399 protein-coding genes, 9 tRNA genes, 3 rRNA genes, 1 other RNA gene and 3 pseudogenes (1 of these 415 cut by a window edge) are annotated in these 461,373 nt (G+C 70.4%); 209 read left to right on the top strand and 206 right to left on the bottom strand.

From position 1 onward, the window contains the following. The 6 genes from gyrB to J2S57_RS10605 form a co-directional block, all read left to right on the top strand. Positions 1-1,828, top strand: partial view of a DNA topoisomerase (ATP-hydrolyzing) subunit B gene (gene gyrB, locus J2S57_RS10630; RefSeq protein WP_370882457.1) — the 3' portion only. Its footprint begins 188 nt before the window's first position; 1,828 of the gene's 2,016 nt are visible here — the last part of the coding sequence; the start codon falls outside the window, past its left edge; its stop codon occupies positions 1,826-1,828. A gap of 98 nt (positions 1,829-1,926) precedes the next feature. Continuing rightward, a complete protein-coding gene (gene gyrA / locus J2S57_RS10625; protein ID WP_307241088.1) occupies positions 1,927-4,548 on the top strand; it encodes a DNA gyrase subunit A in 2,622 nt (873 codons plus the stop codon). Positions 4,549-4,824: 276 nt separating this feature from the next. After that, a complete protein-coding gene (locus J2S57_RS10620) occupies positions 4,825-5,892 on the top strand; it encodes a DUF3566 domain-containing protein (protein WP_307241085.1) in 1,068 nt (355 codons plus the stop codon). Positions 5,893-5,979: 87 nt separating this feature from the next. Next, positions 5,980-6,053: transfer RNA gene (locus tag J2S57_RS10615), tRNA-Ile, on the top strand. 730 nt (positions 6,054-6,783) lie between these two features. Beyond that, positions 6,784-7,329 (top strand): Chromate resistance protein ChrB, encoded by a 546-nt coding sequence (locus tag J2S57_RS10610; protein ID WP_307241083.1) that lies wholly within the window; start codon positions 6,784-6,786, stop codon positions 7,327-7,329. An 8-nt stretch (positions 7,330-7,337) separates the two neighbouring features. Further along, a complete protein-coding gene (locus J2S57_RS10605; protein WP_370882617.1) occupies positions 7,338-8,519 on the top strand; it encodes an MFS transporter in 1,182 nt (393 codons plus the stop codon). Here J2S57_RS10605 and J2S57_RS10600 read toward each other — a convergent pair. Then, positions 8,449-9,216 (bottom strand): helix-turn-helix domain-containing protein, encoded by a 768-nt coding sequence (locus tag J2S57_RS10600; RefSeq protein WP_307241079.1) that lies wholly within the window; start codon positions 9,214-9,216, stop codon positions 8,449-8,451. The two genes, J2S57_RS10605 and J2S57_RS10600, sit on opposite strands and share 71 nt — an antisense overlap. A gap of 80 nt (positions 9,217-9,296) precedes the next feature. On the opposite strand from J2S57_RS10600, the gene J2S57_RS10595 reads away from it, so the two are divergent. Continuing rightward, positions 9,297-10,523, top strand: coding sequence for a CynX/NimT family MFS transporter (locus J2S57_RS10595; RefSeq protein ID WP_307241077.1), 1,227 nt, complete (start codon positions 9,297-9,299; stop codon positions 10,521-10,523). On the opposite strand, the gene J2S57_RS10590 is transcribed toward J2S57_RS10595, so the two are convergent. After that, positions 10,504-11,349, bottom strand: coding sequence for a helix-turn-helix transcriptional regulator (locus tag J2S57_RS10590; protein WP_370882616.1), 846 nt, complete (start codon positions 11,347-11,349; stop codon positions 10,504-10,506). The two genes, J2S57_RS10595 and J2S57_RS10590, sit on opposite strands and share 20 nt — an antisense overlap. Before the next feature lie 126 nt (positions 11,350-11,475). Between J2S57_RS10590 and J2S57_RS10585 the strand changes: the two genes are divergently transcribed. From J2S57_RS10585 to J2S57_RS10575, 3 genes are all read left to right on the top strand, one after another. Then, on the top strand, positions 11,476-12,477 hold the full coding sequence (locus tag J2S57_RS10585; RefSeq protein ID WP_307241073.1) for an aldo/keto reductase: 1,002 nt from the start codon (positions 11,476-11,478) through the stop codon (positions 12,475-12,477). Between the two features lie 203 nt (positions 12,478-12,680). Continuing rightward, the gene (locus J2S57_RS10580; RefSeq protein WP_307241071.1) at positions 12,681-14,225 is read left to right on the top strand and encodes a right-handed parallel beta-helix repeat-containing protein; all 1,545 of its coding nucleotides are present in this window, start codon (positions 12,681-12,683) and stop codon (positions 14,223-14,225) included. Positions 14,226-14,308: 83 nt separating this feature from the next. Then, the gene (locus J2S57_RS10575; RefSeq protein ID WP_307241070.1) at positions 14,309-15,142 is read left to right on the top strand and encodes a carbon-nitrogen hydrolase family protein; all 834 of its coding nucleotides are present in this window, start codon (positions 14,309-14,311) and stop codon (positions 15,140-15,142) included. Between the two features lies 1 nt (position 15,143). Here J2S57_RS10575 and J2S57_RS10570 read toward each other — a convergent pair whose 3' ends face one another. Further along, a complete protein-coding gene (locus tag J2S57_RS10570; RefSeq protein WP_307241068.1) occupies positions 15,144-15,425 on the bottom strand; it encodes a DUF7218 family protein in 282 nt (93 codons plus the stop codon). A 48-nt stretch (positions 15,426-15,473) separates the two neighbouring features. Then, positions 15,474-15,836, bottom strand: a complete 363-nt coding sequence (locus tag J2S57_RS10565) for a VOC family protein (RefSeq protein WP_307241066.1) — start codon at positions 15,834-15,836, stop codon at positions 15,474-15,476. A gap of 70 nt (positions 15,837-15,906) precedes the next feature. On the opposite strand from J2S57_RS10565, the gene J2S57_RS10560 reads away from it, so the two are divergent. After that, the gene (locus J2S57_RS10560) at positions 15,907-16,446 is read left to right on the top strand and encodes a dihydrofolate reductase family protein (protein ID WP_307241064.1); all 540 of its coding nucleotides are present in this window, start codon (positions 15,907-15,909) and stop codon (positions 16,444-16,446) included. On the opposite strand, the gene J2S57_RS10555 is transcribed toward J2S57_RS10560, so the two are convergent. Beyond that, entirely contained in the window at positions 16,427-17,635 is a 1,209-nt protein-coding gene (locus tag J2S57_RS10555; protein ID WP_307241062.1) for a M20 metallopeptidase family protein, read from the bottom strand. The genes J2S57_RS10560 and J2S57_RS10555 overlap by 20 nt on opposite strands. A gap of 129 nt (positions 17,636-17,764) precedes the next feature. Between J2S57_RS10555 and J2S57_RS10550 the strand changes: the two genes are divergently transcribed. Next, positions 17,765-19,489: a S8 family peptidase gene (locus J2S57_RS10550; RefSeq protein ID WP_307241060.1), complete on the top strand. Its 1,725-nt coding sequence runs from the start codon at positions 17,765-17,767 to the stop codon at positions 19,487-19,489. A gap of 8 nt (positions 19,490-19,497) precedes the next feature. Here J2S57_RS10550 and J2S57_RS10545 read toward each other — a convergent pair whose 3' ends face one another. Further along, complete coding sequence (locus J2S57_RS10545) at positions 19,498-20,550, bottom strand: spore photoproduct lyase family protein (protein WP_307241058.1); 1,053 nt, start codon at positions 20,548-20,550, stop codon at positions 19,498-19,500. A 129-nt stretch (positions 20,551-20,679) separates the two neighbouring features. On the opposite strand from J2S57_RS10545, the gene glgX reads away from it, so the two are divergent. Together glgX and J2S57_RS10535 are read left to right on the top strand one after the other, a co-directional pair. Further along, positions 20,680-22,884, top strand: coding sequence for a glycogen debranching protein GlgX (glgX, locus tag J2S57_RS10540; RefSeq protein WP_307241056.1), 2,205 nt, complete (start codon positions 20,680-20,682; stop codon positions 22,882-22,884). 354 nt (positions 22,885-23,238) lie between these two features. Beyond that, positions 23,239-23,451: a type II toxin-antitoxin system HicB family antitoxin gene (locus J2S57_RS10535; protein ID WP_307241053.1), complete on the top strand. Its 213-nt coding sequence runs from the start codon at positions 23,239-23,241 to the stop codon at positions 23,449-23,451. A 347-nt stretch (positions 23,452-23,798) separates the two neighbouring features. On the opposite strand, the gene J2S57_RS10530 is transcribed toward J2S57_RS10535, so the two are convergent. The 3 genes from J2S57_RS10530 to J2S57_RS10520 all read right to left on the bottom strand — a co-directional run bounded on the left by J2S57_RS10530 (position 23,799) and on the right by J2S57_RS10520 (position 24,689). Next, positions 23,799-23,871 (bottom strand) — tRNA-Ala (locus J2S57_RS10530). Positions 23,872-23,913: 42 nt separating this feature from the next. After that, complete coding sequence (locus tag J2S57_RS10525) at positions 23,914-24,027, bottom strand: DLW-39 family protein (RefSeq protein ID WP_307241052.1); 114 nt, start codon at positions 24,025-24,027, stop codon at positions 23,914-23,916. 101 nt (positions 24,028-24,128) lie between these two features. Beyond that, positions 24,129-24,689 (bottom strand): TetR/AcrR family transcriptional regulator, encoded by a 561-nt coding sequence (locus tag J2S57_RS10520; RefSeq protein WP_307241050.1) that lies wholly within the window; start codon positions 24,687-24,689, stop codon positions 24,129-24,131. Positions 24,690-24,785: 96 nt separating this feature from the next. Here J2S57_RS10520 and J2S57_RS10515 point away from each other — a divergent pair, with 96 nt between their 5' ends. Together J2S57_RS10515 and J2S57_RS10510 are read left to right on the top strand one after the other, a co-directional pair. Continuing rightward, positions 24,786-25,205: a hypothetical protein gene (locus J2S57_RS10515; RefSeq protein WP_307241048.1), complete on the top strand. Its 420-nt coding sequence runs from the start codon at positions 24,786-24,788 to the stop codon at positions 25,203-25,205. Positions 25,206-25,398: 193 nt separating this feature from the next. Then, the gene (locus tag J2S57_RS10510; RefSeq protein ID WP_307241046.1) at positions 25,399-25,860 is read left to right on the top strand and encodes a response regulator; all 462 of its coding nucleotides are present in this window, start codon (positions 25,399-25,401) and stop codon (positions 25,858-25,860) included. Positions 25,861-25,886: 26 nt separating this feature from the next. On the opposite strand, the gene J2S57_RS10505 is transcribed toward J2S57_RS10510, so the two are convergent. Beyond that, entirely contained in the window at positions 25,887-26,153 is a 267-nt protein-coding gene (locus J2S57_RS10505; RefSeq protein ID WP_307241045.1) for a DUF3817 domain-containing protein, read from the bottom strand. 2 nt (positions 26,154-26,155) lie between these two features. After that, a complete protein-coding gene (locus tag J2S57_RS10500) occupies positions 26,156-26,629 on the bottom strand; it encodes a hypothetical protein (RefSeq protein WP_307241043.1) in 474 nt (157 codons plus the stop codon). A gap of 95 nt (positions 26,630-26,724) precedes the next feature. Between J2S57_RS10500 and J2S57_RS10495 the strand changes: the two genes are divergently transcribed. Then, positions 26,725-27,165, top strand: a complete 441-nt coding sequence (locus J2S57_RS10495) for a MarR family winged helix-turn-helix transcriptional regulator (protein ID WP_307241041.1) — start codon at positions 26,725-26,727, stop codon at positions 27,163-27,165. Between the two features lie 122 nt (positions 27,166-27,287). Further along, positions 27,288-28,064, top strand: a complete 777-nt coding sequence (locus J2S57_RS10490) for a pentapeptide repeat-containing protein (RefSeq protein WP_307241038.1) — start codon at positions 27,288-27,290, stop codon at positions 28,062-28,064. 72 nt (positions 28,065-28,136) lie between these two features. Here the strand turns inward: J2S57_RS10490 and J2S57_RS10485 are convergent, their stop codons facing one another. Then, complete coding sequence (locus J2S57_RS10485; protein WP_307241037.1) at positions 28,137-28,709, bottom strand: TetR/AcrR family transcriptional regulator; 573 nt, start codon at positions 28,707-28,709, stop codon at positions 28,137-28,139. Between the two features lie 5 nt (positions 28,710-28,714). After that, a complete protein-coding gene (locus tag J2S57_RS10480) occupies positions 28,715-29,035 on the bottom strand; it encodes a DMT family transporter (protein WP_307241034.1) in 321 nt (106 codons plus the stop codon). A gap of 254 nt (positions 29,036-29,289) precedes the next feature. Between J2S57_RS10480 and J2S57_RS10475 the strand changes: the two genes are divergently transcribed. Next, complete coding sequence (locus tag J2S57_RS10475; protein WP_307241032.1) at positions 29,290-29,835, top strand: DUF4232 domain-containing protein; 546 nt, start codon at positions 29,290-29,292, stop codon at positions 29,833-29,835. Between the two features lie 41 nt (positions 29,836-29,876). Further along, positions 29,877-30,632 carry a MerR family transcriptional regulator gene (locus tag J2S57_RS10470; RefSeq protein ID WP_307241031.1) on the top strand — a complete coding sequence of 252 codons (756 nt, stop codon included), beginning with the start codon at positions 29,877-29,879 and terminating at the stop codon, positions 30,630-30,632. Between the two features lie 62 nt (positions 30,633-30,694). On the opposite strand, the gene J2S57_RS10465 is transcribed toward J2S57_RS10470, so the two are convergent. The 5 genes from J2S57_RS10465 to J2S57_RS10445 all read right to left on the bottom strand — a co-directional run bounded on the left by J2S57_RS10465 (position 30,695) and on the right by J2S57_RS10445 (position 35,881). Continuing rightward, a complete protein-coding gene (locus tag J2S57_RS10465) occupies positions 30,695-31,528 on the bottom strand; it encodes a CPBP family intramembrane glutamic endopeptidase (protein ID WP_307241029.1) in 834 nt (277 codons plus the stop codon). 122 nt (positions 31,529-31,650) lie between these two features. Continuing rightward, positions 31,651-32,316, bottom strand: a complete 666-nt coding sequence (locus tag J2S57_RS10460) for a response regulator (RefSeq protein ID WP_307241027.1) — start codon at positions 32,314-32,316, stop codon at positions 31,651-31,653. Positions 32,317-32,359: 43 nt separating this feature from the next. Next, positions 32,360-32,506, bottom strand: coding sequence for a hypothetical protein (locus J2S57_RS10455; protein WP_307241025.1), 147 nt, complete (start codon positions 32,504-32,506; stop codon positions 32,360-32,362). Positions 32,507-32,747: 241 nt separating this feature from the next. After that, positions 32,748-34,841: a glycosyltransferase family 39 protein gene (locus J2S57_RS10450; RefSeq protein WP_307241023.1), complete on the bottom strand. Its 2,094-nt coding sequence runs from the start codon at positions 34,839-34,841 to the stop codon at positions 32,748-32,750. A gap of 50 nt (positions 34,842-34,891) precedes the next feature. Further along, positions 34,892-35,881 carry an FAD:protein FMN transferase gene (locus J2S57_RS10445; RefSeq protein ID WP_307241021.1) on the bottom strand — a complete coding sequence of 330 codons (990 nt, stop codon included), beginning with the start codon at positions 35,879-35,881 and terminating at the stop codon, positions 34,892-34,894. Between the two features lie 301 nt (positions 35,882-36,182). On the opposite strand from J2S57_RS10445, the gene J2S57_RS10440 reads away from it, so the two are divergent. The 3 genes from J2S57_RS10440 (at position 36,183) to J2S57_RS10430 (ending at position 38,462) form a co-directional block, all read left to right on the top strand. After that, complete coding sequence (locus tag J2S57_RS10440; RefSeq protein ID WP_307241019.1) at positions 36,183-36,755, top strand: DMT family transporter; 573 nt, start codon at positions 36,183-36,185, stop codon at positions 36,753-36,755. 95 nt (positions 36,756-36,850) lie between these two features. Continuing rightward, positions 36,851-37,918: a COX15/CtaA family protein gene (locus tag J2S57_RS10435; protein ID WP_307241018.1), complete on the top strand. Its 1,068-nt coding sequence runs from the start codon at positions 36,851-36,853 to the stop codon at positions 37,916-37,918. Positions 37,919-37,952: 34 nt separating this feature from the next. Next, the gene (locus J2S57_RS10430) at positions 37,953-38,462 is read left to right on the top strand and encodes a winged helix DNA-binding protein (RefSeq protein ID WP_307241015.1); all 510 of its coding nucleotides are present in this window, start codon (positions 37,953-37,955) and stop codon (positions 38,460-38,462) included. Here J2S57_RS10430 and J2S57_RS10425 read toward each other — a convergent pair. Further along, the gene (locus J2S57_RS10425) at positions 38,459-39,316 is read right to left on the bottom strand and encodes an alpha/beta fold hydrolase (protein WP_307241013.1); all 858 of its coding nucleotides are present in this window, start codon (positions 39,314-39,316) and stop codon (positions 38,459-38,461) included. The genes J2S57_RS10430 and J2S57_RS10425 overlap by 4 nt on opposite strands. Before the next feature lie 873 nt (positions 39,317-40,189). On the opposite strand from J2S57_RS10425, the gene J2S57_RS10420 reads away from it, so the two are divergent. After that, positions 40,190-42,223, top strand: coding sequence for an AfsR/SARP family transcriptional regulator (locus tag J2S57_RS10420; protein ID WP_307241011.1), 2,034 nt, complete (start codon positions 40,190-40,192; stop codon positions 42,221-42,223). A 24-nt stretch (positions 42,224-42,247) separates the two neighbouring features. On the opposite strand, the gene J2S57_RS10415 is transcribed toward J2S57_RS10420, so the two are convergent. Further along, a complete protein-coding gene (locus J2S57_RS10415) occupies positions 42,248-42,934 on the bottom strand; it encodes a hypothetical protein (protein WP_307241009.1) in 687 nt (228 codons plus the stop codon). 326 nt (positions 42,935-43,260) lie between these two features. On the opposite strand from J2S57_RS10415, the gene J2S57_RS10410 reads away from it, so the two are divergent. Both J2S57_RS10410 and J2S57_RS10405 read left to right on the top strand, forming a co-directional pair. Continuing rightward, on the top strand, positions 43,261-43,788 hold the full coding sequence (locus tag J2S57_RS10410; protein WP_370882456.1) for a peptidylprolyl isomerase: 528 nt from the start codon (positions 43,261-43,263) through the stop codon (positions 43,786-43,788). A 155-nt stretch (positions 43,789-43,943) separates the two neighbouring features. Continuing rightward, complete coding sequence (locus J2S57_RS10405) at positions 43,944-44,666, top strand: rhomboid family intramembrane serine protease (protein WP_307241007.1); 723 nt, start codon at positions 43,944-43,946, stop codon at positions 44,664-44,666. Here J2S57_RS10405 and J2S57_RS10400 read toward each other — a convergent pair. From J2S57_RS10400 to J2S57_RS10375, 6 genes are all read right to left on the bottom strand, one after another. After that, positions 44,663-45,271 (bottom strand): HAD family hydrolase, encoded by a 609-nt coding sequence (locus J2S57_RS10400; protein WP_307241005.1) that lies wholly within the window; start codon positions 45,269-45,271, stop codon positions 44,663-44,665. The two genes, J2S57_RS10405 and J2S57_RS10400, sit on opposite strands and share 4 nt — an antisense overlap. Before the next feature lie 175 nt (positions 45,272-45,446). Then, complete coding sequence (locus J2S57_RS10395) at positions 45,447-46,127, bottom strand: response regulator (RefSeq protein ID WP_307241003.1); 681 nt, start codon at positions 46,125-46,127, stop codon at positions 45,447-45,449. Beyond that, positions 46,124-47,503: a sensor histidine kinase gene (locus tag J2S57_RS10390; protein WP_307241001.1), complete on the bottom strand. Its 1,380-nt coding sequence runs from the start codon at positions 47,501-47,503 to the stop codon at positions 46,124-46,126. Before J2S57_RS10390 ends, J2S57_RS10395 begins: the two co-directional genes overlap by 4 nt. Further along, a complete protein-coding gene (locus J2S57_RS10385; RefSeq protein ID WP_307241000.1) occupies positions 47,500-48,462 on the bottom strand; it encodes a D-alanine--D-alanine ligase family protein in 963 nt (320 codons plus the stop codon). Before J2S57_RS10385 ends, J2S57_RS10390 begins: the two co-directional genes overlap by 4 nt. Continuing rightward, positions 48,459-49,580, bottom strand: coding sequence for an alanine racemase (gene alr / locus J2S57_RS10380; RefSeq protein ID WP_307240998.1), 1,122 nt, complete (start codon positions 49,578-49,580; stop codon positions 48,459-48,461). The genes J2S57_RS10385 and alr overlap by 4 nt, the downstream gene beginning before the upstream one ends. After that, positions 49,577-50,191, bottom strand: a complete 615-nt coding sequence (locus tag J2S57_RS10375; protein WP_307240995.1) for a M15 family metallopeptidase — start codon at positions 50,189-50,191, stop codon at positions 49,577-49,579. Before J2S57_RS10375 ends, alr begins: the two co-directional genes overlap by 4 nt. A gap of 130 nt (positions 50,192-50,321) precedes the next feature. Here J2S57_RS10375 and J2S57_RS10370 point away from each other — a divergent pair, with 130 nt between their 5' ends. Beyond that, positions 50,322-51,677 carry a UDP-N-acetylmuramoyl-tripeptide--D-alanyl-D-alanine ligase gene (locus J2S57_RS10370; protein WP_307240993.1) on the top strand — a complete coding sequence of 452 codons (1,356 nt, stop codon included), beginning with the start codon at positions 50,322-50,324 and terminating at the stop codon, positions 51,675-51,677. 234 nt (positions 51,678-51,911) lie between these two features. Here the strand turns inward: J2S57_RS10370 and J2S57_RS10365 are convergent. Further along, positions 51,912-51,995 (bottom strand) — tRNA-Leu (locus J2S57_RS10365). A gap of 340 nt (positions 51,996-52,335) precedes the next feature. Here J2S57_RS10365 and J2S57_RS10360 point away from each other — a divergent pair. Genes J2S57_RS10360 through pknB form a run of 7 tightly spaced genes read left to right on the top strand, consistent with a single transcriptional unit; the run spans position 52,336 to position 61,814 of the window. Beyond that, on the top strand, positions 52,336-53,094 hold the full coding sequence (locus J2S57_RS10360) for an FHA domain-containing protein (protein ID WP_307251019.1): 759 nt from the start codon (positions 52,336-52,338) through the stop codon (positions 53,092-53,094). A gap of 10 nt (positions 53,095-53,104) precedes the next feature. Beyond that, complete coding sequence (locus J2S57_RS10355) at positions 53,105-53,596, top strand: FHA domain-containing protein FhaB/FipA (RefSeq protein WP_307240991.1); 492 nt, start codon at positions 53,105-53,107, stop codon at positions 53,594-53,596. A gap of 3 nt (positions 53,597-53,599) precedes the next feature. Next, entirely contained in the window at positions 53,600-55,213 is a 1,614-nt protein-coding gene (locus tag J2S57_RS10350; protein ID WP_307240989.1) for a PP2C family protein-serine/threonine phosphatase, read from the top strand. Continuing rightward, the gene (locus tag J2S57_RS10345) at positions 55,213-56,694 is read left to right on the top strand and encodes an FtsW/RodA/SpoVE family cell cycle protein (RefSeq protein WP_307240987.1); all 1,482 of its coding nucleotides are present in this window, start codon (positions 55,213-55,215) and stop codon (positions 56,692-56,694) included. The genes J2S57_RS10350 and J2S57_RS10345 overlap by 1 nt, the downstream gene beginning before the upstream one ends. Continuing rightward, on the top strand, positions 56,691-58,145 hold the full coding sequence (locus J2S57_RS10340; RefSeq protein WP_307240985.1) for a peptidoglycan D,D-transpeptidase FtsI family protein: 1,455 nt from the start codon (positions 56,691-56,693) through the stop codon (positions 58,143-58,145). The genes J2S57_RS10345 and J2S57_RS10340 overlap by 4 nt, the downstream gene beginning before the upstream one ends. After that, positions 58,142-59,794, top strand: a complete 1,653-nt coding sequence (locus J2S57_RS10335) for a protein kinase domain-containing protein (protein ID WP_307240983.1) — start codon at positions 58,142-58,144, stop codon at positions 59,792-59,794. The genes J2S57_RS10340 and J2S57_RS10335 overlap by 4 nt, the downstream gene beginning before the upstream one ends. A 25-nt stretch (positions 59,795-59,819) precedes the next feature. Further along, positions 59,820-61,814 carry a Stk1 family PASTA domain-containing Ser/Thr kinase gene (gene pknB, locus J2S57_RS10330; protein WP_370882455.1) on the top strand — a complete coding sequence of 665 codons (1,995 nt, stop codon included), beginning with the start codon at positions 59,820-59,822 and terminating at the stop codon, positions 61,812-61,814. 62 nt (positions 61,815-61,876) lie between these two features. On the opposite strand, the gene J2S57_RS10325 is transcribed toward pknB, so the two are convergent. Then, positions 61,877-62,506 carry an aminodeoxychorismate/anthranilate synthase component II gene (locus J2S57_RS10325; RefSeq protein ID WP_307240979.1) on the bottom strand — a complete coding sequence of 210 codons (630 nt, stop codon included), beginning with the start codon at positions 62,504-62,506 and terminating at the stop codon, positions 61,877-61,879. 1 nt (position 62,507) lies between these two features. After that, positions 62,508-63,380, bottom strand: a complete 873-nt coding sequence (locus J2S57_RS10320) for a DUF881 domain-containing protein (RefSeq protein WP_307240977.1) — start codon at positions 63,378-63,380, stop codon at positions 62,508-62,510. Between the two features lie 89 nt (positions 63,381-63,469). Between J2S57_RS10320 and J2S57_RS10315 the strand changes: the two genes are divergently transcribed. Then, positions 63,470-63,718, top strand: a complete 249-nt coding sequence (locus tag J2S57_RS10315; RefSeq protein ID WP_307240975.1) for a cell division protein CrgA — start codon at positions 63,470-63,472, stop codon at positions 63,716-63,718. A 468-nt stretch (positions 63,719-64,186) separates the two neighbouring features. Here J2S57_RS10315 and J2S57_RS10310 read toward each other — a convergent pair whose 3' ends face one another. Beyond that, positions 64,187-65,794 carry an Eco57I restriction-modification methylase domain-containing protein gene (locus tag J2S57_RS10310; RefSeq protein WP_307240973.1) on the bottom strand — a complete coding sequence of 536 codons (1,608 nt, stop codon included), beginning with the start codon at positions 65,792-65,794 and terminating at the stop codon, positions 64,187-64,189. A gap of 264 nt (positions 65,795-66,058) precedes the next feature. On the opposite strand from J2S57_RS10310, the gene J2S57_RS10305 reads away from it, so the two are divergent. From J2S57_RS10305 to J2S57_RS10290, 4 genes are all read left to right on the top strand, one after another. Continuing rightward, the gene (locus tag J2S57_RS10305; protein ID WP_307240970.1) at positions 66,059-66,286 is read left to right on the top strand and encodes a Flp family type IVb pilin; all 228 of its coding nucleotides are present in this window, start codon (positions 66,059-66,061) and stop codon (positions 66,284-66,286) included. Positions 66,287-66,393: 107 nt separating this feature from the next. Continuing rightward, positions 66,394-67,185 (top strand): hypothetical protein, encoded by a 792-nt coding sequence (locus J2S57_RS10300; protein ID WP_370882454.1) that lies wholly within the window; start codon positions 66,394-66,396, stop codon positions 67,183-67,185. 87 nt (positions 67,186-67,272) lie between these two features. Continuing rightward, entirely contained in the window at positions 67,273-68,223 is a 951-nt protein-coding gene (locus tag J2S57_RS10295; protein ID WP_307240966.1) for an ATP-binding cassette domain-containing protein, read from the top strand. Continuing rightward, a complete protein-coding gene (locus tag J2S57_RS10290) occupies positions 68,220-69,050 on the top strand; it encodes an ABC transporter permease (protein ID WP_307240964.1) in 831 nt (276 codons plus the stop codon). The genes J2S57_RS10295 and J2S57_RS10290 overlap by 4 nt, the downstream gene beginning before the upstream one ends. Before the next feature lie 112 nt (positions 69,051-69,162). On the opposite strand, the gene J2S57_RS10285 is transcribed toward J2S57_RS10290, so the two are convergent. The 6 genes and pseudogenes from J2S57_RS10285 to J2S57_RS10265 all read right to left on the bottom strand — a co-directional run bounded on the left by J2S57_RS10285 (position 69,163) and on the right by J2S57_RS10265 (position 77,852). Beyond that, positions 69,163-72,366, bottom strand: coding sequence for an ATP-binding protein (locus tag J2S57_RS10285; protein WP_307240962.1), 3,204 nt, complete (start codon positions 72,364-72,366; stop codon positions 69,163-69,165). 89 nt (positions 72,367-72,455) lie between these two features. Then, complete coding sequence (locus J2S57_RS10280) at positions 72,456-74,024, bottom strand: ABC transporter permease (RefSeq protein WP_307240960.1); 1,569 nt, start codon at positions 74,022-74,024, stop codon at positions 72,456-72,458. Further along, a complete protein-coding gene (locus J2S57_RS35520) occupies positions 74,024-74,500 on the bottom strand; it encodes an AAA family ATPase (protein ID WP_442358347.1) in 477 nt (158 codons plus the stop codon). Before J2S57_RS35520 ends, J2S57_RS10280 begins: the two co-directional genes overlap by 1 nt. Further along, positions 74,498-74,845, bottom strand: a pseudogene (locus J2S57_RS35515) (ATP-binding cassette domain-containing protein); the annotation flags it as partial. The pseudogene J2S57_RS35515 and the gene J2S57_RS35520, both read right to left, overlap by 3 nt. A 119-nt stretch (positions 74,846-74,964) precedes the next feature. Further along, positions 74,965-77,040: an acyltransferase family protein gene (locus tag J2S57_RS10270; protein ID WP_307240956.1), complete on the bottom strand. Its 2,076-nt coding sequence runs from the start codon at positions 77,038-77,040 to the stop codon at positions 74,965-74,967. Between the two features lie 65 nt (positions 77,041-77,105). Further along, positions 77,106-77,852 (bottom strand): NUDIX hydrolase, encoded by a 747-nt coding sequence (locus J2S57_RS10265; RefSeq protein WP_307240954.1) that lies wholly within the window; start codon positions 77,850-77,852, stop codon positions 77,106-77,108. 120 nt (positions 77,853-77,972) lie between these two features. Here J2S57_RS10265 and J2S57_RS10260 point away from each other — a divergent pair, with 120 nt between their 5' ends. Beyond that, a complete protein-coding gene (locus tag J2S57_RS10260) occupies positions 77,973-79,043 on the top strand; it encodes an SPFH domain-containing protein (RefSeq protein ID WP_307240952.1) in 1,071 nt (356 codons plus the stop codon). Further along, the gene (locus J2S57_RS10255; RefSeq protein ID WP_307240950.1) at positions 79,040-79,975 is read left to right on the top strand and encodes an NAD(+)/NADH kinase; all 936 of its coding nucleotides are present in this window, start codon (positions 79,040-79,042) and stop codon (positions 79,973-79,975) included. The genes J2S57_RS10260 and J2S57_RS10255 overlap by 4 nt, the downstream gene beginning before the upstream one ends. Before the next feature lie 108 nt (positions 79,976-80,083). Here J2S57_RS10255 and J2S57_RS10250 read toward each other — a convergent pair whose 3' ends face one another. Next, complete coding sequence (locus tag J2S57_RS10250; RefSeq protein ID WP_307240948.1) at positions 80,084-80,338, bottom strand: helix-turn-helix domain-containing protein; 255 nt, start codon at positions 80,336-80,338, stop codon at positions 80,084-80,086. Positions 80,339-80,547: 209 nt separating this feature from the next. Between J2S57_RS10250 and J2S57_RS10245 the strand changes: the two genes are divergently transcribed. Next, a complete protein-coding gene (locus tag J2S57_RS10245) occupies positions 80,548-81,795 on the top strand; it encodes a DNA polymerase domain-containing protein (RefSeq protein ID WP_307240946.1) in 1,248 nt (415 codons plus the stop codon). On the opposite strand, the gene J2S57_RS10240 is transcribed toward J2S57_RS10245, so the two are convergent. Continuing rightward, positions 81,792-86,660, bottom strand: a complete 4,869-nt coding sequence (locus J2S57_RS10240) for a PDDEXK-like endonuclease domain-containing protein (protein ID WP_307240944.1) — start codon at positions 86,658-86,660, stop codon at positions 81,792-81,794. The genes J2S57_RS10245 and J2S57_RS10240 overlap by 4 nt on opposite strands. Before the next feature lie 52 nt (positions 86,661-86,712). Then, complete coding sequence (locus tag J2S57_RS10235) at positions 86,713-87,312, bottom strand: TetR/AcrR family transcriptional regulator (RefSeq protein ID WP_307240942.1); 600 nt, start codon at positions 87,310-87,312, stop codon at positions 86,713-86,715. A gap of 112 nt (positions 87,313-87,424) precedes the next feature. Between J2S57_RS10235 and J2S57_RS10230 the strand changes: the two genes are divergently transcribed. Continuing rightward, positions 87,425-87,856 (top strand): organic hydroperoxide resistance protein, encoded by a 432-nt coding sequence (locus tag J2S57_RS10230; protein WP_307240940.1) that lies wholly within the window; start codon positions 87,425-87,427, stop codon positions 87,854-87,856. Positions 87,857-87,887: 31 nt separating this feature from the next. Here J2S57_RS10230 and J2S57_RS10225 read toward each other — a convergent pair whose 3' ends face one another. After that, positions 87,888-89,249, bottom strand: coding sequence for an NAD(P)-dependent alcohol dehydrogenase (locus tag J2S57_RS10225; RefSeq protein ID WP_307240938.1), 1,362 nt, complete (start codon positions 89,247-89,249; stop codon positions 87,888-87,890). A 268-nt stretch (positions 89,250-89,517) separates the two neighbouring features. Here J2S57_RS10225 and J2S57_RS10220 point away from each other — a divergent pair, with 268 nt between their 5' ends. Then, positions 89,518-90,675: a CAP domain-containing protein gene (locus J2S57_RS10220; protein WP_307240936.1), complete on the top strand. Its 1,158-nt coding sequence runs from the start codon at positions 89,518-89,520 to the stop codon at positions 90,673-90,675. A 42-nt stretch (positions 90,676-90,717) separates the two neighbouring features. On the opposite strand, the gene J2S57_RS10215 is transcribed toward J2S57_RS10220, so the two are convergent. The 9 genes from J2S57_RS10215 to J2S57_RS10175 form a co-directional block, all read right to left on the bottom strand. Continuing rightward, positions 90,718-91,941, bottom strand: a complete 1,224-nt coding sequence (locus tag J2S57_RS10215; protein WP_307240934.1) for an EAL and HDOD domain-containing protein — start codon at positions 91,939-91,941, stop codon at positions 90,718-90,720. A gap of 242 nt (positions 91,942-92,183) precedes the next feature. Then, the gene (locus tag J2S57_RS10210) at positions 92,184-93,473 is read right to left on the bottom strand and encodes an SAM-dependent methyltransferase (protein ID WP_307240932.1); all 1,290 of its coding nucleotides are present in this window, start codon (positions 93,471-93,473) and stop codon (positions 92,184-92,186) included. Positions 93,474-93,716: 243 nt separating this feature from the next. Continuing rightward, on the bottom strand, positions 93,717-95,120 hold the full coding sequence (locus J2S57_RS10205; protein ID WP_370882615.1) for an FAD-binding oxidoreductase: 1,404 nt from the start codon (positions 95,118-95,120) through the stop codon (positions 93,717-93,719). Between the two features lie 85 nt (positions 95,121-95,205). Next, the gene (gene pgm, locus J2S57_RS10200; RefSeq protein WP_307240928.1) at positions 95,206-96,843 is read right to left on the bottom strand and encodes a phosphoglucomutase (alpha-D-glucose-1,6-bisphosphate-dependent); all 1,638 of its coding nucleotides are present in this window, start codon (positions 96,841-96,843) and stop codon (positions 95,206-95,208) included. Positions 96,844-97,101: 258 nt separating this feature from the next. Then, the gene (locus J2S57_RS10195; RefSeq protein WP_307240926.1) at positions 97,102-97,569 is read right to left on the bottom strand and encodes a RodZ family helix-turn-helix domain-containing protein; all 468 of its coding nucleotides are present in this window, start codon (positions 97,567-97,569) and stop codon (positions 97,102-97,104) included. Between the two features lie 92 nt (positions 97,570-97,661). Next, positions 97,662-98,867 carry an aminoglycoside phosphotransferase family protein gene (locus J2S57_RS10190; RefSeq protein ID WP_307240924.1) on the bottom strand — a complete coding sequence of 402 codons (1,206 nt, stop codon included), beginning with the start codon at positions 98,865-98,867 and terminating at the stop codon, positions 97,662-97,664. A gap of 2 nt (positions 98,868-98,869) precedes the next feature. Beyond that, positions 98,870-99,538, bottom strand: coding sequence for a response regulator transcription factor (locus J2S57_RS10185; RefSeq protein ID WP_307240922.1), 669 nt, complete (start codon positions 99,536-99,538; stop codon positions 98,870-98,872). Next, positions 99,535-101,064: a sensor histidine kinase gene (locus J2S57_RS10180; RefSeq protein ID WP_307240920.1), complete on the bottom strand. Its 1,530-nt coding sequence runs from the start codon at positions 101,062-101,064 to the stop codon at positions 99,535-99,537. Before J2S57_RS10180 ends, J2S57_RS10185 begins: the two co-directional genes overlap by 4 nt. 2 nt (positions 101,065-101,066) lie before the next feature. Further along, complete coding sequence (locus J2S57_RS10175; RefSeq protein ID WP_307240918.1) at positions 101,067-101,450, bottom strand: hypothetical protein; 384 nt, start codon at positions 101,448-101,450, stop codon at positions 101,067-101,069. Positions 101,451-101,677: 227 nt separating this feature from the next. On the opposite strand from J2S57_RS10175, the gene J2S57_RS10170 reads away from it, so the two are divergent. Then, positions 101,678-102,565 (top strand): Fpg/Nei family DNA glycosylase, encoded by an 888-nt coding sequence (locus tag J2S57_RS10170; RefSeq protein ID WP_307240916.1) that lies wholly within the window; start codon positions 101,678-101,680, stop codon positions 102,563-102,565. 78 nt (positions 102,566-102,643) lie between these two features. Here the strand turns inward: J2S57_RS10170 and J2S57_RS10165 are convergent, their stop codons facing one another. Next, positions 102,644-104,374 carry a hypothetical protein gene (locus J2S57_RS10165; protein ID WP_307240914.1) on the bottom strand — a complete coding sequence of 577 codons (1,731 nt, stop codon included), beginning with the start codon at positions 104,372-104,374 and terminating at the stop codon, positions 102,644-102,646. 144 nt (positions 104,375-104,518) lie between these two features. Then, complete coding sequence (locus tag J2S57_RS10160) at positions 104,519-105,004, bottom strand: SSI family serine proteinase inhibitor (RefSeq protein ID WP_307240912.1); 486 nt, start codon at positions 105,002-105,004, stop codon at positions 104,519-104,521. Positions 105,005-105,260: 256 nt separating this feature from the next. Here J2S57_RS10160 and J2S57_RS10155 point away from each other — a divergent pair, with 256 nt between their 5' ends. From J2S57_RS10155 to J2S57_RS10140, 4 genes are all read left to right on the top strand, one after another. Beyond that, positions 105,261-105,623 carry a rhodanese-like domain-containing protein gene (locus J2S57_RS10155; RefSeq protein WP_307240910.1) on the top strand — a complete coding sequence of 121 codons (363 nt, stop codon included), beginning with the start codon at positions 105,261-105,263 and terminating at the stop codon, positions 105,621-105,623. Next, positions 105,601-107,934, top strand: coding sequence for a transketolase C-terminal domain-containing protein (locus J2S57_RS10150; protein ID WP_307240908.1), 2,334 nt, complete (start codon positions 105,601-105,603; stop codon positions 107,932-107,934). The genes J2S57_RS10155 and J2S57_RS10150 overlap by 23 nt, the downstream gene beginning before the upstream one ends. Continuing rightward, positions 107,934-108,317: a hypothetical protein gene (locus tag J2S57_RS10145; RefSeq protein WP_307240906.1), complete on the top strand. Its 384-nt coding sequence runs from the start codon at positions 107,934-107,936 to the stop codon at positions 108,315-108,317. Before J2S57_RS10150 ends, J2S57_RS10145 begins: the two co-directional genes overlap by 1 nt. A 97-nt stretch (positions 108,318-108,414) precedes the next feature. After that, a complete protein-coding gene (locus tag J2S57_RS10140; RefSeq protein ID WP_307240903.1) occupies positions 108,415-109,632 on the top strand; it encodes an ATP-binding protein in 1,218 nt (405 codons plus the stop codon). A gap of 81 nt (positions 109,633-109,713) precedes the next feature. Here the strand turns inward: J2S57_RS10140 and J2S57_RS10135 are convergent, their stop codons facing one another. Next, positions 109,714-110,997: a DUF445 domain-containing protein gene (locus J2S57_RS10135; RefSeq protein WP_307240901.1), complete on the bottom strand. Its 1,284-nt coding sequence runs from the start codon at positions 110,995-110,997 to the stop codon at positions 109,714-109,716. A gap of 191 nt (positions 110,998-111,188) precedes the next feature. Between J2S57_RS10135 and J2S57_RS10130 the strand changes: the two genes are divergently transcribed. Next, the gene (locus J2S57_RS10130; RefSeq protein WP_307240899.1) at positions 111,189-111,737 is read left to right on the top strand and encodes a YceI family protein; all 549 of its coding nucleotides are present in this window, start codon (positions 111,189-111,191) and stop codon (positions 111,735-111,737) included. 189 nt (positions 111,738-111,926) lie between these two features. Then, positions 111,927-112,757: a glycerophosphodiester phosphodiesterase gene (locus J2S57_RS10125; protein ID WP_307240897.1), complete on the top strand. Its 831-nt coding sequence runs from the start codon at positions 111,927-111,929 to the stop codon at positions 112,755-112,757. Here the strand turns inward: J2S57_RS10125 and J2S57_RS10120 are convergent. Beyond that, on the bottom strand, positions 112,754-113,392 hold the full coding sequence (locus J2S57_RS10120; protein WP_307240895.1) for a 2'-5' RNA ligase family protein: 639 nt from the start codon (positions 113,390-113,392) through the stop codon (positions 112,754-112,756). The two genes, J2S57_RS10125 and J2S57_RS10120, sit on opposite strands and share 4 nt — an antisense overlap. Before the next feature lie 161 nt (positions 113,393-113,553). Here J2S57_RS10120 and J2S57_RS10115 point away from each other — a divergent pair, with 161 nt between their 5' ends. The 4 genes from J2S57_RS10115 to J2S57_RS10100 all read left to right on the top strand — a co-directional run bounded on the left by J2S57_RS10115 (position 113,554) and on the right by J2S57_RS10100 (position 118,582). Continuing rightward, positions 113,554-114,513: a DUF5926 family protein gene (locus J2S57_RS10115; RefSeq protein ID WP_307240893.1), complete on the top strand. Its 960-nt coding sequence runs from the start codon at positions 113,554-113,556 to the stop codon at positions 114,511-114,513. An 87-nt stretch (positions 114,514-114,600) separates the two neighbouring features. Then, entirely contained in the window at positions 114,601-115,371 is a 771-nt protein-coding gene (locus J2S57_RS10110) for a glycosyltransferase family 2 protein (RefSeq protein ID WP_370882614.1), read from the top strand. 6 nt (positions 115,372-115,377) lie between these two features. Further along, complete coding sequence (gene mptB, locus J2S57_RS10105) at positions 115,378-116,883, top strand: polyprenol phosphomannose-dependent alpha 1,6 mannosyltransferase MptB (RefSeq protein WP_307240889.1); 1,506 nt, start codon at positions 115,378-115,380, stop codon at positions 116,881-116,883. Positions 116,884-116,896: 13 nt separating this feature from the next. Continuing rightward, positions 116,897-118,582, top strand: coding sequence for a class I SAM-dependent methyltransferase (locus J2S57_RS10100; RefSeq protein WP_307240887.1), 1,686 nt, complete (start codon positions 116,897-116,899; stop codon positions 118,580-118,582). Here J2S57_RS10100 and J2S57_RS10095 read toward each other — a convergent pair. Then, complete coding sequence (locus tag J2S57_RS10095; RefSeq protein ID WP_307240885.1) at positions 118,579-120,960, bottom strand: hypothetical protein; 2,382 nt, start codon at positions 120,958-120,960, stop codon at positions 118,579-118,581. The two genes, J2S57_RS10100 and J2S57_RS10095, sit on opposite strands and share 4 nt — an antisense overlap. 134 nt (positions 120,961-121,094) lie before the next feature. On the opposite strand from J2S57_RS10095, the gene J2S57_RS10090 reads away from it, so the two are divergent. Continuing rightward, entirely contained in the window at positions 121,095-122,366 is a 1,272-nt protein-coding gene (locus tag J2S57_RS10090; RefSeq protein WP_307240883.1) for a glycosyltransferase 87 family protein, read from the top strand. Between the two features lie 100 nt (positions 122,367-122,466). Here J2S57_RS10090 and J2S57_RS10085 read toward each other — a convergent pair whose 3' ends face one another. The 6 genes from J2S57_RS10085 to J2S57_RS10060 all read right to left on the bottom strand — a co-directional run bounded on the left by J2S57_RS10085 (position 122,467) and on the right by J2S57_RS10060 (position 127,171). After that, a complete protein-coding gene (locus J2S57_RS10085; RefSeq protein WP_307240881.1) occupies positions 122,467-123,435 on the bottom strand; it encodes a hypothetical protein in 969 nt (322 codons plus the stop codon). 3 nt (positions 123,436-123,438) lie between these two features. Beyond that, complete coding sequence (locus tag J2S57_RS10080; protein ID WP_307240879.1) at positions 123,439-124,479, bottom strand: hypothetical protein; 1,041 nt, start codon at positions 124,477-124,479, stop codon at positions 123,439-123,441. 32 nt (positions 124,480-124,511) lie between these two features. Beyond that, positions 124,512-124,946, bottom strand: coding sequence for a PRC-barrel domain-containing protein (locus J2S57_RS10075; protein WP_307240877.1), 435 nt, complete (start codon positions 124,944-124,946; stop codon positions 124,512-124,514). Beyond that, complete coding sequence (locus J2S57_RS10070) at positions 124,943-125,704, bottom strand: PRC-barrel domain-containing protein (RefSeq protein WP_307240875.1); 762 nt, start codon at positions 125,702-125,704, stop codon at positions 124,943-124,945. Before J2S57_RS10070 ends, J2S57_RS10075 begins: the two co-directional genes overlap by 4 nt. Further along, entirely contained in the window at positions 125,701-125,856 is a 156-nt protein-coding gene (locus J2S57_RS10065) for a hypothetical protein (protein WP_307240873.1), read from the bottom strand. The genes J2S57_RS10070 and J2S57_RS10065 overlap by 4 nt, the downstream gene beginning before the upstream one ends. A gap of 463 nt (positions 125,857-126,319) precedes the next feature. Continuing rightward, positions 126,320-127,171, bottom strand: coding sequence for an HAD family hydrolase (locus J2S57_RS10060; RefSeq protein ID WP_307240871.1), 852 nt, complete (start codon positions 127,169-127,171; stop codon positions 126,320-126,322). A 136-nt stretch (positions 127,172-127,307) separates the two neighbouring features. Between J2S57_RS10060 and J2S57_RS10055 the strand changes: the two genes are divergently transcribed. Then, complete coding sequence (locus J2S57_RS10055; RefSeq protein WP_307240869.1) at positions 127,308-128,363, top strand: diacylglycerol/lipid kinase family protein; 1,056 nt, start codon at positions 127,308-127,310, stop codon at positions 128,361-128,363. A gap of 1,089 nt (positions 128,364-129,452) precedes the next feature. On the opposite strand, the gene J2S57_RS10050 is transcribed toward J2S57_RS10055, so the two are convergent. Further along, positions 129,453-129,812, bottom strand: coding sequence for a helix-turn-helix domain-containing protein (locus J2S57_RS10050; protein WP_307240866.1), 360 nt, complete (start codon positions 129,810-129,812; stop codon positions 129,453-129,455). A 173-nt stretch (positions 129,813-129,985) separates the two neighbouring features. On the opposite strand from J2S57_RS10050, the gene J2S57_RS10045 reads away from it, so the two are divergent. From J2S57_RS10045 to J2S57_RS10030, 4 genes are all read left to right on the top strand, one after another. Next, a complete protein-coding gene (locus J2S57_RS10045; protein WP_307240864.1) occupies positions 129,986-130,567 on the top strand; it encodes a ClpP family protease in 582 nt (193 codons plus the stop codon). Positions 130,568-130,653: 86 nt separating this feature from the next. Continuing rightward, a complete protein-coding gene (locus tag J2S57_RS10040) occupies positions 130,654-132,021 on the top strand; it encodes a helix-turn-helix domain-containing protein (protein ID WP_307240862.1) in 1,368 nt (455 codons plus the stop codon). Positions 132,022-132,129: 108 nt separating this feature from the next. Further along, positions 132,130-133,653: an aldehyde dehydrogenase gene (adh, locus tag J2S57_RS10035; protein ID WP_307240860.1), complete on the top strand. Its 1,524-nt coding sequence runs from the start codon at positions 132,130-132,132 to the stop codon at positions 133,651-133,653. A gap of 126 nt (positions 133,654-133,779) precedes the next feature. Continuing rightward, positions 133,780-134,109, top strand: coding sequence for a DUF779 domain-containing protein (locus J2S57_RS10030; protein ID WP_370882613.1), 330 nt, complete (start codon positions 133,780-133,782; stop codon positions 134,107-134,109). Positions 134,110-134,175: 66 nt separating this feature from the next. Here the strand turns inward: J2S57_RS10030 and J2S57_RS10025 are convergent, their stop codons facing one another. Next, positions 134,176-135,645: a methyl-accepting chemotaxis protein gene (locus tag J2S57_RS10025; RefSeq protein ID WP_307240856.1), complete on the bottom strand. Its 1,470-nt coding sequence runs from the start codon at positions 135,643-135,645 to the stop codon at positions 134,176-134,178. Between the two features lie 334 nt (positions 135,646-135,979). On the opposite strand from J2S57_RS10025, the gene J2S57_RS10020 reads away from it, so the two are divergent. Then, entirely contained in the window at positions 135,980-136,699 is a 720-nt protein-coding gene (locus tag J2S57_RS10020) for a response regulator transcription factor (protein ID WP_307240854.1), read from the top strand. A 195-nt stretch (positions 136,700-136,894) separates the two neighbouring features. On the opposite strand, the gene J2S57_RS10015 is transcribed toward J2S57_RS10020, so the two are convergent. Further along, entirely contained in the window at positions 136,895-137,281 is a 387-nt protein-coding gene (locus J2S57_RS10015) for a hypothetical protein (protein WP_307240852.1), read from the bottom strand. A gap of 99 nt (positions 137,282-137,380) precedes the next feature. On the opposite strand from J2S57_RS10015, the gene J2S57_RS10010 reads away from it, so the two are divergent. Further along, a complete protein-coding gene (locus J2S57_RS10010) occupies positions 137,381-138,211 on the top strand; it encodes an HAD family hydrolase (protein WP_307240850.1) in 831 nt (276 codons plus the stop codon). A gap of 10 nt (positions 138,212-138,221) precedes the next feature. Next, on the top strand, positions 138,222-139,535 hold the full coding sequence (locus J2S57_RS10005; protein WP_307240849.1) for a ferredoxin: 1,314 nt from the start codon (positions 138,222-138,224) through the stop codon (positions 139,533-139,535). Between the two features lie 1,040 nt (positions 139,536-140,575). Here J2S57_RS10005 and J2S57_RS10000 read toward each other — a convergent pair. From J2S57_RS10000 to J2S57_RS09990, 3 genes are all read right to left on the bottom strand, one after another. Further along, on the bottom strand, positions 140,576-141,031 hold the full coding sequence (locus J2S57_RS10000) for a hypothetical protein (RefSeq protein WP_307240847.1): 456 nt from the start codon (positions 141,029-141,031) through the stop codon (positions 140,576-140,578). 53 nt (positions 141,032-141,084) lie between these two features. After that, positions 141,085-141,633 (bottom strand): bacterial proteasome activator family protein, encoded by a 549-nt coding sequence (locus J2S57_RS09995; RefSeq protein ID WP_307240845.1) that lies wholly within the window; start codon positions 141,631-141,633, stop codon positions 141,085-141,087. A gap of 287 nt (positions 141,634-141,920) precedes the next feature. After that, positions 141,921-142,898: an NAD(P)H-quinone oxidoreductase gene (locus J2S57_RS09990; RefSeq protein WP_307240843.1), complete on the bottom strand. Its 978-nt coding sequence runs from the start codon at positions 142,896-142,898 to the stop codon at positions 141,921-141,923. Between the two features lie 151 nt (positions 142,899-143,049). Here J2S57_RS09990 and J2S57_RS09985 point away from each other — a divergent pair, with 151 nt between their 5' ends. The 13 genes from J2S57_RS09985 to J2S57_RS09925 all read left to right on the top strand — a co-directional run bounded on the left by J2S57_RS09985 (position 143,050) and on the right by J2S57_RS09925 (position 157,628). Next, positions 143,050-145,527: an ATP-binding protein gene (locus tag J2S57_RS09985; protein WP_307240841.1), complete on the top strand. Its 2,478-nt coding sequence runs from the start codon at positions 143,050-143,052 to the stop codon at positions 145,525-145,527. 99 nt (positions 145,528-145,626) lie between these two features. Then, positions 145,627-146,103, top strand: coding sequence for a PH domain-containing protein (locus J2S57_RS09980; RefSeq protein ID WP_307240839.1), 477 nt, complete (start codon positions 145,627-145,629; stop codon positions 146,101-146,103). A 75-nt stretch (positions 146,104-146,178) separates the two neighbouring features. Continuing rightward, positions 146,179-147,297: a LacI family DNA-binding transcriptional regulator gene (locus J2S57_RS09975; RefSeq protein ID WP_307251017.1), complete on the top strand. Its 1,119-nt coding sequence runs from the start codon at positions 146,179-146,181 to the stop codon at positions 147,295-147,297. A gap of 166 nt (positions 147,298-147,463) precedes the next feature. Then, a complete protein-coding gene (locus J2S57_RS09970; RefSeq protein ID WP_307240837.1) occupies positions 147,464-148,744 on the top strand; it encodes an ABC transporter substrate-binding protein in 1,281 nt (426 codons plus the stop codon). 166 nt (positions 148,745-148,910) lie between these two features. Next, positions 148,911-149,921 (top strand): carbohydrate ABC transporter permease, encoded by a 1,011-nt coding sequence (locus J2S57_RS09965; protein WP_307240835.1) that lies wholly within the window; start codon positions 148,911-148,913, stop codon positions 149,919-149,921. Then, on the top strand, positions 149,918-150,808 hold the full coding sequence (locus J2S57_RS09960) for a carbohydrate ABC transporter permease (RefSeq protein ID WP_307240833.1): 891 nt from the start codon (positions 149,918-149,920) through the stop codon (positions 150,806-150,808). Before J2S57_RS09965 ends, J2S57_RS09960 begins: the two co-directional genes overlap by 4 nt. Positions 150,809-150,904: 96 nt before the next feature. Then, positions 150,905-152,575 carry a glycoside hydrolase family 13 protein gene (locus J2S57_RS09955; protein ID WP_307240831.1) on the top strand — a complete coding sequence of 557 codons (1,671 nt, stop codon included), beginning with the start codon at positions 150,905-150,907 and terminating at the stop codon, positions 152,573-152,575. A 54-nt stretch (positions 152,576-152,629) separates the two neighbouring features. Then, the gene (locus tag J2S57_RS09950) at positions 152,630-153,031 is read left to right on the top strand and encodes a YjbQ family protein (protein WP_307240829.1); all 402 of its coding nucleotides are present in this window, start codon (positions 152,630-152,632) and stop codon (positions 153,029-153,031) included. A gap of 107 nt (positions 153,032-153,138) precedes the next feature. Continuing rightward, a complete protein-coding gene (gene cysK / locus J2S57_RS09945) occupies positions 153,139-154,068 on the top strand; it encodes a cysteine synthase A (RefSeq protein WP_307240827.1) in 930 nt (309 codons plus the stop codon). A gap of 41 nt (positions 154,069-154,109) precedes the next feature. Beyond that, positions 154,110-154,676 (top strand): serine O-acetyltransferase, encoded by a 567-nt coding sequence (gene cysE, locus J2S57_RS09940; protein ID WP_370882453.1) that lies wholly within the window; start codon positions 154,110-154,112, stop codon positions 154,674-154,676. 221 nt (positions 154,677-154,897) lie between these two features. After that, positions 154,898-155,158 (top strand): hypothetical protein, encoded by a 261-nt coding sequence (locus J2S57_RS09935; protein WP_307240824.1) that lies wholly within the window; start codon positions 154,898-154,900, stop codon positions 155,156-155,158. Between the two features lie 87 nt (positions 155,159-155,245). Further along, positions 155,246-157,477: a putative bifunctional diguanylate cyclase/phosphodiesterase gene (locus J2S57_RS09930; protein WP_307240822.1), complete on the top strand. Its 2,232-nt coding sequence runs from the start codon at positions 155,246-155,248 to the stop codon at positions 157,475-157,477. Between the two features lie 64 nt (positions 157,478-157,541). Continuing rightward, positions 157,542-157,628 (top strand) — tRNA-Ser (locus tag J2S57_RS09925). A gap of 131 nt (positions 157,629-157,759) precedes the next feature. On the opposite strand, the gene J2S57_RS09920 is transcribed toward J2S57_RS09925, so the two are convergent. From J2S57_RS09920 to J2S57_RS09910, 3 genes are all read right to left on the bottom strand, one after another. Beyond that, positions 157,760-158,014 (bottom strand): type II toxin-antitoxin system RelE family toxin, encoded by a 255-nt coding sequence (locus J2S57_RS09920; protein WP_307240821.1) that lies wholly within the window; start codon positions 158,012-158,014, stop codon positions 157,760-157,762. Further along, entirely contained in the window at positions 158,011-158,274 is a 264-nt protein-coding gene (locus tag J2S57_RS09915) for a hypothetical protein (RefSeq protein WP_307240819.1), read from the bottom strand. Before J2S57_RS09915 ends, J2S57_RS09920 begins: the two co-directional genes overlap by 4 nt. Positions 158,275-158,559: 285 nt before the next feature. Further along, the gene (locus J2S57_RS09910) at positions 158,560-159,528 is read right to left on the bottom strand and encodes a GlxA family transcriptional regulator (protein WP_307240817.1); all 969 of its coding nucleotides are present in this window, start codon (positions 159,526-159,528) and stop codon (positions 158,560-158,562) included. 70 nt (positions 159,529-159,598) lie between these two features. On the opposite strand from J2S57_RS09910, the gene J2S57_RS09905 reads away from it, so the two are divergent. The 13 genes from J2S57_RS09905 (at position 159,599) to J2S57_RS09845 (ending at position 173,669) form a co-directional block, all read left to right on the top strand. Further along, positions 159,599-160,906 carry an MFS transporter gene (locus J2S57_RS09905; protein WP_307240815.1) on the top strand — a complete coding sequence of 436 codons (1,308 nt, stop codon included), beginning with the start codon at positions 159,599-159,601 and terminating at the stop codon, positions 160,904-160,906. Between the two features lie 124 nt (positions 160,907-161,030). Then, positions 161,031-161,861, top strand: coding sequence for an isocitrate lyase/PEP mutase family protein (locus J2S57_RS09900; protein ID WP_307240812.1), 831 nt, complete (start codon positions 161,031-161,033; stop codon positions 161,859-161,861). Between the two features lie 182 nt (positions 161,862-162,043). Continuing rightward, positions 162,044-163,246 (top strand): acyl-CoA dehydrogenase family protein, encoded by a 1,203-nt coding sequence (locus J2S57_RS09895; protein ID WP_307240810.1) that lies wholly within the window; start codon positions 162,044-162,046, stop codon positions 163,244-163,246. A gap of 240 nt (positions 163,247-163,486) precedes the next feature. Beyond that, positions 163,487-164,770 carry a SidA/IucD/PvdA family monooxygenase gene (locus tag J2S57_RS09890; protein ID WP_307240808.1) on the top strand — a complete coding sequence of 428 codons (1,284 nt, stop codon included), beginning with the start codon at positions 163,487-163,489 and terminating at the stop codon, positions 164,768-164,770. Positions 164,771-164,775: 5 nt separating this feature from the next. Further along, the gene (locus tag J2S57_RS09885) at positions 164,776-165,147 is read left to right on the top strand and encodes a cupin domain-containing protein (protein ID WP_370882612.1); all 372 of its coding nucleotides are present in this window, start codon (positions 164,776-164,778) and stop codon (positions 165,145-165,147) included. Continuing rightward, positions 165,144-166,685, top strand: a complete 1,542-nt coding sequence (locus J2S57_RS09880) for a class I tRNA ligase family protein (RefSeq protein WP_307240804.1) — start codon at positions 165,144-165,146, stop codon at positions 166,683-166,685. The genes J2S57_RS09885 and J2S57_RS09880 overlap by 4 nt, the downstream gene beginning before the upstream one ends. Continuing rightward, positions 166,686-167,825 (top strand): NAD(P)/FAD-dependent oxidoreductase, encoded by a 1,140-nt coding sequence (locus tag J2S57_RS09875; RefSeq protein ID WP_307240802.1) that lies wholly within the window; start codon positions 166,686-166,688, stop codon positions 167,823-167,825. Beyond that, the gene (locus tag J2S57_RS09870) at positions 167,822-169,120 is read left to right on the top strand and encodes an ATP-grasp domain-containing protein (RefSeq protein WP_307240800.1); all 1,299 of its coding nucleotides are present in this window, start codon (positions 167,822-167,824) and stop codon (positions 169,118-169,120) included. Before J2S57_RS09875 ends, J2S57_RS09870 begins: the two co-directional genes overlap by 4 nt. After that, a complete protein-coding gene (locus J2S57_RS09865) occupies positions 169,117-169,464 on the top strand; it encodes an avidin-fold protein (protein ID WP_307240798.1) in 348 nt (115 codons plus the stop codon). The genes J2S57_RS09870 and J2S57_RS09865 overlap by 4 nt, the downstream gene beginning before the upstream one ends. Next, a complete protein-coding gene (locus J2S57_RS09860; RefSeq protein WP_307240796.1) occupies positions 169,461-170,810 on the top strand; it encodes an FAD-binding oxidoreductase in 1,350 nt (449 codons plus the stop codon). Before J2S57_RS09865 ends, J2S57_RS09860 begins: the two co-directional genes overlap by 4 nt. Positions 170,811-170,835: 25 nt before the next feature. Next, on the top strand, positions 170,836-171,336 hold the full coding sequence (locus J2S57_RS09855; RefSeq protein ID WP_307240794.1) for a flavin reductase family protein: 501 nt from the start codon (positions 170,836-170,838) through the stop codon (positions 171,334-171,336). 24 nt (positions 171,337-171,360) lie between these two features. Next, a complete protein-coding gene (locus J2S57_RS09850; RefSeq protein ID WP_307240792.1) occupies positions 171,361-172,887 on the top strand; it encodes a peptide ABC transporter substrate-binding protein in 1,527 nt (508 codons plus the stop codon). Then, complete coding sequence (locus J2S57_RS09845) at positions 172,884-173,669, top strand: dimethylarginine dimethylaminohydrolase family protein (RefSeq protein ID WP_307240790.1); 786 nt, start codon at positions 172,884-172,886, stop codon at positions 173,667-173,669. The genes J2S57_RS09850 and J2S57_RS09845 overlap by 4 nt, the downstream gene beginning before the upstream one ends. A 44-nt stretch (positions 173,670-173,713) precedes the next feature. Here J2S57_RS09845 and J2S57_RS09840 read toward each other — a convergent pair whose 3' ends face one another. Then, a complete protein-coding gene (locus J2S57_RS09840; RefSeq protein ID WP_307240788.1) occupies positions 173,714-175,261 on the bottom strand; it encodes a hypothetical protein in 1,548 nt (515 codons plus the stop codon). A 412-nt stretch (positions 175,262-175,673) separates the two neighbouring features. Between J2S57_RS09840 and J2S57_RS09835 the strand changes: the two genes are divergently transcribed. Then, entirely contained in the window at positions 175,674-177,398 is a 1,725-nt protein-coding gene (locus J2S57_RS09835) for a CopD family protein (protein ID WP_307240786.1), read from the top strand. 25 nt (positions 177,399-177,423) lie between these two features. Beyond that, on the top strand, positions 177,424-178,134 hold the full coding sequence (locus J2S57_RS09830; protein ID WP_307240784.1) for a YcnI family protein: 711 nt from the start codon (positions 177,424-177,426) through the stop codon (positions 178,132-178,134). Here J2S57_RS09830 and J2S57_RS09825 read toward each other — a convergent pair whose 3' ends face one another. Then, the gene (locus J2S57_RS09825; RefSeq protein WP_307240782.1) at positions 178,135-178,734 is read right to left on the bottom strand and encodes a hypothetical protein; all 600 of its coding nucleotides are present in this window, start codon (positions 178,732-178,734) and stop codon (positions 178,135-178,137) included. A 71-nt stretch (positions 178,735-178,805) separates the two neighbouring features. Continuing rightward, positions 178,806-179,513: a DUF5710 domain-containing protein gene (locus tag J2S57_RS09820; protein ID WP_307240780.1), complete on the bottom strand. Its 708-nt coding sequence runs from the start codon at positions 179,511-179,513 to the stop codon at positions 178,806-178,808. A gap of 129 nt (positions 179,514-179,642) precedes the next feature. Between J2S57_RS09820 and J2S57_RS09815 the strand changes: the two genes are divergently transcribed. Beyond that, the gene (locus J2S57_RS09815) at positions 179,643-180,422 is read left to right on the top strand and encodes a VOC family protein (protein WP_307240778.1); all 780 of its coding nucleotides are present in this window, start codon (positions 179,643-179,645) and stop codon (positions 180,420-180,422) included. A 129-nt stretch (positions 180,423-180,551) separates the two neighbouring features. Next, complete coding sequence (locus J2S57_RS09810) at positions 180,552-183,275, top strand: putative bifunctional diguanylate cyclase/phosphodiesterase (RefSeq protein ID WP_307240776.1); 2,724 nt, start codon at positions 180,552-180,554, stop codon at positions 183,273-183,275. Positions 183,276-183,396: 121 nt separating this feature from the next. Here the strand turns inward: J2S57_RS09810 and J2S57_RS09805 are convergent, their stop codons facing one another. After that, the gene (locus J2S57_RS09805) at positions 183,397-184,230 is read right to left on the bottom strand and encodes an SDR family NAD(P)-dependent oxidoreductase (protein WP_307240774.1); all 834 of its coding nucleotides are present in this window, start codon (positions 184,228-184,230) and stop codon (positions 183,397-183,399) included. Positions 184,231-184,281: 51 nt separating this feature from the next. Here J2S57_RS09805 and J2S57_RS09800 point away from each other — a divergent pair, with 51 nt between their 5' ends. After that, on the top strand, positions 184,282-184,884 hold the full coding sequence (locus tag J2S57_RS09800) for a TetR family transcriptional regulator (RefSeq protein WP_307240771.1): 603 nt from the start codon (positions 184,282-184,284) through the stop codon (positions 184,882-184,884). On the opposite strand, the gene J2S57_RS09795 is transcribed toward J2S57_RS09800, so the two are convergent. After that, positions 184,877-187,228: a putative bifunctional diguanylate cyclase/phosphodiesterase gene (locus J2S57_RS09795; protein ID WP_307240769.1), complete on the bottom strand. Its 2,352-nt coding sequence runs from the start codon at positions 187,226-187,228 to the stop codon at positions 184,877-184,879. The two genes, J2S57_RS09800 and J2S57_RS09795, sit on opposite strands and share 8 nt — an antisense overlap. A 116-nt stretch (positions 187,229-187,344) precedes the next feature. Here J2S57_RS09795 and J2S57_RS09790 point away from each other — a divergent pair, with 116 nt between their 5' ends. After that, positions 187,345-188,043 carry a glycerophosphodiester phosphodiesterase gene (locus J2S57_RS09790; RefSeq protein WP_307240768.1) on the top strand — a complete coding sequence of 233 codons (699 nt, stop codon included), beginning with the start codon at positions 187,345-187,347 and terminating at the stop codon, positions 188,041-188,043. Here the strand turns inward: J2S57_RS09790 and J2S57_RS09785 are convergent. The 3 genes from J2S57_RS09785 to J2S57_RS09775 form a co-directional block, all read right to left on the bottom strand. Next, positions 188,040-188,273, bottom strand: coding sequence for a hypothetical protein (locus tag J2S57_RS09785; RefSeq protein WP_307240765.1), 234 nt, complete (start codon positions 188,271-188,273; stop codon positions 188,040-188,042). The genes J2S57_RS09790 and J2S57_RS09785 overlap by 4 nt on opposite strands. Before the next feature lie 47 nt (positions 188,274-188,320). Further along, positions 188,321-188,551, bottom strand: coding sequence for a hypothetical protein (locus tag J2S57_RS09780; protein ID WP_307240763.1), 231 nt, complete (start codon positions 188,549-188,551; stop codon positions 188,321-188,323). A 101-nt stretch (positions 188,552-188,652) separates the two neighbouring features. Beyond that, positions 188,653-189,375, bottom strand: coding sequence for a DUF1275 family protein (locus J2S57_RS09775; RefSeq protein WP_307240761.1), 723 nt, complete (start codon positions 189,373-189,375; stop codon positions 188,653-188,655). 123 nt (positions 189,376-189,498) lie between these two features. On the opposite strand from J2S57_RS09775, the gene J2S57_RS09770 reads away from it, so the two are divergent. Continuing rightward, positions 189,499-190,896: a glucose-6-phosphate dehydrogenase gene (locus J2S57_RS09770; RefSeq protein ID WP_307240759.1), complete on the top strand. Its 1,398-nt coding sequence runs from the start codon at positions 189,499-189,501 to the stop codon at positions 190,894-190,896. On the opposite strand, the gene J2S57_RS09765 is transcribed toward J2S57_RS09770, so the two are convergent. The 3 genes from J2S57_RS09765 to J2S57_RS09755 form a co-directional block, all read right to left on the bottom strand. Continuing rightward, positions 190,880-191,443 carry a hypothetical protein gene (locus J2S57_RS09765; protein ID WP_307240757.1) on the bottom strand — a complete coding sequence of 188 codons (564 nt, stop codon included), beginning with the start codon at positions 191,441-191,443 and terminating at the stop codon, positions 190,880-190,882. The two genes, J2S57_RS09770 and J2S57_RS09765, sit on opposite strands and share 17 nt — an antisense overlap. Positions 191,444-191,568: 125 nt before the next feature. Beyond that, on the bottom strand, positions 191,569-192,384 hold the full coding sequence (locus J2S57_RS09760; RefSeq protein WP_307240755.1) for a GntR family transcriptional regulator: 816 nt from the start codon (positions 192,382-192,384) through the stop codon (positions 191,569-191,571). A gap of 47 nt (positions 192,385-192,431) precedes the next feature. Next, positions 192,432-192,938 carry a DUF6328 family protein gene (locus tag J2S57_RS09755; protein WP_307240753.1) on the bottom strand — a complete coding sequence of 169 codons (507 nt, stop codon included), beginning with the start codon at positions 192,936-192,938 and terminating at the stop codon, positions 192,432-192,434. A 110-nt stretch (positions 192,939-193,048) separates the two neighbouring features. Here J2S57_RS09755 and J2S57_RS09750 point away from each other — a divergent pair, with 110 nt between their 5' ends. The 3 genes from J2S57_RS09750 to J2S57_RS09740 all read left to right on the top strand — a co-directional run bounded on the left by J2S57_RS09750 (position 193,049) and on the right by J2S57_RS09740 (position 196,022). Next, entirely contained in the window at positions 193,049-193,696 is a 648-nt protein-coding gene (locus tag J2S57_RS09750; protein ID WP_307240751.1) for an ACT domain-containing protein, read from the top strand. Positions 193,697-193,706: 10 nt separating this feature from the next. Continuing rightward, the gene (locus J2S57_RS09745) at positions 193,707-194,276 is read left to right on the top strand and encodes a histidine phosphatase family protein (RefSeq protein WP_307240749.1); all 570 of its coding nucleotides are present in this window, start codon (positions 193,707-193,709) and stop codon (positions 194,274-194,276) included. 90 nt (positions 194,277-194,366) lie between these two features. Further along, positions 194,367-196,022, top strand: a complete 1,656-nt coding sequence (locus J2S57_RS09740; RefSeq protein ID WP_307240747.1) for a long-chain fatty acid--CoA ligase — start codon at positions 194,367-194,369, stop codon at positions 196,020-196,022. A gap of 23 nt (positions 196,023-196,045) precedes the next feature. Here the strand turns inward: J2S57_RS09740 and J2S57_RS09735 are convergent, their stop codons facing one another. Continuing rightward, on the bottom strand, positions 196,046-197,659 hold the full coding sequence (locus tag J2S57_RS09735) for an LCP family protein (protein WP_307240745.1): 1,614 nt from the start codon (positions 197,657-197,659) through the stop codon (positions 196,046-196,048). 248 nt (positions 197,660-197,907) lie between these two features. Continuing rightward, positions 197,908-199,992, bottom strand: a complete 2,085-nt coding sequence (locus tag J2S57_RS09730; RefSeq protein ID WP_307240743.1) for an LCP family glycopolymer transferase — start codon at positions 199,990-199,992, stop codon at positions 197,908-197,910. Positions 199,993-200,354: 362 nt separating this feature from the next. On the opposite strand from J2S57_RS09730, the gene J2S57_RS09725 reads away from it, so the two are divergent. Both J2S57_RS09725 and J2S57_RS09720 read left to right on the top strand, forming a co-directional pair. Continuing rightward, a tRNA-Ser gene (locus J2S57_RS09725) sits at positions 200,355-200,445 on the top strand. Between the two features lie 594 nt (positions 200,446-201,039). Then, positions 201,040-202,182 carry a hypothetical protein gene (locus J2S57_RS09720; RefSeq protein ID WP_307240740.1) on the top strand — a complete coding sequence of 381 codons (1,143 nt, stop codon included), beginning with the start codon at positions 201,040-201,042 and terminating at the stop codon, positions 202,180-202,182. A gap of 39 nt (positions 202,183-202,221) precedes the next feature. Here the strand turns inward: J2S57_RS09720 and J2S57_RS09715 are convergent, their stop codons facing one another. The 7 genes from J2S57_RS09715 to J2S57_RS09685 all read right to left on the bottom strand — a co-directional run bounded on the left by J2S57_RS09715 (position 202,222) and on the right by J2S57_RS09685 (position 210,492). Continuing rightward, complete coding sequence (locus tag J2S57_RS09715) at positions 202,222-204,045, bottom strand: phosphoenolpyruvate carboxykinase (GTP) (protein WP_307240738.1); 1,824 nt, start codon at positions 204,043-204,045, stop codon at positions 202,222-202,224. Positions 204,046-204,353: 308 nt separating this feature from the next. Beyond that, positions 204,354-205,625, bottom strand: a complete 1,272-nt coding sequence (locus J2S57_RS09710; RefSeq protein WP_307240736.1) for an ABC transporter permease — start codon at positions 205,623-205,625, stop codon at positions 204,354-204,356. Further along, on the bottom strand, positions 205,622-206,506 hold the full coding sequence (locus J2S57_RS09705; RefSeq protein WP_307240734.1) for an ABC transporter ATP-binding protein: 885 nt from the start codon (positions 206,504-206,506) through the stop codon (positions 205,622-205,624). Before J2S57_RS09705 ends, J2S57_RS09710 begins: the two co-directional genes overlap by 4 nt. A 96-nt stretch (positions 206,507-206,602) precedes the next feature. Next, complete coding sequence (locus J2S57_RS09700) at positions 206,603-207,247, bottom strand: response regulator (RefSeq protein WP_370882611.1); 645 nt, start codon at positions 207,245-207,247, stop codon at positions 206,603-206,605. A gap of 65 nt (positions 207,248-207,312) precedes the next feature. Then, the gene (locus J2S57_RS09695; RefSeq protein ID WP_307240730.1) at positions 207,313-208,599 is read right to left on the bottom strand and encodes a sensor histidine kinase; all 1,287 of its coding nucleotides are present in this window, start codon (positions 208,597-208,599) and stop codon (positions 207,313-207,315) included. A gap of 28 nt (positions 208,600-208,627) precedes the next feature. Beyond that, positions 208,628-209,440, bottom strand: a complete 813-nt coding sequence (locus J2S57_RS09690) for a DUF2510 domain-containing protein (protein ID WP_307240728.1) — start codon at positions 209,438-209,440, stop codon at positions 208,628-208,630. Between the two features lie 155 nt (positions 209,441-209,595). After that, positions 209,596-210,492, bottom strand: a complete 897-nt coding sequence (locus J2S57_RS09685; protein WP_307240726.1) for a LysR substrate-binding domain-containing protein — start codon at positions 210,490-210,492, stop codon at positions 209,596-209,598. A gap of 107 nt (positions 210,493-210,599) precedes the next feature. Between J2S57_RS09685 and J2S57_RS09680 the strand changes: the two genes are divergently transcribed. The 8 genes from J2S57_RS09680 to J2S57_RS09645 all read left to right on the top strand — a co-directional run bounded on the left by J2S57_RS09680 (position 210,600) and on the right by J2S57_RS09645 (position 218,624). Beyond that, positions 210,600-211,433: an EamA family transporter gene (locus J2S57_RS09680; protein WP_370882610.1), complete on the top strand. Its 834-nt coding sequence runs from the start codon at positions 210,600-210,602 to the stop codon at positions 211,431-211,433. Positions 211,434-211,574: 141 nt separating this feature from the next. Continuing rightward, positions 211,575-211,838 (top strand): hypothetical protein, encoded by a 264-nt coding sequence (locus J2S57_RS09675; protein WP_307240722.1) that lies wholly within the window; start codon positions 211,575-211,577, stop codon positions 211,836-211,838. Then, positions 211,835-212,251, top strand: a complete 417-nt coding sequence (locus J2S57_RS09670; RefSeq protein WP_307240720.1) for a PIN domain-containing protein — start codon at positions 211,835-211,837, stop codon at positions 212,249-212,251. The genes J2S57_RS09675 and J2S57_RS09670 overlap by 4 nt, the downstream gene beginning before the upstream one ends. A 56-nt stretch (positions 212,252-212,307) precedes the next feature. Continuing rightward, on the top strand, positions 212,308-213,138 hold the full coding sequence (locus J2S57_RS09665; protein WP_307240718.1) for a patatin-like phospholipase family protein: 831 nt from the start codon (positions 212,308-212,310) through the stop codon (positions 213,136-213,138). Between the two features lie 46 nt (positions 213,139-213,184). Further along, positions 213,185-214,192, top strand: a complete 1,008-nt coding sequence (locus J2S57_RS09660; protein ID WP_370882609.1) for a 1-acyl-sn-glycerol-3-phosphate acyltransferase — start codon at positions 213,185-213,187, stop codon at positions 214,190-214,192. A 261-nt stretch (positions 214,193-214,453) separates the two neighbouring features. Continuing rightward, positions 214,454-216,745 (top strand): HelD family protein, encoded by a 2,292-nt coding sequence (locus J2S57_RS09655; protein WP_307240713.1) that lies wholly within the window; start codon positions 214,454-214,456, stop codon positions 216,743-216,745. 165 nt (positions 216,746-216,910) lie between these two features. Continuing rightward, entirely contained in the window at positions 216,911-217,996 is a 1,086-nt protein-coding gene (locus tag J2S57_RS09650; RefSeq protein ID WP_307240711.1) for an acyltransferase family protein, read from the top strand. A gap of 52 nt (positions 217,997-218,048) precedes the next feature. Then, positions 218,049-218,624, top strand: coding sequence for an NADPH-dependent FMN reductase (locus tag J2S57_RS09645; protein ID WP_307240710.1), 576 nt, complete (start codon positions 218,049-218,051; stop codon positions 218,622-218,624). On the opposite strand, the gene J2S57_RS09640 is transcribed toward J2S57_RS09645, so the two are convergent. The 4 genes from J2S57_RS09640 to J2S57_RS09625 form a co-directional block, all read right to left on the bottom strand. Continuing rightward, entirely contained in the window at positions 218,621-219,268 is a 648-nt protein-coding gene (locus tag J2S57_RS09640; protein ID WP_307240708.1) for a response regulator, read from the bottom strand. The two genes, J2S57_RS09645 and J2S57_RS09640, sit on opposite strands and share 4 nt — an antisense overlap. After that, positions 219,256-220,488, bottom strand: coding sequence for a sensor histidine kinase (locus J2S57_RS09635; RefSeq protein ID WP_307240706.1), 1,233 nt, complete (start codon positions 220,486-220,488; stop codon positions 219,256-219,258). The genes J2S57_RS09640 and J2S57_RS09635 overlap by 13 nt, the downstream gene beginning before the upstream one ends. Before the next feature lie 128 nt (positions 220,489-220,616). Then, positions 220,617-221,933 (bottom strand): ABC transporter permease, encoded by a 1,317-nt coding sequence (locus J2S57_RS09630; protein WP_307240704.1) that lies wholly within the window; start codon positions 221,931-221,933, stop codon positions 220,617-220,619. Next, entirely contained in the window at positions 221,933-222,700 is a 768-nt protein-coding gene (locus J2S57_RS09625; protein ID WP_307240702.1) for an ABC transporter ATP-binding protein, read from the bottom strand. The genes J2S57_RS09630 and J2S57_RS09625 overlap by 1 nt, the downstream gene beginning before the upstream one ends. Positions 222,701-222,842: 142 nt before the next feature. Here J2S57_RS09625 and ilvA (J2S57_RS09620) point away from each other — a divergent pair, with 142 nt between their 5' ends. After that, positions 222,843-224,057 (top strand): threonine ammonia-lyase, encoded by a 1,215-nt coding sequence (ilvA, locus tag J2S57_RS09620; protein WP_307240700.1) that lies wholly within the window; start codon positions 222,843-222,845, stop codon positions 224,055-224,057. Here ilvA (J2S57_RS09620) and J2S57_RS09615 read toward each other — a convergent pair. Continuing rightward, positions 224,023-224,784, bottom strand: a complete 762-nt coding sequence (locus tag J2S57_RS09615) for a phosphatase PAP2 family protein (protein ID WP_307240698.1) — start codon at positions 224,782-224,784, stop codon at positions 224,023-224,025. The genes ilvA (J2S57_RS09620) and J2S57_RS09615 overlap by 35 nt on opposite strands. A gap of 219 nt (positions 224,785-225,003) precedes the next feature. Between J2S57_RS09615 and J2S57_RS09610 the strand changes: the two genes are divergently transcribed. Together J2S57_RS09610 and J2S57_RS09605 are read left to right on the top strand one after the other, a co-directional pair. Beyond that, a complete protein-coding gene (locus tag J2S57_RS09610; RefSeq protein ID WP_307240696.1) occupies positions 225,004-227,448 on the top strand; it encodes a serine/threonine-protein kinase in 2,445 nt (814 codons plus the stop codon). A gap of 95 nt (positions 227,449-227,543) precedes the next feature. Beyond that, complete coding sequence (locus J2S57_RS09605) at positions 227,544-230,363, top strand: serine/threonine protein kinase (protein ID WP_307240694.1); 2,820 nt, start codon at positions 227,544-227,546, stop codon at positions 230,361-230,363. Between the two features lie 28 nt (positions 230,364-230,391). On the opposite strand, the gene J2S57_RS09600 is transcribed toward J2S57_RS09605, so the two are convergent. Both J2S57_RS09600 and J2S57_RS09595 read right to left on the bottom strand, forming a co-directional pair. Then, entirely contained in the window at positions 230,392-231,252 is an 861-nt protein-coding gene (locus tag J2S57_RS09600; protein WP_307240692.1) for a hypothetical protein, read from the bottom strand. Between the two features lie 76 nt (positions 231,253-231,328). After that, entirely contained in the window at positions 231,329-233,119 is a 1,791-nt protein-coding gene (locus J2S57_RS09595) for a serine/threonine-protein kinase (protein WP_307240690.1), read from the bottom strand. A gap of 17 nt (positions 233,120-233,136) precedes the next feature. On the opposite strand from J2S57_RS09595, the gene J2S57_RS09590 reads away from it, so the two are divergent. Then, positions 233,137-233,727, top strand: coding sequence for an RNA polymerase sigma factor (locus J2S57_RS09590; protein WP_307240688.1), 591 nt, complete (start codon positions 233,137-233,139; stop codon positions 233,725-233,727). Between the two features lie 37 nt (positions 233,728-233,764). Here the strand turns inward: J2S57_RS09590 and J2S57_RS09585 are convergent, their stop codons facing one another. Then, positions 233,765-234,148: a hypothetical protein gene (locus J2S57_RS09585; protein WP_307240686.1), complete on the bottom strand. Its 384-nt coding sequence runs from the start codon at positions 234,146-234,148 to the stop codon at positions 233,765-233,767. 208 nt (positions 234,149-234,356) lie between these two features. Between J2S57_RS09585 and trpB the strand changes: the two genes are divergently transcribed. The 3 genes from trpB to J2S57_RS09570 are packed head-to-tail and all read left to right on the top strand — an operon-like array spanning position 234,357 to position 237,145. Continuing rightward, entirely contained in the window at positions 234,357-235,532 is a 1,176-nt protein-coding gene (gene trpB / locus J2S57_RS09580; RefSeq protein ID WP_307240684.1) for a tryptophan synthase subunit beta, read from the top strand. 59 nt (positions 235,533-235,591) lie between these two features. Further along, positions 235,592-236,353 (top strand): tryptophan synthase subunit alpha, encoded by a 762-nt coding sequence (gene trpA / locus J2S57_RS09575; RefSeq protein WP_307240682.1) that lies wholly within the window; start codon positions 235,592-235,594, stop codon positions 236,351-236,353. Between the two features lie 48 nt (positions 236,354-236,401). Continuing rightward, positions 236,402-237,145, top strand: coding sequence for a GntR family transcriptional regulator (locus J2S57_RS09570; protein ID WP_307240680.1), 744 nt, complete (start codon positions 236,402-236,404; stop codon positions 237,143-237,145). A 4-nt stretch (positions 237,146-237,149) separates the two neighbouring features. On the opposite strand, the gene J2S57_RS09565 is transcribed toward J2S57_RS09570, so the two are convergent. The 6 genes from J2S57_RS09565 to J2S57_RS09540 all read right to left on the bottom strand — a co-directional run bounded on the left by J2S57_RS09565 (position 237,150) and on the right by J2S57_RS09540 (position 243,348). Then, positions 237,150-238,799, bottom strand: coding sequence for a monocarboxylic acid transporter (locus J2S57_RS09565; protein ID WP_307240678.1), 1,650 nt, complete (start codon positions 238,797-238,799; stop codon positions 237,150-237,152). After that, on the bottom strand, positions 238,796-239,140 hold the full coding sequence (locus J2S57_RS09560) for a DUF485 domain-containing protein (RefSeq protein ID WP_307240676.1): 345 nt from the start codon (positions 239,138-239,140) through the stop codon (positions 238,796-238,798). The genes J2S57_RS09565 and J2S57_RS09560 overlap by 4 nt, the downstream gene beginning before the upstream one ends. Before the next feature lie 307 nt (positions 239,141-239,447). After that, on the bottom strand, positions 239,448-240,938 hold the full coding sequence (locus tag J2S57_RS09555) for a sodium/solute symporter (protein ID WP_307240674.1): 1,491 nt from the start codon (positions 240,936-240,938) through the stop codon (positions 239,448-239,450). Beyond that, complete coding sequence (locus J2S57_RS09550) at positions 240,935-241,267, bottom strand: hypothetical protein (RefSeq protein ID WP_307240672.1); 333 nt, start codon at positions 241,265-241,267, stop codon at positions 240,935-240,937. The genes J2S57_RS09555 and J2S57_RS09550 overlap by 4 nt, the downstream gene beginning before the upstream one ends. Positions 241,268-241,391: 124 nt before the next feature. Further along, a complete protein-coding gene (locus tag J2S57_RS09545) occupies positions 241,392-242,132 on the bottom strand; it encodes a LytR/AlgR family response regulator transcription factor (protein WP_307240670.1) in 741 nt (246 codons plus the stop codon). 10 nt (positions 242,133-242,142) lie between these two features. Continuing rightward, positions 242,143-243,348, bottom strand: coding sequence for a sensor histidine kinase (locus J2S57_RS09540; protein ID WP_307240667.1), 1,206 nt, complete (start codon positions 243,346-243,348; stop codon positions 242,143-242,145). Positions 243,349-243,513: 165 nt separating this feature from the next. On the opposite strand from J2S57_RS09540, the gene J2S57_RS09535 reads away from it, so the two are divergent. Then, positions 243,514-244,986, top strand: coding sequence for an AlkA N-terminal domain-containing protein (locus J2S57_RS09535; protein WP_370882608.1), 1,473 nt, complete (start codon positions 243,514-243,516; stop codon positions 244,984-244,986). A 269-nt stretch (positions 244,987-245,255) separates the two neighbouring features. On the opposite strand, the gene J2S57_RS09530 is transcribed toward J2S57_RS09535, so the two are convergent. Genes J2S57_RS09530 through thiM form a run of 4 tightly spaced genes read right to left on the bottom strand, consistent with a single transcriptional unit; the run spans position 245,256 to position 248,972 of the window. Beyond that, positions 245,256-245,948, bottom strand: a complete 693-nt coding sequence (locus J2S57_RS09530; protein ID WP_307240663.1) for a GntR family transcriptional regulator — start codon at positions 245,946-245,948, stop codon at positions 245,256-245,258. A gap of 30 nt (positions 245,949-245,978) precedes the next feature. After that, entirely contained in the window at positions 245,979-246,803 is an 825-nt protein-coding gene (locus tag J2S57_RS09525; protein ID WP_307240661.1) for a sulfurtransferase, read from the bottom strand. Then, complete coding sequence (locus J2S57_RS09520) at positions 246,800-248,146, bottom strand: LLM class flavin-dependent oxidoreductase (protein WP_307240659.1); 1,347 nt, start codon at positions 248,144-248,146, stop codon at positions 246,800-246,802. The genes J2S57_RS09525 and J2S57_RS09520 overlap by 4 nt, the downstream gene beginning before the upstream one ends. A gap of 46 nt (positions 248,147-248,192) precedes the next feature. Continuing rightward, positions 248,193-248,972, bottom strand: coding sequence for a hydroxyethylthiazole kinase (gene thiM / locus J2S57_RS09515; RefSeq protein ID WP_307240657.1), 780 nt, complete (start codon positions 248,970-248,972; stop codon positions 248,193-248,195). Between the two features lie 213 nt (positions 248,973-249,185). Here thiM and J2S57_RS09510 point away from each other — a divergent pair, with 213 nt between their 5' ends. Further along, on the top strand, positions 249,186-249,914 hold the full coding sequence (locus J2S57_RS09510; RefSeq protein ID WP_307240655.1) for a hypothetical protein: 729 nt from the start codon (positions 249,186-249,188) through the stop codon (positions 249,912-249,914). 8 nt (positions 249,915-249,922) lie between these two features. Here the strand turns inward: J2S57_RS09510 and J2S57_RS09505 are convergent, their stop codons facing one another. The 4 genes from J2S57_RS09505 to J2S57_RS09490 all read right to left on the bottom strand — a co-directional run bounded on the left by J2S57_RS09505 (position 249,923) and on the right by J2S57_RS09490 (position 255,764). After that, positions 249,923-250,981, bottom strand: a complete 1,059-nt coding sequence (locus J2S57_RS09505) for a phosphotransferase (RefSeq protein ID WP_307240652.1) — start codon at positions 250,979-250,981, stop codon at positions 249,923-249,925. Next, a complete protein-coding gene (locus J2S57_RS09500) occupies positions 250,981-252,261 on the bottom strand; it encodes a glycosyltransferase family 9 protein (RefSeq protein WP_307240650.1) in 1,281 nt (426 codons plus the stop codon). Before J2S57_RS09500 ends, J2S57_RS09505 begins: the two co-directional genes overlap by 1 nt. 256 nt (positions 252,262-252,517) lie before the next feature. Further along, positions 252,518-255,088, bottom strand: coding sequence for a hypothetical protein (locus J2S57_RS09495; protein WP_307240648.1), 2,571 nt, complete (start codon positions 255,086-255,088; stop codon positions 252,518-252,520). Between the two features lie 28 nt (positions 255,089-255,116). Continuing rightward, on the bottom strand, positions 255,117-255,764 hold the full coding sequence (locus J2S57_RS09490; protein WP_307240645.1) for a ribonuclease H family protein: 648 nt from the start codon (positions 255,762-255,764) through the stop codon (positions 255,117-255,119). A 281-nt stretch (positions 255,765-256,045) separates the two neighbouring features. On the opposite strand from J2S57_RS09490, the gene J2S57_RS09485 reads away from it, so the two are divergent. Together J2S57_RS09485 and J2S57_RS09480 are read left to right on the top strand one after the other, a co-directional pair. Continuing rightward, positions 256,046-257,689, top strand: a complete 1,644-nt coding sequence (locus J2S57_RS09485) for a CYTH and CHAD domain-containing protein (RefSeq protein ID WP_307240643.1) — start codon at positions 256,046-256,048, stop codon at positions 257,687-257,689. Between the two features lie 158 nt (positions 257,690-257,847). Continuing rightward, on the top strand, positions 257,848-259,125 hold the full coding sequence (locus J2S57_RS09480; RefSeq protein WP_307240641.1) for an aspartate aminotransferase type Ic: 1,278 nt from the start codon (positions 257,848-257,850) through the stop codon (positions 259,123-259,125). Positions 259,126-259,181: 56 nt separating this feature from the next. Here the strand turns inward: J2S57_RS09480 and J2S57_RS09475 are convergent, their stop codons facing one another. Beyond that, a complete protein-coding gene (locus J2S57_RS09475) occupies positions 259,182-259,670 on the bottom strand; it encodes a hypothetical protein (RefSeq protein WP_307240639.1) in 489 nt (162 codons plus the stop codon). An 88-nt stretch (positions 259,671-259,758) separates the two neighbouring features. Continuing rightward, entirely contained in the window at positions 259,759-260,676 is a 918-nt protein-coding gene (locus J2S57_RS09470; RefSeq protein WP_307240637.1) for a DUF4230 domain-containing protein, read from the bottom strand. A gap of 207 nt (positions 260,677-260,883) precedes the next feature. Here J2S57_RS09470 and J2S57_RS09465 point away from each other — a divergent pair, with 207 nt between their 5' ends. The 7 genes from J2S57_RS09465 (at position 260,884) to J2S57_RS09435 (ending at position 268,816) form a co-directional block, all read left to right on the top strand. Further along, the gene (locus tag J2S57_RS09465; protein WP_307240635.1) at positions 260,884-261,879 is read left to right on the top strand and encodes a metal ABC transporter solute-binding protein, Zn/Mn family; all 996 of its coding nucleotides are present in this window, start codon (positions 260,884-260,886) and stop codon (positions 261,877-261,879) included. Beyond that, entirely contained in the window at positions 261,876-262,721 is an 846-nt protein-coding gene (locus J2S57_RS09460; RefSeq protein ID WP_307240633.1) for a metal ABC transporter ATP-binding protein, read from the top strand. The genes J2S57_RS09465 and J2S57_RS09460 overlap by 4 nt, the downstream gene beginning before the upstream one ends. Further along, positions 262,718-263,560 carry a metal ABC transporter permease gene (locus J2S57_RS09455; protein WP_307240632.1) on the top strand — a complete coding sequence of 281 codons (843 nt, stop codon included), beginning with the start codon at positions 262,718-262,720 and terminating at the stop codon, positions 263,558-263,560. The genes J2S57_RS09460 and J2S57_RS09455 overlap by 4 nt, the downstream gene beginning before the upstream one ends. A 515-nt stretch (positions 263,561-264,075) precedes the next feature. Continuing rightward, a complete protein-coding gene (locus J2S57_RS09450) occupies positions 264,076-266,208 on the top strand; it encodes a putative bifunctional diguanylate cyclase/phosphodiesterase (RefSeq protein ID WP_307240630.1) in 2,133 nt (710 codons plus the stop codon). Next, the gene (locus tag J2S57_RS09445) at positions 266,205-266,732 is read left to right on the top strand and encodes a DUF5317 domain-containing protein (RefSeq protein ID WP_307240628.1); all 528 of its coding nucleotides are present in this window, start codon (positions 266,205-266,207) and stop codon (positions 266,730-266,732) included. Before J2S57_RS09450 ends, J2S57_RS09445 begins: the two co-directional genes overlap by 4 nt. A gap of 82 nt (positions 266,733-266,814) precedes the next feature. Next, entirely contained in the window at positions 266,815-267,804 is a 990-nt protein-coding gene (locus J2S57_RS09440; RefSeq protein WP_307240626.1) for a LacI family DNA-binding transcriptional regulator, read from the top strand. Between the two features lie 178 nt (positions 267,805-267,982). Beyond that, entirely contained in the window at positions 267,983-268,816 is an 834-nt protein-coding gene (locus tag J2S57_RS09435; RefSeq protein WP_307240624.1) for an alpha/beta fold hydrolase, read from the top strand. Here J2S57_RS09435 and J2S57_RS09430 read toward each other — a convergent pair. After that, positions 268,782-271,163, bottom strand: coding sequence for a putative bifunctional diguanylate cyclase/phosphodiesterase (locus J2S57_RS09430; RefSeq protein WP_307240622.1), 2,382 nt, complete (start codon positions 271,161-271,163; stop codon positions 268,782-268,784). The genes J2S57_RS09435 and J2S57_RS09430 overlap by 35 nt on opposite strands. Positions 271,164-271,387: 224 nt before the next feature. Here J2S57_RS09430 and J2S57_RS09425 point away from each other — a divergent pair, with 224 nt between their 5' ends. Both J2S57_RS09425 and J2S57_RS09420 read left to right on the top strand, forming a co-directional pair. Continuing rightward, positions 271,388-272,278: a hypothetical protein gene (locus tag J2S57_RS09425; RefSeq protein WP_307240620.1), complete on the top strand. Its 891-nt coding sequence runs from the start codon at positions 271,388-271,390 to the stop codon at positions 272,276-272,278. Between the two features lie 88 nt (positions 272,279-272,366). Beyond that, positions 272,367-273,488, top strand: a complete 1,122-nt coding sequence (locus tag J2S57_RS09420) for a carboxylate-amine ligase (RefSeq protein WP_307240618.1) — start codon at positions 272,367-272,369, stop codon at positions 273,486-273,488. Here J2S57_RS09420 and J2S57_RS09415 read toward each other — a convergent pair. After that, entirely contained in the window at positions 273,440-274,420 is a 981-nt protein-coding gene (locus J2S57_RS09415) for a TIGR03557 family F420-dependent LLM class oxidoreductase (RefSeq protein ID WP_370882607.1), read from the bottom strand. The two genes, J2S57_RS09420 and J2S57_RS09415, sit on opposite strands and share 49 nt — an antisense overlap. Positions 274,421-274,629: 209 nt before the next feature. On the opposite strand from J2S57_RS09415, the gene J2S57_RS09410 reads away from it, so the two are divergent. From J2S57_RS09410 to rrf, 5 genes are all read left to right on the top strand, one after another. Then, entirely contained in the window at positions 274,630-276,195 is a 1,566-nt protein-coding gene (locus tag J2S57_RS09410) for a methyl-accepting chemotaxis protein (RefSeq protein ID WP_307240613.1), read from the top strand. 687 nt (positions 276,196-276,882) lie between these two features. Continuing rightward, the gene (locus tag J2S57_RS09405) at positions 276,883-277,167 is read left to right on the top strand and encodes a hypothetical protein (protein ID WP_307240611.1); all 285 of its coding nucleotides are present in this window, start codon (positions 276,883-276,885) and stop codon (positions 277,165-277,167) included. Between the two features lie 842 nt (positions 277,168-278,009). Next, a 16S ribosomal RNA gene (locus J2S57_RS09400) occupies positions 278,010-279,526 on the top strand. A 438-nt stretch (positions 279,527-279,964) separates the two neighbouring features. Then, positions 279,965-283,092 (top strand): 23S ribosomal RNA (locus J2S57_RS09395). A 102-nt stretch (positions 283,093-283,194) separates the two neighbouring features. Next, positions 283,195-283,311: ribosomal RNA gene (gene rrf, locus J2S57_RS09390) — 5S ribosomal RNA — on the top strand. The 16S, 23S and 5S rRNA genes sit together here, the layout of an rRNA operon. A 148-nt stretch (positions 283,312-283,459) precedes the next feature. On the opposite strand, the gene J2S57_RS09385 is transcribed toward rrf, so the two are convergent. Together J2S57_RS09385 and J2S57_RS09380 are read right to left on the bottom strand one after the other, a co-directional pair. Beyond that, complete coding sequence (locus J2S57_RS09385) at positions 283,460-285,514, bottom strand: S9 family peptidase (protein ID WP_307240609.1); 2,055 nt, start codon at positions 285,512-285,514, stop codon at positions 283,460-283,462. Between the two features lie 168 nt (positions 285,515-285,682). Next, the gene (locus tag J2S57_RS09380) at positions 285,683-287,149 is read right to left on the bottom strand and encodes a hypothetical protein (protein ID WP_307240607.1); all 1,467 of its coding nucleotides are present in this window, start codon (positions 287,147-287,149) and stop codon (positions 285,683-285,685) included. Positions 287,150-287,326: 177 nt separating this feature from the next. On the opposite strand from J2S57_RS09380, the gene ilvA (J2S57_RS09375) reads away from it, so the two are divergent. Then, a complete protein-coding gene (ilvA, locus tag J2S57_RS09375; RefSeq protein ID WP_307240605.1) occupies positions 287,327-288,604 on the top strand; it encodes a threonine ammonia-lyase IlvA in 1,278 nt (425 codons plus the stop codon). 43 nt (positions 288,605-288,647) lie between these two features. Here the strand turns inward: ilvA (J2S57_RS09375) and gnd are convergent, their stop codons facing one another. The 3 genes from gnd to J2S57_RS09360 all read right to left on the bottom strand — a co-directional run bounded on the left by gnd (position 288,648) and on the right by J2S57_RS09360 (position 292,524). Beyond that, positions 288,648-290,111 (bottom strand): NADP-dependent phosphogluconate dehydrogenase, encoded by a 1,464-nt coding sequence (gene gnd, locus J2S57_RS09370; RefSeq protein ID WP_307240603.1) that lies wholly within the window; start codon positions 290,109-290,111, stop codon positions 288,648-288,650. A 140-nt stretch (positions 290,112-290,251) separates the two neighbouring features. Beyond that, positions 290,252-290,851, bottom strand: coding sequence for a hypothetical protein (locus J2S57_RS09365; RefSeq protein WP_307240601.1), 600 nt, complete (start codon positions 290,849-290,851; stop codon positions 290,252-290,254). 239 nt (positions 290,852-291,090) lie between these two features. Further along, a complete protein-coding gene (locus J2S57_RS09360; RefSeq protein WP_307240599.1) occupies positions 291,091-292,524 on the bottom strand; it encodes a hemolysin family protein in 1,434 nt (477 codons plus the stop codon). 380 nt (positions 292,525-292,904) lie between these two features. On the opposite strand from J2S57_RS09360, the gene ppk2 reads away from it, so the two are divergent. From ppk2 to J2S57_RS09345, 3 genes are all read left to right on the top strand, one after another. After that, positions 292,905-293,909, top strand: a complete 1,005-nt coding sequence (gene ppk2, locus J2S57_RS09355) for a polyphosphate kinase 2 (protein WP_307240597.1) — start codon at positions 292,905-292,907, stop codon at positions 293,907-293,909. A 128-nt stretch (positions 293,910-294,037) separates the two neighbouring features. Then, a complete protein-coding gene (locus J2S57_RS09350; RefSeq protein ID WP_307240595.1) occupies positions 294,038-294,829 on the top strand; it encodes a 4'-phosphopantetheinyl transferase family protein in 792 nt (263 codons plus the stop codon). A gap of 12 nt (positions 294,830-294,841) precedes the next feature. Further along, positions 294,842-298,603 carry a hypothetical protein gene (locus tag J2S57_RS09345; RefSeq protein ID WP_307240593.1) on the top strand — a complete coding sequence of 1,254 codons (3,762 nt, stop codon included), beginning with the start codon at positions 294,842-294,844 and terminating at the stop codon, positions 298,601-298,603. 64 nt (positions 298,604-298,667) lie between these two features. Here J2S57_RS09345 and J2S57_RS09340 read toward each other — a convergent pair whose 3' ends face one another. From J2S57_RS09340 to J2S57_RS09315, 6 genes are all read right to left on the bottom strand, one after another. Continuing rightward, on the bottom strand, positions 298,668-299,699 hold the full coding sequence (locus tag J2S57_RS09340) for a C40 family peptidase (protein ID WP_307240591.1): 1,032 nt from the start codon (positions 299,697-299,699) through the stop codon (positions 298,668-298,670). A gap of 3 nt (positions 299,700-299,702) precedes the next feature. Beyond that, on the bottom strand, positions 299,703-300,203 hold the full coding sequence (locus J2S57_RS09335; protein ID WP_307240589.1) for a hypothetical protein: 501 nt from the start codon (positions 300,201-300,203) through the stop codon (positions 299,703-299,705). 214 nt (positions 300,204-300,417) lie between these two features. Next, positions 300,418-302,640, bottom strand: coding sequence for a DUF1700 domain-containing protein (locus J2S57_RS09330; protein WP_307240587.1), 2,223 nt, complete (start codon positions 302,638-302,640; stop codon positions 300,418-300,420). After that, the gene (locus tag J2S57_RS09325; RefSeq protein ID WP_307240585.1) at positions 302,637-305,558 is read right to left on the bottom strand and encodes an ATP-binding protein; all 2,922 of its coding nucleotides are present in this window, start codon (positions 305,556-305,558) and stop codon (positions 302,637-302,639) included. The genes J2S57_RS09330 and J2S57_RS09325 overlap by 4 nt, the downstream gene beginning before the upstream one ends. Positions 305,559-305,577: 19 nt before the next feature. After that, positions 305,578-305,958, bottom strand: a complete 381-nt coding sequence (locus J2S57_RS09320; protein WP_307240583.1) for a hypothetical protein — start codon at positions 305,956-305,958, stop codon at positions 305,578-305,580. A 3-nt stretch (positions 305,959-305,961) separates the two neighbouring features. Continuing rightward, positions 305,962-306,429, bottom strand: coding sequence for a hypothetical protein (locus tag J2S57_RS09315; protein ID WP_307240581.1), 468 nt, complete (start codon positions 306,427-306,429; stop codon positions 305,962-305,964). 248 nt (positions 306,430-306,677) lie between these two features. Here J2S57_RS09315 and J2S57_RS09310 point away from each other — a divergent pair, with 248 nt between their 5' ends. Next, positions 306,678-307,454: a lysophospholipid acyltransferase family protein gene (locus tag J2S57_RS09310; RefSeq protein WP_307240579.1), complete on the top strand. Its 777-nt coding sequence runs from the start codon at positions 306,678-306,680 to the stop codon at positions 307,452-307,454. Between the two features lie 80 nt (positions 307,455-307,534). On the opposite strand, the gene J2S57_RS09305 is transcribed toward J2S57_RS09310, so the two are convergent. Then, a complete protein-coding gene (locus J2S57_RS09305; protein WP_307240576.1) occupies positions 307,535-307,702 on the bottom strand; it encodes a hypothetical protein in 168 nt (55 codons plus the stop codon). A 132-nt stretch (positions 307,703-307,834) separates the two neighbouring features. Further along, a complete protein-coding gene (gene upp / locus J2S57_RS09300; RefSeq protein ID WP_307240573.1) occupies positions 307,835-308,470 on the bottom strand; it encodes a uracil phosphoribosyltransferase in 636 nt (211 codons plus the stop codon). Between the two features lie 122 nt (positions 308,471-308,592). Here upp and tadA point away from each other — a divergent pair, with 122 nt between their 5' ends. Together tadA and J2S57_RS09290 are read left to right on the top strand one after the other, a co-directional pair. Beyond that, positions 308,593-309,072 (top strand): tRNA adenosine(34) deaminase TadA, encoded by a 480-nt coding sequence (gene tadA / locus J2S57_RS09295; protein ID WP_307240570.1) that lies wholly within the window; start codon positions 308,593-308,595, stop codon positions 309,070-309,072. Between the two features lie 90 nt (positions 309,073-309,162). Beyond that, positions 309,163-309,249: transfer RNA gene (locus J2S57_RS09290), tRNA-Ser, on the top strand. A gap of 371 nt (positions 309,250-309,620) precedes the next feature. Here J2S57_RS09290 and J2S57_RS09285 read toward each other — a convergent pair. Together J2S57_RS09285 and J2S57_RS09280 are read right to left on the bottom strand one after the other, a co-directional pair. Then, complete coding sequence (locus J2S57_RS09285) at positions 309,621-310,553, bottom strand: DUF4388 domain-containing protein (RefSeq protein WP_307240568.1); 933 nt, start codon at positions 310,551-310,553, stop codon at positions 309,621-309,623. Between the two features lie 91 nt (positions 310,554-310,644). Continuing rightward, positions 310,645-311,013, bottom strand: a complete 369-nt coding sequence (locus J2S57_RS09280) for a hypothetical protein (RefSeq protein ID WP_307240566.1) — start codon at positions 311,011-311,013, stop codon at positions 310,645-310,647. A gap of 302 nt (positions 311,014-311,315) precedes the next feature. Between J2S57_RS09280 and J2S57_RS09275 the strand changes: the two genes are divergently transcribed. Both J2S57_RS09275 and J2S57_RS09270 read left to right on the top strand, forming a co-directional pair. Beyond that, complete coding sequence (locus J2S57_RS09275) at positions 311,316-311,807, top strand: hypothetical protein (protein WP_307240564.1); 492 nt, start codon at positions 311,316-311,318, stop codon at positions 311,805-311,807. Beyond that, complete coding sequence (locus tag J2S57_RS09270) at positions 311,797-312,786, top strand: hypothetical protein (protein WP_307240562.1); 990 nt, start codon at positions 311,797-311,799, stop codon at positions 312,784-312,786. The genes J2S57_RS09275 and J2S57_RS09270 overlap by 11 nt, the downstream gene beginning before the upstream one ends. Positions 312,787-312,831: 45 nt before the next feature. Here J2S57_RS09270 and J2S57_RS09265 read toward each other — a convergent pair whose 3' ends face one another. The 4 genes from J2S57_RS09265 to J2S57_RS09250 all read right to left on the bottom strand — a co-directional run bounded on the left by J2S57_RS09265 (position 312,832) and on the right by J2S57_RS09250 (position 314,640). Then, a complete protein-coding gene (locus J2S57_RS09265; RefSeq protein ID WP_307240560.1) occupies positions 312,832-313,308 on the bottom strand; it encodes a DUF4262 domain-containing protein in 477 nt (158 codons plus the stop codon). 115 nt (positions 313,309-313,423) lie between these two features. Further along, positions 313,424-314,005 (bottom strand): LytR C-terminal domain-containing protein, encoded by a 582-nt coding sequence (locus tag J2S57_RS09260; RefSeq protein WP_307240558.1) that lies wholly within the window; start codon positions 314,003-314,005, stop codon positions 313,424-313,426. 30 nt (positions 314,006-314,035) lie between these two features. After that, complete coding sequence (locus tag J2S57_RS09255; RefSeq protein ID WP_307240556.1) at positions 314,036-314,368, bottom strand: type II toxin-antitoxin system VapB family antitoxin; 333 nt, start codon at positions 314,366-314,368, stop codon at positions 314,036-314,038. Between the two features lie 184 nt (positions 314,369-314,552). Continuing rightward, positions 314,553-314,640, bottom strand: a tRNA-Ser gene (locus J2S57_RS09250). A gap of 99 nt (positions 314,641-314,739) precedes the next feature. Here J2S57_RS09250 and ffs point away from each other — a divergent pair. The 7 genes from ffs to J2S57_RS09215 all read left to right on the top strand — a co-directional run bounded on the left by ffs (position 314,740) and on the right by J2S57_RS09215 (position 322,318). After that, positions 314,740-314,836, top strand: an RNA gene (gene ffs / locus J2S57_RS09245) — signal recognition particle sRNA small type. Positions 314,837-314,910: 74 nt separating this feature from the next. Then, entirely contained in the window at positions 314,911-317,631 is a 2,721-nt protein-coding gene (locus J2S57_RS09240) for a DNA polymerase III subunit gamma and tau (RefSeq protein WP_307240554.1), read from the top strand. Positions 317,632-317,637: 6 nt separating this feature from the next. Continuing rightward, positions 317,638-318,465: a serine hydrolase domain-containing protein gene (locus J2S57_RS09235; RefSeq protein WP_307240552.1), complete on the top strand. Its 828-nt coding sequence runs from the start codon at positions 317,638-317,640 to the stop codon at positions 318,463-318,465. Between the two features lie 68 nt (positions 318,466-318,533). After that, positions 318,534-319,133 carry a recombination mediator RecR gene (gene recR / locus J2S57_RS09230; protein ID WP_307240550.1) on the top strand — a complete coding sequence of 200 codons (600 nt, stop codon included), beginning with the start codon at positions 318,534-318,536 and terminating at the stop codon, positions 319,131-319,133. Further along, positions 319,126-319,824 carry a DUF5063 domain-containing protein gene (locus J2S57_RS09225; protein WP_307240548.1) on the top strand — a complete coding sequence of 233 codons (699 nt, stop codon included), beginning with the start codon at positions 319,126-319,128 and terminating at the stop codon, positions 319,822-319,824. Before recR ends, J2S57_RS09225 begins: the two co-directional genes overlap by 8 nt. A gap of 152 nt (positions 319,825-319,976) precedes the next feature. Continuing rightward, positions 319,977-321,260 carry an aspartate kinase gene (locus tag J2S57_RS09220; RefSeq protein ID WP_307240546.1) on the top strand — a complete coding sequence of 428 codons (1,284 nt, stop codon included), beginning with the start codon at positions 319,977-319,979 and terminating at the stop codon, positions 321,258-321,260. Next, positions 321,257-322,318, top strand: a complete 1,062-nt coding sequence (locus J2S57_RS09215) for an aspartate-semialdehyde dehydrogenase (protein WP_307240544.1) — start codon at positions 321,257-321,259, stop codon at positions 322,316-322,318. The genes J2S57_RS09220 and J2S57_RS09215 overlap by 4 nt, the downstream gene beginning before the upstream one ends. Before the next feature lie 89 nt (positions 322,319-322,407). Here J2S57_RS09215 and J2S57_RS09210 read toward each other — a convergent pair whose 3' ends face one another. Beyond that, positions 322,408-324,207, bottom strand: coding sequence for a S9 family peptidase (locus J2S57_RS09210; protein WP_307240542.1), 1,800 nt, complete (start codon positions 324,205-324,207; stop codon positions 322,408-322,410). Between the two features lie 226 nt (positions 324,208-324,433). On the opposite strand from J2S57_RS09210, the gene J2S57_RS09205 reads away from it, so the two are divergent. Beyond that, complete coding sequence (locus tag J2S57_RS09205) at positions 324,434-324,961, top strand: hypothetical protein (RefSeq protein ID WP_307240540.1); 528 nt, start codon at positions 324,434-324,436, stop codon at positions 324,959-324,961. Between the two features lie 183 nt (positions 324,962-325,144). Beyond that, positions 325,145-326,008 carry a hypothetical protein gene (locus tag J2S57_RS09200; protein ID WP_307240537.1) on the top strand — a complete coding sequence of 288 codons (864 nt, stop codon included), beginning with the start codon at positions 325,145-325,147 and terminating at the stop codon, positions 326,006-326,008. A gap of 83 nt (positions 326,009-326,091) precedes the next feature. On the opposite strand, the gene J2S57_RS09195 is transcribed toward J2S57_RS09200, so the two are convergent. Continuing rightward, on the bottom strand, positions 326,092-326,295 hold the full coding sequence (locus J2S57_RS09195; RefSeq protein WP_307240535.1) for a DUF397 domain-containing protein: 204 nt from the start codon (positions 326,293-326,295) through the stop codon (positions 326,092-326,094). Then, on the bottom strand, positions 326,292-327,287 hold the full coding sequence (locus tag J2S57_RS09190; RefSeq protein WP_307240533.1) for a helix-turn-helix domain-containing protein: 996 nt from the start codon (positions 327,285-327,287) through the stop codon (positions 326,292-326,294). The genes J2S57_RS09195 and J2S57_RS09190 overlap by 4 nt, the downstream gene beginning before the upstream one ends. A gap of 19 nt (positions 327,288-327,306) precedes the next feature. On the opposite strand from J2S57_RS09190, the gene J2S57_RS09185 reads away from it, so the two are divergent. The 5 genes from J2S57_RS09185 (at position 327,307) to J2S57_RS09165 (ending at position 331,142) form a co-directional block, all read left to right on the top strand. Beyond that, on the top strand, positions 327,307-327,645 hold the full coding sequence (locus J2S57_RS09185; protein ID WP_307240531.1) for a hypothetical protein: 339 nt from the start codon (positions 327,307-327,309) through the stop codon (positions 327,643-327,645). Positions 327,646-327,657: 12 nt separating this feature from the next. Beyond that, complete coding sequence (locus J2S57_RS09180) at positions 327,658-327,903, top strand: hypothetical protein (RefSeq protein WP_307240529.1); 246 nt, start codon at positions 327,658-327,660, stop codon at positions 327,901-327,903. 327 nt (positions 327,904-328,230) lie between these two features. Continuing rightward, on the top strand, positions 328,231-328,986 hold the full coding sequence (locus J2S57_RS09175) for a hypothetical protein (protein ID WP_307240527.1): 756 nt from the start codon (positions 328,231-328,233) through the stop codon (positions 328,984-328,986). After that, a complete protein-coding gene (locus J2S57_RS09170) occupies positions 328,973-330,760 on the top strand; it encodes a serine/threonine protein kinase (protein ID WP_307240525.1) in 1,788 nt (595 codons plus the stop codon). Before J2S57_RS09175 ends, J2S57_RS09170 begins: the two co-directional genes overlap by 14 nt. Before the next feature lie 43 nt (positions 330,761-330,803). Then, positions 330,804-331,142, top strand: a complete 339-nt coding sequence (locus J2S57_RS09165) for an Imm51 family immunity protein (protein WP_307240523.1) — start codon at positions 330,804-330,806, stop codon at positions 331,140-331,142. 88 nt (positions 331,143-331,230) lie between these two features. On the opposite strand, the gene J2S57_RS09160 is transcribed toward J2S57_RS09165, so the two are convergent. Further along, on the bottom strand, positions 331,231-331,950 hold the full coding sequence (locus J2S57_RS09160; protein WP_307240521.1) for an aminotransferase class IV: 720 nt from the start codon (positions 331,948-331,950) through the stop codon (positions 331,231-331,233). A 171-nt stretch (positions 331,951-332,121) separates the two neighbouring features. On the opposite strand from J2S57_RS09160, the gene pabB reads away from it, so the two are divergent. From pabB to J2S57_RS09145, 3 genes are all read left to right on the top strand, one after another. Further along, positions 332,122-334,194: an aminodeoxychorismate synthase component I gene (gene pabB, locus J2S57_RS09155; RefSeq protein ID WP_307240519.1), complete on the top strand. Its 2,073-nt coding sequence runs from the start codon at positions 332,122-332,124 to the stop codon at positions 334,192-334,194. A 68-nt stretch (positions 334,195-334,262) separates the two neighbouring features. After that, entirely contained in the window at positions 334,263-334,445 is a 183-nt protein-coding gene (locus tag J2S57_RS09150; protein ID WP_307240517.1) for a DUF5302 domain-containing protein, read from the top strand. A gap of 162 nt (positions 334,446-334,607) precedes the next feature. After that, the gene (locus J2S57_RS09145; protein WP_307240515.1) at positions 334,608-334,895 is read left to right on the top strand and encodes a Dabb family protein; all 288 of its coding nucleotides are present in this window, start codon (positions 334,608-334,610) and stop codon (positions 334,893-334,895) included. Between the two features lie 139 nt (positions 334,896-335,034). Here J2S57_RS09145 and J2S57_RS09140 read toward each other — a convergent pair. Together J2S57_RS09140 and J2S57_RS09135 are read right to left on the bottom strand one after the other, a co-directional pair. Beyond that, positions 335,035-335,108: transfer RNA gene (locus tag J2S57_RS09140), tRNA-Pro, on the bottom strand. A gap of 87 nt (positions 335,109-335,195) precedes the next feature. After that, entirely contained in the window at positions 335,196-336,104 is a 909-nt protein-coding gene (locus tag J2S57_RS09135; protein WP_307240513.1) for a metallophosphoesterase, read from the bottom strand. Positions 336,105-336,212: 108 nt separating this feature from the next. On the opposite strand from J2S57_RS09135, the gene J2S57_RS09130 reads away from it, so the two are divergent. Beyond that, on the top strand, positions 336,213-336,689 hold the full coding sequence (locus J2S57_RS09130; RefSeq protein ID WP_307240510.1) for a GatB/YqeY domain-containing protein: 477 nt from the start codon (positions 336,213-336,215) through the stop codon (positions 336,687-336,689). Positions 336,690-336,769: 80 nt separating this feature from the next. On the opposite strand, the gene J2S57_RS09125 is transcribed toward J2S57_RS09130, so the two are convergent. Further along, on the bottom strand, positions 336,770-339,199 hold the full coding sequence (locus J2S57_RS09125; RefSeq protein ID WP_307240509.1) for a penicillin-binding protein: 2,430 nt from the start codon (positions 339,197-339,199) through the stop codon (positions 336,770-336,772). A gap of 696 nt (positions 339,200-339,895) precedes the next feature. Between J2S57_RS09125 and J2S57_RS09120 the strand changes: the two genes are divergently transcribed. Beyond that, positions 339,896-340,219, top strand: coding sequence for a WhiB family transcriptional regulator (locus J2S57_RS09120; protein WP_307240507.1), 324 nt, complete (start codon positions 339,896-339,898; stop codon positions 340,217-340,219). Between the two features lie 74 nt (positions 340,220-340,293). Here J2S57_RS09120 and bagB read toward each other — a convergent pair whose 3' ends face one another. Together bagB and bagA are read right to left on the bottom strand one after the other, a co-directional pair. Further along, entirely contained in the window at positions 340,294-341,451 is a 1,158-nt protein-coding gene (bagB, locus tag J2S57_RS09115) for an ArsA family ATPase (protein ID WP_307240505.1), read from the bottom strand. After that, positions 341,448-342,500 carry an ATPase BagA gene (bagA, locus tag J2S57_RS09110; RefSeq protein ID WP_370882606.1) on the bottom strand — a complete coding sequence of 351 codons (1,053 nt, stop codon included), beginning with the start codon at positions 342,498-342,500 and terminating at the stop codon, positions 341,448-341,450. The genes bagB and bagA overlap by 4 nt, the downstream gene beginning before the upstream one ends. A gap of 206 nt (positions 342,501-342,706) precedes the next feature. On the opposite strand from bagA, the gene sp36 reads away from it, so the two are divergent. Further along, complete coding sequence (sp36, locus tag J2S57_RS09105; RefSeq protein ID WP_307240500.1) at positions 342,707-342,862, top strand: Sp36 family protein; 156 nt, start codon at positions 342,707-342,709, stop codon at positions 342,860-342,862. Between the two features lie 13 nt (positions 342,863-342,875). Continuing rightward, positions 342,876-343,358 (top strand): RidA family protein, encoded by a 483-nt coding sequence (locus tag J2S57_RS09100; protein ID WP_307240498.1) that lies wholly within the window; start codon positions 342,876-342,878, stop codon positions 343,356-343,358. A gap of 110 nt (positions 343,359-343,468) precedes the next feature. Here J2S57_RS09100 and J2S57_RS09095 read toward each other — a convergent pair whose 3' ends face one another. Further along, the gene (locus J2S57_RS09095) at positions 343,469-344,143 is read right to left on the bottom strand and encodes a MerR family transcriptional regulator (RefSeq protein ID WP_307240496.1); all 675 of its coding nucleotides are present in this window, start codon (positions 344,141-344,143) and stop codon (positions 343,469-343,471) included. Positions 344,144-344,447: 304 nt separating this feature from the next. Between J2S57_RS09095 and J2S57_RS09090 the strand changes: the two genes are divergently transcribed. Further along, positions 344,448-345,221: an MBL fold metallo-hydrolase gene (locus J2S57_RS09090; protein ID WP_370882605.1), complete on the top strand. Its 774-nt coding sequence runs from the start codon at positions 344,448-344,450 to the stop codon at positions 345,219-345,221. Positions 345,222-345,330: 109 nt separating this feature from the next. On the opposite strand, the gene J2S57_RS09085 is transcribed toward J2S57_RS09090, so the two are convergent. Together J2S57_RS09085 and J2S57_RS09080 are read right to left on the bottom strand one after the other, a co-directional pair. Continuing rightward, entirely contained in the window at positions 345,331-346,008 is a 678-nt protein-coding gene (locus J2S57_RS09085) for a Crp/Fnr family transcriptional regulator (RefSeq protein WP_231449651.1), read from the bottom strand. 366 nt (positions 346,009-346,374) lie between these two features. Further along, positions 346,375-346,779: a hypothetical protein gene (locus J2S57_RS09080; protein ID WP_307240491.1), complete on the bottom strand. Its 405-nt coding sequence runs from the start codon at positions 346,777-346,779 to the stop codon at positions 346,375-346,377. A 343-nt stretch (positions 346,780-347,122) separates the two neighbouring features. Between J2S57_RS09080 and nth the strand changes: the two genes are divergently transcribed. The 3 genes from nth to J2S57_RS09065 are packed head-to-tail and all read left to right on the top strand — an operon-like array spanning position 347,123 to position 349,823. After that, positions 347,123-347,863 carry an endonuclease III gene (nth, locus tag J2S57_RS09075; protein ID WP_307240489.1) on the top strand — a complete coding sequence of 247 codons (741 nt, stop codon included), beginning with the start codon at positions 347,123-347,125 and terminating at the stop codon, positions 347,861-347,863. Then, complete coding sequence (locus J2S57_RS09070) at positions 347,860-348,645, top strand: NUDIX hydrolase (RefSeq protein WP_307240487.1); 786 nt, start codon at positions 347,860-347,862, stop codon at positions 348,643-348,645. The genes nth and J2S57_RS09070 overlap by 4 nt, the downstream gene beginning before the upstream one ends. Then, positions 348,642-349,823, top strand: coding sequence for a MarP family serine protease (locus J2S57_RS09065; RefSeq protein ID WP_307240485.1), 1,182 nt, complete (start codon positions 348,642-348,644; stop codon positions 349,821-349,823). Before J2S57_RS09070 ends, J2S57_RS09065 begins: the two co-directional genes overlap by 4 nt. A gap of 3 nt (positions 349,824-349,826) precedes the next feature. Here J2S57_RS09065 and J2S57_RS09060 read toward each other — a convergent pair whose 3' ends face one another. From J2S57_RS09060 to J2S57_RS09050, 3 genes are all read right to left on the bottom strand, one after another. After that, positions 349,827-350,810, bottom strand: a complete 984-nt coding sequence (locus J2S57_RS09060; RefSeq protein WP_307240483.1) for an alpha/beta fold hydrolase — start codon at positions 350,808-350,810, stop codon at positions 349,827-349,829. Between the two features lie 13 nt (positions 350,811-350,823). Next, entirely contained in the window at positions 350,824-351,210 is a 387-nt protein-coding gene (locus tag J2S57_RS09055; protein ID WP_307240481.1) for a phage holin family protein, read from the bottom strand. A gap of 173 nt (positions 351,211-351,383) precedes the next feature. Then, a complete protein-coding gene (locus J2S57_RS09050) occupies positions 351,384-352,463 on the bottom strand; it encodes a winged helix DNA-binding domain-containing protein (RefSeq protein WP_307240479.1) in 1,080 nt (359 codons plus the stop codon). Between the two features lie 109 nt (positions 352,464-352,572). On the opposite strand from J2S57_RS09050, the gene J2S57_RS09045 reads away from it, so the two are divergent. The 3 genes from J2S57_RS09045 (at position 352,573) to J2S57_RS09035 (ending at position 355,537) form a co-directional block, all read left to right on the top strand. Then, entirely contained in the window at positions 352,573-353,472 is a 900-nt protein-coding gene (locus J2S57_RS09045) for a peptidoglycan recognition protein family protein (RefSeq protein ID WP_307240476.1), read from the top strand. Positions 353,473-353,575: 103 nt separating this feature from the next. Continuing rightward, on the top strand, positions 353,576-354,592 hold the full coding sequence (locus tag J2S57_RS09040) for an acyl-CoA dehydrogenase family protein (RefSeq protein ID WP_307240474.1): 1,017 nt from the start codon (positions 353,576-353,578) through the stop codon (positions 354,590-354,592). A 51-nt stretch (positions 354,593-354,643) separates the two neighbouring features. Continuing rightward, positions 354,644-355,537: an AraC family transcriptional regulator gene (locus tag J2S57_RS09035; protein WP_307240472.1), complete on the top strand. Its 894-nt coding sequence runs from the start codon at positions 354,644-354,646 to the stop codon at positions 355,535-355,537. Between the two features lie 336 nt (positions 355,538-355,873). Here J2S57_RS09035 and J2S57_RS09030 read toward each other — a convergent pair. From J2S57_RS09030 to topA, 5 genes are all read right to left on the bottom strand, one after another. Then, positions 355,874-355,946, bottom strand: a tRNA-Thr gene (locus tag J2S57_RS09030). A gap of 94 nt (positions 355,947-356,040) precedes the next feature. Beyond that, positions 356,041-357,627, bottom strand: a complete 1,587-nt coding sequence (locus J2S57_RS09025) for an alpha/beta hydrolase (protein WP_307240469.1) — start codon at positions 357,625-357,627, stop codon at positions 356,041-356,043. An 89-nt stretch (positions 357,628-357,716) separates the two neighbouring features. Then, positions 357,717-358,934, bottom strand: a complete 1,218-nt coding sequence (locus J2S57_RS09020) for a DNA polymerase III subunit delta' (RefSeq protein ID WP_307240467.1) — start codon at positions 358,932-358,934, stop codon at positions 357,717-357,719. After that, the gene (tmk, locus tag J2S57_RS09015) at positions 358,931-361,789 is read right to left on the bottom strand and encodes a dTMP kinase (RefSeq protein WP_307240465.1); all 2,859 of its coding nucleotides are present in this window, start codon (positions 361,787-361,789) and stop codon (positions 358,931-358,933) included. Before tmk ends, J2S57_RS09020 begins: the two co-directional genes overlap by 4 nt. A 229-nt stretch (positions 361,790-362,018) precedes the next feature. After that, a complete protein-coding gene (gene topA / locus J2S57_RS09010; RefSeq protein WP_307240463.1) occupies positions 362,019-364,823 on the bottom strand; it encodes a type I DNA topoisomerase in 2,805 nt (934 codons plus the stop codon). A gap of 634 nt (positions 364,824-365,457) precedes the next feature. Between topA and J2S57_RS09005 the strand changes: the two genes are divergently transcribed. The 4 genes from J2S57_RS09005 to J2S57_RS08990 all read left to right on the top strand — a co-directional run bounded on the left by J2S57_RS09005 (position 365,458) and on the right by J2S57_RS08990 (position 370,639). Further along, positions 365,458-369,270, top strand: coding sequence for an ATP-binding protein (locus J2S57_RS09005; RefSeq protein WP_307240461.1), 3,813 nt, complete (start codon positions 365,458-365,460; stop codon positions 369,268-369,270). Next, positions 369,267-369,689, top strand: a complete 423-nt coding sequence (locus J2S57_RS09000; RefSeq protein ID WP_285617011.1) for a roadblock/LC7 domain-containing protein — start codon at positions 369,267-369,269, stop codon at positions 369,687-369,689. The genes J2S57_RS09005 and J2S57_RS09000 overlap by 4 nt, the downstream gene beginning before the upstream one ends. A 100-nt stretch (positions 369,690-369,789) precedes the next feature. Then, complete coding sequence (locus tag J2S57_RS08995; RefSeq protein WP_307240459.1) at positions 369,790-370,083, top strand: DUF742 domain-containing protein; 294 nt, start codon at positions 369,790-369,792, stop codon at positions 370,081-370,083. Beyond that, complete coding sequence (locus J2S57_RS08990) at positions 370,064-370,639, top strand: GTP-binding protein (RefSeq protein WP_231483925.1); 576 nt, start codon at positions 370,064-370,066, stop codon at positions 370,637-370,639. Before J2S57_RS08995 ends, J2S57_RS08990 begins: the two co-directional genes overlap by 20 nt. A 26-nt stretch (positions 370,640-370,665) precedes the next feature. Here the strand turns inward: J2S57_RS08990 and J2S57_RS08985 are convergent, their stop codons facing one another. From J2S57_RS08985 to J2S57_RS08965, 6 genes and pseudogenes are all read right to left on the bottom strand, one after another. Next, on the bottom strand, positions 370,666-372,201 hold the full coding sequence (locus J2S57_RS08985; protein ID WP_307240456.1) for a DUF7059 domain-containing protein: 1,536 nt from the start codon (positions 372,199-372,201) through the stop codon (positions 370,666-370,668). A 126-nt stretch (positions 372,202-372,327) separates the two neighbouring features. Continuing rightward, positions 372,328-374,751 (bottom strand): sodium-translocating pyrophosphatase, encoded by a 2,424-nt coding sequence (locus tag J2S57_RS08980; RefSeq protein WP_307240453.1) that lies wholly within the window; start codon positions 374,749-374,751, stop codon positions 372,328-372,330. 452 nt (positions 374,752-375,203) lie between these two features. After that, positions 375,204-375,620, bottom strand: coding sequence for an ATP-binding protein (locus J2S57_RS08975; RefSeq protein ID WP_307240451.1), 417 nt, complete (start codon positions 375,618-375,620; stop codon positions 375,204-375,206). A 470-nt stretch (positions 375,621-376,090) separates the two neighbouring features. Beyond that, a pseudogene (locus J2S57_RS08970) lies at positions 376,091-376,420 on the bottom strand (STAS domain-containing protein); the annotation flags it as partial. 162 nt (positions 376,421-376,582) lie between these two features. Then, on the bottom strand, positions 376,583-377,014 hold the full coding sequence (locus J2S57_RS35325; RefSeq protein ID WP_370882452.1) for an Rv3654c family TadE-like protein: 432 nt from the start codon (positions 377,012-377,014) through the stop codon (positions 376,583-376,585). Positions 377,015-377,397: 383 nt separating this feature from the next. After that, positions 377,398-377,802: a TadE family type IV pilus minor pilin gene (locus tag J2S57_RS08965; RefSeq protein ID WP_307240449.1), complete on the bottom strand. Its 405-nt coding sequence runs from the start codon at positions 377,800-377,802 to the stop codon at positions 377,398-377,400. A 19-nt stretch (positions 377,803-377,821) separates the two neighbouring features. Here J2S57_RS08965 and J2S57_RS08960 point away from each other — a divergent pair, with 19 nt between their 5' ends. Beyond that, positions 377,822-378,160 carry a hypothetical protein gene (locus tag J2S57_RS08960; RefSeq protein WP_307240446.1) on the top strand — a complete coding sequence of 113 codons (339 nt, stop codon included), beginning with the start codon at positions 377,822-377,824 and terminating at the stop codon, positions 378,158-378,160. Between the two features lie 106 nt (positions 378,161-378,266). Here J2S57_RS08960 and J2S57_RS08955 read toward each other — a convergent pair whose 3' ends face one another. The 5 genes from J2S57_RS08955 to ssd all read right to left on the bottom strand — a co-directional run bounded on the left by J2S57_RS08955 (position 378,267) and on the right by ssd (position 381,776). Beyond that, positions 378,267-378,434, bottom strand: coding sequence for a DUF4244 domain-containing protein (locus J2S57_RS08955; RefSeq protein ID WP_307240444.1), 168 nt, complete (start codon positions 378,432-378,434; stop codon positions 378,267-378,269). A gap of 234 nt (positions 378,435-378,668) precedes the next feature. After that, positions 378,669-379,166 carry a type II secretion system F family protein gene (locus tag J2S57_RS08950; protein WP_307240441.1) on the bottom strand — a complete coding sequence of 166 codons (498 nt, stop codon included), beginning with the start codon at positions 379,164-379,166 and terminating at the stop codon, positions 378,669-378,671. After that, the gene (locus J2S57_RS08945; protein ID WP_307240439.1) at positions 379,163-379,765 is read right to left on the bottom strand and encodes a hypothetical protein; all 603 of its coding nucleotides are present in this window, start codon (positions 379,763-379,765) and stop codon (positions 379,163-379,165) included. The genes J2S57_RS08950 and J2S57_RS08945 overlap by 4 nt, the downstream gene beginning before the upstream one ends. Further along, entirely contained in the window at positions 379,762-380,958 is a 1,197-nt protein-coding gene (locus tag J2S57_RS08940) for a TadA family conjugal transfer-associated ATPase (protein WP_307240438.1), read from the bottom strand. The genes J2S57_RS08945 and J2S57_RS08940 overlap by 4 nt, the downstream gene beginning before the upstream one ends. After that, a complete protein-coding gene (ssd, locus tag J2S57_RS08935; protein ID WP_307240435.1) occupies positions 380,955-381,776 on the bottom strand; it encodes a septum site-determining protein Ssd in 822 nt (273 codons plus the stop codon). The genes J2S57_RS08940 and ssd overlap by 4 nt, the downstream gene beginning before the upstream one ends. A 985-nt stretch (positions 381,777-382,761) precedes the next feature. Here ssd and J2S57_RS08930 point away from each other — a divergent pair. Continuing rightward, positions 382,762-383,598, top strand: coding sequence for an HAD family hydrolase (locus J2S57_RS08930; RefSeq protein WP_307240433.1), 837 nt, complete (start codon positions 382,762-382,764; stop codon positions 383,596-383,598). A gap of 441 nt (positions 383,599-384,039) precedes the next feature. Here J2S57_RS08930 and J2S57_RS08925 read toward each other — a convergent pair whose 3' ends face one another. Both J2S57_RS08925 and J2S57_RS08920 read right to left on the bottom strand, forming a co-directional pair. Beyond that, positions 384,040-384,885, bottom strand: a complete 846-nt coding sequence (locus tag J2S57_RS08925) for a Fic family protein (RefSeq protein WP_307240431.1) — start codon at positions 384,883-384,885, stop codon at positions 384,040-384,042. 98 nt (positions 384,886-384,983) lie between these two features. After that, positions 384,984-385,460 carry a GtrA family protein gene (locus tag J2S57_RS08920; protein WP_307240428.1) on the bottom strand — a complete coding sequence of 159 codons (477 nt, stop codon included), beginning with the start codon at positions 385,458-385,460 and terminating at the stop codon, positions 384,984-384,986. 119 nt (positions 385,461-385,579) lie between these two features. On the opposite strand from J2S57_RS08920, the gene J2S57_RS08915 reads away from it, so the two are divergent. From J2S57_RS08915 to J2S57_RS08905, 3 genes are all read left to right on the top strand, one after another. Further along, positions 385,580-386,392 carry a LytR/AlgR family response regulator transcription factor gene (locus J2S57_RS08915; RefSeq protein ID WP_370882604.1) on the top strand — a complete coding sequence of 271 codons (813 nt, stop codon included), beginning with the start codon at positions 385,580-385,582 and terminating at the stop codon, positions 386,390-386,392. Positions 386,393-386,711: 319 nt separating this feature from the next. Further along, positions 386,712-388,670 carry an acetate--CoA ligase gene (gene acs / locus J2S57_RS08910; protein WP_307240423.1) on the top strand — a complete coding sequence of 653 codons (1,959 nt, stop codon included), beginning with the start codon at positions 386,712-386,714 and terminating at the stop codon, positions 388,668-388,670. A 68-nt stretch (positions 388,671-388,738) separates the two neighbouring features. Next, a complete protein-coding gene (locus J2S57_RS08905; RefSeq protein ID WP_307240421.1) occupies positions 388,739-389,149 on the top strand; it encodes a VOC family protein in 411 nt (136 codons plus the stop codon). Here the strand turns inward: J2S57_RS08905 and J2S57_RS08900 are convergent. The 3 genes from J2S57_RS08900 to sohB form a co-directional block, all read right to left on the bottom strand. Further along, positions 389,114-389,887, bottom strand: a complete 774-nt coding sequence (locus tag J2S57_RS08900) for a hypothetical protein (RefSeq protein WP_307240419.1) — start codon at positions 389,885-389,887, stop codon at positions 389,114-389,116. The two genes, J2S57_RS08905 and J2S57_RS08900, sit on opposite strands and share 36 nt — an antisense overlap. Beyond that, complete coding sequence (locus J2S57_RS08895; protein WP_307240417.1) at positions 389,887-390,402, bottom strand: SigE family RNA polymerase sigma factor; 516 nt, start codon at positions 390,400-390,402, stop codon at positions 389,887-389,889. Before J2S57_RS08895 ends, J2S57_RS08900 begins: the two co-directional genes overlap by 1 nt. 119 nt (positions 390,403-390,521) lie before the next feature. Then, positions 390,522-391,481: a protease SohB gene (gene sohB / locus J2S57_RS08890; protein ID WP_307240415.1), complete on the bottom strand. Its 960-nt coding sequence runs from the start codon at positions 391,479-391,481 to the stop codon at positions 390,522-390,524. A 430-nt stretch (positions 391,482-391,911) separates the two neighbouring features. Here sohB and J2S57_RS08885 point away from each other — a divergent pair, with 430 nt between their 5' ends. Both J2S57_RS08885 and J2S57_RS08880 read left to right on the top strand, forming a co-directional pair. Next, positions 391,912-392,553, top strand: coding sequence for a TetR/AcrR family transcriptional regulator (locus J2S57_RS08885; RefSeq protein ID WP_370882603.1), 642 nt, complete (start codon positions 391,912-391,914; stop codon positions 392,551-392,553). Between the two features lie 26 nt (positions 392,554-392,579). Then, complete coding sequence (locus tag J2S57_RS08880; RefSeq protein WP_307240411.1) at positions 392,580-393,569, top strand: aldo/keto reductase; 990 nt, start codon at positions 392,580-392,582, stop codon at positions 393,567-393,569. Positions 393,570-393,580: 11 nt separating this feature from the next. Here J2S57_RS08880 and J2S57_RS08875 read toward each other — a convergent pair whose 3' ends face one another. Together J2S57_RS08875 and J2S57_RS08870 are read right to left on the bottom strand one after the other, a co-directional pair. Beyond that, entirely contained in the window at positions 393,581-394,498 is a 918-nt protein-coding gene (locus tag J2S57_RS08875) for an aldo/keto reductase (protein WP_307240409.1), read from the bottom strand. 72 nt (positions 394,499-394,570) lie between these two features. Continuing rightward, a complete protein-coding gene (locus tag J2S57_RS08870; protein ID WP_307240407.1) occupies positions 394,571-395,365 on the bottom strand; it encodes a helix-turn-helix transcriptional regulator in 795 nt (264 codons plus the stop codon). 90 nt (positions 395,366-395,455) lie between these two features. Between J2S57_RS08870 and J2S57_RS08865 the strand changes: the two genes are divergently transcribed. Then, a complete protein-coding gene (locus J2S57_RS08865) occupies positions 395,456-395,887 on the top strand; it encodes a DUF2000 domain-containing protein (protein ID WP_307240405.1) in 432 nt (143 codons plus the stop codon). An 8-nt stretch (positions 395,888-395,895) separates the two neighbouring features. Here J2S57_RS08865 and J2S57_RS08860 read toward each other — a convergent pair whose 3' ends face one another. The 5 genes from J2S57_RS08860 to betA form a co-directional block, all read right to left on the bottom strand. Continuing rightward, a complete protein-coding gene (locus tag J2S57_RS08860; protein ID WP_307240402.1) occupies positions 395,896-398,328 on the bottom strand; it encodes a GcvT family protein in 2,433 nt (810 codons plus the stop codon). Positions 398,329-398,518: 190 nt separating this feature from the next. Beyond that, complete coding sequence (locus J2S57_RS08855; RefSeq protein WP_307240400.1) at positions 398,519-399,475, bottom strand: ABC transporter substrate-binding protein; 957 nt, start codon at positions 399,473-399,475, stop codon at positions 398,519-398,521. A gap of 41 nt (positions 399,476-399,516) precedes the next feature. Then, positions 399,517-401,481, bottom strand: coding sequence for an ABC transporter permease (locus J2S57_RS08850; RefSeq protein WP_307240398.1), 1,965 nt, complete (start codon positions 401,479-401,481; stop codon positions 399,517-399,519). Next, entirely contained in the window at positions 401,478-402,566 is a 1,089-nt protein-coding gene (locus tag J2S57_RS08845; RefSeq protein WP_307240396.1) for a quaternary amine ABC transporter ATP-binding protein, read from the bottom strand. Before J2S57_RS08845 ends, J2S57_RS08850 begins: the two co-directional genes overlap by 4 nt. 333 nt (positions 402,567-402,899) lie before the next feature. After that, a complete protein-coding gene (gene betA / locus J2S57_RS08840) occupies positions 402,900-404,600 on the bottom strand; it encodes a choline dehydrogenase (RefSeq protein ID WP_307240394.1) in 1,701 nt (566 codons plus the stop codon). Positions 404,601-404,730: 130 nt separating this feature from the next. Here betA and J2S57_RS08835 point away from each other — a divergent pair, with 130 nt between their 5' ends. The 4 genes and pseudogenes from J2S57_RS08835 to J2S57_RS08820 all read left to right on the top strand — a co-directional run bounded on the left by J2S57_RS08835 (position 404,731) and on the right by J2S57_RS08820 (position 408,324). Next, positions 404,731-406,254: an aldehyde dehydrogenase family protein gene (locus J2S57_RS08835; RefSeq protein WP_307240392.1), complete on the top strand. Its 1,524-nt coding sequence runs from the start codon at positions 404,731-404,733 to the stop codon at positions 406,252-406,254. Between the two features lie 57 nt (positions 406,255-406,311). Continuing rightward, on the top strand, positions 406,312-406,734 hold the full coding sequence (locus tag J2S57_RS08830; RefSeq protein ID WP_307240390.1) for a DUF805 domain-containing protein: 423 nt from the start codon (positions 406,312-406,314) through the stop codon (positions 406,732-406,734). Between the two features lie 241 nt (positions 406,735-406,975). After that, positions 406,976-407,368, top strand: a pseudogene (locus J2S57_RS35320) (DUF805 domain-containing protein); the annotation flags it as partial. 530 nt (positions 407,369-407,898) lie between these two features. Continuing rightward, a complete protein-coding gene (locus tag J2S57_RS08820; RefSeq protein WP_307240386.1) occupies positions 407,899-408,324 on the top strand; it encodes a DUF805 domain-containing protein in 426 nt (141 codons plus the stop codon). A 45-nt stretch (positions 408,325-408,369) separates the two neighbouring features. On the opposite strand, the gene J2S57_RS08815 is transcribed toward J2S57_RS08820, so the two are convergent. Further along, the gene (locus J2S57_RS08815; RefSeq protein WP_307240384.1) at positions 408,370-409,155 is read right to left on the bottom strand and encodes an IclR family transcriptional regulator; all 786 of its coding nucleotides are present in this window, start codon (positions 409,153-409,155) and stop codon (positions 408,370-408,372) included. A 157-nt stretch (positions 409,156-409,312) separates the two neighbouring features. Here J2S57_RS08815 and J2S57_RS08810 point away from each other — a divergent pair, with 157 nt between their 5' ends. The 4 genes from J2S57_RS08810 (at position 409,313) to J2S57_RS08795 (ending at position 412,387) form a co-directional block, all read left to right on the top strand. Then, positions 409,313-409,657 carry a bifunctional 3-phenylpropionate/cinnamic acid dioxygenase ferredoxin subunit gene (locus J2S57_RS08810; protein WP_370882451.1) on the top strand — a complete coding sequence of 115 codons (345 nt, stop codon included), beginning with the start codon at positions 409,313-409,315 and terminating at the stop codon, positions 409,655-409,657. Between the two features lie 10 nt (positions 409,658-409,667). Continuing rightward, complete coding sequence (locus J2S57_RS08805) at positions 409,668-410,915, top strand: NAD(P)/FAD-dependent oxidoreductase (protein ID WP_307240380.1); 1,248 nt, start codon at positions 409,668-409,670, stop codon at positions 410,913-410,915. A 69-nt stretch (positions 410,916-410,984) separates the two neighbouring features. Beyond that, complete coding sequence (locus J2S57_RS08800; RefSeq protein ID WP_307240378.1) at positions 410,985-412,106, top strand: aromatic ring-hydroxylating oxygenase subunit alpha; 1,122 nt, start codon at positions 410,985-410,987, stop codon at positions 412,104-412,106. Positions 412,107-412,117: 11 nt separating this feature from the next. Then, positions 412,118-412,387, top strand: a complete 270-nt coding sequence (locus tag J2S57_RS08795) for a hypothetical protein (RefSeq protein ID WP_307240376.1) — start codon at positions 412,118-412,120, stop codon at positions 412,385-412,387. Positions 412,388-412,450: 63 nt separating this feature from the next. Here the strand turns inward: J2S57_RS08795 and J2S57_RS08790 are convergent, their stop codons facing one another. Further along, the gene (locus J2S57_RS08790) at positions 412,451-414,742 is read right to left on the bottom strand and encodes an ABC transporter ATP-binding protein (protein ID WP_307240374.1); all 2,292 of its coding nucleotides are present in this window, start codon (positions 414,740-414,742) and stop codon (positions 412,451-412,453) included. Between the two features lie 498 nt (positions 414,743-415,240). Between J2S57_RS08790 and J2S57_RS08785 the strand changes: the two genes are divergently transcribed. Both J2S57_RS08785 and J2S57_RS08780 read left to right on the top strand, forming a co-directional pair. Next, positions 415,241-416,254, top strand: coding sequence for a Gfo/Idh/MocA family oxidoreductase (locus J2S57_RS08785; protein WP_307240371.1), 1,014 nt, complete (start codon positions 415,241-415,243; stop codon positions 416,252-416,254). Between the two features lie 22 nt (positions 416,255-416,276). Beyond that, complete coding sequence (locus tag J2S57_RS08780; RefSeq protein ID WP_307240369.1) at positions 416,277-416,822, top strand: GNAT family N-acetyltransferase; 546 nt, start codon at positions 416,277-416,279, stop codon at positions 416,820-416,822. An 11-nt stretch (positions 416,823-416,833) separates the two neighbouring features. Here J2S57_RS08780 and hutI read toward each other — a convergent pair whose 3' ends face one another. Genes hutI through hutU form a run of 4 tightly spaced genes read right to left on the bottom strand, consistent with a single transcriptional unit; the run spans position 416,834 to position 422,206 of the window. Beyond that, positions 416,834-418,036: an imidazolonepropionase gene (gene hutI / locus J2S57_RS08775; protein WP_307240367.1), complete on the bottom strand. Its 1,203-nt coding sequence runs from the start codon at positions 418,034-418,036 to the stop codon at positions 416,834-416,836. 14 nt (positions 418,037-418,050) lie between these two features. Beyond that, entirely contained in the window at positions 418,051-419,364 is a 1,314-nt protein-coding gene (locus J2S57_RS08770) for a formimidoylglutamate deiminase (protein WP_307240365.1), read from the bottom strand. Then, positions 419,361-420,548: an allantoate amidohydrolase gene (locus tag J2S57_RS08765; protein ID WP_307240363.1), complete on the bottom strand. Its 1,188-nt coding sequence runs from the start codon at positions 420,546-420,548 to the stop codon at positions 419,361-419,363. Before J2S57_RS08765 ends, J2S57_RS08770 begins: the two co-directional genes overlap by 4 nt. Next, a complete protein-coding gene (gene hutU, locus J2S57_RS08760; protein ID WP_370882602.1) occupies positions 420,545-422,206 on the bottom strand; it encodes a urocanate hydratase in 1,662 nt (553 codons plus the stop codon). The genes J2S57_RS08765 and hutU overlap by 4 nt, the downstream gene beginning before the upstream one ends. A 91-nt stretch (positions 422,207-422,297) precedes the next feature. Here hutU and J2S57_RS08755 point away from each other — a divergent pair, with 91 nt between their 5' ends. Beyond that, a complete protein-coding gene (locus J2S57_RS08755) occupies positions 422,298-423,053 on the top strand; it encodes an IclR family transcriptional regulator (RefSeq protein WP_307240358.1) in 756 nt (251 codons plus the stop codon). Between the two features lie 5 nt (positions 423,054-423,058). Here the strand turns inward: J2S57_RS08755 and J2S57_RS08750 are convergent, their stop codons facing one another. Beyond that, a complete protein-coding gene (locus J2S57_RS08750) occupies positions 423,059-423,565 on the bottom strand; it encodes a hypothetical protein (RefSeq protein ID WP_307240355.1) in 507 nt (168 codons plus the stop codon). A 159-nt stretch (positions 423,566-423,724) separates the two neighbouring features. Here J2S57_RS08750 and J2S57_RS08745 point away from each other — a divergent pair, with 159 nt between their 5' ends. Then, positions 423,725-423,901 carry a hypothetical protein gene (locus tag J2S57_RS08745; protein ID WP_307240351.1) on the top strand — a complete coding sequence of 59 codons (177 nt, stop codon included), beginning with the start codon at positions 423,725-423,727 and terminating at the stop codon, positions 423,899-423,901. A gap of 66 nt (positions 423,902-423,967) precedes the next feature. On the opposite strand, the gene J2S57_RS08740 is transcribed toward J2S57_RS08745, so the two are convergent. The 5 genes from J2S57_RS08740 to J2S57_RS08720 all read right to left on the bottom strand — a co-directional run bounded on the left by J2S57_RS08740 (position 423,968) and on the right by J2S57_RS08720 (position 428,301). Beyond that, the gene (locus J2S57_RS08740) at positions 423,968-424,897 is read right to left on the bottom strand and encodes an ABC transporter substrate-binding protein (protein ID WP_307240349.1); all 930 of its coding nucleotides are present in this window, start codon (positions 424,895-424,897) and stop codon (positions 423,968-423,970) included. A gap of 144 nt (positions 424,898-425,041) precedes the next feature. Next, positions 425,042-425,779, bottom strand: a complete 738-nt coding sequence (locus J2S57_RS08735) for an ABC transporter permease (protein WP_307240346.1) — start codon at positions 425,777-425,779, stop codon at positions 425,042-425,044. Next, positions 425,776-426,420 (bottom strand): ABC transporter permease, encoded by a 645-nt coding sequence (locus J2S57_RS08730; RefSeq protein WP_370882601.1) that lies wholly within the window; start codon positions 426,418-426,420, stop codon positions 425,776-425,778. The genes J2S57_RS08735 and J2S57_RS08730 overlap by 4 nt, the downstream gene beginning before the upstream one ends. Continuing rightward, entirely contained in the window at positions 426,420-427,538 is a 1,119-nt protein-coding gene (locus tag J2S57_RS08725) for an ABC transporter ATP-binding protein (RefSeq protein ID WP_307240342.1), read from the bottom strand. The genes J2S57_RS08730 and J2S57_RS08725 overlap by 1 nt, the downstream gene beginning before the upstream one ends. 4 nt (positions 427,539-427,542) lie before the next feature. Further along, positions 427,543-428,301, bottom strand: a complete 759-nt coding sequence (locus tag J2S57_RS08720) for an IclR family transcriptional regulator (protein ID WP_307240341.1) — start codon at positions 428,299-428,301, stop codon at positions 427,543-427,545. Positions 428,302-428,491: 190 nt separating this feature from the next. Between J2S57_RS08720 and J2S57_RS08715 the strand changes: the two genes are divergently transcribed. After that, positions 428,492-430,063: an aromatic amino acid lyase gene (locus J2S57_RS08715; protein WP_307251010.1), complete on the top strand. Its 1,572-nt coding sequence runs from the start codon at positions 428,492-428,494 to the stop codon at positions 430,061-430,063. Positions 430,064-430,115: 52 nt separating this feature from the next. On the opposite strand, the gene J2S57_RS08710 is transcribed toward J2S57_RS08715, so the two are convergent. Next, positions 430,116-430,691 (bottom strand): cysteine dioxygenase, encoded by a 576-nt coding sequence (locus J2S57_RS08710; protein ID WP_307240339.1) that lies wholly within the window; start codon positions 430,689-430,691, stop codon positions 430,116-430,118. Further along, positions 430,688-431,593 carry an amidohydrolase family protein gene (locus J2S57_RS08705; RefSeq protein ID WP_307240337.1) on the bottom strand — a complete coding sequence of 302 codons (906 nt, stop codon included), beginning with the start codon at positions 431,591-431,593 and terminating at the stop codon, positions 430,688-430,690. The genes J2S57_RS08710 and J2S57_RS08705 overlap by 4 nt, the downstream gene beginning before the upstream one ends. A 272-nt stretch (positions 431,594-431,865) precedes the next feature. On the opposite strand from J2S57_RS08705, the gene J2S57_RS08700 reads away from it, so the two are divergent. Then, a complete protein-coding gene (locus J2S57_RS08700) occupies positions 431,866-432,879 on the top strand; it encodes a LacI family DNA-binding transcriptional regulator (RefSeq protein WP_307240335.1) in 1,014 nt (337 codons plus the stop codon). A 4-nt stretch (positions 432,880-432,883) separates the two neighbouring features. On the opposite strand, the gene J2S57_RS08695 is transcribed toward J2S57_RS08700, so the two are convergent. Both J2S57_RS08695 and J2S57_RS08690 read right to left on the bottom strand, forming a co-directional pair. After that, positions 432,884-433,660, bottom strand: a complete 777-nt coding sequence (locus J2S57_RS08695) for a hypothetical protein (protein ID WP_307240333.1) — start codon at positions 433,658-433,660, stop codon at positions 432,884-432,886. A gap of 23 nt (positions 433,661-433,683) precedes the next feature. Then, positions 433,684-434,037, bottom strand: a complete 354-nt coding sequence (locus J2S57_RS08690) for a hypothetical protein (RefSeq protein WP_307240330.1) — start codon at positions 434,035-434,037, stop codon at positions 433,684-433,686. A gap of 331 nt (positions 434,038-434,368) precedes the next feature. Here J2S57_RS08690 and J2S57_RS08685 point away from each other — a divergent pair, with 331 nt between their 5' ends. Genes J2S57_RS08685 through J2S57_RS08675 form a run of 3 tightly spaced genes read left to right on the top strand, consistent with a single transcriptional unit; the run spans position 434,369 to position 437,337 of the window. Further along, positions 434,369-435,763, top strand: coding sequence for an ABC1 kinase family protein (locus J2S57_RS08685; RefSeq protein WP_307240328.1), 1,395 nt, complete (start codon positions 434,369-434,371; stop codon positions 435,761-435,763). After that, positions 435,760-436,839, top strand: coding sequence for a cytochrome P450 (locus J2S57_RS08680; protein ID WP_307240326.1), 1,080 nt, complete (start codon positions 435,760-435,762; stop codon positions 436,837-436,839). Before J2S57_RS08685 ends, J2S57_RS08680 begins: the two co-directional genes overlap by 4 nt. 12 nt (positions 436,840-436,851) lie before the next feature. Beyond that, positions 436,852-437,337: a glutathione peroxidase gene (locus J2S57_RS08675; RefSeq protein ID WP_307240324.1), complete on the top strand. Its 486-nt coding sequence runs from the start codon at positions 436,852-436,854 to the stop codon at positions 437,335-437,337. Between the two features lie 18 nt (positions 437,338-437,355). On the opposite strand, the gene J2S57_RS08670 is transcribed toward J2S57_RS08675, so the two are convergent. The 4 genes from J2S57_RS08670 to J2S57_RS08655 all read right to left on the bottom strand — a co-directional run bounded on the left by J2S57_RS08670 (position 437,356) and on the right by J2S57_RS08655 (position 440,999). Further along, positions 437,356-439,809, bottom strand: a complete 2,454-nt coding sequence (locus J2S57_RS08670; protein WP_307240322.1) for an FtsX-like permease family protein — start codon at positions 439,807-439,809, stop codon at positions 437,356-437,358. Between the two features lies 1 nt (position 439,810). Further along, positions 439,811-440,545: an ABC transporter ATP-binding protein gene (locus J2S57_RS08665; protein ID WP_307240320.1), complete on the bottom strand. Its 735-nt coding sequence runs from the start codon at positions 440,543-440,545 to the stop codon at positions 439,811-439,813. After that, positions 440,542-440,718 (bottom strand): hypothetical protein, encoded by a 177-nt coding sequence (locus tag J2S57_RS08660; protein WP_307240319.1) that lies wholly within the window; start codon positions 440,716-440,718, stop codon positions 440,542-440,544. The genes J2S57_RS08665 and J2S57_RS08660 overlap by 4 nt, the downstream gene beginning before the upstream one ends. 104 nt (positions 440,719-440,822) lie before the next feature. Continuing rightward, complete coding sequence (locus J2S57_RS08655; protein ID WP_307240317.1) at positions 440,823-440,999, bottom strand: hypothetical protein; 177 nt, start codon at positions 440,997-440,999, stop codon at positions 440,823-440,825. A 27-nt stretch (positions 441,000-441,026) separates the two neighbouring features. Here J2S57_RS08655 and J2S57_RS08650 point away from each other — a divergent pair, with 27 nt between their 5' ends. Together J2S57_RS08650 and J2S57_RS08645 are read left to right on the top strand one after the other, a co-directional pair. Then, positions 441,027-441,686, top strand: coding sequence for a hypothetical protein (locus J2S57_RS08650; protein WP_370882600.1), 660 nt, complete (start codon positions 441,027-441,029; stop codon positions 441,684-441,686). A 129-nt stretch (positions 441,687-441,815) separates the two neighbouring features. Beyond that, entirely contained in the window at positions 441,816-442,070 is a 255-nt protein-coding gene (locus tag J2S57_RS08645) for a PspC domain-containing protein (protein ID WP_307240313.1), read from the top strand. Here J2S57_RS08645 and J2S57_RS08640 read toward each other — a convergent pair. From J2S57_RS08640 to J2S57_RS08630, 3 genes are all read right to left on the bottom strand, one after another. Next, complete coding sequence (locus J2S57_RS08640; protein ID WP_307240311.1) at positions 442,067-442,537, bottom strand: DUF3037 domain-containing protein; 471 nt, start codon at positions 442,535-442,537, stop codon at positions 442,067-442,069. The genes J2S57_RS08645 and J2S57_RS08640 overlap by 4 nt on opposite strands. After that, positions 442,534-443,328 (bottom strand): HipA family kinase, encoded by a 795-nt coding sequence (locus J2S57_RS08635; protein ID WP_307240309.1) that lies wholly within the window; start codon positions 443,326-443,328, stop codon positions 442,534-442,536. Before J2S57_RS08635 ends, J2S57_RS08640 begins: the two co-directional genes overlap by 4 nt. A 147-nt stretch (positions 443,329-443,475) precedes the next feature. Next, complete coding sequence (locus tag J2S57_RS08630; RefSeq protein WP_307240308.1) at positions 443,476-444,879, bottom strand: NAD(P)/FAD-dependent oxidoreductase; 1,404 nt, start codon at positions 444,877-444,879, stop codon at positions 443,476-443,478. A gap of 722 nt (positions 444,880-445,601) precedes the next feature. Here J2S57_RS08630 and J2S57_RS08625 point away from each other — a divergent pair. Together J2S57_RS08625 and J2S57_RS08620 are read left to right on the top strand one after the other, a co-directional pair. Continuing rightward, entirely contained in the window at positions 445,602-446,447 is an 846-nt protein-coding gene (locus J2S57_RS08625; protein ID WP_307240306.1) for a helix-turn-helix domain-containing protein, read from the top strand. A gap of 16 nt (positions 446,448-446,463) precedes the next feature. Continuing rightward, complete coding sequence (locus J2S57_RS08620; RefSeq protein WP_307240304.1) at positions 446,464-446,673, top strand: DUF397 domain-containing protein; 210 nt, start codon at positions 446,464-446,466, stop codon at positions 446,671-446,673. A 52-nt stretch (positions 446,674-446,725) separates the two neighbouring features. On the opposite strand, the gene J2S57_RS08615 is transcribed toward J2S57_RS08620, so the two are convergent. Together J2S57_RS08615 and J2S57_RS08610 are read right to left on the bottom strand one after the other, a co-directional pair. Beyond that, positions 446,726-448,351, bottom strand: a complete 1,626-nt coding sequence (locus J2S57_RS08615) for an FAD-dependent oxidoreductase (protein WP_307240301.1) — start codon at positions 448,349-448,351, stop codon at positions 446,726-446,728. Next, positions 448,348-449,319, bottom strand: coding sequence for a glycosyltransferase family 2 protein (locus tag J2S57_RS08610; RefSeq protein ID WP_307240299.1), 972 nt, complete (start codon positions 449,317-449,319; stop codon positions 448,348-448,350). The genes J2S57_RS08615 and J2S57_RS08610 overlap by 4 nt, the downstream gene beginning before the upstream one ends. Before the next feature lie 276 nt (positions 449,320-449,595). Here J2S57_RS08610 and J2S57_RS08605 point away from each other — a divergent pair, with 276 nt between their 5' ends. Then, positions 449,596-450,774, top strand: a complete 1,179-nt coding sequence (locus J2S57_RS08605) for a glycosyltransferase (protein WP_307240297.1) — start codon at positions 449,596-449,598, stop codon at positions 450,772-450,774. Between the two features lie 78 nt (positions 450,775-450,852). Here the strand turns inward: J2S57_RS08605 and J2S57_RS08600 are convergent, their stop codons facing one another. Further along, entirely contained in the window at positions 450,853-451,803 is a 951-nt protein-coding gene (locus J2S57_RS08600) for a glycosyltransferase family 2 protein (RefSeq protein ID WP_307240295.1), read from the bottom strand. 607 nt (positions 451,804-452,410) lie between these two features. On the opposite strand from J2S57_RS08600, the gene J2S57_RS08595 reads away from it, so the two are divergent. Continuing rightward, entirely contained in the window at positions 452,411-453,718 is a 1,308-nt protein-coding gene (locus J2S57_RS08595) for an MATE family efflux transporter (RefSeq protein ID WP_307240292.1), read from the top strand. Positions 453,719-453,861: 143 nt separating this feature from the next. Here the strand turns inward: J2S57_RS08595 and J2S57_RS08590 are convergent, their stop codons facing one another. Then, entirely contained in the window at positions 453,862-454,863 is a 1,002-nt protein-coding gene (locus tag J2S57_RS08590; RefSeq protein ID WP_307240290.1) for a WcbI family polysaccharide biosynthesis putative acetyltransferase, read from the bottom strand. Between the two features lie 198 nt (positions 454,864-455,061). On the opposite strand from J2S57_RS08590, the gene J2S57_RS08585 reads away from it, so the two are divergent. Together J2S57_RS08585 and J2S57_RS08580 are read left to right on the top strand one after the other, a co-directional pair. Then, entirely contained in the window at positions 455,062-456,159 is a 1,098-nt protein-coding gene (locus tag J2S57_RS08585; protein ID WP_307240287.1) for a glycoside hydrolase family 26 protein, read from the top strand. Between the two features lie 214 nt (positions 456,160-456,373). Continuing rightward, the gene (locus tag J2S57_RS08580) at positions 456,374-458,761 is read left to right on the top strand and encodes an MATE family efflux transporter (protein WP_307240285.1); all 2,388 of its coding nucleotides are present in this window, start codon (positions 456,374-456,376) and stop codon (positions 458,759-458,761) included. Between the two features lie 37 nt (positions 458,762-458,798). Here J2S57_RS08580 and J2S57_RS08575 read toward each other — a convergent pair whose 3' ends face one another. Then, positions 458,799-460,244, bottom strand: a complete 1,446-nt coding sequence (locus J2S57_RS08575) for a hypothetical protein (protein WP_307240283.1) — start codon at positions 460,242-460,244, stop codon at positions 458,799-458,801. Beyond that, the gene (locus J2S57_RS08570; protein ID WP_307240281.1) at positions 460,241-461,173 is read right to left on the bottom strand and encodes a glycosyltransferase; all 933 of its coding nucleotides are present in this window, start codon (positions 461,171-461,173) and stop codon (positions 460,241-460,243) included. The genes J2S57_RS08575 and J2S57_RS08570 overlap by 4 nt, the downstream gene beginning before the upstream one ends. Between the last annotated feature and the right edge of the window lie 200 nt (positions 461,174-461,373).

Genomic DNA, 461,373 nt, shown 5'->3' with positions numbered 1-461,373 from the left:
GGTCGACGAGGCGATGGCGGGCTACTGCGACACCATCGACGTCACGATCCTGGCCGACGGTGGTGTCCGGGTCATCGACAACGGCCGCGGTATCCCGGTCGACATCGTCGCCTCCGAGGGCAAGCCGGCCGTCGAGGTCGTGCTCACCGTTCTGCACGCGGGCGGCAAGTTCGGCGGTGGCGGTTACTCCGTCTCCGGTGGTCTGCACGGTGTGGGTGTCTCCGTCGTCAACGCGCTCTCGCGCAACCTCGACGTCGAGGTGCACCGCGACAGTGCGGTCTACCGCCAGTCCTACGAGATCGGCGTGCCGAAGGCCCCGCTGGCCAAGGGCGAGGACATCCCCGAGGAAGACACCGGCACCACGGTCACGTTCTGGCCGAGCGCCGAGATCTTCGAGACGACCGACTTCGACTACGAGACGCTGCGCACCCGCTTCCAGCAGATGGCCTTCCTCAACAAGGGCCTGCAGCTGAAGCTGACCGACGAGCGTCCCGAGCACGTCGACGAGGACGGCAAGCAGTTCAGCGCCACGTACAAGTACGACGACGGCCTGATCGACTACGTCAAGCACCTGAACTCGTCGAAGAAGAACGAGAACATCAACCCCGAGGTGATCTACCTCGAAGCGGAGGACACCAGCAAGGGCATGGCGCTCGAGCTGGCCATGCAGTGGACGACCGCGTACTCGGAGAGCGTGCACACGTACGCCAACGCGATCAACACGCACGAGGGTGGTACCCACGAAGAGGGTTTCCGCGCCGCGATGACCAACCTCATCAACGAGTACGCGCGGGCCAAGGGCCTGATCAAGGAGAAGGACCCGAACCTCGCCGGTGAGGACATCCGCGAGGGGCTGACGGCCGTCATCTCGGTGAAGCTGACCGAGCCGCAGTTCGAGGGCCAGACCAAGACCAAGCTGGGCAACACCGAGGCGAAGACCTTCGTGCAGCGGGTGGTGCGCAACGAGCTGACCGACTGGCTCGACTCGCACCCCAACGACGCCCGTGACGTCATCCGGAAGTCCATCCAGGCGTCCGCGGCGCGGCTCGCCGCCCGTAAGGCCCGGGAGGCCACGCGTCGCAAGGGCCTGCTCGGCGGTGGCGGTCTGCCCGGCAAGCTGTCCGACTGCCAGAGCACCAACCCCGAAGAGTGCGAGATCTTCATCGTCGAGGGTGACTCCGCCGGTGGCTCGGCCAAGAGCGGTCGCGACCCGCGCACCCAGGCCATCCTGCCGATCCGCGGCAAGATCCTGAACGTCGAGAAGGCCCGCATCGACAAGGTTCTCGCCAACCAGGAGGTGCAGGCGCTGATCAGTGCGTTCGGCACCGGGGTGAGCGAGGACTTCGACCTGTCGAAGCTGCGCTATCACAAGATCGTGCTGATGGCCGACGCCGACGTCGACGGCCAGCACATCCGCACGCTGCTGCTCACGCTGCTGTTCCGCTTCATGCGCCCGCTGGTCGAGCACGGTCACGTGTACCTGGCCCAGCCCCCGCTGTACAAGATCAAGTGGTCGGGCAAGGGCGCCGATCCCGGTTACGCCTACTCCGACCGCGAGCGGGACGCGGTGATCCTGGCCGGCCAGCAGGCCGGCAAGAAGCTGCCGAAAGACGATGGCGTGCAGCGCTACAAGGGTCTGGGCGAGATGAACGCCAACGAGCTCTCCGAGACCACGATGGACATCAACCAGCGTGTCCTGCTGCAGGTCACGATGGAAGACGCGGCGGCCGCCGACGAGATGTTCGCGATCCTGATGGGTGAAGACGTCGAGTCCCGGCGCTCGTTCATCCAGCGGAACGCCAAAGACGTCCGTTTCCTCGACATCTGAGTTCGAACGAAAGACGACGTGGGCCCCGAAGGTGCCCACGTCGTCCTCAATCGAAAAATGGCGCTGCACAAGGGCGCTGATGAAAACAAAGGATCGATGTGACCGAGCAGCCGCCCACCGTCCCGCAACTGCCCGAACCCGGCCGGGTCGAGCCGATCGACCTGCAGCTGGAGATGCAGCGCTCGTACCTCGACTACGCCATGAGCGTCATCGTCGGGCGTGCCCTGCCCGACGTGCGTGACGGCCTGAAACCCGTTCACCGGCGCGTGCTCTACGCGATGTACGACGGTGGTTTCCGGCCTGAGCGGAGCTACAACAAGTGCGCCCGCGTCGTCGGTGACGTGATGGGCCAGTACCACCCGCACGGTGACTCGGCGATCTACGACACCCTGGTGCGCCTGGCCCAGCCGTGGTCGCTGCGCTATCCGCTGGTCGACGGCCAGGGCAACTTCGGTTCGCCGGGTAACGACCCCGCGGCCGCGATGCGTTACACCGAGTGCCGCATGGCCCCGCTGGCCATGGAGATGGTCCGGGACATCGACAAGGACACCGTCGATTTCTCCCCGAACTACGACGGCAAGACGCAGGAACCCGACATCCTGCCCGCGCGGTTCCCGAACCTGCTGGTCAACGGCTCCGCCGGGATCGCGGTCGGTATGGCCACCAACATCCCGCCGCACAACCTGCGCGAGGTGGCCGACGGTGTGCAGTGGCTGCTCGCGAACCCGGACGCCACCGACGAAGAGCTCCTGGGTCAGCTGCTGCTGAAGATCAAGGGCCCCGACTTCCCCACCCACGGCTTGATCATGGGCACGCGGGGCATCGAAGACGCCTACCGCACCGGCCGCGGCTCGATCACGATGCGCGCCATCGTGACGGTCGAGGAGATCCAGAACCGCACCTGCCTGGTCATCACCGAGCTGCCCTACATGGTCAACTGGGACAACCTCAAGGTGAAGATCGCGGAGCTGGTCGACAGCGGCCGCATCCAGGGCATCGCCGACATGCGCGACGACACGTCGGGCAAGACCGGCCTGCGCATCGTGATCGTGCTCAAGCGCGACGCGGTGGCCAAGGTCGTGCTGAACAACCTGTACAAGCACACGCAGCTGCAGGACAACTTCGGCGCGAACATGCTGGCCCTGGTCGACGGTGTGCCGCGCACGCTCAGCCTCGACAAGTTCGTGCGGCACTGGCTCGACCACCAGGTCGAGGTCATCGTGCGGCGCACCCGGTACCTGCTGGCCGACGCCGAGCGTCAGGCACACATCTACCGCGGTTACGTGAAGGCGCTCGACGCGCTCGACGAGGTCATCGCGCTGATCCGGGCGTCGGCGACGGTCGAGGACGCGCGGGGCGGCCTGATCGCGCTGCTCGACATCGACGAGGTCCAGGCCGACGCGATCCTGGCGATGCAGCTGCGCCGGCTCGCCGCCCTGGAACGTCAGAAGATCCTGGAAGAACTGGCCAAGCTCGAGCTGCAGATCGCCGAGCTCGAGGCCATCCTCGCCTCGCCGGAGCGTCAGCGTCAGATCATCTCCGAGGAGCTCCAGGAGATCGTCGACAAGTACGGCGACGTGCGGCGCACGCAGATCCTGCCCTTCGAGGGCGACATGAACGTCGAAGACCTCATCCCCGAGGAAGAGGTCGTCGTCACCATCACCCGTGGTGGTTACGCCAAGCGCACCCGTTCCGACCAGTACCGCGCGCAGCGTCGTGGCGGTAAGGGCTCGAAGGGCGCCACGCTGCGTGGTGACGACGTGGTGGAGCACTTCTTCGTCACGTCCACGCACAACTGGCTGCTGTTCTTCACCAACTTGGGACGCGTCTACCGGGCGAAGGCGTACGAGTTGCCGGAGGGGTCGCGAGACGCCAAGGGCCAGCACGTGGCCAACCTGCTGGCGTTCCAGCCCGGTGAGCAGATCGCCCAGGTCATGTACCTGCGCACCTACGAGGACGCGGACTTCCTGATCGTCGCCACGCGCGACGGCCTGGTGAAGAAGACGCGCCTGGCCGAGTACGACTCGAACCGGGCCGGCGGCGTGATCGCGGTCAACCTGCGCGAGGGCGACGAGCTGGTCTCCACCCGCCTGGTCGGCCAGAGCGACGACCTGCTGCTGGTGTCGCGCAAGGGCATGTCGGTGCGGTTCACGGCCGACGACACCGCCCTGCGGCCGATGGGCCGCGCCACCTCCGGCGTCACCGGTATGAAGTTCCGCGACGGCGACCAGTTGCTGTCGATGGACGTGGTGAAGGACGGGGCTGACGAGTTCGTCTTCATCGTCACCGAAAACGGTTACGCCAAGCGCACTCCGGTGGACCAGTACCGGGTGCAGGGCCGCGGCGGCCTGGGCATCAAGGTGGCCAAGCTGACCGAGGAGCGCGGTGACCTGGTCGGCGCGATGATCGTCAGCGAGACCGACGAGGCACTGATCGTGATGGAGCGCGGCAAGGTCGTGCGCTCCTCGGTCTCCGGTGTGCCGGCCAAGGGCCGCGACACGATGGGTGTGGTGTTCGCCAAGCCCGACAAGAACGACCGCATCATCGCGGTGGCCAAGAACACCGAGACCGCCGAGCTCGAAGACGACGAGGAAGACGGCGACACTCCGGTCGCCGTTGACGACTCCGTTGCCGTCGAGCAGGTGGAATCGGCCGAAACCGCCAGCGACGACGACGAAACCGTCGCTGCTGAGGGTGACGGCGACGTTTCGGAGAACTGATCGGTTGCCACGTCCGGCCGTCACGTGGGTAACAGATGACTCACGAGACGGCCGGAGTGACATGCCGTAGGGTCGGGACACCGGGTGTGGAGCGCTAGGATCGGCCGAAACGGGTGTGGTTCGTGCCCACGTTCGGCATAGCCGATCATTCATCTGACCGAATTTCTGACGGCGTGTACCGCCGGCTGCTGAGCGTGGAGGTGAGACGTGAGTCCGGAGAAGGAAGACCGACCGGCGAGCACGTCAGCACCGAAACCGGGTGGGGGAGCATCTCCGATGACGACCGATGCATCGCCAAGCGTCTCCGGCGGGGGCAAGCCCTCGTCCTCCGGAGGTCCGGCGAAGGGACGGCCCGCCGCAGGTGGCGGTCCCGCGCGTCCGGCGAACAACGGTGGTGCCTCGTCCGGTTCGTCCAACGCTGCTCCCCGCGCGGTGAGCGGCACCCCCTCCCGCCCCGGCCAGTCCGGCTCGGCGCCGGCGCGGCCGCAGAACAACCAGCCCGGCAGCACGCCGTCGCGGCCGGGGACGAGCAGCGCGCAGGGTCGTCCCAGCGCCGCGCCCGCTCCCGGTGCGAAGCGTCCGGCCGGTGGGCCGTCGTCGGGGCAGCCGGGCAGCCGCCCGTCGACCTCGGGTGACGCGACCCGCCCGGTGGCCCCGCCGCCCGGCAAGTCGGGCAGCTCCTCCCCCGCCGAGTCGGCTGCCGCTCGTGCCGTGGCCAGCGGCGGCGCAGCCCGCTCGAGCGCCCCGGCCCGTCCGGCGTCGAACAACCCGGGTTCGGCCTCGGGGCAGGCCGGTCAGCCGGGCCTGCGCCCGTCGGCCGGTGCGTCCGCCCCGTCCGCCGCTCGCCCGGTGGGCAACACCCCGCGTCCCTCCTCCTCCGGCCAGCGTCCGATGACGCAGCCCCGCCCGGGCGGCACGGAGAACTGGAACGAGGGCAGCTCGTCCGACGTGGCCCCTGCCGCCGCCGACGGTGAGGCGCCCCGCGTCGCCCGTCTGACGGTCGCGAGCATCGACGTCTGGTCGGCGCTGAAGGTGTCGTTCCTGCTGTCCGTCGCCGCCGCGATCGCCCTGGTGATCGCCGTGTCGGTGCTGTGGATGGTGCTGAGCGCGATGGGCGTGTTCGACTCGCTCAACGAGCTGCTCAACACGCTGGGTCTCGACCAGTCCAGCGAGAAGTTCGACCTGTACGACTACATCGGCTTCGGCAAGGTGCTGTCGATCAGCATCGTGCTCGGCGCGGTGAACGCGTTCATCCTGACCGCGCTCTCCACCGTGTCGGTGCTGCTGTACAACCTCAGCTCCGGTCTTGTCGGTGGCGTGCGCGTCACGCTGTCCGACGACTGATACCGACCGGGGCCCGGTTTGGGAAGACCGGGCCCCGTACGGTAATCTCTACGAGCGGTCGTCGCCACGGCGAAGGACTCGCGGTTCGGGCCTATAGCTCAGTTGGTTAGAGCGCTTCCCTGATAAGGAAGAGGTCAGTGGTTCAAGTCCACTTAGGCCCACCGAACGAAACCCCAGCTCAGACACCAGTCTGGCTGGGGTTTCGACGTTTTGACATACAGCGTCCCTGCGGGTGTCCTACAAACCGTAGGGACACCCGCAGTTTCCAGTTGCCGTCCCTACCCGGCGATCTCGCCTGGCCCCTGGGCCGACAGATGCCCTGGCGATGGGTTCAGCATCTCGGCGACGGTCCAGCCCGCCCGTTGGCAGTCCATCCCTCGCGGTGGCAGTCCTGCTCCCCCGCGGCAGTCCTGCTCCCCCGCGGCAGGCCGGCCCTCCCGGTGGCAACCAGCCCTCCCGCTGGCAAACCAGCCCCCGTGGCAGTCCGGCCCCGGTGCCGCAAGAGTTTGAGGTGCGGTGCTTTCGATTATCGATAATCGAAAGCACCGCACTTGCGATCGACCGGAGGCCGGGCGCCGGGGCGGGAAGTACCGAGGCCGGGGAGCATCGGGGCGGGGAGTGCCGGGGTGGGGAGTGCCGGGGTGGGGAGTGCCGGGGTGGGGAGTGCCGGGGTGGGGAGTGCCGGGGTGGGGAGTGCCAAGGCGGAGAGTGCCAAGGCGGAGAGTGCCAAGGCGGAGAGTGCCAAGGCGGAGAGTGCCCGAGGCGGGGAGCACCGGGGCGGAGAGCGCGGCAACCGGTGAGGATCCGCGGATGTCACCTCCACGCCACCGCAGACCAGCCTGCGTCGTGAGTGTCACGATCGATGAAGTAACGCCTGCTACATTCGATTAAGTGACGTGGTTGATACTCCTGATCAAGGTCCCCGCCGAGCCGTCACGTCACCGCGTGGCGGTGTGGCGTGAGCTCCGCAAGGCCGGCGTGCTCTCGCTGGGGCAGGGAGTCTGGGCCGCACCCGACGTCCCTGCGTTCATGAGGGGCGTCGGCCAGGCCGTGGAGCTGGCCGAGGCCGCCGGCGGGCAGGCCGTCACGCTGCAGGCCAGCGGGCGCACCGCGGGCGACACCGAGCACCTGGAGAAGCTTTTCACCGAGGCCCGCTCCGCCGAGTGGTTCGAGTTCCTCGCCGACTGCCACAAGTTCGAGGCGGAGATCGCCAAGGAGATCCGCATCGCCAAGTTCACCCTGGCCGAGCTGGAAGAAGAGGAACAGAGCCTGGAACGGCTCCGCCGCTGGCACCGCGACATCACCGCCCGCGACGTGTTCGGCGCCCCCGAGGCACCCGAAGCCGCGGAACGGCTCAAGCAGTGTGCCACCGACTGCGAGCGCTACGCCGAACGCGTGTTCAAGGCCCTGCACAGCAACGACGGAGATGCTCTGTGAGCCGGTCGATGTGGCCTCTGTACGCCGCGGGATTCACCACCGCCTTCGGCGCCCACGGCATCGCCGCCAACCTCGGTGGCTTCTCCGACGACGCCGTCAGCTCACTGCTCGTGCTCGGGGCCCTGCTCGCGCTGTACGACGGGGCCGAGGTCATCCTCAAACCGGTCTTCGGCACCCTCTCCGACCGGATCGGAGCCAAACCCGTTCTGCTGGGCGGCCTCGTCGCGTTCGCCGCCGCCTCCGCCCTGTACGTCGTGGCCGACAGCTCGGGCTGGCTCTGGGCCGCGCGCCTCGGCCAGGGCGCCGCCGCCTCGGCCTTCTCCCCCTCCGCCTCGGCCCTGGTCGCACGGCTCAACCCGGCGGCCAGGCGCGGCCGGGCGTTCGGCAGCTACGGCTTCTACAAGTCCATCGGCTACACCCTCGGCCCCCTGCTCGGCGGTGTGCTCGTCTGGGCCGGCGGCCTGCGCCTGCTGTTCACCGTGATGATGCTCTGCGGCGCCGTCGTCGCGGTCTGGGCCTGGGCCGCCGTCCCCGAGGTCCCACCCCTGCCCCGCCAGCGCCAAACCGTCGCTGACCTGGCTCGTCGTCTCTCCGACCGCTCATTCCTGGGCCCGACCGCCGCACTCGCCGCAGCCACCGCCGCCCTCTCCGTCGGCGTTGGCTTCCTGCCCGTCTCCGGCGCCGCGGCCGGCCTCGGCACGATCGCCACCGGTGCGGCCGTCTCCGTGCTCGCCGCCGCGGCCGCCTTCGTGCAGCCGAGAACCGGCCGGGCTCTCGACCAGGGGCGTCTCACCATCAGAACCGGCCTTCTGACAGGCCTTTTCGCCACCGCCATCGGTATGGCCGCCGCGACGCTGCCGGGCCTGACCGGCGTGCTCCTCGCCGGTGTGCTCATCGGCATCGGCACCGGAATCATCACGCCGCTGGGCTTTTCGGCCCTCGCCGCCTCCACCTCCGAGGAGCGCATGGGGCAGACCATGGGCTCCGCCGAACTGGGGCGCGAAATGGGGGACGCGGGTGGTCCCCTCTTCGTGGCCGCCGTCGCCGCGGCGACCACCCTCACGTTCGGCTACGCGGCTCTCGCCGTGGTGCTGGCGATCGGGGCGGTGCTGGCCTCGCTCAGCCGTCCGAAGGCGAAAGACGCGACGAGCGCTGATACCGCCCCGGACTCTGCCCGACCAACAGCGTGAACGCCTCGATGAACGCACTCGGGTTCGCCCAGCCGCAGGCCGCCGCCACGTCGATCACCGGCATCCCGTCGGAGAGCAGCAACAGCGCCCGGTGAACGCGCAGCTGGGTGCGCCACTGCCGGAAACCCATACCGGTCTCGGCATGGAAGAGCCGGCTCAGAGTGCGTTCGGCCGCTCCCACCTCACGGCCCAGCTCCGCCAGGGTGGCCGATCCGGTCAGGTCGTCGGCCACCCGCCGGGCCACCGCGCGGAGCCGGTCGTCGCGGGGTTCGGGCAGGTGCAGCGGCTGCTCCGGGGCCACCGACAGGTCGTCGACCACAACGTGGCGCAGTCGGTCCACCGCCGCCGGGCTGCGCTGATCGCTGCTGGTCAGGGCCAGAAGAGCCGCCCGGGCCAGAGGCGTGACCACGAGCACGGCGGGGCGTGTGGGCAGGGGCTCGGCCAGCTCCGACGACAGGAAGACCACCCGCATGTCGGTGACGCCGTGGGCCCGGTGCTGATGTCCGGCCCCGCCCGGGATCCAGACGACCCGGTTGGGTGGGGCGATCCAGCTGCCGGTGGCGGTCACCAGCGAGAGGACGCCCGTGGCCGGGTACACGAGATGACCTCGCGTATGGGCGTGCTCGGCGGTGCGCTCGGCGTGGCCGAGCAGAAGCGTCTGCTCCGGCTGAGCACAATGATGGCGGGTTTCGGGCATCACGCGTCAGTTTATCGGTTGCCTGCGGCAATGACGGGCGGTGAACTGGGGGCATCCCCGCAACAGCAAGGACGAATCTGATGGCCACCGCGCCGGAACGACCGAAAACCGACCAGCGACGGACGAAGTCCGCTCTCCTGGCGCTCGGGTTGCTGCTGATCGGGCTCAACCTCCGCATCGGCGTCGCCTCGATCGGGCCGGTGCTCGGCGACATCCGGAACGACCTGGGCATCACCGACACCGCCGCGAGCCTGCTGACCACCATCCCGGTCGTGGCGTTCGGTGCCTTCGCCTTTCTCACCCCCGGCCTGACCAGGCGGTTCGGCCTGCACCGGCTGCTCGGCGCGGCCATGGTCGCGCTCGTGGCCGGGCTGCTGCTCCGGCTCTACCCGGACCTGGCCGCGCTCTTCGCCGGCACCGTGGTGGTGGGCGCGGCCATCGCGATCGCCAACGTCGCCATGCCCGCCGCCATCAAACGCGACTTCTCGCACCGCGCCGGGCTGATGATGGGCCTCTACTCCACCACGCTGTTCATCGGCGCGGCCCTGGCCTCCGGCCTGACCTCGCCCCTGCTTCCCGTCGTCGGCGGCGAATGGCGCGTGGCCCTGGGACTCTGGGCGATCCCCGCGGTGCTGGCCGTGCTGCTGTGGACCCCGCAGTTCCGCAACCACCGACCCGAGGCGAGCCCCGACGCGTCCAAAAGCACGAACGCACCCCGCTTCTCAGCCATCCTGACCGACCCCGTCGCCCTGGCCGTGACCGTGCTGATGGGCACCCAGAGCATGAGCTACTACGCCACGCTGACCTGGATCCCCACCCTGCTCACCGATAACGGCATGGACGCCCACACGGCCGGCTGGCTGCTGTCGTTCTCGGCCTTCCCGGGCATCGCCGCGTCGCTGTTCACCCCCACCCTGGCCCGCACGATGCGCCCGGCCGGACTCCCGATCGTCATCGCCGTCGTCCTGACCGGCGCGGGCTACGCCGGCCTGGCTCTCGCCCCCACCGCCGGCGCCTACCTGTGGATGAGTCTGCTCGGCCTCGGCCAGGGCGCCTCGATCAGCCTGGCCCTCACCTACATCGTCTGGCGCTCGCCCGACGCCGCTCACACCGGGCACGTCTCCACCATGGCGCAGGGCATCGGCTACCTCTTCGCCGGCCTCGGACCGCTCGGAATCGGCTACCTGCACTCGGTTTCCGGTGAGTGGGCCCTGCCGATCGCAGCCCTCGGCGTCCTGCTCGTGGTGCAGCTGGTGGCCGGTCTGCTGGCCAGCCGCGACCGACACGTCAGCGTACGCCGGGCGTGAACTCCTGGGTGCCGAGAACCCGCAGCAGATCGAGCTTCTCGCGGGTCTGCGCATCGGCCGGGGTGAGCACGAGCAACTGCTGACGCAGGTCGGGCGTGACCAGGGTCTCGCAGTCCATCAGCAGCCGGCCGACCCGTGCGTGCACCAGCGTCTTCCGGTCGGCACGCCGCACCTTCACCTCGTGATCGGCCCACAGACCCCGGAACTCGGCGCTGTCCTCCTGGAGCCGCGCCACCAGACCGATCACCTCCGGATCGTCGGATCGCCGCCCGTAGACCGCCCGCAGGTCGGCCACCAGCTGCCGGGCCTGGTGCTCACGTTCTTCCGGCAGCTGTTCACCCCAGTCGTTGGCCTCGGTGAAGAAGCGGTGAATGAGGTAGCGGCGGTCACCGCCCGCCCGGGTCAGCTCCCCGGCCACCAGCACGGACAGGCGGTTCTGGGCCAGCACCACGCCGAGGTCGGAGATGACCATCGCGGAGGCCCCCTCCAGCAGGTCGAGCATTCGCACCAGACCGGCCCGGGCCAGCTGGGAGTGCCCCTCCGAGGCCGGCGGCTGGTGCCCGGCCAGGTGAAAGAGGTGGTCGCGTTCGTCGTCGGTCAGGCGCAGGGCCCGGGCCAGCGAGGCGAGCAGCTGCGTCGACGGCTGACTGCTGCGCCCCTGCTCGAGGCGCACCACGTAGTCGACCGACATCCCGGCGAGCATGGCCACCTCCTCCCGGCGCAGCCCGTTGGTGCGGCGGCGCGGGCCGTCGGCGATGCCCACCTCGGCCGGGCGGATCGCCTCGCGTCGGCGGCGCAGGAAGTCGGCGAGCTCGTCACGCTGCATGTCGTCCATCCTGCGCCTCCCGAACCGGCCCAGCCAGGGAGCGGCGCTCCCACGATGAACGCTCCTCTCCCGCTCAGCTCGTCAAAAGCCCAGCCTGGAGGCACGACGAACGAAAGGGAGCACGCCATGCAGACCCGTACCCTCGGCCAGAACGGCCCCACCGTCTCGGCGATCGGCCTGGGCGGGATGAGCATGTCCGGCGCCTACGGCACCGCCGACCGGGACGAGAGCATCGCCACCGTGCAGGCAGCGCTCGACGCCGGGATCACGCTCATCGACACGGCCGACTTCTACGCGGCGGGCCACAACGAGCTGCTGCTGGCCGAAGCGCTGAAGGGCCGGCCACGCGACAGCTACGTGCTGAGCGTGAAGACCGGCATGCTGCTGAACCCGAACGGTCTGCCCGGTGGCCACGACGGCCGGCCCGAGGCGATCAGGAACAGCGTGGCGCACTCGCTGACCCGCCTGGGCACCGATCACATCGACATCTACCGCCCCGCCCGTCGTGACCCGGACGTGCCGATCGAGGAAACGGTCGGCGCGATCAAGGAGCTCGTCGAGGCCGGGTACGTGCGCTACGCCGGGCTCTCGGAGATGAACGCCGAGACGATCCGCCGGGCCCACGCCGTGCACCCGATCACCGACCTGCAGATCGAGTACTCGCTGATCTCCCGGGCGATCGAGGCCGAGGTGCTGCCCACGCTGCGCGAACTCGGCATCGGGCTGACCGCCTACGGCGTGCTCAGCCGGGGCCTGATCTCCGGGCACTGGACGACCGACCGGTCCACCCGGCCCGCACCGGGCGACCACCGCGCCGGCAGCCCCCGGTTCGCGGCCGACAACGTGGAGCACAACCTGGCCCTGGTCGAGGCGCTGCGCGCGATCGCCGAGGTCAAGGGCTGCACCGTGGCCCAGCTCGCCATCGCCTGGGTGGCGGCGCAGGGTCCGGAGATCGTGCCGCTGATCGGTGCGCGCACCCGCACCCGGCTCGACGAGGCCCGGATCGCGGCCGATCTGGAACTGACGCCGGACGACCTGGCCGAGATCGAGAAGGCGGTTCCCCTGGGGGCGGCCCGGGGCGACCGGTACCCGTCGTTCTTCATGGAGAATCTGGGCGCGGGCAACTGAACCCCCGATGGGGGACGCGTCGGCACCCGACCGGTGCCGACGCGTCCCCCGTCGGTTGTGGTCGGCATCACTGAACCACCCGGCCGTGCCGTACGTTCGGGATCAATGAAAAAGCTTTCTTAGCAAGGGTTTTGCTGGCCCTTTGGGTGTGGGTACCTAGCTTGCGAGGCGTAGGAAGACGTCTCAGCTAAGGAAATCTCCCAGTGATCAAGCGACGCTCGCTCGTAGCAGCCGCGATCGGTACGGCCGGGCTGCTCGCGGTGGTCGGCACCTCGGTGGCCACCGCGGCCAACCCGGCCGGCTGCCTCGAATCCGGTACGGACAAGGACATTCAGAACGCCCTGAGCGGCGACGGGGCGGTGGCGACGCTCTGCGCGGGGGCCACGTTCGACCTGTCGCAACCGGTGAGGTTCTCGGCGGCGAACCAGTCGATCGAGACCGAGGGCCTGCCCTCCGGTGACACCCGTGCCACGCTCAGGGTGACAGGGGCGAACCAGGCGACCGCGATCGAGGGCGGCGGCAAGAGCGGCATCAAGCTGCGCAGCATCCAGGTCGACGGGCAGCGGCCCACGCTCGGCCGGATCGAGGGCGGCAGCGGGCTGGTCGAGATCGGCGGCGACGTCACCGGTCTCGTGGTCGAGAACAGCCGGTTCCTGGAGCCGCGCGGCTGGTCGGCCCTGCACCTGGCCGAGGGGGTCGTGCGCAGTGGTGTGCCCGGTTGTCAGGGGGCGAGCGTGACCGGCAACCAGATCGGTCCTTCGGGCACCCCCGACGGCTGGGCCGACGGCATCTCACTGGCCTGTGGCACCACGACGGTCAAGAACAACACCATCACCGACGCGACCGACGGCGCCATCGTCGTCTTCGGGGCACCTGGCTCGACGGTCAGCGACAACACGATCATCGCCAAGAACCGCACGCTGCTGGGCGGTATCAACATGGTCGACTACGGGCCGATGGACGGGAACTACGCCGAGACCGTGGTCTCGAACAACACCATCCGGGCCGACGGTGCACTGATCAAGATCGGCCTGGCGATGGGCCCGGGCGTCTGGTCGTGCACTGACACCCTGGTCACCGGCGGCACCGTCACCGGCAACACGCTCGAGGGCTCGACCATGGGCTACGGCTACGCGGTGAATGGTGTGAAGGACTTCACCATCACCGGAAACAAGGACAACTCCACGCACATCGGTATCCCCAACGGCAGCTGTGACGGCGTCAACCCGAAGCCGGCCGGTTTCCAGTCGGACGTCGCCCAGGGCGGTTCGCTGCAGAGCGATTTCACCGCCACCCCGCTGAACTTCCTGCTCGGCATCAGCTACCAGAGTGCGTCGTCGCCGCTGCCCGCCGAGGGCGACGCGATCTCGCTGCGCTCGCGCACCACGGGCAAGTGGGTGCAGGCCGACCCGAACGGCACGTCGCCGCTCAACGCCAGCATCGCCTCCGCCGGCGTCTGGGAGAAGTTCGACATCGAGGACGCGTCGGACGGTCTGGTCGCTCTGCGCGCCCGGGCGAACTCCCAGTTGGTCACGGCGGAGAACTCCGGCGCCGAGCCGCTGATCGCCAACCGCACGGCTCTCGGGCCGTGGGAGAAGTTCACCGTGGTCCGCAACGACGACGGTTCGGTGTCGCTGCAGGCGGACGTGGACAAGGAGTACGTACGGGTGCAGGACAACGGCAGCAAGCTGGTCTCGGACACCACGTCACGCGCCGAGGCGGAGAAGTTCGACCTGCTGGTGAGTTAGAGCAGGCTGGTTCCAGGACCTTGCGGCCCGGGGGCCGTCTTGTCAGGCTTGATGATCGGACGGTGAACAGACGGGGGTTCGCCATGAGCAGGCTTCGTGTCGCTGTCGCACAGAGCAGGGTCAGCCGAGACGTCTCGGCGAACGGCCGGACGGTGCGCTCAGTTGTTCGGCAGGCGGCGCGGGAGGGCGCCCGGCTGGTGCTCTTGCCCGAGGGCATGCTGTCGGGATACGCGAAGGCGCAGGTACCGGACTGGTCGGTGATGGACTGGGCGGCCCTGGAGCGGGAGCTCGATCTGATCAGACGGCTGGCGCGTGACCTCGACATCTGGCTGGTGCTGGGCAGTGCGCACCGGCTCACCGCGCCGAACCGGCCGCACAACAGCCTTTACGTGATCTCCGACCGGGGAGAGATCGTGGAGCGCTACGACAAGCGGCTCTGTTCGCACACAGAGATCACCAGGTTCTACTCCCCTGGGTTCCGGGCGGTGACGTTCGCGGTCGACGGTTTCCGTTTCGGTCTGCTCACCTGCATCGAGGTGAACTTTCCGGAGCTGTTCGCGGAGTACGAACAGCTTGGCGTCGACGGGGTGCTGCTACCGGCCTACCCTGGCGAATCGATCTTTCCGGTCCTGGCCCAGGCACACGCGGCCATCAACAGCTACTGGGTGGCGGTGTCGATCCCGGCCGGACTGGGACTTGGTTTCGGCTCGTGCGTGTTCGGTCCGGACGGAACGCCGGTGGCCCGAGCCGGTGACCGGAGTGCAGTTCTCGTGGCCGACATTGATGCGAGCGACCCACGATGGGAGATCGCGCAGATGGCGGCTCGTCCGTGGCGGGCACGCGCCCGGGAGGGCAGCATCTACGCCGAGCGCCGGGTGTCCGACGATCCTCGGAGCACGGATCCGACCTGCTGGTGAGTTAGCTGTTGCGCAGGGCGTCGATCAGTTCGGCCTTGCGCATGCTCGAGCGCCCGCTGACGCCGATCTCGGCGGCGCGCTTGCGCAGGTCGTCGACCGACCAGTCGTCGTAGTCGCCCGCCTTGCCACCTTTGCGCCCCACGCTGCTGCGGCCCCGGGCCGCAGCAGCGTTGGCGATGCGGGCGGACTTCTGCTTGCTGTTGCCGTGGTCGCGGAGCTCCTCGTAGAGCTCCTTGTCCTTGACGCTGGGGCCGGGATCGCGCTTCTTGGTCGAAGTAGCCATACGGGCATGGTGTTCCGGTGCGCGGGGCGTCGCATCCGGAGAGGGCGCTCAGAGCACCTCGTAGAACCGGATCGCGTTGCCGTCGTGGTCGAGCACGCTGAACTCGCGCGTGCCCCATGCGGTCCGGTGCAGCGGGGCGTTCGGATGCACGATGCCCTCGCAGGTCCGGTGCAGAGCGGTCGCGTCGTCGACGCGGAAGCTGCACGACGCGCTGCCGGCCAGGTGGGGTTCGCCGCCGGGGATGTCGGGGCGGTTCGCGGCCCACAGGCTGAGCTCGACCGCGTCGCTCACCAGGATGGCCAGGCCGGCCTCCTGGTACCGGCACCGGAAGGGCAGTTTCGAGGTGTAGAACTCCACGGCCGCGGCGATGTCGAAGACGGGAAGGGAGGGGACCGCGCCGAGCAGGGTCATGGCGCACACCGTAGACCGATGAGTTCCGCGGGCGGGGGACGTCTTCGTTGGAGTCGATCAGGGAGATGTCATGCGCAGGGTGGTGCTGTACGAGCTGCTGTCGCTCGACGGGGTGGCGGAGAGTCCGGACCGGTGGATGCCCATGCAGGAAGACACGGTGTATCTGGACAACCTGCGGGAGGTGATCCGGCGGCAGGACACGGTGTTGCTGGGGCGGGCGATGTACGACGAGTGGGCTCCGATCTGGCCGGACATGGACATGGAGCCGTTCTCCGACTTCATCAACGGCACCCCCAAGTACGTGGCCACGAGTGCGCCGCTGAACCATCCCTGGGCGAACACCGAGCGCATCGAGCAGCCCCTGACCAGCTTCGTCACCCAGCTCAAGGCTCAAGAAGGCGGGGACATCGGCGTGCACGGCAGCATCCGGCTGGCCCAGACGCTGCTCTTCGCCGGTCTGGTCGACGAACTGCGCCTGGTGGTAGCGCCGACGCTGGCCGGCACCGGGCGCAAGCTGTTCGACAACCAGGACATGCTGCGCCGCCTCACCCTGAACGACGGGCGCCGCACGCCCACCGGCCTGGTGCTGCTCAGCTACTCGGTGACGTGACCGATGCCGCTCCCAGCCAGCCCGCCAGCAGGGCCACGGCCACCTGACGCACCACCTCGTCGCCGGGCAGGAACGACGGGTCGTGCAGCATCGGGCCGCTCGCATGGTCGTAGCCGGTGCCGACGAACTGCATGAGGATCGGCACCTGGGAGCCGTAGGTGGCGAAGTCGTCGGAGCCGCACGAGGCGAAAGAGGCGGTCGGAACCCGGAACTCGTCGAGCCAGCCGCGGGTCAGGCCGGCCAGCGTCGCGTCGTTGACCAGGGCCGGCTCACCGCGTCGCACCTCGTACTTGCCCGTGCAGCCGTGGGCCTCGGCGATGCTGGTGACCGTCCGGGCCAGGCGTTCGTGCAGCAGGGGGCGGTCGGTCTCGTGCATCAGGCGGATCGTCCCGGCAGCTGCGGCGGTTCCCGGGATGACGTTCGGGGCTGCCGAGCCGCTGATCTGGGTGATCGAAACCACGGAGGCATGAAGGGGATTGACGGTCGATCGGGCCGTCTCCGACAGGGCCAGCACGATCCGGCAGAGAGCGGGCACGGGGTCGACGGCCAGGTGCGGATAGGCGCCGTGGCCACCCCGGCCGGAGACGACGATCTCGATCTCGTCGACCGCGGCGTTCACCGGCCCGGCATCCGAGGCGACGCGTCCGGCGGGCACCTGCGGTTGCACGTGGGCGGCCACCAGAGCCCTGACCTGATGGTGGACGAGGTGGTCGCCGGCCACGACATCGGCGGCTCCGGTGGGGCCCACCTCCTCACGCGGCTGGAGCAGGCCGATGAGTCCCAGCGGCAGTTTCAGTCGCCGGGCGGCCTGGAGGACGGCGAAGAGACCGGCCAGGTGCACGTCGTGACCACAGGCGTGCATCGCGGGAGGCGTGCGCACCGTCGAGGCGAACGGTGAACCGGTCAGCTCGGCGACCGGGAGGGCGTCGAGCTCGGCCCTCAGCCCGATCGACGGGCCGGGCGGGCCGAGCCGCACCAGACGGCCGGTGCCGGCGACGGTCTCCGCGTCCAGGCCGCCGAGCGCTGCCATCACCCGGCGGGCCGTGGGCTCCTCCTGCCCGGAAACGTCCGGATTGGCGTGCAGTTCGTGGCGCAGGGCCACGGCCGCCGGCAGCGCCGCGTCGATCCCCTCCGTCCAGCGTTCCGCGAGTTCACCCAGAGCCATTGCCTCTTCACCGCTGACCGACATCCCTCCGTCCTACAAGGACCGGCCGGGATGCTCAAACGCACAGGGCAAACCCGTTCGGCCCCTGAATCGTCAACTAGACGCTCCGTTATTTCAGGATGACGGAACGTCAACCAGGGACGGGGTTCTAACGTGGGCGAACGCCACATCACGCTCGATCTGCCCACCAAACTTCTCGTCGCCGCCGTCGGCACCGCAGCCGTGCTCACGGCGCTGCCGGGCAGTGCGGAGGAGAGTTCCGCCGACGCCTCGTCGTACGCCGCGCAGGTGCTGGGGACCGGCGAGGCCGACGTCATCCCCGGCCAGTACATCGTGGTGCTCAAGGCTCCGGCCACCGGCGAGGACAACGCCGCGCTGGACGCCGCCGTGGACCGGGCCGAGGACCGCGGGGCCGAGGTCACGCACGAGTACGGCGACGCGATCAACGGGTACGCGGCCGAGATGAGCGCGGCCGAGCTGGCCAAGGCCCGCCAGGACCCGGCCGTCGCCTACATCGTGGCCGACCGGACGATGAGCATCTCCGGGTCGCGCTCGGTGAGCTCGTGGGGCCAGGACCGCGTCGACCAGCGTTCGGGCCTCAACGGCAAGCTCGTGACCAGCGGTGACGGCAGCGGCGTGACCGCTTACGTGATCGACACCGGCGTCCGTTCCACCCACAGCGACCTGGCCGGGCGGGTGCTGTCCGGCTACAGCACGGTCTCCGACGGCAACGGCACCGAGGACTGCGCCGGGCACGGGACCCACGTCGCGGGCACGATCGGCGGGGCCACCTACGGGGTGGCGCCGGGCGTGAACATCGTTCCGGTGCGGGTGCTCGGCTGTGACGGCAGTGGCACCTCGTCGGATGTCATCGCCGGCGTCAACTGGGTCACCGCGAACGCCTCCGGACCGTCGGTGGTGAACATGAGCCTGGGCGGCGAGAGCAACGCGGCGCTGGACAACGCGGTGAACGCGTCGATCGCCTCGGGCATCACCTACGCCGTGGCGGCGGGTAACGATGCCAAGGACGCCTGCACCAACTCCCCCGCCGACGTGCCGAACGCGATCACGGTGGCGGCGTCGACGAACACGGACATGAACGCCAGTTTCAGCAACTTCGGCTCGTGCGTGGACCTCTACGGGCCGGGCCAGTCGATCGTCTCGGACTGGTACACCTCCAACACCGCCACCAAGACGCTCAGCGGTACCTCGATGGCCACGCCGCACGTGGCCGGGGCGATCGCGCTCTACCTGCAGGGCGACCCTGCGGCCGCGCCCGCGACCGTGGCATCGGCCCTGGTCAGCAGCGCGACCAGCGACGCGCTGAGCGGAGTTCCGAGCGGGACGCCGAACCTGCTGCTGTACGTCGGTTCCACGGCCAGCACGTCCACCCCGGCGCCCACCACCCCAACTGCCACCCCCACCACCGCGGTGCCGGTGACGTCACCCACCACCTCACCCAGCGCCTCCCCCACCACGGCGCCCACCACCGGACCCACCCCGGCACCCACGGCGACGAGCACACCGACGCCGACCACCACGTCCACCATCACCCCCACACCCACCAAGCCCGCACCCACCTGCACGACCACCACCACCGGCAAGGTGACCCTGAAGACCCGGGCGATCACCGCGTCCACCTACACCAGCAAGAAGGCGGGCCTGCACCGCGGCTGCCTGAGCGGGCCGAAGGGCACGAACTTCGACCTGACGCTGTCGAAGTGGAACGGGAAGCGCTGGGTCGTGGTGAAGACCGGCGAGAAGTCCGGCTCCAGCGAAACCGTCAGCTACACCGGCACTTCGGGCAAGTACCGGTGGACGGTGGAGCGGGAGAAGGGCAAGGGCAGCTACACGCTGAAGATCTCGCACCCGGCCTAGGTCTCGTCCTAGAACGCGTACCGGACGGTCAGCCAGGGCGCCTGCTCGGCGATCAGGTCGAGCAGGCGCTGTTTCCAGACGCCCTTCCAGCCCGCGCGGTAACGCACGTTGCGCATGCCGTTCTGGGAGACCTTGAACTCCTGGATGTCGGGGCGCCACAACAGGTTCTCGGCCTGAGGATGCCAGCCCAGGTTGACGTCGTGCAGGCCCTGGTTGTGGGTCAGGAAGATGACCTCGGCCTGCGCCTGGGCCTTGGCGGCGGGTGAGAGCACATCGTTCAGCTGCTGGAGCAGCTCGGCCCAGTCGCTGAGCCACTCCTCGTGCACCACCACCGGTGACATGTTCAGGTGCACCTCGTAGCCGGCGGCCAGGAAATCGTCCACCGCGGCGATGCGCTCCCCCACCGAAGAGGTGCGGATGTCCAGCAGCTTCGCGGTGCGCTCGGGCATCACCGAGAAGCGGATGCGGGTGCGGCCCTGTGGGTCGTAGGTGAGCAGGTCGCGGTTGACGAACTTGGTCGCGAACGAGGCCTTGGCGTGCTCGAGGTCGCGGAAGGCCGCGACCAGGTCGGCGACGTTGTCGCTGACCAGCGCGTCGACGCTGGCGTCGCTGTTCTCCCCCAGGTCGTAGACCCAGGCCCGCGGGTCGCACTGGTTCGGCTCGGTCTTGGGGCCCTGCCTCACGACGTGCCGGCGCAGGTAGCCGATCATCTGCTCGATGTTGGCGTAGACCGTGATCGGGTTCGCGTAGCCCTTGTGCCGCGGGACGTAACAGTAGGCGCAGGCCATGGCGCAGCCGTTCGCGGCGCTGGGGGCGATCCAGTCCGCGGAACGGCCGTTCACCCGGGCCGTCATGGTCTTGCGCACCCCCAGCGCGAGCACCTCGGTCTTCACCCGGACCCAGCGCTGCACGTTCTGCTCGTCACCGTGCACCGCGTCGACGCGGTTGGCCGAGGCCACCTCGATCACCTCGGCCCGAGGCCAGCGCTCGACGATCTGCCGCCCGCGCTCGAGCTCGAGCGCGGCGGGTTCGGCGTAGATGGTGCGGACGTCGAGGAGCACCCGGCGATCGTCTCGCGTCCCGGGCCGGACGGCACTTCATCGACGTGCGGAAACCGGCATTCCGGGCGATGATCATGGTTCAGCTGTTCTCGGCTGAGTCCCTCTCGCTGTGAACCTCAGGGAGTCAACGTGACGGATCCGGCGACCACCCCGTCCGCACTCGGTGTCTGGCCCGGCAAGGCCTACCCGCTCGGTGCGAGCTATGACGGGTACGGCACGAACTTCGCCATCTTCAGCGAAGTCGCCGAAAAGGTCGAGCTCTGCCTGTTCGACGAGGCCGGCAACGAGACCCGGGTGACGTTGCCCGAGGTCGACGCGTTCATCTGGCACGTGTTCCTGCCCGGCATCCAGCCCGGTCAGCGCTACGGCTACCGGGTGCACGGCCCGTGGAACCCCTCGCAAGGCCATCGCTGCAACCCGAACAAGCTGCTGCTCGACACCTACGCCAAGGCGATCGACGGGGTTTTCGACTGGAACGAGGCGGTTTTCGGCTACCCGTTCGGTGAGCCCGACGCCCGTAACGACGCCGACTCGGCCGAGTACATGCCCAAGTCGGTGGTGATCAACCCGTACTTCGATTGGGGCGTCGACAGGCCGCCGAAGCATGAGTACGCAGACAGCGTTGTCTACGAGGCGCATGTGAAGGGTCTGACGCAGACCCATCCGGACGTGCCCGAGGCCATGCGGGGCACCTACTCAGGCATCGCGCACCCGGCGATCGTGCAGCACCTGGTCTCGCTGGGCGTCACCGCGCTCGAGCTGATGCCGGTGCACCACTTCGCGAACGACTCCACGCTGATCAGCAAGGGCCTGTCGAACTACTGGGGCTACAACACGATCGGGTTCTTCGCGCCCGACCCGAAGTACGCGTCCACCATCGCGCCCGGTGGTCAGGTGCAGGAGTTCAAGGCCATGGTGCGGGCGCTGCACGAGGCCGGCATCGAGGTCATTCTCGACGTGGTCTACAACCACACGGCCGAGGGCAATCACCTGGGCCCGACGCTGTCGATGCGGGGTGTGGACAACCTGGCCTACTACCGCACGGTCGAAGAAGACCGGCGGTACTACATGGATTACACCGGCACCGGCAACACGCTGAACGTGCGGCATCCGCACTCGCTGCAGCTGATCATGGACTCGCTGCGTTACTGGGTCACCGAGATGCACGTCGACGGTTTCCGTTTCGACCTGGCGTCCACCCTGGCGCGGGAGTTCTACGACGTCGACCGGCTCTCGAGCTTCTTCGAGCTGGTGCAGCAGGATCCGACCGTGTCGCAGGTGAAACTGATTGCCGAGCCCTGGGACGTGGGGCCGGGTGGGTATCAGGTCGGCAACTTCCCGCCTCAGTGGACGGAGTGGAACGGCAAGTACCGCGACACCGTTCGTGACTTCTGGCGCGGGGAGCCGGCGACCCTCGGTGAATTTGCCTCGCGGATAACGGGTTCCGCCGATCTGTACGAGCACTCGGCGCGGCGGCCGGTGGCGTCGGTCAACTTCGTCACCGCGCACGACGGGTTCACGCTGCACGACCTGGTTGCTTACAACGAGAAGCACAACGAGGCGAACGGCGAGGACAACCGGGACGGGGAGAGCCACAACCGGTCGTGGAACTGCGGGGTCGAGGGGCCGACCGACGACCCGGTGGTGCTCGAGATCCGCGCTCGCCAGCAGCGCAACTTCTTCACCACTCTGTTGCTGTCGCAGGGTGTTCCGATGATCTCGCACGGTGACGAGCTGGGCCGCACGCAGCGGGGCAATAATAATGCCTACTGCCAGGACAGTGAGATCGCGTGGGTGGACTGGAGCTCGGTCGACGAAGACCTGCTCGATTTCGTCCGGGCCGCGGCGTCGCTACGGGCTCAGCACCCGGTGTTCCGCCGGCGCCGGTTCTTCAACGGCCTGCCGGTGCGTGAGCAGGGTTCGGAGGCTCAGCCCGACATTGCCTGGTTCACGCCCGACGGCTCCGAGATGACCGACCAGGACTGGGGTTCCGGATTCGGCCGGGCGATCTCGGTGTACCTGAACGGCCAGGGCATCACCGACCTCAGTACGCGGGGTGAGCCGGTGGTCGACGACTCCTTCGTGGTCTGTTACAACGCCCACGACGAGCCGATCGACTTCCACATGCCGCCAACCGGTTTCGGCGCGGAGTGGGAGCTGGTGCTGAGCACCGAGGCCGGCCGCCGCCCCGTGATCGCACCGGTGGTCGCGGTGCAGGGCGTGCCGATCTCGGTGCCCGTGGTGCAGGCCGAACCGGGCCCGCTGGTAGAGGCCGAGAAGTCGATTACCGTGGCGGGTCGTGCTCTGGCGGTGCTTCAGTTGCGAATCGGCTGATCTCCGCGTGCCGGGCCTCGGCCGTGCGCTTCCGCGACCAAGCCTCGTGGAAGCCGCCGGCCGAGGCCGCCAGGCACATCAGCCCGACGACGATGTCCGATGTTCCTGATGTCGTGTCGAACAGGCCTCCCCCGAGCATCGGGAGGCCGATGCAGAAGAAGACCAGCCCGACAGCCTGCCATGATCGATAACCAGCCATATCCGTGTCCCTCCGACCAGATACGCACTTATGTGGCTTTGAGTATCCAAGCAGACACAGGCTGGTGTCGTTAGAGGGGAAATGCCTGGTTGGCGGCTTGCGAACGTGGGGCGGCCGGAGGTCGACCCGGACGTGCCCGAGTTATGGTTTGAGCCATGTCCGAGCCCCGGATCGTGACCATCCCGATCGTCATCGAGCAAGGTGACGACGGCGTCTGGTCGGCCGACGTGCAGCTGCGGCGTGGTCTCGAGGCGCACGGCGAGGGTGACACCGAGGAAGACGCCCTCGAGGATCTGCGTGAGGCGCTGACCGGGTTGTTCGAGGAGTTCAGCGTGTCGCGGGAGCTGTCGATCACGGTTGCGGCCTGAGTTCCGGTTCGCTTCGCTGGGGTGGCGATTCGCTCCGCTCCGCTTTGCCTCGCGGAGGTGGCGATTCGTGGTGCTTAGCTTCGGTGGGGGCGGCGATTCGTGGTGCCTTGCTTCGGTGGGGGCGGCGATTCGCGGTGCCTCGCTTCGCTGGGGGCGGCGAGCAGATCGATGCTTTCGATTATCGATAATCGAAAGCAGGGGTAGTTGCCGCTAGAGCCCCGGGCGGAAACGAACGGACGCGGCGGCCTGATCGCGTGGTCACTCACACGTGGGTGGGGCCCCTGTGCGCGCCGGAACGAGAAACGGCCAGGTCGAGCAGATGCCCTCTGACCTGGCCGTTCATGAAGTGGAGACGATGGGACTCGAACCCACAACCCCCTGCTTGCAAAGCAGGTGCGCTACCAATTGCGCCACGTCCCCGGATCTCGCGAGTGATTCATTATCACCCGCGGGACGGGAGGATCAGACCTTGTCGGTCGCCGATGCCCACGGCTGGCTGGGCTTGTTGGAACCGACCTTGCGCCAGAGCGCGACGCCGGCCGCGGACGCGACGGCGACCACCAGCAGCTTCTTCATCAGGGTTCCTCCCCGTCCGTTGAGGGCGACATCTCAGTCGTCCTCTTGAGCACGTCCGAGATTATCACCGACCAACCACCGCCAGGCTCCGACCGGGCTGGTCACAGCGACCGCTGCGTCAGCCAGCGGGTGACCAGCCGGGTCAGGTCGTCTTCGGTCTGCCCTTCGTCGAGCGTCATGGCGCCGCTCAGCAGCAACGTTGCCAGCCCGTGCACCAGCGACCACGCGGCCAGGGCCGAGACGCGTTCGTCGGTGCGTGAAAAAGCTTTCACCGCACCGCCTCGCAGCAGGTCCTGGGCTCGGCCGGCGGCGGTGGTGAAGTCAGGGTCGTCCTGGTGGATCGCGTCGGCGCGGAACATCACCGCGAAGTGGCCCGGATGGTCGAGTGCGAAACGCACGTAGCGCAGGCCCATGTCGGCGAAGTCGGGGGCCTGCGCGAGCGACTCGCAGAGCAGCTCGAAGCCCTGGGCGGCCACGGCTGTCATCAGGCCGGCCCGGTCGCCGAAGTGATGGCCGGGTGCGGCGTGGGACACGCCGGCGCGGCGGGCCAGGTCGCGCAGGCTCAGCGCGTCGGTGCCGGACTCCGCGATCACCTCGGCCGCGGCGGCGAGCAGGGCCCGGCGCAGGTCGCCGTGGTGGTACGGCTTCGTCCCGGAGGTCACGGACCGACCTTAGGCATCGCAACTTGCCATTGACAAGTTAGTCGAGTCTTGTCACTGTCTAGATATCTGGTCAGTGACAAGATGAGGAGTGCGACGGTGCCGACCGTTCCCTGGCAGCAGCTCGACCACGAGATGGCCGACGACGCCGAAGTCGTGGTCATGGCTTCACGTTTCCGCCTGCACCGGCTCAGCCAGGTGCCCCGGTTCTTCCTCGACGCCCTGCGCGTGCAGCGTCAGGCCGCCCGCAGCGAGGGAGTCGTCGGGCTCTCACTGCGTGCCCATCCTCTGCGCCGGGAGTTCCTCACTCTCAGCGCCTGGCGTGACCAGGGCTCCCTGAACGCGATGTACCGGGCTCAGCCGCACGGTGCCGTGATGTCCCGTCACCGCCCGGCGATGGCCTCGTCGGAGTTCGTGTTCTATCGGTTGCGGGCCGGTGAACTGCCCGCCGGGTGGGACGACGCGTATCGCCGACTCGCCGAGAACGAGGCGGCGAAAAAGACCGGCGACCCATCCTGAGACCGGTCAACGCTGCTGGTCACTGGGCCTTCCGAGGGTGACGTACAGTTCGGTGCACGGGCATCCGCCCACATCTGTCCGGTGAAGTCACTCGCCGGTTAGGATCATCGCCTGAACGCCACTGCCCCCGAGGTGCGAGCTTTTCACGGCGAAGTAGTTCCTCGGCCGCTCCAAGCAACTTCGAGGGGTTCTCATGCTCGCATCCGCTACCCGTGCCATGGCCGTCCTGCTGGTCGACGACGACCCGGGCGACGTTCTGATGATCGAAGAGGCTCTCGAGTCGATCGGCGCCCCGCGCAACGTCTACGTGGCCAACGACGGCGAAGAGGCGGTGGCCTTCCTGCGCCGCACCGGTGAGCACGAAGACGCTCCCCGCCCCGACGTCATCCTGCTCGACCTGAACATGCCCCGCATGGACGGACGTCAGGTGCTGGCCGAGATCAAGAACGACCCGGAGCTGCGCAGCATCCCGATCGTGGTGCTCACCACCTCGCAGGCTCCGTCCGACATCCTGAGCAGCTACTCGCTGCACGCGAACGCCTATGTCACCAAGCCCATGAACCTCGACGGGCTGACCGAGGTGGTGCGCCGAATTGACCACTTCTATGCCAAGATCGCCGCTCTTCCGGGTCGTCGCCCGAGCAGCGAGCAGTAGTCAGCCGCAGTTGTCCACAAGGCTTTTCACAGCCTGGGGATACTGCTGACCGAATCTCGCAGGCGGCGCAGCACAAGCAGTGCGCCGACTGCGGGAATCAGCGACAAGACCCGGATTCCGGCCGATCTCGTCAGTGCGAAGGTCAGCACGATGCCGATCAGGTAGGCGCAGCCGTGCACCGGCCCGAGTGCCGAGGCCAGCGCCGCGACGTGCACGGTGGCCAGGTTCAGCAGGAGCAGCGCCAGCGAGCAGGCCTCGACCGCCGCCGCGACGCGCAGAGAACGCAGGGACACGGTCACACCCCCGTGGACGAGCCGGGGCGCACGATCATGATGACCACCACGATCGCCCAGACCAGGGCGAAGCTGCCGGTGACCATGCCCAGACGCGGCAGTAGGGGTGAAACCGCCGCCAGGTCGCCGGGCGGTTGCAGCAGCTCCATGATCCGCTTCTGTGCGGGCACCACCGCCCAGCCCAGCAGGGCGGCGGCGAGCAGGGTCAGGGCCATCGAGACCCAGATCCACCAGTCCCCGAGCACCCCCATGGCCGACGCGGTGGCGATGCCGAACACCGGTACGGCGATTCCGGCGACCGCGTAGCCGGTGCTGATCCGGTGCAGGGCGCTGAGCACGGACAGCGGGCCGGTGCGGTTCTCGCCGGCGGCCACCGCCTCACGGGCGTAGCGCGGAAAAAGACTGGCAGCGGCGGTGAGTGGGCCGATCAGCACGATCGCGAGAACGACGTGGACGACGAGCAGGACGGCCTTCATGCCCGGCCCGCCGGGGTAACGGGAGCGTTCATGGAGGCAGGTTACAGTCAGACTTAAACCACTCCGCAAGGGGGCGCGGGTGTCAGGATGAGCCGGTGACGCCAGTGCCCAGAACTCCGCAGCCCAGCCCGGGTTTTCTGCTGATGACCATCGGCCGCACGATCCGGGTCGAGGTCGAGGCGGGGCTGCGGGAGCACGGCACGTCGCTGCGGCACCTGTCCGCGCTGGGGCATCTCTCGCGCGAGCCCGGCCTCTCGTACAGCGAACTCGGCCGCCGCGCCGGGGTGACGGCCCAGAGCATGCAGGCCACGCTCCGGCAGCTCGAGGAACTGGGCGGGGTCGAGCGCCGCACCCTGCCCGGGCGGGGCCGCACTGCCGAGCTGGTGGTCACGCCGGCCGGGCAGGAATTGATCGCCACCGGTTTCCGGGTGATGCGCGAGGTCGAGCAGAAGGTCCTCGCACCACTGGACGACGAGCAGCGCCAGGCCCTCACCGCGCTCCTGTTCCCGGTCCTGACCGGCGGGGGCTCGCTCTGACTACAGGTAGTGGCGACTGAGGCTTAGAGTGATCCTCCCAGCTCAAGGCGCCGGGACCGACGGGGAGGCGGTGCGTGATGAACGCATCCAAGCGGCTCGCATGGGCCGTTGACATCGTTGCCGTGGCTGCGATCGGCCTGGCTCTCGCCGCTTCCCTCTGGCTCTTCCCGCAGTACGTCACCGGCCGGGGCGCCGGGCTCAGCGAGGTGCAGCGACTCACCCTGGCCAACGATGCGCGGATGCCCGCCCTGGTCGCGGTCGCCGTCGGCGCGGGGGTGGCCGGGCTCTGGTTCTCGGTGCGCCAGCAGCAGCGCGCTCGCACCGTCGACCGGGGCGAGCGATTCAACCGCGCCGTCACCCAGCTCACCGATCCGGCGGCCAGCACCCGGGTCGGCGCCGTCTACGCACTGGAACGTCTCTCGCACGAACGCGGTCAGGACACCCAGCCCGTCGCCGAGGTGCTGGCGGCCTTCGTGCAGGAGGCCCGCCCGCTCGAGGTGACGGGGCACTTCACCGCGATCTCGTCGGACGTCGCCGCGGCCTTGCAGGTGCTGGCCCGGGTGGCCGGGCACCGTCGCCGTCCGGTCGACCTGACCGCGGCCCGGTTGCCCGGCGGGCAGTTCAAGGGCATCGACCTGTCCGGCGCCAATCTCGCCCTGGTCGACCTCAGTGGCGCCGACCTGTCGCTCGCGAACCTGGCCAACTGCAACCTGTCCCACGCCGATCTGCGCGGCGCCGACCTGAGCTGGGCCAACCTGCTGGGCGCCGATCTCACCGGCGCCGACACCCGCGACTGCGACATGCGTCAGGTGTCCCTGACCAGCCGGCAGCGTGCCCAGCTGCTCGAGGTCCCGGCCGAAACTGTCCGCCCACCCGGGCGACGTCAGGCAGCCCGCTAGCCCGACGCGTCCTCAAGCCCCGAAAACCCGGTGAAGGGCGCGAGGGGAAGGCCGACAGGTGCCAGAGGGGGATCAAACGGCCGGCGAAGCCCAGATCTTCGCGATCGCCGACTGCAGCTGATCGGCCGCAGGCGCCTCACCCGTGACCGTGGCCTGCAGAAACACCCCGTCGACGAGAGTCGCGAGCGCATAGCCGGTGCTCGGACCGGCCAGCCGGGCCGTGACCTCACGCAGCCCCAGCAGCCAGCGCGTCGCCAGCGGCCGCAGCTCGGGCGTGTGCCCCGCCGCCAGGTAGAGCTCGCACTCCAGCCGGGCCCGCGGCTGATCGGCCAGGTACTCCAGGATCAGCCGGGTGAGCAGACCGGCCGGGCCGTCGTCATCGGGGCCCAGTTCGTGCTGGGCCCGGCGCAGTTCGGTCTCCCAGCGCACGAGATCCGCGTCCCACGCGTCACCGGCTTGCTCGAGCGCGGTGGCGATGAGGTCGTTCAGCGTCGGGAAGTAATAGGTGGTCGCCCCCAGTGGGACGTCGGCCCGGGCCGCGATGAGCCGGTGTGTCGTGCGGGCCACCCCGACCTCGGCCACCACCTCGACGGTGGCGGCGAGCAGGGCGCGGCGCCGGCCTTCGGGATCCCGGGAAGTCGTCACCCCAGCTAGTGAACACCGGCCACGTTGAGGATCACCACACCGCCGATGATCATCGCCGCCCCGGTGATCTTGGCCGGGCTGAGCGGTTCACCCAGGAATGTGGCCCCGACCAGCATGATCGCCGCGACGCCCATACCCGACCAGGTGGCGTAGACGACGCCGACCGGCAGATCCTGCACGATGCGCGCGAGCAGGATGAACACCACCGCATACGTGCCCAGGCACAGCGCACTCGGCCCCAGCCGCGAGAAGCCGTGGGTCGAGGGGAGCAGGCTGGTGGCCACGACCTCGAGGGCGATCGCCACGACCAGCATCAGATAAGCCATCGGAACTCCTGTACGCCTGTACTAGTACATCTGTACAAGTGCGGCCCGGAGACGTTTGTTCCCGACCGGTAACCAGTGCGGCCGAAGGGTGGACGACGTGGTCACCCGAACGTTCCCAGGTGTTCCAGTCGATGGTGTTCCGGCAGGTCAGAAGGGGTGGAACGTCCCTGTCACGACGAGCTCTGGCGAGTGGGACGAGACCGGGCGGAAGGTGTGGGCAACGCCAGATCCGACCACTCGACAGGAGCAAGACCATGAACCGCGTCTTCACCCGTGCCCACCTCATCGCCTCCGGCGCCGTGGCTGTCGCCACCGCGGGGGCCGTGGCCTTCGCGCCGGGGGCATCGGCCCAGCCCGTCAAGGCTGCCCCGAAGACGGTTACCTGCACCGCCGCGAACACCGACATCAAGATCACCAAGGTGGCGCAGCCGTACAACCACCTGCTGGTGCGGGCCAGGAACACGAGCAAGAACAACTGCAACGCCTTCTCCGCGCCCTACCTCTGCATGGGCAAGGAGGCCCAGGCGCCGGCCTTCGTGATCAAGGAGAGCCAGCCGCAGGCCGTGGTCACGCTGTTCCCCGGCGAGACCGCGTACGCCAGCATCATCGTCGCCGGCTACAGCCAGCGCGAAGAGGACTACGCCACCAACCAGGTCGGCGTGCTCTTCGCCAACCGCAACAACAATGGCTCGGTCGGCAGTGAGGCCACGGTGAAGGTCAGCGGCAAGGGCGTCATCAACGCGGGCCAGGCGATGGTCACCTACTGGCAGTACAGCCGCAAGGACGCCCTCGCCTGGTAAGGCGTTGACATTGACGCAACGTCAACTCCTACCGTGGATGTGTGACGGCGGAATGGTCCATCCAGGAGGTCGCCCGGCTCACCGGAACCACCAGTCGCACCCTTCGTCACTACGGTGACAAGGGGCTGCTGACTCCAACGAGCACGGGCGGCAACGGGCAGCGCTACTACGACCAGCAGGCGCTGGTCCGGCTCCAGCAGATCCTGTTGCTGCGAGGCCTTGGCCTGGGCCTTTCCGCCATCGCGGAGACGCTCGACGGTCAGCACGACACCGTCACCGCCCTCAACCGTCACCTGCGGCTTCTTCGGCGCGAGCAGGAGCGGCTGAGCCGGCAGGTCGCGTCGATCCGCACCACCATCCGCAAGCTCGAGGGAGGGGAACCGCTCATGGCCGAGGAAGTGCTCGACGGGTTCGACCACACGCGATACGAAGAAGAGGTCTCGCAGCGCTGGGGGCGCGAGGCCTACGAGAAGGGTGACCGCTGGTGGCGGTCGCTCAGTGCCGAGGAGAAGGCCGGGTTCAGGCAGCAGGGTCTCGACATCGCCCGGGATTTCGTGGCGGCCCGGGAGAACGGCGAGATGGCGGACGGGGTGGTCGCCCAGGACGTCGCCCGTCGCCACGTCGAGTGGCTGGGGATCACGACCGAGCCGAGCCGGGACTACGTGATCGGTCTCGGCGAGATGTACGTGGCCGACCCGCGTTTCGGCGAGAACTACGCACCGGAGGGGATGGACCCGACGCCGTACGCGGAGTACGTGCGCGACGTGCTGAAGGTCTACGCGGAACGCAACCTGTAGGCAAAACGCGGCGGTGGCATCTCCGGCCCGAAGGTCGGAATGCCACCGTAAGGCGTTGTCGATCAGGCCATTTCCCGAGTCCGAGTCGTGATGCGCCGGGTGTAGACGACCGTGAGCACGCTGCAGACCAGCACCGCGAAGATCGTGGCCTCGGGGCCGAAATCGCCGCCGGAGATCAGGGTCGGGCCGTCGAGCACGCTGCTGAAGATGCCGCCGCCGCTGTTGTCCGACCCGGAGACCGTGGTGCCGAAGATGCCCGACTCGGCGAAGTTCCAGCCGAAGTGCAGGCCGATCGGCAGCCACAGCGAGCGGGTCGCGGCGTAGACGGCCGCCAGCATCAGACCGCCCTGGATCGCGATGGCCAGCGCACCCCACAGGTTCGGGCTGTTCAGCAGGTGCAGACCGCCGAAGACCAGGGCCGAGACGACCATCGCGCCGACCGTGCCGGTCATCTGCTCGACCAGGCGGAACAGCACACCGCGGAACAGGATCTCCTCGATCACCGCGACCGACGCCATCATCCCGGCCGTGGCCAGCGCCGAGGTGAACGAGCCCCAGCTCAGCGACTCGTACCCGCCGAAGATCGTGATCAGCAGCATGACCGCGGTGAACATGCCCATACCGAGCAGGGCGCCACGGCGCAGGGCGGGCCCGACGTTCACCGGGGCGAGCTCGGTGGCCTCGCGGTGTTCGACCTTGCCGATCACCCAGCGGTACAGCCACACCATGCCGGCGGCCGCGGCCACCCCGAGCACCAGCGTCACCAGCGCCACGAACGGGTTCGAGCTGTGCACCATCTGCGACAGCGGCCCGACGACCACCGCGTTCACGGCGAAGAACACGACGGCCAGGAAGACCAGCCGGACCGGGGTCTTGCTCATCTGCTCGGTGAACATCTCGAAGCCTCCTGCTAGGTGTGGTGCGGCCTCCTGGCCACAACCGAAAACCTAGAAAAGGAGGGCACTCCCCCGCGTCACGCACGTGAGCGGACCTTGCGTAGCTCTCGTGGGGGATGCGGTCAGAGCGTGGCGCTGACCAGGCCGTTCCGGTGCGCGAACACCACGGCCTGCACCCGGTCGCGCAGATCGAGCTTGGTCAGGATCCGCGAGACGTGGGTCTTCACGGTCTCCCGGCTGACCACCATGGCCTCGGCGATCTCCACGTTCGACATGCCCTCGGCGATCAGCTTGAGCACCTCGACCTCCCGCGGGGTCAGCGCGTCGACCGCGCTGCCGGCCGAGGTCGTCGGCCGCACACGCTCGCCGAACCGCCCCACCAGCTTGCGCGTGATCGCCGGGGCCAGCAGGGCCTCCCCCGACGCGATCACCCGGATGCCGTTCAGCAGTTCGCTCGGCGGTGAGTCCTTCAGCAGGAATCCGCTGGCGCCCGCGCGCAACGCCTCGTAGACGTACTCGTCGAGCTGGAAAGTGGTCACCACCAGCACTTTCGCCGGGTTCTCGACACCCGGGCCGGCGAGTTCCCGGGTGGCCGTGATGCCGTCGAGCACCGGCATCCGCACGTCCATCACCACGACGTCGGGCTTGAGCCGCAACGCCAGGTCGACAGCGTCGCGGCCGTTGCCGGCCTCCCCGACGACCTCCATGTCGGACTGCGCCGACAGAATCGTCACGTAGCCCGTCCGCACCAGTTCCTGGTCGTCGGCCACCAGCACGCGCAAGGTCACGAGCGGCGAGATTATCGGTCGAACGGGGGACGTGGTGGTCGGGTCAGCTCTCGCTGCGGAGTTTGTTCTCGAGCCAGGTGCGGGGTTCGGTTCCGATCATGCCGATCAGCTTGTCCATACCGAGCCAGGCGAATTGCCCGGCAGCGACGGCACCGCTGATGAAGACGCCGGTCCAGACGATCTCGGACATGCTGCTCCCTGGCTTCTCGACATGCATGATCCACCGCGCTGGGGTAGCGGGTGGGGGCGCGAGCGAGGCTACGTCATGAACAACGCGCGTTTCGAGCTCCGCCGGTGAGTCCTCCTTATCTGAATGCTTGCTGTGCGCGGAGATTGGTCGGGAACGGTTCGAGAGCGTTTCGGAACCGCAAAATGATGGACGGGCCTGTCTCACCAGATCTGGTGAGACAGGCCCGTCCATCATTGGGGGTCTAGCTGGTTGACGACGTGGTGCCCGAGGCCGACGTGAGGTCGTAGACCGTCGTGTCACCGATCGTGGTGGACGTGTAGGTCGACTCCACCCACTCGGTGATCTGCTCGGCGGCGTCGCTGCCCCCGGAGTCGCTGCCGCTGCTCATCGTGCCGCCGGCGATGAAGTAGTGGATCTGGCCGGCCGCCACGTAGGCCTTGAACTGCTCCAGCGTGGGGGAGGGGTCGGTGCCGTTGAAGCCGCCGATGGCCATGACGGGCTCTTCGGAGGCCAGCTGGTAGCCGGAGGCGTTGTTCGAGCCGACGGTCGCGGCGACCCAGGTGTAGCTGTCCGCGTTCGCGGTGAGGGCCGAGACCAGCTCGTCGCTGGGGGTGGTGGCGTTGAGCAGACCGCCCATGCCACCTCCGCCGCCGCCCATGCCGCCGCCACCGAAACCGCCGGTCGTGCCCTGAGACTGACCCGTGCCGGTGCCGCCCTGGGTCTGGCCGGTGCCGTTCTGGGTCTGGCCACCCGGGCCGCCGCCCATACCGCCACCGCCGCCCATACCGCCGCCACCGCGTCCACCGCCCATACCGCCGCCGACACTCGGACCGGCCGAGGGGAGCGAACCGGTGTGCGCCGTGGCCGCCGTGTTCATCGAGTAGCCGACCGGCCCGAGCAGGGCCGAGACCACCGCGAGAGCGCCGATGCCGAGCATGACCCGCTGCCGGGTGCGGCCGTTCAGACGGCCGGCGAGCCAGCCCGACGCGGCCAGGCCGAAGGTGGCGAGCAGACCGGTGATCAGCACGACCACGCGGATCCAGGGGTGCCAGTCGGAGCTGTTGGCCAGCAGGGTGTACGACCAGAGCGCGGTGACCAGCACGGTGCCGGCCAGCACGAACGTGCCGATGACGGAACGGCTCTTCCAGAGCGCGGCCACGCCGATGCCGACGAGGGCGGCGATGGCCGGGGCCAGGGCCACGGTGTAGTACGAGTGGAAGATGCCCTGCATCATGCTGAAGGTCAGGAAGGTGACGACCAGCCAGCCGCCCCAGATGATGAACTGGGCGCGAACCGGGCTGGTGCGCGGCAGTTTCCGGGTGATCACGAGACCGGCGACGAGCAGGATGCCGGCGGCCGGGAGCAGCCAGCCGATCTGGCTGGAGAACTCGGAGCCGAAGAGCCGGGTGATGCCGGTCTCGCCCCAGTTGCCGTTGCTGCCGACGCTTCCGGTCTCGTTACCGGTGAGCCGGCCCAGGCCGTTGTAGCCGAGGGTGAGTTCGAGGATCGAGTTGTTCTGCGAGCCGCCGATGTACGGACGCGAATCGGCGGGCCAGAACTCGACGATCGCGATCCACCAGCCGGCCGACACGATCATCGCGACGAAAGCGGCCAGCAGGTGGCCGATCCGCTTCGCGAACGTGGTCGGCGCGGCCCACAGGTAGGTCAGGCCGAACGCCGGCACCACCAGCAGGGCCTGCAGCTGCTTGGTGAGGAAGCCCAGGCCGATCATCACGCCGGCCAGCAGGAGCCAGCGCATCGTGGCGTGCTCGACGGCGCGCATCACGAAGTAGACGCCCGCGATCATGAGCAGCACGAGCAGCGCGTCCGGGTTGTTGAACCGGAACATCAGCGTGGCCACCGGCGTGGTGGCCAGGGCCGCACCGGCCAGCAGACCGGCTCCGGCGCCGAAGTGACGGCGCACGATGGTGAAGAGCAGGCCGACCGAGGCGACGCCCATGATGGCCTGCGGCATCAGGATCGACCAGGAGCTCAGGCCGAAGATGCGCACCGACAGCGCCATCGGCCAGAGGGCGAGCGGGGGTTTGTCGACCGTGATGGCGTTGGCGGCGTCGGAGGAGCCGAAGAAGAACGCCTTCCAGCTCTCCGAACCGGCCTGCACCGCGGCCGAGTAGAACGAGTTGGCCCAGCCGGACTCGCCCAGTGACCACATGTAGAGCAGGGCGGTGGCGCCGAGCAGGCCGAGCAGGGCGGGGCGCACCCAGGCCGCGTCGTCGGCGCGGCCCCGCACCAGCCGCCGGGCGAGACCGGGCCGTTGTGGGGGAGGCACGGCTTCGGGGTGGTGCCCGGTGGGGCTGTCCAGGGTCGCGGTCATGGGTTTCCCTTGGTTTCGGGGGGTGCTTGAGGACGTGGTGGTCGGGGTGGTCAGGCGGCGTACGGGGTGGTGTGGTTGGCCCAGTTGCCGGACAGGAGCTCGTCGTCGGCGGTGGTGATCAGCCGGGCGGGGATCCACATCTGGCTGAGCCAGGAGCGGGCGCGGGTGCCGCGCACGAGGGCGGCGGTGGAGTAGGTCGTGGCCTCGAGGCAGGTGAAGCCGATCGCGCTGACCATCCGCCAGACCGGCAGGGGCATCTCGCCGGTGTGCGGGTCGATCATCAGGGTGATGTGCTGCGACCGGGCCGGCTGGGGGCCGATCTGGGTGGTGCTGATCGCGGCGCCCGGGGTCAGGAAGACCTCGGCGCCCAGGTCACCGGCACGGTCTTCGATGCGCACGCGCCAGCCCTGGTCCGGAGCGGGTCCGGCCGTCGCGGCGTTGCCGCCGAGTCGCACCATGACGCCGGTGTCGAGCCGCTCGCGCACCCGGGCGGCGGCCAGGTCGCAGATCGCGGCCTTGGCGGTGGCGCTCAGGTCGAGGGTCGTGCCCGCCGGGACCTGTAGCTTGCGGCCCTCGAGGCGCACGTGCTCCCAGCCGGGGGCGGGGCGGGTGCCGGTCGGGCGGGAGCCGCAGGCCGGGAACACGCCCCGGGGCCGGTCGGCGCCGATCGTGCCGTGGGCGGTCAGGGCCGCGGCCACGGTGGGGTCGATGTCGCCGTCGGTGCGCTCGGCCACGGCCAGGGCGGATGCCACCAGCTGGGCCAGGAGCGGGCTGATCGTCACCGGGCGGCCGCCGGCGCGGTAGAGCTTGTGCAGCTCGGCGTCGGAGCGGAAGCGGGCGGCGGCCTTCTCGGCGGCGGCGAACTGGCGGGAGACGATGCGGCGGGCCACGTTGAGGGCGGCCGGGTCGTCGACGGTGACGGACGCGGTGGTTCCCCAGGCCTGCCAGGCGGCGGTGCGGGAGCGGTCGCCGCTGACGGGGTTCTCGGAGACGGGCTCGTTCCGGCGCAGGCCCGGCCGGACGATGTCGGTGATGGCCATGGCTCCTCCTGGAGTCCCTCGGGTGATCCGGTCGTGATCAACTCTCGGGCCGGGAGCTGGACCCATCGACAGAGAAGTCTGAAAGCCCGCTGTGGGATTCGACTGTGAAAATCCTGTGGTTGCTGTGACCGAGCTGTGGAGCGGTCCATCCGCTCAACGGATGAAGAACGGCCTGGTCCGGCGTCGGAATATGGCTCGGTAAGCCGAAATTAGGCGCATTGAAACCGGGTTCGCCTACTCCGCAGTCAATTTCGCTGTAGGTTCAAGCTGTTGATCAAGCGGGCGGATCTGGGGGCTTTTCGTGGTGGCGTGGCTGGCTCTGGCTGGAGCTATTGCGTTGGAGATCGTGGCGACGGTGAGTCTGAAGACGGCCGACGGGTTCACCCGGTTCTGGCCCAGCCTGATCGTGGTGGTGGGTTACGTGGGGTGCTTCAGCCTTCTCGGCTTCGCCCTGAAAACCTTTGACGTGGGGCTGGTTTACGCGATGTGGTCGGCGGTCGGCACCGCGGCGATCACGATCATCGGGGTGATGGCGTTCGGTGAGAGCGTCACTCTGGCGCGGATCTGCGGAGTGGGGTTGATCATCCTGGGGGTGGTCGTGCTGAACATGAGCGGTGGGGAGGCCCATGCCTCCGGCGGCTCCGGCGGGGGAGTGGCGGCCCAGGCGACCGAACGCTCAGCGAGCGTACAGACGTCCCCCATTGAAAACCTGCCCAGCCCGCGGGCGAAGGAGTCGGAATCCGGGGAGATCCCCATGCTCACCCCACACACCGGCCTGATTCCCAGGCAGATGCGACCCCGGCACGACATGAACACCGACCCGGATTCCGACCTGGAACCGATCTTTCCCGATCTGCGGCGACCGGGGATCTGACGTTCGTCCCGAAGGCTCCGCCGTTCGTCCTGACCTGCTGCGTGCCTGGTGGACCAGTGGTCGTGGGACCGTGGCGACGTGACAGACTCGGATCCATGCGTACGCCGTTCGGCCTGATCGAGCCCTACGTCCGGTTGAGCCCCCGGGCGGTGCGCTGGGCCACCACGCTTGCCCTGGTCTGCAGCATCGGCATCATCCTGACCGGTGGCATCGTGCGGTTGACGGGCTCCGGCCTGGGCTGCACGACCTGGCCCAAATGCACCGACGACTCGCTCGTGGTGCCGGCCGAGATGGGCATCCACGGGGCGATCGAGTTCACCAACCGGATGCTGACCTTCGTGATCTCGATCGCGGTGGGTCTGGCGATCATCACCGCGCGGTTCCAGAAGGTGCCCAACCGCTGGCTGGTGCGCACGACCTGGTCGCAGTTCTTCATCATCGTGCTCAACGCGGTGCTCGGCGGGATCACGGTGTGGACGGGGCTCAACCCGTACATGGTGGCCGTGCACTTCTGTGCGGCGACGCTGCTGCTCACCACCACGACGCTGAGCTACGACTTCGCGCACAGTCCGGCGTTCGAGGAGTGGAACAAGCGCACGTACTCGGGCACCGGGCCTCGGTACGGGCGGCGTGCCGCTGCTTCCGCTCCTAGCTCGGCCAAGGCGGTCGACGGGTCGGTCGTGCTGCCGGAGCCGGTGGCCGACCCGACGCGTCCGGGGCGCACCAAGCTGGCCTGGATCCTGGTGGTCGTGGCCGGGTTCCTCGTGGTGGCGGGCACGGTGACGACCGGTGCGGGGCCGCACCCGGGTGACTCCAGCGAGGTGCACCGGATTCAGGTCGACTGGGCCGGGATGGCCTGGACGCACGGCCTGATCGGGGTGCTGGTGCTGGTGCTCGCGGCAGTCTGTGCCTGGGCCGCGCACCAGGCCGGTGACCGGAAGACGTTCCGGCGCGGGCTGATCCTGCTCGGTGTGCTGATCGGGCAGATGACGCTGGGGCTCTACCAGAGCCTCGACGGGCTGCCCTGGGTGGCGGTCGCGATCCACATGGTGGGTGCGGCGCTGACCTGGATCGGGGTGTTGCGGGTGCTGCTGGCCACGATCCATCCGGACCCGGTGGTGGCGGTCGCGACGGACTCGCCGGCGCCGGTCGCGGCCGGTTGACCTGAAGTCCGGTTCACTTCGTACGGTGGCCGGTATGGCTTCTGACGCGCTTCCGGGTCTTGCAGGTCTTTCGGGGCTCTCGGGCCTTTCGGGTCTCTCGGGTCTCTCGGGTACGGACGAGCAGGTGGCGGCCCAGCCCATCGGGTACTGGAGCCGGGCCGCCCACCAGGCGGTGGTCGGGCGGCTGCGGGCCGAGCTGGTGTTCGAGCAGCTCACGCAGCCGCACTGGTGGACGCTGAACCATGTGTCCTCCGGTACCTGGACCCGTTCGGTGCTGGCCGACCGGCTGCAGCCCTACGACGACCTGGGCATCGAGATGGAGGACGTGTTCGACGACCTCCTCGAGCGCGGCTGGCTGACCGATGCCTCCGGCGTTCTGGGGCTGACGCCGGACGGGGAACAGGGACTGGCCCGCGCCCGGGAGCGGATGACGGGTGCACAGGCTGATACCTGTGAGGGCATCAGCACCGAGGACTACGTGACCACGATCAACACGCTGCGGCGGATGATCGCGAATCTCGGCGGCTCGGCGGAACTGCCCTAACGCTTGAGCAGGTCGCGCAGGGCCTGGCTGATCGTGGCCGGGTCCTCCTCGGCCATGAAGTGCCCGCTGGTGACGGTACGGTGCTCGAGGTCGGGGGCCCAGGACTGCCAGCGCTGCACGGCGTGCCCGGTCATGGCCGGGCCCCAGTCCTGCTGCAGCACGGTGACGGGCATGCGCAGACGGCGCCCGGCGTCGCGGTCGGCCTCGTCGTGGTCGACGTCGATGCCCGCCGAGGCCCGGTAGTCGGCGACGATCGAGGTCACGGCGGCGCGGGACTTCTCGACGTAGAGATCGCGCAGGGCCAGCGGGGTCTTGGCCCAGATGTCGAGGAAATGGCCGAAGAAGGCCTCGGGAACGGCGTTGATCATGGCCTCGGGCAGGCCGGGCGGCTGCGCCATGAGGTACAGGTGCCAGCCCACGGAGGCGGCCCGGCCGGCCATGACGTCCCAGGTGTCGAGCGTGGTGAAGACGTCGAGCGAGGCCAGGTGCGTGACGGTGTCCGGGTGGTCGAGCCCGGCGCGGATCGCGACCAGGGCGCCGCGGTCGTGCCCCGCGAGGGCGAACCGCTCGAAGCCGAGCCGTTTCGTCACGGCGACCACGTCGTTGGCCATCGTGCGCTTGGAATAGGTCTCACCGGTGTCCGCGGGCTTGTCGCTGTCACCGTATCCGCGCAGGTCAGGACAGATGACGGTGTGATCGACGGCAAGTTCGACGGCGACGTCGCGCCAGCACAGGTGAGTCTGCGGAAAGCCGTGGAGCAGCACCAGGGCCGGCCCCTCACCTCCGACCGCGACGTTCAGGTGCACGCCGTCGGTGCCTTCGATGCGCTGCTGGGTGAATCCGGGGATGTTCATGCGAACCAGCCTGTGGGTCGTGAATCAGCAACCGATCAGTGCCGGGTGCGGACGCGGTGGACCGAACAGGGGATCGATCTTTGAGCCGGCGGGGGAAGTGTGAGGTCGGCTGCGTGGGCGGTGCGGGGGTTCAGTCGGGTCTGTCCGGTTCGGCTGTGTCGGGGCCGGGCTCTGTGCGCGGTCGCAGGTGGACCTTTGGCTCGGCGCAAAGTGTGGTGCTTTCGATTATCGATAATCGAAAGCACCATGGATCGCCCGCCCGGCTAGGTCCCGTCCCCGTCCCCGTCCCCGTCCCCGTCCCCGTCCCCGTCCCCGTCCCCGTCCCCGTCCCCGTCCAGGTGCCAGGTGTCAGGTGCGGTGTGCGGTGTGCGGTGTGCCGTGTGCCGTGTAGACGCTGTGCCGATCGGCCCCCAGACCTGCTCCGGCGAGTGCCCTTTCAGACCTCACCTCGCCAACCGCGGGTCTTGCCTTTCCCCAGACCGCCTCCGCGACTGCCCCGGCCTCGCCCCTTCCCGTGTCCGCCCCGGCCTCGCCCCTTCCCGCGTCTGCCTGCCCCATCCGCCTCCGCCTCCGCGACCGCCCACAGCCCAGCCCGCACCCGCACTTCGGCCCGCACTTCGGCCCGCACTTCGGCCCGCACTTCGGCCCGCACTTCGGCCCGCACCTCGGCCCGCACTTCGGCCCGCACCTCGGCCCACGCCCCGGTCCGCACTCGGACCCCGGCCCACGCCCCTCCCTGGTCGCCTTCCCCATCCCATTCCCGCGTCTGCCCGCACTCCCTACGCCTCGGGCTGCCTCCACGACGCGGGCCTAGTTGATGGGGAGCGGAGACTTGGCCGGTGGGCTGTGGGGCGGGCGTTCTAGGCTTGTGACGTGCTGCGTTTCGGAGTTCTGGGGCCCCTGGAGGTCATGCGCGAGGGGGAAGTGGTCAGCCTCGGCGGTCCGCGGCACCGGGCTGTGCTGGGGCGGCTGCTGATCTCCGCGCCTCGGGTCGTGCCGGTGCAGTGGCTCATCGACGACCTCTGGGACGAGCCGCCCGCCAACGCTCTCGGTTCGCTGCAGACGTTCGTCGGTGCGCTGCGCAAGGCACTGGAACCCGGCCGGCCGCCCCGTACGGCGTCTGGTCTGCTCGTCACGCAGGCGCCTGGGTACGCACTGCGGCCCGTCGAGGTGGATGCCTGGCAGTTCACCGCTGCCCTGGACGAAGGCCGGCGCCGGCTCTCCGCCGGGCAGCCGCTGCAGGCCCATGACCAGCTGGAACGGGCTCTGCGGCAGTGGCGGGGCCCGGCCTGGGCCGAGTTCGGGCGGTGGGCGCGGGCCGAGGCCCATCGCCTGGACGAGCTGCGGTCGCTCGCCGTGGAGTCGAAGGCTGAGGCGGCGCTGGCCCTCGGCCGGGCTGCCGTCACCGTGCCGGACCTGGAGCTGCACGTCGAGCAGTACCCGCTGCGCGAAGACGGGTGGCGTCTGCTGGCTCTCGCGCTGTACCGCACCGGACGTCAGGGGGACGCGCTCGCAGCCCTGCGCCGGGCCCGCGCCACGCTCGTCGAGCAACTCGGAGTGGAGCCGGGGGAGTCGCTGCGGCGTCTGGAGTCCGACGTCCTCGCGCACGCCGAGCACCTCGAAATCCCCTCGCCGGAAAAGTCTTCCGGTAGCAGCCTGTGGCGCGCGGCGATCCGGGGACAGGATCCGACCATGTCCGGCGCCGGCGGTCGGGAGCGTCTCGAGGCCCTGATGGGACTGGTGCGGGCGCTCGCCGTGACCGGGGAGCTCGCTCAGGCCCGGCAGTATCGCGCGCAAGCCGTGCGAGCCGCCGCCGAGCTGGCCGACCCGCTCCTTTTCGCCCAGGTGGTAGGGGCTTTCGACGTCCCCGCGATCTGGACGGCGAACGACGACGAGGAGCTCTCGGCGTTCCTGGTGGAATCGGCGGAACGAGCGCTGGCCGGGCTCGAGGCGCTGGAGGGGGAGCACCGGTACGAGCGGGCCCGGCTGCTGGTCACCATCGCCCTGGAACGCCGCGCCGACGCCGGGGACCGAGGGCAGGAGGCGGCCCGTGAGGCCGAGCGCCTAGCCCGTGAGCTGGGCGACCCGGACCTGCTCGCCCTCGCGCTGAACGGCCGGTTCCTGCAGACGTTCGACCGGGCCGGGCTCGCTCCCCAGCGCGCGCTGATCGGCCACGAACTGCTCGAACTCGCAGGTCAGGGGCTTCCGACGGTGGCCGTGCTGGGACATCTGATCCTGATCCAGTCATACGCCGCGCTCGCCGACCTGGCCGCCGCCGACCGGCACGCGGCCGCCGCCGACGCTCTGGCCGAGCAGCACGGCATTCCGCTGATCGGGGTGTTCACGACCTGGTACGCAGCGTTGCGCCGGGCGATCACCGGACCGCCCGAGGAGGCGCGGGAAGCCTGTCTCGCAGCGGCGGTGACCCTGCCCGGATCAGGCATGCCGGGCGTCGAGCACGGCATCCTGCCACTGGCCCTGCTGTGCCTCGACCTGACCGCCGGCGGTGACGGGAATCACGGCGCCGAAATGGATTTCGGTCCCTATCAACCGTGGGCCTCCGCACTCCAGGGAAAGACCGAGGTGCCCGCGTCGTCCCCCCGTGATCTGCTCTTCGAGGCCCGCACCGCACTGGCGGCGATCGTGGCTCTGCGCGATCACGACGAACCGTCGATGAAAAGGCTCTACGCGCAACTGCTCCCGGCCGAGAACGAGCTGGCCGGAGCCGGTAGCGGGATGGTCACGCTGGGGCCGGTGGCGGAATTCCTGGGGCGGCTCGCGTCGGCTCTGGGGGAGAGCGACGCCGCACAGCGGCATTTCGCGGTCGCGAGCCGGGTGAGAGCGCGGGCCGGGGCGGTGGTTACCGGCGACCACCACGACGGACGTGCCGGTCACCTCGAAAGGTGACCGGCACGTCCGCCATTGGTCAGCTCAGCGGTCGGACTTCGGGTCGCCGAGAATCGGGTCACCCGTGACCTTGCCCGCCTCGGCCTCCTCGACCGGCACCGAAGGGGTGCCCGGGGTGGCCAGCGGAGTGCCGTTCGACGCGCCGTTCACCGTGGTGACGCCCGGGTCAGGGGTCCACGGGTCTTGCTGGGCGTTGCGCTTCTGCCAGGCCACGGCCGCACCACCGGCGGCGGCCGCGATCAGCGAGAAGAGCACGAAGCGACGGCGACGCTGCTTGCGGCGGGCCTTCTTCAGCGCCTTCTTGTTGGCCGGCAGGTGCTGCACCGCGACGGCGGCGCGCTCCTGGGCGTGGACGGAGGCGTTGTCCCGGGCCGCGATCGCCGCGGCGGACGCGGCGGCGATCGCCTCGGCCAGCTTCGGCAGCAGATCGTCCACCACCTTGTCGCGACCGTGGGCGACGACCGGAGCGGCCTTCTCCCGAGCCTGGGCGTAGCCCTTCTCCAGCGCCGGGCCGGCGTGCTCAGCCGCGTTGCGCACCGCGGGGACGACGTGGTCCTTCGTGGCGACACTCACGCGGTCCCTGGTCGCGACGGCGGCCGGGTAGGCGCGCTCGGCCACCACGGCACCACCGGTGCGGGCGCTCTCCAGCGCCGACCGGAACTGCGCCTGGGCTTCCTTCTTCGCCTTGGCCCTCTTCCTTCGCGTGCTCACGGCATCGTCCTCCTGTTCGTGCGGCTCACTCGGGAAGCAACTGGGTGGGGCCGCTTCGGGCTCCATCGTTCCGCGATCTGAGCAGAATGCCACCCGAGGTCTATCGTCAGATCAACTATGTGATCTTTACCGTCGGGTACCAACTCGAAGTGCCACCTGGGGGATACATCCCGGCCGGTCAGACGTTGGACAATCTGGGCGTGTCCGCGCACGGCGTATCCGTTCGTGCCGATCCAAGGCCAATCCCAGCCGGTCCGTCCCGACGGTCCGTGACAGACTTCGTGAGCATCGAGCGACATCCGCACATCCTGAAGGGGAATCACCCGTTGACCGAGCAGCTTCCCTCAAACCTGAACGCCGACATCCTCACGAACCACGGGGTCATCCGCGTCCAGCTGTTCCCGAACCACGCCCCGAAGACGGTGCGTAACTTCGTCGAGCTGGCGGAGGGCACCCAGGAGCAGAACCAGGGCAAGAACTTCTACGACGGTGTCATCTTCCACCGCGTCATCGCCGGGTTCATGATCCAGGGCGGCGACCCGACGGGCACCGGCACCGGCGGCCCGGGCTACAACTTCGACGACGAGATCCACCCGGAGCTCACCTTCACCCAGCCGTACCTGCTGGCGATGGCGAACGCGGGCGTCCGCGGCGGCCGGGGCACCAACGGTTCGCAGTTCTTCATCACCACCAGCACGCCCACGCACCTCCAGGGCAAGCACACGATCTTCGGCCAGGTCGCCGACCAGGCCAGCCGGGACGTGGTGGACTCCATCAGCAACACCCCGGTCGACCGTCGCGACCGTCCCGAGAAGGACGTCGTGATCGAGCGGGTCACCATCACGCGCGGGTGACCACTCAGCCCTCCACGGGTGGTGCGGGCACCGGGGAACCGGTCTGCCCGCGCCACCCGGACCGCGTGTCCTACGTCCGGTGCCAGCGCTGTGAACGGCCCGTCTGCCCGGAGTGCCAACGAGCCGCGGCCGTCGGCGTGCAGTGCGTCGACTGCGTGCGGCAGCAGAACAAGGGCATGCGGGTCGCCCGCTCGCCCTTCGGTGGCACCCTCAACCCGGGTGGCCGGCCGGTGGTCACGATGTCGATCATCGGCATCTGTGTCGTCGCCTGGCTGCTGCAGCTGTCCAACTCGCAGGTCACCAGCGACTTCGCGTTCTTCCCGCCGCTGGCCGAGTCCGAGCCCTGGCGTCTGATCACCTCGGCGTTCCTGCACTCCACCAGCCCGCTGCACATCATGTTCAACATGTACGCGCTGTGGATCACCGGGCCGTACCTGGAGCAGATGTTCGGTCGGGTCCGCTTCGCCGCGCTCTACCTGACCAGCGCGCTCGGCGGCTCGATCGCGTCGCTGGTGCTCGCCACCCCCGGTGTCGAGGGTTCCTGGGTCACCACCACGGTGGGTGCCTCAGGTGCGGTGTTCGGCCTGTTCGGGGCGTTCTTCGTGGTGCAGCGCAGGCTGAACCGCGATGCCACCCAGATCCTGGTGATGATCGCGATCAACTTCGTGATCGGCTTCCTGCTGCCCAACATCGCCTGGCAGGCCCACCTGGGCGGCCTGGTGACGGGTGTCGTGGTGGCGGCGGCCCTGGCCTACGCGCCGCGCGCCAACCGCACAGCCGTCCAGACCGCCGGCATCGTCGGTGTGCTGGTGCTGCTGGCGGCCGCGTACGCGATCAAGATCAGCATGGTGCCCGAAGGGCTGCTGATCTCGCTCTAGGGGGTAGGCAGGCCCAGACCGTCGAGCACCTCCCGGCAGGCTTCCGGGGTGGTCCACAGATGGGCCTGCCAGCCTCGTGCCCGCGCCGCCTCGATATTCGGCGGCCGGTCGTCGAAGAACACCAGCTGTGCGCCGAGCCGCTCCTCGACCACCTCGTAGATCTTCGCCTCGGGCTTGATCAGGCCCAGGTCGCACGAGAAGAAGCGCTCGTCGAAACCGGCCGACCAGTCTGCGGCCTTCACGATGCGGGCCATCGACGCCGGAGCGTTCGACAGCAGTGCGGTGGTGACCCCGCCCCGCTGCAGCGCGGTGAGGATCTCGAGCCGGCCGGGCGCGATCTGCGACCAGCGCCGGGCGTCGAAGAGGTCGATGCGGGCGAGCTCCTCGTCCGACCACTCCAGGCCGAGGTCACGCGCGACCTTCGGCCAGTACTCGGTGGGCAGCGAGCCGCGGTCGTAGTCGAGGCGGTGTTCCCAGTACGGCCCGCTGAACCGCTCGGGCTCGACACCGATCATCCGGGACAGCTCGGGCACTCCGCCCTCAGAGGTCGTGAGCACCCCACCGATGTCGAAAACCACGGCGGGCCAGGTCTGCGAACGTTCCACATCATTCACACTACCCGCGCCCCGCAGCGATTACCCTTCCGCCGCAGGCGAGCTCGGGTACGTGCCCCACGGGATGGCCCAGGGCACGGTCGCCCGTCGCACTCACACCGTGGGCGTGTGCGTGCAGGCGCCCGACGGCCTGTTTCGCCGTGGTGTGCTCAGCTCTGTCCGGGACTCAGAACTTGACCAGGCCGTGCTGGTGCGCGAACACCACGATCTGCACCCGGTCGCGCAGGGCGAGCTTGCGCAGGATCGCCCCCACGTGCGTCTTCACGGTCGACTCGCTGGCGAACACCAGGCTCGCGATCTCGGTGTTGGACAGCCCCCGGGCCACCGCGTCGAACACCTCGCGCTCCTTCTCGGTGAGCGCGCGGTAGGGGCCCGGCACCGGCGCGGACTCGCGGAACTGGGTCTCCAGCAACGTGCTCAGGTCGCGCGGGGCGAGAACGGCGTTGCCCCCGTGCACGGTGCGGATCGCGTCGCCGAGCATCAGCGGCGTGGTGTCCTTGAGCAGGAAACCGCTGGCGCCGTGACGGATGGCCCGCGCCGCCCGGTCGTCGAGGTTGAACGTGGTGAGCACGACCACCCGCACCGGCCGGCCGCGGCGGGCCACCCGGTCGGGGTGGAAGATCTGCCGGGTGGCCTCGACGCCGTCCATCTCGGGCATCCGGATGTCCATCAGCACCACGTCGGGCTCGAGCTCGTCGACCAGGCGCACGCCCTCCAGGCCGTCACCGGCCGCCCCGACGACCGTCATGCCGGCCTGGGCGTTGATGATCACCTGGACACCGGCACGGAACAGTTCCTGGTCGTCGACCAGCAGGACGCGGATGTCGGGGGTGGCCGGTGCGTTCATCGCCCGCTCACGGGCAGCCAGGCGGTCACGGTGAAGGTGGGTCCTTCCGGTTCGTCGCGGGTGCGTACGTCGAGCTTGCCACCCACCGCCTCGAGCCGGCGCCGCATGCCGCCGAGGCCTTGCCCACCCGTGTCGCGGGGGGAGACCAGGTCGAGCGGCTGGGTGTCGGCCAGACGCGTCGCCGCCACGTTACGCACCTCGATGCGCAGGTCGTGGGCGTAGGGACCCTCCGGCCAGTGCCGCTCGACGGACAGCGGCTGCTCGCGGCGGCCGTGCTTGATCGCGTTGGTGAGCATCTCCTGCACCACGCGGTGGGCCACCACCTCCAGCTCGGGCGGCATCGGGCGGGGCTGCCCCACCTCGGTGACCATCACCTGGTGCCCGCTGGCCCGCACCCCGTCGACCAGCTCGCGGAACGACCCGGCCGTCGCCATCGCCGACGCCTGCTGAGCCCCGGCCAGCACCTGGCGGATGTCCTGCAGCGAGGTGCGGGCCGAGGCCGCGATCGTGGTCATGGTCTGCTTCAGCACCACCGGGTCGTCGTCGAGGAACTGCGCCGACTCGGCCTGGGCCAGGATCACCGCCAGCGAGTGCCCCACCACGTCGTGCACGTCGGCGGCCAGCCGGGCCTGCTCCTCGCGCAGCGCCGCGATCTCCCGGGCCTGCTCGCTCTCCAGCTGGGCCCGGGCCGCATCGGCCTCGGCCATCTCCCGGGACGCGTCGGACGCGCTGGCCCGGGCGTCGGAGGCGCTGGCCCGGACCCCGAGCCGCACCGCCAGGCCGATCAGCCAGGGCAGCAGCAGGATCACGGCGATGACGAGCATGGCCATCAGCCGGTAGCCGAACTGCCCGGCCCAGGTTCCGACGAAGCCCGGGAACCGGCCGCCGAGCTGGAACACCACCCCGTCGCCGAAGACCTCGATGTAGGCCAGGCCACCGAGCGCGGCCAGCGGCACCGAGATCAGGCTCAGCCAGACCGTGACCGGTCGGCCCCAGCGCGCCACCCCGAACGCGACGTACATGATCGACAGCTGGACCAGCATGATCTGGTTGCCGTAGGTGAACTGGAACAGGCCCAGCGCCCAGAGCACGCCCAGGGCCCAGGCCGGCCGCTGGCGGGTGAGCACCACGGCCAGGGCCATCGCGAGTGCGGGCGCGGCCAGCACCGACGGGGGCAGGTAGTACCCGTAGACGGAGTTCCACTCGACGAACGCGGCGAACAGCACCAGCAGCCCGGCCAGCAGGTCGGGCCACCAGACCTCGAGCCAGCGCCGGAGCTGCTCGATCTCCGGCGAGGACGAGGACGAGGACTGGGACGGGGACGAGGACGGGGACGAGGCCGGACGCGGCGTCCGGGACCCGGGTGTTCCGGTCATGCCGGGATCCGCTTCCCGACGGCCAGCGCGTCGCGCACCAGCAGGTCGAGCAGCTCCGGGTAGGCCGTGCCCCCGGCCGCGAACATCTTCGGGGCCTGGGACTGCTCGGTGAAGCCCGGCGCGGTGTTGACCTCGTTGAGCACGGGCCCGTCGACGGTGAGGAAGAAGTCGACCCGGGCCACGCCGGAGCAGCCGAGCGCGTCGTACATCGCCAACGCCGCGCTCTCGAGCGCCTTCTGCGCGACCGGGTCGACCACGGCCGGGAGCCGGAACCGGGCACTCCCGTCATACTTCGTCTCGTGGTCGAAAATGGCCTCGGACAGCAGGATCTCAATCAGAGGCGCCACCATCCGGCTGCCGTCGGGGCGACCCAGCACGGCCACGTCGATCTCCCGGCCGGTGATCAGCTCCTCCACCAGCACCCGCTCGTCGAGCGCGAACGCCGCATCGAGCGCCGCGGACAGGCCGGCCCGGTCGCGCACCAGCGACACCCCGTGACTCGACCCCGCGGCGACCGGTTTGACCACCACCGGGTGAGTCCAGACGTACGACGCGGCAGTGCTTCTCGTGAGCAACCGCCCCGACGCCACCGGGATGCCGACGGCCTGGGCGACCAGCTTGGTGATCCACTTGTCCATCCCCACGGCCCCGGCTCCCACTCCCGACCCGACGTAGGGCACCTGGGCCAGGTCGCACAGCGCGGCGAGCGTGCCGTCCTCGCCGTGCGGGCCGTGGAGCATCGGCACCACCACCGCGCAGGTGCCGATGACCTGCACCGCGCCGGCCAGCCCGATCGGTCGCAGCTCTTCGTCGCGCCAGGTGCCGGCCTCGTCGAGGGTCAGCCCGACCACCTCGTAACCGGCATGCGACAGAGCCCTTTTCACCGCTGCGGCCGAGGCCAGCGACACCTCGTGCTCACAGTTCTGCCCGCCGCCGATCACGACCACCCGCAGGCTCACGACATCCTCCGCGCCAGACGCGGCCCCAGGCCGGTCATCACCTCGTGCTCGATAGTGCCTGCCCAGGAGGCCCATTCGGCCACCGTGGGCTCCCCTGCGGTGCCCGGCCCGAACACCGTCACGACGTCGCCCATCTGCGCACCCTCCGTTCCGAGATCGATCACGCTCATGTCCATCGAGATCCGCCCGACCAGCGGACGCCGCCGGCCCCGCACGAGCACCTGCGCCCGGTTGGAGGCGCTGCGCGGCAGGCCGTCCGCGTAGCCCACGCCGACGAGGCCCAAAGTGGTTGTCCGGGGCGCGACCCAGGTGTGGCCGTAGCCGACCCCGGTGCCCGCAGACACGGTTCGCACCCCGAGCAGCGGCGCGGTGAGCGTCAGCGTCGGGGTCAGTCGGCCCGGCCCGGACGGGTCGATGCCGAACAGCCCGGCGCCGATCCGGCTCATCGTGTGGTGGCTGAGCGGATCGTTCAGCGTGGCGGCGGTGGCGGCCAGGTGCTGGTGCACCGGGTCCAGCCCAGCGGCCCGGGCCACCCGCACACCCCACCCGAAGATCTCCCGGCCCGACGCGTCCCCTCGTTCGGAAGGTGCATCGGCGCAGCTCAGGTGCCCCATGACGCCCACCACGGAAACATCCGGCCGCCGCGCCGCCGCCGCGCACAGACCCGGCCAGGCCGCCGGCTCGGCGCCGTCGCGGCCTGTGCCGCAGTCCAGGTGGAGGTGCACGCGAGCGCCGGGAGCGAGCGCGGCCAGGTGCTCCGCACTCGGCACCGCCACCTCGATGCCCTCGCGCACGGCCGCTCCCCAGTTCGCGTCGACCGGGTTCAGCCAGCTCAGCACCGGGGCGTCGATGTGCCGAAACCGCAGTGCCAGCGCCTCGTCCAGGCTGGTGACCCCGAGCCGGGAGGCGCCGTGGGCGAGCGCGGTGCGAGCCACCCCGGCGGCGCCGTGCCCGAAGGCGTCGGCCTTCACCACCGCCATCACCTCACCGGGCGTGATCCGGGCGAAGTGACGCACGTTGGCGCCGACCGCGCCCAGATCGACGGCAAGGGTCGGCCGGTTGCCCCTTTCCCCCTCTCCGGAAGGGGTGGATCGGGCAACATCGGCGAGCGCGGTCACGCCGCCACCCCGGAGCCGTAGATCGCGGCCGGGGCCCCGGTGGTCAGCGCCCAGTAACGGTCGCCGTACGACCAGTGCCACCACTCGGTCGGGTAGTTCACCATCCCGTTCGCCGTCAGGGCGGCGCCCATCAGCCTCCGGTTGGCCCGGGCCTCCGCCGAGATCCGGGGCGAGTCGAAGAAGCAGGCGCCGCGCGACTCCTCGGGGGTCGCGTCGACCGGGGTGCCGAGATCGAGAAGGTGCCCCGACGCGTCCACCATCTCCAGATCCACCGCCGCCCCGGCCACGTGCGGGGCGACCGCGACCGGCGACACGAACCGGGCCACCAGGTCGGGCAGTTCGGCCTCGCCGGCCTGCGGATGCGCCGCCCGCACCTGCGCGGTGTAGCGGTCGATGATCGCCTGCTGCTGCTCGAGCGGCCGGTGCCCCTCGACGACGCGCAGGTGCACGCCCCGGGGCAGCAGCGACTGGGCGCCCCGCAGCCGCTGTGCCAGACCGGCGCGCACCGCGGCCCGGGCCGGGCCGAACGTTTCCGGCAGCCGCACCAGCGGTTCGCCGTTCTCGTGCAGGGGCACCGCGGCGACCCGGGGGTCGGAGAGAAGGATCGTCACAGTCACCAACGTTGTCCCCTCGGGCCCGGTTGTCGCGTCCACCTGAGGTACCGGACGAATGTCCCGGCGGACGAGATGTCAGACCCCGGGCTGACGCCCCGGGCACCTCCGGCGGACGAGCATCGACGGCATGATCCCGATGACGCTGGGCGAGATCGCCCGGATCTGCGACGGTTCCGTGCACGGCGATCCGGACCGGGTGGTCGAGGGGGAGGCCTACCTCGACAACCGCCGGCCGGTGCCGCGGGGCCTGTTCGTGGCGCTCCGGGGCACGCACAGTGACGGGCACGACCACACGCCCGGCGCTCACGCCGTGCTCGGTTCCCGGCCCACCGAGGCCCCGACCGTGGTGGTGGCCGACCCGGTCGTGGCCCTGGGGGCGCTGGCCCGGCACGTGGTGCGGGAGGTCCGGCCCCGGGTGATCGCGCTGACCGGCTCGCACGGCGAGACCGGCACCAAGGACTACCTGGCGGCGCTGCTGCCCGGCGCCCTGGCCACCGCGGGCAACCTGAACAACGAGCTCGGGGTGCCGCTGACCTGCCTGCGGCTGCGCCCGGACACGAGCCGTCTGGTGCTGGAGATGGGTGCCCGGGGCGTGGGGCAGCTGTCCTGGCTGACGAGCATCGCCCGGCCGGACATCGCGGCGGTGCTGAACGTGGGCAGCGCGCACATCGGCCGGTTCGGCTCGGCGCAGCTGATCGGGCAGGCCAAGGGCGAGCTGGTGGAGGCCCTGCCGGCCGACGGTCTGGCGGTGCTCAACGCCGACGACCCGCGGGTGATGGGGATGGCCTGGCGCACGCTCGCGCCGGTGCGCACCTTCGGCCGGCGCGGTGAGGTGAGCTGGCGCCGGGTGAGCCTCGACGACCTCGACCGGCCCTCGTTCGAGCTGGGGTTCCGTGACGAGTGGCACCCGGTCACGCTGCGGCGCAGCGGTGAGCACCAGATCCGCAACGCGGCCGCCGCCGCGGCGATGGCGCTGGCGGCCGGGGAGAGCCTGCCGGACGTGGCCTCCCGGCTGAGCGAGGTCGGGCCGACGCCGCACCGGCTGCAGCCCCGGGAGGGGGCCGACGGGCTGCTCGTGCTCGACGACACCTACAACTCCAACCCGGACGCCGCCCTGGCCGCGCTGGCCTGTCTCGACGCGATCGGCCGCCGCCGGTCGGGGCGCACCGTGGCCGTGCTGGGCGAGATGCGGGAACTGGGGCCGCACTCGGTCTCGTCGCACCGGCACGTGGGGGCGCTGGCCCGGGTGTTCGGGGTGGACGTGGTGGTCGCGGTCGGGGCGGGCGCGGCCGAGGTGGCGGCCGAGTCGGGCGGGGTGCACCTGGCCGACCGGGACGCCGCCCTCGGGTGGTTGCGCGGTGAGCTGCGGCCCGACGATGTGGTGCTGGTCAAGGGGTCGCGGGCGGCATCCCTGGATCTTCTGGTCGAGGGGCTTCTGGACGGGGTGGTCCCGTCGGCGCGCCGGGTCATCGCGCGCGGGTGACCCGTTTCGGACGGGTTCGGGCGGGCGACACGCCCGTGTTCCCGAGGCGGTCCGGCGGCTTGGTGACGTTCCTCTCGCCGCCGGGCCACGCGTCCATGGCCGGCTCGTGCGAACCGGCTGACGACCGATGAGGGACGCGTCGGCCCACCGGCGCTCGAGCGCGGACACACGCAGTGACGCGCGAAGAGCAAAAGCAGAAGGCCCCAGGTTGGAAACCTGGGGCCTTCTCAGCGGTGCGCGAGGGGGGAGTTGAACCCCCACGCCCTTTCGGGCACACGGACCTGAACCGTGCGCGTCTGCCTATTCCGCCACTCGCGCTTGTTGCCCTTGCTGCGTGCAGAACGTTAGCACGATTGAGAGGGCGTCCCTGACCGCCCCGGTGCCCCGCGCCCCCGCTGTCGGGGAGGAGCCGGGCATCCGGGGATAATCGATGACGTTTCCCGGCACCCGTCACATCCGCGGGTTGGACCGGCTCGCGGATACGCTGGAGGTGACCGGACCCGTGCCACGGATCGCGGCGTGCCCCTCAGTCGTTGCCCACGACAGGAGGCGCGCGAGGCGCCTCGTGTACCGGGCTGGTCGTGCTGTGACCGTGACTGCGGCAGGATCTGTGAGGATCAGCAGTCAGCCACATGACCGGGAGGAGGTAGCCGTGGGAATGTTCGACCGGATGGAGAAGGGCATCGAGCGCGCCGTGAACGGCGCTTTCGCCAAGGCCTTCCGAAGCGAGGTGCAGCCGGTCGAGATCGCCAGCGCCCTCCGCCGCGAGATCGACGACCGGGCCACCGTGGTCGCCCGGGGTCGCACCCTGGCGCCGAACACCTTCGTGGTGGAACTCGGCGCCGGTGACCATCAGCGCCTCGGCGAATGGGAAGACACGCTCGGCGACGAGCTGCGCGACGTGGTCGCGGAGCACGCCGGCAACCAGGAGTACTCGTTCGTGGGGCCGATCACGGTCCGCTTCGAAGAGGCTCCCGACCTGGACACCGGCCTGTTCCGGGTGCGCAGCACCACCACGCGCGGCACCCGGCCCGCCCAGCCGCACCCGCAGCAGCAGGCGCTCTCCCGCCCGCAGCAGCAACCGCAGAGCCAGGGGTACGACAACTACGGTCAGCCCCCGGCCCCCCAGCAGCCCGACCACCCGTCCCTGGTGGTCGACGGCCGGGTCTACCCGATCACCGCAGCGGTCACGGTGATCGGTCGCGGTACCGAGGCCGACGTGATCGTCGACGACATCGGGGTGTCTCGCCGACACGCCGAGGTCCGCGTCGAGCACGGCCGGCTGGTCGCAGCCGACCTCGGTTCCACGAACGGCACGTACGTCGACGGCGAACGCATCAACACCGCCGAGGTCGTCGACGGCAGCCAGATCAAGATCGGCCGCAGCACCCTCGTCGTCCGCTTCGGATCATGGTGATGAAACCGCGATGAGCGAGCTCACGCTGACCCTGCTGAGGCTGGGTTTCCTTGCACTGCTCTGGCTGCTGGTGCTGTCGGTCGTGGCGGTCCTGCGCCGCGACCTGTTCAACAGCACCCGCACCGCCCGGCGCCCGGTGGCGGCCGGGGGTCCGGCCTTCCCCGACAACGGCGGCGGCCGACCCCAGCAGCGGCAGCAGGAAGCGCCGCCGATGCCGACCACGCTCGTCGTGACGGCGGGGTCACTGAAAGGCACCACGATTCCCCTGGGCCAGGCCCCGATCCTGCTCGGCCGCGCACCGGAGAGCACTCTCGTACTGGACGACGACTACGCGTCGGGCCGGCATGCGAGGCTGTCGTTGCGGCACGGCACGTGGATGGTCGAAGATCTCGGGTCAACCAACGGGACCTTCTTGGGACGCAACCGCGTTCAGGACCCGGTACCGATCGCCCCCGGAGCACAGGTCCGGATCGGGCGTACCGTCCTCGAGCTGCGGAGGTAAGACATGGCGATCGCGTTGCGGTATGCGGCGCGCTCCGATGTCGGCCTGGTCCGGTCCAACAACCAGGACTCCGGCTTCGCCGGGCCCAGCCTGCTGGTCATCGCGGACGGTATGGGCGGGCACGCGGGCGGAGACATCGCGTCGTCGATGGCCATCGGTGAGATGGCCCCGCTGAACGACATGGAGCACGGCTTCGACGCCGCGCTGGACGAGCTGCAGGGATCCCTGCGGCACGTGCAGCACGAGCTCGAGGCCCGCGTGGTGGACGAACCGGCACTGTCCGGCATGGGCACGACCGTCACCGCGATCCTGCGGGTGGGGCCCGGGCGTCTGGCCCTGGCCCACATCGGTGACTCCCGGGCCTACTGCCTGCACAACGGGCGGCTGGAACAGATCACGCGCGACCACACCTTCGTCCAGCGGCTGGTGGACGACGGGCGCATCACCCTCGCGGAGGCCGAGCAGCATCCGCAGCGGTCGGTGCTGATGCGCGTGCTGAGTGACGTGATGGACGACGTCGACCCCGACCTGTCGATGATCGACGCGCGGGTCGGCGACCGGTACCTGCTGTGCTCCGACGGGCTCTCCGGCGTGGTCAGTTTCGAGACCATCGAAGAGACCCTGGCGTTCGGCAAAGACCCGGCGAGCACCTGCGACCAGCTCGTGCAGCTGGCCCTGCGCAGCGGCGCTCCCGACAACGTCACCTGCATCGTGGCCGACGTGGTCGACTCCGTCAGCTCTCCCGTGAGCATCGAGCCGGTGATCGTCGGAGCCGCCTCTCTTCATCCCCAGCCGCGGATCGGATTCGGCGGGTCCGCGGCTGAACGAGCGGCCGAACTGACCTCCACCGCGCCGATTCCGGTCGTGCGCGACTACGACGAGCGCGACCACCCGGACGAGCACTACGCGGGCGGGTACGACGACCGTTACCAGGACGACTACCAGCAGCGGTATGGCAGTGACTACCGCGGCGGGTACGGCGACCAGTACGACCAGTACGAAGACGGCTCGCGGCCCGACTCCGACCCGGACGAGCCCCCGGCGGAGCGTCGCCGGGGTGGCCGGGGCCGCTCCGGCTCGCCCCGGCGCGGTCTGCGTATCGGGCTGCTCTCGGTGCTGGTCGTGGTGCTGCTGGTGGGTGGCGGTTTCGGCGCCTACCGATGGAGCCAGGGGCAGTACTTCGTCGGTGACGAGGCCGGCACGGTGGCCGTGTTCAAGGGCCTGCCGCAGACCCTCGGCCCGATCGACCTGAGCAGCGTCTCGTCGCTGGCCACCGACGTCCCGCTCGACAGCCTGTCGGACAAGAGCCGGCAGCGCGTGGAGAACGGGATCCCGGCCGACGACAAGGCCGCCGCGGAGAGCACCGTGAGCGACCTGCGGGCCGAGGCACAGTGCCTGCGAGCCGCCGAGGAGGCCGCGCAGAACCCGCAGCCGTCCCTCTCGCCGTCGGCCCCGGGCGCGACGCCGACGAAGGCCGGCCGCACCACGAACAACACGACCAATACGGCGAACAACGAACCCACGGGTGCCGCCACCGGCACGCCGACTCCCACCCCGACGGTGACGGGCGGCGCCACGGGTGGTGGAACCACGGCCGACTGCGGGGAGAGCAACTGATGGCGGCCGCACGATCGACCGCTCCGCGCACCGGGCGCAATGTCGAGGCCCTGCTGATCGTCGTCGCGATCGGTATGGCCGTCGGCGCCTATGCCCAGGTGGGATTGGCAATCAACGGCACCCTGCCACCGGGCATGCTCGGGTACGGTGCCGGCCTGGGCGCTCTGGCCCTGGTGCTGCACCTGGCCGTGCGCCGGTTCGCGCCCTACGCCGACCCGATCCTGCTGCCGCTGGCCATGCTGCTGAACGGCCTGGGCCTGGTCATGATCCACCGCATCGACCTGGGCAAGGGCAACGCCTTCATGGAGTCCCAGGCCTTCCGGCAGTTGCTGTGGACGTCCCTCGGGGTCACCGCCGCGATCGTGATCGTCATCTGGCTGCACGACCACCGGGTGCTGAGCCGCTTCACCTACATCGCGATGGCCGCCGGTCTGGTGCTGCTGCTCCTGCCGCTGCTGCCGATCATCGGCAAGAACATCAACGGCGCGCGGATCTGGATCGGCCTGGGCGGGTTCTCGTTCCAGCCCGGTGAGATCGCCAAGATCGCGCTCACCATCTTCTTCGCCGGTTACCTGGTGACCGCCCGGGACTCGCTCTCGTTGGCCGGCCGCAAGGTGCTGTGGATGCAGCTGCCGCGCGCGAAAGACCTGGGCCCGTTGCTCACGGCCTGGGGCGTCACGCTGGCCGTGCTGGTGTTCGAGCGCGACCTCGGCACCTCGCTGCTGTTCTTCGGCATGTTCGTGGGGCTGCTCTACGTCGCCACCGAGCGGGTCAGCTGGGTCGTGCTCGGTCTGCTGCTGTTCTCCGGCGGTGCCTTCATGGCGCTGCAGATCTTCGCGCATGTGCAGGGGCGGGTGAACTTCTGGTTGCACCCGTTCCGCGCCGACATCGTCGAGAACGCCACCCAGATCATTCAGGGCCTGTTCGGCATGGCCAGCGGCGGTCTGATCGGCACCGGGCTGGGCGAAGGGCGGCCCTACGGCCGTACGATGTTCTACGCCGAGAGTGACATGATCTTCGCCTCGTTCGGCGAAGAGCTCGGCCTGGCCGGCCTTTTCGCGCTGCTCCTGATCTACGCCCTGATCGTCGAGCGGGGTCTGCGCACAGCGATCGCCGCGCGCGACGGCTTCGGCAAGCTGCTGGCCACAGGTCTGGCCTTCACACTGGCCATGCAGGTCTTCATCGTCGTCGGCGGCGTCACCCGGGTGATCCCGCTGACCGGTCTGACCCTGCCGTTCATGGCCGCGGGTGGTTCCTCGCTGCTGGCGAACTGGATGATCATCGCCATCCTGCTGCGCATCTCAGACTCTGGTCGGCGCCCGGCAGCCGAGAACGACGGCCCGATGTTCGACGTCCCGCTCGACGAACTGCCCGAAGACCTACGAGACGACCTGGACGACCCCGACGGCCCGGGCTTCCGCGACGACCAGCGGGAGCGCCCCGGGCCGGGCAACGATCAAGAGACGGTGGTGGTCCGGTGAACGGCCCGATCCGCAGGCTGGCCGCAGTGATCACCCTGCTCTTCACCTCGCTGTTCGTCAGCGTGACGTATATCCAGGTGATCAATGCTCAGGCCCTGAACGACAATCCTCGCAACTCGCGCACGCTGATCAAGGAGCGCAGCCGCGAACGGGGCGAGATCAAGGTCGGCAACAAGGCTGTAGCCACGTCGGAGCCGGTCGACGACGAGTTCAAGTTCCTGCGCAAGTACTCGAACGGTGCCCTCTACGCTCCGGTGACCGGCTTCTACTCGCTGGTGAACGGCAACCCGTACGGCATCGAGAGCGCCGAGAGCGAGTACCTGTCCGGCACCTCGGACGAGCTGTTCATCCGGAACCTCAGCAGCCTGCTGACCGGTGAGCAGGCGCAGGGCGCGACGGTCGAGACCACGATCAACGCGAAGGCGCAGAAGGCCGCGTACGACGCCCTCGGCGACCAGGACGGCGCCGTGATCGCGCTCGACCCGGAGACCGGCGACATCCTGACGATGGTCAGCAAGCCCTCGTACAACCCGAACAAGCTCGCCTCGCACGACACCACGGAGGCCAACCAGCTGTACCTGAAGCTGGCCGCCGACGACCTCGACCCCCTGATCAACCGCACGATCGGCCAGCTCTACGCCCCGGGTTCGACGTTCAAGATCGTCACCTCGGCGGCGGCGCTGACCGACGGGCGCTACGGCGCCGACTCCGAGTCCGGCCTGACCGGTGTGGCCCGCCTCGATCTGCCGGAGACCACCGCGACGCTGCCGAACGACACCGGCACGGTGTGCGCCGACGGCACCCCGACGCTGCGTGAGGCGCTCGAGGAGTCGTGCAACACCACCTACGGTCAGCTGGGCATGGACCTGGGCCAGGAGGCGATGTCCGAGCAGGCCGCCAAGTTCGGCTTCGGGCAGTCGCTGACCGTTCCGCAGAACGTGGTCAAGAGCTCGTTCCCGACCGGCCTGAACCAGCCGCAGCTGGCCCAGTCGTCGATCGGGCAGTTCGACGTGCGGGCCACGCCGCTGCAGGTCGCGATGCTCTCGGCCGGCGTCGAGAACGGCGGCGTGGTGATGCGGCCGAACCTGGTCTCCAAGATCACCAGTGCCGACGGCAAGACCATCTCCGAGCCCACCCCGGAGAAGTTCTCCGAGGCGGTCACCTCGGACGTGGCGGACCAGCTCAAGTCCATGATGGTCTCCGTGGTGCAGAACGGCACCGGTAAGCCCGCCCAGATCAGTGGGGTCACGGTGGGCGGCAAGACCGGTACCGCACAGCAGCAGACGGGCCAGAACCCGGACGTCTGGTTCACGTGCTTCGGCGAGAAGGACGGCAAGAAGATCGCCGTCGCGGTCGTCGTCGAAGACGGTGGAAGGGCCGGAAGTGAAGCCTTCGGTAGTACGGTCGCCGCACCGATCGCCAAGGCTGTGATGGAGGCGGTGCTGACGTGATCACCAGTGTGGGTCAGAGACTTGGTGAGCGCTACGTGCTGCGTGAGCGCATCGCCGTGGGTGGCATGGGCGAGGTCTGGGCCGCCGTCGACGAGGTGCTGAACCGGCCCGTCGCGGTGAAGGTGCTGCGTACCGACCTGGCGCCGGACGCGAACTTCCAGGCGCGGTTCCGGGCCGAGGCCCGCACTGCGGCGGCACTGAGCCACGGCGGGATCGCCGCGGTGTACGACTACGGCGAGGCGCTCGGCTCGGCCTACCTGGTGATGGAGCTCGTCCCGGGTGACCCGCTGTCGGCGTTGATCGCCGACGAGGGCGCCCTGGGCACCGAGCGCACCCTGTCGATCGTGTCCCAGGCTGCACGCGCGCTGCACGCGGCCCACCGGCACGGCGTGATCCACCGTGACATCAAGCCGGCCAACCTGATGGTGACGCCGGAGATGCGGGTCAAGGTCACCGACTTCGGCATCGCCCGGCCGCGCGACCACGAGCCGCTCACGGCGACCGGCCAGGTCATGGGCACCGCCCACTACCTGGCGCCGGAACTGGCGCGGGGCGAGACCGCCTCGCCGCTGTCCGACGTCTACGCGCTGGGTGTGGTGGCCTACGAATGCCTCACCGGCTGGCGCCCGTTCGAGGGTGACAACCAGGTGGCCGTGGCCACCGCCCACCTGCAGGACGAGCCACCGCCGCTGCCGGAGACCATCCCGGCCCCGGTGCGCCAGATCGTCATGTCGGCGATGGCCAAGAACCCGGCCAAGCGCCCGCAGGGCGCGAACGCCCTCGCCTCGCTGATGGAAGACGCCCGCCTGCGCGGGCTGGCGGGCGGCCGCCCTTCTGGTGAACTCCCGGTCCCGCCGCGTGACCCGGAGTCCTGGCCGACCAGCGCCGACACCCAGGCGCACGGTCAGTCGGGTCGGCGCAACGCGGCGATCGACCGGGCCGACGGGCGGCCCTCGGGTCCGTCCGGTTCGCAGGCCCGGCCCTCGGCCTGGGAGTCGCGCAGCCAGCGCCGGGAGCAGGAGAGTCAGCCCCCCGCCGACCCGGGTTCCGACTACGGCTACCGCCGCGACGTGTCCCGTGAGCAGCCGCAGCAGGGTGGATACCGGCAGCCGGAGCAGTATTTCGAGTCCGGCGGTTACGACGACGGCCGTGGCGGCCACGACGACCGTTACGACGACCCGCGCCGTCCCGGTACCGGCCCGCGAGCGGCCTTCGCCGGCGGTGAGCCTGGATACGACCAGGGTTATGACCAGGGCTACGAACCGGGTTACGACCGGCAGGGCCAGCCGGACCGGCAGGAACGGTACGACCGGCGCGACGACGACCCGTTCTCGTCGCTGGGTTCGGGCGGCGACTACCCGTCGCGCAGCTCGATGCGCGGCACGGCCCGCTCCCGGGCCGGTCACAACCGGGGTGGGCAGCCCGCGACCGGCGGCTCCTCCTCAGGACGGGGCAACCGGCGGCTCTCGATGCCGCTGATCGCCCTTATCGCCCTGGTGGTGCTCGTCGCGATCGTGTTCGCGGCCACCCGGGGCCACGCCGCGACCCGCTCACAGGGCACTTCAGGGTTGCGATCCGATCACGTGTCCTCGTCCATGTTCGCGGGGAGCAACGCGAGCATGGTCACGGGCGTCGGGATCAGGGGATGATGAACGCGGCCAGGACGACGCGAGGATGGAACCGGTGAACGACAACGTGCGGGTGCTCGGCAACCGCTACGAGATCGGCGATCTGCTGGGCCGCGGAGGCATGGCGGAGGTGCACGCCGGCCGTGACGCACGTCTGGGCCGGGCCGTGGCCATCAAGCTGCTGCGCACCGATCTGGCGCGCGACGCGACGTTCCAGGCCCGCTTCCGGCGTGAGGCGCAGTCCGCTGCCGCTCTGAACCACCCCTCCATCGTCGCGGTCTACGACACCGGCGAGGAGTCGATGGTCGAGGCGAGCGGCGCGGTGGTGAACCTGCCGTACATCGTCATGGAGATCGTCGAGGGCCGCACGCTGCGCGAGGTGCTCGGCGAGGGCCACCACCTCGACGTCGACGCCGCCCTGGAGATCACCACCGGTGTGCTCGCGGCTCTGGAGTACAGCCACCGCATCGGCATCGTGCACCGCGACATCAAGCCGGCCAACGTCATGCTGACCCCGGTCGGCGACGTCAAGGTGATGGACTTCGGCATCGCCCGGGCCATGGCCGACTCGTCGTCGCAGATGACGCAGACGCAGGCCGTCATCGGCACCGCGCAGTACCTCTCCCCCGAGCAGGCGCGCGGCGAGCAGGTCGACACCCGCAGCGACCTCTACTCCGCGGGTTGCCTGCTCTACGAACTCCTCACCGGGCGTCCGCCGTTCACCGGCGACTCCCCGGTCTCGGTGGCCTACCAGCACGTCCGCGAGCAGCCGATCCCGCCGAGCCACGTGGTGGCCGGCATCCCGGAGTCGGTCGACCGGATCGTGCTGCACTCGCTGGCCAAGGGCCGCGACGAGCGCTACCAGACGGCTCAGGACTTCCGCGCCGACGTCGAGGCGGCGCGCGGTGGCCGGCAGATCTACGCGCCGATGCCCGCGATGACCGGTTCGAACGCCACCACCCAGTTCATGCCGGCGGCCGACGGCACCCGGGCGATGCCCCCGGTGCCGGGGGCCGCGGCCCAGGGCGCCGCCATGTACGGCGACCAGGCCACCACGGTCGGCGGCAACCCCTACGACCCGTTCCAGCAGCAGCCCGACGAATACAGCCGGCGCTCCCGCGAACCCGAGCCGAGCAACCGGCGTCCGCTCATCATCGGCGCCGCGGTGCTCGTCGTCATCGTGGTGCTCGGCCTGATCCTGAACACGCTGGGCGTGTTCGGCGGCGGTGACGACGGCAACGGCGGGACCGGTGACCCGTCGGCCACCTCGTTCGAGGTGCCCGAGCTCGTCGGTGAACTCCAGGGGGTCGCGATCCAGAAGCTGACCGCGGCGGGCCTGCCCGAAGAGAACATCGACATCAAGAAGCAGAACACCGAGAACGAAGACGAAGTCGGCAAGGTCATCAAGAGCGACCCCGAGGCCGGGGCGACCATGGAGAACACCGACAAGATCGCCATCACCGTGGGCAAGAACCCGAACACCGCCACGGTGCCCGAGGTCAACGGTAAGTCGCTCTCCGCGGCCAAGGCCGCGCTGGAGGAGGCGGGCCTGGAGTTCGCCGGCACCCAGGAGTCGAGCGGTACCAGCAAGGCCACCTCGACCAACGTGGTGGTCGCCAGTGACCCGAAGGCCGACGAGAGTGTCGCGCCGAACACGCCGGTCACGCTCTACACCCCCTCGGCCATGGTCAAAGTGCCCTCGGGTATCGAGGACATGACCTACAGCAACGCCAAGAGCGCTCTGCAGGCCGTCGGGCTGCGGGTGCAGCGCGTCGCTGTCGAAGACGGCACCGCAGCCGAGGGCTCCATTCTGGAGACGTCGGCCGGGTCCGGGGCTTCTCTCCCCCGCGGCACCACGGTGAGTCTGCAGGTGGCGGTGACCCCCAAGGCACCGGAAACTCCCGAGACCTCCGAGGCCCCCTCGCCGACCCCCGAGGCCTCCAACCCGGTCTCGCCCACTCCCTCGCAAGCCAGCCCGAGCCCGGAGGACACGGGTGACGGTGGCGACGAGGACGAGGACGGCGGCATCCTCAACCCGTAGGGCACAACCGAAGGGGCCCCGAGCTTGATCAAGCTCGGGGCCCCTTCGGTTCTGCCGGAAACTCAGCGACGTACGAGCGGTGCCATCCCCGCCGACCGTTCCACCGCGTCCTCGTCTCCGCAGACCGCCAGCCAGTTCGCGAACAGCCGGTGCCCACCCTGCGTCAGCACACTCTCCGGATGGAACTGCACGCCGAACAACGGCAGCGTGCGGTGCTGCAGGGCCATCACCACGCCCCCGGCCGTGCGCCCGGTGACCTCGAGCTCGGCCGGCACGGTGTCGGCGACCACGGCCAGCGAGTGGTAGCGCGTAGCTGTGAACGGCGTGGGCAGCCCTTCGAGGACTCCCTCGCCCTCGTGCACCACGTCGCTGGTCTTGCCGTGCATCAGCTCGCTGGCGTGCGTCACGGTGGCCCCGAAGGCCTCACCGAGTGCCTGGTGGCCCAGACACACCCCGATCATCGGCTGCTCCCGCTCGGCGCAGTGCAGCACCATCTCGGGGCACACCCCGGCGTCCTTGGGCGCACCCGGACCCGGTGAGAGCAGGATGCCGTCGTAGTCGTCGGCGTCGGCGAGCTCCACCTCGTCGTTGCGTCGCACCACGCACTCGGCGCCGAGCTGGGTCAGGTAACCGGCGATCGTGTAGACGAAGCTGTCGTAGTTGTCGACGACGAGCACTCTGACGGGCTTCAACTCATGACTCCTGGTCTGTCTCGGTCTGATCGGTCGTGGTGGCTCTGGACGGTGTGGTGGGAGTGGCAGAGCCCGCCACCCGGGCGTGACTGAGGCTGAGTGATCCCGCGTAGGCCGGGAAGTTCACGCCGGTGGAGCTCTCGACCTTCCAGCCGAGCCGCAGCGAGGCCACGTACTGCAGGTAGATGTCGATCTGCGGGGAGAGGTCGACGGCCGCGCGCATCTTGTCGATGTCGCCGATGGCGGAGATCTTGTACGGCGGGGAGTAGACCCGGCCCTGCAGGATCAGGGTGTTGCCCACACACCGCACGGCGCTGGTCGAGATCACCCGCTGGTCCATCAGCATCATCGCCTCGGCCCCACCGGCCCACAGCGCGTTGACCACGGCCTGCACGTCTTGCTGGTGCACGACGAGGTCGTTCGGACCGGCCTGGGCGGGCACCGAGGAGTCGCGCGGGGCGTCGTCGAGCGTGATGGTCAGCGCCGGCCCGGTCACCGCGACCAGCCCGGCCGCGGCCTCCACGTCGGCCGAGCCGTCTTCCAGGTCGCGGATCGTGCGGTCGGCCGTGGCGGCCTGCGCGCTGTCGGCCCGGACCTCCTCGTTCAGCTCGGCGACCCGCTGCGAGCTCTCCTGCACCCGCTCGTTCTCGGCCTCCACCAACCCGGCCAGGTCGGCGCGCTGCGAGCGCAGCTGGGTGCCGTGCGAGGTGTGGGCGCTGGTGGTGAACAGCAGACCGGCCGCGACCAGCACCGCGGCGACGCCGAACGTGCCCGAGCGGGTGTGGCGGGGCGCCCGGGCGACGGGCGTGGCGGTACCGCCCAGAGGAATCCGGACGTGGCCGTTCTCAACTGGATCGTCCGATGCGGTGGCCACGGCACTACGCTAGAGGACGTCGCCATGCGCCCGGAGGCGTGTGGTACCCCGCAGACTGCAGACGTACGTGTACCGGAGGAGTCCCGACCATGCCCGAGTCCAAGGCCAGGAACAAGGGTGGGTACGAAGCCCCCCGCGCCAAGGCAGCCGCCCAGAAGCCGAACGGCCGCTTCTTCGCCCCCACCATGGTCACGTTCCTGCTGATCGGCCTGGCCTGGATCGTGACGTACTACCTCACCCAGGGTAAATACCCGGTGCCGAACATCGACGACTGGAACCTGGTGATCGGCATCGGTATCGCGCTGATCGGTTTCGGCATGCTCACCCGCTGGCGCTGACGCACCCATTCGCACAGCACCACCCGCCGGCCCGCACCACCCGCTGAAATCGCACCACCCGCTGACACCGCACCACCCGCCGGCACCGAAAACCCACGGCGGAATTACAGCCGTGGAAGTTGTCCCCAGACTTTTCCACATGTGTGCACAAACTCGAAGGGCCCGCCGCGTCCCGTGGTGAAAACCGGGACACGGCGGTCCTCATCGGGCACCGGAGTCCTGAAACCTCCTGATTTGGTCCCGCCAGGACGGGGAACGCTCAGGTGAGGCCGTGGCGTCGAGATCTGATCTGCAGTCCGTTCGCGGCTTTGTCCACAGCCCCGGCCAGGTCGAGGAACGCCCCGTCGGGCGCGGGCACCGACGCCCTGCTGGAAGTCAACGACTGGGCAATGCCGGTTGAGGGAGCTGGACGTTCAGCTCTCATCCGGGCACCAAGGGGGCGTGTCCAAGGACCGGCAAGATCGGTGGTCACAAGCGCGTCCGGGCCCGATCCCGCCGTCGCGACTGCAGGTGGGCGTGGGCGGCGCGCAACTGTTCCACCTCGTCCGGGGCGAGCCCGAGTGTGCCGTTGAGCAGCACGTCGTCCACCAGTCGCACCGCCTCGGCCAGCCGGTAGCGGCTCAGTGCGGTGGCCACGGCCGGGCGGATCTCGTCCAGGGCCGGCGCCGCGGCCCACAGCACGGCCGGTGAGGGCAGGGGCAGCTGCTTGGCCTCGCTCGGCTCCAGCTTGAGAAGGCCTCCACCGTAAGATCTTCCGACCGTCTCGGCGCCGAGCAGGGTGACCGACCCGAGGGCCGCCAGCGACAGCAGCGGCGCCGCCGACGGGTCGGAAAGATGCACCCCGTGAACCGAATTCAGATGGTGAGCCCGGGCCGAGTTGGTGACCAGGCGGGGCGCGTCGGCGTTCATGTAGGTGAGCAGCAGGTCGGGTGGCGGCACCAGGCGCACCTGCCACCAGGGCGTGCGGATGCGGCACTTGTACGCCTCGTCCACTCCCATGTCCTCGCCGTCCCGCACGTAGGCGACGGCGGCCGGGCTGCGTCGCAGACCGGGCCGAAACAGCCAGACCGCGGCCCCGTCGTCGCCCAGGGCCTCCCGGTCGGGCAGCGAGAAGTCGAGTCCGCGCAGGTGTGAACTGCCCGGCGGGGAGAGCGGCAGCAGGTCGGCCGGGCCCAGACCGCGCGCGGCAGCCTGGTCGGTGCTCAGCGCGAAGTAGCCGTTGTTGCCGGTCACGATGCCGAGGGAGACGCGTCCCCACGCGTCGAGGGTGGTGAACAGGCCCTGGAGCAGCCGGTCGAAGAGGCGCAGGGGCTCGGCCGGGATCAGCGCGGGAGTCCACTTGTCGCCGGGGGAGGACACGGTGAACGGCTGGAACGGGGCCTCCAGGTCGTCGAGGTCGGCGGTGTTCCGCACCTGCAGCGTCTCCAGATGCCCGCCCGGCTCCCGGAATCCGTCAGCCAGCACCAACAGGATCTCGGCCGCCACCCCCGGGAACACCCGCTCGGTGAAGGCCACCAGCCGCACCCGCGCGAAGTTCTCGAGCAGGTACTGCCGCACCGGCGCCGCGTAGTTCACACTCAGCAGCTCGGCCGGCAGCACCAGCCCGAGCCGTCCGCCGGGCCTCAGGAAGCGCGCCGCGTGCACGGTGAACGCCGCCCACGACGACGAGAGTCCGCTCAGCCGCACCCCGGCCTGCCGGGCGGCGGCCTGCGCGCGGTCCCGGTCGGCCCCGGTGAAGTCGTGATAGCGCACGTAGGGCGGGTTCCCGATCACCGCGTCGTAGTCGCCGGTCGGCGGCAGGGTGAAGAAGTCGGCCGTGGTGACGCTCGCGCGCACACCCGTCGCCTCCAGCGTCTCCCGAGCGGACCGGGCCGATGCGGGATGAAGCTCCACCCCGTCCAGAAGCCATTCGTCTCCGCCCAGCTCGGCGGCCGCGAGCAGGAAGGCGGCCTCCCCGGAACTGGGCTCGAGCACGCGGCCACCGGGACCGCGCAGCGCCCACCGGGTGACGTACCGGGCGATCGGGGCGGGCGTGAAGAAGGCGCCGCGGGCCTTCCGGCCGCCCAGGGTCGTCATCCGTGCGGTCCCTCAGTCGTCCGTGCTGTCACCGTCATCCGCACCGTCACCCAGTCAGCAGCGCCGGGCAGCGCGCCGGGCCAGCCACCAGGCGAGCCCACCAGGCGAGCCCACCAGGCCAGCCCACCAGGCCAGCCCACCAGGCGAGCCCACCAGGCCAGCCGGTCCCTTTGAAGGCGATGCCGGGCGACCATCTTCCCTCACCCGGACCGAACGGACGGGGTGTCACCCCGGGTGCGCGGATGACCACGTAAAGTCTGAGACGTGACCCGCCGAGCGCACCCCGACCGTGGAGCCTCCGCGGTCGAGTACGGCCTCCTGGCCGGCGGGGTGGTGTTCGCCTTCCTGATCGCCTTCATCGGGATGCAGACGCTGGTCGGCGAGGTCTTCGGCCGCGCGGTCACCTCGGTCGAGCAGACCCCGCAGAGTGGTCCGGCGGGCGGTGCGGGCAGCTCGGTCCTGCGCGGCACCCCCGCGCCCCGGAGCACCTGAAACCCTCGCGAGAAGCACCGGCGAGGAGCACCCCGAGGAACCCGTTCGCAGCAGCGCTCGTTGATGGCGTTCAGGGACGGACCACAATCGAGGGAGTGTGACCTGTCGTGGGGTTCTTGGACAGGCTGCTAGGTCGTGACAAGGACCAGCAGCACCAGGGTTATCAGCAGCACTCGGGCCAGAATTCGGGCCAGCACTCGGGCCAGCAATGGGGCGGGCAGCAGCAGCCGACCTGGGGCTCACCGGGCCAGAACCAGAGCAGTCCCGGCTATCAGAACCAGGGTTACCAGCCGCCGAGCGGTTTCCCGCCGGCCGTGGGCCGTCCGGGAGCCGAGCCGGGCAGCGACGCGAAGGCCGACGAGCAGGCCATCGCCCGCTACCGCTACATGCTGAAGACCGCTCCGCCCGAACGGATCGAGGAGGCCCACGCCGAGGCCTTCGCCAAGCTCTCGCCCGACCAGCGCCGCATGGTGCTCGCCGGCCTGTCCGAAGAGGTGCCGCCGCACGAGCGCGCCACCTCCGACAGCCCGCGCGATCTGGCCCGCATGGCCACCCGTGCCGAGATGCGCAACCCGGGCACGCTGGAGCGCAGCTTCAACCGGCCGGGTATGGGCGGCGGCATGGGCGGGGGTGGCATCGGCATGGGCGGCATGATCGCCGGCGGCCTGCTCGCCGGTGTGGCCGGCGCGTTCGTGGGCACCGCCATCGCCGACGCCATGTTCGACGGCTTCGACGGCAGCGAGTTCGCCGAGGGCTACGAGGCCGCGGCCGACGACTTCACCCAACAGGCCGACCAGCAGGTCGACCAGGGCCAGGCCGAGCTCGAGGAGGCCGGGGGCGACTTCGGCGGTGACTTCGGCGGCGGTGACTTCAGCGACTTCGGCGGGATGGAGATGTAACAGCTCCTGACAGCGCCGTGTGCGTGCGCTGACAGCGACCCCGGCCACCTTGGAAGAGTCACAGACTCGAATACCAAGGAGCCCCCCATGGCATACGCCTTCGAGGCCGAGGGCCTGGTCAAGCGCTTCGGCGCCACGACCGCCCTGGCCGGGGTCGACCTGGCGGCCGCCGAGGGCACCGTTCTCGGTGTCCTCGGGCCCAACGGTGCCGGCAAGACCACCGCGGTCCGCGTTCTCGCCACGCTGCTGCGCCCCGACGAGGGGCGCGCGACCGTGTCCGGACTCGACGTGGTGCGCCAGGCGGCGCAGGTCCGTCGCCAGATCGGCCTCACCGGCCAGTACGCGTCCGTCGACGAAGACCTCACCGGCACCGAGAACCTGGTCCTCATCGGCCGGCTGCTCGACCTCAGCAAGAATGACGCCCGCACCCGAGCCCGCCAGCTGCTCGAGCAGTTCGACCTGAGCGAGGCCGCCGGCCGCGTCACCAAGACCTACTCCGGCGGCATGCGCCGCCGCCTCGACCTGGCCGCCAGCCTGGTCGGCCGTCCGGCCGTGATCTACCTCGACGAGCCCACCACCGGCCTCGACCCGGCCAAGCGCGACGACGTCTGGCGCCTGGTGCGCGGTCTCGTCGACGACGGCACCACCGTGCTGCTCACCACGCAGTACCTGGAAGAGGCCGACGCGCTCGCCGACGACATCTCGGTCATCGACCACGGCCGGGTCATCGCGCACGGCACCCCGGGTGAGCTCAAGCAGGTCGTGGGCGGTCAGACCCTGGTCGTGCGCCCCACCGACGCTGCCCATCTCGACACCGTGCGCGGTCTGCTCGCCCAGGTGTCCACCAAGCCCGTCGACTCCCCGGCCCGCGGCGTGCTCAGCGTGCCTGTCGACGACGACAGCGCGCTCACCGGTCTGGTGCGCCGCCTCGACGAGGCCGGTATCGCCGTCACCGAGCTCGCCCTGCGGCTGCCCAGCCTCGACGAGGTCTTCTACAGCCTGACCGGCAAGCGTGAAGAGAAGGAGGTCGCGGCATGACCGCCACCGTCACCGAAACCGAAACCCCGCACGTACCCGCGCTTCCCACCTCCGACAGCCCGGCGCGTCCGTTCGCCCTGATCCGGCACTCCTGGGTGCTGGCCGGCCGCACGGTCACGAAGATCAAGCGCTCGCCCGAGCAACTGCTCGACGTGACCCTGCAGCCGATCATCTTCACGGTGCTGTTCGTGTACCTGTTCGGCGGCGCGATCTCCGGCTCTCAGCACGCTTACCTGCAGTTCGTTCTGCCCGCGATCCTGGTGCAGACCGTGCTTTTCGCGACGCTGGCGATCGGCGTGAACCTCAATACCGACATCGGCAAGGGCGTCTTCGACCGCTTCCGCAGCCTGCCCATCCCGAGGGCGGCGCCGCTGGTCGGAGCCGTTCTGGGGGATGTGGTCCGGTTCATCACCTCGATCGTCGTGCTCTTCGCCTTCGGCTACGCGATCGGTTTCCGGGTCGAGACCGACGTGTTCCGGGCCCTCGGGGCGGTCGCGCTGGTGCTCTTCTTCGCCTTCTCGCTCACCTGGATCGCCGTCTTCATCGGTACCGCGGTGCGCAACTCGGGCACGGTGCAGGGCATCGGCTTCCTGCTGATGTTCCCGCTGACCTTCGGCTCGAACATGTTCGTGCCGGTCGACACCATGCCCGGCTGGCTGCAGGCGTGGGTCAAGATCAACCCGATCACGCACCTCACCGAGGCCTGCCGCGGTCTGCTGCTCGGCGGCGAGGTCGCCACGCCGGTGCTGCAGTCGATCCTCTCGGCCACGGTCATCATGGCGATCTTCGCGCCGCTCGCGGTGCGCACCTACCGCTCGCGTACCTGAGTTCCCCTTCAGATGATGGACGCCGCGGGGCCTTTCGGGTTCCCGCGGCGTTTTCGGGCGTCAATGATGGACGTCGCGGTACCTCCCGGAGGTCCCGCGGCTCACGTCGTGGTCAGGTCAGCCGGCCGGCGACCGTCTCGGCCAGCTCGACGGCCTCGGGGCGGGGCAGGGCGGCGGCATCGTCGAAAACCTTGGTGAACCGGACCGGTTCGATGCCGTCGCGCACCAGCTGGGTGACCCGGGCGATGTCCGGCTCGAGGAGGCTGTTGTGCCCCCGCACCACGCTGGCCGCGCCCAGGATCTCCGCCGCCCCGGTGAAGTCACCGACGACCGCGAGGTACTGCGCCTGCCACAGCATCACCCGGGCCAGCACCGGCATGTCACCGCTGCGCACCGCCTCCGCCACCGACTCCACCAGGTGCCGGCGGGCCGGTTCGCGCAGGTCGTCGGCCAGTTCGTAGACAGCCAGCTCACCGAGCAACGTGGAACGCAGCTGTGGGATGACCTGCGGCGAGGTGAACATGCGCGCCATGGCCCGCTCGGTGAGCTGCCGGGCCTCGGCGTAGTTGCCGGTCGCCGCCGCCAGCGCGGCCTGCCCCGAGAGCACCATCGCGATCGACATGGGGGAACCGGTCAGGTCGGCGATCGCCAGCGCCTCGGTCAGGTCGTTCCAGGCGCCCTCGAGGTCGCCGTTCTCGCGGCGCATCCGGGCGATCCGCACCAGGGCGTGCGCCTCGTCGTCGGTCACCACCAGCTCGGACATCATCTTGCGGGCCAGGGCGAGCAACTCGATCGCCCCGTCGAGATCACCGTGCACCCGCCGGACCTCGGCCAGCTGGCTGCCCGCGGTGGCGATGCCCCAGCGATCGCCGATCGCCTCGAACTCGGCCAGCGCCGCCGGCGCCATCTCCTCGGTGATGCTGAAATCGCCCGCGTTCTCGGCGAACACCGCGTTCATCAGCCGCAGCATGGCCCGGGCCCAGGGATCGGGATGGTCGCGCATGACCTGCACCGCGATCTCCCGCCCGGCCGTCATATTTTCGCGGAACGCGGCCAGGGCGGGCCGGATGAAGCTGATCATGGGATGTGACCGGTGCACGTCGAGCCGGTTCGCGATCTCCTCGATCTCGACCAGCTGCTCCGGGGTCGGCAGCCGTTCCTGGCCCATCGACGTGCTCAGCATGTTCAGGACCAGGGCGAAGAGCCGTGCCTGGGGCGGGCTCTCACCCGGGACCCGCAGAGCCTGCGCGGCCCAGCTGCCCCCTTCCTCGTGCCGGGTGGTCATGGTCCAGAACCAGCCCAGGGCCGCCACCAGCCGGTGGGCGTGCGCCGCGTCTTCCGTGTCCACCGCGAAACGCAGGGAGGCGAGGAGGTTGTCGCGCTCGCTGATCAGTTGCTGCAGCCAGCCGAGCTGCTCGGCGCTGCGCAGGTGCGGCTCGGCGGTCTCGGCCAGACGCAGGAAGAACTCTGCGTGCGCGCGGCGCATCGAGGCCATCTCGCCGCGTTCGGACAGCCGTTCCAGGGCGTACTCGCGGATCGTCTCCAGCAGCCGGTAGCGCGGCTGTGCCCCGTCGACGCTGACCAGCAGCGACTTGTCGGCGAGGGAGAGCAGCAGATCGGCGACCGTGTCCTCGTCGAAGTCGTCGGGCCTGTCCACCACCTCCCGGCAGACCGCCGACGCGGTGCGGGCGGTGGCCCCACCGGGGAACACGGCCAGCCGCTCGACGAGGTCGCGCTCTTCGTCGGTCAGCAGCTCCCAGCTCCAGGCCACCACCGCGCGCAGGGTCTGGTGCCGGGGCATGGCCGTGCGGTTGCCGCCGGTGAGCAGGCGGAACCGGTTGTCGAGCCGCCCGGCCAGGGCCTCCGGGGCCAGCGTGCGCAGCCGGGCCGCGGCCAGTTCGATGGCCAGGGGCAGGCCGTCGAGACGGCGGCAGATCTCGTGCACCGCCTCGGCGTTCTCCGGCGTCACCCGGAAACCCGGGCGCACCAGGGCGGCGCGGTCGGCGAACAGCCGCACGGCTGGGGCGTCTTCGGTCTGCGTGGCCAGCGGGCGCACCGACCAGATCGACTCGCCGACGATGCTGAGCGGCTCCCGGCTGGTGGCCAGCACGGTCAGCCGGGGGCAGCGGGCGAGCAGGAACTCGGCGATCTCGGCACAGGCCTCGATCAGGTGCTCGCAGTTGTCGAGCACGATCACGGCGTCGCTGGCGGACAGTGTCTCCACCAGCCGGGTGCGCACGTCGCGGGGAGCGGACTGCTTGGCCTGCTGCACGGCGGCGGTCTCCAGCTGCGACCGGTCCACCGAACCGATGGCGCCGAGCACGGTGGAGGGCACGTCGTCGGGGTCCATGACCGGGGCGAGCTCGACCATCCACACCCCGTCGCGCCCGTCGAGACGGCTCGCGACCTCGGTGACCAGGCGCGTCTTGCCGGCGCCGCCGGTGCCGACGAGGGTCACCAGCCGGGCCTGGCGCAGCTGGGCGGTGATGCCGTCGAGCTCGGCCTCGCGGCCGACAAACGTGGTCAGGGCCACGCGCAGGTTGGTGCGGCGGGTGCCGGTCTTCAGCGGGTCGGCGGCGGACGAGCGCAGCACCAGGTCGTCGCGCAGTACCTGCCCCTGCAGTTCCTGCAGCGCGGCGGGCGGGTCGAGCCCGAGCTCGTCGGCCATGGCCCGGCGCAGCCGCTCGTACACGGCGAGGGCCTCGCCCTGCCGGCCCGCGGCGGCCAGCGCCCGGATCAGCAGCTCGTGGGTGCGCTCGCGCAGCGGGTGCGCGGTGGCGATCTCCTCGAGCTCGGCCACCGGATCGCCTGCCCGCCCCAGCGTGAGCAGCGCGGCGGCGCGCTCGTCGATGGCGGTGAGCCGGAGCCGCTCCAGCCGCTCGGTCCAGGCCTGGGCGTAGGGGGCGTCGGCGACCTCGGTCAGCGGGGCGCCGCGCCACAGCACGAGCGCCCGCCCCAGCACCTCGACCGTCGCCTCGGGTGACGCCGCGCGCCGGCCCTGCCCGACCAGGTTCTCGAAGGCCAGCGCGTCGACGTCGTCCTTGGTGATCACCAGCCGGTACCCGGCCGGCCCGGACTCCACCAGGTCGGGCCGCGGCAGCGCGCGCCGCAGCCGCGACACCAGCGACTGCAGCGCGTTGACCTCGTCGGCCGGCGGATCCTCGAGCCACAGCGACTGCACCAGCCGGCTCACCGGGACCCAGGCCCCGGCGTCGGCGGACAACCTGACCAGCAGCGATCGCAACCGGGCCCCGCCGATGTCGACGGGCCCACCCTCGGCCCCGATCGTCAGCGGCCCCAGAACGCATACCTGCACCGCCCCAGTCTCGCAGGACGAGCCCGAACCATCGTCGGCGAATGCCCAAGCGGGACAGAACGTGCCTGATCGAGAAGGTGGGAAGGGTCTTACCCGAGGTCGCGCCGCCGCAGCCCGGCCAGCCCGGCCCCGGTCAGCAGGGCCGTCACCAGCACCAGCCAGCCCCACGGCACCACGCTCACCGAACCCCCGGGCAGCGTGGGCAGATGGGCGAACGGGCTCAGGTCCAGCACCGCCTGCGGCAGGTCGAGCACCGGCCCCAGCATCTGGAGCGCCGCCGCCAGGCCGAGCAGGGCCCACGCCCCGGCCGCCGCCGAGGGCCGCACCCCGAACAGCAGCAGCCCCAGCCCGGCGAACACCCAGGCGGCGAACACCTGACTCACCGCCGCCAGCACGCTCCCGCCGAACGCCGACCAGGAACCGCTGACCAGGCCGTACGTGGCGCCGGTGAAGATCCCGGCCACCACCATCAGCGCCGCCGGGCCGGCCAGCGCCACCGTCAGGTGCCCGAGGGCCCAGGGCAGCCGGCCGACCGGTGTGGCCAGCAACATCTCGGCCCGCCCGCTGCCCTCCTCGGTGCCGAGCCGCAGCAGCGCCGACACCGCGTAGGCCCCGGCCACCAGCCCGCAGATGCCGAACACGGTGCCCAGGTACGAGTCCACCACCGACTGCTCACCACCCAGCGCGGTGAGCACGTCGGCGAGCTGGGGTGAGTCGTCGACCAGGCTGCCGACGCTGTTCGCCAGCGCGCCCACCGCGGCCCCGAGCACGGCGAAACCGGCCGCCCAGCCGAGCAGGGCACCGCGCTGCAGTCTCCAGGCCAGGGCGAACGACGAGCCCAGGCCCTGCGCACGGGGCGGTCCGGGGCGGGCCGCCACGATTCCCGAGCCGAAGTCCCGGCGGGACTGGAGCCGGTGGGCGAGAAGAACGAGGGCCGCGGAGGCACCCAAGGAGGCCAGGAGCGTCCACCATCGGACCTCACCGAACGGACGCAGGCGCTGGGCCCACCCGAGCGGCGACAGCCACGACAGCCAGGTGGCCCCGGTGGAGTCACCGGCCGCCCGCAGCAGGTAGGCCGCCGCCAGCGTGGCACTGGCGATTCCGGTGGCCGGGCGGGTGATCTCGGTGAGCTGGGCGGTGACCGCCGCGACGCCCGCGAACACCAGACCGCACCCGGCCACGGCCGCGCCGAATCCCAGGGAACCACCCACGGGCAGGCCCGAGGTCGCCAGGGTCACCGAGATGAGCAGTCCCAGAACAATATTCGCCAGCAGGGCGGTGAGCAGCGCGGCATCGAGCGGGGCCGCGCGGCTGACGGGTGCCGAGCGCAGCAGTTCCAGCCGCCCCGACTCCTCGTCGGCGCGGGTGTGCCGCAGCACCAGCAGGATGTTCATGATCGCGGTGAAGATGCCGGTGGTGCCCATGGCGCGCCAGCTGGTCAGACCGCCGAGGGTGGTCAGGTCGACGGCCGGGCCGGTGAGCGCCCGCAGCCCGCTGTTGGCCTCGATGTCCGCGGCGAACGGCACCCGGCTGGCCACGTCGGGGTAGAGACCGGCGAACGAGGACGCCACCGCGACCGGCAGGCAGCTGATCGCCAGGATCCAGACGGTCAGCCTCACCCGGTCCTTGCGCAGCGCGAACCGGGTCAGCGTCCACATCAGTGACTCGCCGCCCGGTAGTGCCGCAGGAAGAGCTCTTCCAGCGTGGGTTGACGGCTCACCAGCGAATGGACGCCCGCGGCGGCGATGCGTCTCATCGCCTCCGGGAGGGCGTCGGGTTCGACCTCGCAGTGCAGCTTTCCGTGCTCGAAGGTCACTCCGTGCACTCCCTCGAGCTCGGGCAGACCGGTCGGTTCAGCGTCGAGTTCGGCCTCGACCGTGGTGTGGGTGAGCCGGCTCAGGTCGTCGAGCGTGCCGCTGTCGACCGTGCGCCCGGCCCGCACGATGCTCACCCGGTCGCACAGCTGCTCGACCTCGCTGAGGATGTGGCTCGACAGCAGCACGGTGCGGCCCTCGCGCCGTACCTCCTGCACGCACTCGCGGAACACGTTCTCCATCAACGGGTCGAGCCCCGACGTGGGCTCGTCGAGCAGCAGCAGTTCGGCCTCCGAGGCGAATGCCGCGACCAGGGCCACCTTCTGCCGGTTGCCCTTGCTGTAGGCCCGGCCCTTCTTGGTCGGGTCGAGCTCGAACCGCTCCAGCAGCTCGGCCCGGCGCTTCTCGTGCAGCCCGGTTCCGCGCAGCGAGCCGAGCAGGTCGATCACCTCGCCGCCGGACAGGTTGGGCCAGAGCGTGACATCGCCGGGAACGTAGGCCAGGCGGCGGTGCAGAGCGGCGGAATCGGCCCGGGGGTCGCCGTCGAGCAGGCGGACCGTGCCGTCGTCGTAGCTGAGCAGACCGAGCAGGACGCGCAGGGTGGTGGACTTGCCTGCGCCGTTGGGCCCGAGGAAACCGTGCACCTCACCGGTGCGGACGGTCAGATCGAGCCCGTCCAGGGCCCGGGTGCTGCCGAAGTTCTTGATCAGGCCACTGATCGAGATGGCATCACTCATGCCTTCGAGCGTAGGCACGAAGGGCGGGCCCGACCAGACTCGGCGGCTCAGCCGAAGAGCTCGGCCCGCACCTCGTCGTCGACCACGCGCTTCAGTTCCTGCCCGACGAACGGGGCCGTGCTGCGGGCGAACGTCGCGGTCAGGTGGTGCTCGTCGCGGTAGACCACCACGTCCCCGACCACCGCGGGACAGGTGGTCGCCGTGCACAACTGTTCCGACGCGTCCACCATCGGCACCCGGACCGCCCGCGACGCCGCCTCGACGACCCCCGCGTTCGCGAACGCCTTGGCCACCGGCACTGAGCACCGCAACAGGTTCTGCAGGTTGCCGCTGACGCAGTCAGGCACGTCCTGGTCCATGCGCGGGGTCTCGGCGATGGTGACGACCGGGATGCCCGCGTCCTTCATCTGACGCAGCCGGGTGGTCAGGCCGCGCACCAGTTCCCGCTCGTTGGCGGCCCCGCTGAGGGCCCGGTTCTTCTGCATGGTCCGGTAGAAGTCGAGCTGCGAGGTGACCAGCAGGTCGGGGCGGATGCTCTCGATACGCCGGAGAGCGTCCTGCTGCCAGGTCACGCAGGCCTCGTAGTAGCCGCCCTTCATGGCCCGGCGGATGTCCGAGAAGGCGCAGCCGGCCTTGGTCATGCTGATCAGGTTCCAGTGCTGCTCGCGGGCGACGACCTCGAGCGCGGGCACCCACTGGGCGGCCTTGGAGTCGCCGACGATCACGACGGTCGGCCCGGACGCGCCGTCCGATCGATAATCGAAAACACACGGCTTGACCGTGGTCTCGTCGTAGCTCGCCTGGCAGCCCCGGGCGTAGACGTCGCCGGTGTCCTTCGAGGCCAGCTCGGGCGTGGGCGCCAGCGACGTCGCGCTCGACTGCAGCGCGCCCAGGATGGCCCGGGCGCCGGGGGCGTGAGGGGCCTCGTCGACCAGCCGCGACTGGGCCAGGGCGGTGCCCGCACCGCTCCCCATCAGCACGAACGCCAGGCCTCCGGCCAGGCCGACCCGGGCCGCCGCCCAGAACGGGGCGGTGCGCATCGGCTGCTCGAGGCCGTAGTAGGTGCCGGCCGCGAGGGCGAAGCTGAGCGCGACGATCGTGAGACCTTCGACGAGCGTGAGATTTCCGTCGACCTGAGCCAGCACCACCAGCGGCCAGTGCCACAGGTACAGCGAGTACGAGATGTCGCCGGTCCAGGTGAGAGGCCGCAGGCTGAGCAGCTTTTCGGTGCCGTCGCGGCCCCGTCCGAACGCCAGCACGAGCAGGGTCGCGGCCACCACCAGCACGGTGAGCGGGCCGGGCCACACGGTGTCCGGGGTGACCACGAAGAGCAGGCCGACCAGGGTGACCAGACCGGCCCAGCTCAGCCAGCCGTGCCGCGGGGCCCGGGGGCGGCGCATCGGCAGCAGGTTCACGCCGCGCACGATCAGCTCGGGGGCGAAGGCCCGCTCGTGCATCAGCGCGGCCAGCAGGGCCCCGGCCGCCATCTCCCAGATCCGGGTGTGGGTGGTGAAATAGGTCTGCGGGCCGTAGGTCACGACCGCCACGGCGAACGAGCCGGCCACCACCGCGCCGATCACGCCCAGCGCCACCCGGCGCCGGCGGATCCTGAACAGCGCCAGGATCAGCAGCGGCCACAGAAGGTAGAACTGCTCCTCCACGGCCAGCGACCAGAAGTGCTGCAGCGGGCCGGCGGCCGTGCCCTCGGCCAGGTAGTCGACCGACTCGGCGGCCAGGCGCCAGTTCAGGAAGTAGGTGCTGGCGGCGATCGCGTCGTGCCCGATGTCCTCCCAGCGCGAGGCCGGCAGCCAGAACCGGGCCGCGGCGCAGGTGGCCAGCACGACCAGCACGGCCGCGGGCAGCAGGCGCCGGGCGCGCCGGGCCCAGAACGACATCAGGGCGATGCGGCCGGTCTTCTCGTGCTCGCGGATCAGCAGCCCGGTGATCAGGAAGCCGGAGAGCACGAAGAAGACGTCCACGCCGAGGAATCCACCCGAGGGGCCGAGACCGGTGTGGTAGAGCAGCACGACCAGAACGGCCACGGCCCGCAGGCCCTGGATGTCCGCGCGGTGCTTGAGTCCGTCGGGGCGGGTCTCACCCGTTCGGGTGCTGCTCGAGGTCACAGCGAACTGTCGGCACCTGCGGGCGGATCTTCAGTTCCAGAGTTACCTTCGAGTTGTGAAGCGCGTCACAGCACGGTCGGCGAGGGCCTCAGGATGGGCGGATTCAGGGTCTGGGTGGCCCCGCGCTTGAACAGCTGGGCCGGCCGCCCGCCGCCGCGCGTGGTCATCTCGCCGGTCGCCTCCAGGAAGCCGAGCGTGCCGGTGACCTTGCGGTGGAAGTTGCGGGCGTCGAGCTCCACGCCCCAGACGATCTCGTAGACCCGGCGCAGCTCGCCGACGGTGAACTCGTCCGAGCAGAAGGCGGTGGCCAGGCCCGAGTACTCGAGCTTGCCGCGGGCGCGCTCCACCCCGTCGCGCAGGATCCGGCGGTGGTCGAAGGCCAGCAGGGACGGGTCTTCGGGCAGGGTCGCGTCGAGGAACGAGGCCACCGGTGACCATTCGGCCACCTCGGCGTCGCTGCCTCCGGTCACCTCGGGCGGGTTCGGGATCAGCGCCAGGTAGACCACGCTCACCACCCGCATGCGGGGGTCGCGGCCCGGGTCGCCGTAGGTGCCGAGCTGCTCGAGGTGCATGCCGGTCGCGCCGGTCTCTTCCTCCAGCTCCCGGGCGGCCGCCGCGGCCAGTGTCTCGTCCGGCTGCACGAATCCGCCGGGCAGGGCGTAGCTGCCCTTGAACGGCTCCTGGCCGCGCCGCACCAGCAGGACCGAGAGGCTGTCGTCCTGGATGGTCAGCAGCACCACGTCGACCGTCACGGCGATCGGCGGGTACTTGGACGGGTCGTACGGGCTGTCGGTGTTCTCGGTGCCGGACACGGCGCTGGGTCCCTTCCTGGCTCTATCGGATTTCGTCTACTTGACGATAACAAAGGGCAGGGCTACCGTCATCCCCATCACCAAATCGTCGCAGTGACGATAAGTCGATGGAGGACGACCATGGCCGAGATCCGCCGCTACCCCTTCGTGTGGCACGTGCGCAGCGGCACCACTGATCATCTCGTGCATGTCCGCCGCGGCAAGACGGTGCACTCGGGGCCGGGGCAGGCTTTCTGGTTCCGGCCGCTGAGCGCCGCGCTCAGTGAGGTCCCGATCGACGACCGCGAGCTGAGCCTGCTCTTCCACGCCCGCACCTCGGACTTCCAGGACGTCTCGGTGCAGGCCACCGTCGCCTACCGGATGGCCGACCCGGACCGGGCCTCCCGCCGCCTCGACTTCGGGCTGGAGCTGAAGAACGGCAAGTGGCGCGGGCGTCCGCTCGAGCAGATCGCCCAGATGCTCACCGAGGCCGCGCAGCAGCACGCCCTCGACCTGCTGGTGGGCCTCACGCTCAACCAGGCGCTCGTCTCCGGCCTCGGTGCGGTCCGCGCCCGGATCAGCCAGGGGCTGGCCGCGGACGACCGGCTGGCCCAGACCGGCGTGGAGGTCGTCGACGTGCGCGTCGTGGCGGTGCGGCCGGAGGCCGACGTCGAGCGGGCGCTCCAGACCCCGGCCCGTGAGCAGGTGCAGCAGGATGCCGACAAGGCGACCTACGAGCGCCGGGCACTGGCTGTGGAGCGGGAGCGGACGATCAGCGAGAACGAGCTGCAGTCGCAGATCGAGCTGGCCACCCGGGAGGAGCAGCTGGTGACCCAGCGGGGTGCGAACGAACGGCGGCGGGCCACCGAGGCGGCGGCCGCCGGCCGGATCGAGACCCAGGCCAAGGCCGAGCAGACGCAGGTGCTGGCCCAGGCCCGGGCCGAGACCACCCGTCTGGTCGGTGCCGCCGAGGCCGAGACCGAGGCCGCCCGGATGGCCGTGTACTCCGAGATCGACCGGGGTGTGCTCTTCGCCCTGGCCGCCCGCGAGGCCGCTGCGCACCTGCCGCAGATCGGAAGCCTGACGCTGACGCCGGATGCCATCACGAGTGCGCTCACCGCGCTGGCTTCTTCAACGGCCCAAGGGGCTCAGGGTGCTCAGGGCTCGCCGGGTGCTCAGGGCTCTCAGGGTTCTCGGGGCGGCGCCCGGTGATCGCTCCCCGCGCGGTTCTGGTGCATCGCCGCAGTGAGCTCGACCTGCTCCTGATGCGGCACGGCACCCGCGGTCAGGCCGAGTTCTTCCTGCGCTCGCGGGGGCGTGACCTGGAGTCGGTGCAGGCCCGGCACGATGCCCTGCACGAGGCGTTGCAGCAGGTCTCGAGCGGAGTGCCGGGAGGGTGGCGGCGGGCGTCGGTCGAGCGGGCCGACCTGCCCCGACTGCGTTTCGAGCCTGAGGACGTGGTGGTCGCCGTCGGTCAGGACGGTCTCGTCGCGAACGTGGCCAAGTACGTGGACGGGCAGGCGGTGATCGGCGTGGACCCGGAACCCGGCGTGAATCCGGGCGTGCTGGTGCGGCACTCGCCGCCCGCGGTGGCGCGGTTGCTGGGGGACGTGGTGGCCGGCCGGGCGGCCGTCGAACGACGCACGATGGTGGAAGCGGTGCTGGACGACGGGCAGACGCTGCGGGCCCTGAACGAGCTGTACCTCGGGGACTCCGGGCACCAGTCGGCGCGGTACCGGTTGTGGGACGAGCGCCAGTCGTCGTCGGGGATCCTGGTCGGCACCGGGACGGGGTCGACGGGGTGGTGCGCGTCGGTGGCCCGGGAGCGAGCTGGTTCCGCCGGGGCCGGTCGGGGTGGCGGGGTGCCGCGGGGGTCGGCACCCGGGGCCCGGGACGCCGATGACCTGGGTCTGCCCGGGCCGGCCGATGCGGAGCTGGCCTGGTTCGTGCGCGAGGCCTGGCCCTCACCGTTCACCGGAACCAGCCTCACGCGGGGACTGCTGCGGCCGGGCGAGGTGCTGCCGGTGGTCGCGGAGGGGGATCTGGTGGTGTTCGGCGACGGGCTGGAGGCCGACCGACTGCAGGTGGGCTGGGGTCAGCAGGTCGAGATCCGGGCGTCCGCGCAGCACCTGTCGCTGGTCTGAGTCGGCGGGAATCGGGCTCGGCTCTGAGTCAGCGGGAATCGGGCTCGGCGATTGCTGGGTTCAGTGGGTACTGGGCTCGGTGGGGACTGGGCTCGGTGGGGACTGGGCTCAGCGCGGTGGGGTTAGTCCCAGTGCCTCTAGCTCTTCGAGGTCGGTGCCCTCGGCGAGCTTCCACAGCGGAACTCCCAGCGCCTTGCACAGCGGCCCGAGCTCGTCGACCTGCACACGGCGGGCGCCGGTCTCGAGCTCGGACACCTTGGTGCCGCCCCAGCCGAGACGTTGCGCGAGGTCTTTCTGGAGCCACCCGCGGCGGGCGCGCTCGGCCGCGACGTTGCGCGGCAGCACATCCAGAAGAGTGGGCATGTTCCGGACGGTAGGAGCTTTCGCCGGTCAGATGCATCCGCCGCCGGAGTGAATAGGGATTATCGCTTCCTGGTTCGTCAAAATCATGACCTGTTCGGAGAATCCGTCTCGGTAACACCTCATATCCACAGATAGAGGACGGGTCTGAGCTGCAGGAATTCGCTCTCCGTTCCCCTTGTCTGACGCTGTGCTCGCCCTAGCCTGAGTGGATGGCTGAGAAGGGCACGGTTCTCGAGGTCGGTGGACACGAGGTCACCGTGACGCATCCCGACAAGATGGTGTTCCCGCTCGCCGAACGTCCGGGCGGGGGTGTGGGAATCACCAAACTCGACCTGGTGCAGTACTACCTGGCCGTGGCCGACGGCGCTCTGCGCGGCGTGGCCGGGCGGCCGATGGTGCTCAAGCGCTTCGTGAAGGGCATCGACGAGGAGGCGTTCTTCCAGAAGCGGGCTCCGGCGAAGCGCCCGTCGTTCGTCGAGGTGGCCGAGCTGAAGTATGCGAGCGGCCGTTCCGCCGAGGAGGCCGTGATCCGCGACGCCGCCGGCCTGGCCTGGGTGGTCAACCTCGGCTGCATCGACCTGAACCCGCACCCGGTGCTGGCCGAAGACCTCGACCGGCCCGACGAACTGCGCATCGACCTCGACCCGATGCCCGGCGTGGAATGGCCGCAGGTCGTCGAGGTGGCGTTCGTGGTGAAGCAGGTGCTGGCCGACCACGGACTGAGCAGCTGGCCCAAAACCTCCGGCTCCCGGGGCTTTCACATCTACTCCCGGGTGGAGCCGACGCGTCCGTTCAAGGATCTGCGCCTGGCCGCCGAGACGGTGGCCCGCGAGGTCGAGAATCGTGTGCCCGACCTGGCGACCTCGAAGTGGTGGAAGGAGGAGCGCGGGTCGGTGGTCTTCGTCGACTTCAACCAGATGGCGAAAGACCGCACCACGGCTTCGGTCTGGTCGGTGCGAGCGGTGCCCGACGCGAGGGTCTCCACCCCACTGCTCTGGGACGACGTGGAGCACTGCCGCATGGAGCAGCTCACCGTCGCCACGGTGCTCCCTCGGTACGAGGAACAGGGTGATCCCTGGAAAGGTATCGAAAATGCCACCGGCACGGTCGATTCCCTGCTCGCGCGGGCCAAGGAGCTGGGGCCGGCCGAGAAGCCGCCGAAGGGAACGGGGCGTCGTCAGTCCACGATGCCGCTGATCGAGGTGGCCCGCACCAAGACCAAGCCCGAGGCCCTGGAGTGGCTGGAGGTCTGGAAGCAGAAGTACCCGTCCGTCGCCGCCCACCTCGAACCGGCCGACGTGCTGGTCGACGGCATGCGCGGCCGCAGCTCGCTCTGGTACCGGATCCGCATCAACCTGCAGCACGTTCCCGAGGCCGAACGCCCGCCCCAGGAAGACCTTCTCGCCGACTACAACCCGTGGGCGGGCATGACCTGGGACAAGGGCGACCAGGCCTAACGCTCGGGCAGGTCGAAGAGGGTGTCGCCGGCCCGGTCCAGATCCACCGGGGCACCCTGGTCGGCCGGGCCGTCCAGATCCACCGGGCCACCTGCGTCCACCGGGCCACCTGCGTCCGCCGGACCGCTCAAGGCCGCCGGGCCACCCGCGTCCGCCGGACCACCCGCGTCCGCCGGACCACCCGAGGTCACCGGGCCGCCCGGGTCTCCCGACGCGTCTTCAATCTCCGCATCGACCGTGACCGGCCACTGATCACGCGGCCGGATGCCCAGCTTGTCGAGCCGCTCGATCAGCGTCGCGACCGTCTCGGAGCGCTCGCGGTAGAACTCGGAGGCCCGGATGCGCCAGAACGTCCAGCCCAGCCGCTCGAGCTGACGCTGACGCCGGATGCCGGCCTCCCAGCCGTCGACGAGATCGGCGCGGTCACCGTCGCACTCGATCGCGAGCCGGCCGTGCTGCCCGACCACGACCAGGTCGACGCGGTAGCGCCCGACCTGGTGCTGCACCTGCACCTCGTACCCGGCAGGCAACAACTCGCGCAGCAGGTCGAGCTCGAAATCGCTCTCGCAGCGCGCTTCGAGACCCTCCGGCTGGAACGGGCGACGACCCGCGTCGCGCACGTACTCCAGCAAGGCACGCCGCTGGTCGTCGGCGTGCAGACGACCGGGCTCGACCGTGTGGAACACCCACAGCTGGTCTTGCGCACGGGACGCCGCGACGTTGATGCGCTGCTTGTCCGCGTTCTTGGTGGCGGCCCAGGTCGCGTCGTCGGCGACCACGCTCACGAAGACCACGTTGCGCTCGTCACCCTGGAAGGCCGGCGGGCTGCCCACCCGCAGACGCCGTTCGGCGAAGGCCTCGGGGCCCAGCCGGTCACGCAGCAGGTTCTCGATCAGCGGGGCCTGGGCCGAGCCCTGCAACGTGACGACGCCGAACGTCATGCCGTCGTAGGCCCGGTCGTGGTGGCAGGCCACGACCTGCTCCACCAGAGCCGCAGCCTCGATCCGGTTGATCTTGTCGCCCGACGCCGAGCCGCTCGTGGCGCCGGTCTCGGTGCGCACCAGGCGCAACGGCGCACCGATGGCGGCGGTGGACGGCTCGCGCAACGGCAGGATGTCGCCGTCGTAGTAGCGGTTGGAGAACTCGATGATCTCCGGCACGCAACGGAAGTGCTCACGCAGCAGGATCGTGCTCGGGAAGATCAGCTCGGACAGCGCGTACAGGCTCTGGTCGACCGTGAGCAGGCTCTTCACGCCGACATCGGGCAGGTGCGAGTTCTGCAGGCCGATGATGCGTTCCTGGTTCACACCCACCGCGGCCGGGCTGGTCTGCTGGTCGTCGCCGACCACCACCGCCTTCGCGCCCAGCGCCAGCACCCCCACCGAGAGCAGGTCGCACTGGCTCGACTCGTCGACGATCACCACGTCGAACGGCTCGGTGACCAGCGGATCGAAGTTCTCGATCACCCGGTGCACGGGCATGATCCACACCGGCACCGCACCCATCGCGCTCGGCATGAACCGGCGCGCCTCGCTCTCCCAGTGCGGTGCGTACTTGCCGGTGCCCTTGCCGCGTTTGCCCAGCGCCCGCAGCCACGAAGCCAGCGCGCGGCGGTTCAGGTCACGCAGGTTGCGCTTGAGGCCGAGCCCGGCTCCGCGACGCGCACGTTGCAGCACCAGGGCCTGCTCACGCTGCTGCAACGTGATCACCTGGGCCTGCAGATGCGCCAGGTCACCGGCGCGCAGCAGCTCGTCGAGCCAGGTCGCGGTGATGCGCCAGTGCCAGATCTGGGCGGTTCTCGTGCTCAGCCCCACCACGTCGGGATCGGCGCTGGTGGCCACGATCGCGGCCGACCAGCCCGGGGCCACGGTGGCCAGCCGGGCGGCCAGTTCCTTCTGCTCCGAGGCGATCGGTTCCAGGCCCGAAAGCCGGGCCACCTCGTCGAGAGTGACGCCCCAGGTGCCCCAGTCGCGATGGTCGAGTGCGTTGCGCAGGGTGTTCCAGATGGGGGACGCGTCGGTCGCCTCCGCGCCCGCGCGCAGCTCAGCGGCCAGGGACTCGAGTTCGGCCGTGACCGTGCGCTCTTCCTGCCGGGCACCCGAGGCCGCCAGCAGCCGGCCCCCGTGGTGCAGCTCCTCGGCACTCAGACCGGCCTGCAGGTGGGGCATCACCGGGCGCAGCCGCTCGAGCAGGGCCGGCTGATCGACCGTCTCCCAGGTCAGGGCCTGGGCCAGCTGCTCGGCGAGAACCGTTGTCCCGTGCACGAAGTCGGGCCCGTCGGGCGGGACCTCGAGCGGGGCCAGCTGGGCGAGCATGCGCAGGATCGAACCGCGGGCCTCGGTGAGCTCGAGCTGGGTCGTGGCCAGCTGCACGTCTTCGGGGGTGCGCAGTGCCCGGCCGTCGACGAGGGCCTGGGCGTGCAGCTGCTTGAGATCGCCCCCACCGAAGCGCGGAAGTCCCTTGCCTGCGGCGAATCTCTGCCCGAGATCGGCCAGCAGACGCTTCTGCTCGTGGACATCGCCCACCGGCAGCTGGATCTCGTGCCCGAACAGGGCCCGCTGCAGGTCGGCGGCCCGGTCGGTGAGCTGCTTCAGCTGCCCGGAACGGTTCTCCCAGGTCTGCCGGGCCTGTCCGGACGCGCGCACCTCGGAACGGATCCGGTCGAGCCCGGGGTTCTCGAGGCGCGCGAGCCGGCTCGCCGACGCGTCTACCAGTGACCGCAACTCGACCAGTGCCTCCGGTTCGACGCGGTCGAGAGCCTCCACGTCGACACCCGAGTGCTCCAGATCGGCCACGTCCTGCCGCAGCTGGTCGAGCTTGCCGGTCAGGGCGACGAGCTGGGTCGGCGTGGGCAGATCACCGCGCGGCCGCTTCGTGCGCAGGGCGTGCGCATCGGTCGGCATCAGCCGTTCGCTCAGGTCGAAAAGCCGCGCCAGCTGCGACGGATCGAGCGGCGGAACCGCATCGACCGCGAGCTCGTCGGGGATCAGGCCGAGGTCGTGCTCGTGCGCCGTGAGCCAGCGCGCCACCTCCGGAGCCCGCTGTGGCCCCGACGGCAGGGGCCACTGGGCGTCTTCGGTGCGCAGCGCCTCGAGAACGGCCTGCTCGACGTCACGCAGCTGCGCGCGCACCTGGTCGAGCTCGGTGTCGAGTTTCTCGACGAGGGCGGTCTCGAAGTCCACGTCGATCTGCGAGGCGATGTCCTGCACCGCCTGCGCCGAGCCCCGCAGCTGCTCCATCGACTCGTTCGACGAACCCAGCACCGCGATCGACAGATCCCGCAGCTCCTCGGGGATCTTGTCGCGCAGGACGGTGAGCGCCTGCTCGTTCTGCGCCGTCACCAGCACCCGTTTGCCGTGTGCGAGAAGGTGACTCACCAGGTTGGCGATGGTGTGGCTCTTGCCCGTGCCGGGTGGGCCCTGCACCGTGACACCGCGCTCTCGGGACAGCTGCCGGGCGATGCGCTCCTGCTCGGCATTGGCCGCCAGAGGCATGAGCAGGCGCTCGCCGACGGGCAGCCAGGAGTTGTCGTCGGGGGCCGCGCCCAGTGCGGCCTGCAGTTCGTCGTCGTCGGCCACCACCGCGGCCAGCGACTGGGGGAGCACCGAGTCGTCGCGCAGCCGTTCGGCCAGCTGCAGGTAGAAGCGCTCGTGACGGGTGGGGCGCCGACGCAGGAACAGCACCCAGGTGTCGGTGATCACCGGAACGTCGTGCGGCGGGACGATGTTCGGGCCGTCGTCGGTGCGGGCGTCGAGATGCAGCGGCGCGAGCAGGCTTTCGTGCAGTTCGTGGCGGTCCTGGGGGTTCCAGGCGTCGAACGGCTCGGCGGCGACGCGTTCGGTGAGCTTGTTGAGCTCGCCGAGGACCGGCAGGTCGAGGCCCTCGAGCGGGGCCAGCTGGAGTTCGGGCGGGCCGTCGGGGGTGACGCGCAGGGCGCCGGTGGCGGCGTCGAGCTCGATCAGGGCGCCGGTGAGCAGGAGAGGGTGACGGATCGCGGCGTCGGGATCGTGGGGCTGTTCGGAGCTGTGGGGCTGTTCGGAGCTGTGGGACTGCTCGGAGCCGTGGGACTGCTCGGAGCCGTGGGGCTGCCCGGAGCTGCGGGGCTGCCCGGAGCTGCGGGGCTGCCAGGACAGGATCGAGTGACCCCACACCAGCTCGTGCGTGCTCTGCGTGCGCTCGGCCTCGAGGTGCAGGCTGAAGAGGCGTTCGTAGAGGTCACGGGCCTGACGGGTGTGCTTCGTGGCCTCGGCCCAGGGCTGCCAGGTCTGCTCGAGCCAGTCGCGCGCCTCGTCGGCCGGGAGCCTCTCGGGACGCTCGTCGGAGTCGCTGCTGCGGAGGGTCTCGCCGGCCGCGGTGGTTGAGCGCGCCTCCGGCGCCCTGCCGGCCGCGCTGGTCGGGAGCGACTCGGTCGTGTCGTCGGTGGCGCTGGTCGGGAGCGTTCCGGGTGTCTTGTTCGGCTCGCTGAGCGGGAGTGCCTCACCCACCGCGCGGGTGCGGAGCATCTCGGGTGTCTCGTGCGGGGCGCCCGAGCGTCGACGGGGGACGCGCGGTGCGGCGGCCGCTTCCACCTCGCCCGCGGTTTCGCCCGCGGTGGGCGACTCGAGGTAGGGCGCCAGGTGCGGAGGTGGCACCGGCGGCTCGCCGACCTGCGCCACCTTGCCCACGCGCAGCCAGGCGCCGCCGTCGGCCGTGGGGCCGAGGTGCACCTGAGGGTGGGCCGGGATGTCGGAGGGGGTCAGGGGGGCCGGCCCGTCGTGCCGGAACACGTCGCGCACCGGCCGGACGGTCAGCTCCCGGGCCGTGGCCGCCAGGAACGTGAGCAGCCGACGGGTGCGGTCGAGGACCACCTCGTTCCGCTCGCCCACCTTGCTCCCTACCTCTGACCCGTGGCCAGCATTGTGGCAAAACCGAGGGACATCAGGAACTCGACCGGCCGTCGAACAGCAGATCGTCTATGCCCTCGCGCAGAGTTTTGCGAGCGGCTTCCGGATCGTGCAGATAGCCCGAGATCATCGCGCCGTCGCGCAGCAGCATGAAGCGGCGCCCGGCCCGGTCGGGCGAATCGTGACCGGCCCGGCGGAACGCCTCGGTGGCCACGCCCAGCATCCAGGCCCGGTGCTCGTCGATGGCCAGGCGCACGGGACTGGCGTGGTCGGGGTACTCGGCGGCGGCGTTGATGAACGCGCAGCCCCGGAAGCCCGGCCGGCAGATCTGCTCGGCGTGCTCGTCGATCAGCGCCTCGATCAGCGACTTCGGGTGCTCGCTGCCTTCGCCCTCGCCGGTCTCTTCGACGTGCTCGCGCACGGACTGGTCGACCCCGTGGATGTAGTTGAGCACCAGATCCTCCTTGCCGGGGAAATGCCGGTAGAAGGTGGAGCGTGTGACCTCAGCCTCGCTGAGGATGCGGTCGACACCTACCTCATGGATGCCTTCGGTGTAGAAGAGCGCCGAGGCGGTTCTCAGCAGGCGCTCGCGTGCCTTCGAGGGTCTGACGGATACCGGCTCGGTCGTTGCCATGCGCCCATTCTAGCGTCATCGGACCGATCGTTCCGTCTTGACAGGGCAATGACCCGCGCGAGAGAGTTCAGAACGACAGAACGATCGGTCCGATTACTTGGAGGCATCTGTCATGGCTGCTGTGTACACCGCTGTTGCTACCGCTACGGGTGACGGGCGAGGCGGGCACACCACGTCGAGCGACGGCGTCATCGACCTCGACCTGGCCGTCCCCAAGGAGATGGGCGGCCCGGGCGGCGAGAAGACCAACCCCGAGCAGCTGTTCGCGGCCGGTTACGCGGCCTGCTTCCACGGCGCCGCGCGCCTGGTGGCCGGTAAGCAGAAGGCCGACACCACCGGTTCCTCGGTGACGGCCGAGGTCGGCATCGGCTCGAACGGCCAGGGCGGCTTCGCGCTCGAGGTCACCCTGAAGGTGAACTTCCCCGCGCTCGACCAGGCCACCGCCGAGTCGATCGTCGAGACCGCGCACCAGGTCTGCCCCTACTCCAACGCGACGCGCAACAACATCCCGGTCGAGCTGGTCGTCACGACCAACCCGGCCTGACGTTCCCGAAGCTCCGGGCGACCCCGCTTCGTCACGACACGGGCGGGGCGCCCGGCTCCACGGTGCGCACCACGATCACCACGTTGCCGACCTTGCGGCCGCTGCTCACGTACCGGTGGGCAGCGACGATGTCGCCCAGGGGATAGCTGCGGTCGATCAGTGGCCGAAATGTGCCGTGCTGCATGAGTTCGCGAAAGTGCTCGGCCATGTCCGGGGTTCTTCTGGGGATGGGGAACACCACTCGTCGGCCCTGCAGCAGAAGCCGGGTCAACGGCGCGGCCAGGGGGAGCACGATGTTCTGCGAGCCCTTGCCCAGGTCCGCCGAGACGTAGACGCCGCCTGGTCGCAGCAGGCGGCGGCACTGTCCGAACGAGCTCTTGCCCACGGCGTCGAGTACGGCGTGATAGCCGTCCGGTGACTGGCCCTGTACGGCAACGGGTGTGGCGTCGGCTTCGGGTGCGGTGCTGGCGATGGATGGGGCGCTGGCCTTGGGTGCAGTGCTGGCAACGGATGGGGCGCTGGCCTTGGGTGCAGTGCTGGCAACGGATGGGGCGCTGGCTTCGGGGGCCATGCTGGCCTCGGGTGCAGTGCTGGCAACGGGTGCGGTGCTGGCCTTGGGGGTGGTGCTGGCGATGGATGGGGCGCTGGCTTCGGGGGCCATGCTGGCCTTGGGTTTGGTGCGGGCAACGGGCGCGGCGCTGGCTTCGGGTGCAGTGCTGGCTTCGGGGGCAGTGCTGAGCTCGGTGTGGCGGCGGCCTTTTCGTCGGTGCTGCTGGATCTCTTGGTCGAACGCCGTGCGGTCCATCACCTGGTCGGCGCCGAGTTTCCGTACCAGGTCCAGGTTTTCGGCATCACACACGGCGGTGACGTGCGCGCCGATCCCATGCAGCAGCTGCACTGCCGCCGAACCGATGGCTCCGGTGGCGCCGTAGACGAGAACCTCGTGCCCGGGCTCGATGCGGGCGCCGCGGATCATGGTGTCGGCGTAGTGCGATCCCTCGGTGGCCGGAACCGCCTGCTCGAAGCTCAGGCCGGTGGGCAGGAGGGCGATCGGTCCCGACGCCGTCACCGCCAGCAGCTCGGCGTGAGCCCCGAAACCCGTGTCGTGGTAGCCGAACACCTGGTCTCCGACGCTGAACCGGGTCACGTCCGGGGCCGCCTCCTCGACCACCCCGGCGTACTCGCAGCCCAGGATCTTCAAGCGGGGGCGCCGCGGGCCGACGAGCAGCCGCCACAGGAAGGGCTTGCCCTCGCGCAGGGCGCAGTCCGTCCGGTTGACCGTGGTGGCGTAAACCCTGACCATCAATTGGCCTGGGCCCAAGACCGGGGGAGGCACCTCGGCAAGCGTGACCACCTCGGGTGGTCCGTAAAGGTGGCGCACGGCGGCCTTCATGCCTCGAGTGAACCGTCGGAGGCTGCACTGCGGGAGGTATCGCCCACTCTCCGCGACCGAAGGCGCACTTGCCGGCGTGGGTGCGCACGTCGTCCGCCATTTATTTTGGCGTGATTGCCCGCATCAGTTAACGAGATCTCCGCCCCGATTTGAGCAATCGGCAGCATGTGATCACGGTCTTTGCGGGCTCGGGCCACGATCCCGGGCGAAGCTGGTAGATAACGATATGACAACGCCTTAACCGGCGATCGTGCTAAACCTCCTGGTCATGTCCCTGACACGTCTCAAGGTCCGGCCGATCTGGATCGCCGGCGTCACCGCCGTGGTGGTCGGCGGCAGCGGCGCCGCCTGGGCCTGCAACGGGCTCCTCAGCGGTCAGACCGACACACCCCGCTCCGCACTCAGCACCAGCCTGACCTCCCTCGGCCGGCCCACCACCGGCACCCGCACCGACGCCGAGGTCGACGCAGCGCGGGCCGAGTCTCAGGACGACGCGAAGACCAGGCGCCAACGGCTCCCCGGGACCCCGACGACCAGCCCGGGCGGGACCACCACGACCGGGACCACCACGACCGGGACCACCACGACCGGGACCACCACGACCGGTGGCGGCGCCCCGGCCACCGCGTCCCCCGGCAACATCCCGAACGACCCGGCCACCACCTCGCCGGACGACACGTCATCGGACGGCACATCGTCGGACGACACGTCACCGGACAACACGTCACCGGATGACACCGCCAAAACGTCGCCCGACGACACGAGCACGACGTCACCGGACGACACCGGCGCCACCGCACCCGCCGACAAGCCGACCAAGCCCTCCTCGACGACGCCCCCCTCGGAGCCGGATGAGACCGCGACCAGTGAGCCGACCGACCCCAGCGACACCAGCGACCCCACCGACCCGACCACCGGCCCGGACGACCAGGCCACCTCGTCCCCGGACGACGCGTCCTCCGAATCGACACAACCGGACGACACCGCGACCGCCCCGACGGACGTGACCACCAAGTCCACCGTCGACACCACCCTCGCCGCCCAGGTGATCACCCTGGTCAACCAGGAGCGTGAGGCTGCCGGCTGCGACGTCGCGGTGAAGGCGAACGCCGCCCTGACACGGGCCGCGCTCGACCACACCGAGCTGATGAGGAGCAAGAACACGCTGGACCACCAGCTGTCCGGCGAGCCGGGCGTGGGCGAGCGCATCGGCGCCGCCGGATACACCTGGCGCACCTTCGGCGAGAACATCGCCTACAACTACGGTTCCGACAGTGCCTCGAGCGTCATGGACATGTGGATGAAGAGCTCCGGCCACCAGGCCAACATCCTCAACTGCTCGTTCGAGGACATCGGTGTGGCCGCGGTCGAGGCCTCCGACGGCCGGATCTGGTGGACGCAGGACTTCGGTCTGGCGGCGTCCTGAGGTCTACCCGGTGAGGCGGCCCGGCCGGCCCGGACCCTGATCTCAGACGGGCCGGGGCGTCCGCTCCCGCACGGTCGTGAAGCGCGTGGTCTCCGTGGTCCAGGCCAGCGCCTGCAGGTAGGCCTCGGCCATGGTCTGCAACGGCACCGGACCGCGACAGGCCTCCACCAGGTCTTCGTGCTCGTAGGCCCGCACCGACGTGAGCACCCGGCGCAGGGGATGCGTGGCGTCACCGGTGAGCGCGGCCGACAGTTCGGGGGTGAGCGTCGGCATCCGGTCGAGCAGGTCGGACGAGGGCAGACCGAGACCCTCGGCGATACCGTCGAGCAGACCGGCGGTGAAAGCGGTGTCCGGGGCGATGATCCGGCCCATCTCGGCCACCCGCTCGCAGGTGCGGGCCCGGGTGAGAGCGCCCACCATCGCGGTCTGGCTGGCGCTGTCAGGAGCCAGCGCGATCAGGATCAGCCAGGCGCGCAGGCGGCTCAGACCCACCATGACCAGTGCGTCCCGGATCGACGACACCTGCCGGGTCGACCCGGCGGCGGCCGAGTTCGCGATCCGCAGGAGGCGGTAGACCAGCGCCGGGTCACGGCGCACGGCCCGCTCGATCTCCGCGGTGGACGCGTTCGGATCACCCAGCCGGCCGATCAGCTGCAGCGCGAGTTGCTGGCCGGGGGAGAGCGTCTCGATCGACATGGTCTCCGGCCGGCCCAGGAAGTATCCCTGGAACAGCTCGAAGCCGAGCTCGATGCACTTGGCGTACATCTCGGCGTTCTCCACCTTCTCGGCGAGCAGGCGCACGTCGTGACGACGGCACTTCTCGACCGTGAAGAGCACCTCCTCCCAGGTCATCGAGAGCACATCGATCTTCACGATGTCGGCCACCGCCAGCAGCGGCTCGGCCTCCTCGCTCCAGACGAAGTCGTCGAGGGCCAGGCGGTAGCCCTCGCTCGCGAGCCGGAGCGCGCCGATCACGACCTCACGGTCGATATGGATGTTCTCCAGCACCTCGAGTACCGCGGCCTCGGGGGCGAAGGGCAGCGGCAGGTCACCGACCAGGAAGCTGCGGGTGAGGTTGATGAACCCCGGCTTGCCGCCGAGCAGTTCCTCGGCGCCGAACTCGGCGAAGGCGGCGAGGATGGTCTGCGTGGTGGCCCGGTCGGTGTCCAGGTCGGCCACAGTCGCTCCGGCGGCGCTGCGGAAAAGCAGCTCGTAGCCAAAGAGGTGGCCGGTGGCGTCGTTGATCGCCTGGCGGGCCACGTGCACGTTAGCTCCGTTTCCGGGCCGTACCTGCGGCCATCCGGTCTGTTGCGCCACCGCCGGGCTTGAGCGGTTCCGTCGCTTCTTATCGGCCGGGCCCGGTGATCAGTTGAGGGCCGGTTACCCCGAACGGGCTACGGCCCCGGTCACGTACTGTCGGGTGGCCACCCGGTCGGTCGTACGTGAACGGGGCAAGACCCTTCGTCCGACCACGCAGAGCCCCCGGAGCGAGGGCTCTGCGTGGCTGGTCAGACGCCCCAGTCGGGGCGCAGAGGCATACCGGAACGGCCGCGTTCGTCGGGCTTCACGGCCAGCACCTGGTGCAGCTCGATCTGGCGCTTGTCGAAGCCCAGGCTCGACCCGGCCAGGTACAGGCCCCAGATCTTGGCCGTGGCCTCGCCGACCTCGGCGACCGCCGCGTCCCAGTTCGCGACCAGGTTCTCGCACCAGGCATAGCAGGTACGGGCGTAGTGCTCGCGCAGGCTCTCCTCGTGGCGCATCTCCAGCCCCGAGTTCTGCAGCGCGACGATCAGGCCGCCGGCGCCGGTGAGCTCACCGTCGGGGAAGATGTAGCGGTCGATGAACCCACCCTTGACCCGCGGCTGGTGGATGTTGTCCGGCCGGGTGATCGAGTGGTTCAGCAGCCGGGCGCCCGGGCGCAGCTTGCTCCCGATGAACTCGAAGTACGACGGGTAGTTGCCCACGCCGATGTGCTCGGTCAGGCCGATCGAGCTGACGGCGTCGAAGTCGCCCTCGACGACGTCGCGGTAATCGCTGAACCGGACCTCGGCCAGGTCTTCGAGCCCCTGCCGCTTGATCTCCTGCTGGGCCCACTCGGCCTGCTCGGCCGAGAGCGTCACGCCCAGCGCCTTCACGCCGTAGTGCTTGGCGGCGTGCCGCACCATGCCGCCCCAGCCGCAGCCCACGTCGAGCAGGCGCATGCCCGGCTTCAGCCCGAGCTTGCGGGCGACCAGGTCGTACTTGTTGTCCTGCGCCTCTTCGAGCGTGGCGTCTTCGTGCGGATAGCAGGCGCAGGTGTAGGTCATCGAGTCGCCGAGCAGGAGCTCGTAGAAGGCGTTCGAGACGTCGTAGTGGTGGTGGATGGCCTCGGCGTCACGGTGCTTGGAGTGACGCAGTCCCTCCAGGGCCCGGCGCCAGTCGGGAAGCGCCTCCTGCGGCGGGGGCGGCGGCGGCACGAGCCGCTTCATGCCCAGGCTGCGGGCGATGCGCAGAGCGGTGCGGACGTCCGGACGGCGCCATTTGAGCTGATCCATGGCGGCTAACAGAGCGTAAGGATTGCCCGGATGAACGCCGGTGACCTGAACGTCACCGGTGACGTAGGCCCGGGCCATTCCGAGCGAACCGGGAGCTGTTGCCATGTAGGCGGCGGCTCGCGGCGTGTTCAGTGCGATGGTGATCGCGGCGTCGGCCGGACCGGTCGCACTCCCGTCGTACGCGGTGAAGCGCACTGGTGAGGGCTCCGCGAGGAGCACGTCGAAGATGTCCGCCAGCAGAAGGGGCTGGGCGTCGTCGTCCATTCGGCCCAGGATTGGTAAGAGGCTCAACTGGATCTCCTCGTGACTGTTCTCCCGCGACGATCGCATCGTAAGTCGTCCTAACGATCATCGCGAGACCGAGCCCGTATCACTTTCAGTGACATCGAGCTCTCTAAGATTGAGGTATTAGTTGCCTCAAGCACAAGTAGTAATGATCCCGCATGCAACTACTTTGACCGGTTTGTGCACGGGCTGTGATGTGAACGTGCTGTGGGACCGACGCCTCTAACGGCGTCCGACTGCCTTGGCGTAGAGGTCCAGCAACCGTCCGTCGCCGTCGTAGCGCCGTTTGAGGGCCGGGTAGTTCTCGCCGCCGTAGGCCGCCCAGAACGTGGCCTCGTCGTAGTACGCGTCCGAGTAGAGCGACTTGTGGCCGCCGAATTGCGCCACCGCGTCCTCGATCTCGCGGTTCTTGTCACCGTCGGCCCGGCCCGGCTCGATTGCGACCGTGCCCCAGAAGCCGGCGTTGACGTAGGTCTCGCCGGCCCGCAGCGGATACAGCGTCCAGGGCTTCGACCCGGCGGTGGGCGTGCCGGCCGGGCCGGATTCGCGCAGCCGGAGCGGACACAGCCAGACCGGGGTCATCGGAACGTGATCGAGGTACCAGCGCAGGAACTCCGCGGTGCGCGTCACGGGGAGTTCCACGTCCTGGATCACGCGCTCGCGGGCAGGCTTACCGCGCCAGGCATCAACTTTGGCGACAAATCCGTACTTCGCGTCCAGTCCGACCAGCCGGTGGTAGACGTCGCTGCGGCGGTACTTGGCCGGCCAGTACTTACGGACCGCCGGGTTCTGGGCACCGAAGGCCGACGAGCACCAGAACCAGTCGCTGTCCCAGCGCCACAGGTAGTCGTGGATCGTGAGCTTGTCGGTGGAGCGGTACTGGATCGACCGGTAGTAGGTGTGCTGACCGGTGTAGTCGCTCAGGTCGGAGAGGTCGTCGGTCCAGGTGCCGAGGGTGAGGTAGGCCTCGGTGGCGGAGAAGACCACGCCGTCGAGGAAGTCGACCTCGGTGCCCTCCCACTCACGGGCCGTGCTGATGGTGCCGATCGCGGCGGCCAGCTCGTCGAGGTCACCGAAGCGCACGTGGCGCAGGGCCACCGCGGCCTGCACCGGCACCAGCTCGATGCGCAGACGGGTGGCGTAGCCGAGGGTGCCGTAGGAGTTGGGGAAACCGCGGTAGAGGTCGGCGTGCTCACCCTCGGGCCGGGCGGTGACGAGGTTGCCGTCGCCGGTGAGGATGTCGAGCTCCAGCACCGCCTCGTGCGGCAGGCCGTCGCGGAACGAGCTGGACTCGATGCCCAGCCCGGTCACCGCCCCGCCCAGGGTGATCGTCTTCAGCTGGGGCACGACCGTGGGCATCAGCCCGTACGGCAGCGTGGCCGCGACCAGCGTCTCGTAGGTGCACATCGCCTGGACGTCGGCGGTGCGCGCCTGGGTGTCGATGGAGATGACGCCGTCCAGACCGGACACGTCCAGACCTGCCACACCGGATCCCCTGCCCTCGGCGCGGGACCGGAACAGGTTGGACGTGCGCTTGGCCAGTCGTACCCGCTGCCCGGCGGGGATCGCGCGGTACGACGCGAGCAGTCGATCGACTGCGACCCGGTGCGCCTGCGCGCCTCGCACCAGTGAGATCACCGGCGGGACGGCAGAGGTGGACAGAACGGGAGTGACCGCGGTCTGGGTCGACGTCATCTTCATCCTCGAGCTCTTACAGGACGGCGGACACCAAATCCTTCGCGGCCTGCTGCACCTGGGCGAGGTGCTCAGGGCCCCGGTAGGACTCGGCGTAGATCTTGTACACGTCCTCCGTACCGGACGGGCGCGCGGCGAACCACGCACTCTCCGTGCTGACCTTGAGCCCGCCGATCGCCGCGCCGTTGCCGGGCGCCGCGGTGAGCGTGGCCGTGATCGGTTCGCCGGCCAGCTCGGTGGCGGTGACCTGCTCGGGCGACAACTTCGCTAGAACGGCTTTCTGTTCCCGGCTCGCCGGGGCGTCGATGCGCGCGTACACCGGGTCACCGTGCTTCTCGACCAGGTCGGCGTACAGGCGGCTCGGTGTCCGGCCCGTCTTCACGGTGATCTCGCTGCCCAGCAGGGCCAGCAGGATGCCGTCCTTGTCGGTGCTCCAGACCGAGCCGTCGTGGCGCAGGAACGACGCGCCGGCCGACTCCTCGCCCCCGAACCCGACCGAGCCGTCGAGCAGGCCGGGCACGAACCACTTGAAGCCCACCGGGACCTCGACCAGCCTGCGGCCCAGGTCGGCGGCGACCCGGTCGATCATCGACGACGACACCAGGGTCTTGCCGATACCCGCCTGGGGCGACCACCCCGTCCGTGACTGGAAGAGGTAGTTGATCGCGACGGCCAGATAGTGGTTCGGGTTCATCAGCCCGCCGTCGGGCGTGACGATGCCGTGGCGGTCGGAGTCCGCGTCGTTGCCGGTCGCGATGTCGTAGCGGTCTTTCGCGCCGATCAGCGAGGCCATCGCGGAAGGGGACGAGCAGTCCATGCGGATCTTGCCGTCCCAGTCGAGCGTCATGAACCGGAACGTGGCGTCGACCAGCGGGTTGACGACCTCGAGGTTGAGCCGGTGGCGCTGCGCGATCTCGCCCCAGTAGGCCACCGCGGCACCACCGAGCGGGTCGGCGCCGATGTGCAGGCCGTGCTCGCGGATCGCGTCGAGGTCGAGGATGCTCGGCAGGTCGTCGACGTAGGTGCCGAGGAAGTCGTAGCGGCCCGTGGTCTCGGCCTTCAGGGCCTTCTCGAACGGAATTCGCTTCACCCCGGCCAGTTTCGCGGCCAGCAGCTCGTTGGCGCGGTTCGCGATCCAGCCGGTGGCGTCGGTGTCGGCGGGGCCGCCGTGCGGCGGGTTGTACTTGAAACCGCCGTCCTGCGGAGGGTTGTGGGACGGGGTGACGACGATGCCGTCGGCCCTCGTGTCGTCGGTGCGGCCCCTGTTGTAGGTCAGGATCGCGTGTGACACCGCCGGGGTCGGCGTGTAGCCGTCGCGGTCGTCGATCAGCGTCTGCACGCCGTTGGCGGCGAGCACCTCGAGCGCGCTGGCCCAGGCCGGCTCGGACAGGGCGTGCGTGTCGCGGCCGATGAACAGCGGGCCGGTGATGCCCTGGCCGGTGCGGTAGTCGACGATCGCCTGCGTGGTGGCGACGATGTGCGCCTCGTTGAACGAGCCGTTGAGGCTGGTGCCGCGGTGTCCGCTGGTACCGAAGGAGACTCGCTGGCTGACCTCGGACGGGTCGGGCTGCACGGTGTAGTAGCTGGTCACGACGTGGGCGACGTCGATGAGATCTTCCGGTTTCGCCGGCTGGCCGGCCCGGTCGTGTGACATGAGTCCTCCTGACGGCGCGTTTCCCCGTCTGGAGGCTAGTCGATGGCCTGTCCCGGGCGGCCCCCGCCCACCGCTGTCTTCGCCACGTGTTCATCGGGCGTGGGGCGTGGGGCTGGGAGCGAGGGGGGCGTCGGGTTCGGGGTCGTCGGCCCCCGTGACAACCGTTTCGCGCGGACGGGCGTGCCCCGGGTGAGCGGGCTCTGTCCGGGGCGCGGAGCCGGGGCGACTGGTCGTCACGGGGCCGATGGACGCCTGACCTCAGTCGTTCGGGGTGTTCGCCGTGTTGGTGTCGTCAGCGGTGTTGGTGTCGTTCGGCGTGTTCACGTCGTTCGCGGTGTTCACGTCGTCTGCGGTGTTCACGTCGTCAGCGGTGTCGGTGTCGTTCGGCGTGTTGTCCTGGTCGTTCGGGGTGTCGGCGGTGTTGCTGGTGTTCGAGGTGTCCACGTCGTTCGTGTCGTTCGGCGTGTTGTCCTGGTCGTTCGGGGTGTCCGCCGTGTTGCTGGTGTTCGCGGTGTCGACGCCCTGGGTCGCCGAGTCCTGGGTCGCCGGGCTTGAGGACGTGGTGGTCGCCCCGGTCGCGCCCGGTTCCGTCGTGCTGGTGGCGGCTACCGGGGCGCGGTCTTTCAGGTCGGGGGAGCCGTCGGCCATCGCGGCTCCGGCGGTCGCGGCGCTGACACCCAGCACCGCGGCGGTTCCGACGATGACCCAGTTCTTCCGGACCTTCATAATCTTGCCTCCGCTGCTCTCGGGACTTCCTTGATGGGAAGTACTTTTCCGAGCGCGGGTGAGGCCACCAGGAGAATCTGATTAAGCGGTTCTCATGCGCTCGGGCGGCCCTCGAGCACGTCTTCGATGCGGTCGAGCAGGCGGCTCGTGGCGGCCTCCCAGTTCGGCCGCTGCACCCGGTGCGGGCCGGTGGCCAGGCTCATCAGCACCCCGGCGGTGCGCAGGCGCAGCTGCGCCGGATCGGTGCGGGTGGCGAAGACCGGGTGCCAGAGCCGGGACATGGCCTGCGAACGGGCGGCGTGCCGGGTCGAGCTCAGGGCCAGTGCCTCGCAGTGCGCCAGGGCGGTGGCCAGGTCGTCGGCGCGGGAACCGGGACCCACCGTGTCGACGTCGAGAAGCCCGACGACGACGCCCTTCTCGTCGACCATCATCTGCGCCTCGTAGAAGTCGCCGTGGGTCGGGTCGCTGCCCGGATCGGCGTCTTTCAGCCCGCCGGCCACCACCCGTGAGAGCTGCCGCGCCCGCTCGGCCTCGGCGGGCAGCGAGCGGCCGATCAGCTCGGCGTACTGCGGGGCGCGCCGGCTCCAGGGGCGCCGCCGGTTCAGGCCGAGCACCCCGACCGGGAAACGGTCGAGCACCGAGAGCACGTCGTGCGGATCGGGCAGCCCGGCAGTCAGGTCGGGCCCCTCGGTCATCAGGCGGCGGCGCAGCGGGGTGCCCGGCAGGTTCTCCAGCACGAGCAGCCCGTCGTCGGTCCAGCCCAGGCTGTGCGGCACGGGAACACCTGCGTTGTAGAGCATCTCGTGACGCCGGTGCAGCGCCTCGACCTCGCCGGGCGGCAGCACCTTGGCGTAGAGCACACCCCCGGCCGCGCTCACCCGGATCACCGCGCGGCGTTTCGGCCGGTACGACACCACCTCGGTGCGCAGGCCGGAGGCGTCGATGCCGAACGAGCGCAGCAGAGCGGTGAGGGCGCGGGGACGCATGGCGGTGGTCAGGCCGGGCAGGCCCGGGTCGTCGGGCAGACGCCAGACACAGACCCGGTTCTGGCCGTCGGACAGGGTGAGAGTGCCTGGTACGGAGGGCGGGTCGTCGTCCGGGGCGAGAGAGGAGGCGCCGAGCACGTCGTCGGTGCGCCCTGACGGCCACTGGACCGTGGCCTGGTAGGCGACCGTGGTGACCTCGCCCCGGTGATCGACCTGGGTGACGCGCCAGTGCTCGAGATGACCGCCCGCGGTGGAGAGCGCCGCCTCGAGCAGTTCGCCCGCATCGGGCCCGGTGAGCATGTCCAGCGCCATCGTCAAACCACCTCGACGAGTCGGTAACCCATCCCTCGAACGGTCTCGAACCATTGCGCACCAAGCTTTTTGCGCAGGTAACGGACATAGACGTCGACCACGTTGGAGCCCGGGTCGAAATCGTAACCCCACACGTGGCTGAGCAACTGCTCGCGGCTCAGCACCTGTCCAGGATGTCGGATGAACGTCTCCGCGAGCGCGAACTCCCGTGCGGACAATTCAACTGTCCTACCCTCGACGGCGGCCCGGCGGCTGCGCAGATCGAGGGCGAGACCGCCGTGGGTCAGCACCGTGAGCTCCGGTTCGCGCGGGTCCTCGCGCAGCCGCAGCCGGATGCGGGCGAGCAGCTCCTCGAAACGGAAGGGCTTGGACATGTAGTCGTCGGCCCCTCCCTCCAGTCCCGCCACCGTGTCGGTGATCGACTGCCGGGCGGTCAGGATGATCACCGGCATCGTGCTGCGTTCGGCCCGCAGGCGCTTCAGCACCTCGAACCCGTCCAGGCCGGGCAGCCCGATGTCGAGCACCAGCAGGTCGAACTCGCCGGTGCAGGCGTAGTCCAGGGCGCTGACGCCGTCCGCGACCACCGTCGGGGTGAAACCGGCGGCGCGCAGGCCCTTCGAGACGAACGAGGCGATGCGGTCCTCGTCCTCGGCCACCAGGATCCGGTTCACGGCACCTCCTGTGCGATGGGGATCGTTGTCGCGGACGCGGGAACGGGCGTCCGGGGGAGAGTCAGGGTGAAGACGGCACCCGGTTGCCCGGGCGGTGAGGTGAGGGCGACGCTGCCCTCGTGAGCGGCGGCGATCGCGCCGACGATGGCCAGGCCCAGCCCGGATCCCTCGATCCGGCGGGAGTCGCCCCCTCGACCGAACCGCTCGAAGATGCGCTGCGCGTCCTCCTCGGACACCCCCGAACCGGTGTCACGCACCCACAGGTCCACCACGTCCCCCGTCGACCGGCTCCCGAAGGCGATGACCTGGTCCTCGGTCGTGTACTTGACCGCGTTGTGTGCGAGCTGGAGCAGGCCCTGCGTGATGCGCTGAGGATCGGCGTCGATCCAGGCACTGGTCTGCTCGTCGAGCCGCCAGTCCCGCACGGCCAGGCCGACCGCCTTGTCGAGTGCGTCCGTCATCAGTTCGTCGACGGCCACCGGCTCGCGGCGCACGAAGTCGGGACGCCTCGACTGGGCCAGCAGGATCAGGTCCTGCACCAGGCGGGCCATCCGGTCGAGCTCGTCCAGCACCAGGGCGCGGGTCTCCTCGACGTCGGCCGGGTCGTGTGCGGCCATCAGTTCCAGGTGCCCGCGAATGATGGTGATCGGGGTCTTCAGCTCGTGGCCGGCGTCGTCCAGGAACTCCTGCTGGGCGCGGAACGCGTGCTCCAGCCGGTCGAGCATGTGGTTGAACGTGGCCGCGATCTCGCTGACGTCGTCTTTGCCGGTGACCTCGAGGCGCTCGGTGAGGTCGGTGTGCGAGATGCGGTCGGCGGTGGTGCGCAGCTGGCGCAGGGGACGCAGCAGCCGGCCCGCGACCACCCAGCCGACCAGTCCGACGACCACCAGCGAGGCCAGGGACACCACGGCGAAGCGCTGCGCGATCTGGGTGATCTCCTGGTGGTTGCGCTCGAGGCTCTGGGCCACCACGTAGATGCCGACGGTGTTGCTGCCCTCGACCGAGACCGGCACGGCGGCGTAGCGGATGCGCCCGGCGCGGGTCTCGATCTCGCGTAGCTCGACCGGGGCGTCGGACCGGAGGGCCGCCACGGCGGCCACGAGCGCGGGCTCCTCCTCGAGGTTCACGAACCGCTCACTGCTGGGGACGAACTGAGGACGCCCGTCCACCATGGTCAGGAACGTCTCGTCGCGGTCGGGGGCCTGTTTCTGGATGGCCGAGCGCAGCAGGGACGCCACCGACGTGAACGCCTTGCCGGTGCTCGGGTCGGTGGGCGTGCCGGAGGCGGGCTGGGCGATGTCGCGGAACTCCTGGACCTCGGTGGACAGGGCCGAGTTCACCCGGTCGTCGAGGGCGTTGCGCTGCATGATGACGATGCTCGTGCCGGCCCCCAGCATGCCCAGTGCGGTGAGCACGAGCACGGTGGCGAGGATGCGGGTGCGCACGCCGATGGTGGGACGTCGGAACGTCCGGCGCGCCGGACGCGCTCGGACGCCGGACGGCAGTGGCGAGGTCGGGACGGTCATCGTCAGTCATCATCGCTGTCGTCGGAGTCGTCGTCACCGTCCTCGTCGGGCTCGTCCTCGTCCGGCTCGTCTTCGTCGGGCTCGTTCTCGTCGTCATCGTCGCCCGCGTTCTGCGGGGCGGGGACGGCGACCCGGTCGGCCCGGTCGTCACCGTCGTCGGCCTCGTCCTTCTCCGCGTCGGGCGTGGCCACCGGGGTGCTGGACGCGGTGACGTCCTTCGGGGTGGGGACGACGCCCGGCGCCTCGGCGTCGAGGCTCGCCACCACGGCGGGACCCAGCTGCTCACCCGGACCCGCGGCGCTCGTGGAAGCGGCCGCGACCACGGGCACGGCCAGCCCGGCGGCGCCCAGCAGCACGGCGGTGATCAGCAGATGACGTCGTCCCATGCTGCCAGCGTGATGGGAGAAGAATGAGAGGACATGAGAGCCGGATGAGAGGGCTCTCATGTTGAGCGCGCGGACAGAGCCCGCCCACCCCCGACCTTCGGCCGGGAGGCGTCCCCACCGGTGAGAACACCGAGGCGAACCCGAAAGGTTGAGGCACCACCACGTCCGCCATCGGCACCTTCACGAAACTGTGGCCGCGCGGCCCGACCCGAGGCAGACTGGAACGCGTGCCTGAGCTGCCGGAAGTCGAGGCCCTCGCCGGATTCCTGCGAGAGCGCCTGGTGGGCCGCGCCGTCGACGGCGTCGAGATCGGCGCGATCAGCGCCCTGAAGACCTACGACCCGCAACCCTCGGCGCTGCAGGGGCTGACGGTCACGAAGGTCGATCGGCACGGCAAGTTCCTGGACGTGGACGCCGACGGTCTGCACCTGATCTTCCACCTGGCCCGGGGCGGCTGGCTGCGCTGGAACGACACCGCCCCCAAGACCACCCTCAAGCCCGGCAAGAGCCCGCTCGCCCTGCGCATGCGCTTCTCGCCGAACCTCGACACACCCGACGACGACTCCACCCCGAGCTTCGACCTGACCGAGGCGGGCACCAAGAAACGCCTGGCGATCTACGTGGTGCGCGAACCCGGTGAGGTGCCCGGCATCAAGACGCTGGGGCCCGATCCGCTGTCCGCGGACTTCACCCTCGACACCTTCAAGGGCATCGTCGGGGGCAAGAACCAGCAGATCAAGGGCCTGCTGCGCGACCAGGGCACGATTGCCGGCGTGGGTAACGCGTACAGCGACGAGGTGCTGCACGCAGCCCGCACGTCGCCGTTCGCGATCGCCTCCAAACTCACCGACGAGCAGGTCGCCACCCTGTACGAGGCCCTGCAGGGCACGCTGCGCTCGGCCATCGCGGCGGCCGCGGGCAAGCCCGCCAAGGAGCTGAAAGACGCCAAGCGCCAGGGGCTCGCCGTGCACGCCCGCACCGGCGAGAAGTGCCCCGTCTGCGGTGACGTGGTGCGCGAGGTGTCGTTCGCCGACTCGTCGCTGCAGTACTGCGCCACCTGCCAGACCGGCGGCAAGATCCTCGCCGACCGGCGGATGTCCCGACTGCTGAAGTGATCGGCCACCGGCCGAAACCGGCCAGGTTGACGAAAAGGGCCCCGTCCCGACCGGGACGGGGCCCTCTCGAGGTGGGTGCTACTTGACGGCCAGCGACACCAGCTGCGTGTAGGTGGTCACGCTGCCGGGCAGGCGCGTGGCCCGGGTGCTGCTGACCGAGCCGCCGGTGGGGGTGTCGAGGTCGATGCGGCTGACCACCGAGTCGTTCTGGGGAGTGGCCCGCAGCTGCTTGAAAAGACTGTCGAGAGAGGTTGGTTCGCTCTCGGCAGTGCTGTTGGACAGGCCGTCGGACAGGGTGAGCGTGCCGACGTAGCCGCTCGTCTTCTTCGGCACGGCCACGGTGACCGGCACGGTGACGGTCTTGCTGCTGCGGTAGGCCGTGAGCGTGGCCCGCAGCGGCACCACCCCGCCGGCGCTGACGCGCTGCTCGCCCCGCAGGGCCACCCACTTGCCCTGCTTCTTCACCTCGACCTTGCTGACCCGGTACTGCTTCACGTCGCTCGAGACCGTGCCGGTGACCGAGATGCCGGTGATGTTCACGTCTTCGAAGCTCTGGCTCACCAGCGGCAGCAGCAGGAAGTAGAGGCTGTCGGCGGTGGTGTAACCGATGTCGGACGCGTCGGCGAAGTGGTCGCTGCGGGTCAGGGTGAAGGGCTTGCCGCCGGCCCGGGTGCCCTTGACGGTGATCGTGACGGCGGTGGAGCCGCCGCCCTGGCTGCCGAGGGCCTTCGAGACCGCGCTCTGCAGGTGCAGCGCCGCGATGTCGGCGGCGTAGGGCTGGTAGACGCCGACCGTGGTGCCGGTGACGGTCGCACCCCCGGCGTTCTTGAACGAGGTGGTGATCGGGTATTCGTGCGGCGGGGTCTCGCCCAGGGTGCTGCGCAGGCCGAGCGTGCTGTCGCGGGTGACCGTGCCGACCACACCGCCCGCGTTGCCGACCTTGAACGGCCCGTTCGTGGCGTCGGGCTGCACCAGCACGGCGGTGGCCGGGTGCACGCTGAACTCGACCTTGCCGGTGCCCAGGAACGGGTGGCCGAACGCCACCGCGGTGCCGTCGCAGACGTAGGTGGTGGTGCCCAGGCCGGTGAGTGAGACGTCGCCGTACGACAGGGCCGCCGCGTAGTTGGACCCGGCGAAGATCTCACTGGCGGACGCGGTGGCCCGGGGAGCGATGCGGGCTCCACCCGAGCGGACGGCGGTGCCGCTGCCGGCGGCGATGCTCTTCAGGAACCGGCCGGTGTTGCGCGTGGCCAGGCCGGAGGCGCTGACCGGCACCGGGAGCCGTTCGAAACCCTTGGCGGCCAGGGCTTTCGACACCTCGCCGGTTCTCGCCAGGCGGGCGGCCCGGGCGTCGGAGACCCGGATGCGGGAGGCGCCGGAGACGGTGCGCAGCGACAGCAGGTCGGCGGCCGGGGTGATGCCGGCGATCTTCGTCGACGCGGCCAGGCCGTAGGAGATCGAGCCGATCAGCCGGCCGTCGGCGGCGTAGACCGGGGAGCCGGACATGCCCGCCCAGACCCCACCCGCCCGCTGCAGCGCCGGTGAGTCGACCTCGGCCATGATCATGTCGATGCCCGGGGCGATGCCGTCGTTCACCCGGCCCAGCACCGTGGCGGTGAAGCTGTCGGGGGTGGTGCCCCGCTCGACGGTGTAGCCGGTGCCGCTCACCCCGTCGACCGCGTCGGCGGTGGGGAACGCCGTCGGGCAGTCGGTGGCCGCGGCCGACGACGATGCCGCGGGCAGTGCGACGAGCAGGCCGGAAACTGCTGCGGCCACGGCGAGCCCGCTCGCCGCCCGGGACTTGGACATGGTGCCCCCACTGATCCGGAGCAAGGACGGCCCCCACTCGGTGTGAGCAACCATATGCCCTCAGTAGCGGCGTGAAAACACCTCTTTCAGGCCGTTCACGCTCGATATCGGCTACTGGTGAGGCTTTTCAGGTACGAATGGGGCCTAAGCGCCGGAAGTTCTCGGGAGCAGTGGGGCCAGTGCTTCCCAGCGGGAGATCTGGCAGCCATCGGTGCGGCTGAACGAGGCGTCGACCTTCTCGCCCTTCCAGGTGCCGGTGATCGTGGCGGTCTGCTCGCCGCCGAAGATCTGGGTGCACATCTGGTCGGCCGCGACCGGGGGCAGCGACTGCTCGCCGTTCTTCTCCAGGGCGGCGCAGGCGGCTGCGGCGTCGGGGTGGGTGCCGCCCACCGGGTCGCAGGTGAGGGTCCAGGTGGTTTTCTCGCCGTCGACGACGGTGACGGTGAGGTCGGTGCTCGGGCTCGGTGCGTCCTGGGGGGTCACGGTGTCCTCCGGGGAGTCGGAGCCGCACCCGCTCAGACCGGCGAGCGCGACCGTCAGCAGGGCGGCGGCCGGCAGGGCGCGTCGCGTCGGGGCCGGGCGCCGGAAGCGTTCAGGCTGGGCCCGGTGGGCGAATCGGTGAAGGTCCACGGTCGCATCCTTTCGTGCGTGAGGCCTCGGTCTCGGCTTGTCTGCGTACGGGTCTTGGACGCGTGCGGTGGCGGCACGGTTCCGTGTCGGGTTTTGCCCGGTTGTCTCCGCCGTTCTGCCCGACGCGCGGCGCCGTTCTGCCCTGGTGCGTCCCGTCGTTCGACCCGGGGTGTCCGCCGATCACCCCAGGGGCCGCTCCGACACTCCGCCGACAGGCCACCCTCGACGTGCCGGATACCGCTACCGGCCTGAGAGGATGAACGAACCCGACAGCCCCCAGGAGGTACTGATGTTCCCGCCGCAGGTTCCCTCGGTGGATCCCACGCAGGTGCCCGCCGAGGCCTCGATCCTCGACGTGCGCGAGATCGACGAGTGGGAGGCCGGGCACATCGCCGGCGCGCTCCACATCCCCCTCGCCGAGCTTCCCGCCCGCACCGGCGACCTCCCGGAGGGCGACCTCTACGTGATCTGCCGGTCCGGGGGCCGCTCCGCGCGGGCCGTCGGCTGGCTCGAGCAGAACGGTTTCGACGCCGTCAACGTCAGCGGCGGCATGGGCGCCTGGCAGGCGACCGGCCGCGACATGGTGAGCGAGACCGGTGAAGCACCCACGGTTCGCTGACGAGGGGCCGCTCCGGACGATCACCGACCTGGGCGAGCCCGGACCGGGCGCGGAGCTGGTCGACCACCTGGGCCCGGTGCTGGCCGGGCTGGCCGACATCGAGCAGACCGCACCGGCTCCGCTGCAGACCCCCGACGACGTCCTCGTCCCGGTCGACGGCACCGACGACGAGGCCCCGCTCGAGGCCCTGCGCGCCGACCTCGCCGATCTCTTCGAGGCCCAGGCCGCCAGCCGCTGGCTCGACGTGGCCGCGCGCCGGATGGCCGCGGCCGGGCTGGGCTCGTTCACCGTGGCCAGTGCCGGTCACGAGGGCAACGCCGCCGTGGCGATGGCGCTGCGCAGCAACGACCCGGCCCTGCTGCACACCCGTTCCACCGCGTTCTACCTTGCCCGCCTGGCCTCGGCCGGGCTCGACGACGGCATCGCCGCGGTCGCCCACGGCCTGGCGGGCAACGTCGAGCAGCCCGCCGGTGGCGGCCGCCGCCCCACCCCGGCCCATCCCGACGTCGCCGTGCTGCCCTCGCCGGGCACCCCGGCCGGTCACCTCCCCCGTGCTCTCGGCCTGGCCTGGACCATCGGCCGCGCCAAGGGCTCCAAAGGTCGCTCCATCCGGCTGAACTGGCCCACCGACGCGGTCGCGGTGGCCAGCTTCGGCGACGGCACCGCCGGTCACGGCACCGCGCTGGGCGCGGTCAACACCGCCTGCTGGGCCTCGAAACAGGGCGTGCCACTGCCCCTGCTGCTGGTCTGCGAAGACAACTCGCTGGGCTACTCCACCTCCAGCCCGCCCGGCTGGATCCACTCGATGCTGGGCACCCGCGAGGGTCTGCGTTACTTCCACGCCGACACCGCGGGCGACGCGTCCACCCTCTTCGCCACCGCCCGCCGGGCGGTCGAGACGGCCCGCGCCCACCGGCGTCCCGTATTGCTGCACCTGACCTGCGTGCGCATCGGGGGCCACAGCGGGGCCGACGACGAGCGCCGCTACCGCCGTGACGACCGCATCCGCGCCGACCTGCAGCGCGACCCGCTCGTCGCCACCATGAAAGCCCTGGTCCGGCACGGTGTGATGACCGGTGACGAGGTCGCCGACCGGCTGCTGGTTCTCCGTGACCGGGTCGCCTCCGCGCTGGAGGACGCCACCCACCGGGCCCGTCCCATGAGTTCGGCCGAGGTCATGGCCCCGCTGTCGAAGCGCCGCCCGGCCGTGGTCGGGATGGCCGCGGCCCGCGACGCCGTGGGCGGCCGCCGCGAGGAGGCCTTCGGCGGCAAGCTCCCCGAGAAAGACGGCCCGCTCACCCTGGCCGAGTCGATCAACCGGGCCCTGCTCGACGCCGCGATCGCGCACCCGGGCGTGGTGGTGATGGGCCGCGACGTGGCCCGGGCCGGCGGTCTGCACGGCGTGACCCGGGGCCTGCTCCAGAAGCTCGGCCCGGGGCAGGTCACCGACACCGCCCCGCACGCGCATTCGATCCTGGGCCTGGCGATGGGGGCGGCGGTGAGCGGGCAGCTGCCGATCGTCGAGCTCGGCCTCGACGACCTGCACGCCGCCGAAGAGCTGCTGCGCTCCGAAATCGCCACGTTGGCCTTCAGTTCCAACGGCGCCTACCGCAACCCGATGGTGCTGCGCGTGCCCGGCCTGGGTTACCACGACGGTTTCGGCGGGGCGATCGGCGTCGACAACGCGCTCGGCGGGCTGCGCGACATCCCCGGCCTGGTCATCGCCGCACCTTCGCACCCCTCGCAGGCCCCGCCGCTGCTGCGCACCTGCCTGGCGGCGGCCGAGGCCGACGGCACGGTCAGCCTGATGCTCGAGCCGGTGGCGCTCTACCACGAGAACGACGTGGTCTCCGAGGGCGACGGCGGCTGGCTCGCGCCCTACGCGCCGCCCGCCGAGTGGGGTCCGCTGCACGCCTCGATCGGGCGGGCCGTGGTGCACGGTGCCGGCAACGACCTCACGATCGCGGCCTACGGCAACGGTTTACGCATGGCCATGCGCGCGGCGGCCGAGCTGGAAGGTGAGGGCATCGGCTGCCGGGTGGTCGATCTGCGGTGGCTGGCTCCCCTGCCGGTGGACGACGTGGTCGCCGCCGCATCGATCACCCGTCACCTGCTGATCGTCGACGAGACCCGTTCCGGCGGAGGGGTTTCCGAGGCCCTGGTGACCGGCGTGCTGGAGGCCGGGTTCGACGGCCGGCTGGCCCGGGTGACGGCGAAGGACAGTCCCCTCCCGCCCGGTCCGGCCGCGCAGTACCTGCAGCTCACGCAGCAGCGCATCCTGACCACGGCCCGGGCCCTCTGCGATGACTGATGACTGAGGTCGTCCTGGTGGTCGACGTCGCCAACGTGATGGGCAGCCGGCCGGACGGCTGGTGGCGCGACCGGCTGGGTGCGGCCACCCGGCTGATGGGGGAGCTCGCGGCGCTCACCGAGCTCGAAGGCCGGCACCTGACCAGGATTCTCGCCGTCGTGGAGGGTAAGGCCAAGGGGGCCGGTGCACCCGAACCGGTCGAGGTCGTCCGGGCCACCGCCGACGGTGACAGCACGATCGTGGCGCTGGCCGAGGAGATCGTCGCCGCCGGCCGGGTGCCTCTGGTGGCCACGGCCGACCGGGGGCTGCGGGCGCGCCTGCCCGAGGAGGCCAGGGTGATGGGTCCGGGCACCCTCCGCGCGGCCCTGGACCGAGTGGCCTGAGGCCGGGCGGTTCAGGGCGGGGCGCCGGGGTAAAACGTACATAAAACGCTATTGCTGGTTCTAGGCCAGAGCGTAGACACCCGGATACGCTCTGATGATGGATCCGGTGCGCAATCCCTACGCCCCCGGTGCCGGGCAGCGGCCGCCCGAGCTGGCGGGGCGCGACACCGAGCTCGACAGTTTCGACGTGGTGCTGGAACGCATCAGCCGGGGCCGGCCCGAACGCAGCCTGGTGCTGATCGGCCTGCGCGGCGTCGGAAAGACCGTGCTGCTCAATGCTTTGCGCTCGGCCGCGGTGCGCAAGCAGTGGGGGACGGGCAAGCTCGAGGCCCGGCCCGACACCCCTCTGCGCCGTCCGCTGGCCGCCGCCCTGCATCAGGCCGTGCGGGAGCTGGCCCCGGCCAACCGCGAAGACACCAGCCATGTGCTGGGGATCCTGAAATCCTTTGCGCTGAAAGAGGTTCCGGCCAAGACCAAGACCACCCTGCGCGACCGCTGGCAGCCCGGCATCGACGTGCCCGCGGTGCCCGGCCGCGCCGACTCCGGTGACATCGAGATCGACCTGGTCGAGCTGTTCACCGACATCGCCGGGGTGGCGGCCGGCGCCGGGCGGGGCATCGCGGTGTTCATCGACGAGATGCAAGACCTGCTGCCCGACGACGTCTCGGCGCTCTGCGCGGCCTGTCACGAGCTGGGTCAGCAGGGTCTGCCCCTGGTGGTGGTCGGTGCCGGTCTGCCGCACCTGCCCGCGGTGCTCTCGGCCAGCAAGTCCTACTCCGAGCGGCTCTTTCGTTACGCCCGCATCGACCGGCTCGATCCGGAGGCCGCCGCCCGGGCCCTGCGCTCGCCCGCACAGGAAGAGGGTGCGGACTTCACCGAAGAGGCCCTGGCCGCGATGTACGAGGTCACGGCCGGGTACCCGTACTTCATCCAGGCCTACGGCAAGGGCGCGTGGGATGTCGCGCCGCGCACGCCGATCACCGCCGACGACGTGAAAGTGGCCGCCCCGGAGGCCGAGGCCGAGCTCGCGGTGGGCTTCTTCGGCTCCCGCTACGAGCGGGCCACCCCGGCCGAGCGGGAGTACCTGCGGGCCATGGCCGACGTCTCGGCCGATCTGCCGCCCGGTCTGTCGATGGGCGACGCGGGCGTGTCCACCTCCGAGATCGCGCTGGTGCTGGGCCGCAAGCCGCAGTCGCTGTCGCCGGCCCGCGACTCGCTGATCAAGAAGGGCCTGATCTACTCCGGTGAGCGCGGCCGGATCGCTTTCACCGTGCCGCATTTCGGGCGTTACCTCCGGCGTCAGGCTACTGATTGAAGACGCGTCGGCTGCCTGGTCGATCTATCTAGAGTTTTCGTTAGAGAGACATAGAAAGCCCCATCCTCAAGCTCTCGGGGGTCAGCTGATCAGCAGGGTGAAGGTGTGGATCACCAGGCCCGCCAGGGCCCCGACCACGGTGCCGTTGATGCGGATGAACTGCAGGTCACGGCCCACGTGCAGCTCGATGCGCTTCGAGGCGTCCACGGCGTCCCAGCGCTTCACCGTCTCGCTGATCACCGTGGCCAGCTCACCGGCGTAGTTGCGCACCACGTAGCCCACGACGTCCTGGGCGTAGGTGTCGAGACGGGCCTGCAGCGCGTGGTCGGTGGACAGGCGCTTGCCCAGGTCGGTGAGGGCGTCGACGATGCGGCGGCGCAGCTCACCCTGCGGGTCGGCGAGGGCCTCGAGCAGCATCCGGCGCACCGTCGACCACAGGGCGATCGTGGCCCTGCGCAGCTCCGGGTGCTCGAGGAGGCGCATCTTGATCGCCTCGACCTTGGCCTGGGTGTCCGGGTCGGAGCGCATGTCACGGGCCAGGCGGCGCAGCAGGTCGTCGAGCGCCTGGCGGGCCGGGTGCTGCTGGTCGGCCGCGACCTCCGAGAGCCAGCGGTGCAGCTCGTCGTAGACGCGCCGGGCGATGCGGTTGTCCACCCACTGCGGGGTCCAGCCCGGGGCCTGCTCGGTGACCAGCAGCATGATCCGGTCGGAGTTGGCCTCCAGCCAGGACCGGCCCTCGTCGAGCAGGAGGTCGACCAGGCGGCGGTGGGCACCGTCGTCGAGAATCCCGTCGAGCAGACCACCGGCCAGTGGGCTGAGCGGGATGTCGGCCGCCCGCGGCACCACGACCTGCTCGAGCATCGCGGCCACGTCGTCGTCGCGCAGCACGCTCAGCACGCCGTGTCCGGCGGTGGACAGCTCGGCCCCGACCCGCTCGGCGTGCTCCGGCTCGGCCAGCCAGCTGCCGATGCGCCGGGTCACCTCGGCCTGCCCGACCTTCTCCCGCACGATGTCCTCGGACAGGAAGTTGTCGGCGACGAACTCCTGCAGGCTCTCGCCGATCTGGTCCTTCCGCGTCGGGATGAGCGCGGTGTGCGGGATCGGGATGCCCAGCGGGTGACGGAACAGGGCGGTCACCGCGAACCAGTCGGCCAGGGCGCCGACCATCGCCGCCTCGGCCGCCGCGTTCACGAAACCGAGCACGCCGTCCTGCTTGAGGGTGGCCACGTAGATCACCGCCGCCACGGCGAGCAGCGTGGTCGCGACGGTCTTCATCCGCCGCAGCGCGACCCGGCGGCGCTCGTCGGCCTCGGTGCTGCCGGCCAACCGGGGTGACGAAGGAGGACGGACGGGAGCGACGGTCATGGATAGATCCTGACGCTTAACCCGGGCTCATGGGCATCCGAGACGACCGGAGAGGTGGCCGTTCGGCCAAGAGCGGGAATTAATCCGCGCCGGACTGGTTAGGTGAACGTTGAATCATCTAGGGTTCAACCAGCAACGCCGCTCCACCCCCGCCGGGCCGCGAGGCCCACCGACGTCCTGTGAGGTTCTTGATGAGCAACTTCCCCGCTGAGCTGACCGGCACCTGGGAGATCGACCCGGGCCACAGCACCGTTGGCTTCGCCGTGAAGCACGCCATGGTCTCCACGACCCGTGGCCACTTCGCCTCCTTCTCGGGCACCGCCGTCATCGACGCCGCCAACCCGGAGGCCTCGAGCGCCGAGCTCGAGATCGACGCCACCAGCATCCAGACCGGCAACGACCAGCGTGACGGTCACCTGCGCTCGGCCGACTTCTGGGACGCCGACAACAACCCGAAGATCACCTTCAAGAGCACCTCGGCCAAGCTCGACGGTGACGACCTGATCCTGGTCGGCGACCTCACCATCAAGGGTGTCGCCAAGCCGGTCGAGATCAAGTGGGAGTTCAACGGTCTCGCCGCCGACCCGTGGGGCGTGCAGAAGGCCGGCTTCGACGGCTCCGCGACCATCAACCGGAGCGACTGGGGCATCTCCTGGAACACCGCCCTCGAGACCGGTGGCTTCCTGATCTCGGACAAGGTCAAGCTCGTCCTCGAGATCGAGGCCAACAAGAAGGCCTGAGCTCCACCCCGTAAGACCTCGTAAGACCGTGTGACGTCGGTGGTTCCCGGTCGGTCAGGTGACCGGCCGGGAACGCCGGTGTGACAGATTCCGACGCTCCGGCAAACGTCCGGCGAGCATCCGTGGCTCTTCCCACAACTCGCCCGATTCTGCCCCTCCGAGCGCCCGTTCGTGTGGCAACCTTTTCGCGTGACTTCGCTGAGGCCCCAGGTCGTCGCGCATCGTGGGGCGAGTGACACAGAGCCCGAGCACACACTGGCGGCCTATCTGCGCGCCCTCGATCTCGGCGCCCAGGCTCTCGAATGTGACGTCCGGCTGACCGCCGACGGTCACCTCGTGTGCGTCCACGACCGCACCGTGAACCGCACCTCCAACGGCACCGGGATCGTCTCCACGCTCGAGCTCGCGCAGCTCGAGGGCCTGGACTGGGGATCCTGGAAGAAGCTGTCGCGCGAGAGCGGCGATCCGGGCGACGAGGTGCCCGACGTGGTCGAGGACTCCGACCGCTCGCACCTCCTGACGCTGCGCAAGCTGCTCACCGTGATCGCCGACCTCGATCGCCCGGTGCAGATCGCGATCGAGACCAAGCACCCCACCCGTTACGGCAGCTTGGTCGAGCGCAAGCTGGCCCGGCTGTTGCAGGAGTTCGGCTGGGACCGGCACACCCCGGAGAAACCCTCTCCGGTGCGGATGATGAGCTTCTCGGCGCTCGCGGTGCGGCGCATGCGGGCCCTCACGCCCACGCTGCCCCTGGTCTACCTGGTGGAGCGGCGCATGCCCATGACGGTGATCGACGGCCAGGTGCCCGCCGGGGTGGCGATCGCGCCGGACGTGGAGATGCTGGCCCGCGACCCGCGTCTGGGCGAGCGCATCCGCGCCCGCGGCCGGGAGCTGCACGTGTGGACGGTCGACACGCCGGAGCACGTGCGTGTGTGCCTGGACTCCGGCGCGTCGGTGATCATCACCAACAAGCCCGCCGAGACGATGAAGACGCTCGACTCGATGCTCGTGTCCGTCTAGACGGTGGTGGCCTGGGCGAACGGCAGCCGGACCTCGCGCTGCCACGACCAGGCCCTGTTGGCGCGCCGCAGGGCCACCAGCGACAGGTGGCGCACGTCGATCTCCGTGGTCTCCGGGCTGGTGTGCTCCAGCCCGGCGGCCAGCTCCTCGCCGCTGATCTCGGCACTGGAGTAGGCGATGCTGACGTGCGGCACGAAACCGCTCTCGGACTCGGGCAACTGGTAGATCCGCTCCGGCCCGATCAGGTCGTAGGCGGTCAGGCGCACCAGGTCGCGCAGCGCCACGATCTCGGCCGCGGGCTGCACCGGCAGGCTCACGGCGTCGTAGTCGTTCGCGGCCGGCCCCGCCAGCAACCGCGGCAGGGGACGCCGCGAGACCGCCTCGCGCACCACGTCCGCAAGCCGCTCGATCTCCGCGTCGTGCACCAGGTCGCGGAACGCGATCCCCTGCACGCTCAGGTGCAGCCGCGGGCGCGGGATCGGGTCGAGATGATGGACGCGGGTCAGGGCGGCCTGGTCGCGGGCGACCCGCGCGTGCAGCGCGTGAGCATCGGCGAAGGTCAGGTAGAACGCCCAGAGTTCTCGGCCCGGCTGCCATTCCGGCATCTCGACCCAGTGGTCGTGCAGACCCTTCACGATGGTTCCCCCGTGGTCGTACGGTCGTGGTGCGGCATCCTTGCGTGCGGAGGGGCCATCGGTCGAGTGGAATCTAAACGTGTCTAGCATCAGAGCTAGCAAGCCCTAGACGACGTGATCGAGCCTTCCGATCACTGGGGCATGTCCTAGGCTCGCCGGTCATGGGAAAGAAGCAGCGCCGAACCGGATCCGCCCCCGCCGCCGTCGTGGACGGTGAGATCCCGGTCGTCGGTGGTCGTGAGGACTGCCCGTGCGGTTCGGGCAAGCGGTACAAGGCGTGTCACGGGCGGGCCGCCCGGATCGAGGCGATGAAGGTCGTCATCCGGCCCTTCGAGGGCCTGGCCGGTGAGCGCGACTGGGTCGCGATGCGCGAGATCGTGCCGGCGGCGACCGCGGTCGTGCCGGTGAAGGACGAGTTCGGGGGCGGCACCGTCACCATCGCCACCATCCTGCCGATGGCCTGGCCGGCCCTGCACCGCGCCGACGGTGAGGTGCTGCTCGGCCTGCAGACCGGTGGCGGCTCCGGCGACGCCAGCCGCGACCTGGCCGCCGCGCTGCTCAAGGCCCGTGAGCTGGAGCCCGGCAACCCGGTCGACGACAGCGACCTGCCCGGTCCCGGCCCGCGTCTGCAGGACGTGCTCGACCTGTCCGGCGGCTTCGACGTCACCGTGCACGAGGGCTTCGACTTCTGGTTCGCCGCGGACAACGAGCTCACCCCCGAGGTGCGTGAGTCGCTCGAGCAGGCGAACGGTGCGGCCGTGCCCACCAAGCGCCTGAAGTCCGTCGACGCCGCGTACTGGGTGCAGATGGGCGCCCGCCGCCACCTGCGCTGGGTCCTGACCGACGACGAGACCGAGGTGCTCGACGGCATCGCCCGGCTGCACGCCGCGGGTGAGTCCGCGCTGGTGGACGGGTCCCGGTACGTGGGCTCGTTCCGGGCCTGCGGCCTGATCGTGCCGGTCTGGGACCTCGCCGACGACACCGAGCCGGAGGAGCTGGAGAAGCCGATCGTGGCCTTCGGCGAGCGGCTGCGCGAGGCGATGGCCCGCACCGAGCCGCTGACGGCCGAGGAGCGCCGGGTGCGCGCCGGTGTGGTGTCGCGTCAGGTGACCCTGCGCTGACCCCGCTGGAATCCGGGCGGTGAACAGCCGGCCGCCCGGATTCCCAGCGGTACCGGTCACCGCCTAGCCTCTACCGGTGTGGCAGACCTGAACCCCGGCCGACCCGGCGGCCTGGCCGTGATCATCCCGGCCAAGGACGAGGCCGAGCGCATCGCCGCGACCGTGCGGGCCGCGCTGGCCCTGCCCGGCGCCGACCTGGTGGTCGTGGTCGACGACGGCTCCGGCGACGAGACCGCGGCGATCGCGGCGGAGGCCGGGGCCCAGGTGGTCAGTCACCAGGTCAACCGGGGCAAGGCCGCCGCGATGGAGACGGGCGCGGCCCGGGCCGCGGTGCTCGACGCCGGTTCGCCCCGAGCCCTCCTGTTCATCGACGGTGACCTGGGAGCGAGTGCCGCCGCCACGTCCACCATCGTCGAGCCCGTGCTGGCCGGCGAGGCCGACATGACCATCTCGCTGATCCCGCCGCAGGCCACGGCCGGAGGCGGCAGCGGCAAGGTGGTGCGTCTGGCCCGCAAGGGCATCCGCCAGGCCACCGGCTGGACGGCCACGCAGCCGCTGTCGGGCACCCGCTGCATCAGCCGCCCCGCCTTCGACGCCGCTCAGCCGCTGGCGATCGGCTGGGGCGTCGAGACCGGCCTGACCATCGACGTGCTGAACGCCGGCTACCGGGTGATCGAGGTGCCGTGCGAGCTGCACCACCGGGTCACCGGTTCCGACCTGCGTGGTCAGCTGCACCGCGCCGGGCAGTACCGCGACGTGTGGCTGGCCCTGGCCGAACGCCGCACCCGCCGGGTGCCCGCGGTGAACAAGGTGTTCCGGCCGGCCTCGAAGGTGGTCCGCCAGGCTCTCGGAGGGTAGGCACCCGTGCTCTACCGCTGGGCCGGTGCGCTCTGTGTGCTGCTGCTGGCCGGGGTCGCCGTCGCGGGAGACTCCGCCGCCGTGCCCGGGCTCGGCCCGGCGACCTGGTACCCGTCCTGGGACCTGGGCCTGGGCCCGAGCTCCGGGCTGGTCACGGTGCTGCTCGCGCTCGCGGCGGTGCTCGGGGCGGTCACCGTCTGGCGCGGGTTGCGGGGTGTCGACCTGCGGCCCCGCACCGTCGCCCTGGCGGCGGTCTCGGTGGTGCTCCTGTTCACCGTGCTGCCCCCGCTGGGCTCCGCCGACCACCTCTCCTACCTGGCCTACGGCCGCATCGCCGCCGCCGGTGACGATCCCTACGTGGTCGACCCGGGCACCTGGCGCGGTGGTACCGACCCGGTCGCGGGCGCGATCCAGCCGCCCTGGCAGCACACCCCCAGCGTCTACGGCCCGGTCTCGACCGCCGCCCAGGTGCTGGCCGTGTGGGTCGGTGGCGACTCGCTGCGGCTCACGGTCTGGGCCTGGCAGATCATCTGCGGCCTGGCCTTCCTGGCCGTCGCGCTGGTGCTCGACCGGCTCACCCGCCACGACCCCTCGGCCCGGGCCCGCACCTGGGTGGTCTGGACGCTGAACCCGCTGCTGCTCGGCCAGGTCGTGCTCGGGGGACACCTCGACGTGATCGCGGTGGCCTTCGCGGTGGGGGCGCTCGCGGCGGCGTCCCACCGGCCGCTGCTCGCCGGGCTGCTGATGGGCGCCGCGGTCAGCAGCAAGATCACCATCGGTCTGTTCGCCCTGGCCATCGTCTGGGGACTGCGACACCGCCCCTGGGGCCCGCTGGCCCGGCACCTGGGACTGATGGCGGTCGGCGGGCTGGTCGTGGTGGTGCCCGCCCACCTGTGGAGCGGTGTGCACACCTACGACCGGCTGCAGCAGGCCAGCCGCCAGGTCTCGTTCGCCACGCCCTGGCACCTGGTCACCGGCCTGCTCGACCCGGTCTTCGGCTCGGGCCTGCGCGGTGTGCTGGGTCCGCTGGCCCTGGTGCTCGCCGGGGTGCTCGGGCTGCTCCTGCTGCGCCGGCTCGGGCCGGTGGCCGCCGCGACGGCCGGCGCCGAGACCTCCTCGATGGCCCGCGCCGCACTCGCACTGGGCGTGGGCTGGTTGTTGACGACGACTTATTCGTTGCCGTGGTACGACTGCATGGTGTGGGCACCGCTGGCGCTGCTCGCTCCGACCCTGCTCGACGGCGCGCTCCTGGCCCGCCTGTTCGTGCTGGTCCTGGCCTATGTCCCGGGCCGGGTGGTCGGGATGTCCGAACCGGTACGAGAGATCACCCTGGGTTTCCGCGGGGCCGTGGCGCCCTGGCTGGAGCTTGCCGTCGTTCTGGCGGTGTTCGTCTGGACCTGCTTGCGCTGGAAGGATTTCCGGTGGTCAGGTGAGATCGGGACAGTGGATGAGGCAGAGCAGCGTGGCCCCTCGTCGTCGGTGAGCAGATTCGACTCCGGCTCGGCCGGATGATGAGATTGCAGGAATGACCGTGTGGCAATGGGATCCGTCGCTCTACTCCGGCAGCGCCGACTACTACGACCGGGGCCGGATGCCGTACCCGCCGGGCGTCGTGCGGGCGATCCGGCAGGCGCTCGCGCTCGACGGCACGGGCCGTCTTCTCGACATCGGCTGCGGTCCGGGCTCACTGACCATCCCGCTGGCCGGTTCGTTCGCCGAGGCAATCGGTATCGACGCCGATCCGGGCATGATCGAGGTCGCGGCGAAAAACACTGGCTCGCAGTCGGTCTCGTGGCGCACGATGCGTGCCGAAGAGCTTCCCGGTGATCTCGGCCCGTTCCGGGTGATCACGTTCGCGCTGTCGTTCCACTGGCTCGACCAGGCGACGGTGGCCCGCGCGGTGGCCGGCATGCTCGAGCCGGGCGGTGCCGTGGTGCATCTGGGCGCGATCACCGACAAGGGCACGGGCTCGACGCCGCGCACCGCGCTGCGTTTCCCGCAGCCGCCCTGGGGTGAGGTGCGCGAGCTGGTGAGCCGTTACCTGGGGGAGGAGCTGCGGGCCGGTTCGGGGCTGCGGCCGGTCGAGGCGTTCGGCACCGAGCGTGACGTGTTCGCGGCCGCCGGTTTCGCCGAGCCCGAGGTGATCGAGGTGCCCTACGCCACCACCCGCGTGCGCACGGTGGACGAGATCGTCGCCTCGGTGTACTCGCTCTCGTACTCGGCGCCGCACCTCTTCGGCGACCGGCTGGACGACTTCGAGGCCGAGCTGCGCGACCTGCTGTCGTCGTACGCCGCCAACGGCGGGCTGTTCGTGGAGGAGGCCGGCGGGGCGACGCTGACGTTCTGGCGCGGTGTCGGCTCGGGTGCGGGCGAGGTGCCCGCGGTCGAGGTGCCTGAGGACGCGGTGCCTGAGGACGCGGGGTTGGTGGACGCGGGGTCGGTGGACGCGGGGTCGGTGGACGACGCTCCGGTCGCCTCTGAACCCGAACCCACCCGCAAGCCCGCTCGCCGGCCCGCTCGCAAGACGGTGAAGAAGGCTGCCAAGGCTCCGGCGGCGCGCAAGGCCTCGGCCACCAAGACGGCCACCAAGACGGCCACTGAGGCGGCCACTGAGACGGCCACCAAGACGGCCACCAAGGCGGCCACTGAGGCGGCCACTAAGGCGGCCCCGGCGAAGAAGGTCCCCGCCGCGAAGACGGCTCCGGTGAAGAAGGCCTCCGCCGCGAAGGTGGCTCCGGCGAAGAAGGTCCCCGCCGCGAAGAAGGTCCCCGCCGCGAAGACGGCTTCGGCGAAGAAGGCCTCCGCCGCCAAGAAAGCCCCGGCGAAGAAGGCCCCGGCCCAGAAGAACCCCAAGCCCTCGGCGCCCCGTGAGGCCACCTCTACCGAGCCGGCCGCGCCCCGCAAGGCCGCGCCGCGAAAGACGGCGCCCGCCAGGGCCACATCGGCCGCGACGACACCTGCCAAGGCCACAGCCCGCGAGGCCACGGCGCGCAAGACCACGCCTCGTCAGGCGGCCCCGCGCAAGACGGTATCGGCCGAGACCGCATCGGCCGCGCCCTCGCCCTCCAAGGCCGCGCCCCGTAAGGCCGCGCCCCGTAAGGCGACCGTGGCCGCCCGGGGGACCGGCGCGTCCTCAAGCACCGAGACCGCTGTGCCCGCACCCCGCCCGAAAACGCGCAAGGCCGCCCCCGCCGCGCCGAAGAAGGCCTAGCTCCGGGCCGTGGCGGCCGCCACCTCGGCGGCCGGTGGATCGGTCTCGGCCAGCTCCATCGCCCGTACGCTGGCGGCGATGAGCAGGGGCAGCGACACGGTGGCCGAGACCGCCACGATCGAGGCGCCGGAGTCGTTCATCGCGAAACCGATGATCACCAGCACCGCGAACGCGATCAGGCCCGAGCGCAGCACCGGCGAGCGGTCGTAGGCCATCTGCAGCGGCCGCACGCCCCAGGCCACCGGACGGGCCAGCACCAGCACCACGAAGGCCACGGCGAACGGCAGCATCCAGCTCAGGTACGAGGTGAACAGGATGCGCAGGTTCTGCTCGGCCTTGCGCCGCAGCACCGGCCAGGCGCCGCCGTCGACCACGGTCTGCACGAAGCGGCCCAGGTGGGTGCGGTCTTCCGGGCCGCGCAGCCAGTCCAGCACGCTGAGCAGCACGATCACGGTGATGGTGCCGGCCGCGATGGCCAGGGCGCGGCGCCAGCTGATCTTCACGCCGTAGGCCAGCAGGGCCAGCACGGCGAAGGCCGGGATGATCGCCGGCGGGCCACCGAAGTCGCTGCCCCAGCCCGGCATGCCGTCGATGATCGTGGCGGCGGCGCCGATCACCGCGATCGCGAGCACGGCCAGGCCCTTACGCCCTCGGCGCACCAGGGTGTCGGCGAGCGCGACGGCCAGCAGCAGGGCGCCGGTCGAGAACACCGAGAACGCCGGGTTGCCGAAGCCGTAGAACCGCCCGGCCACCACCGGTTGCAGCCCCATCATGCTCGAGAGCATCAGGTGCGAGCCGGTGAGCACGTCCGTGCCCAGCACCGCCATGGTCATGCCGCCGACGGCGCCGATCGGGCCGAGCAGGGCGTGTTTCCAGGGGCCGAGGTTGGCGATCAGGGCCATCGGGATCACGAACAGCAGCACCACGCCGGTCACCGTCAGGCCCGGGTGGTCGTTGCGCCACCAGGGCACCAGGTTGGCCAGGAAGGTCGCGGCCGGAACACAGGCGAACACCACCGCGACCCGGCGCAGCCAGGTCAGCAGCTGGATCCGGCGGGTGCGGTCGTCGGGCTGCTTGCGCAGGATCAGCGTGGCCGCCGCGTAGAGCAGCATCTGGCCCACGACCAGGCCGATGAAGAACTTCGGCACGATCGGGTTCACCGCGATCGCGGCCTGGTCGAGGTCGAGCAGCTTGCGGTCGCGGTCGGTGTCGCTCATACCCGCCCGCACCGGCTTGACCACCGAGCCGACGGCCGCGTCGGGCGTCTTCACGCCGAGTGCCGAGAGCAGGGTGGGGAAGAGATCGGTGGTCTGGGCCAGGCCGTCCTGACGGGTGGAGGAGCTGCCCAGCAGTGAGTCGCCGTAGCTGCCACCGCCCGGGGCCGGGCCGGAGGCCGCGAGCAGGCGCAGCATCGAGCGGTCGCCGGAGTCGGCCAGCGAGGCCACGATCACCGTGGCGTTCGCGGGCAGCGCGGTCATCACCGCCTCGAGGCTCTTCTCGACGTCCGTGACCTGCTCGGCGCGGGGACGGTCGTAGCCGCCGGTCGGGTCCGGCCGGTTCTCGTAGGGCTCGTCCGGGTCGACGATGTCGCCGAGATCGACGGCCAGCAGGTCGGGATCCTCGGCGAGGGCCGAGGTGACGTCGGCGGCCAGCACCGTCGGGTCGCCGATGCCGGACGCGTCGCTGTGGCTGCCCGGGTACACGTGCGGGGCGGTGCCCTCGGTGGTGCTCAGCGCGACCGTCGCTCCCGGGCCGACCGCCGCGCTGCTCCGGCCGGCGGCGGCCAGGGTGTCGCCGAGCAGGCCGGGACGGGCGTCGAAGGCGTCGCGCTCGGCCTGGTCGGCGTAGCGGGTCCACTCCTCGACGCTGCCGACGCTGCCCGGGGTGGTGACGGTCAGCTGCGGGTCGCGGCAGACCGCGTCACCCGGCGAGGCGGGTGCGTCGCCGGCCCGGGCACCGGCCGAGATCGCCAGCCAGCCGTCGACGCCACACGTGGTGCTGCGGGTGCTGCGCACGGCGAGCCAGCCGTTCGAGCCGGTCGCGAGCAGGTCCTGCAGGGCCGGGTGGTCGTCGCCCACGTCGGTCCAGCGCAGGCCGCCGGTGCCGAGGAGCACGACGGGGCCCTCGACCGCGGTGTCGGTGCTCTCGACCTTCGGGGTGCTTGAGGACGGTGTGGTCGCGCCGGGCGCGACGGTTTCCGTGGGGTCGGTGGATCGGACGGGTGGCGTGGCAGCGGTGGACGTGGTGGTGTCGGTCTGCGCGGCCCGATGGGCTCCCGTGGCGGCGACTGCCGTCGTGGTGCCGGCCGAGGCCGTCGCGGTGATCACCGCTCCGAGTACGCCGAGGGCCGCCCATCGTCTCCGCAGTCCGAATCTCACCCGGTCACTGTATTGGCCATCGGCTGTCCGCCTGGTTCGCGAGGGCGTCACGCAGAGCTGCCAGTTGATCTTGGAGAGGGCCTCTGAACAGGGAGGTAAGGAGTTTGTCGGAGGGGCACGCAACAATCTGTTCCGTGAACAAGGCTGAATCACCGCGCCGCGCGGGGCCCTGGCTGCTGCTGGGGGTCCTCGTTCTGGCCGCTTCGGCCTTCCCTCTGGCCTGGCACTACCTGGTCACCTACCCCCGTGAGAACTGGCAGGTCGATCTCGAGGTCTACCGCGAGGGTGCCCGGGCCGTGGTCACCGGTTTCCCGCTCTACGACCTGCGCACGATCCAGCCCCAGTTCCTGCCCTTCACCTACCCTCCCTTCGCCGCGTTCACCGCACTCCCGTTGCTCTTCGCGCCCTTCCACGTGATCGGCTGGGTGTGGACGGGAGTGCAGTGCGCCCTGCTGTGGTGGACGGTCGGGATCGCGTTCCGTCCCTTCCTCAACCGGTTCGCCCACCGGGCCGGCCTGGTCAGGGGGGTGCTGGCGGCCGGGGGCGTGTGGCTGTTGCCGGTCGCCGACGGGGTGCGCTTCGGCCAGGTCAACGCGGTCATCGTGGCCCTGTGCCTGTGGGACGTCACGCGGCGCTCGCGGGTCGACGGGTCGTGGGCCGGGGGCAGTGGCGTGGGGGTGGCGCTGGCGACGGCGGTGAAGCTCACGCCGGGAGTGTTCTGGCTGCACTGGGCCGTGGCCCGGCGCTGGAAGGTGCTGGCCACCTCGGTCGGCACGGCCGCGCTGGTCACGATCGTGTCGTGGTTCCTGCTGCCCCCGGCCTCGGCCACCTACTGGACCGACGCGCTGCTCGACCCGGAGCGCCTGGGGCCCAACGGCGGCACGTCCAACCAGTCGCTGCGCGGCGTGCTGCTGCGGCTCGGCCCGCCCGACGACAGCCTGGCCTTCACGGTGATCAACGTGCTGCTGGTGGTCGCGGTGCTGGCGGCGGCCCTGCCCCTGGCCCGGCTGCTCGACCGGCTCGGTGAGCCGGTGGCCGTGGTCGCCGTGGTCGGCATGACGGCCTACCTGATCTCGCCGGTGTCGTGGGTGCACCACATGCACTGGGGGGTGGTGGTCATCGGCGCGGTGCTGGGAGACGGGCGAGACCGGCGCCGGGTCGCGGTGGCGGTGGCCGGGGCGGTGCTGCTCTGGATCCGGATGCCCTGGTGGGGGGCCAACCTGCTGGCGGGCAACGACGTGCCGAACTTCGTGGCCCGCGTGGTGCAGAACTCGTACAGCTGGTGGGCGGTGCTGAGCCTGCTGGCGCTGTGGCTGCTGGTGGCGCGAAAACCGGTGGCCGGCGCGGAGGCAGAAGATGCCACCGAGCCGGAAGAAGCACCCGCCGGGCTCGGACGCCGGGGGTAGGAGCGCTCGATCCGGGGCTGGGGAGCAGCCGCTCGGATGGCCACTCCGGTGGCCGGGGTGCGGCGTCCTGCTGCCGCGGTCGGTTGGTGGTTGGTGGTGGTCAGGTGGTGGCGGCGCGGTCCAGGTCGCCGAACTGGCGGCGCAGCTGGTGGTACCAGGCCCGGCGGCGGGGGTTCTCGCCGTCCACCGGGGGCACGCCGAGGGCCATGATCGGGTCGGTGACCGAGTAGGTGGCGCGGTAGGCGAGCAGGCTGGTGGCCACGTCCATCCAGGCCCGGGTGTCCTGGGCCGCGGGCATCGGCCCCAGCACCGACGTGAACCAGCTCGGCAGGAGCGCTCCGCCGCCCACCGCGTCCGCAATTCGTGATCGCAAGCGGTTCTGCAGGGCGGCCCAGGCCCGCTCCCCGTCACTCACCACGTCGGCCACGGCCACCTGGTTCTCCTCGTCGGCGGCGAGCAGTTCGGCGGCCTCCAGCGCGGGGGCGGCCAGGTCGCGCATGCGCATGCGGGCGTCGGTCATACCGGTGACGGCGGTCTCGAACTCCTCCGCCGCCTCGGAGTGCCGGGGGTCGTCGCGGTGGGTCTCGGCCAGCGTCTCGCACGCCCCGAGCACCACCTCACGATGGTGCGAGTGCTGCTGCACCGCCGCGGCGTGCGAGCTCACCGCGGCCTCCAGCGACGAGCGGCCCGCGGCCTGCAGCAACCCGGCCTTGGCCAGATGCCCCTCCTCGGCGGTCTGGGCCAGCTCGAGCTCACGCCGGTCGAGAGCGTCGAGCTCGACCTCGGGCACGTCGGCCTGCAGCCGGATGTTGCGCTCCAGCCACTCCACCCGGGCGTTCAGGCGCTTGACCATCGCGGCCAGGTCCTGTGTGGTGAGTTCGGCCTCCAGTGAGCGTCTTTCGACCTGGTGCAGGGTGCCGCGCACCTCCTCGAACGACGAGCTCAGAGAGCCGAGACGGTCGGGCAGGTCCAAGATCGCGGCGCCGAGATCCTCGACGTCGTTGCGCAGCTGCGTGACGGCGTGATGGAGCTCGGTGTCGGGCGCCGAACGCGGTTTGATCACGGCCATGACTCAGCGAAACCTCCTGGGCAGGGCCCCGATCCGGACCGGTGTCTGCTGGACGTGCCAGATGCCCGCGGCCATCGCGACGATCCCGAGCAGCAGCATGACGGCCGGCATGCCCGAGGCGGCGCAGATCGCGGTGAGCAGTGCGCCGGCGGCCGCCACCACGGCACCGGGACGCAGGGTCTCGTGCCGGTCGCCCGGCGGGTGCACCGGTAGACGCAGCAGCAGCCAGGCCGCGCCGCCGCAGATCAGGCCGGGCAGGGCCCACCACCGGGGCAGCCAGCCGACCAGGGCGGCGACCATCAGCGACGCCGCGACGGCCGCCGACACCACGCCCGACCAGCGCACGATGAGCAGGCTCAGACGCCGGGGCTCGGCGTCGAGCAGCACAGGCAGGCGGCGCTCGTAGGTGAGCAGCTCGCGGGTGGCGGCGACCACGGCGTCGGTCGCGTCCTGCAGGGTGGTGCGGGGTGGCCGGTTGTCGCCGAGCAGGCGCGGGCCGGCGTCGGGGGTGCCGTTCGCCGGATCGTGGCCGGGCCCCGGCCGGGCCCGGTGACGCTGCTGACGGCCCCGGGGGGATTCGTCGTCGAGCAGGTCACCGCCCTCGCGCAGATCGGTGAAGTCGCTGTCGTGCGACTCGTCCGGGGTGTCCACGTCGTCGGGGTTCTCGGGCTCGTCGTCCCAGCGGGAGTCGTCGTCCCACTGGGCCTCGGGGTCTCGCCCGGTCTCGTGGTCCCACCCGGTCTCGTGCCGCTCGGTCTCGTCGTGCCGCTCGGGCTCGTCCCACCGGGCGCGGGCGAGCCGGGTGTCGGTCAGGTCGATGCCGTCGGTCAGGTCGATCTCGCGGACGCGTTCGGGCCGGTCGGACGCGTCGTACCCGTCGACGTCCGGATCGGCCTGCGGCGCAGAGCTTTCACGCCTCTGGCCCAGGCCTTCACGCAGCCCGGAGCCGACCCGCACACCCTGGCTGATCGCGCGCAGCTCGGCGAGCCGATCCTGGATGCGCGCCTGCAGGACCTCGACCTGTTCCTCCGGGTCAACCCCCATAGCACTGACGGTAACGACACCGGGGGGCAAAGTCAGCCAGCGACCACCACGGCGTACCGGCCGATTCCGAGAAGCCGGGCGCCGTCGACGAAGCTGTCTTTCAGCAGCAGGCTCGTGATCCGCCCGTCGGACGGGTCGAACTCGACGTCGCGGACCTTGCCCAGCGGATGCCCGTGCTCGGTCAGCACCTGGCGCTTGAGCAGGTCGAGTTTCTTGCCCGAGCGGTCTTTCAGCTCGGCCGGGGGGTCGGCCACGGCCTCGGCCGAGCCCACCGTGAGGGCGTCGGGGCCCAGTCCGGCCAGTGCCGACCAGAGCACCACGTTGCCCGGGCCCTGGCTCTTCTTCACCCGGAACCCCACCACGTGACGGGTGGCCGGGTCGACGACCGGGGCCTCGATCCGGCCGATGGTGGTGGCGGTCGACGTGTCCATCACCGGATTGCCCGCGATGTCGCTGAACCTGATCACAGCGGCGGCTCCTGGGAAGACGGTGCGGACGGGGTGGCCGGGGTCGGTGGCTCCGAGGCCGGGGTTGTGGTGGGGGTTGTGGTGGGGGCCGTGGCCGGCGGTGCGGTCGTGGCCGGCGGTGCGGTCGTGGCCGGCGGTGCGGTCGAGGTCGGCGCCGGTGGCGCGTCGCCGGAAGCCGGCTCCGCGGGAGTCGCCTCGTGCTTCCCCAGCCGGGCCCGGAACTCCTCGACGGCCGCGCCGAACCCGGCGAGATCGTCGCGGATGAAGTCGAGTGCGGTGTCGGGCAGGATCAGCGCCTCGCCGGATACCGAGAGGGCGTCGGGCAGAGGCACGAACTGCCGCCGCGGGGCTGACTTGTCGCTCGGCTCGATCTCGTAACCGACGGCGTCGGTGCGCTTCTCGTCGACGGAGAGGATCACGTCGGTGACCGCGCCGAGATTGCGCCCGCTCTGCGTGATCACGGTCGAGCCGATCACCACGCCGCCCGCGCCTTCCATCTCGCCGTCGAAGGCGCGCTGGTCGGCCAGGCTGGTCTCGTCGGTGATCATGACCGCCGCCGGGCCGAGGCCGTGCACGCTCGCCCAGGGCAGGGTCTTCTTCAGCGGGCCGGCGAAGATGCCACGCCCGTTCAGGGTGAACCCGGCGAGCTCACCGGAGAGCGATGAATACACCACGTCTTTGATCTGGGCCACGTCGTCGCCGGCCAGCGTCACCACGGGACGCTTCACCAGGTCCGCCGCCCTCAGCAGCACACTCACGACCGGCCTCCGAAACGTCGGCCGGGCCGCGCGCCGCGTGAGCGCTGCGCCATCACACTGCCCCGGCGACGTCGGGCCTGGATGCCGTAGACCACCGCGGTCAACAGCACGAGCACCCCCAACACCAGGACGACCCATTGCCACAGGTCCATGGCGAAACTCCCCTCTGGCGGGCGCGAATACGCCTCGCGTCTCCCATGCTTGCGCGAACCGATCTTCACGGCATCCCGAAGAGTTCGGCGGTCGGCCCGACGCGAGGGGTCCCCACCCCGTTACGTCCGCGTTCGTCACCGGGCTGCGTCTTGCGTGAAGCCCTCAACCCACCCGGGTCCCCAACCTCGCCCCGGTCCCTCGAACCCGGCTCGGCCCGTCCAAGAGCACTCCGGCCCTGAAGAGCACCCCGGCCCCTTAAGAACACCCCCGGCGCTCAGGCGCCCCCAACCCCCTCACCCCCACGAAGCCGCGCCGTCCACCCCAGACGACCGCGGCGTCCTCAAGCATGATCTCCCCGGCCCGGTGACCAGGGCAACCGGCCGCTGTCAGCGGATGCCGGCCCCTGCGTCCCCGGGCAGTTGCTCGTTGTTGATCATGCAGACTTGCCCGGCAGCGCTGTCTTCACCGCACGAGCAGCTTCTCCAGCACCTCGGCCAGACCGTCGTCGGCGACGGTTCCGGTGACGACGTCGGCGTGCACCTTCACGTCGTCGGTGGCGTTGCCCATGGCGACCGCCTGACCCGCCCAGCCGAACATCTCGATGTCGTTGCGGCCGTCACCGACCGCCAGCGTGGAGTCGGCGTCCACCCCGAGACGGTCGCGGATCGCGTCGAGGGCACTGGCCTTGCTGACGCCGCTGGGAGCCAGGTCGAGCCAGGCCGTCCAGCCCACCGAGTAGTTCACGCCGTGCAGCCCGACCGACCGGGTGAGCTCGAGGAACTCGTCGCTGGTGTGGTCGGGACTGCGCACCACGACGCGGCAGGCCTGTTCGACGCAGAGGTCTTCCCAGCCGGCCACCCGGGTGTGCGGCCCCTCCAGCTCACCGGGCGGGAACGGCGCCGTGAGCAGGAACTCGCCGGCCCGGGTCTCGAGGGCGAACAGCGCCGTGGGCAGGTGCTCGCGCAGCAGGTTGAGCACCTCGGCGGGGTCGAACGTGATGGTGTCGGCCACCTCGTAGCCCTCGGGCAGCGTGGGGTCGAGCCGCAGGGTGACGGAACCGTTGCTGCACACCGCCCAGCCGTTGACCAGGCCGAGCCGGTCGAGCACGGGCAGGGTCTCGTGCAGGGAGCGGCCGGTGGCGATCACCACATGGGTGCCCAGTTCGGCCACGGCCCGTACGGACGTGCGAACCCGGTCGGTGAGGCGCTGGTCGTGGTCGAGGATGGTGCCGTCGATGTCCAGGGCCACCAGCTTGGGCGCCCAGGAGTCGGCTGGATCGGTGCGAGGACGGTTCTCGATAACGTGGTCTGTCATCCGCAGAGTTTACGCGTCCCCAGGTTACGGACCGGGGTCGATTGATGACCACGGAAGACGAGCGCGACGTAAACAGCGGGCCTCCGTCTCCGCGTCCGGGCGGGCGCACGGCTGATCCCCGGATAACGTGCACACCATGTCGATCAGCAGCGATGGCCTCAGGGACGTCGTTCTGGTCGTCGTACTCCTCATCGCCCTGGTCGTGCTGGTCACCCTGGTCGTCACCCGGCGGCGCCTGCTCTTCCGCAACCGTTCGGCCGACGGCTCGGACGGTGCGGCGGAGGCTCCGCAGGCCGCGGTCGTGGTGCACGGCAAGAAGATCGACGACCGGGACGCCCGGCGGCGCCAGATCGAGGTGCTCTCGGGGCGTCTGGGCTGGCGGGCGCCGGTCTGGCTGGAGACGACGGCCCAGGATCCGGGACGCGGCCAGACCGAGAAGGCCGTGGCCGACGGCGCTTCGGTGGTCATCGCGTTCGGAGGAGACGGCACCACCCGGGTGGTCGCCGGGGCGCTCGCGGGCACCGGGGTGCCGATGGGGCTGCTGCCCGCCGGCACCGGCAACCTGCTGGCGCGCAATCTCGGCATCCCCCCGAACCGGCTCGAGTCGTCGCTGCACATCGCCCTGACCGGCCGGAACCGCACGATCGACGTCGGCCACGTCGAGCTCGCCGAGGCCCAGGGCACCCCGCCGCGTCTGGAGAGCTTCCTGGTGATGTCCGGCCTGGGCTTCGACGCCGAGGTGATGGCCACCACCGCGCCGGAGCTGAAGAAGAAGATCGGCTGGGCCGCCTACGTCGTCGCGGGGTTCAGCCGGCTGCGAGGCCGCCGCACCCCCGTGACCATGCGCGTCGACGACGGACCGGTCCAGCAACGCAAGATCCGCGCCGTCGTCGTCGGCAACGTCGGCATGCTGCAGGGCGGCATCCAGCTGATGCCCGGGGCCCTCCCCGACGACGGCTGGCTCGACGTCGTCGTGGTCTCCCCCCGTGGCATGACCGGGTGGCTCCCAGTGCTCGGAGCGGTGCTGACCCGGCGCAACCACGCCACGGTCGAGCACTTCCGCTGCCGCACCATCGAGATCCACGCCGACAAACCCATGTTCGCCCAGCTCGACGGCGACCCCGCCGGCAAGGCCCAGTCGCTGCGCGCCCGCGTGGCGCCCTTGGCGCTGATCGTGCGGGTGCCGGGCTAGCAGGCGTAGTCAACCCCCAATGATGGACGCGCCGGTCCCCCAACCCCCCACCTCACCAGACACCGTGGTCGGCTTCGGGAAGTGCCCAACCGGCGGAGCACCCGACGCGCGATCGATGGCTTCGGGGCGCGCTGATAACCCGCGGTGTCAGGGCCGCCTTGCCCGCCTGGGTCACCTGCTCGCGCCCCACCTGCTCGCGCCTGACCAGTCTTGGCCTGGCCTGTTCTCGCCTGACGAGTCTTGGCTTGGCCTGCTCTCGCCCAACCTGCCTTCGCCCTAGCCTGCTCTCGCCTGACCTGCTCTCGCCTGACCTGCTCTCGCCTGACCTGCTCTCGCCTGACCTGCTCTCGCCTGACCTGCTCTCGCCTGACCTGCTCTCGCCTGACCTGCTCTCGCCTGACCTGCTCTCGCCTGACCTGCTCTCGCCTGACCTGCCCTCGCCTGACCTGCCCTCGCCTGACCTGCTCTCGCCTGACCTGCCCTCGCCCGGCCTGCTCCCGCCCTGGCCTGCTCCCGCCCAGACCGCCCGGAGCAGAAAAGACCGCTGCTTTCGATTATCGATAATCGAAAGCAGCACCCTGTTCGCTCAGCCCAACCCGCCGTACCCGTCATAGCGGGAGTGCGGGGGCGTGGCTATGGCTTCAAAGTGCCCGTGTCCAGAGGTGCGTAATGCGCGGACGGGTCAACCATCCAAGCGCGCAATAGCGCGCTGGTGCGAGCCGTGCTGAGCCGTGCTGAGCCGGTCCGGTCCGGTCCGAGTCGAGTCGAGTCGAGCCGAGTCGAGCCGAGTTGAGTCGAGCCTGGTCGAGTCGAGCCGAGTTGAGTCGAGCCTGGTCCGAGTCGAGCCTGGTCCGAGTCGAGCCTGGTCCGAGTCGAGCCTGGTCCGAGTCGAGTCGAGTCGAGTCGAGTCGAGTCGAGACCGGTCCGAGCCCGAGTCGCGCCCGGTCTGAGCTGCGCCGGGTCTGAGCTGCGTCGCATCAAGGCGAGCAACATCCCGGCGCGGCCACTTAGGCGTGAAGCCGCCTGGCTGCCCAACTGCCGTGTGGCTGGGCGGGATCGGGGCTCAGAGGGTGGGGGAGTGGGAGCGGGTCAGGCGGCGGCCATGGAGACTGCGTGCAGGGCGACGCCTCCGCCGGACATCGACGGGCGGGGTGCCAGCTCGGTCTGCGACGAGACGGTGAAACCGATCGTGCGCGGCTGCGACGCCAGTTCGGCCAGGCGCTCGGTCTCGAGCTCGAAGCGCACCTCGGCCAAGAGGTCCATCAGGTCGAGGCCCAGCGACTCGCAGATCGACGCCAGCAATTCGGACGAGGCCTCTTTGCGCCCACGCTCCACCTCGGACAGGTAGGGCACAGACACCCGGGCGGTCTCGGCGACGTCGCGCAGGGTGCGGCCCTGGCCGAGCCGGATCCGGCGCAGAACGGTCCCGATCAGGCCTCGCAGCAGCATGGCACCCTCCCTCAGGCGAATACCCCAACACTACGGCGCCCCACCGACAGGATTGAGCCCCGACAGCGCACCAACCCGCCAGTCTGCTCACAGCAGATCCCTCTGCCGCCGGCAGATCTCCTGCCAGCCGAATCGCTGGATCCCCGCCACCACCCGGGCCGATCGTGAATGCCATGACCGAAACCGTTCCCGGCGCCGACCGAGTGCTCGCCCGGCTCCTCGACGCACGCATCGTCCTGCTCGGCTCCGAGGTGCGCGACGACAACGCCAACCAGATCTGCTCCGCGCTGCTCCTGCTCGCGGCGCAAGACCCCGACCGCGACATCTCGCTCTACATCAACTCACCCGGCGGATCCGTCGACGCTGGGTTCGCCATCTACGACACGATGCAGTTCATCAGCTGCGACGTGTCCACCGTGGCGATGGGCATGGCCGCCTCGATGGGCCAGTTCCTGCTCACCGCCGGCGCCCCCGGCAAGCGCTACGTCCTGCCCCACGCCCGGGTGATGATGCACCAGCCGCTGGGCGGCGTGGGCGGCTCGGCCACCGACATCCGCATCCAGGCCGAGCAGATGCTCGCCATGAAGAAGACCATGGCCCGGCTCACCGCCGAGCACAGCGGCCAGACCGTCGAGAAGATCGAGGAAGACGCCGATCGCGACCGCTGGTTCACCGCCTCCGAGGCCGTCGACTACGGGCTCGCCGACCGGGTGCTCCCACGCGCCGCCGTGCCCCTTTCGGTGGTTTCGTCATAGCGAGAGGCGAAACCGGTCGGCGCGCTCGCAGAAAATCTCCCAGGCGGGCGGTGCGCTGGTGAGATGGCTCACTTACCATCACGACTATGTCCTCGACGAAGCGGATCGGAGCGCTGGCGGCCGTTCACGAGAGCTTCCTGGCCGCTCCCGGCTCCCCGCTGCCGGACCTGATCCGGCCGGTGGTCGCCGAGAGCTGGCGGCGTTCGCTCGCCCTCGGCGTCGATCCGGAGACCGAGGCCGCACCGCTCGACCTGTCCGAGTCCGAGCTCGCCGACTACCGCGCCAATCATCCGCTCGCCGCGATGATGCCCCTGATCCGGCGGCTTCTCACCGAAGACGCCGACGAGGCCGGGCACATCGTGGCGGTGGGCGACGCGGCTGGCCGGCTCCTGTGGGTCGAGGGCCACCATCACCTGCGCAGCCGGGCCGAGAACATGCAGTTCGTCGAGGGCTCACTGTGGAGCGAGGGGGCCGCGGGGACCAACGCTCCCGGCACCGCGCTGGCCCTGGGCCGGGCCGTCGAGATCCGGGCGGGCGAGCACTTCGGCCTGGGCGCCCGCTCGTGGAGCTGCGTCGCCGCCCCCGTCAACCACCCGCTCACCGGCGAACTGCTCGGCGTCATCGACCTGACCGGCGGGCCCGACGTGACCGGGCCCCGCACCCTCGCCCTGGTCCGCGCCTGCGCGGCCGCCGTGGAAGCCGGCCTCCAGCTCCGGGCCGGTCAGCCGCAGGCCGACCTTCGACTCCGGGCCGGTCAGCCGCAGGCCGACCTTCGACTCCGGGCCGGCCGCCGGCAAACCGCACCACACCTCGACCCGGACCTCCAAAACCGTTCCGCCACCGACGCGTCCACCATTCCCCAGCGCCGCCGGCAACCTGACGAGACCCACGCCCGGCTGTGCCTGCTCGGCCCGGAAGCCGGCACCTTCGAGTACCAGGGCCGTCGCGTCAGCCTCTCGCGCCGCCACACCGAACTGGTCTGGCTCCTGGCCAGCGCCCCCAACGGCCTCTCGGCCCAGGCCCTCGACATCGCCCTGCACGACGAGGGCGAGCACCTCATCACCGTGCGGGCCGAGATCAACCGGCTGCGAAGGGTTCTCGGCCCGAGCCTGCTCTCGTCGCGACCCTACCGGCTCAACCTGACGGTGCGCACCGACGTCTCCCAGGTGCGGCACGCGCTCGCCGAAGGACGCGTCGCGCAGGCCCTCGAGCACTTCACGGGGAGTCCTCTTCCCGGCTCCGAGGCCCCCGGAATCCGTTCCCTGACCGATGAATTCGTCTGTGAGGTACGCGAAGCGGCCCTGGCCTCGCGCGATCCCGACGCCCTCGAGCGCTGGGTACAGCTGACCGAGGGCAGCGACGACGCCGCCGCCTGGCAGGCCCTGCTCGCTGCCCTGCCCACCGGATCGCCCCGCCAGGCCCGCGCCCGAGCCCGGTTGAGCCGTCTGGCGTAAAAAGCCCCTGACAACGTGCGGTCGCAACGTTGCTGCAACCTCCCGCGACCTAGCGTCGGCCACAGCTCCGCAGCCAACGACGGCCCGGAGGAGTGACGGAGGTTATCCATGGCTGTCATCGCAGCGCCCGGCCAGCCGGGCAGCCCCACCACTTTCGCCTCTCGCTACGACAACTGGATCGGTGGCCGACGCGTCGCCCCGGTCAAGGGGCAGTACTTCGAGAACCCGAGCCCCGTCAACGGAAAGACCTTCTGTGAGGTGGCCCGCGGCACCGCCGAGGACATCGAGCTCGCCCTCGACGCCGCGCACGCCGCGGCCCCGGCCTGGGGCAGGACCTCGGTCGCCGAGCGCGCCAACATCCTGAACAAGATCGCCGACCGGATGGAACAGAACCTCGAGGCGCTCGCCGTCGCCGAGTCCTGGGACAACGGCAAGCCGATCCGTGAGTCCCTGGCCGCCGACCTGCCGCTGGCCATCGACCACTTCCGGTACTTCGCCGGTGCGATCCGGGCCCAGGAGGGCTCGATCAGCCAGCTCGACGAAGACACCGTGGCCTACCACTTCCTCGAGCCGCTGGGTGTGGTCGGCCAGATCATCCCCTGGAACTTCCCACTGCTCATGGCGGTCTGGAAGCTGGCCCCGGCCCTCGCCGCGGGCAACGCCGTGGTGCTCAAGCCGGCCGAGCAGACCCCGGCCTCGATCATGCACTGGATCGACCTGGTCGGTGACCTGCTGCCCGACGGTGTGCTCAACATCGTCAACGGTTTCGGCGTCGAGGCGGGCAAGCCCCTGGCCTCCAGCTCCCGCATCAGCAAGATCGCCTTCACCGGCGAGACCACCACCGGCCGGTTGATCATGCAGTACGCCAGCCAGAACATCATCCCGGTCACCCTGGAGCTGGGCGGCAAGAGCCCGAACATCTTCTTCGAGGACGTGGCCGCGGAGAAGGACGCCTTCTACGACAAGGCGCTCGAGGGCTTCACCATGTTCGCCCTGAACTCGGGCGAGGTGTGCACCTGCCCCTCGCGCGGCCTGATCCAGTCGAGCATCTACGACTCGTTCCTCGCCGACGCCACCGAGCGCACCAGGGCGATCGTGGCCGGCAACCCGCTCGACACCGACACCATGATCGGCGCCCAGGCCAGCAACGACCAGCTCGAGAAGATCCTGTCCTACTTCGAGATCGGCAAGGCCGAGGGCGCCACGCTGGTCACCGGGGGCACCCGCGCCGACCTGGGCGGTGACCTCTCCGAGGGCTACTACGTGACCCCGACGATCTTCACCGGCGACAACTCGATGCGGATCTTCCAGGAGGAGATCTTCGGCCCGGTGGTCTCGGTGACGAAGTTCGACAGCCAGGACGAGGCGCTGAAGATCGCCAACGACACGCTGTACGGGCTCGGCGCCGGTGTCTGGTCGCGAGACATCAACACCGCATACCGTTTCGGGCGAGGCATCCAGGCCGGACGGGTGTGGACGAACAACTACCACGCCTACCCGGCGGCTGCGGCGTTCGGCGGTTACAAGGGCTCGGGCATCGGCCGCGAGAACCACAAGATGATGCTCGACCACTACCAGCAGACCAAGAACATGCTGGTCAGCTACTCGCCGAACAAGCTCGGGTTCTTCTGATCGGCAGACCCCCGGCGGCCCGGAGATGATGAGATGACGGAAAGTGGAGCGCTGGAGGCGGAACTCGCCGACGTGGTGAAGGACGACCCTTACACCCGGGTCGCTTTCACGCCGGCGGCGGTGGACATGCTGCGCACGTTGCGTGAGCAGCACGGTCCGCTGATGTTCCACCAGTCCGGTGGTTGTTGCGACGGAAGCTCGCCGATGTGTTACCCGCTCGGTGATTTCATGACCGGCGACGCCGACGTGCTGCTCGCCGAGCTGCCGCTCGACGCCGACAAGATCCCGGTCTGGATGTCGCGCAACCAGTTCGAGTACTGGAAGCACACGCATCTCACCATCGACGTGGTTCCCGGTCGGGGAGCGGGCTTCTCGCTCGAGGCGCCCCACGGTGTGCGGTTCCTGATCCGGTCCCGGTTGCTCACCGACGACGAGCTCGGGGCCCTGAATTCCTGAACCACCAATGAGGGACGCGCCGGGAGACCCGAGTCTCCCGGCGCGTCCCTCATTTTCGGTTGCCTGTCAGTGCTGGGCCAGGATCGCCAGACCGTCAGACTTGTTGGTGGCGTAGCCGATCGGGGCCCCGGTGGCGTCGGACGAGCGCTGCATCTGCATCGCGACCAGCGGGTTGTCGAGCAGGATGACCGCGTAGCCGATGCCGAGCTCGGCGGCCCGGGCCATCGTGCCCTCGATCTGCGCCTGCACCTCGGGCGTGGTGGCGCCCAGCTGGCTCATGTCGCAGAGCACCTTCCAGCCCGGCTTGTTCTCCAGGAAGGCCGCCTTCAGCTCGTTGGCGTAGGTCGTGGCCAGCGGGAGGTCCCAGTTGCCGCGCAGGGCGATGTCGAGACGGTTCGCGGGCCGGTCCCAGCCGATCGAGTAGCTGGGGGCCACGATCTCGACCTCGGGCAGGGTGAGGGCCGAGACGACGGCCTTCAGCTCACCGGCGAGGCGCGCCACCTCACTGACCGCCTTGTGGTTGCGCACGGCGGCGGTGGTGGTGGAGGTGGACCGGTCGGCGACCACGGCCACCGAGCCGGCGATCGACTCGGCCTGGCCCGCGACCTCGGCGGTGGTCTGGGTGAGCTGCTGCGTGGTGAGGGTCTGCTCCTCCACCGCGGTGGCGATGCTCTGCTGGAACTCGCTGATCCGGTCGATGATCGTGCGGATCTCGTGAATCGCCTGGATGGCGTGCGAGGAGTCGCCCTGGATCTGCTGGACGGTGTTGCCGATCTCCTCGGTGGCGCGGGCGGTCTCCTGTGCGAGCTGCTTGACCTCCTCGGCCACCACGGCGAAGCCCTTGCCCGCGTCACCGGCGCGAGCGGCCTCGATGGTGGCGTTCAGGGCCAGGAGGTTGGTCTGCTCGGCGATCGTGGTGATGGTCTTGACGATGTCGCCGACCCGGGCGCTGGACTGCTCGAGCGCACCCATCGTGGTGACCGCGGAGCCCACCGCGTTCACGCCGGAGGCGGCGGTCTCGGCGGCCATCGCCGCGCTGCGTGAGATCTCGGCGATGGCGGCCTGCATCTGCTCACCGGCGGCGGCCATCGCGGCCACGTTGCGGGACACGTCGGCGGCCGACTCGGCGATCTGGTTGGCGTTGCCGCTGGTGTCCTGGGCGCCGTCGCTGATCGTGGCGCCGGCCGCGGACATCTCCTGACCGGCGATGACGAGCAGGTCGACGGCCGGGCCGAGCGGGCGCAGGGTGCTGCCGAGCACGGCGACCGACGAGCTGACCGGGTGCTCGGCGTCGGCCTTGAGGTTCAGGGAACCGGAGGTCAGGGCGCGGGTGGCGGCGCCGGCGTCCGCGTCCAGGCGGGAGACCGACCGGTTCAGGTTCCGGCCGAGAACGACCGCGCCGGCGGCCACCAGCACACCGGCGGCGATCGGGGCGAAGCTCGGGGCCCCGAGAACCGGGAGGACGCCGGTGAAGAGGGCGCCGACAGCACTGACGGCGATCAGAGGGTGGGAAGACGGTGCTGTGGGTGCTGCCACGGGTGCTCTCCATCGGGGAAGGTCGGGGAGTCCATGTATCGCCGGTTGACCAATTTCTCTTGACCGGTCGGTAGTCGGCGTCAGCCGTCTGGCCCCATCTGTCCGGCCGGTACCGATCCGGGACCGCCACTCAGCGTGGAACCCGCAGGTCCTGCGCAGACTCTCCCGATCTGACCCGCTGGAACCGTGCGTCCCACCGGGCAGGATGGCGGCATCACCACCGGTCAGCTCACATCGCGGGGGCCGGACGGAAATTCGATCGGGAGGATGTGAGGGCGGGGTGGACGAGCGCGACCAGGTGGGTCAGGTGAGAGACGGGCGACCTGAGCTGCATGTGAAGCACAAGGATCGGCTCGAGCTCGCCGGGCCACCGATCCCTCGGCAGCATCCGGTGCGGCGCACGCGGGTCGCCATCGTGGACGACCACCGGCTCATGCTGGACGGCCTGACCACCTGGCTGACCACCCGGGCCGACGACCTCGACGTGGTCATCGCGGTCACCGAGTTCCGCGAGCTGGTGCGGCATCCCCGGTTCCCGGTCGACGTGGTGCTGCTCGACATCGACCTCGGTGACGACGTCCCGGCCAGCGCCAAGATCGTGGAGCTGTCGGCGGCGGGCGTGGCCGTGGTGGTGGTGAGCACCTTCTCCGACCCTCGGCGGGTGCGGGAGTGTGTGTCGGCGGGGGCTCTCGGCTACGTGCCGAAGAGCGAGAACGCGGACGAGATGGCGCACGCCGTGCGGGCCGCGTCGCGGGGTGAGGGACACGTGACGCCGGCGCTGGCGGCGATGCTGGTGGCCGACGAGCACGGTGAGCCCGGACCCGCGCTGAGCCCGCAGGAACGCCGGGCGCTGGTGCTGTACGCGTCCGGTCTGCCGCTGAAAACGGTTGCGCGGCAGCTGGACATCTCGGTGGAGACGGCGAAGACCTACCTCACCCGGGTGCGGGAGAAGTACGCCCACGCGGGCCGGGAGGCGCGGACCAAGATCGCGCTGCACCGCCGGGCGGTCGAAGACGGCCTGCTGCACGACGCCGAGGGATTTCACGCCGAGTAGCCCCCGGTTTTGGGGGCGTGCCGACCGTGGCGTACCTGCCTAGCGTGAGCGATGGCCGGGACGCCGCGGGGGGTGTCCGGTGAGGCGAGTGGGAACCGGACCCTGCGGATCCGGTCCGGCTCCTCGAGCCTCGGCGCCGGGCGGCGCTGCGAAGGATGTCGCGCCCGCCCGGCGCTTCACCTCCACCTTCTTCTGTCAGCTGATGCGGGACCAGAACTCGGCCTGCACGCCGATGCTCTCGAGCCAGCCCGCCTCGCCGATGCGCACCAGGTCGGAGCCGCGCAGCACCAGGGCGTCGAGCACGTCGAGGTCCTGGGCCACGTCGAGTGCGTCCAGCACGCGGGGCACGTCGCCGGGGGCCACGGTGATCGAGTACTCGTACTCCGAGACGTCCTCGCCGAAGAGTGAGGACGCGTCGGTGTCGGTCCCGCTGATCACCAGGGAGCCTTCTTCGAGGGTGGCGAGGACGGTGAGACCGCCTTCGGAGTGGATGGTCACCTCACGTCCGCCGGGACCGAGGAGGGCATCGATGTCCTCGAGGCTCTCGATGTCGTAGGTTTCCGGTTCCTCGTCGCCTGCCACGAGCACGAAGGTAAGCCATGGGTCACGGAAACCGGCCATCGGACGCCCGTCGTGCCCCACGCGTCCTCCGGCCGGGCATCGGCAGGGCAGGATGTGTGCATGCGAATGGTTGCGTGCGATCTGGACGGCACGATCGTCGGCCGGGACGGGCGCATCTCGCAGCGCACCCTGGACGCACTCACGGCCTGCGAACGTCTCGGCGTGCACGTGGTCTTCGTGACCGGCCGGCCGACGCGCTGGATGGAACCGATCGTCGAGATGACCGGTCACCAGGGCCTGGCGCTGTGCGGCAACGGCGCGGTGGTGCTGAACCTGGCCACGGGTGACGTGGTGAGCAGCCGGGCGCTGGCCCTGCCCACGGTCGTCGCGGTGACGCAGCGGCTGCGGGAACGTATCCCGGGGGCGGCGTTCGCGCTGGAGACCCTGGCCGGGTACCGGCGTGAGCCGGCGTACAGGGCGATGCATCCGGCGGCCCAGGACACCGACCCGGCGCCGCTCGACGTGCTGCTCGGTGACGACCCGACGGTGGTGAAGGTGCTGTGCAAGCAGTCCGCGGAGCACTACGGGGAGATGGACTCCGACGAGATGCTGGTGCTGGCCCGCGCCGTGCTGGGCGATCTGGCCGAGGTGGTGCACTCGGATCCGCAGGCTCACATGCTCGAGATCTCGGCGCCCGGGGTGACGAAGGCGAGCGCCCTGGCCTGGCTCGCCGGTGAGCTCGGGGTGGAGGCCGGTGAGGTGGTGGCGTTCGGTGACATGCCCAACGACATCCCGATGCTGACCTGGGCCGGCACCGGCTACGCGATGAGCGGTGGGCACCCCGACGCGATTGCAGCGGCGAGTCGTCAGGCTCCGCCCTGTGACGAGGACGGGGTCGCTCAGGTGATCGAGGAGCTCCTGGCCGGACGTGACCACAAGGTCGGGAGGTAGATTCCGGCCCATGGCAGCGGAACGACGGCTCAGCGTGGACTGGCCGGCCTGCAAGGGCCACGGCCTGTGTGCCGAGCTCGTTCCGGAGCTGGTGACGCTGGACGAGTGGGGGTATCCGATCCTGGCCGACCGGGCGGTGACCCGCGGGGTGCAGGCCAACGCGAAGCGCGCCGTCGCGGCCTGCCCCACGCTCGCCCTGATCCTGGAGGAGAAGGAGATCGCCGCCCCGCCCCGGGCCGCCGATCCGATCGCTGAAGCGATCCGCGAGGCCACCGGCTCGCACCCGGTGCAGCGCCGCGGCCGCTCCGACGCCGGGGCTCCGGCCACCGGCGCCCATCCCGTCACCGCCTCGCACCAGACGCCCCCCTCCGGCCCGCTGCGCCGGGCCGACCCGGGCCCCACCCCAGTCGCGAACTGGGGCCCACCCGACAGCGCTCCCACCGCGCACACACCCGTGCACACGCCCCCGGCCACCCGCTGGAACCCCACCGGCGACCCCGAACTGCGCCCAGGACAAGGCCCGGCCCCGATCCACCCGACCCCGATCCACCCGGCCGCCCAACCGCAACCCGTCCCAACCTGGTCGCCCACCCCCGGCCAGCCTCCGGTAACAGGCCAGTTCCCCACGATCGGCCACCCCCCGGCGGCGGGCGGAACCCCAGCTGCGAGCCAGTACCCCAGCACGGGGCAGTTCCCCCTGCCCGCGCCAGGTCCCGCAACCGGGCAGCAGCCCTTGACGGGCCAAAACCCGAAGGCGAGCCAGTACCCAGGAGCGAACCAGCCCCCCGGGACCGGCCAATTCCCGGCCACGGGGCAGCAGTCCGCGACGGGCCAATACCCGGCGACGGGCCAATACCCGACGACCGGCCAATACCCGACGACCGGCCAGTACCCAGAGACCGGGCAGCACCCGATGGTGGGCCAGTACCCGGGCACGGGCCAGTTCCCGACGACTGGGCAGCTCCCCGCCGCAGGACGAGCTCCAGCGACGAACTGGGCACCCGGCACCGGGCAGGAACCGGGCGCCGGCCAGCCGTCACCCACCGGACAGACCCCCACACGTCGTCATGAGCCCGCCGACGACCCGATCACGGGGGCCATCCAGGCGGTCACCGGTCCGAACGCGACGCGGCGGCAGACCCCGTCGGGCGGCATGCCGCGCCACGCGACTCCCGCCTACGGACACCCCTCCCTCGTGCCCGAACCGGACCAGGACGAGCCGTACCACCCGTTCTTCGACGGCTACGAGGCCGAGAAGGCAGCCCCACCCCCGGACGACCGCCCCCGCACCCGCCGAGAAGCACGCAAGAAGAGCCGTCGCTGACCCCGGCCCCGTCATCTGAGCGCGCAGACAGAAGCACCACCGGTCATCCCGGCCCGGGAGTCCGAGAGTCCGGGAGCCGGGAGTCCGGGAGCCGGGAGTCCGGGAGTCCGGGAGTCCGGGAGCCGGGAGTCCGGGAGCCGGGAGTCCGGGAGTCCGGGAGCCGGGAGTCCGGGAGTCCGGGAGCCGGGAGTCCGGGAGTCCGGGAGCCGGGAGTCCGGGAGCCGGGAGTCCGGGAGCCGGGAGCCCGGAGCTGGGAGCCCGACTGGCCGCCGGACCGCCCTGACCGCACGCGGGCGGCGAGTTCGGCCAATTCGGCTGCGTCCGCCGCGCATGTCGAGTGGGCTCAACGCGTTTGGCTGGTCATGCGGGGTGGGGTCAATGCGTTCGGCTGGTCACGCGAGCGAGTTCAACACGATCTGCTCGTCACACGATCAAGTACGGCCGGTTCTGCCATCCCGCTGGTCTCAGAGGTGACGTGGAGACTCAGGTGCCACCGCGTCCTCAATGCTGATCGGGCGGCCGGTGGAAGATTCGATGCTTTCGATTATCGATAATCGAAAGCATCGCCATCTCGCGCCCGGAGCATGCGGGCTACGCGGGCGCACAGTGGCGGGGCCGGGTCAGGTGGCGGGCCGGGTTGGGGTGGCGGGGCTGGGCCAGGTGGCGGGCCGGGTTGGGTGACGGGTCCGGGTCAGGTGACGGGCCGGGGTCAGGTGGCGGGCCGGGGGCAGGTGGCGGGCCGGGGGCAGGTGGCGAGCCGGGTTGGGTGGCGAGCCGGGTTGGGTGGCGCGCCGGGTTGGGTGGCGCGCCGGGGTCAGGTGGCGGGCCGGGGTTGGGTGGCGCGCCGGGTTGGGTGGCGCGCCGGGGTCAGGTGGCGGGCCGGGGTTGGGTGGCGGGCCGGGGTTGGGTGGCGCGCCGGGTCAGGTGACGGGCCGGGGTTGGGTGGCGCGCCGGGTCAGGTGGCGGACCGGGTCAGGTGGCGGACCGGGTCAGGTGGCGGGGCCGAGTCAGTGACGGGCCGGGTTAGATGGGGCGCCGGGTCAGATGACTGCGCCCTCGACCATTTCGCGTACCTGCTTGACCGTGCGGCGGGCGGCGTCGATGTGGTCGCGCACGCCGTCGGCGTCTTTCATGCGGACGGCGACGCGGGCCATCATCGCGGACTCGGAGGCGCGGGAGCAGAGCGTGGCCGCACGGGCCAGGCGGCGGTGGACATCCAGGTAGATGTCTCCGGGGCCGACCGGGACGTCCGGGCCCTCGCTCGGGGCCTGGGCCTGAGCGTGTTCACAGGCTTCGCGCACCAGCTCGAGGATCTCGTCGAGGTCCTCGCCGATGTCGGCGAGCTCGGCGCGGACCGGGCGTGAGGGGACGACATCGATGACCGCCCGGTAACGCCGTACAGCTCGCGCGAACCGATCGTGCACGCGGCGCCAGACGCCGTTACCGAGGGGGCCCGCGCCGATGACCGGCGTCCGGATCCAGTCGAGCATCCCCACGGCTAGTCCTCGGTCTCCTGTTCTCAGCCTCGTGATCAACGGTGATGCGGCGATCAGAGGTACTGGCCCGTGCCACCCGGCCGGGCCTGCTGACCGCCGCCCAGCCCCTCGGGCGCCATCGCCCCGGCACCCCCGGGCAGAGCCCGGCGCATCTGCTCGAGCTGCGTGCGCGCCGCCATCTGCTGGGCGAACAGCACCGTCTGGATGCCGTGGAACAGCCCCTCCAGCCACCCGACCAGCTGAGCCTGCGCGATCCGCAGCTCGGCGTCGGTCGGGGTGGAGTCGCCGCTGAACGGCAGCACGATCGAGTGCAGCTCCTCGACCAGTTCCGGGGCCAGCCCGTCTTCGAGCTCCTTCAGCGACCGCTCGTGGATCGCCGCGAGCCGGGCGCGGCCCGCCTCGTCGAGAGGAGCGCTCCGGACCTCTTCGAGCAACTGCTTGATCATGCTGCCGATCCGCATGACCTTGGCCGGCTGCTCGATCTGGTTCGCCGGGTTCGTCTCGCTGTTGCTGGGACCCGTGACCGCCATGCCTTCGGGCGTGACCACCACGACGCGCTCGTCGTGAGGGCCGGAATCCTGCTCGTTCGCCGAATCGGACATGTCGGTTACGTCCCCGTCAACGGCAGACGGGTGCGGCTGGCTGGTCATGGCTCCATCGTGCCCTGCCCGGGGGTCCGGCGCGAGGTGTTCGCCCCTGAGGGAGGCGTATCTCCGCCGCTCGGATCCGCCCCGGATCGTCCGCTCGGCCGATGAAGAGTCATGACTGGGAGTGAAGTGATGTCGATCATAGACGCGTATGTCGACCGTTCAATCTTCAACTTGAGCTACGGAGCGTCATTCCAGTGACTCGTTCTGTTGCGGTTGTTCGTCGGGGAAACCATCGTGACTCAGGTGGTCAGCAGGATCTTCCCGACGTGCTGCGAACCGGCCATGATCCGATGTGCCTCGGCGGCCCGCTCCAGCGGCAGCCGGGTGTGGATCACCGGCTTCACCGCGCCTCCGCTGAGCAACGGCCAGACGTGCTGACCGACGCTCGACATGATCGTCTCCTTCTCGGCCGCGGGCCGGGCCCGTAGCGTCGTGGCGATCAGGGCGGCCCGGCGCGACATCAGGTGGTTCAGGTTCAGCTCGGTCTTGGCGCCGCCCTGCATCCCGATCACCACGATGCGACCGCCGTAGGCCAGCGACTGCAGGTTGCGGGACAGATAGGACGCACCCATGTTGTCGAGCACCACGTCGGCCCCGTGGCCGCCGGTGGCCTCCTTCAGGGCCTCGACGAAGTCCTGGTCGCGGTAGTTGATCAGGATCTGCGCGCCCAGTTCGCGGCAGCGCTCGAGCTTCTCCTGCGTTCCGCAGGTCACCGCCACCCGCGCCCCGATCTGGGTGGCCAGCTGGATCGCCATCGTGCCGATCCCGCTCGAGCCGCCGTGCACCAGCAGTACCTCACGCGGGCGCAGGCCGGCCGCCATGAAGACGTTGCTCCAGACCGTGGCCGTGACCTCGGGCAGCGCGGCGGCGTCGATCAGGTCGACGGTCTTCGGGATCGGCAGCACCTGCCCCTGGGGCACCGCCACCCGCTCGGCGTAACCGCCGCCGGTGAGCAGCGCGCACACCTGGTCGCCCGGCGTCCAGTGATCGACGTCGGCCCCGACCGCGCTGATCGTGCCGCTCACCTCCATGCCGGGCCACTCCGGGGAGCCGGCCGGCGGTGGGTAGTGCCCAGCCCGTTGCAGCAGGTCGGCCCGGTTCACCCCGGCCGCGGCGACGTCGATGAGGACTTCGCCGGTGCGCACGGTCGGATCCGGCACGTCTCGGACCTGGAGCACGTCGGGCTCGCCGAACTCGGTGATGACCACGGCTTTCATGAAGTAGGACGATACGGCCGAGAAGGCCCCGGAACGTGGAGCCGCGCGCCGTGTCAACCCGCGTGGCGGTGACCGGGCCGGTACGGCAGGTGATCGAACCGTGCGTGATCTGCGGCTAAATACCGGGCCGGGTGCCGCCGACACCCTCACGGTGTCCCAGACAGGTGAACGCCGGCTGCTCGGTCTACTGACCCTGCCGGTCCTCGTGCTCGACGTGGTCTGCGCCGCGGGTGTGGCCATGGCGAACGAGGGCCCGGCGCGCTCCGTGCTGCTCGTGGTCCTCGGGCTCTGCCTGCTGCTGACGCTCGCCACCCTCACGCTCGGCCCGGGCCTGACCCGCCGGGCCGCGACGGAGCAGGCCCCCGCCCCGGCGCCGATCATGCCGCCGGCCGGATCGCCGGTGGGACCTCCGGCCGGGCCCCAGTTCGCCGACCCGGTCGGCACCCTCGCCGCCGTTCCCGGCCAGCGCACCCCGCCGGACGCCGTCCGCCCGTTCGGGGCCGGCCCGCCCGTGGCCCTCGTGCTCACTGTCGCCCAGCGCAACAACGCCCTGGTCACGCGCCAGCAGGCCTGCCTCGACCAGCTCGTGGCCAACGGTGAGGCGGGTGACGGGGGAGGCCTGGACACGCTCTCCGCCCTCTCGCGCCTGGAGCACCTGGTGGCCCAGACCCGTCGCAACGGCGAGTCGCTGATGATCGTCGCCAACGGCCGCCCCGACTACGAGGTGCCGGTGTCGGCCATGTTCTCCGAGGTGCTGGCCTCGGCCGTCGCCGAGATCGAGAACGGCTCCCGGGTCCGGACGATGATGGACGTGGACCACGCCGTGCGTCCGCCCCTCGCCTTCGCGCTCGTGCACCTGTTCTCGGAACTGCTCGACAACGCCACCGGCTACGCCTTCCCGGGCGGCGGCGTCGACCTGCGCGTCCGTCCCGCGGTCGAGGGTGTGCACGTGCAGATCGAGGACTCCGGGCCCGGATTCTCGGCCGCCGACCTGGAAACCGCCAACGAACTGCTGCAGGACCCGGACAGTGCGGGCGAGGGCATCGGGTCGCTCGGCCTGGGGCTCTTCGTCACCGGCCGGATCGCCCGAGAGCTGCCGTGCACCGTGCGGATGACCCAGGCCTCCGCCGGTGGCGTGCTGGTCACGGTCGACCTGCCGGGGAGCGTCTTCGTCCCGGACTCCCGCGTCGACCACCGCATCGTGGACATGAGGATCGTCGGCGCCCAGGACGAGCAGGACGAGCAGGACGAGCAGGACGAACGCGAAGAGCTCGAAGAACACGACGACCCGGACGCCTGGGCGTACTACGACGACGTCACCGGCCTGCCCGAGTACGTGGAGCGTCAGGGCTATGTCGGCCCGTCCGCCCCGGAGACGGGAGCGCCGCACGAGGCTCCGGTGGCCGTGGCGGTCGAAGGGCCGGTCGATGGGCCGGTCGAAGGGCGGGCTGAAGGGGCGGCCGAACGGTCGGCGGCCGGGGATCTCGCGGAAACAGCCGTCGCAGCAACGGAAACCGCGTCCACGACCGCGCTGTCGGCCGACGAGCTGCCCGACCCGGTGAGTGTGTCCGGCCCGCTCTCGCTCGACGAGCCGTTCGGCGCGGTGGCTCCCGTGGAGGAGTTCGCCAATCCGGCGGTGGCCGAGGAGTCTTCGCCTCCGTCCCGGCCGCAGACCTTCTTCAGCCCGATCCAGACCCCGGCCGAAGGCGTTGCCACCGAGGCGATCACGCTTGAGGACGCGGTGGTCGCCCCGGCCGTCCCCGAACCGGTTCACGAGTCCCGGGCTTCCGAACCGGTCCTCGCCCCTGGGGCCGCCGAATCCGTCCCGTCGGGCGCCCGGACCTACCCGACGCGCGGCGAACTGCGCCGCCGCAGGCAGGAGGAGGAAGCCCGCGCGGCCCGTGCGGCGCAGCTGGCCGCCCTCGCCGGCAGCAGCACCGACCAGGACCCGACGGCTCCGCTCTTCCCTGTCCCGCCGCAGGTCTCGCCGCTCGACGACCCCGACTTCCAGGTGCCGGCCGAGGCCGAGCTCCCGCCGGCCGTGATGCCGGCAGCGGGTCGCGTGCCCGTGCGTCCTTCGTCGTATCCCGCACCCACTGCCGAGGCCGCCGAGGTCGCGACCCAGGCGCTGCCCCGTCCGCAGGGGCAACGGGGCGCCGCCGAGGCCGCGCGAGCAGCCGCCGGAACCGGACCGTCGGCCGCGCGGGGCTCGTTCCCCGCGCCCACCCCCGCTCCGGTGAGCGGCCGCCCCGACGCGAGCGGCCCGCACCCGCAGCCGTCTCCCACCCCGCCCGCCCCCCGTCACTCGGCCACCGGGCCGATCCCGATGGTGAGCGCCCGGCGCGCGAGTCTGGCCGGTCGGCCCGGCATTCCGCCGGTGCCCGCAGCCCGGGGCAACGCCTCGGACAGCCAGGACCGGGGTGAACCGGCGCCGCCGGTGCCGGCCGAGGCCACCCGTCAGCGGGCCACGCAGGTGCGGTCCATGCTGGCCGGACTGCGCAGCGGAGCCGACCGCGGCCCCGGTGCCGACCGGAGCCCGGGTGCGCAGACCGACCGGGTCTCCCCGTCGTCCACCATTGAACCCACCGACGTGCCCCAGCCCCGCCACTCGAAGAAGCCCGAGGAATAGGCCGTTTCACCAAGGTGCACGAGGCTGCGACGACCTGGTCGCAGCCCCGTGCACCTTCTGCCTTGATCTGGCCCGCCGGGGAGGACGTAGGGTGGTGCCGTGGTCGACGCCGCCGATGACCGTCCGACGCCGGAGCCGCTGGTGCGGCACATTCCGGTGCAGCTTCCGGCGCTCGCCCTGCTCGGCGTGTGTGTCTGTGCCTTCGTCGCCATCTACCTCGACGTGCCCCCGACCGCCCGGGGTATTCTCGGTGCCTTCGCGGTCGGCCTGTTCGCCGTGGCCGTCGGCTGCTGGCGGATGTACCTCGAGGTCGACGACGAGGGGGTGGCCGTGCGCTACCTGCTGCGCGAGAAGTGGGCCCCCTGGCCGGAGATCGAGCGGATCGAAATCGCTTCCGGCATCCGGGGTTCGGAGTCGATCCGGGTGGTCAGGGCCGACGGCTCGCTGATCGACGTGCCGCCCGCCCTGCTGCAGCCGACCGCCCCGACCACCCGGCCGCGCGCCCTGGCCCGGCTGCGCGGCGTGCTCTCCGAGATCGAGGCCCGGCGCCCCGACGCCTTCCGGTCTCCCGGGTAGCGGCCTAACATCGCGGGACGGAGAAGGTGCAGTCAGTGTCGACGCCTTTCACGGATGAGGTGCGCTGTGGCAACGATGGCGGATGTCGCCCGTCTGGCCGGGGTGTCGGTGAGCACCGTGTCCTACGCGCTGTCCGGCACCCGGCCGATCTCGCTCTCCACGCGCCGGCGCATCGAGCAGGCGATGACCGACCTCGGCTACACGCCCAACGCCTTCGCCCGCGGCCTGAAGAGCAAGCGCAGCCGCATCATCGCCCTGCTCTTCCCCGCCCGGCCGGAGACCTCGCAGCGCAGCGCCCTGGAGTACGTTCTCGGCGCCTCCGACCAGGCCCGCCGTCGCGGCTACCACCTGATGCTCTGGACCCACGACGTCGAGGCCGTCGACGACCTCGCCCAGTTCGCCGGGCAGGGCCTGGTCGACGGTGCCCTGCTGATGGAGGTGCAGCCGCACGACCCCCGGATCCAGGTGCTGGTGGACGCGGGGGTCCCGTTCGCGATGATCGGCCACAACGCCGACCCCGAGGGGCTCGACTTCATCGATTCGGACTTCGGCCAGATCGCCGGTCTCGCCGTGCATCACCTGGTGGGAATGGGACACCGGCGAATGGCTTTTGTGGGCGGGCCGGAAACCGGTGGGCCAGATGGCGGCAGGCCGGAAATCCGTGAGGAGGAAACGGGTGCTCCGGAAACCATTGGGGCGGTGAGCGGTTGGGTGGGAACGGATGGGGCGGCTGACGGGAGCCGGGTGGAGAACGCGATCCAGCGGGCCGCCACTTCGACCGGATCGGAATTTGTTTCTGTTCCGGCCGAAAGATCGGCCGACGGCGGGCGCGAGGCCTTCACCCGCCTGATGGCGAAAGCTCCGGAAACCACGGTGATCATTGTTTTCAATGAGCATGCCGTTCCGGGAATCATGCGCGCGGCAAAGGATCTGGGGAGGCGGATTCCCGAGGATCTGTCCATGATGTCGATCGACATGCCGGGGCACGTCGCCGAGCTCACCACGCCGCCCCTGACGACGGTCGGGGCGTCCGCGGTGGAGATCGGGCGCGGTGCGGTGGACCTGCTGCTGCGCCGCCTTGACGGGGACATGGCTCCGGCGAGGCAACTGCTCTTCAGGGGGGAACTGAATCTTCGGGGCTCATGTGCACCCGTACTGAATGCCGATCACACTCCCGGTGAAACTCTCACCTGAATCGTCGGCACCGGCGTCGATCACTCGAAGTTACCTGAGTGTTCATGCAGATCAGGTGCACCGAAGAGGGTTGATCGGCGTTGACAGGTGATCGGGGAGGTCTTAACTTCCCTGAAATAGTCGAAACGAATCGACAGGTCTGGTCCCAACGGAAAGGACACAGGTCATGCGAGGCAAAGGCGCCGCGGCCGTAGCAAGTATTCTGGGCACGGTCCTGGCACTGTCGGCGTGTGGGGGCGGCAGTAGCGAGGGCTCCGGGGGCGGTACGAACGAGGGCCGAGGCCCGTTCACGTTCGTCACCGGAAAAGATCTGAGCGGCATCATGCCGTACATCGCCGAGGAGTGGAACAAGGCCCACCCCGACGAGAAGGTCACCATCAGGCAGCAGTCGGACGCCGCTGACCAGCAGCTCTCCGACCTGCAGCAGCACTTCCAGGCCAAGGACCCGGACTACGACGTGGTCACGGTCGACGTGGTCTGGACGGCCGAGTTCGCGGCCAAGGGCTGGATCGTCCCGCTCAAGGGCGATCTCGCGCTCGACCAGGGCGAACTGCTGCCCGCGACGGTCACCGCCGCGACCTACAACGGCACTCAGTTCGCCGCGCCCTACGACTCCGACGGTGGTCTGCTCTACTACCGCACGGACCTCGTGAAAGAAGCGCCCACGACGTGGGAGGAGCTCATCTCCGACTGCGACGGCAAGACCACCAGCGGCACCATCACCGGCTCGAAGCCGGGCTGCTACGCCGGTCAGCTCGCCTCCTACGAGGGGCTAACGGTGAATGCGTCGGAGGCCATCAACGCCGCCGGTGGCACCATCGTCAGCGACGACGGCAAGAGCGCGACCGTCGACAGTGCCCAGGCCACAGCCGGTCTCGACTTCCTGGTCAACGGTTTCAAGGAGGGGTACATCCCCAAGGAGGCCCTCGGCTTCAAGGAGACCGAGAGCCTGAACGCCTTCGCCGCCGGCGATCTGATGTTCCTGCGCAACTGGCCCTACGCCTACGCGCAGCTCAACGGGGACTCGAAGGTCAAGGGCAAGTTCGGCGTGGCCCCGCTGCCCGGCCCGAACGGCAGTGGCGCCTCCAGCCTGGGCGGTCACAGCGCCGCCATCAGCACCTACTCCAAGAACCAGGCCAGCGCCCTGGACTTCCTGAAGTTCCTGCAGTCCGAGGACATTCAGAAGAACCAGCTGGTCAAGGGATCCAAGGCCCCGGTCATCGCCTCGCTCTACGACGATGCCGACCTGAACAAGGAGTTCGCCTACCTGGCCACCCTGAAGAAGAGCATCGAGACCGCGGTCCCCCGCCCGGTCACGCCCTTCTACCCGGCGGTGACGCAGGCGATCCAGACCAACGCCTACGCCGCCCTGCAGGGTAAGTCGAGCACGGCGGACGCGCTGAAGGACATGGCTGCTTCGATCAACTCGGCGGCTGCGGGCGGCTGAGCCCCCGGTCGCAGAGCGGATCAGTACCGCTCCTGCGTCGACGGGCAGGCGCCACGAATCGGGGCTCGTGGCGCCTGCCTGCAGTTGCGGTCGACGCCGGCCGTCGCCGTCCTCCGGGCGCGGCCGGTGCGCGTAAGCCCTTGGAACAAGCAGCCAGGAGCAGCTAATGAGCATTGTCTCCGAACCGATCGCGGAGAACGCGGCCCGAGGAAGTGGCCGGAAACGCAGGCGCGGCAGCCGGGGCGGTCTCCACTCGGGTGACGGGCGTCTGGCCCTGATCCTGCTCGGCCCCACGATGGTGATGCTGGCGCTGATCGTCGGCTACCCCATCCTCAACGCGGTCTACCAGTCGTTCCTCACCGACCCCGGACTCGACGACGCCACCGGCCTCTTCAACGAGGGCAACGAGTGGAACGGGGTCAAGAACTACTCGCACTGGATCCTGCAGCAGTGCAACGCGGTGGGCGGCGGCACCGAGAGCTGCCCGTCCGGCAACCTGGGTTCGCAGTTCTGGGACTCGGTCTGGGTCACCCTCGGGTTCACCGTGGTGACGGTGATCATCGAGGTCGTCATCGGCATGTGGTTCGCGCTGATGATGCACCGGGCGTTCCGCGGCCGGGCGCTGGTGCGGGTGGCGGTGCTCATCCCGTGGGCCGTGCCGACCGCCGTCATCGCCAAGCTGTGGGTGGTCATCTTCGACCCCCAGGGTGTGCTGAACAACGTGCTGGGAACGAGTTTCGCGTGGACGTCGGAGTCGGGCCCGGCCCGGATGGCCATCGTCATCGCCGACGTCTGGAAGACCACCCCGTTCATCGCGCTGCTGATCCTGGCCGGGCTGCAGGGCATCAGCAACGAGATCTACGAGTCGGCCAAGGTCGACGGGGCGAACGGGTGGCAGCGGTTCTGGCGCATCACCCTGCCGCTGGTGAAACCCGCTCTGGCCGTGGCGGTCATCTTCCGGGCGCTCGACGTGCTGCGGATGTACGACCTGCCGTGGGTGCTGACCCAGGGGTCGAACGGTACCCAGACCATCTCCATCCTGGTGGTCAAAGAGCTCGCCAGTAAACTCAATTCGGCGGCGGCCCTGTCAACGATCACGTTCGTGCTGATCTTCGCGATAGCCCTGCTGCTGGTACGCCTCTTCAACGCCAACATCGTCGAGAGGGGCTCACGATGACCGCCGCGACCGTCGACACCGCCGACGCACCCCGTCAGATTGCCGCCTACAAGCCCGGGTTCGACTGGGGCCGGGTCGGGAACTACGCGGCGATCACCGTCATCGTGTTCTGGTGCCTGGCGCCGTTCTACTGGATGGCCGTGCTGGCCTTCCGTGACAACGCCAACACCTTCGACAACACGCCCTGGTTCACGCACGTGACCCTGGAGAACTTCCGCTACGCCTTCGACACCCAGTTCAACGCCTTCGGCCGGTCGCTGCTGAACAGCCTGATCATCAGCGTCTCGGTCACGGTGCTCTCGATGCTGATCGCGGTGTTCGCCGGATACGCCCTGTCCCGCCTGGTGTTCCGGGGCAAGTCGATCGTGCTGGCGCTGATCCTGGGGGCCTCGATGTTCCCCGGTGTCGCCATCCTGACGCCGATCTTCCAGCTGTTCAGCGACTTCGGCTGGCTCGGCACCTTCCACGGCCTGATCCTGCCCCAGGTCTCGTTCGCCCTGCCGCTGGCGGTGTACACGCTGACCAGCTTCTTCGCGGACATGCCGTGGGAGCTCGAGGAGGCCGCCAAGGTCGACGGCTGCACCCCGTTGCAGGCCTTCCGCAAGGTGATCATCCCGCTCGCCGCGCCGGCCATGTTCACCGTGGCGATCCTGGTGTTCCTGGCCTCGTGGAACGAGTACCTGCTGTCCAGCGTGCTCTCGAAGGGCGACTCCGCGGTGGCACCGTCCACCGTGGCGATCGTGAACTTCACCGCCGGGCCGCACATCGTGCCCTACACGCAGACGATGGCGGCCGGTGTCATCGTCACCGTCCCGCTGGTCATCGTGGTGCTGATCTTCCAGCGCCGCATCGTCAGCGGTCTCACGGCCGGTGGCGTGAAGGGCTGAGGGCCGAGATCACCCTCGTGTGCCCCTGCGTTCCCGGCAGGGGCGTGCGAGGGTGATCCTGTTCGGAAACCGTACGGCGAGAATGGATCAACCCTCTTGGCTGACACCGCGCGCACCCCCCACCCCGACGCCGACTGGTGGCGTCAGGCCGTCGTCTACCAGATCTATCCGCGCAGCTTCGCCGACAACGACGGTGACGGCATCGGCAACATCGCCGGCGTCACCGCGAAGATCCCCTACCTGCAGGCCCTCGGCGTCGACGCGGTGTGGCTGAGCCCGTTCTACCCCTCGGCGCTGGCCGACGGGGGGTACGACGTCGACGACTACCGCGACGTCGACCCGAAACTCGGCACGCTGGCCGACTTCGACGAGATGAGCGAGAAGCTCCACGCGGCCGGCATCCGCCTGATCGTCGACATCGTGCCCAACCACTCCTCCGACCGGCACGTCTGGTTCCAGGAGGCGCTGGCCTCCGAGAAGGGCTCGAAGGCGCGGGCGCGTTACGTCTTCCGCGACGGGCTCGGCCCGGACGGCGCCGAGCCGCCGTCCGACTGGGTGTCACATTTCGGGGGCAGCGCCTGGACGCGGGTGCCCGACGGTCAGTGGTACCTGCACCTGTTCGCGCCCGAGCAGCCCGACTTCGACTGGAGCAACCCGGAGGTGCGCGAGGACTTCCGCACCACGCTGCGCTTCTGGAGCGACCGCGGGGTCGACGGCTTCCGGGTCGACGTGGCTCACGGGCTGGCGAAAGACCTGTCCGAGCCGCTGCGCAGCATGCCGTCCATCCCCCAGCTCGAACTGCCGATCGACGGCAGCTCGCCGCTGTTCGACCGCGACGAGGTGCACACGATCTTCGCGGAGTGGCGCGAGGTCTTCAACGAGTACGACCCGCCCCGCGCCGCGGTGGCCGAGGCCTGGGTGCCCGCTCCGCGGCGCGCCCTCTACGCCCGCCCGACCGAGCTCGGCCAGGCGTTCAACTTCGACCTGCTGCGGCAGGACTGGGACGCGGCCGGCTTCCGCAAGACCATCGCCGAGAACCTGGCGCTGTCCGAGGGCAGCGGGGCGTCGTCCACCTGGGTGCTCTCCAACCACGACGTGGTGCGTCACCGCAGCCGTTACGGGCTCCCCCAGGGCATCGGCACCGAAGGGCTGGACCGGTGGCTGCTCGCCGACGGCGCCGAGCCCGTGGTCGACGACGAGGCCGGTCTGCGGCGGGCCACCGCGTCCACCCTTCTGCTCCTGGCCCTTCCCGGCTCGATGTACCTCTACCAGGGCGAGGAGCTGGGCCTGCGCGAGGTGCCCGACATCCCTCGTGACCAGCTGGCCGACCCGATCTGGCTGCGCACCGGGCACACGCTCAAGGGGCGCGACGGCTGCCGGGTGCCGCTGCCGTGGAGTCGAACGAGGGACGCGTCGGGAGGCTCGTCGTTCGGGTTCGGCCGGGGCGGTGCTCACCTTCCCCAGCCGGACTGGTTCGGCGAGTTCTCGGTCGAGGCAGAAGATGCCGACCCGGACTCGGTGCTCAACCTCTACCGCACGGCCCTGCGGCTGCGCCGCGAACACCAGGGAGCCGAGACCCTCGAATGGGTGGACGCCCCCGGAGGCGACCACGACGTCCTTCATCTGAGGCGGCCCGGCGGCTGGGAGGTCGTGACCAACTTCGGCACCGCCCCGGTGCCTCTTCCCGCAGGTCAGGTGCTGGTCGCGAGTCAGCCGCTGGACGGTGAGACACTCCCCGGCGAGACCACGGTCTGGCTTCACGTGTAGATCACATGAAGGCCCCACTTGGGGGGCATGCAAGTCAGGCTTAGGGTTCACCTTATGGAGAGCACCGAGATCACGGTCCGCTCCGGCGATCGGCTGGTGACCGATCTGACCGGAGAGCTGGCGCGATTCTGCGCCGGACGGGGAGACGGGCTGGTCAACGTGTTCGTCCCGCACGCGACCGCGGGTGTGGCGCTGATGGAGACCGGGGCCGGCAGTGAGCCGGACCTGGCCGCCTCCATCGACCGGCTGCTGCCCGAGGAAGACATCTACCGGCACCGGCACGGGAGTCTCGGTCACGGCCGCGACCACGTGCTGCCGGCCTGGATCTCTCCCTCGGTCAGCATCCCGGTGCTGTCCGGTGAGCTCACGCTCGGCACCTGGCAGAGCGTCGTGCTCATCGACAGCAACGGCGACAACCCGGTGCGCAAGGTTCGCTTCTCGTTCCTCGCGGGCTGACCACCAGTCAGCTGACACCAAGGGTTGTCGAACCCGTACCCGTACGTGAACAATCTGTTTCTCGACCGTATCGCCAAGGAATGCTCTCAGAGGGGTGACCTGCAGCAATGCCGATCTATGACGACGCGACCCAGCTCGTCGGGCGGACTCCGCTCGTCCGCATCAACCGCCTCACCGAAGGCGCCGGGGCCACCGTGGCCGCCAAGCTCGAGTTCTACAACCCGGCCAACAGCGTCAAGGACCGCATCGGCGTGGCGATGATCGACGCCGCCGAGGCCTCCGGCCAGCTCAAGCCGGGCGGCACCATCGTCGAGGCGACCAGCGGCAACACCGGTATCGCCCTGGCGTTCGTGGGTGCGGCCCGCGGCTACAAGGTGATCCTGACCATGCCCGAGACGATGAGCAAGGAGCGCCGCGCGCTGCTGCGCGCCTACGGCGCCGAGCTCGTGCTCACGCCGGGCAGTGAGGGCATGAAGGGTGCCGTCGCCAAGGCCGAGGAGATCGGCGAGCAGCAGGGCGCCGTGCAGGTCAAGCAGTTCGCCAACGAGGCGAACCCGGCCATCCACCGCACCACCACGGCCGAGGAGATCTGGGCCGACACCGACGGCCAGGTCGCCGCGGTCGTCGCGGGCATCGGCACGGGCGGCACCATCACCGGTGTCGGCCAGGTGCTGAAGGAGAAGAACCCGGACATCAAGATCTTCGCGGTCGAGCCGAAGGCGTCGCCGATCCTCAACGGTGGCGCGCCCGGCCCGCACCCGATCCAGGGCATCGGCGCCAACTTCGTCCCGGAGATCCTCGACACCGACGTCTACGACGAGGTGTTCGACGCCGAGGTCGACGACGCCGTGGAGTGGGCGCGCCGCGCCGCCAAGGAAGAGGGCCTGCTCGTCGGCATCTCGTCGGGGGCCGCCCTCTGGGCCGCCAACGAGGTCGCCCAGCGCCCCGAGTTCGCCGGGAAGATCGTCGTCGTGATCATCCCGTCGTTCGGTGAGCGGTACCTCTCCACCATCCTCTTCAAGGACCTCCTGGACTGAGTGCGTTGCCTGACATCCTGAAAACCGTTACCGGTGAACGAATGACCTGGCTGGCCGTGCTGCGCGAGGATCTCGCCGCCGCGAAGCTCCGCGACCCCGCGGTGAACAGCAGTGCCGAGCTGATCCTGGGATACCCCGGGCTGCAGGCGATCTGGGCCCACCGGCTGACGCACAGGATGTGGCGACGCGGATGGCGGGTGCCGGCGAGACTGATCTCGCTGTGGACCCGGATGGTCACCGGGGTGGAGATCCACCCCGGTGCCACCATCGGGCGGCGCTTCTTCATCGACCACGCCACCGGTGTGGTGATCGGGGAGACCGCCGAGATCGGTGACGACGTGATGCTCTACCAGGACGTCACCCTGGGCGGGCGCAGTCTGGAGCCGGTGAAGCGGCATCCCACCCTGCTCGACGGCGTGGTCGTGGGAGCCGGGGCGCGGGTGCTCGGGCCGATCACGATCGGCCGTAACGCGCAGGTCGGGGCGAACGCGGTGGTCGTGCGCGACGTGCCCGACAACGCCGTGGTCGTGGGGGTGCCGGGCGTGATCAAGATGCCCCAGACCGACATGCACGACCATTGGGCCGAAGACCCCGCGATCTGGATCTAGAACGTCCTTCGGGACCAAGTCCACCGAACAACCCACCTCGGCGAGCCGGTTGATCTAGAGGGTCAAGCCGTTCGGGCGGTCTGCCGATACAGCACACACTCCGGTGCGTGAGGTATCGGCATCGCATATCGTAGCGATACGATTACTGAGCGCATTGGTTCGTTGACCCGCGCCACCCTCCGGCACGGGTACTCAGGGGACGGGTGACGGAGACGACTGTCATGACTCAGATGTTCGCGAGCGACAACCCGCAAACGGTCATGCCCGGGGCGGCGCCCACGCCCGGCACCGCCCTGCACCCCGGCAAGGGGGTGCGCCCGATCCGCTGCGTCGGCTGTTCACGCGACACCCTGCCCCGTCACGACGACGGGGCACCTCTTTGCCCGCGGTGCTCCGACGTGCTGGCCTCGGCCGCGCTGGGCCGGGTGCCGGTGGAGCTGCCCCGCCCGGGGCGCTGGTTCTGGCGACGCGACGAGGACTGAACGTCCGCACCCGGGGTGACCGGCGCGTCCTCGAGCAATCGAGTGAGACCACCTCAGCCCCGGTGGCTACGCGCCGACGACACTGAGATGCCAGGACTTCTCGCCCGGGGCGCGCGGCGTATCGGTGCGGTCCTGCCGGCCGGCACCGGCCTGCGCCACGAAGACTGGCAGAACCGGCACCGCCTGCTCACCTGGCTCACGGTGGGGTGTGGCCTGGGGTTGGCGCTGGTGGCCGTGCTGCGGCACCGGCTGGATCCGGAGTGGGCGGTGTCCACCCTGCTCATCGCCGCGATGAGCTGGGCCGCCCTGGAGATCCGGTCCCAGCGCATGGCCTCCTCCGCCGTTGCCGTCGGCCTGACCACGGCCTGTGCCGAACTGGTGATGCTCTACGACGGCCGGACCGAGGCCCACTTCTCGTTCTTCGTCGCGGTCGGTGCACTCGCGCTGTACCGGGACTGGGTGCCGTTCCTGACCTTCCTGGTGGCCACCTTCCTGCATCACGCCGTGATGGGGACGTGGATGCCGCACATGGTGTTCCAGCACGACGTGCGCCACGCCTGGGTCTGGGCGGCGGTGCACAGCGTGGCGGTGTTGTTGGCGGCGGCGACCCAGATCGCGGCCTGGCGGCTGACCGAGGTCGAGGAGCGCCGGGCTCTCGAGGACCTGACGCAGGCCGAGGCGCAGTTCACGGCGGCCTTCGAGGAGGCGCCGATCGCGATGACGATGCTCGGGGCCGACGGTTTCGTGCTGCGGGTCAACCCGGCGTTCGTGTCCTGGTCGGGCATGCCCGGACCGCTGCCGCCGCGCTCGCAGCTGTCCGACCTGCCGATCCAGCCGGTGGACGGGTGGGAGAGCCAGGTGCACCGGCGGATTCTCGAGGGGGAGACCGACGCGCTGCGCGAGGAGCGCACCTTCCGGAACTCGGACGGCGCTCTGATGCGGGTGGAGATGCACGCCAGTGCCCTGCGGGACACCGCGGGCAAGCTGCAGGTGATCGTCTCGCACTACCTCGACGTCACCGAGAAGCACCAGCACCAGGAGGTCCTGCGGCGGCAGGCGCGGGAGGACGCGCTCACCGGGCTGCTCGGGCGGGGAGCCTTCGAGTCGGACCTGGGGACGCTGGTGGCCGAGTACGGCGGTGCCGTCTCGGTGATCTACATCGACGTCGACAAGTTCAAGCACGTCAACGACTCCTACGGGCACAGTGCCGGTGACGAGGTCCTGACGACGATCGGGGCGAGGTTGCGCGCGGTCGTCCCGGACACGGCGGTACTGGCGAGGCTGGGTGGTGACGAGTTCGCCGCGGCCGTGGTCGGGCCGCCCGGGACGGTCGAGGACCTGGCGATGACGGTGGCGGGCTGCTTCTCGGAGCCCTTCGTCATTCCGGGAGGCCGCCGCATCACGGTGACGGCGAGTATCGGGCTGAGTCTGGCCGCGGCGTCGTCGACGGGGGCGCTGGAGAACGCGGACATGGCGATGTACGCGGCCAAGCAGTCGGGGCGGGCGCGGGTGCAGTTGTTCGACGACACGATGCGGGAGGCCACGTCCGCGCGGGCGGTGGCCGAGCGAGCGCTGAGAGCGGCGCTGGACGACGACCTGGAGGCCTGGCTGCCGGTCTGGTTCCAGCCCATCGTGTCGCTGCACGACCGGCGGCTGGCCGGGGCCGAGGCCCTGGCCCGGCTGAAGACCGCGGACGGGAACCTGGTGCCGCCCGGGGAGTTCATCCCGCTGGCCGAGGAGACCGGCCTGATCGTGCCGCTGGGGGAGCACGTTCTGCGCACGTCGCTGAACCAGCTGGTGGCCTGGGGCGACGCGGTGCCCTACATCTCGGTCAACGTCAGTCCCCGGCAGCTGGCCGAGCCCGGGTTCGTGCCGATGCTCACCGCCGAGCTGACCCGCGCGGGCCTGGCCGACCCGTCGCGGCTGGTCCTCGAGATCACCGAGACCACCATGCTGGAACGGGGAATCGACCTGCGGGACCGGCTGGACGCGATCAAGACGCTGGGTGTGCGCCTGGCCCTCGACGACTTCGGCACCGGCTACTCCTCGCTCACCTGGCTGCAGAGTGTGCCCGCCGACATCGTGAAGCTGGACCGCTCGTTCGTGGCCGGCCTGGCGCACGACCAGGACAAGGCCGCGATCATCGCGGCGGTGCTGTGGCTGGCCCGGGCGCTCGGCATGACGGTGGTCGCCGAGGGCGTGGAGGACCAGGCGGACGCGGCGGCGCTCGCGTCGGCGGGGTGCCCGGCGGCCCAGGGCTGGTTCTTCGGCCGGCCGGTGGAGGCTTCCGCGTTCGGGGTGGTGTCGGCCGTGACCTGAGTCCCGGTTTGTGTGGCCGGGCGGGCGGTTGTGCCAGACTGGTCCAGGCACCTTCGGGTGCCGAGGAGGGCTGGCCGAGTGGCCGATGGCGGTGGTCTTGAAAACCACTGAGGTGTCAAAGCCTCCGGGGGTTCGAATCCCTCGCCCTCCGCAGGTAGATGGCCTCTGACCAGGTATGACGCCGGTCAGAGGCCGTTCTGCTTTGCTACTGCGGGGACTCGTTCGGTCTCACGTGGACCGGCCGGATCTCGTTCGTCGTGTCGTATGCGTGTCGCCGTTTGGCTACGGCTTGGCCGGGGTCCGGGCGATGTGGCCGACGGAGATCGTCTCGCCCTTGATCTCGTGGACGACGCGGTAGCGGCCGATGCGGATGCGGCGGAGATCGGGCGAGCCGAAGGGGAACGAGTCGGCCGGCCGCGGACCGTCGATGAGCGCGTCGATGGCGTCCATGACCTGGCTCAGGCCCTCTTGGTCGTCGGCCAGGAAGGCGGAGGCCTGGTCGAGGGCTCGTGCGTCGTAGGTGACCTCGAAGGTCACCGGTCGAGGCCCAGGCGGCGGCGGGCTTCGGCGGCGGACACGGATGACGACGCGCCGGCTGCTTCGCGGGCCCTCCAATCCTGGACGGCGGCAAGGTCTTCGGCGTCTTCCAGGGCTTCCTGGGTGGCGGCCTGCTCGAGGGCGCGAAGGCGGAGGAAGTCGGCCATCGGGACGACCACGGCGCTCTGGCCGCCGAGGTGGATCACCTCGTACGGAACCTCGCTCGACGCCGCGTCTGGCGTGGCGTCGGGGTCGCTCATGACCAGAGGCTACGACAACCTGCTAGCAACTAGTTACCGATCACCTGGTCATTGGCAAGCCAGAACCCCGACGTAGGAGGGTAAGCCGATCTCTAGGGGGGCGGGGTTTGGTTGCGAGCCTCCCAGGGCGGGGTCTCTCGTGCCCGTCGGTATCCACCGACGGGAGGACCAGGCCGATGACCCGACGCCGCGTTCCGCACTTCTGGTTCCCGATCCTCTCGCGAGAGGCCCTGCCTGCTCCGAACCAGGTTCCACGCCAACGATTGTCGGGTCGGACTGCCCGGTTCAGGCCGAGCGGAACATGGTGCGGTAGGCCGACGGGGCGATGCCCAGAGCCGCGCTCATCTGCTGCCGCAGCGCGGCGCCGGTGCCGAATCCGGCGTGCCGGGCGACCTGGCCGATCGGGAGATCGGTGGTCTCCAGAAGCTGCCGGGCCCGGTCGATCCGCTGCTGGGTGATCCATTTGGCCGGGCTGAGGCCGGTCTCCTCGCGGAACCGGCGGGTGAAGGTGCGCACGCTCATCCGCGCCTCCGCCGCCAGCTGGCGCAGGTCGAGGGACTGGTCGAGATGTTCCAGGGCCCAGGCCCGGGAGGCGGCCGTGGAGGTGTCGGTCTCGTCCGGCACCGGGCGGATGATGAACTGCGACTGGCCACCCGGGCGCCAGGGCGGCACCACACAGCGCCGGGCGGCCATGTTCGCTATCTCGCTGCCGTGGTCGTCGCGGATGACCTGGAGACACAGGTCGACGCCGGCCCCGACGCCGGCCGACGTGAGCACCGGCTCGTCGTCGACGAAGAGCACGTCGGGGTCGAGTTCGACGTGCGGGAAGAGCTGGCGGAAGCTGCCTTCGTGCGCCCAGTGGGTGGTGGCCCGCAGGCCGTTCAGCAGCCCGGCCGCGGCCAGCACGAACGCGCCGGTGCAGATCGACATGATGCGCGCGCCCCGCGCGGACGCCGTGAGCAGGGCCTGGGTCACGGACTCGTCCAGCGTGCCGTCGATCATGACCTGCGAGCTGTAGTGAACGCCCGAGACCAGCACCGTGTCGACCTCGCCGAGCAGACTCAGATCGCGTTCCGGCACCACCGTGAAACCGGCCGAGCTGCGCACCGGGCGCCCGCCGGGGGTGCAGACCTCGACCCGGTAGAAGCGGCGGTCCGGGTGCACGAATGCCGCGTGAAAGACCTGCGTGGGCATGCCAAGATCGAATGCCGTCACGTCGTCGAGGGCCAGGACTGCGACGCGATGAACGGGCATGGCCCGATTTTTTCATAGGTTGGCTGGCCTTCGGCTACCCGCACAGTGACGGATCCACCACGCTGATGCCATGACTCTGGACAAGCGCGCCTGGCCTTGGGCGATTGCGGGCATCAGCTTCGTGGCTCTGCTCGGGGCGGCCGCCTTCAGATCTACTCCGGGGGCGCTGGTCGACCCGCTCAAGCAGGAGTTCGGCTGGTCGAACGGCACCATGGGCCTGGCCATGTCGGTGAACATGGCGCTGTACGGGATCACGGCACCGTTCGCCTCGGCGTTGACCGAGAGGTTCGGGGTGCGCCGGATCACGGCCGGGGCGATGACCCTGATCGCCCTCGGCAGTGGCCTGACCCTGTTCATGACGGCGGCCTGGCAGCTCGTGCTGCTCTGGGGCGTGATGGTCGGGCTCGGGGCCGGGGCGATCTCGCTCGGTTTCGTCGCCACCATCACCACCCGCTGGTTCCGCACGCGTCAGGGCCTGGTCGACGGGATCCTGTCGGCCAGCAGTGCCACCGGGTCGTTGCTCTTCCTGCCGCTGGTGGCGGCGCTGGCCCAGTCGACCGGCGGCTGGCGGTCGGCGGCCGCCGTGGTCTCGCTGGTCGCACTGTCCACGGTGCCCCTCATCCTGTTCTTCTTCCGCGAGTACCCGGCCGACCTGGGGATCCCGCCGTACGGGGCGGACGAGATCGAGCCCCGGCCCGAGCCGACCCGCAGCGCGGCCCGTCTCGCGGTGCGCACCCTGTACGACGCGGCCCACAAGCCCGCCTTCTGGCTGATGGCCCTGGCCTTCGCGATCTGTGGGGCCAGCACCAACGGCCTGATCCAGACCCACTTCATCCCCTCGGCGATGGATGCCGGGATGCCCAGTGTGGCCGCGGCCGGTCTGCTCTCCCTGATCGGGGTGTTCGACCTGCTCGGCACCGTGTTCTCGGGCTGGCTCACCGACCGCATCGACCCGCGTCTGCTGCTGGCCACGTTCTACGTGCTGCGGGGCGTCTCGCTGCTGGTGCTGCCCAGCCTGTTCGGGCAGTCGATCAGCGGGCCGATGCTGGTCTTCGTCGTCTTCTACGGCATGGACTTCCTGGCCACCGTGCCGCCGACCGTGGCCCTGTGCCGCGAGCACTTCGGTATGTCGGCCGGCATCGTCTTCGGCTGGGTTTTCGCCTCCCACCAGCTGGGGGCCGGGATCGCCGCCGCCGCGGCCGGGCTGGCCCGCGACAGCCTGGGGCACTACGCGCCGGTCTGGCACGTGGCCGGCTTCCTGAGCATCGGCGCTGCACTCCTCTCGCTGAGTGTCCGCCACCTGCGCCCGACCGAGCCGGTGGCCGTGACCGGCGGGGATCCGCTCGACGAGCGGCCCGCCGAGAAGGTGCACGACTGAGCCGTCGACTCGAGATCCGCACTTAGAAGCAACTTTTCGATCGGCTTCAAAGGCCGGCCGGTAGCATCCGGTGGTCCCTCGGAGCCGAGTTTCACCGAGCCGCAACACAAAAGGAGCACACGTGGTGACCAGCACGCAGCAGGCCAAGGCGAAGACCCTGCGGTCCCTTCACGAGAGCGGGACCTTCGTCCTGCCCAACGCCTGGGACGCCGGCAGCGCGGCCGTGGTCGCGGCGGCCGGGGCCAAGGCGATCGCCACCACCAGCGGTGGCGTGGCCTGGTCGCTCGGTCGTACCGACGGGCACGGCCTGTCCCGTGACGAGAGCGTCGACGCGATCCGCCGGGTCGCGTCGAGCGTCGACCTGCCGGTGACCGCCGATGTCGAGGGCGGCTACGGCGAGTCTCCCGAAGACGTGGCCAAGACCGTCACAGGGGCGATCGAGGCGGGTGCCGTCGGCGTCAACCTCGAAGACTCGAAGGCCCCGGGAGGCCCGCTGTTCGAGCCGGCGCAGCAGGCTGCCCGGCTGTCCGCCGCCCGCGCCGCGGCGGTTGCCGCCGGCCTGCCGGAGCTCGTGATCAACGTCCGCACCGACGTTTTCCTGTTCGGCATCGGTGCGCCGGAAGGGCGTCTGGACGATGTGGTCGCCAGGTCCGCGGTGTACGCCGAGGCGGGTGCGGACAGCCTCTTCGTGCCGGGCCTGGTCGACCTGGACGTGCTGAGCGCTCTCGTCAAGGCGGTGTCGCTGCCGGTCAACGTGATGGCCGGGCCGGGGGCGCCCACGGTCTCCGAGTTCGGGGCGGTCGGCGTGCGCCGGGTCAGTCTCGGCACCGCGCTGGCCCAGGCGGCCTACGCCGTGGCTCAGCGCTCGGCGATCGAGCTGCTCAGCAAGGGCAGCTACGACGAGCTGGCCGAGGGTATCGACTTCGGCACCCTGAACGGCTATTTCGCCCGTTGAGGCAGATCTGAAGCGATACTGAATCGCCTCCGGCGACTGAGGCTCATGAGGTGCCCCGGGTTTTCCCGGGGCACCTCTCGCGTTTGTGCAGAACATTGATTGTCTTGGCCGGACAGGGCTTTTGGACAATCCGATCGTGGGTTCCAATCGGAGTAAACATCCGGCCGAAGGGAACCTTCCTCATGTCACAGATCCAGTCCGGCCCGGTGGAGCCGACATCACCGTTCGCCGAGATTCTCGAACGGGCCCGGGCGCTGGCCCCGATCGTGCGTGAACGCGCGACGGAGATCGAGGCGAATCGCCGGCTTCCGGGCGATGTGGTTGAAATGCTGCGCTCCACGGGTGTTTTCAGAATGGGATTCAGTAGGGGCTGGGGTGGTCCGGAGCTGAACTCGCTGCAGCAGACCGAGGTGATCGAGGCGCTGTCGTACGGTGATGCTGCCGTCGGCTGGTGCGCGATGATCGGTTCGGACTCCGGTCTCTACGCCCAGTTCCTCGATGAGTCGGTCGCCAAGGCCATGTTCACGAGCATCGACATGGTCACGGCGGGGCTGCTTTTCCCGACCGGCCGGGCCGAGCTGGAGCCTGACGGCTACCGGCTGAGTGGGCGCTGGCAGTTCGGCAGCGGGATCACGCATGCCGACTGGGTGGTCTCGGGTGCGTTCCTGTTCCAGGACGGTGAACCGCTGCTCGACGAGAACGGGGCGCACGACTCCAAGCTGTTCTTCGTCCCCCGCTCGGACGTCGAGGTCGTCGACACCTGGCACACCACCGGGCTGGCCGGCAGCGGCAGCTGCGACTACGTGATCAGCGACGTCTTCGTGCCGGAGGGGCGCGTCGTCACCTTCGACACCGTGCGCAACGGCGAGGGGCCGCTGGCGCAGCCCGAGGTGCACATGCGCAACATGCCCGGCATCCCGCTCGGAGTCGCCCGGGCCGCGCTCGACTTCGCCCGTGAGAGCATCGTCGCCAAGGGGCGAATGGTCGGCGACTACCGCACGCAGGTCACGATCGCCGAGTGCGAGGCGGACTTCGCGGCGACCCGGCACGCGGTCTACGCCGCGCTCCGCCTCCAGCACCAGGTTCTCTCCGGCGGAGGGACTCTCGACGATCTCGACCCCGTCGACCGGGCTGCCCTGCCGCTCTCTCGCCGGCACGCCTTCCGGACCGCCCGGTCGATCGTGACCCGGCTGTACGACCTGATGCAGACGTCGTCCATCTATCAGCCGTCGCCGATGGACCGCTGGCTGCGCGACACCAGCACGATGTGCCAGCACGTGGTCGCCCAGGATCGCATCCTGCAGTCGGCCGGTGCGTATCTCCTCGGTGGCAAGCCATCTTTCGCGCTCTCGCTGGGTCTCGTCGGAGACCCCCGGAAAGGTTGATTGGTAGCGAATCTCGCGTCGCTCACAGCGTTCCGGTCAACCCGGGCTTCTGTTGAACTGGATTCACGAAGCGGGACCGAGCCTGAACACTCCGGCACCGGAGCGGCTTTGGATCTTGACTCATCGTCTGCCGAAAGGCCGGTCGATGAGATGCCCGGTGGCCGGCGTGGCCCGGCCCGGGCGAGACATTCATGAGATCGGTTCTCTCGCAGAGGGATCGAACGACAAACGAGGTGGAAAGTGACTGTTCACGAAGTTGACGTGCTGCTGATCGGGGCCGGCCCGGCCAACCTTGCGCTCGCCGTCGCGCTCGAGGAGTCCGACGCGGTTCGACTGGCCGAGAACACGCTGATCATCGAGCAGCACCCGGATGTGAAGTGGCAGCGGAACCTGATGCTGCCCTGGGCCCGGAGCCAGGTCTCCTTCCTCAAGGACCTGGTGACCCTGCGCAACCCGCGCAGCCGGTTCTCCTTCCTCAGCTTCCTGCACCAGCAGGGTGAGCTCGACGCCTTCGTCAACCTGGCCACCTTCAACCCCTACCGCTGGCAGCTGTCGGCCTACCAGCAGTGGGTCGCGGACGGCCTGGAGCACGTCCAGATCCGCTACAACGCCCGGACCGAGGCGATCGCGCCGCGCTACGCCGACAACGGTGTGATCGACGGCTGGATCGTCACCCTGTCCGGCGGGGACACCATCACCTGCCGCGACCTCGTGGTCGGCACCGGCCGTGACGCGTACGTGCCCGAGGTGTTCCGCGACCTGCCGGCCGAGCGACTGGTCCACAGCTCGCAGTACAGCACCCGCATCGCCCAGATGTCCGCGGAGGAGCTGCCGTTGCGGCCCGTCGTGGTCGGTGGGGCGCAGAGCGCGGCCGAGATGTTCATGGCCCTGCACCAGGACAGCCCGAACAGCCGGCCGACCATGCTGGTGCGCTCGATCGCGCTGCAGAACTACCAGACCAGCAAGTTCGTCAACGAGCTGTTCTACCCCTCGTTCGTCGACGACTTCCACGAGATGCCGGCGGACACCCGCAAGCGTGTGCTCGAGGAGATGCACGTGACCAACTACGCCGGGCTGGCCGAGCCGTTCCTCGACGAGATGTACATGATGCTCTACCAGCAGAAGCGCCTGGGCCGGGAGCGTTCCAGCGTGCGGGCGCTGACCGAGGTGGTGGCTGCCCGCACCGAGGGTGTCGACATCGTGCTCGACCTGCGTGACCGCAAGACCGACAAGGTCGAGTCGATGCGCTGCGACATGGTCTTCCTGGGAACCGGTTACGACTCCCGGATGCCGGGTCTGGTGCGCGGGCTCGGCGAGCGCCTGGGACTGGGGGACATCACCGTCAGCCGCCGATATCGGGTGGACCTGGGCGAGTCGGCCTGGGGCGCGATCTACCTGCAGGGCGTGAACGAGGCCACGCACGGTATCGCCGACTCGCTGATCAGCGTGCTGGCCCACCGGTCGCAGGACATCACCGACGACCTGCTCGACCGCCGGGCCGCCGACGCGGTCGTGGAGGTGTGAGCGCCGTGTTCGAGATCCGGAAACTGGACCGTGACAACCTGGTTCAGGCCTACGGGCTGGACTCCCAGCGGCTGCTGCCCTGGCCGGTGCTGAACGCGCCGTTCGAGGGGGCCTGGTGTGTGCTCCGACCGGGTGACGAGTCCACCGCGCACGCCCATCACGAGTACGAGATCTTCATCGCGATGAAGGGTTCCGCGACTCTCGTCGTCGACGGCCAGGAGAGTCCCTTCGCGGCCGGGGACATCGTGCACCTGCTGCCGGGCAGCCTCCACAAGGTGGTCAACCGCGGCGGTGACGACTTCGAGTACTACGGGATCTGGTGGGACGCCGACATGTCCGGTGAGTTCCTGGCCCGGCATCAGGAGTCGACACGATGAGCAGGCGCACGCTGATCATCTCCCCGGCCCCGACCGCCAACGGTGACCTGCACCTCGGTCACCTGGCGGGGCCGTTCCTGGGCGCCGACGTGTACGCCCGCTGGCTTCGCGCCACCGGCCGGGAAGTATTACTGGCCAGCGGGTTCCAGGACACCTCGAGCTACGTGGTGACCACCGCGCGGCGGCTCGGCACCACCCCGCAGGACCTGGTGACGAGTTCGGGCGAGCAGATCGAGGGCACGCTGGCCGCGGCGGGGATCGCTGTCGACGGTTTCACCGGCGACGAGGACGCCTTCGTCAAGACGGTTCGCCGGTTCCTGGAGGACCTGCACGCCGGCGGGGCCCTGGAGCTGCGCACGCTGCTCTTCCCGTACTCCCCGGCCACCGGGGAGTACCTGGTGGACGGGTTCGTGCGGGGCGGCTGCCCGGTCTGCCTGGCCGACGGGTGTGCCGGGTTGTGCGAGAGCTGCGGCAACCCGGTCGCACCGGGGGACCTGCTCGAGCCGCGGTCGACCCTCGACGAGAACGATCCGGTCGAACTGCGCCCGGCCCAGGTGTTCGTCCTGCCGCTCGAGCGCTACCGGGAGGGCATCCGGGCGCACTTCGCCGAGCACGGCCGGGCGATGCGCCCGCACATGGCCCAGGCTCTGCAGGAGATGCTGTCCCGGCCACTGCCCGACTATCCCGTCACCTATCCGGTCTCCTGGGGCATCCCGGCGCCGTTCCCCGAGGTGGCCGGGCAGGTGGTGAACCCGAACGCCGAGCCGGCGGCGTGGAGCATCTACTGCGCCCAGCTGTCGGCCCGGAACCGGGGGCTCGACGTGACGGAGGACGAGCTCTGGCTCACCGGGGCGGGTACCCGGGTGGTCTACTTCCTCGGCTTCGACAACATCTACCCCTTCGCCGTCGCGATGGTCGGGATGCTCCTGGCCGCCAAGGGCCGCTACCTGCTGCCCGAGGAGTTCGTCACCAACGAGTTCTACGAGCTGGAGAACGCCAAGTTCTCCACCAGCCGGCGGCACCTGATCTGGGGCCGGGACCTGGTGGCGGAGGTGCCGCGGGACGTGGCCCGGTTCCATCTGGCCGCGACCAGCCCGGAGAGCCAGCGCACCGACTTCACCCGGGCCGCGCTCGAGCGGGTCACCTCGGCGCGCCTGATCGGGCCGTGGAACCGGGTGGCGGAGAAGGTGGACGCCTTCACCGGCCGGGGCGCGCTGCCGGTCTCGGCGCGTTCGCGGGAGGCCGCTGCCCGGATCGTCAAACGGTTCGCCGCCGGGTACGAGCTGGAGTACTTCAGCCTCACCCGGATCGCGGAGACTCTGGGCGAGCAGCTGGGCCGGCTGGAGGACTGGGACGTGGCTCCCGGTCAGGAGGGCGACTTCTGCCACCAGGTGGACGTGATCGCCCGCTGCGGGGCGCCGCTGCTGATCGACCTGGCGGCCGGGGCCCTGGCCGACCTGAGCATCCCCACGGGCGAGGGTCCGGCCGAGATCACGCCGGTACCGCTGCCGCGGCTGAGCGGAACGGTGGCCGGGTAGATGCCCACGCGGACTCCGACCCGGGCCCCGGCGACGTCCCTCTCGCGCCGGGTGGTGATCGTCGGCGCGGGCGTCACCGGGCTGATCACCGCGGTCCGGTGCGTGCTCGAGGGGTACCAGGTGACGCTGCTGGACCGCGGGCCGATCCCGCACCCCGCGTCCAGTTCCTTCGACCAGCACCGGGCGGTGAGGGCACTCGACCTGCGTGACCCGCGGGGCAGCCGGGAGGCCTCGTCACTGCACGAGCAATGGACGCGTCTGGAGACGCTGCTGTGCGGCACGGCTCCGGGGGCGGGCTTCTACCGTCGGGTCGGCGTGGTGAGCGCCTGGCCGGCCCAGGAGGCCGAACGGGCTCCGATCATCGCGGCGGCGGCCGGGATCGGGGTGGAAGTGGTTGAACCGCAACGCTATCCGCACATTCGATTTCCCCGGGGCAGTCGTGGCGTGCTGGAACCGTACGCCGGGGTGCTCCTGGCCGACCGCGTGCTCTCGTCGGCGGCCCGCTGGCTGGCGGGGCGGCCCGAGGTGCGGCTGCGGCCGTGGTCGTCGGTGGACGCGGTGGACACCGACGAGGCGGCGGTCGTGCTGGCCGACGGCAGCGTCGAACGCGGGGACCTGGTGCTCGTCGCCGGTGGCCCGTGGTCGGGGGCGCTGGTCGATCCACCCACCGTCCTCTACCGCCAGACCGTGGTCTTCCTCCGTCCTCCACCCGACCTGCGGCGGTGGTGGGACTGTGCGCCCAGCGCCGGGCGGATCGGGGCGGACGGGCGCGCCTGGCTGATGCCCTCCGGCGACGGCACGTTGCTGAAGGTCAGCACCGATGTCGCCTGCCGCGAGGTGCCCAGTCCCGATCATGTCGAGGAGAACGACGAAATATACTGGAGTCAGCGGATTCTGGACTCCGGAATGGTCACGGACGGGCACCGCTACCGGGTGACCGCCGTGAAGCACTGTCACTACGCGGTCGACGCGCTCAGCGGTGGCGCCCACCTCGCGCGGGTCGGTCCCGCGGTCTGGGCCCGTTCCGCCAGCGGTGGGGACGGGTTCCGCACCGCCCCCGCGATCGCCGACCAGATCGTCGCCGCGCTGCGCCCGCCCCGGCGGGGATCCCACTGTTCAACCGGAAGGACGGCGTCATGAGCACCCCCCGTACCGCGCTGCTGGTCATCGGCAGCGGTCTGAAGCTCTACCGCGACTACCTGCTCAGCTCGGCCGCCGCCCGGGCCCGCAAGGCCGGGCACGAGCTGATCCTGATCAACAACCTGCAGCCGACCTGGCAGCACGAGTACTTCGCCGAGATCACCGTGATCAACGTGTTCGACCACGAGCTGCTGGCCTCCACCGCCCGGGAGTTCGCCCAGCGCTACCGCATCGTCGGCGTGATGTGCTGGGACGAGCCGCTGGTGCAGCCGGCCGCTCATCTGGCCGCCGAGTTCGGGGTCCCGGGGCTGAGCCTGCCCGGGGTCGAGGGCTGTCGCGACAAGTTCAGCGCCCGCACCCGGCTGACCGCGGCCGGGCTGCTGCAGCCGGGTTTCGCGTTCACGGCCGACCCGGCCGAGGCCGTGGCCGAGGCGACCCGCATCGGCTACCCGGTGGTGGTGAAGCCCCGGGCGCTGGGCGCCAGCATGGGAGTGGTCCTGGCCCGCGACGAGGAGGAACTGCGCGAGGCCTTCCGGGTCGCCGACGGCGCCAGCCAGATCGGTGACGAGCCCTTCCGAGGCGGCGCCCTGGTCGAGGAGTACGCCACCGGGCCGGAGATCAGCATCGACGGTGCGGTGCACAAGGGTGAGTACCTGCCCCTGTTCATCGCGCGCAAGACCACCGGCCTGCCCCCGTACTTCGAGGAGACCGGCCACGTCGTCGACAGCGCCGACCCGCTGCTGGAAGACCAGGACCTGCTGAACACCCTGTCGCGGGCCCACCAGGTGCTCGGGATCGAGAGCGGCATCACCCATTCCGAGGTTCGCCTGACCGAGCGCGGCCCGCTGATCATCGAGATCAATGGCCGGGTCGGCGGTGACCTGATCCCGTTCCTGGGTCGTCTGGCCACCGGTATCGACTCCGGGGAGGTCCTGGTCGACGTCTCCCTGGGCGAGCGCCCGGAGTTCACCCGGAACCGGTTGGGCGCGGTCGGGATCCGTTTCGGTTACCCCGATCGCGACTGCCTGGTGCGCTCGGTCGAGGTGCCCACCGACACCCCCGGGCTCGTGCAGGCGTCCCCCATGGTCGAGCCCGGGACCACTCTGCGGCTGCCGCCGGGCGGCTACATCGCCCGGCACTCCTTCGTGATCGTGCGGGGGGACGACCCGGAGGCGGTCGAGCAGAGGCTCACCGAGGCCGCGGCCGCGGTGGTGGTGATCGCCGAGGACGTGGAGCCCAAGGACCGCAATGCGCTCCTGGAGATGCCGGCCGGGGTGCTGGACGTGGACGAGTGAGCACGGCGGAGATCGGCGAGATCAGCTACGAGGGAAGACGTTTCCGGGTCGCAGGGGGAGGTGACGGCGTCGTGTCCCGGTACCGGCAGTCCGGCGACCTGGTCTGGGCCGAGTTCACCGGTGGCCCGGTGCGCCGGGGCACGATCACCGGGACCTGCGGCCCGGACGGCACGCTGCGCCTGGCCTACACGCTGGTGCTCGAGACCGGTGAGGTCATCTCCGGTGCGACCGTCAACGTGCCGCAGCGGCGGCCCGACGGGAGCCTGCTGCTGCGCGAGGAGTGGGAACGCTTCGGGGAACACGCCGCCACCGGCGTCTCGTACCTGGAGGAGGTCCCGGCATGACCCACCCGCTGGAGGGGCTCGTCGCGGGGCGGGTACGCCGCCCCGGTGACGACGGCTTCGAGGAGCGGACGGTCTCGGTCAACGAGCGATTCCGCGACGTCCGGCCCGAGGCGGTGCTCTCCGTCACCGGGCCGGACGACGTGAGCGCCGCCATCGGCTGGGCCCGGGAGCACGGCGTGCCGTTCGTGGCCCGGGGCGGAGGTCACAGCTACGCGGGCCGCTCGGTCAACCGCGGTCTGGTGCTGGACCTCGGCGGCCTCGACCAGATCCGGGTCGATGTGAGGACGAACCGGGTCACGGTCGGTGGGGGCACTCGCCAGGGTGCTCTGTACGCGGCCATGGTCGAGCACGATCTGCTGCTCCCGCTGGGCAACTCCGACGACGTCGGGATCGGCGGGCTGACGCTCGGGGGCGGCGTCTCGGTGGTGTCCCGGGCCATCGGCCTGACCTGCGACAACCTGGTGTCGACCGACCTGGTGCTGGCCGACGGCAGCACCGTGACCTGCAGTGAGGACGAGAACGAGGACCTCTTCTGGGCCTGCCGGGGAGGAGGCGGAGGCAACTTCGGCGTCAACACGTCCTTCACCTTCCAGGCCCGGCCGGCTCCGCCGATGTCGACGTGCCTGCTGCTGTGGGACTGGGACCGGGCCGTCGACGTCCTGGCCGTGATGCAGGAGGTGATGCGGGTCGCGCCGCGGGAGTTCTCGGCCCGCATCGGGATCAGCCGCGCCTCCGGCCGGGACGGTGTGGTCTCGGTGATCGGTCAGCACCTCGGCCCGGCCGCCGAGCTGCGCCGGCTGCTGGCCCCGGCGATGACCGCGGCCCGCCCGCGGCACGTGGACATCGCCGACCAGGAGTACGCCGACGCGGTGGAGTACCTCCGGCACGAGAGCGCGGGTGGTGCCTTCGCGGTGCGCACCCGGGCGACACCGGAGCCGCTGTCCGAGGAGGGCCTGCGAACACTCGTCCGTGCTCTCGAGAAGTGGCCCGGGGGCACGAATCCGGACGGGGCCGGGGCCGCCCTGTTCGCCTGGGGCGGCGCGATCGGCGACGTCCCGGTGCGGGACAGTGCCTTCCCGCACCGCGAGGTTCAGTTCCTGCTCTCGCTCGACACCTCCTGGCTGCCGGGCGAGTCACCGGAAGCGGTGCGGGCGAACCTGGACTGGCTGAAGGAGCTGCACGAGGAGACCGGCCAGTTCGCCCCGGACGCGTCGTACCTCAACTTCGCCGACCCCGACCTCGACGACTGGCGCACGGCGTACTACGGCCCGAATGCCGCACGCCTGTCCGAGATCAAACGCCGCTGGGACCCCGACCGGGTGTTCGCCGGCGACCAGGTGCCCTGACCCGGTGCCGGAAGGGGCGATCGGAATGCAACCCGACCTACGAGTGCTCATGCGCAATTTCGCCACCGGCGTGTGCGTGGCCACCACCTTCAGCGACGAGACCGACGGCCGCCGGCACGATGCGGTCACGGTCAACTCGCTCACCTCGGCGTCGCTGGACCCGCCGCTGGTGTCGCTGTACCTGCGGATCGGCTCGGTGTTCCTGGCCGACCTGCTGGCCGCCAAGAAGTGGGCCGTCTCGATCCTCGACCACCGGGACAAGGAGGTCGCCGGCCTGCTGGCCAAGGACCGCCAGACCCGGGCGGGCACCCTGGCCGCGCTGGCGGCCAGCCCGGGAAGAGCCACCGGGGCCCTGGTGTTCGACGCCGCCAGCTGGATCGAGTGCGAGCTGTGGGACAGCTTCGACGTGGGTGACCACACCCTGGTCGTGGGCCGGGTGGTGGCCATGGGTGAGGGGCCGAGGGCGCCCGCGCTGGTCTTCCTGCACGGCCGCTTCCACGCCATCTCCCCGAGCATCGCCGGCTGAAATCCGAACTTCGACGGAGGAAACGTGTCACCCAGCTCAGTCATCAGTTACCACGGCACCGAACCGGAGAACGCCCTGATCCCCGGGCACACCACGGAGTCCGGCGGGGTCAAGGTGATCGGCGCGCTGTTCCGGGGCCTGGTCTCCTACGACCCCCTGGACGCACACCCGAGAAACGCCGTGGCCCAGTCGATCACGACCGAGGACTCCCGCGTCTTCACGATCACCCTGAAGCCGGGCTGGACCTTCCACGACGGCACCCCGGTGACCGCCGGCAGCTTCGTGGACGCCTGGAACTACACCGCATTCGGTCCGAACCGCATGCAGGCGTCCACCTTTCTGGCCCACATCGACGGTTTCGCCGAGGTCAGCGCGCCCGACGCGACGCAGGCGGAGCTGACTGGGCTCCGGGTGGTCGACGACCTCACCTTCGTGGTCACCCTGGCCGAGCCGTTCGCCGAGTTCCCGGTCACGCTCGGCTGCGGGGCGTTCTTCCCCCTGCCGCGGGTCTTCTTCGACGACCGGGAGGCCTTCGAGGCCCACCCGGTCGGCAACGGTGCCTTCCAGTTCGTCAGCCGGGAGACCGAGAAGTACATCCGCCTGGAACGTTACGAGGGCTACGCCGGGGACGACCGGCCGGAGATCGACGGGGTCGAGTTCCGGATCTACGCCGACCTGGGCACCGCTTACCACGACGTGGTGGCCGGGGATCTGGATTATCTGGACGTCACCCCGTTCTGGGCCCTCGACGGTGACCGGTACCAGCGGGAGCTGCCCGGGCGCACGCACGACCGCACCTATCTCGGCATCCAGACGGTCTCCTTCCCGCTCTACGACAGTCGGTACGCGGATCGTCGTGTGCGGCAGGCGATCTCGATGTCCATCGACCGGGTCCGGCTGATCGACCGGATCTTCTCCGGTCACCAGGTGCCGGCCGACGGCCTGGTGCCGCCCGCGGTCTCCGGACGCGCGGACGACCAGGGGGGCGAGCTTTGCCGGTACTCGCCCGAGCGGGCGCGGGAGCTGTTCCGGGACAGTGGGTTCACCGGTGAGATCGTGCTCACCTCGAACGTCGACTCGCCCAACGGCCCGTGGATGGAGGAGGTCTGCGCCTCCATCTCGGAGACCCTGGGCGTGCCGTGCCGGTTCGAGCCGATCCCGACCCTCGGCGAGTTCCGGCGCAAGCTGAACGCCCAGGAGGTGACCGCGGTGTTCCGCTCCGGCTGGATCGCCGACTACCCCTCGATCGAGAATTTCCTCAGCCCGATGTTCCGCACCGGGGCCACGGACAACGTCGGCCGGTACAGCAGCGCCGCCGTCGACCGGCTGCTGACAGCGGCCGACACCGCACCCAGCCAGGAGCAGGCCTGGGACTTCTACCAGCAGGCCGAGCGGGCCATTCTGGACGACATGCCGGTGGTCCCGGTCTGGTACCAGAGCACTCTCTCGGCCTGGTCACCGCGCTTGCGCGACGTGCAGCCCAACCCGTTCCGGGAACTCGATCTCTACAGCGTGCGGGTCGCCCCGGCCGGTGGGGAGGGCGAGCGGTGAACACCGAACTCCTGATGTGTGACACGGCCCACTTCCGGGTCGACTACGAGATCAACCCGTACATGCACCGCGAGGTCCAGCCCGACCCGCAGGCCGTGCTGACGGAACACGCGGCCATCGTGGCGGCGCACCTCGGGGCGGGCCGCAAGGTGGAGCACCTGCCGTCCGCCCCCGAGTGCCCGGACATGACGTTCACCGCGAACGTGGCCGTGGTGCGAGGCCGCCGGGCGGTGCTCGGCCGGCCCCCGCGTGAGCGGGCGGCCGAGATCCCCTACGCCGAGGAGTGGTTACGCGCGAGCGGCTACGACATCGTCCCGGCGCCCTACGCCTTCAGCGGGCAGGGTGACGCGCTGGCGGTGGGTGACCTGCTGCTGGCCGGCCACGGGCAGCGCACCGACCGGCGGATGCTGCCGGTGCTGGAGGCCGAGCTGGGATGCGCGGTGGTACCCCTGCAGACCTCCGGGCCCCGCTGGTACGACCTCGATCTGGCCATCGGTGTGGTGGACGCGCAGACCGTGGCCTACTGCCCGGAGGCGCTGGACACCCCCAGCGCCGACCGGCTACGGGGCCTCGGGCTGGACCTGATCGAGGTGTCGCTCGAGGAGGCGGACCGGTTCGCGCTGAACCTCGTGAGCGACGGCCGCACGGTGACCATGGCGCAGGGGGCGCCTCGTCTGGCCGGGATCCTGCGTGAGCGGGGTCTGCGGGTGGTGGAGCTCGCCACCACCGAACTGGCCAAGGGCGGCGGGGGCGTGCGCTGTACGGCGCTGACCCTGGCCTAGGAACCGGAAGTCCCCACCTCGGTGGGGACTTCCGGCAACCCGGGTCAGCAGACGTTTGTTCCGCCGATCCCCTCCCGGACGGTCAGGGTCGGACCGTCGAGGAGGCCCCCCGAGGTGATCCGGATCGGCATCGCACCGGAGGTCGTCGAGAACTGGTACTGCTGAACGAATTTCTGGGTCAGCAGATCGAGGTGGTAACCGTGGCCCCAGCGCAGCAGACCGGCCCTGCTCAGCTCCTCGAGCAGTTCGTCGGCGGCCTGGGCGTCGAGGTGCGGCAACTGGGCCGGCCCGATCGAGTCGTCGGCGGTCACCTCACAACCCGCCAGGCAGTGCAGCGCCTGCCGGGCCGGTGCCCCCAGGCTCTCGTACGCGGCGGCCAGTCGCTGTCGCACGCTGACATCGCCGATCCGCAGCCAGTTCAGAAGCCGGGCGCCGTCACCGATCTGACTCGGGATCGCGGCGATCGACCCGCGCGGCCGGGCCAGCAGACGGCGAGCGGCCACGTCCAGGGCCAGCGGAAGATCACCGCAGGCCGCGGCCAGGCGCTCGCAGGCCTGGGGGTTGGCCAGAGCTCGTTCTCCCAGCAGATCGGCCAGCAGTTCGAGCGACTCGCGGCGGTGAAGTGGTGCGAGCCCGAGCCGTCGCACGTCGCTCAGACCCAGCAACGGGTTGCAGCTGACCACGATCAGCACACAGCCCGGGCTGTCGGTGAGGAAGGGACGGACCTGCTGTTCCTGCCGCACGTTGTCAAGCAGTACCAGGATGCGGCGCCGGGCCAGCAGCGACCGGTACAGCGCCACCTGGTGACCCGGATCTTCGGGCACGTTCTGGGCGCCGATCAGGGTGGCCAGGAATCCGGCCATCACGCTCTCGGGCGTCACCGCCGGCTCCCTCGGCCCGCCGAAGTCGGCGTACAGCTGCCCGTCGGGCGTGGCGTCCCGCAGGTCATGTGCCAGACGGAGCGACAGCGAGGTCTTGCCGATCCCGATCGGGCCGTTGATCAGCATCGGGAGGGCTTCGCTGGCCGCCTGCCGTCCGGCCAGCAGGGCCTCGTGGTGCAGGTCGGCCACCCCGCGTGGGCGACGCGGCAGCTGGGCCGGGGCGGTCAGGGCCAGGTCCGGACCGGGCACCGGCTCGGGCGGCAACAAGCCCGGCACCAACCCCGGCACCAACCCCGGCACCAACCCCGACAGCGAACCCGACAGCGAACCCGACAGCGAGCCCGGCACGACGCCTGGCAGCGAGCCCGGCACGACGCCCGGCACGACGCCCGGCACGACGCCCGGCACGACGCCCGGCACGACGCCCGGCACGACGCCCGGCAAAGAGCCCGGCAGCAGTCCGCCCAGACCGCTGGCCGGGGTCCAGGGCGATGTGGGAACGGTGGGAACGGTGCGAACGGTGTCTGCGGCGATGACGGGTGGAGCCGGCTGCCGCTCCGGCTCAGCCAGACGCCGCCACCGTTCTTCCCACTCGGCGGTGTCTCCGTGACAGGCGCTGACGAAGGCCAGAGTCACCTGAAGCGTCGGCAGACGATAGCCGCTGGCGGCACTGGAGAGTACCGACGACGAGAACAGCGCGGTAGCCGCCATCTGCCGATAGGTAGGACTCCCGGCCGACGCACGTAGCGTCCGAAGATCCCGGGCAAACTCCGAGATCTCCTTCCGAGAGCTTTCGACGGGTCTCTCCGGTCGTCCCAAAAGGCCCCCTCCGCCAAAGGATTGGCCGCTTCTGTCGGGAGCGGCTTCGGGTCCGCGCTAGTTGTGGGTAGTGGGACTCCGCCCCCCTTGGCCTACGGAAGAGTAACAATTAGACCCAAAACCGGCAATCACCAGATTTGTTATGATTCGGGCTATCCGGACCCGGCAAGGAGATCTTGAAATTGCTCAGACCGGAATCGTCTCCCGTCGCGGTTCCCCAGAAGTGAAGCGCCTGACCCTCCCCCTGATACGGCAACGTAGCGCGGAAGTGAGTTCCGTCCTGCGTTCGCGAGAGGGTGGCTGGATGATCGCCGCTCTGTTGATCATGCTGGCGGCCAGCTGGTTCGGGGCCGGGCCGACGATGATCCCCACGGGTGAGGCCATCCACGTCTCGTCCGGCACCGTCATGGATCTGCGGGCAGAGCCGGGGGCCGATGCCCCCGATGTCGGCCGCCGGGTTCTGCCGTCCGTGTTCCGGGTGTCCGTCGCGAAGGCTCCTGCCGGTGATGCCCTCGTCGATTCCGTCCCGGCCGAAGACGCCTCTGCCCAGGGGATCCCCGGCGGCGGGGTTTTCAGGGAGGCCGCCTCTGCCGCCGACGCTCGGGCCGAGGCCGCCACGACGGGGGCGGCTACCGATGTAGCCGATGAGGCAGGTGCATCAGGTGCATCAGGTGCATCAGGTGCATCAGGTGCGGCAGGTGCGGCCGATTCGGTCGATGCGCGTGACCCGGCCGTCGGCGTTGCCCTTGTCCTGGCCCGCTGGGCCGGGTTCGTGGGTTTCGGCCTGCTGGGCGGTCTCTGGGTTCCGTTGATGCTGTGGCCGGTCGCCGACCGGTCGCGGGCTCGGCACATCTTCTGGACGGGGTGGGCGCTGTGTGCGGCCGGTGCGGTCGGGCAGCTGTTGCTGCAGGGGCCGTACGTGGCGGGGGCGAACCTGCTCGCGGTGGGCCGGGGCAACCTGCTGGCCGATGTCCTGGCGTCCGGGTTCGGGCAGGTGGTGCTCGCCCGGCTGGGCCTCCTGGTGGTGCTCGCCTTCGTGCTCGACCTGTTCGTCGACCCTCCCGTTCACCCGCTCCCGGTCACCTCCGCGGTCACGTCCTCGGGCCCGCCCCCAGTCGCAACCGCAACTGCCGCCCCGGCGGGCAGAGCTGTGGCCAGGGCCCGGTTGATCACGTTCGTGGCGCTGGGAGCCTCACTGGCCTGGACCTTCTCGGCTCTCGGGAGTCCTCGCGTCACGTCCCCGGCCTGGTTGTCCGTCTCCGCCGACATGCTGCACCTGCTGGCCATGGCGGTCTGGGTCGGTGGCCTCGTCGTCCTGCTGGCCGTCGTGCTGCCCCGCCTCGCTCCGGACGAGCTGGGCTCGGTCCTGCCGCGCTTCTCCCGAGTGGCGCTGATCGCCGTGGCAACGCTCGCGATCACTGGTTTCTACGCCGGGGCACGCGCACTCGCTTCTCCGGCAGCCTTCGGAACCAGCTACGGACTGCTGGTTCTGGCCAAGGCCGGGCTCGTCGTCGCCGCCCTGCTGGTGGCGAACTCCGGCCGTCGTGTCATCGGCGGGCGAGTTCGCCGCCCGCCGCCCGGCCGGGCAACCGTCCGTCGCGGCGTGCTGGCGGAACTCGGCATCGGCGTGGTGGTGATCGGGCTCGCCTCGGTGCTCGTCGCCCAGCCGCACAGCCAGGAGGCCCGGGCCCAGCAGGTTCACGGTCAGGGCACCCATGGCCAGGGCACCGTCGCGCCGCTCGGGTCGGGGCGAACCGTGCGGCTCGACGTGGATCCCGCCCGGCCCGGCATCGTGCGGCTGGAGGCCGTTCTCAGCGAGGGCCCCCGGCCGACAGACGTCCACGTCACCGCCACACTGCCCTCGGCCCAGCTCGCTCCGGTCCCGATCGAGCTGCGCGAGGCCGGCGAGAATCGCTACGTCGCCGCCGACGTCACGCTGCCCGCCGCCGGGGACTGGGTCTTCACGGTGGTCGTCCGCACATCCGAGTTCGACTCCCCGACCGCCGCCGTCACCGTGCGCATCGCATGAGAAACCTCCCGACGAAGGGTGTTTCATGATCGTCAAAGGTCTCCGGAGGGTCTGCCTCACCGCCGGTGCCGGACTTCTGGCCGTCGTCGCCACCGCGGCGTCGGCCTCGGCCGATGTCACCGTCGTTGCCCCGGGAGCCGTGCCGGGCGGCACCGACCAGGAGATCACGTTCCGGGTGCCGGTGGAGCAAGACGGCGCCACGGTCGGCCTGCGGGTGGCCCTGCCCGCCGACGCGCCGATCGGTGAGATCGCGGTTCGGCCGGTTCCGGGCTGGACCCACGAGGAGACCAGATCGGATCCAGGGCCGGAGGGCGAGGTGGTCACCGAGATCTCCTGGGCCGCCGAGCCCGGGAAGGGTCTGCGCCCCGGTGAATACGGCGCTTTCACCGTGATCGCCGGCCGGCTGCCCGACACCACCGAACTGACGTTCCGGGCCGTGCAGATCTACGACGACGGGTCGACCGTCGAGTGGACCCAGACCCAGGCGCCGGGGGACACAGCCGAACTTGATCGCCCGGCGCCCGTTCTGGTGCTCGGCACCCCGTCGACGACCGCCGCCGCTTCTGGTTCGCACCACGACAACGCGGCCACGGCGGGTGCGGTGCGGGTCGCGGCCGAGAACGCGGACGCGAGCCGCTGGACCCTCTGGTTCAGTGGCGCCGCGTTTCTCATGGCGTGGCTGAGTCTGGGGCTGACCCTTCTGCGGCGGGCCCGTGACGTGCGAGGTGGCGACTGATCACATGTGATGCATGTTCGGCATCCCCGGATCCTCGGGCACGATCGGGATCTGGGCCGTCTCCGGCCCGAGGTGCACGGTCAGCAGGAGATAGGCCATGGCCACGCTGAGCGCCGCCGGCCCGAGACTGAGTGAGAGACCGCTCAGTGCCCGGTCTTTCGTTGAGAAGAGCCGGGGGGCGACACCGGGCAGCCAGACCAGGGCCTGCACGATGAAGCAGCCCCCGAGCACGTCCAGCACGAAACCGTCGCTGGAGGGCACCGTGAACAGGTAGATCATCACCAGCAGGTTGACGAGAAGTATCTGCCAGCGCCGGATCTCACCGTTCGTGGGTTCGATCCGCATCATTCGGGCCAGTGTCACCGCCGCCACGAAGGCCGCCCCGGTGAACACCAGCTCGGCGGTCAGGGCCGACACCGGGATCGGTGGGTAGGGCCAGAAGATGTCGATCAGGCCCAGGGCGATGAGCACCTGGGCTCCGTGCCAGAGCTGGTCACGTCCGGTCGTGCTGATCAGGGCCCGCAGATGCAGGCCCAGCACCGGCAGGAACGTCATGATGCCGAACGCACAGACCCACAGCGGCGTCCAGTCGCTGGCCACGGGTGCCTCCTCGTCCGCCGTCGAAAGCCTCGAAACAGGCTATATCGTCGCGCCGTGATCGGGAGCGCGCGTCACCACCGTTTGTGTGAGGCCCGGTACAGACCCTCTCGGGCAGCGGACGGACGTTCCTGCGCACTGGGCGGTGGGGTCACCTCGACACCGGTGTCGGTGAGGATCGAGAGGTCCAGTTCCCACGCGTGGCTGGAGCGGCGGTAGTAGTCCTCCGTGGCCACCTCGATCAGGATGCCCACGTCGGCCGCGCTCAGGCCGGTCACCTTCTGCAGATGCGCGCGGACCTCGCCGGCGCGACCGCGGATGCCGGCCAGGCCGTAGTGCGTGGTGGCGTGGCAGTCGGTGCACAGGCAGATCAGGCGGCCGAGTTTCTGGACGCGGGACTTGTCGTCGTAGGCCCAGCGCTCGTGCACCTCGAGCCAGCGGCGGCGGGCTCGGTCCTCCGGGGCGCCGCAGGTCTCGCACCGCTGGCCGGCGCGGGCCGTCACCATGCGCCGGATCCGCTCCCAGTCCCGCGGGGCCACGCACGAGCGCACGTTCGTGAACCAGCAGGTGCTCGGCACCATGTCGATGAAGAGACCGCGGCCGAGGGTGCGGTCCTCGCCGGGGAGCAGCTCGGGAAGGGGCGGCTTCGACGTCCATCGTCGGAGATCTTCGTTGTCGGCGCGGGGTGCGTACCAGCGCTTGGCGGTGGCGTCCCAGCGAGCGCCTGCCTTCTTCGCCTGGTCTTTCTCCTCGAAGGGCACGTCCAGCCAGATCCGCTCCACCGCCCCAACCATTCACGGCCGGTGCACCGGCGTCAAACGTCCGGCAACACCTGAGGTCAAAGCCGCAGCGTGAGGGCGTGATCACACTACGCTGTGGCCGCCTTGCCCGAGAGCCCGAGGAGAACCGTCATGCCCATCCGTGAGATCGCCCCGTCCGGCGCCCCGATCTGGTTCGACCTGAGCAGCTCCGACCCGGACCGGATGAGCGAGTTCTACGCCTCGGTCTTCGGCTGGACCTACGAGGTCACCGGCAAGGAGTTCGAGCACTACGTGATGTTCCGGCACCAGGGGCAGGACGTGGCCGGGCTGATGCGCAAGCCCGACGAGGCCATGCCCGACGCCTGGAACATCTACCTGCAGAGCGACGACGCCGAGGCCACGGTCAACAAGGTCCGGGCGGCGGGTGGCACCGTGATCATGCCGTCGATGGACGTCAACGGCATCGGCAACATGGCCTTCGTGCAGGACCCGGCCGGTGCGTTCGTCGGTGTCTGGGAGCCCAAGCTGCACAAGGGCACGCAGATCTGGAACGAGGCCGGGGCCCCGTTCTGGGTCGAGCTGCACGCCACCGAGTTCAACCGGGCCGTGGCCTTCTACGTCGAGGTCTTCGGCTGGGACACCCAGGTCACCGGTGACAGCGACGAGTTCCGCTACACGATGCAGATCGCCGACGGCCAGCAGGTCGCCGGGGTCATGGACGCCACCTTCCTGCCTCCGGGCGTCCCCTCCAACTGGCACTTCTACGTGGGCTGCGACGACGTCGACGCGACGGTCGAGCTGATCCGCAAGCACGGCGGCAGCATCAACATGGAGCCCGAGGACACGCCCTTCGGGCGACTGGCCGGCGTCGCCGACCCGGGAGGTGCCGGATTCATGCTGACGTCGATCTCCGACTGGCGGAACCAGTAACCCAAGGGTTTCACCCCTATCGGCACTCGACCGGGCCAACCCCACGAGAGCCGCACCACGCGTCCAAACACCCAGGGCTACTCCAACGGACCATCAATACCCCATAGTGATGAGTCGACTACGTTGGGTATGAGCATGATCCGACCCGGCCTGCGCACCTTCCTGGTGGTCTCTGCCGTGCTCGGTTGCCTCGCCGTGACCGTGGCCTTCATCGTTCGCCCGGGATCGCCGTCGGCCCAGGCCTGGCTGTCGGGTGTCGCCCTGAGCGGCACCGCGACACTGGCCGGGCTGGCCTGCGGCGTCCGGGCGATCCGGGTCAAGGACGACACCCGCAGCCGCATCACCTGGCTCTGTTTCGGCGGCACCGCCCTGGCCTGGGGCTTCGCTGAGTTCTCGGCTGCGGCGTACGACGTGCTGCTGCGCCGGGAGCCGCCCCCGTTCTCGCTGGCCGACGTCGGCTTCCTGGTCGCCGGGGCGCTTCTCGTGGCCGGGCTGCTGCGGATGACCATGCCCGAGCGGAACAATGCGGCGCGGGCGCGGGCGGTCGTCGACGGGTTGCTGATCAGCGCGGCGGTGCTGCTCGTGGGATGGGTGAGCGTGCTCGGGCCGACGGTGCGGCTGAACGAGACCGGGTTCGGCGACAAGATGATGCTGCTCGTCTACCCCTCCGGTGACATCGCCCTGATCACCCTGGCCACGTACCTGGTGCTGCGGACCCGGGGGGACGGGCTGAAAGCGGTGCTGCCGGTCGAGCCGATCGCCGCCGCCGTGGTGGTTTTCGGGGTGGCCGATTGTGCCTTCGCCTATCTCGAGCTGATCGGCGAGTACCGGTCGGGGCACGTCGTCGATGCCGGCTGGCTCTCCGCCTACACCCTGCTGCTGATAGCAGCGGTGATGCCGCAGCATCGCCGAGGGCCCGAGAGCGAGGTGGTTCCCCGCCAGATCGGGCTGCTGCTGCCCTACTTCTTCATCGTGGTCGCGATCACCGTGTCGCTGGTCGTTCCCGAGATCACCGGTATCCGCGACGAGACCACCCGCTGGATCCAGGCCGGCCTGATCCTGCTCATGGTGGTGCGCCAGCTCTTCAGCATGCAGGAGAACCAGACTCTGGCAACGGGTCTGGAGCACCGCGTCACCGAGCGCACGCAGGAGCTCGAGGTCAGCCACAAGCGGTTCCAGGCCCTGATCGAGAACAGCTCCGACGTGGTGATGATGGTGGACCGCGAGGGGCGCATCCTGTATGTGAGTGATTCCGTGGCGCGAGTGTTCGGGGTACGCCCGGACATCTGGCTGGACAGCAACATTCGTGAGTGGCTCGATGACGCGTCGACCCAGAAGATGAACGAGGCCCTGGCCACGACCGCCGCACAGCCGCTGGGCACGGCCACCCTCGAGGCCCTGGCCGTGTTCCCCGACGGCCGCCGGGTCACCATCGAGAACACCGTGACCAACCTCCTCGACGATCCCGCGGTGCGGGCCATCGTGGTCAACTCACGCGATATCAGTGAGCGTCGCCAGCTTGAGGACGAGTTGGTGCACCAGGCGTTTCACGATTCCCTGACCGGGTTGGCGAACCGGGCGCTGTTCATGGACCGGGTCCGCCACGCCATGCGGCGCCGGGTCCTGGGACCGGAGACCGTGGGCGTGCTGTTCCTCGACCTGGACGGGTTCAAGGAGGTCAACGACAGCCTGGGCCACGCGACCGGTGACGCCCTGCTGGTGGACGTGGCCCGCCGGCTGACCAGCTGCCTGCGGCCCGGTGACACCATCGCCCGGCTCGGCGGCGACGAGTTCGCCATCCTCGTCGAAGGTGCGCTGACCAGCAGCGAGTTCCTGTCGGTGGCCTCGCGGATCAGCGACTGCCTGGAGGCCGCGATCGTCATCGACGGCCGGGACCTGTTCATCCGCGCCAGCATCGGCATCGCCAGCGCCGAGGTCGGCTCGGTGACGGCCGACCAGCTCATCCGCAACGCCGACCTGGCGATGTACCGGGCCAAGGAACGGCAGGACGGCGAGCCCGCCCTGTACGACCCAAGCATGCACAGCAGCCTGGTGGAGCGCCTGGCGCTGGAGGCCGAGCTGCGCAAGGCCATCGCCGACCATCATCTTCAGGTGCACTACCAGCCGACCTACGTGCTGGAGACCGGCGACCTGGTCGGGGTCGAGGCCCTGGTGCGCTGGCCCCACGCCGAACGCGGCATGGTGCGGCCCGACCTGTTCATCCCGATCGCCGAGCAGACCGGCCTGATCCACGAGATCGGCCGGTTCGTGTTGCGGGAAGCCTGTTTCCAGGGCAACGAGTGGGCCCGACTGGCCCCGTCGGTGCCGCTCAGCATCGGCGTGAACGTGTCGGGCAAGCAGCTCCAGCGCCGTGACTTCGCCGACGAGGTGAGCGAGGCCCTGGCCGAAAGTGGCCTGCCCGCCGATCAGCTCGTGCTCGAGATGACCGAGAGCGTGCTGATGAACGACACCGACAGCACGATGGCGACGCTGAAGTCGCTCAAGGCGATGGGGGTGCGGGTCGCGATCGACGACTTCGGCACCGGCTACTCGTCACTGTCCTACCTGCACCGATTCCCGGTGGACATCCTGAAGATCGACCGGTCGTTCGTGGACCGGCTCTCCGGGGTGGACGCCGAGGACAGCCTGGTGCAGAGCATCGTGCAGCTCGGCCACACACTGCAGCTGGAGACGATCGCGGAGGGTATCGAGGAGCACAGTCAGCTCCAGGCCCTGCGCCGCCTGGGGTGCACCATGGCCCAGGGCTACCACTTCGGGCGCCCGGGGCCGGCTGACACGGTGTCGAAGCTGGTGGTCGAGGCATCGGCGGCGGTGAGTCCGCTGCCGGCCTGAGGTTTCGGGTGGCGGTGAATGACGGACGCCTGGGGCGCCTGTCAGTTGTGCCTCGCGAACTGGTTCTGGTCGGCACTGGTCTCGCTCACCGGGCACCATCCGTTCAGCCGCCTCGAACCGGTCAGCCCGCAGCCGGCGTCACCAGCTGTTCCGATCGCTCCCAGAGTCGCCGGCACAGCTCGGCGTCGTAGGCCTGCTTGTTGGTCCGCGTCACCTTTCGTTTCACGAAGTACTCGCCGCTGGGGAACTCCGAGGCCCCGGCGGCGAGGAAGACCAGCGTGTCGGCGCCCTGCTCCGGGGTTTTCAGCAGGAACCGGCGGATCAGCCGGTTCTGCGCGACCCAGGCCAGGGCGGAGCCCGGCTGCTGGGCGAAGTTGGAGCGGATGTTGCCCGGGTTCAGGCCGGCCGCGCGTAGACCGGCCGCGCCGTAGCGGCGGTCGAGTTCGCGGGCGTGCAGGATCTGCATCAGCTTGGCGTTCGAGTAGGCCGCCGTCCCGCTGAAACGCTTTTCCCCGGAGAGGTTCTCGAGGTCGACCCGGCCCAGGCGGTTGCCCGAGCTGGAGGTGTTCACGACGGTGGCCCGCGAGGAGACCAGCCGGTCGAGCAACAGGTGGGTCAGCAGGAACGGGGCCAGGTAGTTCACCTGGAACGTGAGCTCGTGGCCGTCGCGGGTCATCACCCGGTCGTTGCCGAAGACGCCTCCGGCGTTGTTCGCCAGCACATCGATGCGGTCGTGCCGGTCCAGGAGAGTGGCCGCGAGGTCGCGCACCGCGCCGAGGTCGCTGAAGTCGGCCACGTGACGTTCGGCGCCGAGTTCGTCGGCCACCCGGTCCGTTTTCTCCGGCGACCTTCCGACCAGGACCAACTGGTGTCCTTGCCGGCTGAGCTCGCGGGCCGCCGCGGCGCCCACCCCGTCGCTGGCTCCGGTGATGACGATCGTCCTGGCGAGTTTCATGAGACTTGGTTCCGTTCGTGAGACTCAGTGTCAGATGTGGATACTAGTATCATGAACGGCGTGGTGGAGAAACGTCCCGGTGCCCGGGAGCTGGCCCGCAGGGCGATGAAGGCGCAGGTCTCGCAGATGGCGTTCGACCTGTTCGTCGATCGCGGCTACGAGGAGACCACCGTCGACGACATCTGCGAGGTCGCCGGGATCTCGCGCAGCACGTTCTTTCGCTACTTCCCCACCAAAGAAGACGTGCTGCTCTCCCAGGGCACCAACACGGTGGATCGGGTGCTGGTGGCGCTGAAGGAGCGACCCGACGACGAATCGGCCTGGAACGCCCTGCGCCAGGCCATGAAACCGGCGATCGAGCAGTACGACGACGGGTCGGAACGCCGCCTGAGTCTGCACCGGCTCCTCACGGCCACCCCGGTGCTGGCGGCGCATCAGCAGCAGAACAAGCTGTCCGAGTGGCACGCCGTGCTCGGCCCGGAGCTGGCCCGCCGGCTGGGAGGTGAGCCGGACGACCCGTCCGACCCCGCGTCCCTCGCCCTGGTTGCCGCCGCCCTGGGGTGTCTGGACGCCGCTCTGCGAGCCTGGGCCGCCTCGGCCGATCCCCGGCCGCTGGCCGAGATTCTCGACCAGGCCCTGAGCGCGATCAGGTAGACGCCGTCACCGCGGCCAGGCCCCGCCATTGCGCCCGCCAGCGGTCGAACTCCGTCGCCGGCATCGGCTTGGCCAGCACGTAACCCTGCGCCGTGTCGCACCCGAACGAGGCGAGTTTGACCAGGGCCTCGGGGGTCTCGACGCCCTCGGCCACCGTCGTCAGGCCCAGGTTGCGGCCCAGTTCGATCACGCTGCGCACGATCAGTTCCTCGCCCGGGTCCTGCTCCATCGCCTGCACGAACGACCGGTCCACCTTCAGCTCGTGGATCGGCAGCGACCGCAGCTGCTTGATGCTCGTGTAGCCCGCCCCGAAGTCGTCGATCGAGATCGAGATACCCTGCGCGGCCAGGCGTTGCAGCAGCTGACGGGCCCGCACGGGGTCGGCCATCAGTGCGCTCTCGGTGACCTCCAGGATCAGCATCGAGGGCTCGACGCCGTGCTTGACCAGCAAAGAGCGCACCGTGCGGTCGAACTCGTCGTCGTGCAGGTTGCGCGCCGAGGTGTTCACCGCGATGCGCAACGGCACCCCGGCGTCCAGCCAGGCCCGGCCCTGGGCCAGGGCGGTGTCCAGCACGTGCCGGGTGAGAGCCCCGATCAGGCCGGTGTTCTCGGCCAGCGGGATGAAGGCGTCCGGGGGCACCAGGCCCCGTTCGGGGTGCTGCCAGCGCAGCAGGGCCTCGACCGAGCCGAGATGCCCGTCCACGAGCGAGATCTTGGGCTGATAGACCAGGTACAGCTCGTCGTTGCTGAGCGCCCGGCGCAGATCGCCGAGCAGGGCCAGGCGCTCGATCGTGTTCACGTCGTCGCGCGGGTCGTAACCGACCACCCCGACGCTGCGTCCCTTGGCCACGTACATCGCCACGTCGGCCCGCTGCAGCAGGCCGGCCGCCGAGTCGTCCTCGGTCAGCGACGACACCGCCACCCCGATGCTGGCCTCCACGTCGAGCTCGACGCCCTCGACCACGAACGAGTCCTCCAGCGCGTCATGCAGTTTCCAGGCCACCGCGCAGGCCCCGTTCAGGTCGCTGACCTGCGGCAGCAGCACGGCGAACTCGTCGCCGCCGAGCCGGGCCACGGTGTCCACGCCGCGCAGCGCCCGCTGCAGCGCCTGCCCGACCAGCACCAGCAGCTCGTCGCCGTAGTGATGGCCGAGGGTGTCGTTGATCTCCTTGAACCGGTCCAGGTCGATGATCAGCAGCCCGATCGGCATGCCGTGCCGGCTGCCGTCCCTCAGCGCCTGCTGGATCCGGTCCGTGAGCAGCGCGCGGTTGGGCAGCCCGGTCAGGTCGTCGTGCAGCGTGCGCCGCTGGATCTCGTTCTGCAGTTCCCGCTGGCGGGTGATGTCGTGGCCGGTCAGCAGGATCCCGTCGACGCCGGTCCGGCCGGTGTGGTCGCGGAACGACACCTCGTAGGTGCGCCAGAGCCCTTCCTCGTCCTCCTCGCCGGTCTCGTCCGTCCCGGCCCGCAGGCGCAGGTCGGTCTGCAGCGCCCCGGAGTCCGGGCGCACACTGGCCAGGCTCGTCATCAGCAGGTTCCGGTCGGCCGGGTGCACCCGGGTGAGCAGCACGTCGCTGCCCTCGGGCAGTTCGCCGTCGGAGGGCGGCAGCTGCAGCATCCGCTCCGCCGCGGGGCTCAGGAAGGTGGCCAGGCCGTCGCGCCGCATCACCACGACCATCACCGACGACTCCCCGGCGAGCGTCCGGTACCGCTCGATCGCCCGGTTCCGGGCCTCCTCGAGCACCCGGCCCAGCCGGCGTCCACCCGCCAGCAGCATGATCATCAGCGCCGCCGTCCCGAAGGTCGCGATCAGCGCCACGTACGCCGCGACCCGCATCCGGTACGCGTCCCGGTCCACCTCGCCGGCGATCGTCCGCACCGTCCGGGTGACCGTCTCGAAGGCCGGCTCGACCGTGTTCCGGCTGTACGCGTCGGCCGACAGCCCCTCGTTGCTGTTGCGCATCTGGAGCTCGCGATCCACTGCGCGGGCGTAGGCCTCGTAGTCCCGCAGCAGGCCGGCCCGTTCGTCCCCGGACAACCCGGGCGCACTCGTCCCCGTGATCCGGCTCAGGGTGCCGCCCCGGCTCTCGTTGAGCCAGACCAGTGCCGTGACGTCGTCCATCCGGCTGCTGACCGCCCGCCAGACCACCGCGTCCTGTGCGTTCAGGTCGCTGTTGACCGCCGCCAGGTCACGCTGCGCCCGCGCCCCGCGCTCGGCGGCCCGCTTGAGCATCACGCTCGCCGTCATCAGGACGATCAGGACCAGCAGGGCACAGACCGCCGCGCGGGTGTACCTGCGCACCTGTTCCGGCCGCGCGGGCCGGTCGCGGCGCAGGGGAAGGAGCATGTCGAGGGTTTCGGCGCCCGGGGTGCGGCAGTCAAGCTCTCATACCGACAACCTTTGGGTACTGGTAACCCGCATGCGCCCTGACCCTTCGGTAGGAAGTCGCTGATAATCGAGATGTGCCGAATCACCTGATGATCGCCCACCGCACACCGGCCGACCGGGGCAGTTGCGAGGCCCTGGTGTCATCCGGTGCGAACGTGTTCGAGGTCGACGTCATGCTGGCCGCCGACGACGAGATCGTGATCTCGCACGACATCCCGTTCCTCGTCACCCTGCCCTGGTTCCGCCACGACGGCCTGCGCCTGTCGCTCTCCCGGCACCCGCTGGGCCCGCCCGTGGAAGCCGTCGTCGACCTGCTCCCGAAGCAGGTCGAGATCATGCTCGACCTGAAGTGCGACCGGGGGACCGAGGCCTTCCGGCTGGTGCGCAAGGTGCTCACGCTGGGCCTCGACCCGTCGCGCTGCTACGTCAGCAGCAAGAACTGGCGTTCACTGGAAGAGCTGGAGCGCGAGGGTTTCCGCACCTGGCGCAGCGTGGCCCACCCCTGGGCCCTGCGCGGTCTGCTCGACGACGGCAAGTCCACCTACGCCACCACGGTTCGGCACCCGCTGCTCACCCCGGGCACGCTCGAGCGCCTGCAGCAGCTCGGCCGGGTGATGGCCTGGACCGTGAACGACCCGCAACGCGCGGTCGAGCTGGTCGAGATGGGCGTCGACGGCGTCACGTCCGACCTGCCCGAGGTGTTCTCGGCGATCAGGGCACCGATGGGGGACGTGGTGGTCGACCTGCGCGAGCAGGTCGCCCGGGAGGGTTAACGGCTCTTGCGGGGACGGTCGGGCTGCTTGCGCTGCGGGCCGCCGGCCAGGGCCTGCTCGTCGATGAGCTTGGCGATCTGCCAGGCCTTGTAGGCCCCGAACGCGCACCACAGCACGCCGAGCAGGATGCCGAACTCGTAGCCGGTCGTGACGGCGTACACCGCCCGCACCAGGCCGAGGAACCCGAAGACGGACCAGGCGATGAGCTGGAACCGCTGTGCCTTGGTCATGCCGCACAATCTAACGGCCGGGCCGGGGCCCCGCCGTTACGATCGGATTACCTCTTGCCGTAGCGCTCGCGCGCCAGCTTGGTCGGCGGCTGCTTCTTGGCCCGCTCACGCTGCACCATCACCGCGGCGATCGCGATGCCGCACCAGGCGCCCAGGGCCCCGCTGATCACGGTGTCGTTCACCTCGGCGAGCACTGCCACGAGCACGAGCACGAGCAGGCCGGTGAGCCAGACCGCGATCCAGACGCGCGCCCGTGGGGTCAGCTTGAAGTCGGCCATGGTCACCAGGCTATCGGGGGCCCGACCGAGGTCAGCGGGGTGTCTGACCGCGCGTCATCGGGTGCTCGCCCGTGCTGGCATCGGGGTTCTTGACCGTGCCGTCATCGGGGCGCCTGACCGTGCCGTCGCGTGCTCCACATACCCAGCCCGAGCGCGAACCCGACGCCGAGCAGCTGTATCGCGGGCACCAGGCCCTCGGCCCAGCGCAACGCCGCCGCGGCCGCCGCGGCCCCGACCACCAGCGAGATCAGCAGCGTGCCGCTGTGCGCGACGTCGCGCAGCGGCTTGCCCGAGGCCAGCCGGATCACCAGTGTGGTCAATGTGCCGGTCATGTAGGTCGTCGACAGCCCGGACACCCCGAACCGCTGGATCGCGCTGCTCTGCATGCCCAGGGCGAAGGCGTTCAGGGCCAGCAGCACCGCCATCAGGGTGCCCACCGGGTGGTTGCCCGTGCCCCAGTAGAACCCGGCATAGACCGCGAAGACCACGAACTCGACCAGCAGCGCCCGGTTCACGGCCACCGGCCAGACCGGATCGGTGGACGTGGAGGTGCCCGCCACCCGGGTGCCGACGGCCGCGCCGATCACGAACGCCGCGATGGCCGCCGCGGCGTGCAGGTAGAGGTCGCGGTCGGACTGCGCCAGCCCCGACCCGAACAGCACCAGGTTGCCGGTCATGACGCTGGTGAAGGTGCCGCCGAGGGCGAGAAGACCGGTCGCGTCGGTCGCCCCGCTGACGAAGGCCAGGGCCACCGCCGCCCGGTCCCGGGCCCGGCCCGCGTTCACCCGTCCGTCGGCCGCGGTCTCGATCTGTTCTGTTGCCATGGAGCGTTCGTACCTGTCTGCTGAAACTGGTCGGAGCGGGGTGACGCTATCCGGCCCGGTCGCCCGGCAGGGGTCAGGCAGGTTAAGAATGCGGCCCGGGCGGTTCGGGGTGAAGATCGGTCCGTGCCCGATACCCCGCAGCCCCCGACGATCTTCGTGCTGTTCGGCGCCACCGGCGATCTCGCCGCCCGGATGGTGCTGCCGGCCTTCTACCAGCTGGCCCGCAAGCAACTGCTGCCGCCGGTCTGGAGGCTCATCGGCAACGGGCGCGGCGACGTGGCCCACGAAGACTTCCGCAAAGACGTGCGGGCCGCCCTGGGCGACGACGTGGACGACGCCGAGTGGGACGCGTTCGCGAAGAACCTGTTGTTCGCGGGCGGGGGTTTCGACGAGAACGGCCCCGGCAGCCTGCTCGACGTGATCCGCGACGTCGAGGACGAGCTCGACGACGAGACCGATCCGAACTTCGTTCACTACCTGGCCATTCCGCCGGTCGCCTTCGAGCAGACCGCGAAAGCCCTGAAGCAGCACGGCCTCACCGACCGTGCCCGCGTGGTGTTCGAGAAGCCCTACGGCACCTCCCCCGAGGGTTTCCACCGGCTCGACGCCGTGGTGCACGAAACCCTCGACGAGGAGCAGGTCTTCCGCATCGACCACTTCCTCGGCAAGGAGGCCACGCAGAACCTGCACGTGATGCGGTTCGCCAACCAGACGTTCGCCGGCATCTGGAACCGGGAGCACGTCGCGGCCGTGCAGATCGATGTGCCGGAAACGCTCGACGTGGCCAACCGGGCCGGGTTCTACGATGCCACCGGCGCGATGATGGACATGGTGGTGACGCACCTGATGCAGGTCGCGGCCGAGGTCGCGATGGAGCCGCCGGTCAGCCTGGGTGCCGAAGACCTGCAGTTCGCAAGGGAATCCGTGATCGCGGCGTTCCGCCCTCTCGCCGCCCAGGACGTGGTGCTCGGCCAGTTCGACGGCTACCGCGACATCGAGGGCATCGCCGACGACTCGCGGACCGACACGTTCTGCGCCGTGCGCCTGTGGATCGACACCGACCGCTGGCGGGACGTGCCGTTCCTGCTGCGCACCGGCAAGAAGCTGGGGGTCAGCGAGCAGCGGGTCAGTCTCATCCTGAAGCCCGTCGAAGGCCCACTGCCGGCCCAGAACAGCGCGATCAGCCTGTCGCTGGCCGGATCCGGTGAACTGGAGGCCGATTTCGTGCTGAAGAAGCCGGGGGAGGGGATCGAGCTGGCGAAGGTGCGCCAGACCCTCGAGCTCGACAGCGTGGACGACGCAGACCCGCTGCCGCCCTACGTGGCCCTGCTCTACGACGTGCTCACCGGCGACCGTTCGCTCTTCACCGGTAGCGCCGGTCTGGAAAACGCCTGGCGCGTGGTGAACCCGGTGCTCGGCGACAAGCCCGAGCCGCTGCCCTACGAGCCGGGCAGCATGGGGCCGGAGGCCGCCGACGAGCTGGCCGCCCCCTACGGCTGGCTGGTCACGAAGCCGGAGTGACGACGGTGGCGAACGTCAGGTCCAGGCCCGGCACCATGACCGGCTCGGGCCCCTCGAGCCGGAACTCCGGTGCCGGGCCCAGCACCAGCTGACGCTGCCAGACCGCCCGCAGCGAGCCGGTCTCCACCCGGGAGGCCAGGTCGGAGAACAGTTCCGCGTAGCTCACGCCCGGTCGCTTGGTGCCCCAGCCCACCCACGCCCCCTCGAGCGCCGGGGCCGTGCCGAACCTCAGGCCGTAGACCCCACCGGTGCCGTCGAGCACCGCTCCGGCCAGTGCGTCGTGCCGTTCCAGCCGCGAGGTGTCGACGGCGGCCTCGGCCAGCACCCCGAGCGCCGACCAGTCGTCGACGAGGTACCAGTCTTCGTAACCGTCGCCGCTGCGCCAGGGCACGGACGGCACCCGCAGCGTGTACGAGCCCAGGTAGCCGGGGATCTGGCCGGTGCCGAGCATGGCCAGGCGCTCGTGGAAGAGCGCGAGGTCACGCTCGTAGCCCTCGGGCGAGATCCCGGCCTGCGGCCGGTGCCAGAACGTGTAGGCGAGGGGCATCGAAAACCTCCACAGAACAAAAGGGGACGCATGACGCGAGGACGCCCGGAGCGTCCACCATCGCGCACCACGACCCGAGAACAGGACGCAGAGCCGTTGCCCGCCACGACCCGGAGGTGACGGTCTCAGGCCTCGGAGGACGCCTTCGGCGGCCCGTCGAGCGGCTCGGCGGCAACCGTGTACCCCTGCGGCGACCACTCGGCCAGCACCGAGTAACGGTCGGCCCGCACCACGGTGTGGCGGTATTCCATGCGGCGCTGCTGCACCGTGCTGACCCGCTCGATCTGGAAGCAGGCCACGTCGGGCGGCACCGCGAGCAGATCGCGGTCGCGCTGGGTGGGCATGATCGCCCCGATGCGCTCGCGCCCGCCGGCCATGGAGACCCCGCAGCGCGCGGCCAGTTCGTCGTACAGACCGGACACGGTGAAGTCGACCTCGAGCAGCGGGCTGGCGATCTCGGCCGGGATCCAGACCCGGTCGTGAGCCATCGGCAGCTCGTCGGCCAGACGCATGCGCTCGAGGTGGAAGAGCGGCGTGCCGGGTTCGAGACCGAGCTCCTCGGCGGCGGCCGCCCAGGTCACGATCTCCTGGGCGATCACGATGCTGCGCTGCAGGATGCCCTGCGCGTCGACCTCGCGGAACAGCGAGTACAGGCTGCCCAGCGGCGGATTGGTGTCGCCACCGCGCCGCACCCACGAACCCCGGCCCTTGGCCGAGTCGATCAGGCGGGACTCACGCAGACGCCGCAACGCCTCGCGCACGGTGTAGCGGGAGACCGCATAGGCCTCGACCAGCTCGAGCTCGCCCGGGAACTCCTGGTCGAACGCTCCGGCCTGAAGCCTTCTGGTCAGCTCCTGCTGGAGCTGCGCCCAGAGCGGCATCGGGCTCGAGCGATCGAGGGCATGGACCTCGTCCGGCCCCGTCACGGTGACCTCCTCCATGCCGACCTCAAGCCGACTGCACGCGCATTTGTATCTTCAGCAGTAGCTTAGTGGTCCCGGGCGACAGTCTTCTCATCGCCGTCACCCCAGGGCTCACCGGTGCGCTGCGCGAGCGGGAAGATCGCCCACGCGACGAGCAGCACCAGGGCCAGTCCGCACGACGCCGCCAGGGCGATACCGCGGCCCAGCACCAGGTCGAGCACCAGGTCCACCGCGCAGCAGATGGCCAGGGCCAGGAAGAACAGCCCGCCCACCGCGAAACGCGACGCGACCGCCACGACCTGCGGCTTCTTGCGGCGGGCGAACATCGCCCGGTGGTAGGCGACCGGGGCGATCAGGCACACCGTGGCCAGCGCCGACAGCATCAGCGCGCAGACATAGACCCCCCGGTCCCAGGTGTCCAGCGTCTCGAACCGGCTCTGCAGCGGCAGCGTGAGCAGGAAGGCGAACAGGATCTGCACCCCGGTCTGGGTCACCCGGAGTTCCTGCAGAAGATCACCGAAGTTCCGGTCCGCGCGTTCGTCGACGGTCTCGTCGGATCGGTGCGCGTCCATTGCCACATTCTGGGATGCCTGGGGCTTCTGCGCTCACCGTGACGTACACGTCGTGTGCGCGTGACAACGGTGTGGAATCCTGTTCGTCCCATCGCCCCCGGAGGTCCGGCTTGCTCGCTCGCGTTCGCTTCAGCATCCCGGACCGCCCCGGCACCCTGGGCCGCGTCACCTCGGCCATCGGCTCGGTGGGCGCCGACATCGCCGAGATCGACGTGCTGGAGAGCGAGTCCGGCCGCGCCCTCGACGACGTGTTCGTGCGCGTGCGGGACGTGCCCCACCTCGACCGGGTCGCCGCCGCGATCGGCGCGCTGGCCGGGGTCACCGTCACCGGCCTGCAGCACCACGCCCCGCCGGTCACCGGCCACGCCGACCTCGAGCTGATCGACCAGGTGCTCTCCCGTCCCGAGCGCGGTCTGCAGACCCTGGTCGACGGGGCCCCGCACGCGTTCGGCGCCGACTGGGCCGCCCTCGTCGAGTACGCCGCCGACACCGCCACCCTCTCCGGCGTGCTCACCGTCAGCGCCGCCAGCCCGGGCCCCGAGCACGTCGTCCTGACCTCGCCGCTGCGCCTGGCCACGGTGCGGATGACCGCCCCGGGCGCCCCCGGCCCGTTCAGCGGCACCGCGCTGGTGCCGATCGGCTCCGGCGCTCTCGGCCTGGTGCTGGTGCGCTCGGCCGATCTCGACTTCCACCGCTCCGAGCTGTGGCGGCTGGGCCAGGTGGGCCAGATCGTGGGAACGGTTCTCGCCCCCGTGTGAAGATCAGCCGGTGACCTCGTACGAACCTGAGCTCTGGCTGATCCGTCACGGCCTCACCGAGTGGGCCCGCGACCGACGCCACACCGGCCGTTCCGACATCCCCCTGCTGCCCGAGGGTGAGGAGGGGGCCTCGGCCCTCGCCCCGCGCCTGGCCGGGGTGCACTTCGACCTCCAGCTGGCCAGTCCGCTGCAGCGCGCCTGGCGCACCGCCGAGCTGGCCGGCCTCGACCCCAAGGCCGAGCCCGACGCCCTGGAGTGGGACTACGGCGACTACGAGGGCATCACCACCGCCCAGATCCAGGAGAAGGTGCCGGGCTGGTCGATCTGGACCTCGCCGGTGCCGGGCGGGGAGACGGTCGAGCAGGTGGCGGCCCGGGCCGACGCGGTGATCGCACGGGTGCGGGCGCAGGCCCCCGACCGGGCGGTCGTGGTGGCCCACGCCCACTTCCTGCGGGTGCTGGCCTCGCGCTGGATCGGGCAGGAACCGCATCTCGCGGCGCACCTGGCCCTGCACACGTCCACCCTGAGCGTGCTCGGCTGGGACCGCGGGACCCCGGTGATCGACCGCTGGAACGGTTGATCCACCCGTTCGGCCCCACGGCGGAAACCAGCCGCTTAACGTAGGCGTTCTACGGGCGATGTGTTCGGCGTCACGACGAGGTGATTTCGCATGCGCAGCACCATGCAGAACGTTCCACTCCTGACTTCCCGCATCATCGAGTACGCGGGAAGGGTCTATCCGGGGTCCGAGGTGGTGACGTGGGGTGCCGACGGCCCCCGTCGCACCTCGTTCGCCGACATCGCGAACGACTGCCGCCGGCTGGCCAACGCGCTCCGCGTCCTCGGGGTGGAGGGCGACCAGCGCGTCGGCACGTTCATGTGGAACAACGCGGAACACCTGGAGCTGTATCTTGGGGTGCCGGCCAGCGGCGCGGTGCTGCACACCATCAACATCCGGCTGTTCCCGCAGCAGATGGTCTACGTGGTGAACCACGCCGAGGACCGGGTGATCTTCGTCGACAACTCGCTGGCCCAGCCGTTCTCGGCGCTGCTGGCCCACACCCCGCTGGTGAAGCACGTGGTGGTCAACGGGCCGGTCCCGCCCGAGGTCCGGCAGGCCCTGGCCGGCGACGGCGAACGCGAGGTGCACGACTACCGCGAGCTTCTCGACGCCCAGAGCGACACCTTCGACTGGCCGGTGCTCGACGAGAACGACGGCGCCCTCATGTGTTACACCTCCGGCACCACGGGCAACCCGAAAGGTGTTGTCTACTCGCACCGTTCCAACCTGCTGCACGCCACCTTCTGTGCCGGGGCCGGGGCGCTGAGCCTCAGTCAGTCGGCCCGGGCACTGGCGATCGTGCCTCTCTTCCACGCCAATTCGTGGGGTCTGGCCTACGCCTCGATGATGTCGGGCGCCAGCGTGATCATGCCCGACCGCTTCCTGCAGCCCGAGCCGCTGGTGAAGATGATCTCCTCGGAGAAGGTCACCTGCGGCGGTGCGGTGCCCACGATCATGACCGGCGTGCTGGAGTACCTCGACGCCCATCCCGAGGCCGACGTCAGCAGCATGAAAGACGTGATCGTGGGCGGCTCGGCCTGTCCTCCCGCCCTGATGCACGCTTTTCACGAGCGCCACGGCGTCACCCTGCTGCACGGCTGGGGCATGACCGAGACCTCGCCGCTGGGCACGGTCGCCATTCCGCCGGTGGGGCTCGACGAGGAGGAGCACTGGCGTTACCGCCACACCCAGGGCCGCCTGGCGCTCCACGTGGAGGCCCGGCTGGTCGGTGCCGACGGTTCCGAGCAGCCCTGGGACGGCACCTCGGTGGGCGAGGTCGAGGTCCGCGGCCCCTGGATCACCGCCTCGTACTACCGCGACGACGACGCCGCGTCGCTGGAGAAGTTCGACGACGGCTGGCTGCGCACCGGCGACATCGGCAGCCTCACCCCCGACGGCTACCTGACGATCAGCGACCGGGCGAAAGACGTGATCAAGTCCGGCGGTGAGTGGATCAGCTCGATCGACCTGGAGAACGCCCTGATGGGGCACCCGAAGGTGCACGAGGCCAGCGTGGTCGGGGTGCCCGACGACAAGTGGGGCGAACGTCCGCTGGCTGTGGTGGTCGGGGTTCCCGACGACGTCCCCGGGGTCGAGGAGTTGCGGGAGTTCCTGCTGACGAAGGTGGCGCGCTGGCAGGTGCCCGAACGCTGGGCCTTCGTCACCGAGGTGCCCAAGACCAGTGTGGGCAAGTTCGACAAGAAGGTGCTGCGCGCTCAGTACGCCGAGGGTGCACTGCCGGTGGAGTCACCGAAGGCCTCGTAGGCGTTCCGGGGCCTCCTGGGGAGTCAGCAGACCGCGTTCACGTCCTGGGCCTTGTTCGGGTTGGCCGGCTTGGCGCTCGGCTCCGTCTTCGGTGTCGAGCCGGCCTTCGGGGTGCTCTTCGGGCCGTTCGGGCTTGAGGACGCGTCGGGGCGCGGGGAGGCGGTCGCCTCACCGGCCGGGGTGGTGCGCTCGGAAGCGGCCAGGGCCCGCTCGACCAGCTCGTGCACCTTGTCGAAGTCGGGGCGGGCGACGTCGACGACCTCCCGGGTGAAGGGCAGGCTCGTCACCTTGCCACCCTGCACGCGCTTGCTCAGCTCCACCCAGGCGTCCAGGTCGCCGATCGGGATGCCGGTGGTGATGTTGCGCTTGGCCGCCTTGGCCAGGGCCGGGAACTGCAGGGCCACCGTCACCGGGTCGACCTGGTCGACGAACGCGGCGATCACGCACCGCTGGCGCTGCATGCGGTGGTAGTCGTCGCTGGCCCAGCGGGAACGGGCGAACCAGAGCGCGTGATAGCCGTCGAGGTGCTGGTTCTCGCCGATCTCGATCCAGCCGCCGGTGGCCACGTGGTAGATCGGCGAGAGCGGGTTGCTGTCGCCGCCGATCGGCAGGCGCTCGCGCACGTTGACCGTGAGACCGCCGATCGCGTTGACGAACTCGGCGAAGCCCTTGAGGTTGAGCATGGCGTAGGTGTCGATCTTCAGGCCGATCGCACCCTCGATCGCGTCCTCGGTGGCGGCCAGGCCCGGGTTCCGGAACTTGTCGTAGCCCGAGCCCTCCTGCTCGGCCCAGGTCCAGATGGCGTTGAGCAGGCACTCGTCACCGCAGTTGAACCCGTCGGGCCACTTGTTGCGGCCGGGGGTGCCGGAGGGGAAGGGCACGTTCTCGAGGTTGCGCGGCAGGCTGAACAGCACGGTGTTGCCGGTGGTGGTGTCCACGCTGGCGACGATCATCGTGTCCGGCCGGATGCCGATCCGGTCCTCACCCGCGTCCGAGCCGATCAGCAGGACGTTCACCCGCGACACCCCGGCCCACGGGTCGGCCTTCTCGCTGCTGGCGAGGGCCGTGCTGGTCTCCGCGTCCACGTTCTCCTGGAACACGGTGTCCACCAGGTCACGGCCGATCAGCGCGTACCGCCCGGCCTGGTAGGCGGGCATCGCCACGGCGACCACGAGGGCGAGCACGACCAGGGTGGAGAACAGCCGCTGCCCGGTGCCGAGCTCGGCGTAGCGGCGCAGCTGGGCGTGGGTGACCACGATCGAGAGCACCCACAGCACGGCCACCGCACCGATCGCGACCGTCACGGTGACCAGGCGCTCCGGCTGGATCACCAGGGCCTGCAGCCGTTCGGCCAGGCTGCCGTCGAGGGCCAGCCGGCCGACCGCGAGCACACCCGCACCGACCAGGCCGAGCAGGAAGCCACCCGCGCGACGGCGTCCGGCCGCGAGCAGCCCGGCCCCGGGCAGGAGTGATCCGAGGAGAGTCCAGCCGATCACCCAGGAGAAGCCCTGACCGCGACGCGTCGCGTGGCTGCCGCGCCGTCCGGTGGAGACGACGGGGGCTCCCGGGGCGTCGGTGTGCGATCGCGCCGGACTGCCGGAATCGTGCCGGGCCGTCGGCTGGCGCAGGTCGGACATTCCACCCCTCGGCGCGGGTGGCACGGACGGCCGCGCTTCGCGCACTGAGCGGTGAGTATGCCTGCACGCCAGCGTGTCTCGAGCCCATTCACGGGACGGAAACGGACAAGCGGGCTACTTGTGTGCGAGTGGGGGACCAATGACGCACCGGCCGGCCGATGACGGGATCGGCCGACCGGTGGATGTCGCCTGGTGCTGCCCGAGTGCGGTGCCGAGACCGCCCGGACGTCTTTCGAGAAGCTGACGAATCAGCAGATCTCGGTGACGTCCTGGGCGTTCTCCGGGTCGTCGGCCTTGGCGGCCTTCTCCTCGGCGGTCTCGGTCTTCGTCTTGTCGGTGGTCTTGTCGGTCGTCGTGCCGGTGCCCGCGTCGGCCGAGGCGCTCGGGCTGGCCGCGGCGGTGGCCGTCGACTTCTTCTTCTTGGCCTTCTCCGACTTCTTGATCGCCGTCTGCACCTTGGTGTGCATCAGGTCGAAGTCGGGGTCGACGGTGGTGCCACCGACGGCCTCGTTGGTGAAGGAGAGGCTGGTGACCTTGCCGCCCTTGACCCGGGTGGCGAGCTCGACCCAGGCCTGGATGTCGGACTGCGGGATGCCCGTGGCCATGTTGTTCTTCAGGGCCTTGGCGATCTTGGTCCAGTTCGAGGCGATGGTCACGGGGTCGGCCTGCTCGGTCACCGCCGCGATCACACAGCGCTGACGGCGCATGCGGTCGTAGTCGTTGGTGCTCCAGCGGGACCGGGCGTACCAGAGTGAGTAGTACCCGTTCATGTTCTGGTTCTGCCCGACCTCGATCCACTCCTTGGCGACGGGGTTCGAGGAGTTGCCGCCGATCGGGAGGCGCTCGGTGACGTTCAGCGTCAGGCCGCCGATGGCGTCGATGAAGTCGGCGAAACCCTTGAGGTTGAGCATCGCGTAGGTGTCGATCTCGAGGCCGGTGGCGCCGGTGACGGCGTCTTCGGTGGCCTTCAGACCGGGGTTCTTGTACTTGCTCTTGGGGTAGTACGACGCCCCGTCACCCTCGGCCCAGCGCCAGATCGCGTTGATCATGCACTCGTTGCCGGGGCCGGCCTCGGGGCAGTAGTAGCCGTTGGGCCAGGCCTCCGCGCCCGGGGTGCCCTCCTTGAAGGGCACTCGCTGCAGGCTGCGGGGGATGCTGAAGAGCACGGTGTTGCCGGTGCTGGGCTGGATGCTGGCCAGGATCATCGTGTCGGGGCGGATGCCCTCACGGGTGGCGCCCGCGTCGGAACCGATGAGCAGCACGTTGATGCGCTCGGTGCCGGCCCACGGGTCGGCGGCCTCGCTGTCGGGCTTCTTGTCGCCGTCCTCGGAGTCGCTGCCGTCGCCGAACAGCGACTTCACCAGGTCGCGCTGCACCAGGGCGTAGTCGCCGACGGTGTAGGTGGGCACGCCCACGCCCACGATCAGGGCGGCCACGACGATGCCGCTGAACACCTTCTGGCTGGTGTCGAGGGTGGCGTAACGGCGCAGCTGGCTGTTGGTGAGCAGGATGACGAGGGCCCAGAGCATCCCGACCAGCACCGCGACGATCGCCAGGATCAGCAGCTTCTGCGGGTCGAAGGCGAAGGAGACACCCTTCTTCATCACGTTGCCGGTGAGCGCCCAGACGGCCACGCCGGCTCCGGTCAGCGCGATACCGGCCAGGATGCCGGCGCCGAGACGGCGCCAGCCGGCGGCGATCAGACCCAGACCAGGGATCAGCGCGCCGAGGATGGTCCAGGCCATGACCCAGGAGAAGCCCTGGCCGTAGGTGGTGGCGTGGCTGCCGCGGCGGTCGTTGTCGTCACCGGGGGGCGGCAGCGGCGAGGACTGGCGGCGGGGACCCTCGGGGCCGGAGCCGCCCGGGCCGTCGAGACCGCCGTCGAATCCGCCTGGACCCTCGAAGCCGGCCGGGCCGGCGCCGGATCGGGCCTCGGGGCGGCCCTGGGAACGGGCGGCGGAACGGCTCGAGGTGCGTTCGGAGCGCGGCTCAGTGGTCTCGCGCGGGTCGCGGCGACCGTGCGGGTCGCTGCGCTCGTCCGGCCGGGCCCTGTCGTAACGGCCTTCGCCGTAGCGGGCCTCGTCGTAACGGCCCGCCGGAGGGCGGTTCTGGTCGGGGGCGCGGCGGGTCTCGTCGTAGCGCGACGGCGGACGACGGGTCTCGTCGTACCGGTTGTCGTAACCGTTCTGGTCGTCGAACCTGGCCCTGGACCCGCGATCGGCTCGTGACGCTTGGTCAGAGCGCGGCGGAGCGTCGTTGCGCGACTGCTCCCCGTAACGCGTGTCGGCATCGGATCGACGAGGGCGCCGCGAGAAGGGCTCGACCTGCGTCACCCACGTCTCCTGCCGTATCGGTGGTGCCTGATGAACGTGTGACCGGTACAGGATGCACTACCGGTTCCAACCCACTGCCTCGCTGCAGATAGGTAATTCGTTACAGCATCACTGCCGTGTCCCGGGTCACAAGAGCAAATTGTTACCGAGGAGACAGGGGCTGATTCGTACCGTGATGACTCGATATGCACGCATCTGCCCTGGGGCTAACAATAGGGGTCCTGGCTGTGTTGGCTACCTGTACGGCCGGTTCTGCACCTGTTCTCTGCCTGTGTGGCCCCTTCGGATCGATCCGTCCGCGGCTCGCCGGGACATCTGCTTTGCCGCGAGGGCTACTCGACCGGTAGCCTTCTGAATCACGGGGAGGCGTCGCCTAGTCCGGTCTATGGCGCCCGCCTGCTAAGCGGGTTTGGGGGTTATTCCCCATCGCGAGTTCAAATCTCGCCGCCTCCGCGCCTGAGAGGGTCTGCAGTCAGCTGACTGCAGACCCTCTCGCTTTTGCGGCCCGCGGGCTCAACCTGGGCCGGCGCGATCCGCCTACCGCGCCGCTGCTCCGGCCACCTCGGCTCAGTCCACCTGGCCTGCCCCGCCTCGGCCTGCCCCGCCTCGGCCCGTTCGTGCCTCGGTTCCCTACCTCCGGTCTGCCTACCTCCGGTCTGCCTACCTCCGGTCTGCCCGCCTCGGCCTGCCCATCCCGGTCTGCCATCCCGGCCTGTCTGCGCCTCGGTTCCCTGCCTCCGGCCTACCCGCCTCCGGCCTGCCCGCCTCGGCCTGCCCATCCCGGTCTGCCATCCCGGCCTGTCTGCGCCTCGGTTCCCTGCCTCCGGCCTACCCGCCTCCGGCCTGTCCGCCCCGGCCTGCCCGCGCCCCGGTTCCCTACCTCGGTTCGCTGGCTCCGGTCCCGCCCTCGGACCCCGCCTCGGCCCGGCCTGCCCCACCCTTGACCCGGTCTTACGGATGGCGGGATGCGGGCTTCGTCCCGATCGTGGTCGGATAGGCCTCAAGGCACGGAAGTCACATCAGACCCACAGCACCGGAGGTGCTTCTATGCGTCCCGTTCGGCCCCTGTTGCGCAGGAACGTTGCCGTCGGGGCAGGACTGGTGTCGCTGGCCTCGCTGGTGGTCGCCGGATGTGGCTCGGGCTCCGCCGAGGCCGATTCCCCGGCCGCGGCGGCATCGTTCCCCACCGCCTCCGCCTCTTCCTCGGTCAGCCCCTCCGTCGCCCCGTCGGGCTCGGCCGACCCGTCGCTCACGGCCACCGTTCCGGAGAGCCCGCAGGCGCCGGGAGGTGCCGAAACGTCCTCAAGCAGTGCCGGTGACCCGGCGGCCACCACCGCCCCCGACGGATCGACGACCACACCCGCACCTTCGGGCAGCGCTGATGCCCCGGCTGTCAAGGAGCTGCCGCGTGGCGGCACCGAGCTGTTCCCGCGCTATCGCCTGGTGGGCTACTCGGGCGGCGCCGCGAAGTCGTTCGGCCGGCTCGGCATCGGTGACCTGCAGGCCCGAGTCGACGAGATCGAGAGACTGGGCAAGAAGTACGACGGTGACGGACGCGAGCCGCTGCCGGTGATGGAGCTCATCGCGACCGTGGTGCAGGCTTCTCCGGGCCAGGACAAGATGCACCGGGCCCGCACCGGCGACGCCCAGATCGAGCGCTACCTGAAGGTGGCGCGCCGGAACAAGGCGTTGCTGCTGCTCAACATCCAGCCCGGCCGGGCCGACTTCCTCACCGAGGTCAAGGCGATGAGCCGGTGGCTCGAGGAGCCGGACGTGGGTCTGGCCCTCGACCCGGAATGGGCGGTCGGCCCGAAACAGACGCCGGGCCGGGTCTACGGTCACACCACGGCCGCCGAGCTCAACGAGGTCTCACTCTGGCTCTCGAGATTCACGACCGAGCGTGGACTGCCCGAGAAGGCACTCGTGGTGCACCAACTCGCGCCGCGCATCATCAGCGACGTCGACGAGATGCGGGAGCGCACCGGCGTTCAGGTGATCCTCAGCGTCGACGGCATCGGGGCCCGCTCGGACAAGGAGAAGACCTGGCGCACGCTGGTGAAGCCGCTTCCGGACTCCGTGCACACCGGGTTCAAGCTGTTCTTCGAGGAAGACCGGGAGCACGGCGATCTGATGACGCCCGCGCAGGTGCTGAAACTGAAACCGCGTCCCGAGTACGTGCTCTACGAATGATCTTTCGAGGGGCGGACCCGTCGGGTCCGCCCCCCCGCACTACAGGCCCAGTCGCGCCTTGAGGCCGTCCAGCTCGGTGAGCAGCGTGATCGGCGTCTTGTCACCGATCTTGTCGAACCACTCCTGGATGAGCGGGATCTCGGCCTTCCACTCGTCGACGTCGACCCGCACGGCCTGGGCCAGTTGGTCGTCGGTCAGCGAAAGCCCGCTCACGTCGAGCGAACCCGGCGCCGGTACGTGCCCGATCGGCGTCTCCACGGCAGCGACCCGGCCCTCGAGCCGGTCGACGACCCACTTGAGCACCCGGCCGTTCTCGCCGTAGCCGGGCCAGAGGAAGCCGCCCTCGTCGTCGCGGCGGAACCAGTTGACGTAGAAGATCTTCGGCAGCTTGTCGGCGTCGGCGCCCTTGGCCACGTCGATCCAGTGCTGGAAGTAGTCACCGGCGTGGTAGCCGATGAACGGGAGCATGGCCATCGGGTCGCGGCGCACCACACCCACGGCACCCGTGGCCGCGGCGGTGGTCTCGGAGCTGAGCGTGGCGCCCATGAAGGTGCCGTGCGTCCAGTCGCGGGACTCGGTGACGAGCGGGATCGTGGTCTTGCGGCGGCCCCCGAACAGGATGGCCGAGATCGGCACTCCCCGCGGGTCGTCGTACTCGTCGGCCAGGATCGGGCAGTTGCGGATCGGCGTGCAGAACCGCGAGTTCGGGTGCGACGAGAGCGTTCCCGACTCCGGCGTCCAGTCGTTGCCGTGCCAGTCGGTCAGATGAGCCGGCGGTGAAGGCGTCATGCCCTCCCACCAGATGTCACCGTCGTCGGTCAGCGCCACGTTGGTGAACACCGAGCCGCCCGCGTCGATCGCCCGCATGGCGTTGGGGTTGGTGTCCCAGCCGGTACCGGGAGCAACGCCGAACAGGCCGTTCTCGGGGTTGGTGGCCCACAGCCGGCCGTCGTCGCCGAAGCGCATCCAGGCGATGTCGTCGCCCAGGGTCTCGACCTTCCAGCCCGGGATCGTCGGTTCGAGCATGGCCAGGTTGGTCTTGCCGCAGGCGCTCGGGAACGCCGCCGCGATGTACTTCACCGTTCCTTCCGGCGACGTGAGCTTGAGGATCAGCATGTGCTCGGCCAGCCAGCCCTCGTCGCGCGCCATCACCGAGGCGATGCGCAGCGAGTAGCACTTCTTGCCGAGCAGGGCGTTTCCGCCGTAACCGGATCCGAACGACTGGATCTCGCGGCTCTCCGGGAACTGCACGATGTACTTGGTGTCGTTGCAGGGCCAGGCCACGTCGACCTGACCGGGCTTGAGCGGGGCGCCGATCGAGTGCATGGCCGGCACGTAGTCGGCTGTCTCGCCCATCTTCTCGAGCACTCTGGTGCCCGTCTTGGCCATCACGTTCATCGAGACCACGACGTAGGGCGAGTCGGTGATCTCCACGCCGAACATCGGCTTCTCGGCCTCGAGATGCCCCATCACGAAGGGGATCACGTACATCGTGCGGCCCTTCATGCAACCGCGGTACAGATCCTTCATGACGGCCCGCATCTCGCCCGGGTCCATCCAGTTGTTGGTCGGGCCGCAGTCGGCCTCGTCGACCGAGCAGATGAAGGTGCGGTCCTCCACCCGGGCCACGTCGGTCGGGTCGGACGCGCACCAGTACGAGTCCTTCTTTTTCGCCAGTTTGACGAAAGTACCTGCGGCGACGAGGTCGTCGATCAGCGACTGGTGCTGCTGCGCGGAACCGTCGATCCACACCACGCGGTCGGGGGTGGTCAGGGCCGCCGTCTCGGCCACCCAGGCCAGCATGCGCGGGTGGGTGGTGGGAGCGTCGATCAGGGTCGGTGCATCGTTCTCGAGCGTCGTCACGGGGCTGCCCTTTCCTCGTGGGGGTGATTTCAGACAGCGTCCGGTCCGCCCCGGCAGCACGGGAGAGATGCTACGGGCGGTAATCGGAACGTCGTTGTCCGCGGGTTTTTCTTCACGTTACCTGTCCGGACAGGTGTTGTGAACCTGTCCGGACATAGGAATCGGTGACGCTCTTCACATGCCCCTGACGTGCGCAAACCCTTGTGCAAGGCCTTTCGTGGATGCTGCAGGAACTTGCAGGACCGGTGACAGCAGTGAACCCCGCCACCGAGTGCTGAAAGCATTCAGTGACGGGGTTCGCGAACGGATCAGCCCTCCAGGGCGGGCTGCTTCTCCCTCTTCCAGGCCGTCGCGATCGAGGTCTTCGTGCTGGTGCGCAGCAGCGAGCCCTCGTAGAGGCGGGCGGCGAACGCGATCAGCAGCACCCCGGTGGCCGCGATGATCCCCAGCGAGATCAGCGCCTCCCACCACGCCGCGTCTTCGATGAGCAGCCGGCGGGGCATGCTGAGCGGTGACGTGAAGGGCACGTAGGAAAGGATTTTCAGGCCCAGGCCGGGCTGGTTCACGTAGAAGGCGCACAGGAACGGGGCGAACAGCAGGATCTGCATCGGCACCGTGGTGGACTGCAGGTCTTCCTGCCGGGCGGACAGGGCCCCGGCGGCGGCCCAGAGGCAGCTCAGCATGATGAACCCGAAGGCGAAGAAGAGCAGGAACCAGCCGCCGGAGTGGAGCAGCAGGCTCACCGCCGCGCTCTGGCCGGTCGCGCTGGCCGCGGCCAGGCCGATCGCCAGCAGCAGGGCCACCTGCCCCAGGGCCAGCGTCGCGTTGCCCAGGATCTTGCCGGCCAGCAGCAGCCGCACCGGCGTGGCCGCGACCAGGATCTCGATCACCCGGCTCTGCTTCTCCTCCACCACGCTCTGGGCGATCGTCATGCCGAAGGTGATCGCGGTGAAGTAGAACAGGAAGGCGAACGCGAAACCGAGCACCAGCGCCACGCTCTCGTTCGGGATCCCGCTCTCCAGCAGGCGCTCCGACGGCGGCTGCATGGTCTGCAGTTGCGTGATGGTGGCCTCGTCCACCCCGGCCTGCGCGAGCAGTGCCCGGGTCTGCTCGGCCGTGGCGGCCAGCGAGATCAGCGTGCTGAGGTCGCCGTCCACGTCCTCGGCACCGACGATCTCCAGGGTGCCGTCGGTCTTCTCGACCAGGGCGGCGTCCACGTCCTCGGTGCGCACCAGCTCGGTGGCCGCCTCGGCGGAATCGCCCGGTACGAGGGTGATCTCGGCGGCCGGGACGCCGGTGTCGGCGAATCCGGTCACGTCGTCGTCGTTGTCGTTCGCCTCGTCGCTCTTCACCGCGGCGGCACCGGTCGTGCGGGCCACCTCGCCGACGGAGACCGCGGTCTGGCCACTCACGGCCAGGCGGTACTCGTCGTGGTCGTCGCCGGACAGCAGAGCCGGGATCAGGATGCCCAGTGCCACCAGCACCAGCATCACGATGCTGGAGATGACGAACGCCTTGTCGCGCAGCTTCGTCGACATCTCCCGGCCCGCGATCAGCCGGATCGTCTCGGACGTCTTCACTTGGACACCTCCCGGTAGATGTCGGCCAGGGCCGGGATCACCCGGCTGAACTCGTGCACCGGCCCGCGGCCCATCGCCACGGACAGCAGCTGCTGGTCGTGCGACACGTCGGGCAGCTCCACCAGCGCCTTCGGGCCGTCGACGTCGAGCACCTGGATGCCGTCGACGTCCCGCAGCCACCCCGCGTCCTCACCCAGAACCAGACGGAAACGCGCACCCGCGCGCTCGTGCCGCAGCTCCGCGACCGTGCCACGGGCCACCACGCCACCGCCGGAGATGATGACCAGGTCGTCACAGATCCGCTCGACCAGGTCGAGCTGGTGGCTGGAGAACAGCACCGGCACGCCGCTCGCCGCGCTGGTGCGCAGGATGGACGTCATGGTGTCGACGGTGATCGGGTCGAGGCCGCTGAACGGCTCGTCGAGCACCAGCAGCACCGGGTCGTGGATCAGCGCGGCGGCGACCTGCACCCGCTGCTGGTTGCCGAGCGAGAGGGTCTCCAGCTTGTCGGTCATGCGCTCGCCCAGGCCGAGCTCCTCGAGCAGGCCGGCGGCCTTGCGGCGAGCCGCAGCCGCGTCGACGCCGTGCAGCCGGGCCAGGAAGATCAGCTGGTCGATCAGGTTCATCTTGGGGTAGAGGCCGCGCTCCTCCGGCATGTAGCCGAACTGGCGGCGGGCCTCTCGGTCGATGAGCTGCCCCTTCCAGCTCACCCGGCCGCCGTCCGGGGCCAGGATGCCCAGGATGATCCGCATCGTGGTGGTCTTGCCGGCGCCGTTCGAGCCGACGAAACCGGTGAGCCGGCCCGGCTCGACGTTGAACGAGATGCCGTCCAGAACCCGGCGGCCGTCGAACGAACGACTGATGCCGTCCAGCTCAAGCATGATCCGCTCCCTGCGTGGTCGTCTGCTTACACCACCGAAGCTATGGCTTGAGCACCCTTTGCGTCGTCCGGCGCGAGACGGACCGGCGCGTCCCCCTCAGGAATGATCCCCGGGCGTGACCACTCCGCTCTCGTACGCGTAGACGACCGCCTGCACCCGGTCGCGCAGCCCGAGCTTGGCCAGCACCCGGGAGACGTGCGTCTTCACCGTCGCCTCGCCCACGAACAGCTTCGCGGCGATCTCGGCGTTGCTCGACCCGGCCGCCAGCAGCCGCAGGATGTCCCACTCCCGTTCGGTGAGCTGGTCGAGTTGTTCGGGACGCCGGACGGTGCCGGTGCGCGTGGTGAACCGGTCGAGCACCCGCCGGGTCAGTTCGGGGGCGAGCATCGCGTCGCCCCGGGCCACGATGCGCACGGCGCTGATCAGGTCTTCCGGCGAGGAGTTCTTCAGGAGGAACCCGGCCGCCCCCGCCTGCAGCGCCTCGAACAGGTAGTCGTCACGGTCGAAGGTGGTGAGGATGACGACCTTCGACCCCGAACCCGCCGTGATCTCCCGGGTGGCGGTGATGCCGTCGGTGCCGGGCATCTGCACGTCCATCAGGATCACGTCGGGCGTGTGCCGCCGGGCCCGGGTGATCGCCTCGGCGCCGTTCGAGGCCTCCGCCACCACCTCCAGACCCGGCTCGGTGGACAGGATCATCCGGAATCCTGCCCGCATCAGCTGCTGGTCGTCGGCCAGCATGACCCGGATCGGCGCCGAGCTCTCGTCTGCTGCGGCGTCACCGTTCGTCGCCGGGCCTTCGTTCGTCACTGCGTCACCGTTCTCACCAGGGGCAGCCGGGCTCGCACCCGGTACCCGCCTTCCGGACGACGGCCGAGGTCCAGCGTGCCGCCGTGCAGATCCACCCGTTCCCGCATACCCACCTGACCCAGACCCGAACCCCGGCTGCCCGTGTGCCCGTTGCCGCGCCCGTCGTCCACCATCTCGAGCTCCACCGCCTCGTCGAGATACCGCAGCCGGGCGTCGATCCGGCTCGCCCCGGCGTGCTTGAGCGAGTTCGTCAGTGCCTCCTGGGCGATGCGGTAGACCGAGACCGACAACGCCACGGTCAGCGGCACGGGCTCACCCACGACCGTGAAATGCGTTGCCGTGCCCGGGGTCGAGGCCTGCTCCAGGAGCTGGGGAAGGGCGTCGACACCGGGGGAGGGCTGGTCGGGACTGCGGTCGTCGCTGTCCCGCAGCACCACCAGCAGGCGCCGCATCTCCTCGACCGCCGAACGTCCGGCCTCCTCGATCACGCCCAGCGTCTGCCGGGTGAGCTCCGGATCGCGGTCGAGCACCCGGCGCGCGGCTCCCGCCTGCACACCCATCAGGCTCACGTTGTGGGCCACCACGTCGTGCAGTTCCCTGGCGATGCGCACTCTTTCGGCCAGCACCGCCCGGCGCGCGCTCTCGTCGCGCTCGCGCGCCAGCTCCAGGGTGCGTTCGCGAAGCTGCTCCTGCTGCCGGGCCTGCCGCCACGAGGCATCGCCGAAATACCAGGCGGCGGCGAAGAAGAGGACGTTGAAGAGGGTCAGGTAGAGGATGTTGGCCAGGTGCGCGGGGATCGGCCCGTCACCCTGCAGGTCGTCGCCCACCTCGGCCCAGGCGGTGGCGCTGATCGCGTAGGCCAGCCAGCAGAACATCACCACCACCACGATCACCCGGGCGGCGTTGGTGATACGCCGGTCGCGGCCCCAGGCCCCGGCCGTGTACAGCGCGCAGAACAGCGAGATCGAGCTCATCGTGCCCTCGATGACGACCCGCGACTGCATGCCGATGAACATGGCCGAGACCGTCAGCAGCACCACGATCGGGTAGCGGCGGCGCAGGCACAGGGGCAGGGCGACGGCCAGCGACCAGAGCACGGACTCGGTGATCGGCATGCGCAGCAGCGCGTCGTTGTCGACCGTGGCCACGCTGCGGTAGAGGAAGACGCTGAGCAGCATGCCGACCGTCACCAGCGCGCCGGTGGCCACGTCCCACTTCTGCTGGCGTGCGGTCGGCGCCGCTCGCGCGAAGTCCGCCTCGTCGTGTTCTGTCCCGCCCCTCATACGGGCAGCGTACGGGGCGGAACCGGGCTCAGTTCTCGACGGGTTGGCCGGCTCCCTCGGGGGCCGGGGGCAGGTCATAGAGGTGATTGGTCCAGGTGTCGCCGTCCCACCAGCGCAGGCGGCTCTCCACCCGGTCGTCGCGGTACCAGCCGGGCTGGTCGGGCGGCGCGGGCTCCGGGTCTTCGCGCAGGGCGATGCGGATCTCGCGGCGGGCCGGCCGGCGCGGGGCCGGGACCTCGGCCACCGGCTCGGGCGTGCGGACGAGCCGGGGCAGGTGCGTCGTCGGCGCGTCGTCGGTGGCCTCGAAGAGCAGCGCCCCCGACCGCGGGTGCTCGAGGTAGTGGATGAGCTCGCCGAGAAGCCATACGGCGGAACGGTCTTCGGTGTCCTCCCGCTCGACCACGGCCTCGGCCACGATCTTGCTCCACGGGAAGTGCAGCATCGGCACCGTGCCGAGCTTCTCCTTCGCGACCGGGGTGGGGTGCTGCCCGACCACCGGCGGGATCTCGTTGCTGATCGTCAGCAGGGCGTCGATGTCGTGCTCGGTGGCCAGGTCGAGATAGGCCTCCAGCCGGGAACGGCGCAGCGGACGGGGACCCGTGCTCACCTCGACCAGTGCCGTCCACTCCTCGCCCACGCGGATCACCCCGTGCGGCAGGCATTCATGGTCGCCCCGGGCGAACGGGACCTCGGTGAAGGTCTCGATCGGCCCTTCCGGTGCCCCCAGCGGTTCGGTCAGCGCGCGGCCGAACCGGGCCACCGCGGTCATGGTGGCCAGCAGCGCGGCGGTCGCCCGGCGCTCCTGTTCCACCTGTGAGGTGATGCCCGTGGTAGGGATCAACCTCGTCTCGTGCCACCCGTTTTTCGTCATTCCCGCCCCCTCCATGACGGATCAGGCTACCCGGCGTCAACCGGTCAGGTCCGGCAGTCTGCACGATCTGTCGGTTACTGGCGAGAGACCGTCACTTCAGAAACATTGGCAACAGCCGGGTGTCGTCATTGTGGCTTTTGCCCGGAAAGCAGGAGATCGAGAATCGCGGCCAGGGGTGGCCATTCGGCCCGGCCGGCCCGGGTGACGGCGTGGGCGCGCAGACGCACGCCGGGATCGTGCAGAGGCAGCAGCACGATACCCGGGCGCACCGGCCGGCCCGCGGGCAGCAGGCCCACGCCCGGTCCGGCGAGAATCAGGTCCTCGACCAGGTCGAGGCTGTCGGCCCGGTGGTCGACGCGGGGCTCGAAGCCCGCCGTCGCGGCCAGGGTTCGCACCACGTCCTCGTCGGCGGTGTTGCGGGAGTTCACGATCCACGACTCGCCGGCCAGGGCGGCCAGGGTCTGCGCGGAACGCCCTCGCCGGGCGTCGGCCCGGTGCGCGGGCGCGCCGATCGCCCACGGCGTGGTCCACAACGGAACCCAGTGCAGTGAGGGGTCTTTCGCGCGGGGAGCCAGGTCGTAGTCGTAGACCAGGGCCAGGTCGATGTCGTCGGCGCCGAGCGCGGCCAGCGCCTCGGCCGGCTCGAGCTCGTGCACCAGCAGGCGCACGCCCGGGTGGGAATCGGCGGGCCGGGCCAGGATCGGCAGCAGGGCGCGCCGGATCGCGGTGGCGAAAGCGCCGGCCCGCAGGGTGCCCGTGGGTTCGGCGGACGGGTCGAGGTCGGCGCGGGCGGCCTCGACCGCGGCCAGGACGGTGACGGCGTGGGTGGCCAGGCGTTTCCCGGCCGGGGTGAGCCGCACCCGGCGCCCGTGCGGCTCGAGCAACGGGGTGCCGACCTCGCGGGCCAGGACGGCGATCTGCTGCGAGACGGTGGACGTGGTGGTGCCGAGAGCGCCGGCGACCTCACGCATCGAGCCGAGCCGGGAGAGCTCGAGCAGCAGTTCGAGGCGCCGGGTCTCCATGACGCCCATTGTCCAGGATTCACGGACGGTTCGTTCGGGATCCTCACGTGGACGTGGACGGTACCGGTGAGTTCACATGAGGCGTGAGCACTCGTTCCGGAACCCTGATGGCGGTCGGCGCCATCGTCAGCGTGCAGCTCGGCCTGGCCGTCGCTGTCCCCCTGCTCGACGACGTCGGCGCGGTGACCACCGCCTGGCTGCGCCTGGTCTGGGCCGGTCTGCTCTTCGCGGTGCTGGTGCGGCCGTCCGGGATGACCCGCCCGGCACTGCTCGGGGCCGTGCTGCTCGGGGTCGTGACCGCGGGGATGACGATGCTGTTCATGGCCTCGCTGCAGTACCTGCCGCTGGGAACGGCCAGTTCGCTGGAGTTCCTCGGGCCGCTCGGGGTGGCGGTGTTCCGCGGCCGGGGCCGGGCCCGTCTGCTGCCGGTGCCCGCACTGGCCGGGGTGCTGCTGCTGACCGAGCCGTGGACCGGGCAGGTGCATCCGGGCGGGGTCGCGCTCGCCCTCTGCGCGGCGGTGTGCTGGGCGGGTTACATCCTTCTCACCCAGAGAATCGGGGACGAGGTGGCCGGGCTGGGTGGGCTGGCGGTCTCGATGCCCGTGGCCGGGCTGGTGGCCACGGCGGTCGCGCTGCCCGGGCTGACCGGGCTGACCGGGGGTGGGGCTCACCACCTCGACGCGGGTCTGCTCGTGCACGGCCTGTTCCTGGCGTTGCTCGTGCCGGTGCTGCCGTTCACGCTGGAGCTGCTGGCGCTGCGGCGGCTGACCACGGCGGCCTTCGGCACGCTGATGAGCCTGGAGCCGGCCGTGGCCACGGTGATCGGGCTGCTGGTGCTGGGGCAGGTGCCGGGGGTGTTCGCGGTGCTCGGGGTGGCGTGCGTGGTGGTGGCCGGGATCGGGGCGGAACGCACCGGGGCGCGGGAGGTCTCGCCGGTCTGACGTCCGGAACCGTTGCTGGGTGCGCGATTCGGTCGATGGCTTCGATCAGTGGCAGAAAGCGGGGTGGCTGGACGGTTCTCGGGCGGCGATGGTCCAGACGTCAGTGTCCAAATTGTCGGTGGTGCCCGGCATAGTGGTGACATGAGCAGAGAGAGGGAGGGGGGTCAGCCGTCAGTCCCCGAGGGGGCCCGGCTGGCAACGGCAATCACGGTTGAGGGTGTCGACCTGGCTCTGCTGCGGCAGGCCGCTCGGCTCCTCGGGGCGGAAGAGGCGGCGGTGGTCGATCAGGCCCTCGCCGAGCTCGTCCGCGATCGCAACCGGCGGCGCGCGGTCGCCGCCGAGATCCAGCGGTACGAGTCCGGTCAGTTCGCGGGGCTGGCCGGGCAGAACGGGGGAATCCGATGAACGTGGGCTGGCTGCTCGACAGCAGTGCGATCGGGCTGGCGCACCGCAAGGAGGTGGCGGCCCGGCTGCGGCCGATGCTGCGGGCCGGGGTGCTCTACACCTGTCCGGTGCTCGACTTGGAGGCGCTGGCCACGGCCGGCACCCCTGCGGCCTACCGGTCGATGCGGGCCGACCGGCAGCAGGTCTACCGCTCGGTGCCGTTCGGCCCGGCGGTGGGTGAGCGGGCGCTGGGGCTGCAGTCCCGGCTGGGGCGGGCAGAAGGGGGCGGCGTGCGTCCGCGCGACCTGCTCGTGGCCGCGACCGCTCTCGAACACGATCTGGTGGTCCTGCACCACCATCCGGCCTTCGGGGTGATCGCCGGGGTCAGCGAGCTCGACCATCGTCCGGTGGCCGACCTGAACACGCTGGAATGAGGCAAATGGCGTACGGTTCCGGGGTCCTGGCAGGCCGAGGGAAGTAGCAGGCAGGTATGGGCAGGACCGCATTCGTGTTCGGCGGCGGGGGCATGCTGGGGGCCAGCGAGGTGGGCATGCTCCGCGCCGTGATGGAGGCCGGGCACCGGCCCGACCTCGTCCTCGGCACCAGCGTCGGCGCGATCAACGGCGCCGTGCTGGCCGCCGAGCCGACCCTCGACTGCGTCGGCGAACTGGTCACCACCTGGGAGTCGCTGGGCGGGCGGGAACTGTTCTCCGGCCCGCTCCAGCGGCTGCGGGTGGCCGCCAGCACCGGCACCCACCTGCACTCCATCGAGCCGCTGCGGGCACTGATCGAGCGCCGGCTCGGCCCGGTCGACATCGAAGACCTGGCCGTGCCCTTCCAGTGCTGCGCGGCCAGCATCGAGCGCGCCGCCGAGACCTGGTTCACCCGGGGGCCGGTGGCCTCCGCGGTGGCGGCGTCCTGCGCGGTGCCGGGCATGTTCGGCCCGGTCCAGATCAACGGCGAGCACTATCTCGACGGGGGCCTGGTCAACAGCCTTCCGGTGGGCCGGGCCGTCGAGCTCGGCGCCACCGAGATCTTCGTGCTCCACGTGGGCCGCATCGAGCAGCCGCTGAGAGTTCCGACCCGGCCCTGGGAGGTCGCGACCGTGGCGTTCGAGATCGCCCGGCGGCACCGGTTCGCCGCCGACATGGCCGCCGTGCCCGAAGGGGTCACGGTGCGTGTGATGCCGGCCGGTGCGGTGGTGAGCCCGAGTGCCAACCTGCGCTACCGCAACACCCAGCGGGTCCGCATGCGCATCGAGGAGGCGTACGAGGCCTCGTGCGCCTACCTGCGGTCGCTACCGGGCGAGGGGCAGGCCTGACGTGCTTCCTCCGTACTGGGTCCGGCGGGTGTTCCTGATCCCGCTGATGCTCGCCGTGAGCCTGTTCGCGGTCGTCACCTCACCGGTCACCCTGCTGCTGGCCGCGGTCGCCGGGCTGGTGATCCCCGGGCAGGGCAGCCGTCCGGTGCGGGTCACGGTGCTGGTGATCGGCTACCTGGCGGCCGAGGGAGTGGCGCTGTTCGCGCTGGCCGGGCTGTGGGTGGCGGCCGGGTTCGGCCGCCGGGTGCGCGAGCCGAAGCACGAGCGGCGGCACTACGTCTGCGTCCAGACGATGCTTCGGTGGATCTTCTGGATGGTCAACCACGTGCTGCACGTGCGGGTTCGCGTCGAGGGGCCGGTGCCGGAGGCCTACCGCGACCGGCCACTGATCGTGTTCAGCCGCCACGCCGGTCCGGGTGACTCGTTCCTGCTCGTGCACGCCCTGATGGACTGGTACGACCGTGAACCCCGCATCGTTCTCAAAGACACCCTTCAGTGGGATCCGGCGATCGACATCGTGCTGAACCGCCTGCCCACGCGCTTCATCCGGTCCGGAGCCCCGGGCCGGGCCACGGTCGACGAGGCGGGCCGGCCCGACGCCGAGACCCAGATCGGCGAACTGGCCCGGCGGCTCGACCACAACGACGCGCTCGTCCTCTTCCCGGAGGGCGGCAACTTCACCGCCCGGCGGCGCGCCCGGGCGATCGCCCGGCTGCGGCGGCGCGGGCTGATGGCCGAGGCGGCGAAGGCCGAGGCGATGCGGCACGTGCTCCCGCCGCGCCCGGGCGGGGTGCTCTCGGTGCTGGAGAACGCGCCCGAGGCCGACGTGGTCTGGGTGGCCCACACCGGCACCGACCACCTGCTCACGGTGGCCGACGTGTGGGGTGCCCTGCCCACGAATCTCGATGTCAGGATGCGGTGGTGGCAGGTCCCGGCGGGCAGCGTGCCGGAGGGGCGCGACGAGCGCATCGCCTGGCTGTTCGAGTGGTGGCGCGAGATCGACGACTGGATCACGGTGAACCGGGTGGCGGAGGGCCAGCGCGAGGTCGCCTGAGACGACATACTGGTAAGTCCTTTGTTGCCCGGCCGGGGTGGCGGAGGTGGTTGCCGGAGCTCGTGACGTGGGGGTGCGCGCGCATTCCGGTGGCTTGCGGTGATGTGCCGACGTTCCTCGCCGTGGCGGGGATCGACCCGGAACACGGCCCGCAGCGGCACGACCAGCAACAGAAGTCATCAGCAGTCATCAGACGACGGAATCGTCACGCCGCCGGGCAGATCCGGCACCCGCGTGGCGAGCAGTGACGAGCAGGGTGGAATGACCAGCATGGGAGGCGACGGCGTGGGCGAGGCCGCCGGTGGAACGCAGAACGCCACCGATCGTGAGGTGTCACTGGAGCAGGACTACGTGGACGTGCTCTACGGGCGCCTCGACGACATCCGCTCCCGGGCCGAGAAGACCCTCGACGACCTGCGCCGCACGTCATCGTCGAACACCCCGGCCGGCCGGGCCGAGAGAGACGCCTTCGACGCGCTGCACACCGAACGGGTGGCCCAGCTCGGCGCGGTCGAAGACCGGCTGGTGTTCGGGCGGCTCGACATGTCCGGCGGCGAGCGGCGTTACGTGGGCCGCATCGGCCTGTCCGACGAGGGCCAGCAGCAGATGCTGGTCGACTGGCGGGCTCCCGCCGCGGCCGCGTTCTACCAGGCCACGGCCGCTTCCCCGGGTGGCGTGGCGCGACGGCGTCACCTGGCCACCCGGGGCCGCACGGTCACCGGCATCGACGACGAGCTGCTCGACGCCTCCGGTCTCGACGCCGACGACCTCACCACCGTCACCGGTGACGGCGCCCTGATGACGGCCCTGACCGAGCACCGCACCGGCAAGATGCGCGACATCGTGGCCACGCTGCAGTCCGAGCAGGACCAGATCGTGCGCGCCCCGCTCACCGGTGTGCTGGTCGTGCAGGGCGGGCCGGGCACCGGCAAGACCGCGGTGGCCCTGCACCGCGCCGCCTACCTGCTCTACACCCACCGCGAGCGCATCGCGAAGAGCGGCGTGCTGGTGGTCGGGCCCTCGCCGGTCTTCCTGCGCTACATCGAGCGGGTGCTGCCGTCGCTCGGTGAGACCGGTGTGGTGCTGTCCACGCCGGGCCAGATCTTCCCCGGCGTCGAGGCCCGAGCCACCGAGCCGGGCGAGGTGGCCGTGCTCAAGGGCGACGTCCGGATGGCCCGGGTGATCCGGGAGGCGGTGCGCCAGCGTCAGCTGCTGCTGCCCAAGCCGGTGCCGATCAGCATCGACGGCGAGCAGATCGTGCTGCGCCCAGCTGCGGTGGCCGAGGCGCGCTCGCGGGCCCGGCAGACCGGCCGGCCGCACAACGAGGCCCGCACGACCTTCGTCAAGCACCTCCTCGACGACCTGGCCGGGCAGCTGGCCCGGTCGCGGCGCCTGGAGAACGACGCCGAGAACCGTCTCGACCTGGCCGCCGAGCTGCGCGACAGCGTCGACGTGCGCCGCGAGATCAACCTGCGCTGGATGCCGCTGTCGGCCGAGGCCTTCCTCGACAAGCTGTTCTCCACCCCGGCCCGGCTGCGCGCGGCCACCGAGCACAAGCTGTCCCGGGCCGAGTCGCGGCTGCTGCTGCGTGAGGCCGGCAGCCCGTGGACCCAGGCCGACGTGCCGCTGCTCGACGAGGTGGCCGAGCTGATCGGCGCCGACGTGACGGCCAGCGCGGCCGCCGCCCGGGAGAAGGCGCGGGTCGCGGCCGAGCGCGCCGAGGCCGTTCGCTACGCCCAGGGTGTGCTGCAGATGTCCGGCGAGGCGTCGGCCATGATGACGGCCGACATGCTGGCCGACCGGTTCGAGGGGCCGAACGGCAGCCTGACCGTGGCCGAGCGCGCCCGCGACGACCGCACCTGGACCTACGGGCACATCGTGGTCGACGAGGCCCAGGAGGTCTCGCCGATGATGTGGCGCACGCTGGGCCGGCGGGTGCCGTCGCGCTCGATGACGGTGGTCGGTGACCTGGCCCAGACCAGCTCCGCGGCCGGGGCCACCACCTGGGCCGGGGCGCTCGACACGATCGCGAAAGACCGCTGGCGGGTGGCCGAGCTGACCGTCAACTACCGCACCCCGGCCAAGATCATGCGCCCGGCCGCGGCGATGCTGACGGCCCAGGGCATCAGCGTGCGGCTGCCCGAGTCGGCCCGGGAGGGCGACTTCGAACCGGCTGTCACCCAGGTGCCGAACAAGCCCGAGAACGTGATCCAGGCCGTGCTCGAGGCCGTCACGAACGACGACAAGGCCCTCGGCGGTGGGCAGTTCGCGGTGATCCTGTCGCGGGCCGGAGCCGTCGGTGAGGTCTCCGAGCGCATCCGCAAAGAGCTCCTGACCTACCCGTCCCTCGCGGAGCGGGTGTCGGTGCTCAGCGTCGACGACGTGAAGGGCCTGGAGTACGACGCGGTCACCGTGGTCGACCCGGTCGGCATCATCGCGGCATCCCCGCGCGGGGCCAGTGACCTGTACGTCGCCCTGACCCGGCCCACGCAGCGGCTCACCGTCATCCACCACGGCGAGCTGCCCCCGGGCCTGAAGATGCACGAACGGTGACGAAGTCGGCCACGGACCGAAACTTCCTGAGGAGACGCTGAGCCGAATATGTGAGCTCGGCCGAAACAACCTCGAATTTGCTTCTGATTCCGATCACCGGGAGGTACACAGATCTTCGGGGTTCCGAATGGTTCCCGCACATCGAGTGATCTCGAGGACAAACCGATGACGCGTCGCCCCGCGCTCGACGGCCTCCGGGCTTTCGCCGTCCTGGCCGTGATGGCTTTCCACACCTCACCGGCGGCCCACGGCGGTTTTCTCGGCGTGGACGTCTTCTTCGTGGTCAGCGGTTTCCTCATCACCGCGCTGCTGTTGCGGGAGCACGAGCGCACCGGCCGCGTCGACCTGCGGCAGTTCTACGTGCGCCGGGCCCTGCGGCTGCTGCCGCCGCTGCTGTTCATGCTGGCGGTCACGCTGCCCGTGGTGCTCACGATCATGCACGGTGACATGCGCATCAATCCGGTGGTGTCGCTGCTGAGTGTGGTCTTCTACGTGGCGAACTGGGCCAACGTCTTCGTGAACGTGGGCACCGGGATCTGGACGCACACCTGGTCGCTGTCGATCGAGGAGCAGTTCTACCTGATCTGGCCGCTGGTGCTGATCTGGGTGCTGGCCCGGCGCCGGCGGTCCCCGGCGGTGGGCCTGGCCGTTGTGATCGCGGTGGTCGTGGTGACCCGGTGGGTGAGCGCCGGTTCGGGTGAGAGCCCGCTGTGGGTCTACTACGCCACCACCTCGCACTGCGACGGTCTGCTGCTCGGCGCCCTGCTGGCCGTGCTGCTCGAGAAGCGCGAGAGCCTGGTGCGCAGCCCGCGGATCTCCGAGGCGGTGGCCTGGGTGGGAGCCCTGGGCCTGGCCGGGCTGTTCGCCACCTCGTACATCGAGGCCTCCGGCACCTATCACTGGCGCCTGCCGCTGGCTGCGCTGTTCAGCGCGATGGTCGTGCACCACCTGGCCACCTGCGCGCAGGGCCCGATGGTTCGGCTGCTGTCGCTGAAGCCGTTCGTGGTGGTGGGCACCGTCTCGTACGGCCTGTACCTGTACCACTTCCCGGTCTTCATGACCGTGCAGAGCCGGGGCTACTCGCACCTGGTGCAGCACGTCCTCGAGATCACCCTGAGCGTGGCGCTGACCGTCTTCTCCTGGTTCCTGGTGGAGCGGCCCGCACTGCGCCTGAAAGACCGGTTGCCGAAGATCACCGCCCCGGTGGTGCTGCCTGCGCCAGCCGGGGGAGTGGGGGAGCAGCCCGTCTGAGAGCGGGTTTACGGTGGCGGCGGAACCCGCCCGGCCGAGGAAAGGATCCACCGTGACCAAACCCCTGCTCCAGATCGTCGTCGCCAGCACCCGTCCCGGCCGCGTCGGGCTCCCGGTCGCGCAGTGGTTCCAGAAGGTGGCCGACAAGCACGCGGGTTTCGCGGTCGAGTTGGTCGACCTGGCCGCGGTCGACCTGCCGCTGATGAACGAGCCGAACCACCCGCGCCTGCGTCAGTACGTGCACGAGCACACCCGGCGCTGGAGCGCCCAGGTGGATCGGGCCGACGCGTTCGTGTTCGTGATGCCGGAGTACAACCACGGTTACACCGCCCCGCTGAAGAACGCGATCGACTATCTGTCGCAGGAGTGGGCGAACAAGCCGGTCGGTCTCGTCAGCTACGGCGGCGTCTCGGCCGGCACCCGGGCGGTCACCACGCTCGACCCGGTGCTGAACGCGGTGAAACTGCGCCCGGCCGGCGCCAATGTGCACATCCCGCTGGTGACGCAGTTCCTCACCGAGGAACGCACGATCGCGCCCAACGACGTGATGAGCGCCGCCGCCCAGGCCCTGATGGTCGAGCTCGAAGTGCTCGCCCACACTCTCAAACCGCTTCGGAAGAAGTCCTAGTCCGAGTGCAGGTAGGCCAGAACCGCCAGCACCCGGCGGTTGTCGTCGGCCGCCAGCGGCAGGTCGAGCTTGGTGAAGATGCTGTTGGTGTGCTTGCCCACGGCCTTCTCGGAGACGTAGAGCCGGGCCGCGATCGCCGCGTTCGACCGGCCCTGGGCCATCAGCGCCAGCACCTCGCGCTCGCGTTCGGTCAGGCGCTCCATCGGGGCCTCGCGCTGCGCCCGGGTGAGGATGCTTGAGACCACCTGCGGGTCGAGCACGGTGCCCCCGCCCGCCACCTGCTGCACCGCCTCGACGAACGCACGGACGTCGGTGATGCGGTCTTTCAGCAGGTAGCCGATCGCCCCCTGCCCGGACGCCAGGAGCTCCTTGGCGTAGAGCTGCTCCACGTACTGGCTGAGCACGAGCACCGGGAACGACGGCCGCCGGCGCCGGATCTCGACCGCCGCCATGAGCCCCTCGTTGGTGAAGCTGGGCGGCAGTCGCACGTCGAGCACGGCGATGTCCGCACCCTGCGCGTCGAGCTCGTGCAGCAGTGACGTGGCGTTGTCGACGGCGGCCACGACCTCGAAGTCGTGCGCCTCGAACAGTCGCACCAGCCCGTCCCGCAGCAGGGCCAGATCCTCGGCGATCACGACGCGCACGGCACCTCCACGACGATCCGGGTCGGCCCTCCGACGGGGCTGTCGATGATCAGTGTGCCGTCGAACGCGCGCAGCCGGCGCGCCACCCCCGCCAGACCGGAACCGGAACCCAGCGACGCTCCGCCGGTCCCGTCGTCCCCGATCTCGGCTCGCAACAACCCGCCGGAGAGCTGCAGCACCACCCAGGCGCGCGACGCCGACGAATGTTTCACCACGTTCGCCAGGGCCTCGGCCACGGCGAAGTACACCGCGGTCTCGATCGGCGCCGGGATCCGCCCACCCAGCGCCGAGGACGTGGTGACCGGCAGCGAGATCTGCACCGCCAGCGCCTCGACCGCCCCTGCCAGCCCCCGGTCGGCCAGCACCGGCGGATGGATGCTGCGCACCACCCCGCGAATGTCCTCGAGCGCGTCGGTGGTGGCCTGCCGGGCCTCGGCCAGCAACGCGGCCGCGGCCTCCGGATCGCGCCGCAGAAGCTGTTCCGCCAGGCCGATGTTCATGCCCAGCGACACGATCCGGGCCTGTGCCCCGTCGTGCAGGTCGCGCTCGATCCGGCGGATCTCGGCGGCCGAGTGATCGATGCTCTCGGCCCTCGACTCCGACACCGCCGCCACCCGGCGCTCCAGCTGGGCGGTGAGCGAACTGCCGTACATGGCCAGCGTGGTGATCGCCCGCACCTTCGACAGCAACGGCGCGAGGATCCAGAAGAGCACCAGGTCGAGCGGGATCGGCAGCAGCCACCACCCGCTGTGGAACACCAGTGTGAGCACGAGATGGGTGATCGCGAGACCCGGAAGGGCCACCGCGACCACCGACATCACGAACCCGCCGGTGGTCGCGAACGCGATGAAGGCCAGGTCGAGCCAGCGCCGCGGGTCTTGCAGCCAGAGGAACGGATGCGCCCACACCGCGGCCAGACCCGTGACGTCCGAGCGCTTGTAGTCACGGATCTCGACCGGCTGCTTCAGCGCGCTCCCGGCCAGATGGCGGTGCAGGCGGCCGAGCTGGCCGGTCACCGGCACGGCCGCCCACAGCAGCAGGAACCCCACGCCCACGGTCGCGGTGGGCCAGCCGACGAGGAGCAGGATCAGGAAGCACAGACCGGGCGCCCAGAGCAGCACGTGCATGAGCTCGAGCAGCCAGACCCGGGCTCGGTCGATCAGCCCGGCCTCGTCGAACCGCAGCAGCGGTATCCGGCGCAGGCCGCGGTCGCCCCACATAATCACCCAGTCTGTCAGTCCCGAGGGTGGACGGGGTGGCACCGTCCCGGTCCCGCTCACCTCGGTCACGTCCCGGCGTCCAGAGCATGGAGGACGCACCGGGACCGTCCCGATCCTGCTCACGTCGCTCACGCCACGGCTTCCAGGGCCGAACCACGCAGCGCCCGCCGGGTGAGCACCGAGGTCGCTCCCAGCGTCACCAGCAGAGCCAGAGCGGCGACCGCCAGGAAATACCCGGGGCCCACGCCGGGCCACACCCGGTCGAGCCGGGCCCAGCTGAAGGCCGGGACCGTCGCCAGCGCCCCCGCGGTGCCGATCACGATGCCGGTCACCGCCAGGAACAGGGCCTCCAGCGTCATGGTCTGCCGGATCTGCCGCCGGGTGGCCCCGGCCAGCCGCTGCTGGCCGAACTCGCGCCGCCGGTCGGCGATCGCCGCGGCCAGCGTGTTCACCACCATGATCGCGGCGAACAGCGCGATCATCCCGACCACCACGTAGTTGAGCAGCTCGACGTCCTCGGCCTCCCGGGTGGCCACCAGCCCGGCGCTCGCCCGGTTCTCGATCGCCACCAGATAGACCGTGCCGGTGCTGATCCCGGCGAACACGGTGATCGGGGCCAGAGCCGCACCGAGCACGTGCGCCCGGGCCCGCAGGTCGTGCCGGGCCAGGTGACCGGCCACCCCGAAAGGCCGCAGCACCCAGCCGAAACCGGCCGTGGCCAGCCGCAGCAGCACCGGTGAGAGCACCGCCAGGCCGAGGCAGGCGAGCACCCCGCCCGGTCCGGCCGTGCTCATCGGGGCCAGCGGGTCGGGGTCGTCGGCCATCACCGTCACCGTGACCACCGACGCCTGGATCCCGGCCAGCACCAGCAGGATTCCGGCCGCGACGCGCAGACGGCCGACCCTGCGAGGGCTCGTTCCCGGCGAACGGCGGGTGGCCAGACGCCCGGCCAGGTAGCCGACCACCACGATCACGGCCGACCCGGCCAGCAGCGCGGGAAGCTGCCCGTGCCCGGTGACGCCGGCGGAGAGCATGCCGACGTCACGCATCAGCGCCAGGATGCGGTCGCCGACCAGTCCGGCCGGGACGAGGGCCAGCAGCACGGCGGTGACCGTGACCAGCGAGGCCTCGATCAGCACCAGCCGCCGGATCTGCTGCCCGGTGGCGCCGACCGACCGCAGAAGCGCGCTCTCGTGCGTCCTCTGGCCGATGACCAAGGTGAGCGTGGACGCCACACTGAACAGCACGATCAGGGTGCCCCACCCGCCCATCACGGCACCCATCGTGATCAGCCGCTGGGAGTCGGCGTCCGGGATGTCGCCGCCGGCGGCGCTCACCAGGGTGGCGAACGCGCCGATCAGCACGGCGCCGCAGAAGACCGAGAGGAAGTGGGCGGTGAAGGCCGGGATCCGGGTGCGGAGGGACGCGACGGCGAGAGTCCGCATCAGGCACCGGCCTTCGTGGTGGTCGGGACGGCGGACGCGGGGACGAGCTGGTCGAGGTGCGTCATCTGGGCCGCCACCGCCTCGGGGGTCGGGTTGCTCATCTGCCCGGCGATCCGGCCGTCGGCCAGGAACACCACCTGGTCGGCATAGGCGGCGGCGACCGGGTCATGGGTGACCATCACGATCGTCTGACCCAGCCGGTCGGCCGAGCCCCGCAGGATTCCCAGCACGTTGCGGGCGCTACGGCTGTCGAGCGCGCCGGTCGGCTCGTCGGCGAACAGCACGTCGGGCCGGGTGACCAGGCCCCGGGCGATCGCCACGCGCTGCCGCTGACCGCCGGACAGCTCGCTCGGCAGCGAGTGCAGGCGGTCGCCGAGCCCGACCTCCTCGAGCAGGTCCCGGGCCAGGTCGCGCGGCACCCGGCCCCCGGCCAGGCGCAGCGGCAGCTCCACGTTCTGCCCGGCCGTCAGGTAGGGCAGCAGGTTGAGGCCCTGGAAGACGATGCCGATCCGCTCCCGCCGGAACACCGTGGCCTCCGCCTCGTCGGTGGGCAGTGGGCGTCCGCCGATCGTGATCGTTCCCGCCCGCGGTCGCTCCAGCCCGGCGACGCAGTTCAGGAAGGTGCTCTTGCCCGAGCCGGACGGGCCCATCAGTGCGGTGAAACTGCCCCGGGCCAGGCGCAGGCCGACCTCGCTGAGCGCCTCGACCGCCCCCGGCCCACTGCCGTAGGTCATGCTCAGGCCGCTGACATCCAGTGCGTGTTCCATGGTGGATCCCCCTCGCGTCGTCGGTTGACCCTTCGATCCTGCGAGGGACGCGCGGACCGCTCGAGGGGTCTGGGGAGCCGGTGAGGGTAGGGCTAAGCCCACCTCGTGCGGGTCGTTTCAACGGCGTGGAAAGATTCGGGTCATGTCCGCACTGCCCGTGACCGAGGCCGATGTCGAGGCCGCCGCCCAGCTGCTCGAGCCGGTGATCCGGCGCACGCCGGTGGTGCGCAGCCGCGCGCTGTCCGACCTGCTCGGTGGCCCGGTGTACCTGAAGTGCGAGAACCAGCAGCGCGCCGGGTCGTTCAAGATCCGCGGCGCCTACACGCGAATGGCCCGGCTCTCCGACGAGGAGAAGGCCCGCGGGGTGGTCGCGGCCAGCGCCGGCAACCACGCGCAGGGGGTGGCCCTGGCCGCCCGGCTGCTCGGCATCGAGGCCCGGGTCTACATGCCGGTCGGGGCGCCGCTGCCCAAGCTCGACGCCACCCGCGGTTACGGCGCCGAGGTGGTGCTCACGGGCAGCACGGTGGACCAGTGTCTCGCCAGTGCGCTCGAGCACGCCGAGACCAGTGGCTCGGTGATGATCCACCCGTTCGACCATCCCGACGTGGTGGCCGGGCAGGGCACGATCGCGCTGGAGTTCCTCGAGCAGTGCCCCGAGGTGAAGACGGTTCTGGTCAGCACCGGGGGCGGAGGGCTGCTGGCCGGGGTGGCGACGGTGCTCAAGGCACGCCGTCCCGACATCCGGGTGATCGGCGTGCAGGCCCAGACCGCCGCCGCCTACCCTCCCTCGCTGGCCGCGGGCCGGCCCGAGTCGCTGCCCTCGATGAGCACGATGGCCGACGGCATCGCGGTCGGCCGGCCCGGGGACGTGCCCTTCGCGATCGTCGAGAACCTGGTCGACCAGGTGGTCACGGTCGACGAGGAGACCATCTCGCGGGCCCTGATCCTGATGCTCGAACGGCAGAAGCTGCTGATCGAGCCGGCCGGGGCGGTCGCCGTCGCGGCCCTGCTCGGCGGTGGGCTCGAGATCGAGACCCCGGCGCTGGCCGTGCTTTCCGGCGGCAACGTCGACCCGCTGCTGCTCATGCGGCTGATCCGGCACGGCCTGGCCTCGGCCGGGCGCTACCTGCGGCTGCAGGTGCGGGTGCCCGACAGCCCGGGCTCGCTCGCCGCGCTGCTCATGTGCCTGGCCGACACCGACGCCAACGTGATGGAGGTCGAGCACGTGCGCACCGGCCCGCACACCCCGGTGAACGAGGTGGAGGTCGCGCTCTGGCTCGAGACCCGGGGCCCGGCGCACTGCGAGCAGGTCGTGAACGACCTCAGGGCCGCCGGTTACCAGCCTCAGCTCGACTGACGGGACCGTCGCCCGGGGCCGGGCTGCCGGCCGCGCTCCGGGCGCCGACCGTTCTGACCACGTACCCGACCACCACCCAGGCCGCCGCGACCACGAGCCACCCGGCCGCCACGTCCGCCAACCAGTGGTTCGCCGTGCCGACCACGACCGCGGCGGTCAGCACCGCGTGCAGCCAGCCCAGCCCGCGCAGCAGGCGGTTGGTGGTGACCAGGTGCAGCGCCAGTGCCACCCACAACGCCCAGCCGGCGTGCATCGAGGGCATGGCGGCGAGCTCGTTGGTCATCCGGCCCAGGCCCCCGGGCAGTGAGTCGCCGTGGCTCCACCAGCCCAGACGGGCGCTCGAGGCGAGGACGTCGGTGTAGCCGGGCAGGAAGCGCGGCGGAGCCGTGGGCAGCGTCAGGTAGACGGACAGGGCGATCACCGTCGCCAGCACCAGAGCGTTGCGGGCCCTCCGGTAGGCCGGGCGCCCGGCGGCCCAGAGCGCCACCAGCACCGCCGCCGTGACCAGGTAGTGCGCGGCCGCGTAGTAGAAACTCGCCGCCACACCGAGCCATTCGTGCTGCACGACGAACCGGTTGAGGCCCCGCTCCAGGTCGAGGCCGGTGTTCTGCTCGAACGACAGCAGGGCCCGGGCCCGGGCGAGAGCGGGTTGGGGCTCGGCCGACGCGATCAGCCGGGACAGCGAGTAGACGCCCCAGAGTGCGCCCAGCAGAACGAGTTCCCGCACTCCGCGCATCATGCAACTGCCCCCTCGGCCCGGACCGGCATCCACGGGTCCCCACCCGCCCCGGCCTCCGTCACGAGTCAACCACGGGTAATCGCGCGTGAGCATCAGGGTTCTCCCTGACCCGGCTCGGTCAGGTCCCGTACTGACCCATCGTGATTCACGGATCACAATGTGGCGATTTCTGGGGGTTGGTCAGTGCGGACTGGCACTATGGCCGCCATGCCTGACGCGACCGAGCTTCGCACCGGCGACCCCGCAGAGGTCGCGGGCTACCGCATCGTGCGACGCCTCGGGCAGGGCGGGCAGGGCGTCGTGTTCCTCGCGGTCGGCGACGACGGCGGGAAGGTCGCCATCAAGCAGCTGCGCCAGGTCGAGGACAAGCAGGCCCGGCGGCGGTTCGCCAAGGAGGTCAGCGCCGCGCGGAGGGTCGCGCCGTTCTGCACCGCGCGCATCATCTCGTTCGAGCTCGAGGGCGAAATTCCGCACGTGGTGAGCGAGTTCATCGAAGGCCCGTCGCTGCAACGGCTCGTGCGCGACGACGGCCCGGTCTCCGGCACCAAGCTCGAGCGGCTCGCGATCGGCACGGTCACCGCACTCGCCGCCATCCATCAGGCCGGCGTGGTGCACCGTGACTTCAAGCCCGCCAACGTGATGGTCTCGCCCGACGGCCCACGGGTGATCGACTTCGGCATCGCCCGCGACATGTCCAGCGAGACCACGGTCACCAGCCGGATTTTCGGCACGCCCGCGTACATGGCGCCCGAGCAGATCCGCAACGAACGGGTGAGCCCGCAGACCGACATGTTCGCCTGGGCCTCGGTGATCGCGTTCGCCGCCACCGGCCGGGCCCCGTTCGACTCCGGGCACATGATGGCCGTGGTGCACCGGATCACCACGATGGAGCCGAACCTCGACGCGGTGCCCGACTCGCTCGTCGACGTGCTGCGCCAATGCCTGACCAAGGACGCGAAACAGCGCCCGACCGCCCAGCAGACCCTGGCGATGCTGCTCGGCCGCCCGACCCCCTCACGTGACGTGGCCAACCCGACCGCCGTGCTCGCGGAGGGCAGTCGGATTGCCCGGACGAGCGCGGTTGGCGGGGGAGCATCGGCCGGGGCGTCCGCGGGAGGTGGACTGACGGCCGGGACGTCGGCCGGGGTGAAGGGCGACGACGGGCCCGGTGGTCTCGGTGGTGGCTCGCGGCCGAAGGCGGCCGGAGGCGCGGCGGAGGGCACGGGGGGAAGTGACGCCGGGGAGGTGGGCGAGGGTTCCGCCGTAAGGCCCGCCGAAGACGCCGAGGGCGCTGCCGGTTCGGTGAGGGATGCGGCCGGCGCTTCTGCCGAGGACGCGGCCGGGGGCACCGGGCGACCTGCGGCCCCGGGGGCGGCGGACGGCGAGAACGCGCCCGGAGCTCCGGCGAGGACATCGGCGGGCAGCGCGGTCGAGGTGGGGCGCGCGGCCAATCTCGACGACGACACCGTGCCGACCCCGGTGATGCGAAGGGCGGACGCGTCGGGGGCCAAGCCGTCGTCAACCGGCGCGGGGTCGTCCGGTGCTGCGTCAACCGGCGCTGCATCGGCCGCTGCACCGCCGACCGAGGCCTCGGCCGCGCGCGCGACTCCGGCCCCGGACTCCGGCCCCGAGACCGCCCCCACCGTCGAGACCGGAATGGGCTACTCGCGTCCCCTGCCGCTGACGGACACCGCGTCCCGAACCAGCCCGCCCAAGACGGCCTCGCCCAAGACGACCTCGCCCAAGGGCACCCCTTCCCAAACCGTCCAGCCCAAGGCCACCCCGCCCGCCCGCGCCTCCGCCCAACCCGCCCAACCCGCCCAACCCAAGGGCGCCCACCCCGAAGGCACCCAGCCCAAGGGCACCCGGCCCAAGCCCGCCGCACTCGCTCGACCCGAGGCCTCCTCAAGGGGAGGTGAGGGGACCAAGGGGCCGGAACGTCCGCAATCGACGCAGGCAACGGTGAGCACCAAGCCCTCGGGCACCCCGCAGGCCACCCCGCGAACTCCGCGCACCAAGCCCGGCGGGCTCGACGCACCGATCTACGGCACCCCCGAGACCGGCCGCCTCTCGGCCAAACCCGAGCTGCCGACCCAGCAGCAGATCACCCGGGATCCTGGTCCGGCGACGGCGTTCGGCAGCTCGCTGCGTCTGGTGCCGGCCGTGATCCTGATCGCCATCCTGCTGGTGACGGGCGGGGGCCTGGCCCTGCGGGGCCTTCTCGACGGCGACCAGACCGGCGACCAGACCGGCGATGTCCCGGCCGGGCAGGGGGAATCGGGCGCCGGGCAGGACCCCGGACCGGGCGCGAGCGCCCTCCTGCCCGACTGGAGCACGGGCAGCTGGATCGGCACCGCCACCCAGCCGAACGGACGCGTCAAGACCTGGACCGTGACCCTCACCCTGACCGCGGGGCAGAACTCGGGCCGGATGTCGATCGCCGAGCTGGGCTGCGAGGCGAGCCTCGGCGACGTCTCCGGCCTCGGCGACTCGCTGCGGATGACCGCCACCACGCAGCAGGACGACTGGGGGCAGTGCGCGGGCTCCGGTGACGTCGCCCTGGTGCGCGTCGACGACGACACCGTGCAGTTCGCCTGGCAGGACGAGACCCAGCCGGCGAACCAGGCCACCGCCGAGCTCACCCGACAGTGACATTCGTTCAGCGCAGAGTGATATCAACCGGCCCAAGCATGCCTGTTCACCCTGAGTGCTACTGAATCGCGCGCTTCGGGTGGCAGACTGCAACGGTGCCTGACGTCGCTCCCCTGCTTGCCGCAGACCCCGAGCAGGTGGCCGGGTACCGGCTCACCGGCCGCCTCGGGGCCGGCGGCCAGGGCGTGGTCTACCTGGGTGTTTCCCCTGACGGTGAGCTCGCCGCGGTGAAGATGCTGCGCGTCGAAGACGACCGCTCGCGCGAGCAGTTCGCCAAGGAGGTCGTCGCCGCCCGCCGGGTGGCGCCCTTCTGCACCGCGCAGATCCTCGCCTACGAGATGGACGGCCCGTCGCCGTACGTCATCAGCGAGTTCATCGAGGGCCCGTCGCTGCAGCAGTACATCGCCGAGCGCGGCCCTCTCACCGGCACTCGTCTGCAGCGCCTGGCCATCGGTACCTCCACCGCCCTCGCGGCGATCCACCAGGCCGGTGTGGTGCACCGTGACCTGAAGCCGGCCAACGTGATGATGTCGCCGGAGGGCCCGCGGGTCATCGACTTCGGCATCGCGCGCGACCTTTCGCAAGACACCACCAAGGTCAGCAAGCTCTTCGGCACCCCGGCCTACATGTCCCCGGAACAGCTGCGCGCCGAGCGTGTCGGCCCGGCGACGGACATGTTCGCCTGGGGTTCCGTGATGGTCTTCGCCGCCACCGGCCGGGCGCCGTTCGAGGCGCCGCACATGATGGCCGCCATCAACAAGATCGCCAACGAGGAGCCGGATCTCACCGGGGTCCCGCCGGAGCTGCTGTCGGTGCTGCGCCGGTGCTTCAGCAAGGACCCGGCCTTCCGGCCCTCGGCGCAGCAGTCGCTGTCGATGCTGCTGGGCCGGCCCGCCGACCCGGCCAACGCCGAGAACTCCACGGTCGTGCTGGCCGAGGCCACCCAGCTGGTCGAGGCGTCGTCGACCGGCCCGACCGTGAATCATCCCGACGGGCGCACGGTTTCGGCTCCGGACGCGCGGCTCACGATGGTGCACCGGTCGTCGCTCGGTGAGACCCGGGTCGAGTCGTCGCTGGAGGACGCGTCGGCCCACCCCGGTCTCCCGTCCCACCCCGGGTTCTCGGGTGGAAACGCGTCGGCCGGGTTCGCGGGGGCAGGTGCGGGTTCGGGAGCGGGTTCCGGGTCAGGTTCAGGGACGGGTTCCGGGTCGGTTCGAGGGTCCGTTCGAGGGTCGGTTCCGGGGGTGGCTTCGGGGGCGGCTTCGGGAGTTTCGGGTGGTGTGCGCGGTGCGGCCCGCACCGGGACGACCGGGCCGGTGAGCCCGGGGATGCCGCCGGGTTCGTCGGGGCCGGTGCCGGGGTCCGGCTCGGCGGACGCGCCGGTCTGGGGCACCTACACGCCGAGCGCTTCGTCGTCAGCGGGGTCGGGTCAGCCTGCGGGGCGGGGGAACTCGTCGCAGTCCGGGCGGCCCGGGCAGGCGGGGCAGCCCGGGCAGGCGGGGCAGGCGGGGCAGCCGGGGCAGCCGGGGCAGACGGGGCAGCCGGGGCAGCCGGGGCAGCCGGGGCAGCCGGGGCAGCCGGGGCAGCCGGGGCAGCCGGGGCAGCCGGGGAGGTCCGGCCCGGCGTCGCAGCCGGGATCGGGTCAGTCATCGGGCTGGAACCCCCGGCCCGCTGCCTATCCTCCGCCGCAGAGCGCTCGGCCGAACCCGTCGCAGTCGTCCTGGCAACCGGCTCAGAACCCTTCCGCCGGGCCGGGACACAGCCAGGTCTCCGGCGGCCAGGTCTCCGGCGGCCAGGTCTCCGGCGGCCAGGTCTCCGGCGGCCAGGTCTCCGGCGGTCAGGTCTCCGGCAGCCAGCCCTCCGCCGGCCAGCTTCACAACGGCTCGTTTCACAACGGCCAGCCCCGCAACGGCCAGGCTCTCGGTGGTCGGCCGAACGGCGGGCAGGGGCACAGCGGCCAGATGCGCAACAGTCAGGCGCACAGCGGGGGCCAGGTGCACAACGCACCGGTGCCGACGCGTCCGCAAGCCCCTCAGAATCACCAGGGCTGGGGCACCTGGGCCCCGCAGCCTCCATCGGCCTCGAACGGGCAAGCACCCCACACCCCGCAGCCGGGCGGCCAGGGCTGGAACCCCCACGGCCCGCAGGCGACCTCGGGCTGGGGCTCAGGCCCGAGTGGCCTCAGCGGCTCGAGGAGCCCAGGCGGTCCGGCAGGCTCGAACGGTGCCCGCAACGGGGGCCCTGGGCGCTCCGCCCTGCTCCTGGCCGCGGTCGCCGTGGTCGCGCTGGTGGCCGCGGGCGTGGTCTGGAACGCCCTCCTCGACGACTCCTCGACCGGCGGCCGACGCTCGTCCACCAGCTCGGACGACAGCGACACCACCCCGAACGGCTCGAAGAACCCCGTCGACCCGGACCAGTGCGGCGGTCGCCTCAACGCCGGGGCCGACCAGGGCGACGACTCGGCCTGCGTCTCGGGCGGAAGCACCCGTCCGAGCGGCGCGGCGTCGTCCAGCTCGTCGGAGTCCGGCAGCGATGACGAGGACGACGCCGAGCTCGCCCCCATCGGCACGTTGCCCTACCCGCTCGAGGGCACCTGGGAGGGCAAGGTCCAGCAGCCGAACGGCAGCACCCCCACCTTCACCGTGCGGCTGGAACTGACCGGCGGCGAGAAGCGGCCCGGCACCATGACGATGATCGACATGGGCTGCGTCTCGAACCTGACGGTGATCTCGGCCGGCGCCACCACGGCCAAGCTCAACGCCCCGGTGAAGAAGGCGGACGACCCGCAGGACACCTGCGCCCGGCGCGGTGAGCTGATCCTGCTGGAGTCCGGCACCGACACCCTGAGCTACACCTGGACCGATCGGGACCACAGCACCAACACGGCGCTGGGCACGCTGAAACGGGTCGACTGATCAGGAAGCGACCGGCCGACCCCCGGCGTCAGCTCTCCGGCTCGGCCGCCTTCGGCATGTCGCCGCACGAGACCCCGGTGGCGATCTCGTAGGTGGCCGAGCCCTGCGCATGGTCACCGAGCTCGCTGCGGGTGCCGTTGGCGGCGCTCGCCCCACCGTCGGCGAGGTCGATGCGGGTGCGGGTGACGGTGTACTCGCCCGAGCTCGCCTCGTCGGTGTCGTAGCCGGCCAGGTAGAGCGCGCCCTTCACCGCCGGGCAGGCGACGCCGGTGCCGTAGCCGCCGAACCCGAGGTCGAACGAGTACTGGTTGCCGTCCTTGTTCTTGGTCGGCACGATCTTGCAGTCGATCACGGCGTAGAGCGGGGCGCTGCGCCCGGTGCTGAGCAGGATGATCGCGGAGCCGTCGCCGAGCCGGTTCCCCACCGCGGTCGCGGCCTGCGGGCTCGCGCTGCTGAACGTGGTGTGGAACACGGCCCCGGACGCGGTCTTCACGCCGAGCAGACGGTCGTCCCCGTCGTCCGCGAGCCAGATCTGGTCGTTCTTGCCGTCGCCGTCCAGGTCGCCGGCCTTCGCCATCCCGGCGTCCGAGGGCACCTTCGAGCCGTCGCTCTCGCAGGCCGGGCCGGAACCGCCCGACGAACTGCCGGTGGTGCTCGCGGACGACCTGGTCGTGTCCGGGGCGCTGGTGGCCGGGTCGTCGGAACCGCTGTCCCCGGCGGCCCCGGACGCGGTGGCCGAGGCGACCCCGGCCGGGCCGGCCGTGGCGTCGGTCACGGCGGTCGGTTCGGCGGAGCCGCAGGCCGCCAGGGCGAGAAGGGTCGCGGGAACGAGGGCCAGCGCCGGGAGAGCCCGGCGGCGCCCGGGGCGGGCGGCGCGCGTGGAAAGCATGGTCGGTCCTTCCGGATCACGTACGCCCGTGGTGGGCGCCAGGAGCTTGGATGCGGCGGACCGCGGAAAAGTTCGCCTACTGGTCGCGCGTCACACCCAGCGTGCTGACCAGCTCATCGACGCTGCGGTCGTTGTCGGCGGTCTGGCGCACCTGCATGTAGACGTAGTCGGAGCCACCGTCGGCCGGCTTCAGGTACACCTCCTTGACCCAGCTGCCGTCCGCGCAGTCGCCCCAGGTGTGCACCTCGCCGGACCAGACGGTCGAGCCGCTGACCGGGGCGGTGGCCACGTCCTCGCAGTTGTCGTGCGTGATCGCCTTCACCTTGGCGGGCAGGCTCCTCGACGGGCTGACCCCGATGAACACCCCGTTCACGTCGGCGTTCAGGTCGTACCAGCCGGGCACGTTGTCGGACAGCAGCAGACCGGGCTGGTCGTCCTCACCGTCGAGCCCGATCGCGGCCGGGTTCCAGCCGGTGCCGACCTGGTTGGTGCCGTAGACCCGGGGAGCGGTCAGGGACACCGTGCTCGTGTCGTCGGCGGCGTAGGTCTCCCGGTCGCGGTACTGCTGCCAGAGCTTGACGCCGCCGACGCCGGTGCCGGCCGCCAGCACCACGACGGCCAGCATCGTCGCGATCCAGCGGCCCCGTCCGGAAGCGGACACCGGGCCCGTCTCCGACGACTGGAAGCCCGGAGAACGCTCGGGTGCGCCCTGGGGCTGCCCGTAGTGCTGCGGGCCCTGCTGATGGCCCTGAGGGGCCTGCTGATAGCTGTCCGCCGGGTGCACGGCCGACGCCGGGGTGTCCTGGTAGCCCTGCGGCGCCCATGGCTGCTGGTGGAACTGGGCCGGGGGCGCCGGGACGGACGCGTCGTAGCTGTTCTGCGGCTGGTTGCTCGTGTGGCTGTTCCGGGCCCACGACGACGCGGGCTGCGGCGTCTCGGGGCCCTGGTACTGCCAGCCGGGCGTGGGACTGACCGGGCTCACCGGCGGTACCGGATACGCCGAGGCACCTGCAGCGGGCAGGCTGCCGGACGCCAGGTCGGCCCGGGGGGCGCTCGCGGCCACGGTCACGTCGTCGTCGATCTGTGAGGCCAGCTCGTCGAAGCGCTCGGCCAGGCTCGCCGCGTCGGGCCAGCGGTTCTCCCGCTCACCCTGCAGCGTCGAGAGCAGCGTGTCGCGCACGGCCGGGGGCAGGTTCGCGGGCAGCCGCTCGCGCAGCACCAGCGAGATCGCCGGCTTCTCGGCCGTCATCAGGTGGTAGGCGAACGCGCCCAGGCTGTAGACGTCGGCGCGCACGTCCACCCCGATCTGGGGCTCCATCTGCTCCGGCGCCATGTAGCCGGCCGAGCCGACCGACATCGTCACCCCGGAGCCGTGGGCCAGGCTCTTGGCCACCCCCAGATCGGCCACCAGCAGCCGCTCGCCGCCGCCGCGCACCGAGGTGATCAGCACGTTCGACGGCTTCAGGTCGCGGTGCACGACGCCGGCGGAATGCAGCTCGGCCACGCCGCGGGCCACCTCGGCGGTCAGCCGGAGGGCCGTGGCCAGGGGATAGGCGCCGTTGTCCTTGACCCGCTCGGCGAGGGTTCCGCGGTCGGCGTACTCCATCACCAGATAGGGGCGGCCGTCGGTCAGCTCGCCGATGTCGAAGACCTGGACGATCCGGTACGACGACGCCTGACGCAGCATGCGCGCCTCCCGCAGGAAGCGTTCACGCAGGTCGAGGCGGTCGGCCCAGTTGTCGGCCATGACCTTGACGGCAACTTCGGCATCCAGTGACTCGTCGTGGGCGAGCCACACGACGGCGAAGCCACCGGCACCGAGGCGGCGGACAGGCCGGTAGCGACCGATCAGCTCGGGCAGAGGCATGGCAGCATCATGCCGCTATGACCGACGTACCCGAAGAGCCCGCTGCCCCTCAGGGCGCCCGTCAGGCCGGTAGTGACCGGATCGATATGTTGGCGCGGGCCGCCGCCACCGGTGATGACGCCGCTCTGAACGAGTTGCTCGCCCTGATCCAGCCCGAAGTACTGCGCCGGACCGGAAAGATGCTGCCCCATCGGGAAGACGCCGAGGAGGCCGCGCAGGACGCCCTGCTCCAGGTGGCCCGGCGCATCAGCAGCTTCGAGGGCCGCAGCTCGTTCCGCACCTGGTTGTACGTGGTGGTGACGAACGCCGCCCGGCAGACCTACCGCGAGCTGAAACGCAGAGCGTCTGAGCAGCCACTCACCGTGCAGGAGCAGATCCGCCCCGACCCCCGGCGCACCAGTGTGATCGCCGGGTCACGCATCGACCTGCTCGAAGCCCTGGAGTCGCTGGAGAGTTCGCACCCCCAGCTGGTGCTGCCCTTCGTCTACCGCGATCTCGCCGATCTGGAGTACGAGGAGATCGCCCGGCGTCTGAACCTGCCGCTGGGAACCGTGAAGTCCCGGCTGAACCAGGCCCGGCAGGAAGTGCGCCGCCGGCTGGTGCGGTGACGTCCCGCGGGACGGCCCTACAGGCCGGGACGGCCTTCTAGAGGTAGACGTCCAGCACGGCCCCGAGCTGGGGCAGGTCCGCGCGGGCCTGCTCCGGCGCGGTGCTCGCCCCGGCGTCGGGCTCCAGGGTGCTCGAGCCGCGGGCACCCTTGGCGTTGCCCGAGGCGGTCGAGTTGCCCGTGGTCGAGCGCTCCTCGAAACGCCGCATGTTGTTCTCGGTGGCGGTCGCGGGCACCGAGAACGCGGCCTCGGCGCCGGTGCGGGCCATCGCGGCCCCGGCGATCTGGCGGGCGGTGTCGGGCGTTCCGTCGGACCTCACCAGAGCACGGAGATCGGTTCGGGAGTTGTGCTGCAGAACGGGTGCGTATCCGCTCGCGGTCAGGTGCTGGTTCGCGACCGGGGAGATGGTCATCGTGCTCATGGTGCTCACCGCCATTCGCTGGGCCTTGGAGACTTCCTTGCTATCGGGTACGGCTCTGCTGACCTCAACTTGAGCCAGGGCAGAGAAGTTTCCGTCGTTTACCTCGAACGGCCCAAGCGGGCAGGGCTTTTGCCTCACCCGGCCGCCAGGTGGATCCAGCAGTTCTAGAACTCTTGACTCACAGTTCTAGAACTCATACGGTGTGCCCATGACCGCACCCACCATGGCGGAACCCGCCGCCGACGGCCGGTTCGGCGCTTTCGGCGGCCGTTACGTGCCCGAGGCCCTGATCCCGGCCTGTCGCACCCTCGAGCGCGAGTTCCGGGAAGCCTGGGCGGATCCCGGTTTCCGGGCCGAACTCGACCGCACCCTCCGTCTCTACGCCGGCCGTCCGACCCCGGTCACGCCCGCCACCCGGTTGTCCGCCGAGCTCGGCGTCACCGTTCTGCTGAAGCGCGAAGACCTGGCCCACACCGGCTCGCACAAGATCAACAATGTTCTGGGGCAGGCACTTCTGGCCCGGCGCATGGGGCGCACCACGCTGCTCGCCGAGACCGGCGCGGGGCAGCACGGCGTGGCCACGGCCACCGTCGGTGCGCTGCTCGGCATGGACGTCACCGTGTTCATGGGTGCCAAGGACGTGGAGCGTCAGGAGCTGAACGTGTTCCGGATGGAGCTCCTCGGCGCGAAGGTGGTGCCCGTCACCACCGGCAGCCAGACGCTCGCCGACGCCACCGGCGAGGCCTTCCGGCACTGGGTCGGGCTGTCCGAGACCGCCCATTACTGCCTGGGTTCCGTGATGGGGCCGCATCCGTACCCGTGGATGGTGCGCGAGTTCCAGCGGGTCATCGGCGAGGAGGCGCGCGGTCAGTGCGCGGGGCTGCTGCCGTCGGGAATTCCGGACGTGGTGGTCGCCTGTGTGGGCGGCGGTTCCAATGCGGCGGGAACCTTCGCCGGCTTCGTCGGCACCTCCGCGCGGCTGGTCGGCGTGGAGGCGGCCGGGGGTGCCGCGATCGGCCACGGAAGCCCGGGCATCCTGCACGGTTTCGAGTCCTACCTGCTGCAGGACGACGACGGCCAGGTGCTCGAGGCGCACTCGGTCTCGGCCGGGCTGGACTACCCGGGCGTCGGCCCGGAGCACGCCCATCTGGCCGAGTCGGGCCGGGCCACCTACGTCTCCGCCACCGACGCGGAGGTGCTCGCGGCGCTGGTGAAACTGGCCCGCACCGAGGGCATTCTGGGGGCGCTGGAGAGCTGTCACGCCCTGGCCTGGGTGCTGCGGGCCGCCGGCACCGACGAGCTGCCCGCCGGTTCAACGGTTCTGGTGACGCTGTCCGGCCGCGGCGACAAGGACGCCGCCCAGGTGAGGGAGCTGCTGAAATGACCGTCGCGACGTCCACGCCGGGGTCGCCTCCCCAGGCCGAAGGTCCAGGGGGACCCTCGTTGGAGACCCGGCTGCGCGAGCGGCGTTCCCAGGGCCGCAAACTCGTGGTGCCCTACGTCACCGCCGGGATCACGCCCGACTGGGCCCGTCTGGTCGAGGGTTTCGCCGCGGCCGGCGCCGACGCGATCGAGATCGGCCTGCCGTTCTCCGACCCGATGCTCGAGGGCGTCACCATCCAGCAGGCCTCGCGGCGGGCGCTGGAACGGGGCACGACCAGCGCGAGCGCGCTCGAGACGGTGGCGGGACTCGACGTCGACGTGCCGCTCGTGGTGATGACCTACAGCAACCTGATCCGGCGGCGGGGCGCGAACGCGTTCTGCGCCGCGCTGGCCGAGGCCGGCGTCGGCGGGCTGATCCCGGTGGACACGCCGCTCGACGAGGCCCCGCCCCTGGTCGAGGCCGCCCGGGCGCACGCGGTCGAGACGGTGCTTCTGGTCGCGCCGTCCACCCCGGACCGGCGCATCGCCCGGATCGCGGCTCTGGGCAGCGGGTTCGTCTACGCGACCACGGTGATGGGCACGACCGGGGAGCGGGCCGGGCTGGGCGGGCGGGCCGCGGACCTGGCCGCCCGCGTCCGGGGCGTCACCGATCGCCCGGTGCTGCTGGGATTCGGGATCTCCGGGCCGGACGCCGCGGCCGAGGCGGCGCAGCACGCCGACGGGGTGGTGATGGGGGCCGCCCTGATGCGGCGGGTGCTGGAGGGCGAAAGTGTGGACGCGGTGGCCGGGCTGGTCGCGCGGGTGCGGCTCGCGCTGGGGTGACCTCCGGCCCCTCGCCTGCGACCTCGGGACAGGCTCTAGGGTGAGGACGTGGCCGCCGAACCCAAGTACCGCCGTATCGCCGCCGAGATCGCCGGGCGGGTCCGGGCCGGGGACTTCGGGGCGGACGGGGCTCTGCCCTCGCAGCGGGTGCTGAGCGAGGAGTACGACGTCACGCTGATGACGCTCCGGGCGGCCCTGCAGCTCGTGGAGAGCGAGGGGCTGATCGAACAGAGGCCCGGTCGCGGCACGTTCGTGGTTCCGCCCGTGGTCACGCACGACCAGGCCAACCTGCGCAGCCTGGCCGACGAGCTGAACGCCCAGGGCGTGCCGCTGCGCACCGAGGTGCTCGGCCGCGACCGGCAGAAGCTGCCCCGCGAGGTGGCGGTGGAGCTGGGGGTGGACGCGGGGTCACCCGGTCTGCGGCTCGAGCGACTCCGGTCGGTGCGCGGAGTCGCTCTGCTGCACCAGGTCTCGTGGGTGCCGCAGCCCTGGGCCGATGCGGTGGCGGAGATCGACTTCCGGGGCTCCCCGTTGTACGCGGCGATCGCCGAGGCCACCGGCACCACCCCCGAGCGAGCCGAAGAGGCGCTCACCGCCGAGGCTCTCGACGCCGGCCTGGCCACCCTGGGGCAGACGGCGCAAGGTCGCCCGGCGCTGGTGATGCGCCGGACGACCTTCGACGGAACCGGCCGGGCCTACGTGGTGGACACCGCCACGATCCTCGACGAACGACTGCGCATCGTCACCGACCGCCGCCGCTCCGAGGTCACGCACACCTGGCGTTTCGGATGAGTTCCTAGTGATCCACGGCCTTCTCGGCCCCGGCCCCGGTGAGTGAGCGCACCTCCATCTCGGCGTACTTGGCCGGCGAGCCCACCTCCCGGCTGGTGATCGTGCCCAGGTAGCCGAGCAGGAAGCCGATCGGGATCGAGATGATGCCCGGGTTGTCGAGCGGGAACCAGTGGAAGTCGATACCCGTGTCGGTGATCATCGACAGTGAGGCGCCGGTCTTCGCGTCGATCTTGCCGGACACCACCGGCGAGAAGATGATCAGCACGATCGCCGAGGTCAGGCCGCCGTAGATGCTCCACAGCGCGCCCCGGGTGTTGAACCGCTTCCAGAACAGCGAGTACAGGATCGTGGGCAGGTTCGCCGAGGCCGCCACCGCGAAGGCCAGGGCCACCAGGAAGGCCACGTTCTGGTCCTTGGCGAAGATACCGCCGACGATCGCGACCAGGCCGATGACCACCGCCGTGATCCGGGCGACCCGGACCTCGTCGTCGGCCCGCACCGCACCCTTCTTGATCACGTTCGCGTAGATGTCGTGCGCGAACGAGGCGCTGGCGGTGATGGTCAGACCGGCCACCACGGCCAGGATCGTGGCGAAGGCGACCGCCGCGATCACGCCCAGCAGCAAGGTCCCGCCGAGCTCGAAGGCCAGCAGGGGAGCGGCCGAGTTGGCCTTGCCGGGGGCCGCCATGATCTTCTCCGGCCCGACCAGCCAGGCCGCGCCGAACCCGAGCACCAGGGTGAACAGGTAGAAGACGCCGATCAGCCAGATCGCCCAGACCACGCTGCGCCGGGCCTCTTTCGCGCTGGGTACGGTGTAGAAGCGCATCAGCACGTGCGGCAGGCCGGCGGTGCCCAGCACCAGGGCCAGGGCGAGCGAGATGAAGTCCAGCTTGCTGGTGCCCGAGAGGCCGTAGCGCAGACCCGGTTCCAGGATCGCCGTGCCCTGCGGGGAGGCCGCGGCGGCGTCACCGAGCAGCTCGGAGAAGTTCAGCCCGGCCTTGCTCAGCACCCAGACCGTCATCAGGGCCGCGCCGATGATGAGCAGCACCGCCTTGATGATCTGCACCCAGGTGGTGCCCTTCATGCCGCCGACGAGCACGTAGACGATCATCAGGATGCCGACGACCGCGATCACCAGGTTCTGCGCGCCCGAACCCTCGACGCCCAGCAGCAGGTTGACCAGGCCACCGGCACCGGCCATCTGGGCGAGCAGGTAGAAGAACGAGACCACGAGCGTCGAGATCGCCGCCGCGGTGCGCACCGGGCCCTGGCGCAGCCGGAAGCTGAGCACGTCGGCCATGGTGAAACGACCGGTGTTGCGCAGGAGTTCGGCCACCAGCAGCAGGGCGACGAGCCAGGCCACGAGGAAGCCGATGGAGTACATGAAGCCGTCGTAACCGACCGTCGCGATCGCCCCGGCGATGCCGAGGAAGCTCGCGGCGGACAGGTAGTCACCGGCGATCGCGATGCCGTTCTGCCGCCCGGTGAAGGCGCGGCCACCGGCGTAGTAGTCGGCCGCCGTGCGGTTGTTGCGGGAGGCCCGCAGCACGATGGCCAGGGTGATGACGACGAACACGATGAAGATCGTGATGTTCAGCGCCGGGCTGCCGATGTCTCCGGAGTCGGTCGCGGAGGCGAAGGTGGGCCACTTCATTTCACGTCACCACTCTCGACGTGCGCGCGCAAGCGGTCGGCGGTCGGGTCGAACTCGCGGTCGGCCCAGCGGGCGTAGGCCATGGTGATCGCGAAGGTCGAGACGAACTGCAGCAGGCCGATGATCAGGCCGATGTTGACCCGGCCGATGACCTCGGTGCTCATGAAGTCGGGCGCGTAGGCGGACAGCGCCACGTAGAGGAAGTACCAGACCAGGAAGAGGCCGGTGAGCGGGAAGACGAACCGGCGGAAGCGCGCACGCAGCGCCTGGAACTCCTCGCTCGCCTGCACCTCCTCGTAGCTGGTGCCGCCGAGGGGGCGGCCGGGCTGGTCGTCGGACATCACAGCTCCTCACTGACTCGGTGTGCGCGTCCTTGCGCACAGGTGCGCGGTCACTGTGAGCCGGGTCACTCGAGGTTCGAAAGGGGTGACGGCCGTCACGTCGGCAGGTGGTGCGCGGGCGGCGATGTGCGGTGTTCGGGCCGCGGACGAGCGGTGGGACGGGCACGACGAGCGGCGCTCGGTTCGGCCTCGATCGCGGCGCCCGGTCAGAGCCCACCCACCCGGGGAGACGGAGCTGGCCGGGCGAACGGTTGATGACCGCGCACCGCACCAGGCTGCTGGCGCGCACCGGACCGGCCGGGCCGGTTCAGCGCAGGTCGATGTCCCCGCGGTCCAGTTCCAGCGACTCCGGCGCGTGCAGCCGCACCATGATCGTGCTCACCCCGGCGGTCCGGGCCGAGACCAGCGACACCACCACCATCACCAGAAACGCCGTCGGCACCGTCCAGGCCGCCGGCTGCCCGAGCAGTGCGGACGGCCACCCGCTCTCCACCGCCCCCGAAACCGTCAGCAGGACAGCCGCACTCGCCAGGGTTCCGCCCGTCACCAGACCGGCCAGCGCACCGGTGCGGGTCAGCCCCCGCCACCAGATGCCGAGCACCAGCAGCGGGCAGAAGGTGGACGCGGCCAGGGCGAAGGCCAGCGTCACGGTGTCGGCCAGCCCGGTGCGCACCCCGAGCAGCGAGAGGGTCGCGGGCACCAGTACCGCCAGCCCCGCGCCGACCCGGAAACCGCTGACGCTGGCCCGGAACCGGCCGCGCAGCAGGTCCTGGCTGAGAACCCCGGCGACCGAGATGGTGAGCCCGCTCGAGGTGGACAGGAATGCGGCGAACGCACCCGCGGTGAGCAGCGCCGTGGCCAGCTCGCCCCAGGGTTCGCCGAGCAGCCGGCCGGGCAGCAGCAGCATCATCGCGTCGGGGGAGTGCAGCAGGTCGCCCGCGTAGATCCGGCCCAGCGCCCCGTAGACCGGCGGGAACAGGTAGAAGGCACCGAGCAGGGCGATCACCGCGAGCACGGTGCGCCGGGCGGCGCGGCCGTCGGGGTTGGTGTAGAGCCGCACCAGCACGTGCGGCAGGCCCATCGTGCCGAAGAGCAGCGCCAGCAGCAGTGAGTAGGTGCGGTAGACCGGGTGCTCGCCGCCGCTGAGCGGGGCCGACCACTCCGCCCCGGCCAGGGCGGAGGGGTTCGGCGAACCGTCGGCGTGCCAGGCGAGGAGCAGGAACACCACCGGCACGGCGATCGCCGTCAGCTTCAGCCAGTACTGGAACGCCTGCACGAAGGTCACCGACCGCATGCCGCCCGCGGTCACGTTGGCCACCACCACGAGCACCGCGATCGCCGTGCCGACCCAGCCCGGCGCCCCGGTGGCCGTGCGCAGCGCCAACCCGGCGCCGAGAAACTGCGGCAGCAGGTAGAGCCAGCCGATCCCGACCACGAGAACCGCCGTGGTGCGCCGCACCCCGGCCGAGCGCAGCCGGATCTCGGCGAAGTCAGGCAGCGTGTAGGCCCCGCTGCGCCGCAACGGCGCGGCCACCAGCATCAGCAGCACCAGGTAACCGGCGGTGTACCCGATCGAGTACCAGAGCATGTCGCTGCCGGTCGCGAAGATCAGCCCGGCGACCCCGAGAAAGCTCGCCCCGGAGATGTACTCGCCGCCGATGGCCGACGCGTTCCAGCCCGGCCCCACCATCCGCGAGGCCACGTAGAAGTCGCTCGTGGTGCGCGAGAGCCGCAGTCCCAGGGCCCCCACCAGCAGGGTCGTCGCGCAGACCAGCGCAACCGCGATCCAGGCGCTCACCGCCGCCGCAGGATCTCCGTGAAGTCCCGCTCGGCCCGCTCCACCGCGTGCACGTACCAGCGGGCGGCCACGAACAGCAGCGGGAACACCATCACCCCGAGCACCAGCCAGGCCACCGTCACGGGCCCGACCGGGTATCCGGCCACCTCGGGCAGCAGCAGGAAGAGCACCGGCAGCCCTCCGAGCCCGAGCAGCACCGGCCCCAATGCCGTCAGCGCCGGCCGCAACTGCGACCGCATCAGGGCCTTCAGATAGACCTCGCCGACCTCGGTCTGCTCGTCGATCTCCCGCGTGGCCGTCCGCACCTCACGCCGGGGACTGGCGGACATCCGCGGACTCGTCACCCTCACCCGCGTACTCACAGAAGAGCCCACCCGAGCGGACCCCGAGACCCGGGCGATCCCGAAAACCCAAGGGAACCAGGCGCCCCCGGCGACCGTTCGATGACCGCTCTCACCGCGCGTCCCTACGGATCAGCAGGTCTTTCACCTGACGCGTGTGCCGCCGGCTCACGGTCAGCGTGTGCCCGCCCAGGCGCACGTGGAACCGCCCGCCGTCCATCAGCAGCTCGCTCACGTGCCGCACGCCGATCAGCGTGCTCCGGTGGATCCGCACGAAACCCGCCGTCGACCAGCGCTCTTCGAGCGTGCTCAACGGCACCCGGATCAGATGGCTCCCCTGAGCCGTGTGCAGCCGCGCGTAGTCACCCGCCGCCTCCACGTAGAGCACGGTCGAGCGCCGCACGAACCGCGTGACCCCGGCCAGCTCCACCGGAATGTCTTCGTCCGGCTCGGGCACCGGCAGTGGCGCCGAGCTGCGCGCCTCCACGGCCCGGCGCACCGCCTCGGCCAGCCGCTGGGCGCGCACCGGCTTGAGCACGTAGTCGACCGCCCGCACGTCGAAGGCCTGCACCGCGTGCTGCTCGTAGGCGGTGACGAAGACCAGGTGCGGCCGGGTGGCGAAACGGGCCAGCACCCGGGCCAGGTCGAGCCCGTCCAGCCCGGGCATGTTGATGTCGCAGAACAGCACGTCGACCGGCTCGGTCTCGAGAACGCGCAGGGCCTGGGCGCCGCTGTCGGCGGTGAGCACACGGCCGATCCGGTCGTCCGCGCCGAGCAGCCAGGCCAGCTCGGAGAGGGCCGGGGGCTCGTCGTCCACCACCAGGGCGCGTAGGGGGCTCGGCGTCGTCGCCATGTCCACCAACCTAGGGGGCCGCAGGCCCCACGTGAACTCCCGGCGCGAATTTCGGCACCCGGAAACTCACCTTTGTCCCCGCACCCTCGGCCGTCTCCACCACCAGCCCGTAACGATCACCGAACACCTGGCGCAACCGGGAGTCCACGTTGCCCAGCCCGACCGACTCTCCTCCCTCCCCGGCCAGGATCCGCTCGATCACCGCCGGATCGGCCCCGACCCCGTCGTCCTCCACCCAGATCAGCGCCTCCGAACCGGAATCGGCCGCACCCAGCGTGATCAGCCCACCGCCCTCCTTGGCCTGCAGCCCGTGCTGCACCGCGTTCTCGACCAGCGGCTGCACCGACAGATAGGGCACCGCCACCGGCAGCACCTCGGGGGCGATCCGCAGCCGCACCCGCAGCCGGTCGCCGAACCGGGCCTGCTCCAGCACCAGGTAGCGCTCGATGTTGCCCAGCTCGTCGGCCAGCGTGGTGAAGTCCCCGCCCCGGCGGAACGAGTAGCGGGTGAAGTCGGCGAACTCCAGCAGCAGCTCCCGCGCCCGCTCCGGGTCGGTGCGCACGAACGAGGCGATCGCGGCCAGCGAGTTGTAGACGAAGTGCGGGCTGATCTGCGCCCGCAGCGCCCGCACCTCGGCCTCGATCGCCTTGGTGCGCGAGCGGTCCAGCTCGGCCAGCTCGATCTGGGTGGAGACCCAGATCGCCACCTCACCGGTCGCCCGCACCAGCGCCGCACTGACCGAACCGCCGTACGCGATCAGCGTCCCCACCACGGTCTCGCCAGTGGTCAGCGGGGCCACCACGGCACTGCGCAGCGGGCAGTCGAGCACCTCGCAGGCCACCTCGCCGTCGATGGCAGCGGCGTCGAGCACCCGCACATGGCCCCCGTGCAGCACTCCCGCTGCGTGCCGGAGGGCCTGGTCGCGGTGGTGCACCCCGTCGCCGTCCCACGCGAGCAGCCGCGAGCCGTCGGTGAGGGCGACCGCCGGGGTGCCCAGAAGCGTCCGTAGATGACGCACCGCCCGCTGCGCGCCCTCGGGAGTCAGCCCGTCCCGCAGGGGCGGGGCCGCCAGCGACGCGGTGTGCAGGGTGTCGAAGGTGGCGCGCTCGGCCGGGGTACCGAGCTCGGGGCGCCGCCGACGGCGGCCGAAGACGAACACGACGAGCATCAGTACCACCACGAGCGCGGCCACCCGGATCCAGCTGTCGTGCGCCATTCCCGTGAAAGTAGTGCCTTTCGGGCGAACAGGCACCCATGGCGGACGACGTGAGCGGCGACCGCACCCGGGCCGCCTTCCGTCGGGGCTGGCAGAAAAACGACCTCAGCGTGCTCACCCCCGTCCGGCCCGCTTCTCCGGTGTCATGCTCGAAACATGACCGCCCTGCACGACGACCCCGAACGCTGCACCCGCATCGTCGCGGCCAAGGACGAGCGCTTCGACGGCTTCTTCTTCACCGCCGTGCTCACCACCAAGATCTACTGCCGGCCGAGCTGCCCGGCCGTCACCCCCAAACCCCGGAACATGCGCTTCTACCCCAGCGCCGCGGCCGCCGCCGGAGCCGGGTTCCGCGCCTGCAAGCGCTGCCGCCCCCACGCGGCCCCCGGCTCTCCCGACTGGAACGTGCGCGCCGACCTGGTCAGCCGAGCCGTGCGCCTGATCGCCGACGGCGTCGTCGACCGCGACGGCGTCCCCGGCCTGGCCTCCCGCCTCGGCTACAGCGTGCGCCAGGTCGAACGCCACCTGATGGCCGAACTCGGCGCCGGCCCGCTCGCCCTCGCCCGCATGCAGCGCGCCCAGTCCGCCCGGGTGCTCATCGAGAGCACGCCGATGCCGTTCACCGAGATCGCGCTCGCGGCCGGGTTCAGCAGCGTGCGCTCGTTCAACGAGACCGTGCGCGAGGTGTTCGCGATGACCCCGGGTGAGCTGCGTGCCGCCCGCCGCCCGTCCGGCGGCAGCCCGCAGCCCGGCCTGATCTCGCTGAAACTTCCCTTCCGGCAGCCGTTCTGCCCCGACAATCTGTTCGGTCACCTGGTGGCCACGGCCGTGCCCGGTGTGGAGGAGTGGCGGGACGGCGCCTACCGCTGCGCCTTCCGGCTGCCCCACGGTCACGCCATCGCCGAGCTGAGCCCCCGGCCCGATCACATCGTCGGCCGTCTGCGGCTCACCGATCCCCGCGACCTGACCGCCGCGATCAGCCGCTGCCGCTGGCTGCTCGACCTCGACGCCGATCCGGTCGCGATCGACGACCAGCTCGCGACCGATCCGGTGCTGGCCCCACTGGTGCGCAAGACGCCCGGCCGCCGAGTTCCGCGCACCACCGAGCCCGAGCAGTTCGCGGTGCGAGCCGTTCTGGGACAGCAGGTGTCGACCGCCGCGGCCCGCACCCACGCGTCGCGGCTGGTGCAGGCCTACGGTGATCCGATCGACGACCCGGCCGGTGGCCTCACCCACCTGTTCCCGACCAGCCGGGCCCTGGCCGACCTCGACCCGGAGGCCCTGGCCATGCCCCGCACCCGCCGGCTCACCCTGATGCGGCTGATCGAGGCGCTGAATTCCGGGGATCTCACCCTGGACATCGGCGGTGACTGGAACAAAGCTCGAGAACAGCTCTACGCGCTTCCCGGATTCGGCCCGTGGACGGTCGAGTCGATTGCGATGCGGGCCCTCGGTGATCCGGACGCGTTCATTCCCGGTGACCTCGGCGTGCGGCAGGCGGCCCTGCGCATCGGGCTGCCTGAGAAACCCGGGCCGCTGACCGCCCGGGCGCAGGTCTGGCAACCCTGGCGCGCCTATGCGGTGCAGCATCTTTGGGGGACGAGCGATCATGCCGTGAACCGAATGCCGCCGTTCTAGAATGCAAGCTCTGAGTAGTCGTTCAATTACGCAGAGCGTGAAATTACCGAACGCCGATTTATCCAGGTGACCGGAAATCATTCAACCGCTTGACCAAATTCGTGGCAGTGCCCGTTGCCGGGCCTATTACGGTCTCAGGTGAACGCCTGATTCGGTGAATTTCCTTCGTCCTCCACCGGAGAAGGGGAGAAACTATGGGCATGGACCTGGCCGCAGAGGTGTGCAAGGAGGGACGCCGGTTCGCCCGTGCCGGTGGAGCGCCTTTGCGGTCAGGTCTCCTTCTCGACGTGATCCGGTTCAGCTGAACCGGAGGCACCGGGCGCCGTCGCCGCCATCTGCGAAACCAGTTGCAGGATGCGGGTGTCCCGATCGTGAGCCTGGTGCTCGAGCATCAGTGTGCGGGCCCGCTCGGCGTCCTGTGCGCGGATCGCCTCGGTCATCTGCTCGTGTTCGGCGATGCTCGCGTCGAACGTGCCCTCGGCCAGCGGGGTTTTCCACGGCGCGCTGAGCTTGGCCTGGGCGTCGAGCGTGTGCAGCAGCTCGCCGATGGTCTGGTTGTGCGCGGCCTGCCGCACCGCCTCGTGCCAGAGGTTGAAACAGCGCCGGATCGCGGCCGGTTCGCGCTCGGCCCGGGTGCGCTCGATCAGGTCGTCGAGCCGGGCCAGGTCGATCGGGCTGCGCCGCCGGGCCGCCGCGTAGGCCGCCGACGACTCCAGGATCGCCCGGGCCTCGAAGATCTCGAGCATCTCCTCGTCGCTGCGCCGGCGCAGCGTGAAGCCGCGTTGCGTGGACACCAGCAGGCCGTCGCGCTCCAGCAGGCCGAGCGCCTCCCGCACCGGGGTGCGCGAGACCTCGAACTCCTCGCTCAGCACCTGCGGGATGAGCGACGCGTCGTCCGGGTAGTGGCCGGAGGTCAGCCGGGACCGCAGGGTCTCGTAGATCGTGTCACGGGCACTGGCCATCCCGGCCTCCCTCCAGTGGTCTCGGCGTGCTCAATCTACCGGGATTGTCCGGATGAGAGGACGGGCCGGGTCAGCCTTCCACTCGCTCAGCGACCCGTCGTAGAGGGTCACCCTCTCGATCGGCAGACCGCCCTCGGTGAGGGCCAGCGCCAGCCCGGCCGCGTTGATCGCCCCGCCGCAGTAGAGCACCACCCGGCCTTCGAGGCCTTCGAGCCCGGCTGCCGCGGCCCGCGCCCTGGCCAGGTCGACGGTGCCGTCGTCGGCGAGCAGCGAGGGGTAGGGAAGGCTGGAGGAATGCGGGATGTGGCCCTTGTCGTACTCACTCCCACGCAGGGCGCAGATCACCGCGGACTCCGGAGAAGGATGCTGCGACAGCGCTTCCACCTCGTCCAGCCCGACGAAGAATCCCTCTCGTGCCTTCACCGTCACGTCACCGACGTCCCACGACGGCGCCCCGGAGGCCACCGGCCGGCCCGCCGCCTCCCAGGCCGCCAGGCCCCCGTCGAGCACGAACACCCGGTCGATGCCGAAGGCCGTGAACAGCCACCACAACCGCGCCGCCCAGGCCCCGGAGAGCCGGTCGTACACGACCACCGTGCTGTCCTGAAAGACCCCGACCCGCCGGGCCGCGGCCTGGAACTGCTCGGCCCCGGGCGCCGCGAAGGCGAAAGAACCCGAGGCGTCCGAGAACTCGGTGAACAGGTCGGCGAACCGCGCCCCCGGGACGTGCTTCTCGGTGTACTCGGCCAGCCCGCTCTCGTAACCGGTGTCGGAGCGCCGGATGCTGGCGTCGAGCACCACCAGATCGCCCGTCTCGAGCGCGGCCAGCTGCGAGACGCTGATCAGCGACGTCACGGCTTCTTCACCACCGATGCGGCCCGGTTGCGCCACTCGCCCCGCTCGGGCCGGTTCAGCCCGAGCCGGTCGCGCAGCGTCTCTCCCTCGGTGTACGAGGTGCGGAACAGCCCGCGCCTCTGGAGTTCGGGCACGACCTCGCGGGCCACGTCCTCGAAAGCGCCCGGAACGTGCGTGGCCTGGATCATGAATCCGTCGGCGGCGCCCTCGCGCATCCACTGCTCCATGGTGTCGGCGATGTCGCGGGCCGAGCCGATCATGTTGCCCTCGGTGCGCGCGCCGTACCAGCGGCCGATCTCGGCCACCGTCAGCTTCTCGCGCTCGGCGAACTCCACCACCTCGCGGTAATGCCCCTCGACGCCCACGACCTCCAGCGACGGAAGGGGTCCGTCCAGATCGTATTTCGTCAGGTCGACGTTGACGTGGTAGGCCAGCCGCGACAGTCCGGCCTCGACCGAGACCAGATCGGCGAAGGCCTCGTGCTTCGCCATCGCGTCGCGCACGTCGGTGCCGACCACCACGGTGGCGGCGGGCAGGATCCTCACCTGCGACGGATCACGCCCGAAAGAGGCCGCCCGCTGCTTGATGTCGGCGTAGAAGTCGATCGCCGAGGCCAGCGACTCGTGTGAGCAGAAGATCACGTCGGCCCAGCGCGACGCGAAATCCCTTCCGGCGGGTGACGCCCCGGCCTGGATGATGACCGGGTAGCCCTGCGGCGGCCGGGGCACGCTCAACGGCCCCTGCACCCGGAAGAAATCGCCCTCGTGGTCGATCGCCTCGACCTCCTCGGGGCGGCCGAACACCCCCGTGGCCTTGTCGCGAATCAGCACGTCGTCCGACCAGCTGTCCCACAACCGGGTGCTGACCTCGAGGAACTCCTCGGCCCGGCGGTACCGTTCGGCCCGCTCGGGCAGCTTGTCCTGGCCGAAGTTCTGCGCCTCGGCGTCCTGAAAACTGGTGACGACATTCCAGCCGGCGCGGCCCGCGGTCAGGTGGTCGAGCGTGGCCAGGTTGCGCGCCACGTTGTACGGCTCCTGGTAGCCGGTCGACATGGTCGCCGCCACCCCGAGATTCGTGGTCACGGCGGCCATGGTGGTGATCACCGGCATCGGGTCGAGCCGGGGTGTGCCGGAACCCCACTTCACCGCGGGCTCGAACGAGTTGCCCAGACTGCGCGGCACCGCCATCGCGTCGGGGATGAACACCATGTCGAAGCAGGCGTCCTCGAGAACTCGTGCGATCCGGGCGTAGTGGGCGCCGCTCAGGAAACCGTCGCCGGCCTCCGGGTGTCGCCAGCCCACGGTTCCCTGCGGGCCTGCGTTCATGAAGGCGGCGAGGTGCATGCTGTTCCTTTCGGTGCTTTCCGGGCTCGGGGACGACGTGGTCGGTTCAGGCGCTCAGCAGCGACAGCTCGTCCACCAGGGCGACGGCGAACTCGCCCGTGCCCTTCGTGCGGGCTCCGGCCCGCTCGGCCGCGGCCGCGTAGGCGGCGTGCGCGACCTGGGCGGCCAGGAGGGGCTCGTTGCCGGCGGCGAGGGCGGCGGCCGCGAACGCACCCAGACTGCAACCCGCGCCCGTCACCCGGGTGAGCCGCGCGTCCCCACCCGGAACCGCCACCGTGGTGGTGCCGTCGGTGATGTAGTCGACCGGCCCGCTGACCGCGACCACCGCGCCGGTGGCCTTCGCGATCTCGACGATGGCCCCGACCGCGTCCGACGAGCTGGCCGTGGTCTCCACGCCCTTGCCCAGCGCCGCGCCGCCACCGAGGGCGATCAGCTCACTGGCGTTGCCGCGGATGATCGAGGGCCGGTATTGCAGCAGCGATTTCACGAACGCGTCGTACTCCGCCGCCCCGGCGCCGACCGCGACCGGGTCGAGCACCCACGGGGTGCCGGCGGCCTGAGCCGTGCGAGCCACCTCCGTGAAGCTCTCCTCGCTGCTGCTCATCAGGCCGGCGGTGTTGATCCAGACGCCCCCGGCTCCGGCCGGGAAGGTACGGGTCCAGTCCGAGGCGGCCCCGATGGCCGGGCCCGCGCCCACGGCCAGCAGCACGTTCGCGCTCAGGTTGGCGGCGATGTAGTTGGTCAGGCCGTAGACGAAGGGCGAGGTCTGCCCGATGGCCGCGAAACCCTTGCGGATGTGCTCGTCCTGCCAGCTGATCTCCTGCACGGTGACCTCTCCTCGACTTGCCCGGCGACTGTGCATGCCACTGTATGCAGCAATATGCAGGGACGCTACGGGTGGGCCCCGTCTTTCACCGTCCGGTTACGTGGTGACTCAGGTCACACCCGCTGACTGCGACCGTTTTCCATGGTCACCGCATCTCACTTCATGTACCGAGGTCGCGGGAGCGGCCAAAATCGCTACCGGGAGGCAAGAATCGTGCGCAAGAACCTGAAGACCACCACGCTGGCGGCCCTGCTGGGCGCGGGTGCCCTGACCGCGAGCACGTTGGGGCTGGCCGCCACGGCCTCGGCCACCACAGCCTCGGCCGACACGGCCTCGGCCGACACCGCCGCTTCGAGCCGGGGGTGCGCCGTGACCGGCAAGCACGTGCCCAAGGGCGCCGTGAGGGCGGGGGCCGGTGACATCGACGGTGACGGCCGCAACGACCAGGTCTGGGTCAGTGCCGATCGCAAGGGTTTCGTCACGGCCGGCGGTGCCGTGTTCTCGCAGAAGATCGCCAACGCGGGCGGTCCGGAGGTCGGCGTGTTCGCACTGCACCTCGACAACGACGTCGTGGCGCTGGTCGAGCAGGGCCGCACCACCTACGTCTCGGCCCTGGCCGACTGCACCCTGAAGAAGACCGTGACCAGGAACGGTGAGCAGGTGCAGTACAACCGCGGGTTCTCCAGCCCCTACCGCGACCTGGGCTGCCTGGCCGACGACGACTACAGCGAGCTCAACGCCCTGCGGCTGGGCCACGACGAGGCCGCGAAGAAGCCGTGGTCGGTGAAGCAGACCGTGCTGAACGTGAGCACCGACGGGGCCCGGGCCACCAACGGCGACAGCACCCTCAAGCGCTACGCGACCCGGGCGGCCGCGATGAAGGCCCTCGGCAACCTGTCGTCGGCCCGGACCTGCTCCACCCCCGTGGCCTCGCTGGTCTGACGCTGGTCTCAGGCCGTTGCCGCCTCCGGCCCGTGCGTGGGCACGATGCCGGGGGCGAAGATGGCCGGGTTGTGCAGCATGCGCCAGCGCCGGGTCGGGGCGTCGGGGTCACGCAGGATCGGGAGCTGGTTCAGCGCCTCGCGTCGGTGGGCCGGACTGAGATCGGCCTTGATCAGTGAGAATCCGAGACAGAGCAGCTCGCGTACCTGCCCGGCGGCGCGAATCTGGGCCTCCGTGGGGCAGATTCCGCCGGTGGCCCGGCGGTAGGCGTGGCGGGCCTCGTCGAGCAGGTGCGGGTGCCCGCCGAACCGGCTGACGGTGAGGTGCAGCCAGGCGAAGTCGTCGGACCGGCTGCCCCAGCCCGCCTCCTGCCAGTCCAGCACCACCGCTCCGTCGCGACTGCTGACGCAGTTCAGGGCGTGGAAGTCGCGGTGGGTCAGCAGCGGTTCCGGATCCAGCTCGAGGGCGCGCAGCACGCGTTCGCGCAGCACCCGGCGCAAGCGCCGTGCCAGGTCGGTGCGGCCGTGGAACGGGTGCCCGGGCTGACGGAACGCCCTGGCCAGGGCGTGTGCGTCGAGTCCGGCCAGGGTGTGGCTCTCGGGCAGGCCGCGGAGAAGGCCGATGGCGGACGGGGTGCTCCCGATCCGGTGCAACAGCCCCAGGGTGCGCCCCCAGGTGGTGGCATCGAGCGGACCCGAGGCCCGCACGAAACGGGTCACCGCCACCAGGGATCCGGGCAGCCGCACCGGCTCGGGGTGCAGCACCTGCACGATCGGGTTGTGCGGGATCTCGCCGCGGTGGACCAGGCCGTCGGCGACCGGGCGCAGCCGGCGGGGCAGGAAGTGTTCCTGGGCAAAGGCTCTGGCGGCCTCGGCGTCGGGGTCGAGCACCACCTTGACGGCCACCTCGGCCGGGTGACCGGAGCCCGCCCGCAGGTGCACGACCTGCCGCCGGGGCCGGTCCCAGGGGGTGGGCAGACGACGCATCGGGCCGGCCGGGCTCAGGCCCAGCCGGTCGAGGGCCGTCAGGGCGTCGCGGCGTACCCGGTGTTCCATGTCTTCGGTCATCACGTGCTCCTGCCCGGACGGGAGACGAGCTTGTGCAGATTGGAGTCCTCGACGAGGAAACGGGCCGTGGCCTGCGCCCGGGGGTCTTCGAGAGCGTTGAGCACGGCCTCCAGGCCGCGGCCGGGAATGCCGTGCCGGAAACCGAGATAGGCGGCCTCGTCGGTGAAGTCGCCGTAGTGCCGGGCGGCGTGCGACGGATCGGGCTCGTGGCCGTGCACGTGCGCATGGTCGACGACGAAGGCCCGGGCGGCCCCCAGCAGGTCGCGGCGCGCCCAGCTCATCGTGTGAATGCCGGTGTGTGCTGAAGGGTTACGCCACCGGAACGAGCCCATCTGAAAGCCGTTGCCGGACCAGTTGTTCAGCATGGCCTCGTCGCACCCCCGTTCGAACGACAGGGCGTGCCGGTCGAGCAGTGCGGCCAGGTGCGTGTTGGTGCCCGTGCCCGAACCGACGGTACCGCAGATGCGCGGGGCCGCCAGCAGGCGTGCGAAGTCACACAGACTCGTGGCTCCGAGATCGACGGTGGAACAAACGCTTTCGCCGGCCACCGCCTCGGCGACCGTGGTGACGACCGACTCGTTCACCGCGTCCCCCCTCTTGACCGCAGCCCCGATCACGAAGTGATGGTCGGGCAGGAGGGTGAGGAGATGCCGGAGGATGCCGATGTGGTCGGCCGGGGTGAGTGAGTTGTCGACCTCCTTGTGCACCCCGGTCTCGCGGGTGAAGGCGTTCGAGGCCGAGGGGTTGTAGACCACCACCGGTCCTTCGCCCGGAAAGACAGCCTCCAGAGCCTTGTTCAGGGGTTCCAGCTCGCTGGACCCGAATGACAGCGATGTCGGGGTGGTGGAGCGGTCACCCGTGACGGCGCCCGGGTGGGCGGCGCGGAAATAGTTGAGCTCGTGCTTGCGCCCCTGCATCACCGCGCGGCCGCCCACCTGCACCGACCAGGCCGCGTCCCAGGAGGCCAGCCGCAGCGGAGCCGGTGAGGGCCCGGGCTCGAACGAGCCGGGTTCGATCACCAGGTCGTAGGCCTGCTCGCCGCGGAACGAGCGGGAGTCGTGCAGCTGGCCGAACCGGCCGTCGGCGTACAACGGCAGGTAGGCCGGGTGCGAGGCAAGATCGATCTCGGCCTGCGGAAAGGCTTCTCGGGCCCAGTGCAGCCAGGACGCGTGCCGCAGGAAATCGCCGAGATACCAGCGGTCGGTGCGGTGGAGCCAGAGGATGCGGTTGATTCTTCCCCGTGGTGCGAGTGAGGTCAGAGCTTCTGCCGGGACATTCATCGCCCGCCCCTTTGTGTGAGTGACCACCCCTGGGTGCGAGTGGGGAGAGGAATCCGGACCCCCACGCGCTGGTCACATCCAGCAAATCGGCCCGATCGGCCCGAAATCAGATTGCCCACCGGCGGGCCGAAGAATCAAGTCCACGGCGTGGCGAATTCATCGAAAGGTTCGATCGGGCAATTCCGGTTGCGAATGGGAAGTTTCAGCGTGGGCGTCACAAGTTCCGGACGTCACGATTCGGAACGGTAAAAAGCTTTCAGCGGTCGGTCAGTTCCCGGGCGTGAAGGATCACGACCGGGTCCTGCCAGAACGAGGAATGCAGATGCGTCGGGGCCAGGGTGGTGCCGTGGTCGGGCTCCAGCGACGGCGGGTCCAGGCTGATCACGTCGACCTGCTGGCAGTCCGAGGGCTGCTCCAGGGGCTTCGGGAGGCCGAACACCCAGCCGCCGATGTAGTCGGTGCGCCGCACCACGTTGCGCCAGCGCGGTTTCGGCGGCTCGGGGGCCCGCACGTTGGGCGGCGCCGGGTCCACCTCCGACGGCCCGGCGGGGTCGTTGCGGGAGGCGTCCGGTTCCGGCCCGCTCAGCAGCTCCCGCAGGGCGAGCGCGGCCGGGTGGCCGAAGTAGGCCGGGAACGCCCGTCCGTAGAGCCTTCTCAGCGGGGCGGCCAGTGTCATCAGGGAGACCCGGCCGAGCACGTCGCGGGGCAGCTGGGCGATCACCGCCACGCTGATCGCGGTGCCCTGGCTGTATCCGGTGAGCAGCACGTGGCGGGGGATGACCTCGATCGCCCCGGAGCGCTCACCCGGCACCGGGGTGCCGTGGCTGCCGGACCGGCGCGCCCCCGTGAGCACCCAGATCCGGTCGACCACCTCGGGCACGGCCTGCTCGGCGTAGCAGGGCGGGGCGAGCGGGTGCACGGCCCGCGGCCAGAAGGTGCCGACGTCCCAGATGATCCCGACGGTCTTGCGGGCGTGCGGGGAGCGGATCTGCGCCCGCAACACCCACACCCCGGTCGTCGCGAGCAGGGCGCCGATGAACACGCCGATGGTGGGCACGATCCCGGCGACCGCGGTGAACGCCTGCGAGGTGTGGGTGACGGCCAGGCCCTCGAAGCCCCAGAACAGTGCGCCCCAGCAGATCGTGACGGTGCCCATCACGGTGGCCACGTCGTCGGTGAGCGAGGCCAGGGCCCAGGTCCGCGCCACCTGGCGGACGGTACGGCGAGGGGCGTCCCGTTCTCTCTCCGGGTACCAGTCGACGACCGGGTCGGGACCACCGTCGAGGGTCGCGCCGGTGCCCCCGTCGCCCTCGAAACGCCGCACCCGCCGCCGGTAGCGCAGCGCCAGGAGCCCGGCCACCAGCAGGATCGGCACCAGGTTGAACGCCGCGGCGGCCGAGTAGGCGAACATCGCGTCGGGCAGCTGGATGGTGTTCGCCGGGTCGAAGCCCTCCTTGTGCAGCGCCCGCCCGCCCGGCTCGCCGAAGATTCGCGCCACCGAGAGGTTCAGGGCCGCCGTCAGCACCCCGCCCAGCAGCACGGCCAGCAGCGTGATCACCGGGGCGGCGTACCCGCGCAGGAAGGGCTCCCAGCCGTGCGGCTGCTTCTGGCAGCCGCGCAGCAGCCAGGCCACCAGCACGAGCAGCACGGCCAGCAGGCCGAACTGCAGCAGGGTGAGCGTGGTGGTGGCGCCGACCAGGCCGTGCGGTGCGTAGAGCGGGTCTTCGGGGGCGTCGTCCACCACCCACGGCGAGGCGATCACCCCGGCCAGGAGCACCAGGAACGAGACCCAGGCCAGGGCCCGGAACGCGGTGGCGAAGCGGGCCACGTCGTCGTTGCCGCCCACCGTGTCGCGGTCGGCGACGAACCCGGCGAGCACCACGGCGGCCACGAGAATGGTGGCTGAGACGGCGATCTGGATCTGCTGCCAGAGGCCGAAGGTGTTGGTGCAGCCGGCCAGGGCGAGCGAGATGGTGGCGAACGCGGTGGCGATGTGGGTGTTACGCAGCCGGGCGGCGGCCGCGGCCCCGCGCCAGAACCCGCGGTCGCGCAGCGTCAGGCGGCCCGAGGGCAACCGGTCGGGCCGGTCCTCACCGTCGACCTGCACGCCCGGCGCGTAGCTGCCACGCCCGGTGCTGAACGCCTCGTAGTGCCCGGCGGTCGCCGCCCCGGCGTACCAGAGAGCGCCGATCACCGCGGCCACGGCGACCGTGGCCAGCGACATCCGGGTCGCCGTGGTCGCCTCGGTGTACCAGCTCAGCCACCACCACGACGTACCCAGCCGGTGCGCCCCGTTCTGCCAGGCGATGGTGGAGTGGAAGAGCGTGACCAGGGCGCTGACGAACTGCACGGTCGAGGCCAGGGCCAGCAGCCGCACCACCACCCGGGCCAGGGCGTGCGCGCTGCGCAGACGCCGGCCCCGGGTCGCGGTGTCGCCCGCCGGGAGCATGTAGTAGGCGACGTTGTAGAGCATGAAGGGCAGGAGCAGCAGCCACGACGCCGAGGCCAGGGCCCGGGTGGTGAGCCCGCCCCAGACGTAGGCCTCCAGCGGCCAGGGCACCGAGGGACGGCCCACCCCGTCGGGGCTCCAGCGCCGGTAGAACGCCGTCGGTCCGGAGCCGCCGACCTGCACCACGTGCGGATGCTCGAGCACCACCGGCCCGGTGCTGCCCTGCACCCCGTGGATACGCAGCTCCAGGGGCAGGCCGGGCTCGTCCTCCCACTGCTGGTCGACCAGGGCCCCGGCCCGGGCGGCCTGGGCCGGGCTGGTCAGGTCGTCGCCGTGGTACCCGTAAGGGCTCTGCAGTCCGAGCGAAATTCCTGGCACCTGGCGACGCCTCCCCGTTGTCGGCCGATCAGACCTGCGCCTTGCCCGCCTCCACGGCCAGCTGGTCGACCAGGTCGTTCATCTCGTCGCCGGAGTGCCCCTTGACCCAGCGGAACGAGATGTTGCCGCGTTCGCGGAACGCCTCGATCAGCGGCTCCCAGAGGTCTTTGTTGGCCACCGGCTTCTTCTGGCTGTTGACCCAGCCGCGCGACAGCCAGCCCTTCCACCACTCGTCGCGGAAACAGTTCACGACGTAGGTCGAGTCGCTCACCACCACCAGCGGGCCCTCCAGCGCCAGGATGGCCTGGAGCGCGGCGCTGACCTCCATGCGCTGGTTGGTCGTCTTCGGCTCGCCGCCGCTGCCCTTGCGACCGTCTTTCGTGGCCCAGGCCCAGCCGCCCGGGCCCGGGTTGCCGGAGCAGGCGCCGTCGGTCCAGACCTCGAGAGCACCCTCCGGCTCGGCCATGTCGGCCTTGCGCACCTTGGTACCGACGTTGCGGCCGAAGGTCTTGGGCGGGCCCGCGTCGAGACCCGGCAGCTGGGCCGCGTTCTCGCTCGCCGCCACCGCGCAGGTGGAGTGCACCCACTTGCCGGCGGCCTTGGAGATCTCCTCCCCGGGCATGACTCGGCCCGAACAGTGGGCGCAGGTGGTGGGGAAGCGGGCGGTCATCGGCATCGCGCCAGTCTAGGTGGGGGCGAACCAGTCGAACGGGGGACGCCGGGCGCACCCGTTCGTCTCGAGTCGCCTTCCGTCACACGGACAACTACAGATGACAACGGGCACATTCGCGACTCCACCGGCGTTGTCTCGGTGAACGGCATCTGAACACCGGTCGTCCGGTCGGTGACGGTGGCTTGTTCACCTTGGTTGTTTATGGTGACCGCCACGGGAACCGATCATCCGGAGTGCGGAGCTGCCTCGGCGGCTCGGCGTGCCTTCGGCAGAAAGGAAGATCAGTGACGGCAGGAACTCACCACGAGATCGAGATCAAACTGGACGCCGATCCGGAGTTCGCCCTGCCCGACCTGACCGCCCTGCCCGGCGTCGGCTCGGTCGGCGAGGCCGGGGAGCACCAGCTCGAAGCCACCTACCTGGACACCGAGGACTTCCGGCTGATCCGCGGCGGCACGACGCTGCGTCGCCGTACCGGTGGTGGCGACGCGGGCTGGCACCTCAAGCTCAAGCAGCCGATCAAGGGCGACGCCGCCGACAGCCGGCTCGAGATCCACAAGCCGCTCGGCCGGAGCGTGCGCACGGTCCCGCCGGCGCTGATCGGCCTGGTCCGGGTGCAGACCCGGGGTGCGGCGGTGTCCCCGGTCGCGTTGATCTCCACCCGGCGCACCGTGCGGGAGCTGCGCGACGCCGAGGGCACCGTGCTCGCCGAGGTGGCCGACGACCTGGTCTCCGCCCAGTCGCTGGGCGAGGAGACGGTGGTGCAGTCGTGGCGCGAGATCGAGGTCGAGCTCGTCAACGGCGACCTCGAGCTGCTCGCCGCCGCGCGGGAGCTGCTGCTCGGGGCCGGGGCCCGGCCCTCCGACGTCCGTTCCAAGGTGAGTCGCGCGATCGGTGAGCGGATGGGCAGGCCCACCGCGACCGACTCCGAGGTTGTCGACGACGTCGAAGACCTGCTGGTCGAGCCGCTCCCGCCGAAGAAGGCGAAGAAGAGGGCCGGCAAGGCCCTCAAGCGGATGCGCGAGACCGTGGTGGTGGCGCCGCCGGCCGCGGGCGACGTGGCCCAGGAGTACCTGGCCGCGCAGTTCGCCCAGCTGGTCGCGATGGACCCGCGGGTGCGCCTGAACGCCGACGACGCCGTGCACCAGATGCGCGTCGCCACCCGGCGGCTGCGCACCGGCCTGGCCACCTGCAGGCCGCTGTTCGACGAAGAGGCCGTCACGCCGCTGCGCGAGGAGCTGAAGTGGCTGGGCTCGGACGTGCTCGGCCCGGTGCGCGACGCCGAGGTGATCCGCGACAAGCTCCTGGCCGAGGTCGAGGGCCTGCCCGGCGAGCTGGTGCTGGGCCCGGTGGCGCGGCGCATCCGGCTGGAGATGAACGCCGAGTACAAGACCGCCCACAAGTCGGCCGTGACCGAGCTGGACGGCGACCGGTACGTGCGGCTGGTGAACGCCCTCGAGGCGTTCATCGACAACCCGCCGTTCACCGAGCGGGCCAGCAACCCGGCCGAGAGCGAACTGCGCAAGGCCGTGCGCAAGGCCGCCCGCCGGGTGCGCGATCACGTCGACGTGCTGGCGGGGGAGACCGTCGGCAGCCCGGAACACGACTTCCACCTGCACGAGGTGCGGATCAAGGCCAAGCGCGCGCGGTACGCCACCGAGGCCGCGAAGCCGGTGATCGGCAAGGACGCGAAGAACGTGGCCAAGGTGATGGAGGGCATCACCGAGACCCTGGGCAACCACCAGGACGGGGTGGTGCAGCGGCAGTGGCTGCGTGACCTCGGGGTGCGGGCGCACGGCGCGGGCGAGAACGGATTCACGTTCGGTCTGCTGCACGGCCGGATCGCCGGAGAGGCGGAGCACGACGAGAAGTTGTTCTCCGCCGCGTGGGAAGAGGCCCAGGCTGCTCTCGCGGTCTGGCCGGGCTGACGTAAATCTTGCGAAAGCGTCGGTCGGTGGCCGCAAATCACCGGCCGGCGCTTTTCCGTTTCCGATGGGTCCGGTGGGAATCCACTGGCGTGTTCGACAGCGAACGCTTGTAAAGTCCTTTCTCGGCAGATGCCACACAGCTCCCCGGGAGAGAGACGATGACCACCGACTTGGGCGCGCAGGACCTCACCGCGCTCCTCGACAGCGCTCGGCAGGACTACTCGGAACTGGCCGGCCGCGGCCTGAAGCTCGACCTCACCCGGGGTAAGCCGGCGCCGGACCAGCTGGATCTCTCCAACGAGCTGCTGACGCTGCCCGGCGAGGGCGTGCTGAAGGCGGCCGACGGCACCGACACGCGCAACTACGGTGGGCTGAACGGCCTGCCCGAGCTGCGCGCGATCTTCGCCGAGCTGCTCCAGGTGCCGGTGGCGCAGCTGCTGGCCTCGGGCAACTCCAGCCTCGAGCTGATGCACGACGCGTTCGTGCAGGCGCTGCTCAGCCCGCTGCCGGGGGCGCAGAGCCGCTGGGTCGACCAGGGGCCGATCAAGTTCCTCGCCCCGGTTCCCGGTTACGACCGGCACTTCTCGATCTGTGAGCGCTTCGGCATCGAGATGATCCCGGTCCCGATGACCGAGACCGGCCCGGACATGGAGGTCGTGACCCGCCTGGTGGCGGCCGACGCCTCGATCAAGGGCATCTGGGCGATCCCGAAGTACAGCAACCCCACCGGGGTCACGTACTCCGACGACACCGTGCGTCAGCTGGCCGAGATGCCCACCGCTGCGCCGGATTTCCGGATCTTCTGGGACAACGCGTACTCGGTGCACCACCTCACCGACGAGCGGGTCGAGGTCGCCGACGTGCTGGCCCTGGCCACCGCCGCCGGTCACGCCGACCGGGTGTTCGTGTTCGGCTCGACCTCGAAGATCACCTTCGCCGGGGCCGGCGTCGGCTTCTTCGGGGCGTCCGAGGCCAATGTCAAGTGGTGGCTGGGCAACCTGTCCAAGCGCTCCATCGGCCCGGACAAGGTCAACCACCTGCGGCACGCGGCGTTCCTGGGCAGCGCCGAGGGCGTTCTCGCGCACATGGACAAGCACCGCGCCCTGATCGCGCCGAAGTTCCAGGCCACGCTGCGCATCCTGAGTGAGCAGCTGGACGGCACCGGCCTCGGCACCTGGACCGAGCCCAAGGGTGGCTACTTCATCACCCTCGAGGTGCCGGAGGGCACGGCCTCGGACATCGTGGCCCGCGCCGCCGAGATCGGCGTCGCCCTGACCCCGGCCGGGGCCGCGCACCCGCTCGGGCAGGACCCGAAGGACTCGATCATCCGCATCGCCCCGACGTTCCCGACCCTGGAGAACCTCGAGGCGGCCGTGCTCGCGCTGACCACCTGCGTGAAGCTCGTGGGCTACGAGCAGAGGCTCAAGCAGCAGTAAGAGCTTTCACGGACGCGGGGGGTGACGATTTGTCGCTCCCCGCTTCGGGTTTGGTGTCAGTTGAGGGAGTCGAGGTCTTCCTGGCTGAGGGTGTGCACCTCGCCGAGGCCGCTCAGGTCGACCGGGTCGGACGTGGCCCAGGCCAGTGTCGCCGTGTCGGCCGCGGCCCGCACGGGGAACAGTAGGTAGCCCCCGTCGCCGCCGTCTCCCTCACCCCGGACCTGAGCCACGTAGAGCACGCCCTCGGGATCGGGGATCTGCTCCTTCACCTCGTCGCTCCAGGTGCTGTTGCTGCTCACGGTCACCCACGTGCCCGGGGCCGCGAGGTGGTCGGCCGAGGCGGCGCTCGCGAGCTCTCTCCGGACCTCGGCGGGCAGGCCCTTCACAGCCTTCGTCGGCCCGCGCGACTGCACCACGGCGAACACGATCAGCACGGCGGCCAGCGCGACCAGCCCGATCAGCGGGGTGGTCAGCCGGCGTTTAGGCCGGGCGAGAGGCCTGGCCTCGGGCCGATCCGGTGAGCTGGGGGATTCGTTCGCGTCCATCGCGGTTCACCATAGACGCCCCCACCGACAACGAGACGGGGGACGCCGACCGTGAGGTCGGCGTCCCCCGTTCGGCGGGATCTGCGGATCAGGTGAAGTTGACCGTGACCTGGGTGAACCCGAGCGGCTTGAGCAGCCCCTCGAGCGTCGAGCGGGTGTTCTTCTCGGCGCGGTCGCGCAGGTCCTCGGTCTCGTTGGCGGCCTCGGAAAGGCGCTGCGAGGCAATCGAATACAGCTGCTCGGTCTCTTTCGAGTCGTCGGTGAAGGCACCCTTCACCCGGTCGAAGACGCCCCGGTCACGGCTGTAGACGTAGCTGCGGTCGTAGTCGAGCGTGGGGCTGCTCATCGTGGGGTGGGGCAGGTTGATGGTGGCGTGGGTGCGGTCGTCGTTCACCGTCACCGCGCCGTCACCGAGGTTGCTGAGGTTGACCCCCGCGTCCACCGACCCGGCCGCGATGAACAGCGTGCGCTGCCCGGCCAGGAACGACGGCACCGGCTTCACGTCTTTCTCGACGTCGACGACCAGTTCGTAGTAGCCGCTGGCGGCCTCGAACTGACCCAGGTCTTGGATGGACTGGAGCACGGCCGGCCCGGACCGGTCGATGGTCTGGTTGGTGACCAGGCCCTTGAACGGGTTCAGCCGGTCGAGCGCGCCAGTGGTCAGGTTGAGCGCCAGGGCGCCCGCCACCAGCAGCACGGCCACCACCAACGCGGCCGTGAGGAAGCCGGAACGCTTCCGCTCGGGCGCGGGGCGGTAGACGATCGTGTCGCCCGAGCGACCGCCGCCACCCTTGCCGCCCCGGTCGGCCTTGTCCGCCGTGTCGGTGCGGTCGACCTTGCTGCCGGGCTGGTCGACCGGGAGCGGCTCGGTCTCGCCCTTGCGGCGGCCGGTGAGGCTGTTGCGAGCTCGCTCCAGGCCACCCGCCAGGCTCCTGCTGACAGGCTGTTCCTGCTGGTCGGAGCCGGTCGCGGACACCTTGGACCGGCTGTGTGTCTTCTGCGCCATGACGCCCTCCACCCTTGGGGTGCCGCTCAGTCCGTTTCGTGACGAATGTTCCGTAGAACGACCTTCAAGATCGTCTCATCTCAGACGCCGGTTCGCCCGTTCAGGTTGCACCTGGGGCTCGTGGTAGCGTGAAAACGCTTATGAGGATCATTCTCATTAGGTCCACCAGCACGTGGATGCAGACTCATGTGGAAGGACGGCGTCGCGATGGCGTGGAATTCAGGGCAGCGGGGCCGGGTACTCGCCCTCGGCACGGCCACGGTGTGCGTGCTCGGGCTGACGGCCTGCGGCAGCGGCTCGTCCGGATCCTCGGGTGAGTCCGGCGCCTCGGCCGGTGCGCTGAACGTCGTGGCCGTCACCAACGTCTACGGCGACATCGCGGCCCAGGTCGGCGGCGACGCGGTCGAGGTCACCTCGGTCATCTCGAGCGCCACCCAGGACCCGCACTCGTTCGAGGCGGACACCCGCACCCAGCTCGCCGTGTCCAAGGCCGACCTGGTGATCGAGAACGGTGGTCACTACGACGACTTCATGGACCAACTGCTCGAGACGGCCGGCAGCAAGGCGACCGTGATCAACGCGGTCGAGGTGTCCGGGCTGGACGGCGACGCCGAGAGCGCCGGGAGCACCGAGTCCGCAGACGACCACGCGGACGAGGAGGAGCACGCCCACGAGCACGGCGAGTTCAACGAGCACGTCTGGTACGACCTGGAGAGCATGCAGAAGGTCGCCGACCGGATCGCGGCCGACCTCGGCCAGGCGCTGCCCGACCAGGCCGCCACGTTCACCGCCAACGCCAAGGCCTTCAACGCCGAGCTCGACGCGGTGATCCAGCTGGAGGACGACGCCAAGGCCGAGTACGAGGGCCAGGGCGTGGCGATCACCGAGCCGGTGCCGCTGTACCTGCTCGAGCACCTGGGCCTGGAGAACAAGACCCCCGAAGCGTTCAGTGAGGCGGTCGAGGAGGGCAACGACATCCCGATCAAGGTCCTCGACCAGACGCTGAAGATCTTCTCCGGTGGTGAGGTCAAGGTGTTCGTCTACAACGAGCAGACCAGCAGCACCGAGACCGAGAAGCTGCTGGCCCGGGCCAAGGCCGACGGGGTGCCCACGGTGGGCGTCACCGAGACCCTGCCCGAGGGCCAGGACTACGTGGGCTGGATGAAGGCCAACGTCGAGGCGGTAACCTCGGCGCTCGGATGATGAGCGAAAAGGTGGACGGCGCCGACCTCGTGCGCCTGAGCGGCGCGGCACTCGGTTTCGACGCGGGTGAGCCGCTCTGGAAAGACCTGGACCTGGCGGTCAGGCCGGGGGAGTTCGTGGCCGTGCTCGGCGCGAACGGCTCCGGCAAGACCACCCTGCTGCGCTGCCTGCTCGGGCTGCAGCCGCTGTCGGCCGGCACCGTCTCGGTGCTCGGCCGGACGCCGGCTGCGGCCCGGCGCGAGGTCGGCTACGTGCCGCAGCAGCGGCGTTTCGACCCGCTGACCCCGGTGCGCGCCCGTGACCTGGTCGGTTACGGGTACGACGGGCACCGGTGGGGACTGCCGTTGCTCTCGCGCAAGCAGCGCCGGGCCCGCATCGACGCCGCGCTCGCCGAGGTCGGGGCCACCCGGTTCGCCGACGCCCCGGCCTCCCGCCTGTCCGGCGGCCAGCAGCAGCTGCTGCGCATCGCCCAGGCCCTGGCCTGCGACCCGGCGCTGCTGCTGTGCGACGAGCCGCTGCTCTCGCTCGACCTGCACCACCAGCGCGAGGTCTGCGCCGTGGTCGACCGGCGGCGCCGCGACCACAACACCGGCGTGCTCTTCGTGACCCACGAGATCAACCCGGTCCTGCCCTACGCCGACCGGGTGCTCTACCTGGCCGGCGGCCGGTTCACGATCGGCCCGGTGAACGAGGTCATGACGTCGCAGACCCTGACCCGGTTGTACGGCTCGCCGGTCGACGTCATCGAGGTGCGCGGCCAGCTGGTGGTGGTCGGGATACCCGACCACCCCGTCCACCATCCCGAGGACCACGACGAGACCCAGGAGACGGCGCAGTCGTGAGCTGGGACAAGATCTTCAACTTCACCGACTACAGCGAACTGCTGCCGCTGGTGCACAACTCGCTGCTGGCCGGGCTCATCCTCGGCATCGTGGGCGGCCTGATCAGCACCTTCGTGGTGATGCGGGACCTGCCGTTCGCGGTGCACGGCATCAGCGAGCTCTCGTTCGCCGGGGCCTCCGGCTTCCTGCTGCTGGGCCTGAACGTGGTCGCCGGCTCGCTGGTCGGCTCACTCGCGGCCGCGATCCTGATCGGCCTGCTCGGCGTGCGCGCCCGCGACCGCAACTCCTGGATCGGGGTGCTGATGCCGTTCGGGCTCGGCCTCGGCGTGCTCTTCCTGGCGCTCTACGAAGGCCGCGCGGCGAACAAGTTCGGCCTGCTCACCGGCCAGATCGTGGCCATCGACACGCCGGCCCTGAGCTGGCTGGCGGTGATCTCGGTGATCGTCGCCGTGGGAATGCTGCTGATGTGGCGCCCGCTCTCGTTCGCCAGCACCGACCCGGAGGTCGCCCTGGCCCGGGGCATCCCGCTCGGCCCGCTGTCGCTCGGCTTCATGGTGCTGCTGGGCCTGGTCGTGGCGATGTCGGTGCAGGTGGTCGGGGCCCTGCTGGTGCTGAGCATCGTGGTCACCCCGGGCGCCGCGGCGGTGCGGCTGGCGTCCACCACCGCCGGGGCCACCGTGCTGAGCATCCTCTTCGCCACCACCTCGATGATCGGCGGCATCCTGCTGGCCCTCGGGAGCAGCGTGCCAATCAGCCCCTACGTCACCACCATCTCGTTCGCCATCTACCTGGCCTGCCGGTTGCTGGCGACACTGCGGGAACGCGCCCCCGCACTCTGACCGTCCCGCGAAGGGCCCCGCACTCACGGTGTGGGGCCCTTCGCCGTCTGTGACTCAGGTCGCACCGCAGTCGCCTGTGTGCACGGCGTGATGTCCGATAAGAAAGAAGTGACCGGATTTCCGGCCCCGAGGGCCTCTGGCGGGCGGATGTGAACCCGTGAGTACCCAAAGCCGGATGATCCGGACATAATCGCCGTGTCGAGGTGGATCGTGCCCTCACGGGGTGCGGTTGCTGGAACAGCCGACGGGACGGTTCGAAGCCGACCTCCCGCGACTTCGACCCGCGGGCCAGCGCGGACGGACGTCTGGCCGGGTACGAGGAGGGTCGGGATGAACGAGTTCAAGGCAATGGCGTATGTGAAGGCCGCCGGCGTCGTGACCGCCGTCGTCACGCTTGCCGTTCTGGTGGGCGCCTCAGACAAGTGGGGATGAGCACGGTGAGCTGATCCCATCCGCACGGTCCGCGTCTCCCCGGCGCGCCAGTACCGGGGAGACGCCACGGAGAGTAGGACGGTATGACCATCGGTGGATCCAGTGTGGCCGGCCCGCTCCGGATCCCCCGGATCACGCCGCTGGGCGTCTACATCGCCGCCGTCGTCACGGTGGCCGCGCCCGTCCTCGTCCTGAGCCTGACGGCGCTGCTGCTGCACCCGACCGAGTTCGGCGTCGACCGTCTGGTGATCATCTTCCTGGTGCTCGGGATCATCGTCGGTGAGCTGATCTCGATCGAGGTGGTGCTCGAGGACAGCCGCTCGTACCTGATGACGCTCTCGACCACGTTCATCGTCGCGCTGATCTTCGCCGCCCCGCCCGGCCTGGTGATCCTCGCCCAGAGCATCCCGCTGGTGATCGACGACCTGAAGCAGGGCCGGCACTGGTCGCGGCCCGTGTTCAACCTGGCCCAGTACGTGCTGGCCGTCGCCGCCGGGCGCTGGATCTTCTGCCTGCTGGCCGGTCAGGCGTTCTTCGTGCCGGAGAGCTTCGACCGGGACGACGTGGCCCCCGCCATCGTCGCCTCGGGCGTGTACTTCCTCGTCAACAACGGCCTGGTGGTGCTCGTGGTGGCGCTCGCCAGCCGGCGGTTCGACCCGGCCGGCCTGTGGGGCGACGTGCGGCAGAACGTCACCACCTGGGGCCCGATGGTGGCCATGGCCCCGATCTGCCTGGCCGTCACCAACTTCTCGCTCTGGCTCGTGCCGCTGGTGCTGATGCCGGTGATCGCCGTGCACCAGATCTCGAAACTGGCCCTGGAGCACCGCCGCAGCGCCGAGCACGACGCGCTCACCGGCCTGCCCAACCGCGCGTTCTTCCTGCAGAAACTCGACCACGAGCTGGCGGAGGAGCCGCCCGACCGGGCCGTGATCGGGGTGATGTTCATCGACCTCGACCACTTCAAGGAGATCAACGACACCCTGGGGCACGAGGCCGGGGACGCGCTGATCTGCGACATCGGCCGGCGCCTGCGCTCGGCCGTGGACGATGACGTGACGGTCGCCCGGCTCGGCGGCGACGAGTTCGCCGTGCTCACCCGGCTGAGCCCGCTCGAGCCGCTGCCGCAGGCCGTGGCCCTGGCCGAGCGGCTCAGCGGCACGCTCGACGAGCCGGTGAGCGTGGCCGGCATCCGGCTGGAGGTGCGGGCCAGCGTCGGCATCGCCCTGGCCCCGCAGCACGCCCACGGCAGCGCCGACCTGCTGGCCAAGGCCGACATCGCGATGTACCTGGCCAAGGGCAACGGCGGCGGAGTGGCCGTCTACGACCCGACGAAGGACGAGAACACCACCGAGCGGCTGCTCCTGCTCACCCAGCTGCACGACGCCCTGGCTCGCGACCAGCTCACGGTCTACTACCAGCCGAAGTGCGACGTGCGTTCCGGCCGGGTGGTGGGGGCCGAGGCCCTGGTGCGCTGGCGGCACCCCTCGCGGGGCCTGCTCGGGGCCGACCAGTTCATCCCGCTGGCCGAGAGCACCGAACTGATCACCCAGCTCACCCTGGTGGTGCTGGAGCAGGCCGTGGCGCAGGCCCGGGTCTGGCTCGACCAGGGGCGTCGCCTCGGGGTCGCGGTGAACCTGTCGGTGCGGCACCTGGCCGACGTGCGGCTGCCCGAGCAGGTCGACGCGCTGCTGCGGCGCCACCGGGTGCCCCCGGCCCTGCTCACCCTCGAGGTCACCGAGAACACCGTGATGACCGACCCGCACCGGGCCGTCGCGGTGCTGGCCATGCTCCGGGCCGCGGGGGTGCGGATCGCGATCGACGACTACGGCACCGGGTACTCCTCGCTGGCCTACCTCAAGCGCCTCTCGGTGGACGAGCTGAAGATCGACCGCAGCTTCATCATCGGCATGACCAGCGACGACAACGACCAGATCATCGTGCGCTCGACCATCGACCTGGGCCACAACCTGGGCCTGCAGGTGGTGGCGGAAGGTGTGGAGGACGCCGCGAGCTGGCGCCATCTGCAGGTGCTGGGTTGCGACGTGATCCAGGGCTTCACCGTGCAGGCACCGCTGGCCGCGGACGAGTTCGACACCTGGATCACGGCCTGGGAGGCGAACGGGCGGCTGGACGCGATCGGTGACCTGGCCACGGTGCGCCCGGTGGAGCTGGAGGTCCTGCGCCCGATCGTGGCCCGCCAGGAGAAGCCCGCGTGATCATCGGGGTCGCCGCCCTGCTCCTGCTGCTCGCCGTGCCGCTGACCGGCGGCAGCTTGCGGCAGCTGGGGGAGATCCCGGTCCGGGCCTGGTGGCTGCTGCCGGCAGCCCTTCTGCTGCAGGTACTGCTCTTCTCCGTACTTACGAAAGTGCCTGACTGGCTGGGCTTTTCACTGCATCTGCTGAGCTATATGCTGGCCGGGGCGTTCATCTGGGCCAATCGCGCGCTGCGGGGTTTGCCGTTGATCGCGCTGGGGGCAGGGCTGAACGCGGTCACGATCGCGCTGAACGGCGGCACGCTCCCGGCCTCGGAGTCGGCGGTGCGCACGGCCGGGCTGGCCGACTCGGAGCACTTCTCGAACTCGGGGGTGCTGTCCGACCCGCGCCTGCCCTGGCTGGGCGATGTGTTCGCGGTGCCCTCCGGGGTGCCGTTCGCCAATGTCTTCAGCATCGGCGACGTGGTGATCCTGACCGGCGTGGCGGTTCTGGTGTTCGGGCACAGCCGAGTGCACCGACCGGTCTAGAGCCCCTCTTTTTCGGGGGCTGGGACGCCGGTTCTTGCAGTGCACGTGCAACCGGCTTGCGTGAACCCGTACTCTTCTTGCCGTGACGCGACGACGGCTGGCCGAGGTGGCCAGGAAGGTCGGCGTCAGTGAGGCCACGGTCAGCCGGGTGCTCAACGGCCGGCCCGGGGTCTCCGACGCCACCCGGAACTCGGTGCTCGCCGCGCTCGACGTGCTCGGCTACGAGCGGCCCACCCGACTGCGGGGCGACCGCACCCGGCTGGTCGGCCTGGTGCTGCCCGAACTGCAGACCCCGGTGCACGCCGCGTTCACCGAAGTGCTGGCGGCCGGTGTCGCCCGGCTCGGGCACACGCCGGTGCTGTGCATCAGTTCGCTGGGTGGTGTCAGCGAGGCCGCCCACGTCCAGACCCTGCTGGAGCAAGAGGTTTCCGGCATCTTCTTCGTCGGTGGGGCGAGCGGTGACGCCCATGTCCCGCACGACTTCCTCGTTCAGCTCGGGAATCGAGGAATTCCGGTGGTTCTCGTCGGGGCGGCGGCGCAAGAGCTTCCGTTCGAACGAGTCTCGATCGACGACGAGGCGGCGACCCGGGCGGCTCATGCCCATCTGCGCTCGCTCGGTCACGAGCGCATCGGGCTGGTGGTCGGGCCACCCGGGCACGTGGCGTCACGACGGCGGAAAAGGGTTTTCGCGGATCTCGGCCCGGCCGAGCTGGTCGAGCACGCCATGTTCACGATCGAGGGAGGGCAGCTCGCGGCCTCCCTGCTGATCGAACGCAAGGCCACCGCGGTCATTTTCGCGAGCGACACCCTGGCCCTGGGCGGGCTGCGGGCGGCGCGCCGGGCCGGGCTGGACGTACCGGGCGACTTCTCGGTGGTGGGTTCCGACGACTCGTTCCTGATGACCTGCGCCGACCCGCCGCTCAGCACGGTGCGCCAGCCGGTCGAGGCGATGGGGGCCGCCGCCCTGACCCTGATGGCCGGTCAGATCGAGGGTGGCCCGGCCTCGAACCGGGAGCTGCTGTTCGAGCCGGAGCTGGTGATCAGGGCCTCTTCGGGGCGTTTGTCGCGCTGATTTCTTGCGCGATTCGCGCAAAATCTTGCAACCGGCCCGAGGGTGACTTGACCGCCTTGCCGACCACAACGTCCATTTGCCCGAAATCTCTTGTGGCCTGGACGATCTGAGTGGCGCGAGCCCGGCCGGACCCTAGGCTCGCCGGTGACACCGTCCCGCCGATCGCCGGAGGATTCACGTGCCCAAGCTCACCGTCAACAGCCCGGTCGAGAGCGTCGAACTGCACTTCACCGACCAGGGGTCGGGCGATCCGGTCGTGCTCATCCACGGCTGGCCACTGTCCGGCCGCTCCTGGGAGAACCAGGTGCCCGCCCTGGTCGCCGCCGGGTACCGGGTGATCACCTACGACCGCCGCGGGTTCGGCGAGTCGTCGCAGCCCTGGAACAGCTACAACTACGACACCCTGGCCGCCGACCTCGACACCCTGATGACCGCCCTCGAGCTCAATGACGCCACGCTGGTGGGGTTCTCGATGGGTGGAGGGGAAGTCGCCCGGTACATCGGCACCTACGGCACCGACCGGGTGGCCCGGGCCGTCTTCGCCGCCGCCGTGCCGCCGTACCTCTACAAGACGGGTGACAACCCGGACGGTGGGCTCGACGACGAGACGATCAAGTCGTTCCAGGAGGGGGTGGCCACCGACCGGCTGGCCTTCCTGGAGGGGTTCATCGAGAACTTCTTCGCCGCCGGCGGCAAGAGCGACCTGGTCAGCCAGGCCCAGAAGGACTACGCCCGGCAGATCGCCGCCTTCGCCTCGCCGAAGGCCACTCTGGAGTGCATCGCCTCGTTCGGCACCACCGACTTCCGCCCCGACGTGGCCAAGATCGACGTGCCCACGCTGGTCATCCACGGCGACAGCGACTCCATCGTCCCGTTCGAGGTGAGTGGCAAGCGGGTGGCCGAAACCGTGCCCGGCGCGCGGGCTCACGTGATCAAGGGCGGCCCGCACGGCATCAACGCCACGCACGCCACCGAGTTCAACGAGGCGCTGCTGGAGTTCTTAGGGGCGTGACGGTGGACGTGGTGGTCGGGCCGGGCCGCGGTGTCACCATCGTGGGTGCGGGCACCGGGTACCGGTCCAGCCAGGTCATGAACGCGTCGGTGGGCAGCGGCGCGGCGAACAGGTAGCCCTGCGCCTCGTCGCAGCCCAGCCCGCCGAGGGCGGCGAGGGTCGCCTCGTCCTCCACGCCCTCGACGAGCAGGCGCATGTCCAGGCGATGGGCGATCTGGGCGGTCCCGGCGACGATGGCGGCCGTGCGCTCGTCGCCCAGGATGCGGTGGGTGAAGGTGCGGTCGATCTTGAGTTCGGCCGCCGGGATGTCGTTGAGGTAGCTCAGCGACGAGTAGCCGGTGCCGTAGTCGTCGATGCTGATGCCGAACCCACGGTCGGCCATGTCCCGGATCGTGCGGGCGGCCAGCACCGGGTCGACCATGAAGCCGGTCTCGGTGATCTCCATGACGAACTGGGCCGGGTCGATGTCGCGGGCCAGCACGTCGTCGAGGATCTCGAGCAGGCGGGGCTCGGCGAGGAACCCGGCCGAGAGATTGACCGACACCCGCAGCGACCGGCCCGCCGCCCGCCAGCGCTGCCACTGGGTGACCGACTCGTGCAGCACCCGCTCGGTGAGAATGCCCATCAGGCCCTGGTTCTCGACCAGGTCGACGAACCGGACCGGACCCAGCAGACCGTGCCGGGGGTGCTCCCAGCGGGCCAGGGCCTCGGCGCCGACCACCTCCAGGTCGCAGATGCGCACCTGCGGTTGGAAGAACACCCGGATCTGCTCGGCGACCGCGGCCGGGTCGGCGAACACCCACTGCAGGTCCTCGGAGAGCTCGAGCTCCTCCTGGGCGGCCGCGTCCAGGTCGGAGTCGTACCGGCTGAACCCGAGGCCGGCGCTCTTGGCCCGGTACATCGCCACGTCGGCGCGGCGCATCAGCTCCACCCCGGGCATGTCCGCGTGGTCGTTGTGGGCGACGCCGACGCTGGCGTAGACCCGCAGCGGCCGCCCGTCCAGGCTGCGGTAGGTGGCCCCGGCCTCGACCAGGCGCTGCGCGGTGAAGTCCGCGTGCTCGGCCCCGGCCCCGGTGAGCAGCACGGCGAACTCGTCGCCCCCCAACCGGGCCAGCAGCCCACCGGCCGGGACGTGCCGGTCGAAGCTGGCACTGACGTCCTGCAGCAGCCGGTCGCCGACCGAGTGCCCGTAGCGGTCGTTGATCAGCTTGAACCGGTCGAGATCGATGAGGAGCAGGGCCACCTCGGTGTTCGCGGCCAGGCTGCGGTCGATGGCCATCACCATGGCGCGACGGTTGGCGGCACCGGTGAGCTCGTCGGTGAGGGCCTCGTGCTTGGCCCGGGCCAGCACGGCGAGGTCGCGCACCACGGTGACGAAGCGGTAGCAGGCCCCGGCCACGGCGGTCGCGGCCAGCCCGGTGACGAGGACGTCGTGGCGGCTGGTGAGTGCCTGCTGGACGAGCACGAGCACCCCGGCGATCAGCACGGTCAGGGCGCTGGCGGTGGTGGTCTCGGTCATCGCGGGCAGCAGTTCGGAGCGTTCGGCCGGGCGCTGGAAGGCCAGGCCGATCAGGGCGGCGGCGACCAGGATCAGGCCCTGGGTGGCCGCGGCGCCGTGGGCGTGCGGGCCGCTGCCCAGGGCCAGCGGGGCCAGGGCCACGGCCAGGGGAGTGGCCATCGCCCCGGTGAGCAGCCAGGCCCGGGCGTCGGAGGCCAGCCCGTTGAGGTTGGCGATGGTCACCGCGGAGCCGAACAGCACCACGCCCGCGCCGATCAGGGCGTACCCGGCCTCGGTGCGCCAGAAGACGAACGCGTCGTCGTGCAGGCCGGGCTCGTGCACCGCGTTGGCGATGGCGACCACGACCATCCAGGCGCCGATGCCGTTGAGGATGTCGTTGGGGTCGGCCAGCGCGGTGCGCACCCGTTTCCAGCGCACCAGCCCCTGGTAGAAGAACGGGCCCGCGGCGATGCAGCCGACCGTGAAGACGACCCAGCCCAGATCGGTGCCGGAAGGGTACGGGCCGTGCGCGAGCAGGGCGGCGGCCTGCCCGGCGAGCACGGCCACGGTGAGGATCAGCGCCCCCAGCAGCAGGTAGCGCCAGACCTGGGTCTCGTGCTCCTCGGTGCGGTCGCGCCGGGCGTTGCGCCGCAGCAGCACCAGGGTGACCGCCGCCAGATAGGTGGCGAGGAGGCAGTTCACCGCCTCGGCCACGGCGAAGGGGGCGTCGGCCGTCACGGCCACCGCCCCGAGGGCACCCAGCAGGGTGATGGCCGACAGCACGAGTCCGGTCACCGTGGCGCGGCTGATCCAGCGCCCGGCTCCGGCGGCGTACCGGGGCTGCGTCACGACTCTCCATCGGTCACGGGAATGAGCGGTTGGACGGTTCCGCTTCCGCTCACCCGTCCGGCCCGGCGTCCCGTCCTCCACAGTGTGCAACCACGTGCCACGGTATGTGGCCGGGATGGCGGTGAATCATGAGATGGGAGGATGTGGGCGTGAACACGCCGCACCCCCGCGGCCATGGTGTTCCATGGGTGAGCGGACAGTGTTCCCGGACGCGTGAGGACCACGTGCACACAGAAGACTCCCTGGTCGGCGCGGACGCGGCGGTCGGAACGGACGGTGCTGCGCCCGGTGGCCGGCGTCAGCGGCGCTGGCCGGCGGTCACGGCCGCGGTCGTGGTGCTGCTCCTGGTGCTCGGGGTGGGCGCGAACGTGTGGGCCACGCGCTACACGAAGGACGCGGTGGTCCGGGTCCTGCGGTGCGTCACCGGTGACGAGTCGCTGAGTCCCACGGTGTCGCTGGGCGAGACCCCGCTGCTGATGGGGCTCGTCTCCCGCACGGTGGACCGGATCACCATCAGCGGCCTGTCGACGACGTCGATCGCGGCCGTGGCCGCCCCGGCCACCGCGGCCGGTGACACCGACGCGTCCTCAGGCATCCCCCTCGGATCGCTGACGGTGACCCTGACCGGCGTGGGCCTGGGCGACCCGCCCACGATGGATTCGGCTCACGCCGCCCTGACGCTGCCCTTCGACGGGCTCAGCGGGAAGCTGACGTCGTCGGCGGACCCCGAGGACGCCGGTGAGCTGAACGGGGCGAGCCTGACCGCGCAGGACGGGTTGCTCGCGGTCACCCTGGCCGAGAAGGTCGGTGGACGCCCGGTGAAGGTCCTGGTGCGGCTGGAGCCCGGCGGCGACACCCTGACCGCGACGCCGGAGTCGGTGGTGGTGGGCGGCCGTACGGTCGGCGTCGGCCTGGTCTCCCTGCTCACGGGAGACCTGCTGCAGGACGAGAACGGTGAGAGCCGGCTCAAGCCGCGCACGGTCGACCTGGGCCTGCCTGCGGGCACAACCCTCGAGACGGTGGGGGTGCGGCCCGAGGGCCTGGCCCTGGGCCTCGCCGTCGACCCGGCCCAGGTCAGCCGGGCCGGGACCGCGGGCCGGGACTGCCTCGCCTGAGGCTTGCCCGATTCTTGCCCGATCACGAAGCTGCCCCGCGCATGTAGCTCCCGAGGCGCAACCAGCAGTTCGTTGTCACACTGACGCCATGAGCGTGAGCCGACGGCGCACGGTTGGGGTGGAGGAAGAATTCCTCCTGGTCGACGAGCACGGCGTCCCGCGTCCCGCCGCGCCGCGGGTCACTGCCGGGTCGCACGAGGGCATCGAGCACGAACTGCAGCAGGAACAGGCCGAGACCGGATCGCGGCCCCGCCGCGACCTCGACGAGCTGGCCTCCGACCTGGAGCTGCGCCGACAGGGGCTGAGCCGGCTGGCGGCCGGGCACGGAGTACGGGTGGCCGGGCTGGCGACCAGCCCGGTGATGGCCGAACCCACGCTCTACCCCGAGGAGCGCTACCGGCGCATGGTCAGCGATTACCGCACGACCGCGGCCGAGGTGCTCACCTGCGGCTGCCACGTGCACGTCGGCATCGAGTCGGAGGCTGAGGGGATCCGGGCCATCAACGGCATCCAGCCCTGGCTCTCGGTACTGCTGGCCCTCAGCGCGAACTCGCCGTTCTGGCACGGCACCGACACCGGCTACGCCAGCTACCGGCGCCAGGTGCAGGACCGCTGGCCCAGCTCCGGCCCCACCGGCCCGTTCCGCGACCCCGACGAGTACCACTCCCTCGTCGACACCCTGATCGAGACCGGCGTGCTCCTCGACCTCGGCATGGTCTACTTCGACGCCCGGCTCTCCGCGCGCTACCCGACCGTCGAGATCCGGGTGGCCGACGTCGGCGCCGAACCCGACAGCGCTGTGCCCCTGGCCGCCCTGTGCCGGGCGCTGGTCGAGTCGGCCGTCGACGACGGGCCCTGGCCGGCCGCCCGCCCGGAGCTGCTGCGCGGCGCCGCCTGGCGGGCGTCCCGCTACGGACTCGCCGGGCAGCTCATGGATCCCCTCACCGGGCAACGGGTTCCGGCCCCGGTACGGGTGCAGCAGCTCGTCGACCGGGTGAGACCGGCCCTGGTGCGCAACGGAGACCTGGAACGGGTGGAGCACGCGCTCGAGCAGGTACTCCGGCACGGCACCGGCGCGGAACGGCAACGGGCCGTGTACGCCCGACGCGGTGACCTCGCCGACGTGGTGCTCGACGCCGTCGAACGAGGCCACCCGGAGCCCTATCTCGTTCCGAACACCTCACGGACGGCGGGCAGGATCTCGCTCTGAGCCGCCTCCAGGAACGACTTCTGCCGGTCTCCACCGATCTGCACCAGCGCCACGTCGGTGAAGCCCGCCTCCGCGAACGGCCCGAGCGCCTTGACCACCGCGTCCACGTCCGCGCCGCACGGGATCTGGGCCGCCACGTCCTCCGGCCGCACGAACTGGCTCGCCGCGTCGAAACCGGCCGTCGACGGAATCTCCGCGTTCACCTTCCAGCCACCCGCGAACCAGCGGAACTGCTCGTGCGCTCGCTGCACCGCCGCGTCCCGGTCGGAGTCCCAGGAGATCGGCAGCTGCCCCACCTTGCGCGCCGGGGAACCGGACGCGCTCGCGGCGTCCCAGCCCCGGCCCAGCTCCGGATCCGGCTCGGTCGAGATCATCACCTCGGCCTTCGGGGCGAACGCCTCCACCGACTGCCTGCCGCTCACGGCCACACCGATCGGCACCCGCACGTCGGGCAGGTCCCAGAGCTTGGCCGAGTCGACGTGGAAGTGCTTACCGCCGTAGGTGACGTAACCGCCGTCGAAGAGCGCTCCGATGATGTCGACGGCCTCCTCGAGCATCTCGTGCCGGGTGTTCACGCCCGGCCACCCCCGGCCGACGACGTGCTCGTTCAGGTTCTCGCCGGAGCCCAGGCCGAGCGTGAACCGGCCCTCGCTCAGGATGCCCACCGTCGCGGCCTGCTGAGCCACCACCGCCGGGTGGTAGCGCACGGTCGGGCAGGTCACGTAGGTCATCAGCTCGAGCGTGGAGGTGACCTGACTGACCGCGCCCAGGGTGGCCCAGGCGTTCGGGCTGTGCCCCTGGGCGTCGAGCCAGGGGAAGAAGTGATCACTCGTCACGGCCAGGGTGAACCCGGCCTGCTCGGCGTCGGCCGCGTCGCGGACCAGGCTGCGGGGATCGGTCTGCTCGCACATCAGGGTGTATCCGAGGTTCACCATGGTCCGACCCTGACACCGACCGCCGGGGCCCGCATGCCCAACTGCCCCCGTGCTTTTCGACTCATCCTGCGGCATTTGTGGGGCCGGGAGCGGCGAAATGCCGAGAATCCCTCACCGCTGCCCGGTTCAGTGATCGATTCCGGGTGCCGAAAGAGTCACGGGCCTCTCCACGGTGGCGAGGCGAACTGGCGTCGAAGGCGGCTGCGGTGCGCGGAATCAGATTCACGATAGGTCGGAGACTGGCTCTGCTGGGAGGCATCGGCCTGGCCGTCGCCGTCCTCAGCAACGTCGCGGCACTCATGCTCGCCGCGCAGGTGAAAGACCTTCAGGGGCAGGAGCGTACGCATCTGAAGGCGCTCGCGGTGATCCGGCAGCTCGATACCCGGGCCAGTGAGCTCAAGGTGGACGGGTACAAGGCCCTGCTCTCACCGAGCCCGGCGGACCTCAAGCAGGACCTGACCGACGACACCGCCACCGTGGACGAGCTGTTCGGCAAGCTCGACGCGCTGCCGCTGCACGACGACGACAAGCAGATGGTCGACGGGATGCGCTCCGCGTTCGGCGACTACACGAAGGCCATCGGCGTGGTCATCGACGCCGCGGTGAGCAACCAGGTCGCGGCCCGCCGGGACTACGAGGCGATCCAGACCGCCAACGACGCCACCGACGAGGCCGTGGGCAACGCCTCGGACGTGCTCGAGCAGGCCTCGACCGAGCTCGAGGGGCAGGCGAACGCCAAGTTCCGCACGATGAACATCGTGATCCTGGCCGTGCTGGTGGCCGGTGTGGCGATCGTGGTGGCGTCCACGGTGACGCTCTCGCGGGCCATCACGCGGCGCGTGCGCCGGGCCGTCGAGGTGACGAAGAGCGTTGCCGCGGGCGACCTCTCGCAGAAGATCGACGACCACGGCAACGACGAGATCGCGGACATCTCGGCCGCGCTGGACGACGCGACCGGCCGGATCCGGACCGTCTTCACCGCCATCGGGGCCACCTCGGAGCGGCTGCGTGGCGCCTCCGGCGGTCTGACCCAGGTGGCCGGCGAGGTGAGCCGTTCGGCCACCCAGACCTCCGAGCAGGCCGGTGTGGTCTCCCGGACCGCCGACGAGGTGTCCACCAACGTGCAGTCCGTGGCGGCCGGTGGTGAGGAGATGACGGTCTCGATCGCCGAGATCGCCCGCAACGCGCAGGAGGCGGCCCGGGTCGCGACCGGTGCGGTGGCAGCCGTGGAGTCGACCACCGGCACGATGAACAAGCTGGGCGACAGCTCACGGGAGATCGGTGACGTGGTCAAGCTGATCACGTCGATCGCGGAGCAGACCAACCTGCTGGCCCTGAACGCCACTATCGAGGCGGCGCGGGCGGGGGACGCGGGCAAGGGCTTCGCCGTGGTCGCGGACGAGGTCAAGCAGCTGGCCCAGGAGACGGCCCGGGCGACCGAGGACATCTCCAAGCGGGTGGAGACCATCCAGGAGGACGCGGACAGCGCCACCTCGGCCATCACCGAGATCGCGAACGTGATCGCGCAGATCAACGAGTTCCAGACCACCATCGCCTCGGCGGTGGAGGAGCAGACCGCCACCACGCAGAGCATCAACGCCGGGGTCGCCACCGCGGCCGACGGTTCCAGCGAGATCGCGCGCAACATCTCCGGGGTGGCCGCCGCCGCGGACACCACCACGGCGACCATCGGCCAGGCCGAGGAGAGCGCCCGGGAACTGGCCGGGATGAGTGACGAACTCTCGCGTCTGGTGGCGGGCTTCAGGTACTGAGCTCCTGAGTCTGAGCTCCCGGGAGCGAGGTGCGGCTTCCGGGGGCTGAGGCGACGCGGTGCGTACCGTTTCGGCACGGCTTCCGGTCAGGCCGAAACGGCCGCACCTCGCGCCTTCGGGCCCTGGCCCGCACCCGGGCGTTCCGGCGCCGAGCCACCTGCTGGCGAAAAGACGGGACGCCACACCTATTCTCACCTTCGCAGTGGTGCCGGCGATGATCTGAGGGAGCCTGACGCTGCACTCGATCGGCGCCCGGCCCGCGGAGATCACCGCCGGTGCCCTGCTGGTGCTGCGGTCGGCCGGAACCGGGCTTGCCGTCGAACGTCTCAGCAACCGGCCGGGTCTCCACGGCCGCACTCTGGGCCGGAATCGGATTCGCCCTGGTGAAAGCCGGGATCGCCGGTGTCAAAGTCATTTTCACGCACCGATGACCGATTTCGCCCGCAGCCATCTACACCCGAGCGGGTTTCCGCGCCACCCTTTGCGCGAAATTACGCAGAATCCCTTAGGTGTGGCTGTGCCGATCGGGTGGGCCTATGCTGTTCCTCGTTGCGGCACAAGGCGATATGACACTATTGAAATGAACAACGCGGAGCGTGACGACATGGCCCGGTGTAGCCGTGAGGGTTGTTACACAACGGTTTTCGTTCCTGCCCAAGGGGTGCGCGAGAGGACTATGGTGGCCTGATGCGTTCCAAGGATCTCGCTGTTCACAGCGACTCGGAGAAGAAACCGGTGCTGGTCACCGGTCCGGTCGGTGCAGGGTCGCGCCGTCCGCTGGGGGATCGCGCCCGTTCGTTCGCACAGCGCGTCCTGAAGAAGGGCAGCGCACGCACGGTCATGGTGTGCTCACAGTGCGAGCTCACAGGAGGCCCGTTCAGCCGCGAAGAGGCGGCGCATCTGCTGCGCATCCATGAGCAGCTGCACCACGGCATTGCCATGCACCGCCCGCCGCTCCCGCCGGCCACCTGAGTTCTTCCGTTCCACGTCATCAGAGCTCCCCGTCGGTGTTGACGGGGAGCTCTTCTGCTGTCCGGATGCACGGGCTTCCTCAGCGCGGACGGCAATGAGGGACGTGGTGGTCGGGTCCGCTGGTGCGTGAACGTCAGGGGCGGGTTGGGGGCTGACCTCACCGGAGGAGCTGCGGCTACGGAGAGTGGTTGGCCGGCAGCTGCCGGCAGGCATTCGCCGGGCCGCTGCAGGTGATCCGACCAGGGCGGATGTCGCGTGACCGCGCGCACAGCGGGGGCCGAAAAGTGGCTTCCGGCGAGCAGGACACGCCTGCACGCTGGTGAAACCGCAGGTGAACGGGGTTTGAGCGGTGGACGGCGCGGCGATTTGACTCAGCCCGGCTGCGGTCCGTAACGTTCTGGCTCGTTGAGAACGCGAGAAACGGACACCACGGTGGCCGGTCGCGAAGTCCCAACATCTCCTTCAAGGCCTGTGAACGTCAGTGACATGCCTCCGCTGGTCGGAATGTGTGGCACGGACTGAACATGTCGAAAAGGAAAAGCTCGAACGCCGGTCATAACCGCGAAACACGGATTTGACCCGGTGGCAACACGGCAGTAATGTTCTACAACGTCGCCAGGACGGAACGCCGAAAGGCAGGAAGTTCTGAGCGTCCGCTCCTTGAGAACTCAACAGTGCATCTGAACAACCGATGCCAAATGATTGTCCCGATTGGGATGGTCTCTGGCTAATGGTCTTCGGTTCTGCAGGTCATCGACCCCCGTCGGTGGTCTGGGTAACGGGATCGGAGTTGTTGGTCAGGATTCTTGCAACACTTCGCTAAAAGTCTTCCTAGAAGATTATTTACGGAGAGTTTGATCCTGGCTCAGGACGAACGCTGGCGGCGTGCTTAACACATGCAAGTCGAACGGTGAACCTCTTCGGAGGGGATCAGTGGCGAACGGGTGAGTAACACGTGAGTAATCTGCCTCTGACTCTGGGATAACCACGGGAAACGGTGGCTAATACCGGATATGACACATGGCTGCATGGTCTGTGTGTGGAAAGTTTTTCGGTCAGGGATGAGCTCGCGGCCTATCAGCTTGTTGGTGGGGTAATGGCCTACCAAGGCGACGACGGGTAGCCGGCCTGAGAGGGCGACCGGCCACACTGGGACTGAGACACGGCCCAGACTCCTACGGGAGGCAGCAGTGGGGAATATTGCGCAATGGGCGAAAGCCTGACGCAGCGACGCCGCGTGAGGGATGAAGGCCTTCGGGTCGTAAACCTCTTTCAGCAGGGAAGAAGCGCAAGTGACGGTACCTGCAGAAGAAGCACCGGCTAACTACGTGCCAGCAGCCGCGGTAATACGTAGGGTGCAAGCGTTGTCCGGAATTATTGGGCGTAAAGAGCTCGTAGGCGGTCTGTCGCGTCTGCTGTGAAAACCTAGGGCTTAACTCTGGGCGTGCAGTGGGTACGGGCAGGCTAGAGTGTGGTAGGGGAGACTGGAATTCCTGGTGTAGCGGTGAAATGCGCAGATATCAGGAGGAACACCGGTGGCGAAGGCGGGTCTCTGGGCCACTACTGACGCTGAGGAGCGAAAGCATGGGGAGCGAACAGGATTAGATACCCTGGTAGTCCATGCCGTAAACGTTGGGCGCTAGGTGTGGGGCACATTCCACGTGTTCTGCGCCGCAGCTAACGCATTAAGCGCCCCGCCTGGGGAGTACGGCCGCAAGGCTAAAACTCAAAGGAATTGACGGGGGCCCGCACAAGCGGCGGAGCATGCGGATTAATTCGATGCAACGCGAAGAACCTTACCAAGGCTTGACATGGGGTGAAAACTCGTAGAGATACGGGGTCCGCAAGGGCGCCTCACAGGTGGTGCATGGTTGTCGTCAGCTCGTGTCGTGAGATGTTGGGTTAAGTCCCGCAACGAGCGCAACCCTCGTTCCATGTTGCCAGCACGTTATGGTGGGGACTCATGGGAGACTGCCGGGGTCAACTCGGAGGAAGGTGGGGATGACGTCAAATCATCATGCCCCTTATGTCTTGGGCTTCACGCATGCTACAATGGCCAGTACAAAGGGCTGCGAGACCGTGAGGTGGAGCGAATCCCAAAAAGCTGGTCTCAGTTCGGATCGGGGTCTGCAACTCGACCCCGTGAAGTCGGAGTCGCTAGTAATCGCAGATCAGCAACGCTGCGGTGAATACGTTCCCGGGCCTTGTACACACCGCCCGTCACGTCATGAAAGTCGGTAACACCCGAAGCCGATGGCCTAACCCGTAAGGGAGGGAGTCGTCGAAGGTGGGACTGGCGATTAGGACGAAGTCGTAACAAGGTAGCCGTACCGGAAGGTGCGGCTGGATCACCTCCTTTCTAAGGAGCACTCGAAAACCTCACCGGCTCAGGCTGGTTGATGGTTCAGAGGTATGCCATTGCCTGCGCGATGACGGTCATCCATTCCGGTGACCGCTAGTTGCGGGGTGGCTGCTCAAGGGTGGAACATCGGTTGGCTCTCATCTCCGGGGCGGAGATGGGGATGCACTGTTGGGTCCTGAGGGAGCGGACCACGAGGCTGGAAACAGTCTGGTGGGCCGTGAACTTGGGTCTGAGGCTTGGAAGAGCTTCTTTCCGAAGGCATGACAGTCCTTCATCACAGTGCCTCGCAGCGGGTCTCGTGCCGGCGGTGGGGTAATTGGTGAGCTTGAGGGTTGTGTGTGTTCGTTGCTTGTGAACTGCATAGTGGACGTGAGCATCTTTAATTCTGTGCTTAATTTTTCCGAGTGCATCCTGCCCTTTGTGGGTGGGGTGTGTTGGTAAGTTTTTAAGGGCACACGGTGGATGTCTTGGCACCAGGAGCCGATGAAGGACGTAGGAGCCTGCGATAAGCCTCGAGGAGCTGGCAACCGAGCTGTGATTCGAGGATTTCCGAATGGGGTAACCCGGCTGGAGGCAAGTCCAGTCACCTGCACCTGAATATATAGGGTGTTGGGAGGGCACGACGGGAAGTGAAACATCTCAGTACCGTCAGGAAGAGAAAACAACAGTGATTCCGTGAGTAGTGGCGAGCGAAAGCGGATGAGGCCAAACCGGGCGTGTGTGATAGCTGACAGGCGTTGCATGTCCGGGGTTGTGGGAGCTGTTTTCGGCGCGCTGTCGAGTGTCGGGTGAGTCAGAAAATCATGTCATAGTCGAACGTCATTGAATGGGCGACCGTAGAGGGTGTTAGTCCCGTAGACGAAATGTCATGGTCTCACTTAATGGTTTCCCAAGTAGCACGGGGCTCGTGGAATCTCGTGTGAATCTGGCAGGACCACCTGCTAAGCCTAAATACTCCCTGGTGACCGATAGCGGACTAGTACCGTGAGGGAAAGATGAAAAGTACCCCGGGAGGGGAGTGAAATAGTACCTGAAACCGTGTGCCTACAATCCGTCGGAGCCTTGCGGGGTGACGGCGTGCCTTTTGAAGAATGAGCCTGCGAGTTAGTGGTGTGTGGCGAGGTTAACCCGTGTGGGGTAGCCGTAGCGAAAGCGAGTCCGAATAGGGCGATTCAGTCGCATGCTCTAGACCCGAAGCGGAGTGATCTACCCATGGCCAGGTTGAAGCGCGGGTAAGACCGCGTGGAGGACCGAACCCACCAGGGTTGAAAACCTGGGGGATGAGCTGTGGGTAGGGGTGAAAGGCCAATCAAACTCCGTGATAGCTGGTTCTCCCCGAAATGCATTTAGGTGCAGCGTTGCGTGTTTCTTGCCGGAGGTAGAGCTACTGGATGGCTAATGGGCCCTACAAGGTTACTGACGTCAGCCAAACTCCGAATGCCGGTAAGTGAGAGCGTGGCAGTGAGACTGCGGGGGATAAGCTTCGTAGTCGAGAGGGAAACAGCCCAGATCACCAGCTAAGGCCCCTAAGCGTGTGCTAAGTGGGAAAGGATGTGGAGTTGCTGTGACAACCAGGAGGTTGGCTTAGAAGCAGCCACCCTTTAAAGAGTGCGTAATAGCTCACTGGTCAAGTGATTCCGCGCCGACAATGTAGCGGGGCTCAAGTACACCGCCGAAGCTGTGGCATTCCAGCAATGACCTAGATTCTCCTTGATGAGTTTTTCAGGTGTTGGGATGGGTAGGGGAGCGTCGTGTGGCGAGTGAAGCGTCGGGGTGACCCAGGCGTGGACGCCACACGAGTGAGAATGCAGGCATGAGTAGCGAAAGACGGGTGAGAAACCCGTCCGCCGAATGACCAAGGGTTCCAGGGCCAGGCTAATCCGCCCTGGGTAAGTCGGGACCTAAGGCGAGGCCGACAGGCGTAGTCGATGGACAACGGGTTGATATTCCCGTACCGGCGTAGAACCGCCCATAGCGAACCCAGCGATACTAAACTCGTGATGCTCTGCCGGCTTTCGGGCCGAAGGAGTTGAGCCTGTGACCTGGACTGGTAGTAGTTAAGCGATGGTGTGACACAGGAAGGTAGCCTCCGCGTGGCGATGGTTGTCCACGTTTAAGCATGTAGGGCGAGCTGTAGGCAAATCCGCAGTTCTTTCTTTGATGATGAGCCTGAGATGTGATGATGACCGCATTGGCGGGAAGTGGGTGATCCTATGCTGTCGAGAAAAGCATCTAGCGAGGTTCGAGCCGCCCGTACCCTAAACCGACTCAGGTGGTCAGGTAGAGAATACTAAGGCGATCGAGTGAATCGTGGTTAAGGAACTCGGCAAAATGCCCCCGTAACTTCGGGAGAAGGGGGGCCTGAGGCGTGACCTGGACTTGCTCCGGTGAGCGTTTGAGGGCCGCAGAGACCAGGGAGAAGCGACTGTTTACTAAAAACACAGGTCCGTGCGAAGTCGCAAGACGATGTATACGGACTGACGCCTGCCCGGTGCTGGAACGTTAAGGGGACCGGTTAGCTCGTAAGGGCGAAGCTGAGAACTTAAGCGCCAGTAAACGGCGGTGGTAACTATAACCATCCTAAGGTAGCGAAATTCCTTGTCGGGTAAGTTCCGACCTGCACGAATGGCGTAACGACTTCTCCGCTGTCTCAACCGCGAACTCGGCGAAATTGCACTACGAGTAAAGATGCTCGTTACGCGCAGCAGGACGGAAAGACCCCGGGACCTTTACTATAGCTTGGTATTGGTGTTCGGTACGGCTTGTGTAGGATAGGTGGGAGACTGTGAAGCCGGCACGCTAGTGTTGGTGGAGTCGACGTTGAAATACCACTCTGGTCGTTCTGGATGTCTAACTTTGGTCCGTGATCCGGATCAGGGACAGTGCCTGGTGGGTAGTTTAACTGGGGCGGTTGCCTCCTAAAGAGTAACGGAGGCGCCCAAAGGTTCCCTCAGCCTGGTTGGCAATCAGGTGTCGAGTGTAAGTGCACAAGGGAGCTTGACTGTGAGACCGACAGGTCGAGCAGGGACGAAAGTCGGGACTAGTGATCCGGCAGTGGCTTGTGGAAGCGCTGTCGCTCAACGGATAAAAGGTACCCCGGGGATAACAGGCTGATCTTGCCCAAGAGTCCATATCGACGGCATGGTTTGGCACCTCGATGTCGGCTCGTCGCATCCTGGGGCTGGAGTAGGTCCCAAGGGTTGGGCTGTTCGCCCATTAAAGCGGTACGCGAGCTGGGTTTAGAACGTCGTGAGACAGTTCGGTCCCTATCCGCTGCGCGCGTTGGAAACTTGAGAAGGGCTGTCCCTAGTACGAGAGGACCGGGACGGACGAACCTCTGGTGTGCCAGTTGTCCTGCCAAGGGCACCGCTGGTTAGCTACGTTCGGAAGGGATAACCGCTGAAGGCATCTAAGCGGGAAGCTCGCTTCAAGATGAGGTTTCCATGCACCCTCGAGGTGTGAGAGGCTCCCAGCCAGACTACTGGGTTGATAGGCCGGATGTGGAAGCAAGGACTGAAGACTTGTGAAGCTGACCGGTACTAATATGCCGATGACTTACTCACTCACTCGTTGAGTTGAGCGCGTAAAGATTGTTCACGTCCACTATGCGGTTCACGGGAAACGACCACGCCCACCCTGAGGGTGGCTGGTTGTGCCGGTAGAGTTACGGCGATCATAGCGGCAGGGAAACGCCCGGTCTCATTCCGAACCCGGAAGCTAAGCCTGCCTGCGCCGATGGTACTGCACTGGTTACGGTGTGGGAGAGTAGGACATCGCCGGACAATCATTGAAAGACAGAAGTGGCGGCCCCCGCCCAGCCTGAAAAAGGCTGGAGCGGCGCGGGCCGCCACTTCTGCGTTTGCCGTGACCACCACGTCCCCCGTTGGTGTCGTGCGACCGGAATCAGCCGCACGACACCAACGACCGTCGCTACCGCGTGCGCCTGAGGCTCTCGCCGAACCGGATACGCACCGGATCAGCGATACCGGCCGGATCGAAACCGAAGACCTGCCCGTAGAACGAGAGCTCCGACTCGATCGCCCGAACGATGTTCTCGGCCCGGCGGAACCCGTGCTGCTCGCCCGCGAAGAGCAGATAGCTGTGCGGCACCTGCTTGGAGGCCAGCGCGGCCACGATCATCTCGGCCTGGGCCGGCGGGACGACCTCGTCCTCCTCACCCTGCAGCACGATGAGCGGGCGATCGAAGCCGTCGATGTGTGTCAGAGGGGAGCGTTCGGTGTAGATCTTCTCGGCCTGCGGCCAGGGCCCGACCAGCCCGTCGAGATACCGGGACTCGAACTTGTGCGTGTCCCGGGCCAGGGCACTGAGATCGGCGACGCCGTAGAGACTCGCGCCCGCGGTGAACACGTCACGCGTGGCCAGCGAGGCGAGAACCGTGTACCCGCCGGCACTTCCACCTCGGATGGCGAGTCGCGACGCGTCCGCCAGCCCCTGACCCGCCACCCAGAGAGCGGCGGCGCAGGCGTCTTCGACATCGACGACGCCCCAGTTGCCGTCGAGGAGCTTGCGGTAGGCCCGCCCGTAGCCGGTGCTGCCGCCGTAGTTGACGTCGATGACGGCGAAGCCGCGGCTGGTCCAGTACTGCGTCTGCAGGCGGAAACCCGATCCGGCGGCCGAGGTCGGGCCGCCGTGCACGGTCACGATGAGTGGCGGGCGGGCGTCTTCGGGACCGCGCGCGACGGCGGAGGCCGGGAGGTAGAGGTGGGCGTGGGCGTCACGTCCGCCGACGCTCGGGAAGGTGACGTGCCGGGGCACCGAGATGCCGAGCGGATCGAGGTCGTTGTCGGTCACCTCGCTCAGAACGGTCCAGGCCGGGCGGCCCTTCGTGTCGACGCGGAGCTCGATGACGACTGCCTCGGCGGTAGCCTGCGTGGCGATCGCGGTGAGCCGGGAACCGTCGGGCGAGAGGCGCAGGCTGTCGAGCGACCCGAACGGCAGGGGGTGCGTCTCGGGTGAATCCCCGTCCACCCGGACCAGATTGGCGCCCTCCGCGTCCGTGTAAGTGAGCCAGACGCGTCCATCGGTATCGATCGTGTAGTCACTGTCGCCGAAACGCCAGGCCGGAGAACCGACTTCGGAGCGCAGCGGGAGCACCGGGGTGAACTCGCCGCTGTTCTCGTCGACCTGGTAGACGTTCCACCACTCCGACACGTCGGAGATGACGTACAGCCGGCCGTCCGCACCGAAAGCGGGCTGCATGAGCGCCTGCCCGTCGCGGCTCGCGGGTCGGCCGTGCCCGGTGCGAGGTGCACCGGCGAGAAGGCGAACGTCCGCGAGCGTGAGCGAGCCCGCCTCGGGCACGATCTCCGCGATCCACAGGGAAGTGCTGTCCCACGGCATGTTCGGGTGCTGCCACTCGATCCAGACCAGGTGCCGGCCGTCGGGGCTGATCCGGGGTGCGGCGACGAAGTCGGTGCCGCCGACCAGCACGCGGGGAGCTGTGTCCGTGGTGTCACCGGGGGCGGAGGGGAGGGCGACGATCTCGTTGCGGACGTCATCGCCCTCGTGCGTCTCCCGCACACAGATGACGGTGCGACCGTCGGGGGTCAGTCGTCCGTCCGCGTACCTCCACGCGCCCTTCGACGGCGGGGTGGGAGTGATGGGCACCGGACGCCGGCCCGGTTCGGCCCGGTAGAGGCGCTGGTCGTCGTAGCTGACCGCGAACACCACGTCGTCCGCGACCCACCAGGCGGCGCCACCGTACTCGTGCACGCGGCTGCGGGCGTTCCAGTCGGGGCCGAGGAGGTCGACGATGCTGGTCGCGTCGCCTCCGTCGGCCGGCCGGAACACCAGCTGCTCGCGCCCTCCCTGGTCGGGGCGCGACTGCGACCACCAGGTGCCGGTGCGACCGGGCCACACGTCGATGGGCCGGGTGACCCCGGAGACCAGGTCGGCCGCACTGATCGGTGAGGGCCAGGCGCCGTAGGGGACGACGGGGAGCTGGGAACCCGGGGAGTCGCTCATGCCGGAAACGCTACTGCGGATGGGTGGTGCCCGACCTCCGGAGATGCAGGGACCGCGCCGACCTGGTGACCCGAGCGAGGGACGCCGGCCCGTGCCTCTCGGCCCGGGAGCGCCGGGGATGGGAGCCGGCGCCCTCCGGCCGTGGCCGGCGTCCCTCGTCGGTGGTCTCTAGCCCTTCCTCCGGACGGTGAAGGTGGTGGCCACCTCCTGGTCGGCCGTGCCCTTGCCCACCGGGTCGAGGACGACGCGGGCGCTGGCGGAACCGCCCCTCTTCACCTTGCCGCCGTCGAGCCAGGCGCAGTCCCCGTCGTTCAGCGACGTGCGTTCCACGGTGGCGAACTTACGGTTCTTGCCGGCGACCTGGAGCAGGGCGGTGACGGTGCCGTCGCCGGTGTTGCAGATCCGGGCGCGCACCAGGCCCTTCGAGGTGACGGAGGGCTTGGTGACGGTGAGCTCGTAGTCGGGCTCGGGGCAGGCGACCTTCTGGCGCAGCAGGGCGCCGTCGGTGAGGGCCGAGTTCAGTGCCACGTTCCACGGGCCGGTGCCGGAAAGCTTCAGGGTGCTGGGCAGTTCGGTCTCGTCGCCGGTCCCGGTGGCCAGCGTGCCCGGGTAGGTGCCGGTCAGGCGCACGGTCGCACCCTTGGCCGAGCAGACCGGGGCGGCCGCCTTCAGAGTGCCGAGGGCGAGCGGGGCGGACTCGTAGCGGCTGCTGATCTCCTGGGAGGAGTCCAGGCAGTCGACGGTGATGCCGTAGTCGCCGAGCGGGGCGTCGTCGGGGAGCGGGAGCCTGGTCGAGCCCCAGGTGCCGTTGGAGACGTCGACCTCGGTGGTGGCCACGGCGCTGGGGTCGGCCCCGGCGCCCAGGCCGTCGATGTCGTCGCTGTCGTCGCCGGTGTCTCCGTCGCCGGATCCGTCGTCGTCGGAGTCGCCCGGGTCGTCGTCGGCCAGGGCGACCGGGCTGACCTGGATGCGGGCGGTGGTGGCGGGAGCGCCGCAGACGTCGACCGGGGCCACGGTGAGGGAGTCACCGGGCTGTGCGAGAGCGGGTTTCGCGCTGATCCTCGCCGCGCGGCCGGCGGAGGTGAGGGCGGCCGGGGCGTAGGTCAGGGTGGTGCCGTCGTCCGCATCGTCACCGTCGTCACTGTCCCCGTCGTCGTCGGGGGCGGTCCGGACCAGCCGGGTAGGGGAGCTCGAGGCGCCGGAGAGCGAGGAGAACGTGGCCGGGGCGGCCGCGGTCACGTACTCCGAGCTCAGGCAGAGCACGTCGACGGTGCCCGTGCCCGCGGTCACGGAGGACGGGTCCCAGCCCCCGGCCCCGTCCGGCCCGGTGACCGGCAGCCGCACCGTGGCCGGGCCCCAGTTGCCGTTGTCGTCGGTCATCAGCAGGCCGAGCTGGTAGGTGGTGTCCTCGGCGTCCGAGTAGGTGATGAGGACGCCCTGCTGGCCGTAGGCGGAGGGACAGCTCTGCGGCGGGGTGACGGTGAACGAGGTGCCCGCGCGCACGGACGTCGCACTCAGCGTGGGCGCCGGCGCGGTGTCGTCATCGGCGGCGTGGGCGAGCGCGGCCCCCGGGCCGAGCAGCATCGCGAGGGCGACGGTTCCGATGGCTCCAGTGGCCAGGACACGACGGACCATTCGGGGGCATCTCCATCTCTCCGGGGCGCACGACCCCAACGCCGTCGACCGCCGGGCCGGAAAGCTGAACTCGCCGGTCACCCGGCCGGGCCATCCAGATCGCATTCATCCCCCGGGAGGGCCACACCCTGAGACGGGCGGGCACGGACAGCGAAGGGAGGCCTAACCTTGCGCCTCATGGCGACGAGTTCGGATCAGGCCGGGGTGACCGCGCACGACGTGGACCAGGCGCGGCAACGGCTCTCGACCGTTCTGTCCCCCACTGCGCTGCAGTCGCTCGACCGACTCGGCGCGCGCACGGGCGGCCGGGTCTGGGTGAAGCGGGAAGACCTGCAGCCGGTGCGGTCGTACAAGGTGCGCGGCGCCTACAACCTGATCGCGCAGCTGGAGCCGTCGGCGCGTGCGGCCGGGGTGGTCTGCGCGAGCGCCGGCAATCACGCCCAGGGGCTGGCGTACGCCTGCGGCAAGCTCGGGGTGCACGGCCGGGTGTACCTGCCTCGCACCACGCCGCGGCAGAAGCGCGACCGGATCGCGGTGCTGGGGGGCGACCTGGTGGACGTGCGGGTGCTGGGCAACACCTACGACGACGCGGCGGCCGAGGCGGTTGCGGACGCGGCGCGTACCGGGGCCACGCTGGTGCCGGCCTTCGATCACGGGTGGACGGTGGCGGGGCAGGGCACGGCCGTCGCCGAGGCGTTCGAGCAGCTCGAGGAGCTGGGCGAGGCCCGGCCCGACGTCGTGGTGGTGCCGGTCGGAGGTGGCGGTCTGCTCGCCGGTACCGCGGTCTGGCTGGCCGAACGGCACCCGGGTGTGCGGCTCGTCGGGGTCGAGCCGGCCGGGGCGGCCTGCATGGCGGCCGCGCTGCGGGCGGGGGAGCCGGTGACGCTGCCGGAGGTGGACGCGTTCGTGGACGGGGCGGCCGTGCGCCGGGCCGGGGACGTCACCTTCCCGATCGTGCGGGACACCAAGGTCGAGGTGGTCAGCGTGGCCGAGGGCCGGGTCTGCACCGAGATGCTGGATCTCTACCAGTCGGACGGCATCATCGCCGAGCCGGCCGGGGCGCTGGCCGCGGCGGCGCTGGGTGACGTGGTGCGCCCGCAGCCCGGCGCGAGTGTGCTGGTGATGCTGAGCGGCGGCAACAACGACGTCAGCCGGTACGCCGAGGTGGTCGAGCGGGCCCTGATCCACGAGGGCCGAAAGCACTACTTCCTGGTCGACTTTCCGCAGGAACCGGGTGCCCTGCGTCGTTTTCTCGACGACGTGCTGGGCGCGGACGACGACATCACGTTGTTCGAGTACGTGAAGCGCAGCAACCGCGAGGTCGGCCCGGCGCTGGTCGGGATCGAGCTGGGCCGCCCCGACGACCTGGGGGCGTTGCTGGCCCGGATGGAGGCCTCACCGCCGAACATCGAGAAGATCCCGGCGGACAGCCCGCTGTTTCGATACCTGCTGTGAAGGGCGGTCCCCCCAGCCCGAAGGGGCTAGGGGGACACTCGTTTCAGCTCTCGATCTCGGACTTGTCGCCCGCCCACAGCGTGTGGAACGAGCCCTCGCCGTCGACCCGCTTGTAGGTGTGGGCGCCGAACAGATCACGCAGGCCCTGGATCAGCGCGGCCGGGAGCCGGTCGCGGCGCAGGCCGTCGTAGTACGCCAGGGACGACGAGAACGCCGGGGTGGCGACGCCGTTCGTGGCGGCGGCGACCACGACCCGGCGCCAGGCGCCGGCGCCGTTCTTCACCGCGTCGGCGAAGTACGGGGCCACCAGCAGGCTCTCGAGCTCGGCGTTGCTGTCGTAGGCCTCGCGGATGCGGTCGAGGAAGCGGGCCCGGATGATGCACCCGCCGCGCCAGATGGTGGCGGTCCGGCCCCGGTCGATGTCCCAGCCGAACTCTTCGCTCCCGGCCTGGATGTGGTCGAAACCCTGGGCGTAGGCGACCACTTTGGAGGCGTAGAGCGCGGCGCGGACGTCTTCGACGAACGCGTCCCGGTCTTCGGCGCTCACCCAGCCGTCGGTCACGCCCGAGCCGAAGGCCTGCTGAGCGGCCTCGCGCTGGGCCGCGTGCCCCGACAGCGAGCGCGCGAACGTGGCCTCGGCGATGCCGGTGATCGGAACGCCCAGCTCGAGGGCGTTCTGGACGGTCCAGCGGCCGGTGCCCTTCTGCTCGGCCTGGTCGAGAACCACGTCCACGAAGGGGTTTCCGGTGCGGGCGTCGGTGTGGCTGAGCACGTCGACGGCGATCTCGATGAGGAACGACTCCAGGTCGCCCTCGTTCCAGGTGCGGAAGATGTCGGCGATCTCGCCGGGCGTGGCGCCCAGTCCCTGACGCAGCAGGTCGTAGGCCTCGGCGATGAGCTGCATGTCGGCGTACTCGATGCCGTTGTGCACCATCTTCACGAAGTGGCCGGCGCCGTCGGGGCCGATGTGGGTGCAGCAGGGGGTGCCGTCGACCTGGGCGGCGATCGACTCGAACATCGGGCCGAGCCGGTCGTAGGCCCACGTCGAGCCGCCGGGCATGATGCTCGGCCCGAGCAGAGCCCCCTCCTCACCGCCGCTGACCCCGCAGCCGACGAAATGCAGGCCCCGGGCCTTGAGCGCTTCCTCGCGGCGGCGGGTGTCGGCGAAGTGCGCGTTGCCGGTGTCGACGACGATGTCGCCCTCTTCGAGCAGCGGCACCAGTTCGTCGATGACGGCGTCGGTGCCCGGGCCGGCCTTCACCATCACGATGACGACGCGGGGTTTCTGCAGCGAGCCGACGAAGTCTTCGAGCGACTCGGAGGGGACGAACGTGCCCTCGTCGCCGTGGTCTTTCACCAGGCTCTCGGTGCGCGCGTAGGTGCGGTTGTGCACGGCCACGGTATGGCCGTGGCGGGCCAGGTTCCGGGCCAGGTTGCGGCCCATGACGGCGAGGCCCGTCACCCCGATGTTGGCCGTGCCGGTCGTCTTCTCGTTCTCGGCGCTCACCGTTCTCCTCAGTCTCCGCGGCGGTCGGGCAGAGCGGGGTTGGATCAGAACCTCGCTCTGCCAGGCTACCTACGCAGAGTTATTGTGAAAGAGGAGAAGGGTGGCCCTGTCAGTCCCTGGGACCGCGCGCCGTTCTTCGCTCAGCAGCGTTCCTCGTAGGGAACGACCAGGGCGCTGACCGGCACGCCGTCGAACTCCTCGCCCGCCTTGGGCTCCTGGGAGCAGACCCGCCAGTCGCCGAGGTTGCCGTCGACGTCGTCGCCGTCTTCCTTGTCGATGAAGCGCACGCTGGCCTTCTCGCCGAGGATCTGACCCGCCATGTAGGCGGTGCGGTTCTTCAGATCGGGCATCTCGGTGGTGGCGACCTTGTAGAGCGCCTGGTCGGACGACGGGCACTTCTCGTCGATCTTCACCGCGCCCAGCTCGACCTTGGCGTCTTTGTCGGCGGAACCGGCGGCGGGGGTCTGGAAGCAGACCACCCAGTCTTTGTCGTCGCTCCAGCGGCGGTCGCGGCCCAGCGCGTCATGGGTCTCGACGTCGCCGAAACCGGAGGTGTCGGCCTTGTCCTTGGCCCACTCCAGTCCCTTGCCCACGAGGTTGGGCAGGTCGGCCTTGGCGGCGGCGGTGTCGCTCCCGCCGCTGCCGATCATCCAGAAGATCAGGATCAGCACCACGGGCGTCGCCAGTACCGCGATCAGCACGATCGTGGGCGTGCTCGGACCGGTCCGCTCGCCTGCCATCAGCGCAACCACCCTTTCGGCCGTGATACCCCGGTTGGCCGTTTTCGTCAGCCGGAAGAATTATCCCGGACCCGGCGGTTGCATATCAATCCGCCGCGCTGCCCGGGTCCGGCACCGGTCGTGCATCTGGGCCCTGACCGGCGGCGATCAGTTCTGCCCACCGGCCCTTTTCGAGGGCGGCCGGGGTTTTCCGGCTGTCGACGGCGGGGAGCCTGGACCTGGCCGGTGGACGCCTCGGGCTACTGGGCCGGGTCGGTGCGGGTGTCCGTGTGGGCGGGCGGGTCGGACGGGGTGAGATCCAGCCGGGCGAGTTCCTCGGGCGTCTCGGCCGGCGTCCCGGGGGCGGGGCCGTCCGGCTCGACGTTCATGCCGCGGTTCTCGCGGGCCCGGTGCGCGGCCTCCTTGGCCTGCTCGATCTGGGCCAGTTCCTCGGTGTCGAGCGGATGCACCTGAACCCGCAGGATCGCCCGCGGGGTGACCTCGAGGGCGGTCAGCCGCCACTGGCCGACGACCGCCTCGGTGCCCGCGGGCGGGAACTCGCCGAGCGCCTCGAGCATGATCCCGGCGATCGTGGCGCTGCGGCCCGGGTCCAGGTCGATGCCCAGGTCGGGCAGGTCGTGGGCGGGGAACGAGCCGTTCAGCTCGATGTCGCCGTCGGGACGGTGCACGACCTGCGCGGTGTCCAGGTCGAACTCGTCGTAGATCTCGCCGACGATCTCCTCCAGCAGGTCCTCCAGGGTGACGATGCCGGCGACCGCGCCGAACTCGTCCATCACCAGGGCGAGCTGGTTGCGCTGCTGCTGCATACGGCCCAGGGCCTGGAGAACACCGGCCGAGTCGGGCAGCACCAGCGCGGGGCGCACGTAGTCGGAGACCTCGCCGACGCCGGCGACCAGCTGCCGCAGGTGCACGAAACCGATCACGTCGTCCTCGGTCTCGCCGATCACCGGGGCCCGCGAGAGGCCGGCCTCGATGAGCAGGTCGCGGGCGGTCGCGGCGCTCTGGGCGGCGGTCACGAACACCACGTCGGTGCGGGGGACGAGCACCTGGTAGAGCTTGCGCTCGTCGAGCTCGAGCGCGCCCTCGATGATCGAGCGCTGCTGCTCGGGGATCGACTCCTGGGACGCGATCATGTCCTTGATCTCCTCCTCGGAGACCTCCTCGCGCGCCGCCTTCGGGTCGAGACCGACGAGCCGCACGACCGCCTCGGTGGAGCGGGCCAGGATCCAGACCAGAGGACGCGCCAGCGTCGCGATCAGGTTGATCGGCCCGGCGGCCCGCAGGGCCCAGCCCTGCGCGGTCTGCATCGCGATCCGCTTCGGCGCGAGTTCGCCCACCACCAGCGTGAAGTAGGTGAGGACCACCGTCACCAGGAAGACCGCGACCGGGTCGGCCAGGCTGCCCAGGAAGCCCAGCGGCCCGATCAGCGGCTCGGCCAGCGACACCGCCGCGGTGGCCGAGGCGAGCGCCCCGGCCAGCGTGATGCCGATCTGGATGGTGGACAGGAACTGCGTCGGATCACTCGTGAGACGGGCCAGCCGGCGGCCCTTCTCGCTCTCCGCCGCCAGCCGGTTGACCTGGCTCTCGCGCAACGAGACGAGTGCCATCTCCGAACCCGACAGGGCGGCGTTGATCAGGATCAGCACGGCGACCAGGGTGATCTCGACCCACATGGTGTGCTCGGCTCCTTCGGGTGCCCGTGACGGCTGGTGATCACGTGACGGCTGGTGGACATCAGCGTGGGGCTGCCCATCATCCGGCAGTGATCAACACGGCGCCTCCCGAGAACCGGGTGCGCCGCCCCGTGCGGACCCAGCCTTCCAGGTCGGGGCGACCACCACGTCCCTCATCGCCGTTCGTGGCCCGCCGCGCCCGGACGTTCCCGATACCCGCGACCCGGGCGACCTTTGAACGGCCGGTGAATTCCTGCCCGCACCGCCGTGAAACTCCCCTCCGTGACCTGTTCGCAGCTCGGCCCCGGTGCGAATGTCGGAGGCTGAGCCGGGCCGGAGGCCCTGACGATCGTGAAGATCATCCGGAACGGAGAACGACGATGGAGAACTCCCCTGCGGCCGATCGGCCCGAGAGCGGTCCGGCCGGCCTGCTGCACGGCCTGGACTCCGGGCGGCTGGCGGAACTGCGCGAGCGCCTGAACAGCGGTGACACCACGCCGCTGGAGGGGCTGAAGGTCGACGACACCGATGACGACGACCCGGTGCTGATCACACCCTCCGGTGACCCGGTGGACACCTGGCGCGAGGGCTACCCGTACCCCGAGCGTCTGCACCGCGACGTCTACGAGGCCGAGAAGCGCCTGCTGCAGATCGAGCTGCTGAAGCTGCAGAACTGGGTGAAGAGTTCCGGTGAGAAGGTCGTCATCCTGTTCGAGGGACGCGACGCGGCGGGCAAGGGCGGCACGATCAAGCGGTTCATGGAGCACCTGAACCCGCGCGGGGCCCGGGTGGTGGCCCTGACCAGGCCCAGCGAGCGCGAGTCCGGCGAGTGGTACTTCCAGCGTTACGTGCGGGAACTGCCCACCAGCGGTGAGATCGTGCTGTTCGACCGGTCCTGGTACAACCGGGCCGGCGTCGAGCGGGTCATGGGATTCTGCAGCGCCCCGGAGTACCTGGAGTTCATGCGGCAGGCGCCCGAACTGGAGCGGATGCTGGTGCGCTCGGGGATCCGGCTGGTCAAGTTCTGGTTCTCGGTGTCGCAGCACGAGCAGCGCACCCGCTTCCTGATCCGCCAGGTCGACCCGGTGCGGCAGTGGAAACTCTCGCCGATGGACCTGGCCTCGCTGGACAAGTGGCAGGACTACACCGAGGCCAAGGAGGCGATGTTCTTCTACACGGACACCGCCGACGCCCCCTGGACCGTGGTCAAGAGCAACGACAAGAAGCGGGCCCGGCTCAACGCGATGCGGCACGTGCTGCACCGCTTCCCCTACGAGGGCAAGGACGCCGAGGTCGTCGGCACACCGGACCCGCAGATCGTGGGCCCGTCCGCGGACGTGTTCGAGCACGGTGAGCACACCTCGAGGTACTTCCCGCGTCTTTGACGTTCTCTTGCGGGTGCCGGGCTGTTCGGGCGTGGGGGGAACGGGCATGATCAGGCGATGAACGCGGGGACGAACGGTAATTGTGCGGTTTCGTGGCGGTGTCACGCCGATCAGGGCATCCTGTCCGGATGTCCTACCCCGCGTGGCCGGAGCCGGTCGTGAACGTCGTCCCGGCGCCCGGCGCCCACGCCGCGCCGCAGGGGGACGCGCTGGAGATCTGGTGGTCCCGGGTGGACGTCGGCAACCTGGCCGACGAGGTGCGCGTGAAGCTGGCCGCCGACCTGGACGAGACCCGCACCGCCAAGATCGAGCGCTACCGCCGCGCCCAGGACCGCGACCGCGGGCTGGCGGCGCACTCGCTGCTGCGCCGCCTGCTCTCCGCGGTCACCGGCACCCCGCCGGCCCGGCTCGAGCTCGGCGCGTTCTGCATCTCCTGCGGCGAGACGGGACACGGCAAGCCCTATCTGGAGACCGCCGACGGGGTCCGGCCGGTCGAGGTCAACCTCTCGCACTCCGGCGAGGTGGTGATCGTGGCACTCGCCGCCCCCGGTACCCAGCTCGGCGTGGACGTCGAGCAGGGGCGCACGGTCGACTGGAACGCGCTGCGCAGCTCGATCTTCGCCGACCAGGAGTGGGCGGCCACCCAGGGGCACGCCGACCGGGAGCACCGGCGCCTGCTGACCTGGGCGCGCAAGGAGTCGTCGGTCAAGGCCAGCGGGCACGGCCTGTCGCTGCCGCTGCGCCATGTGGTCACGGCCGACGCCGAGGGCGTGAACTGGTCGGCCTCGATGCCCTCGGGCGTGGGGCGGGCGGCGGGGGCCGACCTGGACCTGGCCCCGGACGTCGCCGCCGCGGTGGCGGTGCTGCGCCCCGACGGATGGCCGGACGTCCCGGTGGTGCGACAGGTCCCGATCGGCTGAGGTCTTCCTGGTATGCCGGAGACGACGACCAGTACGCAGGACCAGCAGCGGGCGGTCATCTCCCGCACCGAGCGGCTGCGGTCCGCCCTGGGGCAGGTGACGCTCGAGGAGTACCGCAGCGAGGACGTCCGGTTCGAACGGGACTCCCGGCTCGGGCGGGAACTGCTCTACCTGGTGGCGAACAACTCGTGGTGCCGGCGCACCACCGAGGTGCTGCGTCTCGACCTCGCCCAGGCCGTGGACACCGACGTGATCGTCGACGTCGACCTCTCCTACGCCGATCACGAGGCGTTCGAGCTGGACGCCGGGCTGACCTGGCTGCCGCTGCTGGCCCTGCCGCCGATGCGGCCGCGGGACACCTCCCGGGGGCGGGACCCGCGGTTCCTGGCCGAGTTCCGGGCGAACCGGCTCGACGTGCCGATCGACCGGTGGAGCGACGAGGAGGCCGACCCGATCTCGTCGCTGGAGGTCAGTGACGCCGGTGGGCAGCGGATCCACCGGCTGACCCAGGGCGAGGTGCGGCAGCGGCTGGCGGCAGCGCTGGCCGAGATGATCATCAACGTGATGACGCGGCGGCCGCAGCAGCTCGGGCCGGAGCCCGGGGCGGTGGTGCAGCGGACGCAGAAACTGTTGCTGTCGGCGGCGATCCGGCGGATGCTGCCCGGGGCCTCACCGGTCGCCGAGAGCGGTCAGCTGCCGGCCGGCGGCACGGTGCCGGAGGGAATCCGGGACGCGCGGGACCTGCTGGACGGGATCCTGGCGGCGGATGTCGATCTGGCGCTGGGGGTTTCGGAGGACGATCCGGGCTCTTCCGGTTCCGGTTCGGGCTCTTCCGGTTCCGGGGTGGTCGCGCCGGAAGGTGCGGGTCCGCCGGGAGGTGCCGCCACGTCCACCATTGATCTGCGGGGAACCGTGCCGATCAAGGTGACCGACGCGCCGGGGCTGAACACCGAGGTCATGAATGTCCTGACGGGGCCGGGTGTTCCGGGAGGTCCGGGGACCGGGCCGATCTCCGTCGACCCCTGGGTGGAAGACGGTGGGCGACTGCGGCCGGTGCTCGGGTCGCACGTCGGTGAGATCCTCGAGGCGCTGATCGGGACCACCCTGGTGGTCGTCGCCGTCCGCGACGAGGGCCGCCCGGTGTCGTACACCGTGCACGTGCCCTCGCGGCGGCTGGTGCGTCGGGGGCGCGCCTGGTTCCAGCCGAGGGCCCTGCTGAGCATCGACCTGCTGGCCCCGACCGCGCACGCCGACCGGCAGATCCGGCTGGAGCTGCCCGACGGGGTGGTCTGTCGCGGCGACCGGGTGCAGGGGCGGATCGATGTCGAGCTGCCGGCCCCGTTCGAGCGGCTCGACTCGCTGATGCGCCGCCTCTTCCCGCAGCAGATGCCGCCCGACCGGCCGGCTTCCTGGGTGGACGTGCAGATCGCCGAAATGGCCCTGCACAAGGTCGATTCGGCACTCGACAGCCTGCGGCACTACCTGGTCGAGGCGACCCACGACGAGCATGCGGACGACGGTGAGCCGCAGCGCCTGCGCGACCGGCTGGCCGGGACCCCGCGCCGGCCGACCCGCGAGCACCTGACCCAGCAGCTCGACGCCCGGCTGCGGGAGCTGCGCGGCCATCTCGACCGGGTGCGCGTCGACGGTGTGCTCGGCGGGGGCATGGGTGGGCTGTGGGAGGCCTGGGACTCCGGGGCCTGGTTCCCCCGGTGGATGCGCCGCCGGGTCGACGTGAACACCGCCAGCGTGAACATCGTGATGCTGCGGGCCAGCTCGGTGGACGACCTAGCGATCCGGGCCCGGCCGATCCGGGCGCGGATCGAGGCCGACCTGGCGCTGTCGGAGGTCTCCGACGTGGCGCGGTACACGGGTGGGCTGAACCTGGCGGTGCTCGGGGTGCTGTGCGTGCTGCTCCGGTTCGCTCCCTGGGACAAGTCCGACCCAGGGGACGCCATCCAGGTCCTCGCCACGATTCTCACCCTGTTCTCGGCGGTACTGGCGGGGCGGGTGGAACTGGGGCAGGCATTCACGCTGCGGGGGCTGCTGACCCGGGCGACGTACTGGCTGATGTTCGGGTCGGTGTTGCCCACGGTGCTGCTCGCCATGTGTCTGGCACTGTTGCCGGCTTCGTCGGCACTGACCGCGGCCTGCCTGGCTTTCGTGGTGCAGGGGTTGCTGATGCTGCGGTTCCGGCGCAGTGAGCCGCAGCGCTCCCGGCCCGGGCAGCGCTCGCACTCGGCCCGGATGCGGATCATGAGTGCTTACGAGCCCGAGCACGCACGGGTCGACATGCTGCGCGGCCGGCGGAGTCGGGCCCTGATCACCGAAGCCCTGCTGCTCGGGCGGGACGCGTTCGCCTACGTGGTCACCCGCCCGGCAGGGGAGGGGCAGCTACTGAGTCTGCTCGAGCGCAGCCAAACCGGTGGCAACCCGATCACCGGGCTGACCCGCACCGCGCGGAAGTCGCTGGGGCGGTTCCTGAACACGCCCGGCGACACGGTTGCGGCCGAGCCGGTCAACCTGCTCGGTGCCGTGCAGGCCGCGACCGCCGGACGGACCCTGACCTACCTGGTGTTCCGGGACCAGCCGGTGGAGGACTGGCGCTCGCTCGACGGGGACAAGGACGACGTGGTCGCGCCGGTCCCGCTCGACCCGGACCGGGTGGCGCCGCAGGAACCGCCGGAGTGGTTGCTGCAGATCATGATCGGCATGCCGATGACGCCGGTCGCGGTGACGCTGGCCCGGCACCCGGTGATGGCGGTGGTGTCCGCCGCGGCCCGGTACAACTTCCAGGTCGGGAGCGTGCAGTTGCCGGCGCCGCCTCCACCGGGGTACTCGGGTCTGCGGTGGATGCAGCTCAGTGTGGGAGTGACGTACCGGCGCGGTGATTCGCTGCGGGGACTGGGGTCGTTCCTGTACCGGGTGCACCGGATGGACGGCATGGCGTTCGCCGGAGGGCGGTTGTCGGTGCTGGTGCAGATCAATGCCGAGCGGCCGCCGTTGCCGGCGTTGCCGTCGTCGAAGCCGCTGAGCGACAAGGACTTCGACGTGGTGCCGGACGAAGAGGCGGCGGCCGGGCCGGAGCGGAACTGGCGGACCCTGGCGCTGACCGCGCACTCGCGGGTCGGGTTGCTGCGGGACGTGCTGACCGGGCTGGCCACGCAGGCGCCGAATTTCGAGCTGGCCGGGCTGACGGTGGAGGGGGTGTACGGGCAGACGGTGCTGTTCCTGGTGGGGCGGGACCGGCTGGTCTCGTCCCCCTCCGGTGAGGACTCGCTGCGACCGGCTCTGCAGCGGTGGATGCGGCCCTCGGACCGGTTGATCGTGGCGGTGGACCGGCGGCTCAGTGCACGTTCGCTCGACGGGGCCGCCTCGTTGCGGGAACGGTTGCTGCTGCAGGTGTTTCTGCGGACGCCGGACCGGCCCGGGGTGCTGCGGGAGACGTTGCGGAACCTGGCCCGGGCGCTGGAGGTGTACGGGCCGGTGGGGTACTCGTACGGCGAGACGATGGAGAAGATCGACGTCTGGTTCGTGACCATGGAGGTGGCGAACGGGCGGACGTTCCGGGGGCGGCTGACGGTGCGGTTGCCGGGTGGGCCGGCGGCGTGGGCGGACTGGGCGGGGGTGGACTGGTCGGCGGTGGAGCGGTCGTTGAGTCAGGCGTCGGCGCATGCGGCCCGGGGGGAGGGGAACGATGCGGCCATGGGTGGGGCCGTGGCGATCATGGATGACACGGTGATCACGGTGGAATTGATGCGGACGGCGGGATGATCGACCTTGATTCTGAGCCTTGGGTTTTCGGGGTTTGAGTTGCTGGTTCTCGGGGCAGCAGGGCTTAGGCCGCGGGCTGTCGGCTGTCCGCGAAAGCCGAGGCGTTCAGGCGTCCCAGCTTGTTGTTGACGTTGTCGATCGTGTACTCGGAGAGCTTCACGTCCTGACCGGTGCGCGGGGCCTGCACGGCCAGACCCGGCTCCACGACGATCATCACGTGCCCGGCCGACCCGCGCTCGCCGAGTGCGCTGAAGATGAGGTCGCCCGGGCGTTCCTCGCCCGGCTGGATGATGGTGGAGTTGTCCATCATCTGTGCGGCGGTGCGAATCTTCAGCGGGTGCCCCACTTTTCGGTAGGAGTACACGATCAGGCCGGAGCAGTCGAACGCGTCCGGGCCGACCGCACCCCAGACGTACGGATCGCCCTGCTGCTCGAGCGCCACCTGCAGCATGTCTCCGATCGTGCCGTCGGGAAGGTTCGCGCCGACCGCGTTACGCTCGCACCCGAGGGGCTCGTCGCCGACCACCGACGTCACCAGCGAGGCGGCCAGTGATTCCCAGCGGGCGTAGGCGAACGGGAAGGCCGAACGCTGCACGGCCTGGGCGGCACCGGTGACCGACATCGACTGCCAGCCGTTGATGTCCATCAGGCCGGGCTGGCCCTGCCGGCCGCCGGTGTAGAACATCGTGGCGGACGCGACCGGGTCGGTGCGGACCCGTTCCGACCCCCAGCCCGCCCGCTGCTGGAACAGGCCGAGGCTGTCCCGGTCACCGTGGTTCAGGTTCTGCAGGGTCGACTCCTGCATCGCCGTGGCCACGGCGACGACCAGGCCCCGGGACGGGACGTCGAGTGACACCCCGGTCTCGATCACCGTCTGGGCGTTGGCCAGCTGGGTGTCGGTCAGCACCACGTCGGTGTTGCCGGTCTGGGCGATCGGGCTGCAGGAGAGGGTCGACACCCCGCCGGTGTCGTCGTCCTGGGAGACCCCGGCGATACCCATCATCATCATCGCGGGCACCACCACCAGGCCGCCGCCGAGAAAGGCGACGACCACCACGAGCACGACGACCAGCCGGATCGGAACCCCACGCGTCACGGCTCAGTCCCCGGTGTTGGGTTGCACGTCGGACACCATCGGTTCGGACGTCCCCTCTCCGGCGACCACGGTCACCAGCACCGACGAACCGTCCGAGAGCGGGACGGCGATCATGGCCGACTCCTGGGCCAGGAACCGGACGACCGGCTCCCCGTCCGGCGCGGCGCCCGGGAGGGCCGACGGGTCGGTGGTCTCCAGAGCCGAGGCGTAGTCCGGGGTGGCCAGCGGGGTGAGCCGGGCCAGCCAGTCGCTCTTCGTCTCGTTCGGCTCGGTCTTCGCCCACAGGGTCACGAAGTCGACGGCGGCGGTGACGTACCCGTCCGAGGCCGGGACCACGGCCGAGGTCGAGCCGGTGGCGGCCCGGGGGGCGTCACCGCCGTCGCTCGGGGCGTCGTTGCCGAGCAGGGCGCTGCCGAGCACGAAGACCAGGATGATCGTGCTCAGCGTGACCACCACCAGCCGACGTGGGCTCCGGCAGAGCCAGGTGATGAAGTCACTGATCATCGGGACCTGCCGACCGGATCGGGGCCGTCGTTCTCATGCGGTGCGCGTCCTTGGTCGTGTTCTGAAATCCCGTGTCTTCCGCCGGGCCCCCGGGACGCCGTCTGAGCACGTCCGGTGGGGCCCCACGGAGAACCATCACGAGGTGCCCCACCGGCCACGCCCGGCCGACGGCCCGGGCACTTTCTCGCTACGGCAGCGGATCTCAAAGCACGCCCTAGCGTTGCCGGGCGTGGTCGTCGGCGTCCGAGCCGGTGGCGGAGCGATGCGGGCGGAACACCTCGTCCAGCTCGGTCTCGAAGCTGTCCGCGGGCTCGCTCTCGAGGCGCTGGAACCCCCGGTCGCCGGGCCGGACGACGGGGGCGCCGTCGTCCTGAGGGCGCCAGCCGTCGCTGCCGACCCGGGCGGCCGGCTCGGCGGCGAACTCCCGGCGGGAGGAGGACCGCGTCGCGGCTTCCTCCCGTTCGGCCGGTGCCGCCGGACCCTGCGCGTCCGGCCCACCACCGAACCCGGACAGGGCGGCGCGGGCCGCGGCCCGTCCGGCGCCACCACCCGGGCTGACCGTCGCGGACTCGACGCGGCTGCCGGGAGCACTGGCCGGCGCATAGATCTCGCCACCCTCGACGGGGGCCACGGGCGCGGACGCCCCGGCCTCCCCCCGGGCCGCGGCCGGGGTCTGCCCACGCACCACGGTGACCTCGGCGGCGTTGACCGTGACGGCGTTGGTGAGTGCGGCCGGTTGCGGTGCGGACTGACCCTCCACCGGGACCACGCCCTCGGCCGCGTCGGCCGGCACCGGGTAGTTGCTGATGCTCTCGATCCGCTGCGGCGCCCGGCCCTCCGCGGCCTGGGCCTGGGCGATCGCCTGGGCCGGGTTCTCGCGCTGGGCGGCCGAGACACCGAGGAAGGTGCTGAGCGCGCCGGTGAGGATCCGGGTGCTGGTGCGGGCCGCGCCCTTGGCCGAGCCGGAGACGCCCCCGGCCGCGACGGCGAAGTGGTTCTCCCGGGCCGAGACCATCTGGGTCAGCCGGCGGAACGGCCGCAGGGCCACCCACATGACGATGGTCAGCAGGAGCATGAGGATCACGCTCAGCCAACCCGGCGTGCCACTGGCCGGGGACAGCAGGACCCCCATGCCCAGGACGGTGACCGAGGCCCCGATGCCGAAGACCACGGCGTTGATCAGCGCGGCGGCGACGGTGCTGCCGATGCCGGTGACCAGGGTGCGCATGGTCGGGAAGAGGCCCAGGGTGGCGAAGGCGGGGAAGAGCATGACGCCGAAGCGCACGATGATCAGGGCACCCAGGACGAGCAACCCGGCGACGAACAGGAACGGCACCGTGCAGAGCGTGGCGATCAGGGCGAGCATGGCGTAGCCGACGCGGCTGTCCGACCGCTTCCCGGTGAGGTACTCATAGGCGTCCGGGTCGGCGGACTTGATCTCGCTCGCGGCTTCCTCGAACTTCTTCTGCTTGGCCTGGACGATGTCCCTGCCCTGCTTCGGGTCGGACTGCATGATCGCGGCCTCGCGCCAGGTGAGCGCGGTCGCGTCGAAGATGACCGGTCCGTACTTCTCGGCGACGTCGGAGTCGGTGCTGCCGAACGTGCCCCCGAGCCAGGATTCGTACAGGAGCGACTGGTGCATGCCTGCCGTCGCCTCGGTGCCGGCGTCCGAGGTGCCGTCGGCGGCCTTGCCGTTGAGACCACCGGAGACCACCGACAGGGTGCTGGAGACGGTCTCGTCCGCGGCGTGCCCGGCCACCAGTGGCCATCGGAACACCATGGTCACGAGCACCATCACCAGAAGGGCCCAGCCGATGGCACTGGCGGAGGAGGCCAGCGCCGCGTGCCGGGACCGCCAGATGATGAACACGCCGAGCGCGGCCAGCACCACGAACGCCCAGCGCTCGAAGACGGTGCGCTGCAGGGTGTCGACGACGTTGGTGATCAGCGGGTCGAACACCCCGAGGAAGTCGGGGGAGAAGGCCGCGTCCAGCACCGCGCCGGTCGCCGCGACCATCGTCGTCGGGATCTCGAGGATCCAGTTGCCGATCGCGGTGCCGATCGAGGCGTCCGGGTTCCGGACGATGTCCGAGCCGCAGCCCAGGTCGTACGTGTTCCAGCGCACGCCGGCGTAGCCGTAGACCTCGTAGACCGAGACCTTGGCATTCTCCGCGAACGGGTCCTCGTCGGCCGGCAGGGTCGAGGGCGGGGACTCGAAGAAACCCACCACACCTCGCCCGGGTACCTCCGGGACCGGGGCGTCCAGGCAGTCCACCACCGGATCGGCGGGCAGGCTCAGCATCCCGGCGGACGCCTGAACCGATCCGGTCGACGGGGCTCCAGTTCCGGCCGCCAGGGCCGCCGGAGCGGCCACGGCGCCGGCCAGGGCCAGAAGAACGGCCGCCGCGGCGACGAGGACGACGCGCCGCCGCCTCATCGGGAACTGCCGGACTCGTCGGAACGGTGGCCGCGCTCGCCCGTGGTGTCGGTGGGGCCGGTCGGCCAGCCGTTGCCGTTGGTGCCCGAAGGGTCGATGGGCGCGCCGATGACGCGGTGCGACCCAGTGCCCAGCGTCGCGTGCTCACCGGTGCCGGAGCCGTTCCTCCCCCGCACCCCGTGCCGGGCCCGGGACGCCCCGACCGGCAGCGCGTGCCGGGAACCCCCCGGTGGGGTCTGCGGATCGGGGCCGTTCCTCAGCCCGCCCCGCGGCGTCCAGGAACTCCCGACCCCGCTGGCGACCGGACGGCCGGAGCCCACCGGTGCTCCCGAGGGATCGAGCTCCACCGCGGTCAGGTCGATCTGGTCGGTGCGGGGTTCCCGGACCGTCAGCGACTCCGGGGGACGCGGGGGGGCGACGGGTGCGGCGGTGGTGTCCAGAGCGGCCAGCACCTGCGGAAGATGATCGAGATCGACCCGCATCCGATCGACGTTGCCGTCCACGTCCCGCATCACGAACTCCCTCAGGCCGGAACGGGTTCCGGTCAGTGACCGGGGGGAGAGCCGGGCCAGCACGCCCTCGTAGCCGACACCGGGAGGGACCCGGAGCATGCGCAGGGCGTCCGCGGCCACCTGATCGTCCTCGATCCGGCCCACGAAGGCGGCCGAGATGAAGTTGGAGACCTCCATGCCGAGCACGTCGGCCGGGTTCTGGGAGGCGGCCAGGACACAGGTGTTCCACTTCCGGCTGTCACGGCCGAGGCGGGTGAAGAGCGCCCGGCCGGCACCCCACTCACCGAGGAAGTGGGTCTCGTCCAGAGCCACCAGCTTGCGCTCGTTCCGGGGACGGCCGTAGATCGTGCGCGTCGCGTACCAGGAGGCCAGGTGCAGGAGGGGCACCGCCATCTGCTCGCTCGTGGACCAGTGCTCGCGGGGCACGGAGCCGGGCGGGAGCACCAGCCCGGGCATCGTCAGCACGGTCAGCACGGCGTCGTCGTGGATCGGCTCGGTGCTCGGCCCGATCGGGAAGAACAGCCGGGCGAGCGGCATCTCGGCCATGTCGCGGAGATAGGCGGCGATGTCCGCGGCGTGGTCGTCCTGCCGGGACTCCAGGTGCTCGACCACCGTCCAGAGGCTGGTCTGCGGCGCGCCCTTGGTCGCCCGGATCGCCTCGGTCAGCAACAGCCGGGTCCGCGGTGCCGAGGCCAGGCCGGCCGGGAGCAGCATCGTGGCGACGTCCAGCGCCAGGAGCTTGCGGTCCTGGGCGGCCAGGGTCCTGGCCTCCTCCAGCGCGTCCAGCGTCGGGTAGTCCTCCGGACGGGGCTGGACCACGACCGCGTACGGGTTCAGCGTGCCGGACGGTGCCGACGTCAGGTCGATGTGCCGGGCCCGGTCGCGCAGCTCCGGCAGGTCGGTGAGCCGGGCGAGCGGACCGGACGGGTCGAGCATCACCGAGGTGATGCCCCGGCGCACCGCCTCATAGGTGATCAGCCCGGCCAGGACCGACTTGCCCGAGCCCAGCGCACCGACGATCGGCACCAGCCCGGAGGTCTCGCGGACCTCGGTGGCGAAGTGCGTGTCGAACATGACCGCGCGACGGCTCGAGGCCGCGGTGTGGCCGATGTAAGGGCCTCGGCGGTCGCCCAGGGAGGACGAGGCGGCCGGCACTCCGGCCGCGAAGTACAGGCTGGGCAGCCGGCGCCGGTAGGCCGTGGACGAGAGCGGTTCCCCGGGGATGAACTCTCGCAACAACCCGTGCTGCCCCTTCGGGTGGGCGATCGTGACCTGGCGCTTGCGGTAGGTGTCGACGACCTGCCGGGCCCGTTCCAGGGCCTCCTCCTGAGTGGCGCCGGAGACGGCGATCCGGAACCAGCCGTGCACCCGGGAGGCGGCCGTGTCGCCGCCGGTGGTCATCTCGTCCTCGATCGCCCGGGCCTGCCGGGCCTGTCGTTCCAGGGCCAGCGGCTCGTCCAGGTCGTGGTCGCGGTAGTGCCGCTGCATGTCGCGGACCACCAGCAACTTGCGCTGCACCGCGTCGAGGGCCTGGTCACCGTCCAGCACGTCGAGCCGGATCGACCACTCCACGGCGAACGGGAGCCGGTCGGCGTGGACCAGCCAGGGCTCGTGCGCCGGGTCCGGGATCTCGATCTCGTCGACCCGGCCGACCGTGAGCACGCTGACGTGCCGCTGGGCCTCGGCCCCGCCCGGGTCCCGCCGGCTGACCCTGACGCTCGGCGCGAACGGCTCGGCCTCGTGCACCACGCCCTCGGTGAGCTCGTAGAGGTCCTCGGTCTCCCAGCGCCCGTCCTGCACCGGGGACAGCGCCCCGGGAGCGGGCAGCCCGAGACCGAGCGACCGGCGCATCAGCCATTCCAGCTCGCGTGGGGTGACCGGGCGGCCCTCCAGGCCGGGGCCGGCGATCGCCTCGGCCACCAGCGCGGCGTCCTTGTCGACCTTCTGCAGTTCCCCGAGCGTCGGCCGGCGCAGCACCCGCTGGGTGAAGCTCGCCATCTGTGAGCGCTCGCTGACCTGGACGCCGAGGTAGACCTCCTTCTCGGCCATGGTCGAGGCCCGCACGTGCTGCTGGGCACTGACGAGGTGATCGGCCCAGGTACTGCCCTCGACACCCGGCAGCGGGTCGGGCGTGCGCGCGTCCAGCGCCCGTGCCCAGGAGGCAGCCGGGTACGGCCGGGACGTCACCCGCAGGTGCAGCCTCCGGCCGGACAGGGCGGCCATCCGCGTCGCCACGTCGATGATCAGGTTCAGCCGTTCGCCGTCCGCCCGGAACGCCCAGCGTTGGGTGGGCAGGGCGAACCAGGCCCAGGCCGCCTGATCGGTGAACGCCAGGTTGCCCTCGATCGTCCGCAACGCCAGTGCCATGTTCGCGGCCCGGGTCTGGCCGCTGCTGAAGATCCCCATGAGGTGGCCGCGTCTCTCCCTAGCTGCTGGCCCTGCGTGCCCGGGCGGAGGTGCGTTTGTCACGTACCCGGACCCGGGGCTGCAGCCGGTACTTGCGGGCGCGGCCCGCCCGGGGTGCGGTGAGGTCCGAGACGAAGGTCTGCCAGACGGCACGGGCCGGGCGCTCGTGGTCGATGAACCCCATGAGCCCGTAGGTGCCGAGCGTGGCGATGCAGATCTCCCACACCGGTGGGATGTTCACCTTGAGCGGGGTCACCGCCTCGACCAGCAGGATGAGGAGGAAGGCCACCAGCCAGGTCGCATACGCGATGTACCTGGCGGTCCAGGGAAAGGTCAGCCCACTCGGACCGAGCCAAACGGTGTTGACCCGGTACACCTCGTCATCGGGCGTTACCCGCATACGTCAGCCGTCCCCGAACACCAGACTCGTCAACTGACCGGCGAAGCCGTAGAGCACCGCCGCACCTGCAATGACACCCATCCCCAGAACCACGTTGGTCAGGGTGTTGGCGTTGTCGCTGATCCTGCCTTTACGGGCGGAGGCGATGATGCCTATCCCGATCACCAGCAGAACCAGCGGGATGATGTTCTTGACGCCCCACTCGACCACCCCGTTGGAGTTGAGTGAGGGCCCGTCGTTGGTGGTGGTAGCAAGCATCACTACCGACGAGATGACGGCCATTCGTACCTCCAGGGCACCGGTGAACCCCTCCGTAACCTCGGCGCGCCACGCTTCCTCGGGCTCCGCTGAATCCGCACGATCTGTTACGACCTTGCCACGCCAGGTCAGGTCGATGGTAGGGGTTCTGTCACGTTTTGCCGATAAATCCGTGCTGACAGAGTAGCGCCGTCCGCCCATCCTGCTGTCCATGTCGCTCGTGTCAGCTTAAAGCTATGCATAACCAGACGTCAGCGGCGGCTGCCACACCGCTGGTGTACCGATGTGGCACCTGATTCACAGGTTTGCCGCTGTCGCTGGTGTTCGTGCTGGTAAGCCCCGGGTTCTCCGTCGGCCCGCCCGGGCTAGCGGGCGGCAGCGGGATGCAGTGCGCGGTGGGTGGGAGGCGCTCCGGAGTGCTCCCTACCGGGTCACGCGCCGGACCGCCTACAGTTCGGTCCGTGGCAGAGCTCGTGTATCCCCCGGTCATCCTCGCGGCCCGCTCCGTGTTCCGTGCCCTCGGCATCCGGTTCACGGTCGAAGGGGCCGAGCACGTACCGGCCCAGGGTGGTGCGGTGCTCGCCAGTAACCACATCAGCTACCTGGACTTCACCTTCTGCGGCCTGGTCGCCCGCCCACAGAAGCGTCTGGTGCGGTTCATGTGCAAGGAATCGGTCTTCCGGAACCCGGTGGCCGGTCCGCTGATGCGGGGGATGCACCACATCCCGGTCGACCGGGCCGCGGGCACCGGCGCCTTCGACGAGGCGGTGCGCGCCCTCAAGGAGGGGGAGATCGTCGGTGTCTTCCCGGAGGCCACGATCAGCCGCTCGTTCACGCTGAAGGACTTCAAGACCGGCACCGCCCGGATGGCCGTGGCGGCGGACGTGCCGATCGTGCCGATGGCCATCTGGGGCGGACAGCGGATCTACACCAAGGCCCGCAAGCCCGACCTCGGGCGCGGCAAGGCGGTCATGCTCAAGGCGGGTGAGCCCTTCCGGCCCGAGCCCGGCATGGAGGCGTTCCAGGTCACCGCGGAGATCCACAGCCGGGTCGACGCCCTGCTGCAGGACCTGCAGGACCGCTATCCGCAGCAGCCGGCCGACGATGCCGACCGCTGGTGGCTCCCGGCGGCCCGGGGCGGGTCTGCGCCCACCCCAGAGGAGGCCCGCAAGCAGGACACCGCCGACGCGGTGGGCAAGCGCCTCCGGGCGCAGGCCAAGCGGGCCCGCAAGAAGTAGCGGGTCGCCGGAGGCCGCGGACCGGGGCCAAAGAAAAGGCGCCGGCTGACAGGTGCCAGCCGGCGCTCACCAGGTGAACGTCAGCTCGACAGCACGCTGTCGAAGAACGTTCCGATCGCGTCCGCGGCGTCCCGCACCCAGTCCCAGATGTCGCCCACGAAGTTTCCGGACTGACGCGGGTCGTTCACGACCGCGTAGATCAAGAAGACAACCAGGATGACCACGAGCGCTCGTCGGGTCCTCGTCACTGCGGCCTCCCCAGAGTGGTGTACTCAGGACAAATGTAGCGCTACGAGTATGTTCTATCCGTGTCGAGCTTGTCACGCATGGCTACCGGCGCAGTGTCAACCTCAACTTGAGGCTCATGGTAGCGGCCGCGATCACACTACGCCGTACAAGCGGTCGCCCGCGTCCCCAAGACCAGGGACGATGTAGCCCAGGTCGTTCAGCCCCGGGTCCATTCCGGCCAGGACGATCTGTACCGGGGCGTCCTCACCGACCGCCTTGCGTACGTGCTCGACGCCTTCCGGTGCACCAAGGAGGCAGATGGCGGTGACGTCGTCGGCGCCGCGCTCCATCAGGTACCGGATCGCCACGGCGAGCGTGCCGCCGGTGGCCAGCATCGGGTCCAGCACGTAGACCTGGCGGCCCGTCAGGTCGTCGGGCAGGCGGTTGGCGTAGGTGCTGGCCTCGAGCGTCTCCTCGTTCCGGATCATCCCGAGGAAGCCGACCTCGGCCGTCGGGACGAGCCGGGTCATGCCCTCGAGCATCCCCAGGCCGGCCCGCAGGATCGGCACGACCAGAGGTTTGGGCTGGGCGAGCTTGACGCCCCGGGCCGGGGCGACGGGTGTGGAGATCTCGTGCTCCTCGACCCGGACCCCGCGGGTGGCCTCGTAGGCCAGGAGTGTGACCAGTTCGTCAGCCAGCCGCCGGAACGTCGGCGAGTCGGTCTCACGGTTGCGGAGGGTGGTGAGCTTGTGGGCGACGAGAGGATGGTCGACGACGTGCAGGCGCATGCGGGCAACCTATCGGTGTCCGGGCCGGGCGTCTGTGCGACCTCGGCGGTGAGGTGGCACCGCGAGAGGCGGGGTGACGCGGGAGCGGCCCTGTTCTCATGTGTCAGAAACGGAGGACGGGAGTGGATGACGATCCGGTCGGCGCCGGGCGGGCGGACCTGGAGCGGTGGATGGGGTTGGCCCTTGAGGAGGCGGCGCTCGCCGTAGGTACCGGAGATGTGCCCGTCGGGGCCGTGCTCGTGGACCGGGAGGGCACCGTGACCGGCCGGGGCCGCAACGAGCGGGAGGCGGCTCAGGATCCGACCGCGCACGCCGAGCTCCTCGCGCTGCGGGAGGCGGCGCGCGCGGCCGGCAGCTGGCGGCTGGACGGTGCCACCCTGGTGGTGACGCTCGAGCCCTGCGCCATGTGTGCCGGGGCGATCGTGCTGGCGAGGGTGGCCCGGGTGGTGCTGGGGGCCTGGGACCCCAAGGCGGGCGCGACCGGATCGAGCCGGGACATCGTTCGTGACGCGCGGCTCAACCATCGGGTCGAGGTGGTCGGAGGGGTGCTCGAGGCGCAGGCCGCCGGGCTGCTCACGGACTTCTTCGCGGAACGAAGATGAGCCTGTGGCGTAACGGGTTTCGGTGTCGGCGCGGGGCTGGGCCGGGATCGGATTCGGTGATCCGGCCTCGCGTTCGGTAAGGTGTTTCACGGTGGCGTGTCCGAGCGGCCGAAGGAGCACGCCTCGAAAGCGTGTGAGGGTTCACGCCCTCCGTGGGTTCAAATCCCACCGCCACCGCCGTCGAAAGGTGCGGCACCCCGGTTGGGGTGCCGCACCTTTCGGGTTTTGCGGCCTGAGTTCTGCCCGGGCCGGCGTAAAGGTTCGGCAAGCCCGGCGTGAAGGCTCTGCGGGCGGCGAAAGGATTCCTGCGCAGAGAATGCCGACCGCCAGTGTCAACCGTCCGGACCAATGAATGCAGCGCCGCTGCCGGTCAGGTCGCCCGGCGTTGGAATCAGATCACTGGTGATCGTGCAATAGGGAGAAGAGCGGAAATTCCGTGAGCCCCAGTAAATAGAGGTACGCCAGGGATTGATGTGACACCTGTGAATTGTTCACGCAGCCGGTGCGATTAGCCCCCGGATTCCGGGGACTCGAGAAAGCGGAACGCGCTACAGGCGTTTCAGGCCCTCGAGCACGCGTAGGGCGATCGCCACCCGGCTGTCCGGGTCGAGTTCTCCCGGTGAGGCCACGGGCCGGGGTGGCGCTGACGCCTCGGGGGCCGGGGGAGGTGGCGGTGTCGTGGTGCTGCCGGCCGGATCGGCGCCCAGGCCCGGTGTGGCGTCCGGCGTGCGCGGGCGGCGCCGAGGCAGTTGTTCGGGTGGGGGGCCGATCGGCTTCGAGGCGGTGAGGATGGTGGACGCGGACACGGCCCGGTCGGTCTCCAGAGGGCCGGTGTCGGGTGCCTGGGGGCGCGTCTGCGGGGCCGGGGGTGCCGTCGGCGTCGTGGGGTTGGGGTCGGCCTGCACGAGCTTGGCCACGCCCGACGCGATCATCGCCGCGATGCTGGTCAGGGTCGCGGTGAGGGGTATGCCGGAACGCCGGGCCAGGGTGCGCGGGCTCTGGGCGCTGGTGAGCCGGGAGGTCAGGGCCCACTGCTGGGAGTCGATCACGACGGTGCGACCGCGAGGCAGCCAGGACAGCCGGACCTCGTCGTCGGGGGTGACCCCGAGCCGGGTGAAATGGGCGAGCAGGTCGGTGATCTCGGCCAGCAGCTGCTCGACGGCGAAGCGGTGACGCAGGCCGGTCCAGTGCCGCCGTCCGGGCCGGAAGAGCGGCCGGTCGTTCTCCACCCGTGGGGCGGAGAGCATCTCGACCCCGGCCTCGACGATCGTCGAGCGGATCATCGACGGGAGCGCGGGGTCGGTCTCGACGGTCTCCGGCACCGGTGGCACACCGGCGGTCTCGGCGTAGGTGACCTCGCCCTCGTGCAGGAAGAAGGCCCCGCCCGGGACACCACGCACTTCCAGTGCACCCGAACTGCGGCTGATGGCAAGCACCCTCAGCACGTCGGCGGCCGGATGCTCGGTCTCCTGAACCGTCATTCCGGGGGCCCGACTCTCTTCCCGAGGGGGTGGTGGAACGGCCGGTTCGCGACGGCCCGGTCAGGCCGGCGCGAACCGGGGCGGGGGCGGCTCAAATCGCGAGCTCGCCCTCGATGCGCTTGAGGTGGTGACGGGCCAGGGCCAGGTTGGCCTTGGCCTTGTCCAGGGCCAGGTAGATGAAGAGACCGCTCGCCGCCTGCCCCCGGACCAGTCGGATCAGGTGGTACTGACGGCCCAGGGTGATCAGGATGTCGTCGATGGTCTCCTGCATCCCGAGGGACTCCAGGGTGCGCATCTTGGCCCGGACGACCTCCGTGTTGCCCGCCGACGCGATCTCCAGGTCGAGGTACTTGCCGCCGCCCAGGCTTCCGAGCGACATTCCGCTGCCGTAGTCGACCAGGCTCACGCCCAGTGCTCCGTCGATCTCCATCGCTTCTTTGAGCGCGGTGTCGATGTCCACAGGAAGAACTCCAGTCTCATTTCGACGTTGACACAAGCATGTGTCGGGTAAGGTCAGAGTGCCCGTTTCGGCGTATCTCGCGAGTTCACCAGACATGCCCTGACGGGTAGTGGATCGAACCAGATCTAACGGGGCGCTTGTAACAATTCGTGAGCGGCAGAATACTGCACTCAGGCGGGGGCAGCGTCAAGAAGTCGGGTAGAAGACGAAAGAGAATCGAGTTCGATATCTGTGCCTCGTGATAGCTATGTGATAGTGATTTGCCGGTTCTCACAGCAGTCGCTGAGCAGGGGCAGATGCCGGTGAATGCACCATCCGCCCCCTCGGGTCTCCCGCTGGGCGGCTCCGACGCGGTTCACGCCGTCCTGGCCCGGTTGCAGGGTCTCGACGGGCTGGTCGCCGCCTGTCTGGTCGAACCAGATTCGGCGTTCGTGCTGGACACCGTCGTGGGCAAGCCCGCCACCGACGCCGACAGCCCGGCCGAGGCCGGTGACGACAGCCTCGTCGCCGCCACCGTTTCCGCCGCCGCGAGCGACGTGGTGCAGGTGATCGGCCTGATGACGTCCAGCCTCGGCGACCCGGACGAACTGGAGGACGTCACGATCACCTTCGGACGGCGCCACCACCTGATCACCCCCCTGCCCGAGGCCGGCGTGGACGGTTTGCTCGTGGTGGTGACCCTGGACCGGGCCCGCACAAACCTGGCCCTGGCCCGGCAGCAGCTTCGCGCACTGGGGCCGCTGCTGAGGCACGCGACCCAGCCGCCGGCGATCGAACCCGGCCATGGCTCCTAGCGTCTGGGGGCGCTGGACCGGGCGCGGCCGGGCCGGCGACAGCGCCGCGCCGCCTCCGTCGCAGCCGCCCGAACCGGAGGAGACCGCCTACGACCGGCTCTTCGACCTGGCCGACGACCAGGCCACCGGGGCGCTGTACCTGAACGGCCGCTGGGGCGGCACCGTCTACCTGGTCAACGGTCGCATCGGGTACGTGGAGTCGGTGCTCACGCCGGGCATCGAGGCACTCCTGCTGCGCCCGACCTACAGCGACGAGCGCAGCTGGGCCCGGCTCGTCTCCTCGCTGCGGCGGGGGCGGATCGACGCCGCCGTGTCGGCCGCGTCGCAACTGCTGGGTGGGGACGCCGCCACGGCCTTCGACTCCGAGGTGCTGCGGCGCACCGCCCTGGCCGACGCCGCCCTGGTCACGCTGGGCGCGGTGGTGCCCGACGCGACCGGCGCGGTGGCCCGGTTCCGACCGGGAGCCTGGCACTGGTGCGACCCGGTGCGCACGTTCACCGTGGCGGAGATCCTCACCGAGGTCGAGCGCCGCAAGGCCGTGCTGGCCCGGATGACCCGGGGAGTGCGCATGGACGCGCCGATCCAGCGGGCGCCGCAGCTGCCGGTGGAACGGATTCGCCTGACCGCCACCCAGTGGAACATCGCGGCCCTGGCCAACGGCACGACGACCCCGCTCGACATCGCCTGGATGCTCGGGCACGGGGTCTTCTCCACGACCGTCGCGATCCACCAGCTCGCCCGGCTCGGGGTGATCAAGGCCGGCCCGGCCCCCACCTCCACCGTCACAGTGCCCCCGAGTGCCGTGCCGCCGACATCCATCTCCGTTCCCGCCACCGTGGTGACCTCGCCGAACGGCATCCGGACCGGGGTCGGGGCGCCGCAGCCGGCCCGGCACGTGCCGTCGTTCCTGCCGTCGCGCCCGGCGCGGATCGACCTCGACGAGCTGGAGGCCCAGCGGCGCGGGCGGGCCCAGGTCTGACCAAGGTCTGACCGGCCCGCCCGGTTCCGCCCGGGAGGCGGCCGGTCACAGCCTCAGCGGGCGGCCCAGCAGAGGCTGCCCCCAGGTGCCGCCGTCCCAGTCGTGTTCCCAGGGCCACCGGCCCCGGTCGTCGGTCCAGACCACCTGCAGGCCGGGCACCAGACCGGCCCGGCTGGCGTAGATCTCCTGGGCCTGCGCCAGGTGGCGGGGGTCGCCCACCTCGACGAGCTGGAGCAGGTGGGTCTCGCAGCACGGTTCGGCCAGAAGGTCGCCGGGGGCCAGCCGAACGCCGTGCCGGACCTCGTGGGCCAGGCCGTCGAGCAGAGGGGTGGCCTGGTCGGCGTCCAGCCCGGTCACCGCCAGCTCGGGATGCCCGTGGAAGCGGGTGAGACCCACCGTGTAGGTCAGGGACGGACGCCCACCGCCCTCAACATGGACGTAACCCCAGCCGTGCTGCTCGATGTCGCGCCGGCTCTTCTCCCGGATGTCCTCATCGCTCCACCCCTGGCACTTCAGACACATGGCGACCCCCGCCCGTCCGTCAACCCCGTTCGACGATGTCGTTCCACACCGCCTGATGACGTTTGACGACCTTAGGCGCCACCACCGACAGTCTTGTCCGTCCCCGTCCACCGGCTCAGCCCGGCGTCGCGGCCCCGTCGGCGGAGGCAGTCTCGGTGACGCAGTTGCGGGGGGTGGGCACCGGGGCGATCACCGAGGCGGACTCGGCGCGGCCGCGCATGGCCTGGTAGCGGGAGCCCACCACCACGTCCACCGAGTGGTCCCGCCGGGTGCCGGGGTCGCGCAGGAGTTCCGCCCGGCCCGGGAACTGCCGGGCCACGGTGCGGGCCTCGATCTCGTCGCCCACGCCGTAGCGAACGGTCACGGCGGCCTTCTGGGCACCGCCCGGGGCATTGGCGACCTGGACCACCCGGAACCCGCGCTGCTTCAGCTCCTGCGAGACCGCCCGGGCCAGGCCGCGGCGCTCGGTGCCGTTGTAGACGTTGACGGCGGTCTGGCCGGGCAGGCTGACGGTCTGGGCCGGGCAGGGCACCCGGGCGCCGGGGGAGCCGAGGGTGTACCAGCCCAGGGAGTTCCCGAGCGCGCCCACCCCGGTGAGCAGGACCAGCAGGAACAGGCCGGCGAAGGTCAGCGCCTGCCGGCGGCGTCGTCTCCGGACCCGGTCCGGACCGGTCGGGACAGTCGTGCTGGACTCCATCGGCCACGCCCCCCTCGGGCACCGGACGGGTCAGCCCCTGGGCGCGGACCCCACCTCACCGTCCTGGGCATCGATCACCAGCACCCGGGCGTGCAGCACCGGCCGCTGGTGCAGCGCGGCACGGACCGCGCGGTGCAGGCCATCTTCCAGGTAAAGCTCGCCCTGGTACTGAACGACATGGGCGAAGAGGTCACCGAAAAAGGTGGAGTCCTCGGACAGGAGTGCTTCCAGGTCGAGGGTGCGCTTGGTGGTGACCAGATCGTCCAGGCGGACCTGACTGGGGGGCACGTCGGACCACTGCTTGGACGTGCTGTACCCGTGGTCGGGATACGGGCGGCCCTCGCCGACTGCCTTGAAAATCACCCTCGGGATTGTGTCGCGACTGTCGCGTCCCGCGCCAGTTTCATGACCTTGTGCAACCGAATCGCGACGATCGGTGCGGAGTGGACGTCCGGACCGGATCTGGGGGCAGGTCGGCCAAGGACCGCCGAACGAGGAACGGCGGCCCGCTCGCACCCCGGTGAGGGTGAGTGCAGGCCGCCGTTTCTGGCGGAGGATAGGGGATTTGAACCCCTGAGGGCGTTAACCCAACCCGCTTTCCAAGCGAGCGCCATAGGCCACTAGGCGAATCCTCCGTGGGAGAGTCTATCCGGCTCCGGGGAGTGCTCGTGACACCGGGCGTCGCCGGGCGGGTCTGTGGTCGGGGGCGGCGTCGGGATTGGGTACAGTGGTGCGCAGACCCCTCGTGCGGCGTCATCCAGCTGAACCCCCCCAGGGCCGGAAGGCAGCAAGGGTAGGCGGGCTCTGGCGGGTGTGCGGGGGGTCCTTTCATGTCCCCGTGAGCATTCCGGGTGACTTCCTCACAACTTCTCTCCCGGTGCTGCGGCTGGCCTAGGCTGGCGGCCGTGACGACTGCTCTCTACCGCCGCTACCGGCCCGAGTCCTTCGCCGAGGTGATCGGTCAGGAGCAGGTCACCGGCCCGCTCTCGGTGGCGCTGAACAAGAACCGCGTCAATCACGCCTATCTGTTCTCCGGTCCGCGCGGCTGCGGCAAGACCACCAGCGCCCGCATCCTGGCGCGCTGCCTGAACTGTGAGCAGGGTCCCACCTCCACGCCGTGCGGCACCTGCCCGTCCTGCGTCGACCTGGCCCGTGGCGGCCCGGGCAGCCTGGACGTGGTGGAGATCGACGCCGCCAGCCACGGTGGTGTCGACGACGCCCGTGACCTGCGTGAGCGGGCGGCCTTCGCACCGGTCCGCGACCGCTACAAGGTCTTCATCATCGACGAGGCGCACATGGTGTCGCCGCAGGGCTTCAACGCCCTGCTGAAGATCGTCGAGGAGCCGCCGGAGCACATCCGCTTCATCTTCGCGACCACCGAGCCGGAGAAGGTCATCGGCACGATCCGGTCGCGCACGCACCACTACCCGTTCCGTCTGGTGCCGCCGGAGCGGCTGACGCAGTACCTGGCCGAGCTCTGCGAGCGGGAGGGTGTCGAGGCGGGCAAGGGAGTGCTGCCGCTCGTGGTCCGGGCCGGCACCGGTTCGGTCCGCGACACGCTGTCGGTGCTCGACCAGCTGATCGGCGGCTCGGGTGAGGAGGGTCTCACCTACGCCACCGCGATCGGCCTGCTCGGCTTCACCGACTCGGCACTGCTCGACGACGTGGCCGACGCCCTGGCTGCCGGTGACGGCGCCACCGTCTTCCGGGTGATCGACCGGGTGATCGAGTCCGGCCACGACCCCCGGCGCTTCGTCGAGGACCTGCTCGAGCGGCTGCGTGACCTGCTCGTCGTGGCGGCGGTGAAAGACGGCGGGCACGCGGTGTTCCGCGGCATGCCCGACGACCAGCTGGAACGGATGCGCAGTCAGGCCGGGCGCTTCGGCGCGGCCGAGCTGTCCCGGGCCGCCGACGTGACGAACGCCGCCCTCACCGACATGACCGGCGCCACCTCGCCCCGCCTGCAGCTGGAACTGCTGTGCGCCCGGCTGCTGCTGCCCGCGGCCGACGACGAGCAGCGGGGCCTCGGGGCCCGGATGGACCGGCTGGAGAAGCGGGTCGGGTCCGGCGCCCTGGTGGCCGCCCCGGGAATCGCCGTCCCGGAGATCCCGGTCGCCCCGGTGGTCGACATGCCGGCGGCCGGCCCGCAGGCGAGGTCCTCGGGCCTGGCGGCCGTGCGAGCCGCGATCGGCAAGAACACTGGAACCGGCACTGCATCCGCGGACACGCCGGACGCGGCACCCGTGGCCGCCGAGTCCGGTGACGCGTTTCCCGGTGGCGCTTCCGAATCAGGGACGCGGGTCACCCCGGAGCCTTCCGCGGCACCAGAGGCTCCGGTCGCGGAACCGCCCGCGCCCGAGTCCCGGCCCACCCCGCCCCCGACCGCCCCGACCGCCCCGACCCCACAACCCGAACCGGCCCGGCCCGCGGTCCAGCCACCCCCGGCCCCGACGGCGCCGGTCGAGCAGCCCCCGGTCCGGCCCCCGGGCGCGCAGCCCCCCGCGGGCGGCGGCGCCGGGGACCTCGAGGCGGTGCGCCGCAACTGGACCGACGTGCTGAACGCCGTGGCCTCGATCAAACGCACCACCTGGAGCCTGGTCTCGCAGTACGCCCAGGTGCTCGACTTCGACGGCAGACGGCTGCTGCTCGGCTTCGACTCGGCCGGCCGGGCCCAGTCGTTCGGCCGGGGCCCGCACCCCAACTTCATGCGTCAGGCCCTGATCGAGGTGCTCGGCCTGGACTGCGTGGTCGAGGCGGCGGTGACCTCCGAGTTCCAGGCCGGCGGCGGCAGCCTGCCCGCCCCGCAGACCCCCGCGCCCCAGAACCCGGGCCCCCAGAGCTCCGGCCCGGCCACCTCGGCCCGTTCGGCGCCTCCGGAGCAGACACCCCCGCACTCCGCGCCCCAGCCCCGCCCCGCGCCCATCCCCGAGCGCCCGGCCCCGGGCTCCGGACCCCAGGCCTGGGCCGAGGTCCCGCAGAACGCCCCGGCCACCTGGCCCACCCCCACAGCGGCCACGAGTCCCGGTGGTGGCGTCGGCGTGGCCACCCGTGAGGCCCCGCCGGTCACGGCCGTCCCCGCCGCCCCGGCACCGGCGACCCCGCCCGCTCCACCGGCCACCACGTCCGAACGCCCTCGCTCGGTCGGTGCCGCCGCCGCCCGGGCCGCCGCCGCAGCCGCCGCCGCGCGCACCGCCCAGCAGAACCAGAACCAGAACGAGAACACCCGGCCGAACGAGAACAGCCAGCCTCAGAACACCCGGCCCGCCCCGTCCGGTCGTCGTCCCGCCACGGACGACGACCGCGGCATGCCCACCCCCCAGGCCACCCCGTACGACGACATCCCCCCGGACCTGAACGAACCGGTGCGTGAGGACGAGGCCCCGCCGGACGGTGGCGGCCGCCCCGGCCGCCCGTCCCCCCGGACGCAACCGGCCGGCCGCTCCGCTCCGGCCAGCTCCCCGGCCCCCGGCCCCCCGGTCTCCGTCGACGTCTCCTCCAAGAAGATCGACCTGGCCGACGACACCGTCAGCAACGACGACGCGGACTTCGACGCCTCCCCCCTGGTCGGCGTCCAGGCCGTCGAGCAACTGCTCGGCGGCCGTGTGATCGACGAACGGGAGATCTAGACCCCTGTGAGCGCACTCACCGGCACCGACGACTGGGAACACCTCTGGGGCGTGCCGAACACGTCCGCCGTGGTGATCACGGCGGACGGCACCACCACGCAGACCCGCGGCGACGCGGACCGCGAGTACGGCCTGGCCTCGGTCACCAAGCTGCTGACGGCCTACGCCGTGCTGGTGGCGCTCGAGGAGGAGGCCCTCGCGCTCACCGACCCGGCCGGTCCGCCCGGTTCCACGGTCGAGCACCTGCTGGCGCACACCGCGGGCTACGGGTTCGAGTCCGGCTCGCCCGCGGTCACCCGGCCCGGGTCCAAGCGGGTCTACTCGAACCAGGGCATCGAGGTCCTGGCCCGGCACCTGGCCGAGGTCACCGGGATCGACTTCGGCACCTACCTGTCCGAGGCCGTGCTCGCCCCGCTCGGCATGACCGCCACCACGCTGCCCGGCTCACCCGCCGCCGGTGGCCGCAGCACCGCCGACGACCTGGCCCGGTTCGCCGCCGAACTGCTCGACCCGAAGCTGATCGACCGGGCCACGCTGGACGAGGCCACCCGGGTGCACTTCCCCGGCCTGCCCGGCATCCTGCCCGGCCTGGGCCGCTTCGACCCGCTCGACTGGGGCCTGGGCTTCGAGCGTAACTTCGCCCGGCCGGGGCACTGGGCCGGAACCCGGATCTCCCCGAACGCCTTCGGCCACTTCGGCGCCGGCGGCACGTTCCTGTGGGTCGACCCGGATCGGGGCCTGGCCTGCGTCTGCCTGTCCGACCTGGCCTTCGGCGACTGGTCCAAGCAGGCCTGGCCCGCCCTCACCGACGACCTGATCCGCGCCCACGGTTAGGACCCACCGGTAAGACGACACCCACGACATGGGCGACGCCGCCCGGCACAGCACGTAGGCTCGTACCTGTGTATGAGGGCGTGGTGCAGGACCTGATCGACGAACTCGGGCATCTTCCCGGCGTCGGTCCCAAGAGCGCGCAACGGATCGCGTTCCACATCCTGCAGTCCGACCCGGTCGACGTGCGTCGCCTGGTCCTCGCCCTGTCCGAGGTGATCGAGAAGGTCAGGTTCTGCGTGACCTGCGGCAACGTCTCGGCCGAGGAACTGTGCAAGATCTGCTCCGACGCCCGCCGCGACGGCACGGTGCTGTGCGTCGTGGAGGAGTCGAAAGACGTCGTCGCGATCGAGAAGACGCGTGAGTTCCGCGGCCGCTACCACGTGCTGGGCGGCGCGATCAGCCCGATCGAGGGGGTCGGGCCCGACGACCTGCGGGTCAAGGAACTCGTCACCCGGCTGGCCTCCGGTGAGGTCACCGAGATCATCCTCGCCACCGATCCGAACCTGGAGGGCGAGGCCACCGCGACCTATCTGGCCCGGCTGCTGAAGCCGATGGGGCTGAGGGTCACCCGGCTGGCGTCCGGTCTGCCCGTCGGAGGCGATCTGGAGTACGCCGACGAGCTCACGCTGGGCCGGGCGTTCGAGGGGAGGAGACTGCTCGATGTCTGAGGAGAAGAACCAGAAGGACGCCTTCGGCCGGCCGCTGGGAACGCGTGGCCGCCACGAGGCGCGGGGTTCGTCGATCCCGCAGGCCCGCACCCGGGGCAGCGCGTCGATCGACCTCACCGACGAACGTGCCGACGAGGCGCGTGAGCTGCACCAGCTGGCCGACGAGACGGCCACCGACGCGCAGACCTACCTGAACGCGCTGACCGAGGTGGCCTCCGGATCTTCGCCCGACACCGCGATCCCGGTGCTGCTGCTGGCGGTGTCACAGATCCTGCTGGGCGGCGCCCGGCTGGGCGCGATCACCGACGTGGTGCCGAGCGAGCGGTTCGAGCCGGACGCCGGCCCCGACCCCGACATCGACCCGCTGCGCACCGGCCTGGCCAACCTGCTCGAGGGCCTGGACGAGTACGCCGACATCGTCGACCCGCTGACCTCGGGCGAGCTGATCCGCGGCATCCTGTCCGACGACCTCGCCGACGTCGCCGCCGACCTGGCGCACGGCCTGCGTCACTTCCGCGACGGCCGGGTCGACGAGGCACTGTGGTGGTGGCAGTTCTCCTACCTGTCCACCTGGGGGGTGCGGGCCACCAGCGCGCTGCGTGTGTTGCAGAGCATGCTCGGGCACCTGCGCCTCGACGTGGACACCGACACCGTGGCCGATGCGGAGTTCGAGGCCCTCAACGTCGATTGATCCCGCGAATCGTGCTGATCTCCGCACGATTTGGGGAGCAACCCGGCATCCGCCGGGCATCTCACCTGCCGAAATACCTTACCCGCAGGCAAACCCGACGCAGCTAGAATGACCGCGTCCGAAAACCCAGCGAGCAGCAAGGAGCGACCCCGGTGAGCTTGGTCGTGCAGAAGTACGGCGGATCCTCCGTCGCGGATGCCGAGAGCGTCAAGCGGGTCGCCCGCCGGATCGTGGACACGCGAAAGCAGGGGCACGACGTCTGCGTCGTGGTCTCCGCCATGGGTGACACCACCGACGACCTGATCGACCTCGCCGAGAAGGTCTCGCCGCTGCCGCCGGCCCGTGAGCTCGACATGCTCCTCACCGCCGGCGAGCGCATCTCGATGGCCGTGCTGGCCATGGCGATCGCCGCGCTCGGGCAGGAGGCCCGGTCGTTCACGGGCAGCCAGGCCGGGGTGATCACCGACGGCGTGCACGGCAAGGCCCGCATCATCGACGTCACTCCCGGCCGGATCCGGGCCGCGCTCGACGAGGGCCACATCGCCATCGTCGCCGGCTTCCAGGGCGTCAGCCAGGACACGAAAGACATCACGACCCTCGGCCGCGGTGGTTCCGACACCACGGCGGTGGCCCTGGCCGCCGCGCTCGAGGCCGATGTCTGCGAGATCTACACCGATGTCGACGGCATCTTCAGCGCCGACCCGCGCATCGTCCCCTCGGCCCGCCAGATCGGGCGCATCACCAGCGAGGAGATGCTCGAGATGGCGGCGTCCGGCGCCAAGGTGCTGCACCTGCGCTGCGTCGAGTACGCCCGCCGGTTCAACGTCCCGGTGCACGTGCGCTCGTCGTTCAGTCACCGCGAGGGCACCTGGGTCACCGACAAGCCCGTAGAGACAACAGCGCAAGGAGCAGTGGTGGAGCAGCCGATCATCTCCGGGGTCGCACACGACCGGAGCGAAGCGAAGATCACCGTGGTCGGCGTGCCGGACAAGCCCGGCAAGGCCGCCGAGATCTTCCAGGTGGTCGCCGCCGCCGAGATCAACCTCGACATGATCGTGCAGAACATCTCGCAGGCCTCCAGCGGCCGCACCGACATCTCCTTCACGCTGCCGAAGACCGACGGGCAGACCGGGATCAACGCGCTCAACCGCGCCCAGGAGCAGATCGGCTTCGAGAGCCTGCGCTACGACGACCAGATCGGCAAGGTCTCGCTGATCGGCGCCGGAATGCGCAGCCACCCGGGGGTTTCCGCGAAGACCTTCGCGGCCCTGGCCGAGGCCGGCATCAACATCGAGATGATCAGCACCTCGGAGATCCGCCTCTCCGTGGTCACCCGCGCCGACCGTCTCGACGACGCCGTCCGCGCGATTCACACCGCTTTCGGCCTCGACAGCAGCGACGGAGAGGCCGTGGTCTACGGAGGTACCGGACGATGAGCAAGCCCACCCTCGCGGTCGTCGGCGCGACCGGCGCCGTCGGCACCGTCATGCTCGGCATCCTGTCCGAGCGCGAAGACATCTGGGGCGAGATCCGCCTGATCGCCTCCGCCCGTTCGGCCGGCAAGAAGCTGGTCGTGCGCGGCGAGGAGGTCGAGGTCCAGGCGATCAGCCCGGAGGCGTTCGACGGCGTCGACATCGCGATGTTCGACGTGCCCGACGAGATCTCGGCGCAGTGGGCCCCGATCGCGGTCGAGCGTGGCGCCATCGCGGTCGACAACTCGGGTGCCTTCCGGATGGACCCGGACGTGCCGCTGGTGGTTCCCGAGGTCAACCCCGATGCGGCGCGCAACCGCCCGCGGGGCATCATCTCGAACCCCAACTGCACCACGCTGACCATGATCGACGCACTCGGTGCCCTCCACCGCAAGTGGACGCTGACCGAGCTCGTGGTGGCCTCCTACCAGGCCGCCTCCGGCGCCGGTCAGCCCGGCATCGACCGGCTGCACGACGAGCTCGCCGTCGTCGCCGCCGACCGTTCGCTCGGTTCGGTCGCGGGTGACGTGCGCAGTGCGATCGCCGCGAAGCTGGGCGACGGCCCCTCGCCGTTCCCCGCGCCCCTGGCCCTGAACGTGGTGCCGTGGGCCGGTTCGGCCAAGGGCGACGGCTGGAGCAGCGAAGAGCTGAAGGTCCGCAACGAGTCCCGCAAGATCCTCGGGATCCCCGATCTCAAGGTGTCGGCGACCTGCGTCCGCGTGCCGGTCGTCACGACGCACTCGCTGGCTGTGCACGCCACCTTCGCCGAGAACATCACGGTGGCCGAAGCCCGTCAGGCCCTCGACGAGGCGCCGAGCGTGCTCGTCGTCGACGACCCCGACGGCAAGCAGTTCCCGACCCCGGCCGATACCGTCGGGGGCGACCCGACCATCGTCGGGCGGCTGCGTCAGGCGCTCGACTTCCCGAACACGCTCGACCTGTTCGTGACGGGCGACAACCTGCGCAAGGGGGCCGCGCTCAACACGGCCCAGATCGCCGAGCTGGTCGCGTCCGACCTCTGAGTCAGGCCAATCCTGCGGGCCGGTGCCGAAAAACACCGGCCCGCAGGTGGTTTAATGGCGGACGACGCGGTCGGCGCCGGGGGCGGGTGTCACTCGGGCAGATGGCCGAGAACGAAAGCGATCTCGGCCCGCACCTGCCGCACCCGCTCGTCGTCCACCAGTGATCCGTGCCCCGCGTCGTACCGGTACACCTCGTGTTCCGCGCCGCGCTCGGCGAGCACCCCGACGTAGTTCTCGATCTGCCGGATCGGGCAGCGCGGGTCGTTCTCCCCGGCGAGCACCAGCACCGGCGCGATCACCCGGTCGACGTAGGTGATCGGGCTGGAGTCCCGGTACTTCTCCGGCACCTCGTCCGGGGAACCGCCGAAGAGTGAGCGGTCGAAGGCCTTCAGTGCCTCCATCTCGTCGTCGTACGCGGCCACGTAGTCGGCCACCGGCACCCCGGCGACACCCACGTCCCACCGGTCCGGGTACAGGCCGAGCCCGAGCAGCGTGAGGTATCCGCCCCACGACGCCCCGCCGAGCACGATCTTCCCGGCGTCCGCGACGCCCGAGGCGACCAGGTGGTCGCGAGCCGCCACCACGTCCTCGAGCTCGATGTGCCCGACCCGCTGCTCGAGAGCGTCGCGCCACTGCGAGCCGTACCCGGTGGAACCGCGGTAATTGACCTGCAGAACGGCGAATCCGTGGTCCACCCAGGCACTCGGGTAGGCGCGGAACCAGTCGGCGTCGTGGGCGGTCGGACCGCCGTGCACGTCGATGAACAGCGGCAACGGCCCCTCGGCCCCCGCCGGGCGGCGTAGCAGGGTGTGCACCCGGCCGCCCGGCCCGTCCACCCACACGTCCTCGATCTCGACCGATCGCGGCGCCGGCTCACCCGGGGGCGCCAGCACCTCCTCGCCGTCGAGGTCGCGCACGGCCGCGGGCAGTGCGGCCGACGACCACAAGGCCCAGGCCCCACCGTCCGGGCGGGTCGTCGCACTCATCACCGTGCCGTCGGGCCGGCCGACCGCAGTGGTGGTCAGATCGATGAGACTGAAGGTGTAGAGCCGGGTCCGGGCCTCGTGGTCCACGCTGATCAGCAGGGCGGACGCGTCGCGGAACCAGTCGGCGTCCGAAATCTCGCCCGGGACGTCGAGTTTCACCGCCACCTCGACACCGGTCACGGCGTCCCAGATCAGCAGCTCGCCCCGGCCCTCACGTTCGTGCAGCACCAGGAGCCGGGGATCGCCGACGACGGGCGCGAAACCCAGTGGCTCCAGGCTCTTTCCCGGTCCGTCCCAGAGGTCGCCGACGGTGGACCCGTCGTCGACCCGCATCACGCGCAGGGCCGTGTGCCGGGAGTCGCCGTGCTCGCTGTGGGCCAGCGCGAGCAGCGTCCCGTCTTCGCTCAGCCCGCCCACCCCGGCGTCTTCGAGGTGCTCGTAGATCAGCCGCAGCGGCCGCCCGGCCTCGGACACGTGCACCCGGGTGCCGTACCCGTCGTCGTTCTGGCCGATCACCGCCAGACCGTCACGGCCAAGGGCCAGGCCGGCCGAATACGAGGGCTCCAGGCCGGGAACCGCGATCTGGTCGGCGCCCGGGGCCGAGCCGAACGGCTGCTTGCGCCAGAGCCCGTGCTCGTTGCCGGCCGCGTCGTCGAACCACCAGATCCATTCGCCGGACGGGTCGATCTCACCGTGCGCCGTGCCCTCGCTGCGGGAGGTCAGCCGGACCGGCTGCTCGCCGTACTGCCAGCTGTGCATCTCCAGCACGCCGTCGTGGGTGGCGACGACCGAGCAGCGTTCGGGGGCGTCGGTGGCCCAGACCGGCATGGCGATCCGGCCGGCCCGGAAACGCTGTTCCCAGGCGGGGAGTGGATTGTCCTGCGGAGGAATCGGCGCCGTCATGGCGAAATCCTTGCACGTGCGCCGGTCCCGGCCGGACTCCGCGCGCGGATGTCCCGCACGAGCTTGGGTGGCACTCCGCCGCAGTGGATCGAGCCGACCACGGCGGAGCACCGTGATGGACACATCGGCAGCGCCCGCGACTTCTTGAGGAGCCCGGCCCGGTCCGCGATGCTGGGACGGTCCGGTGAACCGGGCGAGCGGGCGGCACGAGCGAGAGGTGGGGCACGTGAGCAAGAGCGACGAGCCGATGGACGACGCGGTGGCAGCCGGTGAAGGGGTGGCCGGGAGTGCAGGGGCGCGCCGTTCGGCCGGCGTCGCCGGGAGCGCGGGGGTCACCTCCAGCGCCGGGGTGGCGGGGAGCTCGGGAGTCTCCTCCAGCACCGGGGTGGCGGGGAGCGCGGGTGTCGAGGGCAGCGCGGGGGTGTCTGGCAGTGCCGGGGTGGCAGGTGGTGCCGCGGTCGCCGGGAGCGCGGCGGTCGCCGGAAGTGCCGGGGTGGCGGGCAGCCTCGCGGTCAGCGGCAGCGCGGGCGTGGCGGGCAGCATCGGGGTCACCGGCAGCATCGGTGTGCTGATGAGCCTGGCCACCCTCTTCGGCATCGGTCTCAGCCGCTGCGTCGGGATGGTGGCCTGCATCGGCTGCCGCGACTGTGTGGGCTGTGCGTTCTGCATCGGCTGCCGGGACTGTGTCGGCTGCGCGTTCTGCATCGGGCGGGTCGGACTGCGGGGCGTGAACGGGCTGCGGGTCGCTGCCTAGATCCGCTACGAACGGTAAATCTTTCGGGTGCAGTAAAAGTGCAGTGTTATGGGTTTCGGAGGGCCCGATCCCGGGTAGCCGGCAGGTACTAGGACTATCGACGAATGTCGGCTAGTACGGCGGACGCGGGAGAACTGAGGTGGCGGCGACACGGGAGCCGCCCCTATCCCCGGAGGAGTTCTCATGAGCGTCCGCAAAGCCCTGACCGCCGCCGCGCTGGCTGCCGGTGTCACCGCCCTCGCGCTGGTGCCTGCCGGTGCCGCGCAGGCCAAGGACAGCCCCAAGGGCGACTTCGCGGTCACGGTCAACGGCACCACGTACAACCCGGCCGTGAACAAGGAGACGAAGCTCAAGGACCTGGCCGTCTCCGGTGTGATCAAGGTGCGCGGCAAGCACGTCACCTTCGACATCGACCCGGCCACGCTCGGCGTCTACAACTACACGCTGACCGGTGCGGCCGACCCGGAGCGGATGGTCACCGAGCCCACGGTGGTGTTCGCCTCGAAGGTGCCGGTGCTGACGGCGGCCCAGATCGGCACGCCGCGCATCGAACGGATGGACCTCAAGGACGACGACGCCACGATCATCCTGCGGGCCGGGGGCGGCAAGATGAAGTTCCAGGCCAAGGACTTCGCGCAGGGCGGGATCTTCCAGCAGGAGCCGGAGTTCGCCACGAACGTGGAGATCGTGCACACGCTCGGCCCGAAGCTCTTCTACTTCACCAACGAGTTCACCGGCAAGATCAACTTCGGTGACGGGCTCGACCCGGTGACATCGGCCCAGAGCAGCACCGGCTATCACGAGATGCTGCTCGGCAAGGACAGCCCGCAGGTGGCCACCAAGCTCTACCAGGACGGTGCGGTGACGCGCTGGTCGGTGGCGTCGGGCGGCCGGATGGGCGGCGTGCTCGGCGAGGACGCCATCGAGCTCTCCCAGGGCGCCACGAACTGCACCAGCAAGTGCCAGGCCCAGAACCAGATCCGCGGCTCGATCCCGGTGCCGCCGCTGCCCACCGACCCGACGCCGCTCCCGGTGCCGGCGAACTGACCCAACCCGTACGGAGAACCACAGGAGTGCGAGCCAAGGGCCCGGAGGATGCAGCATCCTCCGGGCTCTCGGTCATGGTCGGGTCAGGAACTCAGGGCGTCGAGTTCGCCGCCCTTGGCGGCGTCGATCCAGGCCGAGAACTCGCCCGGGCTGAATCGGAGAATGGGGCCGTTTCCGTGGGCCTTGGTGTCGCGGACGTCGACGCTCTGTCCGTTTCGCCGCATTTCCACGCACTGGCCGCCGCCGCCGCTGGCCTGAGCCTTGATCCAAGGGGTCTGTGTACTCATGTCGTGTACTCCTCGAGTCGGACGGACTTCTGCATGAGTGTTGCCCAGACGTCCCGGTACGTGCGTAGCTTGGTTTCTTTTTCCAGGTACCGGGCGTCTGCCTGTGACTCCAGATAAACCACGTCGGTGTCCGGTTCGGAGAATTCCAGCAGGGTGAATGCCCCGCCGCGCAATCCCGGATGTGCACCGGCGGACCAGGGCAGTACCCGGACCTCGATGTTGGGTTTTTCCCGAGTCAGTTCACGAAGATAGCGCAATTGTTCGCGCATGATGTCGGCCGAACCGATGATGCGGTGCAGCGCCGATTCGCCGATGATCGCGCTGATCGCCGGAGGGTCACCGGCGTCGAAGGCGGTTCCCATCCGGGTGACGCGCAGGTCGGCGTCACGCCGCCGGGCGTGCTCGGGCATGCCTTCGCCGATGGTGAGATGCTCGTGGTAGAGCGGTGTTTGGAGCAGCCCGTGAATGAGCTCGGCGTCATAGGTGCGGATCGCCGAGGCCGACTGCTCGAGATCCAGGTACAGCCCGAAACCCGGGATCAGCACATCGGTGAAATCTTCCCAGATGTTTTCCTCGTCGGCTTTGGCCGCGAGATCGGTGAGCCGTTCGGTGGTTGTCTCGTCGGCGCCGTACATGAAGCAGAGGGTGCGGATGTCGGCGTACTTGTAGGGGCCTTTACCGGCCTCCATTCGCCAGATCTTCTGGCGCGACCCGACCGACCGCACGTCTTCCGGCTTCTTGCCGGCCTTTTCCCGTAGTCTCCGGAGCTGGCGTCCCAAGGAACGCCGCCCCATGCCCGACCCGCTGCTCATGACCACGAGTTTGGCATTTTCCGGAACGACGGGCGAGTAACAATTGCCGGCATTGAATCCCGTCACGCTCGGCCCGTCACAAAACGTTACGTTGATCTGGATCGGGAAACAGCCGAAGCTAATGGACGGCGGGGGGAAGCCGATGTGCGAACGGCGTTTCGCGGCATCGGTCAATGCCATACAACGGGGGTTTACACCCATGCGAGAGCAAGCAGCTCTGAAAGGTGAAAGACCGGGAACCGGGGAGTGGGTCGGCCGGGTCGACGTCGATCTGCGGAATGCCCGGGACTGGTCCATCGGCTCGCTGCAGCTGCACGTCGAGCCGGGCACCGTCACGGCCTGGTTCGGAACCCGGGCCCTGGCCGTGATGGAGCGTGACCTGCTGCGGGAGTGGATCATTCATCCGCGGGGCACCCGCCTGGCCGTCGACGAGCTGGTCTGGTCGGCCCAGTACGGCTCGACCTACGTCGCGCTGGGCCGGGTCGCCGAGTACCGGGTGAGTGACTCCTCGGTCCGCGAGCTGACGGCGGTGATCTGAGCCGTGATCGTCATGACCTCAACCGGTTCCGGCCGGTCGGAGCCGGAAACGGTGAGGCCTCGGCCCGAGGCCGGGGCGCCCGACGGCGCGCAGGTCGATCACCTGCCGGTCGGTGGATTCTGTGCGTGCTGCGGCGCGGTGTACCCGTGCTCGGCGGCCCGTCGGCAGGGGCGCGACCAGCCGCGTCCTCGCGAGATCCGCGCCCCGCTGAGCCGGCTCGCCCGGCTCTGCGACGAAATGGTCGTGCCGGCCGGGTGATCCGGGGCCCGGGAGCGGCCGGCGGTACGCACGGTCACGCGAAACGCACGCGTCGGCGAGCTTTTCCGGGAATGCGCGAGTAGTGTCACGGATGTCGGGGGCTGATCGGGCCAGCGGGGGCTGATCAGCCCCTGACGTCTGCCTGAACCGAAAAGAGTTCCGGTTCAGGGGTTTCACCCTGTCCGGCGGTGGCTGAAGGTCCCGTTCGGCGAACTCCTGGTGGGCAACCCGATAGTTGTTCTGACAAGCAGTCTGGCCGTACGGAAAACTGACAGGCGTGCGTCAAGCCTGTGCCGGTCTGCCCGGCGAGCTCTTGCGGAGGTGGCCGTGACCGAGTCCTGGGTGCCCCGGCAACGTGTCCCCGCGCTCGCCCCGTCGCCCTACGCGATCGTCACCCACGCCACCGACCGCCGCGTCCTCGCGGTCGGCGAGGAGATCACCGTCGGCCGGGGTGCCGACGTGACGCTCCGGATCGCGCACGGTCCCGCCGACGAGCACGTCTCCCGGCTGGCCGCCAGCCTCCGGGTTCTGCCCGACTGTGTCCTGGTGCGAAACCGGTCCCGCAGCAAGCAACTCGTGCTCCGCCCGCTCGTCGGCGCGCAACGTCCGCTGGAACCGGGAGCCGCCACCACGTCCATGCCCTTCACCGAGTTCCTCGTGGTGGTCACCGGGCGGTTCGGGCGGGAGTACACCGTGCACGTCGACGTCCGCGACCTCACTCCCGAGATGCCGCGGCCGGTGGCCGATCCGCTCGAGACGGTCGACGGCACGGCGGCCGACCTGACCGTTCCGCAACGCCGGCTGCTGGCGGCGCTCTGTGAGCCGCTGCTGACCCGCACCGGCACGCACGCCGCACCCGCCACCTACCGGCAGGTGGGCGAACGGGTCGGCCGGAGCCCGGGTTACGCGCGGTCGGTGCTGCGCCGGCTCCGCGAGCAGCTCGCCGCGCAGGGGGTGGCCGCGCTGGTCGCGTTCAACCTGGAGAAGGTCTACGCGGACTTCCGCCCGGCCCTGGCCCGGTGGGCGATCGACAGCGGCACGATCACGGTCGCCGACGTGCGGGCGCTCGATGCCCGGGCCTGAAACGCCGGGCTTCCCGGAAAGGTCGCCCGAGGGGGCCGGGTCCGGCGATGCGGTCACGATCGAGGACGCGCCGGAGCCCGTCGGTTCGTCGGGTCCGGTCGGCGGGGGCACGGGGGACGCGGGGACGACCGGTCCGATCGACGTGTCGGGTCTGCCGGCCACCGACGAGCGCGCCCGGATGGCCGGTGCGGCCCGGCCCAACGGCTGGTTCAGCGGGCCGCCGGACGAGCCGGACCGCTACGAGCTGCTCGGACCCGGGCTGTCCGGCGGCGAGGGAGACATCTGGCGGGCCCGTTACCGCGGTGACCTCACCTCGCCGCTGCCGGTCGCGGTGAAGCGGCTGCGGCGCCCGGCGACCGCGGGTGACGACTGGCCCACCCCGGCCGACCGGCGTCGCTGGGAAGACCTGCGCGCCCTGCTGCTGATCATGCGGATCGACCATCTGGTGAGCGTTCTCGACGTCTTCGTCGGCCCGCCGCCGCACCTGCCGGGCCAGGCCGGTTCCGGGCCGGTGACGCCCTACGTGGTGATGGAGTGGGTGCCGGGGCCCACGCTGGCGGACGAGTTCGGTGGGCTCCCGGCCGCGGCCTCCACCCTGGACGGGCGGCTGGACCTCGTCGAGCAGGCGGCCTCGGCCCTGGACGCGCTGCACTCGCGCACGGTCTCGGCGGGCAATCCCAGCCTGCACCGCGACGTGAAGCCGGCGAACTGCATCCTGGCCCCGGAGCGGGGTGTGGTTCTGGTCGACGTGGGCACGATGCGGCGGGTGGACGACGGGCGGGACCTGTCCGGGCGGCACACCCCGGCCTACACCGCGCCGGAGGTGCTGGCCGATCCGATGGCCGCCCGGGACCCGGCCTCCGACCTGTACTCGCTGGGGGCGCTGGCCTGGTTCTGCCTGGTCGGGGAGAACCCGCCGCACGCCCGCGACCCACTGGCCCCGGAGCACGCGCGGCGCCGGGCGCAGGAGGTGGCCCGGGCCGCCGGGGTGCCCGACCCGGCCGCCTTCGCGTCCCACCTGACCCGCCTGCTGGCCCACGACCCGGCGTCCCGTCCCACCGATGCCCGGGTCTGGGCGCGGGAGCTGCGGGCGCTCGGCCCGGTGCGCCGGCCGGTCCCGCTCCCGCTGGTCGCGGCGGCGGCCGTGATCCCTCTGGTGGCGATCGCGCTGATCCTGCTGCCCCTGTGGCTGACGCCGGACCGATCCGGAACCGGGGACCGCGCGGATGGAGCCACGACCCGGGCGGCGACCACGTCGTCCGCCATCGACCGCGCCGGGCCGCCCGAGCCCGCCGGCAGCGCACCCGCGACCCGGGGCGGGCAACCCGGACCGCCGGTGCCGGGCCCGGGCGGCCACGCTCCGCCCCCACCTTCCGGCCCCTGGCCGGAAGGCAACGTGACCACCGACGTCGCCGCTTTCGAGACCCCGGGCAACGGGGCCTCGATCGGCCGCTGCCCGCCGGTGAGCGGTACCGCCCGGCTGCCTCCGGGGCACACGCTGGTGTTCTCGGTGGAGAACCTCAGCGTGGGGGACCAGGTGCGGCACGTGACGCCGATCCGGGGCTGGCAGCGTCCGGAATCGCTGCGCCGGTGGCGTCTGCGGCCGCCGGTGGGCCTGCCGGAAGACCGGGTGGGGGAGCGCTACCGCCTGGAGCTGATCGTGGTGCCGCTGGACGAGTTGAGAGCTCGCGACCCGCATCGGATTCCCGATGACAGTTACGTGGGGGCAAGCCTTTTCGTGGAGCGGGGCAGCAGGTCACGGGTGGGTTGCTGAGCCCCGGGGCGATTCTGTCGGTGGTGTCTGTCACGATTTCGGCATGGATCCTCTCAAACTGTTCGAGACCACGCCGGGCAAGTTCTCGCTGATCATGAACGCGGGTGGCCTGCCGGCCGACGAGGTGGTCACCGCGGCGGGCCACGAGCCGCACGGGTACTTCTGGGATGCCGTGGCCAAGTGGGTCATTCGCACGCGGGTGCCCGAGGTCGAGGGGCGGGTGAAGTTCGATCCCGAGGGCGGGATGTTCTGCGCCTACGGCACCGACCGCGAGGCTCTCACCGTGCTCGGCGAGGCGATGGCCTGGGTGGTCAACGCGGTCGACGAGCTGCCGGCGCTGATCGCCGCGGGTGAGCGGGCGGGCGTCGACTTCGACGACTGAGCGGGTTTCTCGGGCGAAGAGCCCGACGGCGCACGCGTCGGTCGTCGGGGAGGTGGGTGGTTGCGCACCGGGCGGGACGGTTCGGCGTTCAGGGCAGGGGCACGGCCAGGTCTTCGAGCGCGGCCTGCCATCGTGGGGCACGCCGGGCCGGGCCGGGTCTCGGGGTGAGGGCCTCGTCCCCGGTCCAGGCGGTCACCGCGCGGATGCCGTGCAGGGCGCTGACCGACCAGACCTCCAGCCCGTCGAGTTCCGTCACCGGCACCCGCTCGAAGCACACCCGCACGCCCTGCCGTGCCGCGTTGTCCAGCAGCAGCCGGCGGGTGACGCTGGGCAGCAGGTCCGGTCCCTCGGGTGGGCAGCAGAGCACGTCGCCGCGCCACCAGAGCAGAGCGCTCAGGGCTCCCTCGCGCACGCAGCCGTCGTCGTCCCGCAGCAGCGCCTCACCGGCGCCCGTGGCCGCGGCGCGGTCGCGGAGGGCCTGCATCCGGGGCAGGTCCGGTCCCTTGATCCACGGATCCTCGCGCGGGTCCGGGCCGTCGGTCACCCAGACGGCCACCTCGTGCCGGAGCTCCGGGGCCGGGCGCACCCACAGCGTGAACTCGCCCTCGTCCCAGCTGATCCGGGGAAACCAGCGTCCGGTGCGGGGCAGCGCGTGCAGCACGTCGTCCACGAACCGGTCCGCTGTCTCCCACCGAACCGCATCGTCCGCCGTCGGGGCGCTCACCCGCCGCACGCTGCGCACGAACCGGGCCCGATGCTCACCCACCCCGCGGCAGCGGCCCTCGTCGACCAGCCAGGAGTCGGCCACCCGGGGCCCTCCGGCTGGCGGGCGGGCGCTGGGCACGAACCCGCCCGGTCCCGCCCAGAGCATCGGCCCGGGGGGAACCACTCCGAACGGCTTCATCATGCGGCTCCCCGGACCCGGTGAAGTGACTGGCCCGTAAGATATCCGCCCCGACCTGCCTGAGGAGTCTCCGCGATGACGCACCGCCGGGTCCGGACGCTGCTCGTGGACAACTACGACTCCTACACCTACAACCTGTTCCAGCAGCTGGCCGTGGTGAACGGCACCGAGCCGACGGTGGTGCGCAACGACGAGTCCGACTGGACCACCCTGCTCGAGCGCCTCGGCGGGACCTTCGACAACATCGTGATCTCACCCGGTCCGGGGCGGCCCGAGCACGGGTCCGACTTCGGGCTGTCGGCGGCCGCGATCGGCTGGGCCCGGTCCTCCGGCACGCCCCTGCTCGGCATCTGCCTGGGACACCAGGGCATCGCCGTCGCCTACGGGGCGCACACGGCCCCGGCCGTCCGCATCATGCACGGGCAGCTCAGCCGGGTGCGGCACCACGGGGCGCTGCTGGCCGGCATTCCGCAAGACTTCGAGGTCGTCCGCTACCACTCGCTGGCGGTGCCCGAGCCGCTGCCGGCCGGCCTGACCGCCACCGCCCGGGCCGAAGACGGCACGGTCATGGCGCTCGCCGCTTCCGACGCACCGCTTTTCGGCGTCCAGTTCCACCCGGAGTCGATCCTCACCCGGCACGGCACCCGCATCATCGAGAACTTCCGCGAACTGACCGGCGTCACCCGCGTGGTTCCCGAGCCCGTCGCCGTGCCCCTGCAGCCCGTCTCGAGCCGCACCCGCCTGCGCCTCACCCTGCGCACGGTCGAGGGGCCGGTCGACGCCGAGGCCCTGTTCGCGGCCCTGAACCGGGGCGCGGGTGCGGTCTGGCTCGACGGCGAGCACACCGGGCGCTTCTCGTACCTGGCCTGTGCACCGGGTGGGCCGCTGAGCGAGAGTCTCTCCTACCGGGCCGGTTCGGGCCCCAGCCTCTTCGATCGGCTGAACGAGCGCCTGGCCTCGTTCGACCTGCCCGAGCCGCCGGACATCCCGTTCGACTTCACCGGCGGCTACGTGGGCTACTTCGGCTACGAGTGCGACGCCGATCCGGCCACGGCCGGCCCGCACCGCTCGCCCCACCCCGATGCCGCCCTGCTGTTCGCCGACCGCCTCGTCGTGATCGACCACGAGCAGACGTGTGTGTACCTGGTCGCGCTCGATCCGGAAGCCGCGGCGCCGGGCGAAGACTGGCTGCGTGACACGGCCGAGCTCATCGAGACACTGCCTGCGCTCGCCGACGTGCCTGCGCCGGCCGGCCTGACCGTCGTTGCGGGGCCCGTTCACGGCCGGTCCCGGTACCTCGACGACATCGCCCGCGTCCAGGGGTATCTCGAGCAGGGCGACACCTATGAGGTGTGCCTCACCACGAGCTTCGAGAGCCGCAGCTCCGAAGCCCCTTTCACTACCTACCGGCGGCTGCGGCGGCTCAACCCGGCGCCCTACGCGGCCTTCCTCGAGCTGGGCGGGATCAGCGTGTCCTCGTCCTCGCCCGAGCGGTTCCTGCGCATCGACCGCACCGGCCGGGTGAGCGCCAAACCGATCAAGGGCACCCGTCCGCGGGGCTCCGAACCCGGCGAAGACCTCTCCCTGGCCAAGGAACTCGAGAACGACGTGAAGGAGCGCGCCGAGAACCTAATGATCGTCGACCTGCTGCGCAACGACCTCGGGCGGGTGTGTGCGCCGGGTTCGGTCGTGGTGCCGCACCTGATGCGGGTGGAGTCGTTCAGCACGGTGCACCAGCTGGTCTCGACGATCGAGGGTGATCTGGCGCCGGGCCGCACCGCGGTCGACTGCGTGCGGGCGGCGTTTCCGGGCGGCTCGATGACGGGCGCCCCGAAGGTGCGCACGATGCACATCCTGCAGCAGCTGGAGGGGCGGGCACGGGGCGTCTACTCGGGCGCGGTCGGGTATCTCGGCGTGAACGGCACGGCCGACCTGAGCATCGTCATCCGTACCCTGGTGCACGACGGCGACCGGGTGAGCGTGGGGGCAGGCGGTGCGATCACCGTGCTGTCCGATCCGGAGCAGGAGTGGCGCGAGGTCCGGTTGAAGGCCGACGCGGTGCTCCGCGCGATCGGCGCGACGAGCACCGACGAATCGCCTCCGACCAGCAACGATGACGCATCCAGACACCCGGACGGCGCAAATTGAGTGGCGCCCGGTGATCAGGCCTGACAGGCTGACTGCGGAAATGGCTGCCCACCGAGAGGAGAGCGCTCATGGCGTCCGGCAACCAGGTCAGTGACGATACGAAGCGCAAGTTCCGTGAGGCCCTGGAGCGCAAGAACTCCAGCGGCACGGATCACAAGGGCGAGAACTCCGGGCACGGCAAGGTGGAAGGCGCCCACGGCGCCGAGACCTCCGGCGCGCAGCAGATGTTCCGGCGCAAGGCCGGTTCGTAGCTCTTTCAGCGAGAGGCGTCATCCGGTTCCGGGTGGCGCCTTTCGTCATGTCCTGGCCTTTCCCGGGCTCGTCCGGTGCTCGTGCGGTGCTTCGTCCGGTGCCCGGTTCCGCCCGGCTAGCCTGAGGCCCGGTTCGTTCGTCGCCCCGAGGAGAGTTCTCGCATGATCCGCAACGTCGTGATGGGCCGGCTCCGGCCGGATGCTGACACCGCCCGGCTCGACGAGGGCCTGGCCGGCATCGTCGCCCTCGGCATTCCCGGGATGAGCGGCGTGAAGGTCGGCCGCGACGCCGGGCTGCGCGACGGCAACTGGGATTACACGATCACCGCCGACTTCGCCGACGTGGCCGCGTACCGGGCCTACGACGAGGACGAGGAGCACAACCGGCTGCGCCGCGAGTTCTTCGGGCCTCTGTCGGAGGAGATCGCGCGGATCCAGATCGAGGTCTGAGCGCCCGGGCGCCGGGGTGAGCCTGTTCGTCCGCCCGCTCCGGCGCCCCTCGCGGTGTCTCGCCGAAAGCCGCAGTCGGCATCCTGCCAAAAGCAGAACCGCAGGCCAGTCCTTGCGGACTGACCTGCGGTCTTGTGGGTCGGGGTGACAGGATTTGAACCTGCGGCCTCTTCGTCCCGAACGAAGCGCGCTACCAAGCTGCGCCACACCCCGGTGGAGCGGTTGTAACCTTACCCGACGAGATGCCGAAGTCTGAAATGGGTATGCCGTCCCATCCGAGGGGCGAGACGGCAACCGCCCTCAGACCGCCGGCACCAGGGTCAGCAACGTGGCCTCCGGGCGGCACGCGAAACGCACCGGCGTATACGGAGACGTGCCCAGACCAGCACTGACGTGCATCCACGCGTCCGTCGGGTCGGTGCCGTCACCCGGATAACGGGAGACGCCCTTGGCGCGCTTGCGATCGAGGTCACAGTTCGTGGTGAGGGCGCCGTAGCCGGGGACGCAGAGCTGACCGCCGTGGGTGTGGCCGGCCAGGATCAGGCCCGCCCCGTCGGCCGTCATTGCGTCGAGCACCCGCAGATAGGGCGCGTGGGCCACCCCGATCGTGAGCGAGGCCGAGGGATCGGCCTGGCCCGCCACCTCGGAGTAGCGGTCTTTCTTGATGTGCGGGTCGTCGACCCCGACGAACTCCAGCGTCAGGTCGTTGACCTTCAGGTGCTCGCGGCGGTTGTTGAGGTTGAGCCAGCCGCCCTCGCTGAAGCCCTCGACCAGGTCCTGGGTGGGCAGCCGGGTGCCGTGGATGCGCTTCTTGCCGCCGTAGGGCAGCAGGTAGCGCGCCGGGTTCTTGGGCTTGGGGGCGTAGTAGTCGTTCGACCCGAGCACGAACACCCCGGGCAGCTTCAGCAGGTGCTCGTGGGCCTTCAACACGGCCGGCACGGCCTCGAGGTGGGCCAGGTTGTCGCCGGTGCTGACGACCAGGTCGGGCTCGAGCGCCGCCAGGCCCCGTACCCACTCCAGCTTCTTGGTCTGGCTGGGCACCAGGTGCAGGTCGGACAGGCAGAGAACACGCAGCGGCGAGCTTCCCGCGGGCAGGACCGGCACGGTGAACCGGCGCAGGGTGTAGGCCCGGGCCTCGGCGAGGGACCAGCCCAGACCGGCGGCACCGGCGGCCATCACGGCGAGAGGAAGCTTCACGGATGTGCGCATTCGGACATCTTCGCAGGTCTCGCTATGGGCTTCGCCGGGTACGGGAAAGTAGACCGGCCCGGCGTAAACCGTTATTGCCTCAGGGGGCCAGGTGCGAGGATGAGCCTCATGTCCGACTCCCCGACCGGCCTCAAGGCCCAGCTGCGCTCCGACCTCACCACCGCGATGAAGGCCCGTGACGCCCTCCGTTCCAGCACCATCCGGATGGTCATGACCGCCATCAAGAGCGAGGAGGTGGCCGGCAACGTCGCCCGTGAGCTCTCCGACGACGAGGTCGTCACCGTCGTCACCCGGGAGGCCAAGAAGCGCCGCGAGGCGGCCACCGCCTACGCCGATGCCGGTCGTCCCGAACTCGCCGAGAAGGAGAGCGCCGAGCTCGCCGTGCTGGCCGGCTACCTGCCCCAGCAGCTCTCCGACGAGGAGCTGACCGCCCTGGTGGCCGAGGAGATCGCCGCGGCCACCGCCGCCGGCAAGACCGGCAAGGCCGCGATGGGCCTGGTGATGAAGGGCGTCCGCGGCCGGACGGCCGGGAAGGCCGAGGGCGGCCGGGTGGCCGCCGAGGTGAAGGCCCAGCTCGAGGCCTGAACCCGCACTGAGGGCCGCAACCACGTCAGGTACGCAGAAGGCCGGGCACCCCCGAAGGGGCGCCCGGCCTTCTGTGCGACCTAGCCGTTGTCGGCGTTGCCGTTCGGGTCGGCGGCCCCGGTATCCGGAGCCTGCACCGTCCCGTCGTCGTCGCCCTCGTCGTCGCCCCCGGTGTTCGGGCCGGCGCTGATGTAGATCGTGATCGTGCTGCCGGTGCTGGCGCGGCCCGACGGGTCGACCCGGGCCACCGTGCCGGCGGGCTGGTCGGAAGTCTCCAGCTCACCGCTCTGGCTGACCGAGAAGCCGGCGTCCTCGAGAGCGCTGCGGGCGTCGTCCGGGCTCTGGCCCACCACGTTCGGCACGTCGGTCATCGGGGTCTGGGTCAGGCTGGAGTCGGCCTCCGGGAACTCCTTGACCTTCTTGCCCGCCAGCGCCGACTCCATGATCTTCTTCCAGGTCGGCGCGGCGATCGTGCCACCGTAGACGTTCGAGTAGTACTGGCCGTTGATGGTGACGCCCCGCATCACCTTGCGCTTGCCGTTCACCGTCTCCGGACCGACCCAGACCGCGGTGGACAGCTGCGGCGTGTACCCGACGAACCAGGTGTCCTGCGAGTCGTTGGTGGTACCGGTCTTGCCCGAGGCCGGCTGACCGTTCGAGAGCGGGCCGGTGCGGGCCGCGGTGCCGTTGGTGAGCGCGCGGCTCAGGCCCAGCGTGGTGGTGTTGGCGACCTTGGCGTCGACCGTCTGCTTGCAGTCGGCCTCGGGGATCTTGACCGCCTTGCCGTTCCGGTCGGTGATCGAGGTGACCGCCGTCGGCTTGCAGTACTTACCGCCGGAGGCGAACGTCGCGTAGGCGTTGGCCATGGTCAGCGGCGACTGGTTGGCGATGCCGAGCACCACCGAGGGGTAGCAGTTGGGGATCTTCGTGGTCGCCTTCTCGTTGCCGCACTGCACCTGCGGCGCGGCCAGGTGCATGCCCACGGCCTCGGCCATGTCGGCCACGTCGCACAGGTCGAGCTGCTGCTCCATGCGGATGTACGCGCCGTTGATGGAGTTGGCCGTCGCGTCCCAGACGCTCATCGACCCGCGGGCCCCACCGTCGCCGGAGTTCACGAAGTTCCAGGTGGCGCTGGACTGCAGGCTGCTGCCGCACCGCTTGAAGGAGCTCTCGGCGATGGAACCGGGCGAGCCGTCGATCGTGGCGTTGAGCGACTTGCCCGCCTTCAGCCAGGTGGCGAGCACGACCGGCTTGAAGGTCGACCCGGTGAGGAAGCCGGACGAGCCACCGTAGTTGTAGTCGGCGGAGTAGTTGATCGTGGTGTTCTTCCGCCCCTCCTTCACGCTGTAGTACTTGTTCTGCGTCATCGAGATGATCTTGCCCGTACCGGGTTCCACGGTGACCGCGGCCGTCGCGACGTTGCTGCTGTCGTTCGGCGGGATGGCCTCCTTCACCGCTTTGAAGCTGGCGTTGAGAACCTTCGGGTCGAGCGTGGTCTTGATCGTGTAGCCGCCCTGCTTGAGGGCTGCGGCGCGAGCCTTCTTGGTCTTGCCCAGGGCCTTGAAGTCGCTGCTCTTGGTGATCAGGTTGTAGACGTAGTCGCAGAAATAGGCGCTCTTGCCGGCGTTCGCGCACCCCTGGTAGGTCGGCGTGATCTTGGCTCGCAGCTTGGTGGCGATCGCCTTGTCGCGCGTCTCCTCGTCGATCATCCCCTGCGCGAACATCTTGTTCAGCACGGTGTTGCGGCGGTTGGTGGCCGCCTGCACCTTGTCCTTGTCCGCGAAGTTGTACTGCGTGGGGGACTGCACCATGCCGGCCAGCATCGCGGCCTGGGGGAGGGTGAGCTTGGCCGCCGTGGTGTTGAAGTAGTAGCGGGCCGCCGCCTCCACCCCGTTGACCTGGCCGCCGAACCAGGCGATGTTCAGGTACGAGTTGAGGATCTCGTCCTTCGTCATCTTCTTCTCGAGCGCCGCGGCGAGCCGGATCTCCTTGATCTTGCGGGAGTTCGTCTGCTCCTCGGCCGCCTCGTAGGCCTCTTTGTCACCCGCCAGGTAGGCCTGTTCCTTCAGCAGGTTCTTGACCAGCTGCTGGGTCAGCGTCGAGGCACCCTGCGAGACACCGCCGGAGAGCTGGTTGACCACCAGGGCGCGCAGCGTGCCCGTCGGGTCGAAACCGCCGTGCTCCCGGAAGCGCTCGTCCTCGATGGCGACGATGGCGTTCTGCAGGAACGGGGAGATCTCGTCCAGGTCGACGGGAACCCGGTTCTCGTCGTAGAACGTCGCGATCACCGACCCGTCCGACGCCAGCACCCTGGTGTTCGCGGCCATCTTGGTACTGGCCAGCTCACTCGGGAGGGCGTCGAACGCCTTGACGGCGCTGTTGGACGCCATGCCTGTCGCGCCGATCGCGGGGACCGCCAGACCGGCCGCGAGAACGCCCGCCACCAGACTGGTCACCACGAAGGCGCCGAGCAGGCCCATGACATTTCTGGGGGCGGGTGCCGGCGACATGGCGCCAAGGTTAATACGGCTCTCTGTGCGCTCTTTGCTACAGCGACCCGGCCTTTCCGGTCCGATCGCTGGACCGGACGGTCTGCCCGGCGTCGGTCGTCAGGGCCCGGTCAGGCCCGGTCGGCGGTGGTTCGGCCCGCGCGCCAGGAGGTTTCGCCCCGGCCGGGGTCAGGCCCAGCCCCGGCCCGGTCCGGCAGTCGCACCGCAGCGGCCGGACCGGGCACTGCACCGGTCACCGCGAACATGTATCGATCATCGCTCTGTGTGACTCGCTCTTGACACAGCGACAGATTGCCCACTGGGCCAGCAGACCGCGTCATATGACTTCCTTAAGAGCCCAAAAGGGTGGCGTAACGAAACCATGCGCTCGAACGATCGTCAGTGCAGAGATGTCCGGGAAGGGCAAGTTGAACTGCGCGTGTTGAGTGTTCGCAGGTCAGTGCGTCGTGACGGATCGGCCGCGTCAACGGTGACGTGGTCACTCAGAAGCACCGCCAGACAGGCAAGATGATCTCTCAATCCGGCACTATCTGTAGCGAATAGGTTGCGCAGAGTAACTCATCGTCACTTCGGCCGATACCGATTCATCCATCCGGCCCTTATTGACGTTGCAGACGCTCACCTACCGTCATCGCTAGAGGGGTTCGGCTCGGGGGTGAGCGTGGATCCACGGGGGTCCAGGGAGGGCCGAGGGAAATGGGTGTGACGGTGAACCAGTGGGCAACTCAGGGTGCTTGCCGCAAGAGCGACCCTGATGCACTGTTCGTTCAGGGGGCGGCACAGAACCGGGCCAAGTTGGTCTGTATGTCATGTCCGGTGCGAACCGAATGTCTTTCGGACGCGTTGGATCACAAGATTGAGTTCGGGGTGTGGGGCGGGATGACCGAGCGGGAGCGCCGTGCGCTTCTCCGCCGTCGCCCGAACGTGCAGTCGTGGCGTCGTCTCCTCGAGACCGCTCGCGCACAGCAGGTCCGCATCGTCGACCTTCTCGACGAGGAAGCCCTCGTCAAGGTCGGCTAGCACCAACAGCATCGAAAGGCCGCCGGGCCGGATCCTCAAAGGGATCCGGCCCGGCGGCCGTTTGCCGGCCGCAGTCAGGAGGACAGGGCCCGTTCGCTGTCGCCGGCCAGGTCGGCGCCCACAGCCCTCAGCCCGGCCAGGTCGTGCACGTCCTGCGGACGGGCCGGCACCCGTACCACCGCGACGTCCGGGTGCGCCTGCACGAACCGGCTGGACACCGCCTTCTCCCGCTCGCTCAGCCGCATCCGGTCGGCGTGGATGCGCAGCAGCCCAGCCGTCAGCGCGTGCTCGCCGGCGTCGTCCAGCTCCTCGGCCGCCGCCTGCGCCCGCTCCGCCGAAAGGCCCTCCGCCGGGCCGGTGTGCACCCGGTTCAGCACCAGCCCGGCCAGCGGCATGCCGTCGCCCTCCAGGCGCTCGACGAAGTACGAGGCCTCGCGCAGCGCGTCCCGTTCCGGCGCCGCGACCACCAGGAACGCGGTGCCCGGCGTCTGCAGCAGCCGGTAGGTGGCGTCGGCGCGCTCGCGGAACCCGCCGAACATGGTGTCGAGCGCGGCGACGAAGGTCTGCACGTCCTTCAGCACCTGGGCGCCCAGCAGTTTGGTCATCAGGCCGGTGGCGGTGCCGATCGCCGCCGACATGACCTTGAAGTACGCGCGTCCGCCGGCCTTCGCCGGGGCGCTGAGCACCCGGATGAAACGGCCGTCGAGGAACGAGCCGAGGCGCTGCGGGGCGTCCAGGAAGTCGAGCGCGGAGCGGCTGGGCGGGGTGTCCACGACGATCAGGTCCCAGTCGTGCTCACCGGCGTCGGCCTGGGCCCGCAACTGGCCCAGCTTCTCCATCGCCATGTACTCCTGAGTGCCCGCGAACGAGCTCGAAAGCGCCTGGTAGAAGGGGTTCTCGAGGATCTGAGCGGCCTTGCCGGGCGGCGCGTGCCCCTCGATCACCTCGTCGAAGGTGCGCTTCATGTCGAGCATCATGGCGTCCAGCCCGCCGCCCGCCGAGGTGTCCACCCCGGCCACCGGGCGGGGCGTGTTGTCGAGCTCGGCCAGACCCAGCGACTGCGCCAGACGCCGGGCCGGGTCGATGGTGAGCACCACGACCCGCCGCCCCCGTTCGGCGGCCCGCACGCCGAGCGCCGCCGCCGTGGTCGTCTTGCCCACACCGCCGGAGCCGCAGCACACCAGGATGCGGGTGCCCGGGTCGTCGAGCAGCGCGTCGATGTCGAGGGTCATGCCGCGCCCTGCTCCCCGAGACGCCCGGCGAGCTGATAGAGCGCGCCCAGGTCGATGCCACCGGCCAGGGCGGGCAGCTCGTAGGTGGGGCGCCCGAGGGAGAGCAGCTCACCGCGCTCGGTGTGCTCCATCACGACGCGCTCGCCGTGCCCGGCGGCCTCCTCGAGCAGCGCGGCCGCCAGCGCCGCGTGCGAGGTGTCGTTGCCGGTGGCCCGGGAGCGCCGCCCCAGCCCGGCCGAAGCCAGCCCGGCCAGCACCTCGGCGCGGTCGAGCGTGCCGAGGGTGGCTGCCTCCAGCGCGTCGGGCGGCAGGAACGGCTCGCGCACCATGTTGACGAAGACCCCGCCCACCGGCAGGCCGATCGCCTCGAGTTCGGCGACCGCGTCGGCCGTCTCCTGCACCGGCATCTCCTCCAGCACGCTGACCAGGTGCACGGCCGTCAGACCGGAACGCATCAGGGTCATGATCGAGTTGGCCTGGTTGCGGATCGGGCCGACCTTGGCCAGCCCGACCACCTCCTCGTTGACGTTGAGGAAGCGGGTGATCCGGCCGGTCGGGGGTGCGTCCATCACCACCGCGTCGTAGACCGGACGCTCGACCTCCACCCCGCCGTCGCGCACGGTCTCGCGCCGCCGCACGGCCTCGTAGACCTTGCCGGTGAGCAGCACGTCGCGCACGCCGGGGGCGATCGTGGTGGCGAAGTCGACGGCGCCGATCTTCTCCAGCATCCGCCCCGCCCGGCCGAGCCGGTAGAACATCTCGAGGTAGTCCAGGAGTGCGGCCTTCGGGTCGACGGCGAGCCCGTAGAGCTCGCCCCCGCCCGGCGCCACGGCGACCTTGGTCTCCTCGTAGGGCAGCGGCGGCACGTCGAACAGCCGGGCGATGCTCTGCCGGCCCTCGACCTCGGCCAGCAGCGTGCGTCGCCCGCCGGAGGCCAGCGCCAGGGCGAGCGCGGCCGCAGCCGTCGTCTTGCCGGTGCCGCCCTTGCCGGTCACGACGTGGAGACGGACGCCGGGCCAGTCGCTCTCCCGGTCCGGTGAACCGAGCACGGGGAGCGAACGCGCCGGGCGCCGCCGGGAGGAGCTCGTGCGGGAACCCTGCGATGCCACGCCACCAGGTTAAACAGCGCTGGTCCCGGGCGCAGGGCGACATGGGTGGTTCCGCCCTGCGATGCGTGTCTCCCCGGTGACAATCCTGCATCGCCTACCAGAGCCAGGGCTGCGTTGCCACTCACCTCATGGATAGGCTCACCGCCATGGTCAAGTGGGAATACGCGACGGTGCCCCTGCTCATTCATGCCACCAAGCAGATCTTGGATCAGTGGGGCGAAGACGGCTGGGAACTGGTGCAGGTGGTACCGGGGCCGAACGACTCAAACCTTGTCGCCTACCTGAAGCGCCCCCGAGACTGAACGGGTGACGGCGATGACTGGACGGATCGAGGCGAGGCTCATCGAGCTGGGGTACACGCTGCCCCAGGTCGCTGCGCCCGTGGCGACCTATGTGCCCGCGGTGCTCGACGGCGATCGGGTGTACGTGTCGGGGCAGCTGCCGATGGTCGATGGCGCGCTGCCGCTCACCGGCCGGGTCGGCAGTGGTGGGGGAGAGGGGCTGATCAGCCCGGCCGAGGCCAACGGCCTGGCCCGGGTCTGCGCACTGAACGCGCTGGCCGCGGTCCGGTCGGTGATCGGTGACCTGGACCGGATCCGGCGGATCGTCAAGGTTGTCGGATTCGTCGCCAGTGAGCCCGGTTTCACCGGTCAGCCGCTGGTGATCAACGGCGCCAGCGAGTTCCTGGGTGAGGTGTTCGGCCCGGTCGGCCAGCACGCGCGCAGTGCCGTCGGCGTCGTCGCTCTGCCGCTGGGGGCCCCGGTCGAGGTCGAGATGGTGCTCGCGGTGAACCCGTGAGCTCGTGAAGGTCCGCGGCCTGCTTCAGACGGGCAGGCCGCACCAGTTCGGCGAACGACGGCAGACGGCGCCGGTGACCGGCGCCGTCCCCGTGCGGTTCGTTCCTCCGGTCAGTCGGCCAGCCGGCTGCTGCCCAGGACACCCCGGGTGATGGCGGTGGCCAGGTCGATGACGTCGGCCGCCGGCGCCTCGCCGTCCAGGACGACGAGGTCCGGAACCGGGCCGGGAGCCTGCTCGGCCACGGCCCTCTGAGGCGTGCCCGCGAACCCGTTGCCGGCGGCCGGTGCCTTCGCCGAATCCCCCTCGGCCAGCACGTCACTCAGCTCCTGGGCCAGCAGCCGCCCGGCGGCCGCGGCCCGCAGGGCCACCCGCAGCACCGTCGAGGCCGGGACCCCGGACTCGCGCAGGGTGCGCATCAGCCCGTACGCCTCGGGATCGACGAGCACCGAGGTGCCGGTGGATGCGGAACCGTCGCCCCCGCCGTCCATCCGGCGTCTCCCTCGTTCGACCGCGGTCGGCCCGGCGGCCTGCCAGAGTGCCCCCGTGGGCCCCAGGTCCTCTCCCCGCGCCGCGGCGTCGATGATCATCTTCAGAGGAAGCCCGGCGTCCCGGAGCTGCCGGATGTCACGCAACCGGCGTAGGTGGGACTCCTGGTAGCGGGACGTGCGGCCCACCCGTGTCGGTGGAGCGAGCAGTCCCTTGGTCCGGTAGGCCCGCACATTGCGCGGTGTCATCCCGGCCGCCGTGGCCAACTCCTCGATCGTGAAAGTGTCCTGAGCCCCCATCGTCATCCCCGTGTCGGCGGGCAGAGCGCCGTCTACCCGCGATTCAGTCAAACGCTCCTTGACACCCCGTCATAGAGTCGATCGCTAACAGTGACCACCGTACTGCCTTTGGCCGAATGGGCATTCACCCAAGGTGCGGCGAACATCAGCCACCCGTGCAATTACGCACCTAGTGCTTCCGCCGGGGCGAGGGGGCCGCACGTAGCATTCCGGTGTGCCGAATACCCCGGACGACACGACCGTCCCGAATCCATCGTCGGGCCCGAAACCGGCTCCTGGCAACGTTCCGTGGCTCGGCGGTGCGGTGGGCGAGGACGCATTCTGCGTTCTCGCCGGTAATCCCGGGCCGATGACACTGGACGGCACGAACACCTGGATTCTCTGTGCGCCGGGTTCGACCGAGGCCGTCGTTATCGATCCGGGCCCCGACGAGAATTCGCACCTTCAGGCAGTCCTGCAGGTGGTGGCCGACAAAGGCGCGCGGGTGGTGCAGACGCTGCTCACTCACGGTCATGCCGATCATTCCGAGGCGGGCCGGCATTTCGCCGATCTGACCGGGGCTCCGGTGCGGGCGCTCGACCCGGCCCACCGTCACGGCGGGGAAGGACTGACCGACGGGGACGTGATCGAGGTCGACGGCCTCCGGCTGGAGGTGGTGGGCACGCCCGGCCACACCGCCGACTCGCTGTCGTTCCTGCTGCCCGGCTCGCGGGCGCTGCTCACCGGGGACACGGTGCTGGGCCGCGGCACCACGGTGGTCGCGTATCCGGACGGGCGGCTCGACGCCTACCTGAACTCCCTCGAGCGGCTGGGGGAGCTGACCGGATCGGCGGGCCTGCACCGGCTGCTGCCCGGGCACGGCCCGGTGCTCGAGCAGCCGGGGCTCGTGGTCGACGGGTACCTGGCCCATCGGCGACAGCGTCTTGACCAGGTGCGATCCGCGGTGCGGGCCGGTGCCCGCACGCCACACGACGTGGTCGAGGTGGTCTATGCCGACGTCGACCGTGCGCTCTGGCCGGCCGCGGAACTCAGTGTGCGGGCGCAGCTCACCTATCTGGACACCCACGAAACTGCTTGATGACGCGCGAACTGGCGAACGTCGTCCTCACGCCTCTTGTGGGTGGGTGAGGACAAACCAGAAGTCCCGGCCGCCGAGGGCGGCCGGGACTTCGTCGGTTCGAAAAGCGTCAGCGCGCGCGACGGCGCATGCGCTCCACGTCGATGAGCACCACGGCCCGGGCCTCGAGCCGAAGCCAGCCTCGCGAGGCGAAGTCGGCGAGCGCCTTGTTGACCGTCTCCCGGGAGGCGCCGACCAGCTGGGCCAGCTCTTCCTGGGTGAGGTCGTGGGCGACCCGCAGACCGTCGTCGGTGGGCCGGCCGAAGCGCTCGGACAGGTCGAGCAGAGCCTTCGCCACTCGTCCGGGGACGTCGGAGAAGACCAGGTCGGCGAGGTTCTCGTTGGTCCGGCGCAGGCGCCGGGCGAGGGCCCGCAACAGTTGCCGGGCGACATCCGGACGGCCTGTCAGCCAGGTGACCAGGTCGTCGTTGCCGAGCCCGATCAACGACGTGTCGGCCACGGCGGTCGCCGTCGCGTTGCGCGGCCCCGGGTCGAACAGGGACAGCTCACCGAACATCTCGCCGGGGCCGAGGACGGCCAGCAGGTTCTCCCGGCCGTCACCGGAGGCGCGCCCGAGCTTCACCTTGCCCTCCACGATGACGTACAACCGGTCGCCCGGGTCGCCCTCGTGGAACAGCACCTGGCCGCGGGCGACGTCGGTGGGCGCCATCGTGGCCCGCAGCGCCGCGGCGGCTTCGTCGTCCAGCGCTGCGAACAGTGGCGCCTGACGAACGACGTCGTCGTCCACCTGTTCCTCCTCACACGCCGTCGAGTTCCGACGGCCTCCATCAGTGAGGCATCATGCCCCACCCGCACGCAGTTTGCCGCACCTCCGGGTCACGGTGACACCAGGGGCCGATGAACGGTCACCCGCAGTGCGCCGGTGATGCACTCCGTGGCCGGGTGGCCATCGGTGCGCACCTGTTGGCGCCGTGTCCCGAATGCTTGCACCCCATCATGGCGGAAAGGGCCCTGAGCTGTGGAATCGGGGCCCGTCGCCGAGCTGGTGGGGAGCCTTCGGCAGCTCTTCGGCCGCCGGATGGGTCCAGGTCCGCCCGGAAAAGTGGACCCGCCGGGACCGGATGCGGATCGGCCGGTCCCGGCAGGTCAGGGGTCAGGCCACCGCCCCGGCCCCGGCGCGGAAGGCGAGGATGCTCGCGGCCTCACCGGTCACCGCCCCGAGGGTCTTCTCGTAGCGGGTCAGTTCCTCGAGGGCACCGCGCAGGCGGATCAGCAGGGCACCCTCCCCGGCGCGGACGTCGGTGGGGGCGATGCCGATCAGCCGGCGCAGCCCGGCGGGCGGGTTGCACACGGTCCCGTAGAGACCGGGCGGGGTGAGCGGCTCGTCCAGATCGGCGACGGAGGCGACGGCCAGGTCGATCCGGGCGAGGATCAGCCGCCGCCAGTGATCGACGTCCCGCTGGGCTGCCACCAGAGCCCGGTGGTAGTCGGCGAGCTGGTCGGCCGGCATCGCCGAGAACGACAGGGCGGTGAGTGGATCGGTCAGGCCCAGGGCCACCTCTTCTCCTCTCCCGGGCGGCTGCGGAACAACGCAGTGGCGCGGCGGTACGAGTTGCGGACCGGCCCCGGGACGGTGGGGCCGGCGTTACGCATGAGTGTTCGTCGGAGGCGCCGGGACGCTTGAGGTGGGCACAGGCCGCTCACACTCCCGGAGGACGCTGGTGGTGGTGTCGTTCGGCGGATCGGGTTATGCGGGGCGACCTGCGGCGATGCCTTGAGCCACCAACCGGGTGGAGCTGACCGACCCGTCAGTAGCTTTCACAGCGGTCACAGCGGGGCCGGGTTTTGCACAGCTGCCCGCGGAGATCGGGATTGTCGGTGGTGACGCGTACGCTGAGCGCGTGACTCCGCGAAACGGGCAGAAGGCCGAGGTAGTCGAGAGCCCGGTCGCGCTGACGCGCCGGGCCCGCAAGATCCACCGGCTGCTGACCGAGCGCTATCCCGACGCGCACTGCGAGCTCGACTTCACCGACCCGCTCGAGCTGCTGGTCGCCACGATCCTGTCCGCCCAGAGCACCGACAAGCGGGTCAACCTCACCACCCCGGCGCTGTTCGCGAAATACCGCACGGCCGCCGACTACGCCGCCGCCGACCGCGCCGAGATGGAAGAGATCATCCGCCCCACCGGCTTCTTCCGGGCCAAGACCGACTCGCTGATCAAGCTCGGTGCCCGCCTGGTCGAGGAGCACGACGGCGAGGTTCCGAAGAAGCTCGAGCAGCTGGTCAAGCTGCCCGGCGTGGGCCGCAAGACGGCGAACGTCGTGCTCGGCAACGCCTTCGGGGTCCCCGGCATCACCGTCGACACGCACTTCGGCCGGCTGTCGCGGCGCTTCGGCTGGACCGCCTCCGAAGACCCGGTGCAGGTCGAGGCCGAGATCGCCGCGCTCTTCCCGAAGAAAGACTGGACGATGCTGTCCCACCGGCTGATCTTCCACGGCCGCCGCACCTGCCACGCCCGCAAGCCCGCCTGCGGCGCCTGCCCGGTGTCCGCCCTGTGCCCCTCGTTCGGCGCCGGGGAGACCGACCCGGCCAAGGCCGCCAAGCTGCTGCGCGACTCGGCCTTCGCCCCGGTCCCCGCGTGAGCCCCCGCACCGACGCGGCCGGTCCCGCCGGTCCGGCCCCGGTCGCGGCCGGGCCCTGCCCGCCCTGGCTCGACCGGCTCGCCGCGGCGGTCGCCGACCCGCGGCACAACCGGGCCTTCGAGGGCATGATCGAGCCCGGCGCCGACGCCCGGCACTCCGCGGTGCTGGCGCTGTTCGGCGAGGGGCCCCAGGGCCCCGACGTGCTGCTCACCCAGCGCGCCGCCACACTGCGCGCGCACGCCGGGCAGGTCGCCTTCCCGGGCGGCCGCATCGACCCGGGTGACGCCGGGCCGGCCGCCGCCGCGCTGCGCGAGGCGCACGAGGAGGCCGGCGTCGACCCGGCCGGGGTGCTGGTGCGGGCCGAGTGCGCCGAGCTCTTCCTGCACGTCACGAACTTCCGGGTCACCCCGGTGATCGGCTGGTGGCACACCCCGTCCGCCCTGGTGCCGGGCGATCCGGCCGAGGTCGAGCGGGTCGTGCGGGTGCCGCTGGCCGAGCTGGCCGACCCGGCCAACCGGTTCGTGGTCAGCCTCCGCGACCGGCGCAGCGGCCCCGGCTTCGAGGCGTCCGGGCTCTTCGTCTGGGGCTTCACCGCCGGGGTGCTGAGCTGGATGCTGAACCTGGCCGGGCTCGAGCAACCCTGGGACACCACACGTGTACTCCCGGTTCCGGAGCAACAGATGCACCGGCCGGCGCGTCAGGAACTGCGCAGGGATCTTTCCGAACAACAAGGGCTGGACGTGCAGGACGTGTCCGGGCCGGACGAGGTGGACGTGTCGTGATCGACATCATCCTGGTGCTGATCATGCTCGGCTACGCGATCTCCGGCTTCCGGCAGGGGCTGGTCGTGGGAGTGCTGTCGCTCGGCGGGTTCGTCGGCGGCGCGGTGCTGGCCATGTTCGTCGTGCCGCAGCTGGTCTCCGGCCTCGAGCCGGGCACCCAGCGCTCGATCATCACGCTGCTCGCCGTCATCTTCACCGCCTGGGCCGGGCAGTTCCTCGGCTCCATGCTGGGCGGCCGCATCCGCCAGGCCGTGCCCGAGGGCCCGGTCGCGCTCGCCGACCACGTGATCGGCGCGGCCGCCGGGGTGCTGGCCGTGGCCCTGGTGCTCTGGTTCGTCGCCGGGGCGGTGCGCGGCGGCCCGTCCGAGTCGCTGTCCCGCACGGTCGCCGGATCCAAGGTCATCCGCACCATCGACGGGCTCGTCCCCACCCAGATGATCGGCGTGGCCGACCGGTTCCGCGAGGCCGTCGGCTCGAGCAGCTTCCCCCGGGTGTTCGCCGGGGTGGAGCCCGAGGACATCTCCCCGGTCGACGCGCCCGACGAGGCGCTCGCGAACAGCCAGGCGGTGGCCAAGGCCCGCAAGGCGGTCGTGAAGATCACCGGCGAGGCCAACAGCTGCGGCCGCGGCCAGGAGGGCAGCGGGGCGGTGATCGCGCCGCACCGGGTCGTCACCAACGCCCACGTGGTGGCCGGGGTCACCGAGCCGCGGGTGCAGGTCGGGGGCAAGGGCACGGTCTACGCCGCCCGCGTGGTGATGTTCGACCCCACACGCGACCTGGCCGTGCTGTCGGTGCCGAAGCTGAACGTGGCGCCGCTGCAGATGACCGGCGACCTCGAGCGTGGTGACGACGCGGTCGTCGTCGGCTTCCCCAACGACGGGCCGTTCAAGGTCTCCCCGGCGCGGATCCGCTCGATCGTGAAGGCCAGCGGTGAAGACATCTACGGCAACGAGGGTGCGGTGCGCGAGGTCTACTCGCTCTACGTCAACGTGCGCCCGGGCAACTCCGGCGGCCCGGTGCTCGACCCGTCCGGCAACGTCGTTGGCGTGGTCTTCGCCAAGTCGCTCGACGACGCCGACACCGGCTATGCCCTGACGATGGACGAGGCGCGCGACGCGATCGAGGCCGGCGCCGCCTCCTCACAGCGGGTCGACACCGGCACCTGCGCCAGCGGCTGAGGGCTACAGGCCCTTCAGCCAGTTCAGCAGTGCGTCGGTGACCCGGTCCGGAGCCTCTTCGGGCAGGAAGTGACCGGCCCCGCGCAGTAGTTCGAAGGTGAGCGGGCCGGTCACCTGCCGGTGAGAGGCCAGCACACTCGGCAGCAGCACGAACGGGTCGTCCTCACCGTGCAGGCTCAGCGTCGGCACCGTGATCGGCTCGTCCACCGAGGTGGTGAAGCGGCGGCCGTCGCGGCGGGGCAGTGAACGCAGGGCCCAGCGGAAGTACTCCATCGCGCTGTGGGCCACGAACGGCACCCGGATGGCCCGGCGGTAGACGTCGAGGCACTCCTCGTCGGGAAAGTCGCCTCCGGCCGCCGACCAGTCGTTCAGGACGTCGCCGACCAGGTCGTCACGGGTGAGACGGCGCTCCGGGCGCATCGGCAGCTGGAACTCCAGCACCCGGCGCCAGGCCCGGCGCTGACGGGCGTCGCGGGTGAGCGCGCGCCGCATGACCAGGGGGTGCCCCATCGCCAGGGAGGCCACGGCGCGGGTCTGCTCGGGGGCCAGCCCCGGCATCGACCAGGCCAGCCACCCGCCCCAGTCCTGCCCGACGATCACGGCCTGGGTCTCGCCCAGGGCCTTGATGACCCCGGCGATGTCGGTGGCCGAGGTCATCGTGTCGTAGCCACGCGGGGGCTTGTCCGAGGCGCCGTAGCCGCGCAGGTCGAGCGCCACGGCGCGGTACCCGGCCTCGGCCAGGGCCGGGATCTGGTGCCGCCAGCTCCACCAGAACTGCGGAAAGCCGTGCAGCAGCAGGACCAACGGGCCCTCACCGGCCTCGGCCACGTGGAAGCGCGCGCCGTTGGCGGCGACGAACCGGTGGGTCCAGGGGCCGCGGATCAGCGTGTCGGCGGAGTCCACGTAGAGGGCACCCGCCGGTTCCAGCGAGTGGGTGGGGGCGGGGGAGGGCTCAGCTGATTCGTCTCTTGCCCGGCGAAGCCTCACCGGACCGATGGTGTCACGGACGGACGCTGCCCTTGACGGCCGCGATGGTCAGCTTGGTCGAGGCGATCGCCCGCTCCGGCGGTTTGATCTTCTTGACCTGGAGGAACCCGAGGAAGCCGAGGAGACCGGCGACGAGCAGGAGCGCCAGGGTGACGATCAGGAAGGCCAGCCAGGCCGACAGGCCGAGGGCCACGAGGGCGAAACCGATCGTGACGATCGTGGTGACGGAGGCCAGGAAGAGCAGGTACCCGGCTGCGCCGAACATGCCCCCGGCCACGGCGCCGCGCTTCACGTCGTCCTTGATCTCGGCCTTGGCCAGAGCGATCTCGTAACGGACGAGTGCGGACAGGTCCTCACTCGCCTGGGCCACGAGCTGACCTATCGTCCGTTCCTCGGCCATCAGCAACTCCCGCGTCAATGATCGTGACGGCTGACCGCCGCAACCTGATGAGCCTATTCGACCGGTGGGGTTCCGCGCCGGTCAGGACGGCAATGAGCATGTCCGGACCGGTCCGGACCGAGGTGGGCGGACCGCCCGGGCGACCGCGGCGTCCTCAAGCCCCGCGGCCCGGCTCAAGCTCCGGTGACCCGGGCGACCTCACCCGCGAGGGCCTTCGCCGACGGGCTCTTCCCGCCGGGGAAGAAGTCGGTGACGACCGTGCCCGCCTCGAGCTCCCAGGTGCCCACGACCCGGCCGCCGGACAGGACGACCGGGGCGATCCAGCCCGCGGTGCGGCTGACCCGGCCCCGGTGCTCGGCCGGCAGCATCCAGGTGTCGCGCGTGGTGGCGCCCAGGACGTAGGCGTCGAACGGGCCGAGCAGATGGACGTCGTGGCTGGGATGCGTGGCGGCCAGCTCGTCGGCGTGCTCGGTCAGGACGAACGCCTTCTGCCCGTCTACCGAGACCTCGGTGATCCGCTCGCCCAGGTCGGAGAACCACCCGGCCACAACGCTTTTGCGGAACGCGCCGCGCAGCAGCCACTGGCTGAAGGTGTCTGGCGTGGCGGGTCCGTAGGCGCCCAGGTAGGTCGCGATCACCTCGGGGGCGGCCTCGTCGGGCGCGGGGAGCCCGGCCCAGCCGGGCACCAGCGACGAGGGCGTGGTGAAGGTGACGCTCGTGTCGCGGAGCGGGCCGTGGCACAGAACCCCCTGCCAGGCCAGGGGTTTCAGGAGCGTGCCCCATCCGGACCGCAGCTCGCCGGCCATCCCGCGGAACTCCGGCCGGGCGAGCAGCCCGGCGACCAGTTCCTCACGGGTGAGCGCGGTGCCGTCGAGCATCTCGGCCACGGCCTCGGCGAGCCGGTCGATCTCGTCGGGAGTGGCGCCGAACGTCTTCTGCCAGCTGGGTTTTGTCCAGGTGCGCGCCGAGGCGACGAGCGAGAGGATCTCGGCGGCCGACCCGGGGGTGCACAGGTGCAGGGTGCCGCGCATGGCCCAGGTCTTGATCAGCGTGCCGTTCGCGAGGCCCGTGGCGATCTCACCGGGAGCGGGCTCTTGCTGACGGGTGGTGACGGCGGTCTGGGCGGCCGAGGCCAGCTGCATCTGGACGCCGCCGAGTCGTTGCACGATGTCGGTGACCGGTGCCGCCGTGCGCGGGCTGAGGAACTGGCGGTGCAATCGCCAGGCCAGAGCTTGATCAGCGGTGATCCTCATGCGCCGGATTCTCCCGGGCGGCGAGGCATCTGCACAAACGGGAAGCTGTGCCGGATGTTTCGCGCACCGCCGGTTTTACAGGTCGTGGAACAGCCAGAAGGATGACGTGATGGCTGATGTTTCGTCCCTTTCGTCGTCCCGCAGGGCGTTCCTCGGACTCGGTGGTGCGCTCGGTCTCGGTGTGGCCGGGGCTGTCACCGCCACCGCCGTGGGCAGATCCGCCGACCCGGTCGTCTCCTCCCCGGGGTCGGCGCTCGGGTGCGCCGGGGGCAAGGACTCCGGTGAACTGGCGGCCTTCCGCACGCAGACCGCGGAGGGCACGGTGGAGCAGCGCATCGCCGCCACCCGCCTGACTGCTTCGAGCGCCCCGGAACCGACCGGCGCGTCCCGCATTTTTGGTTGCCACTACGTCTCCCGCGCCGACTGGGGAGCCGACGAGTCGCTGCGCTTCCTGCCGGACGGTTCGGAGAACTGGCCTCAGACCTACTGGCCCACACAGACTTTCACGGTGCACCACACGGCCGACGCGAATGCCGACCCGGACCCGCAGATCCGGATCCAGAACATCTATCGCTACCACGCGATCGACCAGGACTGGGGCGACATCGGGTACCACTTCCTGATCGACGACGCCGGGTTGATCTACGAGGGTCGTTACTCCGGTGAGGATTCCGTTCCCGGGTTCGACACCGATGGGCAGATGGTGAACGCCGCCCACGTCACCGGTTACAACGCCGGAAACGTGGGAATCGCTCTGCTGGGCGACTTCACGGCGGTCGAGCCGAGTGCGAAGCAGTACCGGAGCCTGGTGCGGCTGCTACGGGGTCTCACTCGCTGGCAGGGTGTCGACCCGCAGAGCACGGTCGATTACGTGAACCCGATCAGCGCGGTGGCGGCGAGCGTCGCGGCGATCTCGAGTCACCGTGACTGGCCGGGTACGGCCACCGAATGCCCTGGTGACACCTTCCATCCGATGCTCGAGCAGTTGCGGGTGGACGTGGCGGGCTGAGTTCGCCCTCTCACGGTGCGTTTCCGGCGGGCCGGGTGAAATGCGTATGGACGCGGTTGTCCTGCGTATTCACCCGGCCCGCCTTCGCTGGTTGGCTGGTGGGGTGACTGATCTGAAAACCCTTGCCGCACACGCCGCCGAGACCGAGGCCTCCGGGCGTCCCGCCGCGGAGAGCATTGCCGCCGTACGGGCGGCGGGCGACTTCGCGCTGCGCGCCCCGGCCGAGCAGGGAGGTGCGTGGGCCACGGCGTCCACCACCGCGTCCCGGCTTGCCGATCTGGGTCGGGCCTGCCCGTCGACGAGCTGGAACGTGGGAACCTGTGCGGTCGCGAAAACGCTTCTGTACCGTGCTTTCGGAGTGCTGGAAGAGATCGGGCCGGATGTTCCGGTGTGCGGCACGGGAGCTCCGACGGGCCGGGTCGAAGACGGCCGCGTCCGGGGCTCGTGGGTCAGTGTCTCCGGGTGTGAGGACGCCGAGTGGGCCCTGCTCGGGGTGATGGACGGTTCGGTCTTCTCGGTCGCCCTGATCCCGATGAGTGACCTGGAGATCCGGCGGACCTGGGACGTCGCGGGGATGCGGGGCACGGGCAGTCACTCCGTGGTCGCGGACGGTGTGCTGGTTCCCGCCGGGCGCATCGCCGCGGCACCGCTGCCCGGTCTGCTCAGTGACCGGCTGTTCTTCGCGCTGACCGTGCTGGCGCCGGTCGTCGGTGCGGCGCGGGGTGCGCTCGACGAGGTGCGCGAGATGTTCGCGTCCGACCGCAAGCCGTACATGACGGCGTACACCCGGATGGGCGAGTCGGCGGGGGCGCGGGAGTGGCTGGGCCGGGCGACGTACCTGGTCGACCGAGCCTCGCGGGCTCTGGCGGCGGTGGCGTCGGAGGCGGACTCGGCTGGCCTGGCGGCGGAGGACGGGACGCGTCTCGGTTTCGAGATGGCCGAGGCCTCGCGCGACTGCCGTTCCGCCCTGGAGCTTCTGCTGGACCTGGGCGGGACCCGAGGATTCTCGAACTCCTCAGCGCTGCAGCGTTTCTGGCGGGACGTCGCGGTGGGCGGACGGCACCCGCACCTGAACGCCTACCTGGCCGCCGAACGGTACGGGGAGGCCGTGGTGGCCTGAGGGTGGGGCCGTGGCGATCGGGGATCGGGCCGAGTCGGTAAAATCCGGCGTATGGATCTGGTCAGCACGGCCCTGGCCGGCGCTCGGGTCGGTGAGGCCGGGGCCCGGTGGTTCGGCGGATCCGGGCGGTGGGGGGCCCGCTTCGACGCCTTCGCGGGCATCGGGTTCCATGCCGTGACCTCCGGTTCGGCCTGGCTGATCGGTGCCGCGGGTGATCCGGTGCCCGTGACCGCCGGTGACGTGGTGCTGATTCCCAGCGGGGCCGAACACGCGCTGACCCTGCAACCGCGTCCGCTGCCCGAGGTGCCCCTGCTCGCGCTCGGCCCGCAGGCGCCCCCGCGTGACGCCGACACGTACGACCTCGCCGTGCTGTGCGGTGCCTACCGGCTGAAAAGTGGCCAGGTGCACACGTTTCTGCGAGGTCTGCCCGAGCTCATCGTGGTCCGGCCCGATGCCTCGCACGAGCTGTCCGCGTTGATCACGGTGCTGGGCGGTGACGTGGCGAACGACGAGCAGGCCGGCGCCAGCATCACGCGCACGGCGTTGATCGACCTGATTCTGGTCAATGCGCTGAGGGTTTGGCGGGGTGCGTCGTTCGAGGTGGACGACGTGCAGGTGGCGGCGGTGCTGGACGCGATGCACGCGAGCCCGCAGGAGCCGTGGACGGTGGAGCGGCTCGGGGCGCTGGCCGGGCTCTCACGCACGGCGTTCAGCCGGCGGTTCGTGGCGCAGACGGGGCGGTCGCCGATGTCGTACCTGATCAGCCAGCGTCTGACCCGGGCGGCGCAGTTGCTGTGCGACACCGACGCGCCGCTGGCCTCGGTCGCGGTGCAGGTGGGATACGGGTCGGAGTTCGCCTTCGCCAACGCTTTCCGGCGGGAGTTCGGGGTGTCGCCGGGGCGGTATCGGCGTGACCACGAACGGGTGCTCGGGCTGGCGCTCTGAGGCCGGTGCCGGCTTTTGTTGCTGTGTTCGTCAGCTGTCTCAAGGGTGCCGCGTGGTGCCGCGTGCCCGGCGGCGGCCTGAAGGAGCTCCCACTCCGCTGTGCAGGACCGATCAGCCCGTCCTGCTCCTCCAGGCACTTACCCGGCTGCCCGGCCGCCGGGGCAAGGTCAGGGCTGCGCGGCCGGTGACCTCGGCTGTAGTGCAGCGGGTGTGCGCAGCGGCGTGACTCGCGGTCAGCGGGGTGGTTCTTGAGTCGCGAATCCGGCGCTGTGGCGGTGGTGACGAGGGCGCAAACGACGATCGGTGGCACGCGACTCGCGTGCCACCGATCTTCTGAGCCACCTGTCGGACTCGAACCGACGACCTGCTCATTACGAATGAGCTGCTCTACCAACTGAGCTAAGGTGGCGAACCCCGTCGACCCAGCAAGGCTCTGCCGGACCAACGATGAACGAGTATACGGGGTCCGAAGGGGTGCTGAGTGCCAGCCCCGCCGGAGAGTCCTACTCGCAGGTCGTGCCCTCGGCCGGCAGCGCCCCGGTGAGCATGTAGTCCTCGACCTTCTCGTCGATGCAGTTGCTGCCCTGGCGGTAGGCCGTGTGCACCGTGCCCTTCCAGGTCAGCAGCCGCCCGGCGTCGAGCTGGGAGGACAGGGCCTGCGCCCACTCGTACGGCGTGGCCGGGTCATCGACCGTGCCGAGCACCAGGATCGGCGCCGAGCCCGCCGCGTGCAGCTCCTTGCGCTCCATCACGGCCTTGTACGGCCACTGCGAGCAGCCCAGCCCGCCCCAGCCGATCGAGCCACCCAGCGGCGGGAACTGCTCGTTCAGCTTCTCCGCACCCTCGGCGATCTCGTCGGGCGTACGGGTCTCGGGCACGTCCAGGCAGAAGATCGCCGGGTTCGCCGCCAGGGTCTGGCCGTACTGTCCGTTGTCGGTGCGCTCCAGGTAGGCGTCCGCCAGCGTGAGCAGACCCGTGCCGTCACCGTTCGTGGCCTGCGTCAGCCCGGTCGAGAGCAGCGGCCACAGCTGCTGCGCGTACAGCGCCTGGGCGATGCCCGTCAGCATCAGGGCCTGGGTCAGGGGACGCGCGGGGTCACCGGTGTCGAGCGGGTCGGAATCCGCTCGGTCCACCAGGGTGGCCAGCTGGTTCAGGCCCTCGTCCACGGTTCCCCGCAGCGGGCAGTCGCCCCCGCTCTGGCAGTCGGTCACGAAGGCCCGCAACGCGCGGGAGAAGCCCTCGGCCTGACCCGCCGTGTACTCCTGCGCGGTGGTGGACGGGTCGATGGCGCCGTCGAGCGTCATCCGGCCGACCCGCCACGGGAACGTCTCCGCGTACCAGGCGCCGATGTACGTGCCGTACGAGGCGCCGTGGTACGAGAGCACAGCGTCACCGAGCAGGGCCCGGAGCACGTCCATGTCCTTGATCGTGCTCAGCGTGTCGACGTGCTCGAGCAGGTCGTTGTCGGTGTTCGCCTGGCAGGCCTGGGCGAACTCCTTCGACCCGGCCACGGCCTCGTCGATCTCGGCCTGGTCGTCGGGCGTGCCGTCGGCCGAGGTGTACGCGTCGTACTGCTTGTTGTCGTAGCACTTGACCGGGGCGGACTCACCGATGCCCCGGGGGTCGAAACCGACCACGCTGTAGTTGCGCAGGATGCTCTCGCCGAACGCCTGCTTGGCGACCTTGGCGTAGTCGAGGCCCGAGACGCCCGGGCCGCCGGGGTTCAGGACCATCGAGCCGATCGGGTCGTCGCCCTGGGCGGGCAGCCGGTTCACCGAGATCTGGATGGTCTCGCCGGTGGGGTCCGACCAGTCCGTGGGGACCGTGAACTTCATGCACTGCATGTCGCTGTCGCAGTCCGACCAGGTCACCTTCTGGTCGTAGAACTTCGCGAACTTCGCGTCGGTGGCCGGGTCGGTGACGCCGGAGGGCACGCTGCCCGCGCTCGGCAGCGCGGTCGGGTCGGCCGTGGAGCCACCGCTCGAACTCGAACTCGGGAACGAGCAGGATGCGGTGCCCAGCAGGGTTACTGCGAGGAGGGTCAGGGACCGGACGGCGGGTCGGTGCTCCCGCCGGTCGCTGCGGAACATCGTTCTCCTCGGCATGCCTGGTGTTCGACCGGACTCAGAACGCTATCGGAGATGACTGTGCGGCGGGGGCGCCAGGGGCCCGGGAGAAATCAGGCAGCCGGACGCAACTGCACCATCAGTGACTCCAGGGCCAGAAGTGGCGACACGTTGGCCTCGATCCGCTCCCGGGCGACACCGATCGCCTCCATGCGCCGCAGTGTCGAGGTGGCGGTGCTCTGCCGGGCCTCGGCGTTGATCAGATCGGCCATCTCGGCGTTCACGAGCTCGATGCTGTCTTCGCGCCCGGTCGCGCCGAGCTGCAGCACGAGCACGTCGCGGTACAGCGAGAGCAGATCGATCAGCGAGCGGTCGAGCACGTCGCGCTGGGCCCGGGTGGCCCGCCGTTTCTGGTTCTCCTCAAGCTGTTTCACCTGGCTGCGCACGGCCGGGGGCAGCGTGGACAGCCCCTCGGCCCCCAGCGAGCGCAGCAGCGTGGCCTTCTCCTCGGCGTCGCGCTCGGTGGTGCGGGCCTTCGACTCCTCGGCGCACACCTCGACCAGCTGCCCGGCGGCGAGCACCGCCGCACCCACGCTGCGCAGGGTCAGCGGCAGCTTCAGCACCTCGCGGCGCCGGATGCGCGCAGCCTCGTCGAGCGCGAGCCGGCGGGCCAGCCCGATGTGGCTCTGCGCGGAGCGCGCGGCGAACGCGGCGATGGCCGGGTCGGCGCCGTCGCGGCGCACCAGCAGGTCGGCCACCGCGGCCACCGGCGGGATCCGCAGCCCGATGCGTCGGCAGCGCGACCGGATCGTGGTGAGGACGTCGTCGGCCCCCGGTGCGCACAGCAGCCACACCGTGCGGGGCGGAGGCTCTTCCACGGCCTTGAGCAGCACGTTGCCGGAGGAGTCGTTGAGCCGGTCGGCGTCTTCGATCACGATGACCCGCCAGCGCCCCGCCGACGGGCTGCGCTGCGCGAGCTGGATCAGCGGGCGGACGTCATCGACGCGCAGCTGAACGTGTTCGGTGGCGACCAGGCTGACGTCGGCGTGGGCTCCCGTCAGGGCGGTCGTGCAGGCATGACACACGCCGCACCCACCCTCGAGGCACTGCAGCGCGGCGGCGAACGCCCGGGCCGCGGTGGACCGGCCCGATCCGGGGGGACCGGTGATCAGCCAGGCGTGGGTCATACCGCCGGAGACCGCGGGCCCGTCGTCGTCAGAGTTCAGCCCCAGCCCGCTGCCGGCCTCCACGATCTCGTTGGCCGCGCGGACCGCCTGGCGGAAGATCCCGATAGCGGCCTCCTGGCCGACCACGTCGTCCCAGACGCTCATGCCTGACGCCGTCCGCGTCGCCGCATCGGGCCGTTCTCGTCGTCGGTGAGGTTGATCGTGCGGTCGCCGGTCTGCTCGTCGTCGTCATCGCCCTCGGGCAGCTCGATCTCGGGCAGGCTGATCGTGCGGGGCGGAGCCGCTGACTCCCTCTCCGGGCGCGCGGGGCGGGCGGGGCGGTCTTGTGGCACCGGGTTGGTGTCGCCCGCGTAGGGCTCACGGGCTTGCGGACGCGTCGGTCGGGTCGGCGGGGGAGCCCAGGCATCGGGGTGCTGGGGTCCGGCGGACTGGGGACGCGCGGGCGGCTGGGCACCGGGCGGCTGCGTCGGCTGTGGTCCCGTGGACGACGGACCCGGCTGACCGGACGGACCCGGCTGACCCGACTGAGCGGGGTAGCCCGGCTGACCCGGTTGACCCGGCTGATGGGGCGCCGCCGGGGGCGAAGGTTGAACCGGCTGAACCGGCTGGACCGAACGCGTCGGCTCGTCGGGACGCACCGGGGGCACGATCTGCGTCGGCTCGTCAGGCCGGACCGGCGGCACGACCTGCGTCGGTGCGTCGGGACGGGCCGGGTAGCGGCCCGGCATCCGAACCGGCTCGGTGACCGGCCCCAGCGCCGCGGCGGCCGCCGCCTCGCTGGCCCGCCGGTCGACCTCCTCGCGGTTACGCCGTGACTCCTCGGACCGCAGCTCGCGCTCGGCCTCGTGCTGCAGCTGGCGCTCGGCCTCGTCGCGCGCCCGGCGCCGTGACTCCTCGCGCTCGCGGGCCTCGAGCACCCGGCGGCGGCGGAGATCCGCGTCCATCCGCAGGACCTCGGCCTCGGCGGCGGCCCGGCGCTCGCGGGCCTGTTCTTCGTCGGCGAGCCGCTCGTTCAGCTCGGCGCGGCGGCGCGCCGAGACCGGCAGCACCTGCCGCACCCGCTCGCGGATGAGGTGCTGCAGCTCGTCGGGGCCCATCCCGGCGTCGACCACCAGGTAGCGGTGCGGTGCCCGGCGGGCCAGGGCCAGGAACTCGGCCCGCACCCGGTCGTGGAACTCGTCGGCCAGGGACTCGAGCCGGTCTTCACCCGTGCGCGAGGCGTCGCGCGCCCGGCGAGCCTTGCTGATCACCGGGTCGACGTCGAGCAGAACGGTGAGGGCGGGCACCAGATCACCGGTGGCCCAGGCGGAAAGGCGCTGCACCTCGTCGCCGTCGAGCTCACGCCCGGCGCCCTGGTAGGCGACCGAGGAGTCGATGTAGCGATCGGTGACGACGACCGCCCCGCGCTCGAGCGCCGGCCGCACGACCGCCTCGACGTGGTGCGACCGGTCGGCCGCGAACAGCAGGGCCTCGGCCCGGCTGCCCAGCTCGGAGGCGTTGCCCAGCAGCACCTCACGCAGCCGCACGCCGAGCGGGGTGGCGCCGGGCTCCCGGGTGAGCACGACGTCGTGACCCTGGTCGGTGCGTAGCCAGTCGGCCAGCAGACGGGCCTGGGTGGACTTGCCGCTGCCGTCGCCACCCTCGAGTGCCACGAACACGCCGGGGTACTCGGCCGGCGCCGGGGGCGTGACCGGCTGGGCCCGGCGGGCCGCGAGCAGCGCCTGCAGGTCGTGCCGCAGCCCGGAACCGGTGCCGTCGTCGGTGCGGCGGTAGGTGGCCACCCCGATGGCCACGGCCAGCACGGCGGCGATCAGGAACACGAACGCGGCACCGTTGTAGGTGAGCGAGTGCGAGTCGGTGAAGTTGAAGGTGTGGCGGCCGATTCCGGCGGCCAGGGCGGGCCCGATCGCCAGCACCGCGACCAGCGCGATCTGGGCCGCGGCGCCGAGGTAGGAGAAGGCCCGGCCACGCACGGTGTCGTCGACGGCCAGACCGAGCAGCGCGCCGCCGGTGCCCCACACGACGCCGCCGCAGATGCTCAGGCCCACGGTGAGCAGGACCGCCATCACCATGTTGGGGATCAGGGCGATCGCCGCGAGGAACAGGCCGGTCGCGATCAGGGCGAGGGCGAAGAGCCGGGCCCGGGCGAAGCCCCCGAGCAGCCCGGGAGCCACCCTCAGCCCGAGGGCCAGGCCGGCGACGACAGCGGCGAACAGCATCCCGAAACCGGGCTGCCCGGCACCCAGGTCACGCACGTAGGTCTGGGCCAGACCGGCGACCAGACCGGCCGCCGCGAAGGCCGCGAGCATGCCGGTGACCAGGCCTTTCGCGGCCGGGACGGAGCTGACGAGTGGACGCCCGGCGGCGAACGCGGGCAGCGCCGGCTCACCGGCGGCACCGGCGCCGGCCGGGATGAGCGGGCCCCGGGCGTTCAGCCCGGCCGAGACCAGGAGCACCAGCGCGGTGAGGGTGAGCGTGAGGTCGAGCGGATGGTCGGCGAACCGCCCGGCCAGCCCGGCCAGCAGGCCGTTCGCCAGGGCGAGGACGGAGAACGCGAGGCCCGCGAACGGCGCCGGGCCGAAGACCACGGCCGGGTGCGTCGTGGCGGCGGCACGCCGCGCCACCTGGCTGAGCGCACCGAGCAGGACGGCGGCGATCAGGACCCAGCTCAACGAGCCGAGCACCGGGATGCTGACGAACAGCACCGCGCGCAGCACATCGGCCCCGGCCAGCAGGCCCTTGCGCCCGGCCAGGGCGGCCGCGGCCGGTTCGGCCAGCAGCCAGCCGGCGAGCCACAGGGCCAGGACACCGGCGACGGCCAGGTTGGCCCGGGCGTAGGAGACGTCGGCGAGGGTGGCCGCCGTGGCGGTGACGGCGAGCAGCCCCAGCCAGCCCCCGAACGAGGACACGGCCAGCGCCCGGGAGAACGGCCCGCGCGATGCCGCCGCGGTCTCGGGGTCAGGGCCGGGCCCGGTCTCGTGGTGTCCGCTGGCTGTCACTCGGTCAGGGTAACGGCCACCCCGGACAGTCCTGGGAAACCTTCACCCGCGCCGCCCAGCGAGGGCCCGTGAGTTCCGCACGGTACGGGCCGGTGACCACGGAACGGTGTCCCCCGAAGAGTGCTCAGCCAAGGGTGGGCGCGGTACCCGGGAGCCCGGGGACGGAACCGGGACTTCCGTCCCGAACCCGACCGCCGCGTCCACCCTTGGCCAGCTGCGAGAACCAGGTCTAGTCGGAGCTCGCGGCGGCCTTCTTGGTAGCCGCCGAGGCCGCCTTCTTGGTGGTCGTCTTCTTCGCCGTCGTCTTCTTGGCGGTGGTCTTCTTGGCCGCCGACGTGGTCTTCTTCGCGGTCGTCTTCTTGGCCGTGGTCTTCTTCGTGACCTTCTTCTTCGGCCCGGCCGCCCGCTTCTCGGCGAGCAGTTCGGCCGCCCGCTCCAGCGTGATCGACTCGACCTCGTCGTCCTTGCGCAGGGTCGCGTTGGTCGTGCCGTCGGTGACGTACGCGCCGAACCGGCCGTCCTTGATCACGATCGGCGCGCTGGTCTCCGGGTCGGCCCCGAGCTCACGCAGCGGCGGCGCCGCGGCCCGGCGACCCCGCTGCTTCGGCTGGGCGTAGATCGCCTTCGCCTCGTCCATCGTGATCGTGAAGAGCTGGTCCTCGGTCTCCAGCGACCGCGAGTCGGTGCCGCGCTTCAGGTACGGGCCGTAACGGCCGTTCTGCGCGGTGACCTCCTCGTTGGTCTCCGGGTCGACCCCGACCAGACGCGGCAGCGAGAGCAGCTTGAGGGCCTCGTCCAGACCGATGGACTGCAGGTCCATGCTCTTGAAAAGGCTTCCGGTGCGCGGCTTGGCCGACTTCGGCGCGTCCTCGGGCAGCACCTCGGTGACGTACGGACCGAACCGGCCGTTGCGCGCCACGATCTGGTGCCCGGTGTCCGGGTCGGTGCCCAGCTCCTTGTCCCCGTCGGCCTGCGTCTCGAGCAGTTCGCGGGCCTTCTCCACGGTCAGCTCGTCGGGCGCGACGTCGTCGGGCACGCTGGCCCGCTTGGCCTCGCCGTCCTCGCCCGGGACCTCGAGGTAGGGGCCGTAGCGACCGACCCGCAGCACGATGCCCTCACCCAGCGGCACCGAGTTGATGTCGCGGGCGTCGATGTCACCCAGGTCGTCCACGAGCGGCTTCAGCCCGTGCATCACGTCCGGGCCGGCCGAGGGGGCCGCGCCCGGGGTGCCGTTCGCCGAGCCGTCGCCGAAGTAGAACCGCGCCAGCCACTCCTTGCGGTCCTGCTCACCGGCCGCGATCTGGTCGAGGTCGGCCTCCATCGAGGCGGTGAAGTCGTAGTCCACCAGGCCACCGAAATGCTCTTCCAGCAGCCGGGTCACGGCGAACGCGAGCCACGTCGGCACCAGGGCGTTGCCCTTGTGGCCGACGTAACCGCGGTCGACGATCACGCTGATCGTGGCGGCGTAGGTGGACGGCCGGCCGATGCCCCGCTCCTCCAGCGCCTTCACCAGACTCGCCTCGGTGTAGCGGGGAGGCGGGGACGTGGTGTGGCCGTCGGCGGTCAGGTCACGGGCGTCGAGCTGGTCACCGACGGTGAGTTCGGGCAGGCGGCGCTCGTCGTCGTCACCGGTGTGCCGCTCCTCGTCGCGGCCCTCCTCGTAGGCCGCCAGGAAGCCGCGGAAGGTGATCACGGTGCCGGAGGCACCGAAGACCGCGTCCCGTCCGTCGTTCGTGCGCGCACCCAGCCGGATCGTCGCGGTGGAGCCGCGCGCGTCTTCCATCTGGGAGGCCACGGTGCGCTTCCAGATCAGCTCGTAGAGCCGGAAGTCGTCACCCCGCAGCTCGTTCGAGACCTGGGCGGGGGTGCGGAAGTGATCGCCGGCCGGGCGGATCGCCTCGTGCGCCTCCTGCGCGTTCTTCGACTTGCTGGCGTACACACGCGGCTTGGCCGGCACGTACTCCGGGCCGTACAGGTCGGACGCCTGGGTGCGGGCGGCGTTCACCGCCTGGTCCGACAGCGTGGTGCTGTCGGTACGCATGTAGGTGATGTAGCCGTTCTCGTACAGCGACTGCGCGGTGCGCATGGCCTGCTTCGCCGACAGCCGCAGCTTGCGCCCGGCCTCCTGCTGCAGGGTCGAGGTGGTGAAGGGGGCTGCCGGACGACGCCGGTAGGGCTTCTCCTCCACGCTGCGCACGTCGGGGTTGGCCCCGTCGAGCGCCCGCACCAGGACGTTCGCGGCCTCTTCGTCGAGGTGCACCACGTCGGCCGAGGTCAGCTGCCCGACGTCGTTGAAGTCGCGGCCGGTGGCCACACGTCGCGCGTCCAGGCTGACCAGGCGGGCCTCGAACCAGCGGCCGGCCTGGGCGTGGCCCTCGGAGGCCGCGAACTCACCGGTGATGTCCCAGTACGACGCCGAGCGGAAGGCCATCCGCTCGCGCTCGCGCTCCACCACCAGGCGGGTGGCGACGGACTGGACCCGTCCGGCGGACAGGCCGGCCCGCACCTTGCGCCAGAGCACGGGGGAGACCTCGTACCCGTACAGCCGGTCCAGGATCCTCCGCGTCTCCTGGGCGTCGACCAGTCGCTCGTCGAGGTCGCGGGTCTGTTCCAGGGCGCGCCGGATCGCCTCGCGGGTGATCTCGTGGAAGACCATCCGGTGCACCGGGATCTTCGGCTCGAGCACCTGGAGCAGGTGCCACGCGATGGCCTCGCCCTCGCGGTCCTCATCGGTGGCGAGGTAGAGCTCGTCAGCGTCCTTCATCGCCCGCTTGAGCTCGCTGACCTTCTTCTTCTTGTCCGCGTCGACGACGTAGTAGGCCTCGAAGCCGTTCTCCACGTCGACGGCGAACTTGCCGAAGGGCCCCTTCTTCATCTCCGGCGGCAGCTCGCTCGGCTGCGGCAGGTCGCGGATGTGGCCGACACTCGCCTCGACGTCGAACTCCGGGCCGAGGTACTCGGCGATCTTCCGGGCCTTGGTCGGCGACTCGACGATCACGAGCCGCCTACCGGTCGCGGTCTTGCTGGCGGCCACAGGCTCACCTTTCCTGACGCAGTTCTTCCTGACGCGTACCCGACGGTTCCCGCCCGGGTACCTGGCTCCGCATCAGCCGGACTCCTTCACCGGCCGGGTACAGGTGTACTCCCGGTAACGCGGCTGCGGCGGGACGCTACACAACGCGCACCGGTGAAGCACCGTAACCCGTGAGCGGGGCCCGTGGCTGCCCACGGTCCTCGACGGTGATCACGTCGCCGTTGCGAGAGTGACACGCAAAGTGACGACTGGCCACCCCCGGCCCAAACCGGGCAAGGCCATCCGAGTGTGTTACGCGTCACACTCTTTGCCGCTTAATGGCGCTTGCCCAGGCCGCGGGCTTCGGCGTCGGCCGAGTTTGCCGTGCGGTTGCGTCGAGGCGCTAGGGTGATTTGAGCACGAGTGCGAAGAATAGGGCCCTCATGTTGGCCGCGTGGGTCGAGGCCGGGTTCGTCGAAGGCCGGTATCGGGACGTAGCCTCTGGGCGAGACCTTCTGCCACGATCAGCACACGCTGGACAACGAGGTGGGCCGAAATGCCTGGGATCAACCGTGTCGACGACGACACGAAAAGGTCACTGAGCGGACGGCCAGATTACCGGATGCCACTTGAAAGTGGCCGCAGGGAGGATCGCGTGCCGCGACACGGTTCGGCCGAACCGGGGGCCGACGTCGAGAGCGTCCCGGACGCCCCCCGTCGCTCGTCGCTTGCCGGGTGGTCAATCCGCCGCAAGCTGACGCTTCTGGTCACCATTCCGCTCGTCGTGCTGCTCATCGGCGGCGGCGTGCTGGTCGCGTCATTGGCCAGCACCTACCAGAAGGCGCACACGGCCCGGCTCGACGCCGAGCTGATGGAGCCTGCGCTGCGCCTGAGCCGCGTGCTCTTCAACGAGCTCGGCATGCCGGCTGCGCACACCGAGGCCAAGCAGCTGAAGCAGTTCCGCGACCAGACCGACAGCGAGATCGCGGCGATCCGCCCGAAGCTGGAAGACCTGGCCGCGCGGGACAGCTCGGGCTCCACGCTGCCGCGTACCGCGCGCAACCTGCTCGGCGAGCTGGACAACATCTCCAACACCCGCGCCACGATCGACTCGCGCATCGCCGACGACACGCTGAACACCAGCTCGAGCCTGAACGAACTCAGCTCGCGCAACAACAACCTGTTCACGTACGTGCAGAACCTGCCCGACGGCCTGGCCACCGACATGGCGGTCACGGCTAACAGCCGGTCCACGATCTCCTCCGCGACCGTCTTCACCAACGTCACGAAGATGGGCTTCGCGTCGGCCAACGAGATCGTCGTGTTCTCGAAGACCTTCAGCGGTCAGGCGAAGGTCAACCCGGCCAGCATCCGTGAGCTCGAGGGCCTCATCGCCCAGCAGGAGCTCGGCCTGGTGCAGGCCCAGCGGGTCGCCACCACCGAGCAGAACAAGCAGCTCACCGCACTGTCCGACACCACGGTCAAGATGGAGAGCTGGCGCTCGGCGCTGGAGGGCTCGCTCGGTACCGGCAAGACCAACTTCGCCGACCCCGACGACTTCGGTGACCTGGCCTCCAAGCGGCTGGCGAACATCGAGTCGGTCGCCACCGACACGGCCCGCTTCACCCTCAAGTCCGCCCAGGACTCCGAGACCGGCGCCCTCTTCCGGGTCGCCCTGGTGGCCGGCGCCGTGCTCCTCACGATCATCGTCGTGAGCGCCCTGCTCACCACGATCGCCCGCACTGTCACCGCCCCCCTGCGCCGTCTGCGCGCCGGTGCCGTCGAGGTCGCCAGCGTGCAGCTGCCGGCCGCGGTGGCCCGGATCGAGCAGGACGGCGTGGGCGCCGACATCTCGCTGCCGCCCGTGCTCCCGGCCGACTTCAACCCCGGTCCGGAGACCCTCGCGGTGGCCCACGCGGTCGACGACCTGGGCGCCGAGGCGGTCCGGCTGGCCACCGCGCAGGTGCGCCTGCGGCGTGCGCTCGACGAGGCCTTCGTGTCGATGTCCCGCCGCAGCCAGTCGATGGTGGAGAAGCAGCTCGCCATCATCGACAACCTGGAGAGCCAGGAGCAGGACCCCGACCAGCTGCGCAACCTCTTCCGGCTCGACCACCTGGCCGCCCGGATGCGCCGCTACAACGACAACCTGCTGGTGCTCGCCGGCTCGGCCGTGCGCACCCGCGCCACCGCGCCGGTCAAGATCGCCGAGCTGTTCCGCGCCGCCACCTCCGAGATGGAGCAGTACGAGCGGGTGCGTCTGCAGCCGGTCAGTGGTGCCTCCATCGCCGGTACGGTCGCGGGCGAGCTCGTCCACCTGCTGGCCGAGCTGCTCGACAACGCGGCGATGTACTCGCCGCCCTCCAGCGCGATCGTGCTCTCGGCGGCCTTCACCGCCGACGGTGGCCTGCAGATCGAGGTGCTCGACGCCGGTGTCGGTATCAGCCCCGGCGAGCTCGACCGGCTGAACTCCCGCCTCACGCAGCCCGAGGCGATCGACACGCAGGTCCCGTCCCGCATGGGTCTGTTCGTGGTCGCCCGCCTGGCCCGCCGCGGCACCTTCGGGGTGCAGCTGCAGGCCCGGCCCGACGCGTCCGGCACCATCGCCCTCGTGCGGGTCCCGGCCTCGCTGGTCATCGGCGCCCCGGGCAGCACCGGCGAGAACCCCACCGGAGCCAACCCGCAGCTGCGGCCGCTCACCCCGGCCGCCGGGATGCCGCGTCCGCAGATCACCCCGCAGCAGCCGCAGGGCAACAACTACGACACGTTCGGCCAGATCGGTCAGACCGACCAGCTGCCCCAGGGCTACCCGTCGCCGGCCGCCGCCGCGGCGGGAGTCGCGGCCCAGGCCGCGGCCGGTGTCCGCTCGGTCGCCGAGACCGACGACTCCGAGCTGCCCCGTCGCCGTCGGGTGCCGGGCGGCAACGCCGGTATGCCGCCGGAGGCCAGTCAGGTCGCCGAGTCCGGCTCGACCGGCCTGTTCACCCCGAACGTGCCGACCGTGCCCGGTGAGAACGCCGAGCGCGGCGCGGCCGCCCTCAGCCGCAACCCGGGTCAGAACTCGGGTCCGCAGCAGCCGGCCTTCGGGTTCACCCAGGACCAGCCGCCCGCCTTCGGCTTCGGCGCCGACCAGTCCGACCAGCCCGCCGCCTTCGGTCGGCAGGAACCCATGTCGGGCCGCACCGCCGCGCAGTTCAACGTCCCGCCGGAGACCACTCCGGGTGGCATCCCGAGTCTGCCCACCCGTACCCCGGGTGAGCGGGCGCCGCGAGGCAGCTTCGGGAGCCCGGGCCAGAACGGCCCCGGCCAGAACAGCCCCGGCCAGAACAGCCCGGGGCAGGGCGGCCAGAACCGAGGTCTGCCGGGTTTCGGTCAGAACCAGAACCAGCCGGGCCCGTTCGAACAGCCCCTCCAGAGCCAGAACCCGGGGTCGAACGAGCAGGGCTTCGGCCGGAGTGACCTGGGCTTCGCCCCGCGACCGGGCCAGCCGCTCGGTCAGCAGCAGAGCCAGGGTCCCGACAGCCGCCAGCTGCCCGCCCGCCCCACCGGCTACGGCCAGGGTCAGCCCGAGAGTGGTTTCGGCCAGGCCGAGAACACCCCGGCCGCCGGCATCTCCGGTCTGCCCGGCCTGGCCCGCCGCCCCTCCGGGTCCGGTCCGGCCGCGTACTCCGGATCCGGCCCGAGCGGTTACAGCTCGCCGAGCACCGGCCCGGTCCGCACCACGGGCCCGGCCACCGGCAGCCTGCCGGTCAGCGACCCGCTGTCCACCCCGACCGGCTCGTTCCGGGCAGCCCCCAACCAGGGTCTGCCCACCGGCGAGGTCACCCAGGGGTGGCAGGATCCGGAGCTGCCCAGCGAGCTGGCGGCCCGGGCCTCGGCGGCCGCGGCCTACCGCCCGTCCGAGCCGGGGGCGCCGATGATCGGCGAGGCCCCGGGATCAGACTTCAACGATCCGACGCCGATCTTCGACCAGATCTCGGTCTGGTTCAGTTCGGAGCCGGCACCGGCCGCCCCCTCGATCTCGGTCGAGAACGGCGACCAGCGGATCATTGATCTGCGCGACCACGAGCGGGAGCGCAACAAGCAGTCCAGCCGCTGGGCGGCGCTCGGAGACCAGCGATGGCTGGCCACGAACGCCCGCGCAGCGTCGGCCCCGGACACCGACGGTCGTTCCGAGGCGGGTCTGCCGACTCGCCGGCCCGGTGCCAACCTGCTGCCCTCCACGGCGGCAGCGGTCACCGACGGGTCTCCGGTGCGTGCTCGTCCGGCGGCGAAGGCCCAGCCGGCCGACGCCTCGGTTGTTCGTGGCAAGCTGGGCAGCTACCAGCGTGGTCTTGCCAATGCACGTAAGGCACGGGCGAAGTCAGACCCGGCGCCGGCCTTCAATCCGGTCGGGGCAAGCCTTTTCACCACCAACAGCGACGGCGGTGCCGATAGTGGCTCCTCCGCAGAGCAGGGAGGGGACCAGTGAGCACGGGCACCGGCACCGACGTCACCTGGCTGGTCGACGGGTTCGCACAGCGGGTACCAGGAGTGGCGCACGCAGCCGTGGTCTCGGCCGACGGTCTTCTGGTGGCGAGTTCCGCAGGACTCCCACGCGACCGCGCCGACCAGTTGTCCGCAGTGGCCTCCGGCCTGGGCAGCCTCACGAACGGCGCGGCCATGTGCTTCGCCGCGGGTGCGGTCGTCCAGACGGTTGTCGAGATGCAGGGCGGTTTCCTGCTTCTCATGGCCATCTCGGACGGATCCTGGCTGGCGGTTCTGGCTGCGCCGACCTCCGACATCGGACTGGTCGGCTACGAGATGACACTGCTGGTCGACCGCGTCGGTCAGCACCTGTCGCCGGAGATCCGCCACAACGGCCACGGCGGCTCGCTGCCACCGATGTGAGCAGATTGCCGCGATGACCGACTATTCAGCTCATGAGGGCGGGGACCCGCCACCGTCGATGGTGCGTCCTTACGCCCGTACCGGTGGCCGGACCCGTCCGGTGCACGACCTCGACCTCGAGGCCCTGGTGGTGACTACGGTCACCGGTCAGGACCCGGGAATGAACGACTTGCTCTCGCCGGAACACAGCACGGTGATCGAGTTGTGTGAGGGAACGATCTCCGTCGCCGAGATCGCCGCCCGACTGCACACCCCGCTCGGCGTGGCCCGCGTGATTATCGCGGACATGGTCGAGCTGGGTCTGGTCGAGGTGCTGAGCACGGCGAACGCTTCTGGTGACGAACGTGATCCAGCTTTCTTGAGGAGGGTGCTCAGTGGCCTTCAGCGGCTCTGAGACCAGGGCCACCCGGTCGACGAAGATCGTCATCTCGGGTGGATTCGGTGCGGGCAAGACCACGTTCGTGGGTGCGGTCTCCGAAATCATGCCGTTGCGAACCGAGGCCGTCATGACCTCGGCCAGCGTCGGCGTCGATGATCTGACGGCCACGCCCAACAAGACCACCACCACGGTCGCGATGGACTTCGGCCGCATCAGCATCGACCAGGAGCTCGTGCTCTACCTGTTCGGCTCCCCGGGGCAGAACCGGTTCTGGTTCATGTGGGACGACCTGGTCCGTGGTGCAATCGGTGCGGTGGTCCTGGTGGACACCCGCAGACTCGAAGACTGTTTCGGCCCGATCGACTTCTTCGAGGCCCGCAACCTGCCCTTCGTGGTCGCCATCAACGCCTTCGACGGTCTGCTCCGGCACCGCCCCGAAGACGTCCGCGAGGCGCTGCAGCTCAGTCAGGACGTTCCTGTCCTGGTCTGTGACGCACGAGAGCGGGAATCGGCCAAGCAGACGCTGATCTCGGTGGTCGAGCACGCGCTCGCCACCTGGAGCCGGGCCTAACCAGGCCCGGCCCCACGGGGTCGTCGTCAGTCGGTGGGCTCCAGCAGTCCGTCGCGCACCAGATTGCGCACATCGCTCAGCAGTTCGGCCCGCAACGCCTGAACGTCGACCTCCAGCAGAGATGCGAGGGCGGCGATCAGGCGGCCCACCGGGATGTCGCCGGAGCTCGCTCCGACGAATCCGGTGAGTGCGGTGCCGGCCTGCACCACGCGTCCGGCCCCGCCGCCCTGCCTGAGCAGGATCGCGGTCGGGTCTTCGGCGCCGGGCAGATGGTGGCGTTCTTCGGTGACGTCCGCCGCGACCTTCAGCATGGCCGCGAGCAGGGCGTCGTCGTCGTGCCCGGCCAGCCAGTCCTGACGCTCCAGCGTGGCGATCACCTCGTCGCCCCACGGCAGCCCAGGACCGCTTCGGCGTTCCTCCACCACGCGTAGCCGCGGTTCACCGGAAACCGGCCGCCGCAGCGTGATCAGGCCGAACCCCACACCCTCGACACCCCGCGACGCGAAGTCGTCGAGCCACGACGCGTAGAGCTCGTCGGCGTCCTTGCCCAGGTGCTGACCGGAGTCGCGGATCCAGGTCTCGGCGTACTCGGCCGGGTCCTGCCACTCTCGCTGCACCACCCAGCCGTCCAGCCCGGACGCCTCGAGCCACGACGTCACCCGGTCCGTCCAGCCCTCGCCGCGTCGTCCCTCCCAGTTGCCCAGGAACTGGGCGACACCGCCGGGAGCCAGCACCGAGCCGATCGACTCGACCAGCCGGCGCACCAGGTCGTCACCGACCAGACCGCCGTCGCGGTACTCGAACGCGGCCGCGGGGGTGGACCGCGGCGTGATCACGAACGGCGGGTTGCTCACCACCTGGTCGAAGAACTCGCCGGTGACCGGCTCGAGAAGGCTGCCACGGCGTCCCTCAATGGTGCCCGAGGCCTGGTTGAGTTCCCAGTTGAGCTGGGCGAGGTGAAGTGCGCGAGCGGAAATGTCAGTCGCCACCACGTGTTTCGCGTGCCGGGCGGCGTGCAGGGCCTGGATGCCGCAGCCGGTGCCGAGGTCCAGCACGCGCCCGGTCGGGCGCCGGATCGTGCTGCGCGCCAACGTGAGTGACGCGCCGCCGACGCCGAGCACGTGGTCTTCCGAGAGTGGTTGCCCGGTGGACACTTCGGAGAGGTCGGAGGCGAGCCACCAGTCGGCCGGGCCTAGGGAGTCCACGGTGGCGTAGGGGCGCAGGTCGACGAGAGCGCGCACCGGGTCACCGGAGTCGTGGCCGGCCCGGGTGACCAGACCGAGTTCGGCGAGTGCGTCCAGGCCGGTGGAGGGCACGGCGGCCGCCAGTTGCCGGGCCGGAACCTCAAGCCCCAGAACGAAAACCGCGATCAGGGCGGCGAGGGGCTCGTCGAGGCGGCGGGCGACGGCGAGTCGGGCGGGCAACGACTGCTCACGGCCCAGGGCCGCCTGCGCAACCGGCCCGAGCAGCTCGTTGACCGCGTCCACGGTGAAACCGGTGAGGTCGGTGCGCAGCCGCTCGACCAGCTCGCCCCTACGGGGATCAGTGACGTCAGCTGTCATGCCTGTGTTTCTACACCGCAGGGCGGCGCTGACAGGAAACCGGCCACGCGGGTCGGGTGCCCACGTGGCCGGTTCGCTGGTTTTGATTGAGGACGCGTCGGGCTGGTGTTGCCGGTCGAGGTCGCCTTACGGGGTGGTGCGTCCCGTGGACGCCGACGGGGCCGTCTCCCCGACGTCCACCGTCTTACCGGTCGCCGGCTGGTCCACCGCTGCGCTCGGGGCGGACACCGACGTGGCCGGATGACCGGCCGTGACCGGGGCGGCAGGGCCCGTGGAGGCGCTGTCGCCGTAGTCGACGGTGCGACGCTTGGTGACGACGAGCGCGGCCACGATGATCGCGACCGCCACGCCGGCGATCGTGTACCGCAGGACGTCGGACTTGTCGTCGCCCACGCTGAGCTGCACCACGGCGGGCGCGATCAGGACGGCGACCAGGTTCATCACCTTGATCAGCGGGTTGATCGACGGACCGGCGGTGTCCTTGAACGGGTCACCGACCGTGTCGCCGATGACCGCCGCGGCGTGGGCCGGAGAGCCCTTGCCGCCGTGGTGGCCGTCTTCCACGATCTTCTTCGCGTTGTCCCAGGCGCCACCGGAGTTGGCCAGGAACACCGCCATCAGCGCACCGGCACCGATGGCGCCGGCCAGGTACCCGGCGAGCGGGCCGATGCCGAGGCCGAACCCGACGGCGACCGGGGCCAGGGCCGCCAGCAGGCCGGGCGTGGCCAGCTCGCGCAGCGAGTCCCGGGTGCAGATGTCCACCACGCGGCCGTACTCCGGCTTGACGGTGCGGTCCATGATGCCGGGGTTCTCGCGGAACTGACGCCGCACCTCGACCACGATCGCCCCGGCGGCCCGGGTGACGGCGTTGATCGCGAGCCCGGAGAACAGGAAGACCACCGAGGCGCCCAGCATCAGGCCGACCAGGGTGTTGGGTTGCACGATCTCGAGGCTGAAGCTGCGGCCCAGTTCGGTGACGGCGGCGCCGCTGTCGGCCAGGGCGGTCTGCCAGGCGTCGGTGTACGAGCCGAACAGAGCGGTCGCCGCGAGCACGGCGGTGGCGATCGCGATGCCCTTGGTGATGGCCTTGGTGGTGTTGCCCACCGCGTCCAGCTCGGTGAGGATCTGCGCGCCCTCGCCGTCGACGTCACCGGACATCTCGGCGATGCCCTGGGCGTTGTCGCTGACCGGGCCGAACGTGTCCATCGCGACGATGACGCCGACCGTGGTCAGCAGGCCACAGCCGGCCAGCGCGATGAGGAACAGCGACAGCCAGATCGAGACGCCGCCCAGCGTGAAGGCCAGGAAAACGGCGCCGGCGATGATCGCGGTGGTGTAGACGGCCGACTCCAGGCCGAGCCCGATGCCCGAGAGAACGACGGTGGCGGCACCGGTGGTGGTGGTGTCGGCGACGTCCTTGGTCGGGCGCTTGTCGGTGCCGGTGTAGTAGCCGGTGAGCCAGAGGATGACGCCGGCCAGCACGATGCCGATCATGACGGCCGCGAAGGCGATCAGCCGGGGGTCGCCGTCCAGACCGGCGACGATGTCGTCGGCCCCGCTGAAGTCGCTGAACGACGACGGCAGGTAGGTGAAGGCGGCGATCCCGCAGAGCACGGCCGAGACGACGGCCGAGATGCCGAAGCCCCGGTTGATCGCGGCCAGGCCGCTCTCGCCGGGGCGGGTGCGGGTGATGATGACGCCGAGGACGGCGGTGAGGGCGCCCAGGGCGGGGACGATCAGGGGGAAGACCAGGCCCTCGACGCCGAAGGCGGCCTTGCCCAGGATCAGCGCGGCCACCAGGGTGACGGCGTAGGACTCGAACAGGTCGGCGGCCATACCGGCGCAGTCACCGACGTTGTCTCCCACGTTGTCGGCGATCGTCGCGGCGTTGCGGGGATCGTCTTCGGGGATGTTCTGCTCGACCTTGCCGACCAGGTCGGCGCCGACGTCGGCGGCCTTGGTGAAGATGCCGCCGCCGACCCGCATGAACATGGCCAGCAGGGCGGCGCCGAAGCCGAAGCCCTCGAGCACCGACGGGGCGTCGCCGCCGTAGAGCAGCACCACGGCCGAGGCGCCGAGCAGGCCGAGGCCGACGGTGCACATGCCGACGAATCCGCCGGTGCGGAAGGCCAGCTGCATGCCGCCGTCGCGGTCGCCCTTGCGGGCGGCCTCGGCGACGCGGACGTTGGCCCGGACCGCCAGGGACATGCCGAGGTAGCCGATGGCGGCCGAGAAGGCCGCACCGACGATGAAGAAGATGCCCCGGCCGATGCGTACCTCGGTGTCTCCGGGGAGCAGGAAGAGGACGAGCAGGACGAGGACGACGAAGGCGGCGAGGGTGCGGAACTGGCGGCGCAGGTAGGCGGCGGCGCCTTCCTGAACCGCGGTGCCGATCTCCACCATGCTCTGCGTGCCGTCGGGCGCGGCCAGGACGAGTCTGCGGAACGCGGCCGCCACCCCGAGCGCGGCGATCGAGATCACCAGGACCGCGACCACCAGGGTCAGATTTCGTCCTTCGAGATTTACCTCTGCCGTAGTGGTGGCAGCCATAGAGCCGTGCATCCGTCCTCCTCGACGCGTGCGTGGGCGACCCCCTCACCCGTCGCGGGTGGGTGGTCTCCAGAGCAGGCGACAGGGCGGAACGGGGCCTTGGCTTGCGTGGGACGCCGGAAGCCCGACGAGAGTTCCCACCTCGCGGAGTCTATGTACTGTGATGCGCACCACCAAACGTCTGGCGCGTGGCTCTTTTCACTTTGTGGGTATTCGTACCGGTTTGCTGTCACCGAAGTGGCCGTCCGGACGGCGTCGAGCGGTTCGAGATGGCTCAGCGGTGGTCTGGGGCGGGCTCGGTGGTGGCTCGGTGGGTCGGCTCGGCTCGGTGGGTCGGCTTAGTGGGTCGGCTTGGCGGCGGGCCGGTGGCTCGGCTGATGACGGGCTGGCGGTTCGACCTGGTGGGTCGACCTGTTGGCCCGGATGCCGGCTCGACTGATGGTGGACGCGTGTCAGTCTGCTGAGTTTCGCGGCAGGGCGACCGGGGTGGACCCGAAAGACGGTGGGGGCCACCACTCCAGGCGCACGAGGCCACCCGGGACACCCTGATGGGCAAGGACCTCGACGCGGTCGGCCAGGCCCTCGAGCAGCGACAGCGCCACAGGTTCCGGGCCGGGATCGGTCTTGGCCACGTCAGTCACCTCGACCACGAGTCCGGGGCCGGTGTCGTCGACGAACATCGTCACCTGGTCGCCGCAGCTGGCGGCCTCGCAGCGACGGACCGCCCGGGCACACGCCTCACCCACCGCCAGACGCAGCTCTTCCAGGTCGTGGGTGAGACCGGCGCGACGAGCCACCGCCACGGCGACGAGCCGGGCCGTACGGACGTATTCGGCGGCCGGCGGAAACCGCAGCTCGACCCCGACCACCTCGGCCGGGTCGTCGTGTCCGGTCGTCTCGTCGTGTTCGGCTGCTCTGTCGTGCTCGGTCGTCTCGTCGTGTTCGGCTGCTCTGTCGTGCTCGGTCGTCTCGTCGTGTTCGGTCGCTCTGTCGTGCTCCGTCGTCTCGCCACGCTCGGCCGTCCCGTGGCCGCCCGGCGTTCCGTCGCCGCCCGTCGTCCGGTGCCCACCGGGTGTCTCGTGCCCACCGGGTGACCCGTGGCCATCCGGTGTCCCGTGGCCACCGGGTATCCCGTGGTGGCCGGTTGCACCGTGGTGGCCTGCACCGGACTCGGGCGGTTCCGGCCCGGTCCCGGTTATGGGGTGCCTCTGAAGGACTCCCCGTTCGCGGTGCCGTCGAGCGTCTTCTCCTGGGTGCTGTCGAGCGAGATCGTGACGTGCTCGTCCGGACGTGGCTGCTCGGGCGAAGATTCGGTGGTCGCCCCGGCGTTCGGCGGACCCGCCAGAGCCTCGCCGAGCGAGGAGTGGATCGGGAAAACCTTGGTCAGCCCGGTGATCCGGAAGACCTTGAGAATCTTCTCCTGGTCGCACACCAGCTGCAGTGAGCCCTCGTGCGAGCGCGCTCGCTTCAGCCCGCCGACCAGGACCCCGAGCCCCGTCGAGTCGAGGAAGTCGACCCCGCCCATGTCCACCACCAGGTGGTACTCGCCCTCCGAGACCAGCTCGTTGAGACGTTCCCTCAGAGTGGGAGCCGTATATACGTCGATCTCTCCGGACACGCTGATGACCGTCTGGACACCTTCGCGCCGTGTCGCCACCGTGAGCTCCACATCGCCTCCCCGGGAAGTCCTGTGCCCGTATCGCGGTGCTCGAATCTTCTGTTCAGCCCTCGCCATGGGGGCGCGCCTCCGGCATTCAATCATCTGACGGTCACTCCAATGGCCTACACGGCGCACTGCGTGTCACCAATTTGGCTGACATGTTTCCTCCTCTCACTGAGAAGTGCCCGTCCCCCTTGTGGTTCTTACGCTCGTCCAACTGGTTGTGGTGGGTATCGGTGCAGGTCCGGGGCCTGCTCGGGCCCGGCCGCGGACATCTGCGGCCAGTCCCGGCACCTCGACCATCACGGTCACCAGCACCGTGCCATTTCCCTGGGGTGTGCACTCCTCGAGCCGGGCCCCGTTGATCTCCGCGACGGATCCGGCCGCCGAACACCCCTGCGGCGAGTCGACAGCTGCGAGGGCCGCGAGGTCGGCGGCAGCCGCGGCCCGGTGCCGGGCTGCGACCGCGACGCCGAGAGTGACCACCGCCGACATCAGGAGACACGTCGCGACGATCAGGCCGAGCGCCATCACGGTGCTGGCGCCTCGATCGCGCGAAGAGCCGTCACCGGCAGGCGACTCCTCGCCCCGGAAGAGACCCACGTCTCCGGCAGAACGGCTGCGGGCGACGCCGGAAGGACCGGTCCGGACGCTGCCGGCTGCGCCGGTGTTCCTGGCCGGGTGGTTTCCTGCCGGGTGGACGCTCCCGGTCGGGTGGACGCTCCCGGTCGGGTGGACGCCCCGGGTCGGGTGGACGCCCCGGGTCGGGTGGACGCCCCGGGTCGGGTGGACGCCCCGGGTCGGGTGGACGCCCCGGGTCGGGTGGACGCCCCGGGTCGGGTGGACGCCCCGGGTCGGGTGGACGCTCGCGGTCGGGCGGACGCCCCCGGTCGGGTGCGGGCTCCCGGGGCGAGGATCCGCTGCGGACGAGTGGATTCTGACCGAGACAGGCGTACCGCTCAACGTTCTCGACAACCAGTTCGTGATCACGGTGCCACCTCCGGCTCCACCTGGGCGGTGCTCTCGGACGCCACCTCGGTCTTTGGACGCCCCGGCAGCATCAGACGTATCCCGGCCGAGACCCTCACCGTGACCCGATCACCCCTCTCGGACGCCTCCACCACGGCCCCTCTCGGCCCGACCGCCTGGGCCGCCCCACGCGGATCGTCGTGCCGGGCCGCTGCCCGGGCTCCGGCGCGCGCCGCGTCGATGCACTGCAGTTGGGCCACGCCGGCCAGCAGGATGCTGAGGACCGCGGCCATGAGCAGGATGAACGCCGGTATCAGGAGCGCGAACTCGGCCGTGACCGAACCGCGCTCGCCGCGCCCGGCCTGTTCGCGCCGAGACTGAGGAAGCGATATCTGGCCGCGCGCCGACTCGGCGAGAACCACCCGACCGCACCGGGACGTGGTGAGCGTCGACGGGTCTCGCCACGACGCGGGGAGCGCTGCCGGACCGGGCCGAGACCCGAAAGGTGCCACCCGGCGCCTGGTCACGCCCGACCATGCCAACCCCGTCGACCATGCCAACCCCGTCGACCATGCCAACCCCATCGACCGTGCCAACGTCGCCGACCATGCCAACGTCGCCGACCATGCCAACGTCGCCGACCATGCCAACGTCGCCGACCATGCCAACGTCGCCGACCATGCCAACGTCGCCGACCATGCCAACGTCGCCGACCATGCCAACCCCGCCAACCCCGCCAACCCCGCCGAGCGTCCCGACCCAGCCGCGTGGCATGAGTAAGCCCACCCCGACGAGCCTTCCGACCACGTCGAGCGTCCCGGCCAGGCCAGGCTCGCCGGGCGGACCGGGGCGGTCGGCGCCGTGCCGCCCCGGCCGTCCGGCCGGATCATGCGAGGCTCAGCGCCTTCTGGATGATCCCGAGCAGCATGCTCTTCACCGGGCTGCTGCGCAGGATCACCAGCAGCACCCCGGCGAAGCCGCAGGCCGCGAGTGTGGTCATGGCGTACTCCGCCGTGCTCGCACCCGCCTCGCCCGCCGAGCGCGCCGTGGCCACCACCTGCCTCCACTGACGGTGAAGACCCGAGATCCCGCGTCGGACCGGCAGAACTGCTGAGACTCCGTGACGAATGCGCATCGTGTTCCTCTCCCCGTGGCCGGTGCCCCCGGCCGGGTCGGCCGCCCTCTTCCCGGCCACATCCAGACTCGCCCGTGAACACCTGGCACCACCCCGCAAAAGCCCGGCCTGTGGACGGAATCGGATTCCTACCGGCTGTGGACAGCACGAAAGTCATCCCGCCACCATCCTGATCACCAGCGGCATGATGCCGAGCAGGACGAAGGCGGGCAGCAGGCAGACGGCTCCGGGGATCACGATCAGCACCTCGAGCCGGTGCACGGCCACGGCCCGGGTGGCGGCCAGGCGGCGTCGCTCCTCCACCGCCGCCCGGCGGATCAGGGCCGACGGCGGCAGGCCGGAACGGGCCGCCAGGGTGAGTGCCTCGGCCAGCGCCGCCGTGGTGCTGTCGGCTGCGGCGCCGTCCGGCCCGGGGAGCGGATCGTTGATGAGATCGCCCAGCCGCAGCAGCTTCTCACCGCGGGGGTCGCCCAGCTCGGCCAGCACTTCTCCGGCACCGTGCAGGGCGCTCGTGGGTGGGGCTCCGCTCTCCATCAGGGCTGCGATCAGATCGAGCACGAGTGGGCCCGGCATGACCGTGGTGGCCGGTCGCGGGATCGGTGCGGCCGAGCGCCGGTACGGCACCAGGGCCCGGGACAGGCGGGTGCTCATGGGTTCTCCCGGGAGGCCGACCGCACGAGCTGGGCGGTCCAGCGCCGGCCCGCCCACCAGAACAGGGCCCCGCCCACCAGACAGGCCAGTCCGGGCGCACTGCCGAGCAGCACCCCGAGCGTGTTCACCCCGAGCGCGGCACCCAGCAGGAGACCGATGACCGGAAGCGTCGCCAGTACTTTCGCGGTGGTACGAGGGCCGGACAGAGCGACGTCGCGCTCGTCGGACTCCGCGATCTGGGCCAGCAGGCCGGACCCGACACCGTCGAAGATCGCTGCCGCCGGGGCTCCCGATCTCCGGACCACCTCGGCCGTCGCGGCGAGCCACTCCAGCGCCTCCACCCCGGGCCCGTCGCACCCGGACGCGGCCAGCCGCAACCCTTCGGCCGTGGTGCCGCCGACGGCCATCATCCCGGCCACGGTGGTCGCCACCCGGGCGTCCGGCCCTCGGCCCGCGGCCAGCACCTCCCAGGTCCGGCCGGGCGGGACCCCGGCCCGGGACAGAGCCGAGACCCGCCCGCAGAGCTGGGCGGCGTCATCCCGTGCCAGCCGGAAACGAGGGCCGGACAATGGTTCCGGTGACAGCCTGCGCGCGCTCATGCTCGTCCTTCGCAGTCCAGACGGGCGGCCAGGTCGGGCCAGCCGGCGCCCAGCGATCCGTCGGACGACGGATCGCGAGGATCGGCAGTCAGCGCCGGCAGCATCGTCAGTTCACCGCGCTCGCCGCGTCGGGCGACCGCGATCTGGGTGACCTGGCGCCGGTTTCCGCGCCGCTCCACGTGCACCACGGCGTCGAGCGCGGCGGCCGCCTGGGCCCGCACCGCGTCGACCGTGAGCCCGGCCAGGGCCCCCAGAGCCTCCAGCCGGGCCGGGACGTCGGCCGGGGCGTTGGCGTGCACCGTGCCGCATCCGCCCGCGTGCCCGGTGTTCAGGGCGGCCAGCAGATCGCGGACCTCGGCACCCCGGCACTCTCCGACCACCACCCGGTCGGGGCGCATCCGCAGGGCCTGGCGCACCAGGACCTCGAGCGGAACCGCGCCTGCTCCCTCGACATTCGCGTGCCGGGCCTCGAGCCGCACCAGATGGGGGTGAGCGGGGCGGAGCTCGCCGACGTCTTCGACCAGCACGATCCGCTCACGGGCGGGGACGAGCGACAGCAACGAGGCCAGGAGGGTGGTCTTGCCCGCGCCCGTGCCCCCGCTGACCAGGAACGCCGCCCGGGCCGCGATCATCGCCCGCAGCACCTCGGCCCAGCGGGCGGGCATCGAGCCGGTCGACACCAGCGTCTCGAGCGTGAGGGGTTCTTGCTGCAGCACCCGCAGCGAGATCAGCGTGCCGCCCGGTGAGACCGGGGGAATGACCGCGTGGAGCCGGATTCCGCCGTCGAGCCGGGCGTCGGCGTAGGGAGCGGCGTCGTCGAGTCGTCGCCCGGCGGTGGACGCGAGCCGGGTCGCGAGGGCCCGCACCTGCGTCTCGGCGGACAGCGCGGCCGGACAGGCCACCCGGGTGAGGCCCGAGCCCCGGTCGACCCAGATCTCGCCCGGCCCGTTGACCAGTACGTCGGTGACGCCCGGCAGTTCGAGGAAGGGCTGCAGCGGGCCGAGGCCCCAGAGTTCCGCGCTGACCCGTTCGGTGGCGGCCAGCACGTCGTCCTGCCCGAGCACCTGCCCGAGGCCGGCCGAGGTGGCGGCGACCAATGCCGCCAGCTCGCGCCGGTCGGGGCGCCCGGAACCGGCGAGGCCGCCCCGTAACCGGGAGACCAGGGCGGTCTCACCGTCGCCGGGGCGGTTCACCGGAGTTCCTCGAGCAGCTCCCGGCAGAACGCGGCCAGCGGCCCCCGGGGCCGTAACCCCGGTGGCTCACCCCGGTCGAGGGCCAGACGGAGCCGGGGCTCGGTCGGCAGCAGCCCGGCCAGGGGCAGGTCGAGAGCGGCGCAGATGCCGTCCGCCGCGATCCCGGCCGGCCCTGGCTCCCGCACCACGACCCGGACGTCGTCCACCTCCGGCCGCAGAGACGCCACCACACGCCGCGCTGCCGCCGTCGCCCGTACATCGGCGGGAACGACCACCAGACACACGTGCGCGGCCCGCACAGCGGCTCTGGCGGCCTCGTCCAGATGGCGCGGCAGGTCGAGCACGACGAGGCCGTACTCGGAGCGGGCGGCGTCGAGCACGGCCTGCACGGCGGCTGCGGAGAGCCCGGTGACCGGTCCGGAGCGGACAGCGGCCAGCACGTGCACCCCGTCGATCACGGGCAGTGTGCCGGAGAGACTGCCGGGCAGCAGGCGCCCGCGGGCCGAGGCGAGATCGGGCCAGCGCAGGCCGGGTTCGTCTTCGGCGCCGAGCAGCAGGTCGAGCCCACCGCCGAGCTGGTCGATCTCGGCGAGCAGGGTGACACCGGCCCGGGACTGCGGCGATGCGGCCGTTCGGGCCAGTGCGGCCGCGAGAACGCTGGCCCCGGCCCCGCCGCAACCACCGACCACACCCACGACCAGGCCCTGCCACCGCCCGGTGGGGACCACCAGTGGCCGGTGCCCGGCCTGAGGTAGCCGCACCACGTGGGCCGCACCGGCCGCGGCGACGGACTTGCGCAGCTGGGCAGATTCGGGCACCGAACCTGCCCCGGCCCGGCCACCGGGACGCTGCCCGACGGAGGCCAGCGGGCCAGAGGTGGGAAGACCGGAGGCACGAGGACCGGAAGCCCGTAGACCTGGAGCCGGGAGACCTGGAGCCGGGAGACCTGGAGCCGGGAGAGGCAGACAGCCGCGAGGCCCCCGGACCCGAGGCAGAACCGGTGAACGCGCAGCAGAGACCGCCGAAGGCGCAGCGGAGACCATCGGACGCGCAGCAGGGACCGTCGAACGCGCAGCAGAGACCATGCCGCCACGCTCCGCCAGCAACCCCCGACCCCGCGCTCACCCGACCGGCGCTGTGGACAAACCCACCGTCGTGCCTGCCTGTGGAAAGCCGGTCCGGAAAAGGTGGCTCGGCGTAAAGGCCCGGCCTGGCGGAACCCTCCGGTGTCAGGCTCCCCGGTCGCAGGCCCTACCCGTCAGAAAGCGCGCCCTGGGGAAAGAACCGGTCGAAGGAATCCGAATGCCCACAAGTCCGCCCCCATGAGCCTTTTCGTGATCACGAATGGCACCGGGCCAGGGAACCAGCCGGAAGGGAGAGGTGAGGCTGCCGCCCGAGCCTCCCGAAGCGTCCTCAAGCCGTCGATCGACGAGGGCAAAAGGCGACGGCCCCCGCTGGGGGGGAGCGGGGGCCGTCTGGCCGGTCCGGCTCGGGGGGGAGGAGTCGGACCGGGCGGGCACGGCAATTAAGCCGGCAACGTCAGTCTGTACCCCCTGTGGCGTCGAGTGCAACACCTACGCCACCGGACGGCGGCAACTCGACAGGAAAGAGACAGGTAAAGGGCCGTTCCGGTCACGGCCAAGTACTTTGTGTCACACTCGAAAGGAGTTCTGCTACGAGTGATCACACTGTGTCGACGGCATTCCGGATCATCCCGTCCAGGTCGGGCGCGATGAAAGTCCTTGCACAAAGCGGTCAAGCCTGTACGTCGGGTGATTTCCGGGTGCGCCTATCCTGAGCGGCATGGCTGAGGCGGCGTTCTTCGACCTGGACAAGACGGTGATCGCGCGGTCCAGCACGGTGGCCTTCTCCCGGCCCCTGCAGGCGGGTGGGTTGCTGACGCGCTCCGCGATGCTCCGCAGTGCCTACGCCCACTTCTTCTACCACGCGAGTGGCGCTGATCACACCCAGATGGAACGCCTCCGCGAGCAGGTCTCGCGCATGGTCGTCGGCTGGGAGGTGCAGCAGGTGCGCGACATCGTCGCCACCACGATCGGCGAGCTGATCGTGCCCATCGTCTACGAGGAGGCCACCGCGCTCATCGCCGAGCACCGGGCGGCCGGGCGTGACGTGGTGATCGTGTCGGCCTCGGGGGTCGAGCTGGTCGAGCCGATCGGTGCCCTGCTCGGTGTCGACCACGTCGTGGCCACCCGCATGGTGATCGCGGAGGGGCGATACACCGGCGACATCGAGTACTACGCCTACGGTGCGAACAAGGCCGAGGCGATCCGTGAGCTGGCTGCCGAGCGGGGCTACCGGCTCGAGGACTGCTACGCCTACAGCGACTCGATCACCGACCTGCCGATGCTCGAGACGGTCGGCCATCCGGTCGTGGTCAACCCGGACAAGGGGCTGCGGCGCGAGGCGTTGCTGCGGGACTGGCCGGTTCAGGACTTCGTGCGGCCGATCAGCCTGCGCCCGAAGTTCCCGGCCCAGAGCACCGCGGCACTCGGCACCGCCGCCGCGGGAGTCGCGGCCGGCCTGGTCTGGTACGGCAATCGCCGCCGGGAGACGGCCCGACGGCCGTCCGGCCGGGAGGAAGCCCGCGTGCGTCGGGCGCCCTCCCGGCCGGAGCAGTAGAACTGTTCTCGGTCAGGCTCTTTCACGCATCACCTCGAATCCTCTGACGGGGGTCACGATGTGACGGGTGGCGGCGCCCCGCAGCCGGGCGCCGCCACCCAGGAGCACGGTGTTCGGCTACCAGGCGCGCAAGGTCAATTCGCCGGGTGGGCAAGCCCACCCTGACGGGTCCTCACGAGGACTGCTCGCGCGTGGGTACCGAACTGCCGTGCTGTCCGTGTGGATCCGGAAACCTCGGGTGTGGAGCCGGTTCCCGGTTCGTGGTGACAGGTCTACTCCCCGAAGCCGGGCCGCAACAGGCTTACCCATGAGTAGCCGCCGTTCGTGCGACGAGCGGTTGGTCGAGTAGTCCACGCCGGTGACCATTTTCGTCGAACATTCAAGCAATGGACGACGAACGCACCTCGGCGTCAAGCACTTTCGTTCCGGAATGGGAAGGTTTCAGGACCGGGTGACGCGTCCCGCGGTGACCGCGTCGCAGACGACGCGACCTTCCCCGGCCCCCTTGACCACGGCGTCGGCGCAGTGGATCAGCCAGTCCGCCACCGCGTCCACACGCCCGCTCGTGTACGCCTGGAGCCGGCGATGGTAATCCGGACCGGCGTCGAGATGTGCTGCCTCCCAGACCACCACGCCCATCGGGTCGAGGCCGCGCCCGATCATCACGGCGTGCGCCAGTCCCCGGGCGACCAGGCCGTTGCCCGCCACGAACGGCCGGGCGGTGAGGATCTCGGCGTGCACCAGCGCGGCCACCACGAGCGCCGGGGCCGAGGCGGGGGCGGACAGCAGGCCGGTGATGCCGGTGAGGCGCCCCGACAGCTCGGCGCCGATCGGGGCGCCCGCGGGGTCGCCGATCCCGTCCGACGGCAGTTCGGTGCCCTGCCGGGGCCGGCCCACCTGGTCGCCGGGCAGCAGTCCTCCGGCGGCCGCGAGGTGCAGCCGGGCCAGGGCCTGGGCGGGAGCCTGGGACAGCGACTTCTCGAGCAGGGCGGCCTCGGAGTAGACGCGCACGGCGGCCTGGGCCAGTCGCCCGGAGCCGTCGGAGGGCAACTCGGCCGCACCCCGGGCCACGTCGCGCACGAGGTCGACCGGGTAGCGGGCTCCCTCCAGTGCGGCGGAGCTGCGGGCCGAGCGCACCGTGGCCTCCGCGCGGGCCTCGGCCGAGCGCCGGCGCAGGGCGTTGTGCCAGCGGATCTCCGTGCAGGCCGTGCGGGCCGACTGCACCGCCCCGGCCACTCCCGGCAGGTTCTCCAGTGCGGCCAGGCTCTCGGCGAGGGAAGACGTCACAGCCGGAGCCTACGGAAGTCCGTCCGGGACCCCGCGCCGGTGTGCTCCACGGCATCGACGCGCTCCACGGCAGTGCCTGCCCCACGGCAGCGCGTGCTCTACGGCAGCGCGTGGGACCCGGCCGTGCGGGGGAGACGTAGTCGCAGGGCGATGAACCGCAGCACCGTCGACACGGCGTTGGCCACCGTCAGCACCACCACCTCGACCCAGTGCGCCTCGACGCCGGCCCAGTGCACGAGGAAGAGCGAGCCGTTGGTCAGGCCGAGCCCGACGGCGAAGGCCAGCAGCCCGACGGCGTGGTCGCCGGCCAGGCCCTGGTTGCCCCTGACCCCGAACGTGACCCTCCGGTTGGCTGCGGTGTTGGCCACGGCGGTGATCAGGAGGGCCAGGGTGTTCGCGGCGAAGGAGTTCAGGAAAGTTCGCAGGATCAGGTAGAGCAGCGAGTAGGCCAGGGTGCTGACCACTCCGACTCCGGCGAAACGGATCAGCTGCCCCAGGGTGCGACGCCTCTGACCTGCCCGTTCGTAGGATCCACCGGTGCCCGTGGGGAAGTCCGTGCTCATCGGTGCGGTCATGACAACGAGGGTGCGCCGCGAAACTCAAAGTCGTCTGTGTGTGACTTATGGAAATTCATAGGTTCACAGAGGCACTGTGCGTCCTTACTCTTGGACACATGGCAACGGCGCCTGGGAACGTGACGGCAATTGGTCGGGGTAGAACTAGTGGTCCGCGATGGACCCATCCCCCGGACCCGACTCCGCTGCGGGCACTCATCGTGGACCCGGACGGAGCGGCACTCGCCCGGATGACCCAGTTCCTCCGGGCTGATCCGCGGATCAGTGCTGTGCGCACCACGCGAAACCGCGCGGGCGCACTGCAGATACTCCGCGACGACCCGGTGGACCTGCTGGTCTGCGACGTGTCCACCCCCGGGCTGGACGGGCCGCACCTGGCCCGTGCTCTCGCCCGCATCGACCGGCATCCGCACCTGGTGTTCACGGTGCCGGCCCGGCAGCATCCACCGCGTTCGTTCGAGCTGGACTCGGTCGAGTACGTGGACAAGCCGGTGACGGCCGAGCGGCTGGCCGATGCGGTGCGGCGCACGGTGGCGGCCTCCACCGACGAGACCATCGCGGTCGAGCTGGCGGGTGTCACGCGGTTCATCCGGCGCTCGCAGATCCTGTTCGTGCAGGCCCAGGGCGACTATGCCCGGCTTCACACGGCCAGTGGCAGTCACCTGATCCGGGTGCCCCTCAGCACTCTCGAAGAGCGGTGGGAGCCCTACGGCTTCCTGCGCATCCACCGCAGCACGATGGTCGCGCTGCCGCATGTGGACGAGGTGCGCACCGTGGGCGGTCGGATGCGGGTACGTCTGCGGGGACGAACGCTGCAGGTGAGCCGGCGTCAGGGCCGGCACGTGCGTGAGGTCCTGCTGGCCGGTGCCGGTGAGGCGCCGCCGCGGGTCGAGGCTCGCCCCCAGCAGCATCGTGTGGCCGACGTCGGCTGAATCCCGCATCGCTGAGCGGAGACACACCCCCTATACCCATTGGGTATAGGGGGTGTGTCTGTGCCGGGGCGGGAGGAGAACGGGCACTGCTTGAGGACGCGGTGGCGAACCGGATGCGGACACGCAGGCACCGAGGTGGGGACACGGCCACGAACCAAGGCGGGGAACCAGGGCGGGGAACCACGGCGGGGAACGATCGCCGGAGAGGGGATCACCACACCCATGTCGCCACCGGGCGGGGACGATTAGGGTCAGGGTGAGCACGGCCACACCAGAAGACCCACGAACACACGCGAAGACGCTTGGAGAAGGGGATCCGATGACGGACGAGACCCTGTCGAACCTGCTGCACGAGGACCGGCGCTTCCCGCCGGATCCCGCGTTCGCCGAGGCCGCTCTCGCCCAGCCCGCCCTGTACGAGCAGGCGAAGGCCGACCGGCTGGCGTTCTGGGACGAGCAGGCCCGGGCGCTGAGCTGGGCCACCGAGTGGACCCAGACCCTGGACTGGTCGGGCGCCCCATTCGCGAAGTGGTTCGTCGGCGGCACGCTGAACGTGGCCTACAACTGCGTGGACCGGCACGTCGAGGCCGGCAACGGCGACCGGGTGGCCATCCACTTCGAGGGCGAGCCCGGCGACACCCGCAGCATCACCTACGCCGAGCTCCAGAAAGAGGTCTCGAAGGCCGCCAACGCCCTGCTCGGGCTGGGCGTCGAGGCCGGTGACCGGGTGGCGATCTACCTGCCGATGATCCCCGAGGCGGTGATCTCGATGCTGGCCTGCGCCCGCATCGGCGCCGCGCACTCGGTGGTCTTCGGCGGGTTCAGCGCCGAGGCCCTGCGCAGCCGCATCGACGACGCCGACGCCAAGGTGGTCATCACCTCCGACGGCGGCTACCGCCGGGGTGCCCCGAGCGCGCTGAAGCCGGCTGTGGACGAGGCCGTGGCCAAGGCCCCCTCGGTGAAGAAGGTGCTGGTCGTCCAGCGCACCCAGCAGGACGTGGCCTGGAACGACGAGAAAGACGTCTGGTGGCACGACGTCGTCGACAGCGCGTCGGAGACCCACGAGCCGCAGGCCTTCGACGCCGAGAACCCGCTGTTCATCCTCTACACCAGCGGCACCACGGGTAAGCCGAAGGGCATCCTGCACACCTCCGGCGGCTACCTGACCCAGGCCGCCTACACCCACCGCAACGTCTTCGACCTGCGGCCCGACAAAGACATCTACTGGTGCACCGCCGACATCGGCTGGGTCACCGGGCACAGCTACATCGTCTACGGCCCGCTGGCCAACGGCGCCACCCAGGTCATCTACGAGGGCACGCCCGACACCCCGCACAAGGGCCGCTTCTGGGAGATCATCCAGAAGTACAAGATCACGCAGCTCTACACCGCCCCCACGGCGATCCGAACGTTCATGAAGTGGGGCGACGACATCCCGGCCCAGTACGACCTGTCGTCGCTGCGGGTGCTCGGCTCGGTCGGTGAGCCCATCAACCCCGAGGCCTGGGTCTGGTACCGCAAGAACATCGGCGGCGACCGCACCCCGATCGTCGACACCTGGTGGCAGACCGAGACCGGCGCGATCATGATCAGCCCGCTGCCCGGCGTCACCACCGCCAAGCCCGGCTCGGCCCAGGTGGCGCTGCCCGGCATCGGCATCGACGTGGTCAACGACACCGCCGAGTCGGTGCCGAACGGCTCGGGCGGATACCTGGTGCTCACCGAGCCCTGGCCCTCGATGCTCCGCGGGATCTGGGGCGACCCGGAGCGTTTCAAGGAGACGTACTGGTCGCGTTTCGACGGCCTGTACTTCGCCGGCGACGGTGCGAAGAAGGACGAGGACGGCGACATCTGGCTGCTCGGCCGGGTCGACGACGTGATGAACGTGTCGGGTCACCGCCTCTCCACCACCGAGATCGAGTCGGCGCTGGTCTCGCACCCCAAGGTGGCCGAGGCCGCCGTGGTCGGGGCGGCCGACGAGACCACCGGCCAGGCGGTCTGCGCGTTCGTGATCCTGCGCGGCGACGCGGGTTACGACGAGTCGCAGTCCGAGGCCGTGATCGCCGAGCTGCGCAACCACGTGGCCAAGGAGATCGGCCCGATCGCCAAGCCCCGCCAGGTGATGGTGGTCAACGAGCTGCCGAAGACCCGTTCCGGCAAGATCATGCGGCGCCTGCTGCAGGACGTGGCCGAGAACCGCACCGTCGGCGACGTCACCACGCTGGCCGACTCCACCGTGATGGACCTGATCAAGAAGGGCCTGAGCACGGCCGACTGACAGCGTCTGCCGGGATCGTGCAGACTCTCCGCGCGAGAGTCTGCACGATCCTGACCGAGGAGATGCGCATGCGCGGGGCCCTGCACCACGTCGAACTCTGGGTGCCCGACCTGGCCCGGGGAGTGGCCGAATGGGGTTGGCTGCTCGGTGAACTCGGCTACGAGCAGTTCCAGGACTGGCCCGCCGGGCGCAGCTGGAGCCGTAACGGCACCTACCTGGTGATCGAGCAGAGCCCGGCCCTGTCGGCCGACCGGCACGAGCGCCTGCGACCCGGGCTGAATCACCTGGCCTTTCAGAGTGGTACCCCCGAGCAGGTCGATGCCCTGATGGAGAACGCGCCCGGGCACGGCTGGAGGCCGCTCTTCGCGGAGAAGTATCCCCACGCGGGCGGCCCCCAGGTCTATGCCGGGTACCTCGAGAACAGTGACGGTTTCGAGGCCGAACTAGTCGCCGGCGGCCTCGAAGATCCAGGCCGTTGAGTCGTTCTCGGTGCCCGACCAGGTGAGGCTGTCGCCGTCGGCGGTGACGTACATCGACCCGGATCGCTCCCTCGAGACGGAGGAGAGCGAGTAGGTCGCGCCGTCGTCGGATCGCACCACCCGGAACTGCTGCTTGACGTCGGAGTCGTCGCAGATCTCCGTGCGGAAGTCGGCCTCGCCGACCGTCACGCACATCAGGTCGGCGTCGCTGGACGGGTCGGCCATCTCCCAGACGTCGTCGGTGCCGGGAATTGGGATCAGCAGCATCTGCCCGGAGTAGCCGTGCCAGGTCTCCTCGCGGTCGGCCTTCGTGAGGTCCAGCAACCCGCTCTCCGGCCCGTACGTCAGCATGCGGGAGCCGTCGCCCGCTGCCCAGATCCAGAACTGCTCGTTGCCGTCGCGGGTGAGCGCGTCGGTCTTCGACGGCACCTTCACCGCCGAGCCCGAGGTGGAGCTCGTGGGGGTGGGGGTGCCGTCGCCCGTCGGCCGGGGGGCGGCGGTGGACGTGGTGGCCGGCCCGGCGGGGACGGCCCGGCCGAGGTCGTCGTCGGGTCCGATCCAGGCGGTCACACCCCCGGCGATCACCGCCACCACCGCGAAGGTGCCCACGGCCAGCCGGGCCCGCTGCGCCGTGCGCCGGCGATCCCCCCGGCGTCTCAGCTCGGCCGCCGACGGCAAGCGGCCCGACTGCTCGGCGGCACCCTGCAGTTCCCGGAGCCGGTACTCCGTCTCGTCCATCAGTACTCACCCCTTCCACGGTGCATCGAGGAGGCGGACTCCCCGAGTTCGGTCTTCAGCGCGGCACGGCCGCGGGACAGCCACGACTTCACCGTGCCCTCCGAGGCCTGCATCTCCGCGGCCACCTCCCGCACGGGCAGATCGGCGATGAAGTGCAGCACCAGCGCCTGCCTCTGCCGGGCGGGCACCTTCTGCAGGGCCCGCACGAGCATCACGCGGTCGGCGTCGGGCGAGGGCGCCATCGGGTCGGTGTACTGCTCCCGGCGGTGAGCCAGCAGACGGTTGCGGGCCTTGCGCCAGCTGCTCACGGCTGTCCGCATGGCCACCGTGCGCACCCAGGCCTCGGGCGAGCCGTACTTCTGCAGGCTTCCCCAGTTCTGCCAGGCCCGGGCGTACGCCTCCGCGACGGCATCCTCGGCGGCGCCCAGATCACCCGTCATCACGTAGACCTGGCTCAGGAGCCGACGGGAGCCGGCGGCGTAGAAGTCGTCGAAGTCGAGACCCTTGTCGTCCATCCTGCCCACCTCCCTCCCGGCGTCGGCCGGTGCTGTCGTATCCACACCTGGAAACACGCGTGGCCGGTGGGCGCGGTTGCAGTCCGGGCCGAGTTTTCTCAGAAGCCCCTGGGACGTGGTCAGCGTAACCGGGCCACCGCGGCCTGCCCGGCCTCGGTGAGCTGCCGCACCCGTGACCGCGGCACGGTGTACGAGACCTCGAACAGGTCGGCGCGCTCGCGGGCCCGCAGCAGGTAGTCGTCGCTGGTGCTCAGCTCGTCCACCAGATTCAGCTCGAGAGCGTCGGTGCCGTACCAGTACTCCCCGGTGGCCACCCGCTCCAGGTCGATGCCGGGCCGCTGCTCGTGCACGAAATCCTTGAACAGGTCGTGGATCTCGTTGACCTGCTCGGTGACCTTGGCCCGGTCGGCGTCGGTGTTGCGGCCGAACATGGTCACGGTGCGCTTGTACTGCCCGCCGGTGAACTGCTCCACGTCGATGCCCAGCCGGTCGAGCAGGCGGTGGAAGTTCGGCACCGACGAGACCACGCCGATCGAGCCGACGACCGCGAACGGCGCCGCGACGATGCGCCCCGCCACACAGGCCATCATGTAGCCGCCCGAGGCCGCGACGGTGTCGACGCAGACGGTCAGGGGGACGCCGCGGTGACGCACCCGCTGCAACTGCGACGCGGCCAGCCCCTGGTCGCTGACGGCACCACCCGGATTGGTCAGGCGCACCACCACCTCGTCGTCCGGGGTGGCCAGGCCGAGCACGGCCGTGATCTCCTCGCGCAGCCCCTTCACCCGGGAGGCGCGCAGGTCACCGTGGAAGTCGAGCACGAACACCCGGGGCCGCTCGCCGGTGGGCCTGCGCCGGGCCCGTCGCCGTTCCTTGCGCGCCGCCTTCGGCAGCACCGCCTCGGCCAGCCGGTCGTGCAGGTGGTCGTAGTGCTCGCTGACGTTCTTCACCCGCAGCCGCGATCGTGGCTTGCGGGGGCGGCCGAGGGTGACCAGGGCCACCCCGAGAGTCGCCAGCAGAGCGACCACGGTGACCCCCTCGGCCAGGAACAGGAAATACGAGGTCAGCGCGTCGGGCATGTCCGGATTTTAGGCGGGTCGCCCGCGACGGCCGCAGAAGGGCGGAGGGCAGCACGGTAAAAAGACATCGTGATCCGGGTCACACGGCCAATTGGTTTGACCAACTGCCCAGAATTCTCCTGGACATCCGTCCAGAAAGCGACCACCACGTCCATTCGCAGGTGCCTTTTCCGCTCTCGGGAAGGCGCTTTCACACATGCCCGGAGAATGAGTGAACCGGTGCTCGGCGGGAATGCCGGGACGGCCGGGGAGTGAGGTAACGGTAAAACCCGCACTGTTTGCCGGTTCTTGAGTGCGGCGAGCGGTGTTCGGCGAGAAGGCGCGGGTGTTGCGGCGCCGATATCGTGCGGTGCGACGGGCGCATTGGTGTGGACACGAGCGACGAGATCCCACGGGGGAGACTGTGGCTGAGCCAGCGGAACGACCCGGGGTGGCCGGAATCGGAAGACCGGAACGCCGCGCGGGACGGGGTCGGGGCAGCGGCAAATTCGAGCAACGCCGCACCGAACTCGCCGACGCGGCCCTGAAAACGTTGTCAGAACTGGGATATGCCCGCACCAGTCTGCGGGAGATCGCGCAGAATTCCGAGTTCTCGCACGGGGTGCTGCATTACTACTTCGCCGACAAGGTCGACCTGATCACCTACTGCGTGCGGCAGTACAAGAATCACTGCATGCGCCGTTACGACGGCATCATCGCGACTGCGGTCACCGCATCACAGTTGCGCCACGAATTCGCCCTGGCCATGGCCGAGACCCTGGTGCGTGACGGCGACCTGCACCGGCTCTGGTACGACCTGCGCTCGCAGTCGATGTTCGACCCGGCCTTCCGGGCCGACGTGGAGGCGATCGATACCGGATTGCAAGACATGACGTGGCGTGTCGCCACGCGCATCGGCGAACTGGCCCACGTCGCGCCGCCGTTCGGCCCGGACGTGACCTACGGCATTCTCGACGGCCTCTTTCAGCAGGCGCTGCTGCGGCACTGCGCCGGTGATGCAACCGCGGCCGAGTCCCTGATCGCGGCGATCGACGAGGTGATGGCGAGGTTCATGCCCCTGGCTCCGGTTTGATCCATCAGGCCCTATCGTTGCGGGCTATGGAGAAACGGACGCTGGGCCGGACCGGCAGGAGCGTTGGTGTCGTCGGTCTGGGTGCCTGGCAGCTCGGGGCCGACTGGGGCTCGGTGAGTACACACGACGCGCTCGCGACCCTGCACGCCGCAGTCGAGGCCGGGGTGACGTTCATCGACACGGCCGACGTCTACGGCGACGGGCGCAGCGAGAAGGTCATCGGCAAGCTGCTGAAGGAACTGCCCGACGCCGGGCTGACGGTCGCGACGAAGCTGGGCCGCCGGGCCGAGCCGTTCGAGCCGGCCACCTTCACGAAAGACAACATGAAGGCCTGGGTCGACCGCAGCCGGTCGAACCTGGGCGTGGACACGCTCGACCTGGTCCAGCTGCACTGCCCGCCCACTCCGGTCTACTCGACCGACAAGGTCTTCGACGCCCTCGACTCGATGGTGTCGAAGGGCCGGATCGCGGCGTACGGCGTGAGCGTGGAGACCTGTGCCGAGGCGATCACCGCGATCGCCCGGCCGAACGTGGCCACCGTGCAGATCATCCTCAACCCGTTGCGCCAGAAGCCGCTGGAGCAGGTGCTCCCCGCGGCCGAGGCGGCCGGCGTCGGCATCATCGCACGCGTCCCTCTCGCCAGCGGCCTGCTGTCCGGCCGCTACACCGAAGACACCACGTTCGCCGACGACGACCACCGCACGTTCAACCGCTCGGGCGAGGCGTTCGACGTCGGCGAGACCTTCGCCGGCGTCCCGTTCCGGGCCGGGGTGCGTGCGGTTCGCCGCCTGCAGCAAGAGCTTTCCGACGACGAGGGCACCCTCGCCCAGACCGCCCTGCGCTGGATCCTCGACCAGCCGGGCGTCAGCACCGTCATCCCGGGCGCCCGCAACCCCGACCAGGCCCGGGCCAACGCGGCCGCCGCCGAGCTCCCCGAGCTCAGCGACGACGTGCGCGGCGTGATCCGGCTGATCTACGACGAGGACATCCGTCCCCTGGTGCACAACCGCTGGTAGAACCTCAGGTCCTAGGCCGAGGCCGTGGTCAGCTCCGCGACCTCGGCCTCGGTCAGTTCCACCTCGCCCGCCGCCAGCAGCGCCGGAAGCTGGTCCACCGTGCGGGCACTCGCGATCGGCGCCACCACGTCCGGCCGGCTCAGCAGCCAGGCCAGCGAGATCGTGGTCACCGGCACCTCGTGCGCCGCGGCCACCCTGTCCAGCGCGTCGAGCACCCGGAAACCGCGCTCGTCGAGGTACTTTCCGGCCCGGTCCCCCCGCTCGCGGCCCTCTACGTCGTCGGCCGTGCGGTACTTGCCGGTGAGGAACCCGCTCGCCAGCGAGTAGTACGGGAACAGCGCCAGATTCTCCTGGGCGGCCACCGAAGCCAGCGGCCCCTCGACGGTGTCCCGCTCCACCAGGTTGTAGTGCGGCTGCAGCCCCACGTACCGCGGCACCCCCAGCTCGTCGGCGGCCCGCAGCGCACCGGCCAGCCGGTCGGCGGTGAAGTTCGACGCCGCCGGGTAGCGCACCTTGCCCTCGGCCACCAGCTCGCCGAACGCCGCCGCGGTCTCTTCCTGCGGCGTGTCGGGGGCGTCGTAGTGCGCGTAGTACAGATCGATGTAGTCGGTCTGCAGACGCCGCAGAGAGCCCTCCACGCCCTTGCGGATACCCTCGCGGGACAGGTCCTTCAGCTTGGTCGCGATGATCACGTCGTCGCGGCGCCCGCGCCGGGCCAGCCAGTTGCCGATGATCGTCTCCGACTCGCCGCCCTGGTTGCCCGGCACCCAGTGCGAGTAGCCCTCGGCGGTGTCGATGAAGTTGCCACCCGCCTCGGTGTAGGCGTCGAGCACGGCCATCGACTGCTGCTCGTCCGCGGTCCAGCCGAACACGTTGCCGCCCAGGCACAGCGGCGACACATCGAGGTCGGTGCGGGGGATCAGGGACACGAGGAACCTCCTACGGGCGAGCGATGACGTCGTGAGGCGACAACACCTCACGGCCGACGATATGCCCCGTCCCTACGCCGGCCGGCGCGCGAACCGGCCCGGCGTGGTGCCCAGCATGCGCCGGAAGTGCCGGGCCAGGTGCGACTGGTCGTAGAACCCGGCCCCCACCGCGGCCTGGGCCGGGGTCTCGCCCGACAGCAGCAGCCGCCGGGCCTTCTCCACCCTCCGCCCGGTCAGGTACAGATGCGGCGGCATGCCGAACTCCCGCGTGAACGCCCGCACCAGGTGGGTCGGATGGCTGTGCAGGGTCTGGGCCGCGTCTTCCAGGGCGACGCCCTCGACCACGTTCGCGTCGAGCAGGTCACGCAGGTCGTGGGCCAGGCCGGCGCGCGACGGGCCCGGACCGGCCGAGGATCCCAGCGAGGTGTGCAGGCGCTCGCGGATCAGGGCCAGCCGGCTCGCCGCCTCCAGCGACTCGGTGCGGCGCGACAGAGCCACGTTGAGCTGGTGCACCCGCCGCCGCAGCAGCGGGTCTTCGAGGGAGGGGTTGCGCAGCGCGGCGTCGAGCAGCCCCGGGGCGAACAGCGAGTCGTCGAGGTAGACCACGCGCTTGGTGAAGCCCTCCGGCCCGGTCGCCCGCCCGTTGTGAGGGACATTCGGGGGCAGCAGGGTGACCAGGGACGTCGACGATCCGTGCTCCTCGCGGCCCAGGTTGTACCGCACGGTGCCGAGGTCGAGCAGCATGAGCGTCCACGAGTCGTGCGCGTGCATCGGGTACGCGTGCCGCCCGAACCGGGCGTGCAGCACCTCCCGGACGCCGTGCACGTCCGGCTGCCAAGCCGTCAGCTGCGGCGCCTCGTCCGCCATACCGAAGAACGTACAGCCGTACCGAAGGACGTACAGCCATGCCAAGAACGTACAAGAGCCCGATGGTGGACGCGCGGCACCATCTCCTTCGTGAGTGAGACAGAGACCGAGATCCGCTTCGACACCAAGATCGCCGTGCTCCTGCGCGACGACCTCGCCGCCTGGCAGCGCCTCAACGTGTGCGCGTTCCTGGTCAGCGGCATCACCGGCGGGCAGCCGGACCTCATCGGCGAGCCCTATGCCGACGCCGACGGCACCGGCTACCTGGGCATGATCCGGCAGCCGATCCTGGTGTTCCAGGGCTCCCGCGAGGTGCTGACCTCGGCGCACACCAGGGCCCTGGGACGCGGGCTGCCCATGTCCATCTTCACCTCCGAGCTCTTCACCAGCGGCAACGACCGCGACAACCGGGCCGCCGTGGCCGCCGTGCCCCGCGACAAGCTCGACCTGGTGGGACTGGCCGTGCACGGCCCGAAGAACGGCGTGGACAAGGTGCTGAAGGGCGCGGTCATGCACCCCTGAGCACCTGATCAGCCGCGCAGCCGCTTCATCTCCGGGTCGAACAACGGCTCCGCCGCCACCGTGGCCGGCAGCCGCCGGTCGAAGTAGCCGATCTCCACCCGCTGCCCGGGCACCGACAGCTCAGAAGGCAACCAGGCGTAGGCGATGGGCGCGTTCACCGTGTACCCGTAGGCAGCGCTCGTCACGTAGCCCACGCAGGCGTCGCCGTCGAAAACCGGTTCCTTGCCCAAGGGCTGGTGATAAGAGGCGGAATCGTCGAGCAGCAGACAGGTCAGCCGGCGCTTCACGGCCTCGCGCCGGGAGACCACCGCGGAACGACCGAGGAACGACTCCTTCTGCAGCCGCACCGCGAAATCCAGCCCGGCCTCCCAGGGATCGTGCTCGAACGTCATGTCCGTGCCGAACGACCGGTAGCCCTTCTCCAGACGCAGACTGTTGAAGGCGCCCCGCCCGGCGGCGATCAGGCCGTGCTCCTGCCCGGCGGCCCAGATCGTGTCCCACAGTTTCTGCCCCTGGTCGGCGGTGGTGTAGAGCTCCCAGCCCAGTTCCCCGACGTACGACAGGCGCATCGCCGTGACCGGCACGTGGCCGACACGGATCTGTCCGGCGCGGAAGTACTTCAGGCCCTCGGCGGAGACGTCGTCCGGCGTCAGCGGGGCCAGCACCGAACGGGCCAGCGGCCCCCACAGGCCGATGCAGCACGTGCCGGGGGTGATGTCGCGGACCTGGGTGAGACCGTCGGCGGGCAGGTGCCGCGCGAACCAGGCCTCGTCGAGCGCCCCGTTCGCGCCGACCTGGTAGCGGTCTGGGCCGAGCCGGGCGATCGTGACATCGCTGCGGATGCCCCCGTCGGTGTCGAGCAGCAGGCCGTAGGTGACCGAGCCGACCGACTTGTCCACGTTGCCGGTGAACATCGACTGCAGGAAATCCGTTGCGCCGCGCCCGGTCACCTCGAGTCGCTTGAGCGCGGTCATGTCGAACATCGAGACGTGCTCGCGGGTGTGCTGCGCCTCGGCCGCCACGATCGGCGACCAGTACCGCGCGGCCCAGGCGTCGGGCACCTTCGACGGGTACTGCGCCACCAGCGGGGCATTCGCCTGGTACCAGTGCGGCCGCTCCCACCCCGACGCCTCCAGGAACACGGCCCCGAGTTCTTGCTGCCGGTGGTAGAAGGGTGTCGTGCGCAGCGGCCGGGGTTCTTCCATCGGCTGCAGCGGGTGCTTGATGTCGTAGACCTCGACGAAGTTCTGGCAGTCCCGCGCCAGCACGTAATCGGGTGTCAGCTGGTGCTTCTCGAACCGATTGACGTCGCACTCGTGCAGGTCGAACGAGGAGCAGTGCCCGTCGACGAGCCACTCGGCCATCGCCGCCCCGACCCCGGCCGAGTGCGTGACCCAGACCGCCTCGGCCACCCAGAAACCCTCCACGTCCGGCGAGGGGCCGAGCAGGGGGTAGTCGTCGGTGGTGAACGAGAAGATGCCGTTGATCCCCTCCGAAACCGAGGAGGAAGCGAGATCAGGCAGCAGGCGGGCACTCTCGGCCCAGGCCGGCTCGAAGTCAGCCGGGGTGAAGGGCAGAACCGAGGGCATCTCCCCGGTGCCGAGCTCGGAGAGCGAGACCGGCATCGGCCGGTGCCCGTAGTACCCGATGCCCAGCCCCTCGAAGTTCTCCCGGTAGTACAGGTCGGCGTCCTGGTGGCGAAGGATCGGACGCGCAGCCTCCATCGAAGACCCGGCCAGCGAGGGCACCGGCGCCGTCCAGGCCAGCTGGTGCCCCAGCGGCGTGAGCGGCAGCGTCATCCCCACCATGGCCGCGATCCTCGGGCCCCAGAACCCTGCGCAGCAGACCACGATGTCGGCCTCGATGTCACCCTGGTCGGTGCGCACCCCGGTGACCCGGCCTTCCGAGACCAGAACGTCCAGCACCTCGTGCCGGTCCAGCACCGTGACCCCACGCGACCGGGCCCGCCGCAACTGCGCCTCCACCGCCCGCACCGCCTTGGCCAGTCCGTCGGTGGGCAGGTGGAGACCACCCAGAACCAGTGACGGGTCAAGCATCGGCCACAGGGCCGAGCACTCGGCCGGAGTGATCACCGACGCCGGGATGCCCCACGCCGTCGCCCACCCGGCCCGGCGGTGCAGCTCGGCCAGTCGCTCCGGGGTGGTCGCGATCTCCAGCCCGCCCACCTGCAGAAAGCACGGCTCCCCGTCGAGGTCGAGCGAGACCAGCTTCTCCATGGTGTATTTCGCCAGCTGGGCCATGGTCTTCGACGGGTTGGTCTGGAACACCAGCCCGGGTGCGTGAGAGGTCGAGCCGCCGGGCCGGGGCAGCACCCCCTGCTCGAGGACCGTGACGTCTCTCCAGCCGCGCTCGGAGAGTTCGTCGGCGAGGGCTGCGCCGACGACTCCGGCTCCGATGATGACGACGCGCGGACCGCTCACGACAGCCTCCTGTGGGTGCGTAATACGCAACTCGGATCATCAAGCGCAACAGCAGGGTGCAACGCCGCTTCCCGGCCCGTCAAGAGGCAGGGGCCACGCGGACAGTCCAAGGCCCAGAAACGTCCAAAAGCAGTTCGACACAACAAAACGGGGGCGGGCAGCCGCAGCCGCCCGCCCCCTCGTCAGCGACCTACTTGATCCAGGCGTCGACCTTCGCCTGGTTCGCGTCGACCCACTTCTTGGCGGCGTCGTCGTAGTCGAGCTTGTCCTCGGCGATGTACTTGGCCACGAGGTTCTGGTCGTCGTTGGTCCAGCTGAAGTTCTTGACCAGCTTGGCCGCCGGGCTGTCCGAGGTGATGAACTCGGTGCGGGCGAACTTCAGCAGAGGCGTCTCCGGGTAGTCGCAGTCGACCTTCTCCGGGTCGGCGTCGCAGCCCTCCTCGTAGGCGGGCAGGTCGACCTTCACCAGCGGCACCTCGGACAGGAACCACTGCGGCGTGTAGAAGTAGCCCAGCAGCGGGGTCTTCTTCTCTTCCGCCTGGCGGAACGCGGTGATCAGCGCCGCCTCACTGCCCGCGTAGACCACCTTGTAGTCGAGGTCCAGGTTCTTCACCAGGGCCTCGTCGTTGGTGACGTACGAGGGGTCGCCGTCGAGCACCTGCCCCTTGCCGCCCGACTCCGACGTCTTGAACTGCGAGGCGTACTTGTTCAGGTTCTTCCAGTCGGTGATGTCCGGGTACTTCTCGGCCATCCACGGCGGCACGAACCAGCCGATCTGGCCCACGTTGCCGGTCTCGCCGACCTTCGTGGCCACCTTCTGCTCGTCCACGTACTGCTTCTCGAGGTCCGGGTGACCCCAGTCCTCCATGATCACGTCGATCTCACCGGAGGCGAATCCCTGCCAGGAGACCTCTTCCGTGAGGTCCTTGGTGTTGACCGTGCACCCGAGTTCCTTCTCGGCCACGTACTTCACCACGGCCACGTCGGCCTCGAACCCGACCCACGGGTTCACCGCCATGTTGACCGTGCCGCAGTCGCCGCCGGAACCCGAGCCGCCCGAGCTGCCGGACTCCACGGTCGCGCCACCACATCCGGCCAGAACCAGCGCGAGCGCGGCCACGCCCGTCCCGACCCGCCTGGCCTTCATCGTATGAAGCACTGTGTTTTCATCCTCCTGATGAGACGATCTCAGGCGCCGCGCCGGCGTTCTGCTGCGGCCTGAGTGATCCGGTTGAGCAGAATGCCCAGGATGACGATGGCGAACCCGGCGGTGAGCCCCTTGCCGAACAGCTCACCCTGCGAGAAGCCCGCCACCACGTCGTACCCCAGCGCGCCGGCGCCGACCAGGCCGCCGACCACGATCATCGCGAGCACATAACAGATGCCCTGGTTCGCCGCGAGCACCAGCGCCTGGCGGGCCATCGGGAGCTGAACCTTCCAGATGATCTGGCCGGCACTGGATCCCGAGGCGGTCGCCGCCTCGACGGTGGTGGCGGAGACCGCGGTGATGCCGTCGGCCACCACCTTGATCGCCACCGGCGCCGCGTAGAGCACGGCGGCCAGGATGGCGGTGAAGCGGCTCGCGGCGAACAGCGCCAGGAACGGCACCAGGTAGACGAACGGCGGCATCACCTGCAGCGCGTCGAGCACCGGCCGGATGGCCAGGTCGGCACGGCGGCTGCGGGCCATCCAGACGCCGAACACGACGCCGAGCAGCATGGTGGCGGCGGTCGCGATCAGGGTGGCGGCCAGGGTGGTCATGCTGTCCTGCCAGAGTCCGCTGCCGATCAACCCGGCCACGCAGAACGCGCTGATCACGGTGGTGCGCAGGTCGCCGAGCAGGAAGGCCAGCGACAGCACCAGGGCCGCCACGAGCCACCAGGGCGACTCGACCAGCAGCGTCTGCACCGGGTCGATGAGCAGCGTGGTGGTGCTGTCTTTCAGCTGCCCGGTGAGGTCGGAGAAGTGCAGCGTGACCCACTCGGCCGCGTTTCCGCTGATGCGGGCGATGTCGTTTCCGATGTTGATGTCGGTGGCACCCAGCGTGGTCGGGAACTCGGCGGCCCACAGGTAGGTGCGTGAGAGGTATACGGCGAACACCGTGAGGACGCCCGACACGGCGAGGACGGGGAGCCGGAGTCTCGAGGGGCGGCGGGTTTTCGAGCGGCTGATCGCGGTGGTCAGCCGGTCGAGCAGGATCGCCATCACGACGATCGCGAGCCCGGCGTTGAACGAGACCCCGACGTCGAGCGTCTGCAGCGACTTCAGGATGGTCTTGCCCAGCCCGGGCGCGTCGATCAGCGCGGCGACCGTGGCCATCGAGAGCGCGGCCATGATGGTCTGGTTCAGCCCGAGCACGATCGTGCGCCGGGACATCGGCAGCAGCACCCCGGTGAGGCGCTGGAAACTGGTGGAGCCCAGCGACTCCGAGGCCTCGACGCTGCTGCGCGGCACCGAGCGGATGCCGTGCGCGGTGTAGCGCACGGCCGGCGGCAGCGCGTAGACCAGGGTGACCAGCGTGGCCGAGGCCGGGCCGATCAGGAAGAGCAGGGTGAACGGCGCCAGGTAGACGAACGTGGGCATGGTCTGCAGGAAGTCGAGCACCGGGGTGACCACGGCACTGGCCCGGTCGTTCAGCCCGGCCCAGATGCCCAGCGGGATGCCGATGACCAGGGCCAGCAGCACCGCGCTCAGGGTCAGGGCGAGCGTGTCCATGCTCTCTTCCCACAGGCCCTGCATGCCGATGAACACGAAACCCACGGCCAGCAGCAGGGCTACGCGCACTCCGGCGAAGGCCAGGGCGACGAGCGCGAAGATCGCGACCACGCCGAGCCAGCCGATCACCGGCACCGGACGGCCGAAACCGGGCTGGGAGATGAGGTTCTGGAAGAGCGTGGTCAGCGCGTCGACGAACGCCCGGATCTCGTTGAAGAAGTAGAGGAAGATCGGGCTCTCGTTGCGGTTGCTCGAGACCCAGTGGTTGAGGTCGTTGAGCCGGCGGTGCAGGGCTGTGGTGTCGGACGGCACCAGGCCGAGGGTGTCGCGGCCGCGGAACACGGCGGCCAGCACCACGAACGCCACCAGCACGGCGGCGATGATGCGCCCCCGGCCGGGTTTCGTGACGGCGGCCCGGGAAAGGGGGAGAACGGTCACCGGACGCCCGCCACGATCGCGAGAATCTCCTCGTGGCCGACGATCCCGACCACTGCGCCGTTCTCGACCACGCGCACCGGCTGGTGGTTGCTCAGCACCAGGCGGGTCGCGTCGCGGATCACCGTGTCGGGGCTGACCTCCGGGCCGTCGGCCGGATCGGCGTCGGTGACCGGGCGCATGATCCAGCGCAGGGTGAGCACGTCGCCCTTGGGCACGTCGGAGACGAAGTCGCGCACGTAGTCGTCGGCCGGCGCCCCGACGAGTTCGTCGCCGGTGCCGATCTGCACGGGCTTGCCGTCGCGCATGATCAGGATGCGGTCGCCGAGCTTCAGCGCCTCGGACAGGTCGTGGGTGATGAACACCATCGTCTTGCCCAGTTCGCGGTGCAGCCGGATGACCTCGTTCTGCATGTCGCGCCGGATCAGCGGGTCGAGCGCCGAGAACGGCTCGTCGAACAGCATCAGGTCGGGCTCCACGGCCAGGGCCCGGGCCAGGCCGACGCGCTGCTGCATGCCGCCGGAGAGCTCGTCGGGGTAGGAGTTCTCGTAGCCGGCCAGGCCGACCAGCTCGATCACCTCGGCCGCTCGCTCACGCCGCTCGGCCCGCCCGGCGCCGCGCACCTCGAGGCCGTAGGCCACGTTGTCGACGACGCGCCGGTGGGGCAGCAGGCCGAAGTTCTGGAACACCATGGAGAACTTGTGACGCCTGAGCTCACGGAGGCGCTTCGCATCGGCCTCGAGCAGGTTCTCGCCCTCGAACACGACCGAACCGGCGGTGGGTTCGATGAGACGCGTGAGACACCGCACCAGCGTGGACTTACCGGACCCGGACAGGCCCATCACCACGAAGACCTCGCCGGGCGCCACGTCGAACGAGATGTCGCGCACGGCAATGGTGTTACCCGTGCGCTCCATGAGCTCGCGACGGGAAAGGGCGCACAGCTCCTCGTTGTTCGGTACGGTGGCGGCCTTGGGGCCGAACACCATCCACAGGTCGCGCACCGAGATCAGCGGTTTCCCGGCCGTGGTGGTGCTTTCGCCGGGCGTCACGGTCAGGTCCTGGCTGTTCTCGGTGACGGCGGCCATCGCTCACCCTTTCTGGTTTATGACAGTAGGGGCGAGGGGCCCGCGAGCTCTGCATGAGGTCTTGCGTCTCACCGGGGGACACACTGTGCCCGCCGCGAGGTCATGGTCAAGGTATGCCCCCGTTTCGGTGTGGTTAATCTAGCCAAAGCCGTATGTGAGGCTTAATTCCGCGGCCCAATCGTGACATGACCGAGAGTGGGTCATTCGGCGACGCAGAGTAGTGCGTGCGGATGTCCATCAGTCCTTTTCTGCATCCTGCGGTGCCTGGGTGGGGTCGTGGGGCCAATTGCGCCGAACGGTTTTCCGTCGCTCTGGTCGAAACCGCGTTGAACTTTATTGAAGTGAATGGTGGTGCCGGTAGTACGGCACCGGCTGCGGCTCGAGCGGTGCGGTGCCGCGGATCAGGTCGGCCGCCTTCTCGGCGAGCATGATGACCGGTGCGTAGATGTTGCCGTTGGTGACGTAGGGCATGACCGAGGCATCGGCGACGCGAAGCCCCTCGACGCCGTGCACGCCCATCGTCTCGGGATTCACGACGGCCATCTCGTCGGTGCCCATCCTGGCCGTGCAGGAGGGGTGGTAGGCGGTCTCGGCGTCGCGGGCCACCCAGTCGAGGATCTCGTCGTCGGTGCTCACACCCGGCCCGGGGCTGATCTCCCCGGCGCTGAACTCACCGAACGCGGGCTGGGAGAGGATGTCCCGGGCCACCCGGATCGCCTCCACCCACTCCCGCCGGTCCTGCTCGGTGGACAGGTAGTTGAAGCGCAGGGCCGGGGCCTGCCGCGGATCGGTGCTGCTGATCTTCACGCTGCCACGGGCGTCGGAGTACATCGGCCCGATGTGTACCTGGTAGCCGTGGTCGGCGGCCGGTGAGGTGCCGTCGTAGCGCACGGCCACCGGCAGGAAGTGGAACATCAGGTTGGGGTAGCTGACATCGTTGTTTCCACGGACGAAGCCGCCGGCCTCGAAGTGGTTGGTGGATGCCGGGCCGGTCTTGCGCAGCAGCCACTCCAGGCCGATCGTCGGGCGCTTGTAGAGCTTGAGTGACGGATTGAGTGAGACCGGCTGCTTGCAGGCGTGCTGCACGTAGACCTCGAGGTGGTCTTGCAGGTTCTCGCCCACACCGGGCAGGTCGGCCACCACGTCGATGCCGAGTTTCCTCAGGTCCGCGGCATTTCCGAGGCCGGAGAGCTGGAGCAGCTGCGGGGTGTTGACGGCTCCGCCGGCCAGGATCACCTCTCCCGCCTCGACCCGCCTCAGGCCCGTGCCGACGCGTCCCAGGGGCCCGTTGAAGGGAAGGGACCGCGTGTACTCCACCCCGACCGCGCGTCCACCATCGAAAACGACCCGGTGCACCATCGAAAGTGTGCGCACCGTCAGGTTTTTGCGGTGTTTCAGAATCGGGTGCAGGTAGGCTCGGGCGGCCGACAGGCGGCGGCCGCCCCGGATCGTGCGGTCGAAACGGTTGAAACCCTCTTGCCGGTAACCGTTCACGTCGTCGGTGAGCGGATGGCCGGCCTCTTGCACGGCCTCGAAGAAGGCCTGGAACAGCGGGTTCGTGGCCGGGCCGCGTTCCAGCTCGAGCGGCCCGTCGCCACCGCGCCACTCGTCTTCGCCCGCCAGGCAGTTCTCCATCTTCTTGAAGTAGGGCAGGCAGTGCGCGTAGTCCCAGGACCCCATGCCCGGGTCGGCGGCCCAGCGCTCGAAGTCGAGCGGGTTACCGCGCTGGAAGATCATGCCGTTGATGCTCGACGAACCGCCCAGCACCTTGCCCCGCCCGTGCGCGATGCGTCGCCCGTGCATGAAGGGCTCGGGTTCGCTCCGGTAACGCCAGTCGTAGAGCGGGTTCCCGATCACCATGGTCAGGGCCGCGGGCATGTGGATCAGCAGGTCCCAGGCGAAGTCCGAGCGGCCCGCCTCGAGCACGAGCACGCTCGCCGAGGAGTCTTCGCTCAGTCTGTTCGCCAGGACGCACCCGGCCGAACCGCCGCCGACGATGACGTAGTCGTACCGCTCGACCCTTGCCTCGGCCATGATGCCGACCTCCTGATGCGTGCTTGATGCTGTGGTGGTGGTTCCCGCCTACCATTCGTTGCGTCATGCGCACCGAGTTCCAGACAAAGCAACAGGCACAGTGAATCATCACGATTGGTGAGGGGTCTAGATGTCATCCCCGGCAACTCAGCTCGCAGTCGCCCCCGACGGCACTCCAGCGTTCGAGGGGACGCTCTACATCGGTGGGCAGTGGCGTGCGGCCTCGGCCTCCCGGCCGGTGCTGAATCCCGCTGACGGCAGCGAGATCTGCCAGGTGGACGAGGCTTCCGCCGATGACGTGCGGGATGCCGTGGCGGCCGCGCGGCGCACGTTCGACGCGGGGGAGTGGAGCGCGACGCCGGTCTCCGAGCGCAGTGCGATCCTGAACCGGGTGGCCGATCTGCTGCAGGCCAACCGCTCGCAGATCGCCCGGATCGAGACCCTCGACACCGGAAAGACCCTGCGGGAGAGCGAGATCGATGTCGACGACGTGACATCGGTGTTTCGCTACTACGCCGCCCTGGCGCTGGGGGATCCCGGCCGGCTCGTCGACGCGGGCGATCCGGCCGTCGTCAGCCGTGTGGTTCACGAGCCGGTCGGGGTCTGCGTGGCGATCGGGCCGTGGAACTATCCGCTGCTGCAGATCTCCTGGAAGGTCGCGCCCGCGCTGGCGGCCGGCTGCACCGTCGTGATCAAGCCGAGCGAGGTCACGCCGCTCACCACGGTGATCCTGGCGGGCCTGCTCGAGGACGCGGGGGTACCGGCGGGGGTCGCGAACCTGCTGCTCGGGTCGGGTGCGGTGGTGGGCGCGGGGCTGGTGGCCAGTGAAGACGTCGACCTGGTCTCGTTCACCGGCGGTCTGGACACCGGGCGCACGATCATGCGGACCGCCGCGGACACCGTGAAGAAGGTCGCGCTCGAGCTCGGCGGCAAGAACCCGCACATCGTGTTCGCGGACGCCGACCGGGAGGCCGCGCTCGATGCGGCGCTGACCGGGGTGTTCCTGCATGCGGGCCAGGTCTGCTCGGCGGGTACCCGGCTGCTGCTGGAAGACTCTCTGCACGACGAGTTCGTGGCCGAGCTGGTGCGGCGGGCGGAGCTGATCCGTGTCGGGCCCGGCCTTGATCCCTCGTCGGAGATGCCGCCGCTGGTGTCGGCGGAGCATCTGGCCAAGGTCGAGGGCTATGTCGCTCTCGGTCTGCAGGAGGGGGCGAAGCTGCTGACCGGGGGTGCGCGACTCTCCGCCGATCAGGCCGGGTACTTCTACCGGCCAACGGTTTTCGCCGGGTGCTCGCGGGAGATGCGGATCGTGCAGGAGGAGACGTTCGGGCCGATCGTCACGGTCGAGCGGTTCTCCTCGGAAGACGAGGCGGTCTTCCTGGGCAACGACACCCGCTACGGGCTGGCGGGCGGGGTGTGGACGTCGGACCGGGCCCGCGCGCACCGGGTGGCCGGGCGGCTTCGGCACGGCACGGTCTGGATCAACGAGTTCGGGCCCTACCTGCCGCAGGCCGAGTGGGGCGGGTTCAAGCTCTCCGGCACCGGGCGGGAACTGGGGCCCAGCGGGCTGGCGGAGTACCGGGAGGCCAAGCACCTCTACGAGAACACGGCCCCCTCGGCGCAACACTGGTTCTCCGGGGGCGCTTCCGCCTGACGACCGGAACGCCCTGGTCGGGTACGCATCCTCCGTATTCGACGTCAGGAGCGCCACGTGTCTTTCGCAGAAGCCGTCACCATCGTTCTCCGGCACAAGTACGCCACGTTCTCGGGCCGGGCCCGGCGGTGCGAGTACTGGTGGTTCTACCTCGCCGAACTGCTGGCGATCGGGGTGGTCTGGATCGTGCTGGGCCTCATCGCCTACCTCACCGAGGGGAGCGAGGCGGTCGGGGGGATCGCCGGGCTCGCGATCCTGGTCATCTACCTCGCGCTGCTGGTGCCCAGCACCGCGGTTCTGGTGCGGCGGCTGCACGACACCGGGCGCACCGGCTGGTGGTTCTGGATCAGCCTGCTCCCGTTCGGTGTCCTGGTGCTGCTCGTCTTCCTGGTGCTCGACAGTGAGCCGGGCAGCAACCGCTACGGCCCGAACCCGAAGGGCGTCGAGGGTGGTGAGGTGCGGCCAGGGGCCGGCTGGTGACGGCTGGTGACGGCTGTGGTGGGGTGCTGACACGACGATCTGGAGGAGGCTGTGCACCGGCACTGCCGGTGCACAGCCTGTCGACGCAGAGCAGCCGTGCTGCTCCGTTCGCCGCTGTCAGGGTGTCGGCACCGGGTGAAGGGTTGCTAGGTTCGCGCGGCCCTGACCATCCGCACGTCCAGATCACGCGTACGCCCTGACCACCTGTACGCCCTGACCACCGACATCATGGAGAACCCGCGTGTCGATCCAAGACGCCGTCAGAATCGTCCTGACGCAGAAGTACGCCACGTTCCAGGGCCGGGCCCGGCGGTCCGAGTACTGGTGGTGGTACCTGGCCTACGTGCTCGGGGTGTTCGCCAGCCTGATCGTGGTGGGAATCCTCGTCGCCATCCTCGGTGACAATGCCCTGTCGTCGGCCCTGCTCGTGCTCTGGTACGTCGTCGCGGTCTTCGGCTTCCTGGTGCCGAACCTGGCCGTCGGGGTGCGCCGTCTGCACGACACCGGCCGCTCCGGCTGGTGGTGGCTGATCTCGATCGTGCCGTTCGGCGGCCTGGTGCTGCTCGTCTTCATGGTGCTCGACAGTGAGCCGGGCTCGAACCAGTACGGTCCGAACCCCAAGGGTGCTGAAGGTGGTTACGGGCAGGGCGGTTACGGCCAGCCGGGGTATGGTCAGCAGGCCGGTTACGGTCAGCAGCCTGGATACGGGCAGCAGGCGGGCTACGGTCAGCAGTCCGGCTACGGTCAGCAGCAGCCGGGGTACGGCCAGCCGGACCAGCAGTACGGCCAGCAGCCGGGTTACGGCCAGAACCAGGGGTATGGCGAGAATCAGGGCTACGGCCAGCAGTCCGGCTACGGCGACCAGTCGGGCCAGTACGGTCAGCCGGGTCAGAACGGTCAGCAGGGTGAGAACGGCCAGCAGGGCTACGGGTCCTCGGGCAACGACAACTGGCGCTGACGCACCCGCTTCACCACGTCGTCCTGACGCACCGGAACCACAACGGCACGCGACCCCGTCACGGGTGGCGTGCCGTTGTTGTCGGGTTGTGACCATAAAGAGCATTTAGCCAGGTAGACGCGCATTCATACTTCTCCTGACCGATGGATGGCCGAGCCCGTCCGTCGTGCACACATCCCTCGCACTACGACGTCAGGAGTCGCAGCGTGTCGTTTTCAGAGGCCGTCAACACGGTTCTCAAGCAGAAGTACGCCACGTTCTCAGGCCGCGCACGGCGCTCGGAGTACTGGTTCTTCACCCTGGCCTCGATTCTGATCAGCATCGTCGCCACGATCATCCTGGTGGTCGGTCTGGTCGCCGGGCAGGACGCCCCGGCGATCGCCGTCATCGGCGGAATCATCTACGCCGTCATCTCGCTCGGGATGTTCATCCCCAGCCTGGCCGTGTTCGTCCGCCGGCTCCACGACACCGGCCGCACCGGCTGGTGGATCCTGCTCGGCATCGTGCCTTTCGGCAGCCTGGTGCTGCTCGTGTTCACCGTTCTCGACAGTGAGCCCGGCAGCAACGCGTACGGCCCGAGCCCCAAGGGTCTCGACGCCGGCTACGGCCAGCCGGGCTACGCCCAGGCCTGATGCCGAGTGCGCCGTCCCCTTCGAAGGGGGCGGCGCACTGTTCGTCTACGCGCCGAAATACCCCAGGCGTGAGCTGATCTCGGCCGCGCCGTCGACGAGCCGGGCGGCCACCGGCTCGAACCGGTCGCGGGTCAGCCGGAACGACGGCCCCGACGCACTCACGGCCGCGATCACCTGACCACTGCCGTCCCGCACCGGGGCGGCCACCGCGGTCAGGCCGATCTCGAGTTCCTCGTAGGTCGAGGCCCAGCCCCGGCCGGTCACCTCGACCAGTTCGGTGAGCAGCTCGTCCGGGTCGCTGAGGGTGTTCTCGGTGAGCGGCTCGAGCGGCATCGACAGGAAGTGCTTGCGCACCGACCCGTCGGCGAAGGCCAGCAGCACCTTGCCGCTCGAGGTGGCGTGCAGCGGGGTGCGCCGCCCGATCCAGTTGCGGGTCATCACCGACGCGTTGCCGTACTCCTGCAGCACGTTGACGGCGCTGTCGTCGTCCATGATCGCGATGTTGACGGTCTCGCCCAGCTCGTGGGCCAGGCGCTCGCACACCTCGCGGCCCTCCCGGCTGACCTCGAGCCGGCCCGTGGTGGCCGCCGCCAGACGCAGGACACCCAGGCCGAGGCGGTACTTGCCGCGATCGCCGACCTGCTGCACCAGGTCGCGGCGTTCCAGCGCGGTGACGAGCCGGAAGGCCGTGGACTTGTGCACGGCGAGTTCGGTGGCGAGTTCGGTCACCCCCAGCTCGCCCCGCCGGGCGAGCAGGTCCAGCACCATGAGTGCCCGGTCGACGGACTGCACCTGTGAGGCGTCGCCTCCGGCGCGGGTCGTCTCCGCCATGGCTGAAACCATAGCTGCCCACCAGTAACCCCGTTATGTCTTGACGCGCGGTATCCATCGGCCGCACGCTGTTGCATATCGCACTTCGTGTTGTGCAAGACGCAACAAGCGCACCACCTTCTCCCTCCAGGTCCTTCGTCTTGAGATGAGGCGTGCCGTGATTCGGGTCTGTGCGGTCGGGGATGTCCCCGAGGGTGAGGCACTGCGGGTCGAGCAGGGGCCCGACGGTGTTCCGTTAGCGGTGTTCAACGTGGGCGGGCGGCACTACGCCGTCGACGACACCTGCACCCATCAAGACGCGTCGCTCGCCGACGGGTACGTCGAGGAGGCGGACTGCGCGGTCGAGTGTCCGCTGCACGCCAGCTGCTTCGATCTGCGCACCGGGATGCCGAGCGGTCCGCCCGCGCGGGTGCCGGTGCGCACGCACGCCGTGCTGATCGAGAACGGTGAGGTGTTCGTGGCGCTGAGGCCGGCCGACTCGGTGTCCGCCTCCCTCGCCTAGCCTCTGGTGCGTGAGCAGTCCTGATTCGTCCTCGGCCGTGGAGCGGAAAGCGATGACAACCGAGCACCCCTCGCCGGCGGTGGTTGCCGTGGTCGGAACCGGCCTGGCCGGTCTGTCCTCGGCGCGGGCCCTGCGTGAGCTGGGGTTCACCGGCCGGATCGTGCTGATCGGAGACGAGAAGCACGAGCCCTACGACCGGCCGCCGCTGTCGAAGGCGTTCCTGGCCGGGGAGTGGGACCCGTCGAAGATCGCGCTCGGGCTGCCCACCGACGCCGGGCTGGATCTGGACTGGCAGCTGGGGCGGCGGGCGGTCGGGTTGCGGGCCGACGGCGCGGGTCCGGGCTGGCTGGTCGAGCTCGAGGGCGGTGACAGTGTGCGGGCCGACGGCGTGGTGATCGCGACCGGAGCACGCGCACGCTCGCTGCCGGGGGTGAAGCTCGACGGGGTGCACACTCTGCGCACTCTCGACGATGCGCTGGCGCTGAAGGCCGAGCTGGTGCCCGGAGCCCGGCTGGTGATCGTGGGCGGCGGGTTCATCGGGGCCGAGATTGCCTCCACGGCAGTCACTCTCGGGGTCGACGTGACGCTGGTCGAGGTGGCGCCGGTGCTGCTGGCGGGGCCCTTGGGGGCCGAGGCGGGGGCGGCCCTGAGCCGGCTGCACGCCTCGCACGGCGTCGGGGTGCTCGCCGGGGTGGGGGTTTCGGCGCTCGGCGAGGGCTCACCCGGTCGGGTCGGGTCGGTCTCGCTGGCCGACGGGCGTTCACTGCTTGCGGACGTGGTGGTCGTCGGCATCGGTTCGGAACCGAATGTCGAGTGGCTGGGTGGGTCGGGCCTGGAGCTCGACGGGGGTGTGCTCACGGACGAGGCCGGCCGCACCTCGCTGGACGGGGTCGTGGCCACCGGCGACTGCACGGCCATGCACCATCCCTTCGCGGGAAAGATCATGCGGCAGGAGCATTGGACCCATGCGGCGCAACATCCGGCCCAGGCGGTGGCGGCGCTGATCGGTGTGCCGGCCCCGGCCGTCGCCCCGGCGATGCGGGTGCCGTACGTCTGGTCGGAGCAGTACGGCAAGCATTTCCAGTTCGCCGGGCACCATCAGCCTGGCGATGCGGTGGAGGTGGTGGACGGCGATCTCGACGGCGAGGCGTTCACCGTCGTCTACCGCCGTGACGGGGAGCCGGTCGGCGTGTTCGGCGTCGGTCAGCCCAAGGTGTTCGGCCGGTGGCGGCGAGAGCTGGCGAAGCGTCTCGCCTGACCGGTTCTGCTCTGTTCTTCTGACCGGCAGCGGTTTTCGGGCTGCGCGGATCCCTCGACAGGAGTCGACATGACCAGTGTCAGTCTGCCACCGAGCCTCGTGGCGACGCTGCCCGGCAACATCTACGCCGATCCCGCCGTCTTCGCGCTGGAGCAGGAGAAGATCTTCGAGCGGATGTGGTTCGCGGTCGCGCGGTCCGCCGAGCTCGCCGGCGCCGGAGCGTTCGTCACCAAGCAGGTCGGCCGCGAGAACGTGCTGGTCGTGCGGGGGCGCGACCAGAAGCTGAGGGCCTTCCTCAATGTCTGCCGTCACCGTGGGGCCCGGCTGTGCTCGGAGGAGTCCGGGGCGCTGCGCCGCAACATCCAGTGCATGTACCACGCCTGGACCTACGGCCTCGACGGCAAGCTCGTGGCCGCCCCGAACCTGACCAAGATGCAGGACATCGACCGCGGCGAGTACGGCCTGATCGAGGTGGCCCTGCGCGAGTGGCTGGGCTACGCCTGGGTCTGCCTGGCCGACGAGCCCCCGTCGTTCGAGACCGACGTGATCGCCGCCGCCGACGAGAGGCTCGGCGGTGAAGGGCTGATCGGGGGCTGGCAGGTGGACGACCTGTCCGTCGGCCGTCGCATCACCTACGACGTGAAGGCCAACTGGAAGCTCATCATCGAGAACTTCATGGAGTGCTACCACTGCGCCACGATCCACCCCGAGCTCACCGAGATGCTGCCCGAGTTCGCCGGGGGCTACGCGGCCCAGGCGTTCGTGGGGCACGGCGCCGAGTTCCGGGAAGACGCCTCGGCCTTCACCATCGACGGCTCCGGCGGCCACGAACGCATTCCGGGCGTCGACGAAGACCACGACCGCCGCTACTACGCCATCACCGTGCGCCCCCAGGTCTTCATCAATCTGGTGCCCGACCACGTCATCTTCCACCGGATGTTCCCGATCGCCGTCGACCGCACGATCGTCGAGTGCGACTGGCTCTACCTGCCGGGCGTGGTCGAGTCGGGGGCCGACCTCACCCGCTCGGTGGAGCTTTTCGACCGGGTGAACCGCCAGGACTTCGAGGCCTGCGAGGTCACGCAGCCGGGCATGTCGTCGCGCGCGTACCGGGCCGGCGGGGTGCTGGTGCCGAGCGAGCACCACATCTCGGAGTTCCACGAGTGGGTGCAGGAGCGCCTCGCCGGTTGACCTGCTGCGGGATGGCGGTCGCGCTCTCGCGCCGGTTTCCGGCTGTCCGTCCCCGGCTGCTTGTTTCCGGGCGCTGGTCGCCGGTCGTCTGCTTCTGGCTGCTTGTTTCCGGGCGCTGGTCGCCGGTCGTCTGCTTCTGGCTGCTTGTTTCCGGGCGCTGGTCGCCGGTCGTCTGCTTCTGGCTGCTTGTTTCCGGGCGCTGGTCGCCGGTCGTCTGCTTCTGGCTGCTTGTTTCCGGGCGCCGGTCCCCGGCCGTCTGCTTCCGGCCGCCCGTGTGCTGAACATCGGTGGTGCGTCGGTGGTGTGTCGGAACTGCCACGTCGGGGCGCGTGTCTGCCGTCTGCTTAAACCGCGGAGTCGCCCGTGCCCAGAACCCTTCCGTCGGTGAGCTGGAACCCGTCGGCGGTGCGGGCCTCGACCAGGCCGCCGCCGTACTGCTGCTCGTACAGTGCGGCGTAGGCCCCACCGAGCTCGAGAAGGGTTTCGTGGCTGCCCTTCTCGACGACGCGGCCGGCGTCCATCACGAAGATGACGTCGGCCGAGCGGATCGTGCTCAGCCGGTGCGCGATCGCGATCGTGGTGCGGCCCGCCATCAGGGGTTCGAGGGCGGCCTGCACCCGGCGCTCGCTGACCGTGTCGAGGGCGCTGGTGGCCTCGTCGAGCAGGAGCACGCGAGGGTCTTTCAGCAGGACCCGGGCAATGGCCAGCCGCTGTTTCTCGCCCCCGGACAGCCGGTATCCCCGCTCACCCACCACCGTGTCGTAGCCGTGTTCCAGTTCGAGGATGCGGTCGTGGATGAACGCGGCCCGGGCCGCGGCCTCGATCTCGTCGTCGGTGGCCTCGGGACGGGCATAGGCCAGGTTGTCGCGCACCGTGGCGTGGAAGAGGTACGTCTCCTGGGTGACCATGCCGATCGCCCCGGCCAGCGAGTCGAGCGACAGCGTGCGTACGTCGTGGCCGTCGAGCCGTACCGCGCCCGAAGTGACGTCGTACAACCGTGGGATCAGGTAGCTCAGCGTGGTCTTGCCCGCTCCGCTGGCCCCGACCACCGCCGCGAGTTGCCCCGGCAGCACCGTGAGGTCGAGCCCGCGCAGGGCCCAGCGCCGGGTGCCGGAGGTGTCGGTCACGGCGCCGTCGGGGGAGGAGGGCACCGTGGCGGTCTCGATGGGGAACATCGGGTCGCCCGGGCCCCCAGAGGTGGCGCGGTCGAGCGAGGTGGCGCCGTTGTGGGAGGTGGCGCCGTTGTGAGAAGTAACGCGGTCGTGGGAGGCAGCGTGGTCGTGAGAAGTGGCGGGGTCGTGGGAGGCAGCGCGGTCGTGAGAAGTGGCGCGGTCGTGGGAGGCAGCGTGGTCGTGGGAGACAGCGTGGTCGTGGGAGACAGCGTGGTCGTGGGAGGCAGCGCTGCTGGGGGAGGCAGCGCTGCTGGGGGAAGTCGTGCGGCCGTGCGGGGTGGCGCCGTTGTGCGAGGCGGCGTTGCCGAGGGAGCTGGCGTCGTCGTGCGGGATGGCGGGCGAGGGGGAAACGGGCTCGTCTTCGATGTAGCTGAACCACACGTCGTCGAGTTGGATCTCGCCCTTCACGTCGACGGGGTCGAGGCGCACCGGACGTTCCGGCTCGACGATCTCCGCCCGCAGGTCGAGGTAGCCGAACACCCGCGAGAACAGGGCCAGGCTGCTCGACACCTCGGTGCTGGTCTGCAGCACCTGGCCGATCGGCATGAACAGCCGCGACTGCAGCGTGGTGAAGGCGATGATCGTGCCCGCGCTCGGCCCACTGCCGTTGGACAGCTGCAGCCCGGCCACCAGATACACCAGCACCGGCGTGATCGAGAAGAACGTGGAGACCACCGCGAAGAACGCCCGGCCCACGATCTGCTGCCGCACCTGCAGGTCGGCGAGCTTCTCGTTCTGGCGGTGGTAGCGGTCGGCGTCGCGGTCCTGCCGGCCGAACACCTTGGACAGCAGGACCCCGGAGACCGACAGCGACTCCTGGGTGATCGCGCTCATCTCGGCCAGGGCCGTCTGGGTGCGGCCGGTGATGTCACGGCGGATGCGCCCCACCCGGCCGGTGAGCCAGACGAACAGCGGCAGCATGACCAGCGACAGCAGCGTGAGCTGCCAGCTCAGTACGAACATCGCGATCAGCGTGGAGATCAGGATGACGCTGTTGCTCAGCAGAGTGCTGGCGGTGTCGGTGATGACGGTCTGCAGGCCGCCCACGTCGTTCTGGAGCCGGCTCTGGATCTCGCCCGTGCGCGTGCCCGTGAAGAACCGCAGCGACAGGCTCTGCAGGTGGCTGAACAGCTTTCCGCGCAGGTCACGCATGATCTGCTGGCCGACGAAATTGGTCTGGTAGGCCTGCACCACCCCGAGGGCGCTCGACGCCGCCGGCACCGCGACCATGATCGCGCTCAGCGTGAACAGCAACGGCAGGTCGGGCCCACCGCTGACGAACAGCGCCTTGTCGAAGATCTCGCGGATCAGCAGCGGATTCGCCACCCCGAGCCCGGCCGTGACCAGGATCAGCAGCGCCACATAGGTGACCCGCCGCCGGTAGGGACGGAACAGTGCCACCACCCGTCGCAGCAGCGCGCGGTCGGCCGCCGCGGCCTTCAGCCCCGCGGCCGCCTCGGACACGGTGGCTCCCGGATGCCGCCCCGCGTGCCCGTGCCCCCGCATCCCCGGCGCACCGGAACCAGCACCGGAACCGGCAGCACGAGGACCACCGGATCCACCAGCCCGACCAGAGCCGTCGGGGCCGCCGGAACCACTCGGGCCGTCCGGCCCCCCGGGGGAACCGGAGTCACCGGGCGCCGTCGCACCCGTCCTTGCCGTCCGCTCGCTCAACGTCGCCCCTCCCGTCCTGCCCAGATGCCGTGGAAACCCGCGAACCCGTGGAAACCCGCGAACCCGCGAACCCGTGGAGCCCACGAACCCGTGGAACCCACGAACCGTGAAACCTGACCGACCCACCGAATCCCGGCCGTCCCGACGACCGTACCGGGCACCCCCGACAATTTCGCGCCGGAGGTGCCCCTCCCGCACGGGTGCTCAACGCGTCCTCAAGCACTGATCTTTCGCTGTTCACCCAGGGCCGAACCGCCGCCCGCGGGCAGGTGTGCCTACGATCAAGGAGTGACGGACGACGTGAAGATTGGCCTGGCCGGTTTCGGATTCGGCGGGAAGTACTTCCACGCCCCGCTGATCGCCTCCGCGCCGGGCGTGGAGTTCGCCGGTGTGGTGACGAAGTCTCCCGAGCGGCAGGCGGAGGTGGCGGAGCTCTACCCGGGCGTCCCCACGTTCGCCTCGCTGGCCGACCTCAAGGCGGCGGGTGCGCAGGCGGTCGCGATCTCGACCCCGGCCGACACCCACATCCCCCTGGTGCACGAGGCGATCGAGCTGGGGCTCTCGGTGGTCTCCGACAAGCCCTTCGCGCTCAAGAGAGAAGACGCGCTGGGCGCGGTGGAGGCCGCGGAGAAGGCGGGCGTGAAGCTCTCCGTCTACCAGAACCGCCGCTGGGACTCCGACCTGCTCACGGTCAAGAAGCTGGTCGAGACGGGTGAACTCGGCAGCGTGCACCGGTTCCAGTCCCGGTTCGAGCGCTTCGAGCCGACCACCAGGCCCCCGGCGGCCGGCGGTGGCATCCTGCACGACTTCGGCAGTCACCTGGTCGACCAGGCCCTCTACCTGTTCGGCCCGGCGGCCTCGGTGTACGCCGAGCAGAACGGCGAACTCGACTTCTTCGTCGCGATCAAGCACGTCAACGGCGTCAGCTCGCACCTCATCGGCAGCTGGCTCGAGGGAGCTCCCGGTCCGCGCTACCGGGTCACGGGTTCTTCCGGCTCGTTCGTGCTCGAGAAGCCCATGGAGGGCCAGGAGCACCAGCTGCTGCAGGGCCTCAACCCCCAGACCGCCGGTGACGCCTGGGGCGTGGAGCCGGAGTCGGACTGGGGCAGGCTCTACCGCGCCGACGAGCCGACCGCCGTGCCCACCGAACGGGGCAGCTGGGACACCTACTACCCGGCCTTCGCCGCCGCCGTGCGCGGAGAGGGCCCCGTGCCGGTCGACCCGCGCGACGCCGTCGCCTCCACCGAGGTTCTCGACGCGGCCCGCACCAGCGCCGCGACCGGGCAGGTCGTAACGCTCTGACCAGAGCCGTACCCTGACCTCCGTGAGCTCACCCGACAACCCCGGAGTCACGGTACGGATCCTGCGCGAGGAAGACGCCGAGCCGCTCGCCCGGGCGGTCTCGGCGAACCGCGCCTTTCTGCAGCCGTGGGAACCGATCCGCGACGAGTCGTACTTCACCACGCTCGGTCAGAGCCGCCTGATCGACGACGCGCTGCTGCTCTACGCGGGCGGCGTGCTGCTGCCCTGCGTCATCCTCGTGCGGGGCGAGCTGGTCGGGCGCATCAACATCAACAACATCGTGCGCGGCGCCCTGCAGTCCGGTGACGTCGGCTACTGGGTGGCCGAGTCGCACGGCGGCCGCGGGGTGGCCACGGCCGCCGTCACCGGCATGCTGAAGATCGCCTTCGACAGCTTCAACCTGCACCGCATCGCCGCCAGCACGATGGTCAGCAACGTGCGCTCGCAGCGGGTGCTGGCCAAGACCGGGTTCGAGCGCATCGGCCTGGCCCCGGACTTCCTCTACATCAACGGCGCCTGGTCCGACTCGATCCTGTTCCAGAAGATCAACCCGGACTACTACGGCTGAGGGCCCAGAGCCTAGGAGGCCGGGACCTCGAACGCCCGGGCCAGCGGCACCCCCGGCCGGTAGGCCAGGTGCAGGTACGACGGAGCGTTCAGCACGGTCAGGTCGGCCCGGGCACCCACCCGGATCCGGCCCACGTCGCTGCGCCGCAGGGCCAGGGCCCCGCCGAGCGTCGCGGCCCAGAGTGCCTGCGCCGGGCTCATGTTCATCTCCCGCACGGCCAGCGCGATCACCAGCGGCATCGACGAGGTGAAGCAGCTGCCCGGGTTGCAGTCACTGGCCAGCGCCACCACGGCCCCGGCGTCGAGCAGTCGCTGGGCGTCCGGGTAGGGCGAGCGGGTGGAGAACTCGACACCCGGCAGCAACGTGGAAACCGTTCCGGTGACCGGGTTCTCCACGTCCACGAGGCGACCGGCCGCGCCCAGGGCGGCCACGTCGTCCTCAGTGAGGTGGGTGCAGTGGTCGACGCTCGCCGCGTCGAACTCCGCCGCGATCCGCGCCCCCGGCCCCTCGGAGAGCTGGTTGCCGTGCACCCGCAGCGCGAGACCCGCTTCGGCACAGGCCTTCAGGATCGTGCGGGTCTCGTCGCCGTCGAACGCGTAGGCGCTCGCGGGCTCGCAGAACACGTCGGCCCAGCGCGCGTAGGGACGGCAGGCCTCGAGCATCTCGCCGGCCACCAGGGCCACGTAGTCGTCACGGCGGTCACGCATCGAAGGGGGGACGACGTGCGCACCGAGATAGGTCACCTCACTGGTCACCTGGGCGGCGATGCGCAGGGCCCGCACCTCCTGCTCGACGTCGAGCCCGTAGCCGCCCTTGATCTCGACCGTCGTGGTTCCCTGCGAACGCATTTCGGCCACCAGGCCGCGCACGTGCGCCAGCAGGTCTTCGTCGGAGGCGGCCCGGGTGGCGGCCATCGTGGTCGCGATGCCCCCGCCGGTGTACGGCTCGCCGGTCATCCGGGCCGCGAACTCACCCGCGCGGTCGCCGGCGAACACCAAGTGCGAGTGCGAGTCGACGAAACCGGGTACGACCGCGCGACCTTCGAGGTCGGTCGTCGAGTCGGTCGCCGGAGCCTGCGCGGAAGGTCCCACCCAGGCGATCCTCTCGTTCTCCAGCACGACCGCGGCGTCGTCGAGCAGACCCAGCGCCGAACCGTCACCGACCGCGGGGTCGTTGGTGACGAGCTGGCCGATTCCGGTGACCAGGTGACTCACGGGGGTAATTCCCTTCAGTTCGAGAGGTTGTCGATAGCGCTGCGCAGGAGTGCGCCGACGTCGCCGAGTCGGTGCCGGCCCTCGCTGACCACCATCTCACCGCCCACCACAACGGTGTCGACGTCGGTCGCCGTCGCACTGTAGACAGCCTGCGAAGGCTGGGTTCCGGCGGTGCGCACCGAGTCGAGCCGCACCGCGACCAGGTCGGCCGGGGCCCCCGGTTCCAGGCGGCCCAGTTCGTCCCAGCCCAGGCTGCGGTGCCCGTCGCCGGTGAGGGCCTGGAGCAGCTCGGCGGGGGAGAAGCGCCCGCGCTGCCGCGTCGAGAGCCGCTCGTGCATCTCCAGCCCGCGCGCCTCCTCGAACAGGTCGATCACCGCGTGCTGGTCGCTGCCCAGGGTGAGCGTGGCCCCGGCGTCGGCGAGGGCCCGGGCCGGGCCGATGCCGTCGGCCAGGTCGCGTTCGGTGGTGGGGCAGAAGCAGGCGAAAGTGCCGCTCAGGTCGGTGATGTCGGTGTCGGTCAGATGGGTGGCGTGAACGAGGGACGTGCGTCCCGACAGAACGCCCGCGTCCTTCAGGAGCGCGGTGGGCGTCTTGTGGTGCAGGGCGAGGCAGGCCTCGTTCTCCGCGGGCTGCTCCGAGAGGTGCACATGCAGAGGGCTTTCCGGTGAGAAACTGGCCACCGTGCCCAGCTGGTCGGCCGGCACCGCTCGCACCGAGTGGATGGCCGCGCCGACCCGCAGGTTCGCCGACGGTTTCAGGTCCGCGACCCGCGCGGCCCAGGCGTCCGCGTCCCCGTCGCCGAAACGCCGCTGAACCTCGTTCAGCGGGGTGTAGCCGTCGGCCGTGAGACCGCCGGTCAGATAACAGGTGTCGAGCAACGTGATCCGGATGCCCGCGTCCACCGCCGCCTGACGCAGGGCCTCGCCCATCGCGTTCGGGTCGTCGTAGGCCGTGCCGTCGGGATTGTGGTGCACGTAGTGGAACTCGCCGACCGTGGTGACCCCGGCCAGCGCCATCTCCGCGTAGACCGCCCGGGCCAGAGCCAGGTACGAGTCCGGGTCGAGACGGCGCGCCACGTCGTACATCACCGTGCGCCAGGTCCAGAACGACCCGCCGTCGGCGTGGGTGCGCCCGCGCAGTGCCCGGTGGAAGGCGTGAGAGTGCGCGTTCGCCAGGCCGGGCAGGACGACACCCGGCAGCCTCACGTCGTCCCCCGACGCCGGGACCCCGGTCCCGACGGCCGTGATCCGGCCGTCGGAGACCGAGATCCGCACGTCGTCGGCGACCCCGGAGGGCAGCCAGGCGTGCGGTGCCCAGTAGGCGGTCATGCGGCCAGCTCTCGCAGCACGGTGGTGAGGGCCTCGACGCCCGCCAGGCAGTCCGCCTCGGGGGCGAACTCGGCCGGGGAGTGCGAGATACCGGTGGGGTTGCGCACGAACAGCATGCCGGTGGTGACGCCCGCCGTGGCCAGGATGCCCGCGTCGTGACCCGCGCCGGTGCCCAGAAGCGGTGCACCGCCCAGAATCTCGCTCAACCGCTGCGCCAGCGGAACATCGAAGGCCGTGTTGCCCGTCCAGGATTCTTCGGTGACGCTGGCACCCAGCTGCTCTGCGTGTCTGACCAGATCGTCCAGCGTGCCCCGGACGCTGTCCTCGGACGGCGCCCGCGAGTCCAGCCAGGCCCGCACCAGCGACGGAATGGCGTTGACCCCGTTGGGTTCCACGAGCAGCTTGCCGAAGGTGGCCACCGCCTCGTGAGAAGCGGCGATCGAACGGGCCGCGGTCACGGTGGACGCGTACGACAGCATCGGGTCGTCGCGGTCGACCAGCCGGGTCGTTCCGGCGTGGTTGGCCTGCCCGGCGAAGTCGAAGCGCCAGCGCCCGTGCGGCCAGATCGCGGTGCCGACGCCGACCGCCGCGTCGTACTCGTCCGTGGCCAGCGCCTTGCCCTGCTCCACGTGCAGCTCGACGAAGGCCCCGATCCGGCGCAGGGTCTCCTCGTCCCGTCCGAGGTGCTCCGGGTCAAGGCCCGCCCTGGACATGGCCTCGTGGATCGACGTTCCGTCGGCGTCGCGGAGCGCCGCCGCCCGGGCGGGCGTCATGGCGCCGGTGATCAACCGCGACCCGGCGCAGGCGACCCCGAACCGGGCGCCCTCCTCGTCGCCGAAGTTGACCACGCCGATCGGCTTCGACGGCCGGAAACCGCTGGCCTGCAAGGCTTCCACGGCCGTCAGAGCACTGACCACCCCGAGCGGCCCGTCGAACGCGCCGCCGTCCGGCACCGAGTCCAGATGGCTGCCGGTGACGATGCCCGGCGCGGCGTCCGGGTCACCCCACCAGGCCCACTGGTTGCCGGCCCGGTCGAGCGTGAGGTCGAGCCCGAGCGCGCCGACCTCAGAAGCGAACCACTCCCGCAGGGTGGCGTCCTCCCGGGTCCAGGCGAACCGCCGGTACCCACCGGACGCGGCGCGTCCGACAGGGTCCAGCTCGGCCCAGCGACGTGCGAAACTCACGCCTCACCCTCGCGCATCGGCACCCGGACGCCGCGCTCGGCGGCGACCCGGTCGGCGATGTCGTAACCCGCGTCCACGTGCCGGATCACACCCATGCCCGGGTCGTTCGTGAGCACCCGCTCGAGCTTCTGAGCGGCCAGCGCGGTGCCGTCGGCCACCGTGACCTGACCGGCGTGCAGGGAGCGCCCGATGCCCACGCCGCCGCCGTGGTGCAGCGAGACCCAGGTGGCGCCGGACGCGGTGTTAATCATGGCGTTGAGCAGCGGCCAGTCGGCGATCGCGTCGGAACCGTCGAGCATCGCCTCGGTCTCGCGGTACGGCGAGGCCACCGAGCCGGAGTCCAGGTGGTCACGGCCGATCACCAGCGGGGCGCTGATCTCGCCGGAGGCCACGAGCTCGTTGAAGCGCAGACCGGCCTTGTCCCGCTCGCCGTAGCCGAGCCAGCAGATCCGCGCGGGCAGGCCCTGGAACGCGACCTTCTCGCCGGCCGCCTTGATCCAGCGGTGCAGGTGCTCGTTCTCCGGGAACAGGTCGAGCACGGCCTTGTCGGTGACCGCGATGTCCTTGGGGTCTCCGGACAGCGCCGCCCAGCGGAACGGCCCCTTGCCCTCGCTGAACAGCGGCCGGATGTAGGCCGGCACGAAGCCCGGGAACTCGAAAGCCCGCTGGTAGCCGCCCTGCCGGGCCTCGTCACGGATCGAGTTGCCGTAGTCGAACACCTCGGCGCCGGCGTCCATGAACCCGACCATCGCCTCGACGTGCTTGGCCATCGCCGCGCGGGCCCGGTCGGTGAACTCCTCGGGCTTGGCGGCGGCGTAGTCGTGCCAGTCGCCGAGCTCGACGCCCTCGGGCAGGTACGACAGCGGGTCGTGCGCCGAGGTCTGGTCGGTGACGATGTCGATCGGCACCCCGCGGCGCAGCAGCTCCGGGAAGACGGTGGCGCAGTTGCCGACGAGACCGACGGACAACGGCTTACGAGCGGCCTTGGCGGCGACGACCCGCTCGATCGCGTCGTCCATGTCGGTGGCGATCTCGTCGAGGTAGCGGGTCTCGACGCGCCGCTTGAGACGGGTCGGGTCGACGTCCACGATCAGGCAGACACCGTCGTTCAGCGTCACCGACAGCGGCTGCGCGCCGCCCATGCCACCGGCGCCGCCGGTCAGCGTGAGGGTGCCGGCCAGCGTTCCGTTGAAGCGCTTGGCGGCGACGGCGGCGAACGTCTCGTAGGTGCCCTGCAGGATGCCCTGGGTGCCGATGTAGATCCACGAACCGGCCGTCATCTGGCCGTACATGGTCAGGCCGAGCTTCTCCAGGCGGCGGAACTCGGGCCAGTTGGACCAGTCGCCGACCAGGTTGGAGTTGGCGATCAGCACGCGCGGCGCCCACTCGTGGGTGCGCATGACGCCGACCGGCTTGCCCGACTGGACGAGCATGGTCTCGTCCTCGCGCAGCGTGGTCAGCGTGCGGATCATCGCGTCGTAGCTGTTCCAGTCCCGGGCCGCGCGGCCGGTGCCGCCGTAGACGACCAGGTCGTCGGGGCGCTCGGCGACGTCGGGGTCCAGGTTGTTCTGCAGCATCCGCAGCGGGGCCTCGGTCTGCCAGCTGCGGGCGGTCAGGGTGGTGCCGGTGGGCGCCTTAACCGGACGCGGCCCGGAAATCGAGGAGGTCATGGGTCTATTGCAGCGCCGTTCGGGCGCCGGTGACAGGACCGCCACGGTGATGCTGTCTCGAATCCGAGACACTGGTGACGTGACGAAACCTCCGGCCGCGACCCGGGCCCTCGCGATCCTGCGGCTGCTGGCCCGGGCTCCCGGCCCGCTGCCCGCCGGGGCGCTGGCCCGTGAGCTCGGCCTGCCCCGCAGCACCGTCTACCACCTGCTCGAGGCCATGACCGAGCAGGGGTTCGTGACCCACCTGCCCGAGGAGCAGCGGTACGGGCTGGGGGTCGCGGCGTTCGAGATCGGCTCCGCGTACACCCGCCAGGAGCCGTTGCAGCGTCTGTCCCGGCTGGTGCTCTCGCGGCTGGTGGACGCGGTGGGCCACACCGCCCATCTGGGGGTGCTGCACGGCCGGGAGGTGCTCTACCTGATCGAGGAGCGCGCCCCCGGACGTCCGCCGCTGGTCACCGACGTGGGGGTGCGGCTGCCGAGTGAGCGCACGGCCAGCGGTCGCGCGATGCTCGCGGCGCTGCCCGCGGCCCAGGTACGGGCGCTGTTCCCGACCCGCGAGGCGTTCGGCCCGGACGGCCCGCAGAGCCTGCCCGAGCTGCGGCGGGTGCTGGCGGGGGTGCGCGGGGCCGGGTTCGCCGAGGAGGTGGACGAGGTCACGGCCGGGTTTTCGTCGGTGGCGGTCGCGGTGCTCGACCACACCGGGCACCCGGCGGCGGCGGTGGCGGTCACCTTCTCGAGCGACACGATGACGGACGACGCGAGGTCGCGTCTGGTCGCGTCGATCCGGGCGGCCGCCTCAGCCCTGGAACGGCGGTTGCACGGCGGCCGGGCCTGAGGACGTCAGGCCGGTTCCAGCGTCCGGTTGATCACCGTGATCCCCATGATCACGCCGATGACCACGCCCAGCGTGCCCCCGATCCAGTCCGCCCCGGTGCAGGGCCGGGTGTTCGAGAACGCCTGCCAGGCCTCGATCCCGGCGGCCAGCGCCGACAGCGACAGCGTGCTCAGCACCGGCCGGCGGGTCATCACGGTGAGCACCAGCGCGGGCAGCACGAACAGCAGCACGTTGACGTATTTCAGGCCCTGCATGGTGAACCAGGTGTGCGGCGTGAAGCAGGCCGAGAGCACCTTCATGCTCGGCTCGGCGTCGGCCAGGGCGCCCCAGCCGCCGGGCGGTGGCACGGTGACGGCCAGCACCACGGCGATCAGCACGACGAAGGCCAGGCCGAGGCCGGACACCCGGTCGCGGATCCGGGGCGACATCATCGCGATCACCACGACCAGCAGGATCACGACCAGGGTCGCCAGAACGTCCTGCTGCTCGAACAAGGCTCGTACCTGCTGCATAACCGCCCATCCTGCCGGTCGAACGTGTGCGCTGCGGCACGGTCGAACAGGAAATCACGCTCGGACGATCAAGTGCGGCATTGGCCTGCACGAGGCGACAGAAATGTCCAGCACTCTTGACGCTTGGAACTTAGGTCAGCCTCACCTAATCTCAGCAGTATGGGCGTGAAGAAGGCGAAGAAGAAGTGCTGCAAGGACAAACCCCGGTGCAAGAGCTGCCCGGTGGTGCTGAAGCGGCTGTCCGACGCCGGTTTCGCCACGCGCATCAACCTGACCACGTACGAGTTCCCCGAGAAGCCGCCGAAGAAGGCCGTGTCCGAGGCCCGCTCGCGCTGAGCCCGGCATGAGAAGTGCCCGCCACCCGGGGATCGGGGGCGGGCACTTCTCACGTCACCGGGGTGATCAGGAGGAGAGCTTGTTCGTCTCCAGGAACTCCTTGGCCACGTCGGCCGGCTCCTGCTGCTCGAGCGTGACCTTCTCCATCATCTCGGAGAGGTTCTCGGTGGTCAGCACGCCGGAAACGGCGTTGAGCGCGCCCTTCACCGTGTCCGAGGCCTTCTCCTCGTTGATGATCGGGAGCACGTTCTGGGCCGCGAACTGGTTCTCCGGGTCTTCGAGCATGACCCAGCCGTTGGCGATGATGTTCGGGTCGGTGCTGAACAGGTCGGCCGCGTCGACCTGGCCGTTCTTCAGGGCGTTGACGGTGAGCGGGCCGCCCACGTCGAGCACCTTGTACTCCTTGAAGGTGACGCCGTAGTTCTTCTCGAAGCCCGGGACGCCGGTGGGGCGGGTCTTCCACTCCGGCGGGCCGCCGAGGACGAGGTCCTTGCCCTTCATGTCGCCGATCGACTTCAGGCTGTACTTGTCGGCGGTCTCCTTGGTGACCGTCACGACGTCCTTGTCCTCGGCGGTGGACTGGTCGAGAACCGTCAGGCCCTCGGGCAGCGCCTCGGGCAGGGCGGCGAAGACGTCTTCGGAGCTCACCGCGGTGGCCTTGTCGTCGAGGTACGAGAGCAGGTTGCCCGAGTACTCCGGCAGCAGGTCGATCGAGCCGTCTTCGAGGCCGGGGATGTAGGCCTCGCGCGAGCCGATGTTGAGCTTCTTCGAGACCTTCACACCCTTGGCCTCGAGTGCGCCGGCGTAGATCTCGGCCAGCAGCTCGTTCTCCGGGAAGTTCGCCGAGCCGACGATGATCGACTCCGACGAGGAGGAGCCGCCGCTGTCGGCGTCGCTGGAGCTGTCGAGCGGGTCGCTCCCGCCACCGCACGCGGTCAGCGCCAGGGCAGCGGTGGAGACCAGGGCAGTGGCGAAGGCCATCCTGCGTCGATTCATCAGTGCACTCCTGTTGGGGTGTGTGGGACCTCAGCTGACAGCATGTCGCCTGCCACTGACAGTCTTGAGGCACTACTTCGGCGGGCGGGTCTCAACTCGGCAACGTCTTTGGTCCCGAGTCGGCCCAGACCGTGAACAATCAGGTCAAACCTCGAGGCGGGACTCCGCCGCCACGACGTCGGCGTTGGGTGCGGGCCGGGCGTAGCGGCCGGTGATGCCACGCGACACCACGTAGCGCTGGGCCACGGCCATCACCAGGTCGAGCGCGACCGCGAGCACGGCCACGAGGATCGCCCCGCCGGCCATCTGCGCGTAGTCCTGCTGGGAGAGCCCGTCGATCATGAACCGGCCCAGACCACCCAGGGTGACGTAGGCCGCGACCGTGGCGGTGGCGATGATCTGGAGCATCGAGCTGCGCACGCCGGACAGGATCAGCGGCAGCGCGTTGGGCACCTCGACCCGCCAGAGCACCTGCCAGCCGGTCATGCCCATGCCCCGGGCCGCGTCGCGGGCGGCCGGGTCGACGTTCTGCACGCCGGCGTAGGTGTTGGACAGCACGGCCGGCACCCCGAGGACCACCAGCACGAACAGCGACGGGCCGAGGTAGGCCCAGTCGGCGGGCAGGTCGCCGGAGAACTGGATGACGACGTACACCAGCAGGCCGAACGTGGGCAGGGCGCGCAGGGCGTTCGCGGAACCCGCGATGGCGACCGCGCCCTTGCCGGTGTGCCCGATGAAGAGCCCCAGCGGGATGCCGATGATCAGCACGAACACCAGCGCGCCGAACGAGTACTGGAGGTGCTCGATCAGCCGGTTGGTGATGCCGTCCTCACCGGACCAGTGGCTGCCGTCGGCCAGCCAGTCGAAGACGTTCCCGATCATCGCTTGGCCACCGCCCGCTGCCAGGGGGTCAGCATGCGGCTGCCCAGAAGGATGAGCCCGTCCAGCACCAGGGCCAGGAGCAGACAGAGGATGACGCCGAGCAGCACGATGCCGGGGATGTAGCGGCCGAAGCCCGTGGTGAAGAGCGAACCCAGCTGGGGCACGCCGATCAGCGCGCCGATCGAGACCAGGCTGACGTTCGACACCGTGGCCACGCGCAGCCCGGCGGTGATGACCGGCACCGCGATCGGCAGGTCGACCTTGAGGAAGCGGCTGAAGCCGGTGAAGCCCATCGCGGTGGCGGCGGCCCGGACGTCCGGGGCCACCGAGTTCAGGCCGTCGGCGACCACGCGCACCAGCAGGGCCACGCTGTAGACCGACAGGGCCACGACCATGTTGACGGGCGAGAGGATCTTCGTGCCGAGGATGGACGGCATGATGATGAACAGCGCCAGTGACGGGATCGTGTAGAGCAGCCCGGCCAGGTTGGTGATGGGCGGGTAGCTCCACTTGTACCGGCTGGCGATCCAGCCGATCGGCAGCGCCACGACCAGCCCGACGACCACCGGCAGCACCGAGAGCCACAGGTGCGCGAAGAACCACTGCGCGACGTTGTCCGGGTTGTTCTTGAGGTAGTTGATCACCCGCCGCTCACCGCCTCCCGGCGCCCGGCCAGCTGTGCCTCGATGCGCGTGACCACCTCGCTCGCCGTGACCGTGCCCACCAGAGCACCGGCTTCGTCCACCAGTACGCCGCGGCCCGAGGGGGAGGAGAGCGCCGCGTCGAGCGCACCCCGCAGTGAGCCGCTCACCGGGGCCAGCGTGCCGCCGCGGTGCAGAAGGTCGGAGGCCACGGCCTTTCCGGACGAGAGCGCCGCCACCCGGACCCAGCCCAGGGGGCGGCGGGCGTCGTCCACCGCCAGCACCCACCCGTCCCGGGCGGCGCGCCCGGCGGCCACCGCGTCGTCCCCCATCCTGATCGTCTGCTCCGGCTCGGGAGACAGTGAACCGGTCTCGAAACCCAGTGCGCGGTAACCACGGTCGCGCCCGACGAAGCCGGCCACGAAGTCGTCCACCGGGTCGGTGAGCAGTTCGGCGGGGGTGGCCAGCTGGGCCAGCACCCCACCCACGCGCAGCACCGCGACCTGGTCGCCGAGCTTCACCGCCTCGTCGATGTCGTGCGTGACGAAGATGATCGTCTTGCCCAGTTCCGACTGCAGGCGCAGGAACTCGTCCTGCAGCTCGGCCCGCACCACCGGGTCGACGGCGCTGAACGGCTCGTCCATCAGCATCACCGGCGGGTCGGCGGCCAGCGCCCGGGCCACCCCGACGCGCTGCTGCTGACCGCCGGAAAGCTGTGCGGGGTAACGCTTCGCGAAGTTCGGATCGAGGCCGACCCGCTCCATCAGCTCCAGCGAGCGGGCGCGGGCCTTCTTCTTGTCCCAGCCCATCAGCAGCGGCACGGTGGCGATGTTGTCGACGATCGTGCGGTGCGGGAACAGCCCGGCGTGCTGGATCACGTAGCCGATGCCGCGGCGCAGTGTGCTCGCGTCGACCTTGCCGGTGTCCTGGTCGTCCAGCCAGATCGTGCCCGAGGTGGGCTCGATCATCCGGTTGATCATGCGCAGCGAGGTGGTCTTGCCGCAGCCCGAGGGGCCGACGAACACGGTGATCTTGCCCGACGGGGCGACGAGGTCGAGCCCGTTCACCGCCACGGTTCCGTCCGGGTACTTCTTCACCACGGAATCAAACTTGATCATGCGCTCATCTCTGCTCTCGGTGCTGTGTGTCCGGGTCAGCGGGGCCTGCGGGTTCAGCAGTGGTTGCGTTCGAATGAGGGACGTCGGGACCGGCGCCCAGCTGAAGGCCCAGCTGGGTGGCGAGACGGGTGAGGAGAGGACCGAAACGGCCGATCGCCGATCCGTCCAGGCGGTAGGTGGGGCCGACGATGCTGAGCGCCGCCACCACGCCGCCCGGCCCGGTGACCGGGGCCGCGACCGCGGTGACGTCGGGCTCGATGCCGGAGGCGATGCTGGTCCAGCCCCGCTCCGGGGTGCGGCCCAGCAGCACCGATCCGGCCGCGCTCCCGGCCAGCGGGAAGGCCCGGCCGACCCATCCGGCGTGCCGCACCGAGTGAGTGCCCGGGGCCATGGCCAGGTACAGCGCGGTGGTGCCGGGACCCGGCACGCTCAGGTAGGCCGACTCGCCGGTGGCCGCGACCAGCTCGTTCAGCGCCGGCCCGCTGAGCGGAACCAGGTGCTCGTGCGAGAGGGCGCGGGCACCCAGCTGCATCATCCGCGGGCCGGGCCGGTAGCCGGCTCCCTCCGACCGGGTGACGAACTGGTCGCGCTCGAGCGTGCGCAGCAGCCTCAGGGTGGTGCTGACCGGGAGGCCGACGAGCCGGGACAGCTCGACCAGGGTGTCGGCACCCCGAGGGCCCCCGGTGCAGACGGCGGCGAGCAGGGCGAGGGCCCGCTCGACCGAGCGGGTCGACGAAGGGCTGGCGGGGGGCTTGCCGGGCATCTGCGGCGCCCCTCTCGATCGGTGGATGACCTTTTCTACCTCACCAGAAGAACTGCGTCTCGGCAGAGGCTCATTTTTCACGTGACGGAAACACCTTGCCGAGCAGCGGAAAGTAGAGTCTCCTCGTTCTGAGGGACGGGCCTTGAGCCGACCGTTACTTCATGAGGTGGATCGGGAGCGAAGCGTGTCGATGGATCTGACCCCGGCCGACCGGGCCGCGGCGGCGGCCGCCGCGGACGCCGCCCCGCCGGCCCGGGTGCGCCGGTCCGGGGTGCCGGCGATGACGATCGACGGCCGCACCCTGACCACCCGCAAACTCGTGGCCCGCGTCGACGCCCCGCTGAAGGTCAAGGTCACCCCGACCGCCCGGCGGCGCGCCCAGGCCTCGCACCAGGCCGCCAACGCGGCGGTCGGCCTGCGCCCGGTCTACGGCCGCACCACCGGCGTCGGCGCCAACCGTGAGGTGGCACTGCCTGCCACCGAGGGCGCCCGCTACACCCTCGGCCTGCTGCGCAGCCACGCCACCAGCGCCGGTCAGGTGCGCAACGACATCCGCATCCGCGCCATGCTGGTCGTGCGCCTCAACCAGCTCGCGGCCGGCGGCAGCGGCATCTCGATGGCCGCGATCGACGGCCTGCAGGCGATGATCAACGCCGACGCCCTGCCCCCGATCCGCGAGCACGCGGGCATCGGCACCGGCGACCTCACCGCCATGGCCACCACGGCCCTCGGCCTGCTCGGCGAGGCACCGCTGACCAACCCGCTGCACCCGATCTCGCTCGGCATCCACGACGCGCTGCCGTTCCTCAGCTCCAACGCCGCCACCCTGGCCGACGCCGCGCTCGCCGCCGCCCGCCTGCAGACCCTGGCCCGCGCGAGCCTGGCCGTCGCCACCCTGACCGGGGTCGCGGTGCGGGCGAACTGGGAGGCGTTCGGCCCGGCGGTGGCCCGGGTGACGCCCGGCATCGGGTCGCGCCGGGTCTGCCGGGTGGTGACGGGCCTGGTCACCGAGCCCGGTCAGGACGGCCCGGTCGACGATCCGGCCCGGATCCAAGACCCTTTCGGCATGCGCTGCCTGCCCCAGGTCAACGGCCTGATGTGGGAGACGCTGCAGCAGCTCGACCGGGTGGTGGGCGCGCACCTCAACGCCGCGTCCGAGAACCCGGTGATCCTGGCCGGTCCCGCCGTGCTCGGCCCCGACCCGGCGCCGGTCGTGGCGCACCACGGCGGTTTTCACATTCCCGCGGTCGCGCTGGGGTGTGACAGTGCGGCCATCGCGGCGGCCCAGTCGGCGTCGCTGCTGCAGGCCCGGCTGGCGATGCTGGTCGACCCGGCCGCGACCGGCCTGCCCCCGTTCCTGGGAGACGGCACGCCCGGCGCCTCCGGCGTGATGATGCTGGAATACCTTGCGGCGTCGGCCTTCGCGGAGCTGCGCTCGGCCGCGTCACCGGCCTCGCTGGGTTCCGTCAGCCTGTCGCGCGGCACCGAGGAGCACGCCAGCTTCGCCTCCCGCTCGGCGGTACAGCTGCTGAACGCGGGTGACGCCTACGCCACCGCGCTGTCGTGCGAACTGCTCGCCGCGGTGCGGGCTCTGCGCATGCAGGGCACGAAAAGCACGGCGCCGTGGGCGGAACTGCTCGAGGCCTGTGCGTCGCTGGGCGAGAGTGCGGCCGACCGGGACCTCACCGGCGACCTGGCCACCGCGCAGGAACTGCTGCCGGTGCTGGCCGACCTGGTCGAGCAGTTCGAACCCGACCACTGAAATGGTGGACGTTCCGGTCGAGTCGACCGGAACGTCCACCATTCCGGTTGGTTCAGTTCGGGATCTGGGCGTCGCGCAGGCGCTCCTGGTCGTCCGGGAACGGCTCGTCGACCGGGCGCAGCTCGTCGGCGTAGGAGACCGAGGTGCGGCGCAGCACACCGGTGTTGCTGATCGCGTACTGCCCCATGCGCCACAGCGGCGGTGAGTAGGCGTGGATCGAGACGCTGCCCTCGGCCACACCGGTCATCCGGTGGATGTGGTCGGGACCGAAGCTGAACGAGTGCCCGGCCGGCACGCTGACCTCGAGGGCCGCGCTGCCGATCACCAGGTTGTGCTCGACGACCTCGCCGTGCGCCACCGCGACGGCCCCGGACGAGACGTCGTGGTCGTGCCAGCCGGTGTCGTTGCTCGGGGTCCAGCAGAGCACCCAGACGTCGACGTTCGCGTCGCGGTGCAGGCAGACGTAGTGCCGGTGCTCGTCGTCGTAGGCCACGTGCTGCTGCCAGGCGGACGGGTCGTCGGCGATCGACGAGACCAGCTCGCGCAGTTCCGGCCGGGTGAGGACACGCTGCGGAAGGTCGTTGAGAGCAGGCACGGCTGAGGTGCCAGTGTCGGGAAGGGCGGTCATGGCCTACCTCCGATCAGGAAGCGCTGCGGGTTGCTGACATCGATGGCACGGTCGGCGGCGGTGCCGAAACCGAGCGGGACGGGCTGGGCGTACGGACGGTCGCTGCCCCGGACCAGGGCGTCGATCCCGAGCACCCGCACCAGCGCGTCGACGGCCTGCGGGCCGTAGCTGGAGGTCTCGACGAAGACGCCGGGATCCAGCCGGCCCATCCGCCCGCCCCGGGCCTGCAGCCGCTCGTGCTGCAGCGGTGCGAGCCCGGCGCCGGCGACGAAGCCGATCCGGAGGTGGGGCAGCAGTGAGCGGCCCCGATGGTGCCAGGACCACCACGCCGCCGAGAGCTGGGCGGTGTAGTCGACGACGGCGGGCCACCAGCCGGGCAGCTCTTCCTGGGCCGGCTGGGCGACTGCTCCGGGGTGCACGAGGACCGGCTTGTCGGCCTCCTCGCAGACCCGCAGCACGGGGGCGAGGACCTCGAGCGCCTTCGGGGTGGCCAGCCAGGTGGCGGGCACCTGGAGGCCGACGAAGTCACCGGCCAGCAGCTCGGCCAGACCGGACCGGTCGGGCTCGTGCCGGCTGACCGCGGCCCAGGCCCCGAACCCGGCGGGGAGCTGGGCCGCTCCGGAGTGCCAGGTGTCGAGAAGAGGACGCGCCTCAGCCGCGGGCAGGTCTTCGAGACCGAGCGGGCTGGACAGGGAGACCAGAGCCCGGACATCGCCCTGCAGGTCGAGACGGGCGGCGACATCGTGATCGGCCGGGTTCACCTCGTAGGGCGGCTCGCCCGGCAGGTGAAGCGTCCAGCCGCGCAGCAGGGGTGGTTCGTCGCGGGCCCGAAGGGCGGTGATCAGGTCGGAGGGCCAGAGGTGCTGATGCACGTCGCACGAGACGTCGGAACGCGACGACACCTTGACCACCTCTCCGCATATCCCGGCCCTCCCCGCCCTGACCTGCATTCTCGACTAAATCTATAGACTTATTCAATCGGTTCGCCCGCTCGATGGCAAGTGCCGGGGCGCGCGAGTTCGCCGTGGGTGAACACCTCAGGGCCGGGGGGTGGCCATAATCCCCGAGGATTCGGCCTGACCTGTGGTGAAGCGCTTCACTTGCGATCTATTGAAGCGCTTCACCTTGATCAATTCAAGGGGGAACTGTCGGTGGTGTTCGTTACGGTGACCACATGGCACAGGGGCGTCACCGACCGACGCTGCGCGACATCGCCGACGAGACCGGTCTCTCGACGGCCGCCGTCAGCTACGCCCTGCGCGGTCTGCAGGTCACCGAAGAGACCCAGGCGCGGGTGCGCGAGGCGGCCAAGCGGCTCGGCTACGAGGCCGATCCGATCGCCCGGGCCCTGGCCTCCGGGCGCACCGAGACGATCGGTGTGCTCTGCGGGTCGCTGGCCGACGGGTGGCAGCAGCAGGTCGCCGCGGCCCTGGGCCGGGGCCTGCTGGGGGCGGGGCGCAACCCGGTCACGGTCGACGCCGGCAACGACCCCGAGCGCGAGATCACCCTGGCCAAGCGCATGGTCGACCAGCGGGCCGACGCCCTGATCGTGCTGCCGGTCGATCCGAACGCGCCGCACTGGGCCGAGATCGCCGACCGCACGGTGCTGGTGGCGGTGGGCGACGGCCTGCCGGGGGCGCCCGCGGCGGCCGAGGTGGTGTTCGACAACGACACCGGGGTCAGTCACGGGCTGCGGATGCTGGCGGCGGCCGGGCACACCCGGGTCACGCTGCTCACTCCCACCGACCGGGCCACGCCCGACCGGCCCGCCGAGCAGATCGTGCAGCGCCTGGCCCCCGAGCTGGGGCTGGCCGCGGTGGTGCGCAGTTGCCCGCACGACCTCGACCGGGCGGCGGCGGTGGTGCGCGAGCTGCTCGAGGCGCCGGCCCCGCCCACGGCCTTCCTCTGCCTGGCCGACTCGATCGCGTTCGGCGTCTACCTGGCCGTGCGCGAGCTGGGACTTTCCGTGCCGCAAGACGTCTCGGTGGTCGGCTACGACAACCTGCCCGCCGGCCGGCTGCTCACCCCGCCGCTGTCGAGCTACCGCTGGCCCATCGACGCCCTGGTGGCGGCCGTGGTGGAACACGCCGTCGAGGCCATCGACAGCAAGAAGCCGCCGGTGGCGCGGCGCACCGTGCTGACGCCCGAGCCGATGCCCCGCGGGAGCGTGGCACCGCCTCGGGCGTAAGGGATTACGACACGGTGATGCCGATCGGCTCGCTGTACGAGGGGGCGCTCACGACGTCACCGCGGTACTTGAGCCGGTAGTCGCCGGAGGTCTCCGGGTTGACGTACAACTCGACGAAGCCACCGGTCTTCTCCTTGACCGTCGTCCAGCCGTCTGCGCCCTCGGCGCGGAACTGGATGTCGTAGGCCGTCCAGCCGGCGTCGAACGTCTTCCAGGACCTGGTGTCCCAGTCCGCCCGCTGCACGGTCGGTTCGAACGTCACCTGCTCGCCCGCGGCGACCGTGGTGGCGGACGCCGACACCGCGGTGAACTGCGTGGCCCTCAGTGCGGTGAGCGTGCCCTCGTGGTCGAGGGTCGGTTCCCCGTCCTTCCAGTTCTCCCGGCCCGTGTCGACGAACGCGCTCCAGCTGGCCCGGAACGGCTGACCGGCCGCGATGTTTCCCGCCACCGGCCGGATCTCGAACGGGTACTGGCCGTCTTCCCGGTGCAGGGGCCTGGCCGCGCCGACGTAGGTGACCATCGAGGCGCTGTCGCCCTGCCAGTTGTACGGGACGCCCTCGGGCCAGCCCGCGGTGAAGCTGAACTCGACCGGTGATCCCTCGGGGCAGTCGGTGGTGGGCACCAGGGAGTTGAGCGTGGTGCCGGTGCCGATGACGACGGTGGTCGGCACGTCGGTGATCTCGCACTCGGCGGCCGCGGTGGCCGGGCTCGCGACGAACGCGGTGGCGGCCGTGGTCGCGGCGGCGACGGTGAGCAGGACGGGAGTCTTCAGGAAGCGCACGGTATTTCCCCCTCCAGGGATGATCAGCTGACGGTGACGGGCAGGGCGGGGCCGGCGGACTGGGCACTGGACTTGTCGCCGGGGTGGAGCAGTCGGTGGTCGCCGCTCCCGGTCGCGGTCGCGTTGTAGCCGGTGCTGACGGTGGTCCAGGTCGTTGTCCCGGCCGGGCGGAACTGGACGTCCAGCAGCTCGTGCCGGGAGAACTGCTTCCGGGTGCCGGATTCCCGGTCCGCGCGCTGGATGACGGCGTCGAAGCTGATGCGGTCGCCCTTCTTGGCCGTGGTGCTGCCCGCGGTCGCCTCGACGACCCCGGCCGGCAGGTTCCCGGCGGACGAGATCCGGGGGCGCGGTCGCCCTCCTCCACATCGCCTGGCCATCGGGTAGGTCGACAGGTGATGTACGGGAAACCGCCCGGGGACTTCGCCGTGTAGCAGCAGTGGATCGTGGCGTCGGCCGGGCAGTCGGTGGTCAGCGAGAAACGGATCTCCTGCGGCACCGGGCGCAGGCTGACACGGGTTCGAGTTTTCGCATGTCTTGAGTTCTAACCCGCGGCAGAACCCGTTCGCAGGGTTTTGGGGAACAAAGTCGGTTTTGGCCTGATCGGGTGGAGTGGGATGCTCCTTCGCCCCAGGGGGCGGCGAGATGGCTTTGCCGACAAGGGGATTCAGCTCGGGTTGACGTGTCCGCCAGGTGGGTGAGACTGAGGCGGTGACCACAGGTGGCGACTCCCGACAGGACGCCGGACGCATCCGTACCGGCCGCGTGGCCCGGGCCGCACCACTGGTGGCCCTCACCGGTCGCACGGCCGGTGAGGCGGTGATCTCCGCGTTGCGCCGAAAAGACCGTGCGGGCGTGCGGCAACGGGGTGCCGAGCGCTACGCCGAGTCGCTCGGTCGCAGCCGGGGCGTGCTGATGAAGGCCGGGCAGATCCTGTCGTTCGTCTCGCTCGGGTCGATGGTCGAGGGCAGCAGCCAATCGGTCTACCAGGCCGCCCTGGCGCGCCTGCAGGACGATGCGCCGCCGATGGAGCCCGAGCTGGCCGCCGGGGTGGTCACCGCCGAGCTCGGGGCGCCGCCGCACGAGGTCTTCGCGGAGTTTGCGCCGCACCCCCTGGCGGCGGCCTCGATCGGTCAGGTGCACGCCGCCACCACGCACGACGGGCGCCGCGTGGTGGTCAAGATCCAGTACCCCGGGGTCGACGAGGCGATCCGTGCCGACCTCGCCAACGCCGAGCTGCTGGCCACGTTCTTCCAGGTCATCCGCGGTGTGCTGCCCGATCTGGGGCGCACCGACGCCCGCGCCCTGGCGGCCGAGGTGACCGAGCGCATCGGTGAGGAGATCGACTACCTCACCGAGGCCTCCAACCAGCAGATCTTCGCCGACGCCTATCGCGGCCACCCGTTCGCCCGGGTGCCCGAGGTGCTGCCCGAATTCAGCACCGGTCGGGTGCTCACCATGGACCGCAGCGACGGCCTGCGCTGGGCCCAGGCCCGCGAGGCCGACCAGGAGCTGAAAAACCAGTGGGGCGAGGCGATCTACCGCTTCACCCTGGGCAGCCTGCGCCGGATGGGCCGGTTCAACGCCGACCCGCATCCGGGCAACTACCTGTTCCATCCCGACGGCAGCGTCACCTTCCTCGACTTCGGCTGTGTGAAGTCCTGGCGCGACGATCAGGTCGAGTGGATGGTGCGGGCCGTGCAGGCCGCGGTCGAGGGCCGGGCCGACGATCTGCTGAGGCATTACACCGAGCAGGGTTTCGTGCCCGGGGAGCCGCCCGACGCGCAGGCCATGCTGGTCTGGGCCCGCGAGGCGCTGACCCCGGTGCTCGGCGATCAGCCGTTCACCTACACGCCCGAGTTCGCCGCGCGCATCGTCGATCTCGAGTTCTCGCCGCGCGGGCCGCATTCCGCGGTGGTGCAGAAGCTCGCGCTGCCGGGGGAGTACGTGGCCCTCACCCGCATCGATCTGGGGCTGACGTCGGTGCTGGCCGGCCTGCGGGCGCAGGGCGACTGGCGCAGCATCCGTGACGAGCTCGACCTCGGTGCCGAGCCGGTCACGGCCTACGGCAAACTCGAGGCCGCCTACCGGGAGGGGCTTTCGTGAGCCACGTGACCTGGGACGCGTCGGTCGGGGCCTTCCGGGTCAGCGGCTTCGACGAGGCCAATGCCGTGCTGCGCGCGCCGGGCTGGAGCAGCGACCCGGCCAACAGCCCGCTGGTGCCGTCCGACGCCGTCGGCAACCCCGCGTCCATCATGCTTTTCACCGACCCGCCCACCCACACCCGGCTGCGCCGCCTGGTCGCGCCCGCCTTCAGCGCCCGTGCGGTGGAGGCGTTCCGGGGGCGCGTCGCCGCGATCGTCGATTCGTGCCTCGACCAGCTCGACGACGCGCCGGGCCCGGTCGACCTGCTCGCCGACTTCGCCTACCTGGTGCCGCTGGCGGTGATCGCGGAGCTGCTCGACGTGGGGGTGGAGGGGGCCGAGGTGTTCCTCGAGCAGACCCCCGACCTGGTGCGGCTTCTCGAGGTCGACCCGACGGCCGACGACGTGACCGCCGCGATGACGGCGGGCATCGAGGTGACGATGTTCCTCACCCCGGTGCTGGCCGCGCGCAAGGGCGGCGACGGCACCGACTTCATCAGCCAGCTGCTGCGCACCGGCCTGAGCGTCGACGAGGTGATGTCGACCTGTGTGCTGCTGCTGGCCGCCGGGCACGAGACCACCGCCAACCTGATCGCGAGCGGTGGCCTGGCCCTGATGCGGCACCCCGACCAGTTGCCGGCCCTGCGGCAGAACCCGGCGCGGGCGGTCGACGAGCTGGTGCGGCTCGAGGGCCCGGTGCGGGTGATCGGGCGTACGGCGGTGGCCGATCACGAGGTGGGCGGTACCCACGTGAGCCCGGGCCAGGCCGTGCTGGTCGAACTCGACCGGGTGGGGCGTGACGAGCGCCGCTGGCCCGACGCCCACCGCCTCGACCTGACCCGTGAGGGGCCGGGCGGCCTGGGGTTCGGCACCGGCATCCACTTCTGCCTGGGCGCCGCCCTGGCCCGGCTGGAGGCCGAGGAGGCCCTGACCCGGTTCTTCGGGCGCCACCCGCGGGCCCGCCCCCTCGACCCGGAACCGCGCTGGCGCGACTCGGCCACCTTCCACGCCCTTGACGAGTTGCCCGTCGCCCTGTGATTACGTGAGGGCATGAGCCTTCACGAGATCCCCCTGACCACTCTGTCCGGTGAACCCACCAGCCTCGGCGCCCACGCCGGTCAGGCCCTGCTCGTGGTGAACGTCGCCTCGAAGTGTGGCCTCACCCCGCAGTACGAGGGGCTGGAGCGTCTGCAGAAGACCTACTCCGAGCGCGGCTTCACGGTGATCGGGGTGCCCTGCAACCAGTTCAAGGGTCAGGAGCCGGGCAGCGCGCAGGAGATCGAGGAGTTCTGCTCGCGCACCTACGGCGTCACGTTCCCGATGCTGGCCAAGACCGAGGTCAACGGGGAGGGCCGCGACGCGCTCTACCAGCAGCTCACCCGGCAGCCCGACGCCGAGGGCGAGGCCGGTGACGTGGAGTGGAACTTCGAGAAGTTCCTGATCTCGCCGGCCGGCGAGGTCGTCGCCCGGTTCCGTCCCCGCACCGACCCGGAGGCCGCCGAGGTGATCAGCGCGATCGAGGCCCAGCTGCCCTAGAGCCCCGACCGCAGCCGGTCAGTCGCGTTCGGCCAGAGCCTCCGCCGGAGGCAGCCTCAGCGCGTGCCGGGTCGCCAGCTCGATGCTGGTGAATCCGATCAGCGCCACCACCGCGACCGTCACCGGCACCAGCCAGACCGGGCCCGCCGGGTAGGGCCGGCCCAGCAGCCCCAGCCCGAGGAACAGCATCGGCAGCGCGGCCAGGCCCAGCCCGGCGGTCACGGCCGTCACCGTGATCAGGCCGGCCTCGCGCCGGGTCATCGCCCGGATCTGCCGCACCGTGCTGCCGTTCAGCCGCAGGGTCGCGAACTCGGCGCGGCGGGCCGTGGTCGCGGCCACCAGCTTGTTCGCGATGCCGAGCAGCAGGTAGCCCAGCAGCACCCCGATCGCGGCCAGGTTGATCCACACGTCGGCGGGAATGCCCCGGGGGCCGGTGGACGTGGCGTCCGGGTCGGTGAGCACCAGCCCGGGGTGGGTGGAGACGTAGGCGGAAAGAGCGTCGGGGGACGACGTGCTCACCAGGACGGACGTCACCAGCCCGTTGGTCAGGTGGCCGGCGACCAGGTCGGGGGAGGCCACCAGGGGCCCGAAACCCAGGTCGCGGTCGTACACGGCGACCACCCGGGCCGTGGCCGGGGTTCCGTCGCCGAGGTACAGCGTGGCTTCGTCACCGACCTCCAGCCGGGTCGAGGCGCCCGCCGCGATCGTGTCGCCGGTCAGGTCGTCGAGCGTGCCGTCGGTGACACCGAGGTCGAGCACCGACGAGGCCCCGGCTCCCAGCACCAGGGCCGAGGAGCTCTCCACCTCGTCGTCGCCCAGCATCGAGTACCTGCGCAGCAGCGTGGTGTTGCGGACCTCGGCCGCGCCCCGCACCCCGTCGAGGGAACGCACCTCGCCGAGGACACCGCCGGGCAGCCCGCCGAGCGCCGGGGCCGAAAGACTGTACTGCGCCGTGGTTCCGGTTCTGGTGTCGTCGGACTGGGCCCGCATCAGCGAGGTCTGGGTGAAGGCGTAGGTGGTCACGAACACCACCGCGATGCCGAGCGTGGTGACGGCCCCGGCGAAACGCCGTGAGTAGCCGTGCAGGTTCGAGACCGCGAGCCAGCCGGTGGGGGAGGACGGACGCGGGAGCCGGGCGGTGAGCCGGTGCAGCTGGGTCGGGCCGGCCAGGGCCAGGCCGATCGAGGCGATGATGCCCGCCAGCGCCGAACCCGAGATCGCCACCACCGAGCGGGAGACCAGCGGCATCACGGCCAGGCCGGTGCCCGCCACGATGAGCAGCAGACCGGCGCCGTTGCGGACCCGCCCGGGGGCCGGGGCCTCGGTGCGGGACTCGGCGACGGCCTCGGTGGCCGGGCGCCGCGACACCCGCCAGGCCGCGCCGCGCGCGGCGACCTGCACGGTGAGCAGCAGCAGGGCGGCGGTGCCGAGAGCCGGGAGCGGGCTGTAGCTGAGCGGCAGGTCGTCGGGCAGCATGCCCAGCCCGACGAGCATCCGGCCGGCCTGGTCGGCCAGCAGGTAGCCGAGGGCGAGGCCGGGAACCAGGGCCACGACGGCCGCGACCGTGGCCTGTCCCGCCGCGAGACGGCGGATCTGGCGCGGTGTCGCCCCGACGGCCCGCAGCAGGGCGAGCTCACGGCGCTGGTTGTCGATCGACACCCCGAGCGCCCCGGCCACGACGAAACCGACCAGGACGAGGGTGATCCCGGCCATCGACCCGGCCAGCACGGTCAGCAGCGTGCGGGCCGCGCCGAGCTCGGGGTCGAGCACGTCACCCCGTTCGTCGCCACCCGCGACGGTGAGGTCCGGGTACGTGGCGCGCAACGCGTCCACCGTCGGGCCGACCTCGCCGGAGGCCACTTTCAGGGCCACCAGGTCGGGCGCGGCGACCTCGGAGTCGGCGAAGTAGATGCCCGCGTCGTTCCCGCTCACCACCGAGGTCACCCGCACGCTGCGGGTCACCCCGTCGGCGACGACCCGCGTGGTGTCACCGATCCCGAGGCCGGTCGCCTCGGCCAGGGCCTGGCCGACGCCGATCTGCCCGGCCCCGGAGGGGGCGGTACCGGTGGTGGGCCCGACGAAAGCAGTGATGGACCAGCCGTGCCCGGCGACCGACGCGTCCTGGACCGAAACCGGCTGTCCACCCGGGGTGAGCACCGCCGCCGGGAAACTCACGTCACCGGCGGCCGTGACGACACCCGGCTGGTTGTTCAGCTCGGCCACCAGATGACCGGGCAGAGAGGCTCTCTCGGGCAGCGGGAACGCCTCCCCGGCGTCCTGCCGGAAGGTCTGGTCGGCCCCGATCAGGATGTCCGCCCCGGCCAGCCGGGTGACCGGTGCGTGCGAACGGAACCCGGACTCGCCCAGCACCCCGGTCGCCGTGATCAGCGCCGCGCCGCCCACCACGGCACTCGTCACCGCGACCAGTGAGGCGATCCGGCGGCGCGCCATCTTCCGTGCCACGTAGAACATCTCAGACCTCCCCGACCCGGATCAGGCTCGCGGCCAGGTCGGCCGCGCTCGGGACGGACAGCGTCTCCACGATCCGGCCGTCGGCCATCACCAGCGCCCGGTCGGCACGGGCGGCGGCCGCCGGGTCGTGGGTGACCATCACCACGGTCTGGCCCAGGTCGTCCACCGTCGTCCGCAGCAGCGCCAGCACCTCCCGGGCCGCCCGCAGGTCGAGCGCACCGGTCGGCTCGTCGGCGAACACCACCGCGGGCCGGGCCACCAGCGCCCGGGCGATCGCCGCGCGCTGCTGCTGGCCGCCCGAGAGCTCGGCCGGCCGGTGACCGGCCCGGTCGCTCAGCCCGACCCGCTCGATCAGCTCGGCCACCCAGGCCTCGTCGGGAGTGCGCCGGGCCATCCGCAGCGGCAGGGTGATGTTGTCGCGCACCGTCAGTGACGACACCAGGTTGTACGACTGGAACACGAAACCGATGCGCTCACGGCGCAGTTCGGTGCGGCGGGTCTCGCTCAGCCCGCCGATCGCGGTGCCGCCGATCAGCACCTCGCCCCGGCTGGGGGTGTCCAGCCCGGCGGCGCAGTGCATCAGCGTGCTCTTGCCGGAGCCGGAGGGGCCCATGATCGCGACGAACTCGCCCGGGGCCACGTCGAGGGACACCTGCTGCAGGGCGACGACGCCGTTGCCGTACTCCTTGGCGACCCCGGTGAGCCGGATCGCGGGAGCCAGGGTGACCACGCTCATCGCCGGCGCATCCAGTTCAGCACGAGCGTGACCACACCGACGGCGGTGAGCGTGCCGAAGGCGAGGTTGAGCAGGAGGAGGTCACCGGCGACCGAGGCCACCGAGTTGCCGACCACGCCCAGCACCACGGCCAGCCAGGCCGCCCGAACCATGACCGGGGTGTTCTCCGTCATGACGTTCTCCTTGTCCGAGAGGGGTTTCCGTCACCGGAAACGCTAGGGACGACGACCCCTCCCGGCCGATCCCGGCTACTGCCGGATCGGGGGTACAGCAGGCACTACTCCTCCGGAGCCGCCTCGTTCAGCCGCTGCTGCAGCCGCTCCCGGATCTCCTCGGCTGAGTACGACTTGCGCTGCCGCTCGTTGCGCACCACCAGGACCCCACCCGCGGCCACCCCGGCCGCGCCCGCCAGACCGAGGAGCTTCCACCATGCGATGCGCTGCTTCTTCGCCATCGGCCTAGGGTATGGGGCGTGCCAGACATGCGTGATCAGGAGCCGCTTCATCTGTCCCAGGCCGCCGCGCTGACCCGCACCGGCGACGTCTGGCTCTTCCGCGGCCGCAGCAGTGCGGACCGGGCGATCCAGGCCTTCACCAACGCGCCGGTGAACCACGTGGGCATGGCCGTGGTCCTCGAAGACCTGCCACCGCTGATGTGGCACGCCGAGCTCGGCCGGTCCCTCCCCGACGTCTGGGTCGGCGAGCACCGCCGCGGCGCCCAGCTGCACGACCTGTCGGCCGCCGTGACCACCTGGGTGACCAAGTACCGGCAGCGCGCGTGGTTCCGCCAGCTCGACCCGGAGGTGGGCCGGGAGGCCGAGGACGCGGTGCTGCGCACGATCGCCCGGATGGACGGCACACCCTTCCCGAGCACGGTCGGCCTGATGGGCCGCTGGGTGGCGAACAAGAAACTGGTGCGCACCCTGCGCCGGGCCGGCCGCACCGACGAGGCCGTGGCCCTGGAGACCGCCTACTGCGCCGAGATCGTCGCCATGACCTACCAGGCCATGGGGCTCCTGCCCGAAGACCGCGCGCCCGGCTGGTACGACCCCGGCCGGTTCTGGAGCGGCGACAAGCTGCCCCTGGTCGGTGGGGCCCAGCTCGGGGGCGAGATCAGGGTCCGGCTCGACGACGCGGTCTGAGGCCGGGTAAGGGTCGCTCAGGGTGCGTCTGGGGTGATTCCCGATATGCCTGTCGTCCACAGTTGAAGGAGGGTGGACGAGTCAGCCCACCGGGACTCAGATACGACTCAGCGAGGACGTGACCACACCATGAACACCGTTCATCGGAACATGTACGACCAGGGCCTCTACCGTCCGCGCCACGGCGGGATGCTGGGCGGCGTGTGCGCCGGTCTGGCCAAGCGCTTCGGCATCGGCGCCACGATGATGCGGCTCATCTTCGTGATCACCCTGTTCGTGATCCCGGGCAGCCAGATCCTCGTCTACCCGCTGCTCTGGCTCCTCATGCCCAAGGAGCAGGCCTACACCAGCTACCAGAGCCCCACGTCGCACCCCATGAGCTAGTGCTCGGGGCGCGGCGCGACCAGGCGCCGGTGCAGCCCGGCCAGCTCGGCCGCCGGATCGGCGGTCACGCCGGAGTGCACCGGTCCGGTCTGCACCACGGAACTGCGCGGGGCGGTGAGCCAGCCGAACCGGGCCCGCAGCGGCTGCTCGCTGATCAGCCCGGCGGCCGCCGCCCCGTCACAGACCGAGCCGATGCCGCGCAGCACGGCGTCGAGCTGCTCCAGGTCGACGGCCGGGTCGATCGCGCGCAGCCGGTCGTCGCCGACCTGCCGGGTGCAGGAGAGGAACTCGTGGTGCTGCGAGTACAGCACCACGCCCACGTTCACGAACTCCCCGCGCTCCACCCGGGGCACGGCGCGCACGGTGGCCCAGTAGAACGGCCGGGGGCCGTCGTCGCCGCTCTCCACGTTGGCCACGGCCGGAGCGCTGTTCAGGCCGCTGTCCAGGCCTCCTCGGCGGGTGCTCACGAGCTCACCGGGGCCAGCTCGGGACGCCAGGGGGCGCGGTCGGTCAGCCGGGCCAGCAGGTACTCGCGGTAACGCGCCCGCCAGGCCGCCGCGTCGCGGTCGTCGCCGATGGCCGCGTTCATCGTCAGCAGCCAGTCTCCGGGAACCAGGTTCAGCACCTCGTCGAGCAGCTCCGGGGTGATCCTCGCGGCCAGCGCCGCGTCCAGGGCGTCGAGCTGCGCGCGGCCCAGGGTGTCGGCGACCGGGGCCAGAATGTGCTCACTCAGGTCGTAGCGGCGGGTGGCCCAGCGTTCGAGCGGTGGCCAGGCGTGCTGGAACACCAGCGCGGCGCCGTGGTCGATCGCCCACAGATCGCGGTGCCAGATCAGCAGGTTCGGGTTGCGCCAGGTGCGGTCGATGTTCGCGGCGAAGGCGTCGATCCAGCGGATCGTGGCGGCCTCGGGGGCCGGCGGCTGCCAGTGGATGCCGTCGTAACCGAACGAGCCGGGCAGGTAGTCCATGCCCAGGTTCTCTCCCGCGCTGCTGTTGAGCAGCTCCTGCACCTCTTCGTCGGGCTCGAGCCGCGCGGTGCGCCCGTCGATCGTGATGCGCACCAGTTCCGGCACCCGCACCCCGAGCCGGCGCGACAGCTCGCCCACGATCACCTCGGCGACCAGTGAGGCCGTGCCCTGCCCGGCCCCGCGGAACTTGACCACGTACATGCCGTCGTCGTCGGCCTCGACCAGGCCCGGCAGCGATCCGCCCTCCCGTAACGGGGTCAGGTACGCGGTCGCGGCGACGGTTCGGAGCACGCAGGTCAGATTAAGGGCTGACGGACGCGTGGGGGCACGCAGGGTGCCCGGGGCGCCTTCGGTGCCCCGGCGCGTCCTCAAGCCAAACGGCGGACGGTGCCCGCACCCCTGAGGGGTGAGGACACCGTCCGCCGTGGTCGTCCGCCCCTAGGAGGCGACGTTCTTCGCGGTCTCGGCCCGCTCGGCCTGCGTGGCCAGCTTCTCGCGGTGCAGCGCCATCCGCGCGAACACCTGCTGGTCGGTGACCGTGCGCTCGGAGCGACCGCGGCCGATGAACGTGACCGCCCAGTGCATGAGCGTGGTGACCCGGTTCTTGAAGCCGATCAGGTACACCAGGTGCACGGCCAGCCACATCAGCCAGGCGATGAAGCCGGAGAGCTGGATGCGCTCGTTGATCTTCGCCACCGCATGGAAGCGCGAGACCGTGGCCATGCTGCCCTTGTCGAAGTACTCGAACGGCGGGAGCTTCTCGCCGCCCGGGTGCTTGAGCCGGTGCTGGATGGTCTTGGCGGCGTACTTGCCGGCCTGCATCGCCACCTGGGCGACACCCGGGTAACGGTTCAGCGACATCATGTCGCCGATCACGAAGATCTCCGGGTGACCGGGGAGCGTGCAGTCTTCCTGGACCAGCACGCGACCCGCGCGGTCGGTCTCGGCGCCGGTCTGCTCGGCCAGCTGCTTGCCCAGCGGCGAGGCCTGCACGCCGGCGGCCCAGACCTTGGTGCGGGCCTCGATGCGGCGGGGGCTGCCGTCGGGGTCGATCACGTCGACACCGCCCTCGTCCACGTTCACGACCTTGACGTCGAGCTGGACCTCGACGCCCATGGTCTCGAGCTGGCTCTGCGCCTTGCGCCCCAGCTTCTCGCCGAACGGCGGGAGCACGGCCGGGGCGGCGTCGAGCAGCAGCACGCGGGCCTTGGTCGGGTCGATCTTGCGGAAGTCACGCTTGAGCGTGCGGTGCGCGAGCTCGGCGATCTGGCCGGCCATCTCGACACCGGTGGGGCCCGCGCCGACCACGACGAAGGTGAGCCACTGCTGGATCTCCTCCGGGTCTTCGGTGACCTCGGCCATCTCGAAGGCGCCGAAGATCCGGCCGCGCAGCTCGAGAGCGTCGTCGATGCTCTTCATGCCGGGCGCGAACTCGGAGAAGTGGTCGTTGCCGAAGTAGGACTGACCCGCCCCGGCGGCCACGATCAGGGTGTCGTACGGCGTCACCGTGTCGGCGCCGGTGGGGGTGCTCGAGGTGACCGTCTTCGAGGCCACGTCGATGATCGTGACCTCTCCGAGCATCACCCGGGCGTTCTTCTGGCCCTGGAGCACCTCGCGGGTCGCCGGCGCGATCTCGCCCTGGGACAGCACACCGGTCGCCACCTGGTACAGCAGCGGCTGGAAGAGGTGGTGCGAGGTCTTGGCGATGATCGTGACGTCGACGTCAGTGCGGGCCAGCTTGCGGGCGGCGAAGAGGCCGCCGAAACCGGACCCGATGATGACAACCCGTTCGCGGGCCGGTTTCACGGCCGCGTCGCGGGTCTGTGCAGGCTGGTTCGACATCGTGTCTTTTTCCACTCCCGAAGGTCTTGCCACGTGCGCTCAGTCTTGCATTGGCATCATCTGGAACAATCGGCGGCAAGGGTTTGTGCCATCTGTCCGGATCGACCGGCAGGTTTCCGCACCACTACGTCGTCGCTGCTCAGGGCGGGTTCGGCGACGTCCTCGGCGCCTTGCCGACCTCCCTGTCGGGATTGGTCGGCGGGTCTCGGCGTCGGGTTGAGCCCTCTGCCTCGGACGACTGTGTCCTGCGCCACTCCGGGCGACCGTTCGGCGCACGGAACTACCGTGCTCCTGGTCCGGCCGGTCCGTCCGTGGTCGCGGCGTCCAGTTGGTGCCACCGGCGCCGGGGCGCTGGTGGCGTGGTCCGTGGCCGGGTCTGACGTAGTGGTCGGCGTCGGCCTCTGCGTCTTGTGACCAAAGCGTATCCGGGCCCGAATCCGGGTCTCACCAGGGGGTGTACCGATGCTGCACCGGATGGTAGAGGCGCTGGGCCCGGCGGGCACGGCCAGGTGGCCGGAGCTGTGGCCCGGCTGTTCGGAACGGGAAGGAACCAGGGCCCGGAGCGGTCACGGGAGGAATTTGGTGGGCGCGGGGTGAACGGGAGGGACTCGTTCATCCCCGCGCCATGTCGTAACAATACGAGTGACCGATGAGTAAATGCAAGGATTGCAAACTCATTTTGCGCTTGTCCGGGTGAACACTTGACCGAAAGGATGAGGTCCATGGCCTCGCGCACGCCGCCGACCGTCCGAATGCGCAGACTCGCGAGCGAGCTGCGCCGGTTGCGGGGTGCTGCCGGGATGAGCCGCGAGGACGTCGCCGGACGCACCGACATCAATGTCGCCACCCTCTACCGGCTGGAGACCGCCAAGGGGCGCCCGCAGCGCCGCACGCTGACCAGCCTGCTGGAGCTCTACCAGGTCGCCCCCGAGGAGCGGGACGCGCTGTTCGCCCTGCTCAAGGCGGCCGGCGAGAAGGGCTGGGTGCAGCCGTACGCCGGGTCGATCCCGGAGGAGTACAGCATGTACATCCAGCTCGAGTCCGAGGCCGCGTCGGTGCGCAACTACGAGTCGCTGCTGATCCCCGGCCTGCTGCAGACGGCGGGCTACATCCGGTCCTCCTCGGCCGGGCAGATGCCGCTGATGCCGGCCGACCAGATCGACCTGCAGGCCAAGATCCGGGTCGGGCGTCAGGATTTGTTAACGCGCAGTAATCCCCTGGCTCTGTGGGCCATTGTCGACGAAGCGGTGTTGCATCGGGTTGTCGGAGGGCCCGATGTGATGCGTGATCAATTCGAGCACCTGCTGTCGATGATGGAATTGCCGAACGTGACTTTCCAGGTCGTGCCCTTTAGCGCCGGTTCTCACGTCGGCATGCTCGGCTCGTTCTCGCTGCTCGACTTCCCCGATCCCGACCCGACCGTGGCCTGTGTCGAAACCATGGCGGGGAGCATGTTTCGGGAGACCGAGGACGAGGTCCGGGCCTGTACTGTTGCCTTCGACCACTTGCGGGCCACGGCCGCGTCCCCTGCCGAATCAGCGCGCATGGTGACCGACCGACTGCGATGAAGGACGGAACCGGGCAATGCGAACTGACGAGCTGGCCAATGTCGTCTGGATCAAGTCCAGTCGCTCCGGCGTGAATGGGAATTGCGTGGAAGTCGCATTCCTCGGTGAGGGTCGTGTAGCTCTGCGTGACAGCAAAGACCCCGAGGGGCCGGTGCTGCGTTTCACCCGGGGTGAGTGGTCGGCGTTCGTCGACGGGGTGGCCGGGGGCGAGCTGCGCACGCCGTAGCTCGTGCTCTGCCTGGAAAGAGGGGTCCGGCTCTGGCAGCCGGGCCCCTCTTTCAGAGGGTGGGCAGTTCCTTCACCAGGTGCGCGCCCAGCCGCAGCGAGAGCGCCACGATCGTCAGCGTCGGGTTCACCGAGCCGCCGGTCGGGAACACCGAGCTGCCGGCCACGAACAGGTTCGGCACCTCGTGCACCCGGGCGTCGGCGTCCACCACGCCGGTGGCCGGGTCGGGCGACATCCGCACACCACCCAGGTGGTGGTGGTTGCCGCCCAGCAGACGGGGCTGGCCGCCGTCCCAGTCGGTCTGCGCGAACTCACCCAGCCCGGCCTCGGAGAACGCCTGCGCGTAGAGGTTGCGTGAGCGGGTGATGCGGCGGCGGTCCTCGGCGCTCCAGTGCCAGTTCAGCACCGGCACCGGCCGGCCGAACCGGTCGCGGGTGTCGCGGTCGAGCGTGATCCGGTTGTCCGGGTCGGGCGACTGCTCGGTCTGGTGCACGATCTCGAACACCCGGAACCGGCCCGCGTCCGGCTGCCGCGACCAGCCGGACAGGTCGAGGCCCGGCTGCTCGGCGATCGCCCGGCGGGCGGTGAGCAGGTTCTTCGCCCCCAGCGCGATGCGGGCGCCCAGCGCCGCCTGGTGCAGCAGCCCGGAGCCGCGGCCGGAGGGGCTGCGGATCTCGGTGTAGGCCTGCACGGCGCTGCCCGCGATCACCTCGTGCCGGGGCAGGAAGAGGCAGCTCGTGGAGAGCAGTCCCTCGCGTCGCATCCGGTCGGGGGCCACCGACAGCTTGGCCATCATCTTGGTCGAGCCCTGCCAGTGCGCGTCGTAGAGCTTGAGCCGCTCGCCGAGCTTCGCCCCGGGGCGGGCGAGGAGCATGCCGCCGCGCACCAGCGGGTGCTCCATCCAGTAGCGGCCCACCTGGTCCTTGGTGTTGCCCAGGCCGCCGGTGACCCGGTCGTCGGACATCAGCAGCAGCCGCGCGGTCTCGATACCGCCGGTGGCCAGCACCACGGCCCGGGCGCGCACGCTGTCGGTGGTGCCGTCGGTGCGGGAGAAGTGGACGCCGGTCACCCGGGTGCCCGGGGTGTCGACCTCCAGACGGGTCACGTTGGCGTCGGTGACGATCCGCACGCCGGCGGCCTGCAGCGCGCCCGAGACCTTGCGCACCCAGATCGAGGCCGGGGCGAACTGGAACATCTGGGTCTCGACGAGCGACGGGTCGAGGTCGAGGGGCTGCGCCTGCGGGGTGCTCCAGGAGTTCGGGTGGTAGGCGAACTCGCCCAGCCCGGCGATCTTCTGCGCCTTCGAGTACCAGGGGTCGAGGTCGGAGCGGGTGATCGGCCAGCCGGAGTGCGGCACCTCCTCGCGCCGCTCGAAGTCGATCGCGTCCAGCGGCGCGTAGCGGCAGCCCCGCTCACCGGCCTCCGGATCGGCGTCCACGTTGTTCATCCGGTAGCTCCACTGACCGGCCGTGCCGCCGATGCCCGAGCCCCGGGTCTGGGTGACGTCGCTCTGCGGGTAGGCGTCCTCGCCCTCGGAACGCACGTCGGCGAGCTGGCGCCAGGCCGCCTCGGAGCCGCCCTCGAGCAGCACCACCCGCACGCCGGACCCGGCCAGCACCGACGACACCGACAACCCGGCCGGACCGGCTCCGACCACGCAGACATCGGCCTCGATCACGCGGTGACCTCCGGGGCCTCGCCGTTGTGGCCGTCGAGCGACAGCCGGTTGTGCAGCGCGTTGCCCCGGCCCCAGCCGACCGCGCGCTTGAGCACCCGCAGCGCGTTCGGCGGGATGGTGCGGTTGGCCAGGACGCTCAGGCGCATCCGGCGGTCGGCCTCGGCCACGATCGCGGCCAGCTCGGCCCTCAGCTCGGGGCTGATGTCGGCGCGCTGAACGAACCGGCCGTGCGCCTGCAGGGTGGCGTCGGCGTGCTGCATGGTCAGCTGGTGCCGGCCGCCCGCGACCTCCACCAGCTGGAAACCGGAGCTGGCCGAGCCGCCGTGCACCATGTAGCCCGACAGCGGCGCGGCCAGGAAGCCGACGTCGGACCGGGCGGCGATGCGGCACCAGAGCGCGATGTCGGCGTACGGGCCGTCGGAGATGTCGAAGCGCTCACCCGCGACCATCGAGCTGCGGGTCATCACCGAGGAGACGCAGACGATGCCACCCACGGCCAGCGAGCGCCGCAGGAAGGCGACGCCGGGCTCCAGGGTGTCGGCGGTCAGGCGGGACCAGTTCTGGGTCTCGGGCTGCGGTTCGGGACCCGCGTCGAGGTACCGGAACGCGGAGTGCACGAAACCCGCACCCGGATTCGCGTCGAGGAAGGCGACCTTGGCGGCCAGGTTGCCCGGCAGCATGCTGTCGTCGTCGGGGAGCACCACCCGGTAGCGGCCGGAGCCCAGGCCCAGGCAGCGCGAGAGGTTGCCGAAGAGGCCGATGTTCGAGGGCAGCCGGTCGTAGCGCAGGCGCGGGTCGTCGAGCGACCGGACGTAGTCCTCGGTGCCGTCGGTGGACGCGTTGTCCGAGACGATGATCTCGGCGTCTTCCCAGGACTGGTCGAGCACACTACGGAGACTGCGGGCGAGCAGCTCCCGGCGGTTGAACGTGGGGATGCACACGGTCACCGCGGGCCGGTGAGTGGTCATGAGGCGCCGTTCGTGAGGACCATCGGTTTGATCCTGTCTTGATCGTGGGCCGGATGCCCGGAGCGTAGCCGCCGTATGTTTCACACACGGGGCAAGTCCGGAACCAGCCGCGCGCCGACGCCGGTGAACCCGCTGTCGGAGGACTTTAAACCGGATCTGACGGGCTTCGGAACCCCTGGTAGCGGGCCGTCACGGTTCGCCGTGCAAGTGGTTCTCCGGGCTGGTCCGAGGCCGCTCGCGACGCCACGGGGTCTCAGCAGTGGTTAGGGTCTGGGGGTGCCCACGACTGACGCTCCCAAGCCCGGCGCCGCCGGTACCCCCCGCGCTCTGCTGGTGACCAAGGAGTTCTCCGCGGTCCCGACCTCGGGCGGCACCCTGCGCACCCTCGCCATCCTGGAGACGCTGGCGACCCGCTACGACACCACCGTGGTCAGCCCCGACGGCGTGGTCGCGAAGGGGCCCGGCCGCCCGCTGGAAGAGCACCCGGGCCGCGCCTCCGGTGGAGACGCGCTGCGCCGCCTGCGCACCAGCTGGCGCTACAAGTCGCTGAGCGGGATCCGCACCGGCGGCTCGAAGCTGCTCGACAACCTCTGGAACGCGGCCGAGGGCCGCTACGACGTCGGCATCATCGACCACACCGCCCTGGCGGGCCTGACCGACGAGGTCGCCGCCGGTTGCGACCGGGTGGTCGTCAGCATGCACAACATCGAGTCCGACCTGATGAATCAGCGCGCCCAGCTGGCCACCTCGGCCAAGGCCCGGCTCGCCATGAACGCCGAGGTGCGGTTGCTGCGTCACCTCGAGGCGCACGTGGCCGACCACTACCCGGTGATGGTCTGCACCGCGGCCGACGCCCGGGCCCTCAACGCCAAACGCGGCGGGATCGTGGCCAAGAACGGCATCTTCGCCGGGCAGGTCACGCCCTCGGGCAACCGCCCGCCGAACTCGATGGTCTTCTCCGGCGCCCTCGACTGGGAGCCGAACATCGACGGCATCGTCTGGTTCTCGGAGAAGGTCTGGCCGCTGGTGCGGGCCCAGATGCCCGACGCCACGGTGACGATCGCCGGCCGTAACCCGGGCAAGGCCGTCACCGAGGCCTGCGCGCCCGACGGCATCACCCTGCTGGCCAACCCGCCGGTCATGTCCACGGTGCTCGACGCCCACCTGCTCGGCATCGTGCCGCTGCTGGCCGGCGGCGGCTCCCGCATCAAGATTCTCGAGTACCTGGCGGCGGGCATCGACATCGTCTCCACCGACGTCGGCGCCTCCGGCCTGGAGGACATCCCCTCCGAGCTGGTCGACCGCCTGGCCATCGACCCGCAGCTGTTCGCCGACACCGTGGTGGCGCGGCTGCGCTCGCCGCGCGACACCTCGGCCGTGGCCCAGGACTGGGTGAAGAAGCACTACTCGTGGGACGTCACGCTGCAGCCGCTGCTGGACTTCCTGGAGCACTGAGGACGCGTCGAGAAGGCGGCCTTCCCGGTACCCACCGGGGAGGCCGCCTTCTCGTACGAGCAGGACCGGGTCGGGCTCTCAGCCGGCCTGGCGCAGCTGGCTCTCCGAGGACGGGGCCGGAGAGGCCGTCAGCGCGGGCAGGGGCGGCAGTTCGTCGTCCTTGTAGGCGCGGTGGCCGACGTGCCAGCCCACGGCCCACAGCAGGGCGCCGGGGGAGGGGTTCTCGCGCAGCAGCTTCAGGGCCCCGGCGACCGGACCGGCCGAACGGGCGTTCTCGGACTCCTGGGTCGCCTTGATCACGGCGAGCGAGGTGGTGACGGCGGTGACGCTGGCGATCGGCTTGCTGCCGTAGCGCTGCTCGAGCAGGGCCGAGGCATGGCCGTAGTTGAGCCCCTGGCGCCACATCTTGCGGAACGAGCTGCGCAGGCGGACGTGCACGTTGACGTCGGGCGCGAAGATCAGGGCGGTGCCGGAAAGCTGCACGCGCCAGCACAGGTCGGTGTCTTCGAGCGTGCCGACGGCCTGGTCGAAACCGCCGACGGCGAGGAAGACGTCGCGCTTGATGCCCATGTTGCCGGCGCCCGCGTGCGGCAGCCCCGGGCCGAACGGGGACTCCTGCAGGCCGGTGTCCTGCTGCAGGGGGCGCGAGCGCCAGACCCGCTCGGAGTTGAGCTTGCGGGACTCGAAGCGCCCGGCGACGAACGGGTTGCGTGCCAGAGCGGCCGTCATCGTGCTCAGCCAGTCTTCGGCCACCTCGTCGTCGGCGTCGCAGAACGCCAGGAAGTCGGAGGTGGAGACGTGGGCGGCGACATTGCGGGCGTGCCCGGCGCCGGCCCGGTCGGAGGAGTCGACGATCTGGAGGCCCGGCAGCACGCTCATGTAACGCTGCGCAACAATTCGCGTGTGGTCGGTCGACCCGTTGTCGCTGATGATGACGTCCCACTCGCCGTCGTACTGCTGGCGGGACAGCGCTTCGAGTTGAATGCCGAGTGTGTCGGCAGCGTTACGGCAGGCGATCACCACGCTCACAGACGGCATGTTCGATCAGGCCTCTCCGTAGGCAACACGTACGAAACTACTCTTTCATGCTTCCATGCACATCCTAAGGCCAGCTGAGAGCCAACTGAGAGAAGTGCATGTCTAGTTAAGGGCCTTGGCCTGTGTTGTACCTGGCAATCACCACCGCGTCAGCCGTTTGGCCGATCTGGTTTTGCGTTAAGTCCGTCTTGATGCTCTTTAGGTGGTCTTGTGGGTTGCCGGTAGGTGAGTTCCAGAAGAACGAGGGTGTCGCGAAACCGGGGGACGCGGCGGCCGGGCCCCGGAAAAACGACCGGGTTTGCGCTCGGCGGGCACCCGGGCAGTCCTCGGCGGGGCCCCTGGCGAAAATCACAGCGAGTAGCGACGCCGCAAGTGCACCCCTGACTCGCCCATTGACGCGTCCGCCTCGCTGCCGGACGCTCGTGACCTGGCTCGGGTGCGCTGCCACATTCTGCTCGTAGGACGCGAAAGGCTAGTCTCGGGGCTTCGGTCGGCGTCACGGCGAGGAAGCAGACCCGGTCCGGCAGGTCCGCGCGTTCACGAAAAGGTGACTTATGTTGTTCGTTCCCGCTCCGGCCTCGCCCGGGAACCGGCCGTGATGCCCGGTCAGGACGACACCGGTCCGGTGGCGGTGCAGACCACCTCGGGCGACAACTACGCCGGCCGCAGCCGGATGCTCTGGACGTTCTCCGACCAGGCGCTCTCCAGTCTCACCAACGCGGCCCTGTCGATCGTGGTCGCCCGTGCGGTCGCACCCGGCGTGTTCGGCTCGTTCGCCCTGGCCCTGCTCACCTACGGCTTCGTGGTCGGCCTGGTCCGGGCCTTCGTGGGTGAGCCGTACATGGTCCGGTTCAGCGCGGCCAACGCGTCCGAGCGCCGCCGGGGCACCGCCTGGGCCACCGGCGCCGCACTCGTGATGGGTGTGGCCGCCGGGCTGGTCTGCCTGGTCGTGGCCCTGGTCGCGTCGCTGTTCAGCGGTTCCGCGGCGGCTGCCTTCACCGCGCTGGCGATCTCGCTGCCCGGTCTGGTGCTGCAGGACACCTGGCGGCACCTGTTCTTCGCGGCCGGCCGCCCGGCCTCGGCCACGATGAACGACCTGACCTGGGCCGTGCTGCAGTTCGGCGCTCTCGGGTTCCTGTTCCTGACCGGCAAGCCCTCGGTCTTCGTGATCACGCTCGCCTGGGGGCTCTCGGCCCTGGTCGGGGCGATCCTGGGCTGGCAGCAGACCGGGGTGGCACCCTCACCGCGCAGGGCGAAGGCGTGGGTGCAGGAGACCAAGGACCTCAGCTACCCGCTCGGCCTCGGCTACGCGATCAACACCGGGGCGGTGAACGCGGTCACCTACCTGATCGGCTTCATCGTCGGTGTGGTCGCGGTCGGTGCCATGCGCGCAGCCCAGACCCTGCTCGGCCCGCTGAACCTGCTGTTCGCCGGGTTCAACGCCTTCATCCTGCCGCTGATGTCGCGGGCGGCGGTGCGCGGTGAGCGCCTGCTGCGCCTCGCGATCCTGTGCAGCGCGGCCCTTTCCACCATCACCGCGATCTGGGTCACCGCACTGGTGGTGCTGCCCGACAGCATCGGCGTGAAGATCCTGAAGGACAACTGGGACGGCGCGGCCAAGGTCATGCTGCCGTCCGGCCTGGTGCTGCTCGCCGGTGCGGCGGTGCTCGGGGCCAGCAGCGCGCTGGTCTCCCTGGGCCGTTCCGACCTGATGCTGCGGATCACCCGGATCCAGGCGCCCCTGATGCTGGTGCTCGGTCTGGCCGGGGCCTGGGCCGGAGGCGTCGTGCTCGGTGTCTACGGGCTGGCGGCGGCCCAGACCATGGGCCTGGTCTACTGCTGGGTGCTGCTGCTGAAGGCCGACGGCGACCCGCGCCGCGGGCTGGCGGACCCCGAGCCGGCCTGAGGCCTTGACTCCCTGAGGCATTGAGTCCCTGAGGTCGGTGTCAGGCCCTTCGGGGCTGTCCCGGTCCGGCCTCACCCGGCCTGACCGGGACGGATACCCGTCCCGGTCAGGTGACCGACGCGTCCGTCATGGGTGAGAGTTCTTCACCGCCACATCGATTCGAGAACGCGCAGACGCTCGGCGTGCTTGCGCACCCCGATCTCGACCAGGCCCGGCTCGTCGGCGTAGAAGGCCAGGTGGGCGGTGACCACGTCGGAGCGGCTGAACGTGCCCTCGGGCGTGATCCACTCGCCCCGGGTGTCGGCGTCGGGCTCGCCGCCCAGCGCCCGCACGATCTGCGGCTCGAGCGGGGCCGAGGTGTGGTCGAGGTAGAACTGCCGCGAGTCCAGCACCCGGTCGGCGTCCGCGTACCCGAGCTGGGTCAGGAGCTGGCGGGCCACCTGCGTCACCAGGCCGTTGACCGGGTGGTTCAGCGTGCGGAAGCTGGTGGTCGGGTGCTCGGCGATGATCGGGGTCAGCCGTGCCGTGAGCTCCGACTCGCGCTTGGCCAGCTCGCCCAGCGAGCGCTCGGCGTTGCTGCGCACCCAGTCCGGGTCGAGCACCAGCTCGTCGAGCTTGCGCAGCGTGGTGGTGGCGTTCCAGCCCTTGCTCGCCGCGTAGAGGTGACGCAGGTCGTGGTACTCGGTGATCGGGGCGGACGCGTTGATCGCGGTGCCCTCGCGGTTCACGTACACGTGGAACGGGAACGGGCCCTCGAAGTAGGCCACCGGGTAGCCGAGCGTGCGGGCCGTCGAGGGCAGCTTCTGGGCCAGCTCGGTGGTGCCCAGGGCCATGCCGCGGTAGCCCGGCTTCACGTTCTGCGCGATGAAGACCTCGACCTCGGGCAGCCGGGCCTCGATCAGCTCGAGCTCCTTGGCCGAGATCTCGTGCACCGCCGGGATTCGCAGCAGCTGGTAGCGCTCCGCGAAGCCGGGGTGGGTGACCAGCACCCGGCGCAGCGCCTCGGCCTGGCAGTTGCCGAACACCAGAGCGATCGGACGGTGGTCGCGCCGCAGCTGGGCGGGCATGTAGAGGTCTCGGTGCACCGCGACGCTCAGGGCGGGCGCCGGGAGGGCGCGGGCAACCGTACGACGGATCAGGCTCATCAGCACTCTCGATCTGTGCGGCGAGGATCGGCCGCGGCTTCGGCTTCCGGGGGCGTTCGAGCATAGTTCAGCACCGCTGCGCCCACCGCGTCGTTGCGGCCGACGATCGACACCCGCTCAGCCACCCCTCAGGGGTAGTTGCCTACCTTTGGGTGACTTCACTGTTCAACATCCTGCCCCCGAAGGATCATCCGGACCATGGCGGTCGTCAGTACGCACGGCCGGGCGGAGACGACCCCGTCCGGTCCTCGCCCCTCCCGGCGGCTCGGGCTCCGGCTCCTCGCCGTCGCGGTGGTGCTCCTGCTCGTGGTGGCCGCGGCCGTCGTGTGGTACCTGCGCCGCCCCGACCCGGCGCTGTCCGGGCCGGTCCTCGACCGGCCGCCGGTGACGACCCGCGTGGGGGTGTTCCGGGGCACGGAACCGGCCGAGGTCCGGTCGTTCGCGACCTGGCTGGGCCGTGACGTGGACTACGTCGTCGACTTCTCCACCCGCGAGACCTGGTCGGACATCGCCGATCCGGAGTACATGATCGAGGCCTGGGCCAAGACGCCCTACCGCCCCGTGTACTCGCTGGCCATGCTGCCGGAGGCGACCGACGACACGATGGAACGGGGCGCGGCGGGGGAGTACGACCAGTACTTCACGCAGCTGGCGACCAACCTGGTGGAGGGCGGCCAGGAAGACGCGATCCTGCGGCTGGGCTGGGAGTTCAACCTGGAGGGCTCGCGCTGGGCCACGGACGACCCGGACGTGTTCATCGCCTACTGGCGGCACGTCGTGACCGCCATGCGCGCCGTGCCCGGGCAGGAGTTCGAGTTCGACTGGAACCCGAACAACGGCAAGAACACCTACGACGCGGTCGACTACTACCCCGGCAACGACGTCGTCGACTACATCGGGATCGACGCCTACGACAACGCCTGGGGCCTGTTCACCTACCCCTACCCGGACGACTGCGACGCCGGGTGCCGGGCGGGCCGGCAGGAGAACGCCTGGAACCGGGCGATCTACGGCGGGCACCGGGGACTGCACTTCTGGTCGCAGTACGCGGCGCGCAAGGGGAAGCCGATGTCCCTGCCGGAGTGGGGTCTCTGGGACCGGGAGGACGACCACGGCGGTGGCGACGACCCGGACTACCTGCGCCGCATGCACGAGTTCATCGCCGACCCGGAGAACCGGGTGGCCTACCAGGCGTACTTCGAGGTCGACGGGCACGACGGACCGCACCGCCTGATGACGACGTACCCGCAGGCCGGGCAGGTCTTCCGGGAGCTGTTCGGGGCGTCGGCCGGGTGATCGACCCGGGGCTCGGGGAGTGGTTCCGGGTCGGCCGTGCGGACGGCCGGGTAGAGACGAACGGTTAGTCTGGGGCGCCGGAGATGTACCGGCCCGCCGTCTGCGCGGTGACATCCATCGGAAAGGTGTGCGTGAATGCCCGGCCGCACCTGCGCACCCGTTCCCGTCCCGCGTCCCTCCCACCGCCGTCGCTCCGGCACCCCGGTGACCTGACGTGGTGGTGACCGGCCGGCACCTGGCCCCCGACCCCTCGGACCTCGTGGCCGAGGTGGACATGCCGCAGTCCGGCCGCAGCCGGATGATCTGGACCTTCTCCGACCAGGCCCTGTCCAGTCTGAAGAACTTCGCGCTGGTTCTGGTGATCGGCCGCGAGCTGAGCGCCGAGCGGTTCGGCGCGTTCTCGCTGGCGCTGGTGACCTTCTCGTTCTTCATCGGGCTGGGCCGCAGCGCCGTCGGTGACGCCTACGTGGTCCGGTTCACCGACGCGGAACGGCACGTGCGCCGGCGGGCCACCCGCCAGGCCACCGGGGCCGGGCTCACCCTGGGCGTCGTCAGCGCGCTGATCTGCGCGGTCATGGGCTTCTTCTTCAGCGGCGACAGCCGGATGGGCCTGCTCGCCCTGGCGCTGTCGATGCCGGGCCTGATGCTGCAGGAGATCTGGCGCAGCATCTTCTTCGCCGAGGGCCGGCCGCGCTCGGCCACGATCAACGACGGGATCTGGACCGCGGTGCAGTTCGGCCTGCTGGTCGTGCTGCTGTCGTCCGGTTCCGAGTCCATCTTCCTGATCACCCTGGCCTGGGGCGGGGCCGCGATGGTGGCCGCCGTCGTCGGGATCGTGCAGGCCCGGGTGGTGCCCGACCCGTTCGAGGCCCTCGCCTGGTACCGCGAGACCCGCGAGATCAACGTCAAGATGGGCCTCGACTTCGCCTTCAACCAGGGCGCCACCACGCTCGTCGGGTACGCGATCGTGGGCATCGTCGGCACCACCGCGCTGGGGGCGATCCGGGCGGCGCAGACCCTGCTCGGGCCGCTCAACCTCTTCTTCTCCGGGTGCGCCGCCTTCGGGCTGCCGTTGCTCACCCGCACCGCGCAGACCGGGCGCTCGCTGCTCAAGCAGACCCTGACGATCAGCATCGTGATCTGCGGGACGGCCTGTGTCTGGCTGCTGCTCCTGATCGCCGTGCCGCAGTCGCTGGGGGCGGTGCTCTTCGGTGACAACTGGGCGAACGCCCGCGAGGTGCTGCTGCCGATGGGCCTGGTCACGGTCACCGTGGCCTTCGCCTACGGGGCCAGCCTGGGGCTCAAGGCCCTGCGCCGGGCCGACCAGATGTTGCGGGTGACGTTCATGCAGGCCCCGCTGATGCTGGGCCTGGGCGCTCTGGGCGGTGCGGTGGCGAGTGCCCAGGGCGCGGCCTGGGGCATGGCCGTCGCGCAGACGGTCGGGCTCTTCGCCTCGTGGTTCATCTTCCTGCGGGCCAACGGGGCGCCGCGGGAGTGGACCGAGGACGGGCCGCAGAGCCAGGTGGTGGACGTCCGGTCGGCGGGTGAGCGGCCGGGGTACGACGGGCCCGGGTACAGCGGGTCCGGGTACAGCGGGCCTGAGTACAGCGGATCTGAGTACGACGGGCCTGAGTACGACGGGCCCGGGTACGACGAGGAGGCCGAACGGCCTTACGGCGGGCGGGCTCTCGAGCCGTACGACCAGTCTCGCGAGCAGCCTTACGACCAGTCCTACGAACCGCCCTACGGCCAGCCTCACGAACGGCCTCACGAACGGTCTCACGAACAGCCGCAGTACGCCGGGCAGTTGCTGGGTGGCCCGCGGTACGACGAGCCGTACGACCAGTACGACGACCGGGCCTACGACGAGCGGGTCCGGAACGGTCGCGAGAACCCGGGGCGCGGCAGCAGCGAGCGTGAGGACGTGGTGTACGGCGACCGCGGGTCCGCGGGCCCGGTTCGGGGAGGCCGGGTCCACGACAACCAGGCGCACGGCGGCCAGGGGTACGACATCCAGGCTTACGACGTTCGGGGCCACGACAGGGCGACTTACGGCGCCCAGGCTCACAACGGCCAGGCTCACAACGGCCAGGCTCACAACGGCCAGGCTCACAACGGCGAGGCTCACAACGGCCAGGCTCACAACGGCCAGGCTTTCGATGACCAGGCTTACGACGCTAGGGGTCGCGACGCTCGGGGTGCTGGCGGTCGGGGTGACGGTGGCCGGGGTGATGGTGGCCGGAGTGACGGCGGTCGGGGTCACGAACGTGGATACGGCAACCCGGTTTACGACGATCGCCAGCCTTCTCGCGACCCCCGGTTCGCTCCGGGCGCGCGCACCCGGGACCAGGACGGGCAGGACCGCCGGCCTCGACCGGAGACGGATCAGACCTTCTTCATGCCGCCGCTCCCGCACGAGCCGGGCCCCGGACCCGAGCCGCTGAGGCACCCGCGTCCGGCCGCCGGTCGTACCGGCCCGCCCCGTCCGTCCACCCCGGCCCGTCCGTCCAACCCGTCCGCATCGGCCTGGCCGTCCGCGTCGGCCTGGCCGGACGAAGAGGAGGAGAGCCACTCCACCGATCCTCGGGACCGGTGGAGGTAGCCCTCCTCCTGGTGGTGCTCGGTGGAACCGGCTGACCTCAGCCGACTCCGGCCTTGTCGCGCCGGACCACCGCGGCCAGTGCGTCCGAGACCCCGACGGTGACCGGCTTGCCCCACAGACTCGTCATCAGCCACGCCAGCACGATCGTGTGTGGCTGCAGGAGACTGCCGGACAGGAAGAAGATCATGATCGTGATCGCGGTCGGGACAACCGGTATCGGTGGTCCGCGGTAGATCGAGACCAGCAGGAAGCCCACGAAGAAGACCATGGCGACCAGGCCGTACTCGAAGGCCGTCTTGGGCAGGATCGTGTAGACGACCGCGTCACCACCCGACCGGGCCGAGGTGAGCAGCCGGTCGGACGATCCGGGACCCGCCCCGACGAAGAGCCGTGAGGTGTCTTCGGCCAGGGCTTTCGAGACTTCGGTGTACGGCTGCACGAACCGGATGTAGCCCGACGAACCCTGCTGGGACGTCTCGTTCCTCCGGTCGAGCAGGATGTCCGCGGCCGGTGTGGCGAACACGATCGCCAACCCCACGGCACCGGCCAGCACGTAGGTGGGACGGATGCGGTTGGGGGCCACGACGACCATCACCAGCACGCTGACGACGAGCAGCAGGATGCCGGTTCCGGACAGCGTGGCGGCCATGCCGACGCCGAGAACCGCCGGTTGCCAGGCCGAGGCCCGGATCATCAGCGAGAGCACCAGGGCCAGGGCCAGGTACTGACAGAGGAACGACGGCTCGAGGAAGACGAAGGCGTTGGCCTTGGTCGTCGGGTCGTTCCAGGCCAGTTCGTACGAGGTGTTGTAGTTCTGGGCCAGGAAGTTCTCCGGCACCCAGGACAGGATGTAGTCCTTGTAGACCCAGGCCCCGGAGAGCTGGGCGGCCATCTGCCCCAGGCCGACCACGGCGGCGACCAGCATGATCCGCACGAAGAGCCGCGCGAGCGGCACGTACAGATCACGGAACTGGGCGCTGATGCAGAAGATCCACGGCAGGTAGATCATCAGCAGCAACAACACCGAGTTGATCGAGATGAAGTTGCCGAGCATGCCGGAGACGTACGTGGCGATCATGATCAGCGCCGCCGAGGCGATGAACAGCTCGCTGCGCACCCGGTTGTAACGCACCCCGCCCCGGGCCCGGGCCGCCGCGACCGCCACGTACGAGGCGACCAGCGGCAGGGAGATCGGCAATCCACCCAGTGGGAGCGTGAACCGCTGCCCGATCACGGCCACGATCAGCGTGATCTGCAGAACCCGCAGGATGTACTTGCGGTCGGCCTCGCTGACCGGACGCGTCGCCAGGGCGTCGACCAGCCGCAGCCGGCCGGAGCGCTCGTCGTAACTGGCGAGCGCGTCCAGCGTGGGCTGCGGGCTGGAGGACGAACGCCTCCAGCGGGTGCGGGACTGCCGGGTCAGCCGGCCGGTCGTGGCCGGGACCCGGCCGGTGCCGGGCCCGGGGGCGGGGACGTCACTCACGCTCTGGTCACCGTGCGGCCGCCCACGCTGGCCCGGCCGGTGGTCACTCCGAGGATGTAGCTCCAGTGCTCGGTGGCCCGGCCCTTGTCGCCCTTGGCCAGGGCCAGCGCGATGCGGGGCGTGTAGCCCAGCGCGAGCGCCAGCCGGATGCCGCGGGCGGTCTCGGTGCTGTTGTGCTGGGCCACGTACCGAGCCATCGAGGCACCGCGCAGGCGCAGCATCTCCTTGGACGGGGCGCCCGAGTTACCGGCCGCGTGCTGCACCAGGACATCGGTGCGCAGCAGCTGCGACAGGTTCTTCTCGCGCACCGCCCGGCCGAACGCGACGTCTTCGTTGTAGACGTAGAACTGCTCGTCGAAACCGCCGAGGCCGATGAAGGTGCTGACCCGCACCGCCATGCAGGCGCCCGTGGTCCAGTCCACCGAGATCGGCAGGTAGGGCCGCGGCTTGGCGAAAAGCCCGGCCTGGGGCGCGATCTTGTGCAGGCCGACCGCGTGCACCAGGGCGCGGCGCAGGGTCGGCTCCCAGCCACCGGTGCCGATCTCGACCGAGCCGTCGCCGGAGACCGTGGTCGCCGCGGCGGAGGCCAGGTTCGGCTCGGCGGCCAGCGCCGAGACCAGGCTGTCGAGGCCGGCGAGCGTCGGCCGGCAGTCCGGGTTGACGAAGATCACATACTCGTAGGCCGAGCTGCGTGCGCCCGCGTTCGCCGCCACGGCGAACCCTTGCCCGGCACCTTCCAGGTAACGGGCGTTCGGGCGGTCTTGGATGAGCTCGCGCAGATTGTCGGCTCCGCGCGCGTTGTCCACGAGGGCGAAGGGCAGGTCTGCGGGCAGACCGGCCAGCAGCCCTTCTACCTGTGACCGGCTGTTGTAGCTGACGATGATCAGCTCGTAAGCGGGTGCGGCCCCGTCCTGGGCGCCTGAATCCACGTCACTCCTCAAGTGAAGAGGCCTGCTCGGCAGGCCGCGACATGCTCTCCGTGACGGCGCAGAGGCACTGCGTCATCGGCATGCATCCGATCGTTGCAATGAGAGGGGACGGACAGTCTGAGACTGTTCATCCCTGCCGCTCTGGCTGGGCGTTCGTGTCACACTGATGCAGGTATGAGGGTAGCTCCCGTGGAGAGAAA

The organism is Kineosporia succinea (genome assembly GCF_030811555.1).
Classification (GTDB): domain Bacteria; phylum Actinomycetota; class Actinomycetes; order Actinomycetales; family Kineosporiaceae; genus Kineosporia; species Kineosporia succinea.
The sequence above is the reverse complement of the archived record's forward strand: the minus strand, read 5'-3'. Positions and strand labels throughout refer to the sequence as shown.

What these genes read in the sequence shown, in the direction of transcription:
- J2S57_RS10620 (WP_307241085.1), top strand. Translation starts at nt 4,825, where the DNA reads ATGACGACCGATGCATCGCCAAGCGTCTCCGGCGGGGGCAAGCCCTCG.
- J2S57_RS10605 (WP_370882617.1), top strand. Translation starts at nt 7,338, where the DNA reads ATGTGGCCTCTGTACGCCGCGGGATTCACCACCGCCTTCGGCGCCCAC.
- J2S57_RS10600 (WP_307241079.1), bottom strand. Translation starts at nt 9,216, where the DNA reads ATGCCCGAAACCCGCCATCATTGTGCTCAGCCGGAGCAGACGCTTCTG.
- J2S57_RS10595 (WP_307241077.1), top strand. Translation starts at nt 9,297, where the DNA reads ATGGCCACCGCGCCGGAACGACCGAAAACCGACCAGCGACGGACGAAG.
- J2S57_RS10590 (WP_370882616.1), bottom strand. Translation starts at nt 11,349, where the DNA reads ATGCAGCGTGACGAGCTCGCCGACTTCCTGCGCCGCCGACGCGAGGCG.
- J2S57_RS10585 (WP_307241073.1), top strand. Translation starts at nt 11,476, where the DNA reads ATGCAGACCCGTACCCTCGGCCAGAACGGCCCCACCGTCTCGGCGATC.
- J2S57_RS10575 (WP_307241070.1), top strand. Translation starts at nt 14,309, where the DNA reads ATGAGCAGGCTTCGTGTCGCTGTCGCACAGAGCAGGGTCAGCCGAGAC.
- J2S57_RS10570 (WP_307241068.1), bottom strand. Translation starts at nt 15,425, where the DNA reads ATGGCTACTTCGACCAAGAAGCGCGATCCCGGCCCCAGCGTCAAGGAC.
- J2S57_RS10565 (WP_307241066.1), bottom strand. Translation starts at nt 15,836, where the DNA reads ATGACCCTGCTCGGCGCGGTCCCCTCCCTTCCCGTCTTCGACATCGCC.
- J2S57_RS10560 (WP_307241064.1), top strand. Translation starts at nt 15,907, where the DNA reads ATGCGCAGGGTGGTGCTGTACGAGCTGCTGTCGCTCGACGGGGTGGCG.
- J2S57_RS10555 (WP_307241062.1), bottom strand. Translation starts at nt 17,635, where the DNA reads ATGTCGGTCAGCGGTGAAGAGGCAATGGCTCTGGGTGAACTCGCGGAA.
- J2S57_RS10535 (WP_307241053.1), top strand. Translation starts at nt 23,239, where the DNA reads ATGTCCGAGCCCCGGATCGTGACCATCCCGATCGTCATCGAGCAAGGT.
- J2S57_RS10525 (WP_307241052.1), bottom strand. Translation starts at nt 24,027, where the DNA reads ATGAAGAAGCTGCTGGTGGTCGCCGTCGCGTCCGCGGCCGGCGTCGCG.
- J2S57_RS10510 (WP_307241046.1), top strand. Translation starts at nt 25,399, where the DNA reads ATGCTCGCATCCGCTACCCGTGCCATGGCCGTCCTGCTGGTCGACGAC.
- J2S57_RS10500 (WP_307241043.1), bottom strand. Translation starts at nt 26,629, where the DNA reads ATGAAGGCCGTCCTGCTCGTCGTCCACGTCGTTCTCGCGATCGTGCTG.
- J2S57_RS10480 (WP_307241034.1), bottom strand. Translation starts at nt 29,035, where the DNA reads ATGGCTTATCTGATGCTGGTCGTGGCGATCGCCCTCGAGGTCGTGGCC.
- J2S57_RS10475 (WP_307241032.1), top strand. Translation starts at nt 29,290, where the DNA reads ATGAACCGCGTCTTCACCCGTGCCCACCTCATCGCCTCCGGCGCCGTG.
- J2S57_RS10465 (WP_307241029.1), bottom strand. Translation starts at nt 31,528, where the DNA reads ATGTTCACCGAGCAGATGAGCAAGACCCCGGTCCGGCTGGTCTTCCTG.
- J2S57_RS10455 (WP_307241025.1), bottom strand. Translation starts at nt 32,506, where the DNA reads ATGTCCGAGATCGTCTGGACCGGCGTCTTCATCAGCGGTGCCGTCGCT.
- J2S57_RS10450 (WP_307241023.1), bottom strand. Translation starts at nt 34,841, where the DNA reads ATGACCGCGACCCTGGACAGCCCCACCGGGCACCACCCCGAAGCCGTG.
- J2S57_RS10445 (WP_307241021.1), bottom strand. Translation starts at nt 35,881, where the DNA reads ATGGCCATCACCGACATCGTCCGGCCGGGCCTGCGCCGGAACGAGCCC.
- J2S57_RS10435 (WP_307241018.1), top strand. Translation starts at nt 36,851, where the DNA reads ATGCGTACGCCGTTCGGCCTGATCGAGCCCTACGTCCGGTTGAGCCCC.
- J2S57_RS10430 (WP_307241015.1), top strand. Translation starts at nt 37,953, where the DNA reads ATGGCTTCTGACGCGCTTCCGGGTCTTGCAGGTCTTTCGGGGCTCTCG.
- J2S57_RS10425 (WP_307241013.1), bottom strand. Translation starts at nt 39,316, where the DNA reads ATGAACATCCCCGGATTCACCCAGCAGCGCATCGAAGGCACCGACGGC.
- J2S57_RS10395 (WP_307241003.1), bottom strand. Translation starts at nt 46,127, where the DNA reads ATGAACGCACCGGCCACCCCCGACATCCGCGTCCTGCTGGTCGACGAC.
- J2S57_RS10390 (WP_307241001.1), bottom strand. Translation starts at nt 47,503, where the DNA reads ATGACCGGAACACCCGGGTCCCGGACGCCGCGTCCGGCCTCGTCCCCG.
- J2S57_RS10370 (WP_307240993.1), top strand. Translation starts at nt 50,322, where the DNA reads ATGATCCCGATGACGCTGGGCGAGATCGCCCGGATCTGCGACGGTTCC.
- J2S57_RS10360 (WP_307251019.1), top strand. Translation starts at nt 52,336, where the DNA reads ATGTTCGACCGGATGGAGAAGGGCATCGAGCGCGCCGTGAACGGCGCT.
- J2S57_RS10355 (WP_307240991.1), top strand. Translation starts at nt 53,105, where the DNA reads ATGAGCGAGCTCACGCTGACCCTGCTGAGGCTGGGTTTCCTTGCACTG.
- J2S57_RS10350 (WP_307240989.1), top strand. Translation starts at nt 53,600, where the DNA reads ATGGCGATCGCGTTGCGGTATGCGGCGCGCTCCGATGTCGGCCTGGTC.
- J2S57_RS10345 (WP_307240987.1), top strand. Translation starts at nt 55,213, where the DNA reads ATGGCGGCCGCACGATCGACCGCTCCGCGCACCGGGCGCAATGTCGAG.
- pknB (WP_370882455.1), top strand. Translation starts at nt 59,820, where the DNA reads ATGGAACCGGTGAACGACAACGTGCGGGTGCTCGGCAACCGCTACGAG.
- J2S57_RS10315 (WP_307240975.1), top strand. Translation starts at nt 63,470, where the DNA reads ATGCCCGAGTCCAAGGCCAGGAACAAGGGTGGGTACGAAGCCCCCCGC.
- J2S57_RS10310 (WP_307240973.1), bottom strand. Translation starts at nt 65,794, where the DNA reads ATGACGACCCTGGGCGGCCGGAAGGCCCGCGGCGCCTTCTTCACGCCC.
- J2S57_RS10295 (WP_307240966.1), top strand. Translation starts at nt 67,273, where the DNA reads ATGGCATACGCCTTCGAGGCCGAGGGCCTGGTCAAGCGCTTCGGCGCC.
- J2S57_RS10290 (WP_307240964.1), top strand. Translation starts at nt 68,220, where the DNA reads ATGACCGCCACCGTCACCGAAACCGAAACCCCGCACGTACCCGCGCTT.
- J2S57_RS10280 (WP_307240960.1), bottom strand. Translation starts at nt 74,024, where the DNA reads ATGTGGACGCTGACCCGGTTCGCGCTGCGCAAGGACCGGGTGAGGCTG.
- J2S57_RS10260 (WP_307240952.1), top strand. Translation starts at nt 77,973, where the DNA reads ATGGCCGAGATCCGCCGCTACCCCTTCGTGTGGCACGTGCGCAGCGGC.
- J2S57_RS10250 (WP_307240948.1), bottom strand. Translation starts at nt 80,338, where the DNA reads ATGCCCACTCTTCTGGATGTGCTGCCGCGCAACGTCGCGGCCGAGCGC.
- J2S57_RS10245 (WP_307240946.1), top strand. Translation starts at nt 80,548, where the DNA reads ATGGCTGAGAAGGGCACGGTTCTCGAGGTCGGTGGACACGAGGTCACC.
- J2S57_RS10235 (WP_307240942.1), bottom strand. Translation starts at nt 87,312, where the DNA reads ATGGCAACGACCGAGCCGGTATCCGTCAGACCCTCGAAGGCACGCGAG.
- J2S57_RS10230 (WP_307240940.1), top strand. Translation starts at nt 87,425, where the DNA reads ATGGCTGCTGTGTACACCGCTGTTGCTACCGCTACGGGTGACGGGCGA.
- J2S57_RS10225 (WP_307240938.1), bottom strand. Translation starts at nt 89,249, where the DNA reads ATGAAGGCCGCCGTGCGCCACCTTTACGGACCACCCGAGGTGGTCACG.
- J2S57_RS10220 (WP_307240936.1), top strand. Translation starts at nt 89,518, where the DNA reads ATGTCCCTGACACGTCTCAAGGTCCGGCCGATCTGGATCGCCGGCGTC.
- J2S57_RS10210 (WP_307240932.1), bottom strand. Translation starts at nt 93,473, where the DNA reads ATGGACGACGACGCCCAGCCCCTTCTGCTGGCGGACATCTTCGACGTG.
- pgm (WP_307240928.1), bottom strand. Translation starts at nt 96,843, where the DNA reads ATGTCACACGACCGGGCCGGCCAGCCGGCGAAACCGGAAGATCTCATC.
- J2S57_RS10195 (WP_307240926.1), bottom strand. Translation starts at nt 97,569, where the DNA reads ATGAAGGTCCGGAAGAACTGGGTCATCGTCGGAACCGCCGCGGTGCTG.
- J2S57_RS10190 (WP_307240924.1), bottom strand. Translation starts at nt 98,867, where the DNA reads ATGGCGCTGGACATGCTCACCGGGCCCGATGCGGGCGAACTGCTCGAG.
- J2S57_RS10180 (WP_307240920.1), bottom strand. Translation starts at nt 101,064, where the DNA reads ATGACCGTCCCGACCTCGCCACTGCCGTCCGGCGTCCGAGCGCGTCCG.
- J2S57_RS10175 (WP_307240918.1), bottom strand. Translation starts at nt 101,450, where the DNA reads ATGGGACGACGTCATCTGCTGATCACCGCCGTGCTGCTGGGCGCCGCC.
- J2S57_RS10165 (WP_307240914.1), bottom strand. Translation starts at nt 104,374, where the DNA reads ATGTCCAAGTCCCGGGCGGCGAGCGGGCTCGCCGTGGCCGCAGCAGTT.
- J2S57_RS10155 (WP_307240910.1), top strand. Translation starts at nt 105,261, where the DNA reads ATGAACGAACCCGACAGCCCCCAGGAGGTACTGATGTTCCCGCCGCAG.
- J2S57_RS10145 (WP_307240906.1), top strand. Translation starts at nt 107,934, where the DNA reads ATGACTGAGGTCGTCCTGGTGGTCGACGTCGCCAACGTGATGGGCAGC.
- J2S57_RS10140 (WP_307240903.1), top strand. Translation starts at nt 108,415, where the DNA reads ATGGATCCGGTGCGCAATCCCTACGCCCCCGGTGCCGGGCAGCGGCCG.
- J2S57_RS10135 (WP_307240901.1), bottom strand. Translation starts at nt 110,997, where the DNA reads ATGACCGTCGCTCCCGTCCGTCCTCCTTCGTCACCCCGGTTGGCCGGC.
- J2S57_RS10130 (WP_307240899.1), top strand. Translation starts at nt 111,189, where the DNA reads ATGAGCAACTTCCCCGCTGAGCTGACCGGCACCTGGGAGATCGACCCG.
- J2S57_RS10115 (WP_307240893.1), top strand. Translation starts at nt 113,554, where the DNA reads ATGGGAAAGAAGCAGCGCCGAACCGGATCCGCCCCCGCCGCCGTCGTG.
- J2S57_RS10100 (WP_307240887.1), top strand. Translation starts at nt 116,897, where the DNA reads ATGACCGTGTGGCAATGGGATCCGTCGCTCTACTCCGGCAGCGCCGAC.
- J2S57_RS10085 (WP_307240881.1), bottom strand. Translation starts at nt 123,435, where the DNA reads ATGGCCGTGATCAAACCGCGTTCGGCGCCCGACACCGAGCTCCATCAC.
- J2S57_RS10080 (WP_307240879.1), bottom strand. Translation starts at nt 124,479, where the DNA reads ATGGGGGTTGACCCGGAGGAACAGGTCGAGGTCCTGCAGGCGCGCATC.
- J2S57_RS10065 (WP_307240873.1), bottom strand. Translation starts at nt 125,856, where the DNA reads ATGGACCTGTGGCAATGGGTCGTCCTGGTGTTGGGGGTGCTCGTGCTG.
- J2S57_RS10060 (WP_307240871.1), bottom strand. Translation starts at nt 127,171, where the DNA reads ATGACAGACCACGTTATCGAGAACCGTCCTCGCACCGATCCAGCCGAC.
- J2S57_RS10055 (WP_307240869.1), top strand. Translation starts at nt 127,308, where the DNA reads ATGTCGATCAGCAGCGATGGCCTCAGGGACGTCGTTCTGGTCGTCGTA.
- J2S57_RS10050 (WP_307240866.1), bottom strand. Translation starts at nt 129,812, where the DNA reads ATGCTGCTGCGAGGCCTGATCGGGACCGTTCTGCGCCGGATCCGGCTC.
- J2S57_RS10045 (WP_307240864.1), top strand. Translation starts at nt 129,986, where the DNA reads ATGACCGAAACCGTTCCCGGCGCCGACCGAGTGCTCGCCCGGCTCCTC.
- J2S57_RS10040 (WP_307240862.1), top strand. Translation starts at nt 130,654, where the DNA reads ATGTCCTCGACGAAGCGGATCGGAGCGCTGGCGGCCGTTCACGAGAGC.
- adh (WP_307240860.1), top strand. Translation starts at nt 132,130, where the DNA reads ATGGCTGTCATCGCAGCGCCCGGCCAGCCGGGCAGCCCCACCACTTTC.
- J2S57_RS10030 (WP_370882613.1), top strand. Translation starts at nt 133,780, where the DNA reads ATGCTGCGCACGTTGCGTGAGCAGCACGGTCCGCTGATGTTCCACCAG.
- J2S57_RS10010 (WP_307240850.1), top strand. Translation starts at nt 137,381, where the DNA reads ATGCGAATGGTTGCGTGCGATCTGGACGGCACGATCGTCGGCCGGGAC.
- J2S57_RS10005 (WP_307240849.1), top strand. Translation starts at nt 138,222, where the DNA reads ATGGCAGCGGAACGACGGCTCAGCGTGGACTGGCCGGCCTGCAAGGGC.
- J2S57_RS09995 (WP_307240845.1), bottom strand. Translation starts at nt 141,633, where the DNA reads ATGTCCGATTCGGCGAACGAGCAGGATTCCGGCCCTCACGACGAGCGC.
- J2S57_RS09990 (WP_307240843.1), bottom strand. Translation starts at nt 142,898, where the DNA reads ATGAAAGCCGTGGTCATCACCGAGTTCGGCGAGCCCGACGTGCTCCAG.
- J2S57_RS09975 (WP_307251017.1), top strand. Translation starts at nt 146,179, where the DNA reads ATGGCGGATGTCGCCCGTCTGGCCGGGGTGTCGGTGAGCACCGTGTCC.
- J2S57_RS09970 (WP_307240837.1), top strand. Translation starts at nt 147,464, where the DNA reads ATGCGAGGCAAAGGCGCCGCGGCCGTAGCAAGTATTCTGGGCACGGTC.
- J2S57_RS09965 (WP_307240835.1), top strand. Translation starts at nt 148,911, where the DNA reads ATGAGCATTGTCTCCGAACCGATCGCGGAGAACGCGGCCCGAGGAAGT.
- J2S57_RS09960 (WP_307240833.1), top strand. Translation starts at nt 149,918, where the DNA reads ATGACCGCCGCGACCGTCGACACCGCCGACGCACCCCGTCAGATTGCC.
- J2S57_RS09950 (WP_307240829.1), top strand. Translation starts at nt 152,630, where the DNA reads ATGGAGAGCACCGAGATCACGGTCCGCTCCGGCGATCGGCTGGTGACC.
- cysK (WP_307240827.1), top strand. Translation starts at nt 153,139, where the DNA reads ATGCCGATCTATGACGACGCGACCCAGCTCGTCGGGCGGACTCCGCTC.
- cysE (WP_370882453.1), top strand. Translation starts at nt 154,110, where the DNA reads ATGACCTGGCTGGCCGTGCTGCGCGAGGATCTCGCCGCCGCGAAGCTC.
- J2S57_RS09935 (WP_307240824.1), top strand. Translation starts at nt 154,898, where the DNA reads ATGACTCAGATGTTCGCGAGCGACAACCCGCAAACGGTCATGCCCGGG.
- J2S57_RS09930 (WP_307240822.1), top strand. Translation starts at nt 155,246, where the DNA reads ATGCCAGGACTTCTCGCCCGGGGCGCGCGGCGTATCGGTGCGGTCCTG.
- J2S57_RS09915 (WP_307240819.1), bottom strand. Translation starts at nt 158,274, where the DNA reads ATGAGCGACCCCGACGCCACGCCAGACGCGGCGTCGAGCGAGGTTCCG.
- J2S57_RS09910 (WP_307240817.1), bottom strand. Translation starts at nt 159,528, where the DNA reads ATGCCCGTTCATCGCGTCGCAGTCCTGGCCCTCGACGACGTGACGGCA.
- J2S57_RS09905 (WP_307240815.1), top strand. Translation starts at nt 159,599, where the DNA reads ATGACTCTGGACAAGCGCGCCTGGCCTTGGGCGATTGCGGGCATCAGC.
- J2S57_RS09895 (WP_307240810.1), top strand. Translation starts at nt 162,044, where the DNA reads ATGTCACAGATCCAGTCCGGCCCGGTGGAGCCGACATCACCGTTCGCC.
- J2S57_RS09880 (WP_307240804.1), top strand. Translation starts at nt 165,144, where the DNA reads ATGAGCAGGCGCACGCTGATCATCTCCCCGGCCCCGACCGCCAACGGT.
- J2S57_RS09875 (WP_307240802.1), top strand. Translation starts at nt 166,686, where the DNA reads ATGCCCACGCGGACTCCGACCCGGGCCCCGGCGACGTCCCTCTCGCGC.
- J2S57_RS09870 (WP_307240800.1), top strand. Translation starts at nt 167,822, where the DNA reads ATGAGCACCCCCCGTACCGCGCTGCTGGTCATCGGCAGCGGTCTGAAG.
- J2S57_RS09860 (WP_307240796.1), top strand. Translation starts at nt 169,461, where the DNA reads ATGACCCACCCGCTGGAGGGGCTCGTCGCGGGGCGGGTACGCCGCCCC.
- J2S57_RS09855 (WP_307240794.1), top strand. Translation starts at nt 170,836, where the DNA reads ATGCAACCCGACCTACGAGTGCTCATGCGCAATTTCGCCACCGGCGTG.
- J2S57_RS09840 (WP_307240788.1), bottom strand. Translation starts at nt 175,261, where the DNA reads ATGGCGGCTACCGCGCTGTTCTCGTCGTCGGTACTCTCCAGTGCCGCC.
- J2S57_RS09835 (WP_307240786.1), top strand. Translation starts at nt 175,674, where the DNA reads ATGATCGCCGCTCTGTTGATCATGCTGGCGGCCAGCTGGTTCGGGGCC.
- J2S57_RS09830 (WP_307240784.1), top strand. Translation starts at nt 177,424, where the DNA reads ATGATCGTCAAAGGTCTCCGGAGGGTCTGCCTCACCGCCGGTGCCGGA.
- J2S57_RS09815 (WP_307240778.1), top strand. Translation starts at nt 179,643, where the DNA reads ATGCCCATCCGTGAGATCGCCCCGTCCGGCGCCCCGATCTGGTTCGAC.
- J2S57_RS09810 (WP_307240776.1), top strand. Translation starts at nt 180,552, where the DNA reads ATGAGCATGATCCGACCCGGCCTGCGCACCTTCCTGGTGGTCTCTGCC.
- J2S57_RS09805 (WP_307240774.1), bottom strand. Translation starts at nt 184,230, where the DNA reads ATGAAACTCGCCAGGACGATCGTCATCACCGGAGCCAGCGACGGGGTG.
- J2S57_RS09800 (WP_307240771.1), top strand. Translation starts at nt 184,282, where the DNA reads ATGAACGGCGTGGTGGAGAAACGTCCCGGTGCCCGGGAGCTGGCCCGC.
- J2S57_RS09795 (WP_307240769.1), bottom strand. Translation starts at nt 187,228, where the DNA reads ATGCTCCTTCCCCTGCGCCGCGACCGGCCCGCGCGGCCGGAACAGGTG.
- J2S57_RS09785 (WP_307240765.1), bottom strand. Translation starts at nt 188,273, where the DNA reads ATGACCAAGGCACAGCGGTTCCAGCTCATCGCCTGGTCCGTCTTCGGG.
- J2S57_RS09780 (WP_307240763.1), bottom strand. Translation starts at nt 188,551, where the DNA reads ATGGCCGACTTCAAGCTGACCCCACGGGCGCGCGTCTGGATCGCGGTC.
- J2S57_RS09775 (WP_307240761.1), bottom strand. Translation starts at nt 189,375, where the DNA reads ATGGCAACAGAACAGATCGAGACCGCGGCCGACGGACGGGTGAACGCG.
- J2S57_RS09765 (WP_307240757.1), bottom strand. Translation starts at nt 191,443, where the DNA reads ATGCCCCTCGCCTACACGTTCTGGCACCGGCCGCAGGCCGGGATCTCG.
- J2S57_RS09760 (WP_307240755.1), bottom strand. Translation starts at nt 192,384, where the DNA reads ATGGAGGAGGTCACCGTGACGGGGCCGGACGAGGTCCATGCCCTCGAT.
- J2S57_RS09755 (WP_307240753.1), bottom strand. Translation starts at nt 192,938, where the DNA reads ATGGACGCGCACCGATCCGACGAGACCGTCGACGAACGCGCGGACCGG.
- J2S57_RS09740 (WP_307240747.1), top strand. Translation starts at nt 194,367, where the DNA reads ATGCGCAGCACCATGCAGAACGTTCCACTCCTGACTTCCCGCATCATC.
- J2S57_RS09735 (WP_307240745.1), bottom strand. Translation starts at nt 197,659, where the DNA reads ATGTCCGACCTGCGCCAGCCGACGGCCCGGCACGATTCCGGCAGTCCG.
- J2S57_RS09720 (WP_307240740.1), top strand. Translation starts at nt 201,040, where the DNA reads ATGCGTCCCGTTCGGCCCCTGTTGCGCAGGAACGTTGCCGTCGGGGCA.
- J2S57_RS09705 (WP_307240734.1), bottom strand. Translation starts at nt 206,506, where the DNA reads ATGCTTGAGCTGGACGGCATCAGTCGTTCGTTCGACGGCCGCCGGGTT.
- J2S57_RS09700 (WP_370882611.1), bottom strand. Translation starts at nt 207,247, where the DNA reads ATGCTGGCCGACGACCAGCAGCTGATGCGGGCAGGATTCCGGATGATC.
- J2S57_RS09695 (WP_307240730.1), bottom strand. Translation starts at nt 208,599, where the DNA reads ATGAGGGGCGGGACAGAACACGACGAGGCGGACTTCGCGCGAGCGGCG.
- J2S57_RS09685 (WP_307240726.1), bottom strand. Translation starts at nt 210,492, where the DNA reads ATGGAGACCCGGCGCCTCGAACTGCTGCTCGAGCTCTCCCGGCTCGGC.
- J2S57_RS09680 (WP_370882610.1), top strand. Translation starts at nt 210,600, where the DNA reads ATGGCGGTCGGCGCCATCGTCAGCGTGCAGCTCGGCCTGGCCGTCGCT.
- J2S57_RS09675 (WP_307240722.1), top strand. Translation starts at nt 211,575, where the DNA reads ATGAGCAGAGAGAGGGAGGGGGGTCAGCCGTCAGTCCCCGAGGGGGCC.
- J2S57_RS09670 (WP_307240720.1), top strand. Translation starts at nt 211,835, where the DNA reads ATGAACGTGGGCTGGCTGCTCGACAGCAGTGCGATCGGGCTGGCGCAC.
- J2S57_RS09665 (WP_307240718.1), top strand. Translation starts at nt 212,308, where the DNA reads ATGGGCAGGACCGCATTCGTGTTCGGCGGCGGGGGCATGCTGGGGGCC.
- J2S57_RS09660 (WP_370882609.1), top strand. Translation starts at nt 213,185, where the DNA reads ATGCTCGCCGTGAGCCTGTTCGCGGTCGTCACCTCACCGGTCACCCTG.
- J2S57_RS09655 (WP_307240713.1), top strand. Translation starts at nt 214,454, where the DNA reads ATGACCAGCATGGGAGGCGACGGCGTGGGCGAGGCCGCCGGTGGAACG.
- J2S57_RS09650 (WP_307240711.1), top strand. Translation starts at nt 216,911, where the DNA reads ATGACGCGTCGCCCCGCGCTCGACGGCCTCCGGGCTTTCGCCGTCCTG.
- J2S57_RS09635 (WP_307240706.1), bottom strand. Translation starts at nt 220,488, where the DNA reads ATGTGGGGCGACCGCGGCCTGCGCCGGATACCGCTGCTGCGGTTCGAC.
- J2S57_RS09630 (WP_307240704.1), bottom strand. Translation starts at nt 221,933, where the DNA reads ATGCGGACTCTCGCCGTCGCGTCCCTCCGCACCCGGATCCCGGCCTTC.
- J2S57_RS09625 (WP_307240702.1), bottom strand. Translation starts at nt 222,700, where the DNA reads ATGGAACACGCACTGGATGTCAGCGGCCTGAGCATGACCTACGGCAGT.
- ilvA (WP_307240700.1), top strand. Translation starts at nt 222,843, where the DNA reads ATGTCCGCACTGCCCGTGACCGAGGCCGATGTCGAGGCCGCCGCCCAG.
- J2S57_RS09610 (WP_307240696.1), top strand. Translation starts at nt 225,004, where the DNA reads ATGCCTGACGCGACCGAGCTTCGCACCGGCGACCCCGCAGAGGTCGCG.
- J2S57_RS09600 (WP_307240692.1), bottom strand. Translation starts at nt 231,252, where the DNA reads ATGCTTTCCACGCGCGCCGCCCGCCCCGGGCGCCGCCGGGCTCTCCCG.
- J2S57_RS09595 (WP_307240690.1), bottom strand. Translation starts at nt 233,119, where the DNA reads ATGCCTCTGCCCGAGCTGATCGGTCGCTACCGGCCTGTCCGCCGCCTC.
- J2S57_RS09590 (WP_307240688.1), top strand. Translation starts at nt 233,137, where the DNA reads ATGACCGACGTACCCGAAGAGCCCGCTGCCCCTCAGGGCGCCCGTCAG.
- J2S57_RS09585 (WP_307240686.1), bottom strand. Translation starts at nt 234,148, where the DNA reads ATGAGCACGATGACCATCTCCCCGGTCGCGAACCAGCACCTGACCGCG.
- trpB (WP_307240684.1), top strand. Translation starts at nt 234,357, where the DNA reads ATGACCGCACCCACCATGGCGGAACCCGCCGCCGACGGCCGGTTCGGC.
- J2S57_RS09565 (WP_307240678.1), bottom strand. Translation starts at nt 238,799, where the DNA reads ATGAAGTGGCCCACCTTCGCCTCCGCGACCGACTCCGGAGACATCGGC.
- J2S57_RS09560 (WP_307240676.1), bottom strand. Translation starts at nt 239,140, where the DNA reads ATGTCCGACGACCAGCCCGGCCGCCCCCTCGGCGGCACCAGCTACGAG.
- J2S57_RS09550 (WP_307240672.1), bottom strand. Translation starts at nt 241,267, where the DNA reads ATGTCCGCCAGTCCCCGGCGTGAGGTGCGGACGGCCACGCGGGAGATC.
- J2S57_RS09545 (WP_307240670.1), bottom strand. Translation starts at nt 242,132, where the DNA reads ATGGCGACGACGCCGAGCCCCCTACGCGCCCTGGTGGTGGACGACGAG.
- J2S57_RS09540 (WP_307240667.1), bottom strand. Translation starts at nt 243,348, where the DNA reads ATGGCGCACGACAGCTGGATCCGGGTGGCCGCGCTCGTGGTGGTACTG.
- J2S57_RS09530 (WP_307240663.1), bottom strand. Translation starts at nt 245,948, where the DNA reads ATGGCCAGTGCCCGTGACACGATCTACGAGACCCTGCGGTCCCGGCTG.
- J2S57_RS09520 (WP_307240659.1), bottom strand. Translation starts at nt 248,146, where the DNA reads ATGCACCTCGCCGCCTTCATGAACGCAGGCCCGCAGGGAACCGTGGGC.
- J2S57_RS09505 (WP_307240652.1), bottom strand. Translation starts at nt 250,981, where the DNA reads ATGACCGAAGACATGGAACACCGGGTACGCCGCGACGCCCTGACGGCC.
- J2S57_RS09500 (WP_307240650.1), bottom strand. Translation starts at nt 252,261, where the DNA reads ATGAATGTCCCGGCAGAAGCTCTGACCTCACTCGCACCACGGGGAAGA.
- J2S57_RS09490 (WP_307240645.1), bottom strand. Translation starts at nt 255,764, where the DNA reads ATGCCGATGACCGCCCGCTTCCCCACCACCTGCGCCCACTGTTCGGGC.
- J2S57_RS09480 (WP_307240641.1), top strand. Translation starts at nt 257,848, where the DNA reads ATGACCACCGACTTGGGCGCGCAGGACCTCACCGCGCTCCTCGACAGC.
- J2S57_RS09475 (WP_307240639.1), bottom strand. Translation starts at nt 259,670, where the DNA reads ATGGACGCGAACGAATCCCCCAGCTCACCGGATCGGCCCGAGGCCAGG.
- J2S57_RS09470 (WP_307240637.1), bottom strand. Translation starts at nt 260,676, where the DNA reads ATGGCGCAGAAGACACACAGCCGGTCCAAGGTGTCCGCGACCGGCTCC.
- J2S57_RS09465 (WP_307240635.1), top strand. Translation starts at nt 260,884, where the DNA reads ATGGCGTGGAATTCAGGGCAGCGGGGCCGGGTACTCGCCCTCGGCACG.
- J2S57_RS09460 (WP_307240633.1), top strand. Translation starts at nt 261,876, where the DNA reads ATGATGAGCGAAAAGGTGGACGGCGCCGACCTCGTGCGCCTGAGCGGC.
- J2S57_RS09450 (WP_307240630.1), top strand. Translation starts at nt 264,076, where the DNA reads ATGACCATCGGTGGATCCAGTGTGGCCGGCCCGCTCCGGATCCCCCGG.
- J2S57_RS09420 (WP_307240618.1), top strand. Translation starts at nt 272,367, where the DNA reads ATGAGCGTGAGCCGACGGCGCACGGTTGGGGTGGAGGAAGAATTCCTC.
- J2S57_RS09405 (WP_307240611.1), top strand. Translation starts at nt 276,883, where the DNA reads ATGCGTTCCAAGGATCTCGCTGTTCACAGCGACTCGGAGAAGAAACCG.
- J2S57_RS09385 (WP_307240609.1), bottom strand. Translation starts at nt 285,514, where the DNA reads ATGAGCGACTCCCCGGGTTCCCAGCTCCCCGTCGTCCCCTACGGCGCC.
- J2S57_RS09380 (WP_307240607.1), bottom strand. Translation starts at nt 287,149, where the DNA reads ATGGTCCGTCGTGTCCTGGCCACTGGAGCCATCGGAACCGTCGCCCTC.
- ilvA (WP_307240605.1), top strand. Translation starts at nt 287,327, where the DNA reads ATGGCGACGAGTTCGGATCAGGCCGGGGTGACCGCGCACGACGTGGAC.
- J2S57_RS09365 (WP_307240601.1), bottom strand. Translation starts at nt 290,851, where the DNA reads ATGGCAGGCGAGCGGACCGGTCCGAGCACGCCCACGATCGTGCTGATC.
- J2S57_RS09360 (WP_307240599.1), bottom strand. Translation starts at nt 292,524, where the DNA reads ATGTGGGTCGAGATCACCCTGGTCGCCGTGCTGATCCTGATCAACGCC.
- ppk2 (WP_307240597.1), top strand. Translation starts at nt 292,905, where the DNA reads ATGGAGAACTCCCCTGCGGCCGATCGGCCCGAGAGCGGTCCGGCCGGC.
- J2S57_RS09350 (WP_307240595.1), top strand. Translation starts at nt 294,038, where the DNA reads ATGTCCTACCCCGCGTGGCCGGAGCCGGTCGTGAACGTCGTCCCGGCG.
- J2S57_RS09345 (WP_307240593.1), top strand. Translation starts at nt 294,842, where the DNA reads ATGCCGGAGACGACGACCAGTACGCAGGACCAGCAGCGGGCGGTCATC.
- J2S57_RS09335 (WP_307240589.1), bottom strand. Translation starts at nt 300,203, where the DNA reads ATGATCAGTGACTTCATCACCTGGCTCTGCCGGAGCCCACGTCGGCTG.
- J2S57_RS09330 (WP_307240587.1), bottom strand. Translation starts at nt 302,640, where the DNA reads ATGAGGCGGCGGCGCGTCGTCCTCGTCGCCGCGGCGGCCGTTCTTCTG.
- J2S57_RS09325 (WP_307240585.1), bottom strand. Translation starts at nt 305,558, where the DNA reads ATGGGGATCTTCAGCAGCGGCCAGACCCGGGCCGCGAACATGGCACTG.
- J2S57_RS09320 (WP_307240583.1), bottom strand. Translation starts at nt 305,958, where the DNA reads ATGCGGGTAACGCCCGATGACGAGGTGTACCGGGTCAACACCGTTTGG.
- J2S57_RS09315 (WP_307240581.1), bottom strand. Translation starts at nt 306,429, where the DNA reads ATGGACAGCAGGATGGGCGGACGGCGCTACTCTGTCAGCACGGATTTA.
- upp (WP_307240573.1), bottom strand. Translation starts at nt 308,470, where the DNA reads ATGCGCCTGCACGTCGTCGACCATCCTCTCGTCGCCCACAAGCTCACC.
- J2S57_RS09285 (WP_307240568.1), bottom strand. Translation starts at nt 310,553, where the DNA reads ATGACGGTTCAGGAGACCGAGCATCCGGCCGCCGACGTGCTGAGGGTG.
- J2S57_RS09270 (WP_307240562.1), top strand. Translation starts at nt 311,797, where the DNA reads ATGGCTCCTAGCGTCTGGGGGCGCTGGACCGGGCGCGGCCGGGCCGGC.
- J2S57_RS09265 (WP_307240560.1), bottom strand. Translation starts at nt 313,308, where the DNA reads ATGTGTCTGAAGTGCCAGGGGTGGAGCGATGAGGACATCCGGGAGAAG.
- J2S57_RS09260 (WP_307240558.1), bottom strand. Translation starts at nt 314,005, where the DNA reads ATGGAGTCCAGCACGACTGTCCCGACCGGTCCGGACCGGGTCCGGAGA.
- J2S57_RS09225 (WP_307240548.1), top strand. Translation starts at nt 319,126, where the DNA reads ATGTCTGAGGAGAAGAACCAGAAGGACGCCTTCGGCCGGCCGCTGGGA.
- J2S57_RS09215 (WP_307240544.1), top strand. Translation starts at nt 321,257, where the DNA reads ATGAGCAAGCCCACCCTCGCGGTCGTCGGCGCGACCGGCGCCGTCGGC.
- J2S57_RS09210 (WP_307240542.1), bottom strand. Translation starts at nt 324,207, where the DNA reads ATGACGGCGCCGATTCCTCCGCAGGACAATCCACTCCCCGCCTGGGAA.
- J2S57_RS09200 (WP_307240537.1), top strand. Translation starts at nt 325,145, where the DNA reads ATGAGCGTCCGCAAAGCCCTGACCGCCGCCGCGCTGGCTGCCGGTGTC.
- J2S57_RS09195 (WP_307240535.1), bottom strand. Translation starts at nt 326,295, where the DNA reads ATGAGTACACAGACCCCTTGGATCAAGGCTCAGGCCAGCGGCGGCGGC.
- J2S57_RS09190 (WP_307240533.1), bottom strand. Translation starts at nt 327,287, where the DNA reads ATGGCATTGACCGATGCCGCGAAACGCCGTTCGCACATCGGCTTCCCC.
- J2S57_RS09185 (WP_307240531.1), top strand. Translation starts at nt 327,307, where the DNA reads ATGCGAGAGCAAGCAGCTCTGAAAGGTGAAAGACCGGGAACCGGGGAG.
- J2S57_RS09180 (WP_307240529.1), top strand. Translation starts at nt 327,658, where the DNA reads ATGACCTCAACCGGTTCCGGCCGGTCGGAGCCGGAAACGGTGAGGCCT.
- J2S57_RS09170 (WP_307240525.1), top strand. Translation starts at nt 328,973, where the DNA reads ATGCCCGGGCCTGAAACGCCGGGCTTCCCGGAAAGGTCGCCCGAGGGG.
- J2S57_RS09165 (WP_307240523.1), top strand. Translation starts at nt 330,804, where the DNA reads ATGGATCCTCTCAAACTGTTCGAGACCACGCCGGGCAAGTTCTCGCTG.
- pabB (WP_307240519.1), top strand. Translation starts at nt 332,122, where the DNA reads ATGACGCACCGCCGGGTCCGGACGCTGCTCGTGGACAACTACGACTCC.
- J2S57_RS09150 (WP_307240517.1), top strand. Translation starts at nt 334,263, where the DNA reads ATGGCGTCCGGCAACCAGGTCAGTGACGATACGAAGCGCAAGTTCCGT.
- J2S57_RS09145 (WP_307240515.1), top strand. Translation starts at nt 334,608, where the DNA reads ATGATCCGCAACGTCGTGATGGGCCGGCTCCGGCCGGATGCTGACACC.
- J2S57_RS09135 (WP_307240513.1), bottom strand. Translation starts at nt 336,104, where the DNA reads ATGCGCACATCCGTGAAGCTTCCTCTCGCCGTGATGGCCGCCGGTGCC.
- J2S57_RS09130 (WP_307240510.1), top strand. Translation starts at nt 336,213, where the DNA reads ATGTCCGACTCCCCGACCGGCCTCAAGGCCCAGCTGCGCTCCGACCTC.
- J2S57_RS09125 (WP_307240509.1), bottom strand. Translation starts at nt 339,199, where the DNA reads ATGTCGCCGGCACCCGCCCCCAGAAATGTCATGGGCCTGCTCGGCGCC.
- J2S57_RS09120 (WP_307240507.1), top strand. Translation starts at nt 339,896, where the DNA reads ATGGGTGTGACGGTGAACCAGTGGGCAACTCAGGGTGCTTGCCGCAAG.
- bagB (WP_307240505.1), bottom strand. Translation starts at nt 341,451, where the DNA reads ATGACCCTCGACATCGACGCGCTGCTCGACGACCCGGGCACCCGCATC.
- sp36 (WP_307240500.1), top strand. Translation starts at nt 342,707, where the DNA reads ATGGTCAAGTGGGAATACGCGACGGTGCCCCTGCTCATTCATGCCACC.
- J2S57_RS09100 (WP_307240498.1), top strand. Translation starts at nt 342,876, where the DNA reads ATGACTGGACGGATCGAGGCGAGGCTCATCGAGCTGGGGTACACGCTG.
- J2S57_RS09095 (WP_307240496.1), bottom strand. Translation starts at nt 344,143, where the DNA reads ATGGGGGCTCAGGACACTTTCACGATCGAGGAGTTGGCCACGGCGGCC.
- J2S57_RS09055 (WP_307240481.1), bottom strand. Translation starts at nt 351,210, where the DNA reads ATGGCCGAGGAACGGACGATAGGTCAGCTCGTGGCCCAGGCGAGTGAG.
- J2S57_RS09050 (WP_307240479.1), bottom strand. Translation starts at nt 352,463, where the DNA reads ATGAGGATCACCGCTGATCAAGCTCTGGCCTGGCGATTGCACCGCCAG.
- J2S57_RS09045 (WP_307240476.1), top strand. Translation starts at nt 352,573, where the DNA reads ATGGCTGATGTTTCGTCCCTTTCGTCGTCCCGCAGGGCGTTCCTCGGA.
- J2S57_RS09035 (WP_307240472.1), top strand. Translation starts at nt 354,644, where the DNA reads ATGGATCTGGTCAGCACGGCCCTGGCCGGCGCTCGGGTCGGTGAGGCC.
- J2S57_RS09025 (WP_307240469.1), bottom strand. Translation starts at nt 357,627, where the DNA reads ATGTTCCGCAGCGACCGGCGGGAGCACCGACCCGCCGTCCGGTCCCTG.
- J2S57_RS09020 (WP_307240467.1), bottom strand. Translation starts at nt 358,934, where the DNA reads ATGAGCGTCTGGGACGACGTGGTCGGCCAGGAGGCCGCTATCGGGATC.
- J2S57_RS08985 (WP_307240456.1), bottom strand. Translation starts at nt 372,201, where the DNA reads ATGACAGCTGACGTCACTGATCCCCGTAGGGGCGAGCTGGTCGAGCGG.
- J2S57_RS08980 (WP_307240453.1), bottom strand. Translation starts at nt 374,751, where the DNA reads ATGGCTGCCACCACTACGGCAGAGGTAAATCTCGAAGGACGAAATCTG.
- J2S57_RS08950 (WP_307240441.1), bottom strand. Translation starts at nt 379,166, where the DNA reads ATGAGCACCCGCCTGTCCCGGGCCCTGGTGCCGTACCGGCGCTCGGCC.
- J2S57_RS08945 (WP_307240439.1), bottom strand. Translation starts at nt 379,765, where the DNA reads ATGAGCGCGCGCAGGCTGTCACCGGAACCATTGTCCGGCCCTCGTTTC.
- J2S57_RS08930 (WP_307240433.1), top strand. Translation starts at nt 382,762, where the DNA reads ATGGCTGAGGCGGCGTTCTTCGACCTGGACAAGACGGTGATCGCGCGG.
- J2S57_RS08920 (WP_307240428.1), bottom strand. Translation starts at nt 385,460, where the DNA reads ATGACCGCACCGATGAGCACGGACTTCCCCACGGGCACCGGTGGATCC.
- acs (WP_307240423.1), top strand. Translation starts at nt 386,712, where the DNA reads ATGACGGACGAGACCCTGTCGAACCTGCTGCACGAGGACCGGCGCTTC.
- J2S57_RS08905 (WP_307240421.1), top strand. Translation starts at nt 388,739, where the DNA reads ATGCGCGGGGCCCTGCACCACGTCGAACTCTGGGTGCCCGACCTGGCC.
- J2S57_RS08900 (WP_307240419.1), bottom strand. Translation starts at nt 389,887, where the DNA reads ATGGACGAGACGGAGTACCGGCTCCGGGAACTGCAGGGTGCCGCCGAG.
- J2S57_RS08895 (WP_307240417.1), bottom strand. Translation starts at nt 390,402, where the DNA reads ATGGACGACAAGGGTCTCGACTTCGACGACTTCTACGCCGCCGGCTCC.
- sohB (WP_307240415.1), bottom strand. Translation starts at nt 391,481, where the DNA reads ATGCCCGACGCGCTGACCTCGTATTTCCTGTTCCTGGCCGAGGGGGTC.
- J2S57_RS08880 (WP_307240411.1), top strand. Translation starts at nt 392,580, where the DNA reads ATGGAGAAACGGACGCTGGGCCGGACCGGCAGGAGCGTTGGTGTCGTC.
- J2S57_RS08870 (WP_307240407.1), bottom strand. Translation starts at nt 395,365, where the DNA reads ATGGCGGACGAGGCGCCGCAGCTGACGGCTTGGCAGCCGGACGTGCAC.
- J2S57_RS08855 (WP_307240400.1), bottom strand. Translation starts at nt 399,475, where the DNA reads ATGAAGGCCAGGCGGGTCGGGACGGGCGTGGCCGCGCTCGCGCTGGTT.
- J2S57_RS08845 (WP_307240396.1), bottom strand. Translation starts at nt 402,566, where the DNA reads ATGGCCGCCGTCACCGAGAACAGCCAGGACCTGACCGTGACGCCCGGC.
- betA (WP_307240394.1), bottom strand. Translation starts at nt 404,600, where the DNA reads ATGGCCGAGGCAAGGGTCGAGCGGTACGACTACGTCATCGTCGGCGGC.
- J2S57_RS08835 (WP_307240392.1), top strand. Translation starts at nt 404,731, where the DNA reads ATGTCATCCCCGGCAACTCAGCTCGCAGTCGCCCCCGACGGCACTCCA.
- J2S57_RS08815 (WP_307240384.1), bottom strand. Translation starts at nt 409,155, where the DNA reads ATGGCGGAGACGACCCGCGCCGGAGGCGACGCCTCACAGGTGCAGTCC.
- J2S57_RS08800 (WP_307240378.1), top strand. Translation starts at nt 410,985, where the DNA reads ATGACCAGTGTCAGTCTGCCACCGAGCCTCGTGGCGACGCTGCCCGGC.
- J2S57_RS08795 (WP_307240376.1), top strand. Translation starts at nt 412,118, where the DNA reads ATGGCGGTCGCGCTCTCGCGCCGGTTTCCGGCTGTCCGTCCCCGGCTG.
- J2S57_RS08770 (WP_307240365.1), bottom strand. Translation starts at nt 419,364, where the DNA reads ATGACCGCCTACTGGGCACCGCACGCCTGGCTGCCCTCCGGGGTCGCC.
- J2S57_RS08750 (WP_307240355.1), bottom strand. Translation starts at nt 423,565, where the DNA reads ATGCAGCAGGTACGAGCCTTGTTCGAGCAGCAGGACGTTCTGGCGACC.
- J2S57_RS08745 (WP_307240351.1), top strand. Translation starts at nt 423,725, where the DNA reads ATGGGCGTGAAGAAGGCGAAGAAGAAGTGCTGCAAGGACAAACCCCGG.
- J2S57_RS08740 (WP_307240349.1), bottom strand. Translation starts at nt 424,897, where the DNA reads ATGAATCGACGCAGGATGGCCTTCGCCACTGCCCTGGTCTCCACCGCT.
- J2S57_RS08735 (WP_307240346.1), bottom strand. Translation starts at nt 425,779, where the DNA reads ATGATCGGGAACGTCTTCGACTGGCTGGCCGACGGCAGCCACTGGTCC.
- J2S57_RS08725 (WP_307240342.1), bottom strand. Translation starts at nt 427,538, where the DNA reads ATGATCAAGTTTGATTCCGTGGTGAAGAAGTACCCGGACGGAACCGTG.
- J2S57_RS08720 (WP_307240341.1), bottom strand. Translation starts at nt 428,301, where the DNA reads ATGCCCGGCAAGCCCCCCGCCAGCCCTTCGTCGACCCGCTCGGTCGAG.
- J2S57_RS08715 (WP_307251010.1), top strand. Translation starts at nt 428,492, where the DNA reads ATGGATCTGACCCCGGCCGACCGGGCCGCGGCGGCGGCCGCCGCGGAC.
- J2S57_RS08710 (WP_307240339.1), bottom strand. Translation starts at nt 430,691, where the DNA reads ATGACCGCCCTTCCCGACACTGGCACCTCAGCCGTGCCTGCTCTCAAC.
- J2S57_RS08700 (WP_307240335.1), top strand. Translation starts at nt 431,866, where the DNA reads ATGGCACAGGGGCGTCACCGACCGACGCTGCGCGACATCGCCGACGAG.
- J2S57_RS08690 (WP_307240330.1), bottom strand. Translation starts at nt 434,037, where the DNA reads ATGGCCAGGCGATGTGGAGGAGGGCGACCGCGCCCCCGGATCTCGTCC.
- J2S57_RS08675 (WP_307240324.1), top strand. Translation starts at nt 436,852, where the DNA reads ATGAGCCTTCACGAGATCCCCCTGACCACTCTGTCCGGTGAACCCACC.
- J2S57_RS08670 (WP_307240322.1), bottom strand. Translation starts at nt 439,809, where the DNA reads ATGTTCTACGTGGCACGGAAGATGGCGCGCCGCCGGATCGCCTCACTG.
- J2S57_RS08665 (WP_307240320.1), bottom strand. Translation starts at nt 440,545, where the DNA reads ATGAGCGTGGTCACCCTGGCTCCCGCGATCCGGCTCACCGGGGTCGCC.
- J2S57_RS08660 (WP_307240319.1), bottom strand. Translation starts at nt 440,718, where the DNA reads ATGACGGAGAACACCCCGGTCATGGTTCGGGCGGCCTGGCTGGCCGTG.
- J2S57_RS08655 (WP_307240317.1), bottom strand. Translation starts at nt 440,999, where the DNA reads ATGGCGAAGAAGCAGCGCATCGCATGGTGGAAGCTCCTCGGTCTGGCG.
- J2S57_RS08650 (WP_370882600.1), top strand. Translation starts at nt 441,027, where the DNA reads ATGCGTGATCAGGAGCCGCTTCATCTGTCCCAGGCCGCCGCGCTGACC.
- J2S57_RS08645 (WP_307240313.1), top strand. Translation starts at nt 441,816, where the DNA reads ATGAACACCGTTCATCGGAACATGTACGACCAGGGCCTCTACCGTCCG.
- J2S57_RS08630 (WP_307240308.1), bottom strand. Translation starts at nt 444,879, where the DNA reads ATGTCGAACCAGCCTGCACAGACCCGCGACGCGGCCGTGAAACCGGCC.
- J2S57_RS08625 (WP_307240306.1), top strand. Translation starts at nt 445,602, where the DNA reads ATGGCCTCGCGCACGCCGCCGACCGTCCGAATGCGCAGACTCGCGAGC.
- J2S57_RS08620 (WP_307240304.1), top strand. Translation starts at nt 446,464, where the DNA reads ATGCGAACTGACGAGCTGGCCAATGTCGTCTGGATCAAGTCCAGTCGC.
- J2S57_RS08610 (WP_307240299.1), bottom strand. Translation starts at nt 449,319, where the DNA reads ATGACCACTCACCGGCCCGCGGTGACCGTGTGCATCCCCACGTTCAAC.
- J2S57_RS08595 (WP_307240292.1), top strand. Translation starts at nt 452,411, where the DNA reads ATGCCCGGTCAGGACGACACCGGTCCGGTGGCGGTGCAGACCACCTCG.
- J2S57_RS08590 (WP_307240290.1), bottom strand. Translation starts at nt 454,863, where the DNA reads ATGAGCCTGATCCGTCGTACGGTTGCCCGCGCCCTCCCGGCGCCCGCC.
- J2S57_RS08585 (WP_307240287.1), top strand. Translation starts at nt 455,062, where the DNA reads ATGGCGGTCGTCAGTACGCACGGCCGGGCGGAGACGACCCCGTCCGGT.